At 67.4% G+C, this 453,414-nt stretch carries 399 protein-coding genes, 1 tRNA gene, 16 pseudogenes and 1 riboswitch (2 of these 417 running past the window's edge); of the genes and pseudogenes, 242 read left to right on the forward strand and 174 right to left on the reverse strand.

Features of this window, described 5'->3' with window-relative positions; genetic code table 11:
* The 3 genes and pseudogenes from DIE06_RS00245 to DIE06_RS38775 all read left to right on the forward strand — a co-directional run.
* Positions 1-238 carry the 3' portion of a hypothetical protein gene (locus tag DIE06_RS00245; RefSeq protein WP_260433499.1) on the forward strand. The gene continues 641 nt to the left of window position 1, outside the view, so the window shows 238 of its 879 coding nt (coding positions 642-879); its start codon lies off the left edge, out of view; it ends in the stop codon at positions 236-238.
* A gap of 12 nt (positions 239-250) precedes the next feature.
* Complete coding sequence (locus tag DIE06_RS00250) at positions 251-1,219, forward strand: DUF6708 domain-containing protein (protein WP_124659630.1); 969 nt, start codon at positions 251-253, stop codon at positions 1,217-1,219.
* A pseudogene (locus DIE06_RS38775) lies at positions 1,216-1,463 on the forward strand (PAAR domain-containing protein). The gene DIE06_RS00250 and the pseudogene DIE06_RS38775 overlap by 4 nt, the downstream one beginning before the upstream one ends.
* A 1,080-nt stretch (positions 1,464-2,543) precedes the next feature.
* Here the strand turns inward: DIE06_RS38775 and glmS (DIE06_RS00260) are convergent.
* A complete protein-coding gene (gene glmS / locus DIE06_RS00260; RefSeq protein ID WP_124659631.1) occupies positions 2,544-4,373 on the reverse strand; it encodes a glutamine--fructose-6-phosphate transaminase (isomerizing) in 1,830 nt (609 codons plus the stop codon).
* A 155-nt stretch (positions 4,374-4,528) separates the two neighbouring features.
* On the opposite strand from glmS (DIE06_RS00260), the gene DIE06_RS00265 reads away from it, so the two are divergent.
* Positions 4,529-5,026 carry an Lrp/AsnC family transcriptional regulator gene (locus DIE06_RS00265; protein ID WP_124659632.1) on the forward strand — a complete coding sequence of 166 codons (498 nt, stop codon included), beginning with the start codon at positions 4,529-4,531 and terminating at the stop codon, positions 5,024-5,026.
* 36 nt (positions 5,027-5,062) lie between these two features.
* On the opposite strand, the gene DIE06_RS00270 is transcribed toward DIE06_RS00265, so the two are convergent.
* Positions 5,063-5,608, reverse strand: coding sequence for a methylated-DNA--[protein]-cysteine S-methyltransferase (locus DIE06_RS00270; protein WP_124660034.1), 546 nt, complete (start codon positions 5,606-5,608; stop codon positions 5,063-5,065).
* Positions 5,609-5,659: 51 nt separating this feature from the next.
* A pseudogene (locus DIE06_RS00275) lies at positions 5,660-6,034 on the reverse strand (Ada metal-binding domain-containing protein); the annotation flags it as partial.
* 345 nt (positions 6,035-6,379) lie between these two features.
* On the opposite strand from DIE06_RS00275, the gene DIE06_RS00280 reads away from it, so the two are divergent.
* On the forward strand, positions 6,380-7,672 hold the full coding sequence (locus tag DIE06_RS00280) for an MFS transporter (RefSeq protein WP_124659633.1): 1,293 nt from the start codon (positions 6,380-6,382) through the stop codon (positions 7,670-7,672).
* Between the two features lie 117 nt (positions 7,673-7,789).
* Here the strand turns inward: DIE06_RS00280 and DIE06_RS00285 are convergent, their stop codons facing one another.
* Positions 7,790-8,893 carry a LacI family DNA-binding transcriptional regulator gene (locus tag DIE06_RS00285; protein ID WP_124659634.1) on the reverse strand — a complete coding sequence of 368 codons (1,104 nt, stop codon included), beginning with the start codon at positions 8,891-8,893 and terminating at the stop codon, positions 7,790-7,792.
* Positions 8,894-8,995: 102 nt separating this feature from the next.
* Between DIE06_RS00285 and DIE06_RS00290 the strand changes: the two genes are divergently transcribed.
* Positions 8,996-9,832, forward strand: coding sequence for an NAD(P)-dependent oxidoreductase (locus tag DIE06_RS00290; RefSeq protein ID WP_124659635.1), 837 nt, complete (start codon positions 8,996-8,998; stop codon positions 9,830-9,832).
* Between the two features lie 31 nt (positions 9,833-9,863).
* Here DIE06_RS00290 and DIE06_RS00295 read toward each other — a convergent pair.
* A pseudogene (locus DIE06_RS00295) lies at positions 9,864-10,026 on the reverse strand (DUF1330 domain-containing protein); the annotation flags it as partial.
* A gap of 11 nt (positions 10,027-10,037) precedes the next feature.
* Positions 10,038-10,505 carry a MerR family transcriptional regulator gene (locus DIE06_RS00300; protein ID WP_124659636.1) on the reverse strand — a complete coding sequence of 156 codons (468 nt, stop codon included), beginning with the start codon at positions 10,503-10,505 and terminating at the stop codon, positions 10,038-10,040.
* Positions 10,506-10,580: 75 nt separating this feature from the next.
* Here DIE06_RS00300 and DIE06_RS00305 point away from each other — a divergent pair, with 75 nt between their 5' ends.
* Entirely contained in the window at positions 10,581-11,816 is a 1,236-nt protein-coding gene (locus tag DIE06_RS00305) for an NADH:flavin oxidoreductase/NADH oxidase family protein (protein WP_124659637.1), read from the forward strand.
* Positions 11,817-11,861: 45 nt separating this feature from the next.
* Here the strand turns inward: DIE06_RS00305 and DIE06_RS00310 are convergent, their stop codons facing one another.
* Positions 11,862-12,185: a hypothetical protein gene (locus DIE06_RS00310; protein ID WP_006756972.1), complete on the reverse strand. Its 324-nt coding sequence runs from the start codon at positions 12,183-12,185 to the stop codon at positions 11,862-11,864.
* Positions 12,186-12,797: 612 nt separating this feature from the next.
* On the opposite strand from DIE06_RS00310, the gene DIE06_RS00315 reads away from it, so the two are divergent.
* Positions 12,798-13,430 (forward strand): LysE family translocator, encoded by a 633-nt coding sequence (locus DIE06_RS00315; RefSeq protein WP_124659638.1) that lies wholly within the window; start codon positions 12,798-12,800, stop codon positions 13,428-13,430.
* Between the two features lie 90 nt (positions 13,431-13,520).
* Here DIE06_RS00315 and DIE06_RS00320 read toward each other — a convergent pair whose 3' ends face one another.
* Together DIE06_RS00320 and DIE06_RS00325 are read right to left on the reverse strand one after the other, a co-directional pair.
* Positions 13,521-15,149, reverse strand: coding sequence for an NADP-dependent glyceraldehyde-3-phosphate dehydrogenase (locus tag DIE06_RS00320; RefSeq protein WP_124659639.1), 1,629 nt, complete (start codon positions 15,147-15,149; stop codon positions 13,521-13,523).
* Positions 15,150-15,610: 461 nt separating this feature from the next.
* A complete protein-coding gene (locus tag DIE06_RS00325; RefSeq protein ID WP_124659640.1) occupies positions 15,611-16,570 on the reverse strand; it encodes a LysR family transcriptional regulator in 960 nt (319 codons plus the stop codon).
* Positions 16,571-16,795: 225 nt separating this feature from the next.
* On the opposite strand from DIE06_RS00325, the gene DIE06_RS00330 reads away from it, so the two are divergent.
* Complete coding sequence (locus tag DIE06_RS00330; protein ID WP_124659641.1) at positions 16,796-17,824, forward strand: DUF1338 domain-containing protein; 1,029 nt, start codon at positions 16,796-16,798, stop codon at positions 17,822-17,824.
* Between the two features lie 225 nt (positions 17,825-18,049).
* Here the strand turns inward: DIE06_RS00330 and DIE06_RS00335 are convergent, their stop codons facing one another.
* The 4 genes from DIE06_RS00335 to DIE06_RS38780 all read right to left on the reverse strand — a co-directional run bounded on the left by DIE06_RS00335 (position 18,050) and on the right by DIE06_RS38780 (position 19,238).
* Positions 18,050-18,247 carry a CsbD family protein gene (locus DIE06_RS00335; RefSeq protein ID WP_124660035.1) on the reverse strand — a complete coding sequence of 66 codons (198 nt, stop codon included), beginning with the start codon at positions 18,245-18,247 and terminating at the stop codon, positions 18,050-18,052.
* Positions 18,248-18,302: 55 nt separating this feature from the next.
* The gene (locus DIE06_RS00340) at positions 18,303-18,656 is read right to left on the reverse strand and encodes a BON domain-containing protein (RefSeq protein ID WP_124659642.1); all 354 of its coding nucleotides are present in this window, start codon (positions 18,654-18,656) and stop codon (positions 18,303-18,305) included.
* A gap of 44 nt (positions 18,657-18,700) precedes the next feature.
* Positions 18,701-18,865: a hypothetical protein gene (locus DIE06_RS38105; RefSeq protein WP_185733319.1), complete on the reverse strand. Its 165-nt coding sequence runs from the start codon at positions 18,863-18,865 to the stop codon at positions 18,701-18,703.
* Positions 18,866-19,109: 244 nt separating this feature from the next.
* Positions 19,110-19,238, reverse strand: a complete 129-nt coding sequence (locus DIE06_RS38780) for a hypothetical protein (RefSeq protein ID WP_260433500.1) — start codon at positions 19,236-19,238, stop codon at positions 19,110-19,112.
* A gap of 15 nt (positions 19,239-19,253) precedes the next feature.
* Between DIE06_RS38780 and DIE06_RS00345 the strand changes: the two genes are divergently transcribed.
* The 4 genes from DIE06_RS00345 to DIE06_RS00365 all read left to right on the forward strand — a co-directional run bounded on the left by DIE06_RS00345 (position 19,254) and on the right by DIE06_RS00365 (position 24,103).
* The gene (locus DIE06_RS00345) at positions 19,254-20,798 is read left to right on the forward strand and encodes a helix-turn-helix transcriptional regulator (RefSeq protein ID WP_124659643.1); all 1,545 of its coding nucleotides are present in this window, start codon (positions 19,254-19,256) and stop codon (positions 20,796-20,798) included.
* A gap of 163 nt (positions 20,799-20,961) precedes the next feature.
* Complete coding sequence (locus DIE06_RS00350) at positions 20,962-21,153, forward strand: CsbD family protein (RefSeq protein WP_124659644.1); 192 nt, start codon at positions 20,962-20,964, stop codon at positions 21,151-21,153.
* A gap of 431 nt (positions 21,154-21,584) precedes the next feature.
* On the forward strand, positions 21,585-22,736 hold the full coding sequence (locus DIE06_RS00360) for a branched-chain amino acid ABC transporter substrate-binding protein (protein WP_124659646.1): 1,152 nt from the start codon (positions 21,585-21,587) through the stop codon (positions 22,734-22,736).
* A gap of 194 nt (positions 22,737-22,930) precedes the next feature.
* Positions 22,931-24,103 carry an FAD-binding oxidoreductase gene (locus DIE06_RS00365; protein ID WP_124659647.1) on the forward strand — a complete coding sequence of 391 codons (1,173 nt, stop codon included), beginning with the start codon at positions 22,931-22,933 and terminating at the stop codon, positions 24,101-24,103.
* 125 nt (positions 24,104-24,228) lie between these two features.
* Here DIE06_RS00365 and DIE06_RS00370 read toward each other — a convergent pair whose 3' ends face one another.
* Entirely contained in the window at positions 24,229-24,801 is a 573-nt protein-coding gene (locus DIE06_RS00370) for a PAS and helix-turn-helix domain-containing protein (protein ID WP_124659648.1), read from the reverse strand.
* Positions 24,802-24,981: 180 nt separating this feature from the next.
* Entirely contained in the window at positions 24,982-26,319 is a 1,338-nt protein-coding gene (locus DIE06_RS00375) for an MFS transporter (protein WP_124659649.1), read from the reverse strand.
* Positions 26,320-26,659: 340 nt separating this feature from the next.
* Between DIE06_RS00375 and DIE06_RS00380 the strand changes: the two genes are divergently transcribed.
* The 6 genes from DIE06_RS00380 (at position 26,660) to DIE06_RS00410 (ending at position 32,154) form a co-directional block, all read left to right on the forward strand.
* On the forward strand, positions 26,660-27,859 hold the full coding sequence (locus tag DIE06_RS00380; RefSeq protein WP_124659650.1) for a PLP-dependent aminotransferase family protein: 1,200 nt from the start codon (positions 26,660-26,662) through the stop codon (positions 27,857-27,859).
* Between the two features lie 11 nt (positions 27,860-27,870).
* Entirely contained in the window at positions 27,871-28,059 is a 189-nt protein-coding gene (locus DIE06_RS00385) for a hypothetical protein (protein WP_124659651.1), read from the forward strand.
* Positions 28,060-28,163: 104 nt separating this feature from the next.
* On the forward strand, positions 28,164-28,760 hold the full coding sequence (locus DIE06_RS00390) for a pyridoxamine 5'-phosphate oxidase family protein (RefSeq protein ID WP_124659652.1): 597 nt from the start codon (positions 28,164-28,166) through the stop codon (positions 28,758-28,760).
* Positions 28,761-28,937: 177 nt separating this feature from the next.
* On the forward strand, positions 28,938-30,215 hold the full coding sequence (locus DIE06_RS00395) for an epoxide hydrolase family protein (protein ID WP_124659653.1): 1,278 nt from the start codon (positions 28,938-28,940) through the stop codon (positions 30,213-30,215).
* Positions 30,216-30,574: 359 nt separating this feature from the next.
* Complete coding sequence (locus DIE06_RS00405; RefSeq protein WP_124659655.1) at positions 30,575-31,618, forward strand: alpha/beta fold hydrolase; 1,044 nt, start codon at positions 30,575-30,577, stop codon at positions 31,616-31,618.
* A complete protein-coding gene (locus tag DIE06_RS00410; protein ID WP_124659656.1) occupies positions 31,618-32,154 on the forward strand; it encodes a cytochrome P460 family protein in 537 nt (178 codons plus the stop codon). The genes DIE06_RS00405 and DIE06_RS00410 overlap by 1 nt, the downstream gene beginning before the upstream one ends.
* A 136-nt stretch (positions 32,155-32,290) precedes the next feature.
* Here the strand turns inward: DIE06_RS00410 and DIE06_RS00415 are convergent, their stop codons facing one another.
* Positions 32,291-33,634 (reverse strand): virulence factor, encoded by a 1,344-nt coding sequence (locus DIE06_RS00415; protein WP_124659657.1) that lies wholly within the window; start codon positions 33,632-33,634, stop codon positions 32,291-32,293.
* Positions 33,635-33,768: 134 nt separating this feature from the next.
* A pseudogene (locus DIE06_RS38785) lies at positions 33,769-36,083 on the reverse strand (hypothetical protein).
* 564 nt (positions 36,084-36,647) lie between these two features.
* Here DIE06_RS38785 and DIE06_RS00425 point away from each other — a divergent pair.
* The 8 genes from DIE06_RS00425 to DIE06_RS00460 all read left to right on the forward strand — a co-directional run bounded on the left by DIE06_RS00425 (position 36,648) and on the right by DIE06_RS00460 (position 44,491).
* The gene (locus tag DIE06_RS00425; protein WP_124659658.1) at positions 36,648-37,004 is read left to right on the forward strand and encodes a DUF4148 domain-containing protein; all 357 of its coding nucleotides are present in this window, start codon (positions 36,648-36,650) and stop codon (positions 37,002-37,004) included.
* 82 nt (positions 37,005-37,086) lie between these two features.
* Positions 37,087-37,878, forward strand: a complete 792-nt coding sequence (locus DIE06_RS00430) for an alpha/beta fold hydrolase (protein ID WP_124660036.1) — start codon at positions 37,087-37,089, stop codon at positions 37,876-37,878.
* Between the two features lie 74 nt (positions 37,879-37,952).
* Positions 37,953-39,356 (forward strand): amidase family protein, encoded by a 1,404-nt coding sequence (locus DIE06_RS00435; RefSeq protein WP_124659659.1) that lies wholly within the window; start codon positions 37,953-37,955, stop codon positions 39,354-39,356.
* A 415-nt stretch (positions 39,357-39,771) separates the two neighbouring features.
* Positions 39,772-40,242: a rhodanese-like domain-containing protein gene (locus tag DIE06_RS00440; protein ID WP_124659660.1), complete on the forward strand. Its 471-nt coding sequence runs from the start codon at positions 39,772-39,774 to the stop codon at positions 40,240-40,242.
* Positions 40,243-40,270: 28 nt separating this feature from the next.
* The gene (gene epsC / locus DIE06_RS00445; RefSeq protein WP_124659661.1) at positions 40,271-41,230 is read left to right on the forward strand and encodes a serine O-acetyltransferase EpsC; all 960 of its coding nucleotides are present in this window, start codon (positions 40,271-40,273) and stop codon (positions 41,228-41,230) included.
* Positions 41,227-41,448, forward strand: a complete 222-nt coding sequence (locus DIE06_RS00450) for a helix-turn-helix domain-containing protein (protein WP_006749621.1) — start codon at positions 41,227-41,229, stop codon at positions 41,446-41,448. The genes epsC and DIE06_RS00450 overlap by 4 nt, the downstream gene beginning before the upstream one ends.
* Positions 41,449-41,583: 135 nt before the next feature.
* Entirely contained in the window at positions 41,584-42,516 is a 933-nt protein-coding gene (locus DIE06_RS00455; protein WP_124659662.1) for a family 2A encapsulin nanocompartment shell protein, read from the forward strand.
* Entirely contained in the window at positions 42,491-44,491 is a 2,001-nt protein-coding gene (locus DIE06_RS00460; RefSeq protein WP_124659663.1) for a family 2A encapsulin nanocompartment cargo protein cysteine desulfurase, read from the forward strand. Before DIE06_RS00455 ends, DIE06_RS00460 begins: the two co-directional genes overlap by 26 nt.
* A 160-nt stretch (positions 44,492-44,651) precedes the next feature.
* On the opposite strand, the gene DIE06_RS00465 is transcribed toward DIE06_RS00460, so the two are convergent.
* The 3 genes from DIE06_RS00465 to DIE06_RS00480 all read right to left on the reverse strand — a co-directional run bounded on the left by DIE06_RS00465 (position 44,652) and on the right by DIE06_RS00480 (position 47,755).
* Positions 44,652-45,536, reverse strand: a complete 885-nt coding sequence (locus DIE06_RS00465) for a patatin-like phospholipase family protein (protein WP_124659664.1) — start codon at positions 45,534-45,536, stop codon at positions 44,652-44,654.
* Between the two features lie 275 nt (positions 45,537-45,811).
* The gene (groL, locus tag DIE06_RS00475) at positions 45,812-47,452 is read right to left on the reverse strand and encodes a chaperonin GroEL (RefSeq protein WP_124659665.1); all 1,641 of its coding nucleotides are present in this window, start codon (positions 47,450-47,452) and stop codon (positions 45,812-45,814) included.
* A 12-nt stretch (positions 47,453-47,464) separates the two neighbouring features.
* The gene (locus DIE06_RS00480) at positions 47,465-47,755 is read right to left on the reverse strand and encodes a co-chaperone GroES (RefSeq protein ID WP_011356207.1); all 291 of its coding nucleotides are present in this window, start codon (positions 47,753-47,755) and stop codon (positions 47,465-47,467) included.
* Positions 47,756-47,996: 241 nt separating this feature from the next.
* Between DIE06_RS00480 and DIE06_RS00485 the strand changes: the two genes are divergently transcribed.
* From DIE06_RS00485 to DIE06_RS00510, 6 genes are all read left to right on the forward strand, one after another.
* A complete protein-coding gene (locus DIE06_RS00485; protein WP_124659666.1) occupies positions 47,997-49,946 on the forward strand; it encodes an arylsulfatase in 1,950 nt (649 codons plus the stop codon).
* A gap of 16 nt (positions 49,947-49,962) precedes the next feature.
* Complete coding sequence (locus DIE06_RS00490; RefSeq protein WP_124659667.1) at positions 49,963-51,012, forward strand: formylglycine-generating enzyme family protein; 1,050 nt, start codon at positions 49,963-49,965, stop codon at positions 51,010-51,012.
* Positions 51,009-51,818, forward strand: a complete 810-nt coding sequence (locus tag DIE06_RS00495) for a MetQ/NlpA family lipoprotein (protein ID WP_124659668.1) — start codon at positions 51,009-51,011, stop codon at positions 51,816-51,818. Before DIE06_RS00490 ends, DIE06_RS00495 begins: the two co-directional genes overlap by 4 nt.
* Entirely contained in the window at positions 51,812-52,798 is a 987-nt protein-coding gene (locus DIE06_RS00500) for a YkgJ family cysteine cluster protein (RefSeq protein WP_124659669.1), read from the forward strand. Before DIE06_RS00495 ends, DIE06_RS00500 begins: the two co-directional genes overlap by 7 nt.
* 65 nt (positions 52,799-52,863) lie before the next feature.
* Entirely contained in the window at positions 52,864-53,190 is a 327-nt protein-coding gene (locus tag DIE06_RS00505) for an antibiotic biosynthesis monooxygenase (protein ID WP_039354446.1), read from the forward strand.
* A gap of 197 nt (positions 53,191-53,387) precedes the next feature.
* A complete protein-coding gene (locus DIE06_RS00510; RefSeq protein WP_124659670.1) occupies positions 53,388-55,088 on the forward strand; it encodes a hypothetical protein in 1,701 nt (566 codons plus the stop codon).
* A gap of 368 nt (positions 55,089-55,456) precedes the next feature.
* Here DIE06_RS00510 and DIE06_RS00515 read toward each other — a convergent pair whose 3' ends face one another.
* Together DIE06_RS00515 and DIE06_RS00520 are read right to left on the reverse strand one after the other, a co-directional pair.
* The gene (locus DIE06_RS00515) at positions 55,457-55,726 is read right to left on the reverse strand and encodes a PAAR domain-containing protein (RefSeq protein WP_124659671.1); all 270 of its coding nucleotides are present in this window, start codon (positions 55,724-55,726) and stop codon (positions 55,457-55,459) included.
* Positions 55,727-55,879: 153 nt separating this feature from the next.
* On the reverse strand, positions 55,880-56,812 hold the full coding sequence (locus DIE06_RS00520) for a LysR family transcriptional regulator (protein ID WP_124659672.1): 933 nt from the start codon (positions 56,810-56,812) through the stop codon (positions 55,880-55,882).
* Positions 56,813-57,017: 205 nt separating this feature from the next.
* On the opposite strand from DIE06_RS00520, the gene DIE06_RS00525 reads away from it, so the two are divergent.
* The 4 genes from DIE06_RS00525 to pdeR all read left to right on the forward strand — a co-directional run bounded on the left by DIE06_RS00525 (position 57,018) and on the right by pdeR (position 65,621).
* Positions 57,018-57,791 (forward strand): putative hydro-lyase, encoded by a 774-nt coding sequence (locus DIE06_RS00525; RefSeq protein WP_124659673.1) that lies wholly within the window; start codon positions 57,018-57,020, stop codon positions 57,789-57,791.
* 93 nt (positions 57,792-57,884) lie between these two features.
* Positions 57,885-59,183: an MFS transporter gene (locus DIE06_RS00530; RefSeq protein ID WP_124659674.1), complete on the forward strand. Its 1,299-nt coding sequence runs from the start codon at positions 57,885-57,887 to the stop codon at positions 59,181-59,183.
* 120 nt (positions 59,184-59,303) lie between these two features.
* The gene (locus DIE06_RS00535; RefSeq protein ID WP_124659675.1) at positions 59,304-62,942 is read left to right on the forward strand and encodes a hydantoinase B/oxoprolinase family protein; all 3,639 of its coding nucleotides are present in this window, start codon (positions 59,304-59,306) and stop codon (positions 62,940-62,942) included.
* Between the two features lie 675 nt (positions 62,943-63,617).
* A complete protein-coding gene (gene pdeR / locus DIE06_RS00545) occupies positions 63,618-65,621 on the forward strand; it encodes a cyclic di-GMP phosphodiesterase (RefSeq protein ID WP_124659676.1) in 2,004 nt (667 codons plus the stop codon).
* A 51-nt stretch (positions 65,622-65,672) separates the two neighbouring features.
* On the opposite strand, the gene DIE06_RS00550 is transcribed toward pdeR, so the two are convergent.
* Positions 65,673-66,536, reverse strand: coding sequence for a crotonase/enoyl-CoA hydratase family protein (locus DIE06_RS00550; protein ID WP_124659677.1), 864 nt, complete (start codon positions 66,534-66,536; stop codon positions 65,673-65,675).
* Between the two features lie 386 nt (positions 66,537-66,922).
* On the opposite strand from DIE06_RS00550, the gene DIE06_RS00555 reads away from it, so the two are divergent.
* Together DIE06_RS00555 and DIE06_RS00560 are read left to right on the forward strand one after the other, a co-directional pair.
* The gene (locus tag DIE06_RS00555; protein WP_124659678.1) at positions 66,923-68,893 is read left to right on the forward strand and encodes an APC family permease; all 1,971 of its coding nucleotides are present in this window, start codon (positions 66,923-66,925) and stop codon (positions 68,891-68,893) included.
* Between the two features lie 99 nt (positions 68,894-68,992).
* Positions 68,993-69,313, forward strand: a complete 321-nt coding sequence (locus DIE06_RS00560; protein WP_124660037.1) for a DUF1840 domain-containing protein — start codon at positions 68,993-68,995, stop codon at positions 69,311-69,313.
* Positions 69,314-69,428: 115 nt separating this feature from the next.
* On the opposite strand, the gene DIE06_RS38110 is transcribed toward DIE06_RS00560, so the two are convergent.
* Positions 69,429-69,587: a hypothetical protein gene (locus DIE06_RS38110; protein ID WP_185733320.1), complete on the reverse strand. Its 159-nt coding sequence runs from the start codon at positions 69,585-69,587 to the stop codon at positions 69,429-69,431.
* A 119-nt stretch (positions 69,588-69,706) separates the two neighbouring features.
* Positions 69,707-69,892 (reverse strand): hypothetical protein, encoded by a 186-nt coding sequence (locus DIE06_RS00565; RefSeq protein WP_124659679.1) that lies wholly within the window; start codon positions 69,890-69,892, stop codon positions 69,707-69,709.
* 323 nt (positions 69,893-70,215) lie between these two features.
* Here DIE06_RS00565 and DIE06_RS00570 point away from each other — a divergent pair, with 323 nt between their 5' ends.
* Together DIE06_RS00570 and DIE06_RS38115 are read left to right on the forward strand one after the other, a co-directional pair.
* A complete protein-coding gene (locus tag DIE06_RS00570; protein WP_124659680.1) occupies positions 70,216-72,126 on the forward strand; it encodes a DUF3857 and transglutaminase domain-containing protein in 1,911 nt (636 codons plus the stop codon).
* Positions 72,127-72,202: 76 nt separating this feature from the next.
* Positions 72,203-72,370 carry a hypothetical protein gene (locus DIE06_RS38115; protein WP_185733321.1) on the forward strand — a complete coding sequence of 56 codons (168 nt, stop codon included), beginning with the start codon at positions 72,203-72,205 and terminating at the stop codon, positions 72,368-72,370.
* A 93-nt stretch (positions 72,371-72,463) separates the two neighbouring features.
* Here DIE06_RS38115 and DIE06_RS00575 read toward each other — a convergent pair whose 3' ends face one another.
* Positions 72,464-73,498 (reverse strand): AraC family transcriptional regulator, encoded by a 1,035-nt coding sequence (locus DIE06_RS00575; RefSeq protein WP_124659681.1) that lies wholly within the window; start codon positions 73,496-73,498, stop codon positions 72,464-72,466.
* A 70-nt stretch (positions 73,499-73,568) separates the two neighbouring features.
* On the opposite strand from DIE06_RS00575, the gene DIE06_RS00580 reads away from it, so the two are divergent.
* Positions 73,569-74,780 (forward strand): MFS transporter, encoded by a 1,212-nt coding sequence (locus DIE06_RS00580; RefSeq protein WP_124659682.1) that lies wholly within the window; start codon positions 73,569-73,571, stop codon positions 74,778-74,780.
* Positions 74,781-74,816: 36 nt separating this feature from the next.
* Here DIE06_RS00580 and DIE06_RS00585 read toward each other — a convergent pair whose 3' ends face one another.
* Complete coding sequence (locus DIE06_RS00585; protein ID WP_124659683.1) at positions 74,817-75,284, reverse strand: MarR family winged helix-turn-helix transcriptional regulator; 468 nt, start codon at positions 75,282-75,284, stop codon at positions 74,817-74,819.
* 82 nt (positions 75,285-75,366) lie between these two features.
* Here DIE06_RS00585 and DIE06_RS00590 point away from each other — a divergent pair, with 82 nt between their 5' ends.
* Entirely contained in the window at positions 75,367-75,735 is a 369-nt protein-coding gene (locus tag DIE06_RS00590; RefSeq protein WP_124659684.1) for a hypothetical protein, read from the forward strand.
* Positions 75,736-75,829: 94 nt separating this feature from the next.
* Complete coding sequence (locus tag DIE06_RS00595; RefSeq protein ID WP_124659685.1) at positions 75,830-76,447, forward strand: glutathione S-transferase family protein; 618 nt, start codon at positions 75,830-75,832, stop codon at positions 76,445-76,447.
* Between the two features lie 359 nt (positions 76,448-76,806).
* Here DIE06_RS00595 and DIE06_RS00600 read toward each other — a convergent pair whose 3' ends face one another.
* From DIE06_RS00600 to DIE06_RS00615, 4 genes and pseudogenes are all read right to left on the reverse strand, one after another.
* The gene (locus DIE06_RS00600) at positions 76,807-77,778 is read right to left on the reverse strand and encodes an ornithine cyclodeaminase family protein (protein WP_124659686.1); all 972 of its coding nucleotides are present in this window, start codon (positions 77,776-77,778) and stop codon (positions 76,807-76,809) included.
* 161 nt (positions 77,779-77,939) lie between these two features.
* Positions 77,940-79,070, reverse strand: coding sequence for a DSD1 family PLP-dependent enzyme (locus tag DIE06_RS00605; protein WP_124659687.1), 1,131 nt, complete (start codon positions 79,068-79,070; stop codon positions 77,940-77,942).
* 112 nt (positions 79,071-79,182) lie between these two features.
* Positions 79,183-80,142 carry a LysR family transcriptional regulator gene (locus DIE06_RS00610; protein ID WP_124659688.1) on the reverse strand — a complete coding sequence of 320 codons (960 nt, stop codon included), beginning with the start codon at positions 80,140-80,142 and terminating at the stop codon, positions 79,183-79,185.
* A 66-nt stretch (positions 80,143-80,208) separates the two neighbouring features.
* Positions 80,209-80,358 (reverse strand): annotated as a pseudogene (locus DIE06_RS00615) (NAD(P)/FAD-dependent oxidoreductase); the annotation flags it as partial.
* A 320-nt stretch (positions 80,359-80,678) separates the two neighbouring features.
* Between DIE06_RS00615 and DIE06_RS00620 the strand changes: the two are divergent.
* The 3 genes from DIE06_RS00620 to DIE06_RS00630 are packed head-to-tail and all read left to right on the forward strand — an operon-like array spanning position 80,679 to position 85,860.
* Complete coding sequence (locus tag DIE06_RS00620) at positions 80,679-81,266, forward strand: DUF2760 domain-containing protein (protein ID WP_124659689.1); 588 nt, start codon at positions 80,679-80,681, stop codon at positions 81,264-81,266.
* Positions 81,263-83,104, forward strand: coding sequence for an Hsp70 family protein (locus DIE06_RS00625; RefSeq protein WP_124659690.1), 1,842 nt, complete (start codon positions 81,263-81,265; stop codon positions 83,102-83,104). The genes DIE06_RS00620 and DIE06_RS00625 overlap by 4 nt, the downstream gene beginning before the upstream one ends.
* 5 nt (positions 83,105-83,109) lie before the next feature.
* Positions 83,110-85,860, forward strand: a complete 2,751-nt coding sequence (locus tag DIE06_RS00630) for an Hsp70 family protein (RefSeq protein ID WP_124659691.1) — start codon at positions 83,110-83,112, stop codon at positions 85,858-85,860.
* A gap of 82 nt (positions 85,861-85,942) precedes the next feature.
* Here the strand turns inward: DIE06_RS00630 and ctlX are convergent, their stop codons facing one another.
* Both ctlX and DIE06_RS00640 read right to left on the reverse strand, forming a co-directional pair.
* Positions 85,943-86,944 carry a citrulline utilization hydrolase CtlX gene (gene ctlX, locus DIE06_RS00635; RefSeq protein WP_124659692.1) on the reverse strand — a complete coding sequence of 334 codons (1,002 nt, stop codon included), beginning with the start codon at positions 86,942-86,944 and terminating at the stop codon, positions 85,943-85,945.
* 58 nt (positions 86,945-87,002) lie between these two features.
* The gene (locus DIE06_RS00640; protein ID WP_124659693.1) at positions 87,003-88,082 is read right to left on the reverse strand and encodes an ornithine cyclodeaminase; all 1,080 of its coding nucleotides are present in this window, start codon (positions 88,080-88,082) and stop codon (positions 87,003-87,005) included.
* 295 nt (positions 88,083-88,377) lie between these two features.
* Here DIE06_RS00640 and DIE06_RS00645 point away from each other — a divergent pair, with 295 nt between their 5' ends.
* Positions 88,378-88,809 (forward strand): Lrp/AsnC family transcriptional regulator, encoded by a 432-nt coding sequence (locus DIE06_RS00645; protein ID WP_044845386.1) that lies wholly within the window; start codon positions 88,378-88,380, stop codon positions 88,807-88,809.
* Positions 88,810-88,953: 144 nt separating this feature from the next.
* Positions 88,954-89,070 (forward strand): annotated as a pseudogene (locus DIE06_RS38795) (ABC transporter ATP-binding protein); the annotation flags it as partial.
* A gap of 44 nt (positions 89,071-89,114) precedes the next feature.
* On the opposite strand, the gene DIE06_RS00655 reads toward DIE06_RS38795, so the two are convergent.
* Both DIE06_RS00655 and DIE06_RS00660 read right to left on the reverse strand, forming a co-directional pair.
* Complete coding sequence (locus DIE06_RS00655) at positions 89,115-90,536, reverse strand: sensor histidine kinase (protein ID WP_124659694.1); 1,422 nt, start codon at positions 90,534-90,536, stop codon at positions 89,115-89,117.
* Positions 90,523-91,188, reverse strand: coding sequence for a response regulator transcription factor (locus tag DIE06_RS00660; protein ID WP_124659695.1), 666 nt, complete (start codon positions 91,186-91,188; stop codon positions 90,523-90,525). The genes DIE06_RS00655 and DIE06_RS00660 overlap by 14 nt, the downstream gene beginning before the upstream one ends.
* Before the next feature lie 236 nt (positions 91,189-91,424).
* Between DIE06_RS00660 and DIE06_RS00665 the strand changes: the two genes are divergently transcribed.
* From DIE06_RS00665 to DIE06_RS00680, 4 genes are all read left to right on the forward strand, one after another.
* Positions 91,425-92,441 (forward strand): ABC transporter substrate-binding protein, encoded by a 1,017-nt coding sequence (locus DIE06_RS00665; RefSeq protein WP_124659696.1) that lies wholly within the window; start codon positions 91,425-91,427, stop codon positions 92,439-92,441.
* A 113-nt stretch (positions 92,442-92,554) separates the two neighbouring features.
* Positions 92,555-93,865: an MFS transporter gene (locus DIE06_RS00670; protein WP_124659697.1), complete on the forward strand. Its 1,311-nt coding sequence runs from the start codon at positions 92,555-92,557 to the stop codon at positions 93,863-93,865.
* Positions 93,866-93,976: 111 nt separating this feature from the next.
* Positions 93,977-94,252: a YlcI/YnfO family protein gene (locus tag DIE06_RS00675; RefSeq protein ID WP_124659698.1), complete on the forward strand. Its 276-nt coding sequence runs from the start codon at positions 93,977-93,979 to the stop codon at positions 94,250-94,252.
* Positions 94,249-94,548 (forward strand): type II toxin-antitoxin system RelE/ParE family toxin, encoded by a 300-nt coding sequence (locus tag DIE06_RS00680; RefSeq protein WP_124659699.1) that lies wholly within the window; start codon positions 94,249-94,251, stop codon positions 94,546-94,548. The genes DIE06_RS00675 and DIE06_RS00680 overlap by 4 nt, the downstream gene beginning before the upstream one ends.
* A 36-nt stretch (positions 94,549-94,584) precedes the next feature.
* Here DIE06_RS00680 and DIE06_RS00685 read toward each other — a convergent pair whose 3' ends face one another.
* Positions 94,585-96,378: a sensor histidine kinase gene (locus tag DIE06_RS00685; RefSeq protein ID WP_124659700.1), complete on the reverse strand. Its 1,794-nt coding sequence runs from the start codon at positions 96,376-96,378 to the stop codon at positions 94,585-94,587.
* The gene (locus DIE06_RS00690) at positions 96,375-97,022 is read right to left on the reverse strand and encodes a response regulator transcription factor (RefSeq protein ID WP_124659701.1); all 648 of its coding nucleotides are present in this window, start codon (positions 97,020-97,022) and stop codon (positions 96,375-96,377) included. The genes DIE06_RS00685 and DIE06_RS00690 overlap by 4 nt, the downstream gene beginning before the upstream one ends.
* 307 nt (positions 97,023-97,329) lie before the next feature.
* Here DIE06_RS00690 and DIE06_RS00695 point away from each other — a divergent pair, with 307 nt between their 5' ends.
* Positions 97,330-97,782: a hypothetical protein gene (locus DIE06_RS00695; RefSeq protein WP_124659702.1), complete on the forward strand. Its 453-nt coding sequence runs from the start codon at positions 97,330-97,332 to the stop codon at positions 97,780-97,782.
* Between the two features lie 102 nt (positions 97,783-97,884).
* On the forward strand, positions 97,885-99,903 hold the full coding sequence (locus DIE06_RS00700; protein ID WP_124659703.1) for an LssY C-terminal domain-containing protein: 2,019 nt from the start codon (positions 97,885-97,887) through the stop codon (positions 99,901-99,903).
* Between the two features lie 15 nt (positions 99,904-99,918).
* Here DIE06_RS00700 and DIE06_RS00705 read toward each other — a convergent pair whose 3' ends face one another.
* The 6 genes from DIE06_RS00705 to DIE06_RS00730 form a co-directional block, all read right to left on the reverse strand.
* The gene (locus DIE06_RS00705) at positions 99,919-100,248 is read right to left on the reverse strand and encodes an addiction module antidote protein (protein ID WP_006752118.1); all 330 of its coding nucleotides are present in this window, start codon (positions 100,246-100,248) and stop codon (positions 99,919-99,921) included.
* Entirely contained in the window at positions 100,245-100,577 is a 333-nt protein-coding gene (locus tag DIE06_RS00710) for a type II toxin-antitoxin system RelE/ParE family toxin (protein ID WP_124660038.1), read from the reverse strand. The genes DIE06_RS00705 and DIE06_RS00710 overlap by 4 nt, the downstream gene beginning before the upstream one ends.
* A 357-nt stretch (positions 100,578-100,934) precedes the next feature.
* Complete coding sequence (locus DIE06_RS00715) at positions 100,935-101,489, reverse strand: protein tyrosine phosphatase (RefSeq protein WP_124659704.1); 555 nt, start codon at positions 101,487-101,489, stop codon at positions 100,935-100,937.
* Positions 101,490-101,676: 187 nt separating this feature from the next.
* Positions 101,677-104,139, reverse strand: a complete 2,463-nt coding sequence (locus DIE06_RS00720) for an alpha/beta hydrolase fold domain-containing protein (RefSeq protein WP_124659705.1) — start codon at positions 104,137-104,139, stop codon at positions 101,677-101,679.
* Positions 104,126-105,853: a GMC family oxidoreductase gene (locus DIE06_RS00725; protein WP_124659706.1), complete on the reverse strand. Its 1,728-nt coding sequence runs from the start codon at positions 105,851-105,853 to the stop codon at positions 104,126-104,128. Before DIE06_RS00725 ends, DIE06_RS00720 begins: the two co-directional genes overlap by 14 nt.
* Before the next feature lie 26 nt (positions 105,854-105,879).
* Positions 105,880-107,301 (reverse strand): coniferyl aldehyde dehydrogenase, encoded by a 1,422-nt coding sequence (locus DIE06_RS00730; protein ID WP_124659707.1) that lies wholly within the window; start codon positions 107,299-107,301, stop codon positions 105,880-105,882.
* Positions 107,302-107,444: 143 nt separating this feature from the next.
* On the opposite strand from DIE06_RS00730, the gene DIE06_RS00735 reads away from it, so the two are divergent.
* Positions 107,445-108,491, forward strand: a complete 1,047-nt coding sequence (locus DIE06_RS00735; RefSeq protein ID WP_124659708.1) for an AraC family transcriptional regulator — start codon at positions 107,445-107,447, stop codon at positions 108,489-108,491.
* Between the two features lie 52 nt (positions 108,492-108,543).
* Positions 108,544-109,053 (forward strand): GNAT family N-acetyltransferase, encoded by a 510-nt coding sequence (locus DIE06_RS00740; RefSeq protein WP_124659709.1) that lies wholly within the window; start codon positions 108,544-108,546, stop codon positions 109,051-109,053.
* Between the two features lie 8 nt (positions 109,054-109,061).
* Here the strand turns inward: DIE06_RS00740 and DIE06_RS00745 are convergent, their stop codons facing one another.
* The 3 genes from DIE06_RS00745 to DIE06_RS00750 form a co-directional block, all read right to left on the reverse strand.
* Positions 109,062-110,015, reverse strand: coding sequence for a leucyl aminopeptidase (locus DIE06_RS00745; RefSeq protein WP_124659710.1), 954 nt, complete (start codon positions 110,013-110,015; stop codon positions 109,062-109,064).
* A 58-nt stretch (positions 110,016-110,073) separates the two neighbouring features.
* Positions 110,074-110,196, reverse strand: coding sequence for a hypothetical protein (locus tag DIE06_RS38800; RefSeq protein WP_006752127.1), 123 nt, complete (start codon positions 110,194-110,196; stop codon positions 110,074-110,076).
* 375 nt (positions 110,197-110,571) lie between these two features.
* Entirely contained in the window at positions 110,572-111,027 is a 456-nt protein-coding gene (locus DIE06_RS00750; RefSeq protein WP_124659711.1) for an Lrp/AsnC family transcriptional regulator, read from the reverse strand.
* A 117-nt stretch (positions 111,028-111,144) separates the two neighbouring features.
* Between DIE06_RS00750 and DIE06_RS00755 the strand changes: the two genes are divergently transcribed.
* Positions 111,145-111,690, forward strand: a complete 546-nt coding sequence (locus DIE06_RS00755; protein WP_124660039.1) for an alpha/beta hydrolase — start codon at positions 111,145-111,147, stop codon at positions 111,688-111,690.
* A 249-nt stretch (positions 111,691-111,939) separates the two neighbouring features.
* Positions 111,940-113,190, forward strand: coding sequence for a YbfB/YjiJ family MFS transporter (locus DIE06_RS00760; protein WP_124659712.1), 1,251 nt, complete (start codon positions 111,940-111,942; stop codon positions 113,188-113,190).
* A gap of 50 nt (positions 113,191-113,240) precedes the next feature.
* Here the strand turns inward: DIE06_RS00760 and hpaC are convergent, their stop codons facing one another.
* A complete protein-coding gene (hpaC, locus tag DIE06_RS00765; protein ID WP_124659713.1) occupies positions 113,241-113,786 on the reverse strand; it encodes a 4-hydroxyphenylacetate 3-monooxygenase, reductase component in 546 nt (181 codons plus the stop codon).
* A 333-nt stretch (positions 113,787-114,119) separates the two neighbouring features.
* On the opposite strand from hpaC, the gene DIE06_RS00770 reads away from it, so the two are divergent.
* Positions 114,120-114,752, forward strand: a complete 633-nt coding sequence (locus DIE06_RS00770; RefSeq protein WP_124659714.1) for a response regulator transcription factor — start codon at positions 114,120-114,122, stop codon at positions 114,750-114,752.
* A 128-nt stretch (positions 114,753-114,880) separates the two neighbouring features.
* Here DIE06_RS00770 and DIE06_RS00775 read toward each other — a convergent pair whose 3' ends face one another.
* The 5 genes from DIE06_RS00775 to DIE06_RS00795 are packed head-to-tail and all read right to left on the reverse strand — an operon-like array spanning position 114,881 to position 119,004.
* Positions 114,881-115,624, reverse strand: a complete 744-nt coding sequence (locus DIE06_RS00775; protein ID WP_124659715.1) for an SDR family NAD(P)-dependent oxidoreductase — start codon at positions 115,622-115,624, stop codon at positions 114,881-114,883.
* A 56-nt stretch (positions 115,625-115,680) separates the two neighbouring features.
* Positions 115,681-116,805 (reverse strand): amidase, encoded by a 1,125-nt coding sequence (locus DIE06_RS00780; RefSeq protein ID WP_124659716.1) that lies wholly within the window; start codon positions 116,803-116,805, stop codon positions 115,681-115,683.
* Between the two features lie 32 nt (positions 116,806-116,837).
* Complete coding sequence (locus DIE06_RS00785; RefSeq protein WP_124659717.1) at positions 116,838-117,371, reverse strand: nuclear transport factor 2 family protein; 534 nt, start codon at positions 117,369-117,371, stop codon at positions 116,838-116,840.
* An 8-nt stretch (positions 117,372-117,379) separates the two neighbouring features.
* On the reverse strand, positions 117,380-117,757 hold the full coding sequence (locus tag DIE06_RS00790; RefSeq protein WP_021161073.1) for a hypothetical protein: 378 nt from the start codon (positions 117,755-117,757) through the stop codon (positions 117,380-117,382).
* A 53-nt stretch (positions 117,758-117,810) separates the two neighbouring features.
* Positions 117,811-119,004: an acyl-CoA dehydrogenase family protein gene (locus DIE06_RS00795; RefSeq protein WP_124659718.1), complete on the reverse strand. Its 1,194-nt coding sequence runs from the start codon at positions 119,002-119,004 to the stop codon at positions 117,811-117,813.
* Positions 119,005-119,131: 127 nt separating this feature from the next.
* Between DIE06_RS00795 and DIE06_RS00800 the strand changes: the two genes are divergently transcribed.
* The gene (locus tag DIE06_RS00800) at positions 119,132-120,685 is read left to right on the forward strand and encodes a sensor histidine kinase (protein WP_124659719.1); all 1,554 of its coding nucleotides are present in this window, start codon (positions 119,132-119,134) and stop codon (positions 120,683-120,685) included.
* Positions 120,686-120,738: 53 nt separating this feature from the next.
* On the opposite strand, the gene DIE06_RS00805 is transcribed toward DIE06_RS00800, so the two are convergent.
* Entirely contained in the window at positions 120,739-121,125 is a 387-nt protein-coding gene (locus DIE06_RS00805) for a 2-hydroxymuconate tautomerase family protein (RefSeq protein WP_124659720.1), read from the reverse strand.
* Here DIE06_RS00805 and DIE06_RS00810 point away from each other — a divergent pair.
* Entirely contained in the window at positions 121,124-121,387 is a 264-nt protein-coding gene (locus DIE06_RS00810) for a hypothetical protein (protein WP_124659721.1), read from the forward strand. The genes DIE06_RS00805 and DIE06_RS00810 overlap by 2 nt on opposite strands.
* On the opposite strand, the gene DIE06_RS00815 is transcribed toward DIE06_RS00810, so the two are convergent.
* Positions 121,362-121,862: an aromatic-ring-hydroxylating dioxygenase subunit beta gene (locus tag DIE06_RS00815; protein ID WP_124659722.1), complete on the reverse strand. Its 501-nt coding sequence runs from the start codon at positions 121,860-121,862 to the stop codon at positions 121,362-121,364. The two genes, DIE06_RS00810 and DIE06_RS00815, sit on opposite strands and share 26 nt — an antisense overlap.
* Positions 121,862-123,145 (reverse strand): Rieske 2Fe-2S domain-containing protein, encoded by a 1,284-nt coding sequence (locus tag DIE06_RS00820; RefSeq protein WP_124659723.1) that lies wholly within the window; start codon positions 123,143-123,145, stop codon positions 121,862-121,864. The genes DIE06_RS00815 and DIE06_RS00820 overlap by 1 nt, the downstream gene beginning before the upstream one ends.
* Before the next feature lie 139 nt (positions 123,146-123,284).
* On the opposite strand from DIE06_RS00820, the gene DIE06_RS00825 reads away from it, so the two are divergent.
* A complete protein-coding gene (locus tag DIE06_RS00825) occupies positions 123,285-124,202 on the forward strand; it encodes a LysR family transcriptional regulator (protein ID WP_124659724.1) in 918 nt (305 codons plus the stop codon).
* A 52-nt stretch (positions 124,203-124,254) separates the two neighbouring features.
* Here the strand turns inward: DIE06_RS00825 and DIE06_RS00830 are convergent, their stop codons facing one another.
* Entirely contained in the window at positions 124,255-125,235 is a 981-nt protein-coding gene (locus tag DIE06_RS00830; RefSeq protein ID WP_124659725.1) for a PDR/VanB family oxidoreductase, read from the reverse strand.
* 155 nt (positions 125,236-125,390) lie between these two features.
* Positions 125,391-126,788 (reverse strand): MFS transporter, encoded by a 1,398-nt coding sequence (locus DIE06_RS00835; protein ID WP_124659726.1) that lies wholly within the window; start codon positions 126,786-126,788, stop codon positions 125,391-125,393.
* 410 nt (positions 126,789-127,198) lie between these two features.
* Between DIE06_RS00835 and DIE06_RS00840 the strand changes: the two genes are divergently transcribed.
* Positions 127,199-128,329, forward strand: coding sequence for a porin (locus DIE06_RS00840; protein WP_124659727.1), 1,131 nt, complete (start codon positions 127,199-127,201; stop codon positions 128,327-128,329).
* 32 nt (positions 128,330-128,361) lie between these two features.
* Here DIE06_RS00840 and DIE06_RS00845 read toward each other — a convergent pair whose 3' ends face one another.
* Positions 128,362-129,393, reverse strand: a complete 1,032-nt coding sequence (locus DIE06_RS00845) for a LysR family transcriptional regulator (protein ID WP_124659728.1) — start codon at positions 129,391-129,393, stop codon at positions 128,362-128,364.
* Positions 129,390-130,364 (reverse strand): AraC family transcriptional regulator, encoded by a 975-nt coding sequence (locus DIE06_RS00850; RefSeq protein ID WP_124659729.1) that lies wholly within the window; start codon positions 130,362-130,364, stop codon positions 129,390-129,392. The genes DIE06_RS00845 and DIE06_RS00850 overlap by 4 nt, the downstream gene beginning before the upstream one ends.
* 149 nt (positions 130,365-130,513) lie before the next feature.
* On the opposite strand from DIE06_RS00850, the gene DIE06_RS00855 reads away from it, so the two are divergent.
* Positions 130,514-131,620, forward strand: a complete 1,107-nt coding sequence (locus DIE06_RS00855; protein WP_124659730.1) for an NAD/NADP-dependent octopine/nopaline dehydrogenase family protein — start codon at positions 130,514-130,516, stop codon at positions 131,618-131,620.
* Positions 131,617-132,627 carry a 3-hydroxybutyryl-CoA dehydrogenase gene (locus DIE06_RS00860; protein WP_124659731.1) on the forward strand — a complete coding sequence of 337 codons (1,011 nt, stop codon included), beginning with the start codon at positions 131,617-131,619 and terminating at the stop codon, positions 132,625-132,627. The genes DIE06_RS00855 and DIE06_RS00860 overlap by 4 nt, the downstream gene beginning before the upstream one ends.
* A 116-nt stretch (positions 132,628-132,743) precedes the next feature.
* On the opposite strand, the gene DIE06_RS00865 is transcribed toward DIE06_RS00860, so the two are convergent.
* Positions 132,744-134,081, reverse strand: coding sequence for an MFS transporter (locus tag DIE06_RS00865; protein ID WP_124659732.1), 1,338 nt, complete (start codon positions 134,079-134,081; stop codon positions 132,744-132,746).
* A 239-nt stretch (positions 134,082-134,320) separates the two neighbouring features.
* Between DIE06_RS00865 and DIE06_RS00870 the strand changes: the two genes are divergently transcribed.
* Genes DIE06_RS00870 through DIE06_RS00880 form a run of 3 tightly spaced genes read left to right on the forward strand, consistent with a single transcriptional unit; the run spans position 134,321 to position 139,301 of the window.
* Positions 134,321-134,590, forward strand: coding sequence for a PAAR domain-containing protein (locus DIE06_RS00870; RefSeq protein WP_124659733.1), 270 nt, complete (start codon positions 134,321-134,323; stop codon positions 134,588-134,590).
* Entirely contained in the window at positions 134,591-138,445 is a 3,855-nt protein-coding gene (locus tag DIE06_RS00875; protein ID WP_124659734.1) for a type VI secretion system Vgr family protein, read from the forward strand.
* On the forward strand, positions 138,411-139,301 hold the full coding sequence (locus DIE06_RS00880; protein WP_260433501.1) for a hypothetical protein: 891 nt from the start codon (positions 138,411-138,413) through the stop codon (positions 139,299-139,301). The genes DIE06_RS00875 and DIE06_RS00880 overlap by 35 nt, the downstream gene beginning before the upstream one ends.
* Before the next feature lie 145 nt (positions 139,302-139,446).
* Here the strand turns inward: DIE06_RS00880 and DIE06_RS00885 are convergent, their stop codons facing one another.
* The 7 genes from DIE06_RS00885 to DIE06_RS00915 are packed head-to-tail and all read right to left on the reverse strand — an operon-like array spanning position 139,447 to position 146,280.
* Positions 139,447-140,493, reverse strand: coding sequence for an ABC transporter substrate-binding protein (locus tag DIE06_RS00885; protein WP_124659735.1), 1,047 nt, complete (start codon positions 140,491-140,493; stop codon positions 139,447-139,449).
* The gene (locus DIE06_RS00890) at positions 140,490-141,641 is read right to left on the reverse strand and encodes an FAD-binding oxidoreductase (RefSeq protein WP_124659736.1); all 1,152 of its coding nucleotides are present in this window, start codon (positions 141,639-141,641) and stop codon (positions 140,490-140,492) included. Before DIE06_RS00890 ends, DIE06_RS00885 begins: the two co-directional genes overlap by 4 nt.
* Positions 141,634-143,073, reverse strand: coding sequence for an NAD(P)/FAD-dependent oxidoreductase (locus tag DIE06_RS00895; RefSeq protein WP_124659737.1), 1,440 nt, complete (start codon positions 143,071-143,073; stop codon positions 141,634-141,636). The genes DIE06_RS00890 and DIE06_RS00895 overlap by 8 nt, the downstream gene beginning before the upstream one ends.
* Positions 143,070-143,414, reverse strand: coding sequence for a (2Fe-2S)-binding protein (locus DIE06_RS00900; RefSeq protein ID WP_124659738.1), 345 nt, complete (start codon positions 143,412-143,414; stop codon positions 143,070-143,072). The genes DIE06_RS00895 and DIE06_RS00900 overlap by 4 nt, the downstream gene beginning before the upstream one ends.
* Positions 143,415-143,416: 2 nt before the next feature.
* Positions 143,417-144,211 (reverse strand): ABC transporter permease, encoded by a 795-nt coding sequence (locus DIE06_RS00905; RefSeq protein WP_124501447.1) that lies wholly within the window; start codon positions 144,209-144,211, stop codon positions 143,417-143,419.
* Positions 144,208-145,197: an ABC transporter permease gene (locus DIE06_RS00910; RefSeq protein ID WP_124659739.1), complete on the reverse strand. Its 990-nt coding sequence runs from the start codon at positions 145,195-145,197 to the stop codon at positions 144,208-144,210. The genes DIE06_RS00905 and DIE06_RS00910 overlap by 4 nt, the downstream gene beginning before the upstream one ends.
* On the reverse strand, positions 145,198-146,280 hold the full coding sequence (locus DIE06_RS00915) for an ABC transporter ATP-binding protein (protein ID WP_124659740.1): 1,083 nt from the start codon (positions 146,278-146,280) through the stop codon (positions 145,198-145,200). It abuts the gene before it with no gap.
* A gap of 294 nt (positions 146,281-146,574) precedes the next feature.
* On the opposite strand from DIE06_RS00915, the gene DIE06_RS00925 reads away from it, so the two are divergent.
* From DIE06_RS00925 to DIE06_RS00950, 6 genes are all read left to right on the forward strand, one after another.
* Entirely contained in the window at positions 146,575-147,492 is a 918-nt protein-coding gene (locus tag DIE06_RS00925; RefSeq protein WP_124659741.1) for an IclR family transcriptional regulator, read from the forward strand.
* Positions 147,493-147,790: 298 nt separating this feature from the next.
* On the forward strand, positions 147,791-148,918 hold the full coding sequence (locus DIE06_RS00930) for a porin (RefSeq protein WP_124660042.1): 1,128 nt from the start codon (positions 147,791-147,793) through the stop codon (positions 148,916-148,918).
* Positions 148,919-148,957: 39 nt separating this feature from the next.
* Complete coding sequence (locus DIE06_RS00935; protein WP_014900269.1) at positions 148,958-149,170, forward strand: DUF3311 domain-containing protein; 213 nt, start codon at positions 148,958-148,960, stop codon at positions 149,168-149,170.
* Positions 149,167-150,645 carry a sodium:solute symporter gene (locus DIE06_RS00940; RefSeq protein ID WP_124659742.1) on the forward strand — a complete coding sequence of 493 codons (1,479 nt, stop codon included), beginning with the start codon at positions 149,167-149,169 and terminating at the stop codon, positions 150,643-150,645. Before DIE06_RS00935 ends, DIE06_RS00940 begins: the two co-directional genes overlap by 4 nt.
* Positions 150,646-150,756: 111 nt before the next feature.
* Positions 150,757-152,229 (forward strand): amidohydrolase family protein, encoded by a 1,473-nt coding sequence (locus DIE06_RS00945; RefSeq protein ID WP_124659743.1) that lies wholly within the window; start codon positions 150,757-150,759, stop codon positions 152,227-152,229.
* 131 nt (positions 152,230-152,360) lie between these two features.
* Complete coding sequence (locus tag DIE06_RS00950) at positions 152,361-152,744, forward strand: hypothetical protein (protein WP_124659744.1); 384 nt, start codon at positions 152,361-152,363, stop codon at positions 152,742-152,744.
* 96 nt (positions 152,745-152,840) lie between these two features.
* Here the strand turns inward: DIE06_RS00950 and DIE06_RS00955 are convergent, their stop codons facing one another.
* The 4 genes from DIE06_RS00955 to DIE06_RS00970 form a co-directional block, all read right to left on the reverse strand.
* Positions 152,841-154,400, reverse strand: a complete 1,560-nt coding sequence (locus DIE06_RS00955; RefSeq protein WP_124659745.1) for a methyl-accepting chemotaxis protein — start codon at positions 154,398-154,400, stop codon at positions 152,841-152,843.
* 274 nt (positions 154,401-154,674) lie between these two features.
* A complete protein-coding gene (locus tag DIE06_RS00960) occupies positions 154,675-155,445 on the reverse strand; it encodes an ABC transporter substrate-binding protein (protein WP_124659746.1) in 771 nt (256 codons plus the stop codon).
* Between the two features lie 149 nt (positions 155,446-155,594).
* Positions 155,595-156,824 carry a cyanate transporter gene (locus DIE06_RS00965; protein ID WP_124659747.1) on the reverse strand — a complete coding sequence of 410 codons (1,230 nt, stop codon included), beginning with the start codon at positions 156,822-156,824 and terminating at the stop codon, positions 155,595-155,597.
* Positions 156,825-157,117: 293 nt separating this feature from the next.
* Positions 157,118-158,494 (reverse strand): FAD-containing oxidoreductase, encoded by a 1,377-nt coding sequence (locus DIE06_RS00970; RefSeq protein WP_124659748.1) that lies wholly within the window; start codon positions 158,492-158,494, stop codon positions 157,118-157,120.
* Between the two features lie 299 nt (positions 158,495-158,793).
* On the opposite strand from DIE06_RS00970, the gene DIE06_RS00975 reads away from it, so the two are divergent.
* The gene (locus tag DIE06_RS00975; protein WP_124659749.1) at positions 158,794-159,432 is read left to right on the forward strand and encodes a LysE family translocator; all 639 of its coding nucleotides are present in this window, start codon (positions 158,794-158,796) and stop codon (positions 159,430-159,432) included.
* Between the two features lie 159 nt (positions 159,433-159,591).
* Here the strand turns inward: DIE06_RS00975 and DIE06_RS00980 are convergent, their stop codons facing one another.
* Entirely contained in the window at positions 159,592-160,803 is a 1,212-nt protein-coding gene (locus DIE06_RS00980; RefSeq protein ID WP_124659750.1) for a hypothetical protein, read from the reverse strand.
* Between the two features lie 453 nt (positions 160,804-161,256).
* On the opposite strand from DIE06_RS00980, the gene DIE06_RS00985 reads away from it, so the two are divergent.
* From DIE06_RS00985 to DIE06_RS01000, 4 genes are read left to right on the forward strand one after another with little or no spacing between them, the layout of a single operon-like run.
* Complete coding sequence (locus tag DIE06_RS00985) at positions 161,257-162,006, forward strand: DUF3348 domain-containing protein (protein ID WP_124659751.1); 750 nt, start codon at positions 161,257-161,259, stop codon at positions 162,004-162,006.
* 10 nt (positions 162,007-162,016) lie between these two features.
* On the forward strand, positions 162,017-164,584 hold the full coding sequence (locus DIE06_RS00990; protein ID WP_124659752.1) for a DUF802 domain-containing protein: 2,568 nt from the start codon (positions 162,017-162,019) through the stop codon (positions 164,582-164,584).
* 3 nt (positions 164,585-164,587) lie between these two features.
* Positions 164,588-165,232 (forward strand): OmpA family protein, encoded by a 645-nt coding sequence (locus DIE06_RS00995; protein WP_014900247.1) that lies wholly within the window; start codon positions 164,588-164,590, stop codon positions 165,230-165,232.
* Positions 165,229-165,864, forward strand: coding sequence for a DUF2894 domain-containing protein (locus DIE06_RS01000; protein WP_124659753.1), 636 nt, complete (start codon positions 165,229-165,231; stop codon positions 165,862-165,864). Before DIE06_RS00995 ends, DIE06_RS01000 begins: the two co-directional genes overlap by 4 nt.
* 29 nt (positions 165,865-165,893) lie before the next feature.
* Here the strand turns inward: DIE06_RS01000 and DIE06_RS01005 are convergent, their stop codons facing one another.
* The 3 genes from DIE06_RS01005 to DIE06_RS01015 all read right to left on the reverse strand — a co-directional run bounded on the left by DIE06_RS01005 (position 165,894) and on the right by DIE06_RS01015 (position 169,432).
* Complete coding sequence (locus DIE06_RS01005) at positions 165,894-166,466, reverse strand: NADPH-dependent FMN reductase (protein ID WP_124659754.1); 573 nt, start codon at positions 166,464-166,466, stop codon at positions 165,894-165,896.
* A gap of 302 nt (positions 166,467-166,768) precedes the next feature.
* Positions 166,769-168,052, reverse strand: a complete 1,284-nt coding sequence (locus DIE06_RS01010; RefSeq protein ID WP_124659755.1) for an isoprenylcysteine carboxylmethyltransferase family protein — start codon at positions 168,050-168,052, stop codon at positions 166,769-166,771.
* Positions 168,053-168,172: 120 nt separating this feature from the next.
* Positions 168,173-169,432 (reverse strand): collagen-like triple helix repeat-containing protein, encoded by a 1,260-nt coding sequence (locus DIE06_RS01015; RefSeq protein ID WP_409364481.1) that lies wholly within the window; start codon positions 169,430-169,432, stop codon positions 168,173-168,175.
* Here DIE06_RS01015 and DIE06_RS39505 point away from each other — a divergent pair.
* Complete coding sequence (locus tag DIE06_RS39505) at positions 169,377-170,060, forward strand: hypothetical protein (RefSeq protein WP_409364482.1); 684 nt, start codon at positions 169,377-169,379, stop codon at positions 170,058-170,060. The two genes, DIE06_RS01015 and DIE06_RS39505, sit on opposite strands and share 56 nt — an antisense overlap.
* Before the next feature lie 377 nt (positions 170,061-170,437).
* The gene (locus tag DIE06_RS01020) at positions 170,438-170,836 is read left to right on the forward strand and encodes a carboxymuconolactone decarboxylase family protein (RefSeq protein ID WP_124659757.1); all 399 of its coding nucleotides are present in this window, start codon (positions 170,438-170,440) and stop codon (positions 170,834-170,836) included.
* An 83-nt stretch (positions 170,837-170,919) separates the two neighbouring features.
* Here the strand turns inward: DIE06_RS01020 and DIE06_RS01025 are convergent, their stop codons facing one another.
* From DIE06_RS01025 to DIE06_RS01035, 3 genes are read right to left on the reverse strand one after another with little or no spacing between them, the layout of a single operon-like run.
* Complete coding sequence (locus tag DIE06_RS01025; RefSeq protein WP_124659758.1) at positions 170,920-171,906, reverse strand: alpha/beta fold hydrolase; 987 nt, start codon at positions 171,904-171,906, stop codon at positions 170,920-170,922.
* A 7-nt stretch (positions 171,907-171,913) separates the two neighbouring features.
* Positions 171,914-173,476 carry an NAD(P)/FAD-dependent oxidoreductase gene (locus DIE06_RS01030; protein WP_124659759.1) on the reverse strand — a complete coding sequence of 521 codons (1,563 nt, stop codon included), beginning with the start codon at positions 173,474-173,476 and terminating at the stop codon, positions 171,914-171,916.
* Entirely contained in the window at positions 173,473-174,375 is a 903-nt protein-coding gene (locus DIE06_RS01035) for an SDR family oxidoreductase (RefSeq protein ID WP_124659760.1), read from the reverse strand. The genes DIE06_RS01030 and DIE06_RS01035 overlap by 4 nt, the downstream gene beginning before the upstream one ends.
* 88 nt (positions 174,376-174,463) lie before the next feature.
* Here DIE06_RS01035 and DIE06_RS01040 point away from each other — a divergent pair, with 88 nt between their 5' ends.
* Positions 174,464-175,120: a TetR/AcrR family transcriptional regulator gene (locus DIE06_RS01040; protein WP_124659761.1), complete on the forward strand. Its 657-nt coding sequence runs from the start codon at positions 174,464-174,466 to the stop codon at positions 175,118-175,120.
* A gap of 98 nt (positions 175,121-175,218) precedes the next feature.
* Here DIE06_RS01040 and DIE06_RS01045 read toward each other — a convergent pair whose 3' ends face one another.
* Positions 175,219-176,172, reverse strand: a complete 954-nt coding sequence (locus DIE06_RS01045) for a LysR family transcriptional regulator (protein WP_124659762.1) — start codon at positions 176,170-176,172, stop codon at positions 175,219-175,221.
* Positions 176,173-176,298: 126 nt separating this feature from the next.
* Between DIE06_RS01045 and DIE06_RS01050 the strand changes: the two genes are divergently transcribed.
* From DIE06_RS01050 to DIE06_RS01080, 6 genes are all read left to right on the forward strand, one after another.
* The gene (locus DIE06_RS01050; protein ID WP_124659763.1) at positions 176,299-176,943 is read left to right on the forward strand and encodes a glutathione S-transferase family protein; all 645 of its coding nucleotides are present in this window, start codon (positions 176,299-176,301) and stop codon (positions 176,941-176,943) included.
* 26 nt (positions 176,944-176,969) lie between these two features.
* Positions 176,970-179,069: a pyridoxamine 5'-phosphate oxidase family protein gene (locus DIE06_RS01055; RefSeq protein WP_124659764.1), complete on the forward strand. Its 2,100-nt coding sequence runs from the start codon at positions 176,970-176,972 to the stop codon at positions 179,067-179,069.
* A gap of 132 nt (positions 179,070-179,201) precedes the next feature.
* Positions 179,202-179,405 (forward strand): DUF2970 domain-containing protein, encoded by a 204-nt coding sequence (locus DIE06_RS01060; RefSeq protein WP_124659765.1) that lies wholly within the window; start codon positions 179,202-179,204, stop codon positions 179,403-179,405.
* A gap of 550 nt (positions 179,406-179,955) precedes the next feature.
* On the forward strand, positions 179,956-182,187 hold the full coding sequence (locus DIE06_RS01070; protein WP_124659767.1) for a TonB-dependent siderophore receptor: 2,232 nt from the start codon (positions 179,956-179,958) through the stop codon (positions 182,185-182,187).
* 59 nt (positions 182,188-182,246) lie between these two features.
* Positions 182,247-182,858 carry a nicotinamide riboside transporter PnuC gene (gene pnuC, locus DIE06_RS01075; protein ID WP_124659768.1) on the forward strand — a complete coding sequence of 204 codons (612 nt, stop codon included), beginning with the start codon at positions 182,247-182,249 and terminating at the stop codon, positions 182,856-182,858.
* A gap of 72 nt (positions 182,859-182,930) precedes the next feature.
* Complete coding sequence (locus DIE06_RS01080; RefSeq protein ID WP_124659769.1) at positions 182,931-184,121, forward strand: phosphotransferase enzyme family protein; 1,191 nt, start codon at positions 182,931-182,933, stop codon at positions 184,119-184,121.
* A 163-nt stretch (positions 184,122-184,284) separates the two neighbouring features.
* Here DIE06_RS01080 and DIE06_RS01085 read toward each other — a convergent pair whose 3' ends face one another.
* From DIE06_RS01085 to DIE06_RS01090, 3 genes are read right to left on the reverse strand one after another with little or no spacing between them, the layout of a single operon-like run.
* The gene (locus tag DIE06_RS01085) at positions 184,285-184,734 is read right to left on the reverse strand and encodes an OmpA family protein (protein WP_124659770.1); all 450 of its coding nucleotides are present in this window, start codon (positions 184,732-184,734) and stop codon (positions 184,285-184,287) included.
* A 15-nt stretch (positions 184,735-184,749) separates the two neighbouring features.
* Positions 184,750-184,980, reverse strand: coding sequence for a M35 family metallo-endopeptidase (locus tag DIE06_RS38805; protein ID WP_311767609.1), 231 nt, complete (start codon positions 184,978-184,980; stop codon positions 184,750-184,752).
* 8 nt (positions 184,981-184,988) lie between these two features.
* Positions 184,989-185,465, reverse strand: coding sequence for a hypothetical protein (locus DIE06_RS01090; RefSeq protein WP_260433502.1), 477 nt, complete (start codon positions 185,463-185,465; stop codon positions 184,989-184,991).
* Between the two features lie 502 nt (positions 185,466-185,967).
* Between DIE06_RS01090 and DIE06_RS01095 the strand changes: the two genes are divergently transcribed.
* The 5 genes from DIE06_RS01095 to DIE06_RS01115 all read left to right on the forward strand — a co-directional run bounded on the left by DIE06_RS01095 (position 185,968) and on the right by DIE06_RS01115 (position 194,220).
* A complete protein-coding gene (locus DIE06_RS01095) occupies positions 185,968-187,275 on the forward strand; it encodes a TolC family protein (protein ID WP_124659771.1) in 1,308 nt (435 codons plus the stop codon).
* 24 nt (positions 187,276-187,299) lie between these two features.
* A complete protein-coding gene (locus DIE06_RS01100; protein ID WP_124659772.1) occupies positions 187,300-188,763 on the forward strand; it encodes an efflux RND transporter periplasmic adaptor subunit in 1,464 nt (487 codons plus the stop codon).
* Between the two features lie 137 nt (positions 188,764-188,900).
* Positions 188,901-192,113: an efflux RND transporter permease subunit gene (locus DIE06_RS01105; protein WP_124659773.1), complete on the forward strand. Its 3,213-nt coding sequence runs from the start codon at positions 188,901-188,903 to the stop codon at positions 192,111-192,113.
* The gene (irlR, locus tag DIE06_RS01110; RefSeq protein WP_124659774.1) at positions 192,113-192,796 is read left to right on the forward strand and encodes a heavy metal response regulator transcription factor IrlR; all 684 of its coding nucleotides are present in this window, start codon (positions 192,113-192,115) and stop codon (positions 192,794-192,796) included. The genes DIE06_RS01105 and irlR overlap by 1 nt, the downstream gene beginning before the upstream one ends.
* Positions 192,793-194,220, forward strand: a complete 1,428-nt coding sequence (locus DIE06_RS01115; RefSeq protein WP_124659775.1) for a heavy metal sensor histidine kinase — start codon at positions 192,793-192,795, stop codon at positions 194,218-194,220. The genes irlR and DIE06_RS01115 overlap by 4 nt, the downstream gene beginning before the upstream one ends.
* A gap of 97 nt (positions 194,221-194,317) precedes the next feature.
* Here the strand turns inward: DIE06_RS01115 and DIE06_RS01120 are convergent, their stop codons facing one another.
* Positions 194,318-194,602: a DUF4148 domain-containing protein gene (locus DIE06_RS01120; protein WP_124659776.1), complete on the reverse strand. Its 285-nt coding sequence runs from the start codon at positions 194,600-194,602 to the stop codon at positions 194,318-194,320.
* A 573-nt stretch (positions 194,603-195,175) separates the two neighbouring features.
* Between DIE06_RS01120 and DIE06_RS01130 the strand changes: the two genes are divergently transcribed.
* Positions 195,176-195,397 carry a hypothetical protein gene (locus DIE06_RS01130; protein ID WP_124659777.1) on the forward strand — a complete coding sequence of 74 codons (222 nt, stop codon included), beginning with the start codon at positions 195,176-195,178 and terminating at the stop codon, positions 195,395-195,397.
* A gap of 30 nt (positions 195,398-195,427) precedes the next feature.
* Here the strand turns inward: DIE06_RS01130 and DIE06_RS01135 are convergent, their stop codons facing one another.
* Positions 195,428-196,723, reverse strand: a complete 1,296-nt coding sequence (locus DIE06_RS01135) for an O-acetylhomoserine aminocarboxypropyltransferase/cysteine synthase family protein (RefSeq protein ID WP_124659778.1) — start codon at positions 196,721-196,723, stop codon at positions 195,428-195,430.
* Between the two features lie 145 nt (positions 196,724-196,868).
* Between DIE06_RS01135 and DIE06_RS01140 the strand changes: the two are divergent.
* Positions 196,869-196,967: pseudogene (locus tag DIE06_RS01140) on the forward strand (methyltransferase); the annotation flags it as partial.
* A gap of 19 nt (positions 196,968-196,986) precedes the next feature.
* Here the strand turns inward: DIE06_RS01140 and DIE06_RS01145 are convergent.
* The 5 genes from DIE06_RS01145 to DIE06_RS01165 form a co-directional block, all read right to left on the reverse strand.
* Positions 196,987-198,141, reverse strand: a complete 1,155-nt coding sequence (locus DIE06_RS01145) for a DUF1176 domain-containing protein (RefSeq protein WP_124659779.1) — start codon at positions 198,139-198,141, stop codon at positions 196,987-196,989.
* Positions 198,142-198,373: 232 nt separating this feature from the next.
* Positions 198,374-199,597, reverse strand: coding sequence for an RtcB family protein (locus tag DIE06_RS01150; protein ID WP_124659780.1), 1,224 nt, complete (start codon positions 199,595-199,597; stop codon positions 198,374-198,376).
* 193 nt (positions 199,598-199,790) lie between these two features.
* Entirely contained in the window at positions 199,791-200,552 is a 762-nt protein-coding gene (locus tag DIE06_RS01155) for a bifunctional 2-polyprenyl-6-hydroxyphenol methylase/3-demethylubiquinol 3-O-methyltransferase UbiG (protein ID WP_124659781.1), read from the reverse strand.
* Positions 200,553-200,566: 14 nt separating this feature from the next.
* Positions 200,567-201,193: a LysE family translocator gene (locus DIE06_RS01160; RefSeq protein ID WP_124659782.1), complete on the reverse strand. Its 627-nt coding sequence runs from the start codon at positions 201,191-201,193 to the stop codon at positions 200,567-200,569.
* 156 nt (positions 201,194-201,349) lie between these two features.
* Positions 201,350-202,258 carry a LysR substrate-binding domain-containing protein gene (locus tag DIE06_RS01165; protein ID WP_124659783.1) on the reverse strand — a complete coding sequence of 303 codons (909 nt, stop codon included), beginning with the start codon at positions 202,256-202,258 and terminating at the stop codon, positions 201,350-201,352.
* A 108-nt stretch (positions 202,259-202,366) separates the two neighbouring features.
* Between DIE06_RS01165 and DIE06_RS01170 the strand changes: the two genes are divergently transcribed.
* Positions 202,367-203,449 (forward strand): tartrate dehydrogenase, encoded by a 1,083-nt coding sequence (locus DIE06_RS01170; protein ID WP_124659784.1) that lies wholly within the window; start codon positions 202,367-202,369, stop codon positions 203,447-203,449.
* Positions 203,450-203,670: 221 nt separating this feature from the next.
* Positions 203,671-204,981 (forward strand): MFS transporter, encoded by a 1,311-nt coding sequence (locus DIE06_RS01175; RefSeq protein WP_124659785.1) that lies wholly within the window; start codon positions 203,671-203,673, stop codon positions 204,979-204,981.
* A gap of 18 nt (positions 204,982-204,999) precedes the next feature.
* Here the strand turns inward: DIE06_RS01175 and DIE06_RS39410 are convergent.
* The 4 genes and pseudogenes from DIE06_RS39410 to DIE06_RS01195 form a co-directional block, all read right to left on the reverse strand.
* Positions 205,000-205,272, reverse strand: a pseudogene (locus tag DIE06_RS39410) (hypothetical protein); the annotation flags it as partial.
* A gap of 208 nt (positions 205,273-205,480) precedes the next feature.
* Complete coding sequence (gene argG / locus DIE06_RS01185; protein WP_124659786.1) at positions 205,481-206,821, reverse strand: argininosuccinate synthase; 1,341 nt, start codon at positions 206,819-206,821, stop codon at positions 205,481-205,483.
* A gap of 335 nt (positions 206,822-207,156) precedes the next feature.
* Complete coding sequence (locus DIE06_RS01190) at positions 207,157-208,227, reverse strand: FUSC family protein (RefSeq protein WP_124659787.1); 1,071 nt, start codon at positions 208,225-208,227, stop codon at positions 207,157-207,159.
* Positions 208,228-208,377: 150 nt separating this feature from the next.
* Positions 208,378-209,910: a diguanylate cyclase gene (locus tag DIE06_RS01195; RefSeq protein WP_124659788.1), complete on the reverse strand. Its 1,533-nt coding sequence runs from the start codon at positions 209,908-209,910 to the stop codon at positions 208,378-208,380.
* 584 nt (positions 209,911-210,494) lie between these two features.
* Between DIE06_RS01195 and DIE06_RS01200 the strand changes: the two genes are divergently transcribed.
* The 4 genes from DIE06_RS01200 (at position 210,495) to DIE06_RS01215 (ending at position 214,694) form a co-directional block, all read left to right on the forward strand.
* The gene (locus DIE06_RS01200) at positions 210,495-212,030 is read left to right on the forward strand and encodes an amino acid permease (protein ID WP_124659789.1); all 1,536 of its coding nucleotides are present in this window, start codon (positions 210,495-210,497) and stop codon (positions 212,028-212,030) included.
* Positions 212,031-212,293: 263 nt separating this feature from the next.
* Positions 212,294-212,539, forward strand: coding sequence for a DUF3717 domain-containing protein (locus DIE06_RS01205; protein ID WP_006761486.1), 246 nt, complete (start codon positions 212,294-212,296; stop codon positions 212,537-212,539).
* Positions 212,540-212,792: 253 nt separating this feature from the next.
* Complete coding sequence (locus DIE06_RS01210) at positions 212,793-213,710, forward strand: LysR family transcriptional regulator (RefSeq protein ID WP_124611154.1); 918 nt, start codon at positions 212,793-212,795, stop codon at positions 213,708-213,710.
* A gap of 111 nt (positions 213,711-213,821) precedes the next feature.
* Positions 213,822-214,694, forward strand: coding sequence for an alpha/beta fold hydrolase (locus DIE06_RS01215; protein ID WP_124659790.1), 873 nt, complete (start codon positions 213,822-213,824; stop codon positions 214,692-214,694).
* 57 nt (positions 214,695-214,751) lie between these two features.
* Here the strand turns inward: DIE06_RS01215 and DIE06_RS01220 are convergent, their stop codons facing one another.
* From DIE06_RS01220 to DIE06_RS01230, 3 genes are read right to left on the reverse strand one after another with little or no spacing between them, the layout of a single operon-like run.
* Entirely contained in the window at positions 214,752-215,105 is a 354-nt protein-coding gene (locus DIE06_RS01220; RefSeq protein ID WP_057925770.1) for a hypothetical protein, read from the reverse strand.
* Positions 215,105-215,551, reverse strand: coding sequence for a hypothetical protein (locus DIE06_RS01225; RefSeq protein ID WP_124659791.1), 447 nt, complete (start codon positions 215,549-215,551; stop codon positions 215,105-215,107). Before DIE06_RS01225 ends, DIE06_RS01220 begins: the two co-directional genes overlap by 1 nt.
* 41 nt (positions 215,552-215,592) lie before the next feature.
* Positions 215,593-216,213 (reverse strand): TetR/AcrR family transcriptional regulator, encoded by a 621-nt coding sequence (locus DIE06_RS01230; protein WP_124659792.1) that lies wholly within the window; start codon positions 216,211-216,213, stop codon positions 215,593-215,595.
* 94 nt (positions 216,214-216,307) lie between these two features.
* Here DIE06_RS01230 and DIE06_RS01235 point away from each other — a divergent pair, with 94 nt between their 5' ends.
* On the forward strand, positions 216,308-217,549 hold the full coding sequence (locus DIE06_RS01235; protein WP_124659793.1) for a glycosyltransferase: 1,242 nt from the start codon (positions 216,308-216,310) through the stop codon (positions 217,547-217,549).
* Between the two features lie 11 nt (positions 217,550-217,560).
* Here the strand turns inward: DIE06_RS01235 and hutC are convergent, their stop codons facing one another.
* Complete coding sequence (gene hutC, locus DIE06_RS01240) at positions 217,561-218,256, reverse strand: histidine utilization repressor (protein WP_124659794.1); 696 nt, start codon at positions 218,254-218,256, stop codon at positions 217,561-217,563.
* A gap of 494 nt (positions 218,257-218,750) precedes the next feature.
* Between hutC and DIE06_RS01245 the strand changes: the two genes are divergently transcribed.
* The 7 genes from DIE06_RS01245 (at position 218,751) to DIE06_RS01270 (ending at position 223,396) form a co-directional block, all read left to right on the forward strand.
* The gene (locus DIE06_RS01245; protein ID WP_124659795.1) at positions 218,751-219,524 is read left to right on the forward strand and encodes an ABC transporter substrate-binding protein; all 774 of its coding nucleotides are present in this window, start codon (positions 218,751-218,753) and stop codon (positions 219,522-219,524) included.
* A 175-nt stretch (positions 219,525-219,699) separates the two neighbouring features.
* Positions 219,700-220,389: an ABC transporter permease gene (locus DIE06_RS01250; RefSeq protein ID WP_124659796.1), complete on the forward strand. Its 690-nt coding sequence runs from the start codon at positions 219,700-219,702 to the stop codon at positions 220,387-220,389.
* Complete coding sequence (locus DIE06_RS01255; RefSeq protein ID WP_124659797.1) at positions 220,386-221,099, forward strand: ABC transporter permease; 714 nt, start codon at positions 220,386-220,388, stop codon at positions 221,097-221,099. The genes DIE06_RS01250 and DIE06_RS01255 overlap by 4 nt, the downstream gene beginning before the upstream one ends.
* 20 nt (positions 221,100-221,119) lie before the next feature.
* Positions 221,120-221,887 (forward strand): ABC transporter ATP-binding protein, encoded by a 768-nt coding sequence (locus DIE06_RS01260; protein ID WP_124659798.1) that lies wholly within the window; start codon positions 221,120-221,122, stop codon positions 221,885-221,887.
* 93 nt (positions 221,888-221,980) lie between these two features.
* On the forward strand, positions 221,981-222,415 hold the full coding sequence (locus tag DIE06_RS01265; RefSeq protein WP_124659799.1) for a cupin domain-containing protein: 435 nt from the start codon (positions 221,981-221,983) through the stop codon (positions 222,413-222,415).
* Between the two features lie 314 nt (positions 222,416-222,729).
* A complete protein-coding gene (locus tag DIE06_RS38120) occupies positions 222,730-222,867 on the forward strand; it encodes an HHHH-motif protein (protein ID WP_167347852.1) in 138 nt (45 codons plus the stop codon).
* Positions 222,868-222,928: 61 nt separating this feature from the next.
* Entirely contained in the window at positions 222,929-223,396 is a 468-nt protein-coding gene (locus tag DIE06_RS01270) for a DUF3761 domain-containing protein (protein WP_124659800.1), read from the forward strand.
* Positions 223,397-223,501: 105 nt separating this feature from the next.
* Here DIE06_RS01270 and DIE06_RS01275 read toward each other — a convergent pair whose 3' ends face one another.
* Positions 223,502-224,857, reverse strand: coding sequence for a polyhydroxyalkanoate depolymerase (locus tag DIE06_RS01275; protein WP_124659801.1), 1,356 nt, complete (start codon positions 224,855-224,857; stop codon positions 223,502-223,504).
* Between the two features lie 288 nt (positions 224,858-225,145).
* On the opposite strand from DIE06_RS01275, the gene DIE06_RS01280 reads away from it, so the two are divergent.
* Positions 225,146-225,811 carry a glutathione S-transferase family protein gene (locus DIE06_RS01280; protein ID WP_124659802.1) on the forward strand — a complete coding sequence of 222 codons (666 nt, stop codon included), beginning with the start codon at positions 225,146-225,148 and terminating at the stop codon, positions 225,809-225,811.
* An 84-nt stretch (positions 225,812-225,895) separates the two neighbouring features.
* Here the strand turns inward: DIE06_RS01280 and DIE06_RS01285 are convergent, their stop codons facing one another.
* The 3 genes from DIE06_RS01285 to DIE06_RS01295 all read right to left on the reverse strand — a co-directional run bounded on the left by DIE06_RS01285 (position 225,896) and on the right by DIE06_RS01295 (position 228,939).
* The gene (locus tag DIE06_RS01285; RefSeq protein ID WP_124659803.1) at positions 225,896-226,867 is read right to left on the reverse strand and encodes a hypothetical protein; all 972 of its coding nucleotides are present in this window, start codon (positions 226,865-226,867) and stop codon (positions 225,896-225,898) included.
* A gap of 110 nt (positions 226,868-226,977) precedes the next feature.
* Positions 226,978-228,621 carry a DUF2334 domain-containing protein gene (locus DIE06_RS01290; RefSeq protein WP_124659804.1) on the reverse strand — a complete coding sequence of 548 codons (1,644 nt, stop codon included), beginning with the start codon at positions 228,619-228,621 and terminating at the stop codon, positions 226,978-226,980.
* 12 nt (positions 228,622-228,633) lie between these two features.
* Positions 228,634-228,939 carry a hypothetical protein gene (locus DIE06_RS01295; RefSeq protein WP_260433504.1) on the reverse strand — a complete coding sequence of 102 codons (306 nt, stop codon included), beginning with the start codon at positions 228,937-228,939 and terminating at the stop codon, positions 228,634-228,636.
* A gap of 500 nt (positions 228,940-229,439) precedes the next feature.
* Here DIE06_RS01295 and DIE06_RS01300 point away from each other — a divergent pair, with 500 nt between their 5' ends.
* From DIE06_RS01300 to DIE06_RS01310, 3 genes are all read left to right on the forward strand, one after another.
* On the forward strand, positions 229,440-229,697 hold the full coding sequence (locus DIE06_RS01300; protein WP_124659805.1) for a hypothetical protein: 258 nt from the start codon (positions 229,440-229,442) through the stop codon (positions 229,695-229,697).
* Between the two features lie 90 nt (positions 229,698-229,787).
* Complete coding sequence (locus tag DIE06_RS01305) at positions 229,788-231,746, forward strand: glycosyl transferase family protein (protein ID WP_124659806.1); 1,959 nt, start codon at positions 229,788-229,790, stop codon at positions 231,744-231,746.
* A complete protein-coding gene (locus tag DIE06_RS01310; RefSeq protein ID WP_124659807.1) occupies positions 231,743-233,437 on the forward strand; it encodes an NfrA family protein in 1,695 nt (564 codons plus the stop codon). The genes DIE06_RS01305 and DIE06_RS01310 overlap by 4 nt, the downstream gene beginning before the upstream one ends.
* Positions 233,438-233,477: 40 nt before the next feature.
* Here the strand turns inward: DIE06_RS01310 and DIE06_RS01315 are convergent, their stop codons facing one another.
* Complete coding sequence (locus DIE06_RS01315) at positions 233,478-234,380, reverse strand: hypothetical protein (protein ID WP_260433505.1); 903 nt, start codon at positions 234,378-234,380, stop codon at positions 233,478-233,480.
* Positions 234,381-234,922: 542 nt separating this feature from the next.
* Here DIE06_RS01315 and DIE06_RS01320 point away from each other — a divergent pair.
* From DIE06_RS01320 to DIE06_RS01335, 5 genes and pseudogenes are all read left to right on the forward strand, one after another.
* Positions 234,923-236,170: a cyclic nucleotide-binding domain-containing protein gene (locus tag DIE06_RS01320; protein WP_124659809.1), complete on the forward strand. Its 1,248-nt coding sequence runs from the start codon at positions 234,923-234,925 to the stop codon at positions 236,168-236,170.
* Positions 236,171-236,186: 16 nt separating this feature from the next.
* Positions 236,187-236,951, forward strand: coding sequence for a flagellar motor protein (locus tag DIE06_RS01325; protein WP_124659810.1), 765 nt, complete (start codon positions 236,187-236,189; stop codon positions 236,949-236,951).
* Positions 236,952-236,969: 18 nt separating this feature from the next.
* Positions 236,970-237,647, forward strand: a complete 678-nt coding sequence (locus DIE06_RS01330; RefSeq protein ID WP_124659811.1) for an OmpA family protein — start codon at positions 236,970-236,972, stop codon at positions 237,645-237,647.
* A gap of 95 nt (positions 237,648-237,742) precedes the next feature.
* A pseudogene (locus tag DIE06_RS39510) lies at positions 237,743-237,850 on the forward strand (methyl-accepting chemotaxis protein); the annotation flags it as partial.
* 101 nt (positions 237,851-237,951) lie between these two features.
* Positions 237,952-238,740, forward strand: coding sequence for a hypothetical protein (locus DIE06_RS01335; protein WP_124659812.1), 789 nt, complete (start codon positions 237,952-237,954; stop codon positions 238,738-238,740).
* Positions 238,741-238,864: 124 nt separating this feature from the next.
* On the opposite strand, the gene wecB is transcribed toward DIE06_RS01335, so the two are convergent.
* A complete protein-coding gene (wecB, locus tag DIE06_RS01340; RefSeq protein ID WP_124659813.1) occupies positions 238,865-240,082 on the reverse strand; it encodes a non-hydrolyzing UDP-N-acetylglucosamine 2-epimerase in 1,218 nt (405 codons plus the stop codon).
* 1,027 nt (positions 240,083-241,109) lie between these two features.
* On the opposite strand from wecB, the gene DIE06_RS01345 reads away from it, so the two are divergent.
* Together DIE06_RS01345 and glmS (DIE06_RS01350) are read left to right on the forward strand one after the other, a co-directional pair.
* On the forward strand, positions 241,110-242,198 hold the full coding sequence (locus DIE06_RS01345) for a hypothetical protein (RefSeq protein ID WP_124659814.1): 1,089 nt from the start codon (positions 241,110-241,112) through the stop codon (positions 242,196-242,198).
* A gap of 47 nt (positions 242,199-242,245) precedes the next feature.
* Complete coding sequence (gene glmS, locus DIE06_RS01350) at positions 242,246-244,063, forward strand: glutamine--fructose-6-phosphate transaminase (isomerizing) (protein ID WP_124659815.1); 1,818 nt, start codon at positions 242,246-242,248, stop codon at positions 244,061-244,063.
* Between the two features lie 87 nt (positions 244,064-244,150).
* Here the strand turns inward: glmS (DIE06_RS01350) and DIE06_RS01355 are convergent, their stop codons facing one another.
* From DIE06_RS01355 to DIE06_RS01365, 3 genes are all read right to left on the reverse strand, one after another.
* On the reverse strand, positions 244,151-245,392 hold the full coding sequence (locus tag DIE06_RS01355; RefSeq protein ID WP_124659816.1) for an amidohydrolase family protein: 1,242 nt from the start codon (positions 245,390-245,392) through the stop codon (positions 244,151-244,153).
* 12 nt (positions 245,393-245,404) lie between these two features.
* A complete protein-coding gene (locus DIE06_RS01360) occupies positions 245,405-246,721 on the reverse strand; it encodes an MFS transporter (protein ID WP_124659817.1) in 1,317 nt (438 codons plus the stop codon).
* 123 nt (positions 246,722-246,844) lie between these two features.
* Positions 246,845-247,756, reverse strand: coding sequence for a LysR substrate-binding domain-containing protein (locus tag DIE06_RS01365; RefSeq protein WP_124659818.1), 912 nt, complete (start codon positions 247,754-247,756; stop codon positions 246,845-246,847).
* A 191-nt stretch (positions 247,757-247,947) separates the two neighbouring features.
* Between DIE06_RS01365 and DIE06_RS01370 the strand changes: the two genes are divergently transcribed.
* On the forward strand, positions 247,948-248,358 hold the full coding sequence (locus tag DIE06_RS01370; protein ID WP_124660045.1) for a TIGR02594 family protein: 411 nt from the start codon (positions 247,948-247,950) through the stop codon (positions 248,356-248,358).
* A gap of 63 nt (positions 248,359-248,421) precedes the next feature.
* Here the strand turns inward: DIE06_RS01370 and DIE06_RS01375 are convergent, their stop codons facing one another.
* The 5 genes from DIE06_RS01375 to DIE06_RS01395 form a co-directional block, all read right to left on the reverse strand.
* Positions 248,422-249,864 (reverse strand): efflux transporter outer membrane subunit, encoded by a 1,443-nt coding sequence (locus DIE06_RS01375; RefSeq protein WP_124659819.1) that lies wholly within the window; start codon positions 249,862-249,864, stop codon positions 248,422-248,424.
* Between the two features lie 10 nt (positions 249,865-249,874).
* A complete protein-coding gene (locus DIE06_RS01380; protein ID WP_124659820.1) occupies positions 249,875-251,449 on the reverse strand; it encodes a DHA2 family efflux MFS transporter permease subunit in 1,575 nt (524 codons plus the stop codon).
* Positions 251,450-251,462: 13 nt separating this feature from the next.
* Positions 251,463-252,551 (reverse strand): HlyD family secretion protein, encoded by a 1,089-nt coding sequence (locus DIE06_RS01385; protein WP_124659821.1) that lies wholly within the window; start codon positions 252,549-252,551, stop codon positions 251,463-251,465.
* Positions 252,552-252,612: 61 nt separating this feature from the next.
* Positions 252,613-253,044: a MarR family winged helix-turn-helix transcriptional regulator gene (locus DIE06_RS01390; RefSeq protein WP_124659822.1), complete on the reverse strand. Its 432-nt coding sequence runs from the start codon at positions 253,042-253,044 to the stop codon at positions 252,613-252,615.
* Positions 253,045-253,151: 107 nt separating this feature from the next.
* A complete protein-coding gene (locus DIE06_RS01395; protein ID WP_124659823.1) occupies positions 253,152-254,072 on the reverse strand; it encodes a LysR family transcriptional regulator in 921 nt (306 codons plus the stop codon).
* 110 nt (positions 254,073-254,182) lie between these two features.
* Between DIE06_RS01395 and DIE06_RS01400 the strand changes: the two genes are divergently transcribed.
* The 3 genes from DIE06_RS01400 to DIE06_RS01410 all read left to right on the forward strand — a co-directional run bounded on the left by DIE06_RS01400 (position 254,183) and on the right by DIE06_RS01410 (position 256,368).
* Positions 254,183-254,611 (forward strand): MarR family winged helix-turn-helix transcriptional regulator, encoded by a 429-nt coding sequence (locus DIE06_RS01400; RefSeq protein WP_124659824.1) that lies wholly within the window; start codon positions 254,183-254,185, stop codon positions 254,609-254,611.
* Positions 254,612-254,678: 67 nt separating this feature from the next.
* Positions 254,679-255,926, forward strand: a complete 1,248-nt coding sequence (locus DIE06_RS01405) for an aconitase X (protein ID WP_124659825.1) — start codon at positions 254,679-254,681, stop codon at positions 255,924-255,926.
* Positions 255,919-256,368: an aconitase X swivel domain-containing protein gene (locus tag DIE06_RS01410; protein WP_124659826.1), complete on the forward strand. Its 450-nt coding sequence runs from the start codon at positions 255,919-255,921 to the stop codon at positions 256,366-256,368. Before DIE06_RS01405 ends, DIE06_RS01410 begins: the two co-directional genes overlap by 8 nt.
* Before the next feature lie 9 nt (positions 256,369-256,377).
* Here the strand turns inward: DIE06_RS01410 and DIE06_RS01415 are convergent, their stop codons facing one another.
* A complete protein-coding gene (locus tag DIE06_RS01415) occupies positions 256,378-257,460 on the reverse strand; it encodes an AraC family transcriptional regulator (protein WP_124659827.1) in 1,083 nt (360 codons plus the stop codon).
* A gap of 76 nt (positions 257,461-257,536) precedes the next feature.
* Between DIE06_RS01415 and DIE06_RS01420 the strand changes: the two genes are divergently transcribed.
* A complete protein-coding gene (locus tag DIE06_RS01420) occupies positions 257,537-259,570 on the forward strand; it encodes an NADPH-dependent 2,4-dienoyl-CoA reductase (RefSeq protein WP_124659828.1) in 2,034 nt (677 codons plus the stop codon).
* Between the two features lie 192 nt (positions 259,571-259,762).
* Here the strand turns inward: DIE06_RS01420 and DIE06_RS01425 are convergent, their stop codons facing one another.
* Together DIE06_RS01425 and DIE06_RS01430 are read right to left on the reverse strand one after the other, a co-directional pair.
* Complete coding sequence (locus tag DIE06_RS01425) at positions 259,763-260,167, reverse strand: DUF2471 family protein (RefSeq protein ID WP_124659829.1); 405 nt, start codon at positions 260,165-260,167, stop codon at positions 259,763-259,765.
* 187 nt (positions 260,168-260,354) lie between these two features.
* The gene (locus tag DIE06_RS01430) at positions 260,355-261,248 is read right to left on the reverse strand and encodes a LysR family transcriptional regulator (RefSeq protein WP_124659830.1); all 894 of its coding nucleotides are present in this window, start codon (positions 261,246-261,248) and stop codon (positions 260,355-260,357) included.
* 86 nt (positions 261,249-261,334) lie between these two features.
* On the opposite strand from DIE06_RS01430, the gene DIE06_RS01435 reads away from it, so the two are divergent.
* On the forward strand, positions 261,335-262,120 hold the full coding sequence (locus DIE06_RS01435; RefSeq protein WP_124659831.1) for an NAD(P)H-dependent oxidoreductase: 786 nt from the start codon (positions 261,335-261,337) through the stop codon (positions 262,118-262,120).
* Between the two features lie 10 nt (positions 262,121-262,130).
* On the opposite strand, the pseudogene DIE06_RS01440 reads toward DIE06_RS01435, so the two are convergent.
* Positions 262,131-262,397, reverse strand: a pseudogene (locus tag DIE06_RS01440) (GPW/gp25 family protein); the annotation flags it as partial.
* On the opposite strand from DIE06_RS01440, the pseudogene DIE06_RS01445 reads away from it, so the two are divergent.
* The 3 genes and pseudogenes from DIE06_RS01445 to tssJ form a co-directional block, all read left to right on the forward strand.
* A pseudogene (locus DIE06_RS01445) lies at positions 262,393-262,797 on the forward strand (type VI secretion system baseplate subunit TssF); the annotation flags it as partial. The pseudogenes DIE06_RS01440 and DIE06_RS01445 overlap by 5 nt on opposite strands.
* Positions 262,761-263,918: a type VI secretion system baseplate subunit TssG gene (gene tssG / locus DIE06_RS01450; protein ID WP_124659832.1), complete on the forward strand. Its 1,158-nt coding sequence runs from the start codon at positions 262,761-262,763 to the stop codon at positions 263,916-263,918. The pseudogene DIE06_RS01445 and the gene tssG, both read left to right, overlap by 37 nt.
* 13 nt (positions 263,919-263,931) lie before the next feature.
* The gene (gene tssJ / locus DIE06_RS01455; protein WP_124659833.1) at positions 263,932-264,450 is read left to right on the forward strand and encodes a type VI secretion system lipoprotein TssJ; all 519 of its coding nucleotides are present in this window, start codon (positions 263,932-263,934) and stop codon (positions 264,448-264,450) included.
* A gap of 97 nt (positions 264,451-264,547) precedes the next feature.
* Here tssJ and catC read toward each other — a convergent pair whose 3' ends face one another.
* From catC to DIE06_RS01470, 3 genes are read right to left on the reverse strand one after another with little or no spacing between them, the layout of a single operon-like run.
* Positions 264,548-264,838, reverse strand: coding sequence for a muconolactone Delta-isomerase (gene catC, locus DIE06_RS01460; RefSeq protein ID WP_124659834.1), 291 nt, complete (start codon positions 264,836-264,838; stop codon positions 264,548-264,550).
* 43 nt (positions 264,839-264,881) lie between these two features.
* Entirely contained in the window at positions 264,882-265,784 is a 903-nt protein-coding gene (gene catA / locus DIE06_RS01465; protein ID WP_124611109.1) for a catechol 1,2-dioxygenase, read from the reverse strand.
* Between the two features lie 36 nt (positions 265,785-265,820).
* On the reverse strand, positions 265,821-266,954 hold the full coding sequence (locus DIE06_RS01470; protein ID WP_124659835.1) for a muconate/chloromuconate family cycloisomerase: 1,134 nt from the start codon (positions 266,952-266,954) through the stop codon (positions 265,821-265,823).
* Between the two features lie 91 nt (positions 266,955-267,045).
* Here DIE06_RS01470 and DIE06_RS01475 point away from each other — a divergent pair, with 91 nt between their 5' ends.
* Positions 267,046-267,936, forward strand: a complete 891-nt coding sequence (locus tag DIE06_RS01475; RefSeq protein WP_124659836.1) for a LysR family transcriptional regulator — start codon at positions 267,046-267,048, stop codon at positions 267,934-267,936.
* Between the two features lie 157 nt (positions 267,937-268,093).
* Here DIE06_RS01475 and andR read toward each other — a convergent pair whose 3' ends face one another.
* Positions 268,094-269,050: an anthranilate 1,2-dioxygenase regulatory protein AndR gene (gene andR / locus DIE06_RS01480; protein WP_124659837.1), complete on the reverse strand. Its 957-nt coding sequence runs from the start codon at positions 269,048-269,050 to the stop codon at positions 268,094-268,096.
* 210 nt (positions 269,051-269,260) lie between these two features.
* Between andR and andAc the strand changes: the two genes are divergently transcribed.
* From andAc to DIE06_RS01505, 5 genes are all read left to right on the forward strand, one after another.
* Positions 269,261-270,532, forward strand: a complete 1,272-nt coding sequence (gene andAc, locus DIE06_RS01485; RefSeq protein WP_124659838.1) for an anthranilate 1,2-dioxygenase large subunit AndAc — start codon at positions 269,261-269,263, stop codon at positions 270,530-270,532.
* 14 nt (positions 270,533-270,546) lie between these two features.
* Positions 270,547-271,035, forward strand: coding sequence for an anthranilate 1,2-dioxygenase small subunit AndAd (gene andAd, locus DIE06_RS01490; RefSeq protein ID WP_124659839.1), 489 nt, complete (start codon positions 270,547-270,549; stop codon positions 271,033-271,035).
* 17 nt (positions 271,036-271,052) lie between these two features.
* Entirely contained in the window at positions 271,053-271,379 is a 327-nt protein-coding gene (andAb, locus tag DIE06_RS01495; protein WP_124659840.1) for an anthranilate 1,2-dioxygenase ferredoxin subunit AndAb, read from the forward strand.
* Complete coding sequence (andAa, locus tag DIE06_RS01500; protein WP_124659841.1) at positions 271,369-272,589, forward strand: anthranilate 1,2-dioxygenase system ferredoxin--NAD(+) reductase; 1,221 nt, start codon at positions 271,369-271,371, stop codon at positions 272,587-272,589. The genes andAb and andAa overlap by 11 nt, the downstream gene beginning before the upstream one ends.
* 163 nt (positions 272,590-272,752) lie before the next feature.
* Positions 272,753-274,039, forward strand: coding sequence for a DUF445 domain-containing protein (locus tag DIE06_RS01505; protein ID WP_124659842.1), 1,287 nt, complete (start codon positions 272,753-272,755; stop codon positions 274,037-274,039).
* Positions 274,040-274,135: 96 nt separating this feature from the next.
* Here DIE06_RS01505 and DIE06_RS01510 read toward each other — a convergent pair whose 3' ends face one another.
* Both DIE06_RS01510 and DIE06_RS01515 read right to left on the reverse strand, forming a co-directional pair.
* Positions 274,136-274,435, reverse strand: coding sequence for a HigA family addiction module antitoxin (locus DIE06_RS01510; RefSeq protein WP_124659843.1), 300 nt, complete (start codon positions 274,433-274,435; stop codon positions 274,136-274,138).
* Between the two features lie 12 nt (positions 274,436-274,447).
* A pseudogene (locus DIE06_RS01515) lies at positions 274,448-274,603 on the reverse strand (type II toxin-antitoxin system RelE/ParE family toxin); the annotation flags it as partial.
* 446 nt (positions 274,604-275,049) lie between these two features.
* Between DIE06_RS01515 and DIE06_RS01520 the strand changes: the two are divergent.
* The 11 genes from DIE06_RS01520 (at position 275,050) to DIE06_RS01580 (ending at position 290,910) form a co-directional block, all read left to right on the forward strand.
* Positions 275,050-276,690, forward strand: coding sequence for an acetolactate synthase large subunit (locus tag DIE06_RS01520; RefSeq protein ID WP_124659844.1), 1,641 nt, complete (start codon positions 275,050-275,052; stop codon positions 276,688-276,690).
* Positions 276,691-276,718: 28 nt separating this feature from the next.
* Entirely contained in the window at positions 276,719-278,152 is a 1,434-nt protein-coding gene (locus tag DIE06_RS01525) for an aldehyde dehydrogenase family protein (RefSeq protein WP_124659845.1), read from the forward strand.
* Positions 278,153-278,395: 243 nt separating this feature from the next.
* Positions 278,396-279,979, forward strand: coding sequence for a Na+/H+ antiporter (locus DIE06_RS01530; RefSeq protein WP_124659846.1), 1,584 nt, complete (start codon positions 278,396-278,398; stop codon positions 279,977-279,979).
* A gap of 504 nt (positions 279,980-280,483) precedes the next feature.
* Positions 280,484-281,617, forward strand: coding sequence for a hybrid sensor histidine kinase/response regulator (locus DIE06_RS01540; protein ID WP_124659848.1), 1,134 nt, complete (start codon positions 280,484-280,486; stop codon positions 281,615-281,617).
* A 123-nt stretch (positions 281,618-281,740) separates the two neighbouring features.
* Complete coding sequence (locus tag DIE06_RS01550) at positions 281,741-283,417, forward strand: methyl-accepting chemotaxis protein (protein WP_124659849.1); 1,677 nt, start codon at positions 281,741-281,743, stop codon at positions 283,415-283,417.
* On the forward strand, positions 283,414-283,926 hold the full coding sequence (locus DIE06_RS01555) for a chemotaxis protein CheW (RefSeq protein WP_124659850.1): 513 nt from the start codon (positions 283,414-283,416) through the stop codon (positions 283,924-283,926). The genes DIE06_RS01550 and DIE06_RS01555 overlap by 4 nt, the downstream gene beginning before the upstream one ends.
* Positions 283,923-285,353 (forward strand): protein-glutamate O-methyltransferase CheR, encoded by a 1,431-nt coding sequence (locus DIE06_RS01560; protein ID WP_124659851.1) that lies wholly within the window; start codon positions 283,923-283,925, stop codon positions 285,351-285,353. Before DIE06_RS01555 ends, DIE06_RS01560 begins: the two co-directional genes overlap by 4 nt.
* A gap of 45 nt (positions 285,354-285,398) precedes the next feature.
* Positions 285,399-286,103: a chemotaxis protein CheW gene (locus DIE06_RS01565; RefSeq protein WP_124659852.1), complete on the forward strand. Its 705-nt coding sequence runs from the start codon at positions 285,399-285,401 to the stop codon at positions 286,101-286,103.
* Positions 286,100-288,409, forward strand: coding sequence for a hybrid sensor histidine kinase/response regulator (locus DIE06_RS01570; protein ID WP_124659853.1), 2,310 nt, complete (start codon positions 286,100-286,102; stop codon positions 288,407-288,409). The genes DIE06_RS01565 and DIE06_RS01570 overlap by 4 nt, the downstream gene beginning before the upstream one ends.
* Complete coding sequence (locus tag DIE06_RS01575; protein WP_124659854.1) at positions 288,406-289,425, forward strand: chemotaxis response regulator protein-glutamate methylesterase; 1,020 nt, start codon at positions 288,406-288,408, stop codon at positions 289,423-289,425. The genes DIE06_RS01570 and DIE06_RS01575 overlap by 4 nt, the downstream gene beginning before the upstream one ends.
* 60 nt (positions 289,426-289,485) lie before the next feature.
* Positions 289,486-289,589: riboswitch (Fluoride riboswitch) on the forward strand.
* Between the two features lie 79 nt (positions 289,590-289,668).
* Positions 289,669-290,910, forward strand: coding sequence for a voltage-gated chloride channel family protein (locus DIE06_RS01580; RefSeq protein WP_124659855.1), 1,242 nt, complete (start codon positions 289,669-289,671; stop codon positions 290,908-290,910).
* 94 nt (positions 290,911-291,004) lie between these two features.
* On the opposite strand, the gene DIE06_RS01585 is transcribed toward DIE06_RS01580, so the two are convergent.
* Together DIE06_RS01585 and DIE06_RS01590 are read right to left on the reverse strand one after the other, a co-directional pair.
* A complete protein-coding gene (locus DIE06_RS01585) occupies positions 291,005-291,718 on the reverse strand; it encodes a riboflavin synthase subunit alpha (RefSeq protein ID WP_124660047.1) in 714 nt (237 codons plus the stop codon).
* A gap of 208 nt (positions 291,719-291,926) precedes the next feature.
* Positions 291,927-293,789 carry an ABC transporter ATP-binding protein gene (locus tag DIE06_RS01590; protein WP_124659856.1) on the reverse strand — a complete coding sequence of 621 codons (1,863 nt, stop codon included), beginning with the start codon at positions 293,787-293,789 and terminating at the stop codon, positions 291,927-291,929.
* A gap of 484 nt (positions 293,790-294,273) precedes the next feature.
* Here DIE06_RS01590 and DIE06_RS01600 point away from each other — a divergent pair, with 484 nt between their 5' ends.
* The gene (locus tag DIE06_RS01600) at positions 294,274-295,155 is read left to right on the forward strand and encodes a Dyp-type peroxidase (RefSeq protein WP_124659857.1); all 882 of its coding nucleotides are present in this window, start codon (positions 294,274-294,276) and stop codon (positions 295,153-295,155) included.
* 100 nt (positions 295,156-295,255) lie between these two features.
* On the opposite strand, the gene DIE06_RS01605 is transcribed toward DIE06_RS01600, so the two are convergent.
* Both DIE06_RS01605 and DIE06_RS01610 read right to left on the reverse strand, forming a co-directional pair.
* Entirely contained in the window at positions 295,256-295,657 is a 402-nt protein-coding gene (locus tag DIE06_RS01605; RefSeq protein ID WP_124659858.1) for an OsmC family protein, read from the reverse strand.
* A 118-nt stretch (positions 295,658-295,775) separates the two neighbouring features.
* The gene (locus DIE06_RS01610; protein WP_124659859.1) at positions 295,776-296,696 is read right to left on the reverse strand and encodes a LysR family transcriptional regulator; all 921 of its coding nucleotides are present in this window, start codon (positions 296,694-296,696) and stop codon (positions 295,776-295,778) included.
* A gap of 480 nt (positions 296,697-297,176) precedes the next feature.
* Between DIE06_RS01610 and DIE06_RS01615 the strand changes: the two genes are divergently transcribed.
* The 6 genes and pseudogenes from DIE06_RS01615 to DIE06_RS38810 form a co-directional block, all read left to right on the forward strand.
* Entirely contained in the window at positions 297,177-298,250 is a 1,074-nt protein-coding gene (locus DIE06_RS01615) for a helix-turn-helix domain-containing protein (protein ID WP_124659860.1), read from the forward strand.
* On the forward strand, positions 298,199-299,515 hold the full coding sequence (locus DIE06_RS01620; RefSeq protein ID WP_124659861.1) for an Nramp family divalent metal transporter: 1,317 nt from the start codon (positions 298,199-298,201) through the stop codon (positions 299,513-299,515). Before DIE06_RS01615 ends, DIE06_RS01620 begins: the two co-directional genes overlap by 52 nt.
* An 80-nt stretch (positions 299,516-299,595) precedes the next feature.
* Positions 299,596-300,183, forward strand: a complete 588-nt coding sequence (locus DIE06_RS01625; RefSeq protein ID WP_124659862.1) for a phosphatase PAP2 family protein — start codon at positions 299,596-299,598, stop codon at positions 300,181-300,183.
* 422 nt (positions 300,184-300,605) lie between these two features.
* Positions 300,606-301,394, forward strand: a complete 789-nt coding sequence (locus DIE06_RS01635; RefSeq protein ID WP_124659864.1) for an SDR family oxidoreductase — start codon at positions 300,606-300,608, stop codon at positions 301,392-301,394.
* Positions 301,395-301,428: 34 nt separating this feature from the next.
* Entirely contained in the window at positions 301,429-302,445 is a 1,017-nt protein-coding gene (locus tag DIE06_RS01640) for an NADP-dependent oxidoreductase (RefSeq protein WP_124659865.1), read from the forward strand.
* A 54-nt stretch (positions 302,446-302,499) separates the two neighbouring features.
* A pseudogene (locus DIE06_RS38810) lies at positions 302,500-302,697 on the forward strand (thioesterase); the annotation flags it as partial.
* A gap of 9 nt (positions 302,698-302,706) precedes the next feature.
* On the opposite strand, the gene DIE06_RS01650 reads toward DIE06_RS38810, so the two are convergent.
* The 4 genes from DIE06_RS01650 to DIE06_RS01665 all read right to left on the reverse strand — a co-directional run bounded on the left by DIE06_RS01650 (position 302,707) and on the right by DIE06_RS01665 (position 307,166).
* Positions 302,707-303,759, reverse strand: coding sequence for an AI-2E family transporter (locus DIE06_RS01650; protein ID WP_124611070.1), 1,053 nt, complete (start codon positions 303,757-303,759; stop codon positions 302,707-302,709).
* Positions 303,760-303,990: 231 nt separating this feature from the next.
* The gene (locus DIE06_RS01655) at positions 303,991-304,575 is read right to left on the reverse strand and encodes a YSC84-related protein (protein ID WP_124659866.1); all 585 of its coding nucleotides are present in this window, start codon (positions 304,573-304,575) and stop codon (positions 303,991-303,993) included.
* A gap of 63 nt (positions 304,576-304,638) precedes the next feature.
* A complete protein-coding gene (locus DIE06_RS01660) occupies positions 304,639-305,025 on the reverse strand; it encodes a YqjD family protein (protein WP_124659867.1) in 387 nt (128 codons plus the stop codon).
* A gap of 338 nt (positions 305,026-305,363) precedes the next feature.
* On the reverse strand, positions 305,364-307,166 hold the full coding sequence (locus DIE06_RS01665; RefSeq protein ID WP_124659868.1) for an ExeM/NucH family extracellular endonuclease: 1,803 nt from the start codon (positions 307,164-307,166) through the stop codon (positions 305,364-305,366).
* 207 nt (positions 307,167-307,373) lie between these two features.
* Between DIE06_RS01665 and DIE06_RS01670 the strand changes: the two genes are divergently transcribed.
* The 8 genes from DIE06_RS01670 (at position 307,374) to DIE06_RS01705 (ending at position 314,475) form a co-directional block, all read left to right on the forward strand.
* Positions 307,374-307,727 carry a YciI family protein gene (locus DIE06_RS01670; protein WP_124659869.1) on the forward strand — a complete coding sequence of 118 codons (354 nt, stop codon included), beginning with the start codon at positions 307,374-307,376 and terminating at the stop codon, positions 307,725-307,727.
* Positions 307,728-307,850: 123 nt separating this feature from the next.
* A complete protein-coding gene (locus DIE06_RS01675) occupies positions 307,851-308,273 on the forward strand; it encodes a YciI family protein (protein ID WP_124659870.1) in 423 nt (140 codons plus the stop codon).
* A 37-nt stretch (positions 308,274-308,310) separates the two neighbouring features.
* Entirely contained in the window at positions 308,311-308,727 is a 417-nt protein-coding gene (locus DIE06_RS01680) for a VOC family protein (protein WP_124659871.1), read from the forward strand.
* Positions 308,724-309,992, forward strand: a complete 1,269-nt coding sequence (locus tag DIE06_RS01685; protein WP_124659872.1) for an RNA polymerase sigma factor — start codon at positions 308,724-308,726, stop codon at positions 309,990-309,992. Before DIE06_RS01680 ends, DIE06_RS01685 begins: the two co-directional genes overlap by 4 nt.
* A gap of 299 nt (positions 309,993-310,291) precedes the next feature.
* Entirely contained in the window at positions 310,292-310,714 is a 423-nt protein-coding gene (locus DIE06_RS01690) for a rubrerythrin family protein (protein WP_014900079.1), read from the forward strand.
* A 123-nt stretch (positions 310,715-310,837) separates the two neighbouring features.
* Positions 310,838-312,175 (forward strand): heterodisulfide reductase-related iron-sulfur binding cluster, encoded by a 1,338-nt coding sequence (locus tag DIE06_RS01695; RefSeq protein WP_124659873.1) that lies wholly within the window; start codon positions 310,838-310,840, stop codon positions 312,173-312,175.
* Positions 312,176-312,219: 44 nt separating this feature from the next.
* Positions 312,220-312,801: a DUF3501 family protein gene (locus DIE06_RS01700; protein ID WP_124659874.1), complete on the forward strand. Its 582-nt coding sequence runs from the start codon at positions 312,220-312,222 to the stop codon at positions 312,799-312,801.
* Positions 312,802-313,533: 732 nt separating this feature from the next.
* Entirely contained in the window at positions 313,534-314,475 is a 942-nt protein-coding gene (locus DIE06_RS01705) for a transposase (protein ID WP_124659875.1), read from the forward strand.
* Between the two features lie 120 nt (positions 314,476-314,595).
* On the opposite strand, the gene DIE06_RS01710 is transcribed toward DIE06_RS01705, so the two are convergent.
* Positions 314,596-316,122 (reverse strand): mannose-1-phosphate guanylyltransferase/mannose-6-phosphate isomerase, encoded by a 1,527-nt coding sequence (locus DIE06_RS01710; RefSeq protein ID WP_124659876.1) that lies wholly within the window; start codon positions 316,120-316,122, stop codon positions 314,596-314,598.
* A 427-nt stretch (positions 316,123-316,549) separates the two neighbouring features.
* Here DIE06_RS01710 and DIE06_RS01715 point away from each other — a divergent pair, with 427 nt between their 5' ends.
* The 10 genes from DIE06_RS01715 to DIE06_RS01760 all read left to right on the forward strand — a co-directional run bounded on the left by DIE06_RS01715 (position 316,550) and on the right by DIE06_RS01760 (position 329,361).
* Entirely contained in the window at positions 316,550-317,923 is a 1,374-nt protein-coding gene (locus DIE06_RS01715) for an undecaprenyl-phosphate glucose phosphotransferase (protein ID WP_124659877.1), read from the forward strand.
* Between the two features lie 67 nt (positions 317,924-317,990).
* Positions 317,991-319,403, forward strand: a complete 1,413-nt coding sequence (locus tag DIE06_RS01720) for a UDP-glucose/GDP-mannose dehydrogenase family protein (protein WP_124659878.1) — start codon at positions 317,991-317,993, stop codon at positions 319,401-319,403.
* A gap of 40 nt (positions 319,404-319,443) precedes the next feature.
* Complete coding sequence (locus tag DIE06_RS01725) at positions 319,444-319,887, forward strand: low molecular weight protein-tyrosine-phosphatase (RefSeq protein ID WP_057924068.1); 444 nt, start codon at positions 319,444-319,446, stop codon at positions 319,885-319,887.
* A complete protein-coding gene (locus DIE06_RS01730; RefSeq protein ID WP_124659879.1) occupies positions 319,881-321,059 on the forward strand; it encodes a polysaccharide biosynthesis/export family protein in 1,179 nt (392 codons plus the stop codon). Before DIE06_RS01725 ends, DIE06_RS01730 begins: the two co-directional genes overlap by 7 nt.
* A gap of 50 nt (positions 321,060-321,109) precedes the next feature.
* On the forward strand, positions 321,110-323,335 hold the full coding sequence (locus tag DIE06_RS01735; protein WP_124659880.1) for a polysaccharide biosynthesis tyrosine autokinase: 2,226 nt from the start codon (positions 321,110-321,112) through the stop codon (positions 323,333-323,335).
* A gap of 62 nt (positions 323,336-323,397) precedes the next feature.
* Positions 323,398-324,357, forward strand: coding sequence for a glycosyltransferase family 2 protein (locus DIE06_RS01740; RefSeq protein ID WP_124659881.1), 960 nt, complete (start codon positions 323,398-323,400; stop codon positions 324,355-324,357).
* A 43-nt stretch (positions 324,358-324,400) separates the two neighbouring features.
* Entirely contained in the window at positions 324,401-325,537 is a 1,137-nt protein-coding gene (locus DIE06_RS01745; RefSeq protein WP_124659882.1) for a glycosyltransferase family 4 protein, read from the forward strand.
* Positions 325,538-325,547: 10 nt separating this feature from the next.
* The gene (locus tag DIE06_RS01750; RefSeq protein ID WP_124659883.1) at positions 325,548-327,014 is read left to right on the forward strand and encodes an O-antigen ligase; all 1,467 of its coding nucleotides are present in this window, start codon (positions 325,548-325,550) and stop codon (positions 327,012-327,014) included.
* A complete protein-coding gene (locus tag DIE06_RS01755; protein ID WP_124659884.1) occupies positions 327,011-328,195 on the forward strand; it encodes a glycosyltransferase family 4 protein in 1,185 nt (394 codons plus the stop codon). Before DIE06_RS01750 ends, DIE06_RS01755 begins: the two co-directional genes overlap by 4 nt.
* Positions 328,195-329,361 carry a glycosyltransferase family 4 protein gene (locus tag DIE06_RS01760; RefSeq protein ID WP_124659885.1) on the forward strand — a complete coding sequence of 389 codons (1,167 nt, stop codon included), beginning with the start codon at positions 328,195-328,197 and terminating at the stop codon, positions 329,359-329,361. Before DIE06_RS01755 ends, DIE06_RS01760 begins: the two co-directional genes overlap by 1 nt.
* 202 nt (positions 329,362-329,563) lie before the next feature.
* On the opposite strand, the pseudogene DIE06_RS01765 reads toward DIE06_RS01760, so the two are convergent.
* The 3 genes and pseudogenes from DIE06_RS01765 to DIE06_RS01780 all read right to left on the reverse strand — a co-directional run.
* Positions 329,564-329,770 (reverse strand): annotated as a pseudogene (locus DIE06_RS01765) (MFS transporter); the annotation flags it as partial.
* Between the two features lie 312 nt (positions 329,771-330,082).
* Positions 330,083-330,850, reverse strand: coding sequence for an AraC family transcriptional regulator (locus tag DIE06_RS01775; RefSeq protein WP_124659886.1), 768 nt, complete (start codon positions 330,848-330,850; stop codon positions 330,083-330,085).
* A gap of 26 nt (positions 330,851-330,876) precedes the next feature.
* Positions 330,877-331,218, reverse strand: a complete 342-nt coding sequence (locus DIE06_RS01780) for an FKBP-type peptidyl-prolyl cis-trans isomerase (RefSeq protein ID WP_124611858.1) — start codon at positions 331,216-331,218, stop codon at positions 330,877-330,879.
* Between the two features lie 580 nt (positions 331,219-331,798).
* Between DIE06_RS01780 and DIE06_RS01785 the strand changes: the two genes are divergently transcribed.
* The 3 genes from DIE06_RS01785 (at position 331,799) to DIE06_RS01795 (ending at position 334,986) form a co-directional block, all read left to right on the forward strand.
* Positions 331,799-332,716 carry a metal-dependent hydrolase gene (locus DIE06_RS01785; RefSeq protein ID WP_124659887.1) on the forward strand — a complete coding sequence of 306 codons (918 nt, stop codon included), beginning with the start codon at positions 331,799-331,801 and terminating at the stop codon, positions 332,714-332,716.
* Positions 332,717-333,165: 449 nt separating this feature from the next.
* Complete coding sequence (locus tag DIE06_RS01790; protein WP_124659888.1) at positions 333,166-334,638, forward strand: sigma-54 dependent transcriptional regulator; 1,473 nt, start codon at positions 333,166-333,168, stop codon at positions 334,636-334,638.
* A 60-nt stretch (positions 334,639-334,698) separates the two neighbouring features.
* Positions 334,699-334,986, forward strand: coding sequence for a hypothetical protein (locus tag DIE06_RS01795; RefSeq protein ID WP_124659889.1), 288 nt, complete (start codon positions 334,699-334,701; stop codon positions 334,984-334,986).
* Between the two features lie 628 nt (positions 334,987-335,614).
* Here DIE06_RS01795 and DIE06_RS01805 read toward each other — a convergent pair.
* Positions 335,615-336,397 carry an ABC transporter substrate-binding protein gene (locus DIE06_RS01805; protein WP_124495629.1) on the reverse strand — a complete coding sequence of 261 codons (783 nt, stop codon included), beginning with the start codon at positions 336,395-336,397 and terminating at the stop codon, positions 335,615-335,617.
* A 233-nt stretch (positions 336,398-336,630) separates the two neighbouring features.
* Between DIE06_RS01805 and DIE06_RS01810 the strand changes: the two genes are divergently transcribed.
* Both DIE06_RS01810 and DIE06_RS01815 read left to right on the forward strand, forming a co-directional pair.
* Positions 336,631-337,050, forward strand: coding sequence for an MbcA/ParS/Xre antitoxin family protein (locus DIE06_RS01810; RefSeq protein ID WP_124659891.1), 420 nt, complete (start codon positions 336,631-336,633; stop codon positions 337,048-337,050).
* Between the two features lie 2 nt (positions 337,051-337,052).
* Positions 337,053-337,748: an RES family NAD+ phosphorylase gene (locus DIE06_RS01815; RefSeq protein ID WP_124660048.1), complete on the forward strand. Its 696-nt coding sequence runs from the start codon at positions 337,053-337,055 to the stop codon at positions 337,746-337,748.
* A gap of 57 nt (positions 337,749-337,805) precedes the next feature.
* Here the strand turns inward: DIE06_RS01815 and DIE06_RS01820 are convergent, their stop codons facing one another.
* Positions 337,806-338,531 (reverse strand): metallophosphoesterase, encoded by a 726-nt coding sequence (locus DIE06_RS01820; protein WP_124659892.1) that lies wholly within the window; start codon positions 338,529-338,531, stop codon positions 337,806-337,808.
* A gap of 136 nt (positions 338,532-338,667) precedes the next feature.
* On the opposite strand from DIE06_RS01820, the gene DIE06_RS01825 reads away from it, so the two are divergent.
* On the forward strand, positions 338,668-339,321 hold the full coding sequence (locus DIE06_RS01825) for a DUF1345 domain-containing protein (RefSeq protein ID WP_124659893.1): 654 nt from the start codon (positions 338,668-338,670) through the stop codon (positions 339,319-339,321).
* A 41-nt stretch (positions 339,322-339,362) separates the two neighbouring features.
* Here DIE06_RS01825 and DIE06_RS01830 read toward each other — a convergent pair whose 3' ends face one another.
* Positions 339,363-340,073, reverse strand: coding sequence for a class I SAM-dependent methyltransferase (locus DIE06_RS01830; RefSeq protein ID WP_124659894.1), 711 nt, complete (start codon positions 340,071-340,073; stop codon positions 339,363-339,365).
* 305 nt (positions 340,074-340,378) lie between these two features.
* On the opposite strand from DIE06_RS01830, the gene DIE06_RS01835 reads away from it, so the two are divergent.
* Positions 340,379-342,028: a DUF3459 domain-containing protein gene (locus DIE06_RS01835; protein ID WP_124659895.1), complete on the forward strand. Its 1,650-nt coding sequence runs from the start codon at positions 340,379-340,381 to the stop codon at positions 342,026-342,028.
* A 37-nt stretch (positions 342,029-342,065) separates the two neighbouring features.
* On the opposite strand, the gene DIE06_RS01840 is transcribed toward DIE06_RS01835, so the two are convergent.
* The 5 genes from DIE06_RS01840 to DIE06_RS01860 form a co-directional block, all read right to left on the reverse strand.
* Positions 342,066-342,650, reverse strand: coding sequence for a thiamine phosphate synthase (locus DIE06_RS01840; RefSeq protein WP_124659896.1), 585 nt, complete (start codon positions 342,648-342,650; stop codon positions 342,066-342,068).
* Positions 342,651-342,672: 22 nt separating this feature from the next.
* Positions 342,673-344,013, reverse strand: a complete 1,341-nt coding sequence (locus tag DIE06_RS01845) for a hemolysin family protein (protein WP_124659897.1) — start codon at positions 344,011-344,013, stop codon at positions 342,673-342,675.
* A gap of 76 nt (positions 344,014-344,089) precedes the next feature.
* On the reverse strand, positions 344,090-344,869 hold the full coding sequence (locus tag DIE06_RS01850; protein ID WP_124659898.1) for a sensor histidine kinase KdpD: 780 nt from the start codon (positions 344,867-344,869) through the stop codon (positions 344,090-344,092).
* A gap of 67 nt (positions 344,870-344,936) precedes the next feature.
* A complete protein-coding gene (locus tag DIE06_RS01855) occupies positions 344,937-345,860 on the reverse strand; it encodes a DMT family transporter (RefSeq protein WP_124659899.1) in 924 nt (307 codons plus the stop codon).
* 41 nt (positions 345,861-345,901) lie between these two features.
* The gene (locus tag DIE06_RS01860; RefSeq protein ID WP_124659900.1) at positions 345,902-346,759 is read right to left on the reverse strand and encodes a LysR family transcriptional regulator; all 858 of its coding nucleotides are present in this window, start codon (positions 346,757-346,759) and stop codon (positions 345,902-345,904) included.
* A 109-nt stretch (positions 346,760-346,868) separates the two neighbouring features.
* On the opposite strand from DIE06_RS01860, the gene DIE06_RS01865 reads away from it, so the two are divergent.
* The 3 genes from DIE06_RS01865 to DIE06_RS01875 all read left to right on the forward strand — a co-directional run bounded on the left by DIE06_RS01865 (position 346,869) and on the right by DIE06_RS01875 (position 349,901).
* Positions 346,869-347,252: a tautomerase family protein gene (locus tag DIE06_RS01865; protein ID WP_124659901.1), complete on the forward strand. Its 384-nt coding sequence runs from the start codon at positions 346,869-346,871 to the stop codon at positions 347,250-347,252.
* A gap of 126 nt (positions 347,253-347,378) precedes the next feature.
* A complete protein-coding gene (locus DIE06_RS01870; protein WP_124659902.1) occupies positions 347,379-349,007 on the forward strand; it encodes a CHAD domain-containing protein in 1,629 nt (542 codons plus the stop codon).
* 48 nt (positions 349,008-349,055) lie between these two features.
* Positions 349,056-349,901 (forward strand): TOBE domain-containing protein, encoded by an 846-nt coding sequence (locus DIE06_RS01875; RefSeq protein WP_124659903.1) that lies wholly within the window; start codon positions 349,056-349,058, stop codon positions 349,899-349,901.
* A gap of 184 nt (positions 349,902-350,085) precedes the next feature.
* On the opposite strand, the gene DIE06_RS01880 is transcribed toward DIE06_RS01875, so the two are convergent.
* From DIE06_RS01880 to DIE06_RS01895, 4 genes are all read right to left on the reverse strand, one after another.
* Positions 350,086-350,787, reverse strand: coding sequence for a sulfate/molybdate ABC transporter ATP-binding protein (locus tag DIE06_RS01880; protein ID WP_124659904.1), 702 nt, complete (start codon positions 350,785-350,787; stop codon positions 350,086-350,088).
* A 106-nt stretch (positions 350,788-350,893) separates the two neighbouring features.
* A complete protein-coding gene (gene modB, locus DIE06_RS01885; RefSeq protein ID WP_124660049.1) occupies positions 350,894-351,571 on the reverse strand; it encodes a molybdate ABC transporter permease subunit in 678 nt (225 codons plus the stop codon).
* Between the two features lie 10 nt (positions 351,572-351,581).
* Positions 351,582-352,379, reverse strand: coding sequence for a molybdate ABC transporter substrate-binding protein (gene modA / locus DIE06_RS01890; RefSeq protein ID WP_124659905.1), 798 nt, complete (start codon positions 352,377-352,379; stop codon positions 351,582-351,584).
* A gap of 136 nt (positions 352,380-352,515) precedes the next feature.
* The gene (locus tag DIE06_RS01895; RefSeq protein WP_124659906.1) at positions 352,516-353,214 is read right to left on the reverse strand and encodes a phosphatase PAP2 family protein; all 699 of its coding nucleotides are present in this window, start codon (positions 353,212-353,214) and stop codon (positions 352,516-352,518) included.
* Between the two features lie 246 nt (positions 353,215-353,460).
* On the opposite strand from DIE06_RS01895, the gene DIE06_RS01900 reads away from it, so the two are divergent.
* Together DIE06_RS01900 and DIE06_RS01905 are read left to right on the forward strand one after the other, a co-directional pair.
* Positions 353,461-354,570: a PHB depolymerase family esterase gene (locus DIE06_RS01900; protein WP_124659907.1), complete on the forward strand. Its 1,110-nt coding sequence runs from the start codon at positions 353,461-353,463 to the stop codon at positions 354,568-354,570.
* An 81-nt stretch (positions 354,571-354,651) separates the two neighbouring features.
* Positions 354,652-354,828, forward strand: a complete 177-nt coding sequence (locus DIE06_RS01905; RefSeq protein WP_006753395.1) for a DUF3563 family protein — start codon at positions 354,652-354,654, stop codon at positions 354,826-354,828.
* A gap of 121 nt (positions 354,829-354,949) precedes the next feature.
* Here DIE06_RS01905 and DIE06_RS01910 read toward each other — a convergent pair whose 3' ends face one another.
* From DIE06_RS01910 to DIE06_RS01930, 5 genes are all read right to left on the reverse strand, one after another.
* Positions 354,950-355,369 (reverse strand): organic hydroperoxide resistance protein, encoded by a 420-nt coding sequence (locus DIE06_RS01910; protein ID WP_031399791.1) that lies wholly within the window; start codon positions 355,367-355,369, stop codon positions 354,950-354,952.
* A 157-nt stretch (positions 355,370-355,526) separates the two neighbouring features.
* Positions 355,527-355,979 (reverse strand): MarR family winged helix-turn-helix transcriptional regulator, encoded by a 453-nt coding sequence (locus DIE06_RS01915; protein WP_124659908.1) that lies wholly within the window; start codon positions 355,977-355,979, stop codon positions 355,527-355,529.
* A gap of 150 nt (positions 355,980-356,129) precedes the next feature.
* Complete coding sequence (locus DIE06_RS01920; protein ID WP_124659909.1) at positions 356,130-356,939, reverse strand: BPSS1780 family membrane protein; 810 nt, start codon at positions 356,937-356,939, stop codon at positions 356,130-356,132.
* Positions 356,930-357,928 (reverse strand): homoserine kinase, encoded by a 999-nt coding sequence (locus DIE06_RS01925; protein WP_124659910.1) that lies wholly within the window; start codon positions 357,926-357,928, stop codon positions 356,930-356,932. Before DIE06_RS01925 ends, DIE06_RS01920 begins: the two co-directional genes overlap by 10 nt.
* Before the next feature lie 107 nt (positions 357,929-358,035).
* The gene (locus tag DIE06_RS01930; RefSeq protein ID WP_124659911.1) at positions 358,036-358,443 is read right to left on the reverse strand and encodes a hypothetical protein; all 408 of its coding nucleotides are present in this window, start codon (positions 358,441-358,443) and stop codon (positions 358,036-358,038) included.
* A 140-nt stretch (positions 358,444-358,583) separates the two neighbouring features.
* On the opposite strand from DIE06_RS01930, the gene DIE06_RS01935 reads away from it, so the two are divergent.
* The 3 genes from DIE06_RS01935 (at position 358,584) to DIE06_RS01950 (ending at position 361,222) form a co-directional block, all read left to right on the forward strand.
* Entirely contained in the window at positions 358,584-360,110 is a 1,527-nt protein-coding gene (locus tag DIE06_RS01935) for an AMP nucleosidase (RefSeq protein WP_124659912.1), read from the forward strand.
* A 274-nt stretch (positions 360,111-360,384) separates the two neighbouring features.
* Positions 360,385-360,582: a hypothetical protein gene (locus DIE06_RS01940; RefSeq protein ID WP_124659913.1), complete on the forward strand. Its 198-nt coding sequence runs from the start codon at positions 360,385-360,387 to the stop codon at positions 360,580-360,582.
* A 421-nt stretch (positions 360,583-361,003) separates the two neighbouring features.
* On the forward strand, positions 361,004-361,222 hold the full coding sequence (locus DIE06_RS01950; protein ID WP_260433507.1) for a LysR substrate-binding domain-containing protein: 219 nt from the start codon (positions 361,004-361,006) through the stop codon (positions 361,220-361,222).
* 131 nt (positions 361,223-361,353) lie between these two features.
* Here DIE06_RS01950 and DIE06_RS01955 read toward each other — a convergent pair whose 3' ends face one another.
* Positions 361,354-361,653, reverse strand: coding sequence for a hypothetical protein (locus tag DIE06_RS01955; protein WP_124659914.1), 300 nt, complete (start codon positions 361,651-361,653; stop codon positions 361,354-361,356).
* Positions 361,654-362,046: 393 nt separating this feature from the next.
* On the reverse strand, positions 362,047-362,805 hold the full coding sequence (locus DIE06_RS01960) for a TIGR00730 family Rossman fold protein (RefSeq protein ID WP_124611832.1): 759 nt from the start codon (positions 362,803-362,805) through the stop codon (positions 362,047-362,049).
* Between the two features lies 1 nt (position 362,806).
* Between DIE06_RS01960 and polA the strand changes: the two genes are divergently transcribed.
* From polA to DIE06_RS01980, 3 genes are all read left to right on the forward strand, one after another.
* Positions 362,807-365,560, forward strand: coding sequence for a DNA polymerase I (gene polA, locus DIE06_RS01965; RefSeq protein ID WP_124659915.1), 2,754 nt, complete (start codon positions 362,807-362,809; stop codon positions 365,558-365,560).
* 280 nt (positions 365,561-365,840) lie between these two features.
* A complete protein-coding gene (locus DIE06_RS01970; RefSeq protein ID WP_124659916.1) occupies positions 365,841-367,175 on the forward strand; it encodes an NAD(P)/FAD-dependent oxidoreductase in 1,335 nt (444 codons plus the stop codon).
* Between the two features lie 420 nt (positions 367,176-367,595).
* Entirely contained in the window at positions 367,596-368,471 is an 876-nt protein-coding gene (locus DIE06_RS01980) for a dienelactone hydrolase family protein (RefSeq protein ID WP_124659918.1), read from the forward strand.
* Positions 368,472-368,520: 49 nt separating this feature from the next.
* Here the strand turns inward: DIE06_RS01980 and DIE06_RS01985 are convergent, their stop codons facing one another.
* Both DIE06_RS01985 and DIE06_RS01990 read right to left on the reverse strand, forming a co-directional pair.
* Complete coding sequence (locus DIE06_RS01985; protein WP_124659919.1) at positions 368,521-369,390, reverse strand: sulfurtransferase; 870 nt, start codon at positions 369,388-369,390, stop codon at positions 368,521-368,523.
* A gap of 117 nt (positions 369,391-369,507) precedes the next feature.
* Positions 369,508-370,614, reverse strand: a complete 1,107-nt coding sequence (locus DIE06_RS01990) for an aromatic ring-hydroxylating dioxygenase subunit alpha (protein ID WP_124659920.1) — start codon at positions 370,612-370,614, stop codon at positions 369,508-369,510.
* Between the two features lie 271 nt (positions 370,615-370,885).
* Here DIE06_RS01990 and DIE06_RS01995 point away from each other — a divergent pair, with 271 nt between their 5' ends.
* The 4 genes from DIE06_RS01995 (at position 370,886) to folE2 (ending at position 375,015) form a co-directional block, all read left to right on the forward strand.
* On the forward strand, positions 370,886-371,179 hold the full coding sequence (locus DIE06_RS01995; protein ID WP_124611825.1) for an exodeoxyribonuclease VII small subunit: 294 nt from the start codon (positions 370,886-370,888) through the stop codon (positions 371,177-371,179).
* Entirely contained in the window at positions 371,176-372,060 is an 885-nt protein-coding gene (locus tag DIE06_RS02000; protein WP_124611824.1) for a polyprenyl synthetase family protein, read from the forward strand. Before DIE06_RS01995 ends, DIE06_RS02000 begins: the two co-directional genes overlap by 4 nt.
* Before the next feature lie 81 nt (positions 372,061-372,141).
* The gene (gene dxs / locus DIE06_RS02005) at positions 372,142-374,046 is read left to right on the forward strand and encodes a 1-deoxy-D-xylulose-5-phosphate synthase (protein WP_124659921.1); all 1,905 of its coding nucleotides are present in this window, start codon (positions 372,142-372,144) and stop codon (positions 374,044-374,046) included.
* Positions 374,047-374,205: 159 nt separating this feature from the next.
* Entirely contained in the window at positions 374,206-375,015 is an 810-nt protein-coding gene (folE2, locus tag DIE06_RS02010; protein ID WP_124495558.1) for a GTP cyclohydrolase FolE2, read from the forward strand.
* Between the two features lie 99 nt (positions 375,016-375,114).
* On the opposite strand, the gene tsaD is transcribed toward folE2, so the two are convergent.
* Positions 375,115-376,155 (reverse strand): tRNA (adenosine(37)-N6)-threonylcarbamoyltransferase complex transferase subunit TsaD, encoded by a 1,041-nt coding sequence (gene tsaD / locus DIE06_RS02015; protein WP_124659922.1) that lies wholly within the window; start codon positions 376,153-376,155, stop codon positions 375,115-375,117.
* Between the two features lie 131 nt (positions 376,156-376,286).
* Between tsaD and DIE06_RS02020 the strand changes: the two genes are divergently transcribed.
* The 7 genes from DIE06_RS02020 (at position 376,287) to DIE06_RS02055 (ending at position 384,988) form a co-directional block, all read left to right on the forward strand.
* Entirely contained in the window at positions 376,287-377,507 is a 1,221-nt protein-coding gene (locus tag DIE06_RS02020) for an NAD(P)/FAD-dependent oxidoreductase (RefSeq protein WP_124659923.1), read from the forward strand.
* A 106-nt stretch (positions 377,508-377,613) separates the two neighbouring features.
* On the forward strand, positions 377,614-377,826 hold the full coding sequence (gene rpsU, locus DIE06_RS02025; RefSeq protein ID WP_006479415.1) for a 30S ribosomal protein S21: 213 nt from the start codon (positions 377,614-377,616) through the stop codon (positions 377,824-377,826).
* Positions 377,827-378,011: 185 nt separating this feature from the next.
* A complete protein-coding gene (locus DIE06_RS02030; RefSeq protein ID WP_124611819.1) occupies positions 378,012-378,458 on the forward strand; it encodes a GatB/YqeY domain-containing protein in 447 nt (148 codons plus the stop codon).
* Between the two features lie 71 nt (positions 378,459-378,529).
* A complete protein-coding gene (gene dnaG, locus DIE06_RS02035) occupies positions 378,530-380,401 on the forward strand; it encodes a DNA primase (protein ID WP_124611818.1) in 1,872 nt (623 codons plus the stop codon).
* Positions 380,402-380,489: 88 nt separating this feature from the next.
* A complete protein-coding gene (rpoD, locus tag DIE06_RS02040; protein WP_124659924.1) occupies positions 380,490-382,907 on the forward strand; it encodes an RNA polymerase sigma factor RpoD in 2,418 nt (805 codons plus the stop codon).
* Between the two features lie 138 nt (positions 382,908-383,045).
* Positions 383,046-383,124, forward strand: a tRNA-Ile gene (locus DIE06_RS02045).
* Between the two features lie 313 nt (positions 383,125-383,437).
* Positions 383,438-384,988 carry a phospholipase D family protein gene (locus DIE06_RS02055; protein WP_124659925.1) on the forward strand — a complete coding sequence of 517 codons (1,551 nt, stop codon included), beginning with the start codon at positions 383,438-383,440 and terminating at the stop codon, positions 384,986-384,988.
* Positions 384,989-385,112: 124 nt separating this feature from the next.
* On the opposite strand, the gene DIE06_RS02060 is transcribed toward DIE06_RS02055, so the two are convergent.
* From DIE06_RS02060 to DIE06_RS02090, 7 genes and pseudogenes are all read right to left on the reverse strand, one after another.
* The gene (locus DIE06_RS02060; protein ID WP_124659926.1) at positions 385,113-386,948 is read right to left on the reverse strand and encodes a protease pro-enzyme activation domain-containing protein; all 1,836 of its coding nucleotides are present in this window, start codon (positions 386,946-386,948) and stop codon (positions 385,113-385,115) included.
* A 693-nt stretch (positions 386,949-387,641) separates the two neighbouring features.
* A pseudogene (locus DIE06_RS02065) lies at positions 387,642-388,019 on the reverse strand (response regulator transcription factor); the annotation flags it as partial.
* Positions 388,016-389,461, reverse strand: coding sequence for an efflux transporter outer membrane subunit (locus tag DIE06_RS02070; RefSeq protein WP_124659927.1), 1,446 nt, complete (start codon positions 389,459-389,461; stop codon positions 388,016-388,018). The gene DIE06_RS02070 and the pseudogene DIE06_RS02065, both read right to left, overlap by 4 nt.
* A gap of 4 nt (positions 389,462-389,465) precedes the next feature.
* Complete coding sequence (locus DIE06_RS02075) at positions 389,466-392,609, reverse strand: multidrug efflux RND transporter permease subunit (RefSeq protein WP_124659928.1); 3,144 nt, start codon at positions 392,607-392,609, stop codon at positions 389,466-389,468.
* Between the two features lie 20 nt (positions 392,610-392,629).
* Positions 392,630-393,790: an efflux RND transporter periplasmic adaptor subunit gene (locus tag DIE06_RS02080; RefSeq protein WP_124659929.1), complete on the reverse strand. Its 1,161-nt coding sequence runs from the start codon at positions 393,788-393,790 to the stop codon at positions 392,630-392,632.
* A 329-nt stretch (positions 393,791-394,119) separates the two neighbouring features.
* A pseudogene (locus DIE06_RS02085) lies at positions 394,120-394,302 on the reverse strand (TolC family protein); the annotation flags it as partial.
* 9 nt (positions 394,303-394,311) lie between these two features.
* Positions 394,312-396,798 carry a mechanosensitive ion channel family protein gene (locus DIE06_RS02090; protein WP_124659930.1) on the reverse strand — a complete coding sequence of 829 codons (2,487 nt, stop codon included), beginning with the start codon at positions 396,796-396,798 and terminating at the stop codon, positions 394,312-394,314.
* A gap of 1,143 nt (positions 396,799-397,941) precedes the next feature.
* Here DIE06_RS02090 and DIE06_RS02095 point away from each other — a divergent pair.
* The 4 genes from DIE06_RS02095 to DIE06_RS02110 all read left to right on the forward strand — a co-directional run bounded on the left by DIE06_RS02095 (position 397,942) and on the right by DIE06_RS02110 (position 401,531).
* Positions 397,942-398,838, forward strand: coding sequence for an NAD-dependent protein deacetylase (locus DIE06_RS02095; protein ID WP_124659931.1), 897 nt, complete (start codon positions 397,942-397,944; stop codon positions 398,836-398,838).
* Positions 398,835-399,476, forward strand: coding sequence for a DUF938 domain-containing protein (locus DIE06_RS02100; protein WP_124659932.1), 642 nt, complete (start codon positions 398,835-398,837; stop codon positions 399,474-399,476). Before DIE06_RS02095 ends, DIE06_RS02100 begins: the two co-directional genes overlap by 4 nt.
* A 97-nt stretch (positions 399,477-399,573) precedes the next feature.
* Positions 399,574-400,986 carry an NADP-dependent phosphogluconate dehydrogenase gene (gndA, locus tag DIE06_RS02105; RefSeq protein WP_124659933.1) on the forward strand — a complete coding sequence of 471 codons (1,413 nt, stop codon included), beginning with the start codon at positions 399,574-399,576 and terminating at the stop codon, positions 400,984-400,986.
* 200 nt (positions 400,987-401,186) lie between these two features.
* Positions 401,187-401,531 (forward strand): DUF4148 domain-containing protein, encoded by a 345-nt coding sequence (locus DIE06_RS02110; RefSeq protein WP_124611802.1) that lies wholly within the window; start codon positions 401,187-401,189, stop codon positions 401,529-401,531.
* Positions 401,532-401,645: 114 nt separating this feature from the next.
* Here the strand turns inward: DIE06_RS02110 and DIE06_RS02115 are convergent, their stop codons facing one another.
* A complete protein-coding gene (locus DIE06_RS02115; RefSeq protein WP_124659934.1) occupies positions 401,646-401,963 on the reverse strand; it encodes a hypothetical protein in 318 nt (105 codons plus the stop codon).
* Between the two features lie 405 nt (positions 401,964-402,368).
* On the opposite strand from DIE06_RS02115, the gene DIE06_RS02120 reads away from it, so the two are divergent.
* Positions 402,369-403,103: a peptidoglycan DD-metalloendopeptidase family protein gene (locus tag DIE06_RS02120; protein WP_124659935.1), complete on the forward strand. Its 735-nt coding sequence runs from the start codon at positions 402,369-402,371 to the stop codon at positions 403,101-403,103.
* Between the two features lie 48 nt (positions 403,104-403,151).
* On the opposite strand, the gene DIE06_RS02125 is transcribed toward DIE06_RS02120, so the two are convergent.
* The gene (locus DIE06_RS02125; protein ID WP_124659936.1) at positions 403,152-403,790 is read right to left on the reverse strand and encodes a Pr6Pr family membrane protein; all 639 of its coding nucleotides are present in this window, start codon (positions 403,788-403,790) and stop codon (positions 403,152-403,154) included.
* Between the two features lie 231 nt (positions 403,791-404,021).
* On the opposite strand from DIE06_RS02125, the gene DIE06_RS02130 reads away from it, so the two are divergent.
* From DIE06_RS02130 to DIE06_RS02150, 5 genes are all read left to right on the forward strand, one after another.
* Positions 404,022-404,558 (forward strand): cytochrome b, encoded by a 537-nt coding sequence (locus DIE06_RS02130; RefSeq protein WP_124659937.1) that lies wholly within the window; start codon positions 404,022-404,024, stop codon positions 404,556-404,558.
* A gap of 156 nt (positions 404,559-404,714) precedes the next feature.
* Positions 404,715-405,083 (forward strand): DUF2946 domain-containing protein, encoded by a 369-nt coding sequence (locus tag DIE06_RS02135; RefSeq protein WP_124659938.1) that lies wholly within the window; start codon positions 404,715-404,717, stop codon positions 405,081-405,083.
* 83 nt (positions 405,084-405,166) lie between these two features.
* Complete coding sequence (locus tag DIE06_RS02140) at positions 405,167-407,293, forward strand: TonB-dependent copper receptor (protein ID WP_124659939.1); 2,127 nt, start codon at positions 405,167-405,169, stop codon at positions 407,291-407,293.
* A 232-nt stretch (positions 407,294-407,525) separates the two neighbouring features.
* Complete coding sequence (locus DIE06_RS02145; protein ID WP_124659940.1) at positions 407,526-408,620, forward strand: triacylglycerol lipase; 1,095 nt, start codon at positions 407,526-407,528, stop codon at positions 408,618-408,620.
* A 3-nt stretch (positions 408,621-408,623) separates the two neighbouring features.
* On the forward strand, positions 408,624-409,658 hold the full coding sequence (locus DIE06_RS02150; protein ID WP_124659941.1) for a lipase secretion chaperone: 1,035 nt from the start codon (positions 408,624-408,626) through the stop codon (positions 409,656-409,658).
* Positions 409,659-409,667: 9 nt separating this feature from the next.
* Here the strand turns inward: DIE06_RS02150 and DIE06_RS02155 are convergent, their stop codons facing one another.
* Positions 409,668-411,191 carry a PLP-dependent aminotransferase family protein gene (locus DIE06_RS02155; RefSeq protein ID WP_124659942.1) on the reverse strand — a complete coding sequence of 508 codons (1,524 nt, stop codon included), beginning with the start codon at positions 411,189-411,191 and terminating at the stop codon, positions 409,668-409,670.
* Positions 411,192-411,378: 187 nt separating this feature from the next.
* On the opposite strand from DIE06_RS02155, the gene DIE06_RS02160 reads away from it, so the two are divergent.
* The 5 genes from DIE06_RS02160 to DIE06_RS02180 all read left to right on the forward strand — a co-directional run bounded on the left by DIE06_RS02160 (position 411,379) and on the right by DIE06_RS02180 (position 417,497).
* Positions 411,379-412,470: an ABC transporter ATP-binding protein gene (locus DIE06_RS02160; RefSeq protein WP_124659943.1), complete on the forward strand. Its 1,092-nt coding sequence runs from the start codon at positions 411,379-411,381 to the stop codon at positions 412,468-412,470.
* Between the two features lie 77 nt (positions 412,471-412,547).
* A complete protein-coding gene (locus DIE06_RS02165) occupies positions 412,548-413,594 on the forward strand; it encodes an ABC transporter substrate-binding protein (protein ID WP_124659944.1) in 1,047 nt (348 codons plus the stop codon).
* A gap of 100 nt (positions 413,595-413,694) precedes the next feature.
* Positions 413,695-414,951 carry an ABC transporter permease gene (locus DIE06_RS02170; protein WP_185733329.1) on the forward strand — a complete coding sequence of 419 codons (1,257 nt, stop codon included), beginning with the start codon at positions 413,695-413,697 and terminating at the stop codon, positions 414,949-414,951.
* 37 nt (positions 414,952-414,988) lie between these two features.
* A complete protein-coding gene (locus DIE06_RS02175; protein ID WP_124611789.1) occupies positions 414,989-415,825 on the forward strand; it encodes an ABC transporter permease in 837 nt (278 codons plus the stop codon).
* Between the two features lie 253 nt (positions 415,826-416,078).
* Complete coding sequence (locus tag DIE06_RS02180; RefSeq protein WP_124659946.1) at positions 416,079-417,497, forward strand: MFS transporter; 1,419 nt, start codon at positions 416,079-416,081, stop codon at positions 417,495-417,497.
* Between the two features lie 188 nt (positions 417,498-417,685).
* Here DIE06_RS02180 and DIE06_RS02185 read toward each other — a convergent pair whose 3' ends face one another.
* Positions 417,686-419,425, reverse strand: coding sequence for a protease pro-enzyme activation domain-containing protein (locus DIE06_RS02185; protein ID WP_124659947.1), 1,740 nt, complete (start codon positions 419,423-419,425; stop codon positions 417,686-417,688).
* Between the two features lie 702 nt (positions 419,426-420,127).
* Between DIE06_RS02185 and DIE06_RS02190 the strand changes: the two genes are divergently transcribed.
* From DIE06_RS02190 to DIE06_RS02200, 3 genes are read left to right on the forward strand one after another with little or no spacing between them, the layout of a single operon-like run.
* Positions 420,128-420,451 carry a helix-turn-helix transcriptional regulator gene (locus DIE06_RS02190; protein ID WP_039319058.1) on the forward strand — a complete coding sequence of 108 codons (324 nt, stop codon included), beginning with the start codon at positions 420,128-420,130 and terminating at the stop codon, positions 420,449-420,451.
* Positions 420,448-420,879 (forward strand): SRPBCC domain-containing protein, encoded by a 432-nt coding sequence (locus DIE06_RS02195; RefSeq protein WP_124659948.1) that lies wholly within the window; start codon positions 420,448-420,450, stop codon positions 420,877-420,879. Before DIE06_RS02190 ends, DIE06_RS02195 begins: the two co-directional genes overlap by 4 nt.
* Positions 420,876-421,316 carry a DUF1801 domain-containing protein gene (locus tag DIE06_RS02200; RefSeq protein WP_124659949.1) on the forward strand — a complete coding sequence of 147 codons (441 nt, stop codon included), beginning with the start codon at positions 420,876-420,878 and terminating at the stop codon, positions 421,314-421,316. The genes DIE06_RS02195 and DIE06_RS02200 overlap by 4 nt, the downstream gene beginning before the upstream one ends.
* A 167-nt stretch (positions 421,317-421,483) precedes the next feature.
* Here DIE06_RS02200 and acnA read toward each other — a convergent pair whose 3' ends face one another.
* From acnA to DIE06_RS02225, 5 genes are all read right to left on the reverse strand, one after another.
* Positions 421,484-424,201, reverse strand: a complete 2,718-nt coding sequence (gene acnA / locus DIE06_RS02205) for an aconitate hydratase AcnA (protein WP_124659950.1) — start codon at positions 424,199-424,201, stop codon at positions 421,484-421,486.
* 52 nt (positions 424,202-424,253) lie between these two features.
* Positions 424,254-425,705 (reverse strand): bifunctional 2-methylcitrate dehydratase/aconitate hydratase, encoded by a 1,452-nt coding sequence (locus DIE06_RS02210; RefSeq protein ID WP_124659951.1) that lies wholly within the window; start codon positions 425,703-425,705, stop codon positions 424,254-424,256.
* 22 nt (positions 425,706-425,727) lie between these two features.
* Positions 425,728-426,234, reverse strand: coding sequence for a hypothetical protein (locus DIE06_RS02215; protein ID WP_124659952.1), 507 nt, complete (start codon positions 426,232-426,234; stop codon positions 425,728-425,730).
* 223 nt (positions 426,235-426,457) lie between these two features.
* Positions 426,458-427,465: a CoA ester lyase gene (locus tag DIE06_RS02220; protein WP_124659953.1), complete on the reverse strand. Its 1,008-nt coding sequence runs from the start codon at positions 427,463-427,465 to the stop codon at positions 426,458-426,460.
* A gap of 184 nt (positions 427,466-427,649) precedes the next feature.
* Positions 427,650-428,636, reverse strand: coding sequence for a malate dehydrogenase (locus DIE06_RS02225; protein ID WP_124659954.1), 987 nt, complete (start codon positions 428,634-428,636; stop codon positions 427,650-427,652).
* Between the two features lie 288 nt (positions 428,637-428,924).
* Between DIE06_RS02225 and DIE06_RS02230 the strand changes: the two genes are divergently transcribed.
* The 7 genes from DIE06_RS02230 (at position 428,925) to gltA (ending at position 434,939) form a co-directional block, all read left to right on the forward strand.
* Positions 428,925-429,749, forward strand: coding sequence for a GntR family transcriptional regulator (locus DIE06_RS02230; protein WP_124659955.1), 825 nt, complete (start codon positions 428,925-428,927; stop codon positions 429,747-429,749).
* 170 nt (positions 429,750-429,919) lie between these two features.
* A complete protein-coding gene (gene sdhC / locus DIE06_RS02235; protein ID WP_124611779.1) occupies positions 429,920-430,336 on the forward strand; it encodes a succinate dehydrogenase, cytochrome b556 subunit in 417 nt (138 codons plus the stop codon).
* A 4-nt stretch (positions 430,337-430,340) separates the two neighbouring features.
* On the forward strand, positions 430,341-430,709 hold the full coding sequence (sdhD, locus tag DIE06_RS02240; RefSeq protein WP_006399546.1) for a succinate dehydrogenase, hydrophobic membrane anchor protein: 369 nt from the start codon (positions 430,341-430,343) through the stop codon (positions 430,707-430,709).
* A 3-nt stretch (positions 430,710-430,712) separates the two neighbouring features.
* Complete coding sequence (gene sdhA / locus DIE06_RS02245; protein ID WP_124659956.1) at positions 430,713-432,488, forward strand: succinate dehydrogenase flavoprotein subunit; 1,776 nt, start codon at positions 430,713-430,715, stop codon at positions 432,486-432,488.
* 21 nt (positions 432,489-432,509) lie between these two features.
* On the forward strand, positions 432,510-433,211 hold the full coding sequence (locus DIE06_RS02250; RefSeq protein ID WP_011658352.1) for a succinate dehydrogenase iron-sulfur subunit: 702 nt from the start codon (positions 432,510-432,512) through the stop codon (positions 433,209-433,211).
* 87 nt (positions 433,212-433,298) lie between these two features.
* Positions 433,299-433,571 (forward strand): succinate dehydrogenase assembly factor 2, encoded by a 273-nt coding sequence (locus DIE06_RS02255; protein ID WP_124659957.1) that lies wholly within the window; start codon positions 433,299-433,301, stop codon positions 433,569-433,571.
* Between the two features lie 66 nt (positions 433,572-433,637).
* Positions 433,638-434,939, forward strand: coding sequence for a citrate synthase (gltA, locus tag DIE06_RS02260; RefSeq protein WP_124659958.1), 1,302 nt, complete (start codon positions 433,638-433,640; stop codon positions 434,937-434,939).
* Positions 434,940-435,029: 90 nt separating this feature from the next.
* Here the strand turns inward: gltA and DIE06_RS02265 are convergent, their stop codons facing one another.
* Positions 435,030-436,013, reverse strand: coding sequence for an AraC family transcriptional regulator (locus tag DIE06_RS02265; RefSeq protein ID WP_124659959.1), 984 nt, complete (start codon positions 436,011-436,013; stop codon positions 435,030-435,032).
* 71 nt (positions 436,014-436,084) lie between these two features.
* Here DIE06_RS02265 and DIE06_RS02270 point away from each other — a divergent pair, with 71 nt between their 5' ends.
* The 5 genes from DIE06_RS02270 to DIE06_RS02295 all read left to right on the forward strand — a co-directional run bounded on the left by DIE06_RS02270 (position 436,085) and on the right by DIE06_RS02295 (position 441,062).
* Positions 436,085-436,474, forward strand: a complete 390-nt coding sequence (locus DIE06_RS02270) for a VOC family protein (protein WP_124659960.1) — start codon at positions 436,085-436,087, stop codon at positions 436,472-436,474.
* 110 nt (positions 436,475-436,584) lie between these two features.
* Complete coding sequence (locus DIE06_RS02275) at positions 436,585-437,838, forward strand: DUF1479 domain-containing protein (RefSeq protein WP_124659961.1); 1,254 nt, start codon at positions 436,585-436,587, stop codon at positions 437,836-437,838.
* 227 nt (positions 437,839-438,065) lie between these two features.
* Positions 438,066-438,824 carry a dimethylarginine dimethylaminohydrolase family protein gene (locus DIE06_RS02285; protein WP_124659963.1) on the forward strand — a complete coding sequence of 253 codons (759 nt, stop codon included), beginning with the start codon at positions 438,066-438,068 and terminating at the stop codon, positions 438,822-438,824.
* A 101-nt stretch (positions 438,825-438,925) separates the two neighbouring features.
* Positions 438,926-439,390 carry an Lrp/AsnC family transcriptional regulator gene (locus DIE06_RS02290; RefSeq protein ID WP_124659964.1) on the forward strand — a complete coding sequence of 155 codons (465 nt, stop codon included), beginning with the start codon at positions 438,926-438,928 and terminating at the stop codon, positions 439,388-439,390.
* Positions 439,391-439,529: 139 nt separating this feature from the next.
* Positions 439,530-441,062 carry an amino acid permease gene (locus tag DIE06_RS02295; protein WP_124659965.1) on the forward strand — a complete coding sequence of 511 codons (1,533 nt, stop codon included), beginning with the start codon at positions 439,530-439,532 and terminating at the stop codon, positions 441,060-441,062.
* Between the two features lie 172 nt (positions 441,063-441,234).
* Here DIE06_RS02295 and DIE06_RS02305 read toward each other — a convergent pair whose 3' ends face one another.
* A complete protein-coding gene (locus tag DIE06_RS02305) occupies positions 441,235-441,960 on the reverse strand; it encodes a glutathione S-transferase (protein ID WP_124659966.1) in 726 nt (241 codons plus the stop codon).
* Positions 441,961-442,085: 125 nt separating this feature from the next.
* Positions 442,086-442,418, reverse strand: coding sequence for a cupin domain-containing protein (locus tag DIE06_RS02310; protein ID WP_124659967.1), 333 nt, complete (start codon positions 442,416-442,418; stop codon positions 442,086-442,088).
* A 275-nt stretch (positions 442,419-442,693) separates the two neighbouring features.
* On the opposite strand from DIE06_RS02310, the gene leuC reads away from it, so the two are divergent.
* The 11 genes from leuC to DIE06_RS02365 all read left to right on the forward strand — a co-directional run.
* A complete protein-coding gene (gene leuC / locus DIE06_RS02315; RefSeq protein ID WP_124659968.1) occupies positions 442,694-444,103 on the forward strand; it encodes a 3-isopropylmalate dehydratase large subunit in 1,410 nt (469 codons plus the stop codon).
* A 3-nt stretch (positions 444,104-444,106) separates the two neighbouring features.
* On the forward strand, positions 444,107-444,253 hold the full coding sequence (locus DIE06_RS02320) for an entericidin A/B family lipoprotein (RefSeq protein WP_011658379.1): 147 nt from the start codon (positions 444,107-444,109) through the stop codon (positions 444,251-444,253).
* 65 nt (positions 444,254-444,318) lie between these two features.
* Positions 444,319-444,969: a 3-isopropylmalate dehydratase small subunit gene (gene leuD, locus DIE06_RS02325; RefSeq protein ID WP_124659969.1), complete on the forward strand. Its 651-nt coding sequence runs from the start codon at positions 444,319-444,321 to the stop codon at positions 444,967-444,969.
* Between the two features lie 75 nt (positions 444,970-445,044).
* Positions 445,045-446,112, forward strand: a complete 1,068-nt coding sequence (leuB, locus tag DIE06_RS02330) for a 3-isopropylmalate dehydrogenase (RefSeq protein ID WP_124659970.1) — start codon at positions 445,045-445,047, stop codon at positions 446,110-446,112.
* A gap of 120 nt (positions 446,113-446,232) precedes the next feature.
* Positions 446,233-446,352, forward strand: a complete 120-nt coding sequence (locus DIE06_RS38820) for a hypothetical protein (protein WP_006754086.1) — start codon at positions 446,233-446,235, stop codon at positions 446,350-446,352.
* A gap of 82 nt (positions 446,353-446,434) precedes the next feature.
* Entirely contained in the window at positions 446,435-447,556 is a 1,122-nt protein-coding gene (asd, locus tag DIE06_RS02340; protein WP_059466419.1) for an aspartate-semialdehyde dehydrogenase, read from the forward strand.
* A 499-nt stretch (positions 447,557-448,055) separates the two neighbouring features.
* A complete protein-coding gene (locus tag DIE06_RS02345; RefSeq protein ID WP_124659971.1) occupies positions 448,056-450,119 on the forward strand; it encodes a FimV/HubP family polar landmark protein in 2,064 nt (687 codons plus the stop codon).
* Positions 450,119-450,931, forward strand: a complete 813-nt coding sequence (truA, locus tag DIE06_RS02350) for a tRNA pseudouridine(38-40) synthase TruA (protein ID WP_185733322.1) — start codon at positions 450,119-450,121, stop codon at positions 450,929-450,931. The genes DIE06_RS02345 and truA overlap by 1 nt, the downstream gene beginning before the upstream one ends.
* On the forward strand, positions 450,928-451,626 hold the full coding sequence (locus DIE06_RS02355; protein WP_124659973.1) for a phosphoribosylanthranilate isomerase: 699 nt from the start codon (positions 450,928-450,930) through the stop codon (positions 451,624-451,626). Before truA ends, DIE06_RS02355 begins: the two co-directional genes overlap by 4 nt.
* 55 nt (positions 451,627-451,681) lie before the next feature.
* A complete protein-coding gene (gene trpB / locus DIE06_RS02360) occupies positions 451,682-452,875 on the forward strand; it encodes a tryptophan synthase subunit beta (protein ID WP_124659974.1) in 1,194 nt (397 codons plus the stop codon).
* Positions 452,876-452,884: 9 nt separating this feature from the next.
* A protein-coding gene (locus DIE06_RS02365) for a site-specific DNA-methyltransferase (RefSeq protein WP_124659975.1) crosses the window boundary here: on the forward strand, positions 452,885-453,414 show its 5' portion. The gene runs 322 nt beyond the window's last position; the window shows 530 of its 852 coding nt (coding positions 1-530); its start codon is at positions 452,885-452,887; its stop codon lies off the right edge, out of view.

The raw sequence follows: 453,414 nt of genomic DNA on the forward strand, positions 1-453,414 counted from the left end.
AGGGTTTGTAGGTCTTGCTCTCGCTTTCTCCGTCCTCTTCCTCTCTGCCTCCGCTGCGGCTGTCGTTGCCTTGCCACTTCTACTTATCGCTGCCCTCATTGGTATCCTCATCAACTACTTCAAAGGAAAGGAAGTGGATGAGTGGCTTGAACGATGCTTTTTTGGGTTGAAAGAGGCCAAAGACCGGTTTCCGACTCTGGCCGAAGACCAAAAGGCATTTGCGGCAATGCTTTCGTGATGGAGAAAAGAGATGGCATTTGATGGACTCTCGTGGTACCGCCTGAAGCGGCCGGTCAGCGAGGAAGAACAGGCTGCTCGCCTGGCAATCGGACAGCCTGCGTCTGACACACCCAAGGATGACCGTTCGGTGTTCTCGATGAGCGATACCTGCCTCGAGGTCCGCAATGGAACCTATTCGGAGAAGGGCTGGGGAGTCTTTGCGTTTATGTTGCCAGGGCTCGGCTCATTGGCGGCTCTCGCGTTTATTCTTTGGCTGATGACCCACCTACCCCCAATCTACGAGCAGCGAGGACAACAGGGTCTCATGTACGGTGCGCTTGGCTTTTTCCTGTTGGTCGCGCTTTGTTTCTCGGGGCTTGGCATTTGGGCATTGACGCGCGACTGTTTCAACTACATCAGCAAACCCGTCCGCTTTGACCGGCGCAACCGGATGATTTATGCGTTCAAGCACAATGGCCCTGGCGGGGTTGTATCGGTACCCTGGGATAGTGCCTTCCTGTACGTTGAACGCAAACCCAGACAGGGCCTAGCGCGCACCACGCCGCGTATGGTTCGCTGCCTTGTTCTTGACGAAAAGGGACTGGTTAAGGACACGTTTTCGGTAGGAACACGAGTCGTCTTGGCATTCGATGAGAGCAGTGTGGGAGGCCAGGAGGTCATGAAAATCCTTTACCAGGACTTCGAGTTCTACCGGCGATTTATGGAGGAAGGCCCCGCTTCCGTGCCGCCCGTGACTGAGTTCCTGCCGAGGGGGGCCTCCCTGCGCAATTCGCTTAGGTTGAATTTTGAAGGCTGGTCTGCCCTGACTAACTCGCGCAATCCGATGGTGTGGCTGGTAATGGGGATTGGCGTACTTCCAGCATTCGTTTTCTCCCTGATGCAGTGGTTCGCCCAACTGACTTGCCGCGAACCGGTGTGGCCCGAAAATATCGAACGTGCATGCAATGCCGAGGCTCCGTCCAAGGGGCTTCCTGTATGAGCCGACGGTTCATTCGTCAGGGCGATAAGACTGACCGCAACGGGGTTGTGATTGACGGTATCGCCGGGACCTCGTTTCAAGGTCAGCCTTTCGCTTATCTGGGCGCCACAGTTCAGTGTCCCGCCTGTGGCACGACGGGCGTCATCATAAGCAGGTCGCATTGGAGAACGATTTGTGCCAATGCAAGTGTGAGCCACTGCCGAAGCTGGTGGCGTCGCAGACTCTTGGCTCAATAAAGACATGACACTCCGACGTTTCGGATGAACGTGGAACCATTTTCGGCTACTGGGCTGTTGAGGCCGTTGCCCTTGTTGACCGCCTAGAGCTGAATGACTCTTCGTTGGGTGAGCACATTGTCGACCGGAAGAACTCGGTAAATTTCGCGGGGACGATTACGGAACCTGCCACTGCATCGCCCATAGTCATCGCCCCGCAGATGGTGCACACCGGTCAGGTCTGCCCCGGAACGGCATCTGGAAAGCCACGTTCCTGGCGTGCTGGTTCAACAGGGTGAGCGCATGCCTGACGTCTTCGCTCCGGACAAGACTGGAGCGTATCGCCCACAGTCCGCTCTCTGGGAGTTTGAGCACAAAGCGTGAGTTTCTTGTGGCCGGCGTTACTGAAGACGCACGCCGGCCGCTCAAGTTGTTGTCGGATTTGCCGTTACAGAAATGAAAGACTGCCGAATTGGGCAGAAGGAATAACCGGACCAGGAACAAACGACGTGGAACCGTCGCGTGGTTCAACGCCAATTGATTGCCCGTGGATATCTGCGTGGGTAGCTGAACATCGTACTGCAGGTGAATTCACGGTAGGCGCGTCCCCTGAGATATAGCGAGAAGTATGGGTCGCGATTCATGACCGGTATGCCTTGTAAGCAGAACTTTCCGCGCCTTCGTCAACAGAACTATTAGAAATCAGCACCTTCAGGCTCTGCTGCCATGGAAACTCGGTACCTGACTGCGCCGGAGAGGGCTACATGCTCCGGGCTCTGGGAGGTAGGTGCTCGGCCCACTTCTTTTCGCCCCCGTTTTTTATGGGGAAAATCTGCTACGGGAGGTGGAGGCGCGTCTATTTGGAGCCACGGGGCTAACGGCATGAGACCGGGGGCGATGCCCCGAACCCCCGCTTGATGGAATCATTTCGGTGAAACTTTTTCGGAATTTCCCCTCTGAAGTGGGTAATTTTTCGTTGCAGGATTAGAAGCGTTTACGTAACAAAAACAAGTGTTTGGAGACAAAAACTGGTTCTAGACGGATTAGAAACGTTGACGTGTAAACGCTTCTAATCCGGATTGCCAATAGAGCGGCATACCGCTCTATCATCACTCCACCGTCACCGACTTCGCCAGATTCCTCGGCTTATCGATATCCGTCCCCCTCGCCAACGCCGCGTGATAAGCCAGCAATTGCATCGGCACCGTATGCAGAATCGGCGACAGCGGCCCGTAGTACTCATTGAGCCGAATCACTTCGATCCCGTCGCTCGGCACCAACCCGCAATCCACATCCGCGAACACAAAAAGCCTGCCGTTCCGCGCACTGACTTCATGCATGTTGGACCGGAGCTTTTCCAGAAGCGCATCATTCGGCGCCACCGCAATAACGGGCATTTCATTGCTGACCAACGCCAGCGGCCCGTGCTTCAACTCCCCCGCGGGATAAGCCTCCGCATGGATATAAGAAATCTCCTTCATCTTCAGCGCGCCTTCCAGCGCGATCGGATAATGCATCCCTCGCCCGAGAAACAGCATGTTGTCGCGTCGCGCGAGCAGTTCCGACCAACCCATGATCTGCGGCTCCAATGCGAGCACCTTCGACATCGCATCGGGCAGATGCCGTAGCGCACGCAGATGCTCCTTCTCCTCCTCATCGCTCAACCGCCCGCGCACCTGCGCCAGTGACAAAGTCAGCAGAAACAACGCCACGAGCTGCGTAGTAAAAGCCTTCGTCGACGCCACCCCGATCTCGATCCCCGCCCGCGTGACGAACTGCAGCGCGCATTCGCGCATCAGCGCACTCGTCGCGACGTTGCAGATCGCGAGCGTGTGCATCATCCCGCGCTGCTTCGCGACATGCACGGCGCCGAGCACGTCGGCCGTCTCGCCGCTCTGCGACACCGCGACGACCAGCGTGCGCGGATTCGGCACGCTGTCGCGATAGTGAAACTCGCTCGCGATCTCGACACTCGCCGGCAGCTTCGCGATGCTCTCGATCCAGTATTTCGCGGTCAGCGCCGCGTGATAACTGCCGCCGCACGCGAGCAGCAACACCGAATCGACGTCGTTGAACACGCGCCACGCGCCGTCGCCGAACAGCTCCGGCATGATCGACGCGACGTCGAGCAGCGTATCGGCCACCGCCTGCGGTTGCTCGAAGATTTCCTTCTGCATGTAGTAGCGATACGACCCGAGATCGGCCGCGCCGCTATGCGCGGCCACCCGCTGCACCGCGCGCTCGACGCGCTGGCCGGCCGCATCGACGATCCAGTAACGATGCAGCTGGATATCGGCAACGTCACCGTTCTCGAGGTAAGCAATGCGATCGGTGATACCCGACAACGCGATCGCATCCGACGCCAGGAAATTCTCGCCATCCCCGACACCGACGACGAGTGGCATCCCGTCACGCGCACCGACGATCCGGTGCGGCTCGTCGCGGCACATCACCGCGATCGCATAGCTGCCGCGCAGTCGCGCGACGGCGCGGCGCACCGCGTCGAACAGGTCGCCGTCGTACAGGTGGTCGATCAGGTGCGCGATCGCCTCGCTGTCGGTCTGGCTCGCGAACACGTAGCCGTGCGCCTGGAGTTCCGCGCGCAGTTGATCGCAGTTCTCGATGATCCCGTTGTGCGACAGCGCGATGCGCGCATTGTCGTCGCTGGGCGAGAAGTGCGGATGCGCGTTGAGCGTGACGGGCGCGCCGTGCGTCGCCCAGCGTGTATGCGCGATGCCGGTGTAGCCCGACAGCGCATGTGCGGCGATCTCGCGCTGCAGGTTGGCGACGCGATCGACGCTGCGCGCGCGTGCCAGCGCACGGTCGCGATAGACCACGACGCCGCACGAGTCGTAGCCGCGGTATTCGAGCCGTTTCAGCCCGTCGACGAGGTTCGGCAGGATGTCCCGCTGGGCAACCGCCCCGACAATTCCACACATATCACGCTCCGTAAATGTCCTGTCTGGACCGTGACAGCGATGGTAGAGGCGCACGAATGGAATTAAATTTCAAAATGGATCGATAAATGAAACGAGCCAGCGATCAGATATCATGTTGAAATTAAATTTCACACCATGACCGGAAGGAGCCGCGGATGGCCGGCATTACGCTCGACGATCTCGACCTGCGCATTCTCGCGATCCTGCAGGACGACGCATCGGTATCGAACCTGCAACTCGCCGAGCGCGCGCTGTCGTCGCCGCCGACCTGCATGCGTCGCGTGCGGCGTCTGACGGAAGCGGGCGTGATCCGCCGCCAGGTCGCGGTGCTCGATCCGGTTGCGATCGGCACGGCCGTCACGGCGTTGATCGAGATCAGTCTCGACCGGCAGACGGCGGAGGACTACGACGCGTTCGAAGCCTACGTGTGTGCGGAGCCGGCGGTCACGCAGTGCTACCGTGTGTCGCCGGGGCCGGATTTCGTGGTGCTGGCCGATCTGGCCGACGTCGCCGAATACGACGCGTTCGCGCGGCGGCTGTTCACCGGCGCATCGAACGTGCGCAACGTGCGGACGTTCTTCTCGACGCATCGCGCGAAGTTCGAGGCGAACGCGCGGGTCGCGCATGCGATGCGCAAGCGTAGCGACGGCTAGGCCATACGACGCACGCCTGACGGTCCACGGGCGGCGTCAGAACGCGAGCGTTTGCTGCACCGGATAACGCGCTCCGCGAGCGAACCCCGCGCCTTCGAGCGACAACAACGCGCGTTTCCGTTCAATCCCGCCTGCATACCCGGTCAGGCTGCCCGACGCGCCGATCACGCGATGGCACGGCACCATGATCGACACCGGGTTGCGGCCGATCGCGCCACCGACGGCGCGCGCCGCGCTCATCGGCAGTCCGACGCGTTCGGTGATGTCGCCGTACGACACGAGCTCGCCGAATGGAATCGCGAGCAGTTCCTTCCACACACTGCGCTGGAACGCGGTGCCGCGCAGATGAATCGGCACCGAGAAGGTTTCGCGCGTGCCGGTGAAATATTCGGCGATTTCTTCCGCAGCCTTGCGCGCGAGTGGCGACACGACGCGTGCGTCCGTGTCCGTGTCCGCGTCCGCAACGATCGCCAGCGACGGATAGTATTTCTGGCCAACGAAAAACAGGCCCGTCAGCGCATCGTCCTCGATACGGATGGCGATGTCGCCCAGCGGGCTCGGAATCAGATGAGCGGGAGTCATCGCGAAGCTTCTCCTTGAAGGCGCCACACATTCGGCGACACGCCGAACTGCGCGGCGAAGATGGCGCTCGGTCACGCCGACTCGCTGCGCGAGCGCGTCGACGGAGCGCGCGTTCAGGAAACCGTCGTCGATCAGCGTGGCGGCCGCGTCGGCGAGAGTGCCGGACGGGTCGAGCAGCCCGTGACCGGGCGCAAGCTCGGGCCGGCAGCGCATGCATGGCCGAAAGCCGGCTTTCTCCGCGGCGACGGCGGTCGGGTAATAACTGCAGTTCCGCGCCTTCGGCGGTTTCACCGGGCAGACGGGGCGGCAATAGACGCGCGTCGTCGACACGCCGACGAAGAACCGGCCGTCGAAGCGGCGGTTCCGCGAAAGCAGGGCGTCGTAGCAGGTGTCGGGATCGAGGCGCATGCGACGACTGTAAACCATCCGCGCCGCCGGTTCTGGCTGGAATCGGACATGTGCATCGACCCGCCGGCCCGCGTCATGGCCCCGTTTCGCCCGCAGGAAAATCCCGGAAAAACGGTTAATGCCATTCTGCGAAACAGTCGTCTCTTTTTGCGCGGCCAATTTTGAGATGACTCATCGAAATCCCCGACTGACACCGCACCGGGCCACGCCCTATCCTTTGAAAAACGTTTTCCAGAACCCGACGGACGAGCGGCCGTGCCACGAAAGGGGCGGGCCGCCGCCCGCCCCGGCGCCCGTCGCCGGTCACGGACAGACAACATCCAGCGGCGGCGCGACGGGCGCGGCCGCGCATCGGAGACACTCATGCAATCTGCCGTCGTCGGCGCGGTGCGCGCGGCCGCCAGCCGCTACCGCTGGATCGTTTGTGCGCTGCTGTTCTTCGCGACCGTCATCAACTACATGGATCGACAGATCCTCGGCCTGCTCGCGCCGATGCTCCAGCACGACATCGGCTGGAGCCAGGTGCAGTACGGCCGGATCGTGATGGCGTTTTCCGCGTTCTATGCGATCGGCCTGCTCGGCTTCGGGCGCATCGTCGACTGGCTCGGCACGCGCATCTCGTATGCGGTCGCGATGCTGGTGTGGAGCATCGCGGCGATGTTGCATGCGGCGGTCGGCTCCGTGATGGGCTTCGCGGCGGTGCGCGCGCTGCTCGGGATCGGCGAGGGCGGCAACTTCCCGGCCGCGATCAAGACGACGGCCGAATGGTTTCCGCGCCGTGAACGCGCGCTCGCCACCGGCATCTTCAACTCGGGCGCGAACATCGGCGCGGTGTTCGCACCGGCGATCATCCCGGCGATCGCGGTGGCCTACGGGTGGCGCTCGGCGTTCGTGATCGTCGGCGCGATCGGCATCGTGTGGCTCGCGGTGTGGCTGGTGCTCTATCGCACGGCCGACACGCGTGCGCTCGCCGCGGAGTACGACGAGCCGCGCGACGAAGCCGAAGCGCTCGACGCGGCGAATGCGGACGCCGGTGCGCCGCGCTGGGGCGAACTGATCCGCAAGCGCGAGACGTGGGCGTTCCTGATCGGCAAGTTCCTGACCGACCCGGTGTGGTGGTTCTACCTGTTCTGGCTGCCGAAGTGGCTCAACGAGTCGCGCGGGATGGACATGCAGCATATCGGCCTGCCGCTCGTGTGCATCTATGCGCTGACGACGGTCGGCAGCATCGGCGGCGGCTGGCTGTCGTCAGCGCTGCTGCGCGCGGGCTGGAGCGTGAACGGCGCGCGCAAGACGGCGATGCTGATCTGCGCGTGCTGCGTGCTGCCGATCGCCTTCGTGTCGCAGGTGCAGAACCTGTGGATCGCGGTGCTGATCGTCGGCCTCGCCGCGGCCGCGCACCAGGGCTGGTCGGCGAACCTGTTCACGACGGCGTCCGACCTGTTCCCGCGCCGCGCGGTCGCGTCGGTGGTCGGCATCGGCGGGATGGCGGGTTCGATCGGCGGTGTGCTGTTCTCGGAAGTGATCGGCCAGGTGCTGCAACGCACGGGCCACTACTGGGTGCTGTTCGCGATCGGCGCGCTGGCCTACCTGCTCGCGCTGGCGGTGATGCACGTGCTCACGCCGAAGATGAAGCCCGCGAAGCTCGACGCGTGATCGCGTCGCGGCATACGAACGCGCCGCCCGCAGGCGGCGCGTTTTTATTTGAAGCGCCGGGAAGCGGCGCTCGTCAGCTGGAAGGACTGCAGGGGGCGAACGCGCGAGTCGACCGGCTCAACCGACCGCGGCCGTCGACGCACGCATGATCAGCCGCGGCTCGAACGTCGAATAGCTCGCGTCGGTGCGCCCGGCGAGCGCGTCGATCAGCTTCTGCATCGCGAGCTCGCCCATGTTTTCGCTCTGGATGTCGATAGTGGTCAGCGCGGGCGCCGCGTATTCGCCATACGGCACGTTGTCGATACCGGCGACGGATACGTCCTGCGGCAGCCGGAACCCGAGCGACGCGGCCTCCTTCATGAAGCCGAGCGCGATCAGGTCGTTGTAGCAGATCACGGCCTGCGGACGCTGCGGCCCGAGCAGCACGCGCGAACACGCGCGCTCGCCGGCGTCGGCGGTCGGCGCATGGGCGTCGTGCACGTCGAGCGTGAGCCCCGCTTCGGCGAGGCAGTCGCGCGCGCCCTGGATCCGTTCGTCGTTCACGCGCGCGGCCCCGAAGCCGAGGTACGCGATGCGCGTATGGCCGAGGTTGAGCAGGTGACGCGCGAGCATGTAGGTGGCGAGCCGGTTGTCGATGCCGACGCTCGGAATCGGCAGGCCGGGGCTGCGCCGCAGCAGCACGAGCGGCTTGTGCAGGTCGAGCATCCAGCCGGCTTCCTCGTCGGGCATCCGCGTGCTGACGATCAGCCCGTCGACGCGCTGCGCGAGCGCCTCGATCAACGAACGTTCGCGCGCCTGGTTCTCTTCGGTATCGACGAGCAGCAACGTGTAGTCGTGCTGGAGCGCGACGCGGTTCGCGCCTTTGACGACGTTGGTGAAGTACGGGTTGCTGATGTCGAGGATCACGAGGCCGATGGTGCGCGTGCGCCCGGTGATCATCGAGCGCGCGAGCGGGTTCGAACGGTAGCCGAGCCGCTCGATCGCTTCCTTGAGCCGCGCCTCGACGGCCGGCGAAAAGCGCTGCGTGCCGTTCACGTACTTGGATACCGTCGCGACCGACACGCCGGCTGCCGCGGCAACGTCGCGGATCGTCGGGGAAACTTTTTTCATCCGAAGGGTAACGTTTTCGTTCGATTGCACCGGATTGTGGCAGAAAAAGCCGGCGTCCGGCCGCCGGCCGATATCGGGAAAGTGCGGATGGCAACGAGCAGGTTCGGCCATTGACGTTCGGCTTTTGTCCCGCGTATAGTTGGAAAACGTTTTCCGATTCCGCCGGTTTCGGGCAGCGTCAAGGACACCTCAGAACCGATTCAAGGAGATTCGATGAACGCCACATCCACCGGCGCACGCAAGCCGTTCGGGCGCCTGCTGCTGACCGGCGCGGCCGGCAACCTCGGCCGTCAGGTGCGCGGCGCGCTGGCGAACTGGGCCGACGTCGTGCGCGTGAGCGACATCGCCGCGCTGGGCGATGCAGCCCCGCACGAAGAAACCCGGGTCGTCGACCTGGCCGACCGGCCGGCGGTGATGGAACTCGTCGACGGCGTCGATGCGATCGTCCACCTCGGCGGCATTTCTGTCGACGCGCCGTTCGACGATCTCGTCGATGCGAACATCACCGGCACGTACAACCTGTACGAAGCCGCACGCAAGCACGGCGTGAAGCGCGTCGTGTTCGCGAGCTCGAACCATGCGATCGGTTTCCATCCGGTCACGGAAGTGCTCGATGCCGATTCGCCGCAGCGTCCGGACAGTCTCTATGGCGTGACGAAGTGCTTCGGCGAGTCGCTGTCGCGCTACTACTTCGACCGCTTCGGGATCGAGACGGTGTGCCTGCGGATCGGTTCGTCGTTCGAGGCGCCGAAGAACCCGCGCATGCTCGTCACGTTCCTCAGCTATCGCGACTTCATCGAGCTCGTGCGTTGCTCGCTGCTGACGAACCGCGTTGGGCACGCGATCGTCTACGGCGTGTCGGACAACCCCGTGAAGTGGTGGGACAACACGAAGGCCGGTTTCCTCGGCTTCCGGCCGCAGGACAGCTCGGAGCAGTTCGCGGGGCTGTTCCCGATGACGGCGCCGACCGCCGAGTATGACGATCCCGCGCAACGCTACCAGGGCGGCGGTTTCGTCGTCGGCGAGCCGATGGAGCGCCACGCGAAGTAAGCGTCGCACGCGTCGCCGGCGTCGTGGCTCGGCGCAGGATGTCCATCGCCTTGTGCCGCTCATCCACGCCGTCGATCAGGATCAACCGGCCGCTCGCGTGCCGCGCGCGCAGCGGCTGGATCTGCCGGTAGGCATCCGATTCGTACCACGCGCGCCGTATCGAGATCGGGAAACGCGATCGCGATCAGGTCGCCGCGCCGTGCGCTCACGCGCGCTTGCGTATCGGCCGTGGGGGCGGCACCGATGCAGGTGCCGATACCGCCTCGGCCTCTTCCTTGCACAGCTTGTCGAGCATGCGTTGCGCGGCGCCCGCGCAATCCTCGCCGGCGGGCTTGTTCGCGATTTCGTCGATCAGCGCCTGCAGGCTGCGCCGGTTCTGCGCGAGCCGCTGTTCGAGCAGCGCGATTTCGTCGACCTTGTGCCGCAGCGTTTGCAGCAGCTCGTCGCGCGGCCACGCGCCGAGATCGGGCGGCAGCACCGCACGGATCTCGTCCAGCGCGAAACCCGCGCGTTGCGCGCGGTCGATGATCGCGAGTCGCGTCAGCGCTTCCGGCCCGTATTCCCGATAGCCGTTCGCCTGCCGGCGCGCCGGTTCGAGCAGGCCGCTCGCTTCGTAGAACCGGATGCGCGACGCCGCGATGCCGCTGGCGCGCGCCAGTTCACCGATCTTCATGGTGTGCTCCAGGGGGCTTGACCTTGAAGCTGACTTTAAAGTTATGGTTGGGCATCGTCAATCGAGGATGTCACCATGAACCTGTTTGCCCCCCTCACACTGCCCAATGGCGCGGTGATCCCGAACCGGCTCGCCAAGGCCGCGATGGAAGAGAACATGGCCGACGCGGAGCACGCGCCGTCCGAGGCGTTGCTGCGCCTGTACCAGGCATGGGCGGACGGCCGGGCCGGCCTGATCCTGACCGGCAACGTGATGGTGGACGGCCGCGCGATGACGGGGCCGAACGGCGTCGTGCTCGACAGTGACGCGCATCTCGACCGCTTCCGGCGGTGGGCGCGGGTCGCGCGCTCCGGCGGCGCGCACGTGTGGATGCAGATCAACCATCCGGGGCGCCAGATGCAGGCGGCGCTCGGCCAGACGACGCTCGCGCCGTCGGCCGTGCCGCTCGCGCTCGGCGCGCTGTCGAAGCAGTTCCCGGTGCCGAAGGAGATGACGGAAGCCGACATCGCCGACGTGCGGCAGCGCTTCGTGCGCGCCGCGCAGCTCGCCGAGCAAAGCGGCTTCACCGGCGTGCAGATCCACGCGGCGCACGGTTACCTGCTGAGCCAGTTCCTGTCGCCGCTGACGAACCGTCGGCAGGACGCGTGGGGCGGCAGCATCGAGCACCGCGCGCGGCTGCTGCTCGACATCGTGCGCGCGGTGCGTGCGACGGTGTCGCCGGAATTCGTCGTGTCGGTGAAGCTGAATTCGGCCGATTTCCAGCGCGGCGGCTTCAGCGCCGACGATGCGAAGCGCGTCGTCGAACTGCTGAATCCGCTCGGCGTCGATCTCGTCGAGCTGTCGGGCGGCAGCTACGAAGTGCCGGCGATGCAGGGCGAGGCGCGTGACGGGCGCACGTTGGCCCGCGAAGCGTATTTCCTCGAATTCGCACGGGACATCACCGCCGTCGCGGCCATGCCGCTGATGGTCACGGGCGGGATCCGGCGCCGCGCGGTGGCCGAGCAGGTGGTCGCCAGCGGCGTGGCGATGGTCGGCATCGCGACCGCGCTGTCGATCGATCCGAACCTGCCGCGCGACTGGCAGGCCGGCAAGGACAGCGCGCCGGCGTTGCAGCCGATCCGGTGGAAGAACAAGGCGCTGGGCGCGCTGGCGAACATGGCCGTCGTCAAGTTCCAGCTCGAGCGGTTGAGCGCCGGGCGGCGCACGCATCCGGACGTGTCGCCGCTGCGCGCGCTGGTGTCGCAGCAACTCGCCGCGCAGTGCCAGACGCGGCGTTACCGGAAGTGGATGGCGGGGCGGGCGGCGCGCTAGCCGCGAACGCCGCGAAGGCGGTGCATCGGGCTGCCCGATGCCCGCTCACACCGGATAGGCATCGTCGACCTTCAGGTTCGCGAGCCGGAACAGCGTGCGCAGCGTCTGCGGGTGAATGTCGCGGCGTGCGGCGAGCGACGTCAGCATGAAGTCGAGGACCTTCGCGTAGCGCAGCAGCACGAGGCAGCGCGCGAGATCCGCGTTGCCGCCGCGCATGCCTTCGGCGAAGTGGACCATCTGGGTCGACAGCGAGCGCGCCATCTCGAGTTCCATTTGCTGTTTTTCGGTCCATTCGGGCTGCGGCTGTTCGAGCAGTTTCGCGAGAAAGAGCTGGAACGACGTATCGGACGAGTTGGGCAGCGCATCCATGATGAGCCTCGTTGCGTGCGTGGATCGTTCGGGCGTATCCGGTGGACGGATCGCGATCCGGGTTCATGTTCGCGCCGTTCGGCGGCACGGCTGTCACTGCAATGCGAATGCAGGTTCCGTACCAGTGCCGCACGCCGATTGTCGAGCCGTGTCGACGCGGGGCGCCGCAGCGGTCACCGCGTCCCGCCGATACTGGCTCGCACGGAAAATCGAGGCGGGCGTCCATATGCCGCGCGCGATCACGGTCGGCTGTGCGGCAGGGTCCGGGCGGTCGAAATGCTTCAGCGATGTAACGTAACGTCGGGTTAAAACCAACTGCGTGATGCGGTCGACGAATCGGCGGCGTGCCGCGGCGCATGTGCGTCGGCGGCGCCCCACGGCCTCGGGCCGGTTGCGCGCGGCGCGCCGCGACGACGCTCGCCGCATGATGGAAGCGCGCGACGCATGCGCCGGATGTTTCATATCCGAGACGTTTTTTTTGCGTGACGCCGGATGCATGCGCACCCTGCATCACGCGCCACCCAACTGGCCCAGCAAATAACCGGACAACTGTCCATGGGCAGCGGCGCCGTGTTTGCGAACAATCTCCGCATCATCCCCGCGAGGTTCGACATGAGCGTCCATGCCTTTTTCTCGGCCAACCTGCTGCTGGCCTACACGGCTTATTTCGTCGGCACGGCCAGCCCCGGCCCGAGCAACCTCGCGATCATGTCGGTCGCGGCGAACCATGGCCGCAAGGCGGCGCTCGCATTCGCGCTTGGCGTCATCTCGGGCTCGATGTTCTGGGCGACGGTGGCCGCGCTGGGCGTATCGGCCGCGCTGCTCGCATGGTCGAAGCTGCTGGTCGCGATCAAGCTGTTCGGCGGCATGTACCTGCTGTGGCTCGCGTTCAAGTCGGGCCGCACCGCGTGGTCGGCCAAGGCGGCCGCCACGCTGAAGGCGGCGCCCGATCAGAAGCTGTCGCGCGTCTACGCGCGCGGCGCGATGCTGCACCTGACGAATCCGAAAGCCATCCTGGTGTGGGTGTCGATCGTCGCGCTGTCGTCCAACGGCGCGGGCGCGTCGCACGGCGCCGTCGTGCCGGGCTGCATCGCGATCGGATGCCTGGTGTTCGGCGGCTATGCGCTGGTGTTCTCGACGGACAGCGCACGCCGGCTGTACGTGCGCGGCCGGCGCGCGATGGAAGCGTGTCTCGCGGTGGTGTTCGGCGTGGCGGGGATCCGGCTGCTGGCGTCGAACGTATGAACGTATCGCGCGCATTCGTATAGGCGAGCAAGCCGCCGCGCGATCGCGCGGCGGCTGGTTCATCGCATCGCACGCACCCGCTTCAGCGCGTCAGAAAATGAAGCCGGTGTTGATGAACTTCGAGTGGTGATCCGACACGATCGAATCGAGCAGCTGCTTGCTGGCGTCGGTCTGCTTCGCCGCGACCATCGAGCGGATCGAGAACGCGCGCAGCGCGTCGGTCACCGACAACGTGCCTTCCGCCGAATCCTTGCGCCCGGCGAACGGGAACACGTCCGGCCCGCGCTGGCACTGGCAGTTGATGTTCACGCGGCACACCTGGTTTACGAGCGGATCGACGAGCGCGCCGATCTGCGCCGGATCGGAACCGAAGATGCTGACCTGCTGGCCGTGCTCCGACGTCGTCACGTAGTCGAGCGCGGTTTCCACGTCGTCGAACGGCGCGACCGGAATGATCGGCCCGAACTGCTCCTCGCGATACAGCTTCATGCCTTCGGACACCGGATACACGACGGCCGGGTAGAACAGCGTCTTGCTGAACTCGCCGCCCGAGTGGTTGACGACCTGCGCGCCCTTTGCCTTCGCGTCGTCGATCGCATCGGTCATGTACGCGGTGCGATGCATGCCCGGCAGCGGCGTGATGCTGACGCCTTTCTCCCACGGCATGCCGATCTTCAGCTGTTCGAGCGCGGCGGTGAAGCGCTTCAGGAATTCGTCGACGATCGAGCGATGCACCAGCAGCATCTTCAGCGCGGTACAGCGCTGGCCGTTGAACGACAGCGCGCCGAGCAGGCACTCCTTCACGGTGAGGTCGAGATCGGCGTCGGGCAGCACGATCGCCGCGTTCTTCGCGTCGAGGCCGAGGATCGCGCGCAGCCGGTGCGACTTCGGATGCTGCTTCTTCAGGTGATCGGCGACCTTGCTCGAACCGATCAGCGCGAGCACGTTGATCTTGCCCGATGCGAGCATGTGCGGCACGACCACCGCGCCCGGCGCGTAGATCGTGTTGATCACGCCTTTGGGGAACGCGTCGCGGAACGCGTCGAGCAGCGGCTCGAACAGCAGCGTGCCATACTGCGGCGGCTTGAACACCACGGTGTTGCCCATCAGCAGCGCGGGGATCAGCGTCGCGAAGGTTTCGTTCAGCGGATAGTTGTACGGCCCCATGCACAGCACGACGCCGAGCGGCGTGCGGCGGATCTGGCCGATCGTGCCTTCCGCGATCACGAAGCGCGAGTTCGCGTTGTCGAGCTCCTTCAGCGCGTCGATCGTCTGCGTCATGTACGTGACGGTGCGGTCGAACTCCTTCTGCGAATCGGCGAGGCTCTTGCCGATCTCCCACATGATCAGGTTCACGACCAGCTCGCGCTGCGCGACCATCCGCTTGATGAAGTCCTGCATGCACGCGATGCGCTGCTCGACCTTCATCGTCGGCCACTCGCCGCGGCCCGAGTCGTACGCGCGCACCGCGGCGTCGAGCGCCGCATCGCTTTCCGTCTCGCCCATCACCGGATAGCTGCCGATCTCCATCTGCGCGACGCTGCCGTCCGGCTGGCGCACGCACACCGGCGACAGCACGGTCTTGGTCGTGCCGTCCCACGGGCGCAGCTCGCCGTCGACCAGCGACACGCGCTGGTGGATCGGTGCGGCCAGCCGGAACTCGGCGGGGATGTCTTGATAGGCGGGAAACAGCTGCTGCAGGGAAGCGGAATCGGGCATGACGGTCTCGTTTGACGGGGTGTCCGGGAAGGACGGGCAATGCGGAATCCTGAGCTGAATGATCCTCGATCCTGAATCGGCATGATGACGCGCGGACGACGACGCGTCACGCGGCGGCATGGCCGAAACGCGGAATGGAACCAGTTCCATTAAAAAGGAACGCCGCGCCGATTGCAAGATTTGCCGAATGCGGCCGCATGCTGCGCAAGCGAATTGAAGGATTGTGTCCGAATGCCGGGTATAAGCCGCTCAGCGCGTGCGCAAACGTTTCACTTCGGCCGGTTTGGGCGGATAATGGCTGCGCGCGACGCAGAAAAAATACCCCGGAACCTGAGAGAAAACCACGCAGTGAAGAAAAAGAGAGAAGGTCCGCCGCGCTGCCGAAGCGAGGTCGGCTGCCCGGAGCGCCGGGTCGGGGTTGCCCGCCCGGCGCGCACCGGACCCGCCGCGGGCCGCCGCGATCACTCGACGTCTTCGTCATCCTCCGCATCGGCGTCATCGCCATCGCCACCGTTGTCCCGCCCCGGCGCCGCATACGCGCTCGCCTGCTCCAGCAACCACGCCCGAAACGACTCCAGCGGCTTGCTGTGGCTGAACTCCGTCGGATACACGAGGTAGTACGCCGAATCGCCGACCGTCGCCGCGTCGCACGGCACGATCAGGCCGAGCTGCTGCAACTGTTCCTCGACGAAGAACTTCGGCACCAGCGCGATGCCGAGCCCGGCCGCGGCCGCGCTGATCAGCATCGTGTGAAGTTCGTAGCGCACGCCCTGCATCGTGCGGATGTCCTCGACGCCGTGCGTCTCGAACCATTGCGCCCATGCGCCGGGGCGGGTGGTCGAGTGCAGCAGCGGATACGCGAGCAGATCCTCCACGCGTTCGACCGGCCCGTCGAGCAGCGCGGGCGAGCAGATCGGCACGACTTCCTCGCCGAACAGGTAGTCGGACGACGTGCCGGGCCAGGTCGGCTTGCCGTAGTGGATCGCGGCCTCGAAGTGCGTGTCCTCGAACGAGAACAGGTCGGTGCGGCTGCCCATGTTCACGCGCACGTCCGGCGTGCGGTCGTAGAAGCTCTTGATGCGCGGGATCAGCCAGTGCGACGCGAAGGTCGGCAGCACGGCGAGCTCCAGGTAGCCGCCGCCGCTGCCGTGCGCGATGATCGACAGCGTGTCGCGGTCGAGCGCCTCGAGCGCGCGCCGCACCTGCGTGCCGTACAGCTTGCCGGCGCGCGTGAGCACGACGCGCTGCTTCACGCGCGCGAACAGCCGGACGCCGAGGCTCGCTTCGAGCGTCGCGATCTGTCGCGATACCGCACTTTCGGTCAGGAACAGCTCCTTTGCCGCGTGCGTGAAGCTCTCGTGGCGCGCCGCGGCTTCGAAAGCCACGAGCGCACCCATGTTGGGGATCTTGAATTTGCGCATTGCCGATTTTGTCTGACGAACGGATCCGCCCGCAGCGGGCCGGGGGACGAATGCGGGAACCGCGAATAATTCCAAAAACTCATCACGTGTCAATTTAATCTCGCTTTACGCCCCGCTGCAACCCTTTGAATAATGCATCCCACGCAAGGCCAGGCGCCCGCTGGGCGGCCGGCCATCCGAGTTGCCGGCACGTTTGCCGGCGGTCCCCCGAACACGAGAATCCTGATGCGCAATCCGAATATCGAGAGCTTGCTGACGAAGCTGCTGGGACAGGCGAAGACCGACGCCCTGTTCGCGACCCTGAACATGCCGGCCATCCTCGACGAATGGGAAACCGACGTCGTCACGCGCGCGGAAGTCGCGCAGGCGATGAACATGGCGCTGTTCGAAGGACTGCTCGAACGTTCGGCGAACGGCCGCGCGTACACCGCCGATGCCGTCGAGAACGGCGGCTCGGTCTACTTCGACCACGGCGCGCTGCGCACGGTGCGCTGGCCGCACACGGGCGCACTGCCGCCGGGCGAAGCCGCGTTCACGCGCATCCTGCGTCCGCTCGGCTTCCGCCTGAACGGCCGTTATCCGCTCGACAAGCTCGGCATGACCGGCCGAGCGTATGCGCATGAAGACGCGCCGGACGAGATCGCGCAGTTCTTCGTCAGCGAACTGCATCCGGAGCGCTTCTCGAAGGAATTCCAGCAGGCGGTGACGAACGTCGTCGGCTCGTCGCGCGATCCGCTGTCGCCGGCGGCCGTCGCGCTGTTGTGGGAGATCGAACGCGAAGGCTGGCTGTCGCTCGACGCCGCGCACGCGCTGTTGCCCGAGATCGTCGGTGCGTTCGCGCGCCAGCACGACCTGCCGAACGAACTCGACTACGAGACGCTGCTGCTCGAATCGGCCGAAATGGCGTGGATCGCGACCGAAGGCAACGCGTTCAACCACGCGACCGATCGCGTGACGGACGTGTTCAAGCTGTCCGACGACGAGAAGGCGAAGGGCCGTCCGATGAAGCCGGAAGTCGAGCGCTCGCGTTCGGGCCGCGTGTTCCAGACCGCGTATCGCGCGGACATCGTCGAGCGCGAGTTCCGCACGCGCGACGGCGGTACGGTGAAGCGCAACGTGCCGGGCTCGTTCTACGAATTCATCACGCGCCGTCGCACGTTCGATCAGGCGGCGCGCCGCTGGGTGACGGACCTGCGTTTCGATGCGGGCAACGCGCAGGGCATCTTCAAGATGACGGCGAACGCGGCGAAGTAAGCGCGACGCATTAATATGGACGGGCCGGCGGCTGTGATCAGCCGCCGGCCCGTTTGCGTTGCATCGGTGTCGCGATCGTCAGAACAGGTGCGTGACCAGGTAGAACAGCACCAGCACGCCAATCGGCACGCCGAGCAGCCAGGCGATCAGATATTTGCCCATGTCGCGGCCCTCCGCGTTGCCGCGACGCGGGAAGCGTCGCGGCGGGGTGAGACGACTGGCACGTCAGAGCCCGCGATCGAAATCCTTGATCTGCTTCTCGGCTTCGTCCCGCGCGATGCCGTAACGCTCCTGGATCCTGCCGAGCAGATAGTCGCGGTTGCCTTCCGCGACGGCGAGATCGTCATCGGTCAGCTTGCCCCACTTGGCCTTCATCTTGCCGGTCAGCTGCTTCCATTGGCCCTTGATCTTGTCCTCGTTCATCATGTGCTCCTGTCCTAAGGGGGGAGAAAAGCGCGGCGCTCGGCCGCGCGACAACTCAGGCCTGTGCCTTCAGGCCGGATGCCTGGACGTGCTTCACGCCCTTGATCTTGCGCGTCACGGCGACGGCCTTCCTGACCGCGGCCTTCGACGGCAGCTCGCCCGACAGCGTGACGACGCCGTCGACCGTCTTCACGCTGATGTGAGTGCTCTTCAGGCCTTCGGTGGTCGCGAGTTCGCTCTTCACCTTGGTCGTGATCCAGGTGTCGGTGACGGGCTGGTTCGATTCAGTCTTCACGCCGTTGTCGGCCGACGACGACGCCTGGGCCGGTGCGCTCGTGAGCGGCGCCGCGGCAAGCAGGAAGGCCGCGCTGACGGCGAGCAGTGTCGAAAGGTGCGAGATCTTGTTCACGATGTTCTCCTTCGATTGGCGATGAATGCCGATCGCGCCGTGGGCTACCGCGCGATCGGCGTGTCGTAGCCGGGCTCGCGCGGCGGCATGTCCGGGCGCGGCACGTCGGGCGGCAGCGGCACTGGCGGATCGGTGCCGGGCGACGGTTCGGGCGGATGGTCCGGGGCCGGTTCGGGCCGCGTCGGATCGGGTGTCTGATGGTGCTTCATCAGGGATCCTCCTCTGCGGTAGGTCAGCAGCGCATAAGCGCCGATGCAGTACCAGCGTACCGGCGCGAACGCACGCGGACATCGCGCAAATTCACCGGATCGGCTAGTGCGTTTGCACGGGGACGGAACGAAGGGGCGGGAACGGGAAGTGCGTCGTGGCCAACGCAACGCGGGACGGGCGCCGATGTCGCGCCGCGTGCCGCTCGGCGGGATGGCATACGCAGGCGGCGCGCATGCGAATGTACTATGGCGCATCGTGCATCCGCGCCGGTCGATCGCATCGGCGGCACGCGAGCATCGCGGCGCGCGCCAGCCGGCGGATGTCGGCGCTCGCCGGCGCGCAGGCGGCCGCCGAGGCAATCATGTCGATCACGTGGATCTCCATTCAATGGACGAACGAGTCAACGAACAGGTGCTCAAGTCGCATACCGACCGGCGCCAGTTGCACCAGATCATCGCGGGGCTCACCGAAGGCGTGATCCTCATCGAACCCGACCAGCGCATCGTGTGGGCGAACGAGGCGGCGCTCGCGATGCACGGCGTCACCGAGCTCGATGCGCTCGGTGCGGACGTCACCGAGTATCGCAAGCGCTTCCGGCTGCGTTACCGGAACAACCATCCGGTGCGCGACGGTCACTATCCGATGGACCGCGTGATCGCCGGCGAGGAGTTCAGCGACGTGACGGTCGAAGTCGAATCGGCTGCGGACGAGAACGTGAGCTGGGTCCACCGGATCCGCAGCCTCGTGCTGACGAACGCCGCCGGCGAGCCGGACTGTCTCGCGCTCGTGCTGCACGACGCGACCGAATGGGCGAGCGCCGAGGACCGCTTCGAGCGCACGTTCAGCGCGAACCCGGCGCCGGCCGTGATCTGCAGGCTCGACGACCTGCGCTACGTGAAGGTCAACCAGGGCTTCCTCGACATGACGGGCCGCGCGCGCGACGACGTGCTCGGCCGCTCCGTCTACGAAATCGACGTGCTCGAACAGGCCGAACGGCGCGAACTCGCGATCGAGCGGCTGGGCGAGGGCGCGACGATCCCGCAGATGGAGGCCGTGCTGAAGTGTGAGGACGGCGGCACGAAGGCGGTCGTCGTCGCCGGGCAGCCGATCGACATGAATGGCGAAGCGTGCATGCTGTTTACGTTCACGGATCTCGAGCTGCGCAAGCAGGCCGAGTTCGCGCTGCGGCAGAGCGAAGAGCGCTTCGCGAAGGCATTCCGGATGGCGCCGGTCGCGACCGCGATCGTCACGGCCGGCCGCTTCGAGCTGCTCGACGTGAACGATGCATTCGTCGGGATGGCCGGCCGCGCGCGCGACGATCTGCTTGGCAAGTCCGCGGACGAGATCGGCTTGTGGGCCGAGCGCGGTGCACGGCAGCGGATCGACGGCCAGCTCGCGCGCGACGGCAACGTGCGCAACGCGGACGTGCAGATCCGCACGCACGACGGCGACGTGCGCGATTGCGTCGTGTCGGCCGAACCGGTTGCGATTCACGGGCAGGATTGCCTGCTGATCGCGCTGCTCGACATCAGCGATCGCAAGCGCACCGAGATGGAACTCGTCTACGCGATCGAGACCGCGATGCAGGATGCGTCGTGGTTCAGCCGCACGCTGATCGAAAAACTCGCAAACGTGCGGCGCGCGAATGCGCCCGACGCGGGCGCGCAGCTGGCGGATCTCACCGCGCGCGAGCGCGACGTGTTCGACCTGCTGTGTCACGGCCTCGCCGACAAGGAGATCGCCGGCCGCCTCGGGCTCGCGCCCAACACGGTCCGCAATCACGTCGCGACGATCTACGCGAAGCTCGACGTGCATAGCCGCGGCGAGGCGATCGTGTGGGCGCGCGAGCGCGGGATCGTCGGCGCGGCCGATGCGAACGGCTCGCGCGGCGAGAAGGGCGCCGACAAGGGCGGCCCGAACGGCAAGGACTGACGCCGGGCGTCGGCCGTTGCCCCCATCGGTGCGAATGCACCATGCAGGCTGGTGCATCCGCATCTGCCGCGCGCGGCGCGCGGCTGCGATCCTGTCCACTCGGCGGTGCGGCGCAGGCTGCCGTGCCGTCGGCTCTCTCCCCAACTCATCGCAGGAGACGACCATGGACAGGAATCGCATCGAAGGCAAGCTCAAACAAGTGAAGGGTTCGGTCAAGGAAGCGCTCGGCAAGGTGACGGGCGACCGCGAGACCGAAGCGGAAGGCGTGGCGGAGCAGCAGGCCGGCAAGCGCCAGGAGAAGGCCGGCGAGGCGGCCGATGCGGTGCGCAAGCAGACGGGCAGCGACAGGCATTGACCGGCACCATGCGCCGCCGACCGAATCGTGCGATGCGCGATGCGCCACCGTGGCCTGACACGGCGATGATGCGCCGTCGGCATGACCAGCGCCGCCTCGGTGCAACGGCCCGCGGGTGCATCCCGCCTGATGTTTCTCCTTCCCGGCGCGCCGTCGCGCGGGCCGGGTACCGTCGGCAGCATCGGCACTTGATGACAATTCCTCACAACATAGTTCCGATATTTCGTTTGCTGCACGCGTATTGGCTACCCACAATCGGTTCACCTCTTTCGCGCTGACAGGTTCCCCGGAGACGGAACCGCGGTGATCGACCGGCAGGCGACGCGCCATTGGGCGACGCCCCGGCGACAGAAAAAATCACCGGCACGCGGGAGGTCGCCGGCGCGCGATGGTCGCGCGTCGCATTCGACCCACAGAAGAAGGATTGGCCGATGACGTTCCGCATTCGTTCGCTTTCCGGCATGGCACTGACCGCCGCGATCTTCGCGTTCCAGACAGGCGCGGCCCACGCGCAGGAAACGGTCGTCAAGGTCGGCGTGGCCGTGCCGCTGACCGGCGGCGGAGCCGCGTATGGCAAGGACATCGAGAACGGCGTGCGCATGGCCGTCGACGAGGCGAACGCCGCGCACACGACGATCGGCGGCAAGCCGGTGAAGTTCGTCGTCGCGTCGCAGGACGACCAGAGCGATCCGCGCATCGGCGTGCAGGCCGCGCAGCAGCTGACCGACGCGCAGGTGGCCGTCGTGATCGGCCACTTCAATTCGGGCACGACGCTGCCCGCATCGAAGATCTACGCGAAGGCCGGCATTCCGATGATCACGCCGTCGGCGACCAATCCCGACATCACGCGGGCCGGCCTCGGCACCGTGTACCGCGTGATCGCGACCGACGCGCAGAACGCCGGCAATGCCGGTGCATATGCGGCGAGCGTGACCAAGGCGAAGCGCATCGCGATCATCGACGACCGCACCGCGTTCGGCCAGGGCGAAGCCGACGAATTCGAGAAGGCCGCGAAGGCGAGCGGCGGCACGATCGTCGCGCGCGAATTCACGAACGACAAGGCCGTCGACTTCAGCGCGCAGCTCACGAAGATCAAGAGCACGAATGCCGACCTGGTCTTCTTCGGCGGCCTCGACGCGCAGTCCGCGATGCTGGTCAAGCGCATGCGCCAGCTCGGCATCCGCGCGCAGTTCCTGGCCGGCGGCGGCGTGATGAACGCGAACTTCATCAAGCTCGCGGGCAATGCGGCCGAAGGCGCATCCGTGTGGGAATACGGGCAGCCGTTGTCGCGTCTCGCGAAGGGCAAGCAGTTCGAAACGAAATTCAAGCAGAAGTACGGCGTCGACATGCTCGCGTATGCGCCGTTCGCGTACGACGCGACGTGGATCGCGATCAACGCGATGCAGAAGGCGAACTCGCCGAAGCCGGCCGATTTCAACGGCGCGCTGAAGGGCACGCGCTACGACGGCATCACGGGCACGATCGCGTTCACGAACACGGGCGACCTGAAGAACCCGAGCTCGACGCTGTATGAAGTGAAGAACGCCGCGTGGCAGCCCGTCACCACGCAAACGGCGGACTGAATACCCGAACGCGCGCGGACTTTCGCGGCGACGCCGGACGTGCTGAAATAGCCAAAGCGATGGAATGCGATCGCGGCGCATGTCGGGGCGATTCGCCGGATGGTCCGCACGCACGGCGCCGCGCGCGACGCGGCACGAACAACTTTCGGGCACGGCCGGCTGGCCGCGCCTTTCACGTGCAACTGGAGTCAGTCGTGAGTTCTCAAGTCGTCATCGTCGGCGGTGGTGTGATCGGCAGCTCGATCGCCTATTTCCTGCGTGCTACCGATCCGACGGTGTCCGTGACCGTCATCGAACGCGATCCCACCTATGCGAAGTCGTCGTCCGCGCTGTCGGCCGCGTCGATTCGCCAGCAGTTCTCGACGCCGCTGTCGATCGAGATGTCGCTGTTCGGAATCGACTTCCTGCGCACGATCGGCGAACGGCTCGAGGTCGATGGCACGCGGCCGTCGATCGATCTGCATGAAGGCGGTTACCTGTTTCTCGCGACCCCGGCGGGCGATGCGACGCTGCGCGAGAACCATGCGCTGCAGACGAAGCTCGGTGCCGATATCCGGCTGATGGATCGCGATGCGCTGCGCGCGAGGTTTCCCTGGCTGAACGTCGACGATCTCGTGTCGGGCGCGTATGGCGTGAGCGGCGAAGGATGGTTCGACGGTTACGGGCTCGTGCAGGCGCTGCGCAAGAAGGCGCAGGCGCTGGGTGCGCGCTACGTGCCGGCCGACGTGACCGGCGTCGTTCGCGACGGTCGCAAGATCACGCATGTGGTGACGAACGATGGCGAGCGCTACGCATGCGACACGCTCGTCAATGCGGCCGGCGCGTGGACGCGCACGCTGTCGTCGATGATGGGCATCGACATTCCCGTGTATGCGCGGCGTCGCAGCATCTTCAACGTGTCGTCGCCGGCGAAGCTCACCGACTGCCCGCTGCTGATCGATCCGACCGGCGTGTATTTCCGGCCGGAAGGGCGCACGTATATCTGCGGGACGTCGCCGAGCCCGGATCGCGATCCCGACGATCTGCCGCTCGACGAGGTCGATCACGACCTGTTCGACGAGGTGATCTGGCCGACGCTCGCGAATCGCGTGCCGGAATTCGAAGCGCTGCGCGTGGAGAACTGCTGGTCCGGGTATTACGAGTACAACGTGTTCGATCACAACGCGATCATCGGGTATCACCCCGAGCTCGACAACGTCGTGTTCGCGAACGGGTATAGCGGGCACGGGCTTCAGCAGGGGCCCGCGACGGGGCGGGGTGTGAGTGAACTGATCCTGGGCGGGCGATACGAATCGCTCGACCTGTCGTCGCTTGGCTGGGAGCGTGTGCTCGACAACCGGCCGATCGTCGAAAAGAACGTCGTGTAGCGCGGCGTGACCGCCCGGTGTGGGGTGGGCGGGATTCTCCTTGTGTCTCAACTGATTGGCCCGGCTTTGCCGGGCTTTTTTTGTTGGCGCGGGGATGCCGGACGCGTCGTTCCGGCGCGCGCGACTCAGGCCAGCAGGCACGCGATCAGATCGTGGGTCGTGCGGACATCGTATTTTCTCAACAGGCTCGCACGATGGATGTCGACGGTGCGCGGGCTGATGCTCAGTTCCTTGCCGATTTCCTTGCTGGTGAGCCCGTGAACCAGGAGTGCGGCGACGTCGCGCTCGCGATCGGTCAACGTGTTGGCGACGTCGGGATGCCTGGCGTCGCCCGACAGGTCGGTAAACGTCCAGATCGCGAGCTCGAAAGGCCGCTTCGAGTTGTACCCGAAGCCGCACACGGTGACCCAGAAATGGCTGCCGTCGACGCGGCGCATGATGCGGTCGTCGCTGAATCCCGCATGCTTCGCGAGCAGCGGCGCAAGGCGGCGGCCGGTCGTCGCGAAGTCCTTCTGCTGCGGATACAGCTTCGCGAACGACTGGTCGACGATGTCGTCGCGGGTCGCCCGGAACAGTTGCAGCGCCTTCTCGTTGCAGTCGACCATGATGCGCTCTTTCGCCACGATCGCCGCGACGGGCAGATGCCTGAAGAGGTCTTCGTAGTCGAGGCTGGGCATCGTGTCGGTCATGTTCGGCATCGGGTCGACAGGTCCGAACCGGGTTCGGACCCAGGCTATCGGTTGGGGGCGCTCCTGTCGGATTGTAGCGAGAGTGCTTGCAAGACACTCATCCGACGTGAACGACACGGCAATCGCGCCCCCCGCTCACGCCCTGGACTTCCGCCGCATCGCCTGCGTCGATGTGTTGCGTGCCGGTACTCAAACCGCGCCTTCGACGCCGCGCCGGGCGGTCCTCGCGGTTGCCGGACCGGCCTCTTCGAGTGCCGTCTTCGACGTTTCCGGCAGCGCCAGGCCGCCGATCATCGCGAAGATCGACACGGCGATCAGGTAGTACGCAGGCGACAGGTTCGTTCCGGTCGCGGAGATCAGCCACGTGGCGACGAGCGGAGCGGTGCCCCCGAAGATCGTGTAGGCGAGGTTGTAGGTGATCGCGGATGCCGTATAGCGGGTCTTCGTCGCGAACACTTCCGACATCAGCGGTGCCGTCACCACGCCCGAGAACACCGCGCCGATGGCGAGCAGCGCGACGCCGGTCAGCGAGTGCGACAACACGCCCGAGCCGCCCAGCGAGAAGGCCGGATACACCGACACGATGATGAAGATGCAGGTCGTGGCGATCGTCGCGCGGCGGCCGACGAGGTCGGAGAAGAAGCCGGCGACCGGGCACAACGCCGCTGCGAAGAGGAGGGCGAGCACCGTCACGAGGAGCGACGTGCTGCGGGACAGGTGCCCGGCCACTTGCAGGTAAGTCGCGAAGTACGTCGTGAACGTGTAGAAGGACAGCGCCGTCACGGACACGAACGCACCGAGCTTCAGGATATTCAGCGACTGCGAATGCAGCGTTTCCATCAGCGGGGCATGCGCGATGTCGTGCTTGCCTTCGAGCGCCTGGAACGCGGGCGTTTCATTCAGGTTGACGCGCAGGTAGACGCCGATCAGGCCGACCGGTGCCGCGATCAGGAACGGCACGCGCCAGCCCCAGTCGACCATCGCCTGCGACGACAGCGACGACTCGAGCAGATAGGCGACCACCGCCGCGCAAGCGAACGACGAGAAGGTCGATACGGGAACGAAGCTGCCGAAGAATGCGCGGCGGCGGCGCGGTGCGTGCTCCATCACGTAGGCGCATGCGCCGGCGTATTCGCCGCCGGCCGAAAACCCCTGGACGCAACGGATGATCGTGAGCAGCAACGGCGCCCAGTAGCCGATGCTCGCGTAGGTCGGGAGCAGGCCGATCAAGGTCGTCGAGCCGGCCATCATCAGGATCGTCAGTGCGAGCGTGCGCTTGCGGCCGATCCGGTCGCCGATGACGCCGAAGATCAGCCCGCCGAGCGGACGGAATGCGAAGGCCACCGCGAAGACGGCGAAGGTCTTCAGGAGACCGATCGTCGGGTCGCCGCTGGGGAAGAATTCGCGCGTCAGGATGGTGGCGAGAAAGCCATATGCGGCGAAATCGAACCATTCGACGAAATTGCCGATCGAGGCTGCGGCGATCACGCGCCGTAACGTGCTGGTGTCGACGTCCTGGGTGGTCATGGTCGTGTCCTCTTGGTGTGGGGCGCTTGGGGTCGCGTCGAAAACCATGGTAGGGACGACAATTACCTAGGTCGATAGGTGTCAATTACCTAGGTAATCGGGGGCGGGGCGGGGGCTGCCATGCGTCTTCGGTCGGTCGTCGCTGTTTGGGTGCGGTGCTACATCCCCGCTCCCCCCATTAATGACCAAACTGCAAGACCTAGTGCATAGATATCGTTTGCCGCGGCGTTAATGACTATCGACAATCGTGGCTCGAATTCCCGCCGTTGCGCCAGAAGCGCGTTGGCGGGCGGCATCTGGCGGCTATCCCGGCCGTCCGTGCCATCCAGCTCACGACGACATGTACGCGTTCACGCCCTCATTCCAGAATCCTGCCGGTTCGCCGATCCGCGAGCTGTTCAAGTACCTCTCCGAGCCGGGGATGATTTCCTTCGCGGGCGGCTACCCGGCCAGCGACCTGTTCGACGTCGACGGCCTGAACACGGCCGCCGAACGCGCGTATGCGCAGCCGGTCCGCTGCCTGCAATACGGCCCGACCGACGGCCTCGCCGAACTGAAGCAGCAGTTGATCGCGTTGATGGCGCGCCGCAGCGTGACCTGCACGCCGGCCGAACTGCTCGTCACGACCGGCTCGCAGCAGGGCCTCGACCTGCTGCTGCGCGTAATGGTCGCCCCGGGCGACGTCGTGCTGACCGAACAACCGGCGTATCCGGCGACGCTATCGGCGATGCGTTTGCAACAGGCGCGCATCGTGACGATCCCCGTCGACGGCGAAGGCCTCGATGTCGATCGTCTCGCGTCGCAACTCGCATCCGGCGCGATCGTGCAGCCGAAGCTGCTCTACACGGTCCCGACCTTCGCGAACCCGACCGGCGCGACGCTCACGCGCGAGCGCCGGCTGAAGCTGCTGCGCCTCGCGGTGCAATACCGTTTCCTGATCGTCGAGGACGATCCCTACGGCGACCTGCGTTTCGCGGGCGAACCGGTGCCGTCGATGCTCGCACTCGCGAACGAAGTCGAAGGCGCGCGCGACTGGATCGTGCACTTCGCGAGCCTGTCGAAAATCGTCGCGCCGGGGCTGCGCGTGGGCTGGACGATCGCGCCGGCAGAAATCGCGCGACGCTGCGTGATCGCGAAGCAGACGGTCGACCTGTGCAGCACGCCATGGACGCAAGCCACCGCCGCCGAGTATCTCGCCGACGGCGCACTGGAACGCCACCTGCCGCGCATCACGGCGGCCTACAAGCGCAAGTGCGACGCGATGTGCGACGCGCTGCGCGACGGCTTCGGCGATGCGATCACGTTCCATCGTCCCGAAGGCGGGATGTTCGTGTGGGCGCGCATCGGCGCGGTGTCGTCGGACGTGCTGCTGCAACAGGCGATCGCGAACAAGGTCGTGTTCGTGCCGGGCAAGGCGTTCTTTGCCGACAACATCGACGCCGCATCGCTGCGGCTGTCGTTCGCCGCGCCCGACGTCGACGCGATCCGGGAAGGCGTGGCGCGCCTGGTGCGCGCGTATGGTGCGGCGCTGGCCGCGTGAGGAGATACAACATGAACATCGTCATCAACGACACCGCATGGATGGAGGAAGCGCCGGGCATGGCCGATATCCGTCCCGTCGAGCACAAGTCGTCGCAGATCAGCGCGGGGCCGCAGTACGTCGCCGACGTGCTCGGCCGCTTCGGCGCGGATTCGACCGATGCGAGCGACGCCGCACCGGTCATCCTCGGCTACAACTGAGCCACGCGGCGGCGGGCTTGCAACGCAAGCCACGGAGCACGCGGTGCTTGCCGCCGAAACGGTTAAGCTAGCGCGATCGAATCCCGCAAGATCGCCGCGCCATCATGTCCGATCCCGCTTCCGAATCGCTGACGCAAACCTACGACCGCCTTTGGTCCTGCCTCGAGTCCGGCGTCGGCACGCGGCGCTCGCCGTTCACGATGCTGCAGGCCGCGACGCTCGGCCTCGACGGCGCGCCGAAGGTGCGCACGATCGTATTGCGGCAAGTGAGCCGCGCCGATCGCCTGCTGTCGTTCCATACCGATGCGCGGTCGGAGAAGGTTGCGGAGCTGCGCCGCGATCCGCGTATCGCCATCGTCGCGCACGATCTCGACGCGCTCGTGCAGATTCGCGCGGAAGGCGTTGCATCGATCTGCGACGACGAAGCGCAACGGCGCGCGATCTGGCAATCGAGCCGTCCGCATACGCTGCTGCTGTATCGCGCACCGTTGCGGCCGGGCACGCCGATCGAGTCGCCTGAAGAAGCGCACGTCACGGCAAGCGGGAACACCACGCCCACCGATGATGGTTACCAGAACTTCTGCGTGCTCTACGTCACCGTGGCGCGCATCGACTGGCTCGATCTCGCGAGCACTGGCCATCGACGCGCGATATTCGACCTGACCGACGACGGCTATGAAGGCCGCTGGATCGCGCCCTGATGTGACGACGGCAGTCGCATCGCTGCTACAAACGCGTACAAATCAGACAAATCCCGGATACATCAGACCTTTCAAATGGGCAACGCCGCGTGGCCGGCGCGCGCCCGAATGAGAGCGAAGGCGCGCTCCGGCACGCGGCATGTTCACTTTCCACTTCACGAAAGGAGATGCCGAGCGATGTCTTCCACACCGTTTTCCCCGATGCGTCGCCACCTGCTGGCCACTTCCGTGGTCGCCGGTGTATCCGCGATGCTGCCCACCGCGCTGCATGCGGCAACCGGCAACAACGGCATACGCCCGTTTACTGCACACATTCCCGATGAAGCACTGGCCGACCTGCGCCGCCGCATTGCCGCGACGCGCTGGCCGGGCCGCGAGACCGTCGCGGACGAATCGCAGGGCGTGCGGCTCGCGCGCATGCAGGCGCTGCTGCAGTACTGGGGCACCGACTACGACTGGCGCAAGGGCGAGGCGCGCCTGAACGGTTTCCCGATGTTCATCACCGAAATCGACGGGCTCGACATTCACTTCATCCACGTGCGGTCGCGGCACGCGAACGCGATGCCGATGATCATGACGCACGGCTGGCCGGGTTCGATCTTCGAGCTGCTGAAGGCGATCGGCCCGCTGACCGATCCGACCGCACACGGCGCGAGTGCCGACGATGCGTTCCACGTCGTCGTGCCGTCGCTGCCGGGCTTCGGCTTCTCGGGCCGTCCGACCAGGACGGGCTGGGGCTCCGACCACATCGCGCGGGCCTGGGGCGAGCTGATGGCGCGCCTCGGCTATACGCGCTTCGTGTCGCAGGGCGGCGACTGCGGCTCGGTGATCTCGCACCGGATGGCGATGCAGCGCGTGCAGGGCCTGGCCGGGATTCACGTGAACATGCCGGCGACGGTGCCGCCGGATATCGCGACCTTGCTGCAGACCGACACGCCGGCACCGGCATCGCTGTCGCCGAAGGAGAAGGCCGCGTACGAGAAGCTCGCGACCTTCTATCGCGACAACTGCGGCTACTCGGCGATGATGGTCACGCGTCCGCAGACGGTCGGCTACGCGCTTGCCGATTCGCCGTCGGGGCAGGCCGCGTGGATGTACGACAAGATCTCGCAGTGGACCTACAGCGGCGGCGTGCCCGAACGCTCGATTCCGCGCGACGAGATTCTCGACGACATTTCGTTGTACTGGCTGACCAACACGGCGACATCGGCCGCACAGATCTACTGGGAGGATCACTCGAACAACTTCAACGCGGTGGACATCTCGCTGCCGGCGGCGATCACGGTGTTTCCCGGCGAGATCTACCAGGCGCCGCGCAGCTGGGCCGAGCGCAGTTATCACAACCTGATCTACTTCAACGAAGTCGACAAGGGCGGGCATTTCGCGGCATGGGAAGAGCCGGAGCTGTTTGCCCGCGAAGTGCGTGCCGGGTTCCGGCCGTTGCGGCGTGCGTAAGCGGAGAGGCGGGGAAGCGATGCGAGGATGCGGGCCGGTTGCGATGCCGGCTCGCGTTTTTGACGTGTAGCAGTTCCGCCATGGGTTGGTGTCCTGACGTCGTCTGGCGGGTCGGTTGAGGTCTCCTTCGGCGCGTGTCGCGCGTGGTGAACAGCCGACCGGACACACCCGTTTCCGCCACGATTTTGAATCGCTGTATGTCGTACCCGAACACGGATACGTTGAGATACAAAGCATCCGGATGGTTCGGATATAAAACCGGTGAAGCGATTCACACGGCGGTGCGGTGTCATGCGCCGCCGGCGTGAAGCAGCGAAACCGGAATCTCTTCCTTAGCGACCGACAATGGAGAACGAGTCATGCCTGATACCGTGAACACCCGCCGCCGCCTGATCCTGGGGACGACACTCGCCAGCCTGACCCTTGCCGACCTCGGGTTCGGCTCGCTGGCGCAAGCGCAGCCGGCGCCCGATGCATCGACGGCGAAGGGCGCGGCCGGCGCGGCGTCGCTCGGCAAGATCCACCAGATCGACGCCGGCGTGCTCAACGTCGGGTATGCGGATCTCGGGCCGAAGAACGGCCCCGTCGTGTTCCTGCTGCACGGCTGGCCGTACGACATCTACAGTTACGCGGAAGTCGCGCCGCTGCTCACGGCGGCCGGTTATCGCGTGATCGTGCCGTACCTGCGCGGCTACGGATCGACGACGTTCCGCTCGGCCGACACGGTGCGCAACGGCCAGCAGGCGGTGACGGCCGTCGACATCGTCGCGCTGATGGATGCGCTGAAGATCGACAGCGCGGTATTCGGCGGCTACGACTGGGGGGCACGCACCGCCGACGTGATCGCGGCGTTGTGGCCGCAGCGCGTGAAGGCGCTGGTGTCGGTGAGCGGCTACCTGATCGGCAGCCAGCAGGCGAACCGCAGCCCGCTGCCGCCGAAGGCGGAACTCCAGTGGTGGTATCAGTTCTACTTCACGACCGAGCGCGGCGAGCTCGGCTACACGGCGAACCGAGACGCGTTCAACAAGCTGATCTGGCAGCTCGCGTCGCCGAAGTGGCAGTTCTCCGACGAGACCTTTGCGCGCAGCGCCGCGTCGTTTCAGAACCCCGACCACGTGGCCGTCGTGATCCACAACTATCGCTGGCGTCTCGGGCTCGCGAAGGGCGAAGCGCAATACGACGACATCGAGCGGCGGCTCGCGGCCGGCCCGGCGATCACCGTGCCGACGATCACGATGGAAGGCGACGCGAACGGCGCGCCGCACCCGGAACCGGCCGCGTATGCGAAGAAGTTCACGGGCAAGTACCAGCACCGGACGATTACCGGCGGCATCGGCCACAACCTGCCGCAGGAAGCACCGCGGGCGTTCGCCGATGCGATCCTGCAAGTGGCGCATCTGTGATGCGGGCGGGGACTGGCGTGATGCGTCGCGGTACGCGCCGTGCGCTCGTCGCGGGTGTGCTGCTGGCCGGCGCGTGGTCGGCGAGTGGCCCGGCCGCATTGGCCGAGCAGCCGAAGCAGGCCGCGTCGCCGATCTATGGCGTGACGATCCCGCCCGGCTACCGGAAGTGGGAAATGGTCGCGCCGGCCGAGGAGGCCGCACCGCTCGACGAATTGCGCGTGGTGCTCGGCAATCCCGTCGCGATCCGCGCGCTCGAACAGGCGACGCTGCCGTTTCCGGACGGCACGATCCTCGTGAAGCTCGCGTACAAGCGCAAGCAGTCGGACGAGTTCGCGCCGGCGACGGTGCCCGGCCAGGCGACGACGGTGCAGGTGATGGTGAAGGATTCGCGCCGCTACGCGTCGACGGGCGGCTGGGGCTTCGGGCGCTTCATCAACGGCGTGCCGGCCGATATCGGTCAGCATCAGACGTGCTTTGCGTGTCACCAGGCGCGCGTGAAGAATCACGATTTCGTGTTCACGCGGTTGGCGCCTTGATCGGGGCGAGCACCGGGTCACCACGCAGGCGTGCGTTGCGAGGCAATGCACGCCTGCGATCTCGAGGTGGGTGCGGGCACGAATGGTCGGACCGGCGGCCTCGGTGGCAACCAGCCAGTCACCGCGCCGCGTCGCATCACCATGAATACCCTTGCATGCCGTAATCGGTATCGTGTCGGCGTCCCCACCAAGGCAAGTAGGCGTTGTTTCCGCCGCGCGCGCGGAACCAGTCCTGGTTCGGATCGATCGGCGTGAGCTTCGACGGCGGCCTGACGACGACCGCGACGGGGTGCTCCGCGTCGGTCGTGCCAGCGACGAGTGCGTTACCGCCGAAGTGGTTGATCCGGCCGATCGCGAGCGCGACGTTGGTCAATGCGCTACCGGTTCCCATATCGCCGAGCAGCCCGGCCGTGTTGAAGGTCTGCCTCGGGTGGTCGTATTCCGGGAGAGTTTCGGTCAACGTCCGTGCGAGGGAAACGATGCGTGACGACGCTGTGTCGCTGGCTTTGCCCGCGTCGTGGAAGATGTACTGGAGGTCGGGAACCGCGACACCGGCATTGCGAGCCGCCTGATTGATGGTTGTCTTCCACGCCTGCACGGCGCGTGTCGTGCCGACCTGTGGCGGAAACGCTTGCGTGTTGCCCGTTGCGGCCTTGCCGATCCAGGCAAGCGGTTCGCGCTCGGTGTTGAAGTTCGGACCGGCGAGGAACAGCACGACCAGGTTTTCGTTGATCTGCGCATCCGTGGGCGGGAAGTTCGGCGCGTCCCAGTTCATCGCCCATACGGTCTTGTCGGGGTTTTCCTGCAAGTATTCCAGTGCCTTGTTCAGCGATGTAAAGCCGGCGTTTGCGTCGCCTTGCGTGATCTGGATATCAGGAGGCGTGTCGCGGCTCCAAAGCGTCTTGGGTGACGGCGGGCCGATCTCGAAGAAGGTCATCATCCGATCAATCATGCGGGCCTTGGCAAAGGCCGGATCAAGTCGGGGCGGAACAGCAATTTCTACATGTATGCCGGCGAGTTCGCGCCAGTCACTCTGGCGATCGGGACTCACTGTATAGAAATACTTTGCGTTGCTGAAATAGCGCGAGCGTAGCAATAGAATGAATTTATCAATGTACTTGGCGTAGAAGCCGTTGAACGTCTCCGTACCGCGGTTGCCGTACACCAACGCGCCAATGGATCGAAGCGACGAAAATTTTTCGGGCTTCGTGCGCACCATGTCATCATTCTTGTTCGGTGCGGAAAGCCCTTGTGCCCACAACAATTGCCATTCGGTCGGATAGTCCATCCGCTGCAACGGATTCAGCCACATCAGGCCGACAACCTGCGCGACGAACGGCTTTGCAGGCTCTTCCACTGCTGGCGCTGCGTTCTCTGCGGGCTCCCGGACAGGTGCAGCTTGTGCCGGACGCATGATGGCCGTGGTGAACAGAAACACCATAAGTGCGACCAGGCCGGGTACGATAACGAATCGTTTCATCCAATCTCCTATTTCCAAATGTGCAGGGTCGGGTTGCTCTACGTGAGCCATCAGCGTGGCCATGAGCACGGTGGCGATCAGCCATGCCGAAACGGCAACAGCGGCCCGTCGCGGCCATGTAGCGATCAGTGTCTTCAAATCACACCCCCGACCTTCAGATAGAACTCATCTTCACGTTCATTCACGATCGCGTCTGGAATCTTTCCCTCGCTGTCGTTGAGATGTACCCATTCGTATATCGAAGTACGATCAAGATTTCCGGAGTCAAAATATTCGGCATATTTCTTGTTCGAGTTATTCAAGGGAATGCCGTCCCCCATCCGCCAATCCGCCTCAATGCGCAAGTCATAAAGTTGATCGGGTGTCAGGTAGCACAGCCCCACAGCAACGTCATATGCAAGTGCCTTCTCGGCATGCTCCGCGTTAGTCATCGTCGTAGAGTGGTTGGTCGGGCTGTTGGTCGCACCACGATCGAGCCAATCGACGATCTGCTTGTCGCGCCATTCCTTGTAGCCGTCCGGCATCGCGCTTTTGCCGTCCTCGCCGATCACGTGGCCATCGCCATCAAGCCATTCGGTGTTCAGCGTTCGACGTGCCTCCATTCGCATCAACGCGCGATCTTCATAACGCTGTCCGGCCTCGGTTTCTGCCGTACCCTGTGCGACGCTATCCTTGTCCTTTGCCTTGTACTGGTCGTAGGGATCATCGGCCCGCTTGTCCGCATCGGTCTTGCTCGCGTCACGCCATGCGGCCGGCGGATCGTTGCCTTCGTTGAAGTCGCTGACCGCGTCGCCGTCCCGCGTTTCGACCGGCTTGCCGAATCGCAATGCCTTCGGCGGAAACGGATCGTCTAGTGCCGGAGCATCCGCCACCACGGTCCAGTCCTTCGGCGGATCGGCGTTCACACGGAGCATGTTCAATGCCGAACTGATACCGGTCACGACGAACATGAAAGGTGCGGTTGCCAGCGTGGCCGCCATCCCCAAGACACTTTCATTCCCTTTGATCGCTCCGATGATATTGAACTTGGCTGGCGGCGATGGGGGATGCCAGAATCCCGGCTTCGTTCCTGGTTTGCCATGCCGCCAGTCGTCTTCCCAGTATCGGTAGGGCTTCTGCACACCGACCGGAAAGCCGGATGCGAACACCCGCTGCGTCAGGATGCCTGCCGCGCCGATATCGTCGAGTTCATGCTTGCTGATCCCGCGCCAGCCGATGCCTTGAACGGTGACTGCAGAGATCACTTGGTCATGCGGACAGCGATACGCGGTGACGCGGCCATACGTCGACCCATTCAAGCCGTGCCGCAGGCGATCCTCTTGCGCCGCATACGACCGGTTGCTCGTCGGCGAGACGCGCTCGTTTTCCATGTCTTCATCGATCTTGTCGGCGGGCAGTTCGTATGCGTTGCGAGCGCCGATGATCGATTAGAACTTGCCGAACGTCTTCGTGCGCGCGGCGTAGGTCTGCCGCCCGCGTTGACCGCGAGCATCTTTGGTCGCGCGTTGTGACCATGTATCCATGAGCGTGTCGGACTTGTAGGGGCCGTCCGCATTCGCAAGGCTATACGGCGCATTCGCCAGCACGTAGGCGTCCGCCACACAGTGGCCCTTGCATCCCCACGGATCTTCGACATCGGGGAAAGCGTCGCCGAAGAACGCCGCCGTGAGGCCCACGATGTTGCCCTGGCTATGGCACACAACGGTAATGGGACGTCGGCCTGCATTCGGCGAATCGACTGGATCAGCCTGGCCAGTCGTAAAGCAGCGAGCACACCATATGCGCGTGGCGGCGCGCGATACAGCGGCCGATTGGTTGGATTGATGCCTTGCACCGTCATCCATCCCATCGTTCGATCGTCCAGCCCGCCATGCCAGAGATCGGGCAGGCTCGAACAGCCGTTCGTGAACGGACCGCCGCCCCAATAGTCCTTCTCGTTCAGGAAGATCTTGTCGCCGTATTCCTTCAGTTCCGCGCCGGTCGCCCGATAACCCCACCGGAAATGAATGACGGGCGAGAACGACGGATCGGGCTTGATGTAGTTATTCGCCAGCAACTTCGGATTCAGAAACCCATCCGGCGTCACACTTTCCGTGTACTTCGCGGGCGTCAACTGCCCGGCATCGATGCCGTGATACATCATTTGATCGTCCAGTCGCCCGAGCCGACGATTCAGGCCTTTGCATAGCCCTTCCTCCGTCGCGTCGAACCATTCGCCTTCGGAGTTCACGCCGTGCACGAAGATCACGATACCGGGCAAGGGCAATTGCTTGAGGCAGATAAGTGGCGTGTGCTTCGCGAACATCGTCATCCCTTCCACGCGGCCAACGACGATCGGCGGCGGGTCAGGGCGCGGAGCAGCCGCGTCAGGCGGCGTATCGGCTTTCGACGCGGGTGCGTCGGTGAGCGCGTCCGCCACGGGTCGCGGCTCGAGAAATGAATCGGTCATCCAAACTCCTGAACATCTCAAACACGTTCCCCCGTTATCGGACGCTTACGAAACAAATAGATAAGTGTCCGAAACGATCGAGAATCGTAACGAGGCGGCAAGCATATCGAACTGGCGCACGTGCCAACCGTCGGTGCCGGAAAAACGTGCTCAGGGGCCGTGGCGACGAACGCAAATTGTCAGAATGTGTTTCCGGACGGAAATCCGTCGCGTTTATTCACCACCAAAAAGGCGCGGTGGAAGCGGGCTGTCTCCCACCCATCGCGGCTGTCATGCCCATCAACCGGTGATCTCACCACCTGACGCGCTGCGTACAACACGGCGTCCGTACCCGTCAACGATCAAGTCGCTATCGTCCGTATATCCGTGGCGAGATCGACGAGTTTGTATCGCACTGTATCTATCACCGTTGCGGAAACATCGGATTGCACTCAAGCCATGGTTCGGAAACAAGCCGGATACGTGAGCGGGTTCTACTGTCGACATGCAGCAAACGTTCGGTGCCAGACGTACGCACCGGATGCCGAGTGATCGATACCCCAACTTCCGCCAAGGAGAAATCTCATGAAAGCCGCTCGAATCCTCGCAGTTGCCGTCCTCGCCGCCATTCCCGCATTGTCGTTCGCCGATACCGGCCACGGCCTCACGCGTGCCGAAGTACGCGCCGACCTGATCCGGCTCGAGAAGGCCGGCTACAGCCCGGCCAGCAGCGAAGCGCATTATCCGGACGATATCGCCGCCGCACAGAACGCCGTCGCCGCCGCGCAGCGGGTCGCGCGTTCCGACCAGAACGGCCCGTCGAAGTCGCAGGACGACAACGTGGCGGACGCGTCGGCGCCCGCTGCCCGCTTCGCCGCATCCGACATGCGCGCTGCACGCAGCGCCCGCACGGACGCCGACGATCTGTACGCACATTCGTGATTCGCTGCCGCGCCTGCCGCACGCAGGCGCGGCCGCACCGGAAACACTTCAGATGCACAACACGATGGAAAGGAGCATGACGATGGTCGGTTTGACGAAACGGGTTCTGGTGTCCGCGGCGGTGCTCGGCGGGCTGTTCGGTGCGGTCGCGGCGCAGGCCGCGCCGAAGGACGACCTGAAGGGCACGAACGTCGTGCTGGTGCACGGCGCGTTCGCCGACGGGTCGAGCTGGAACCGCGTGATTCCGCTGCTCGAAGCGCGCGGCCTGCATGTGGTATCGGTGCAGAATCCGCTGAGTTCGCTCGCCGACGATGCGGCCGCGACGAAGCGCGCGATCGACGAGCAGAAGGGCCCCGTCGTGCTGGTCGGCCATTCGTGGGCCGGCGTCGTGATCAGCGACGCAGGCAACGACGACAAGGTGAAGTCGCTCGTCTACGTCGCCGCGTTCGCACCGGACAACGGCCAGTCGATCGCCGATGTCACGCAGGGGTTGCCGGCGCCGGCGTGGGCCGGCGAGCTGCGCAAGGATGCCGGCGGCTTCGCGACGCTGTCGGACAAGGCGATCGCGCAGGATTTCGCGCCGGACCTGCCGCCCGTACAGCAGCGCGTCGTCGCGGCGACGCAAGGGCCGTGGTACGGTGGCTGCATTTCGGAGAAGGTGACGCAGGCCGCGTGGCATGCGAAGCCGTCGTCGTTCGTCGTCGCGACGCAGGACCGGATGATCGATCCGAAGCTGCAGGAGGCGATGGCGAAGCGGATCGGTGCGACGGTCACGCGCGTGAACGGCAGCCATGTCGCGATGCTGAGCCAGCCGAAGGCCGTGGCCGACGCGATCATCGCGGCCGCGGAACGTGCGAAGCAGGATGCGCAGTGAGTGAATGCGGCGCCGCGATGCGGGTGACGCGCGGTGCCGGCGGTGATTGTGATGTCCGTTTGCAAGGAGATGTCATGACGCAACAACTCTGGCAGCTGTCGGCGACTGAAATCGCGAAGCGGGTGCGGCAACGTGAAGTGTCCGCGCGGGAAGTGGCGGAGGCGACGCTGGCCCGTCTCGACGTGGCGAACCCGGCGATCAACGCGGTGGTCGAGCATCGCCCCGACGACGTGCGGCGGCAGGCCGACGAAGTCGATCGCGCGATCGCGCGCGGCGACGATCCCGGCCCGCTCGCCGGTGTGCCCGTGACCGTGAAGATCAACGTCGACGTCGCGGAATTCGCGACGACCAACGGCACGCGGCTGCAGGAAAACCTGATCGCGAGCGCGGACAGCCCGTCGGTCTCGAACCTGAGAAGGGCGGGCGCGGTGCTGCTTGGCCGCACCAATTCGCCGACGTTCGCGCTGCGCTGGTTCACGTCGAATCTCGTGCACGGCCATACGTACAATCCGCGCAACCGGTCGCTGACGCCAGGCGGATCGAGCGGCGGCGCGGCGGCGGCCGTAGCCGCCGGGATCGGCCCGATCGCGGTCGGCACCGACATCGGCGGCTCGGTGCGTTACCCGGCCTATGCGTGCGGCGTGCATGGCATCCGGCCGTCGCTCGGGCGTGTGCCGGCGTTCAACGCGTCGTCGCCGGAGCGTGCGATCGGCGCGCAACTGATGTCGACGACGGGACCGATCGCACGCACGATCGACGATCTCGCGCTGGCGCTGCGTGCGTTCGCCGCGCCGGACCCGCGCGACCCGTGGTACGTGCCGGTGCCGATCGACGGCCGCGCGGTGCCGAAACGCGCGGCGTTGTGCGTGCGTCCGGGCGGCCTGCAGGTCGTGCCCGAAGTCGAGGCCGCGTTGCGCGACGCGGCGCGCCGGCTCGTCGATGCGGGCTGGACCGTCGATGAAATCGACGATACGCCGCCGATGCGCGAGGCCGCACTGTTGCAGGAGCAGCTCTGGCTGGGCGACGGATTCGACGCGTTGACGAACGCGGTCGCCAGCGACGGCGATCCGGGCGCGGCCGCGGTGATCGCCGCCGTGCGCGGCAAGGTGCGCGATCTGCCGGCCGACGTGATCAGCCGCGCGCTCGTGCGGCGCACGACGTTGACGCGGCAGTGGCGGCTCTTTCTCGATGAATACGCGGTGTTGCTGCTGCCGGTGTCGTCGGAACTGCCGTTTCCCGATGATCTCGATCGGCAAGGACCGGAAGGGTTCGAGCGGGTATGGGAAGCGCAGCTCACGCTGCGTGCGCTGCCGGCGATGGGGTTGCCGGGGCTCGCGGTGACGACGGGGTTCGTCGATCACGTGCCGGTAGGCGTGCAGGTCGTCGCCGCGCATCATCGTGAGGATCTGTGTTTGCTGGCCGGGCGCGATATCGAGGCGCGTGGTGTGGCGATCGCGGCGGTCGATCCTGTCGTTTGATGCGGTGACGGGCGTGGTGCGTGGGCGATGCACCGCGCCCGTCGGTTGTTGTTCATCGATTCATCGAAGCGTGCGTCATCCCGCCGGCGCACGATTGCGCTTCGGATGCCATCGCGACGTGCAGCGCGTCGCGTCCTGCACCGTTCCTGACTTCGCAGCCGCCAACCCTTTCAACAACCTTCGATGCATGACATCGAACGGCCGTCGTTCCACCTCCCCCGCACGAACCCGCACCCATAGCGCGCCTCTGCTATTGCAATCCTCGCGCCGCTGATTTGGAAATGAATTTTTATTGGTTCTGCTTCCCCGACCGCGCTCGCATAGTGGGACTGACGGCTATAGACAGCACGCAAGCTGCACCGGCCGCATTCCCGGCGTTGTTGATCATACGAATCTGCGAGAACAAGGAAGCGTGATGACGTTTGCATTGGAAGAACGAACCGACGCCCGGCAGGCGCTCGAAGACGCCCGCGCGGCGGCCGCATCGGCGGGTACGCCCTACGCGGGCGGCGTGGCACCGGAAGCCGCATGGGCATTGGTTTCGGCGGGCGACGCATTGCTGGTCGACGTGCGCACCGCGGAAGAGCGGAAATTCGTCGGCCACGTGCCGGCGTCGCTGCACGTGGCATGGGCGACCGGCACGAGCCTGACGCGTAACCCGCGCTTCGTGCGCGAACTCGAAGCGAAGACCGGCAAGGACGCGGTGGTGCTGCTGCTCTGCCGCAGCGGTAACCGCTCCGCGCAGGCGGCGGAGGCCGCGACCAAGGGCGGCTTCACGCAGGTATTCAACGTGCTCGAAGGGTTCGAGGGCGACCTCGACGAACAGCAGCATCGCGGCAGCCGGAACGGCTGGCGCCATCGCGGCCTGCCGTGGGCGCAGGACTGAGTCACGGCCGTTACGGGGAGAAGTCAGCATGGCCGCATTCGATATCGACGACATCGTTCAGTCGCTCCAGACCGTGCGCCGCGCGTGGCGCGAGAAGCAGCGGCGCTCGCTCGAGCCGGGCGGGCGCGACCTGCCGGCGCGCGAGGCGCTCGCACAGATCATCGGCGCGCTGAAGGGCGTGCTGTTCCCGATGCGACTCGGGCCGCCCGACCTGCGACAGGAGAGCGAGAACTTCTATGTGGCTCACGCACTCGACGCGGCGCTGAACGCGCTGCTTGCGCAGGTGACGCTCGAGCTGCGCTACGCGGCGCGGCAACGCAACGCCGACGCGCAGATCGACGAAGCGGCCTCCACCGCCGTGCAGGCCTTCGCCGCACGTTTGCCCGATATTCGCCGTCTGCTCGACAGCGACGTGCTGGCCGCGTTCCATGGCGATCCGGCGGCGGGCAGCGTCGACGAAGTGCTGCTCTGCTATCCCGGCATCCTCGCGATGATCCACCACCGGCTCGCGCACGAGCTGTATCAACTCGGGCTGCCGCTGCTCGCGCGGATCATCGCCGAGCAGGCGCATGCGGAAACCGGCATCGACATTCATCCGGGCGCGCGGATTGGCGCCGGCTTCTTCATCGACCACGGCACGGGTGTCGTGATCGGCGAGACGGCGATCATCGGCGAGCGCGTGCGCGTGTACCAGGCCGTCACGCTCGGCGCGAAGCGCTTCCCGCGCGATGCGGCCGGCCATCTGGAGAAGGGGCTCGCGCGCCATCCGATCGTCGAGGACGACGTCGTGATCTATGCAGGCGCAACGATCCTCGGCCGCGTGACGATCGGCCGCGGCGCGGTGATCGGCGGCAATGTGTGGCTCACGCAGGACGTGCCGGCCGGCGCGAACATCACGCAGGCTGTGCTGCGCAGCGAGGCGAATGCCGCGCCGCGCGCGCGGGTCGAGCCGGCCGAGCCGGTATCCGATACGCAGGTGACGACATGAGCGACCTGATCCAGCACTTCGGCGCCAACGTGCGCAAGTTGCGCGAGGCGCGCACGTGGTCGCAGGAGCAGCTTGCCGAACACGCGGGGCTGAACCGCTCGTATGTCGGCGAGATCGAGCGCGGCGAGGCGATCGCGTCGATCGTCACCGCCGACAAGATCGCGCGCGCATTCGACGTGTCGATCTCGACGCTGTTGCCCGGCGTGTACGTCACCTGACGCATTCCGCTTCCTTTCCCGTTCGGTTGTGCCGTATGACGGCTATAGCATGTTGAGCCGGCAGGTGCGTGCTTCCGATAATCACCCCGCGTCATAAGCAATCCCGTTTTTCATCTTAAGAACCCGGAGCCCCACATGTCGACCGTTGCAAGCGGCACGGCCGCGCTGAGCGATCACGCCGCCCGCCAACTAGCGAACGCTACCAAGACCGTCCCGCAGCTTTCCACGATTACGCCGCGCTGGCTGACCCATCTGCTGCAGTGGGTGCCGGTCGAGGCCGGCATCTATCGCCTGAACCAGGTGAAGAACCCGGAAGCCGTGCGCGCCGCGTGCACGCAGCTCGAGGACGAAAGCGTGCTGCCGCGAACCTTCGTGCCGTACGAGGAGCAGCCGCGCGAGTATTTCCTGAACGCGGTGAGCACGGTGCTCGACGTGCATACGCGGATCTCCGATCTCTACAGCAGTCCTCATGACCAGATCAAGGAACAGCTGCGCCTGACGATCGAGACGATCAAGGAGCTGCAGGAAAGCCAGCTGATCAACAACCCGGACTACGGGCTGCTCGCGAACGTGACCGACGAACAGCGGATCTTCCCGCTGACCGGTGCGCCGACGCCGGACGACCTCGACGAGCTGCTGACCAAGGTGTGGAAGGAACCCGCGTTTTTCCTCACGCACCCGCTCGCGATCGCTGCGTTCGGCCGCGAATGCACGCGGCGCGGCGTGCCGCCGCCGACGGTCAGCCTGTTCGGCTCGCAGTTCCTCACGTGGCGCGGCATTCCGCTGATCCCGTCCGACAAGGTGCCCGTCGCGGACGGCAAGACCAAGATCCTGCTGCTGCGCATCGGCGACAAGCGTCAAGGCGTCGTCGGTCTCTACCAGCCGGGCGTCGCGGGCGAGCAGGGGCCGGGCTTGTCGGTGCGCTTCATGGGGATCAATGACCAGGCGATCGCGTCGTACCTGATCTCGCTGTATTGCTCGCTCGCGGTCCATTCGCCGGATGCGCTGGCTGTCCTCGATGACGTCGAAATCGCCAAGTTCCATGACTATCCCGACACCTACCGTTAATCCCGGCCTGGCCGGCGGCGACGCGCACGCGTTGCCGCACGCGCCGCTGCCGGCCGGCTTGCCCGATCCCGCGGCGCTTGCGCGGCTCGCGTCCGAGTTCTTCGCGACGCCGCCCGGGCAGGCCACCGCGCCCGAGCTGTCGGCGGGCAGCGGCGCGGTCGGGGGCGTGCCGTCGGCATTGCCGGCCGCCGCGCCGATCCTCGCATCGGTGAGCAACCCGGTACCGGGCGGCTCGCCGCTCGCGGGGCCGGGCGGTGCGGGTACCGGTGTGCCCGGTCTCGCGCTCCCGCAAGGCAAAGTGCCCGGCGCGAACCTCGCGCCCTCCGCGCCGACGCACGTGCTGTCGCTCGGCAACCGCGCACCCGCACTCGCGCCGCATGCGGCCGCGCAGAACGGGCTGCCCGACAACGCGGTGTCGATCGCGCCCGCGTTCGAACCGCGCGTCGGTGGCGCGGCGCTCGGCGTGCCGCAGGTGAATGCGCCGGCGCCGGAAGGCGCGGCGAAGGCATCGCCGTACTACTTCACCGACGGTTCGCTGCAAGGCTGGCAGACGACGCCGCAGGACATCGTCGTGCCGTCGAACGGTCTCGCATCGCCGGAAGCGTTCGGTCTGCCGGGCGACGACGCATTGCGCGACCTGCTCGCCGTGCATCGCGACGCGCCGGTGTCGCGCGCATCGAGTGCCGACGTGCCGCGTTACTTCATCGACGATGCGCATGCCGCCGAGCCGCAGGGCCACCTGCATCGCGGCGCGCACCCGCCGTTCGACGTGAACGCGATCCGCCGCGATTTCCCGATCCTGCAGGAACGCGTGAACGGCAAGCAGCTCGTCTGGTTCGACAACGCGGCGACGACGCACAAGCCGCAGGCCGTGATCGACCGCCTCGCGTATTTCTATGCGCACGAGAACTCGAACATTCATCGCGCCGCGCACGCACTGGCCGGCCGCGCGACGGATGCATACGAACACGCGCGGGACACGGTGCGGCGTTTCATCGGCGCATCGTCGCCGGACGAGATCGTGTTCGTGCGCGGCACCACCGAGGCGATCAACCTGATCGCGAAGACGTGGGGCGTGCAGAACGTCGGCGAAGGCGACGAGATCGTCGTGTCGCATCTGGAGCATCACGCGAACATCGTGCCGTGGCAGCAGCTTGCGGCGCTCAAGGGCGCGAGGCTGCGCGTGATTCCGGTCGACGATTCGGGGCAGGTGCTGCTCGACGAATACCGGAAGCTGCTCAACGACCGCACGAAGATCGTGTCCGTCACGCAGGTGTCGAATGCGCTCGGCACGGTCGTGCCGGTGAAGGAGATCGTCGAACTCGCACATCGCGCGGGCGCGAAGGCGCTGGTCGACGGCGCGCAGTCGATCTCGCACATGCGTGTCGATGTGCAGGCGCTCGATGCGGACTTCTTCGTGTTCTCCGGGCACAAGATCTACGGGCCGACCGGGATCGGCGTCGTGTACGGCAAGCGCGCGATCCTCGACGACATGCCGCCGTGGCAAGGTGGCGGCAACATGATCGCGGACGTGACGTTCGAGCGCACGGTGTTCCAGCCGCCGCCGAACCGCTTCGAGGCCGGCACCGGCAACATCGCGGATGCGGTGGGGCTCGGCGCGGCGCTCGACTACGTGAGCCGCGTCGGCATCGAGAACATCGCGCGCTACGAGCACGATCTGCTCGCGTATGCGACGAGCGTGCTCGCGCCGGTGCCGGGCGTGCGGCTCGTCGGCACCGCGCGCGACAAGGCGAGCGTGCTGTCGTTCGTGCTGAAGGGCTATGAGACCGAGGAAGTCGGGCAGGCACTGAATGAGGAGGGCATCGCGGTGCGCTCCGGGCATCACTGCGCGCAACCGATCCTGCGGCGCTTCGGGCTCGAGGCGACGGTGCGGCCGTCGCTGGCGTTCTACAACACCTGCGATGAAGTCGATGCGCTGGTCAGCGTCGTGAGAAGGCTGGCGGCGCGGCGCTGAGACGCGCGGCACGCGAGAAGGCCGCTTGTGGCTCCCGGCAGCGGGACGTCGCAAGCGGCCTTTTTTCGGGTTCTGCGCATATTTCCCGGGAGAGGACGGACCCGGCAGCCCGGCAATCGGCGTTCGTCAGTCGTGAGTGTGCGTGGCACGTGAGCAACCGTCAATGCGACAGCGCCGTGGCGTGATCGTGTTCGCGCAGCTGGCCAGGAATCGCGCACTGCGCGAGTCCGCCCGCATCGATCCACGCGCGCGTGCGCTCCGCGGCCTTGTCGATCAGTTGCGCGCACTGCGAGTAATCGTATGACGACACGTCGAGCGGACAGAGCGGCGGCACGACATGGATCTGCGCGTGTGCCGCGTACAGTTCCAGATCGCGCACCAGTTGCCGCGCGATCACGAGCGTCAGCGCGTGCGTCGCATGCGCGATCGCGCTGCGCGGCGGCACGCGCAACGCACAGGCGAACCCGGCCGGCAGCACGACGATCCGCTTGACGCCGAGCGCGATCGCAACGGAGATCGGCGTATTGTTCGCGACGCCGCCGTCGACGAGTTCCACGCCGCCGATGCTGACCGACGGAAACACGCCGGGAATCGCCGCGCTGGCCTGCACGGCATCCACGACCGAGCCGGCCGACAGCACGACTTCCTGGCCGTTCAGCACGTCGGTCGCGACGATGTGGAGCGGCAACGCGGCCTGCTCGATCCGCCGGTACGGCAGGTTCTGTTCCAACAGCAGGCGCAGCGCATCGGCCTCGACCAGATGCGGCCGGTTGCGCAGAAGCATTGCGATGACGCTGCGCATCGAGAACGGCATGACGTCCTGACGGCGGATTCTGCACCACAGCGCGGCGAGCATCGCGACGCCATCCGCGTCCGGCCGGCCGGCGAAATAGGCGGCATTGATCGCGCCCGCCGACGCACCGACGACGCAATCAGGCCGTACGCCGATCGCGACCAGTTCGCGGAGCATGCCGACCTCGATCGCGCCAAGGCTGCCGCCGCCGGCGAACACGAAGGCGGTCGAGGGATTGGGATCGGAAGTCACGGTGCGCCCTCCTGCGGTTGGCTGCGACAGTGCTTTCTCCATAATGGATCGTACGGCGTACCGGATGTCCTGATGAAAACCCGGACCCACCGTTCGGCCGACGATGCGCGCCGCGTGCCGCGTGCCGCGTTCCCCGGAATCCCGCGATGAACCTTTTTTGGGGGTAATGCGGAACCGGTCACGAGCAGGCTGCGCCCGACAATCGCGATCGCGGCCCAGGTGCCCGATGCGGCGGCGAGACCGAGGCTTCGTCAAATCGTCGGATCGTCGGATCGTCAGAAATCAAACCCCGGCCCGCCCGCGCCGGGGCCGCCCGGCACCGCGGCCGGCGCCGCATCCTTCGGTGCTTCGAATACCGTCGCATCGGTCGTCAGCAGCAGCCCCGCGACCGACGCCGCGTTCTGCAGTGCGGTGCGCGTGACTTTGGTCGGATCGAGCACGCCCGATTCGACGAGGTCGCCGTATTCGCCGGTCTGCGCGTTGTAGCCGAAGTTGCCCGACCCTTCCGCGACCTTCGCGACGACCACGCTCGCTTCCTCGCCCGCATTCGTGACGATCTGGCGCAGCGGTTCCTCGAGCGCGCGCAGCACGATCTTGATGCCTGCGTCCTGGTCGGCGTTTCCAGCCTTGAGTGCGCGGATCGCCTGCCGCACGCGGATCAGCGCGACGCCGCCGCCCGGCACGATGCCTTCCTCGACGGCCGCACGTGTCGCGTGCAGCGCGTCGTCGACGCGGTCCTTTTTCTCCTTCACCTCGATCTCGGTCGCGCCGCCGACCTTGATCACCGCGACGCCGCCCGCGAGCTTGGCCACGCGTTCCTGCAGCTTTTCACGGTCGTAGTCGGAGGTCGCTTCTTCGATCTGCACGCGAATCTGCTTCACGCGCGCCTCGATGTTCTTCGCGTCGCCCGCGCCGTCGATCACGGTCGTGTTTTCCTTGCCGACCTCGATGCGCGTCGCCTGGCCGAGCTCGGCGAGCGTCGCCTTGTCGAGCGTGAGGCCCGTTTCCTCGGCGACGACTTGCCCGCCGGTCAGGATCGCGATGTCCTCGAGCAGCGCCTTGCGGCGATCGCCGAAGCCCGGCGCCTTGACCGCGACCGTCTTCAGGATGCCGCGGATGTTGTTCACGACCAGCGTCGCGAGCGCTTCGCCCTCGACGTCTTCCGCGATGATCAGGAGCGGCCGGCCCGACTTCGCGACCTGTTCGAGCACCGGCAGCAGGTCGCGGATGTTCGAGATCTTCTTGTCGTGCAGCAGGATGTACGGGTTCTCGATCTCGGCGATCTGCTTGTCCGGATTGTTGATGAAATACGGCGACAGGTAGCCGCGATCGAACTGCAGCCCTTCGACGACGTCGAGCTCGTCGGCGAGCGACTTGCCGTCCTCGACCGTGATCACGCCTTCCTTGCCGACGCGGTCGATCGCTTCGGCGATGCGCTGGCCGATCGATTCCTCGCCATTCGCGGAGATCGTCGCGACCTGAGCGATTTCCTTGCTCGTGGTGGTCGGCTTGCTGATCTTCTTCAATTCGTCGACGGCCGATGCGACGGCCTTGTCGATGCCGCGCTTCAGGTCGAGCGGATTGAGCCCGGCCGCCACGTACTTCTGGCCTTCACGGACGATTGCCTGCGCGAGCACGGTGGCCGTCGTCGTGCCGTCGCCGGCTGCGTCGCTGGTGCGCGACGCGACTTCCTTCACGAGCTGCGCGCCGATGTTCTGAAGCTTGTCCGCGAGTTCGATTTCCTTCGCGACCGACACGCCGTCCTTCGTGACGACGGGCGCGCCGAAGCTGCGTTCGAGCACGACGTTGCGGCCCTTCGGCCCGAGCGTGACCTTCACCGCGTTCGCGAGAATGTTCACGCCTTCGGTCAGCTTCGCACGCGCGATGTCGCTGAAAATGATTTCCTTGGCTGCCATGATTGCGCTCCGTTATTGATTGACGACCGCGACGATGTCTTCTTCGCGCAGCACGAGAAACTCGTTGCCGTCCACCTTGACGGCTTGCCCCGCGTACTTGCCGAACAGCACGCGCTCGCCGACCTGCAGGTCGGGCACGATGCGCTGGCCGTCCGCGTCCTTGCGGCCGGGGCCGACGGCGATCACTTCGCCCTGGTCGGGCTTTTCGGCGGCGCTGTCGGGAATCACGATGCCCGATGCGGTGGTGGTTTCCTGGTCGAGTCGCTTCACGATCACGCGGTCGTGCAAGGGGCGTAGGCTCATCTGTCCGTCCTGTTCTGTTGCGTCGAAATGGGTTGGCACGTTTCATCGGAGCGTGCTGACGAGTGAGTATAAAAACGCGCGGCGGTGCGATCCAATAACGGATTCGGAAAAGCATTTGCGTGGAGGCGCTATGGCGCGCGCCGCATATTCCCCCTTCCCGTTAGCATGTGACGAATCCGACTTTGGGCGCTGCGCGAGCGACGCTAAGATCGCCGATCCCGTAGATCGAGCGTCAACAAGAATGAAAAAGTCCGCCGCGCCGTTGCATGCTTTCCGTTTCCGCGTAGTCTGTGCCGCGATTGCCGGCGCGCTGTCGCTCGCGTCATGCGGCGGCGTCGACAGCAATCCGCCGCCCCAGGCCAATGCGACGCCCGCGGCCAAGCGCCCGAACATCCTGTACATCATGGCCGACGATCTCGGCTATTCCGACATCCATGCATTCGGTGGCGAGATCAACACGCCGAACCTCGACGCGCTGGTCGCATCGGGCCGCATCCTGTCGAACCACCACACCGGCACCGTGTGCGCGATCACGCGCGCGATGCTGATTTCCGGCACCGATCACCACCTCGTCGGCGAAGGCACGATGGGCGTCCCGACCGACGAGCGACGCGGCCTGCCAGGTTACGAGGGATACCTGAACGATCGCGCGCTGTCGTTCGCGCAACTTCTGAAGGACGCCGGCTATCACACGTACATCGCGGGCAAGTGGCACATCGGCTCGGGGATCGTCGGCAGCGCGACGGGCAGCGGGCAGACGCCGGACCAGTGGGGCTTCGAGCGCAGCTACGTGCTGCTCGGTGGCGCGGCGACGAACCACTTCGCGCACGAACCGGCCGGCTCGTCGAACTACACCGAAGACGGCCGCTACGTGCAGCCTGGCCAGCCCGGACAGCCGGGCGGCGCGGGCGGCAGCCCGGCCGTGTTCTACTCGACGAATTTCTATACGCAGAAGCTGATCTCGTACATCGATTCGAACAAGCAGGACGGCAAGCCGTTCTTCGCATACGCGGCATATACGTCGCCGCACTGGCCGCTGCAGGTGCCGGACCCGTGGCTGCACAAGTACGCGGGTGTGTACGACGCCGGCTACGATGCGATCCGCAACGCGCGGATCGCGCGGCAGAAGGCGCTCGGCCTGATCCCCGCGGACTTCAAGCCGTTCGACGGCCTGCCCGAAACGACGTCGGCGTCGCCCGCGACGGCGAACAACGGCACCGCGAACGCGAAGTACATCAGCGCCGTGCATTCGGCCGCCGACGGCTACAGCGACTATGGCACCGGCAAGGTCGACAAGCTGTGGGCGAGCCTGAGCCCGGCCGAGCGCCGTGCACAGGCGCGCTACATGGAGATCTATGCGGGGATGGTCGAGAACCTCGACTACAACATCGGCCTGCTGATCCAGCACCTGAAGGACATCGGCGAATACGACAACACGTTCATCATGTTCCAGTCGGACAACGGCGCGGAAGGCTGGCCGATCGACTCCGGCGCGGACCCGACGGCGACCGACACCGCGAACGGGCAGGAGCCGGTCTATTCGGCGCTCGGCACCGACAACGGCAAGCAGAACGCGCAGCGGCTGCAATACGGGCTGCGCTGGGCCGAAGCGAGCGCGACGCCGTTCCGGCTCACGAAGGGCTATTCGGCCGAAGGCGGCGTGTCGACGCCGACGATCGTGCGGCTACCGGGGCAGACGCAGCAGTTGCCGACGCTGCGCGCGTTCACGCACGTGACCGACAACACGGCGACCTTCCTCGCGGTCGCGGGCGTCACGCCGCCGTCGCAGCCGGCGCCGCCGCTCGTGAACACGCTGACGGGCGTCGACCAGAACAAGGGCAAGGTCGTCTACAACAACCGCTACGTGTATCCGGTGACGGGCCAGTCGCTGCTGCCGGTGCTCACCGGCTCGGCGACGGGCGAAGTGCATACGACGCCGTTCGGTGACGAAGCGTATGGCCGCGCGTACCTGCGCAGCGCCGACGGCCGCTGGAAGGCGTTGTGGACCGAGCCGCCGCTCGGGCCGCTCGATGGCCACTGGCAACTGTACGACCTCGCGGCGGATCGCGGCGAGGCGGCCGACGTGTCCGCGCAGAACCCGTCGGTGATCAGCACGCTGGTCGACCAGTGGAAGACCTACATGAGCAACGTCGGCGGCGTGGAACCGCTGCGTCCGCGCGGCTACTACTGAACCCGGGAGCGACACGATGCGGGTCCGGTTCTGGACGATCGGCGCGGCGCTGGCCGCCACGCTGTTCGCCGCCGCGTTCGCGGCCGGCTATGCGAATCCCGTCGCACCGGCGGGCGGTGCATTCGACGACGCGAATCGCGGCCGTGCGCTCGCGCCGCTCGGCACGGAGCAACAGTGCGCGCGCTATTCGGGCTTGCCGGGCGGGTGGCGCGACGACCCGAAGGCCGGGATGGTGCACCTGCGCGGCGGCGCGTTCGTGTTCGGCAGCACGCGCGGCTATGCGGACGAACGCCCGGCCGGTGACGGCCGCACGCGTGTCGGCGCGTTCTGGATCGACCAGACCGACGTGACGATCGCGCAGTTCGCCGCGTTCGTGCAGGCGACGGGCTACGTGACCGAGGCCGAGCAGCAGGATGGGGCGGCCGTGTTTCATGTGCCGACGCGCGACGAGATGAACGCGCGCGACCTGGCATGGTGGTCGTGGGTGAAGGGCGCATCGTGGCGTCATCCGCGCGGGCCGGGCAGCAATGTCGACGGGCTCGGCAACCTGCCCGTCACGCTCGTCACGCAGCGCGATGCGCTCGCGTATGCGCGCTGGCTCGGCCGCGACCTGCCGACCGAGGCCGAATGGGAATACGCGGGCAAGGCCGGCCGCGACGATGCATCGCTCGACGCGGCGCCGCGCGATGCGCGGGGCAAGCCGGCCGCGAACTACTGGCAGGGCGTGTTCCCGGTGCTCGACACGGCCGAGGACGGCCATGCGGGGCTTGCGCCGGTCGGCTGCTACGCGGCGAACGGCTTCCGGCTCTACGACATGATCGGCAATGCATGGGAATGGACCAAGGACGCGTACACGGGCCCGCACCAGTCGCATACGAACGGCGACACGGCGGCCGTCGCGCCGCCGACGCGCCGGCACGATACGCCGATGGTCATCAAGGGCGGCTCGTTCCTGTGCTCGCGCGACTACTGCGTGCGCTATCGCGCGTCGTCGCGCGAACAGCAGGAAGCCGATCTCGGCGCGTCGCATATCGGGTTTCGCACGATTCTGAGGGATGCATCATGAAGCGCGTCATGGTTTGCGTGGGCGCGTGGCTGATGGCGGCGTGCGCGGTCGTTCATTCGGGTTTGACCGTGGCCGCCGAATCGACCGCACCGGCGGTGCGTGTCGGCGTGACGCGCGGCGTGCATGCGCAGATCCTGGACGAAGTGAAGCGGGTCGCCGCATCGCGAGGATTCGGCATTGACGTCGTCGAATTCGACGATGCATCGCGCATCGACGCGGCGCTGGCCGACGGCCGGATCGACGCAGCCAGTTTCGAGGGTGCACATCAGCTTGCCGCGACGCGCGCGCAGAAACGCTACGCGCTGACCGAAGTCGCGCCGACCGTCACGTTGCCGATGGCGCTCTACTCGCGCAAGCTGAAGAACCTGAACGAACTGCAGCCCGGTGCGACGGTCGCGATTCCCGCCGATCCGCGCGGGATGGCACGCGCGCTCGTGCTGCTGCAGAACGACACGCTGGTGACGCTGCGCGAGCGGGCCGGCCTGCATGCGACGCTGCGCGACGTGACCGGCAACCGGCTCGGGCTGAAGCTCGTCGCGCTGCGGCGCGGTCGCCTTCATGCCGCGCTCGACACGGCCGCGTTCGTTGCGATCGACAGCGACGATGCCGCGCGCGCCGGGCTGCAACCCGCACGCGACAGCGTCAGCATCGAGGATGCGCGCTCGCCGTATGCGAACGTGCTGACGGTGCGCGATGCGGATCGCGCGAAGCCGTGGGTCGCGCAGCTCGTCGCCGCGTATCACTCGGACGACGTCGCGCGCTTCATCCTCACGCGCTACCAGGATTCGGTGCGTCGGCCGTGGTAGATAGCTGGCTGCTCGCGTGCAACGCTTGCGGACGCTGCTGCAACAGCGCACCGACGCTGTCGTTGCGCGAACTGTTCCGGCATCGGCATCGCTTCGTCGGTGCGCTGACGATCCGCCCCGTGCCGAAGCGGCGAACGGGGGAGCGCTGGCGCGCGGGCGGCCGCGAGTACGCGCTCGACGCGGAAGACGTCGCGGCTTCCGATGCGCTGTCGGCGCGGTTGTTTCATCGCACCGGCGGTGCGGGGAGCGAATGGATCGCGCTGACGCTGCAGGGCTACGACTATCCGTCGCTCGGCCGTTGCGCGGCGCTGGCCGACGACGGGCGCTGCAGCGTTCATGCGGACAAGCCGTCGATCTGCCGCGCGGTGCCGCTCGATCCGATGCTGCCGGACCGCTTGCAGTCCCGCGTGCTGGCCGCACGGCGCGACGATGCGGGATGGCTCGGCGCGAACTGCATCGTCGAAGCAGGGGCCCCACACGCTGCCGTCGAGTCCTCATTTCCCATTCCGCTAGTGACGGCCGGGCAGGTCGCGGACCGCGCGGCGCTCGACGCACATCGCGATGCGCTGGTATTCGAGCGCGCGGTGTGGCGGGATGCCGTGTTCGCATCGTTGACCGATGGCGGGCAGGATGTGCGCCATGCACTGTCGCGGCTCGCGCCCGGCGGCTACCTGACCGTGTCGATCGTGCCGGTGCTGCTGGCCGTCGCACCGGTGTCCGCGTATTGCCGTACACGCTGCATCGAGTTCATCGACGCGCAACTCGCGTTGATCGGTATGAACATTGAAACGGCACTCGCGCGCCGGCATGCCGACGACCGGCCCGCGACGCGCGAGTTGCGCGGCTTCGCGCAGGCGCTCGAACGGGCACGGCATGCACTGGCTGCGATGCCGGCGCCCGCGGCCGGCATTCGTGAGGACGCACCGCGCATCGACGCGTGGCTCGCCGACCGGCCCGACCTCGATACGCTCGCCGCGTAACGACGGCGGCCTGCCGCACGTGCCTTACAATCGGCGCTCTTTCAATCGCTTTCGATGGAGCGGGCATGTACGCGTCGACCTTCATTTTCCGAGCCGGGCAATACGACGACGAATTCCACCGGCTCGACCGGCAGATCGCCGACATGGCGCGCGCAACGCCCGGCTACCTCGGCGAGGAGACGTGGGAGAACGCCGAATCGGGGCTGATCCAGAACGTCTATTACTGGGAATCGGAGGCGGCGCTGCAGCAACTGATGCAGCACCCGGCGCATCTCGAGGCGAAGACGAAACAGGCGCGCTGGCTGGACGGCTATCGCGTCGTGATTTCGAAGGTGCTGCGCGAGTATGGCGACGGCAAGCTCACGCAGCCGCATGCGGGGCAATCCGCCTGAATGGCTGTCTGATTCATTTCTTTCGTATTACGGATCAATAACAAGGCGCTGAACCGGGAAACCCGCATGCGTACGCGGGTTTCCGCGAGATCGCGTGCAATCAATTCTTCATCAAGCATGGCTAAGGTGGCGGGGCTTCAGGTCGTCAGTCTGTCCACCAACAACGTCCTCACTCGATGTCGTACGGAGCCTTGTCCATGCCGAATCTCGCCTTGTCCGCGAAGCGCCGCCGCGCGCTGCGCGATCGTGCCGTTCCCGTCTTCGCACTGACGCTGATTGCCGCGAGCATCGGCGCACACGCTGCCGCGCATGACAACGACGGCGACGGCCGTTTTGCACCGGGTTTCGTGCCGGGCTTCCTGGTCCTCAGCCGCAGCGTGTACGACAACGTGTCGGGCAACGTCCAGCCCGGCGCGATCCTGCCGCCGAACTGCGCGAAAACCACCGGCGGTTGCGGCGCGGCATCAGGCGCGCCGAACGACGGCACCTATCCGTACGTGTGGAACAACGACCGCTACGACGGCAGCTTCGGCATCACGTCGCGCATTTTTCTCGACCAGATCACGCCGGCCGGCGGTGTCGTCAGCACGCTCGAAGTGCCGAACAGCCTGCAGAAGGGCTTCGCGCACGACCAGATGGTGACGAGCTTCAGCTCGAAGTCGGAGCTCGGCCTGAACTTGTCGCTCGACGGCAGCTACCTGACGTTCATGGGCTACGTCGCGCCGGTCAATGCGGTCGACGTGTCGAACTCGAACACGCCGCTCGCGGTCGATACGACGAACCCGGACGGGCAGGCCTTCTATCGCGCGATCGCGCGCGTCGATCGTCATGGGCATTTCCGCTTCACCGAGACGAATGCGTACAGCGGCAACAACGGCCGCGCGGCGATCCTGAACGATCGCGACGGCCGCGAGATCTACTACACGTCGGGCAACGCCGGCAACGGCGCGAACCCGCAGCCGGACAACGTGATCCTCGGCGCGGGCGCACAGCTCATCGACGGTGCGAAGCATCATGAAGCGCAGCAGGATCCGGGCGTGCCGACGCCGCTCGCGAGCTTCTCGGTCACGGAACTCGGCGCGAAGGCCGACAAGATCGGCAAGGACGACAACTTCCGCGGCATCGCGGTGCACGACAACGTCGTGTACTACACGAAGGGCAGCGGCGGCAACGGCGTGAACACCGTGTACTTCGTCGATACGACCGGCACCGCGTGTCCGTCGGGCGTCGGCGTGCCGTCGCCGAAGGCCGTGCTGCCGACGGCGCCGCTCGCGTACAACGCGGCCACGCTGCAGACGGCCGGCCTGCCGAGCAACTTGTGCGTGCTGGCCGGCTTCCCGAGCACGCCGAACAAGACCGCGACGACGCTTGCCTATCCGTTCGGGATCTGGTTCGCCGACGCGAACACGCTGTATGTCGCGGACGAAGGCGACGGCTACACGGGCGGCGCAGATCTGTACACGCATGCCGTTGCGCAGAAGACGGCGGGGCTGCAGAAGTGGGTTTATGACGCGGGTGCGAAGCAGTGGAAGCTCGCGTACACGCTGCAGAACGGGTTGAATCTCGGTCAGCCGTATTCGGTCGCCGGTTATCCGGCGGGCAACAATTCGGCGACGGGCCTGCCATGGGCCCCCGCGACGGCCGGCCTGCGCAACCTGACGGGACGCGTCGAGCGCGACGGTACGGTGACGATCTGGGCGATTACGTCGACCGTCAGCGGCAACGGCGACGTCGGTGCGGATCCGAACCGGCTGGTTGCGGTGCGTGACATGTTGAAGAACACGAGCGCGACGACGGCGGCGCATGAGCAATTCGCAGTGCTTCGGACTGCGAAGTTTGCGGAAGTGCTGCGCGGGATCGCGTTCGCGCCGGGGACGGATACGGGGCGGTGGCACTGAGGTAACGGGGCTCGGTCGAGGCCGGGCTGAAAGCGAACGCGGCCGCCTGATGGAGGCGGCCGCGTTTAGCTGGTTTGGTTTGCGCATCGCCGGGCGAGCGGGTTTACCCCGTGCGTTCCAGGTCTGAAGAGGGGGCTAGGTACTTCTTCGTGCCAGTGCAAATCGCCCGTCGGGTTTTCGCGTTCCACCGGTATGGGCCTGCCAGTACGAACTCAATCGGATGGTTCTTACGATCGTTCCTGATATTCCTCGAACCACATCCACCGACGAGGCTCAAACAGGTTCGTGTACTGGTTTCGTTCTGCTTGCCCCCGAGGGGTGAGCTTGCGGACAATGGACAGCGTGCGAGCCTGAGCAAAAAGCGCCATTTACGCCGCCCCCGCCGTTCGCTGACCGACGACAGTCGCACCGCACCCGGTCTTGTCGCCGTGATAACCCACGCGCCGACCGTGATGGGTACGCGGGCCACTCGCCAGCAATGGGAAAGTGCCACCGCATTTCGGACAACGAACGCCATGGCCGTCAAGCGCTACGCCGATTCCGAGATGTTTCAGGTCATCCGCGCATTCGATGACTTCGCCGCCGTGGTCGGTTGTATCGCCCAGGTGGATCATGTCGCGGCCTTGTTCATTTTTCATCAACGATCTCGCAAGTCACGTGGATCGAGATTGATAACGCGGAAATTCGGCGCCGACTATGGGATGAATACGATTTTTCGGACTTTGACTTTCGTTAAAGAAAATGAGTTTTCTTTTTGCGCGCTATCGTTGAATGGAGGTACGCGCACCGCATCACAGCGCCTCAACCAGCAACCGCTTGCTCTTCTCGCAATACTCGTGACAAGCCGCCCGCGCCGCAATCGATGCGCCGTGCACGAACCGCGGCGCATCGGCCCGCCGCGACATCGACACGACGATCGACGGCGGCGAAGGCTGCAGCGGCAACTCCACGACTTCACCGCTTTCGATCAACGCATCGACGAACAGCACCGGAATCGCCGCCACGCCAAACCCGTCGCGCACGAGCTGCACGATCACCGAGATCGACGGCGACCCGGTGATGCGCGTGTCCGACAGCGGCACGCCGTGCGCGTGCGCGAGCGTGCGGACGATATCCTCCAGCGCACGATGCGGCGCCGTACCGCGCCCGTAGGTGAGAATCGGCTGCCGCAGCACCTGCCTGGCGAGCCCCGCGCGCGTGTTCGGCAACAGCCCCGCGCGCGCGATCCAGCGCACCGGGTAGTTCGCGAGCGCATCGCACACGACCGACGCCTCGTCGCTGCCTTCCACGCGGATGATCAGGTCGAGTTCGCCGGCCATCAGCCGGCGCTGCAGCACGACGCTGACGTCGACGGTCAGGTCGATCTCGAGCTGCGGATAGTCGGCCGCCAGCCGCCGCATGTAGTGCGGCAGCCAGCTGTGCACGACGGTTTCGATCACGCCGAGCCGCAGCTTGCCGCGCAGCGCGCTCTCGCCGGCTGCCGCGGCTTGCAGCTCCTGGGTTGCCTCGACCACGGCCTTCGCATAGCCGAGCAGGTATTCGCCGTTCGGCGTGAGCCGGAATTCGCGGCTGTCGCGATCGACGAGTACCGTCTGCAGTTCGTCCTCGAGCGCCTTCAGGCGCTGGGAGATCGCGGCCGGCGTCGCGTGCAGTGCGGCGGCCGTCGTGCGGAAATTGCGCAGCTTCGCGAGCGTGACGAAGGTTTCGAGAAAACGCGTGTTCATGGGCGATCCGACGAGCGATGGACGCGCAGCTTGCCGGTGCAGAAAAATGAACGGGACCTGGGAAAACCCTGAAAGCCGTTAAGGAATTCTATACACCCGACGCAGAAAAACTCGTTGGCGACAAAATTTTTTCTTTTCTATTCTTCGCCGTATCCGCTGACGCAACCGCGTCATCCGAACGACACCCGAACCGCCGACGACCACCATGACGCCTTCCGAATTCCGCCAGTCCGTACGCAGCGGCGCCTTCCGCAAGCCGACCGCCGGCCAGTGCGGCCCGTTCGCGCAAGCGAACCTCGCGATCCTGCCGAACGCGTACGCGCACGATTTCCTGCGTTTTTGTCAGGCGAATCCGAAGGCGTGCCCGCTGCTCGGCGTCGGCGAACCGGGTGCGTTCCGGATCGACGCGCTCGGCGAGGATCTCGATATCCGCACCGACGTGCCGAGCTACAACGTCTACCGGGACGGCCGCCTGACCGAGCGCGTCGAGTCGCTCGAAGCGCTGTGGCGCGACGATTTCGTCGTATTCGCGATCGGCTGCTCGTTCTCGTTCGAGGACATGCTGGCCCGTGAAGGAATCGGCCTGCGCCACGTCGAGGAGGGGCGCAACGTGCCGATGTACCGCACGTCGATTCCGAATCGCCGCGCGGGCATTTTCGGCGGCCAGCTCGTCGTGTCGATGCGGCCGCTGCGTGGCGCCGACGCGATCCGCGCGGTGCAGATCACGAGCCGGTTTCCGGGCGTGCACGGCGCGCCGATCCATCTCGGCGATCCGCGCGAGCTGGGCATCGCCGATCTGAACGCCCCCGAATTCGGCGACGCGGTGACGATCCGCGACGGCGAACTGCCGGTGTTCTGGGCGTGCGGCGTGACGCCGCAAACCGCGCTGATGGACGCGAAGCTGCCGATCGCGATCGCGCACACCCCCGGCCACATGCTGATGACCGACATCACGAACGCGTCGCTGGCCGTTTTCTGACGCGCGGCGACGAACCGCACGACACACATACGCACGACACACCCCCGCACGCACGATCGCCATTTGACGGCGCACAACGACAGGAGCACCACCATGGAAAGCAAGACCCTCGCGGCGAACGCCGCCGAGCCCGCGAGCGCCGAGCGCAACGGCCTGTTCTCGTGGTACGGGGACGCGCAGCCGCGCGAGCGCCGCGCGTTCTGGAGCTGCAAGGTCGGCTACATGCTCGACGGGATGGACACGCAAATGCTGTCGTTCGTGATCCCGACGCTCGTCGCGACCTGGGGCATTTCGCTCGCGGATGCGGGCTTCATCGGCACGATCACGCTGCTCGCGTCGGCAGCCGGCGGCTGGATCGCCGGCATCCTGTCCGACCGGATCGGCCGCGTGCGCACGCTGCAGCTCACCGTGCTGTGGTTCGCCGTGTTCACCGCGCTGTGCGGGCTCGCGCAGAACTACCACCAGCTGCTCGCGGCGCGCGCGCTGATGGGCTTCGGCTTCGGCGGCGAATGGACGGCCGGCGCGGTGCTGATCGGCGAAGTGATCCGTGCGCGCGACCGCGGCAAGGCGGTCGGCCTCGTGCAGTCGGGCTGGGCGATCGGCTGGGGGCTCTGCGCGCTGCTGTACGCGCTGCTGTTTTCGGTGCTGCCGGCCGAGCAGGCGTGGCGCGCGCTGTTCCTCGTCGGCCTCGCGCCCGCGCTGCTGGTCGTCGCGATCCGCCGCTACGTGAAGGAGCCGGACGTCTACGAGAAGGAGAAGGCCGCGCAGGCGAAAGTGGCCGATGCGCCGCGCCTCACCGAGATCTTCGCGCCGAAGCTGATCACGACGACGCTGCGCGCGGCGCTGCTGACGACGGGCGCGCAGGGCGGCTACTACGCGATCACGACGTGGCTGCCGACCTTCCTGAAGACCGAGCGGCACCTCACGGTGATGGGCACCGGCGGCTATCTCGCGATGATCATCTTCGGCTCGTGGGTCGGTTACCTGACGAGCGCGTACCTGACCGACCGCCTGGGCCGCAAGCCGAACTTCATCCTGTTCGCGGTCGGCTCGATGGTGATCGCGTTCGCGTACACGTCGCTGAACCTGACCAACGCGTCGATGCTGTGGCTCGGCTTCCCGCTCGGCTTCTTCGCGTCGGGCATCTTCTCGGGGATGGGCGCGTTCCTCACCGAGCTGTTCCCGACCCGCGTGCGCGGTTCCGGCCAGGGCTTCTGCTACAACGTGGGCCGCGCGATCGGTGCGCTGTTCCCGTTCCTGATCGGCGCGCTGTCCAAGCAATACGGGCTCGGCACGAGCATCGGCATCTTCGCGGTCGCCGCGTACGGCGTGGTGATCGTCGCCGCGCTGACACTGCCCGAGACGCGCGGCCGCGAACTCGACGCCGCGTAAGCCGCAAGGGCGGCCGGCCCTTCGTTTTCATTCCCCTTTATCGACCCCGTGACACGGCGCGCGCCGCGCGCCGTGCGGCGGCGCTCGTCCCTCGATTCCACGACGCATCGACCCGACACCATGACTGACCGACACCTTTCCCCCGTTCCCTCCGACGCCGCGCGCTGGCAATTCTGGATCGACCGCGGCGGCACGTTCACCGACATCGTCGCGCGCCGGCCCGACGGCACGCTCGTCACGCACAAGCTGCTGTCGGAGAACCCGGAGCAATACCGCGACGCGGCCGTGGCCGGCATCCGCCACCTGCTCGGCCTCGCGGCCGGCGAGCCGATCACGCCCGAGCGCGTCGACATGGTGAAGATGGGCACGACGGTCGCGACCAACGCGCTGCTCGAACGCAAGGGCGAACGCACCGCGCTCGCGACGACGCGCGGCTTTCGCGACGTGCTGCGCATCGCGTACCAGAACCGCCCGCGCCTGTTCGATCTCGACATCGTGCTGCCCGATGCGCTGTACGAGACCGTCGTCGAGGTCGACGAGCGGATCGGCGCGCACGGCGACGTCGTCGCGCCGCTCGACCTGCACGGCGCGGAAGCGGCGTTGCGCCGCGTGTTCGACTCGGGCGTGCGGGCATTGGCCATCGTGCTGATCCACGGCTATCGCTACACCGCGCACGAACGCGCGCTGGCCGACCTCGCGCGCTGGATCGGCTTCACGCAGGTGTCGGTGTCGCACGAGGTGTCGCCGCTGATGAAGATGGTGTCGCGCGGAGACACGACCGTGGTCGACGCGTATCTGTCGCCGATCCTGCGCCGCTACGTCGAGCAGGTCGCGCACGAGATGCCCGGCGTGAACCTGCAGTTCATGCAGAGCAGCGGCGGCCTGACGCGCGCCGACGCGTTCCAGGGCAAGGACGCGATCCTGTCCGGGCCGGCCGGCGGCATCGTCGGGATGGTGCGCGCCGCGCGCGCGGCCGGCTTCGAGCGCGTGATCGGCTTCGACATGGGCGGCACGTCGACCGACGTGTCGCACTACAACGGCGAGTTCGAGCGCGTGTTCGAGACGCAGGTGGCCGGCGTGCGGATGCGCGCGCCGATGATGAGCATCCATACGGTCGCGGCCGGCGGCGGCTCGGTGCTCGGCTTCGACGGCGCGCGGCTGCGCGTCGGGCCCGAATCGGCCGGCGCGAACCCGGGGCCGGCCGCCTACCGGCGCGGCGGCCCGCTGACGGTGACCGACTGCAACGTGATGCTCGGCAAGATCCAGCCCGATCACTTTCCGCGCGTGTTCGGCCCGCACGCGGACGAACCGCTCGACCGCGACGGCGTGGCCGCGAAGTTCGCGGCGCTCGCCGACGAGATCCACGCGGCGACCGGGCGGCGCGAGACGCCCGAGGCGCTCGCCGAAGGGTTCCTGGAAATCGCGATCGGCAGCATGGCGAACGCGATCAAGAAGATCTCGGTGCAGCGCGGCCACGACGTGTCGCGCTACGTGCTGACGACGTTCGGCGGAGCGGGCGGCCAGCACGCGTGCGGCGTGGCCGACGCGCTCGGGATGACGCAGGTGTTCGCGCATCCGCTCGCGGGCGTGCTGTCTGCTTACGGAATGGGCCTCGCCGACCAGACCGTGATGCGCGAGCGTGCGGTGGAGGCCGTGCTGTCCGACGCGTCGCTGCCGGCGCTGAACGCGGCGCTCGACCGGCTGACCGACGATGCGGTCGGCGCGCTGCTCGAACAGGGCGTGCCGCCGGAACGCATCGCGACCGAGCGGCGCGTGCACCTGCGCTACCAGGGCACCGATTCCGCGCTCGACGTGCCGGCCGGCAGCGTCGCCGCGATGCAGCAGGCGTTCGAAGCCGCGTACCGGCAGCGCTACGCATTTTTGATGCCCGGCACGCCGCTGGTCGCCGAACTGGCCTCGGTCGAGGCGATCGGCCGCTCCGACGCGCCGGTCGAGATCGCGCCGCTCGCGCCGCGCGACGAGGGCGCGGCGCCGCACGCGCACAGCGCCGTGCGCTTCCATTCCGGCGGTCAATGGCATGACGCGGCGCTGTACGTGCGCGACACGCTGCTGGCCGGCGACACGATCGACGGCCCGGCGATCGTCGCGGAGAAGAACGGCACGACCGTCGTCGAACCCGGCTGGCGCGCGCGGATGACCGCGCAGGGCAACCTCGTGCTGACGCGCACGACGCCGCTGCCGACGCGCCGCTCGCTCGGCACCGATGCCGACCCGGTGCGGCTCGAGATCTTCAACAACCTGTTCATGTCGATCGCCGAGCAGATGGGGCTGCGGCTGCAGAACACCGCGTACTCGGTGAACATCAAGGAGCGGCTCGACTTCTCGTGCGCGATCTTCGACGGCGACGGCAACCTGATTGCGAACGCGCCGCACATGCCCGTGCACCTGGGCTCGATGGGCGAGAGCATCCGCACGGTGATCGAGCGCAATCGCGGCCGCATGCGCGACGGCGACGTGTTCATGCTGAACGACCCGTACCACGGCGGCACGCACCTGCCGGATGTCACCGTCATTACCCCGGTGTTCGCGGACGGCTCGGACACGCCGCTGTTCTACGTCGGCTCGCGCGGCCACCATGCGGACATCGGCGGCACGACGCCGGGCTCGATGCCGCCCGATTCGACGCACATCGAAGAAGAGGGCGTGCTGATCGACAACTGGCAGCTCGTGTCGGCGGGCGAACTGCGCGACGCCGACACGCGCGCGCTGCTCGCGTCGGGCCGCTATCCGGCGCGCAACGTCGAGCAGAACATGGCCGACCTGCGCGCGCAGATCGCGGCGAACCAGAAGGGCGTCGACGAGCTGCGGCGGATGGTCGGGCAGTTCGGCCGCGACGTCGTGCTCGCGTTCATGGGGCACGTGCAGGACAACGCGGAAGAGGCGGTGCGGCGCGTGATCGGCGCGCTGCAGGATGGCGCATACCGCTATCCGCTCGACAACGGTGCCGAGATTCGCGTCGCGATCCGCGTGGACCGCGCGGCACGCCGTGCGGAGATCGATTTCACCGGCACGTCCGCGCAGCTCGACAACAACTTCAACGCGCCGAAGGCCGTCTGCATGGCCGCGGTGCTGTACGTGTTCCGTACGCTGGTCGGCGACGACATTCCGCTGAACGCCGGCTGCCTGAAGCCGCTGACGGTGATCGTCCCCGCCCGGTCGATGCTGAACCCCGAGTATCCGGCGGCGGTCGTGTCGGGCAACGTCGAGACGTCGTCGGCGATCACCAACGCGCTGTACGGCGCGCTCGGCTGCGTCGCATCGAGCCAGGGAACAATGAATAACTTCACATTCGGCAACGATCGATACCAGTACTACGAGACCATCGCCGGCGGCAGCGGCGCGGGCGACGGCTTCGCGGGTGTCGGCGCGGTGCAGACGCACATGACGAATTCGCGGCTCACCGATCCGGAGGTGCTCGAATGGCGCTACCCGGTGCGGCTCGATTCGCACCGGCTGCGCGCGGGTTCCGGCGGCGGCGGGCGCTGGCGCGGCGGCGACGGCGCGGTTCGGCGGATCCGCTTCCTCGAGCCGATGACCGCGTCGATCCTGTCGAACAACCGGATCCACGCACCGTTCGGCGCGGCGGGCGGCGAGGCCGGCGCGCTCGGCCGCAACACGATCGAGCGGGCGGACGGCACGGTCGAGACGCTCGAGCATATCGGCCGCGCGCAGATGGCGCCGGGCGACGTGTTCGTCGTCGAAACGCCGGGCGGCGGCGGTTACGGCGCGGCGGGCTGAGCGATACGGCATGACGCACGCGGAAAGCCGTGCGGCGGCGCGGCCCGCCGGCCGGCTTCCGCGTGCTCCGGCCGGGCAATCGTACCGGTTCCATTCATGCCGCCGCATTGTGCGCGCGGGGTGGCGTTATATTCGCCCGCACCGATTGGCCCGATATTGCAACCGATGCGGGAATAAAGACGCGCATTCACGCACCGAACGGCACCGAAAATCCCCGATTCCGCGGGCGGCGCAATACGATCCGACCCCGCGACGGTACCGTGCCGGCGGACCGCTGCCGGGACGCCGTGATTTCCCGCAAACCCCTGTCCGACGGGGCGCTCCGGCGATTCCGCCGGCCTGGTTCGACGCGCTTGCGACTGCCTGCGCGCATCCCGCGAACCACGAAAAGGCCCCGGTGCCAATCGAGTTCCGATTCCTTGACACCCCGTTCCAAATGTGAGTGCCAATCTTCATCGTCATTTGATAAGATGGGTTTCATCATTGGTTTGGAAAACCTGCGCGCGACATGCGCGAACGCCGGGTCGCATTGGTTGGAAACAAGTACGGAACGAGGGCCGCTGTCACAGGCGTCACGACTACCTCGCCGGGTGTGTGCGCTGCGCACCCTGGGGACGGGCGCGGCCAGCTCACCTCCGTCTACACTGTGCGTTTTTTCTGGATCGGGGCGTGTCCATGGATGACGAAAGCGAAAGCGCCGTGCTCGAAGCGCATCTCGGTACGCGCAGCCCATGCTGGCGCCTCGGCAGCGACAGCAATGCACTCGAACTGGCCGCCGTTCGCGGCCTGACCAATGTCGCGATTGCGCTGAGCGGCGAGCAGGCCACGCGGATTCGCGCGCTCACCGGCGTCACGTCGCACCTCGTGCTCGAACTCGCACTGTTCGGCGATCCGGTCAGCCTCCATCTGGTCGGCAGGAAGGTCGACACCGCCAACTGGGCCGGCACGGCCTCCGCCTATTCCGATACCGCGTCCGTCGCCGGCGATCTCGCGCACGGGCTCGCGTTCGCCGAGCAGGTCGTATCCGAAGTGAATTCGCTCGTCGTGATCCTCGACCGCAACGGCAAGGTGCAGCGCTTCAACCGCCTGTGCGAGGAAGTGACGGGCAAGCGCGAGGTCGACGTGATCGGCCGCAGCGCGTTCGAGCTGTTCATGAGCCCCGAGCAGGGTGCGCAGTCGCGCAGCAACATCACCGGCTTTTTCGCGAGCAACCGGTCGTTCGCGGTCGAGCGCTACATCAACACGGTCAACGGCCCGCGCCTGTTCGAGTTCCGCAACAAGTTCGTGCAGAGCGGCAGCGGCGCCGACGAGCAGTTCCTGATCTGCTCGGGCGTCGACGTCACCGAGGAGCGCAACGCGCAGCAGCGGCTCAGCGAACTCGCGAATACCGACGTGCTGACCGGCTTGCCGAACCGTCATGCGATCAGCGAGCGCATCCGCGTCGCGCTGGCCGCTGACCGCACCGACGTGCGCGGCCAGGTCGGCATCCTGTTCCTCGATCTCGACAACTTCAAGCGCGTCAACGATCACTACGGGCACATCACCGGCGACCGCCTGCTGCAGGACGTATCCGCGGTCATCGGCGACTGCCTGCCGTCCGGCGCGACGCTCGCGCGGCTCGGCGGCGACGAATTCCTCGTGCTGTTCGAGCACGGCACGCGGCCGCTGCTCGAGGCGACCGCACAGATCATCCTCGAGCGGCTGCGCACGCCGATCCACCTCGGGCTGGTGGAGGTCTACACGAGCTGCTCGATCGGCATCGCGATGTATCCGCAGCACGGCGATTCGCTCGAAACGCTGATCCGCAGCGCCGACACCGCGATGTACGTCGCGAAGGAAGAAGGCAAGCATACCTACCGCGTGTTCTCGCTCGAGATGAACCAGAAGGTCGCGAAGTACATGTGGCTCGACACGAACCTGCGCAAGGCGCTCGAGGAAGAGCAGTTCGTGCTGCATTACCAGCCCGTCGTCGACATCGCGACCGGCGACGTGCGCGCCGTCGAGGCGCTGATCCGCTGGCAATCGCCCGATCGCGGGCTCGTCGCGCCGATCGAATTCATCCGTTTCGCGGAAGAGTCGGGGCTGATCGCGCCGCTCGGCCGCTGGGTGATGCGCACCGCTGCCGCGCAGGCCGCCGCGTGGAAGGCGATGGGGCTCGGCGTGCGGATCGCGGTGAACGTGTCCGCGCGGCAGTTGCAGGACATGAACATCGTCGATCAGTTCGCGTCGATTCTCGACGCCGCGGGCCTGAAGCCGAGCCTCGTCGACATCGAACTCACCGAAAGCAGCTTCATCGAGGACGAGGAATCGGCGCACGAACTGATGAAGCAGTTCCGCCAGCTCGGCGCGGAGATTCATCTCGACGATTTCGGCACCGGCTATTCGTCGCTGTCGCAGCTGTCGCGGCTGCCGCTCGATTCGATCAAGCTCGATCGCAGCTTCATCACGGGCATCGACCGCAACCCGCGCTCGCAGGCGCTGGTGCGATCGGTCGTGTCGCTCGCGAGGGCGCTGAGTTTCTCGGTGGTCGCCGAAGGCGTCGAGACGCATGCGGAAGCCGAATTCCTGAAGCAGATCAATGTCGACCACGCGCAGGGTTTCTACTTCGCGCGGCCGATGCCGGCCCAGGCCTTCGAGTCCTGGCTCGCGGAGACGAGGAAGCTCAGGCTGATCGCCTGAGCTTCGCCGCATGACGGGCGCCGCCGGTTGCACGGCGGCGCTTCGCTCACATCACACCGTGCGCAGCTTCGACACGCGCCGGTTCTGCAGCATCACCAGACGTTCCATGTACGCGAGATCCTTCGGCTCGATCGTGAACGCCGCGTGAACCCATTCCTCGGTGATGTCCATCAGTTCGGAACGCGTGAGGTGGAACACGCGTTCGCGTGCGCGCAGCATCGCGCGGATGCCGTTCAGCTTCGGCTTCATCACGTCGATGAAGGTGCGCGTCGCGAGGTACGCGTCGCCCGCGTCGAACGTCTGGTCGACCAGCCCGCGATCCTCGTACCACTCCGCCGCATGCGGCTCGCCGGACGAGATCAGCGATTCCGCGAGCCCGCGGTCCGCCTTGCGCGCGACCAGCGAATAGCCGCCCATGCCCGGGAACAGGTTGAACGCGATCTCGGGAAAGCCGAGCTTCACGCCCTTCTGAGCGAGCATGTAGTGGTGCGCGAGGGCGGCCTCGAAGCCGCCGCCCAGCGCGCTGCCCTCGACCATCGCGATCGAGATCGCCCCGGTGCCGAAGCCCGTGTAGATCTCGTACACGCCGTCGATGCACGAGCGCGCGTAGGCCATCAGCTGGTCGCGGCGGCCGCTGCGGATCGCGTCGACGAAGAAGCTCAGGTCGCCGCCGACGTTGAACAGCTCGGGGACGAGCGAGCCCGTCACCCAGAAGTCGAACGGCAGGCCCGAGTCGCGTGCGACGCGCGCGAGATGGATGATGTCGGTGACGAGTTGCTGGTTGAAGCACGGCCGCGGCTCCGATCGCAGCATCATCCACATGATGTTGCGGCCTTCTTCGTAGAATGCGGTCAGCTGCGTGAGTTCGCCTGCCTCGTAAAACGGGCGGCACGCCGGATGGGATTGGAGTTGCATGGTATGTCCTCGTGAGATGTGGTTTTCCAGAAACCGTCGCGACCGGCGTCGTGGAAACCTGCCCCCGGATGGCGCCGACCGCGAGGCACCGCCATTGTTGCGCGCACACAAAAGTCGAATTGCGTGGAACAACGCACGATCGGGACACGGGTGGCGTCCCGTCCGATGCGGACCGTGCGAGCCATGCGAATGACGCGATCGATGCGATCGCTCGGCGGTGCGGGCATGCCGCCTCGGCAGACGTGCGGCGTGCCGGTCGCTTACGCGTTGAAAGCGACGCCGCGCCATCGGCCGCGTCTCATGGAATGTGCGGACTGGTGCAGCGGCCGGGCGTCGGCTAGCTTTGGAGGATGACGCCGCCGCGCCCGGCGTTTCGGGAGGGGACCATGACCGCAGTCCAGAAGATGTGGCGGCTGCTCGTCGGAAAGCCGCTGGACCCGCTCGATCCGCGCACGCGCCATGCGATCGCCGTGACGCCGTTGCTGGCCTGGGTCGGGCTCGGTGCCGACGGGCTGTCGTCGTCGTGCTACGGCCCGGAGGAGGCGTTCCTCGCGCTCGCGCACCACACGCCGCTTGCGCTGTTCCTCGCATGTGCCACCGCGGCGACCGTGTTCATCATCGCGCTCGGCTACAACCAGGTGATCGAGCTGTTTCCGACCGGCGGCGGCGGCTATCGCGTCGCGACGTCGCTGCTCGGGTCGAAGCCGGGCCTCGTGTCGGGCGCGGCGCTGCTGGTCGACTACGTGCTGACCGTCGCGACGTCGCTCGCGAGCGGGGTCGACGCGTTCTTCAGCTTGCTGCCGGTCAGTGCGCAGGCGTTCAAGCTCACGACCGAGATCGTGCTGATCCTGTTGATGACGGGGCTCAACTTCCGCGGGATGCGCGAATCGATCATGGTGCTGCTGCCGATCTTCATCGGCTTCGTCGTGCTGCACTTCGGGCTGATCGTGTACGGCGTCGCGGTGCACGGCAGCAACCTGGCGGCGATCGTGCCCGACGCGGTGCACGAGGCGCACGGGATGTCGCAATCGCTCGGCGTGTTCGTGATGCTCGCGTTGCTGATGCGCGCGTTCTCGCTCGGCGGCGGCACCTATACGGGCCTCGAGGCCGTGTCGAACAACGTGAACATGCTCGCCGATCCGCGCGTGCCGAACGGCAAGGTAACGATGTGGTACATGTCGACGTCGCTCGCGTTCACGGCTGGCGGCATCATCCTGCTGTACATGCTGTGGCATGCGCGGCCCGTCGAGGGCGAGACGCTGAACGCGGTCGTGTTCGGCAGCGTGATCGACCATCTCGGGCTCGGCTCCGCGTTCGCGCGCCACGCGCTGCTTGCGGCCGTGCTCGCGTTCGAGGCGGGGCTGCTGCTGGTCGGCGCGCAGACGGGGTTTCTCGACGGGCCGGCCGTGCTGTCGAACATGGCGTCGGACTCGTGGGTGCCGCGCCATTTCCGCGACCTGTCGACACGCCTCGTGCGGCAGAACGGCATTATCGTCGTCGGCCTGTCGAGCCTGCTGATCCTGCTGTGGACCCACGGGAACGTCGACGTGCTCGTCGTGCTGTACAGCATCAACGTGTTCCTCACGTTCAGCATGTCGCTGCTCGGGCTATGCACGTACTGGTGGCGCCATCGCAGCGAGCGCGGCTGGTTCAAGCACTTCTTCCTGTCGGCGCTCGGGCTCAGCGTGACGGCGACCGTGCTCGTCATCACGCTGATCGAGAAGTTCACGGCAGGCGGCTGGCTCACGGTGCTCGTGACGAGCGCGGTGATCGCGCTATGCGTGATGATCAACCGCCACTACGCGTATACGCGCGCGCAGCTCGCGAAGGAAGACGCGCTGTTCTCGGGGCCGCCGCCGGAAGTCGACGAGGCCGCCGCGCCGGGCCGGCCCGATCCCTCCCAGCCGACGGCCGTGCTGCTGGTCGGCAAGCATCGCGGTGCGAGCATGCACGCGCTGCTGTGGGTCAACCGGTTGTTTCCCGGACACTTCCGCAACGTGATCTTCCTCGCGGTGGGCGAGGTCGACGCGAAGGCGTACGACGGGCACGAGCATCTGGAGCGGCTGCGTCACACGATCACCGAGTCGCTCGACTACTACGTCGCGCACTGTCGCCGCAACGGCATCGCGGCCGACTACCGGATCGCGTTCGGCACGAACCCGGTCGTCGAATTCATGAACCTCGCGTCGTCGACGCTCGATGTCTATCCGAACGCCGTGTGCTTCGCGAGCAAGCTGATCTTCAGGCGCGTGAATTTCCTGACCGCGTGGCTGCACAACCAGACGCCGGTCGAGCTGCAGGCGCGGCTGCATGTCGAGGGGCGGCAGATGGTGTTGTTGCCGATGAATGTCGGGTAGCGGGGCGGCGGCCGGGCGCGGCAGGACGGCCGCGAGTTTCGCCGCGACTGGCGGACAACGTCGCACGGCCTCGTGGCGACGACAAGGGGGGACATGACGATGATGGTTACGTTTCGGTCATCCGCCGCACCGGACATCGTGATGTTGCGCGATCTGGCGCAGTACCTGCTGGGGCTCGTCGGCAAGGAGTTCGACGTGCGTGGCGTGATTTCCACCGACGAATTGCCGGGCGCGATCGCGCGGCTCGAGCAGGCGATCAGGGATGACGCGGAGCGGGAAAGCGCGCACGAGCGGTCGACGCAGGCGCGGCGCAGCGAACTGTCGCCGCGTGCGGGCGACCTCGCGCAACGCGCGTGGCCGCTGCTGGACATGATGCGTGCGGCCCGTGAGCAGGGCCGCCACGTGATGTGGATCGTATAGGCGCGCGACGCGCGCCGGCTGCCCGGGAACCGGACCTCCGCTGCAAGGCCGACGGCCTGGCGTCGCAAGACGCCGTGCCGTCGGCCGATTTTTTTGTGCGGTGCGCGCTTTCCGCCTACGAATGGCGGTGCGTATGCGAGCGTGCCGAGCGGCGCGACGCGCGATGCAGCAGCCGGTCGCGCGTGCTGTCGCGGCTGCGCCGTTCCGCGAAGAACAGCACCGCGAACACGAGGACCGCGAGCAGCAAGACGGTCGCGACGATAGTGTTTTCCATGTCGCCTCCGGCAGGTTACGGCCGGTACCGGTGGTTCCGACCCCGCGTCGCGAACGCACACGTCGCGAACGCGCACGTTGCGGCAGGAGCGGGGCGCACGAACGAGGGCCGGGCCGCGTTTACGTCAGCATCGGCATCGCTTCGATCAGCGCGATCCCGAGCAGCGCGCCGATCGTGGCGCCGACCAGCTTCGGATGCCACCGCTCGAGATGCAGCGCGGTCAGCAGCGCACCGATCAGGATCACGCCCAGCAGCGCGAACGCGATCGCGAGATAGCCGATTTCGAAATCGTTGTTGATCAGCATGATGCATCCTTCCGCATGTCGGCGTGTCGAATTCACCGGATCGTCATGCGTTTCGGCGACGTCGCACGCACGCTTTGCTTGTCTTGATTGTATGTCGTGACGTGATACAAAAGGCGATCGCGCGCGGAGTAGATCGTGAAAGTGCGCCAGGCCGCCTGTGCGACGCGTGCGGCGCTTCCTCGCCCGCCCGGTGCGTGGCGGCGCGCCGCGGCTTGACGCTCGCGGGCACGTCACCCACACTGGGTTCGACGACGGCGCGCGGCGCGCGCGAACGCGTGTCCGTTGCGTCCCGACATGAACACGAACGCGCGGAGAGCTTCGACGTGGTGCGTTTTTCGTTCCGATCGACCGGCACGCTGCCGGGCTGCACCGCCGTGCTCGCGGTTGCCGTCGCCGCGGTCGCGCTGGCGCTGGTGCGTCCCGCGTTCGCCGACACGGGCGACGAGGCGCCCGTGACGCTCGTCAGCGATGTCCATGTATTCGTGATCCAGCACGACGGCTCGCTCGACGAGGACGACGATTCGACACTGCGCGCGAACGATGCGAACGGGATCGATGCGATCGCGCAGCGCTACGTGTGGTTCGACAAGAACCTGGAGAAGGTCGACCTGGTCGCGGCCGAGACGATCGATCGCGACGGCGCCGCGCATCCGGTCGGCCCCGACGGCATCCGCGACGTCCAGGAGCCGCGCTCGGCCGGCGCGCCGACCTTCCAGGACGGGTTGCTGCGCACCGTCGTGTTTCCCGGCGTCGAGGCCGGGTCGAGCACGCGCATCGCGTTCCGCAAGTCGCGCACGAGGCCGGTCAACGCCGGTTACTTCGGCTACACCGTCGAACCGTCGCGCGAGCCGGTGGAGAACCAGCGGCTGATCTTCGACGTGCCGGCCGACATGCCGCTGCATGCGGACGCGCGCGGCTACGTCGCGCTGCCGCCGGTGACCGCGAACGGCCGCACGCGCTACGCATTCGATTACCGGCACGGCCCGTACGACCGGATCGAGAACGGCTCGGTCGGTTATCCGACCTACGGGGACCGGCTCGTGGTGTCCACGCTGCCTGACTACGCCGCGTTCGCCGCGCGCTACCGCAACGCGGCCGTCGACCCGAGCGTGAACGATCCGGTCATCGCGGGGCTGGCGCGCGCGCTGACCGCCGATGCTGCCGATCCGCACGACAAGGCGCGCATCCTGTACGACTGGGTGCAGGCGAACGTGCGTTACGTCGCGATTTTTCTCGGCGAGACGGCCGCCGCGCCGCATCGCGTGACGGACATCCTGCGCAACCGCTACGGCGACTGCAAGGACCACGTCGCGCTGTTCGGCGCGTTGCTCGCGGCGATCGGCATCCGCAGCGAGCCGGTGCTGATCAATCTCGGCTCCGTGTACACGCTGCCGTCGGTGCCGGGTTATGGCGGCGGCGCGATCAATCACGCGATCACGTGGCTGCCCGATCTCGGCCTCTACGCGGACACGACGACGACCGGCATTGCATTCGGCTACCTGCCGCCGATCGTGATGGACCGGCCGGCGCTGCTCGTCGACACCGGCGTGCTGTCGCGCACGCCGGCCACGCAGCCGAAGCGCCGGACCGCGCGCGTGGAGATCGACGCGGCGCAACCGGGCGCCGCGCAGTTTCACGCGCTGGTCGAGGACGGCGGCTGGACGGCGGAACTCGAACGCACGCTGTTTCGCCGTGCGGCGCCCGACCGCATCCGGCAGCTCGCGAACGAACGCCTGCGGCAAAGCGGGCTGCGCGGCCGCGCCCGGATCTCGACCGGCGATCGCCGCGCGACGGACGGACCGTTCGACGTCACGTATGCCGGCACGCTCGATCACTTCGTGTGGCCGGACGGCACGACCGCCGTGCCCGCGCTGTCGAGCGTCACGGGCGGCATCGCGACACAGGTCGAGGGCTGGCTCGCCGAACCGGTGCGCACCCAGCCCTGGGTATGCCTCGGCGGCACGTTCGACGAGACCGGCCAGATCGCGCTGCCGGCCGACGTCGCGGTGACCGACCTGCCGGCCGATACGGTCGTGCACGACCGCTTCGTCGATTTCACGTCGCATTACGTCTTCGATGCGGCCGCGCACGTCGTGCAGGTCACGCGCAGGATGACGGCGGCGTTCGGCCGGCAAGTCTGCACTGCCGATGAATTCGCGGCGCTGCGCACGTCGCTCGAACGCATCGAACGCGACACGCAGGCGCAGATCGTCGTGCGGGCAACGCAACGTTGAACGTCGCGCGCGGCGGAAGTGGCGCGCGGCGCGATCGCACGCGCGGCCGAAGCCGGCCGACGCACAGGAGAGGAACATGACGGAACGGGAATACGAAATCGCCGACCTGTCGAAGGAATTGCTGGGCCGGATCGTGCAGGGCGCGGTGATGAGCGGCGCGCCGGTGGATGCGCAACAGTGCGCGGCGCTGGCCGTGGAGTGCGCGACGGCGCTGGTGGACACGCTCGACGCGCGCAACGGCTGAGCGCCATCGTCACGGGTGACGACGGATCGAGCGATCGCGGGGCGACCCGGCAGGCGCTCGCTTCGCCGTGCGTTGCGTGTGACGCGTTACACGTCACGCATCGGCGTGCGTGTCACCTTCGGAACGCACCGCCCCCGGCGGCCGCCCGACCACGCGCTTGAACGCACGGCTGAACGCCGCGAGCGACCCGTAGCCGAGCCGGTATGCAACGGCCTCGATCGTCTCGCGGTCGCGTGCGATCCACTGCGCGGCGAGCCGCATCCGCAACTCGGTCAGGTAGCGCACCGGCGTCATCCCGGTGGCGGCGAGAAAGCGCTCGGCGAACACCGAGCGCGACACGCCCGCTTCGGCGGCCAGTTCCGCGACGCTCCAGTTGCGCCCCGGCTCGCGATGCAGCGCGACGATCGCGCGGCCGAGCTTCGGTTCGCGCAGCGCCTGCACCCAGCCGGTCGCGTCGCCGCATCCGCACTCGACCCAGCCGCGCACGATGAACGCGGCGACCACGTCCGCGAGCCGCGCGAGGATGCCCGCGAAGCCCGCGCGTTCGGCGCACGATTCGCGCTCCATCGCGTCGAGCATCGGGCGGATTTCCGGGTAGCGCGCGAGCAGCGTGCCGACGTGCATGAACGCCGGCATCGTCCCGACGAGCGGCTGCATGCCGCCGAGATCGAGCTCCATGCACGCGCTGAAGATCAGTGCATCGCCGGCGGCCGGCTCCGTCGCGGCGCACGACGTCGCGCCCACCGACGCGACCGTGTCGCAGATCCTCGCGGCCTCGAACCCGCCGATCTCGCGGCACGGCGCATCCGGATCGGACACCAGCGCATGCGTGCGGCCGTGCGGCAGCAGGATCGCGTCGCCGGCCTCGAGCTGCACCGTCGTGCCGTCCGCGTCGCGCAGCAGCACGGGGCCGCGCCCGACGAAATGGAACTGCGCGCGGCCCGGCGCATGGCCGAAGCTCAGCCCGAACGGCCGCGGCACCTGGATCCGGCGGTACTGCACGCCGCTCAGGCGCATGCCCAGCAGCAGCTCGCTGACGAGGTCGTGCACGTCGGGCACGGGAGGAAGCAGGGGCTCGGACATAGCGAGATTCGGACGATCGATCAACAAGAACGGATTGTATGTCATAGACCGTCCTGCCGTCGTTCCTTACGATACGCCGTCATCGGTACTTTCCCTATACGACTCGGAACCACGCATGAATCCCGGAATCTCCTCTGCCGCCACCACGGCGGCCCCCCGCGAGCCGGCCTGGGGTGCCGTGTTCGCGATGACGCTCGGCGTGTTCGGTCTCGTCACCGCCGAATTCCTGCCCGCGAGCCTGCTCACGCCGATGGCCGACGGCCTCGGCGTGACCGAAGGCGTGGCCGGCCAGGCCGTCACGGCCACCGCGACGGTCGCGCTCGTCACGAGCCTGTTGATCTCGGCGCTCACGCGCACCATCGACCGCCGGCGCGTGCTGCTCGCGTTTTCGATGCTGCTCGTCGCGTCGAATCTCGCGGTCGCGTTCGCGCCCAACCTGACGACGCTGCTGATCGGCCGCGTCGTGCTCGGCGTCGCGCTCGGCGGCTTCTGGACGATGGCGACCGCCACCGCGATGCGGCTCGTGCCGACCGCGATGGTGCCGCGCGCGCTGTCGATCATCTTCAGCGGCGTGGCGGTCGCGACGATCGCGTCCGCGCCGATGGGCAGCTACTTCGGACACCTGATCGGCTGGCGCAACGTGTTCCTGATCGCGGCGGGGCTCGGCGGCATCGCGTTCGTGTCGCAGGTCATGACGCTGCCGTCGATGCCGCCGAGCGGCACGACGCGGCTGCGCACGCTCGTCGACGTGCTGCGCCGGCCGACCGTCGGCCTCGGGATGTTCGCGACGATCCTCGTGTTCACCGGGCATTTCGCGTTCTTCACGTACTTGCGGCCGTTCCTCGAACAGGTTGCCGGCGTCGGCGTGAACGGGTTGTCGGCGATCCTGCTCGGCTACGGGATCGCGAACTTCGTCGGCACGTCGCTCGCGGGCCGCGTGCTCGAACACCGGCTGCGGCCGATGCTGATCGGGATGCCGGCGCTGATGGTCGTGCTCGGCATCGCGCTCGTCGCGCTCGGCCGAGCGCCGATGATCGACGCGGTGCTCGTCGCGTTGTGGGGGATGGCGTTCGGCGGCGTGCCGGTCGCGTGGTCGACGTGGGTCACGCGCACCGTGCCCGATGAAGCCGAGAGCGCGGGCGGGCTGATCGTCGCGGCGATCCAGCTCGCGATCGCGACGGGTGCGGCGGCGGGCGGTGTCGTGTTCGACGCGAACGGCGCGGGCGGCGTGTTCCTGGGCGCGGCCGCGGTGCTGGCCGTCGCGGTCGCGACGATCGTGACCGGCGTGCCGAAGCGGGTCGGGGTGGCGACGGCGCTGGCCGAGTGAGGCAGGGACGGCCGATCGGCATGAGCGCGCGTCGCTTCAACCGCGCGTGGCCGGATCCTCCGACAGCGCGCGCAAATGGCCGCGCAACACATCGACTTCTCCTGCGGCGAACGGCCGTTCGATCTCGGCGTGCGTCTGCTGCCACAGCGGGAACGCTTCCGCGAGCAGTTGATGACCGGCCGGCGTGAGTTCGAGCAGGCGGCTGCGCTTGTCGTCCGGATCCTGCACGATCGTGAGCAGCCCGCGCCGCTCGAGCGGCTTGAGCGCGGCGGTCAGCGTCGTGCGGTCCATCGCGAGCAGCGACGCGACCGATTTCATCGGGGCCGGCCGCGGCCGGTTCAGCGACATCAATAGCGAAAACTGGCCGTTGGTGAGATCCAGCGGACGCAGCACATCGTCGAAGATGCGCGCGAGATTGCGCGCCGCGCGCTGCATGTGCAGGCACAGGCAGCAATCGCGCACCATCAGCGTCGTTTCGAAAGGAAGCTTTTCTTTGGGTGCCATGTTGCAATTGTGTTGATATCAACCTATCGTGTCAAGGGCGAGGCGCGGCACTTCGCCGTTCCCGCCATCGGACGGAGGAAGCATGAGTGCTCAACAGCAGTTGTATCTCGCGGTATTCCTCGGCAACAAGGAGAGCCCGGCCATGAAGGCGTGGATGGCGCTACCGGAGGACGAGCGGCGCACGCGGGAGCGGGAAGGGATCGCCGCCTGGCATGCGTGGGTCGACCGGCATCGCGACGCGATCGTCGAGCTCGGCGGGCCGCTCGGCAAGACCAAGACGATCGGCAAGAGCGGCGTCACGGACACCACCAATGCGATGAGCGGCTTCACCGTCGTGCGCGCCGCATCGCACGACGCGGCCGCCGCGCTGTTCGAAGGCCATCCGCATTTCACGCTGTTTCCGGGCGACACGATCGACGTGATGCCGGTGCTCGCGGTGCCGGGCATGTGAACGGCGGCAGGCGCCGCGCGCGCGGTCGTTGAGGCCGATGGGCGGTTGCCTGCGCGCGGAGATCTTCCCCGACATTTTCGATGGAGACATTGCAATGAAGCTTTACGGATTCGCGGGCACGCGTTCGCAACGCGCGCTCTGGGGGCTCAAGGAACTGGATGCGGATTTCGAGTTCGTGTCGGTCAACCTGCTGGCGGGCGAGCACAAGCGGCCCGAATTCCTGCGCCTCAATCCGGCCGGCAAGGTGCCCGTGCTGGTGGACGGCGACCTCGTGATTCCCGAGTCGGCCGCGATCGTGCTGTATCTCGCGGACAAGTACCCGGAGAAGGCGCTGCTGCCCACCGATCCGGCGCTGCGTGCGCAGGCCTATCGATGGGTCATGTTCGCGGTGACGGAGCTCGAGCAGCCGCTGTGGCGGATTACGCGCCATTCGTTCATCTATCCGCCGGAAAAGCGCTCGCCGGCCGATATCGAGCTGGCACGTGAGGATTTCGCGACGATGGCCACGATCCTCGACAAGCATCTCGAAGGGCGCGAGTTCATCGTCGGCGATACGCTGACGGTCGCCGATTGCGTGACCGCGTACCTGATCGACTGGGCGAGCGAGTGCCATCTGGTCGAGCCGTTCCCGCAACTGCAGGCGTATCTCGATCGGCTTTATGCGCGGCCGAAGGCGCCGCAACGGATCGCGGAGGCAAGGAAGGCGGCGTGATGCGGTGGTCGGTCGTGCCGACGGGGGCGATCGACCACGAACATTGTTGCAGACCGTTGCCATTCGCTGGACGTGAATCTGGCCATCCTTTATTCCTTCAGCTTCCGAGAAAAATGACGGTTGCTGAGAGAGAAGCATGGCCCGAGAACGAGATGCGCAACGCGCGCTTGCGCAATGGATAACCGGTCGTCAGTCGTATTTCCTTGAGGTGCTCGGCGCACCTGCGGCGCAGGATCTGTCGATCATGTCGTTCGTGCTCGACGAGCGGCTCGGCGAGCCATATCGGATCGAGGTGACACTGACGAGCGCGGTTTCGCTCGCACGTACCGATTACCTCAATCGTTTCGCCTCCTTGCCATTCACCACGGCCACGGGATCGAACGTCCCGCGCCATTTTCGACAGCCTGCCGATACAGGAAGCGCGCGACGGTCAAGTCCTGAAGCGCGAGTCCGGTCATGTCGAATACCGTGATCTCGTGCGGGGCACGATTGACCGACGCAACGCCAGCGAGGATGTCGCCGATTTCCGTGCGCGGCAAATCCGGCGCCCACTGGCACTCGCCGATGCTGCGCGCCTGCGCGTGATCGTCCACGAAAATCCGCGCGCGCTCCAATACGCGTTCGGGCAATTCGCGCTTGCCGGCTGTGTCCGCGCCGACGCAAGTCAGATGCGTGCCTGGCTGAACCGCATCCGCATCGAACAGCGGGCCGCCGCCGGGCGTTGCCGTGATGACGACGTCGCTGTCCGCCACCGCATCGTTCCGGTCCCGTGCGACGCGGATGTCGCAGCGTTCGCGGAATGCCGATTCGAACACCGGATCGGGCTCGACGCTGACGTTCACGTACTGCACCGAGCACCGTTGCGGCAGCAGCCTGATCGCATAGTCGAGCTGGACGCGCGCCTGCACGCCGGTGCCGAATACACAAACGCGCGTGCTGTCGCGGCGAGCGAGCGCCTGCAGCCCGAGGCCGCCGGCCGCACCGGTCCGGGCGGTGGTGATCGCATTGCCGTCCATGATGCAGAGCGGGCGGCCCGTGGCCGGATCGAACAGCGCGATCGTCGCCTGGTGCGGCTCGCCGCCCCGGCTTCGATTGCCGGGCCAGAACCCGGCCGCCTTGAAGCCGAGCAGATCCTGGCTCGCGACGTCGCCCGACTTGATGCCGAACACGCCGCCCGTATGCAGTTTCTCGCGCACGACCGGGAACACGCGTCCGGCGCGTTGGCCATGCAGCACGAAGGCTTCGCGGACGGCGGCCATCACGTGTTCGGCTTGAAGGGCCGGTTCGACCACATCCCGGTCGAGAAGAAGGAGTTGGGCGTCTGTCGGCATGATGGGCGAGCCTGTCGGGTGCGGTGCGAATCGCGGTTGTATATTTTGTACAGATTTAGACAAATGGTCAATGTCGCGCGGACGAGGGGGCGGTGGCCGGTTTCTCCGTTGGAAGTCGGCGCATCACGTCGCCGCATCACCGGCCACTGCGCGCGCGATCCTTACCACCCGTAGAAGCGCGGCCAGCTTTGCACGGTGCCGTCGTCACTGAGCGCGTGGTATTCGGGATGTTGCGCGCCGGTCGCGCATGCATGATTCGGCAGGATCCGCAAACGGGTACCGATCGGGAACTGCTTCGCGATGCCCGCGTCGGGCGCACCGATGCGAGACACGATGCCGTGCTCCTGATTGGCCGAGCTCATGACGTACTCGCCGAGCACTTCACCGTCTTCGGCACACACCTGCCCGTAGCCGAAATCCCGCGCCTGCCGCTGCGTGCCGCGATCGCGGCTCATCGCCATCCAGCCCGCGTCGACGATGGCCCAGCCTTTCTCTTCCTGGTGTCCGATGACGGTGGTCAGCACCGACAGCGCGATGTCGGACAGCGCACACACGCCGATGTTATGCATCACGAGATCGAACAGCACGTACACGCCCGCGCGGACTTCCGTCACGCCGTCGAGGTGCCGCGCGGACAGCGCGGTCGGCGTCGATCCGATGCTCACGACCGGGCAGGGCAAGCCGGCCGCCCTGAGGCGCTCGGCGGCGCGCACGGTGAGGCTTCGTTCCTGCTCGGCGATCGCGACCAGCGCGTCGCGGGTGTCGTATTCGTAGCTGGAGCCGGCGTGAGCAAGCACGCCGCCGAGCGTCATGCCGCCGTCGACCAGCGCGCGACCGACGGCGATCAGCAGGTCGTCGTCGGGCCGAATCCCGGAACGGTGGCCGTCGACGTCGACCTCGATCCAGACTTCGAAGGGCTCACCGTGCGCGCGCCCGAATTCGGCGATGGCGTTCGCGGTCTGCAGGCTGTCGGCGACGATCTTCAGCTCGCAGCCCTGCCGGCGCAGCGCGAGCGCCTGGCCGAGCTTCGCGGGAATCATCCCGACCGCGTAGACGATATCGCGCACGCCGCCCGCGAAGAACTGTTCGGCTTCCTTGAGCGTCGATACCGTGATGCCCTGCGCGCCGGCCGCGATCTGCGCGTCGACGACCTGCCGGCACTTGGTCGTCTTCACGTGCGGCCGGAACTTGACGCCCAGCGCGTCGAGATGCGCCTGCATGCGCGCGATGTTGTCGCGCATGCGATCGACGTCGATCAAGGCGGCGGGGGTGTTGAGGGAAGGAATGCCCATGATGCGTTGTCCCGGTAGGTTGCCGACACGGACACTGTAGGGCGTTCGGCAAGCAACGTGTTTAACGCATGCCAAATCGATCATTAAGCGGCATTTAACCCGGGAAAGCCGTTCACGCGTTGCTGCGCCAGGGCGGCGGATCGAGAAACCGCCGAGCGGCTTCGAGGAAAACCCGCTGCCGCGCGGAGCGGCCGGTGCGCGACGGCAGCAGCGCGGTCACGGGCGCGGGCGGCAGATGCCAGTCGGGCAGCAGCCTGACCAGCTTGCCGTTCGCCAGCAGCGGCGCGACATCCCATTCGGAGCGCTCCACGATGCCGAGCCCGGCCAATGCCCAGTCGGTGATGACGGTGCCGTCGTTCGACGACAGCCCACCCGTGACGCGAATCACCGCGGATCGGCTGGATTCGCCTTTGCCATCCCCGGCTTTCGAGAAGCGCCAGCGCGGGATGTCCTCGTCGTTTTCGCGCAGGCACAGGCAATCGTAGCGGGCGAGGTCGGACGGATGGTTCAGTGCCTGGATGCGACGCGCGTACCCGGGGCTCGCGCACAGGAAGCGCTCGTTGGGCGCGAGCGGATAGCCGATCCACGACGACGACTTCAGGCTGCCGACATGGATGACCACCTCGGCCCCCGACGCGCTGGTCAGCGGACTCTCCGACAGGTGCAGCGAGATTTCGAGCTTCGGATGCGCGCGTTGCACATCGCGCACGATCCGCGCGACGTACTTGCGCCCGAAGCCGAACGGCGCGACGACGCGCAGCGTGCCCTGCACGTCGCCCTGGTCGCCGGAGATGTTGGCCTGCAGTGCCTCGACGCGCTCGAGAATCCCGACGGCCTCGTGGTACAGCCGCTGACCCTCGTCGGTCAAGGCGATCCCTTTCGGCTGCCGCACGGCGAGCCGGACGTCCAGTTTCGCCTCCATCCGCTGCAGGCGGATCGTGACCGCGGGCGGGGTGAGGTCGAGCAGGCGCGCGGCGGATGCCAATGAGCGCGACGCGCCGATCGCGCGAACGAGTCGAAGGTCGTCGAGGTCGAGCATTGCGTGTCCCTTAATGCTGGTGTTGCCGAGCATTAAACAACACATCACGTGAAGAAAGTAGCGTCATGCCGCATCGAGCAACACGCAGCCGCATGCCCTTCATGCGTCGACGCCGAAAATCAACGGCCGATGCGCACCCGCCGCGGCCGCGACGTCCGATGCCGACGCGAACGTCGCATTCGTCATCAGGCTCGACGCATTGCCGGCTGCGAACATGCCTGCAAACTTCGTCTGCTTCCACATATCGACGTCGGCATGCTGTCGCGCGATTTCGACGCGAAGGCGGCACGCCGCCGCAAGCCCCGCTGACGCGCCGCAACATCACGTCCGATCGTATATATCCGGCAGTCCGACGTAATCCGGCGCGGGGCGAAACCCGCGCGCCGTTGTGTTCTGTCCCCCAACTTCTGCCCGGTTCGCCCGTCACAGGGCAAAATACGGGTTTTCCGCACCCGAGAGGGCGCGCCCGAATCACGCGCCGGGCGGCGGCAGTGCGCAATCGCACGCCGCCGCCGGGCGCCCAGGCAAGATGCTCGCCGAGTCGCGAGCCCCACAGGAGTCCAGACCCCATGCCAGAATCCAACCTGTCCTTCTTCGGCCGGCTATCGCTGGCCGTCGGCACGTTCTTCTCCGTGCTCGGCAACCGCGAGTTCGCGGCCGGCGTGCTGCGCGTGCGCGATGGCGCCCCGGCCCCGGTTGCGCCGGCGCCCGCCGCAGCCCCGACGCCCGCGCCAGCGCCCGCACCCGTGAAGGCGCCGGCCCCCGAACTGCGCGAAGCGAGCCCGCAAGCCGCGCTGCAGCTGCTCGGCCTGCTGCAGCGCGATGCGCGCTTCATCGACTTCGTCGAGGAAGACATCGCGGGCTACGCGGACGCCGACATCGGCGCTGCCGCACGCCTCGTGCACGACGGCTGCCGCGCCGCGCTGCGCGAGCATTTCACGATCGTGCCGGTGCGCGATGAAGCCGAAGGCAGCCGCGTGACGCTGCCGGCTGGCTTCGACGCGACGGCCGTGCGGGTGACGGGCAACGTGGTCGGCGCCGCGCCGTTCACGGGCACGGTCAGCCATCGCGGCTGGCGCGTGGCCGACGTGCGCCTGCCGAAGCTGACGGGCAGCCACGACGCATCGGTGGTCGCACCGGCGGAGGTGGAACTGTGAGCGATCCGCGCTATTCGATCGGTATCGACCTCGGTACGACCCACTGCGCGCTGTCGTACGTCGACAGCGCCGCGAGCGACGGCGAAAAGATCACGCAGCAGGTGCTGCCGATCGCGCAGCTGACCGCGCCCGGCGCGCTGGAGTCGCGCGACCTGCTGCCGTCGTTCCTCTATCTTCCGCATGAAAGCGAGCTGACGCAGGGCGACCTGACGCTGCCGTGGACGGCCTCGCGCGGCTTCGCGGTCGGCGAAATGGCGCGCACCCGCGGCGCGGGCACGCCGATTCGCCTCGTGTCGAGCGCGAAGAGCTGGCTGTGCCACCCGGGCGTCGATCGCCGCGCGGCGATCCTGCCGAGCGATGCGCCGCCCGAAGTGTCGCGCGTGTCGCCGCTGGAAAGCTCGACCCGCTACCTGACGCACCTGCGCGAAGCGTGGGATCACGCGCATCCCGACGCGCCGTTCGCCGACCAGGACGTGACGGTCACGATTCCCGCGTCGTTCGACCCGGCCGCGCGCGAACTGACGGCGGAAGCCGCGCGTGCCGCCGGCTACTCGCGGATGACGCTGCTCGAGGAGCCGCAAGCGGCGCTCTACAGCTGGATCCAGAAGAGCGAAGGCGGTTGGCGCAAGCAGGTGCAGGTCGGCGACCTGATCCTGTGCGTGGACGTCGGCGGCGGCACCACCGACCTGTCGCTGATCGCGGTGGTCGAGCGCGACGGCAACCTGGAACTGCATCGCGTGGCGGTCGGCGAGCACATCCTGCTCGGCGGCGACAACATGGACCTCGCGCTCGCGCACGTGGTCGCGCGCAAGCTCGCGCAGCAGGGCACGCAGGCCGATCCGTGGCAGCTGCGCGCACTCACGTACGCGTGCCGCGCCGCGAAGGAAACGCTGCTGTCCGACCCGACGACCGACGCGGTGCCGCTCGTCGTGCCGAGCCGCGGCTCGAAGCTGATCGGCGGCTCGATCCGCACGGAACTGACGCGCGCGGAACTCACGCAGACGATCCTCGAAGGCTTCTTCCCGCAAGTCGACGCGGCGGCGCGTCCGGTGAGCCGCGCGCGCGTCGGCCTGACGCAGCTCGGCCTGCCGTATGCGCAGGACGCGGGCATCACGCGCCACCTCGCGGCGTTCCTCGGCCGCCAGGTCGCGGCGCTCGACACGCTCGAAGGCGTGCAGCGCACGCTGCCGCAGGGCGCCACGTTCCTGCATCCGACCGCGGTGCTGTTCAACGGCGGCGTGTTCAAGTCGGCGCTGCTCACGCAGCGCGTGCTCGATACGCTCAACAGCTGGCTTGCCGCCGAAGGCGCGCCGGCCGCACGCCTGCTCGAAGGCGCGGACCTCGATCTGGCAGTCGCGCGCGGCGCGGCCTATTACGGCTACGTGAAGCGCGGCCGTGGCGTGCGCATTCGCGGCGGCACGGCGCGTGCGTACTACGTCGCGATCGAGTCGGCGATGCCCGCGGTGCCGGGGCTGGAGCCGCCGGTGCAGGCGCTGTGCGTCGCGCCGTTCGGGATGGAGGAAGGCACGGATGCGGCGCTGCCGCCGCAGGAATTCGGCCTCGTCGTCGGCGAACCGGTGCAGTTCCGCTTCTTCGGGTCGTCGGTGCGCCGTCAGGATCAGGTCGGCACGCTGCTCGACTACTGGTCGCCGGAAGAATTGCAGGAGCTCGAGGAAATCCAGGCCACGCTGCCCGCCGAAGGGCGCACGGTCGGCGAGGTCGTGCCGGTGAAGCTGCATGCGCGCGTGACGGAAGCCGGCACGCTCGAGCTCGAGGCGATCCCGAGCGGCACGAACGAGCGCTGGAAGGTCGAGTTCGACGTGCGCGGCGCCGCCTGAGCGCGATGAAGCGCTATACGGTCGGCATCGACCTCGGCACGAGCAACACGGTCGTCGCATACGTCGAGGCCGGCTCCGACGCGATCCGCGTGTTCGACGTCGAGCAGCTGGTCGGCCCCGGCGCGGTCGCCGCGCAGCCGCTGCTGCCGTCGGTGCGCTATCACCCGGCGGCGGGCGAATTGCCGCCGGACGCGCTGCGCCTGCCGTGGGCGGCCGATCCGAAGGCAAACGCGCATGCGGCGGATACGCCGCCGGCCGTGATCGGCCGTTATGCGCGCACGCTCGGTGCGCAGGTGCCGGGCCGGCTCGTCACCAGCGCGAAGAGCTGGCTGTCGCACGCATCGGTCGACCGGCTCGCGCCGGTCCTGCCGTGGGGCGCGGCCGACGGCGTCGACAAGGTGTCGCCGGTCGACGCCAGCGCGAGCTATCTCGCGCACGTGCGTGCCGCGTGGGATGCACGCTTTCCCGATGCGCCGCTCGCGAAGCAGGACGTCATCCTGACGGTGCCGGCATCGTTCGACGACGGCGCGCGCGCATTGACGGTCGAGGCCGCCAAACGCGCGAAACTGCCGGCGCTGCGGTTGCTGGAAGAGCCGCAGGCCGCGTTCTACGACTGGTTGTACGGCCAGCGCGCGACGTTGCGCGACACGTTCGCCGCGGCGCGCCGCGTGCTGATCTGCGACGTCGGCGGCGGCACGACCGATCTCACACTCGTCGACGTCGCGCCCGGCGACGACGGCGAACCGGCCTTCACGCGCGTCGGCGTCGGCAATCACCTGATGCTCGGCGGCGACAACATGGACCTCGCGCTGGCGCGCCTGGTCGAGACGCGGCTGACCGAGCCCGGCACGCGGTTGTCCGCCGCGAGCCTGTCACAGCTCGTCGAGCGCTGCCGCGCTGCGAAGGAGCGGCTGCTCGGCGACGACGCGCCGGCGTCCGTCACCGTGACGCTGCTCGGCGCGGGCAGCAAGCTCGTCGGCGGCGCGCGCTCGGCCGAGCTGACGCGGCAGGAAGTCGAGCAGATCGTCGTCGACGGTTTCTTTCCGCAGGTCGACGCCGGCGAGCTGCCGCGCCGCGCGCGGGCCGCGATCGTCGAGTTCGGCTTGCCGTATGCGAGCGACCCGGCCGTCACGCGCCACGTCGCCGCATTCCTGAATCGTCATGCGGAAGGCCCGCTGCCCGATACGCTGCTGCTCAACGGCGGCGTGTTCCGCGCGGGCGCGCTCGCCGGCCGTCTCGCGCAGACGCTCGGCGCGTGGCGCGGCGCGCCGCTCGACGTGCTGCACAACGCGCATCCGGACGTGGCGGTCGCGCGCGGCGCGGTGGCCTACGGGCTTGCGCGGGCGGGGCATGCGCCGCGCATCGGCGGCGGTTCCGCGCGCAGTTACTTCCTCGTGCTCGACGAGGGTGCCGGCGACGCGGCGCCGCGCGGCGTCTGCCTGCTGCCGCGCGGCGCCGAGGAAGGCCGCGAGATTCGGCTCGAGGAGCGCACGTTCGCGCTGCAGCTCGGGCAGCCGGTGCGGTTCCACCTCGTGTCGACGGTAGCCGAAACCGCGTACCGGCCCGGCGATCTCGTCGACCTGGACGGCGGCGATTTCGTGCGGCTGCCGCCGATCGCGACGGTCGTCGCCGGCCAAGCCGGCGGCGACGCGCGCGAAACGCCGGTGAAACTCACCGCGTCGCTGACCGAGGTCGGCACGCTCGAAATGCACTGCATCGCGACCGACGATCCATCGCGCCGCTGGCGGCTCGAATTCCAGTTGCGCGGCGATGCGCCCGCGCAGGGTGACGACGGCGCGCTCGCGCGCCATCCGCGTCTCGACCACGCGATCGGGCTGATCGACCGCTCGTTCGGCAGCAAGTCTGCCGACGTCACGCCGAAGGACACGCGACGGTTGCGCGCGCAACTTGAGCAGGTGCTCGGCCCGCGCGACGAGTGGGACGTCGCGCTCGCGCGCGAGCTGTTCGACGCGTTGCTCGCGCGGGCGCGTCGCCGGCGGCGTTCGGCCGATCACGAACGTGCGTGGCTGAATCTTGCCGGCTACTGCCTGCGCCCGGGCTTCGGCCATCCGCTCGATGCGTGGCGCATCGAGCAGCTGTGGCCGCTGTTCGACGACGGGATTCAGTATGTGAACGACGCGCAGGTGTGGTCCGAGTGGTGGACGCTGTGGCGGCGCGTGGCCGGCGGCCTCGACGACGACGCGCAAACGCAGGTGCGCGACGCCATTGCGTTTCTCGAACCGTCCGACGACAAGCGCCGCAAGCTGCCGTTCGACCCGGCCAAGGTCGGCCCGGCCGACATGACGCGCCTGTCCGCGTCGCTCGAGCGATTGCCGGTCGAGCGCAAGGTGGAACTGGCCGAGCGTCTGATCGCGCAGTTGCAGAAGCCGGCCGAGCGCACGCTGTGCGCGTGGGCGCTCGGGCGGATCGGGGCGCGGCGGCCGTTCTACGGCAGCGCGCACAGTGTCGTGCCGGCCGACGTCGCGAACCGCTGGCTCGACGCGCTGTTCGCGCTGGACTGGAAGCAGGTCGAACCCGCGGCGTTCGCGGTCGCGCAGATTGCGCGGATGACGGGCGACCGCGAACGCGATTTGCCGGACGAAACACGTGAGGCGGTGATCAAGCGTCTGTCGGCCGCGAACGTGTCGGCCGCGTGGATCGACATGGTGCGCGAGGCGATTGCGTTCGACGAAGCCGACACGGCGCGCGTGTTCGGCGAAACGCTGCCGGCCGGGTTGAAGCTGCTGGCCGGTTGAGGGAAGGGCAGGATGCTTCGATCTGGTTCGCAGATCGAAGCATCATCCGGTTGCGTCGGACCGTCCGGCGCGGTATGTCCGTTCAGGCGTGCGACACCGGTTCGCGTTGCCGCACCACCGATTCGATTTCCCGTGCGTTATTTACCGCCGCGCGCCGCGCGAGATGAATGCCCGCGAGCATGCAGCGCACCGACCCGCCGGCCAGTTCGATCGTCCGCACGTCGAGCGGCAGCAGCCGCGCGGAGCGCTCGATCGTCGCGCGCTGGTCGCCGGTGAGGCAGTCGAACGCATGCCGCGACAGCGCGAGCACGCGCCCGTCCTTGCCCGACAGTTCCAGCGTATTGCCCGCGAAATTCGCGATCTGCGCGTGATCGAGCGCGATCACCGTGCGGCCCGTTTCGCTCAGGCGTTGCGCGATCTCGTCGCGGCGCCGGCGCTCCGCGATCAGCTCGAGGCCGACCATCGCGAACTCGGTGGCGACGCTCATCATCACGTTCGTGTGATAGATCGGGTTGCCGTTCGCATCGGCCGTGTCGAAGCAGATCGGCTCGAAGTTGAAGTGCGTGCAGAAGCGTTCGAGCGCGACCGGATCGGCGCGGCGCGACCGCGCGGTGTACGCGATCCGCGCGACGTGGTCGAGCACCATCGCGCCGGTGCCTTCCAGGAACACGTCGTCGTATTCGAGGCCCGAGTAATCGATCACGTCCTGCACGCGGTACTCGGCCTTCAGCATCTCGACGATGTCCGCGCGCCGTTCGCGGCGGCGGTTCGGGCTATACATCGGATACAGCGCGACGTGCCCGCCCGGATGCGTCGAGAACCAGTTGTTCGGAAACACGGAGTCGGGCGTGTCGCGCTCGCCGTGGTCGTCGAACACGTGCACGCGCACGCCAGCGTCGGCGAGCGTCTGCGCGGCGGCCGTGACTTCGTCGCGCGCGGCGGCCGACACCGACGGCGTGTCCTTCGCGCCGCAGGCAGCCGTGCGCTGGAACGCGTTGTCGGCCGCGGTCTGCGGGTTCGGCAGGAAGCGGTGCGGCCGGATCATCACGACGGCGGCCGGCGCCTGGATCGATACGAGATTCATGAACGGTAGAGGCGAGAGGCGGGGAACCGGGCGGCGCGCAGGCCGCCCGGGATGACGATCAGCGTGCGAACGCGGCGACGGCTTCGGTCACGAACGCCGCGTGACCCTGCGCGATCGCGGCCGGATCGTCGATCAGCGCGAACAGGTTCTTCGGATCGACGGCCGGCGGAATCAGCGCGATCTCGACGCCCGCGTTGTGCTGCTGTGCGAGCGCGTACAGGTAGCGCAGCGCCGAGTAGTCCTCGAGCGCGAAGCCGACCGAGTCGAACACCGTGACTTCGTCCGCGCGTGCGCGGCCGGTCGTCTCGCCCTGCAGCACACGCCACAGCTCGGTCACCGGGAAGTCGGCCGGCATCTGCTGGATCTCGCCCTCGATGCGCGACTGCGGTTCGAATTCGACGAACACGCGGCCCGCCTGCAGCACGCCGGCCTCGAGTTCGGTCTTGCCCGGGCAATCGCCGCCGACCGCGTTCAGGTGCATGCCGGGCTCGATCATGTCGGCCGTGACGATCGTCGCGTACGCCTTGTCGGCGGTCACGGTCGTCACGATGTCGGCGTCGCGCACGGCGTCGGCGGTCGACGCGGCGCGCACGACGCGCAGCGCCGGATACGCGGCGAGGTTCCGCACGAGCTTGTCGGTCGCTTGCGGATCGACGTCGAACACGCGGATCTCCTCGATGCCGAGCAGCGTGTGGAACGCGATCGCCTGGAATTCGCTCTGCGCGCCGTTGCCGATCAGCGCCATCGTGCGCGAGTCGGGGCGGGCGAGTGCCTGCGCGGCCAGCACCGACGTCGCGGCGGTGCGCAGCGCGGTGGTCAGCGTGAGTTCGGCGAGCAGCAGCGGGTAGCCGGTGTCGACTTCGGCAAGCGCGCCGAACGCCATCACCGTGTGCATTCCGCGCGCGGCGTTGACGGGGTGGCCGTTCACGTACTTGAACGCGAACAGCGACGCGTTCGCGACCGGCATCAGCTCGATCACGCCGTCGCGCGAATGGCAGGCGACGCGCGGCGACTTGTCGAAGTCGGCCCAGTGCAGATAATCGGCGCGCAGCGTGTCGACGAGCTCACGCAGGAACGGCGTGACGCCAGTCTTGGCGATCAGTCGGGCGGTGGCGGGAACGTCGAGGAAGCGGGTCATCGGTCTGTCTCCATTTTTTGCCGGTACGGGTGTCCAGGCGTCCTGGTCGGCCGTGGCGGGCGCTTCGGCCCGGGCCCCGGCTCCATCAAAAGCAGTGTCACGGCGTGTGCAGCCGGTCGATGGAGTCATTATTTCCGGGAGTCGAGCCAACAAAAAGACGGCAAAACTGGCAGATTTATCGATAGACTTGGCAAATTGCTGGCCAGATACGGCAGTTTGTGCGATTTGCACGAGCCGGAATGCACGCCGTCCGGCACGCTGGCGGCCGGCTCACGTTCAACAGGAAGGTCCGCTCATGATTACGCTCGACGACGTCGACCGGCAGCTCATCGCGCTGCTGCGCGACAACGCGCGAATGCCCGTGGTCGCCCTCGCGAAGGCGTTGCGCGTCGCGCGCGCGACCGTGCAGAACCGGCTGACGCGGCTGGAGAAGAACGGCGTGATCGTCGGCTATACGGTGCGGCTCAAGCCGGCGGCCGAGCGGCACCGGATCCGCGCGCTGATGTCGATCGCGGTGCAGGGCAATCGCGGCGCGGAAGTGGTGAAGGTGCTGCGCGGGCATCCGAACGTCGCGTCGATCCACAGTACCAACGGGCGCTGGGATCTGGTCGCCGAGCTGCACGCCGATTCGCTCGAGCATTTCGATCGCGTGCTCGGCGCGATCCGGTTGATCGACGGGATCGCGAATACGGAGACGAGTATCTTGTTGTCGACGCACAAGGCGTGACGCGCGGCGGGGCGTGTGACAGGCCGCCTGCGTAGTACATGACCGTGTTGAACACGCGCGAGCACTGCCGCAGGACTTCGGGCAGAGGCACGAACGGCACGCAATATCAGGACGTTCTCGCACGCGGGTGATCCGCACTACCCGCACTACCTTTACGTGCTGCAGACGGGACGCGTCGTGCTCGAAGGGCCCGCGAAAACGCTGCCCGATGACGAGCGTGTGCGCGATGCATATCTCGGTGGGGAGGCAGTGGCGGTGTAGGTGGCAAAAGGAGGCGGCCCGGCGGTGCGCCTGGGGCCGCCGGTTCATGCGGTGCCTGCGCGCGTCGTCACCGGCCGCGGAAACGTCAACACCACCGCGAACCCGCCCGCATCGGGAAACGCGAACCCGACACGCCCGCCGTGTGCCTTCATCACTTCCCGCACGATCGCGAGCCCGAGCCCCGACCCGGTGCGGCGCTCGCTGCCGTCCGGCGCGAACCGCACGAACGGCTGCAACGCCGCATCCCAATGTTCGCGCGGAATCCCTCGCCCGTTGTCGGTGACGGTCAGCGTCACCGCATCATCGACGTTGCCCGCGGTCGCGACCGACACGACGATATCGTCCGCATGCCCATGCAGCAGCGCATTGTGCAGCACGTTCGACAATGCCTCCTGCAGACTGATCGCGTCGCCGTCGATCCACGCATGCGGTGAATCGCTCGCGAACGCGACGGCCACGTCGCGTTCGTCCGCAAGCGGAATCGCGCGGCCGAGCACGTCCTTCGCGAGCGCAACGAGGTCGACGGGTTGCAGCGGCACGGCCTCGATGCGATGGATCACCATCGCATGATTGAGCAACTGCCCCGTGAGGCGCCCGACATCCGAGCAGGTCGCGCGCAACGCATCGAGCCGCGCCGCATGACGCGCGGGATCGGCTTCGCCGTCGAGCAATTCGATCTGCGCGTCGAGCCGCGCGAGCGGCGTGCGCATCTGGTGCGCGGCGTCGGCGATGAAGCGCTGCATCGCGTTGATTCGCTCGGCCAGCCGGTGCATCAGCCCGTTGATCGAGCCGATGATCGCGTCGATCTCGCTCGGCGTGTCGACGGCCACCGGCCGCAGATCGGCCGGGTCGCGCGCGGCGATGATCGTGCCGATCTGCGCGAGCGGCCGCAGCCCGCGCCGGATCGCGAGGCCGCTCGCTCCGATCGCGAGCACGCTCATCAGCAGGATCAGCGTCCACACCTTGATGCTCATGTCGTTCGTCAGCTGCTGCCGCGCGTTGGTTGTCTGCGCAACGGTGACGAGCGCCCAGCCCGGCGTGCTTTCCTCGGGCATGTAGCGCGCGATGGTCGCGGTGCGGATCCGGTGCCCCTGGTAGACGGCGTTCGCGAACGCCGGGCCCTGTTTCGCGGCCGCGAGCGTCGCGGGGCTGGCGAGATCGTTGTAGCCGGCCACGACGACGCCGCGCGAATCGACGACCTTGTAGTAGACGAGGTCGTAGCGCGACAGCGTCGACAGCGCGGCGACGGGCGGGTTCAGCGCGAGCACGCCGCCCTGCACGTACAGGTTCTCCGCCACCTGGATCGACGCGCCGGCCAGCAACTGGTCGTATGCGCGTTCTGCCGCGACGCCCGCGTAGTAGCGCGCGATCGCGGCGAGCGCGAGCGCGCCGGTCGCGACGACGAGCGCGATGAACAGCAGCGTGCGCCCGAACAGCGTCTTCGGGAACCAGTCAATGCGCGGCAATCTGATACCCCATCCCGCGTGCGGTGCGGATCTCGACGGAGCTGCCCTGCAGCTTCCTGCGCACGCGCGTCACGTATTGCTCGACCGCGTTCGCGGTCGGCTCGTTGCCGAAGCTGAACAGCTGGTTCAGCAGTTCGTCCTTCGAGAAGATCCGCTGCGGTCGGCTCGCGAGAATCTCGAGCAGCGCGAACTCCTGGCGCGACAGCGACAGCGGCTGGCCGTCGAGTTCGGCAAGCCGGCTGCTGCGGTCGATCACGAGGCCGCCGAGCGTCAGCACGTCGTTCGCATGGCCGCTGTTGCGGCGCAGCAGCGCCTGCACGCGCGCATCGAGCTCGCGGTAGTCGAACGGCTTCACGAGATAGTCGTCGGCGCCGAGGCCGAGGCCGCTCACGCGGTCGTCGATCGCGGAGCGCGCGGTGACGAGCAGCACCGGCGTCGTGCAGCCCGACGCGCGCAGGTTGCGCAGTACCGCGAAGCCGTCGAGGCCGGGCAGGTTCGCATCGAGCACGACGAGATCGAAGCGCTCGACGCGCAGCAGGCTGTTCGCGGTCGAGCCGTCGGTTTCGAGATCGACGGCATGGCCGAGCCGCGCGAGGCGGCTGCGGATCGCCGCGCCGATTTCGGCATCGTCCTCCACGACGAGAATGCGCATGGTGCCGTTTGCAGGTAGAGGGGTTAGGGGTTTTCCCGAGGGCGGGATGTCAGCATTTTCTCAGACTCGCTCGATAACCTGTGTTCAGCCGGAGCAAGCGACGACGGCATTAATACCAGAGGAGACGGCAACATGCAGCATGTCACGGGCACGTCGAAGGCGCGGCCGAATGCACGGCCAGGCCTGACGCCGGCTGCCGCGCTGGCGCTGGCCGTCATGTGCACGGAGGCGCGCGCATGACGACGTCGCCGCGCCGCCGCGCGTTGCTCGCCGCCGGCCTCGGCATGCTGGCCGCGCCGTCGCTGGTGCGCGCGAAGCCGCGCACGGTGCGGATCTCGAAAGGCTATGGCGTGCTGTACCTGCCGCTGCTCGTGATGGAGAAGCAGCGCCTGTTCGAGCGGCACGCGGCGCGGCACGGCCTGCGCGACGTCGCGGTCGACTGGGTGCTGCTCGACGGCGGCAATTCCGTCAACGACGCGATGATGGCCGGCACGCTCGATTTCGCGGGTGCCGGTGCGCCGGGCTTCATCGAACTGTGGGCGCGGGCGCGCGGGATTCCGAACGTCGAGGTGATCGGCATCAGCGGATTGTCCACGACGTCCTTGTCGCTCAATGCGAACCGTCCGGGCCTCGCGTCGCTGCGCGACTTCACGCCGTCCGACCGGATCGCGGTGCCGGGCATCCGCACGTCGCTGTCGGCGGTCGTGCTGCAGATGGTCGCGAGCCGGCAGCTCGGCGCGAAGCATTTCGCGCAACTCGATTCGATCACCGTGAACCTGCCGCATCCGCAGGCGATGCAGGCGCTGATCCGCCGCGAGCACGGCGTCACCGCGCACTTCACGTCGCCGCCGTTCTCGACGCTCGAGTTGCGGCAGCCGGGCATTCATCGCGTCGTGAATTCGGTCGACGTGCTCGGCCCGCTGACGCTCGACGTGGTATTCGCGCCGAAGCGGCTTGTCGATGCGGAGCCCGCGCTGGCCGCGGCGTTTCTCGGCGCGCTCGACGAAGCGAACCGCCTGATCGCGCAGGACCCGCGCGCGGCGGCCGCGCTGTATGCGGCCTCGTCGGGTGTCGGCGTGTCGCACGACGACGTGATGCGGATGCTCGCCGCGCCGGACACGCGTTTCTCGGTGCGGCCGAACCAGCTGATGGACTACGTCGAATTCCTGTATCTCGCCGGCACGATCAAGGCGAAGCCGCGTGCGTGGCACGAGATGTTCGCGCCGATGCTCGACGACTACCGGTCGGGCTGACCGCCGCCGTTCGCCGCCGGACCCCGATTTCATCGAATACCACCGCGCCCGCGCGTTCATCGCGCGCGGCGCCGATTCAACCGACAAGCAACCGATTCACGGAGGAGCCCGCAGTGAATGCCACCGAAACCCTGGACCCCGCGTCCGCCGAAGAGCAGCGCATCATGTCGAAGATGGCGCGGCGCCTGCTGCCCATCCTCGTCGTGATGTTCCTGATCGCGTTCATCGACCGGCAGAACGTCGGTTTCGCGAAACTGCAGATGGTGCACAGCCTCGGGATGACCGAGGCCGCGTTCGGTCTCGCGTCGTCGCTGTTCTTCATCGGCTACCTGCTGTTCGAGGTGCCGAGCACGCTCGCGCTGCATCGCTACGGCGCACGCGTGTGGCTCGCGCGGATCATGCTGACGTGGGGCCTCATCACCGTGCTGATGGGCTTCACGACGTCGATGCCGGCGTTCTGTTCGCTGCGCTTCCTGCTCGGGATCGCGGAGGCCGGCTTCTATCCGGGCGTGATCTATTACCTGACACTGTGGTTCCCGCAGAGCTACCGCGCGAAGGTGCTCGGCATCTTCACGCTCGGCAGCGCGCTCGCGAACATGCTCGGCTCGCTGGTCGGCGGCGTGCTGCTGAGCCTGAACGGCGTGTGGGGGCTCGCGGGCTGGCAATGGGTGTTCGTCGCGACGGGCATCCCGGCGGTGATCGTCGCGATCGTCGTGTTCCGCGTGCTGCCGGCGTCGTTTCGCGACGCGCCGTTCCTCGACGAGCGCGAGAAACAGATCGTCGCGGCCGCGCTCGAACGCGAGAAGCCGGCGCAGGCCGAGCATGGGCAGCCGTGGAAGGCGCTGCTCGATCCGCGCGTGATGCTGTTCGCGGCGACCTACATGCTGATGTCGACGTCGCTGTACGGCGTCACGTACTGGCTGCCGACGCTCGTGAAATCGTTCGGCGTGTCGAGCAGCACGAACGGCTTCCTGAGCATGCTGCCGTGGGCGCTCGCGGTGGTGCTGCTGGTGTGGCTGCCGTCGAAGCTGCGCCGCGCGAAGAGCATCCTGCGCACGATCGCGATCGTCGCGGCGCTCGGCGCGCTCGGCTTCCTGCTGAGCCTCGTGCTGCCGTCGACGCCGCTGCGCTTCATCGCGCTCGTGCTCGGCGGCGCGTGCATCCCGCTGCTGTATCCGTGCTTCTGGTCGATGCCGCCGCGTTACTTCACCGGCGCGCGTGCGGCGGCGAGCGTCGCGGCGATCAACTCGATCGGCAACCTCGGCGGCTTCTTCAGCCAGAACCTGATGCCGTTCGCGGGGAAGGTGACGGGCACGGCGTTCGGGCCGATGATCGTGCCGATCGTGTGCCTCGCGCTGCTCGGGATCGGCGCGCTCATCGCGTGGACGCGCTCGGAGCGGGGGATGGTGGCGGCGCGGGCGTGATAGGCATGGTGGATCGTTGTTCCGGAGGCACCGACCTGGTCGAACGGTGGACTGCCTTCGTCAAGGCCGTCGTGCTATCATGCATTACATATGTAATGCATGGAGAATGCAATGAAAACGGCGACCATGCCGGCACTACGTGTCGATCCGCAGTTGCGGGAGGCGGCGGAATCCGTTCTTGAGGAAAACGAGACGCTATCCGCGTTCATGGAGTCGGCGCTGCGTGACGGTATTGCGCGTCGGCGTCTGCAGCGCGAGTTTATTGCTCGTGGCCTTGCGTCGCGCGACGAGGCGCGCCGTACCGGTGAATACGTCGATGCCGCGGACGTTCAGGCAGAACTCGAGGACATGCTGAAAGCTGCGCGTGCAGCGAAGGCGGGCGATTGATCTATCGGGTCCGCTATACGCGTGCGGCGCGTGAAGACCTGATGCGACTGTATCGATATCTGCTCGACCGCGATGTGGATGCGGCGGCTCGTGCAGCGGAGGCGATCGAACAAGGTGTAGCGATGCTTCGAATGTTTCCGTTTACGTGCCGCAAGATCGACGACGGGAATCCGTTTTTGCGTGAACTGATCGTATCGTTCGGCACATCAGGCTACATCCTGCTGTTTGAGGTCGAGGCCGCCGAGCAAGTCACGATTCTCGCCGTTCGGCATCAGCGGGAAGACGACTACCACTGACCGCTCGCAGCGGCATTCCGCCCCCCTGCTTCAACCTTACCCCTCCGTCTGCGACGTCCCCCGTCCGTCGTGCGCGAGCGCCACATGCGCGGACGACACCGGAATATCCACTTCCACGGTCGTCCCTTCGCCGAGCGTCGTATCGATCCGCAGCGTGCCGCCGACGAGATACGCGCGCTCGCGCAGGCCGACCAGACCGAACGATCCCGACTTGCGCGGCGCACCGGGATCGAAGCCCGCACCGTCGTCGCGAATCGTCAGCCCGATCATTTCGTCGTGGTACACGAGCGTCACGGTCGCGCTCGACGCGGCCGCGTGCCGCGCGACGTTCGCGAGCGCTTCCTGCGCGATGCGGAACACGGCCGTCGCATACGGTTCGTCGAGCTGCAATTCACCCGGCTCGACATGCAACGCGCACGCCATGCCGTGACGGTGCCGGAAATCCTCCACGAGCCATTGCATCGCGGCCGCGAACCCGAGGTCGTCGAGCATCAGCGGACGCAGGTCGGACGCGATGCGCCGCGTGGCCGTCACCGCGCCGCGTGCAAGCGCATGCATCGCCGCGATCTTGCGCGCCAGCGGCGCATCGTCCTGCGGCACGTGGTCGAGCAGCCACTCGAGATCGTTCTTCAGCGTCGCGAGCGTCTGCGCGAGTTCGTCGTGCAGTTCGCGCGCGATGCGACGCTGTTCGGCCTCGCGTGCGGTCGCGCTGATCGCCGCGATCTCGCGCAGCTCCTCGCGCGACGCCTGCAGCGCCCGCTCCGCGCGCACGCGCTCCTCGACTTCACGCCGCAGGTCGCGGTTCGACGCGCTCAACTGCGCGGTGCGTGCCGCGACGCGCTGCTCGAGCCGTTCGTTCGCCTCGTTGAGCTGCGCGCTCTTCTGCACGACGAGCAGGTGCTGATAGCGCGCGCCGGCCAGCGCGCGCACCGTCTGCGCATGCAGGCGGCCGTTCTCGAACAGCAGCGCGAACAGCACGACGCCGGACGCGACGAGGCCGTACGTGCGTCCCGCGTAGAAGCCGAGGTCGAAGCGTCCTTGATTCAGCATCGCCGACAGCGCGATGTCGAACAGCCAGGCGACGAGCACGATCATCACCCACAGATCGAGCACGGAATGGCGGCGTCGCAGCCGCCACATCAGCACGAGCGCGGCGAGATTCAGTGTCCAGACGGTCGTGATCGCGTGCGTCATCGTCGACGCCATCCGGCCGCCCTGCATGATGCGCGGCAGCAGGTCGTGGCCGGCGGTCGCGAGCAGCGCGAGCGCGACAGTCGCGCCCGCGGCCGACGCGATGCAAAGCAGTATCGGGATCGCCGCGCGGCGCTGCTCGAGCGACGGCGGATGGGCGTGCGGCGCCGCTCGCAGCAGCACGTACGCGGCGACTGCCAGCGGAAAGCCGCCGTGCCAGAACAGATAAAGCCACGCGGTGGTCTGTTCGCCCGCGCCGAGCAGGCCCGTCGGCGAGAACAGCCCGGGAAAGGTCAGCATGTGCGTGCCGGCCATGAAGCCCGTGAACAGGTAGCCGCCCGCGAGCGCGAGCAGCGATTTCTCGCGCAGGATCGCGTACTGGCCGAGCAGCAGCCCGGCCGTCACCATGTCGTTGACGACGATCGCCGACTGGTACACGGGAATGAAGCCCCACACGCGAGCGAGCGGCATGCCCGCGAACGGCGCGAGGGCGATGAAGATCATCGCCGACACGATCACGGTGGCGATCGCGAGCCGCCGCTCGCGCCGGTCGGGCGGCAGCGACGACATGAACAGGCGCGACGGTTCGGGCGCGTCGTCGTAGGTGCCGTCGGAGCGGAAGCGGAACGCGGGCATCATGCGTCGTCGACGCCGAGGTCGAGATCGTGGCGCATCGCGTAGCGCACCAGCGCGGCTTCGTGCGGCAGCTCCATCTTCTCGAGGATGCGCGTCTTGTAGGTGCTGACCGTCTTCGCGCTCAGCGTGAGTTCCGCCGCGATCCGCGTGACCGTCTGGCCCGCGACGATGCGGCGCATCACGTCGAGTTCGCGCGCGGACAACCGTTCGTGCGGCAGCATTTCAGCCGGCGCGCGCAACGTGAGCGCGAGGCTTTCGGCCGCCGACGCGCTCACGTACACGCCGCCCGCCGCAACCTTGGTGACGGCCTGGACGAGCTCGGCGGTCGCGCTGTCCTTCGTCAGGTAGCCGGTTGCGCCGGCCTTGAACGTGCGTGCCGCGTACTGTGTTTCCGCATGCATCGTGAGCACCAGCATGCGCAGCGACGGCGCATGCGACTTGACCAGCCGGATCAGCTCGATACCGGTCGGCGCGGGCATCGACAGGTCGAGCAGCAGCACGTCGGCGGCGCGACGCTCGGCCAGCGCGAGCGTGGCCGCGCCGTCGCTCGCCTCGCCGACGATCTCGAAACCGCCGGCCGTTTCCAGGATGTGACGCAGTCCGTCGCGCATGACTGCGTGATCGTCAGCCAGAATTACCCTGATCATCTAGCGGTCCTCTTCGGGATGACGCCGCAGGCTGTTCCGCCGGTTGTCGCCGCGGCAGTTCTTCCGACCAATATATTCCGTCGAAACCAAAAAGGGTGCACCTGCGGGAAATTTTTGAGACACGAGGGTGTCGAATGTGTCTTGAAGCGAAATAATCGTCGTGAAATGGTACAGGCGATAGGGCCAGATGGGGCGGGTATTCCCGAAGAATAGTCGCCGTCGGGCGGGCGGCATGCGTCGCGGACCGTCCTGATTCAGAGATAAACTGGTGCCCGATTGCACCGTCCCGACCCGAGGAGCCGCCACGATGATCGATCTCGCCGACATCCTGCCGTCCGCGTTGCCCGACGCCGTCGCGTGGGCCGACGCGCAGGCAGCCCACGGGCTCGCGCAGGGCGTGCCGCTGACGCCCGCGCAGGCCGACGACGCGCGTACCGTGGGCGTCGCCCAGCCGGAGCGGATCCGCGTCGTGGTCGCCGACCGGCTGCCGTTCCCCGACACGCCGGCGCTGGGCGCGATCGCGCGCGACACCGGCCTGCTGTCGCCGGGGACGATCGGCCTCACGCTCGGCCATGCGGTGTTCGTGCTGCGCGGTCACGACACGCGACGCCTGCTCACGCACGAATTCCGCCATGTGCATCAGTACGAGGAAGCCGGGTCGCTCGGCGCGTTTCTCGCGCGCTATCTGCACGAGATCGCGACCGTCGGCTACCACGACGCGCCGCTCGAGGCCGACGCGCGCCAGCACGAGTTCGACTGACGCCGCCCGCCGGCGCGACCGCGCGCACACGCCGATGAACCCTCCCCACGCCATTGCCGCCCCGGTGCCGGCACGCCGCACCGCCACGTCGCGCGGCCCGCGATGAGCGACACGATCCACGCATGGCTCGGCGCGATCGGTGCGCACCCCGCGCTCGTGCTGGCGGTCGTGTTCGCCGCCGCCTGTGCCGAGGCAATCGCGCTGATCGGCACGGTCGTGCCGGCCGGCGCCGTGATGTTCGCGGCCGGCACGTTGATCGGCGCGGGCGCGCTCGACGGCTGGACGACGATCGGCATCGCGGCCGCGGGCGCGATCGTCGGCGACGGGGTCAGCTACGAGCTCGGACGCCACTACCGCGGCACGATTCGGAACGGGTGGGTCCGGTTGGGCTACGCGGATGCCTATGCGCGCGGCGAGCAGTTCGTGCTGCGCCACGGGATGAAAAGCATCGTGCTCGCGCGCTTCCTGGCGCCGGTGCGCGCGGTCGTGCCGGTCGTGGTCGGCTGCGCGACGCTGCCGCGCCGGTCGTTCTACCCGGTCAATATCGTGTCGGCGCTGATCTGGGCGCCCGTGCACGTCGCGCCGGGCATCCTGTTCGGCGCATCGGCGGTGCTGGCCGCCGCGATCAGCGTGCGGGTCGCCGCGATCCTGCTGGTGATCGCCGCGCTGGTCGCGCTCGTGTGGATCGGCGTGCGTGTCGCGCTGCGGCGCGGCTGGCCGTTGCTGTCCCGTGCGGCCGGCGCAGCCGTGCATGCATGCGCGCGCCGCTGGCCGCGCTTCGGCGGCTGGCTGCACGACACGATCGAGAAGGGGCGCCGCCTGCCGGGCGCGGTGCCCGTGTTCGCGCTGCTGTTCGTCGGCTGCGTGTGGCTGTTTGCCGGCATCGTGCAGGACATCGTCGCGAACGATCCGCTGATGCACGCCGACATCGCGCTGTATGCGTTCCTGCAGAACCTGCGCACGCCGCCCGTGGATGCCGCGATGCGCGCGCTCGCGGTGCTGCACGGACACGATACGGGGCTGATCGTCGCGGCCGCGTTCCTCCTCTGGCTGATGATCCATCGCTGCTGGGTGACGTCCGCATGGTGGCTCGCGACGGTCGGCATCGCGGTCGTGCTGGTGCCGGCGTTCGGCACCGGCCTGCCCGGCACGACGCCCGCGAGTCTGCCGCCCGGCGCGCTGCACGTGCCGCTGCCCGACGCCGATGCGGCGTTCGCGATGCTCGCGAGCAGCGGCATCGGCTGGGTGATCACACGCGACCGGCCGGCACTGTGGCGCATTCCGGTCGTGACGGCGGTCGTGCTGTGGGTCGTGCTCGGCGGCTTCGCGCGGCTGTACGTCGGCGATACGTGGTTGTCGGGCTTGCTCGGCGGCTGGAGCCTCGGGCTCGCGTGGTTCGCGGTGCTGGCCGGCGCCTACGCGTACTGGCAGGTGCGCGAGCATGTGCAGCCGCGGGGCGCGCTCGTCGCGGTGCTCGTCGTGCTCGCGACGACCGGCGTATGGACCGTGCCCGCGCAGTGGCAGCTCGATCGCGCGGCGCGTCCGCACGTGGGCGACGTTGTCGCGATGACCGTCGATCAATGGATGCGCGGCGGATGGCAGCGCGTGCCGACGCGGCGCACCGAGATCGGCGGCGATCGCGAGGAATATCTGCCGCTGCAATGGTGCGTGACGTCGGACACGCTCGACCGCCATCTTTCGCTGGCCGGCTGGCAGCGCGCGACGCCGTGGTCGCCCGCCACCGCGCTGCGCTGGCTGGTGCCGCAGGCGCCGGCCGATGCGCTGCCCGTGCTGCCGCGCTATACGCACGGCGAAAGTACGCGCCGCGTGTTCGTGCGCGTCGATCCGGCCCGCCCGGACAGCCGCCTCGTGCTGCGGCTGTGGCGTTATCCGTACGTGCTGCAGGATGCGCTCGGCATGCGGCCGCTGTGGTACGGCGCGTTGTATCGCGAGACGCTGTATCGGCCCGCGCGGCTGATGACGACGGTGCGCACGACGACGGTCGACGATGCGGCGACGATCGCGCAGGTGCTGCAGGTCGAGCCGACGATCGGGCAGCCGCCGGCGGGGATGCGCGAGGCGCCGGCCGCGATGCTGCTCGTGTGGATGGTGCAGCCTTGAAACGCGGGGGGCGCGTCAGGCGTGCGCCGGCTGCGCGGGGACGACGGACAGGCGCAGGCCGACGGTCTTGAGCACCGCGAGCAGGGTTTTCAGCGTCGGGTTGCCGTTGGGCGACAGCGTGCGATACAGCGATTCGCGGCTGATGCCGGCTTCCGCCGCGACCGCGCCGAGCCCCCCGTACGCTTCCGCGACCGTGCGCAGCGCGAGCAGCGCGGCCGCGCGGTTGTCGGGATCGTCGAGCGATTCCATCGCGACGCGCAAATAGGCCACCGCGAGCTCGCGGTCGGCGCCGAGTTCGGCGACTTCCGCGTCGTGGTGCGATACCGCGCCTTTGAGCTTGTTCACATTTGCCTCCGTTTCCAGTTCAGCCAGTGTTTCTTCGCATGCCTGATGTCGTCGAATTGGGTGCGCTTGTCGCCGCCGGACAACAGCAGCACCAGTGCACTGCCGTACCGGCCGAAATAGACGCGATAGCCGGCACCGACGTGGATGCGCAGTTCGATCACGCCTTCGCCGACAGGCTCGCAATCGCCGAAATTGCCGGTCTGCACGCGTCGCAGGCGTTCGCGAATCCGTGCCTGGATGACCTTGTCGCGTACGGCGTTCAGCCATTCGGTGAACGGCTCGCGACCGTCGTCGCGCCGATAGCGAAGAAGTTCGAACTTGGAGAGTATTGTAGCTTATAAGCTACATTGGTGGTAGAGGTATCGACGTGATTGCGTGGCTTGTCGGATGACGCGGATGAAGCGACGCATACACGGGCCGACTGCCGAATCGAGACGAAGCACGACGCGAAGGCGCTACACGGGGATGCGTGCAGTGCCTTCGTGGCTCGGGGTTTCTGGTGGTGAGGCCGGCTTCCCGAACGAGGCTCATTCTTTCATTCGGAGCGTGAGACGACGATTCGGCCGAACGGCCGATCTCATCGGCGCGTACGGGATACGCGCCGTGCGGGTGATGAAGTACTCAAATAGTCGACCCGCCGGCGCCGCCGCACGGCGCGACGGGCGACCCGGCAGGTCCGACCTGCATTACTGTTTCGCGGGCGCGGCCGTCGCGACCTTGTCGAGCGCGGCCGGGATGAAGGCGTCGAGCTGCGCGGTCACCGATTCGTAGAAGTCGATCGGCTTGCCCCACGCATCGGGCACGTCCTTGTGCGCGCCGGTCGCGTACTCGGCGAGCGTGAACACCTTGCCGGCGGCCGACGGATAGAGCGCGAGCACCTTCTCCTTGTGCTTGTCGGTCATCGTCAGGATCACGTCGGAGTGCTTCACATCGTTCCCGTTCAGTTGCACCGAACGATGCGCGGACGTGTCGATCCCGCGCCGCTTCATCAGGATCACGCCATTTTCCTCGGGCTTTTCGTCATACGGATCCTCGTCGACCGCGCGCGAGATCACCGCGATATGCGCGTGCCGTTGCGCGATCAGTTGCCCGGCGATCGCTTCGGCCATCACGCTGCGTCCGGTATTGCCCGTATCGACGAACGCGACCTTCTTCGGTTCGTCCGCGAATGCCGACGTCGCGTACTGGACGCCCAGGCAACAGAGCAGCGCAAGCGTCTTGAGGGTGTGGCTTCTTTTCATTTGTGTCTCCGCCAGAGTGGGGTGGTCGTCGCCACGGTATGACGCCGAGGCTTGCGGAGATCATGCCGGCCGCCTGCGTCGGAAAAAAATAAACGGCCGGTTTTTGCAAGCGGGTGTCGCATTGTTGCAAGCCGGGCGATCGACGCAGCTGTGTTCCACAGCCTCGATCGCCGGCCTCACAGGATCATCACGACGTCGCCGTTACACGCTGCGCGGCAAACCCCGCCAGCGTCCGCAACGCGTCCCGCGCCGAGCGCAGATAGAACGCCTGCAGATGAAACACATGCCAGCGCGCGGCATGAATCTCCAGCCGGCACGGCACGCCGCAGGCGAGCGCATGCGTCGCGAGTCGCTGCGCATCCGACAGCAGCACTTCCTGGTCGCCGGCCTGCACCAGCATGGGCGGCAGGCCGCGCAAGTCGGTATCGAGCGGGCCGCGCGCCGCGATCGAGCCCGCGCCGTGATACCAGCGCAACCCCTGTTCGAGCCAGCCGCGACGGATCATCGGATCGTCGTGGCGGCGCGATGCCAGCGTGTCGCCGCCGAGCGCCGGATCGGTCACGGGCGAGATCAGCAGCAGCGCGGCCGCGGCGGGCTCGCCGCGCTCGCGCAGCGCAATGGCGAGCGCCAGCGCGAGCGCGCCACCGGCAGAATCGCCGGCAATCACGATCCGGTGCGGCGCGTAGCCCTGCGTGCGCAGCGCATCGTATGCGGCCAGCGCGTCGTCGAGCGCCGCCGGGCTCGGATGCTCGGGCGCGAGCCGGTAGTCGGGCACCCACACCGGCAGGCCGGCTTCGGTCGCGAGTCGCGTCGTCACGCCGCGATGGGTATGCGGGCCGCCGAGACAGAATGCGCCGCCGTGCAGATAGAGGATCGCGCCGCCCGCCTCGCCGCGCTTTGGTGCGATCACTTCGACCGGCACGCCGGCGGCGGAGGTCCGGTAGCGCAGCGTGCCGCCCGTGCCCGGCATCAGCGGCGACAGCAACGCGACGACGCGGCGCTGCATGCGCGCGCCGAACGGCGGCCCGATCAGCGGCCGGAACGCGACGCGCAGAAAGCCGCGCAGCGATGCGGCGGCGAGTGCTTCCGCGCGGCCGTCAGGCGGCGCGACGACGGCACCGTGCGTCGGTGTCGGTGTCGGCGTCGCAGTGCCGGGCAGCGGCCGCGTGAAGCGGTACGCGGACAGCCCCGTGAAGCGCGTGATCCATCGATAGGTCAGCGTGAAGCCGGGCCAGTTCGTGCTGTTGTGGCCCGACGCATCGACGTACCAGCTCTTGCAGCCGCTCCACACCGAGCCTTCGAGCCGCTGCTGCACGTGCGTGTTGTAGCGCCGGTAGCGACTCGGATCGACGTCGATCGCGCGCGTGCCGTCGCGCCGCATCGCGCGCACGCAGCGCATCACATGCGCGATCTGGCTTTCGAGCATGTAGACGATCGAGTTGTGGCCGAGGTTGGTGTTCGGGCCATACAGCATGAAGAAGTTCGGGAAGCCCGGCACGGTGAGCCCGAGATACGCCTGCGCGCCGCGCCGCCACGCGTCGTTCAGGTCGAGCCCGTCGCGGCCGGTGATGCGCATCGGCGACAGGAACGCGGTCGCCGCGAAACCGGTGCCGTAGACGATCGCGTCGACCGGGTGATGCACGCCGTCGTCGGTCTCGATGCCGGTTTCGGTCACGCGCCGGATGCGCTGCGTGACGAGCTCGACGTTGTCGCGGCCGATCGTGGCGAGGTAATCGCTCGACAGCAGGAGCCGCTTGCAGCCGATCGGATAGTCGGGCGTGAGCCGTTCGCGCAGCACGGGGTCGCGCACGTCGCGTGCGAGCAGCTTGCGGAACGGCCGGCCCACCGCGACGTCCATCAGCCCGTGCAGCCGCGTGAACGCGATCGCGCGCGATTCGTAGCGTACGTAGATCGCCGCGCGATGCAGCTTCATCGCCCACGGCAGCCGGCGGAACAGCGCCCGCTCCCACGGACGATACGCGCGGTCCGGGCGCGGGATCACATAGGCCGGCGAACGCTGGAACACGACGAGGCGCTTGACGTCGCCGGCGATCGCCGGGACGAACTGGATCGCCGACGCGCCGGTACCGACCACGGCCACACGCTTGCCGGCGAGCGGATAGTCATGATCCCAGTGTGCGGAGTGGAAGGCACGGCCGCGGAACGTGTCGATGCCGGGGAGATCGGGCATCGCCGGGCGGCTCAGCTGACCGGTGCCGCTGACGAGCAGGGCGGCACTGAGCGTCGTGCCGTCGACGAGCGTGACATCCCACTGCGCACGGGCTTCGTCGTATTGCGCGCGCTCGACCTCGGCGCCGAAACGCAGATGGCGTGCGAGTTCGTATTTGCGCGCGCAATGCTGCAGGTACGCGTAAATTTCGGGCTGCGGCGCGAACACGCGCGACCAGTTCGGGTTGGGCTCGAACGAGAACGAGTACAGATGCGAGGGCACGTCGCATGCGGCGCCCGGGTAGCGATTGTCGCGCCACACGCCGCCGACATCGTGCGAGCGCTCGACGATCACGAAGTCGTGAATGCCGGCGCGTTGCAGCGCGACGGCCATGCCGATGCCGGCGAAGCCGGCGCCGATGATGATCGCCGACAGCGGTGCGGCGGTTTCGGCAGGACGGGAAGCTTCAGGCGACGACATGGCGGGTTTCCTCGAGCTGGATCGCATCGTGCGACGCGCACGACGCGGGAACGGTATCGCGGTGTGCCGGCACGGCGGCCGGTTCGCATCCGGTGTCGGCAGGCGAACGTGCCGGCACACGCCGCACGCCGCGGATCAGGTCGACGGCCTTCTCGGCGATCATGATCGTCGGCGCGTTGGTGTTGCCGCCGATCAGCGTCGGCATGATCGACGCATCGACGATGCGCAGCCCCTGCACGCCGTGCACGCGCAATTGCGGATCGACGACCGCGAGCGCGTCGCGCCCCATCCGGCACGTGCCGACCGGGTGATACACGGTGTCGGTGCGCCGGCGCAGCACGTCGCGAATCTCGTCGTCGGTCGTCACGTTCGCGGTGAACAGGTCGCGCGTAATCCATTCGGCGAGCGCCGGCGCTTCCATCAGCCGGCGCGTGATGCGGAAGCCGGCGACCATGTCGTCGAGATCGTGCGGATCGTCGAGGAATGCGGGATCGATGCGCGGCGCGGCGAGCGGATCGGCGCTGTGCAGCGTGACCGAGCCGCGGCTGCGCGGCCGCAGCAGGCACACATGGCACGACAGTCCGTGGCCGGCGTGCAGCCGGCGCGCATGATCGTCGACGAGCGCGACGACGAAGTGCAGCTGGATGTCGGGCGCATCGAGGTCCGCACGCGTCTTGAGGAAGCCGCCGCCTTCCGCGAAATTCGACGTCAGCATCCCGCGCCGTTCGCGCCGGAAGCGCGCGAACTCGCGCAGCATGCGCAGGCCGCCGCGCGCGGATACGCCCATCGTGTCGACGCTGCGCGTGCGGTAGCCGAGGATGAAATCCGGATGATCCTGCAGGTTGCGGCCGACGCCGGGCAGGTCGGCGCGCACCGGTATGCCGAGCCGCTGCAGTTCGCCGGCCGGGCCGACGCCCGACAGCATCAGCAGTTGAGGCGTCTGCAGCGCGCCGGCCGCGAGCACGACTTCGCGCCGTGCGCGCAGCGTGCGAACCTTGCCGTGCTGCCGCACCTCGACACCCGTCGCGCGCGTGCCGTCGAACAGGATGCGCAGTACCTGCGCGTGCGTCTCGACCGTCAGGTTGTCGCGGCGGCCGACGTGCGGCAGCAGGTACGCGCGCGCCGCGCTCCACCGCTCGCCGTGCTTCTGCGTGACCTGGTAGAGGCCGACGCCTTCCTGCCGCGCGCCGTTGAAGTCGTCGGTGAGCGGCAGGCCGGCCTGTCGCGCCGCCTCCAGGTAGCGCACATGGAACGGGTTGCCGGTGCGCAGGTCGCTGACCCACAGCGGGCCGTCGCGGCCGTGAAAGGCGTCGTCGAAGCGCTCGTTGTGCTCGCTCAGGCGGAAATACGGCAGCACGTCGTCGTAGGACCAGCCTTCGTTGCCGAGCGCGGCCCAGCCGTCGTAATCGACGCGATGGCCGCGAATGTAGACCATCGCGTTGATCGCGGACGAACCGCCGAGCGCCTTGCCGCGCGGCTGATAGCCAATGCGTCCGCCGAGCCCCGGCTGCGGCACCGTGTCGAACGCCCAGTTGTTCACGCGGGTCGGCATCATCGCGACCGCGCCGGTCGGCACGTTGACGACCGCGCTGTCGCCGCGGCCGCCGGCCTCCAGCACGCAGACGGTGACGGCCGGGTCCTCGGTGAGGCGCCCCGCGACGACGCAGCCGCCCGAACCGCCGCCGATGACGATGTAGTCGAAAGTCTTGCTCAAGAAATCGTCTCCCGATGGTCGATGGATCACGCGCTGCGCGTCAGCACGCGCAGCAGCAGCTCGAAGGTCTTGCCGTACGGCGGATGGAACAGCGCGGTGCCGCTGCGGCGCGCCTGGTGGAACACGGGCTTGTGATGGCTGAACGTGTCGAAGCCCCATTTGCCGTGATATGCGCCGATGCCGCTCGGGCCGACGCCGCCGAACGGCTGGTGTTCCTGCGCGAGATGCCACAGGCAGTCGTTGACCGTGACGCCGCCCGACACCGTTTCACGCAGCACGCGATCGCGGCGCGCGGCGTCGCGGCCGAACCAGTACAGCGCGAGCGGGCGCGGGCCGCGATTCACGCGGTCGATCGCATCGTCGAGGTCCGAATATTCGACGATCGGCAGCACGGGGCCGAAGATCTCCTCGCGCATTACCCGCATCGTGTCGCGCGCGCCGAGCACGAGCGTCGGCATGAACTTGCGGGTGCCCGCGGAGAAGCGCTCGCCGGCCGGATTGACTTCGAGCACGCGCGCGCCGCCATCGCGTGCGTCGTCGACCAGCGCCGCGAGGCGGTCGCGATGCCGCGCACCGATGATCGCCGTGTAATCGGGGTTGCCGGCGAGCGTCGGGTAGCGGCGCGCGATCGCTTCCGACAGGCGCGCGGCGACGGTCTCGGCGGTGCCGGCCGGCACCAGCAGATAGTCGGGCGCGATGCAGGTCTGGCCGGCATTGAGCAGCTTGCCGAACGCGATGCGCCCGGCCGCGTGCACGACGTCGCACGACGGGTCGAGGATCGCGGGCGACTTGCCGCCGAGTTCCAGCGTGACGGGCGTCAGGTTCGCGGCCGCGGCTTGCGCGACATCGCGCCCGATCGCGGTCGAGCCGGTGAAGAACAGATGGTCGAACGGCAAGCGCGCGAACGCCTTCGCGGTGTCGACGTCGCCCGTCACGATGCCCAGTTCGTCGGCGTCGAACACGTCGGCGACGAGCGTGTCGAGCAGGGCCGACAGCCGCGGCGTCAGTTCCGACGGCTTGACCAGCACGCGGTTGCCGGCGGCGAGCGCCGCGACCGCGGGCCCGATCGCGAGCTGCAGCGGATAGTTCCACGGGGCCATCACGCCGACGACGCCGCGCGGCTGCGGCGCGAGCCGGTTGTGGCCGGGCCGGAAGTGCGCGGCGGTCGGCACGCGGCGTTCGCGCATCCAGTGCCGCAGATGCGCGCGTGCATGGCGCAGGCCGCTTCGAACCACGAACAATTCGGCGAGCCGTGTTTCGTGCGCGGAGCGTCCGCCGAAGTCGGCGTCGATCGCGCGCACGATCGACGCTTCATGCGTATCGAGCAGCGCGCGCAGGCGATCGAGCCGCGACAGGCGGATCGCGAGCGGCGGGGCGGGGTCGCGGGCGAATGCTTCGCGCTGGCGTTCGAAGCGTGCGGCGAGGTCGGGTGGACGGCTCGATCGCATGGTGTCTCCTCCAGGGGCGTTGACGTCGTTCAGGCGACGACTGATGACGCCGATGGTGCGGGCCGCATGGGAAAACACCAATGCTGCTTCGGGACAATTGTTTTAGTATTTGGGCCAAATCGGCGCTTCGAGGGTTTCTCCGCATGAGCTTCTGGGACTTCACCCGGAGTCCGGCCAGCGCGCGGCTGCTGGTCGATTTCGGCGACGAACGCGGCGTGTCGCACACGAAGTTGCTGGCCGGCACGGGCCTCGCGGATGCGCAGCTCGACGATCCGAACGTCGAGGTGACGGCCGCGCAGGAACTGCGGCTGACCGGCAACCTGCTGCGCGCGCTCGGACGCGCGCCGGGCCTCGGGTTCGAGGTCGGGCAGCGCTATCACTTCTCCGCGTACGGCGTGTGGGGCTACGGGCTGATCGCGAGCGCGACCGCGCGCGACGCGCTGGCGCTCGCAATGCGTTTCCTGCCGCTCACGTATGCGTTCACGGTGATCACGTATCGCGAGGAACCGCGGACGTACGTACTCAATTTCGGCGCGCCGGAGCTCGAGGCCGACCTGAGCCGCTTCCTCGTCGAGCGCGACATGGCGGCCGCGGCCGTGCTACTGCAGGAAATCGGCGGCGGCGATTTCGCGTTGTCGCGCTTCACGATGCAGGCCGCGAGCGCATCCGCGTCCACACGCGCCCCCGCACCCCCACCGCGCATCGCCGGTGTCGAACCCGTGTTCGGCGCGCGCGCGAACAGCCTCGCGTTCGACCGTGCGTTTCTCGACCGGCCGCTGCCGCATGCGAACCCGCTGACGGTCTCGATGTGCGAGCAGATGTGCAGCCAGCTGGTCGAAGCGCGGCGCGCGCGGGTCGGCACGTCGGAGATGGTGCGGCAATATCTGACGGCGACGCCCGGCAACGTGCCGTTCTCGCTCGAGGACATGGCGCGGCTGATGAATACGAGCCCTCGCACGCTGAAGCGCCGGCTGCAGGAAGAAGGCACGACATTCCGCGTGCTGCTCGCGCAGGCGCGCGGCGCGATGGCCGAGACGCTGCTCGGCGATGCGCACCTGTCGCTGACGGAGGTGGCCGAGCGGCTCGGCTTCAGCGACCTGTCGAGTTTCTCGCAGGCGTTCAAGCGCTGGTATGGTGTGCCGCCTGGCACCTACCGCAGCGGCCTGCTGCGCGACGGCGGCCCGCATTGACGCCGTGTCGCGCCACGCGCGCATTCCCCGACCCCTTCACGAGAGGACCCGCATGATCACGCTTCGCCCGATGACCGAGGACGACTTCCCCCGCTTCTGGCCCACATACCACGCGATCGTCACCGCGCAGGAGACCTACGCATTCGATCCGGCGTCGACGCGTGAAACCGCCCGCGCGCTGTGGCTCGACGCGCCGCTTTGCACGTGGGTCGCCGAAGAGGACGGTGTGCTGCTCGGCTCGTACTACCTGAAGGCGAACGCCGCCGGGCCCGGCAATCACGTGTGCAACTGCGGGTACATGGTCAGCGAGGCCGCGCGCGGCAAGGGCGTTGCACGCCTGATGTGCGAGCACTCGCAGCAGGTGGCGCGCGAACGCGGCTTCCTCGCGATGCAGTTCAATTCGGTGGTCGCGACGAACGAGGTGGCGGTCGCGCTGTGGCAGAAGCTCGGCTTCGAGATCGTCGGCCGGCTGCCGCGCGCGTATCGTCACGCGCGGCTCGGCTTCGTCGACTGCCTCGTGATGTACAAGTGGCTCGGCGACACGGCGGCCGCCGACGCCTGATTCCAGGGTCAGACGGCGAACGCGCCGTCGAACACGATCCGCTCATCGAACGCGAGCGTGCCGCGCGCGAAGATCAGGTCGAGGTGGTGGCTGCCGTTGGCGCCGCCGCCGAGGCCGAGATGCAGGCCCGGATGGCGTTCCTCGAACCCGGCGTTGCGGCCGTACAGCCCTCGGATGCCCAGGTTCGTGCCGATCCCGAATTCCTCGATGCGCCGGTGATTGTCGTGCCGGTCGAGGTACGCCGTGAAGTCGCGCCGGAAGCCCGCGTCGTCGCTGTCGAAATCGACGATCAGGCTGTCCTCGACATGCAGCGTCGCGAGCCGCTCCGCCACGCGGTACTTGATCGCAAATGGCACGGTGCCGAGGAACGTGCCGCTGAACACGATCGAGCCGTGCAGGTCGGTGACGTGCGTCGCGATTTCACCGGGCACCACGTCGAGATTGCCCATCCCGTCGACGCTCGTCCATTTCTGGTCCGGTGAGAGCGAGCCGGTCAGCGTGTTGCCGGCTTCGTCGATGAAATGGAGCTGCGACGCGCGCGCGGCCGCTTCGATCAGCCGGCCGTTGCGCGCGGCGATGTCGTCGAGCGATTCGGCGAACGCCTCGTCGAGATGCGGGCCGTAATCCTTGAACAGCACCGACTTGCTCCAGTGCTCGACGATCGCGGGACGGATCGCGGCCAGGAACGGCGGGCCGCTCGGCGACGGCGTCGGCAGGCACGACGAGTCGTACAGCAGTACGAACAGGTCAGCCTGCGTGAGCGCGGCGGCGATGTCGGCGGGTGGGGTGGTCTCGAGGCAGAGGGTCGTCGCGTCGAGCGAGTCGGGCAGGGCGGAAAACGCGCGCAACGCGACATCGCGGTTGCGGGTGTCGTAGCCGACCAGCAGCTTGCCCGTCTCGCAGCGTGCGAGCTTGTCGCGCAGCGCCGGGTGATACCCCAGCGCGCGGTGCAGGTTCAGCATGTGTGTCTCCGGAAGCGGCGGAAGGGCCGCAGCCCTTCCGCGGGAACGGGCTGGCCGCTCAGACCGGCCAGAGCGCGGTGCCGAACGGCACCACGGCATCCTCGACCATCATGTCGACGGCCTCGGGGTGCGTGTCTTCCTGCATCCAGTCAAGCAATTCGATCTGCCGGGTTTCCTGCATGTCAATTCTCCTGTGGTGAACATGAGCGATTCAACATGAAAGGGCGGTAAATGGATTACCGCCACTCATCCGGCATTTTTTGAATCCCGGACGAGTGGCGTCGATATTAGTCTGACGATTTGGCAAATGCAATGCGTTGCAAGGTTTTTAGCCGTGGGGTGCTAAACATGCACGAGTAGGAGCGCATCGCGGGAAGGAAGCGAATGAATCGAATCACGAAGCGTGCGGATTTTTTATCGAATATCTGGGCCGTGAAAGATTAATCGATTCCGCGATTTTTTAAATCCGGAATCCAATTGCGCCGATCATTTCGATTAGCATCGTTTTCGATCGGTCCTGGCGCAACGCCGGACCAATGCCGAACCATTGCCGGCTTCAACCCAGCAGTGCCTTGCCGAGCGGCTTGACCGGCTCGGACCGAAGGACCAGCGAAGTCGTGACCGCGCCGAAGCGGGCAATCGCGTCGATGATGGTTTCGAGCTGACCGGGCGTCGGCACGAGCACCTTCAGCAGGAAACAGTCCTCCCCGGTCATCCGGTGAATCTCGATGACGTGCGGCATGTCGGCGAACGCACTCAACGCGGGCTTGATGTGCTCGTGCGTCGTTCTCAGCCGGATGATGGCCATCATTCCCAACCCGAGCGCGGCCGGATCGATCCGCGCGGTGTAGCCGGCGATGATGCCGCGCTCTTCCAGGCGCTTGACGCGCTCCGACGTCGCCGGCTGTGACAGGCCGATGCGCCGGCCGACTTCGGACAATGGCGTGCGCGCATTCTCCTGCAGCGCTTCGATGATCGAAATATCCAGGCGATCCAGTTCTTCGTCGGGCATCTCCGCATTCCTGTTCCGTTAATTCATCGGGATTCTGTCTCAATATCCGATGACTTGCCATTCCGCGCGGCAGTCCCGCGGGTCAGACTGGACGCTCTCATGTTCATGGAGGCGGGAATGGATCGAAGCATCGTCATCGTGCCGGGGATCGGCAACTCGGACGCGGATCACTGGCAGACTCACTGGGAAGCGGCGCTGCCGGGCGCCACACGCATTGCGCCAGCGTCGTGGGATACGCCCGACTTGATCGACTGGATCGCGGCACTCGACGCGGCCGTCGCGGAGGCCCGGACGCCGCCGGTCGTGGTGTGCCATTCCCTCGGGTGCCTGTTGTTCGCGCATTGGCGTGCCGCTGCCGCGCGCCCGGTGCACGGGGCGTTTCTCGTGGCGGTGCCCGATCCGGACGGTCCGCGGTTTCCGGCTGCCGCGCAGGCGTTCGCGCGTTTGCCGGAAGAGGATTTCGGCGACCGGCCGGTGGTGGCGATCGCCAGCTCCGACGATCCGTACGACCCGTCCGGGCGAGCAGTCGCATGGGCGGCGCAACGCGGCGCGAAATCGCTGGTGCTCGGCGCGCGCGGCCATTTGAACGCGGCTTCCGGGTTGGCGGAGTGGGACGAGGGGCGCGCGCTTTTCACCGCCTTTACCGCCGGATTGGGCGCGTAGCGGAGGCCGGGTGTCGGCGCGCCCCGGCTTCCGGACGGCGCGCACGCCATCCCTGCAGCCGGCGCACGCCGGGCGCGTGACCGGTCAAGTATCATCGCTCGATCGGCGCACCGGTTTCGGCATCGGGATCGGTGCCCGGCCACGACACGGATTGCGCAGCGACGACGCCACGGCCCGCGGCCGTCAAGCCGTGTCGACGTTGCGGACCCCAGGCCCGTATCGGCCTCGAACCACGATGGAGACACCGCGATGCGCGCAGCACCGCAACCGGAGCACGCCGGCCGGGCACGGCCGGATGCCGGCGCCACCGAACCCGACCGGATGGCCGCGTGGCGGCGCGCGATCTGCCTGTCGCTCGGCAGCGCGATCGCGCTGGGCCTCGCGCGCTTCTCGTATGCGCTGCTGCTGCCGCCGATGAAGGCCGATCTCGGCTGGACCTTCGCAGAGGCCGGCGCGCTGAACACGGCCAACGCGGCCGGCTACCTGATCGGCGCGCTCGTCTTCCCGTCCCTGTCGCGACGCTGGCGCACCGGCACGCTGCTCGCCGCCGGCTGCGCGCTGACCGCGGTGCTGATGGCCGCGTGCGGGGTCACGTCCGGCATGCACGCGCTGCTCGTCGAGCGATTCGCGACGGGCGTCGGCAGCGCGCTGATCTTCATCAGCGGCGGCGTGCTGGCCGCGCGGCTCGCGTCCGCGTCGCCGCGCGATGCGGGGCTGCTGCTCGGACTCTATTACGGCGGCACCGGGTGGGGCATCGTCGCGTCGTCGCTGCTCGTGCCCGCGACGCTCGTGCATCGCGCGCTCGGCTGGCAACCGGCGTGGTTCGCGCTCGCGTTCGCATGCGCGCTGTTCTCGGCGATCGCCGTGTCGGCGGCGCGCCGCATCGAGCATGCGCACGCGGCACCGGCCGTGCGGCGCGACGGCATCGCGCCGGTGGCGACCGCGCGCCCCGCGCGCTTCGCACTCGCGCTCGCGGGCTACGGACTGTTCGGCGTCGGCTACATCGGCTACATGACGTTCATCGTCGCGCTGCTGCGCGGCGCGGGAATGAGCGGGACGGTCGTGTCCGCGTTCTACGTGATGCTCGGTGTCGCGACCGTCGTGTCGGCGCGGCTGTGGTCGGGGCTGCTCGACCGGATGCGCGGCGGCCAGGCGCTGGCCGTGCTCAATGCGCTGCTCGGCGTCGCGACGCTGATGCCGGCGCTGTTCGTGCATCCGGCAGCCGCGTTCGCGTCGGGCGTGCTGTTCGGCGCGACGTTCCTGTCGGCGGTCGCGTCGACGACCGCGTTCGTGCGTCACAACCTGCCGCCGGAAGGCTGGGCGAAGGGCATCAGCGCGTTCACGACGATCTTCGCGTTCGGGCAGATCGCCGGGCCTGTCGCGATCGGCTGGGTGTCGGACAGCGCGGGGCTCGCGCGCGGGCTCGTCTATTCGGCGCTGACGCTGTTCGCGGGCGCGGCGCTCGCGGCCGGACAGCGCGCGCTGCGGGCGTTGGCGTAGCCGACCCCGGCGCGCAACATCCGGCGAGCCCGACGACGTGACGGCGACCGTTACCGCACGCAGGCCGTGCGCGACACGCGATGGAACGCGCGGCTGAAGTAGATGAGGCTGTCACCGTCGTTGCGCACGCGGATCGACGTCGCCTCGATGAACATCACCGAATGCGAGCCGACTTCCTTCATCTCGGCGATCGTGCCCTGCAGGCTCGCGAGCGCGTCGCGCAGCACGGGGACGTCCTGCTCGCCGCGATCCCACACCGGTAGCGCGAAGCGGCGTTCCATCGGCAGTTCGGTCATCCCCGCGAAATGCCGCGCGAGCAGTTCGTGCTCGGCCGGCAGCACGTTGATGCAAACATGACGATTGCGCTCGAAGATCGCATGCATCGCGCTCGATCGGTTCAGGCACACGAGCAGCGTCGGCGGCGCGTCGGTGACGGAACAGACGGCGCTCGCGGTGATCCCGCAGCGGCCGTGCGGCCCCGCGGTGGTGATCACGTTGACGGCCGCGCCGAGGTGGGCCATCGCTTGCCGGAAGGCCTTTTGCGCGTCGGTCGGTTCGGCGCGCGCCGGTTGCGGGGTATCGGTCGTTGCGGACATGGGCGCTCCTGGGGGGATGAGGGCGGCGATCGTGCGTGCCGTCGATGCGGCAGCGGATCGTCGACGATGTCCCAAGCGTACGTCGCGAAAAAGCCGGCGAACATTCGCACGATTCACGATGAAGCTGGCGTTCCCGCCAACGCGTCTAAAGGTTCTACCTAGATGCGCGGCGCGGCGCGCGAAAAAAAGTGCGATCGGGCATTCGGGCGGGTCGTAAAGGGGTATTCAGCGCATTTTCGGCTCGTTATGATGTGCCGCACACCCCCGACGAACGACGCTTGCTTCACACGCGGCGCGCGCGATACCGATACCGATATTTTGCGAGACACCCCGATGACGTCACCCGCTCCGATCGTATACATCGTCGACGACGACAGCGGCATGCGGACGTCGCTCGCCTGGTTGCTCGAATCGGTCGGCATCGCGTCCGAAGGGTTCGCGAATGCCGCCGACTTTCTCGCGCGCTTCGACGCGAACCTGCCCGCGTGCCTGGTGCTCGACGTGCGGATGCCGGAGAAAAGCGGATTCGACGTGCAGGCGGAACTGAACGCGCGCGGCGCGACGCTGCCGGTGATCTTCGTCAGCGGACACGGCGACATCCCGATGTCGGTGCGCGCGCTGCAGAACGGCGCGATCGATTTCGTCGAGAAGCCGTACAACTCGCAGCAGATGCTCGAGCGCGTGCAACGCGCGCTGCGGCTCGCGCAGCAGCGGCACGCGGTCGACCAGCGTCACCGCGAGCTGCGCCAGCGGCTCGATGCGCTGACCGCGCGCGAGAAGGAAGTGCTGCGCGGCGTCGTCGACGGCAAGGGCAGCAAGCAGATCGCGTCGGACCTGTCGATCAGCGTGAAGACCGTCGACGTGCATCGCGCGAGCATCAAGGAGAAGCTCGGCGCGACATCGATCGCCGCGCTGGTGCGCGACGTGATGGTCGTGTGGGGCGACGACGGGGAGTCGTCGCGCTAGCCTGTCGCCCTGCATGCGGACGTGCCCGCGCGCAAGCGACCACGCACCGCGCACCACGCACCAAGCACCAAGCACCAAGCACCACGCACGGCACCGGTCGGCACCGCGCGATCGATGCCGGCGGCCGCTCAGCGCATGTACAGCCCGCCGTTGATGTCCCAGCACGCGCCGTTCGCGAAATGCGCGTCGCCCGACGCGAGCAGCACGGCCGCATCCGCGACGAAGCCGGCCGATCCGAGCTTGCCGCCCGGCAGGCTCGCGAGCACCTGGCGCAGCTTTTCCGGTGCGACGCTTTCATGGACGATCGGCAGATCGAGCGGGCCCGGTGAGATCGCATTGACCGTCACGCCCTGCGCGGCGAGGTCGCGCGCGAACACCTTGGTCAGGGTCAGCGTGCCGCCTTTCGCGGCCGCATAGTGCGCGCCCGTCGCCGAGCCGCCGTTCTGCCCCGCGAGCGACGCGATGTTGACGATGCGGCCCGCGCCGCGCGTCGCGAAGTACTGGCCGAACACCTGGCAGCCGAACAGCACGCTGCGCAGGTTCACGTCGATCACCTGGTCGAACTGCTCGGCCGTGATCTCCATCGCGGGCACGACCTTCGATGCGCCGGCATTGTTGACGAGCACGTCGATCGCGCCCCAGCGCGCGACGAGCGCATCGCGCGCGGCTTCGAAATTGCGTTTCGACGTGACGTCGAGCGGCAGCGCGATCGCGCGTTCGCCGCTCGGGTCGAGGTCGCGTGCGTGCGCGTGAATGGCGTCGGCGGCGATGTCGGCCAGTGCGACGCGGTAGCCGGCCGCATGAAAGCGGTCGGCGATGACGGCGCCGAGCCCGCGCGCGGCGCCGGTGACGAGGACGACTCGATCTGACATGGTGCGTGATTCCGTGGTTTGCGGACGCGTGGCCGAAGCGGCGCCCGCATCGTGGTTCATGCGGCGAGCGCCGCTTCGAAGTGCGCGGCGACCGCGCACACCTGTTCGTCCGCGCCCGTGCGTCCGACGATCTGCAATCCGGCCTTCAGCGGCGTTCCCGCGAGCGGCAGCGGCAGGCTGAGCGCCGGATGGCCGCTCAGGTTGAACGGCCGGATCAGCGACGACATCGCGATGACCGATACGCCGTCCCGTGCCTGCTGGAGCGTGATCGGCAACGCGGGCAATGTCGGCAGCACCAGCACGTCCGCGCGTTCGAGCGCGGCATTGACCTGCGCGGTGAAGCGCGCACGCACCGCTTCCGCTTCCGCGAGCGCGGCCGGCGTCGTCGTCGCGGCCATGCGCAGCCGCGCATCGAGATCGGCGCCGAGCTTGCCGGTTTCGACGAGATGGCCGAATGCACGCGACGTTTCCGCGTTGATGACGGTGAGCCCCGCGGCGAACGCGTCAGGCATGGCGTCGAGCACGACATCGTGCGCGCGCAGGCCCGACGCACGGATCGCCGCGTCGAGCGCGGCGGCGGTGGCCGGATCGGCATCGACGATCACCTGCGCGATCGTGCAGTCGGCAACGGGTGCGGCCGCACGTACCTGATCGAAGCCCGGCGCGATGGCTGCCATCACGGCCGCGAGCGTGCGGATGTCGCGTGCGAATGGCCCGACGCAGTCGAGCGTGGTGCTGGCGGGCGCGACGCCGCGCCGCGACACGCGGCCGAACGTCGGCTTGAGCCCGGCCACGCCGCAGCAGGCTGCCGGCCCGCGGATCGAGCCGCCGGTATCGGTGCCGAGCGCGGCGTCGACGACGCCGAGCCCGACGAGCGACGCCGACCCGCTCGACGAGCCGCCCGGAATGCGCGTCGGGTCCTGCGGATTGACCGGCGTGCCGGTGGTGTCGTTGATGCCGGTCATGCCGAACGCGAGCTCGTGCATGTTCGCCTTGCCGGCGATCTGCCAGCCGGCATCGAGCAGCAGGCGGACCACGTCCGCGTGCTGCGTGGCGGGCGGCGCGTCCGCCAGCGCGCGGCTGGCCGCGCGGGTCGGATGGCCGGCGATGTCGATCGTGTCCTTGATCGCGACCGTCGGGCCCGGGCCGCCCAGCGTGAAGGTGTCGATGAAGCCTGTCATGGTGCGATGGCGTGCGAGCGCGGTGAAAGGGGTCAGGATTGCGGCGCGGCGGCGAGCGGCCACGGGCCGTCGAGCACGCGTTCGGTGCGGAAATGGCGGATCAGCCAGGTCGTGCCGTCGTCGGCCGGCGCGAAATCGACGGTCAGCCGCGCGGCGACCAGCTCGGCCGTGCGGTCCGCGTAGCGCGACGCCTGCAGCATGATCCAGCGGCCGCGCGCGGTCGCACGGTCGATGTCGACGTCGATCGACTCCGACGTCAGGAAGTGCAGGTTCGCCGAAAAATGCGGATCGGGCGGCAGATAGCGGCGCAGCATCGCGACGATCGCGTCCGTGCCTTCGAGGCGGCCGAACTTGCGCGCGTACTGCGGGCCGATGCCTTCCCATACCGCGTCGGCCGTGAACAGCGCGGCGAGCGCCGGGCCGTCGCCGGCATCCTCGGGCACGTCGCACAGCGCCATGTAGCGCGTGATCGTCGAACGCACCGCGCGTTCGGCGTCGAACGCCGCCACGCGCCGCGTGAGTGCTTCGAGTGCTTCGATCGCGCGCGTCGAATCGGGGCCGGTCATCGCCGGCCTCACGACGCGGGCTTCGCGGCCGGCGGCACGGTCAGCGCACGGCCGACGCGCGCCTCGATCTTGCCGTAGCGCCACAGGTTGTATTCGCCGACGGGCGTCGTGCGATACAGGTTGCACACCGCGACCGTCGTGTCGAAGTCGGCGACGTCGGCCATGATGTAGAACGTCCACGGCGCGCCGTCGGCCTGGCCGACGACGAGGCGGTCGTCATCCATCACGCCGAGCACGCGCACGCCGGGCATCGCCTCGACGGCGGCGAGCATCGCGCCGTACGCTTGCCACACTTCGCCGATCTTCTCGCGCGGCAGGTCGAAGAAGTTTTGCGACACGCCGCAGCAGAACAGCACGCGCAGCGGCAGCGGATTCGAATCGGACATGACAGGTTCTCCTGAAGAATGCGTTGAGCGGCGTCGAAACGAATCGACGCGGATTACAGATAGCCCGGAAACGGCGTGACGCCGGTGAACACCGCGCCCGCGCCGTCGAAGTTGCCTTCGCCGAGAAACGCGTGCTGCGTGACGACCATCGCGTCGCGCAGCAGGCGCTGCAGCGGATGCGTGCGATAGATCGCGGCCGTGCCGCCGAGCCGGTACGCGCGCTCGACGACGCTCGCGCCTTCGCGGGCGATATGCGTGGCCGCGAGCCGCAGCAGGCTGACCTGCTCGGGCGTGACCGGGTTGCCGGCCAGGATCGATTGCCAGACCGAGTCGGTCGCGTCGTAGAAGAACGCGCGCGCCGAGCGCAGCTGCGCTTCGGCCTTCGCGAGCTCGATGCGGAAGTACGCGCGATCGGCGAGGCGCGGCGCGCCGGTGGTCGTCTGGCGGCCGCCCGACATCCGGTTCGCGACGTCGAGCGCCGCGCGGGCCAGCCCGAGGTTCACGACGGCGAGCACCTGCGCCGCATACGCGACGGTCGGATAGCGGTACAGCGGCTCGTCGACGGTCGGCTCGCCGCCGCGCACGAAGGTCCACGCGTCGGGCACGAAGCGGTCGTCGACACGCAGGTCGTGGCTGCCGGTGCCTTGCATGCCGACCACGCTCCAGTTCTCGACGATCTCGACTTCACTGGCGCGGAACACGGCCGTGCGCGGCTTGTTCGGCGCGGCATCCTGCGCGCCGGGCACCGCGATACCGACGCCGAGCCAGTCGGCGCCCTTGCAGCCGCTCGCGAACTTCCACGTGCCGTTCACGCGCCAGCCGCCGGGCGCGGCCTGCGCCGGCTGCACCGGGAACAGCCCGCCCGCGAACACCTGGTCGGGGCCGCGCGCGTACAGCTCGGCCTGCGTGGCGAGCGGCAGCGCGGCGAGATAGACGTTCGCGGAGCCGAAGCTCGCGACCCAAGCGGCCGACCCGTCGGCGGTCGCGATCCGCTCGATCGTGTCGAGGAACGCGGTGGGCGCGAGCGCATCGCCGCCGAAGCGGCGCGGCGTGCCCGCGCGATAGATGCCGGCCTCCTTGAACAGCGCGACCACGTCGCGCGGCACGTGCGACAGGCGGTCGAATTCGTCGCGCCGCGCGACGACGGTCTCGATCACCGCATCGAGCGGCGATACCCGCGCGGCCGCTTCGCGGACCGCATGCGGCGAGGTGGACGCGGCGTCGATGGCGAGGGCGGCGTTGGGCATGACTGTCTCCTGGGGATGGGGTTCGAAAGACGATGCAATCAGTCTAGAAACGCCGAAAACACGCAGCAATTGGTGCGTAGGGCCGCGTGACTGGTGTCGCTCCGTGCCCGACTAAAGAAATCTTCAGATGCGATCGGCGCGCGCCGGTGCTATGTTGGGTTTCCGGCCGCGTGATCCCGCGCGCCTTCCTCCGGATCCGATCATGAGTTTCCCCGACGAAGACGATTTCCACCGGCTGCTCGACGCATTGACCACCTGCGTGCTGCTGCACGATGCGCAGACGAAGGCGATCGTGTGGGCGAATCGCGCCGCGTGCATCGCGCTCGGCTTTTCCGTCGAGGAACTGCTGCCGCTGAAGGCGCCGGACATGACGCGTCCCGAACCGAAATACCAGCGCGAGATCGCGGTGAGCGCATGGGATCGTGCGCTCGTCGACGGGCCGCAGGTGTACGAGTGGTGCTATCGATCGCGTACGGGCGTCGACATGCTGTCCGAGGCCACCGCGACCTACGTGCCGCTGCGCGGGCACGACGTCGTGATGGTGCAGTTCCGCGACATCAGCGCGGAAGAAGCGGTCCGCCAGCAGCTGCGCCGCTACGAGGCGCGGCTGCGCGAATTCATGCAGGATCTCGACGAAGGCATCGCCGTCGTGACGCTGCACGGTGGCGTGCAGTTCATCAGCGAGTCGGGCCGCCGCGTGCTCGGGCTCGCGCCCGACGAAGCGCTCGACGGCGTGCTCGACTACTGCGCCGCGGCGGATCGCGACCGGCTCGTCGCGCAGCTGCGCGATGCGCCGTCGACGTGTCCGTCCGAGCCGCAGCGCTACCGCTTCGTGCGGCGCGACGGCTCGGCGTGCTGGCTGCGCATCCTGTGCCGGCAGGTCGAGATCGAAGGCGATCTCGACGGGCTGCTCGTGCAGTTCCGCGACGTCAGCGACGAAGTCGCGATCGAGGACGCGCGGCGTGCCGAGGCGCGGATGCTCGAATATGCGGGGCGCTACAACGCGATGGGCGAGATGGCGACCGTGATCGCGCACGAGCTGAGCCAGCCGCTCGCGGCCGTGCGCAACTTCATCGAAGGCGCGGTGCGGCGGCTGAGCGGCAACGGCGCCGTCGACGATGCGATCTGGGGGCTGCGCAGCGCCGACCGGCAGGCCGAGCACGCGGCGCTGATCATCAAGAGCGTGCGCGAGTTCATCGTGAAGCGCGAGCCGGTCGTCGCGCTCGCCGACCTGCGCGAGATCCTCGCGGACGTCGCGTATTTCATCGAGTTGCGCGCGAAGGAAGCGGGCGTGACGGTCGCGATCGTGCAGGCCGATGCGCCGCTGCCGATCCGCTGCGAGCGCGTGCTGATCGGGCAGGTGATTCTCAACCTGGCATTCAACGCGATCGAGGCGTTCGCCGGCCGTGAGCGTGCGCCGTGCACGCTGACGCTCGGCACGGCCAACGTCGGCGGGCAAGCGGAGCTGCGCGCGATCGACAACGGGCCCGGTATCGCCGAAGGTGCGCACGACCGGCTGTTCGACGGCTTCTCGTCGTCGAAGGCCGGCGGCAACGGGATCGGGCTGTCGCTGTGCAAGAGCATCGTCACGCGCCACGGCGGGCGCATCGGCGCGAGCCCGGCCGAAGGCGGCGGGCTCGACTGCCGTGTGACCCTGCCGCTTGCCGGCGCGCAGATGTAGCCGCTGCGTTGCGTCATGTGCGTCACGGCCGGGCGGCGACGCGCGGCGCATGATCAGCGCCCCAGCGCCCGCGCGGTCTGGCCGCCGATCCCGAAGTCGGTATTCGGGATGTCCTTGATGATCACGCGCGTCGCCTGCAACGGCGCATCGAGCACGTTCGCGCCGGCGTCCGAGAGCGCGGCGATCAGCGCGCGTTTTTGCTCGTCGGTGCGGCCCGCGATCAGGATCGCGACGATCACCGGCAACGATGGCGGCGCGCCGTCGGCGGCCGTGCGCCCGCCGAGGCCGATATGGGTCGCGGGCAGTTCGGTGAGCAGCACGCGCACCGATTCGAGCGGTGCACCGATCGAGTCGACGGTTGCACCGCTGAGCCGCGCGATCAGTTCGGCCTTGCGCGCGTCGTCGTGGCCGGCCGGCAGGAAAACTTCGAGTGTGGGCATGGTCGTCCGGAAAGGTGAAGGTGACTGGCTCACCGTTGCGCTGGCGATGGCGAACCGGCGGCTGCTCAAAGGTGAAGGTGACTGGCTCACCGTTGCGCTGGCGACGGTGAACCGGTGGCCGCTCACAGGTGAAGGTGACCGGCTCACCGTTGCGCTGGCGATGGCGAACCGGCGGCTGCTCAAAGGTGAAGGTGTCCGGCTCACCGTAGCGCTGGCGGCGGCGAACCGGCGGCCGCTTACAGCAGGAAGCCGATCGCGCTGAGCGCTTCGGTCGAGTCGATCAGGCGCACGACCTTCTCGGCGATCCGCATCTCGCCGTCGGCATCGACGTGCAGCTTGTGCGTGACGTCGGCCGCGAACAGCGTCGCGACGCCGCGCTTGTACGCGACGACGACCTGCGCGGATTTCAGCTCGACGATGCCGGCGCTGCCGCTTTCCAGCGTGAAGCGCGACACGGTGCGCACCGTGCGCGCCGCCTCGGTCGCCGATGCCGAGTAACCGGACACCATCCGCTGCACGCGCTTCTCGCGCATGTCCTGGTCGTCGAACACGTAGTTCAGCGTCGCCGCGAAGTCGGTCGCGTCGGGATCGATCGGCACCACGTAGTGACCGGCCGGGTCCCACAGGTCGAGCCACGCGCGATAGTCGCGGCGGTCGAGCATCTCGGCTTCGCGCCACACGAATTCGACCGCGCGGGCGAAGGTCTGCTCGGAAAGGAGGGTGTTGCGGTCGTCCATTACTGTTGCTCCATCATCGTGCGCCATTGCTGGTAGGCCTCGCGCATGCCCGTCTCGTCGGTCGCATGCGCGGTCTTTTCGCCGTTCGCGGCGGTCGTCTCGCGGTTCAGCCCGCGGTTCACGAGGATCGGTACGTCCGGGCCCGCGTGCGCGCCGCGCTGCACGCGCTCCCACGCTTCCGCGTCGTCGGGGCTGCCGAAGCCGAACGGGCCCTGGAAATGCTCGTGGATGCGCAGCCGCTCGCGGTTCGCTTCGTCCGGGCCGCCGTCCATCGCGAGCGCGACGTGGCGGATCTCGGTCTCGTTCGCGGAGATCGGCCGCAGCACGCGGAAGAACGCCATCGACAGCGCGAGGTTCGGGAACAGGTTCAGGTTGAAGCCGACGCCCATCAGCGAGCGCACGATGCGGCGCACTTCGTCCGGCGTGTGGCGCTCGGCGAGCTTCGCCGCGAGCGGCGCGAAGCGTTCGGGCAGCGGCGCGCCGTCGTCTTGGTCGAGATCGATCAGCTCGGGCATCAGCACCGCGAGGCTGTGACCGTTGCCGAGCCCGCGGCAGAACGCGTCCTCGCTCGTCATGAAGCTCGTGATCGCGGCGGCCGTCTCGTCGTCGATCGATTTCATCCACGACTTGTGCACGACCGGGAAGTGATAGAGGTCCGTCGTGTTCTCGAGCTGGATCTTCCAGTTGCCCTTGAACTTGAACTTGTGTTCGCCGTTGGCCTTGATCGGGTAGCCGGCGCCCTGCTTCATGAACAGGTCGATCCACGGCTTCGCGCCGCCGAGGAAATCCTCGAGCGGTTCGATGTCGTCGTTGAAGCTCGCGAAGATCAGCCCCTGGTACACGCCGACGCGCAGCTTCACGAGCGGCAGGTCGCCTTTCTCGCACACGCCTTCGTAGCCGTCGCCGTACGGCAGCGCGCGCAGCGTGCCGTCGAGCGCGTACGACCAGCTGTGGTACGGGCACGTGAAGCCCTTCGCGTTGCCCTTGTGCGATTCGCACACGGTGGCGCCGCGATGGCGGCAGCGGTTCTGCAGCACGTTGATCTCGCCGGTCCTGTCGCGCACGACGATCACCGGCTGGCGGCCGATCGTCGTCGTGATGAAGTCGCCCGGGTTCGGCAGCTCGCTCTCGTGCGCGACCCAGATCCAGGTGCGGTAGAAGATGCGGTCGAGCTCGGCCTCGAACAGCGCGGGGTCGTGATACATCGCCGGCGCGATGCGGTCGGGCTGCGCGAAGCCATGCAACGCGCGGGTGTCGATCGTCTGGTAGGGAAGGTCGCTCATCGTCGTCGTGGGGAAAGAGTCGCGAAATCGGGCCGCGTCGCGCGCGGCATTGAGTACTCAGTCTCGTCTCCCGCTACATATCCGTCAAATTGATCTAAAATTGTCAATCAAATAAATACGGCAAATGATGGAGGTCACGATGACATCGGTCGATCATCTCGATCTGAACCTGTTGCGGGTGTTCCAGGCGATCGTCGAGGAGCGCAGCCTGACCAAGGCCGGCGAGCGGCTCGCGCTGTCGCAGCCGGCCGTCAGCTATTCGCTCGGGCGGCTGCGCACGCTGTTCGACGATCCGCTGTTCGTCCGCACGCGCGCGGGGATGCAGCCGACGCCGGTCGCGCTCGAACTCGCGGGGATCGTCGGCAAGGCGCTCGACATGGTGCGGGTCGCGCTGCGCTATGCGGAGCGCTTCGATCCGGCGTCGAGCACGCGCACGTTCCGGCTGTCGCTGTCGGATGCGGGCGAGATGGCGTACCTGCCGGCGATCTGCCAGGCGTTGCGCGAGCGCGCGCCGCGCGTGACGCTGAGCGTGCAGCCGCTGCCGGTGGAGGAGATCGAGGAAGCGCTGCGCGCGAGCCGGCTGGATTTCGCGATCGGCAACCTGCCGGAGCTGATGCCGAGCACGCGCCACCAGGTGCTGTTCGAGGAAACCTACGTGTGCATGACGGGCCGCCGGCGCGGGTTGCCGGCCGGTGCCGCGCTGAGCCTCGAGCAGTTCGTGCGCGCCGCGCACGTCAACGTGAAATCGGTCGAGCACAGCCATCACGCGCTCGACGACGCGTTGCGCGCGCAGGGCGTGGGCCGCAACATCGCGCTCGAAGTGCCGCATTTCGTCGCGCTGCCGAGCGTGCTGTCGGTCACCGATCTGTATGCGACGCTGCCGAAGCGGCTCGCCCAGATCCTGAACCGCGACAACGCGTTCCGGCTGTACGACCTGCCGGTGATGCTGCCGCCCGCGCCGGTCACGATGCACTGGCACGAGCACTTTCACGAGGACGAGGGGATTGCGTGGATGCGCGCGCTGCTCGCCGAGATCGTCGAGCGGTTCGACGCGTGACGGCGGCACGGCGCGCGGCTCGTGTGCGTCGCCGTGTCAGTGCATCAGCGCATCAAAGATCGAGGACGAGCACCGCCGAGCGCGCGCGCGACACGCAGCAGCAGATCACCGTGTTGCTCGCGCGTTCGGCCTTGCTGAGGCAGTGGTCGCGATGATCGGGCTCGCCGTCGAGCACCGGCACCATGCAGGTGCCGCACACGCCTTCGCCGCATGACGTATCGACCTCGATGCCGATGCGCGCGAGCGCGTCGACGATCGACGTGTCGGGTCCGACGCGCACCGATTGCCCGCTGCGCTGCAGGCGCACTTCGAAGCCTTCCGCCGGGGCGGCATCGACAGCGGCGTCGGCCGCGACGGGTTCCGCCGCGAAGCGTTCGAGATGAATCGCCTCTTCAGGAATCCGGGTTGCCGCCGCGGCGACGACCGCATCCATGAACGGCCCGGGCCCGCAGGTATAGACATGTGCGTTCGAGTCGATCGACTCGACGCAGCGGCCGAGTTCGGCCGCCAGCGCATCGGGCTCGACCCCGTAGTGGAACGTCACGTGCGACGCGAACGGCTCGGCCGACAGCGCGTCGACGAAGGCCGCGTGTTCACGGCTGCGTGCGAAGTAGTGCAACCGGTAACGCGCGCCACGCTGCTCGAGTGCATACGCCATCGACAGCAGCGGCGTGATGCCGATCCCGGCCGCGACCAGCACGTGCTCGCTCGCGTCATCCGTCAGACGAAACAGGTTGCGCGGCGCGCCGATCGACAATTCGGCGCCGACGCGCACGTCGTCGTGCAGCGAGCGCGAGCCGCCGCGCGACTGCGCTTCCTTCTTCACCGCGAACAGATAGCTGCCGCGCTCGTCGGGACGGCCGCACAGCGAGTATTGCCGCGTGACGCCGGACGGCGCGGTGACGTCGATATGGGCGCCCGGTTCGTACGCGTCGAACGGCTGGCCGTCGACGCGCGAGACCCGGAAACAGCGGATGTCCTGCGCCGCGTCGATCAGCGCGTCGATCCGGACCTGGTGGCGGTTCGCTTGCATGGGGTGTTCCGTGGGGGAGGGAGGAAACCGGCGCGGCAGGTAGCGCGCCGTCATGCAACCGAGAATAGGGATGGGCATCGCATAAATCAAATCGATAAAAAAGCGATGCCAGGATCAGTGGGATGGATGACGGTCGGCGACCCGATCGTCGTCAGTCAGCGTGCGGCCACCGCGTTGCCGCCGTCGACGGCCGGGTTCGCCGACGCCGACGCATGGCCGCGCTCGCGGTCGAGGCTGCGGCGGTACTGCCGGCAGCCGGCCGCCAGCAGCAGCGCGGCGAGCGTGGCCGCCGCGACGTTGACGATCGACATCGAATGGCCGACCGCCGCCGGCACGCCGAACACGCGATCGGTGAACAGCGCGACGACGGTCGTGCCGATCCCGAGCGCGATCAGGTTCGATACGAGCAGGAACAGCGCGGAGATCTGCGCGCGCATCTGGTTCGGTGCGAGCGTCTGCATCGCGGCGGTCGACGTCGGCATCGGGAACGACGCGAAGAACATCGCGACGACGAGCATCGCGAGCGACGCCGGCAGGCTGTCGAGCTGCGTGAACAACGTCGCCGGAATCACCATGCACGCGGCGCCGATCGCGCCGGCACGCATCGGCGCATCGGTGCGGCCGCGCCGCAGCAGCCAGTCGTTGAGCCAGCCGCCGCAGAACACGCCGGCGGTATTCGCGACGAGCAGCACGGTGCCGAGCGTGTAGCCGGCTTCGACGGCCGTCATCCCGAAGCGGCGGATATAGAACGCGGGCGTCCAGCTCAGCAGGCAGTACAGCGTCATCGCATAGAACGAGAAGCCGAGGTAGTGGCACGCGAAGGTCGCGCGATGCGTGCCGACGAAGCGCAGCGAATCGCGCATCGACACGCGCCGCACGGCGCCCGAGCGGTCCTGCGCGAGCCCCTTGCGCTGCGGGTCGCGCACGGTCGCGGCGAACAGCAGCGCGACGAGGATGCCCGGCAGCCCGACGATCAGGAACGTGACCTGCCATGCATGCACCTGCCCGACGAGCGGCAGCGTGAACGCGCTCGCATGCTTGAGCAGCGCGATCACGTAGCCGCCGATCAGGAACGCGACGCCGCCGCCGATGAACGAGCCGAGCGAATACACGGCGATCGCGCGGCCGAGCTTCTCCTTCGGGAAGTAGTCGGCGAGCATCGAATACGCGCCGGGCGACAGCGCGGCCTCGCCGACGCCGACGCCCATCCGCGCGATGAACATCTGCACGAACTGCTGGCTGAGGCCGCACGCGGCGGTCGCGACGCTCCACAGCGCGATGCCGAGCGCGATGATGCGCGGGCGGGCGTAGCGGTCGGCGAGATACGCGACGGGCAGGCCCATCACCGCGTAGAACAGCGAGAACGCGAAGCCGTTCAGCAGGCTGAACTGCGTGTCGGTCAGGTGCAGGTCGCGCTTGATCGGTTCGATCATCAGGACGAGCACCTGGCGATCGACGAACGAAAAGACATACGCGAGCATGCAGATGACGACGACATACCATTCGTACGTATAGCGCTTGCCGTCGGCAGCGCGGGCCGTGGGTGCGGACATGCGGATTCTCCAGGAGCGGGCGGTGGGGAAGCGCGGCGCGGGCCTCGCGGGCCGGGCGCCGTCGCGGCGCGAAAGCGTGCGGGTGACACGATCGGAGACGCAGCGTAGTCGGCCAAATTCGGCCGCCATAGCCGGAGTGACAGCCGCGCCACACGGACATTTACCGACCCGGATAAAGAAAACACCGAGGCCGTGCGCGCGGGCCGCCGCGCAGCGCACGTGCGGCGGGGCGCGTGCGCATCATGCGGCGCGTCTATAAGCGTTATAGAGCGCATTGCGTCGACGTCCGAAATTGTCGTTCCTAGACTCGGCCCGTTTTTGATCGGCAGCGTTCGCATCCGAAAGCGAACGCGCTTCATGTCAAACGGCGCGATGCCGACGGGCGCCGGAATTTCCACGGGACGACGAAGATGAACCATCCGAACGGGCGGGCCGACCGGCTTGCCGTACCGCTTGCCATGCTGGTTGCCGCGCTCCTTGCGGGCGCATCGCTGCCGGCTGTCGCGCAATCGAGCGTGACGCTCTACGGCCGCATCGATACCGCGATCGAATACGCGAACGCCGGGCCGAACCACGTGACGCGCATGGGCAGCGGCAACCTGTGGGCGTCGCAGTGGGGGTTGAAGGGCGTCGAGGATCTCGGCGGCGGCTACGCGACGATCTTCAAGCTCGAGGACGGCTTCAACGCGGCGAGCGGCGCGCTGTCGAACAGCAGCGCGCTGTTCGGCCGCGAGGCATGGGTCGGCATTACCGGGCCGTTCGGCGGCGTGCAGTTCGGCGAGCTCTACACGATCCTGCACACCACGCTCGTCACGTACAGCCTGCCCGGGCTCGGCGCGGGCCTCGCATGGGGCAACGCGACGAACAACTTCGTCGGCCCCGCTTTCCTGCGCGTGCGCAACTCGATGCGCTACACGTCGCCGCGCTACGCCGGCTTCATGCTGCGCGCGATGGCCGCGCGCGGCACCAACGGCGCGGCCGGCCAGCCGGCCACACTCGGCGACACGTACGGCGCCGGGCTCAACTACGTGCGCGGCGGGTTGTCGGTCGACATCGACTACATGCAGCAGAAGTTCAGCCCGGTGGCCGCATCCGCGCTGGGCGTGACCAGTTCGGCCGCGAACGGCAACTACACGCTCGGCGCGATCTCGTACGACTTCAACGTCGTGAAGGTCGCCGCGCTGTACATGCGGCATCGCGGCGGCCCCGACGTCGCGGCCGCGATCGACAGCCAGAGCGCGTATCCGCACAGCGACACGATGGAACTCAGCGCGACGGTGCCGATCGGGCGCGCGTCGCTGCTGTTGAGCGTCGGCCACTACCGGAAGGTTGCCGACAGCGACGGCAACGCCGATTCGTACGGCATCCGCTTCGACTATCCGCTGTCGAAACGCACGGTGCTGTACACGGGCGCCGCGATGGTGCGCAACGGTGCGCATGCGCGCTTCGTCGTCAACGGCGCGGCCGGCGGCGGCGTCGCGGTCGCCAAACCCGGCGCGACCGCCAGCTCGATCGTCGCGGGCATCCTCACGTCGTTCTGACCGCCGAGGGTGGCCCGCACCCGCCTGCGCCGCTACGCGCAGGCGGGCGGCTGCGGCGCGAGCCATGCGTCGAACGGCGCCTGCCGGCCGATGTCGAACAGCTCCAGCAGCAGCGCGCGCAGCCAGCGGTGGCCCGGGTCCGCATCGAAGCGCCGGTGCCAGTACGCGTTGACGGCCCATTCGCCGGCATCCGCGATCTCGTACAGCGCGCACGGCTGGCGCGCCGCGAACGTGATCGCGATGGTCCCCGGCAGGATCAGCGCGTAATCGCCGTGCTCGAGCAGCGCCGGCACCACCATGAAGTCGGGCAGCGCCGCCCGCACGCGCGGCATCAGGCCGTGCCGCTCCAGCAACTGCATCGACTGCGGATGCGCGGTCACCGCGACGAAGCGCAGCGCGTCCGGCGCGTCGCCGTCGAGCACGAAATCGTCGGGCAGCGCGATGCGCTGCGCGCTGCGGCGTGGCATCAGCAGCACGCAGCGTTCGTGCAGCAGCGCGGTGCGCTGGAAATGGCTCGACGCATCCGCGAAATGCCCGAGCGCGAAGTCGATGCGGCCCGATTCGAGCGCGACGTTGAGCTGGCATTCGTCGACATGCAGCGTCTCGATCACCGCGCCCGGTGCGCGCCGGTCGAATTCCGCGAGCAGTGTCGGCAGGAACGCGCTCGCCGCGAAATCGCTCATGTGCAGCCGGAACACGCGCTGCGTGCTGTCCGGCGCGAAGCGCGAGCCTTCGTCGAGCACGTCCTGCAGGATCGCGAGCGCCTTGTCGACCGACACGGCAAGCCGTCGCGCGCGCGGCGTCGGCTCGACGCCGGTGCCGGTGCGCACGAACAGCGCGTCGCGGAACATCAGCCGCAGCCGGCCGAGCGCGTAGCTCACCGACGGCTGCGTGACGCCGAGCCGCAGCGCCGCGCGGCCGACGTGCCGTTCTTCATACACCGCGCGAAACGTCTTCAACAGGTTCAGGTCGAGGTCCTGCACGCGCAGGCCGTCGGGCGCGTCGGCGTCGTACGGCGGCGGTTCGGATCGGGCCGACGGCCGGCCGGGGGCGGTGTGCGTCATGGTGCGTGCCTCGCGGTGACGGAAGGCGGGTGGCCGTAACGCCGCGCATATGCCTTCGCGAAATGGCCGAAGCCGTGAATGCCGTGCGCGATCAGCACGTCGGTCACGCTGCGCGCGTCGCCGCGTTGCAGCGTGGCGTGCACCGCGGCCAGCCGGCGCTCGCGCACGTACGCGGCCGGCGTGGTGTTCAGGAACGCGCGGAACGCATGCTGCAGCGTGCGCGGCGCGACGCCCGCGACGGCCGCCAGCGCGGCGAGCGCGAGCGGATCACCCAGGTGCGCATCGACGTGGTCGCACGCGCGGCGCACGTGCGCCGGCAGCGGCGGCGTGCCGCGCGCCAGCGCGTCGCTGTACGAATGCGGCAGGTGCGTGAGCAGCAGCGACATCAGCCAAGCGGTGAGATCGGCGCCGAACGTCGTCACCGATGCGCCGGTGCCCGGCTGCGCGCCGAGCCGGCACAGGTATTCGAAGGTCGGCAGCACGAGCGCGGCGCCCGTGCCGCTGCCGCCGGCGGCGAGATCGAAGTGCAGCGACCGAGTGAGCGTCGCGTGCAGCATGTCCTGCAGCTTGCGTTCGAGCGCGCCGCGTTCCAGCCGCAGCACCAGGTTGCGGCAATCGGGGCTCGTGCTCAGGCGGCTTGCGAGCGCCGGCGACGACACGGTCAGCTCGCCCGGGCCGGCACGTGCAATACGGTGGCCGGCCTGCAACTCGCACGCACCCGAGAGCGTCAGCCGGAACAGGAAGTGATCGGCATCGTCGCCGAACTCGATGCGCGTCTCGCGGCCGTAGCAAAGCTCGAGCAGCGCGCCGTGATGCAGCGGCACCTCGTACAGTTCCGCATGAAACGGAGCGCGGCCGTGCGCGGCCATCCGGTGCGGCCCGAGCCGGTGCGCGACCGCGCGTTCGACTTCGTCGGGCGCATGCAGCGTGCCGAGCCGGTTCGGCGCATGTCGGGAAAGGGCGATGTCCATGCGGTGCTCTCGTGTCGGATGGATGGGGGCGACGTCGTGCGCGTCGCCGCGATTGCGTTGCGCGAACGGGCGCGCCGTTGCGCGTTTTGAAGCGACGCGATGCGTGCCGCCGCGTAGTCTCGGAACCACTCACTCACCGGGAGACAACGATGAAGGTATGTGTACTGGGCGGCGGCCACGGCTGCCATGCGGCCGCGATCGACCTGTTCGAGAAGGGGCACGACGTGACGTGGTGGCGGCGCGACCGCGAGCCGCATGCGCGGCTGCGCGCGCTCGGCGCGTTGCACGTGACCGACTATCGCGGCAAGCGCGCGGTGCCGCTCGGCGACGCGCCCGGCGCGATCCGCCTGACCGACGATCTCGCGGCCGCGCTGCGCGGCGCGCGGCTCGTCGTGGTGCCGCTGCCGGCCGTCTCGCACGACGCGCTCGCCGCGCAGGTCGCGCCGCTGCTCGAGGACGATCAGGTCGTGTTCCTGCCACCCGGCACGTTTGGCAGCGTCGTGTTCGCGCGTGCGGCGGCCGACGCCGGCAACCGTGCGCGCGTCGCGTTCGCCGAGACGGGCACGCTGCCGTACCTGGTGCGCAAGCACGGCGACAACGCGGTCGTGATCAGCGCGTATGCGACGCGCCTGCCGACCGGCGTGTTGCCCGCGAACGGGGCCGGCTGGGCGTTCGACGTGCTGCGCGCGGGCTACCCGTCGGTCGAGCCGGTCGAGGACGCGCTGTCCGGCGCGCTGATGAACGCGGGCCCGGTGATCCACCCGCCGCTGATCCTGATGAACGCCGGGCCGCTCGAACACTTCGACGCGTGGGACATCCATAACGAAGGCACGCAACCGTCGATCCGCCGCGTGACGAATGCGCTCGACGCCGAACGCATCGCCGTGCGCGAGGCACTCGGCTACCGCGCGCCGCATTTCCCGCTCGCGGACCACTACGCGACCGACGGCGACGAATGGATGTACGGGCGCGGCGCGCACGGCAAGCTGACCGACAGCGGCGACTGGCGCGAGAAGATCGATTTGCGCACGCATCGCTACATGCTCGAGGACACCCGGCTCGGGCTGTCCTTCATCGTGTCGTGCGGGCGCTGGGCCAACGTGCCGACGCCCGTTGCGCAGGGGCTGTTGAGCATCGCGTCGGCGGTGACCGGCCGCGACCTGCATGCGGAGGGACGCACGCTGGACGGGCTCGGCCTCGCCGCGCTGTCGCGCGACGCGATGCGCGCGCTGCTCGATGCGGGGTACACCGCATGACGGCCGCCACCGACGTGACGCGCGTGCACGTGCTCGGCGCGGGACGCATGGGGCAGGGGATCGCGCTCGTGTTTGCGTTCGCGGGCCTCGACGTGATGCTGATCGACTTCAAGCGACGCGACGCGCAAGGATGGCGCGCGTTCGAGGATCGCACGCACGACGAGATCGCGCGACCGCTGCACGCGCAGGTCGCGCTCGGCCGCATCGATGCCGCGCAGGCCGCGGCCGTCGCCGCGCGCATCGCGCTGGTTTCGCGCGACGGTGCGGCGGACGGCGTGCGCGACGCCGGTATCGTGTTCGAAGCGTTGCCCGAAGTGCTCGACGCGAAGGCCGACGCGCTGCGCTGGCTCGGCGAGCATGTCGATGCGCGGGCAACGATCGCGTCGACGACGTCGACGTTCATCGTCACCGAGTTGCAGCGCCATGTCGCGCACCCGGAGCGGATGCTGAATGCGCACTGGCTGAACCCGGCGCTGCTGATGCCGCTCGTCGAGATCAGCCGGAGCGACGCGACCGATCGGCGGGTCGTCGACGCACTGGCCGCGTTGCTGGCGCGCGTCGGCAAGAAGCCGGTGATCTGCGGGCCGGCGCCCGGCTACATCGTGCCGCGCATCCAGGCACTCGCGATGAACGAGGCCGCGCGCATGGTCGAGGAGGGCGTCGCGAGCGCCGAGGACATCGACACGGCGATCCGCACCGGCTTCGGCCCGCGCTTCGCGGTGCTCGGGCTGCTCGAGTTCATCGACTGGGGCGGTTGCGACATCCTGTACTACGCGTCGACGTATCTCGCCGGCGAGATCGGCCCGCGCTTCGCGCCGGCCGACAGCGTCGTGCGCAACATGGAGGCCGGGCGCGACGGCGTGCGTACCGGCGCCGGGTTCCACGACTATGCGCAGGTCGACGTGCCGGCCTACATGCGGCAACGGCTCGGCGAATTCGCGCGGCTGCTCGATCACCTCGGGCTTGCGCCGGTGTTCGACAGCGCGCGGCGGGCATCCGGCGCGTAGCCGTCGCGGCGCGGGCGCGGGTAGGGGGGGCGTGCCGGCGATGCGTAGCGCGTCGCCGCGTCGCCGACCGCCGGCGGCCGCGCATTGTCCGGCCCGCGCGAGCGCGCGCCGCACTTTCACGTCGCGTCGCCGTGCGAGTCACCGGCGCGCACGACACGCGTCTCGCGCATCATGCACAGCGTCGCGATGGTGATCGCGCCGAGCAGCACGAGGAACAGCGACACGGGCCACGACGCGTGATAGCGCGCGAGCAGCGCGGTCGCGATCAGCGGCGACATCCCGCCCGCGAAGATCGACGCGACTTCGTGGCCGAGCGCGACGCCCGAATAGCGCACCTCGGTGCTGAACAGCTCGCCGACCAGCGCGGGCAGCGTGCCGATCATCGCGCCGTGGCTCACGGCCGTGCCGACCGTCAGCGCCAGCCACACGAGCGGCGTCGCGCGCGTGTCGAGCAGCCAGAAGAACGGAAACGCGCACGCGACGAGGCTGAGCGCGCCGATCAGGTACACGGGCTTGCGGCCGATCCGGTCGGACAGCCGGCCCCACGCGAGCATCGCGCCCATCTCGACGATCATCGCGATCATCACGCCGGTCAGCATCACGCCGTTCGGGATGCCGACGTATTTGCCGTAGACGAGCGAGAACGCGAGGAAGATGTACGCGCCGCCGTTTTCGGCGACACGCAGCCCCATCGCGAGCAGGATTTCCTTCGGATGGCGGCGGATGCACTCGACGATCGGCAAATGCGTGTGCGCGCCGCGCTTGCCGGCCTGCTCGAAGTCGCGGCTTTCCGGCAGGTGGCGGCGGATATAGATGCCGATCGCGAAGATCGCGATGCTCGCGAGGAACGGCAGCCGCCAGCCCCAGGTGCGGAACGCTTCGTCGGGGAGCGCCTGCGCGGCGAGAAACGCGGCCGACGACAGCACGAAGCCGCCGCCGACGCCGAGCTGGCTCCATGCCGCGTAGTAGCCGCGCTGCTCGGGCGGCGCGTTCTCGCTGATCATCAGCACGCCGCCGCCCCATTCGCCGCCGGACGCGACGCCCTGCAGCAGCCGCAGCACGACGAGCGCGGCCGGCGCCCACAGGCCGACCTGCGCGTAGGTCGGCAGCAGGCCGATCGCGAAGGTCGACGCGCCCATGATCAGCAGCGTCCACACGAGCGACGCCTTGCGTCCGTAGCGGTCGCCGACATGGCCGAACACGATCCCGCCGAGCGGCCGCGCGACGAAGCCGAGCGCGAACGCCGCGAACGCGGCGAGGCTCCCCGCGAGCGGCGATGCGCCGGGCGGGAAGAACACATGGCCGAACACGAGCGCGGCGGCCGTGCCGTAGACGAAGAAGTCGTACCACTCCATCGCGTTGCCGGCGACGGAGGCGATGACGATCCGGCGAAGCTGCCGGTCGGCGAGCGGCCGGGCGGCGCTCGGGGACTGCACGGTGTCGGTCGGGTACATGGCGGACTCCGAAGGGGGCGGGCGCGTGCCGTCTCTGGAACGCATGCGGCACTGCGGGCTAGTGTTGTCGGCACCGCCGCCCCGGTCAAATCCGCAGAAAAAGGGGAGTGTCATCACTCCGGCTGATGATGGGTGCGTACCCGCCTCACGATCAAGATCGGAAAAATCGTATTCATCCCATAGGCGACGCTGCATTTCCGCGTTATCAATCTCGTTCCACGTGATATACGAGATCGCTGATGAAGAATGCACAAGGCCATGAAATGGTCCGCCTGGGCGACCAAACCGACCACGACGGCGAAGTCATCGAATGCGCGAATGACCTGAAACATCTTGGAATCGGCGTGGCGCTGGGCGGCCATGCTGTTCGTTGTCCGAAATGCGACGGCGTCTTTCCGCTGCTGGCAAGCGGCCCGCGCACGCACCATGGCCGCCTGGTGGGATATCGCGGCGACAAAACCGCTTGCGGTGCGACCGTCATCGCTCCAAGAACATCGGGAGCGGCGTAAATGGCAAAGTTTGCTCAGACTCGCACGCTGTCACTCACGGGCGCGGCGCTGCCGACCTATGGGATGGATGCGCTGCCGGTCTTCGTTCCAGTGCGATTGCAAGGCACCGAAACGATCGGCCGAATCGATGCATGCCGCTACCTCGTCACGTTGCGAACCGACGACGCCTATGCGGTCTCTCCCAGTCGCACGGCCGATCTCGATCTAGACAAATTGGTCGGCACGGAAGTCACCGTGTCGATCCAGCTCGAAGGCAAAGGGCGTTTCATTCCGGGGCTGGCCGGCGTCGCCGGACTTGGCAACATCGGCGCGGGTACGCGCGAGATAACCGGGCTGGTCGAAGCGGCCCGGATTGCCGGTCAGGATCGCGACTCCATCCTGTACGAACTGGAGCTGCGGCCGTGGCTCTATCGCGCGACACTGACGCAGGATTGCCGCCTGTTTCAGGATATGACCGTCGTTGAAATCACCGACGCGGTGCTTTCGAAATATCCCTATCCCGTCGATAAGCGTCTGGGCGCATTCCGGGGCGTCTATCCGAAACGCGACGTGCAGCGGCAGGCGTTTGAATCGGACTGGGCGTTTCTGCAACGCCTCTGGGAAGAATGGGGAATCTGGTGGTGGTTCGAGCACGATGACGGCCATCACCGTTTGGTCTTGTGCGACACGATAGGCGGCCATCAGCCGCACGGCGCGGCCTACGAGACGCTGCGCTATGTGTCACCCGATGGTCAGCGTATCGACGAGGAACACATTCACGCACTGTCCGTGACCAGCCGCCTGACGCCCGGACGCGTGACCGTGACGGACTACGACTACACACGCCCGCGCGCCGATCTGGCGACCACGGCGGAAAACCCTCGCCCGACCGCAAGCGCCGACGGCGAGATTTACGGTTGGAGCGATTACAGTCAGCCGCTCGCGGGCGCGCAAGGGCTGACGGGCCAGTCGAACGATACGGCTCGTGAAGCGCACCACTTCGCAAACGTTCAACTTGAGGCGCAGCGTTGCGCGGGGCGGCGCGCGAACGGGAAAGGGAATCTGCGCGGTCTGACGGTCGGATATACATTTGCGTTGACCGGCTATCCGCAGCAGGCGGCGAATCGTGAATACCTCGTCGTATCGTGCACGCTCGATATCGAGGAAGTCGCGGGGCGGGCCGGCGGCGCGCAGACCTATCGCGTTGACGCGCAGTTCGAGTTGCTGCCGACGAACGAACCGTTCCGCCTGGAACGCAGCGTCCGCAAGCCCGTCCTGAGCGGGCCTGAGAAAGCAACGGTCGTCGGCCCCGCCGGGCAGGAAATCTGGACCGACCAATACGCTCGCGTGAAGGTGCAGTTCGCATGGGACCGGCAGGGCCGGCACGACGAGCATTCGGGCATCTGGCTGCGCGTGCTGTCGCCGTGGCAAGGCGTGGACATGGGCGCGATGTTCATTCCGCGCATCGGCCATGAAGTGGCCGTGTCGCACTACTACGGCGACCCGGATTTGCCGGTGATTATCGGCAGTGCCGTCAATGCGTTCCATCAGCCTGCATTGGACTTGCCGCACAATCATGCGCTGTCGGTGCTGCGCGGCAAGGAACTCCACGGCACTGCATCCGGCCACGTGGCTATCGACGATACGCGGGAGCAAATTCAGACGCAGATTGCCAGCGACGCGGGCACGTCGATGCTGAGTCTCGGCAACCTTCGGCGCATCACCCGGAAGAAAGGCCGTGCCGATGCACGCGGTAGAGGCTTCGATCTTCGCACCGACGACTGGGGTGTTGTCCGGGCGTTGAAGGGTTTGTTCGTGTCGACGGACGGTCAACCGGGCGGCCCGGGTCACGCGAAGGACGCCAAAGAGGCAATGGGCCGGCTGACGCAGGCGCGCGCGCTACAGGAAAGCCTTACGGATTTGGCGCAGCAGCACGACGCACAACAACGTGGCGCGGACCAGAGTGACGTCACCCGTGCGATCAAGGCGCGTAACGATGCGATTCGGGGCAATACGTCTGCCGGCCCGGACGATTTCCCGGAACTTGCCGAAGCCGATATCGTGCTTGCCGGGCCGGCGGGTATCAGCCTGGCGGCCGAGCGTAGCGCCCATATTGCGAGCGGTGAGGATGTTGCCGTGACGAGCGGCCGGCATGTCGGGGTTGCCGTGGGGCGTTCGCTGTTCGCGAGCGTATCGAATGCGTTCTCGCTGTTTGTGCACAAGGCAGGCATGACACTCGTTGCCGCCGCGGGGAAAGTGCGGATCGAGGCGCGGAACGACGGTATCGACGTGACCGCCAAGAAGGCAATCCGGATCACAAGCACGGCCGACAGTATCCACCTGCACGCGGCCGAGGAAATCGTGCTGCACGCCGGCAGTACCGAGGTACGCATCAGCGATCAGGGGTATGTGGTGCGAACAGCGGGCGAGCACACGATCTTTGCAGGCAGTCACCAGACGGACGAAGCGCAGGTGCGACCGATGCGCCTGCCGGTCACACCCGACAATCCGGGGCAGTATGCGGCGCACTTCGTGCTGTTGGAGCACGACAGCGGGTTTGCACTGCCGAACCAGCCGTACCGGGTCACGCTCGACAACGGACGCGTGATAGAGGGCGTGAGTAACGAGCTGGGCGAAACGGATGTGGTGACGAGCCACGACATCGCGTTCGGTACGGTGGAGCTGCTGGCGGCGAGCGATCCGGACAAGGTGATTGCGGTGAACCGGGCAGCCGTCGTGCGCGACAACACGACGCCTTACACCGCCCAAGCGCTGAACGCCGACAAACGCACCACAACGATCAAGGGCAAGAAGGTCAGCACCCCGGAACAGGGGGCTACATCCGAGAGTCAGCCGGCCGCGTTCGCGACTTGCGATCCGCTCAACTTCGGGTTGCGCTTCCATCACTTCATCGACGGGGCCAAACAGGGCGATACGCCCCCGGACATGCCGGTGCGCCGGGATGTTGAGTATCCAGTGACGAAGGCCTATACGGCGGCGATCAAAAAGGCGCTCAAGGGGATCGAGTGGGGCAGGTTCAATACGTTGAGCGGCGAGATAACAAGAAGCCTAAATGAAAATATCGCGCTCGCGGTTGAAAATATACTGAGCAGCGCCCTTGCCGCAGGGCCATTTGGGTTACCCAAGGGCCCGTTAGGCGATCCGATTGGATCAAATGGTGCAACTCCCAAGATAGATATTGTTAATGCAAAGGAAGGTCAGTCCAGATACAACATGCGCACGGACGTCAGCGCGTCATTTATCGGCACATACTGGGTAATAGCTATCCAGGAGAGAGAAGTCGCGAAAATCGTTACATCATCGAATAATGCGACTGCCCTGGACGGCACCCTGAAGGCCTTCGCGGATCTGCTTTATCACGAAGCGCGACATTGCCAGCAAACATTCTGGATGATTGCCTTGCTTCAACAACATCCGAGCGACTATGCGATGTTCTCGCAGGCAATGCAGGTGTATGGAGACAGTATGCGCAAGGATGTCTTTGACGCGGCCGAAAAGACGCGACTTCCAGATGACGCGCGGGTAATGGCGGGGCTGCATCGCATGTTGGTTTTTCACTATTACTGGATGATTTCGCACATGCAAAATCAGGCGGGCGGAGCCTATGTGAAGTCCGACGTGCCGATTGCACAGGCCGAGGTGTGCAAGCTGTTGAGAGTGTCGCCAGAAACGGCGGCCAAGATGGTGAGTTTCGAAGATGGATACAGGAGCCAGTTACATGAAGAAGATGCTTATGCGTGCGCGGAGGTGGTGCAAGCATATTGGGACCGCCCTGATCGTGCTTTCGTGCGTAACCCCGGTACATGCACAGGAGAATACGATGCTTCACTTAACGCCATTGGGGGAGGGATTTGAAATGCAGACGACCGACGAAGAGCAGCGTGTCGTGCTGCGCACCATTCTCGAAGCAGCAATGGCAATCCTGCGCGATGATGCGCCATACGATCCGAAACATATTGTCTTTGGGACGAACTACACGACGTGGACGCACCATCCTGCAAAAGGGTTTCTTTATAAGTACGCAAATCGTGCGCTGCGGGGTACGAAGATTGAGTTTTCCACTGGCGACGATCCGGAGGACTACAGTGAGGATCGCGATAAGGTGAAAATTGTTCCGGCTGGGGTAAGAATTGTCGTTGACGCAAGGGTTGCCAATCTGCCTGACACGGAAATCAAGTCGCTTCTCCAGTTAGAGGACTATTGGATTAATCATCGAGGGAATCGTCGATATGGGAATGAAATAAGGACGCGCACCCCCGATGCTCCCAACTTGCAGTCCTTCCGCTATCGCTCAAAAGACGTTCCAGGGAGTAAGTTTCCAATCGATGTCGATCTTGGTTACATCAATCCGGTGGATGGATCATTTCCGCAGCGACTGTGGATAGTCGAGATACGCCGCATATACGAGATTTTGACGCCAGAAGAACGCGAACAGCGCCGGCTAGAAGAGCAGCAGGCGAAGCGTCACAAATACGGGTTGATGAATCTGTGTACGGGCATGCTGTGCCCTGAAACGGGGATCTGGCAGGGATACACGAAGACTTCCAGTTCGGATATTCATATGATCCGGAAGGGGCATAAATTTCCCGATGTCCGCACGCTCACCCCTCGGGAGCAAGCGGAGCGAAACCAGTACACGAACTTGTTCGAGCCGGGTCAGTGGATGTGGGTAAAGGAATATGTGGAGCCGGAGTGGATGAAGGAAGGCTGACCTGGAAATTGCAGCATGGGCGGCGGGGCTTCCGACAACGATCTCGCGTTGGCGGACACCCCACCCGCATCCCGGTGCATCGCTTCTGGCCTTCATGCGACGTGGCAGCGCGCTCAGCGCCACGTCGCCCGTACGCCGTCTCCCGTCACCGCTCGATCTGCCGGTTCCAGCGCGTATCCCACTGCGCGCGGCGCGCGTTGATCGCCGTCCAGTCGACCACCGTCACCTTGCGCACCAGATCGTCGACGCTGCCGAGGCTTTGCTGCATCGCGGCAGGCATCTTCGCGAGGCGGTTGGTCGGGATCTGCTTGCCGGCCTCGGCCGCCTTCGTCTGCGCGGGTGCGGACAGCAGGAACTGCGCGAGCTTCTGCGCGAGTTGCGGATCCGGATTGTTCGCGACCACGCACAGATCGACGAGCAGCAGCACCGGGCCCTCCTTCGGATTCGCATACGCGACCGGAATGCCCTTGTCCTGCAGGTCGCCGACGCCGGTCGGCGTCAGCGGGAACAGGCCGGCTTCGCCCGTCTGCACCATCTCGGAGATCTTCGCCGAGTTCGGGATGTACTCGACGACGTTCGGCCCGACCGTGCTCGCCCACTTGCTGAAGCCGGGCTCGACGTTCTGTTCGCTGCCGCCGAGCAGCCGGTTGATCGCGAGGAAGCCGTGCAGCCCGAACGTGCTGCTCGACGCGGACTGGAACACGACCTTGCCCTTGTATTTCGGGTCGGCGAAGTCCATCCACGACGTCGGCGGCGCCCAGCCTTTTTCCGCGAACAGTTTCTTGTTGTATGCGATGCCGGTCATCCCGAGCTGCACGCCCGCGCCGACGTCGTCCTTCATCCGCGCGAACGGATACAGCTCCTTGAGCACCGGCGAATCGTCGAGCTTCTGGCACACGCCGAGGCTGACCGCGCGCGCCATCACGCCGTCGTCGAGGAACGCGACGTGGATCTGCGGCTTGTTGCGGTTCGCGAGCAGCTTCGCGAGCACGTCCGACGACGTGCCGGGCACGACGACGACCTTCACGTTGTTCGCCTTCTCGAAGTCGGGCAGCACCTGGCTCGTATAGGCCTTCTCCATCGGCCCGCCGTTCATGCCGACGTAGATCGTCTTCGTTTGCGCGAAGGCGGGCGCGCCGGCGCCTGCGATGCAGAGGGCGGCAGCCGCCGCGATCGCTCCGAGCAGTTTCATCTTTGGGTCTCCTCTTGACGGAAAGGGGCGGTCGGCATGGTTCGCGGTGCGAAGCGGCCGATCGAGAATGCATCGAGTGGCGTGGCGGTTGCGCCGGTCGTAACGAAGTCGGCAAGCACCTCGCCGACGCCCGGCGCGAGCAGGAAGCCGCCGCCGGAAAAACCGAACGCATGCAGCAGGTTCGGCGTGGTAAGGCTCGCGCCGATGATCGGGTTGTGATCGGGCGTGCAGCCTTCGACGCCGCTCCACGTGCGGATCAGCAGCGCGTCGCGCAATGCGGGCAGCAGCGCGCATGCATCGCGCATCACCGCACGCGTCGTGTCGACCGACGGCTGGCCGAACTCGCCGTCGCCGCGCCCGCGCCCGCCGCCGATCACGCAGTTGCCGCGCGCGACCTGCCGCGCGTACACGCCGCCGCCGTAGACGCCGAGGTTGTGCGTGATGAACGGCGGCAGCGGCTCGGTCACCCACATGTTCGGGTAGATCGGCTCCATCGGCACGGCTTCGCCGAAGCGTTCGGCGATCGTGTTCGCCCATGCGCCGGCCGAGTTGATCAGCCACGTCGCGGTGCACGCGCGACCACCCGCACGGACGTGAAAGCGCGTGCCGTCGTGCCGGACGTCGTCGACCGGCGTGTGCTCGAACACGTCGGCGCCCGCCGCGCGGGCCGCCCGCGCGAACGCGGGCGACACGACGCGCGGGTTCGCGTGCCCGTCGGTCGCGCACAGCGAGCCGCCGAGCGCCGCGCGGCCGAGCCACGGGTAGCGGCGGCGGAACGCGTCGCCGCGCATCACCTGCAGCGGCAGGCCGTGCTCGCCCGCGAGTACCGCGTAGGCGTCGAGTGCATCGAGATCGGCGTCGCTGCGCGCGAGCCGCAAATGGCCCGACACGACGAACTCGCCGTCGATGCCGATCAGCTCGGGCAGGCGATCCCAGATGCGCCGCGCGCGCAACGCAAGCGGCAACTGTTCGGCGGGGCGGCCCTGGCAGCGCACGCCGCCGTAGTTCACGCCGCTCGCCTGCGCGCCGCAGTCGCGGCGCTCGAACAGCGCGACGCGCAGCCCGTGGCGCGTCAGCGCCAGCGCGGCCGACGCGCCGACGAGCCCGCCGCCGACGATCGCGACGTCGTAGTGACGGATCTCACTCATCGCGCGCCTCGTCGGGAATCGCCGCGACGTCGTCGCCCGCGAGCGCGGCGGAGATCGGGAACGGCTTCACGGGCGGTTGCGCACGCAACCTGCCGATGTCCGCCAGCGGGCGGCCGGTTTCGGCGGCGAGTACGAGCGCGGTCGCGTCGCCGCACATGCGGCCCTGGCAGCGGCCCATTCCGGCGCGCGTCAGCGCCTTCAGCCGGTTCAGCTCGGTGGCTTCGCCGCCGCGGATGCAGCGCCGCAGCGTGCCCGCGTCGATCTCCTCGCAGCGGCACACGATCGTGTCGTCCGGGCAGCGTGCGGCGAGCTCGGGCGGAGGCGCGAAGGCCGCTTCGAGGCCCGCGCGGAATGCACCGAGCCGGGCGAGCGCGCGTTCCAGCGCCGCCGCATCGGGTTTGCCGGCCGACGACGGCGATCGCGTCGCGATGCCCGCGTCGTCGAGCAGCGCGAGCGCCGCGCGTCGCCCCGACGCCTCGGCTGCGTCGGCACCCGCGATGCCGGCACCGTCGCCCGCGACGTAGATGCCGCGCACCGACGTGCGGCCGGCCGCGTCGCGTTCCGGTAGCCATGCGCCATTGAGCGGATCGAAGCGGAACCGGCAGCCGGCGAGATCGGCGAGCTGCGTTTCGGAACGCAGCCCGAAGCCGAGGCCGAGCGCATCGCAATCGATCCTCCGCGGCGGCGCGGCGCTTCCGGCTGCGCGCCATGCGAGGCCCGTCACGTGCCGCTCGCCGAGCACGCGTTCGAGCGTGACGCCCGTTTCGATCGCGACGCCATGCGCACGCAGCCAGCCGATGTAGTACAGCCCCTTCGCGAACGTGGACGGCATGCGCAGCAGCGCGGGAGCGGCCGCCGCCTGCCGGCGCAGCGGGCTCGTGTCGAGCACGGCCGCGACCCGCGCGCCGGCCTTCGCGTACTGATACGCGACGAGATACAGCAACGGTCCCGTGCCCGCGAACACGATGCGGCTGCCGATCGCGCAACCCTGCGACTTCAGCGCGACCTGCGCGCCGCCGAGCGTATAGACGCCGGCAAGCGTCCAGCCCGGCACCGGCAGCATGCGATCGGTCGCGCCGCTCGCGACGATCAGATGCGAGAACGGCACGGTCGTTTCGCGGCCGTCCTGCAGTGTGTCGACGCGGCCCGCGCCGCACGCCCAGGCGAGCGTGTCCGGCCGGTAGTCGACATGCGGCAGCAGCGCGGCCATCGTCCGGTGCACGGCATCGGCCTTCGCGGCCTCGAAGCCGTACAGCGCGCGCTTGCCGCGGGCGAACGCGCCGTCGGCCGGCGGTTGCCGGTAGATCTGTCCGCCCCAGCGCGCGTTCTCGTCGATCACGACGGGGCGCAGCCCCGCGTCGACCAGCGCCTCGGCCGCGCGCACGCCGGCCGGCCCCGCGCCGACGATCACCGGTCGCAGTGCGTCGCTCATGACGCATCTCCGCTCGTGGCGGGCTGCGCGCCGGTGAGAATCCGCATGCCTTCGGCGATCGGCGTCGAGCATGCGCGCACGCGTGTGCCGGCCTCGGTGCGCACCCAGCAGTCCTGGCACGCGCCGATCAGGCAGAAGCCCGCGCGCGGCGTGCCGCTGAATTCGCTCACGCGCACGCGACGCTGCGCGACGAGGATCGCGGTGAGCACGGTATCGCCGGCGAGCGCCTGCGCGGGACGGCCGTCGAGCGTGAACGCGATGGCGGCGCGCTCGCGTTCGGCGACGCGCACGAATTGCGGGCCGTCGTCGGCGATGTCGGTGGAACGGGAAACGGAAGTCATCGTCAGTGTTGGCCGATCAGGATGCGGTTCAGGCCGTACACGCGATCGAGCAGCAGCATCGCGCCGGCGGTGATGAAGATGACGAGCGCCGATACCGACGCCATCATCGGGTCGATCGATTCGGTCGCGTACATGTACATGCGCACCGGCAGCGTGACCGTCTGCGGCGACGTGACGAAGATCGACATCGTCAGTTCATCGAAGCTGTTGATGAACGCGAGCAGCCAGCCGCCAGTGATGCCGGGCACGATCATCGGCAGCGTGATGCGGCGGAACGTCGTCCACGGATCGGCGCCGAGCGAGCACGCGGCCTGCTCGACGCTGCGGTCGAGGCCGGCGACGGATGCGAGCACGAGCCGCATCACGAACGGCGTGATGACGATCATGTGCGCGACCACCAGCCACGCGAACGAGCCGGTCGCGCCGATCAGCGCGAAGAAACGCAGCAGCGCGATGCCGAGCACGAGGCCGGGGATCACGAGCGGCGACAGCAGCAGGCCGTTCAGGAACGCGCGGCCGGGAAAGGTCGCGCGACCGATCGCGAGCCCGGCGGGCAGCGCGATCGCGAGCGACAGCGTCGCCGACGCGAACGCGAGCTTCACGCTGTTGGCGAACGCGGTGACGAAGTCGGGATAGTCGAGGATCGCGCGGAACCAGCGCAGCGACAGCCCGTGCGTCGGCAGCGTCAGCGTTTCGTCGGGCGTGAACGCGACGAGCACGACGATCACGAGCGGCGCGAGCACGAACAGGATCACGAGCGTATGAAACGCCAGCGCGAAGGGGCCGTTCTTTCTCATCGGGAAGCGCCTCCGAGGCTGCGCGCATAGCGGCGTTCGAGCACGCGGTAGTAGGTGAGCATCACGACGAGGTTCGCGACCAGCAGCAGCACCGCGATCGTCGCGCCGAGCGGCCAGTTCAGCGAACCGAGGAACTCGTCGTAGACGGCGGTCGCCGCGACCTTCAGCCGGCGTCCGCCGAGCAGGCCCGGAATCGCGAATGCGCTCGCCGACAGCCCGAACACCATCAGGCTGCCCGACAGCACGCCCGGCATCAGCTGAGGCACCACGATGCAGCGCAGCGTCGTGAACGGCGATGCGCCGAGCGACAGCGCCGCGTGCTCGGTCTGCGGATCGAGCCGCTGCAGCGCGGTCCACACGGGAATCACCATGAACGGCAGCATCACGTGCACCAGCCCGATCACGATCGCGAACGTCGTGTACTCGAGCTTGTACGGACCGAGGCCGGCGAGCCCGAGCGCCTGGTTCACGAGGCCGCCGGTGTTCAGCAGCATGCTCCAGCCGAACGCGCGCACGACGACCGACACGAGCAGCGGCGCGAGGATCACGAGCAGGAACAGCGAGCGCCACGGGTCGCGCATTTTCGACAGCACGTACGCTTCCGGCGTGCCGATCGCGACGCAGATCGCGGTGGTCAGCGCGGCGATGCCGAACGTGCGCGCGAAGATCGCGTGGAAGTACGACGAGCCGAGCACCTCCGCGTAGTTGCCGAACTGGAATGCGGCGATCGGGCCGGTGGCCGGGTCGTAGCGGTAGAACGTGAGCGCGAAGGTCATCGCGAGCGGCACCAGCACGAGCGCGGCGAACAGCGCGAACGCGGGCGCGCACATCAGCCACAACGGCGCATGCGCACGCCACGTCGCGCGCAGTGTGCGGTCGCCGGCGGCGCGGGGCGGCGCCGTATCGGCAGAGGCGGTGGCCGCGGTCGATTGCGCGAGCGCGGCCGGAGCGCCGTCGGTGGGTAGCGGGCGGGCAGGCTGTCCCATTCAGGCCTCCCGGCGCATCACGCGCACCGCGTCGCTGTGCCAGTCGACGCCGACCCGCGCGCCTTCCGCGAGCGGCTCCGCGCCTTCGTTCTGGCAGCACACGAGCACTTCGCCGAGCGCGCTGTCGACGCGGTACAGCCACTGGCTGCCGAGGAAGAAGCGGCTCGTGACGGTCGCGGCGAAGCGGCCCGCACCCGGCGCGCACAGCCGCAGCTTCTCGGGGCGGATGCAGACCGACACGGCGTCGCCGATGCGCACGTCGCGCTCGCGCGCCGGCAGGTGCGCGGTGCGGCCCGTCTCCGCGAGATCGTGGCCGAGGTCGATGCGGATCGCGTCGCCGTCATGCGCGACGATCGTGCCGGGCAGCAGGTTCGCCTTGCCGATGAATTGCGACACGAAGTGGTTCTCCGGGCGTTCGTACGCGCGGTACGGCGTGTCGGTCTGCGTGATGCGGCCGGCTTCCATCACGACCACGCGGTCGCTGATCGACAGCGCTTCCGATTGATCGTGCGTGACCATGATCGTCGTCGTGCCGATCTTGCGCTGGATCGCGCGCAGCTCGAACTGCATCTCCTCGCGCAGCTTCGCGTCGAGATTCGACATCGGCTCGTCGAGCAGCAGCACCGGCGGCTCGATCACGACCGCGCGCGCGATCGCGACGCGCTGCCGCTGCCCGCCGGACAGTTCGCGCGGAAAGCGGTGCGCGAGCGCATCGAGGCGCACGAGCGCGAGCGCCGCGCGGATGCGCTCGGCGCGCTCGGCCTTGTCGACGCCGCGCATGTCGAGGCCGAAGCCGACGTTCTCCGCGACGCTCATGTGCGGAAACAGCGCATAGCTCTGGAACACGATGCCGAGCCCGCGCCGGTTCGGCTTCATGTGCGTGATGTCCTGCCCGTCGAGCGCGATGCGGCCGCGCGTGACGTCGACGAAGCCGGCGATCATCTGCAGCGTCGTGGTCTTGCCGCAGCCCGACGGCCCGAGCAGCGACACGAATTCGCCTTGTTCGACCGACAGGTTGACGTCGGCGACGGCGGTGAGCTCGCCGAACGATTTCGTCAGATCCGTAAGCGTGAGAAACGACATGGGGAGCTCCGGGTTCGCACACCGCATGGCCGGTGCGTCATTGACGCGGACTCTAGCCAGCCATATTTCGGCGCGTCAATTTCGAATTCTGCTCAACGGGATGAATTTCAGGAAAATTCCGATGAACGGAATGATTTGGAGAGTCGCATGTAAATCGTTCCGTTGAATGAGGGGCGATCAGGTGGTGAAAAGTGCGCGTCAATCCCGTGCACACCCGAATGCCCGCGGCATGCCGGCGGGCCGACAATGGCGGCTCGCATATTCCGTTCAACGAAATCCTCGAGGAGAGCCGGCATGCAGGAACCCCAATCGCCCGGAATGTCGCGTGCCGCGCGCCTGCCGTCCCCGGACGAGGACGCTGTCGGCGAGGTCGCCGAAGTCGCCGAAGTCGCCGATGCGGCCGGCGCGCCGGGCACCGGCATGTTGCAGCGTGCGTTCGCGATCCTGCGCGCGCTGGCCGGCATGCAGCAGGACGGCGTGCGCGTCACGCACCTAGCGAAGGCCGTCGGCCTCACGCAGGGCACCGCGCACCGGATCCTGCAATCGCTGATCGCCGAAGGGATGGTCGAGCAGGACGAACAGTCGAAGCTGTACCGGCTGAGCGTCGACTTCTTCGCGCTCGCCGCGCTGGCCGGCAACCCGAGCAGCATGCGCACGCTGTGCCGGCCCGCGCTGCTGCGGCTGTGCGCGAGCCTCGGCGAGACGATCTTCCTGCTCGTGAAGAGCGGCTTCGACGCGGTGTGTCTCGACCTGTGCGAAGGGCCGTTCCCGATCCGCTCGTTCACCGGCGACATCGGCGGGCGCGTCGCGCTCGGCGTCGGGCAGGGCAGCCTCGCGATCCTCGCGTTCCTGCCGGAAGCCGAGCGCGAGGAAGTGATCCGCTTCAACGTGCCGCGCGTTCGAGGCTACGGCGTGCTCGACGAGGTCTACCTGCGCACCGAGATCGAACGCGTGCGCCAGCTCGGCTACGCGGGCCGCAACAGCGGCGTGCTCGACGGGATGGCCGGCGTCGCGGTGCCGATCCTCGATCGCACCGGTTATCCGGTCGGCGCGCTGAGCGTCGGCACGCTGGCGTCGCGCCTCGGCGACGACCGGATGCCGATGATCGTCGAACTGCTCAGGCGCCAGGCCGACGCGATCGGCCCGCGCACGAACCCGTTCGATGCCGCATTGCGGCGGCCGATGCACGGGCTATCCGGGAAAACCGCATAGTCGCCGCGGGCGTCGCCATTCCGTCAGCTTGCTTACGCGAGCCCTTCACATCAGATCTAAGCGCGCGTTGTCCGGCGGACTCGCGCGCTTTCGTTTTTCTTGCAGCGGCACACGCGGCCGACGCGCTTCCTCTCCATTCGATTTTCAACTGCTGTCCAGTTGAACATTTCATTTCTTGATGCGATTGCGGCTGGATACCATCCAGCCACTGTCTATACAAGCCGACCGGCGCGTATGGCCAGCATCAACACAACAGAACACAACATCGACAAGACGGTTTGGAGAGGAGATGACGGAGATGGTGCGAATGATGGGCAGGACGACGGGCGCCGCGTGCATGAGCGCGGCCATCGCGATGGTGTTCGCCGGCGCCGCGCATGCGCAGTCGACGGTGACGCTGTACGGGATCGTCGACGCCGGCGTGACCTATACGAACAACGCGAAGGGCCATGCGCTGTGGCAGTTCACGGGCGGCAACGAATCGGGCCCGCGCTGGGGCTTGATTGGCAGCGAGGATCTCGGCGGCGGCCTGAAGGCGAACTTCCGGCTCGAGAACGGCTTCAACGTCGCGAACGGCGCGCTCGGACAGGGCGGCCGGATGTTCGGCCGCTCCGCCTGGGTCGGCCTGAGCGGCGCGAACTGGGGCGCGGTGACGCTCGGCCGCCAGTACAACTCGACGCAGGACATCCTCGGCTCGCTGCAGATGAGCAGCTTCCTCGCGCAGTACTCGACGCACCCGTTCGACAACGACGACATCAACAACACGTTCCGCACCAACAACGCGGTGAAGTACGTGTCGCCGACGATCGCGGGCCTGCAGGCGAACCTGGTGTACGGCTTCTCGAACTCGACGGGCTTCGCGAACGACAACAGCTGGAGCGCGGGCGTCACGTATGCGAACGGGCCGCTGAACGCAGGCGCCGCGTATGCGCGCGTGAACCATCCGGCGGCCAGCGCGACCGGCGCCGTCGCATCCGACAACTACTACCCGGGATCGGCGTCGGTGTTCGGCGCCGGCCTGTCGAGCGCGGTGCGCCAGCAGATCTGGGGCGCGGGCGGCAACTACACGATCGGGCAGGCGACGCTCGGGCTGCTGTATACGGGCTCGAACTTCGGCCAGGCGACGGGTGGCGCGCTGCGCTTCAGCAACTACGAAGGCAGCGTGCGCTACCTGATCACGCCCGCGCTGATGGCCGCGGCCGGCTACACGTACACCAAGGTCGCGCGCGGCGGCGAGGACGGCCACTACCAGCAGGTGTCGGCCGGTCTTCAGTACCTGCTGTCGAAGCGCACCGACGTGTACGTGAACGGCTTCTACCAGAAGGCGTCGTCGGGCGTCGGCCATGCGTGGATCGACGGGACCGACGGCCCGTCGTCGTCGACGTCGCAGGTGGCGGTGGTGGTCGGCATCCGCCAGAAGTTCTGATGTCCTGACGCGTTCGCGCGTCTTCCGGAGGAGACGGAAATGAAATTCAAACTGTTGCTGGCGGCGTTGCCGTTCGTCGGGATGTACACCGGCGGCTCGATCGCCGAGGTGCGGCCGCTGCTGTTCGGCCTGCCGTTCCTGCTCGTGTGGAACCTGATCTGGATGGCGGCGACCGCCGCGATCCTCGCGATCCTGTTCCATCTCGACGAGCGCGACGCGGCCCGCGACGGCCGCACGGGAGACGCGCGATGAACGCATCGATCATCATCATCGCGGCGTTCGCCGTGTTCGCGCTTGCGATCGGCGTGATGGCGCGGCGCGGCCGCAAGCTCACGCTCGAGCAGTGGGCGGTCGGCGGGCGCGGCTTCGGCTCGCTGCTCACGTTCCTGCTGATGGCCGGCGAGGCGTTCTCGACGTTCTCGTTCCTCGGCGCGAGCGGCTGGACCTACAGCAAGGGCGTGCCCGCGTTCTACATCCTGTCGTACGGCTGCCTCGCGTTCGTGATCGGCTACTGGATGCTGCCCGCGGTGTGGCGCTACGCGAAGGCGCGCGGGCTCGTATCGTTCGCCGATTATTTCGCATCGAAGTACGACAGCCGCGCGATCGGCGTGCTGGTGTCGGTGGTGGCCGTGTTCGCGATGGTGTCGCTGCTGATGATCCAGCTGCGCGGCCTCGGCGTGATCGTGTCGGAGATGTCGTACGGGCTGATCCCGCAATCGGCCGCGATCTGGATCGCCGCGACGCTGATGGCGGTCTACATGGTCGTGTCGGGCATTCATGGCTCCGCGAGCATCGCGATCTTCAAGGACGTGCTGATCCTCGCGATCGCGATCTTCCTCGGCCTGTACCTGCCGATGCACTATTACGGCGGTCTCGGCGAGATGTTCGCGAAGCTCGACGCCGCGCATCCCGAACTGCTGCGCATGCCCGAGCACGGCTTCAACCTGAGCTGGTACAACTCGACGATCCTGCTCACGTCGCTCGGCTACTACCTGTACCCGCACGGCTTCACCGCGATCTATGTCGCGAAGGACGAACGCGCGCTGCGCCGCAACGTGATCCTGATGCCGCTGTACCAGGTGCTGATCGCGTTCCTGTTCCTCGTCGGCTTCGCGGCCGTGATGACCGTGCACGGGCTCGAAGGCGCGCAGACCGACCTCGCGCTGCTGCGCCTCGTGAAGCAGACGTTCCCCGCGTGGTTCGTCGGCATCGTCGGCGGCACGGGCCTGCTGACCGCGCTGGTGCCGGGCTCGCTGATCATGCTGAACGCGTCGACGACGATCGCGCGCAACATCTATCGCGAAGGCTTCGCGCCGAATGCGACCGATCGCGAGGTGACGCGCGTCGCGCGGATCGCGCTGCCGATCTTCACGCTGGTCGTCGTGTACTTCGTGCTGCGCGGCGGCGCGACCTTCGTCACGCTCGCGATCTTCTCGTCGAGCCTGCTCACGCAGCTCGTGCCGATGCTCGCGTCGAGCTTCCTGAAGCGGCCGTTCGGCACGCGGGAAGGCGCGTTCGCGGGGATCGTCGCCGGCGCGATCGTGATCGCGATGACGAACTACTACGGCGTGACGCTCGCATCGCTGTTCCCCGGCGCATCGAGCACGCTGACGTCGATCAACCCCGGGCTGGTCGCACTCGCCGTGAACGCGGTGGTGTTCATCGCGATCAGCGCGGTGCAGCGCAAGCTGAAGGCGCGGGTGGCGGCGCCGGTCCGCTCCGCGTGACAGCCCGTTGATCTTGCCGCCGTCGAGCCGTCGAGCCGCCGGGCAGCTGCCCGGCGGTTTTCACGTTCGGCGGCACTCGAACCATTTCGCATCAAGACAGGACACCAAACGATGACTACCGAGGACCAGGCCGACGATCGGCGCGACGCGATCGACACCCTGATCGCGAACGGCTGCGTGATCACGATGGACCCGCTGCGGCGCGTGATCGAGAACGGCGCGGTTGCCGTGAAGGGCGATCGGATCGTCGCCGTCGGCGATGCCGCGGCGCTGCAGGCGCGCTTCCGTGCCGCGCGCACGATCGACGCACGCCGCAAGGCCGTGCTGCCGGGGCTGATCGATGCGCATGCGCACGCGGGCCACGCGATGCTGCGCACGATCGGCGGCGCGGACGGCGATGCGTGGTCGGCCGCGGCCGAGACGATCTATACGCGCGCATCCGACGAAGCGTTCTGGGAAACCGAATCGCACCTCGCGGCGCTCGAGCGGCTGAAGGCCGGCGTGACGACGGGCGTGTCGCTGCTCGGCGGCGGCAACTCGATCATGCGTGTCGACGATCCCGTCTACGCGCGGCGCCATTGCGACGCGGTGGTGCGCACCGGCACGCGCTCGATCGTCGCCGTCGGCCCGTCGCGCCCGCCCGCGCCGCGTGCGTACACGCGCCACACGCCGGATGGCAGCGCGACGCGCGACATCGATTTCGACACGATGTACGACGTGTGCGAGCGCATCGTCGACGCATGCCACGGCGATGCCGACGGCCGGATCCGGATCGCGCTCACACTGCCGGTGTACGGCCCCGGGCACGACCCCGAACTCGCGCAGTACGAGCGCGACTTCCGCGACCAGGCGGCGCGCTACGGCGCGCTGGCGCGCGAGCGCGGCCTGACGTTCACGCAGGACGGCCATCGCGCGGGCACGCTCGCGTTCGCGCATCGCGAGCTCGGGCTGCTCGGCCCGGCGTCGTTCATGTCGCACAGCATCGACCTGACCGACGACGACATCGCCGCGTGCGTGGAAACCGGCACCGCGATCGTCCACAACCCGAGCGCGATCATGTCGATCATCGGCCGCTGCCCGGTGCCCGAGCTGATCGATGCGGGCGTGACGGTCGCGATTGCGTCGGACGGCGCGGCGCCCGACCGCGGCTACGACATGTTCCGCCACATGTGGCAGTGCATGCACTACCATCGCCGCCACTTCCGCGACCCGGACGTGCTGCCGCACGGCAAGGTGCTGGAAATGGTGACGATCGACGCGGCGAAGGCACTGTCGCTCGATCGCGAGATCGGCTCGCTCGAAGCCGGCAAGCTCGCCGACGTCATCCTTGTCGACCTGTTTCGCCCGCACATGATGCCGATGAACATGCCCGTGTATCGCGTGACGTGCTTCGCGAACGCGGCCGACGTGTGCATGACGATGGTCGGCGGCCGCGTGCTGATGGAGGATCGTCGCGTGCTGTCGGTCGACGAGGACGAGGTTCTCGAGCGCGTGACGGACGTCGCGGAGACGATGATCGAGCGCAGCGGATTGCGTCGCCTGCTCGACGAGCCGAAGACGCTGTGGGGGCGCAGTCACTACTGATCGATGCCGCGCCGGCCGAGGTTTGCGCGGCGCAATGTCGGCGAAGCCGGTCCGTTTGGGGCCGGCTTTTTTTCTGGTTTCGCCGTGGACGGACATGCTAGGATTTCTCTCAAACAACTTCGGAGACTGCTATGCCGTTCATCTGCGAGAACGTTGAATGTCGCGCCGTGCTGGCGCGCGGCCAGGTCAGGTCGCTTCAGGATGACGCGGGATGGTGCTTCTACTGCCCGGACTGCAAGGCCAGGAACGAGTTGATGGCTGTCGGCACGGCCGGTGGCGCCGTCGAGCTGGTTCAGCCGGAGAGAGCGAGCCCGCCGCACAAGGTCGTCGCGACGGCCCTGCCACTGGACGACGGCAGATACGCGGCGCAGTTGCGCGTGCAGCGCGCGCTGGCGGTGAGGGGAACCTACGCGGCCGAAGAGCACTGGGAGCAGCTCGGTGTATTCCCCGATGCGCAGGAGGCCATCGCGCATGCGAAGTCGTTCGCGACGGACCTGCTGGAACGGGTGGCGTAGTCGCCGGCGGCACACCGGACGATCCACGGATTGCCGGCAACGCACCGGGCCGCGGCTCGGGTGTCGTGCCGGCCGGCCCGAGTCGGGCCGGTTACATCACGCCGCCGCTTCTCGAAGACGGAATTGCGCGACGGCATCGCTGAGCCGCGCGCCCTGATCCTCGAGCGACAGCGCCGCGGCCGCCGCTTCCTCGACCAGCGCGGCGTTGCGCTGCATCGTCTGCTCCATCTGGATGACCGCGGCATTCACCTGCTCGATGCCGGCAGACTGCTCTTCGAATGCGATGCTCGTTTCGCCCATGATCGCGTTCACGCGCTCGACCGCGACGACGAGTTCGGTCATCGCCGAGCCGGCGAGCGCGACGAGACCGCTGCCGTCTTCGACGCGCTGCGTCGAATTGCCGATGAGTTCGCGAATCTCCTTCGCCGCCGACGCGCAGCGCTGCGCGAGCCCCCGCACCTCGGTCGCGACCACCGCGAAGCCGCGCCCCTGTTCGCCTGCGCGCGCCGCTTCGACGGCGGCGTTCAATGCGAGGATGTTGGTCTGGAACGCGATGCTTTCGATCACGCCGACGATGCCGGAGATCCGCGCGGAGCTGTTTGAAATCGCGGACATCGTTTCGACGACACGCTGCATCGCGTCGCCGCCTTTCGCTGCGATTCCCGCCGCACCTTCCGCATACGTGCGTGCATCGCGCGCGTTGTCCGCATTCTGGCGCACGGTTGCGGTCAGCTGCTCCACGCTCGCCGCGGCCTGCTGCAGCGACACGGCCTGCTGCTCGGTACGCGCGGAAAGATCGACGTTGCCGCTCGCGATCGTGCGGACGTCGCCGACGATCGTCTCCGTGCTCGTGCGCACCTGGCTCACGGTTTCGACGAGGCCGTCCTGCATCCGCTTCAGCGCATTCAACAAATACGCCATTTCGTTTTCGCCGGGAATGACGACCGTGCCGGTCAGGTCGCCTTTCGAGATCCTGTCGAAATGCGCGACGGCGAGATGGATCGGCGCGATGATCGCCTTCGCGAGCACGCGTTGCGCGACGACGCCGACCACCAGCGCGAACGCGGCGACCGCCGCCATGGCCCACACGATCCGGTGAAAGCGCTCGCCGGCCGCATCGTAGCGCGCCTTCTGGCGCGCGACCTGGAACGATTCGAGCGCGTCGATCGCATCCTGGTAGGCGCCGAACAGCGCCGGCGGCGCCGTGCGCAGCGTGTCGAGGAAATCGAACGAATTGTCGTGGTCGAGTTGCGCCATCGCCTTCAGGAAAATCTGGTCGAGCAGTGCGCGACGGCGATTCTGCAGCGTATCGAACAACGCTTGTTCGTCGGCGTCGCGCGCATGCAGGCCCGAGTACGCATCCAGTTCGTCGTTGCTCTGCTTGAGGAGCGTATGGAGTTGCGCGATTTCCGCCTTGGCCGGCTGGCCGGCGCTGATGATCTGCCCGACGTCGCTCACGCGTTCGCGCAACACGAGCATGCGCTCCGAACTGGTTTTCAGGTGCAGCAGCGACGCCGTGTCGTCGCGGTACATCGCTTCCAGCGAGCCGTTGCCCGCATAGAGCGCGGCGATGCAGGCGCCGACCACCAGTACGAGTAGCACGGTATAGCAGGCGATGGTCGCGACGAGCCCGCCGCGGATGGTGAGTTTACGCATGACGTTCCCTTGCCGGTGGCCCGAAGGGCGGCCGACGGCGGATATGGATTCCGGATCACGAACGACGACAGGCGCCGCTTCGCAATGCGGGGCGCCGGGACTGCGAACGAGTTAACGGCGGCGGGGAACGAAAGCTTTTGTCTGCATGCGACGTGAATGCGGAGGAATCCGACAGAAGGGGGAGATTGGGGGCAGACGCAAGACGACCGTGCCGACGCACGCGTCTGCCACCGGCCGAAACCGGTGGCAAGCAGTCGCAGCCGGCCGCGTCCCGTCAGTTGTAGATATCGAACGAGAAGTATTTCTTCGCGATCCGCTGATACGTGCCGTCCTGAATCAGGCTCGCCAGCGCCTGGTTGATTTGCGTGCGCAGCGCGTCGTCATCCTTGCGCACGCCGATCGCGGAACCGACGCCGAGTGTCTTCGGATCGTGCAGCGGTGGCCCGGCGAATTCGAAGTTCGCGCCCTTCGCGGTCTTCAGGAAACCGAGATCCGCCTGCACCGACGACTGCAGCGACGCATCGAGGCGACCGGCAATCAGATCCTGATAGACGAGGTCCTGCGTCTGGTACGTGCGCACGATCACGCCCTTCGGCTCCCAATACGTGCGCGCATAGGTTTCCTGCGTCGATCCCTGCTCGACGCCGACGCTCTTGCCGGCCAGCGACTCGGCTGTCGGCTGCAGGTTCGCGCCGCGTCGGGCGACGAGGCGCGGCGGCACGTTGTTGATCTTGTCGGTGAATGCGATCTGCGCGAGGCGCTTCTCGGTCACGCTCATCGACGACAGCACGCCGTCGAACTTGCGTGCCTTCAGCGCCGGGATCATCCCGTCGAAGGCGTTCTCGATCCACACGCAGCGCACCTTCATGCGTTCGCAGATCGCGTTGCCGAGGTCGATGTCGAAGCCGACGAGCTTGCCGTCCGGCGCGAGCGATTCGAACGGCGCGTAGCTGGGATCGACGCCGAGGCGCAGGACGGCCGGGTCTTTCGCGGCGGCGGCGCCTGCCGTCAGCGCGAGCGCGACGGCGATGACGAGCTTTTTCATGACTGTCTCCATGACCGATTGATGTTGTTGGGGTGAAGCGATAGGCGGCCGGTGGGCGTGACGGCCCGCGCCCGGCCATGCGCGGGCGGCTGGACGAGCGCCGGAAGCGGCCGGCGATCGTCCGGATCAGGGAATCCGTGGGGGCCGTGTCAGCGCGCGGCGCCGGTGATGCGCGCCATGCTGCGCCGGTAACCGGCGGGCGAGAACATGGCGTTCAGCGCGACCATCGCCGCGATCACGCCGATATGCATCCACCACGCGATCGCGAAGCCGCCGCCGGCGTCGCGCAGCCAGCCGATCAACCAGGGGCTCGCGGCGACGATCAGGAAGCCGATGGCTTGCACGAACGCGGCGAGCGCACCCGCGAGCCGCGCGTCGGGCAGGTGGTCGAGCGTGACGATCAGGCTCATCGAGAAGAAGCCGCCGAGCCCGACGCCGACGCTCGCGACCCACAGCCACGGCGTGAGTGTGGGCATCGTCGCGAAGCCGACGAAGCCCGCCGTCTGCAGCGCGAGCGTGAGCCACAGCACCGGGCGGCGATCGTGCGAGCGTTTCGCGAGCATCGGCATCGCGAGCGCGCCGGCCGCCTGGAACAGCGCCATCCACGCGAGCAGGTTGCCGCTCGCCTGCGTGCTCGTGCCGACGCTGCGATAGAACGCGGGCAGCCACGCGACGAGGCTCGCATAGCCGCTGTTGCTGAGGCCGAAGAACAGCGCGAGCTGCCATGCGCGCGGAATCCGCACGAACGCGGTGACGGGCGCCGATACCGCCGCCGCATGCACCGCGTCGCGCGGCGCCTTCGCGCGCCACAGCGCGAGCGTGACGAGCGCGGGCAACGCCCAGACGGCGAGCGACAGATGCCAGCCGCCGTGCGCGGCGAGCCACGGGCTCGCGACCGCGCCGAACGCACCGCCGCCGACCAGCGCGGCCGAGTAGAGGCCCATCGCGAGCGGCAGCCGGTCGACGAACCAGCGTTTCGCGAGGCCCGGCGCGAGCGACTGGACCACGGCGACGCCCGCACCCGCGACGATCGCCGTGACCACCAGCCCGGCGCTGTTGCCGCCCCACAGACGCGCGGCACAACCCGCGGCGATCAACGCGAGCGCGGCGATCAGCGCGCGCTGCTCGCCGACGCGCCGCGCGAGCCCGACGCCGACGCCGGCGACGACACCCATCAGCACGAACGGCAGCGTGGTCAGCAGCGCGGCCGCGCGGAAACCGAGTCCGGTGTCGGCACGGACGAGGTCGAGCACGGGGCCGAACGCGGTCAGGAACGGACGCAGGTTGAGGCCGGCCAGCACCAGCAGCGCGAGCGCGCCATGGGATACGGACGCCGCGTGCGGGCGGGGAACGGCTTGCGCGGTGCCGGGGTCGGTCATCGGAATGCTCCAGGGGGGCCGGTGGCCCTGTGATGCGATGCCGAAAGGGTAAAGGCGCGCTTGTCCAGATGAAAATTAAATATTCGACTGGCAATCAGTGCGGAACGCGATGGCGCGGCGCGGTGTGACGGGGCCGGATGAGCGAGGCCGTCGGGTCGGCACGCTGAAGCCGTCGATCGACCGCACGTTCGCGTTCGACGACATCGCGCAAGCGCATACGGTTCGACGCCGCTGCGACGCAGACAACGCGCGCACGAACCCGACGCGCCGGACAGGCGCGTGCCCGCCTTCCTTCAATCGACCGGATGCAGATCCTGCAGCAATGTCGGCACGAGCTCCGACACGGTCGGGTGGATGTGCATCGCGCGACTGATCGTCGTGTACGGCGCGCCGGCGGCCATCACGTCGAGCAGCCCGTGCACGACCTCGTCGCCGGTCACGCCGAGGATCGACGCGCCGAGAATCGCATGGCTGTCCGCGTCGACGATCACCTTCATGAAGCCCTGGCTCTCGCCTTTTTCGACCGCGCGGCCGACGCGCGTCATCGGCCGCGTGCCGACCAGCAGCCGGCGGCCGGTCTGCTTCGCTTCCGCGAGCGTCATGCCGACGCGGCCGAGCGGCGGATCGATGTACATCGCATACGCGGTGATGCGGTCGGACACCTTGCGCGGATCGTTGTCGAGCAGGTTCGCCGCGACGATCTCGTAATCGTTGTACGCGGTGTGCGTGAACGCGCCGCGCCCGTTGCAGTCGCCGAGCGCCCAGATGCCGGGCACGTTGGTGCGCAACTGGTCGTCGACCGTGATGTAGCCGCGCGAGTCGGTCGCGACGCCCGCCTGCTCGAGCCCGAGATCGTCGGTGTTCGGCACGCGGCCGACCGCGAGCAGCAGGTGCGAGCCCGCGACCTCGCGGGCACCGCCGGTGCAGTCGAGGCCGACCACGACGCCGTCGCCGTCGCGCCGCGCGGTCAGGCAGTTCGCGTCGAGCTGCACGTCGATGCCTTCGTTCGCGAGAATCTCGCGCACGGCCTGCGACACGTCCTCGTCCTCGCGACGGATCAGGCGCGGCCCTTTCTCGACGATCGTGACCTGCGAGCCGAAGCGGCGATACATCTGGCCGAATTCGAGCCCGACGTAGCTGCCGCCGACGATCACGAGATGCTCGGGCAGGAAGTCGACGTCCATCATCGTCGAGTTGGTCAGGTACGGCACCGAGTCGAGGCCCGGCATCGACGGGACCTGCGCGCGCCCGCCGACGTTGATGAAGATGCGGTCGGCCTCGAGGAGATCGTCGCCCACGCGCACCGCGTCGGCGCGCTCGAATCGGGCGTGACCCTGAAACACGATCGTGTTGTCGAGCCCGCGCACCCATTGCTCGACGCCGTGGTTCGAGCGGCCGGATATCTGGTCCTTGCGCGCCTTCACGGCCTTCATGTCGACGCTGACGGGGCCGATCGATACGCCGTATTCTCCCGCGCGCCGCGCGAGCTGCGCGGCGTAGGCGCTCGCGATCAGCGTCTTGGTCGGAATGCAGCCGGTGTTCACGCAGGTACCGCCGAAGCGGCCGCGCTCGACGATCGCGACTTTCATGCCGGCGCCCGCGAGCCGCGCGGCGAGCGGGGGGCCGGCTTGGCCCGTACCGATGACGATCGCGTCGAAGTGTTGCGTCATGACGTCCTCCTGCGCGGGTTCAACGTGGGAAGGGGGACGCGCAAGCCGCATGCCGTGCCGGCGCGCGCCCGAACGGCGACGAGCGCCTATGGTAGACCGGTTGGCCCGTGCTCGCGAGTGCCATTGGACGGTGCCGGATGCGGCGTGTTGCAAGAAGTCGCCGGCATGACTGCGCGCAGCGCGCGGGTGCTTCCGGCGGCCCGCGAAGCGTGCCAGAATCAACGGCTTCACCGTCGGGATTCGACACGAGACGACACGCGGGCGCCGGCGCTTCGGCGTCGCTGACCAAGGAGACTTCGATGACTGCATCGGCTGCCGTACTCGCCATTCTGGCCGCGCTGTGGCTTGGCGCGATGATTCCGGGCCCCAGCTTCGTTCTGGTCGCCCGCAATTCGATCGGGTTGTCGCGCCGCGACGGGCTGGCGACCGCGCTCGGCATGGGCGTTGGCGGGATCGCGTTCGGCGGCGTCGCGCTGGCCGGGCTCTATACGCTGCTGCAGGCGGTCGAATGGCTATACGTGGGGCTCAAGCTCGCGGGCGGCGCGTACCTGATCTACATGGCGTCGAAGATCTGGCGCGGCGCCGACCGGCCGATCGCGATGGACGATTCGCGGGCCGTCGTCGCCGGCAGCGCGCGCAAGTCGTTCTGGATCGGCCTGACGACCCAGTTGAGCAACCCGAAGACGGCGATCTGGTACGGCAGTATTTTCGCGGCGCTGTTGCCGCAGCATCCGCCGCTGTGGTGCTACCTGGCACTGCCGCCGCTCGTGTTCGGCGTCGAATTCGGCTGGTACACGATCGTCGCGCTGTGCTTTTCGACCCGCCGGCCGCGCGAACTCTACCTGCGCGCGAAGAAGTGGGTCGACCGCGTCGCGGCCGGCGCGATCACGCTGCTCGGGCTGCGGCTGATCCTGAACGCGCCGAAGGCGGGCATCTGACGGCAGGCGGTGGCGCGTCGGCGCACCGCCGTTTCATTCCTGACAGGCATACCGCCACGGCCGGTCATTCCGGCACGTGGCGGGGCCGATCCATGGGCCCGACTCCCGACTCCCGACTCCCGACTCCCGACTCCCGACCCCGCGCCGCCCAACCGCGCGTCACACCGCCGGAAACCGCTCGAGCAGCGCCGCGAAGCGCGCTTCATCCGGAAACGCCGTCACTTCATACCGCACCGGGCGATGCGCGGTGGCCGTCATCAGGTCGCCGCAGGCGTCCCGCAGCGCGGCCATCGGCACATGGGCCGACTGCCGCGTCGCTTCCCGGTACAGCACGACGATGTCCGTCTCGGGCAGCAGCGTCGGCACGCCGTCGCTCCATACCCCGACGCTGAACAGCTCGCCGTTCTGCCGCCGGTACACGGTGTACGTCGCCACGAACACGTCGGTGCCGTCCCGCTTGTGCAGCGCGTCCAGCAGCGTCCGCTGATCCTGGTAGTCGCCGGCGAGTTCGTCCACGCGCAGCGCGTGCAGCTTCGCTTCCAGTCCTGCCGGGACGAAGTTCCGCCATGCGGCGCCGTCCCAGCGCAGCATCAGCGGCGGGAGCGGGCGCGGCTGCGCGCGCGCCTGTTCCGCGAGTTCGACCATGGTCGCGAGCCCGGCCGCGTTACGGTCGCCGGTGAGCAGCAGCACGGCCCGGTTCGGCACCATCACGACCGGCGCGCCGGAGATCGGCTGGCGGTGCAGCAGGTCGGTCAGCAGCAGCCGCGCCGCGTCGTAGTAGTCGCCGAACTGCGACAGGAACACGCCGTCGCGCAACGCGGCCCATGGCGCCGACGACGCGCCGCGCAGGTTGTCGATCGCGATGTCGCATGCCGTGTCGAAGCTGACGCCCCATTCGGCGAGGCGGGCGGTCGTCAGTCGCGCGACGCTGAACTCGCCGTCGTACGCGATGCCGATCTCGAGGCTCTCGCACAGCGGCCGGAACGCCACCTCCGACGCGCCCGGCTGTCCGGCGAGCTGCAGCGCGACCGCGCCGCGCTCGGTCGCGCTGCGGATCACCGGGCGCAGCCGCGCGCGGACGTCCGCGAAGTTCGCCGGAATCTCGTGCTGCATCATCGCGCTCGCCTGGCGCTGCAGCGTCGCTTCACGCTCGGCCGGCTTCGCGTCCGCGTAATCGCGGAACAGGTTGTGCAGGTTGATGATGTTCGACGGGACATCCGCTTGCACGAGACGGCCCTTGTCGTCTTCGTGAAGCCACTCGCGCGTGTCGCCGGTCGCGCGCAGCGCGGCGATCAGGCGTTCGGCGAAGTCCTGCCGGCTGGGCGGTTTGCTGAAGCGCTCGCGCAGGCGCGCGACGAAGTCTGAAAGCATCGTGTGCGGTCGGGCGGGCCCGTCTGTTATTGGTGTGTCGTTGTCATGGGCGGCAGCTCCCGCCTCGGGGCGCCGACCGCGGCCCGCGGATATCGGCCGGATATCCGTCACGCGTCCGGCGGACCGCGCGCCGGTTGCAGCGCGGCGCGGGCCCGCATCGGGCGCGATCGCGTGGCGGGTGTCGCGATGGTACCGCACGTTCGTGAAGAAATCGTGCGCGAGTGACCATGGCCGGCCTGGACCGGCGCCCGCCGGGGTGGCCCCCGGAACGCGGCCGGGCGCGTCGCCGGGGCCGCGCCGGCGCTGCCCGCCGCTCCGGCGATCGGCCCGCGAGCCTTGTGCGGCGGGCGTTCGCGCCGGTTGCGCGGCGCGCCGGGCCGGGGCGCTTTCCCGATTCTGGCGGTCGACCTCCCGACGACGTGTAAACTGCTGCCTTTTTTGACGGTTTGCAGCATGGTGCAAGCACCCCCGCGCCCGGCACTGAGCGGCCCGACGCTCGTCCGGCTGCTCGCGCGCCTGACCGATGCCGACGTCGCGGAATCCCGGCAGACGCTGTCGGACCGCCTGAGCCAGTGGCTCGGCTGGACCGACGCGATCACGTTGTCGTCCGCGCTGAATGCGAGCCCGCCCGGCGTCGCGGCCGGCGTGCGTGGTTACGACGCCGAGCGCGACTGCGCGCGCGTGCGCCACGACCTCGCGCAGGCGATCACGGCCGCCCACCGTCCGCGTACGCGGCGGCGCCCCGGCGAGATGCCGCCGCCGCCCGCCGACACGGCCAACTTCGCGGATTTCCGACAGAGCTGTCTGTCCCTGCAGCAGGACATGGAAACGGCGATCGGCCAGTTGCGCGGCCGCCTGCGGGTCGCGCTCGCCGCGCGCGCGTCCGGCATGGCGCGGCTCGCGACGCTCGACGCGATCATGGAGCGCGTGCTCGGCGCGCGCGAGCGCAGCCTGCTGTCCGCGGTGCCCGCGCTGCTCGGCACGCGCTTCGAGCGGCTGCGCGACGCGGAACGGCAGGCGCTGGCCGACGCGCAGGCGGCGGCCGATCCCGACGCCGAGCGCGACGCACCGTCCGCCGCGGCGATCGTGCCCGGCACGTGGCTCGACACGTTCCGCAACGAGATGCAAAGCATCCTGCTCGCCGAACTCGAAGTCCGGTTTCAAACGGTAGACGGGCTGCTCGCGGCCCTTCGTACCTGCTAATCCCTACGCTATGTCCAGAATTCGTCTTGATCTCGTTGTCTTCATCGCCGGCCTGCTCGCAGTGTGCTGGATCGGCGTCGGCTATGTCGCGTCGAACCCGCTCGCGACGGCCGTCACGCTGCTGATCGGCGCGTGCTACGTCGCCGGTGCATGGGAGCTGCTGCGCTACCGTCAGGCGACCACGACGCTGTCGCGCGCGGTGGCCGGCCTGACCGAACCGCCGGCGAAGCTCGACGCATGGCTCGATACGCTGCCCCCGGGCCTGCGCGGCGCCGTGCGGGCGCGTGTCGAAGGCGCGCGCGTCGCGCTGCCGGGCCCGTCGCTGACGCCCTATCTCGTCGGCCTGCTCGTGCTGCTGGGCATGCTCGGCACGCTGCTCGGGATGGTCGTGACGCTGAAGGGGACGGGCGCCGCGCTCGAAAGCGCGACCGATCTCGACGCGATCCGCGCGTCACTGATCGCGCCGGTGAAGGGCCTCGGCTTCGCGTTCGGCACGTCGATCGCGGGTGTCGCGACGTCCGCGATGCTCGGCCTCCTGTCCGCGCTCGTGCGCCGCGAGCGGCTCGACGCGGGCCAGCAGCTCGACGCGAAGATCGCGACGACGCTGCGCGTGCATTCGTCCGCGCACCAGCGTGACGAATCGTTCCGGCTGCTGCAGCGCCAGGCCGACGTGATGCCGGCGCTGGTCGACCGGCTGCAGACGATGATGACGACGCTCGAGGCGCGCAGCGTCGCATTGCACGATCGCCAGATCGAGAGCCAGCAGGCGTTCTTCGATCGGACCGAGCGCGCCTATGCGGGCCTGGCGTCGAACGTTGGCGACGCGCTGAAGGAAAGCGCCGCCGAGAGCGCACGTGTGGCCGGCGCCGCGCTGCAGCCGGTCGTTGCGGCGACGATGACGGGGCTCGCGCAGGAGATGGCCGCGCTGCGCGATACCGTGACGGGCGCCGTGCAGCGTCAGCTCGACGGGCTGACCGACGGTTTCGAGAAGACCACCGGGAACGTGACGGCCGTCTGGAACCGTGCGCTCGACGAGCAGCGCCGCGCGGGCGACGCCGTCGCGCAGCAACTGCAGACGACGCTCGGCCAGTTCACCGACACCTTCGCGCAGCGGTCGACGGACCTGCTCGACGGCGTCGCGACGCGCCTCGAATCGACGGAAAGCCGGTTGTCCGACGCATGGCGCGATGCGCTCGCGCGCCAGGAGCAGGTCGGCGAGACGCTCGCCGGCCAGCATGCGCGGGCGCTGGGCGAAGCCGCCGCGACGTTCGAGCGGCATTCGGGTGCGACGCTCGCCGCGATGCGCGAGTCGCATGCGGGGCTGCAGACGCAACTGGCAGCGCGCGACGAGGAACGCCTGTCGGCGTGGAATGCTTCGCTGACCGCGATGGCCGCGAAGCTCGGTGACGAATGGCAGCGCGCGGGCGTGCACAGCGCGGGCCGTCAGCAGGAAATCTGCGATACGCTGGCGCAGACGACGCGCGATCTGACCGCACAAACATCGACGTTCGAACAACGCTCGAACGAGCTGCTGTTGACGATCCGCGATTCGCATGCGGGCCTGCAAACGCAACTGGCCGCACGCGATGAAGAACGTCTGTCGGCATGGAACGACTCGCTGGCGGCGATGGCAACGAAACTCGGCGACGAATGGCAACGCGCGGGCGTACACAGCGCGGGCCGTCAGCAGGAAATCTGCGACGCACTCGCACAGACCACGCGCGATCTCGCCTCGCAAGCGTCAACGTTCGAACAACGCTCGACCGAGCTGCTGTCGACGATTCGCGATTCGCATACGGGCCTGCAAACGCAACTGGCCGCGCGCGACGAACAACGCCTGTCCGCATGGAACGACTCGCTGGCCGCCATGGCCGCCGCGCTACGCGACGAATGGGCGCGGACGAGCGCACAGGCCGCGACGCGCCAGCAGGATATCTGCGACACGCTGACCCGCACCGCGAACGACATCACCGCGCAGGCACAGGTGCACGCGAGCGACACGATCAACGAGATCTCGCGCCTCGTGCAGGCCGCGTCGGAAGCGCCGAAGGCCGCGGCCGACGTCGTCGCCGAGCTGCGCCGGCGCCTGTCCGACAGCATGGTGCGCGACACCGCGATGCTCGACGAGCGCAGCCGCCTGCTTGCGACGCTCGAGACGCTGCTCGGCGCGGTCAACCACGCGTCGACCGAACAGCGCACCGCGATCGACGCGCTCGTCAGCACGTCGGCCGACCTGCTCGACCGCGTCGGCGCGCGTTTCAACGACACCGTCGATGCCGAAACGCGCAAGCTCGATTCGGTGGCCGCGCAGGTCACGGCGGGCGCCGTCGAGGTCGCGAGCCTCGGCGATGCATTCGGTGCGGCCGTGCAGGTGTTCGGCGAGTCGAACGACAAGCTGCTGAACCACCTGCAGCGCATCGAGGCCGCGCTCGAGAAATCGCTCGCGCGCAGCGACGAGCAGCTCGAGTACTACGTCGCGCAGGCGCGCGAGGTGATCGACCTGAGCATGATGTCGCAGAAGCAGATCGTCGAGGACCTGCAGCAGATCGCCGGTCGCCGGGCATCGGTCGGAGCGTGACGCATGCATGACGAAATCGACGACGGCGCGCCGGCCGCGCCGGTATGGCCCGCGTTCGCCGACCTGATGTCGGTGCTGCTCGGCGCGTTCGTGCTGATCCTCGTCGGCGTGATCGGGATGCAGTTGCAGCTCACGTCGAAGCTCGAGGAAGCGGTGCGCGCGCGCCAGCAGGAAGCGCAACAGCGCAAGTCGCTCGAGGAGGCGCTCGCCGGGCCGCTCGCGGCCGGCCGCGTGACGCTCGTGAACGGCCGCATCGGCATCAGCGGCAACGTGCTGTTCGCGCTGAACTCCGACCAGCTGCAGCCCGAGGGCCGCGATCTGCTGAAGACGCTCGCCGGGCCGCTGGCCGCGTACCTGAAGACGCGTGACGAGATCCTGATGATCAGCGGCTTCGCCGACGACCAGCAGGTGCGTGCCGGCAACCGCCAGTTCGCGGACAACTGGGAACTGTCGGCCAAGCGCGCGCTGACGGTCACGCGTGCGCTGATCGACGCCGGCGTGCCGGCGCCGTCGGTGTTCGCGGCCGCGTTTGGCTCCGAGCAACCGGTCAGCTCGAATGCGGACGATGAAGGCCGCGCGAAGAACCGCCGCGTGGAGATCGCACCGGTGCCGCGCAAGACCGCATCGAGCGGAGGGAAGGCGAAGTGACGGACGACACGACGCACGTGCGCGCGACGCTCGACGCGTGGCGCGTGCAGGGTGCCGACCGGCTCGATCCGGTGCGCTTCCATCGGCTCGACGCGCTCGAGAAGCGCGCGGCCGCGCTCGATGGCGACGCGCGCGCGTTGCTCGATGCGCGGCTCGCGACGCTGCTGGAAGGATTTGCGGAGATCGTCGCGCGAGCCGGTGAAGCGGCAACCACAAGCGGGACGGTGCAAGCCACCGCTCAGGCGCCTGCGCGCAGCCTGCTCGGCGGGCTCGTCGAGCAGCTCGCGCGCGATGTGCAGGCCGACCGGCGCGGGATCGATCCCGCGCTGATCGACTACTTCCGCACGATGTGGTCGAAGGTCCGCACCGAACAGCAGTATCGCCAGTCGCTCGACCAGGTGCCGCGCAACGCGGGGCCGCTCAATTCGAACAGCCTCGTGCATCGCTCGCTTGCGACGATGCGCGAACTGTCGCCGGAATACCTGCAGCAGTTCCTGTCGTACATCGATGCGCTGGCGTGGCTCGAGGATCTTGCCGGCGGCGGCGCGCAGCCGGAGAAGGAAGCGCCGCGCGCGAAGGCGGCGAAGCCGGTGAAACCTGCGCGGAAGACCACGCGCACCAAGGCGCGATAACGCATGTTTTCAGCCGCGCCGGTCGTCGTCTAGCGACCCGGCGCCTGCGCGTCGATCGCCGCGCGCAGCGCGTGCAACGCGTCGGTCAGCGCCGACGCGAACGGCGGATGCGCGGCGATGCCCGCCGCATCGAGCTGGCTGCCGAGGATCGGCAGCGCGATCGACGCGCGCTCGACGATGCACGCCGACATCACCGACAGCGTTTCCCGCAGCGCCGCGTCCGCATGCGTCGCGCGTGGCGACGCGTTCAATACCGCGACCGGCTTGTACACGACGGCTTCGCATCCCACGACCCAGTCCAGCGCGTTCTTCATCACGCCCGTCACGCCGTGCGCGTATTCCGGGCTCGCGATCAGCACGCCGTCCGCGGCGTTCAGCCGCTCGATCAGGTCGCGTACCGCGGTCGGCGACGGATATTCGGTATCGGGATTGAACAGCGGAAATTCGCGGAGACGATCGAAGCGCGTGATGCGCATCCCGCGCGGCGCGACGCGTGCCGCCGCATCCAGCAGCGCCGCGTTGTACGACTGCGCACGCAGGCTGCCGCACAGCGCGACGATGTCGATGCGGCGCTCGGAATCGGTTCGGGGTTCGGTAGCCATCGGGGAGTGTGTCGGTGGGGCTTGCGCGACGGCATCGCGCGGATCCGACGGATTATCGCATCGGTGCGTGAGCGGCGTGACGCCATTGGCGGTGCCGCGCAGGCGATGCAGTTCGCGTCCAGCGCCTGATCGTCGGCGGCGCCGGTACGCTCGCGATCCTGGTGCTGTCGGGCGATACGCCGTGGCCGTTGGTGGCTTTCTGCTTGTGCATGCCGGCGGCGTGCTGCGTCGCCGTCGCCGTGTGGAAGCGACGCGGCGGTTGAGTCGACCGTGCGTCGACTGTCCGGCCGCCCGCCGCCGGCTTACACCGCCTGCCGCCCCCCGAACGCCCGCTTGATCCGCGCGAACAACCCGTGCTGCGCGATCCATTCCGCATACGCGCGATAGTCAGGATCGCGCATCAAGTGCCGTTCTTCCGTCTTCGCCCGCGTGTAATAGATCAGGTTGACCGCGACGAGCCCCGCGCAGTGCATCAGCCCGACCTGCCAGCCGAGCGGCTCGACGAACGGCACCGACACCATCCAGTACGACAGGTTCTTCGTGATGTACGCCGGATGCTTCGTGAAGCGATACGGGCCCGACGTGATGATCCCGCGGTTCGTGAGGTTCGAGAAACGCAGCCCGAACGAGATCGTCGACAGCGCGTAGGTCATCAGCAGCAGGATGATTACCGCGCCCCAGATCACGCGCAGCGTCGGCGCGGACAGCAGCCAGTTGTCCCAGAACAGCGAGCCTTCGTAGCGGATGTAGTTGTTCGAGATCAGCGACCAGAACGGCTGGTAGCACATCAGCGCGGCGACCCAGCCGAGCGTGGTCGGCTCGACGGTGCGCACGTGGCTGTCGAGGATGCGGAACGTGCACAGGTAGCCGACGGTGCCGAACATCAGGTCCATCGTGAACGACAGGTCGTACAGGAACACGAAGGTCGCGAGCGTCATCGGTGCGTGCAGCGCGTTCGCGAGCGACGCGCTCAGGTGATCGGCGTCCTTCGACAGGTAGACGGTCATCAGCGGCAGGAAGAACGCCTTCACGCCCCAGCCGGCGAGCATCTCGCGCACGGGCTGCCAGTTCGCGGGCTGCTCGCGGCGGTACAGGTAGCGGCCCCACAGCAGGTACGCGTCGTCGGTCTCGCGCTGGTGCCGATCCATCCACGCGAAGTAGAACGGCGCGGCGACGATCACGTACGGCGCGAGCGAGCGCAGCAGCGACCAGAACGGCAGGTAGAACGCGCCGTGATATTCGGGCAGCAGCCAGTAGATCATGCCGATGCCGGCGTAGATCGACGTCAGCGCGCCGAGCCGCGTCGCGACACGAGCGAGCCCGAGCGGGCGCACGGCCTGGCGCGACAGTCCCGCGCTCGGGCGCAGGTAGACGCGCGAGACGAAGATTTCGTGCAGCGCGATCGTGCCGATGATCGCGAGGCTGGCGATGATCGCGCGCGTGGCCGCGTCGAGGGTCGGCTGGTCGCGGGTGATCCACAGCGCGAACAGCCCGGCCGCGATGCCGAGCAGGCCGGCGCGGAATGGCGTGGCGGAACGGGGCGGGCGGTCATGGACCGCGGCGACGCCGTCGAGCGTGGAATTCATGATCGGATCCTCGTCGGGATGAGGGCCGGCGCCCCCGCTTGGCGGGTGGCGCCGGCCGTCGGCCGGGCCTGGGATGGGTATCTGCCCGGCCATTGGCCTGTTGTTCTGATACGTGAAGCGTTACTTCTTCGGAGTGGCGCCGAGCAGGCCGCCGAGCAGGTTCGTCACCGGCGCCAGCAGGTTGGTCGCGCCAGCCGTGGTGGTGCCGTTCGAACTGCCGGTCAGGCCGGCCGCGACGGTGCCGCTGCCGGTCGGCGTCGTCACCGTGCCGGCCGTGCCGCTCGGGCTGGCCGTGCCGACCGCGCCGAGCGCGCCGGCCGGCGACGTCAGCGAGCCCGTGAGCGTGCCGACCGGGCCGCTCGTCAGTGCTCCGCCGAGGTTGCCGGTCAGGCTGCCGCCCGGTGTCGTGACCGTCCCGGTGAGGCTTGTGCCAAGCGGCGTCAGCGAGTTGACGAGGCCGGTGACCGGTGCAAGCAGGCCGCCGATGCTCGAGCCGCCCGTACCGCTCGTACCGCTCGTGCCGCTCGTGCCGCTCGTGCTGCCCGTACCGGTCGAACCGACGCCGCCGAGCGCACCCGTCACCGTGCCAAGCAGGCCGGTGATCGGTGCGAGCGGGCCGCCGCTGGTGCCGCTGGTGCCGCTGGTACCACCCGAGCCGCTCGAGCTGCTGCCGCCGCCGAGCCCGCCCGTCAGCGTACCGAGCAGACCGGTAATCGGGGCGAGCGGGTTGGTGCCGCTGCTGGAACTGCCGCTGGACAGCAGGCCGCCGGTCGACGTCACCGTGTTGCCGAGCTGGGACACGCTGTTGCCGGCGCTCGTGCCGACCGGGTTGCCGGTCGTGCTGCCGACCTGCGAACCGGCGAGGCCGAGGCCGCTGCCGAGCGTGCTCAGCAGGCCGCTGAGCGGGGCGCCGAGCAGGGTCGCATTGCCGAGCGTCTGCGTGGCGCCAGGCGTCGTGACGCCGCCGGTCAGCGTGTTCGTGATCGGGTTGATCACGCTGCCGAGCTGCGTCTCGAGTTGCTGGACCGGCGCGCTGTTCAGCGCCGTGTTCAGCGCCGATGCGGTCGAGTTGACCGCCGTGCCGACCGTGTTGACGAGACTGCCGACCAGGGTCGTCGCCGGCGCGAGCGGCGACAGCGGACCGGTGCCCAAGCTCGTCACTGCGTTGCCGAGGTTGTTGACCGCGCCGCCGGCGCCGGTCAGCAGGCCGGTGGTCGACGTGAGCGTCGGGCCGAGCGGGTTCGGCGATACGCCGATCGAGCCGAGGCCGGCCGCGACGCCGCTGCCGAGCGACTGCACGCCGTTGCCGAGGCTGGTGACCGCGTTGCCGATGCTGGTGGCCGTCGTCGGGTTCGTGCCGGGGACTTGTACGCCGCCGATCTGCGCACCGCCGTTCGCGACCGTCGTGCCGAGTGCCGTGACGAGCGTGCCGGTTTGCTGGAGGACGTTGCCGAGCGGGGTGGCGCTGGTGCCGGAGGTGCCGGAAGTACCCGACGTACCGGAGGTACCCGAGGTGCCCGAGGTGCCCGAGGTGCCCGAGGTACCCGAGGTACCCGAGGTACCCGAGGTACCCGAGGTACCCGAGGTGCCCGAGGTGCCCGAGGTGCCCGAGGTGCCCGAGGTGCCCGAGGTGCCCGAGGTGCCCGAGGTGCCCGAGGTGCCCGAGGTGCCCGAGGTACCCGAGGTGCCCGAGGTACCCGAGGTGCCGGAAGTACCCGAGGTGCCGGAAGTACCCGAGGTACCCGAGGTGCCCGAGGTGCCCGAGGTGCCCGACGTACCGGACGTGCCCGAGGTGCCGGAAGTACCCGACGAACCCGAAGTCCCTGAGCTACCGCCGCCGGACGTACCGGACGAGCCGCCGCCCGACGTCCCGGAAAGCCCCGACGTGCCGGACGTTCCCGACGTGCTCGGCTTGATCGACGGCGTGACCGGGCCGTCGACCGAGCCGCAGCCGTACAGCGTGACGAGCGACAGGACGGCCAGCGATACCGTCGTCTTCTTTAAGTAATGGTGCATGGTGCCCTCGACATTGGAAGTTGTGTCCGGGCCTTTACTGCAAATTCCGCGCCATGACATCTTTCGCGCATCGCGCCGGCGCTTTGTTGCGGAAATCGGGAATATCGGCGCGATTTAAACGGAGGAATGGCGGTTTCGCGAGACGGCCGCGCCAGCTGCGCCGGTGCGCGTGCCGTGATGTTCCCGTAAGGTGCCGTAACGCCGGGCCGGATGTTACGTAGCGTTCGGCCCGACGTTCCGCGCGTGACGCAGCCGATCACGACCCGAGGGCAGGGGCTTTGACGAAACGCCCGCGCGCCGCGAACATGACGCGAACCCACCCGGCCGCGGGCGACGCCGAGGCGGCCACGACGTCAGACAGGACACGACATGAGCGAACAGGACAGGGAACAGGGCAAGGCGCGACGCACCGAAGTCATGGGCGACGCATTCGTCGAGCGCGCGATGCGCGACCTCGACGGCTTTTCGCGGCCGCTGCAGAACTGGCTGAACGAGCACGCGTGGGGCAGCACATGGCAGCGCGGCGGAATCGACCTGAAGACGCGCAGCCTCTGCACCTGCGCGATGCTGGCGGCGCTTGGCCGCGGCACGGAACTGAAGGGCCACGTGCGCGGCGCGCTCAACAACGGCGCGAGCCTCGTCGAGATCCGCGAGGTGCTGCTGCACAGCGCGCTGTACGCGGGCGCGCCGGCCGCGGTGGAAGCATTCCGCAGCGCGCGCGAGGTGATCACGGAGCTCGGCCTGTCGTTGCCCGACGACGAAGGCTGACTGGCGCGCCGTGACCGGCGGTCGCACAGCGGCCCCGGGACGCCGCCGTGATCCGCGCGGCCGCCCGGTCGACCCGCTGTCGATCAATGCGCGATATGCGCGCCTTGCGCCGGCGCATCGACCGGCGCGGCCGCGACGTCGAGCAGCCAGTCCGCCGTCGCGTCCGGAATCGTGACCGGCAGCATATGCCCGCCTTCGACGACCGTCAGCCGCACGTGCGCCGACTTTTGCGCCAGCGCCTCGCCGTGCGTGCGCCAGTTCAGGATCGGATCGGCGCGGCCGTACAGCACGTCGACCGGCAGCGCGAGGTCCGCGTAGCGGCGCTCCATCGCGGGCAGGTCGACAGGCGCCGACAGCAGGTCCGTCGCCGTCGCGTAGAACACATGCGGGCGCAGCCCGAGCAGCCCGCCGCCCTTCACCGGGAAGTCGCGCGGCACGGCTTCCGGCGCGAACACCTGCTTCACGGCCCCGCGGCCGGTCAGGATCGTCAGCGGGATCGCGAAGGTCCACGACACGAAGCGGCGCACCAGCGGCGACGGCAGCATCAGCGGCTTGAACGGCGCCGGCGGTTCGGTCTGCTCGTGCGACAGCGGCGCGATCAGCGCGAGCCGGCTCACGCGTTCCGGATGATTGAGGCCGACCGCGAGCGCGATCGCGCCGCCGAGCGAGTGGCCGACGAGCACGGGCCGGTCGAGCTTCAGCGCGTCGATGAACGCGGCGATCGCGCGGGCCTGCGCGAACACGTTCGCCTGCGAACCGGCGCCGCGCAGCGAGCGGCCGGCGCCGGGCCGGTCGACGAGGATCACGCGATGGTGCTGCGCGAGCCGCGTGAGCGGCAGGTATGCGAAGTTGCGCCACTGCCCGGCGAGCCCGTGCACGAACACGAGCGGCGGGCCGCTGCCGTACTCGACGTAATGAATGTGGTCGCCGCCGATGTCGACGAAGCGGCCTTCGGGCGGAAACGCGCGCGTCACGCGGCGCGCGATGTAGCCGGAAAACAGCGCGAGCGCGGCGAGCACCGCGACGACGCCGAGCAGCACGTTCTGGATCAGGTGAAGCGTATGGCTCATGTCGGCCTCAACGGGTTTCGAATACGGGTTCGGCGGCCGGTGCGGCGGCCGGGCCGGCTTTCGCGCGGCGTTCGAACTGCATGGCCGAATCGGCGAGCCCGCTGAACTTCAGCGACGCGAGATCGAGCACATAGTTCTGGTGGAATTTCCATGGCTTGCGGTGCCCCTGCCTCGGCAGGATGCCGGCCGCGCGCTGGATATAGCCCGAGCTCAGGTTCACCGCCGGCACGTCGCCGAGATCGCCGGCGCCGAGCCGCGGCACGCAGGTGTCGTAGCCGTTCGCGCGCATGTGGTTGAGCAGCCGGCACACGTAGCGCGCGATCAGCTCGGCCTTCAGCGTCCACGACGCGTTCGTGTAACCGAACGACGACGCGAGGTTCGGCACGTCGCTGTACATCATTCCTTTATAGGACACCGTCTGCGGCAGGTCGACCGCGCGGCCGTCGACCGTGACGCGCGCGCCGCCGAGCATCTTCACCTTCAGCCCGGTCGCGGTGACGATCACGTCCGCGTCGAGCTGCTCGCCGCTCTTCAGCTTCAGGCCGGTCGGCGTGAAGCGCTCGATCTCGTCGGTGACGATCGACGCGCGGCCCGCGCGGATCGACTTGAACAGGTCGCCGTTCGGCACGAGGCACACGCGCTGGTCCCACGGCATGTAGCGCGGTGTCAGATGCTTCGCGACGTCGAAGCCGGGGCCGAGCTGCCGGCCGGCCGCGCGGATGATGAACTGCCTGGTCCGCTCGGGCTTGCGGCGCGACACGTTGTACAGGTACATCGTCAGCAGCACGTTCTTCACGCGCACGAGCCGGTGCGCGAGCCGCGACGGCAGCACGCGGCGCAACGCGTTCGCGATCCTGTCGCGCGCGGGCAGCGACACGATGTAGGTCGGCGAGCGCTGCAGCATCGTCACGTGTTTCGCATCGGCCGCCATCGACGGCACCAGCGTGACGGCCGTCGCGCCGCTGCCGATCACGACGACGCGCCGGTTCGTGTACGACAGGTCCTTCGGCCATTGCTGCGGGTGAACGATTTGGCCCCCGAACGATTCCATGCCGGCCCAGTCGGGCAGGTAACCGCCGTCGTAGTCGTAATAGCCGCTGCACATGTAGAGGAAGCGGCACGTGCAGACGAGCGTGTCGACCGCGCCGTCCCGCGTGCGCTCGATGCGTACCGTCCAGCGCGCGCGGTTCGAATCCCAGTCAGCCGCGACGACCTTCTGGCCGTAGCGGATCGTCTTGTCGATGCCGTACGCGCGCGCGGTGTCGCGGATGTAGTCGAGGATCGTCTGGCCGTCCGAGATCGCCTTGTCGCTGTGCCACGGGCGGAAGCTGTAGCCGAGCGTGAACATGTCGGAATCCGAACGGATGCCGGGATAGCGGAACAGGTCCCAGGTGCCGCCGATCGCGTCGCGCGCCTCGACGATCGCAACGCTCGCAAACGGGCAGCGCTTTTTCAGGTGGTACGCGGCGCCGATGCCGGACAGGCCGGCGCCGACGATCAGCACGTCGAGGTCGCGGCTGTCGCCGCAGGCGGACGGCGCGTCGCGCCGGTCGGTCGTCGTCGAGGTCATGCGGCGTCCTTGGTCGGTGGGGTCGGGAGCGCGACCGGGGCAGGCGCGCGTTCGAGATTGCGTGCGCGGGCGCGGCGCGCGTGGCGCAGCATCAGCCGCTGGTAGCCGGCGCCGAGCAGGCGCGCGAGCGTGTCGAGGCGGCGTGCATCGGCGCCGACCAGCACGCGGCGCGCATTGCGCTCGACGCCGGCGAGAATCTGCCGCGCGGCATCGTCGGCCGTCGTCGCGTTGATCAGGCGGTTCGCCTGGCGGCGGTGGGTTGCTTCGTCCTGACCGGTGAGCGCATGAATGCTGGTGTCGACGCGGCTCGCGTCGACGATGTTGGTCGCGACGCCGCCCGGATGCACGCAGGTCGCGCTGACCGGCGCGCCGTCGAGTTCGAGCTCCATCCGCAGCGCCTCGGTGAAGCCGCGCACCGCGAACTTGGTTGCGTTGTACGCGCTCTGCGTCGGCATCGCGATGAGCCCGAACAGGCTCGACGTGTTGATCACGTGCCCGTCGCCCGACGCGCGCAGGTGCGGCAGGAACGCCTGCGTGCCGTGCACGACGCCCCAGAAGTTGATGCCGACGATCCATTCGAGATCGGCGACGCGCGCGGTCTCGGCGCTCGCGGCCAGCGACACGCCCGCGTTGTTGAAGATCAGGTTGACCTTGGCGTGTTCGGCACGTACGAAATCGGCCCACGCGAACACCGCGTCGCGGTCGGCGACGTCGAGCCGCCGCGTGCTCGTGCGCACGCCATGCTTCGTGCACGCGGCCGCCGTGCCGGCGAGCCCGACATCGTTGACGTCGGCGAGTGCGACCTCGCAGCCGCGCCGCGCGAGCTCGACCGCGAGGCTGCGGCCCATGCCCGAACCGGCGCCCGTGATCGCGGCGACCTTGCCGGAAAAACCCTTCAATTGTCGTTCCTCCCGTTCCGCTTGCGCCGCGCCGGCGGCGCGCTTATTGTGGTGTTGATCGTCACCACTTTAGTTTTCGGGTGTCCTGATGTCAAATAGCGAAATGGAGAAAGCACTCGAAACGGAAAAGCGGGGTCGGGCGTACGGCGGTGTCGCACCCGAGGTACGGGCCGCCGAGCGGCGCGATGCGTTGATCCGCGCGGCGACGCGCGTGTTCGGCACGGTCGGTTTCCGCAAGGCGACCGTGCGGTCGATCTGCCAGGAAGCGAAGCTCAACGACCGCTATTTCTACGCGGCGTTCGACAGTACCGAGGATCTGCTGCGCTGCACCTACCTGCATCATGCGCAGCAATTGCACGACGCGGTCGCGCGCGCGGTGGCCGAGCGCGGTGGCGATCTGCGCGAAAGCGTCGACGCGGGGCTCGCCGCATTCTTCGGCTTCCTGCGCGACCCGTGCGCGGCGCGTGTGCTGCTGCTCGAGGTGATGGGCGTGAGCGCGGATACCGACATGACGTACCAGCGGATGCTGATCGACTTCGGCAAGCTGATCATGGCGATCGGCGCGGCGCGCGAGGCGGTGACACCGGCCGAGCGCACCGAGCAGCGGCTCGTCGGGCTCGCGCTGGTCGGCGCGATGACGAACGTCGGTGCGGCATGGCTGCTCACCGGATATCGCGATCCGGAGGCGCAGATGGTCGCGAGTTGCAGGAAGGTGCTGCTGGGGACGTTCCGGGAAGCGGGGTAGGTGGTCCCGGCCGGGCGCCGGCTGTGCCTGCAAGAACCAGGAACCCCGTGCAAGGACCAGGCCCGATCGTGAAGGTGATGTGACGGGCGGTCGATCGTTCAATCGTCGGCGCGCCCCGACCGCGTCGCACGCGCGGGCGGCGCGGCGCGTGTTTCTCCGATCCTCGCCTTCATCGCATCGATGAACGCGCGCACCTTCGGCGACGGCAACCGCGTCGACGGATACACCGCGTGAATCCCGGCGCGCGCCGAGCGCCAGGCGGGCAGCAGCCGGACGAGCCGGCCGGCCGCGACGTCCTCCGCGATCGAGAAATCCGTCAGGAGCCCGAAGCCGCCGCCCGCGAGCGCGATCGCGCGGCAGGCCGTCGCGGTGTTCGACACGACGGGCGCGACGCAGCGCACCGACGCATGGCCGCCGCGCGCGTGATCGAGTTCGACCGTATGCGGGCGCGACAGCGTTGACAGCATCACGAACGGCAGCGCGGCGAGCGCGTCCGGATCGCGCGGCAGGCCGTGCCGCGCGACGAACGCGGGGCTCGCGACCAGCCATTTCTCGTATTCGCCGAGCTGCACCGCGCGATAGTTCGAATCCGCGAGGCGGCCGATGCGGATCGCGACCTCGAGATTGTCCGCGACGAGATCGACGACGCGGTCGTTCGCGATCAGTTCGACGTCGAGCCCCGGATGCGCATCGCGCAGCGCGACGACGGCCGGCGCGACGACCAGCGCGCCGTAGTCGATCGGCACGCTCACGCGCAGCGTGCCGCGCAGCGGCCCCGTGTCGGACGACACCGCGTCGAGCGCGCTTTCGGTCGCGCGCACGATGCCGCGGCACGCGTCGTAGAACGCGCGCCCGGCATCGGTCACGCTCAGCCGCCGCGTGGTGCGCACCAGCAGGTTCGCGCCGACCTCGGACTCGAGGCGCTGCATGTGTGTGCTGACGACTGTCTTCGCGAGGCCGAGCCGCTCGGCCGCCGCCGTCAGCGAGCCGGCATCGACCACCGCGACGAAGATCGCCAGCCGGTTCAGGTTCACGTCGCGCAGATCGGCCATCGTCGATTGTCCTATAGGAGCGGATAATGTTTCAGCGATTATCCGTCTTCTGGACGAGAACGGCGAGCGCTACGCTGGGGCCGTTCGTCGCCGACTCCCGGCGGCGCGAGATCCAGGAGCCTTTCCATGCCAGCCGCCAGCCCGCCCGCCCGTCCGGTTCGTGTCTATTCGTTCCCGCTGTCCGGTCACGCGCATCGCGTCCGGCTGTTCCTGTCGCTGCTCGGGCTGCCGTTCGAGACCATCGACGTCGATCTCGCGGCGGGCGCGCAGCGCGAACCCGCGTTCCTCGCGCTCAATCCGCTCGGGCAGGTGCCGGTGATCGACGACGACGGCACCGTGCTCGCCGATTCGAACGCGATCCTCGTCTATCTCGCGAAACGCTACGGCGACGCGCACTGGCTGCCCGACGATGCCGCCGGCGCGGCGACCGTGCAGCGCTGGCTGTCGTACGCGGCCGGGCCCATTGCAACGGGGCCGGCGGCCGCGCGGCTCGTCACCGTGTTCAGCGTGCCGCTCGATCACGACGCGGCCAAGCGCACGGCCGCGAAGGTGCTTGCCGTGATCGATCAGGAACTCGCCGGCAAGCCGTTCGCCGCGGGCGCGCAGCCGACGATCGCCGACATCGCCGCCTACACGTACATCGCGCACGCGCCGGAAGGCGGCGTGTCGCTCGAACCGTATCCGCACGTGCGCGCGTGGCTCGCACGCGTCGAGGCGCTGCCGGGCTTCGTCGGCATGCCGTCGACCCGTGCCGGGCTACTTGCTGCCTGACGCCGGACCTTGACCGGGACAACACGATGAACGCTCCGACCGCCGCCGTACCGGGCTGGGAACTCGACGTTGCGCCGTTTCATGCGGGCGAACTCGCCGTGCAGCAGCGCGCGGGCGTGACGGAGGCCGCGGGCGCGGCCGGCCGGCGCGGGATCAGGCGCTTCATGCCGGACCAGCACCGGACGTTTTTCGCGCAGTTGCCGTTCTTCGTGCTCGGCGGCGTCGATGCGCACGGCCAGCCGTGGGCGACGCTGCGGGTCGGGATGCCGGGCTTCGTGACGACGCCGGACGCCCGCACGTTGCGCATCGACGGCGACGGGCTGCCCGGCGATCCGCTGGCCGGCGCGTGGCAGCCAGGCGTGCCGCTCGGCGGGCTCGGGATCGAGTTCGACACACGCCGGCGCAATCGCGTGAACGGCGTCGTGCGCGCGGTCGACGGCGGTGCACTGACGATCGCGGTCGAGCAGAGCTTCGGCAATTGCGCGAAGTACATCCAGGGCCGCAAGCCGACGTTCGTGACGCGTGAAGGCGGGGCGCCCATCACGGCTGACGTGTCGGACCGATTGAGCGACGCGGACCGCGCGCTGCTCGCGCAGGCCGATACGTTCTTCGTCGCGAGCGCGAACACGTCGGCCGCTGCGGGGGCCGCGCGCGGCGCGGACGTGTCGCATCGCGGCGGCATGCCGGGCTTCGTGCGCGTCGACGACGCGCACACGCTGACGACGCCGGATTTCAGCGGCAACCGCTTCTTCAACACGCTCGGCAACCTGCAGCACGATCCGCGCGCGGGGCTGCTGTTCGTCGATTTCGACAGCGGCGACCTGCTGTATGTCGCTGCGGAGGCGGAGATCGTGTGGGACGGGCCGCTCGTCGCGTCGTTCGACGGCGCGCAGCGGGTCGTGCGGTTTCATGTGCGCGAAGTGCGGCGCACTCGGAGCATGCTGCCGTTCCGGTGGTCGGCGGTCGAGCGGGCGCCGCAGTTTGCGGGGTGGGTGGGGGCGGACGCGGGGGCGGCGCTCGCGGGTGGGCAGGCGGCATCGGTCGCCACATCGGCATCGCTGTCGACCTCCGCGTCGGCGCCCACTTCGGCATCGGCCTCCGGCTGGCGCCCGCTGCGCATCGCGACGATCGTCGACGAAGCGCGCGCGATCCGCTCGTTTCATTTCGAACCGGCGGACGGCGGCGCGTTGCCGGCCTACGAAGCCGGACAGCACCTGACACTGCGCGTCGCGTTGCCAGACAGCGATGCGCCGACGATCCGCAGCTACACGCTGTCCGATGCCCCCGGCGCGCCGCATTACCGGATCACCGTGAAGCGCGAAGGACGTGTATCGGCGTGGCTGCACGACCACGCGCGCGCCGGCATGACGCTCGACGCGCAGATGCCGCGCGGGCGCTTCGCGTTCGACGTCGCGAGCCCGCGTCCGGCCGTGCTGGTGTCGGCCGGCATCGGCATCACGCCGATGATCGCGATGCTGCGCCGCGCGCTGGCCGACGACGCACCGTCGCGCCGCGTGGTGTTCGTGCACGGCGCGCGCGACACGGTCGACCGACCGTTTGCAGCGGAGCTGACGCGCATCGCGGACGCGGACCCGCGCGTATCGCTGCACTGGTTCGACAGCCGGCCGCAGCACGACGGCGCGGCGCGGCCGGGCCGCATCGACATCGCGCAACTGAAGCGCATTCTGCCGTTCGACGACTACGACTTCTACCTGTGCGGGCCGTCCGCGTTCATGCGCGATTTGTACGACGGATTGCGCGCGCTGAACGTGCCGGACGAGCGTATCCGCTTCGAGGCGTTCGGGCCGTCGAGCGTCGTGCGCAGCACGACGCGTGCGGCCGGGGCACCGCCGGTGCGCAGTGTGCCCGTCGTGTTCCGCCGCTCGGCGCGCGAGGCCGCATGGACGCCCGCCGACGGCACGCTGCTCGAATTCGCCGAAGGCCAGGGGGTGGCAGTGCCGTCCGAATGCAGGTCGGGGTCGTGCGGCACGTGCGCGACGCGCGTGCTGTCCGGCGCGGTCGATTACGTGCAGCCGCACGATGCGGCGATCGAACCCGGCTGCGCGCTGCCATGCGTCGCACGGCCCGCCGAAGGGGCCACGGAGCCGCTCGTGCTCGACCGCTGACGGGCAGGCGACAACCCTGCGACACGCGGTCGCACAACGCGTGCTGCGCAAAAACCGCGCGCAACTGCTTCTTTTTCCGGAGACCTGTCGGATCGACGATAGCGTCAACCGATAGAGGAAAGGAGCAACATCATGAAACTGTTCAGCATGATCCGCCTGGTTCTGTGGAGTTTCTTCGGCGTGCGCAACAGCAAGGCGCACGCGTCCGATCTCGCGAACGTCAACTTCACGCTGCTGCCGTTCGTCGCGATCATTCTCGCGGTGCTGGTCGGCGCGGTGATCTATGGCGTCGTCCACCTGGTCGTCGATCCGACGGTGACGATGCAGGGGTTCTGAGCGTCGCGCGTGCCGCACGCGGGCAGTCTCCCGGATTGCCCGGCGCGACACACGAGGCGGCGCCATTGCCGCGCAGGTCGTCCCGACCGATCGCGTTTCCCTATCCCCGTCTCCCGTTCCGCTCGATTCCACGGTCCGGATCCCCGCCCGGGGTAAAATGCGCGCCACGCCGCGATGTCGCGCGCGACGGGCATGCCGCCGTTCCGACGAACGGCGCACGCACAGCCCGGCGCCCGCACCGGGGCGTTCGAAGCATCCCCCGCATGACAAGACCGCGCGACGCAGCCGGCCGCCCGACCCGCACCCGATCCACGGGCCGCGTCGGTGCCCGGCGCGTCACCGGTATCCGATGTCCCATCCTGCGCTTTCCCGATCGATCGGCACGCATGCGGCCCGATCGTCCGAGTCGTCTGATGCATGTCGTGTCGACGTTCGTGCCCGGCGGCCGCCGGGCACCGGAGCGGGGTCATGCGCGAGGCGTGCTTCGCAGCGGCATAACGTATTTCGAGTGTTTCGACAGGGTCGAGTGGCGAGTTTTCCATCCAGAACAATGACGGTGAATAGAACAACAGCGTTGCCCGCACGGCGGCGGCGCGCGAAGGTCGGGCTTGGCGTCGGTCTCGGCCTCACGCTTTTCGCGGCGCAGGCCGCCGCGGCACAGGGCGACGCGCCGGCCTCCGACACCGATGCGGCCGGCATCGCGACGCTGCCGGCGATCATGGTCAGCGGCGAGCGCGGCGGCGCGTTTCGCGTGCGCGAAGCGTCGGTCGCGGGGTTCGACGATGCGCCGCTGCGTGACACGCCGGCCTCCGTCAGCGTCGTCACGCGCGCGCAGATCGATGACCAGCAGGCGAAGCGCCTGAGCGACGTGGTGCGCAACGACGCGTCGGTCGTCAACGACTATGCGCCGGTCGGCTACTTCGAAGGCTTCGCGATCCGCGGCTTTCCGGTCGATCTGGCGAGCGCGATCCGGATCGACGGGCTGACGGTGTCCGGCGAGCAGAACGTGCCGCTCGAGAACAAGGAGCGCGTCGAGATCCTGAAGGGGCTGGCCGGCATCGACAGCGGCGTGGTCGCGCCGGGCGGTGTAATCAACTTCGTGACGAAACGCTCGGCGAACGTCGCGAGCGTGACGACCGGCGTCGACAGCCGCGGCTCGACGTCGGCGGCCGTCGATCTCGGCCGCCGCTTCGGCCCCGACAACCAGTTCGGCTTCCGGATCAATGCCGCGAAGGAGAACATGCACGCGTATATCGACGGCACGAACGGACGGCGCACGTTCGGCTCGATCGCCGCCGACTGGGACATCAGCCCGCGTGCGAGCCTGCAGCTCAACGCGGAATTCCAGCAGTGGATCCAGCGTTCCGCGCCCGGCTACCAGCTGCTCGGCGGCACCGTCGTGCCGTCCGTCAACACGACGTCGAAGGCGCTCGGCACGCAGCCGTGGGCGAAGCCGGTGACGACCGATGCGCTGAACCTGAACGCGCGCTTCGACTACCAGTTCAACGACGACTGGAAGGCCTACGTCGCCGCGGGCCGCAGCCGCACGATGATCGACGACAATAGCGCGTTCGCGTACGGCTGCTATTACGCGGCGAGCTGTGCGGCCGGCACGACGTCGCCGTTCTTCTTCGGCGCGAACGGCGACTACGACGTGTACGACTTCCGCAGCCCGGGCGAATACCGCCGCAACGACGACCTGCGTGCGGTCACGACGGGGAAGTTCGCGACGGGCCCGCTGCGCCACGAGTTGACGCTCGGCGTGAGCGTGCAGCGCCGCGTCGTGCACATGGCGAATGCCGTGTACGACTACGTGGGCAGCGAGAACATCTACGGGCCCGACGTCGCGTTCGCACCGTCGCCGAATACGGCCGGGCCGTCGTATCCGCAGCTCGACGCATGGCAGTACGGCGTGTTCGGGCTCGATCGCATCAGCATCGGCGAGCACTGGCAGGTGCTCGCAGGCGGCAAGGAAGTGCTGCTGCGCCAGCGCAGCTGGAGCAGCCTCGACGGCGACGCGACGCACACCGACCGCTCGGTGTTCCTGCCGCAGGTCGCGCTCGTCTACAAGCCGGTGAGCGTGCTGTCGCTGTACGCGTCGTACAGCAAGGCGCTGTCGCTCGGCGACCAGGCGCCGGTGCGCGCGACCAACGCGTATGCGTTCCTGCCGCCGGTCGAATCGCACCAGTTCGAACTCGGCGCGAAATACGACTGGCTCGACCGGCTGAGCTTGACGGGCGCCGTGTTCTCGATCAGCAAGCCGTTTCAGTTCGCCGACCCTGATGCGTCGGGCACGCGCTATACGTTCGTGCAGCGTGGCACGCAGCGCCACCAGGGGATCGAGCTCGGCGCGGCCGGGCGGCTCACCGAGCGGCTGTCGCTGACGGCCAGCGTCGCGGCGATTCGCGCGCGCGCGTACGATTCGGGTTCGCCGGCGTACGAAGGGCACCAGATCATCAACGTGCCGGCGCTGCGCGCGTCGCTGTATGCGGACTATGCGGTGCCGGGCGTCGCGGGCCTGAACATGCTGGGCGGCGTCGAGTACAGCGCGGGCCGCAATGCGAACGAAGAGGGCACCGCGCGCGTGCCGTCGTGGTTCGTGTTCAATCTCGGCGCGCGCTATACGACGAAGATCGCGGGCCATCGCACGGTGCTGCGCGTATCGGTGGACAACCTGTTCAACAAGTTCTACTGGCGCGACGCGGGCGAGCAGCAGGGCGACGCGTACTTGTTCCCGGGCGCGCCGCGCACCGCGCGCGTATCGTTGACCTATGATTTCTGATCGTCCGGATCCGGCCGCGTGACGCGCGGCCCCGGCAGCTAACCAGGAGAGTACAGACGATGTCCCCACTCGAAATCGCCGGCGTGATCGTCAGCGCGCTCGCGATCTGGCTGACCGCGAAGCGGCGCATGCTGTGCTGGCCGGTCGGGCTCGCGTCGGTCGCGCTGTACGGCTGGATCTTCTTCGACGCGAAGCTGTATTCCGACATGCTGCTGCAGGGCGCGTTCGCGGTGCTGCAGGTGTACGGCTGGCGCCGCTGGATCGCGCAGCGTACGCTCGAGGCGAGCGGCGGCGCGGCGCCGGCAGGCGACGTCGCGCCCGTCACCGGCGTGCGGCCGCGGCAGATGCTGCCGGACCTGATCGCGGCCGTCGTCGGCAGCGCGCTGCTCGGCGGGATGATGGCGCGCTGGACCGATGCGGCGCTGCCGTTCGTCGATGCGTCGCTGACCGCGTTCAGCCTGGTCGCGCAATACTGGACCGCGCGGCGCTACATCGCGTCGTGGGGGCTGTGGATCGTCGTGAACGTCGTGTACGTCGGGATGTTCGTGTTCAAGGCACTGTATCTGACGGCCGGACTCTATGCGCTGTTCATCGCGCTCGCCGTCATCGGCTGGCGCGACTGGAGCCGCACGGCCGACGCGCTGCGCGCGACGGCGAACCCGGCGGGCTGATTTTCGGGCTGCTTCACGGGCGGATTCACGGGCGGATTCACGGACCGATTCAACTACGGAGTTACCTCGTTCATGTCATTTCCACTCGAGCCGGACGGGCCGCTGTCGCCGGACGTCGCACCGCCGCAATTCGGCGTCGACGGCGAGCAGGCCGAACGCGACTGGCCGCTGATGACGCACGACGAGGTGGCGGCGCTGCTCGCGCGCATCGACGGCGCCGGCGAACCGGCTCGGCTGACGTGGCACAGTCCGCGGCAGTTCGCGGCGGCCACGCTGGTGCGGATGACGGACGGGCGCGCGCTGTTCGTCAAGCGGCATCACGTGAGCCTGCGTGACGTCGCCGGGCTCGAGGAAGAGCATCGCTTCATCGCGCATCTGCGCGAGCGCGGGATGCCGGTGGTGGACGTGCTGGCCGATCGCCAGGGCGCGACGGCCTTTGCGTCCGGCGCCTGGACGTATGAGGTGCATGTGGTCGCGCCCGGCGTCGACCCGTATCGCGGCGTGATGTCGTGGCGGCCGTTCACGCATCCTTCGCATGCTTACGCGGCCGGCCGCGCGCTGGCCGAACTGCATCGCGCGTCGGCAGGCTACGATGCGCCGGCGCGGCCCGTGCGCACGCTGCTGTCGAGTTTCCGCGTGCTGTCGTCCGCCGATCTGGCGGGCGCGCTGGAACGCTGGGTCGGCGCGCAGCCGCTGCTGGTGCGCGCGCTCGGCACGCGCGACTGGCGTGGCGACGTCGTCGCTGCGATCGGCCCGTATCATGCGCGCCTCGTGCCGCTGCTGCCCGCGCTGCCGCCGCTGTGGACGCACGGCGACTGGCATGCGTCGAACCTGCTGTGGACCGACGCGGGCCCTGGCGCGCGGGTGCGCACCGTGCTCGACTTCGGTCTGTCCGATCGCACCTGCGCGGTGATGGATGTCGCGCTGGCGATCGAGCGCAATACGGTCGACTGGATGGCGCCGGCCGATGCGCGCCGCGTCGAATACGCGCACATCGATGCGCTGCTCGACGGCTACGAATCGCTCGAACCGCTGAGCGACGAAGCGTATGCGGCGCTGGTCGCGATGCTGCCGATCGTGCATACGGAGTTCGCGCTGTCGGAGGTTGCGTATTTCGGGTGCATCATCGATGCCCGGGCGATCGTCGACATCGCGTACGACGGCTATCTGCTGGGGCACGCGCGCTGGTTCGGCGAACGCGACGGGCGGCAGTTGCTCGACTGGCTGGTGCAACGCCGGCGCGCGAAGCAGGGCATCGCCTGATTCTTGAGAGCACCCTGATAGCTTCACCAGTTAGGCGATTGATATGTCGCTCGAATCGAACATCGAAATCTCGTCCGGATAGATTCGATGGACCGTCTCACGCGAGCGTTGGCGGTGCGCAGTTCAACGCAAGCGCGGCGGCGATAAATGAGCAACTTTCATGTCACTGGCCCGTACAGCAGTTGTTGAGGCAGCCGGGGCTCACTTGAACGGTGACTTCACGGGTTTCCGACGGTGATTCGGTTGCGCTATTGGTTGGATAAATTTGCGTTTTTATCTGAAATGGTGCGTTTATCAGGCCATCGTCTATGATGACTTTCGCTACCGCGGAAGCGCGTTTCGTTGCAAGTTGATCGGGGGTGGTTTCATTTTTGGACGCACTTCCAATTATATCGATCCAGTTTTGATTCGGGTGCTTGGAGTTGATTTTCGAGACCCATTGTCCGATTCGTATTTTCTCGGATGCGGTGATTTCGTGACTGTTGGGTGAAAATGAAACGAAAAATTGTTGTGATGGGAGGTTTTGTGATCCTGGGCATTCTGCTATGGCGTTTGTGGAGAAAAAGAACAAAAATGCGGAGATGGGTGGTAGTGCGGCAATCAAGGTTCTCATGATGAATTCGCCTCCTTACTCTGCAAATAAATCTTCACCGTAGATCACGAATCCGGTGAGTGTATCCGCATTTCTCAATGCCAGGTCAGGATTGGATCTTGCCCATGCCGCCGCTGTGGGGTCGAGCCCGTAACGATGGTCACCGCTACCGAAGGTATCAATGAAATGAGTTACTTCATGAATGAGTGTGGATAGGCGGGAATCTCCGAACATATTCTGATCGCGCAAGCCGGTACAAAATTTCATCGCAATGCTTACAAGCCTGCCTCCGTGTTAGGCCCGCAAACATGAGCGGCTTCGTTGTCAATGTCGCGCATATTCGGAACGCAACCTAACATTCTATCGAGGCCCGGATCGCTTCGAGCGAAATTGTGTGATGTTAGCGTTTTAAGAACAGAGAGCTGTCGTGAGAAACCATTGATAAGATATTGCCGTGTGATTTCGTCACGTCGATTGAGCCAATGGATCATTCTCTCTTCGGTTCTTTCGTCATACCGTTTCAGGTCGATGATCCTTCGCTCGACTAGAATTGTGGACCATTCAAGAAGTCGCGCTATCATAATTCGGAATTCTCTGTTGGTCATGTTGGGGCAAATGGGTGTTGTATTGATGTAAACATGAACCATCGATCCCGGATTTGTGTTGGTGACGGCCCCGGAGTGAACGAGAAACCACTCTTTATCTTCGTCAGCATCAAAGTCGTATTTGTTGTGATCGGAAAAATTCTTCATTTCCTTGAAGTCCCGGCGTGTAGATTTTCAAGGGTGTCGTGTATCAGTAACCAAGCGTCGCGTTATTGTCGAATCGCCGTTCTTGACTGCACGTTGGCTCATTGGCGGCTCCTCAATTGAAGTTGATAAAAATCCAATCGCACGACCCCGGGGACATAGAACGGCATGGCTACGTTCGTGTTCCCGGAACCTTGAACAGTCATCTTTTCAAGTGGAGATGTCTATAGAACTCGTTCGAAATTTTGGAATGGAAAATTTTTGTGATCTGACGTGACCGCATTGGATGATCGGAAGCGATTCGACGAGTCCGATGAGCTTTGACGGCATCGTCGGATCGCACGCGAGCGCGTGGACGTCGCGTACAGATGGCTATTTGGGCGGAGATGCGCGCTGGTTCGGGGAGTACAACGCGCCAAAAATGACGGGAATATCATCTTCGCCTCATGTTCGCACTGCGGCCGATCCGTAGCATCGGTTGCGAACCGTTATCGCAGAACCGAACATGCTCAAGCTCACCTTCGCCGTGGCCGTCGTTTTCGCGACGGCCGCGACGGCCCATGCGCAAGCGCCGGCGGTCGTGGCCCCCGCCGCTTCCGGCGGCGCGGCGCCACGCGGCGCACCGCCGTCTGATACGCCATCGTTTCCCTCGCTGACGCTGTCCGACGCGCTCGCGACCGCGGCCCGCAACAACCCGGCGCTGCGCGGCGCGCGCGCGGACGTCGATGCGTCGGCCGGCGCGTGGATGCAGGCCGGTACGCGTCCCAATCCGGAAGTCTCTTTCCTGCAGGAAGGCTTCAGCCGGGCGGAGCGCACGTCGACCGCACTGATCAGCCAGACCATCGAACTCGGCGGCAAGCGCCGTGCGCGGCTCGACGTCGCGTCGTATGGCCGCGAGGCCGCGAATGCGTCGCTCGACGAGCAGGGCGCCGCCGTGCGCGCCGACGTGATCGCTGCGTTCTACGGATTGCTTGCGGCGCAGCGTCAGCTTCAGGTCACCGAGGAATCGGCCGCGATCGCCGCGCGCTCCGCGGATCTCGCGGGCCGCCGCGCGCAGGCCGGCAAGGTGTCGCCGGTCGAGGCGACCAAGGCGCAGGTGGCGGCGGCCGGCGTGCAGATCGAGGTGGTGACCGCGCGCGGCCGCGTCGACGTCGCACGCGAAAGGTTGAACGCGGTGATGGGCGAAGCGCGCGACGACCGGCGCGTCGCGCTCGGCGACCTGGAAACGGTGCCCGCGGCCGAGCCGCTGTCCGCGCTGACCGCGCAGCTCGACAACGCACCGCTCGCCCGCGCCGCGCGCGCGGAGATGCTGCGCTCGAACGCGGCCGTGTCGCTCGAACGCGCGCGGCGCATCCCGGACGTGACGGTCAGCGCGGGCGTGAAGCGGGTGACGACCGGCGGCGTGCCCGACAACCAGGCGGTGGTCGGTGTGTCGATCCCGATCCCGCTGTTCAACACCAACAAGGGCGCGCTGCTCGAAGCGACGCACAAGGCCGAGCGCGCGAACGCCGATCTCGACCGCGAACGCACGCGGCTGCGGCTCGCGCTCACGCAGGCGTATGCGAATTTCGACGCGGCTGCACAGGAGGCGCGCCGGCTGAAGACCGACATCCTGCCCGGCGCGCGACTCGCGCTCGATGCGATGTCGCGCGGCTACGAGCTCGGCAAGTTCAGCTTCCTCGACGTGCTCGACGCGCAGCGCACGCTGTTCCAGGGGCAATCGCAATACGTGCGCGCGCTTGCCGACGCGCATGCCGCCCGCGCCGACATCGGCCGGCTCGTCGGCACGCCGCTGGCGGCCGTCGCGCAATAGCCGCTTCTTACCTGAAGGATCATCATGTCACGCAGCAGAATCTTCATCATTGCGGCGGCCGTGCTCGGCGGCGCCGGGATCGTGCTCGGCGCGCTCGCCGTCGCGCGAGGCGGCGCGTCCGCGCCCGCGGGCACCGAAGCCGCCCAAGCGGCCGAAGGTACCGGCTCGCACGGCGGCGTCGTGCTCGCGCGCGGCAAACTGTCCGTCGAGATCGTGATGACGGAAAAGCCCGGCGACGCGCGGCTCGTCGTCTATCCGTTCGTCGACGGCCAGCCGGTCGACAAGGGCGTCACGGTGTCCGGCACGCTCGTGCGCTACGACCGCTCGCACGAACCGGTGCGGTTCGACGCGGCGGGCCGGAAGTTCGTCTCGGCCCGGCCGATCGCGAAGCCGCACGTGTTCGACGCGACGATCGACGTCAAGGCCGGGGACGCGGCCGCGTCGTTCCCGTTCGCCCGCGCGGACGGCGCGATCGCGCTGACCGACGCGCAATTGCAGACGTCGAAGATCGCGCTCGCGAAGGCCGGCCCCGCGCAGATCGCCACGCCGTTCCAGCTGCCGGGCGAGATCAGGTTCAACGAGGATCGCACCGCGCACGTCGTGCCGCGCGTGGCCGGGATCGTCGAACAGGTGTCGGTGTCGCTCGGGCAGAACGTCTCGAAGGGGCAGGTGCTGGCCGTGATCGCGAGCACCGATCTCGCGGACCGGCGCAGCGAACTGCTGACGGCCGAACGCCGGCTGTCGGGCGCGCGCGCAACCTATGAACGCGAACGCACGCTGTGGCAGGAGCGCATCTCGGCGGAACAGGACTACCAGCAGGCGCAGGTGCAACTGCGCGAGGCCGAGATCGCCGTGCAGAACGCGCGGCAGAAGCTGGCCGCGCTGAACGCGCCGGCCGGCGCGGGCGCGCTGAACCGCTATGAACTGCGCGCGCCGTTCGCCGGAACGATCGTCGAGAAGCATGCGACCCCCGGCGAGGCGATCGCCGCCGACGCGAGCATGTTCGTGATCTCCGATCTGTCGACGGTGTGGGCCGAGATGGCCGTGCCCGCGCAGCGGTTGAACGACGTGCGCGTCGGCCGCGACGCGACCGTCAGCGCGACCGCGTTCGAATCGCGCTCGAGCGGCCCGATCGCCTACGTGGGCGCGTTGCTCGGCGAACAGACGCGCACCGCGCCCGCCCGCGTCGTGCTGCCGAATCCCGACGGCGTATGGCGGCCCGGGATGTTCGTCAACGTGTCGGTCGACGCGGGCAAGCAGGCCGTGCCGCTCGCGGTCGCGAGCGACGCGCTGCAGGAGGTCGACGGTACGCCGTCGGTGTTCGTGCGGTCGCCGAAGGGCTTCGTCGCGCAGGCCGTCGAGACGGGGCGGCGCGACGAACGCGCGACCGAAGTGCTGAAGGGGCTCGAGCCGGGCCAGGAATACGTGGCCTCGAACAGCTTCGTGCTGAAGGCCGAACTCGGCAAGGGGAGCGCGGAACATGAATGAGCATGACGTATGCGCCGTTGCGCGATTCGCCACCCGGTTTTCGATTCGCGTGACGGCCCGATTTCCGGGCCGCCGCGTAACCGGCCGGGCAGCCCGTCCGGTGCGGGCGACCGTTCCGCGCTTCAAGGAATCCCGCCATGTTTGAGCGCCTGATCCGCTTTGCGATTGCGCACCGCTGGCTCGTGATGCTGGCGATCGCGGCCGTGGCCGCGCTGGGCGTGTTCAGCTACCAGAAGCTGCCGATCGACGCGGTGCCCGACATCACCAACGTGCAGGTCCAGATCAACACGGCGGCGCCCGGCTATTCGCCGCTGGAGGCCGAGCAGCGCATCACCTATCCGGTCGAGACCGTGATGGCCGGGCTGCCGGGCCTCGAACAGACGCGTTCGATTTCGCGCTACGGTCTGTCGCAGGTCACGGTGATCTTCAAGGACGGCACCGACATCTATTTCGCGCGGCAACTCGTCAACGAGCGCATCCAGGAAGCGAAGGACAAGCTGCCGGCCGGCATCGCGCCCGCGATGGGGCCGACATCGACCGGCCTCGGCGAAATCTATCTGTGGACCGTCGAAGCCGACGCGGCCGCGCGCAAGCCCGACGGCACGCGCTATACGGCGGCCGACCTGCGCGAGCTTCAGGACTGGGTGGTGCGGCCGCAACTGCGCAACGTGCGCGGCGTGACCGAGGTGAACTCGATCGGCGGCTACGTGAAGGAATACCGCGTCGCGCCGAACCCGGCGAAGCTGATGTCGTACGGGCTGACGCTCGCCGACGTCGTGCGCGCGCTCGAACGCAACAACGACAACGTCGGCGCGGGCTACATCGAGAAGCGCGGCGAGCAGTACCTGGTGCGCGTGCCGGGCCAGGCGCGCACCGTCGACGACATCGCCAACATCGTGCTGACCAACGTCGGCGGCGTGCCGGTGCGGATGAAGGAGGTCGGGCAGGTCGACATCGGCCGCGAGCTGCGCACCGGCGCCGCGACGTCGAACGGCGAGGAGGTCGTGCTCGGCACGGTGTTCATGCTGATGGGCGAGAACAGCCGCTCGGTCGCGAAGGCCGTCGCCGCGAAGATGGAAGACGTGAACCGCACGCTGCCGGCCGGCGTGAAGGCGATTCCCGTCTACGACCGCACCGTGCTGGTCGAGAAAGCCGTCGCGACGGTGAAGAAGAACCTGCTCGAAGGCGCGATCCTCGTGATCGCCGTGCTGTTCCTGTTCCTCGGCAACATCCGCGCGGCGCTGATCACCGCACTCGTGATTCCGCTGTCGATGCTGATGACCTTCACCGGGATGGTCAACGCGAAGGTCAGTGCGAACCTGATGAGCCTCGGCGCGCTCGACTTCGGGATCATCGTCGACGGCGCGGTCGTGATCGTCGAGAACTGCGTGCGTCGGCTCGCGCATGCGCAGGCCGCCGCCGGCCGGCCGCTGATGCGCGACGAGCGCTTCGCGGAAGTGTTCGGCGCGTCGCAGGAGGCGCGCCGTGCGCTGATCTTCGGGCAACTGATCATCATGGTCGTGTACCTGCCGATCTTCGCGCTCACCGGCGTCGAAGGGAAGATGTTCCATCCGATGGCCGTAACTGTCGTGATGGCGCTCGCCGCCGCGATGGTGCTGACCGTCACGTTCATCCCGGCCGCGGTCGCGCTGTTCATCGGCGAGCGCGTCGAGGAGAAGGAGAACCGGCTGATGGGCTGGGCGCGGCGCGCGTACGAACCGGTGCTCGCCGCGTTCATGACGCGCCCCGCGCGCGTGATGCTCGGCGCGGGCGCGATCGTGCTGGCAACGCTCGGGCTCGCGACGCGGCTCGGCAGCGAGTTCATCCCGAGCCTGAACGAGGGCGATCTCGCGGTCGCCGCGCTGCGGATTCCCGGCACGAGCCTGTCGCAGTCGGTCGAGATGCAGAAGGCGATCGAGAAGACGCTGAAGGCGCGCTTCCCCGAAATCGAGCGCGTGTTCGCGCGCACCGGCACGGCCGAGATTGCGGCCGACCCGATGCCGCCGAACCTGTCGGACGGCTACATCATGCTGAAGCCGGCCGACCGGTGGCCCGACCCGAGCAAGCCGCGCGACCAGCTCGTGCGCGAGATCGAGGAAGCGCTCGAGGAACTGCCGGGCAACGCATACGAGTTCTCGCAGCCGATCCAGTTGCGCTTCAACGAGCTGATCTCGGGCGTGCGCAGCGACGTCGCGGTGAAGATCTTCGGTGACGACATGGCCGTGCTGAACCAGACCGGCGAGCAGATCGCGGCCGCGCTGCAGAAGGTGCCGGGCGCATCCGAGGTGAAGGTCGAGCAGACCACGGGCCTGCCGGTGCTGACCGTCAACCTCGACCGCGACAAGCTCGCGCGCTACGGCGTGACGGTCGCCGACCTGCAGGACACGGTGGCCGCGGCCGTCGGCGGGCAGAAGGCCGGCACGCTGTTCCAGGGCGACCGCCGCTTCGACATCGTCGTGCGGTTGCCGGACGAGCTGCGCTCCGACATCGAGGCGATCAAGCGGTTGCCGATCGCGCTGCCCGCGCCGGCCGCCGGCGCCAGCGCGCCGCTCGCGCAGGCGCCGTATGTGCCGCTTGCGGAACTCGCGACGATCGAGGTCGCGCCGGGCCCGAACCAGATCAGCCGTGAGGACGGCAAGCGGCGCGTCGTCGTCAGCGCGAACGTGCGCGGCCGCGACGTCGGCTCGTTCGTCGCCGACGCACGCGAGCAACTGCAGCAGGACGTGCGCGTGCCGGCCGGCTACTGGGTGTCGTGGGGCGGCCAGTTCGAGCAGCTGCAAAGCGCCAGCGAACGGCTGAAGCTCGTCGTGCCGCTCGCGCTGTTCATGGTGTTCGTGCTGCTGTTCGTGATGTTCAACAACCTGAAGGACGGGCTGCTGGTCTTCACCGGCATCCCGTTCGCGCTGAGCGGCGGTGTCATGTCGCTGTGGCTGCGCGGGATTCCGCTGTCGATCACCGCGGCGGTCGGCTTCATCGCGCTGTCCGGCGTCGCGGTGCTCAACGGTCTCGTGATGATCTCGTTCATCCGCAACCTGCGCGACGACGGCATGCCGCTCGACACGGCCGTGCGCGAAGGCGCGCTCACGCGGCTGCGGCCCGTGCTGATGACCGCGCTCGTCGCGTCGCTGGGCTTCCTGCCGATGGCGTTCGCGACCGGCACCGGCGCCGAGGTGCAGCGCCCGCTCGCGACGGTCGTGATCGGCGGTATCCTGTCGTCCACGGCGCTGACGCTGCTGGTGCTGCCGGTGCTGTACCGCGTGAGCCACTCGGTGTCGTGGCGCGCGGTATTGCGCGGCGGGTTCGGCGCGGGCGTGTGGCGCCGGCTGGGTTTATTCAAGGGTAATGGGTGATGCGAATTCTGATTGTCGAGGATGAACCGAAAACGGGCGCCTATCTGCGCAAGGGCTTGACCGAGGCCGGCTATGTCGTCGACTGGGTGGAGGACGGCATCACGGGCCAGCACCAGGCCGAGAGCGAAGAGTACGACTTGCTGGTGCTCGACGTGATGCTGCCGGGGCAGGACGGCTGGACGCTGCTGCAGAACCTGCGCCGCAGCAAGTCGACGCCCGTGCTGTTCCTCACCGCGCGCGACGACGTAGGCGATCGCGTGAAGGGGCTCGAACTCGGCGCCGACGATTACCTGGCCAAGCCGTTCGACTTCGTCGAACTCACCGCGCGCATCAAGTCGATCCTGCGGCGCGGCCAGCCGCGCGATTCGAACACGCTGCGCGTGGCCGATCTCGAGCTCGACCTGACGCGCCGCAAGGCGACGCGGCAGCGCGACACGATCCTGCTGACCGCGAAGGAATTCGCGCTGCTATGGCTGCTGATGCGTCGCGAGGGCGAGATCCTGCCGCGCGCGACGATCGCGTCGCAGGTGTGGGACATGAACTTCAACAGCGATACGAACGTCGTCGATTCCGCGATCCGGCGGCTGCGCTCGAAGATCGACGACGCATACGAACCGAAGCTGATCCACACCGTGCGCGGGATGGGCTACGTGCTCGAAGTGCGCGACGGCGCGGCGACATGATCGCGCGCCTGCTGCCGCGCACGCTGCGCGGACGCCTGACCGCACTGATCATCCTGTCGACGTCGGTGATCCTCGCATCGAGCGGCGTCGCGCTGTACGAGGCGCTGAGCAATCGTATCGGCACGACGGCGGCCGAGCAGATGGCCGGCATTTCCGCCGCGCTGGGCACGCACCTGGCCGAAGCGCGTTCGACCGCCGACGTCGCGCGCAACACCGATATCTGGGTCGACCAGCTGCATGGGCATCCGAACATGGATCTCGCGATCTACGATGCGGCCGGCACGCGCATCGTCGGCACGCCCGGGTTCCGGACCCATGCGCCGCTGCTGTCGACGGACGCGGGCCGCATCCCGGTGTTCGTCGCGCCGCCCGGCGTGCGGCACCAGTATCTGGTGATGACCGTGCCGCTTGCCGGCGCGGGTGCGCCCGTCGTGCGCGTCGCGGTGCAGTACGACCGCAGCGCCGACGTGCTGCTGCTGCGCACGCATGCGTACACGATCGTCGTGATCGAGGTGTTCGGCGTCGTGCTGGCAGCCGCGATCGCTTACGGCATCGCGGCGCTCGGGCTGAGCCCGCTGCGCCGATTCGCGGCGCGGGCCGAGCAGATGTCGACGAGCCGGCTGGCCCATCCGCTGCCGGAACTCGATACGTCCGGCGAGCTGAAGGAGCTGGAACACGCGTTCAACGGGATGCTCGCGCGCCTGAGCGAATCGTTTACGCGGCTGAGCCAGTTCTCGTCGAATCTCGCGCACGACATGCGCACGCCGCTCACGAACCTGCAGGCGGCCGCGCAGGTCGTGCTGTCGCAACCGCGCAGCGCGGATGAATACCGGAACGTGATCGAGTCGAGCATAGACGAGTATCAGCGGCTGTCGCGGATGATCGAGGACATGCTGTTCCTCGCGCGCTCGGAGCAGGCCGGCACGTCGATCGACGTGCGGCGGCTCGATGCGGCCGAGGAGGCGTCGCGTGTCGCCGGCTATTACGAGCCGCTCGCGGAGGATGCGGGCGTGTCGGTGAAGGTCGACGGCTATGCGTGGGTCGATGCGGACCTCACGCTGTACCAGCGCGCGTTGAGCAACCTGCTGTCCAATGCGCTGGCTTATGCGCCGCGCGGCAGCGTCGTGACGATCGACTGCTCGGAGCAGGGCGGCGTGACGACGATCGCCGTGTCGGATACGGGGCCGGGCATCGACGCGCAGCATGTCGGGCGGATTTTCGAGCGGTTCTATCGCGTCGATCCGTCACGTCACGATTCCGCGTCGGGAACGGGCCTCGGCCTCGCGATCGTCCGGTCCATCATGGACAACCACGGCGGCGAATGCGGCGTCGCCAGCGATCCCGGCCGGCGCACGACATTCTGGCTGCGCTTTCCGCAGCGTCCGCCGGTCGTGCCCAAGGCTGTGCCGGCAGCCCATGCGTGAGACCGCGGCAATCAGGCACGGCCGCACGTTCGCCGCGACAAGGCCGCGCGCGACACGCTGCCCGCGATCGCGGGGCAGCGCCCGCGCCTGACCCGCATCAGCGGGTCGCGAGGCTGTCGTGATTGTCGGCCCGCGGCGTCTTCTCGCCGGCATGCACCGAAACCCCGTGAAGTTCCTTGTTGCGCGCGACGATCTCGGCGGTCGGCGGATACTGCGTCTTGCTCGTCGGCACCACGCCGTCGTGCTGCGCCTGCTTCAGTTCGTTGATGACTTCGGTGCGGGTCTTGCCCTGCGTTTGCGTTTGCGCGAACGCGGCTTGCGTGGTGATGCCGAGCGAAAGCGTGGCGGTGATGAACAAGGTCGCGAGTTTTGCCGTTTTCATGGAGTTCTCCGTGATGAGGCCGCCGGGTGGCGATCCATGAATCCAGTATGCGAAAACAGCCGGGCGTGACCGTGATCGCAAGATGAAAAATGCGTCAGATTGCGTGATGGCGTGTGTGACGCAATCGTCATGTTCGGATCATGCATGCGACGGGATCAAAGCGGAACATGCAGTCAACCAGCGGCGGACATGTCGGGCGCATTTCAACCGATATGCGATCCGGCCGCTGGCATGCGCATCGTTCGCTGCGAGCCGTCTCGACAGCGGACGGTCCCGTCACGACACTTCCGTCCGTTCGCCAAGTGAATCGCCTCTCTGCCCGCTCGTCGCTCCTCGTCCCGCTTCTCGTCCTGCTTCTCGCAGGCTGCGCGTCCGTGCGCCCAGGCACCGGATCGGCCACATCGACAGGCGCGGCAAAAGCAAGGCCTGGTGCCGCGGAGCCGATGCCCGGCGAGCAGATCGATTACGCGGGGCACCGCTGCGGCAATCCGAACCTGTACGTGAAGACGCATCCGTGCCTGTTCCAGCAGCGCAACGTCGCGCCCTGAATGTCGTGGCCGCGGCCTCGGTCGCGTGAAAGGCCATGAAAAAAAGGAAGAACACGATAAAGTCGATGAAGAACGCGACGGTCGCGAACGGCGTCTCTACCGCTTCGTGTGCTTCGACCGGCAGGGGGCTCGGCAGTCGAGCGTGCTTGCAGCGGGCACCGCAATGCACGGCGGTTTCGTGCCGGGCGTTGCCCGGCATCAACCGGGATTGCACACGTTGAAGGCGTTCCAGGGACAGGATATTTGAAAGCGGGCGTATCGGCACGCCCGCTCCGGGTCACAGCTGCGCGAGCGCCTGGTCGAGATCGGCGAGCAGGTCGTCGATATGCTCGATGCCGATCGACAGCCGCACGGTTTCCTCCTTCACGCCGGCCTTCGCGAGTTCGGCCGGCGACAGTTGCCGGTGCGTCGTCGAGGCCGGATGCGTCGCGAGCGACTTCGTGTCGCCGATGTTGACGAGCCGCGTGAACAGCTTCAGCGCGTCCTGGAACTTCGCGCCGCCGTCACGGCCGCCCTTCACGCCGAACGTCAGGATGCCCGGCGCACGGCCCGACAGGTAGCGCGCGACGAGCGGATGATCCGGGTGATCGGGCAGCCCTGCGTAGTTCACCCATTCGACGTGTTCATGGCGCGCCAGATGCTGCGCGATCTTCAATGCGTTGTCGCTGATGCGTTCGACGCGCAGCGCGAGCGTCTCGATGCCCTGCAGGATCTGGAACGCGTTGAACGGCGAGATCGCCGCGCCCATGTTGCGCAGCGGCACGACGCGCGCACGGCCGATATAGGCGGCCGGCCCGAATGCTTCGGTGTACACAACGCCGTGATAGCTGACGTCGGGTTCGTTGAGCCGCTTGAAGCGGTCCGCATGCTGCGTCCACGGGAACTTGCCCGAATCGATGATCGCGCCGCCGAGGCTCGTGCCGTGGCCGCCGAGATACTTCGTCAGCGAGTGCACGACGATGTCCGCGCCGTGCTCGAACGGGCGCAGCAGGTAGGGCGACGGCACCGTGTTGTCGACGATCAGCGGGATCCCGTGGCGATGCGCGATGGCGGCGAGCGCGGCGATGTCGGTCACGTTGCCGAGCGGGTTGCCGACCGATTCCGCGAAGATCGCCTTCGTGCGTGCGTCGATCAGCGGCTCGAACGATGCGGGATCGCGCGGATCGGCGAAGCGCGTCGTGATCCCGTATTGCGGCAGCGTATGCGCGAACAGGTTGTAGGTGCCGCCGTACAGCGAACTGGCGGACACGATGTTGTCGCCGGCTTCGGCGATCGTCTGGATCGCATACGTGACGGCCGCCTGGCCCGACGCCAGCGCGAGCGCGCCGATGCCGCCCTCGAGCGCGGCGATCCGCTGCTCGAGCACGTCCGTCGTCGGGTTCATGATGCGCGTGTAGATGTTGCCCTGCACCTTCAGGTCGAACAGGTCCGCGCCGTGCTGCGTGTCGTCGAATGCGTACGCAACGGTCTGGTAGATCGGCACCGCGACCGCGCGCGTGGTCGGGTCGGGGCGATAGCCGCCGTGCACGGCGATGGTTTCGAGGCGCCAGTTCGAAGAGGCCTGATCGGTCATGGGTGCTCCGTGTGTTGTTGTGATGGTCGGCCGATTATAGGAGCGTGTGCGCCGCTTTCTTTAGAACGAATGGTTTGTTGCTTATGGGGGCGCCGCGCATAGCATGCGTTTGTCTGCAGATGAAGGGTGCGCGAAGGACCGCCTCGCGCGGCTCGTCGCCGAGCCGAATCTCGTGACGACGGCGGTGCAGACGGTCGGGCTGAAGGGCTGGGACGGGTTCTCGATCTCGGGCGTCGGCGCGTGAGCAAGCCGACGCCGGTGCATCAGCGCGGGGTGTCGATCGAACCGGCCGTGCGATACAGCCGCGGCCACTGATCCAGGAACAGACCGTTGCAGGCGCCGTGCATCGCGACGTCAGTCAGCACGAAGCGCCGGCCGTCGAACACCCACGACGCGCTCGACCCGCAATCGCCGGCGCCGCGCACGCGGTCGAGGCTCGACAGCATCGCATGCGCGGGATCGTAGCTTGCTTCGGTCAGCTGGTTCGCGAACGACGCCGGATCGAGCCCCGCGCTCGCGTGCTCGCCGAAATCCAGCGGCGTCGGCGCGTACGGCGCGCTGCGATGCACGCGATACCACAGGTCCGTATGGTTGTAGGCGCTGCTCGTCTGGCACGGAATCGACACGATCGCGTCGGTGGCCGAGATCGCGATGGCCGATGCCGTTTTGCGGCGGTCCTGCGTCGACATTTCGTCGCCGGCATCGGCCGCGCAACGCTTCACGGCGCCGCTGAACTTGTCGAATACCGCATCGACGAGCGGACGTTGTTCGGCGGGCGTGAGGTCGGCCACGCGCGGCGCGGGAACGGGCGCGGGCGGCAACGCCGGCGCGGCGGGCACCGACGACGCGGGCCGCGTGCCCTTGCGCAGCAGCGCGGTGACCGTGCCGATGCGGCCCTGCGTGTCGTCGATCAGCAGCAGCGCGGCATTGAGGCCCGACAACGAGACGCGCGGTGTCTGTGCGGCGGCCGGGTCGCCAAAGCTGACACTCTGCGCGTTGTGCGACATGGTCAGCCATGTGTCGACCGTCGTCGGATCGCCGGTGCGGATGCGGAACGGATAGACGTCGTCACCTGCGTTGCCGGTCCTGGCGACGGCGTGCCACTCGGCCGGCACCGCGTCGAACGGCTGGCCGTCCGCGCGCGCGGTGCGCAGGTCCAGCGGCGCCGACGCGAAGATTTCCAGCGACGGCCGCGCATCGGGGCCGGCATCGCGCGTGAGCCGCACGATCATGCTGGTGCGCGTGTCGTCGATGTCGTCGTTGCCGCCTTCGGCGACGCAGCGGTTCGCGTTGTCGCAAACGACCGACCAGTTCTTGAAGTCGCGCGCGACCGAACGTTGCGCGGGATCGCGCGCGGCGGCGGAGAGCGACGCGGTGAGCAGGGTGACGGCGACGGCAAGCGGGAGATGACGAAACATGACGGTTCGTATCGGTGATGACGGGGCGAAGGGCGGATGTCCGGTTGCAAGCGCATCGTAAGCGCGCGATGCGGATCGAGCGCGGCCGGACAGCATCGAGTATACCGCCGCTATCGTGACGATTCGTGTGACGATGGTCGAATGCAGGCCGATACGGAAACGGCGCGATGCCTGAAGGCAGCGCGCCGTTCGGTCGTCAGCGAGCGTCGATGGCTCGACTACGCGATGCCCGCTATCCTTTCACGCACACCACCTGGCGCAGCGTGTGCACCACTTCGACGAGGCTGCGCTGCGCCGCCATCACCGCATCGATGTCCTTGTAGGCCATCGGGATCTCGTCGACGACGCCCGCGTCCTTCCGGCATTCGACGCCGCGCGTCGCTCGCACCTGGTCGTCGACCGTGAAGCGACGCTTCGCCTCGGTCCGGCTCATCGAGCGGCCGGCGCCGTGGCTGCACGAACAGAAGCTCTCCGGATTGCCGAGCCCGCGCACGATGAAGCTCTTCGCGCCCATCGAGCCCGGAATGATCCCGAGCTGCCCCTTCTGCGCGGACACCGCGCCCTTGCGGGTCACGAGCACGTCCTCGCCGAAATGGCGTTCGCGCTGCACGTAGTTGTGGTGGCAGTTCACCGCGTGCTCGTCGACCGCGAACGGCTTCGCGATCGCGCCGCGCGCCGCGCCGATCACCGCGTCCATCATCGCCTGCCGGTTGCGGCGCGCGTAGTCCTGCGCCCAGCCGACCGCTTCGACGTAATCGTCGAAGTGCCGGTTGCCCTCGGTGAAATACGCGAGGTTGCGATCCGGCAGGTTCGCGATGTGCTGCCGCATGTCGGCCTGCGCGAGTTCGATGAACAGGCTGCCGATCGCGTTGCCGACGCCACGCGAGCCGCTGTGCAGCATGAACCACACGCGATCGGCTTCGTCGATGCACACCTCGATGAAGTGGTTGCCCGTGCCGAGCGTGCCCAGATGCGCGTAGTGGTTCGTCTTTTCCAGCTTCGGATACTTGTCGACGATCCGCTGAAAACCCGGCAGCAGCGATTTCCACGACTCGGTCACGGCGGCCGGTGTGCGATCGCCCCATGCGCCCGGATCGCGACGGCCCGGCACCCGGCCGTGCGGCACCGCGCGTTCGATCGCGCCGCGCAGCCCGCCGAGCGAGTCCGGCAGGTCCGCTGCCTTGAGCGTCGTGCGCGCGGCCATCATTCCGCAGCCGATGTCGACGCCGACCGCGGCCGGGATGATCGCGCCCTTCGTCGGAATCACGCTGCCGATCGTCGAACCCTTGCCGAGGTGGACGTCCGGCATCACCGCGACGTGCCTGAAGATGAACGGCATCTGCGCGGTGTTGCGCAATTGCGTTAGCGCGTCGTCCTCGACCGCGACGCCTTGCGTCCACATTTTCACCGGCTTGCCGTTCGCCAGTTCCATCAACTGAAAATCGTCGTCAGTCATTTGCTTCACCTTCGCTCGCTCCCTCGTTCGGCGCGGTCTTTTGACTGCATGGTGCGTTCATCCATTGTTGTCCTTTTCTTCGACGGCCGCCGGGTGACAGGCATCGTCCGAATCGGGGTGCGACGCGATCGCGTTCAGGCGGTATGGGCAGGCGCTCGGCGCGCCGTCGTCATGCAGACGCAGTGCCCGCCGCTCACGCGCGGCAGATCGCGATGATCTCCGCGCTGGCCGCGTCGTCGAACGGCGCGCCTTGCCAGTCGCCGCACCAGTCGACCGATGAGAAACCGGCGGCCGCGACCTGCACCTGCAGGTCGTGCTGCGCGATGAAGCGCAGCCGGCTCGCGTTCGTTACCCGCGTATCGCCACGGTGAAAACGGTAGATCGTGTCGAACGACACGATCGGTCCGTCGACCGCGGTCACTGCATGGTGCAGCTCGACGATGCCGAATTCGGGCGAATCGATGCGGGATGTGGACGCCTGCGGCGTCCAGCCAAGCCACGGCTCGACACGCGGGTTGCGGGTCTCGAACAGGAAGCGGCCGTCGTCGGCCAGCACGCGCCGCACGCCGCGCAGCGTCGCGTCGATGGCCGCGTCGGTCAGCAGGCATTGGAACGCGTGCCCGGTCATCACGACGACATCGAACGGCGAGCCGGGCGGCAGGCCGTCGAGATCGCACGCGAGCCAGCGCACCGCCCCGGCGCCTGGCTGGCGTCGCGCATGGTCGATCATCGCGGGTGCCGGATCGATCGCGACGACGTCGTGCCCGGCCGCCGCGAGCCGGCGCGCGAACGTGCCGGTGCCGCAGCCGAGATCGAGGATCCGTTGCCGCGTGGCGCCAATGCGCGATGCGTAGAACGTGAAGTCGCGATTACCCGCGTTGAAGCGATCGTAGACCGCGACGAGACGCGGATCGGTATAGAGGATTTCCCCGGCGGTCGCCGCGTCGGACGTCATGCGAAACGCGCACGTCAGCGCTGTTGTACCGCGACGCGCACCCCGAGCGCGATGAAGATCGAGCCGATGATCTTCCCCTGCCAGCGCGTGAGCCACGCGAGCCGCTTCACGAGACGGCCGAGCGGGCGGATCGAGCACGCGATCAACGTCGTGTAGAGCGAGCTGAGCACGACGAAGATCAGCCCGAGCACCGCGAACTGCACGAACGACGAGCCGCGTTCCGGATGCACGAACTGCGGCATGAACGCGAGGAAGAACAGCGCGGTCTTCGGGTTCAGCACTTCGGCGGGAATCGCCTGCAGGTACGCCTTCAGCGGCGTGACGGGCGACACCTTCGGCAGCGATGGATCGGATGGCCGGTCGAGCAGCGCGCGCACGCCGAGGTAGATCAGGTACGCGGCGCCGACCAGCTTCACGACGTTGAACGCGAGTGCCGACGTCATCAGCAGCGCCGACAGCCCGACCGCTGCGAACAACGTATGCACGAAGTCGCCGCTCGCGACGCCGAGCCCGGTCAGGATGCCGGTCTTGCGGCCGCCCTGCACGGTGCGGCTCAGCACGAGCAGCACGGCGGGGCCGGGGATCAGGAACAGACCCAGTACGACGGCGGTGAAGGTGGTCAGCGTGGTCAGGTCGAACATGGCGGCTCCGGCAAGATGGGCGCGGCGGCGGGGGATCGACGCATTGTATTCGGTTCGGCGCGCGGCTGCCGACGCAGGCCAGGATCCGCGCAGCCGCGCCGGGGGCCTTTCTGGTGTAAGCGCGAAAGGCCGCACGGGCACGCCGCCCGGCCCGCGTCACCCGCCCAGCTCCCCCGCCAGAAAATCCACGAACGCCCGGATCCGCGCGGACATCTGATGCCGCTGCGCATACACCGCGTAGATATCCGCGCTCGGCGTCTCATAGTCGGGCAGCACGACGACGAGGCGCCCGTCGGCCAGATAGTCGCGGATATCCCACTCGGCACGCATCAGGATCCCGTGCCCGTCGAGCGCCCACTTCACCGCGATCTCGCCGTCGTTCGTCGTCAGGTTGCCGTTGATGCGCACGGCTTCCGTATTGCGCGCCGCACCGCGTCCGCTCGTCAGCCGCCAGATCCCGTAGCCTTCGTCGCCCTGCCGGATGCCGATGCAGTTGTGCCGCGTCAGCTCGTGCGGCGTGCCCGGCGTCCCGTGCCGCGCGAGATACGCGGGCGCCGCGCACAGCAGCCGGCGGTTCGGCGCGAGCCGCCGCGCGACGACGCGCGTATCGGGCGGCTCGCCGAAGCGGATGCACACGTCGAACGCGTCGTCGGTGAGCGGCGGCGGCATCACCGACAGCTGCAACTGCACCGACACCTCCGGAAAGCGCGCGACGAAGCGCGAGATCGCCGGACCGACGTGGCTGCGCCCGAAGCCGAGCGTCGCGTTCACGCGCAGCAACCCCTTCGGGCGCTGCTTCGCGCTGCCGAGCAGTTCGCCCAGCTCGTCCATCTGATCGAGGATCCGGCGGGCGTAGTCGAGGTACACATCGCCTTCCGGCGTCAGCATCATGCGCCGCGTCGTGCGGTTGACGAGCGTCACGCCCGCACGCCGCTCCATTTGCGTGAGCCGCTTGCTGACGGCCGCCGCGGTCAGCCCGAGTTCGCGCGCGGCCGCGCTCAGGCTGCCCGACGCCGCCAGCGTCGAGAAGAAGCCGAGATCGGCCGGCTGGACGGTATCCGCCATGACGGGATTCGTGAATTGAAGTTAAAGGTGCTTTGAGTCTAGCACCGGTTCCCGCACTTCAGGTTCGGTAAAGTGCCTTCACGCTTACGATCAATCGAGGATGTCAGCATGAAGACCTACCGTATCGCGACCATTCCCGGCGACGGCATCGGCAAGGAGGTGGTGCCGGCCGGCAAGCAGGTGCTGGAAGCGCTGGCCCGCGGCAGCGACCGCTTTGAGTTCGAGTTCGAGGATTTCGACTGGGGCGCCGATTACTACCGCCGGCACGGCGCGATGATGCCGGCCGACGGCCTCGACGCGCTGCGCGGCAAGGACGCGATCCTGTTCGGCTCGGCGGGCGACCCCGACGTACCCGACCACGTGACGCTGTGGGGCCTGCGCCTGAAGATCTGCCAGGGCTTCGACCAGTATGCGAACGTGCGCCCGACGCGCATCCTGCCGGGCATCGACGCGCCGCTGAAGCGCTGCGGGCCGGACGACCTGAACTGGGTGATCGTGCGTGAGAACTCGGAGGGCGAATACGCGGGCGTCGGCGGCCGCGTGCACCAGGGGCATCCGATCGAGGCGGCGACCGACGTGTCGATCCTCACGCGCGCCGGCGTCGAACGCATCATGCGCTTCGCGTTCCGGCTCGCGCAGTCGCGACCGCGCAAGCTGCTGACCGTCATCACGAAGAGCAACGCGCAGCGTCACGCGATGGTGATGTGGGACGAGATCGCGAGGCAGGTCGCGCAGGAATTCCCCGACGTCACGTGGGACAAGGAACTCGTCGATGCCGCGACCGCGCGCATGGTGAACCGCCCGGCGTCGCTCGACACGATCGTGGCGACCAACCTGCACGCGGACATCCTCAGCGATCTTGCCGCCGCGCTGGCCGGCAGCCTCGGCATCGCGCCGACCGGCAACATCGATCCCGACCGCCGCTATCCGTCGATGTTCGAGCCGATCCACGGTTCCGCATTCGACATCATGGGCAAGGGCCTCGCGAATCCGGTCGGCACGTTCTGGTCGGTCGTGATGCTGCTCGAGCATCTCGGCGAGACGGACGCGGCCGCGCGGGTGATGCAGGCGATCGAGGCCGTCACGGCCGACCCGTCGCTGCATACGCGTGACCTCGGCGGCAATGCGACGACCGCGCAGGTGACGGCCGCCGTCTGCGAGCGCGTCGCGAACGCGGCGGTCGCCGCCTGACGGCAACGGCAACGGCAACGGCAACGACGACGGTGACGGTGACGGTGACGGCCGCGCGCGCGCAACCGTTCGTCGTTGATTCACCGCCCCCGAATTTCCTGCCCGCGACTCGCGCATTCGACGCGAGCCTGGCGCCGGCGCACCTGCTTCGTCGTGGCGCCGGCCAGCACCCACCGGGCACGCGCGGACAGCGCGCGGCTCGACCTCGAAGGAGGAGACACATGCAAGCGGATCTGGAAACCCGTGTCGCGCGGAAACTGATGTGGCGCATCATTCCGTTCGTGATGCTGCTTTACTTCGTCAGCTTTCTCGATCGCGTCAACGTCGGCTTCGCCGCGATGACGATGAACAAGGCGATCGGCCTGTCGCCGACCGCGTTCGGATTCGGCGGCGGCCTGTTCTTCATCGGCTACTTTCTGTTCGAAGTGCCGAGCAACCTGATACTCCACCGCGTCGGTGCACGCATCTGGATCGCGCGCGTGATGGTCACGTGGGGCATCGTGTCGGCGGTGTCCGCGTTCGTGGCCGGCCCGACGAGCTTCTACGTGCTGCGCTTCCTGCTCGGCATGGCCGAAGCCGGTTTCTTCCCCGGCATCATCCTGTACCTGAGCCTGTGGTTTCCCGCGAAGCAGCGTGCGCTTGCCGCCGCGTGGTTCATGGCGGCCGCGCCGATCTCGACCGCGATCGGCTCGCCGCTGTCGGGCGCGATCATGCAGATGCCGCCGACGTTCGGGCTCGCCGACTGGCAGATGCTGTACATCGTCGAGGCGCTGCCGGCGGTCGCGCTCGGCTTCGTCGTGCTGAAGTGCCTGACCGATGCGCCGTCGAAGGCGGCGTGGCTGCAGCCGGACGAGCGCGACTGGCTGGTCGCGAAACTGAAGTCCGAGGCCGACGTCCGGCACACGCATGCCGGGCACACGGCCGGCGCGTGGCAGGCGCTGCGTGACCCGCGCGTGCTGGCGCTCGCGCTGATCTACTTCGGCACGTCGGCGGGGCTCTATACGCTCGGCCTGTGGGCGCCGCTGATGGTCAAGCAGTTCGGCTTCACCGCGTTGCAGACGGGCCTGCTGACCGGCATCCCGAGCATTGCCGCGGTCGTCGCGATGATCGGATGGGCGCGGCATTCGGATCGCACCGGCGAGCGCACCTGGCACGTCGTGATTCCGTGCGTGCTGGCCTGCATCGGTTTCGTGTTCGCGGGGCAGGCGAGCACCGCGCTCCTGACCGTGCTCGCGCTGGTCGTCGTCAACATCGGGATCAGCGCCGCGAAGGCGCCGCTGTGGGCGATGCCGAGCGCATTCCTGTCAGGCGCCGGCGCGGCGGCGGGGATCGCGATGATCAATTCGATCGGCAACCTCGGTGGGTTCGTCGGGCCGTTCGCGATCGGCTGGCTCAAGCACGTGACGGGCGGGTACGCGGCCGGGCTGTACGTGGTGGCGGGCACGCTCGCGGTGTCGGCGGTCGTCACGCTGATGCTGAGCCGCAGGGGCGCGCGCGAGCAGGTCGTGTCGGGTGTGCAGCATCATCATTGAAGGCGGCGTGCGATCTCCCGCGCACGCATCAGCCGACGCCTTCGACGTATCGATCACGCAATCGCTGAATGCGCGCGCCGCATATCCTTCTCGATACATCTCGGCGATACGTTGCCGCTCCCAGTCCGTCAACGCGCGCGTGCCGCGATCCGACGCCACGACTGCTTCGGGCGGCGCGAGCGTCACGACGAAGAGGCGCGCATCGGGCAACACGCGTGCGAGTGCGCGTCCGATCGTCGTCTTGCCGCTGTTGATCGGGCCGTTCACGTGGATGACGGTAAGCGTAGTCATGAGCCAATGCACGAATCGGACGATTCGCAGCTTGCCATGACTTGCGCGACGGTGCGGGGCCGTGAGTGCGGGACGGCGCGATGGATCTGCGAAAAGGAAAGGCGGAAGGGGGAGGGAAGCGGCAGGTCGCGTGCGTGAAACGACACGACACGCAGCCTGCCCGGCCGTGCCGCATGCGATGATGCGGCACGGCGTCGAGCGAAGCGACTTACTTGTTGTCGCTATCGCCCTTGATCTGCGGCAGCGCCGACGCCTCACCCGGCGTCAGCAGCCCGACTTGCGAATACACGCGCAGCTTGTCGCGCGTATCGGTGATGTCGAGGTTGCGCATCGTCAGCTGGCCGATCCGGTCGCGCGGCGAGAACGTCGACGCCACCTTCTCCATCGACAGGCGTTCCGGCTGGTACGTGAGATTCGGCGACTTCGTGCTCAGGATCGAGTAGTCGTTGCCGCGGCGCAGTTCGATCTTCACTTCGCCGGTGATCGCGCGTGCGACCCAGCGCTGGGCCGTTTCGCGCAGCATGATCGCCTGCGGGTCGAACCAGCGGCCCTGGTACAGCAGGCGGCCGAGACGGCGGCCGTTCTCGCGGTACTGCTCGATCGTGTCTTCGTTGTGGATGCCGGTGACGAGGCGCTCGTACGCGATGTACAGCAGCGCGAGGCCCGGGGCTTCATAGATGCCGCGGCTTTTCGCCTCGATGATGCGGTTCTCGATCTGGTCGCTCATGCCGAGGCCGTGGCGGCCGCCGATGCGGTTCGCTTCCAGCAGCAACTCGACCTGATCCTTGAACTCGACGCCGTTCAGCGCGACCGGCTGGCCGGCTTCGAAGCGCACCGTCACTTCTTCCGCGGCGATCTTCACGTCGTCGCGCCAGAACGCGACGCCCATGATCGGGTTCACGATCTTGATGCCGCTTTCGAGGCTTTCCAGATCCTTCGCCTCGTGCGTCGCGCCGAGCAGGTTCGAGTCGGTCGAATACGCCTTCTCGGCCGACATCTTGTATGCGAAGCCGGCCTGGTTCATGAATTCGGACATTTCGGCGCGGCCGCCGAGTTCGTCGATGAACGTCTGGTCGAGCCACGGCTTGTAGATCTTCAGATCCGGGTTCACGAGCAGGCCGTAGCGGTAGAAGCGCTCGATGTCGTTGCCCTTGTACGTGCTGCCGTCGCCCCAGATGTTGACGCCGTCTTCCTTCATCGCGGCGACGAGCATCGTGCCCGTCACGGCGCGGCCGATCGGCGTCGTGTTGAAGTACGTGACGCCGGCGGTCGTGATGTGGAACGCGCCGCTTTGCAGCGCGGCGATGCCTTCGGCGACGAGTTGCGCGCGGCAGTCGATCAGGCGGGCGCCGGCTGCGCCGTATTCGATCGCGCGTTTCGGGATCGCGTCGTAATCGTCTTCGTCGGGCTGGCCGAGGTTCGCCGTGTATGCGTACGGGACGGCGCCCTTCAGTTTCATCCAGTGCAGCGCGGCGCTGGTGTCCAGGCCGCCGGAGAAGGCGATACCGACCTTCTGGCCGGTCGGGAGGCTTTCGAGAATCGTGCTCATAGGAATTACCGTGGATTGAAGCCGGTGGGATCGTATTTCGCGGAATATGCGAGTATCGGCTGTCCGGGAAGTTGGGGCAAGACCTGATTTTCGCGCCAATACGTCTTCGCGCCTGTCGCGGCGGGCCTGGCGGGCGGTTAACCGGCCGGAGAATCCGCCGCGGACCGGCCCCGGACGGCGGTCGAAACCGGCGGGAACACGCCGGCGTGCAGGTCTGGTTGACGGGGCCGGATCGGTCGAGCGACGTGACCGCCGCTGTCAGGATGCCGGCTCGACGCCGCGAAAGGAACATGAAAGGCGACCCGGTATCGCCCGGAATCCATCGACTTTCAGATTCAGATATTCCACGCCTGCGCGGTATCGAGCAGTTTCTCGCGCAACTGATCCACTTCGCCGGCCAGCTTGGCCGTGATCGACTGATAGCCCGACAACTGCGGCGGCGGCGCATCGTGCGGCGGCTCGGCCGGCCGGCGGCGCGCCGCGAGCCGGCTCGGCGTGCCGAACTTGAGCGCGCGGCTCGCGCCGACGAGCGTGTCGCGGATGCGCCGGTTCACGGCCTTCATGTCGATTCGCATGTACTCGCGGGCGGCCAGGTCGTCGCGGGCCGGCACCGTGCTCGACAGGATTTCCAGGTAGCCGATGCACAGGCGCAGGCTGCGCTGGATCGCCTCGAGGTGCGTGACCGAGATCTCGCATTCCTTCGACACCGACGGCATCAGCGAGCGCAGCTGCACCAGCAGCGCGCTCAATGCGGCCATTTCCTTCAGGTGCGCGTCGTCGCTCACGTGGCGGTCGCCCGCGAGCCGCGCATGCACGGCCGCGCACGCGCGCAGCGCGTCGGCGAGCTTGTAGCGCCACGAGTAGGTCGCATACAGCGGCAGCGCGAACGAGAACGCCAGCGCGATCGCGATGCCGGCCAGCACGTTCACCGCGCGCCACAGGCCGTCGACGATCTCGTTGTCGCCGTGCCCGGCGACGATCACCATCGTGATCGCCGACAGCAGCGCGATGTAGCCGGCCTTGCCGATCGCGTGATACGCGCAGATTCCGCACGCGATCGCCATCAGCAGGTAGATCGCGAGCGGTGCGTGCAGGACGGAGTAGAGCAGGATCAGCCCGAGCCCCGCGAGCGCGCCGATCGACGTGCCGAGCGCGCGCTCGGCCGCCTTCTTGCGGATGTTGCCGTGGTGCTGCAGCCCGCCGACGACGATCAGCACGGTGATCGTCGACCATTCGCCGTGCGGCACGCGCAGGCCGGTCGACAAGCCGATCGATACGAGGATCGCGAGCGCGACGCGCGCCGCGTGAATCAGCTTCGCGTGGCGGTAGCGGCGGTATGGGTCCAGCAGGGGACGGAGCGCGTGGCGCAGGAGCGGCGGCAGTCGGGCAGGGAGCTGGGCGGTCATGACGGAACGGAGGTGGCCGGCGGGGTGGCCGGAATACGCGCGGGCGGCCCGCGCGGGCCGGCGCCGCGCCGCACGCGCAGCTGACGTAACGCTAGCCGAACGCGCGCGGGCTGTCCACGGCGAGGCTGCGCGGCCGGGCCGGCCAGTGCGTCACGCGTCGACCGCGCCCGCCTCGGCGTTCGACACGCGATTGCGGCCGCCGGACTTCGCGCGGTATAGCGCCTCGTCGGCCTGCCGCAGCAGCGTCGCGGCGTTGACGCGCCCGCCGGCGGCGGTCGCGGCGCCGATGCTCGCGGTCACGTGCCCGTACGGGCTGCGATCGTGTGCGATGTCGAGCCCGGCGATCGCGCGGCGGATGTTTTCGGCGACGGTCGCCGCGCCTCGCGCATCGGTGTCGGGCAGCGTGACGACGAATTCCTCGCCGCCGTAGCGCGCGACGTGGTCGCTGTCGCGGCGCAGGCAGCGCGACGCGGCTTGCGCGACGCGGCGCAGCACGTCGTCGCCGGCGAGGTGGCCGTAGTAGTCGTTGAACGCCTTGAAATGATCGACGTCGACGAACAGCACCGACAGCGGGCGGCCGCTGCGCGACGCGCGCTGCGCTTCCTTCGCGAGCACCGCGTCGAACGTGCCGCGGTTGTCGAGGCCCGTCAGCGAATCGGTGTACGCGAGCCGGTACAGCTTCGACTCGGCGATCTGCCGGCGCTTGAGTTCGCGCGACAGCGCGAGCGCGCCCCACGTGATGAACGCGGTAAACAGGCTCATCAGCACGGCGGTCCAGATCGTGCGATGGCGCCACGACGCGTAGATGTCGATCTCGGCGGGTGCGACGTCGACGACCAGCGGCAGATTCGCGAGATGCTTGTAAACATAGATGCGCCGCACGCCGTCGATCGCGCCGACGCCCGTCAACGCGCCTTCGTTGCTGCGCTGCGCCTCGATGAAGAGCGGGGTGTCGTGAAGGTCGCGGCCGACGACGCGCGCGTCGTACGGCAGGCGCGATACGAGCGCGCCGTTGTCCTCGACGATCGCCGCGCTGCCATGCTTGCCGACCGCGAGACCGTCGAGCAGCGCGCGGAAGTAGTCGATGTTGAGCGTGCCGACGACGATTCCGCCGAAGCGGCCGTCGGCCAGCGTGATCCGGCGGCTGAGCGCGATCGTCAGTGCGCCGCCGCGCAGCCGGGACGCATAGGGCCGGCTGATATAGAGGCCCTGCGCGAGCCGGTCGCGATGCACGGCGAAATAGTCGCGGTCGGCGAAATTGCCTTGTCGCGGCGGCGATTCGGCTGAATCGACCACGATATTGCCGTGCGGATCCATCACGAAAATGGCGCCGAGATACGCGCCGGTCGCGGCGCGGTCGAACAGCAGCCGGTGACGCTGGCGCGGCGGCAATGCCATCAGTTCCGGATCGGCGAGACCGTCGACGACGTTTTGCAGCGAAAGATCATACAGTTCGATATTGCGGGAAATATCGCGCTCGATCAGCAGCATCAGGTTGCGCGCGTTTTCGACCGCATGGCCATACGCATCGTGGCGTGCCTCGATTAACAGCGACGCCGAGAGCCCCCAGCTGAACAGCAACAGCACGACGCCCGCGACGAGTACGCCGCGGGGCGACAGAATGCGTGCCACGGCCGACGCGGTATGGTGGCGCAGCGCAGCGAGCAGCGGGTGTGGCTTCATCCTCGGGGCGGCGGGGCGGGGATATTCACGTCGTCGACGGCTCCGACGCGCTGATTATTTCGAATTGATCCGTATTATCTCGCGAATTCCCGAATTTGGCCGCGACATGCAAACCCGAGTGCGCCTACGGCGATTCGGAATGGTTACGCCTCGTTACCGTATATGTTCGATTTGATTTGAATCAATTACGGGGCGTCTTTTGTCTGATTATTACAGCATATGGCGATCGATCTGTTGTTTTAAAGCGGCATTGCCGGAACGATCGCGCATTGGCGATCCGGGTATTCGCGGAATAACCGCTCCGCGTGCATGGCTTTGGGGTGCCGTGCACGGCCGCGTCGGCCTGTCGCTGCACCGAGCCGCATCCAACTTGTTGATTCTGCGGGGTCCGCCCGTGTTGGCACGGGCGTTCGGACCCGAGCTGTCGCCGCGACGAATCAGGTAGAATCCGCGCTTCGCCGCAGGCGCCCGGCGCGCAACGCGTATCGGGGTCGCATCGAATGCATCGCAGCAGGCGGCGCGGCGCGCCCCGATCCCGCATGCGCCGGCTCCGGATGCCGGCCCGCTCAACGTTCGTCTCGTTTATGTCCGCAATTCCGAATTCCGACCCACCCGGTTCGTCCGCGAACCCACCCAAGCTTCATCGCGCGCTGAAGGCGCGCCATCTGACGATGATCGCCATCGGCGGCTCGATCGGCACGGGCCTGTTCGTCGCGTCCGGCGCGTCGATTTCGCAGGCCGGCCCCGGCGGCGCGATGGTCGCGTACATGCTGATCGGCCTGATGGTCTACTTCCTGATGACGAGCCTCGGCGAAATGGCCGCGTTCATGCCGGTGTCGGGCTCGTTCGCGACCTACGGCGCGAAATACGTCGACGAAGGCTTCGGCTTCGCGCTCGGCTGGAACTACTGGTACAACTGGGCCGTGACGATCGCGGTGGAACTCGTCGCCGCGCAGCTCGTGATGCACTACTGGTTCCCGGACGTGCCGGGCGTCTGGTGGAGCGCCGCGTTCCTCGGCGTGATGTTCCTGCTCAACGTGCTGACCGTGCGCGGCTTCGGCGAGGCCGAATACTGGTTCGCGCTGATCAAGGTCGTCACCGTGGTCGCGTTCATCGGCGTCGGCCTGCTGATGATCTTCGGCATTCTGAAGGGCGCGCCGGGCAACGGCTGGGGCAACCTGACGATCGGCGACGCGCCGTTCGCGGGCGGCCTGCCGGCGCTGATGGGCGTCGCGATGATCGCGGGCTTCTCGTTCCAGGGCACCGAGTTGATCGGCGTCGCGGCCGGCGAATCGGAGAATCCGCGCACGACGATCCCGCGCGCGGTGCGTCAGGTGTTCTGGCGGATCCTGCTGTTCTACGTGCTGGCGATCTTCGTGATCGGCGTGCTGATTCCCTATACCGACCCGAACCTGCTGAAGAGCGACGTGACCGACATCGGCGTGAGCCCGTTCACGCTCGTGTTCCGCCACGCGGGCCTCGCGTTCGCGGCCGGCGTGATGAACGCGGTGATCCTGACCGCCGTGCTGTCGGCCGGCAACTCGGGCATGTACGCGTCGACGCGGATGCTCTACAACCTCGCGACGGAAGGCCGCGCGCCGAAGCTGTTCGCGAAGCTGTCGCCGGGCGGCGTGCCGCGCAATGCGCTGTACGCGACGACGGCCGTCGGCGCGCTGTGCTTCTTCACGTCGCTGTACGGCGACAAGACGGTGTACCTGTGGCTGCTGAACACGTCGGGCATGACCGGCTTCATCGCGTGGCTCGGCATCGCGATCAGCCACTACCGGTTCCGCAAGGGCTACGTGAAGCAGGGCTACACGCTCGACCAGCTGCCGTACCAGTCGAAGTGGTTCCCGTTCGGCCCGATCTTCGCGTTCGTACTGTGTCTGGTGATCGCGCTCGGCCAGGACTATCAGGCGTTCCTCGCGAACCGGATCGACTGGGCGGGCGTGGCCGCGACCTACGTCGGCATTCCGCTGTTCCTCGTCGTGTGGCTCGGCTACCGGCTTCTGAACAGGAGCCGCCTGGTGCGCTACGAGGACATGGAGATCGCACCGTGGATGGCCGCGAACCGCGGCGCGCAGGCGCTGCGCGTGGAGAACCGCGAAACCGCGAGCTGATGCCGGTGCGGCGAGCCGCCGCGCGGCTGCGCAACGAAACGGGAAGCCGCGCGCTTCCCGTTTTTTTTGTCCGCTTTCCCCTGCACGGGGTCAAAGCCGGTTATATTTCCCGACCCTACCGGGCCACGGCCCGGCCGGCGCGACGAGCGCGGCGCGGATCGGGCATCCGGCGCGCGCTTCTTGCGGCGGCCGGCGGCGCCCGGCGTTTCCATCGTTCCGCCGGGGCCGGCACGGCCCGCGGAGCGCGCAATCCAGAGGAATCCATGAGCGCATCACCCGCCGAGCGGAAGGCCGGACCCGTTTCCATCGTGCGAATCGAAGCCGCGATCAATGCGTGGCGCGAAGTGTATCCGCCGGCGCCGGACGGCGAGGACGGCTACGCGCTCGATGCTGGCAGCAACTGCCTGGCCGAGCTGTACGGCGCGATGATCTGCTATCGGCTGCCGGACGTGCCGCTCGACTCGCTGAGCGACGCGCAGCGCGATGCGCTGTACGCGACCGAGGCGTGACGCGCGGTCGGGACGCTGCGGCGACGCGGCGTCGATGAAGCAACGGGAAGCCTGGCGGCTTCCCGTTTTGCTTTGCGCGGCGCCCGGCGCGAAGGCGGGCGCGATGCTGCTCGCGCCGGTATCGGCGCGGGCTGAGGTATCGTCATGGCATCAGGGGCAGGCGATCACGGGGCGACCAGCGTGGGCGACCGGCGCGGGATGTGTCCACGCGGGGCCGAATGAACGTCCGTGGCCTGTCCGGGAGGATTCGAACATGGAGTTGAGACACCTCCGCTACTTCGTCGCGGTTGCCGAGGAGCGGAATTTCACGCGCGCGGCCGAGCGCCTGCACATCGCGCAGCCGCCGCTCAGCCGGCAGATCCAGCAGCTCGAGGAGGCGCTCGGCGTGCCGCTGTTCGAGCGCAACGCGCGGCCGCTGAAGCTGACCGACGCGGGGCGGTTCTTCTATTCGCACGCGGTGCAGCTGCTCGCGCAGACGACCGAGCTCGAATCGATGACGAAGCGGGTCGGCAAGATCGAGCGCAGCATGTCGGTCGGGTTCGTCGGCTCGACGCTGTACGGGATGCTGCCGAAGATCATCCGGCGCTTTCGCAGCGAGTATCCGGCCGTCGAGCTGAGCCTGCACGAGATGTCGACGATGGACCAGATCAAGGCGCTGAAGGAAGGGCGCATCGACGTCGGGTTCGGACGCATCCGTCACGAGGATCCGAGCGTGCGGCGCGTCGTGCTGCGCGAGGAGCGGATGATCGTCGCGCTGCCGGTCGGTCATGTGCTCGACGGCGCGAAGCCCGTGCTGTCGCTGCACGATCTCGTGAACGAGACGCTGATCATCTTCCCGAAGGCGCCGCGGCCGAGCTATGCGGACCAGGTGCTCGCGGCATTCCACGACCGCGCGCTGCAGCCGCGGCGCATCTACGAGACGCGCGAACTGCAGATCGCGCTCGGGCTCGTCGCGATGGGCGAGGGCGTGTCGGTCGTGCCGCACAGCGTGTACGGCCTGAAGCGCGACGACATCAGCTACAAGCCGCTCGACGATCCGAATCTCGTGTCGCCGATCATCATGAGCATGCGGATGCTCGACGAATCGGAGGACATCCGCGCGATGCAGGCGCTGATCTACCGGCTGTACGACGAGTCGCAGATGGAGTATCTGCCGCCGCAGCCCGAATGAGCGTGCGGGCGGCGGGGGCTGGCTTGACGCGGCGCGCGTCGCCGGGCCACCATCGTCGGCATTCGATGCGGCACGCCCGCGTGCGGCCGCCTTCATGCAGACGATACACACATGACTGAAATCGTGACCGAGGAAACCTGGATCGAGACGCCGCAAGGGCGTCTCTTCGCGAAGCGCTGGCGCGGCGTGCCCGCGCAGGCAACGCCCGCGCCTGCGCCGGCGGCAGCTATGCAGGCCGCAGCTACGCCGGCCGCAGCTACGCCGGCCGCGCCTATGCCGGCCGCGCCGATCGTGCTGCTGCACGATTCGCTCGGCTGCGTCGAATTATGGCGCGACTTCCCCGCGCGGCTCGCGCGCGCCACCCGGCGCGACGTGATCGCATACGACCGGCTGGGCTTCGGCCGGTCCGATCGCCATCCGGGACAACTCGGCACGACGTTCGTGCGCGACGAGGCCGATCATGGCTTCCACGCGCTGCTCGAATGGTTCGGGATCGATGCGTTCGTGGCGTTCGGGCACAGCGTCGGCGGCGGCATGGCCGTCGGATGCGCGGCCGCATATCCCGCGCGTTGCCGCGCGCTGGTGACGGTCGCCGCGCAGGCGTTCGTCGAGGATCGCACCCTCGACGGCATTCGCGCTGCGGGGCGGCAGTTCGACGCGCCCGGCCAGCTCGACCGGCTCGTGCGCTATCACGGCGACAAGGCCGAATGGGTGCTGCGTGCGTGGGTCGACACGTGGCTGTCGCCGGCGTTTCGCGGCTGGAGTCTCGACGACGAACTGCCGCGCGTGCGCTGCGCGACGCTCGCGATTCACGGCGAGCAGGACGAATACGGGTCGGACGTGCATCCGAAGCGGATCGCCGCACGCGTCGCGGGGCCGTCGTCGTTCCTGCTGCTCGACGGATGCGGACACATGCCGCATCGCGAGCGGACCGACAGCGTACTCGCGGCCGTGGCGACGCTCCTGCGCGACACGCTCGGCTGAACGTCCGAGCGCGGAAGTGCGATATGACCGGCGGGCCGAACCCGCCGGCGCTCACGCTCAGAACGACAGCTGGATCGCGAGATCGATCGCGAGCAGCGCGATCGAGCAGCCGATGCCGAGGACCACGTTCGGCAGGCGATGTTCGAAATCGCGATGATCGCGACGCATCGCGGCGCCGAGCAGGAAGATCGCCTCGACGACGATCTGCAGCCCGACGAACAGCAGCATCAGCAAATACTCGTAACCCATCTGCTTGAACGCGGCGAATTGCATCCCGTGATCGCGGATCCATTGGCCGACGCGCAGCAGTTCGTATACGAACAACAACGCGGGAAACAGGTAGCTGATGAAATACGTCGGCGCGGTGGCGTGCCGTAGTTCGAGGTGGAAGTGCTGATGCGTGGTAGCCATCACGAAGCCCTCCTTGCAACGCATGATTGCGGTCGCGACGGCGGCGCGACGACGTGCGGACTAGGGGATTGCCCGAGGCATCGTGCGGGGCCGTACGACACCAGCATACTGCTGCGCGGAACATTTGGCATCCCGTCCGTGCATTCGTTGTAAAAATCCCTGCGCATCGCGCGATGTTTTCTGCGGTCCTCGCTCGCGGTGCCGGGCAGCAGCCATTCCGGATGCTGTTCCAGATCGCCGGCCAGCGCGCGCGGCGCGCTCGACGTGCGCGTGAATTGCGTCAGCGCGCGGCGCGCGTTCGATGCGCACGCACCTTCCTGCCCGAGCGTCGCCGGCGTCGAAGCGCCGCGCGCCGGCGGCCAGACCGTCGAGGAAGCCATGAAGCGCACGTTCGTTGCGTGCGGCGTGGCGGTCGCCCGCTTCGATCGCCCGCTGCGCGCGGTCATGCTCGGCCGGCTCTGAGCGCCTGGCGGGCCGCAGCGGCTGCTTACGGCTTCGCTTGCGCGCCTTCGACGAACAGCTTCGCGATCGACTGGAATTCCCGCTTCAGCGACAACCCCGGCACGGTCAGCCAGCGCAGCATCGCCGCCAGATACAGGTGATGGAACCACGCGGCGAGCTGGTCGGCCGCCAGCGCGGGGTTCAGTTCGCCGGTCTGCTGGCCGGCCGCGATCAACTGCTGCCACACGCGCGCGATGTCGCTGCCGTTTTCCTTCCCGCCCTCCGCTTCCGCCGCGCCGATGCTCAGGAACCGATGCCGCAGGTAGGCGAGCAGGTACCGCGGATGCTGCTCGCACCATGCGGCCGATGCATCGAGCACGCACGCGATTCGCGACGCGAAGGTCTTCCGTCGCGCGACGTCGCGCTGCAGATGCGCGAGATCGCGCGCGAGTTCACCGTCGAGCCAGTGCGCGAGCACGGCTTCCTTCGTCGGAAAGTGGTTGTACAGCGTACGCTTCGCGACGTCGGCGCGCGCGGCGATCTGCTCCATCGTCACGGCGTCGTAGCCGTGCGCATCGAACAGGCGTGCGCCGGTGGCGGCGAGATGCGCGAGCATCTGGATGCGCTTGCGCGCGCGGCGGCCCGGATCGTCGGTCGTCATCGGCATGGCTCGGTATCGACGGAAAGTGTACGAATTACATTAGTATACGACGTGCATTTTTCTGAATCCACTCGCCTGCATCGCGCACGAGGAGTCACGCATGAAGTTCGTCATTGCCACCTACGGCACCGAAGGCGACACGCGCCCGCTCGCGGCGCTCGGTCGTGCGCTGCGGGATGCCGGCCACGAGGTCCGGTTGCTGGCTGACTCGGCGACGCTCGGCTCGGCCGCCGCGCTCGGCGTGCCGTCCGCGCCGTTGTCTGGCGATATCCGAGCGGCGATCGCGCCGGATGGCGCATGGTCCGACGCGGTGCGCGGGCGCGGCGGCTTCAACGACACGTCGAAGGCGCTCGCGGCGATCGCGAATGCGAACACGGCGGCATGGACGCGCGAAGTCGCCGACGCGTCCGCCGGTTGCGATGCGATCCTCGTGTCGGGGCTTGCATCGTTCGTCGGGTTGTCGGTCGCCGAATATCGCGGCGTGCCGGCGATCGGCACGGGGATGATCCCGATCACGCCGACCGCGGCGTTTGCGTCGCCGTTCCTGCCGCCCGGCAAGGTGCCGCGCTGGCTGAATCGCGCCAGCCACCGGTTCGTGAACGCTCTGCTGTGGCACGCGTTCAGGAACGCGACCAATGCGGCGCGCGCCAGCGTGTGCGGGCTGCCGTCGCGCCGGCGCGTGTGGACCGATCATCCGATGCTGTACGGCGTGTCGCCGGCACTGCTGTCCGACCCGGCCGACTGGCCGGCGAACGTGCTGGCGTGTGGACAGTGGCGCGTCGATGCGACGGCGTGGACGCCGCCGCCCGCGCTGTCGGCGTTTCTCGAAGCGGGCGATCCGCCCGTGTATATCGGTTTCGGCAGCATGGCCGGGTTCGACCGGGCAGCGATGGCCGGTGCGCTGGACCAGGCGCTCGACGGCCGGCGCGCGCTGTTCCATCCGGGCTGGAGCGGCATCGATGCATCGATGCTGCCGCAGAACGTGTGCGTGATCGGCGAGACGCCGCACGACCGGTTGTTTCCGCATGTCGCGATGGCGATTCACCACGGCGGATCGGGCACCACGCATTCGGCCGCGCGCGCGGGCATTCCGTCGGTCGTCGTGCCGTTCGCGGGCGATCAGTTCTTCTGGGCGAACCGGCTGCAACGGCTCGGTGTGGCCGATGCGCCGGTGGCCGGGCGGCGCGTGGAGGCCGCTGCGCTCGCACGCGCGATCGCGTTCGCGGCACGTGCCGATACGCAAGCGCGCGCCGCCGAACTCGGTGCGCGAATCGCGCGGGAGAATGGCTTGCCGCGGGCGGTCGACGCGATCGTGCGCTGGGGGCGCTCCGGCGCGCGCTGACGCGCCGCGCGTCAGAAATGCCCGGTGAACCGGTAGCGGCTGCCCGGGTGCCACAGGTTGGCGACCGCCGCGACCATCCCTTGCGACCACGTGCGCCGATGCAGCAGCAGGCAGGGCTCGCGTTCGTCCATCGTCAGGTGGCGGCGCGTCGGCACATCGGGCATCGCGGCCTCGATCCGGTACTCGACCCGCTGCAGCGGCGCGACGCGCGTCAGGTACTGGTTCGGCGTCGTCGTCGTGAAGTCCTGCAATGCGTATTCAGGCGCGCAGGCCGGGTTGACCCAGCGCTCCTCGAGCTGCACGGGCGTGTCGTTCTCGAAGTGCAGCACGCGCGAATGGAAGATCGGGCTGCCGGTGTCGAGCTGCAGTTCGTCGGCGAGCTTCGCGTCGGCGACGGCCGCGCCGACCTCCAGCACCTGCGCACGATACGCATGGCCGCGCGCGGCGACTTCATCCGAGATGCTGCGGATCGCGACCAGCGTCGATTCGTATTTCGGCGACGCGACATACGTGCCGGAGCCGCGCGTGCGCGTGAGCACCTGTTCTGCCGTCAGCTCGCGCAGCGCGCGGTTGACCGTCATCCGCGCGACGTTGAATTCGCGCGCGAGCTCGTTCTCCGACGGCACCTGGTCGCCTTCCGCCCATTCGCCCGCATGAATGCGCGCGAGGATGAAGTCCTTGATTTCCTGATAGATCGGTGTGGTCATTGCATTGCTGTTCAAGAGACGGCGGCCGCGTGCCGTCGCAGTCGGCGTTCGTGCGGTGTCCGGGCGGAGTGTACCGGGTTCGACGCCGAACGGGCCGGACTGCGGACCGGTGATTCGGGTTATCCCGGCCTGCATTCCGGACTGTGGATCGCGGGCCCGCCACGCCGCACGGACCGCGGCCGCCGTGCCGACGCCTGCGGCAAACGCAAAAGTATAGACAAATGCAAGCGTGATTTCGGCGCGCCAGGCTCGTTCTGAAAGCTGGATATCAGCTGCATGTAATGCGTAGTGAATTGAAATATAAGGGATATTCGCTCACGGAATCAATCAGCCGACAATTAGAGATAAACACGGATTGCTGGTAGTGACCTGGAAAAGGCAAAGTTGTATGTACAACTTGGGAAGTCGCCAGACGGGCGGCTTTCGGGTTGGAAGGGTTCGCGGCGGCGCCGCCCGACGGGACCCGTGCCCAGTTTGCCTATGACAGGAACGCCATGAAGAAACTCGCGCTCAGTATTGCCCTTGCCTGCATCGCGGTCGGTGCCCATGCCAAGGATTGGTCGACGATCCGGTTCGGTGTCGACGCCAGCTATCCGCCGTTCGAATCGAAGGACGCGAGCGGCAAGGTCGTCGGTTTCGACGTCGATCTCGGCAACGAGATCTGCGCGCGCCTGAAGGCGAAATGCGTGTGGATCGAGAACGACTTCGACGGGATGATCCCGGCGCTGAAGGCGAAGAAGTTCGACGGCGTGCTGTCGTCGATGTCGATGACGCCGGCGCGCGCCGAGCAGATCGCGTTCTCCGACAAGCTGTTCAACACGCCGACGCGCCTCGTCGCGAAGAAGGGCACCGGCCTGCAGCCGACGGCCGAATCGCTGAAGGGCAAGTCGGTCGGTGTCGAGCAGGGCACGATCCAGGAAACCTACGCGAAGGCCTACTGGGCGCCGAAGGGCGTGCAGGTCGTGCCTTACCAGAACCAGGACGGCGTGTACCAGGACCTGATGTCCGGCCGCCTCGACGCCGCGCTGCAGGATGCGGTGCAGGCCGACCTCGGCTTCCTGAAGACGCCGCGCGGCGCGAACTTCGAATTCGCCGGCAAGGACATCGACGATCCGAAGACGCTCGGCAACGGTGCCGGCATCGGGCTGCGCAAGGACGACGCCGACCTGAAGGCGAAGATCGACCATGCGATCGCCGACATCATCAAGGACGGCACGTACAAGAAGCTCGAGAAGAAGTACTTCGCCTTCGACGTCTACGGCGGCTGACCGTCCGTGCGGCGCGCATCGGCTGTGGTGCGCGCCGCGTCTGTTGCCGGGTGCAGCCCGCTTCGCGTGATGCGTCCGGCTTGATGAGCAGGTTGCATCAGGTAGTGCGCAGATATCGTTTGATGCGCGGTTAATGGCTATTGACAATCCAGCCACATCGTTCTGGATCCCTCATATGATCTTCCAAGGATTTGGCCCGCTGTTGTGGGCCGGCACGGTCGAGACCGTGAAGCTCGCGGTGCTGTCGCTCGCCGCGTCGCTCGTACTGGGCCTCGCGGGCGCGGCCGCGAAACTGTCGACCCACCGCGTGCTCAAGTCGGTCGGCACGTTCTATACGACGCTGATCCGCGCGGTGCCCGATCTCGTGCTGATGCTGCTGCTGTTCTACGGGATCCAGATCCTGCTGAACGACGTGACCGACGTGCTCGGCTGGGACCAGATCGACATCGACCCGTTCGTGGCCGGCGTGATCACGCTCGGCTTCATCTACGGCGCGTACTTCACCGAGACGTTCCGCGGCGCGTTCCTCGCGGTGCCGCGCGGCCAGCTCGAAGCGGGCTTCGCGTACGGGATGAGCGGCTGGCGCGTGTTCCACCGGATCCTGTTCCCGCAGATGATGCGCTTCGCGCTGCCGGGCATCGGCAACAACTGGCAGGTGCTCGTGAAGGCCACCGCGCTGGTGTCGATCATCGGTCTCGCCGATGTCGTGAAGGCGTCGCAGGACGCCGGCAAGAGCACGCTCGATTTCTTCTTCTTCACGCTCGCGGCCGGCGCGATCTACCTGGCGATCACGACGGTGTCGAACGTCGTGCTGCACCACCTCGAGAAGCGTTATTCCGTCGGCGTCCGGAGGCTTGCACTGTGATCGAACTCGTCAGCCAGTACTGGCAAAGCTATCTCTACACCGACGGCTACCGCTTCAGCGGCCTCGCGATCACGCTGTGGCTGCTGGTCGTGTCGATCGCGCTCGGCTTCGCGCTGGCCGTGCCGCTCGCGATCGCGCGCGCGTCGTCGAACCGCTGGATCTCCGGCCCGGTATGGCTCTATACGTACGTGTTCCGCGGCACGCCCCTCTACGTGCAGCTGCTGATGTGCTACACCGGCATCTACAGCCTGCAGGTCGTGCACGACCACGTGCTGCTCGACGCGTTCTTCCGCAACGCGATGAACTGCACGCTGCTCGCGTTCGTGCTGAACGAATGCGCGTATGCGACCGAGATCTTCGCGGGTGCGATCAAGGCGACGTCGGCCGGCGAGATCGAGGCCGGGATGGCCTATGGAATGTCGCGCTTCAAGCTCTATACGCGCATCATCCTGCCGTCCGCGCTGCGCCGCTCGCTGCCGAGCTACAGCAACGAAGTGATCCTGATGCTGCACGCGACGACGCTCGCGTTCACAGCGACCGTGCCCGACATCCTGAAGGTCACGCGCGACGTCAACTCCGCGACGTACATGTCGTTCCAGGCCTACGGCATCGCCGCCGTGCTGTACGCCATCGTCGTGTTCACGCTCATCTGGGCGTTCCGCAAGCTCGAGACGCGCTGGCTCGCGTACCTCTCGCCGCGCGGCCACTAATTCGCAAGAAAGGATCAAGCATGTACAAGCTCACCGTTGACAACCTGCACAAGAAGTTCGGCGACAACGAGGTGTTGAAGGGCGTGTCGATGAAGGCGAAGGCCGGCGACGTGATCAGCATCATCGGCTCGAGCGGCTCCGGCAAGAGCACGTTCCTGCGCTGCATCAACTTCCTCGAGCAGCCGTGCTCGGGGCAGATCACGATCGGCAGCGAGCAAATCCAGACCACGCGCGACCGCAACGGCTCGCTGCGCGTGGCCGACCAGAAGCAGCTGCAGCGGATGCGCACGAAGCTGTCGATGGTGTTTCAGCACTTCAACCTGTGGGCGCACATGACGGTGCTCGAGAACATCATCGAAGCGCCGATGGCCGTGCTCGGGGTCAGCAAGGACGAAGCGATCGCGCGGGCGCGCAAGTATCTGGAGAAGGTCGGCCTCGCGCCGCGCGTCGAGGGCATGTATCCGTCGCATCTGTCGGGTGGCCAGCAGCAGCGCGTCGCGATTGCGCGCGCGCTTGCGATGGAGCCGGAAGTGATGCTGTTCGACGAGCCGACGTCGGCGCTCGATCCGGAGCTCGTCGGCGAAGTGCTGAAGGTGATGCAGAAGCTCGCGGAGGAAGGCCGCACGATGGTCGTCGTCACGCACGAGATGGGCTTCGCGCGCAATGTGTCGAACCACGTGATCTTCCTGCACCAGGGGAAGATCGAAGAAGAAGGGAATCCGCAGGAGATTCTCGTGAACCCGAAGAGCGAACGGCTCGGGCAGTTCCTGTCGGGGCGGTTGAAGTAGGCCGGCAGGCGGCGTCGCGGGCTGCCCGGGACGCCGCACACTGGAACGCTAAATGCTTGTCACGCGGGATCCTTTCGATGAAGGAGCACCGCGATGAGCACACCGACCACCACCGCCTTTTCCCATGTGAAGCCGCAGGACACCGCCTATCGCGGCGAAGGCCTGCGTGACTTCTTCCTGTATCGCGATCTTGGCATCGCGGCCGCGACGAACGGCAAGGTCGTCGCGCAACTCGTCAGGGCGAATCATGCACCGGAGGCGGGCACCGGCTGGCACCGTCACGAGGCCGAGTTCCATATCGTGATCATGCTGAAGGGCTGGGCGCGCTTCATGTACGGCGAACGGGAGACGCTGGTGAGCGCCGGCGACTGCGTGCACCAGGCGCCGGGGATCGTCCACTACCTGTTCGATTACTCGCCGGACATGGAGTATCTGGAGATCGTCGGGCCCGCCGATTTCAAGTCGATCGATGTCGAGGGGCCATGCGCGGTACCGCCGCCGACGCCGTGGGGAGAGGCGGGGGCGTAGCTGCGCGGTGTTTCCGCATGCATCATCCGTACGCCTGTTTGTGACAAACCGCCCTCGGGCGGTTTTTTTTGTGCTGCCCTCCATGGACGTTTCCGTGCGATCCGCATTTCCTTGTTCACATTCTTTCGAATTCCAAATGGTCGATAAGCTGAAGATCCGGAAAGAAAAGAAAGACATTCGTCAGTTTCGATGCGTTGACAGCGCCGCGATGTCAAAGATCGTCAATTGCGGGTGGATGCCGTGCACGGCCTGTCGTCGAGCGGCGTTAAGGAGGTACCAGCCGGATCACCGGTTGATTTACCCGGGAGAGTTTCATGAAGCGCATCGCGAAGATCCTGACGGCCACCGCAGTGGCATGTGCCGTTCTCGCTCCGGCACTGGCCGAAGCGCATTCGCACCGTGTGTGTCATTTCGATCACCACCACCATCGCGTGTGCCGCTGGGTGCGGTAACCGCGACTTTCCCGGGAATACCCGGAACGCATTCTTCATTCAGGCAAATCAGGAGAGGACCATGAAAAAGACGATGTTGATCGCCGCGCTGGTCGCCGGCATGGGTATGTCGATCGGTGCATTCGCGCAGGTTCCGGCCAGCGCGCCGGCCGGCACGACCGGTCTGTGCAAGGACGGCTCGTTCTACTCGGGCGCATCGAAGAAGGGCGCATGCGCGGGCCACAAGGGTGTGAAGACCTGGTACGGCGCATCGTCGTCGGCCGCCGCGAGCGCACCGGCCGCCGCACCGGCCACGGCGGCCTCCGCAGCCCCTGCGTCCGGCACCGCGCCGGCGAAGAGCGCGGCTGCAACGACCGCGGCGGCAGCGCCGGGCGGCGGCCCGGGCAAGGTGTGGGCGAACGACAGCACGAAGGTCTATCACTGCTCGACCGACAAGTACTACGGCAAGACGAAGCACGGCAGCTACATGTCGGAAGCCGACGCGAAGGCGAAGGGTTACCACGCGTCGCACGGCAAGGCCTGTTCGTAACGTAGGCTGACGCGCGAGCCGCTCCCGCACGCGTCGTCCGCACGCTGCAGCAACGCATGCCCCGCCATCAACGGCGGGGCGTTTCATTTTCAGCGTCGTCCGGCTTCAGTGAGCTTGATGCGACGGCGTGTCGGTTGCTACATCGTTCATGGTTGCGCGCGCATCGAGCAGCGCGCGCAGCGTCACGTAATGCGTGCCGTCCGCGTTGCCTTCCGCACCCGCGGTGCGATCGTATGGCTCGTTGTCATGGATCATCGCCCGCACGATCGGATAGATCTGCGTTTCCCAGCGGCTGCCGTTGAACACGCCGTAGTGGCCTGCCCCCGTCTGTACGTGGTGCGTCTTCAGGTACGACGGCAACCCCGAACACAGTTCCTGCGCGGCCACCGTCTGGCCCACTGCGCAGATATCGTCCTTCTCGCCTTCGATCGTCAACAGCGCGGTGCGATGAATCGCCGCCGGTTCGACGAGCCGATCGCCGACCGTCAGCTCGCCGCGCGCGAGCGCGTATTGCTGGAACACCTTCTCGACCGTTTCCAGATAGAACTCCGCGGTGAGATCGGCGGTGGCGAAGTATTCGTCGTAGAAGTGCCGCAGCGTGTCGGCTTTTGCCGGGTCGCCTTTCGCGCGCTCGTAATACAGGTCGGCGAACGACGCCGCATGGCGATCGGGATTCATCGACATGAACGCGCCGACCTGCACGAAGCCCGGATACACGCGTCGTTGCGCACCGACGAAACCCGCCGGTACGACACTGATCAGGTTGCGCGCGAACCATGCGATCGGCTGGCTCGTCGCGAGCGCGTTGACCTTCGTCGGATTCACGCGGCAATCGATCGGCCCTGCCATCAGCGTCAGGCTCGCGGGCTGCGCCGGATCGCCGCCGGCGGCCATCAGCGCGACCGCTGCGAGTGCGGCAACGGTTGGCTGGCAGATCGCGAGCACGTGCGCATCCGGGCCGATCTGATGGATGAAGTCGATCACGTGCGCGACGTATTCGTCGAAGCCGAACCGTCCGGCCGCCAGCGGGATGTCGCGCGGGTTGTGCCAATCGGTGATGTACACGTCGTGGTCGGCAAGCATCGTATGCACGGTGCCGCGCAACAGCGTCGCGAAATGCCCGGACATTGGAGCCACGATCAGCACGCGCGGCTGGCGCGCCACCGGCAGTGCCTTGCGGAAATGCAGCAACGTGCCGAACGGTGTGGCAGCGGCGGCTTCCTCGACGATCGGCACCGTTTCACCGTCGACGACGATCGACGCGATGCCGAACGGCGGACGCCGATGCGAGAACGCGCAGCATTCGAGCAGTTCGCACAGCGCGTCGAGCGTGCGGCCGGTCGGCGTCGCGGTGGCGGGCGGCCACAGCGACATCGTCGCGCGTGTAGCGGCGGCCCATGCGCGCGCCGGACGCGTGCATTCTGCAGACCATTGATAGAACGGATAGGCAAGCAGATTCATGGCTGTCGCTCGTTGTGCCGCGTTGGATGGAACGAGGCAAGCGATGTGCCAGCTTGCGGCTGGCACGCGCGTTGCACGCGGTTCGAGAACGCGGCGATGCAGGCGGCACGCGACACCTGGCAACCGCATGCGATGCGTTGCCGAGCCGGCAGACGTGCGGCACGTGCTTCGACGGCGTGCGGTGCCGCGCCAGTTCGGCGAATGCGCGGCACCGGCATGGTGCGGGAGACGTCGCGCGGCGTCCGTTTTCGGTGCAGGGGCACGAACGGTTTTGAACAGGGGAGCGACATGGAAGTCACCGGAAGACAGACGACGCTGACCATCAGCAGCCGCAATTACTCGTCGTGGTCGATGCGCGGCTGGCTGCTCGCGAAGCTGAGCGGGCTCGCGTTCGAGACGGTCAGCGTGCCGATCGATGCGGCATCGCGCGCGGAGCTGCTGTTGCTGTCGCCGTCGATTCTCGTGCCGTGCCTGACGCACGACGGCAGCACGGTGTGGGACACGCTCGCGATCGCCGAATACCTGAACGAAATCCGGCCGCAGGCACGGCTGCTGCCCGACGACCGGCGTGCGCGCGCGCATTGCCGGTCGATCTGCGGCGAGATGCATTCCGGTTTCAGCGCGCTGCGCTCCGCGCTGCCGATGAACCTGCGTGCGCATTTTCCCGGTTTCCGGATCTGGTCGCGTGCGCAGCACGACATCGAGCGCATCGTGACGATCTGGCGCGAGTGTCTGGCCGCGTATGGCGGTCCCTGGCTGTTCGGCGAGCAGATCGGCATCGCTGATGCGATGTACGCGCCGGTCGTCACGCGATTCCTGACCTACGACGTGAAACTCGAGCCCGATATCGCCGAGTACTGCATGCAGGTGCTCGCGCATCCGTTCGTTGCGGAGTGGATCGAGGCCGCGAAAGCGGAGCACGAAGACATCGACGAACTCGACATGGAGTTCTGACGCGCAACGCCCCTTCGTGCTTTCAATCGGACGGCAGCCGACCTGTCGTTTGCTGTCTGCGTTGGCACTCGGGGGCGGCCACGATCAGGGACTACTCGTTCCGGCGGGCTTGACCGCCGGCGGCCTGGCCGGTCCGGTGACGAGTTCACGTGTGAGTTTGTCCGATACATAGTGCGGGCCATCGAACAGGTAGACCTGATTGCCCCGATAAGCCGCCAGCTGCTTGCTCAATTCTTCGGCGCTGGCCGCACGGAATCCACCATGCTCGGCTGGCCGGAAGGCCTCGGCGATCATCCGCACGCGTCGTTTTCCCAGGCGCGCAGCCAACGCGTCGAGGTAGGTGCGAGCGACGTAGGGTTCGCGCGCATAGACGCCGCAGCCGTCCTGGAAGAACACCCCGACATCCGAAGGCAGCCACGACGCGAGCCAGTCCGCCAGTGCCTTTCCGCCGATGTTGGTCTGGTCGTAGACGCTCACCCACAGCGGGCGCGGCAGCCCCTTCAGGATCTCGGCTAGCTTGGGCGCGTCCTGCCAGGTCGGATCGATTTCGACCGGGAAGTAGTAGCCGGTGACATGCAACGGGACCGGCACGCGCGCGATTTCCGCGGACTGATCCGCGAGGGTCGACAGATGGGTGCGCGCACGCCCTTCGTCCTGATAGCCGGCCAGGCCCAGGATGACGTTTCTGGCCCACGGCTCGCGACCGATGCGTTCCCAGTCGGGAAGGTGCGCCGCGGGACGGATGCGGGTGTTGGCAATGTACGCGGTATCGTCGACGACGACCCACTGGATCAACAGATCGTGCACGCCGAGCTGTTGCCAGTTTCCGACGGGATTCGTCGTCGTGTTGTCCACCTGCCAGACGATTCCGTCGGCGTAGACGTCGTGCGCCGTCCAGCTACACGCGGCCATGGCAAGCGCTGCACCGACGACCGCGAGCGTCGCCGCGCCGGACGAACGCGGCGCGTGCGAGCGCCGGCGCGGCAGGCGGGCCTGTCGGAACCGGCCCAGACGCTGTTGGAGCCTGCGCAAGGCCGGGATGGCGTACGTGATCATCGCGACTACCTCCCCGGAAGCAATCCTCCCGCGTCATCGTAGCCGATCAAACGCAAACGTGCGACCCGCGTTGCCGCTGCGGGTCGCACGAGGCTGCCGTCCAGCCCGCGTCACTTCGCCGTCGTGCCGTCTACCCACGTATAACCGAGATTCGTAATGCCGGTCACGAGACTCTGGAAGTCCTGGTAAGCCGGCAATCCAAGTTCGGGTTCAAGCCAGAACGGATGGAAGAAGAACGACGCGAAGCCGTCCCGCACCGCCAGGCCATACGTGGCACTGTTAATGAGTTGCTGCCACGGGTACGTGATGCAAGAGAACGGGTCGATATTGCAGATGTTGTACTGGATGCTGCCCAGGTTCTCGGGGATAATCCGCTGTCCGTAGTAATCGGAGTTGATGATGTACGGGAAAAACTGACCGGCCGAAAAGTCCTGGTTGGGTGCTCCGGTTCCGAGTTGCGGATTGGTCGACGTGTAGTAGACGGCCCGCTGGAACGTGGTCGGGAACGTCTGCGCGGTGGCTGATGCTGCCTTGGGCGACACATGGTACTGCGGCGCGGCCCAGCCGACGATCTTGTAGCCGTTGAGCGTGAACTCGAGCAGGCCGTCGGCCATTCTTCCCTTCGCCCATTGTACGGAATCCTCATCGACAGGACGATTCTGTACTGCGTACCAGAACTCGTAGTCGCTACCGCTGACCGCGTTCAGAAGATTCGGCGTCGAATTGTACTGGTGCGTATAACCGTGCATCACGACCGAACCGCCGTGCGCGATCGCGTAGTTCAGGGCGCTCTTGAGGCCCGTCGCCTGCGCAAGATGGATCGTCTCCGGCACACCTTGGTTGTAATAGCCGTTCGGATCCTTATACACCGGGATGGTTGCCATCGTGAACTTGATCTTCTTCGAGTACAGGTAATCCGAGATCTGCTTCATCGAACCCGTCGTCGTATACGCGTCGAGATCCTCGAGACGCACGAGCGCACGATGATTCACCGGTGCATTGGTCTGCAGGATATCGTGCAGCATGTCGCATATCACCAGATATCGATCGGTCGGGCCGATATAGGTGAACGGCATGTCCGCGAAGTACCAGAGCTTGCCCGAGCGCATGACGTATGGCGCGGTTGCGCCGCTCTGGCTGTTCTTGATGGTGACGAGCACCTGTGCCTTGGTGGCATCGACGACCTGGGTGAGTCCGACATCCGGGTCCGCGTTGACGACGCCGGTCGATGCGTCATACGCGTAATACTTGGCCATCGGCAGGTTCTTGTACATGACCGTGTCGTAGAAGCCGGGATTCGGATTGCTCGACGAAGGCGTCGCGTTCATCCCGGCAAGGCCCTGAAAGCTGAATCCGAAGGTCTGGTTGAACGTATAGGCCGTGTTCCACGCGAGCTGCCACAAGTTGTACTTGAACCAGACGACCGTCTTCGTGGCGGTCATCACGTCGCTCATGAATGCCGTCGGAATCGGGTTGTCGTAGTAGTCGCCGACATAGAACGTGACGTCGTGATTCGCGACCATGCCGGCCGTGTAGTTCTGTATCGGAACCAGATCGACCGTCGTATTGAAGTGACCGAGCAGGTTCCTCAACATGATGCTGTACATCAGGCCAAGCTTCGAGTACGGGACGTTGGGCGGGTTGTCGTATAGCACCAGCGTATGTGCCGTGGTGGCCTGCGCATGCGCTGTGCCCGGCAAGGTCATTTGTGCGAGTCCGGCAAGCAGCGCAATGACGATCAAGATCTTTTTCATGGCCGTTTCTCCCTAGTCGCGTTCCACGTTGCCATTGACGTTCTTGACGGACTTCCTGTCAAACTTGGGGCGCCCCGTCTCCTTGTAGGCCTTTTCCCAATCCTCGTCGGACATGCCGGGCTTCACGTTGACGTGAGCAGAACCGTTCGGCAATGGCGGGGGCTTGACCTTGCCGTTGGACGGCATGCTCGCCTGCTGCGCGCTCGTATCCCGAACCGCGACGGTGACGACGAGCGTGGAGGTCAAGGCGACGAGTATCCCGGCGGTGATTAACCCGTTTCGAAAAGATTGATTGCGACGCGCAGGCATGATTTTCATCCTTTGATATGCAAATTGAATTCATCTCGTTAACGGAACGAGCACGGCGAAATACCCCGTATTGAAAATCAGAGTGTTATGTCGTGATTTTTTTTGCTTGATATCGGATAAAAAAATGAAACCTGGATGGTTTTGCTTTCAAGCTAGATCCGTACCATCAGCCGCAAATGTGCACCTGGCCGCGACGTCGAAATCGGCACGTCACGGCAGTCGGAAATTGTTTCGATAAACGTTTCACGCATGCAACGCCGCCCGGGCCGCCGAAATTGATTGGGTACACGCGTAAAGCCTGCAAGGGCGGCTGACGGAAAGCCAGTCACCGCAGGAATCGCGTGACGCCGCCGCCGATGGTGGCAACCGATGCGCGGCGCGGACCTGCCAAACACCTTTCGGCGGATCGCCCGATCGTGTTTCAGCACTGAAACATTTGGCTCGGATTCGCTCCACCGATCGCGTGTAGCGCATGCGCGGCGCCCGGAAGGATCAAGGATGGCGTGACGATGGCGCGTGACTTGCTTGAAGAGATGTGCGTCGAGAAGACGGTGTCCGGGGAGCACCGCGAGACGCAGGATCGGGAATGGCTGAACGCGTTGGCGAATGCAGGGACGGAGGCAGGCAAGCAGGGGGAAACCGGCTATCAAAGGTCATCCACTCGACACGTTGCATTCCTGGTGTTGCTACGTGGTCGTATCAATAGCGCGCGATACCTGATCGATTATTTCGAGTGCGACAGGAATGGGTGTGGCATCAGCCGCTGAGTGGACGTGACGGGGTCGACGGGGACGGGGAGCGTTTCGTCTTGCGTTGGTATACGGGGAAGAAGCACCGACAAGAGAAAATCGCGGAAAATGGATAATATGATATGGAGTGCGTATTTGTATGCACTCAACTTCGTCGCCATTGTGACCGCCATCGTCATCCTGGTCAGCACGCTGGATGACCTTACGCTGGATGCTTGCTATTGGTCATTCGAAATCGGGCGAATCCTGCGTCGCGAAAAATCCCAGACCATCGACATCGGCATGCTGCGAGCGCTGGAAGAGCGCCATCTGGCACTCATGGTGCCGGCATGGAAAGAGTATGACGTGATCGCCAAGATGATCGAGAACACCCTGGCGACCATCGAGTACGAGCGCTACGTCATCTTCGTCGGAACCTATCACAACGACGCGGAAACCACGGCGGAAGTCGAACGGATGGTGCGCCGGTACCCGGGGCGGGTGACGCGTGCGACGGTCATGAACGACGGGCCGACCTGCAAGGCCGATTGCCTGAACTGGATCGTCGAAGCGATCCTGCGCTACGAAGAGGTCCACCATATCAGGTTCGCAGGCGTCGTCATGCACGACTGCGAAGATGTCGTTCATCCGATTGAACTCAAGTACCTCAACCATGCGGTGGCGGACAGCGACCTGGTTCAGCTTCCGGTCCTGTCATTGCCGCGGAAATGGAACGAGTTCGTGGCCGGCTGCTATCTCGACGATTTCAGCGAATCGCACCAGAAGGACGTGCCGGTGCGGGGCCGCCTGACCGGTATCGTTCCGGGCGCGGGCGTTGCATCGTGCTACAGCCGGCGCTCGATCGAGGCGGCGATGAAGGCGCGCGGCGGCGCTCCGTTCAACACCAGTACCCTGACCGAGGACTACGACTTCAGCTTCCGGTTGAGAGACCTCGGCATGAAGGAAACCTTTGCCCGCTTTCCGCTCTCGGATATCGCACGCGATGCCGGCGGCAGGCATTCAGAGCGTGGAGTCGCCAATCAGAACCTGCTGGCCACGCGCGAGTATTTTCCGAAGACGTTTCGCACCGCATACCGGCAGCGCGCACGCTGGATTCTCGGCATCGCCTTCCAGGGCTGGGAGCAACTCGGCTGGAAGGGCGATCTCCTTACCCGCTACATGTTCTTCCACGATCGCAAGGGCATCGTGACGTCGCTGTTTTCGGTCATTGCCTATGGGGTGCTGATCAACTTCCTGTTGCTTGCCGCGCTTCAGAGAGCCGGCCATGTGATCCCCGTCGGCGCGCCCCTCGTCACCGTCGGCGCATGGGTCGCGCCGTTGCTATGGGTGAATACCGTCATGCTGTGTGTCCGGGCCGGGCAACGCTACCACTTCGTCAGCAAGCTGAACGGTCCGGTCCAGGGGCTGCTCTCGATCCCGAGGATGTTCGTCAACAACCTGATCAATTTCTATGCGGTCTGTCGGGCCTGGCGCATCTATATCGGCCACCTGGCGAGCGGCAAGCCGATTGCATGGGACAAGACCAGCCACACCTACCTGTCGAACGCGGAGCTCGGCAAGGCGCGCCTGAAGATCGGCGAAATCCTGGTCGGCTGGGGCGTGGTCACGCTGGAACAACTGCAGGCCAGCCTCGAGAAGCAGCTGACATGCGGCAAGCGGCTGGGCGAACTGTTGCTCGAAGGCAGCGCGCTATCCGCCGAATCGCTGGCCGATGCCATCGCCGAGCAGGCGGAGCTGCCCCGGGTGAGCCTGGGCAACGTCGCGGTGGGCCACTTCGCGGACTCGCTGGCATTCGAGCTGCAGTACGCCTACCTGGCCGTTCCGTTTTCAACCTCGGAGGACGGGACGCTGAACATCGCGGTCGGGCGGCCGCTCACGCAGGACGAACAGGATGTCGTGCGGCGGGGAGCCCGATCGAACGTTGCGTATTTCATCGCCTGCGATACGGAGATCGCTGCCGAACTCGCCCGGCACTCGCGCTTCGTCGAGCTCGCACGCGCACGCGACGGCAATGACGCGATGCCACAGGCCTTTCAGGTGAACAGGCCGTCGGGAGAACCGCTATGAAGCGCTCGACACGCCCGATCGCGGCCGGTCTCAAGCGCTGCGCACGGCTGAGCGCCCTGGCGATCGCCATGTCGCTCGCCTGGCAGGCTCCGGCATCGGCCGCCCAGCAACTGACACCCAAGGCCTATCGGCTCGCCGACGGTGCATACAAGGCAATCAACGCAGGCGACCTGCCCCGCGCGGAGGAGTACGCGCTGCGTGCCGTCAAGGTTCAGCCTGGAAGCGAACAGCTCGGGCTGCTGCTCGCGGATATCTACCGGCGGGAAGGAAAAGTCGACGAAGCGGACGCGATGCTGGAATCGTTGAGCGTTCGTTTTCCGAAAAGCGCAGCCGTGCTGGCGCAGCATGGCTACCTGGCGCAGCGGCAGATGCATTACGACGTCGCGTGTCGCGATTTCTCGGCCGCCGTCGCGACCGGGAAATGGAGCAGGGACCAGCAGCGCAACCTGCGTCTCGCATGGTCGGACAGCGCGCTCGCGGCAAATCGCCCGCATGAGGCCGGTGTGGCGCTGGCGCCGCTGGCCGATGAAAAATCGGCGGTGATCCAGCTGCGTATCGCGCAACTGAGCTTGCAGGCCGGTGACCGCGAAAGCGCCATTCGCATGGCGGACCTGGCGGCGAGCGACGCGTCGACGGACACCGAGCGGAACATGGCCGCGTCGATCGCGGCGCAGGCACGGCAAGTCGATCAGCCGCCGCAGGCGCCGGTCGACGATACCGCGACACGGAAGTTGCAGCAGGCCTATGACCTCCTGCGTGAACACAAGGATCGCGAGGCGCTCGACGCATTTCAGGAGGGTTTCGCCGGTGGCGCCGGCAACGCGATGAACTTCGCCGATGCGGGCTACACCGCGAAGCGGATCGGATTGAACGAGCAGTCCGTCCAGCTGTTCGAACAGAGTCTCGACGCCGATGAAAACGAGCACGCGTTCGACACGCAGCGCAAGTTCGGCTATCGGCGGGAAGTCGAGCAGCTGGAGCGCACCTGGGGTTTCGTGCTGAGTGCACCCTACCAGTCGGCCGCATTCGGCCCGCAAGGCACCATCAGCGTGCTCCAGCCGGGTGTCGAGGCGTACTGGCAGCCCCCGAAGATCGGCTATCAGAACGGCCGCATCTTCCAGTTCTTCGTACGCGGGTACGGCACGGCCTACGACGGCAACGGCAACGTGACCGGCATGCCGACCGTGCAAGGGTCGGTGGGCGCGCGCTACAAGCCGATACCCGACCAGAACGTGGTGTTGACCGCCGAGCGGCTGTTCCATGTCGGCAGCCTGTCGATGACGGACTGGCTGATGCGCGTGGGCTATTCGTCGGAAGCGGGCACCGACCTGCGGGTCACCGAACCGAGCTGGCGCAGCTGGCAGGCCTATGTCGAGGGGGCATACTTCATCAAAGCCGGCCGATACATCATCTATTCGGAACTGCGTTACGGGCACACGTGGCGTTTGCCGATGCTCAGCGACCGGCTGACCGTCTACCCGCACGTCGCGGTGGCCGGCGATCACGACAATCGTCAGACGGACAGGACGGCAATCGGTGCAGGGCCCGGTGTTCAGTTTCGGTACTGGTTTCGCGAAGGCAGGTATACCGCGCCGGCAAGCTATCTCGACGTGACGGTGCAATACCGGTTTCCATTGACGTCAGCGGCCCGCGCACGTGGTCTCGTGGTGCGCGCGACATTGTGGTTCTGAGCGACTGCGCTGACGCTGGAGCTGCCTGCGGACGGGGCGATCAGTTGGGCGACTTGAGCGGGAGGATCGTCTGACGCAACAACTGGAAGTAGGAGCTCGTCGAATACGGGATCATCTGCTCGACGTAGGTCCACCAGAAGAATCCGCCGATGAAACGCGGATCGGTCATGCTGTTGACCATCGGGTAATAGGTCTTGATCAGGTTTTGCTGGACCGATGCAGGCGCGGAGATGTCCGACACCCCGATTTCGCCGAAGCCGACCTTCGCGTTCGGGAAGATGCTTTCCAGCGCCGCGAAATCGTTCTTCCACGACGGATTCAGCCCCGGGCAATCCTGATACGGGTAGTAGCTGAACAGCGCGTAGTCGGCCTGCTGGCGAACCGTCGACGGCAGGAAGTTCGTCGGCCAGGTCTTCCAGTAGTCTTGCGGCTTCGCCCAACAGTTGGTGCCCTTGCTGTCGTCGTTGTAGTACAGCGTGATCGCGGTCTTCCCGCCGTTCGATTTGACGATCGTGTTGGCCGCGGCGACCATCTGGCCGATCTGCTGCTCTTCCGAATTGACCACGGTGTTCGTGCCGCTCGGGTCATTACGCAGCCATTCGCCGTTGATTTCGTTGGCGATCTCCCACACGTCGACCGTGTTCTTCAACTGCGACACCAGTTCCTGCGTTCGCGCCTTGTACGTCGTGAGATCCGTCGGGAAATAGTAGGAATCGTAGACTTCGCCCATCACATACGCGACCGAGTGCAGGCGCAGCAACGGTGCGTAGTAGTCGGCGGCCGACGTACCCGGGTCGAATACGACGCGCACGGTCGGCCGGTACGGCAGGTTCTGCAGCGACGCGATGATCGCGTCCAGTTTGGTCAGGTCGTCGAGCGTCACCCCGTAGACGGGATTCTTCAGCGGTTCGACCTGGGCGTTGGCGGTCCGGGATAAAGGCATGAGCCCGGCATAAGCAATGCATGCGGCAACGGCCGTACGCGAGATAGTTTTCGTCAGTCTAAACAAAACGGTCTTCCATCCTAAAGTAAGAGGAAGCGGGATTTTAGACGAAAATAAAAGCTAATTATCGGATGATATGAGAAGTAACGGGGCCGGATAGCTCCGGGCGCGCCGCTTCGGGACACCGTCAGGGTAAACGCAGTATTCCGAAATGAACGCCGGCGGTATCGGTCCGGTGCGACGGCTTCGGCGCATCGCTTCCGGTTCATTGCGGGGCTGCGGGAGCCGCGGAAGGGGGCGATTGGGTCGCCCACGCATGCCCGGGTTTTCGCTCGGGCGATGCACTAATGTATCGAATCGAATCTTCCAAAGATGTCAGGGGATCCGCAAACGTTTCACCTTGATTTTCGATCGAAACGAGTTCGATTTTCCTAAAGGATGCCTGTGCCGATGACGTTAAGACGGGCACGGGGATGACCGTCGATCGCATGCCTGCGACATGCGACGCGGTCCGCAACAACCAGCGCAGCAGGGGAATCAACTTGAATCGTCAGCAATCGTGGACGCGTACGGCCGCGCCCGGCGAAATCATCTATTCGGAGGGCTTCGCCGGGGAGCCCGTCATCTTCCTGATCGCCGACGGCAAGGTCGAGCTGTCGACGCGCTGCGACGACAAGCGCGTCGTCGTCGCGACGCTCGGGCGCGGCGAATTCTTCGGCGAATCCGCGCTGCTCGCGTCCGAGCCGCGCGCGCATACCGCGAAGGCGCTGTCGTTCTGTCAGCTCACGGTCGTGCCGGCCGCGCTGCTCGACGAGGAAATCGAGCACGTGTCCGCGCTGCTGCGTCATATCGTGCGCACGATGATCCGGCGCGTGAAGCGCAAGGACGATCAGCTGGCGACCTACACGCATGCGGATTTCATGCCGGGCGTGCTGTCGTACGCGCATGTGCTGTCGCTGATCGCGGGCGCCGAGACGCGCGGCTCGGACGATGCGTGGTCGCGGCGGCCGATGCAGGCGCACGCGGCGGAAACGTCGGTGCCGCTCGCCGACGTGATCCGCCGCTGCCGCGCGATCGCCGGCCATTCGCGTCCGCACGTGCTCGCGATGCTGCGCCGCATGGAGAAGCTCAATCTCGTCACGATCGAAGCCGCGCAGGCCGACCATGCCGGCGGCGCGGCCGATTACTCGGCGTCGTCGGATGCGCGCCAGGTCGTCACGTTCGATGCCGCGCGCGTGGTCGATCGCGCGCAGCAGGTCGCCGATCACGATCTCGACGTGTCGATCAACAGCGAGCTGGAGCTGATCGAACTCGCCGATCTCGAGGCGCTGATCGGTGTCGACCGGAAACTCCTGCTCAACAAGCTGTCGCACGGCGAGATCGCGGAAGAGGTGTTCGCGTTCCGCAAGTCGAAGGTGCTCGGTTATGTCGAGCAGCAGGGTGTCGCCTATTTTTCGCGGCGCAACCGACGCGCTGGCGGCGACGTGCACGCGCTCGAGGATATCGTGGGGGTCGACCAGCGCACGCTGTTCGACGTGATCAGTGCGTTCGACACGTACGATCTCGCGAAGCTGATCGCGAGCCTCGACGATCGCGCGGTGGCCGACAAGCTGTTCTCCGTGATGACGGAGGCGCGGCGCAACGAGGTGTCGTGGGTGATGCGCCGCGAGCTGAAGCTCGATCCGCTCGAGATCGAGGAGATCGAGCGGCGCGTGCTGGATGCCGTTCGCGCAGCCAAGGCGCCGGTCGCAAGCGCGGCCTCCGTGCCGCTCGCTTCATCCGACGCGTAACCCGACGGAGACGCATATGGACCTGTTGACCCTGGCCGGCGTGCTGCTCGGCGGCGTGGCGATCGTGTTCGGCTTCGCGCTGGAAGGCGGGCATTTCTCGACGCTGTTCCAGTTCGAGGCGCTCGTGATCGTGCTCGGCGGCACGCTCGGTGCGGTGATGATCCAGAACACGTGGGCGCGATTCCTCGACGCGGTGAAGCAGTTGCGGCTCGCGTTCGTGCGCGCGCAGGAGGTCGACCGCAAGCACCTGACCGACCTGCTCGAATGGGGCGATCGCGCGAAGCTCGAAGGGCTGCTCGCATTCGAATCGATGGACGTGCGCGGCATTCATCCGTTCGCGCGACGCGGGCTCGAACTGCTCGCGAACGGCGTGTCGACCGCGGTGCTCGAGGACGCGCTGCAGCGCGATCTCGACGGGTACGAGCGCAGCCGTCTGGCGGCCGCGCGCGTGTGGCAGCAGGCCGGCGGCTATGCGCCGACGTTCGGCATCCTCGGCTCGGTGCTCGGGCTGGTGCAGGTGACGAGCCACATTCTCGAGCCGGCGCAGCTCGGCCCGGGCATCGCGGTCGCGTTCATCGCGACGCTTTACGGCCTGGCGTTCGCGAACCTCGTGTTTCTGCCGCTGTACGGCAAGCTGCGCGCGCAGATCGACAGCGAGCTGCGCTTTCGCAAGCTGTATCTCGACGGCTTGCTCGCGATCTCGCGCAAGGAGTCGCCGCATACGATCGAAACGCGGCTGACCGGCGACGTGCGCGGCCGCGCGGCCGAGTCGCTCGCATGACGCACCGGGAGCGCCGACATGACGGCTCGAACTGACGCGGCGCGGGCCGGCTCGGCCGCCGCCGATCGCGACGACGATGAAGCCGAGGGTACGCAGTCCGGACGCTGGCTGATTTCCTACGCGGACCTCATCACGACGCTGATGGTGCTGTTTCTCGCGCTGTACGTGCTGCAGCTCGCGAAATACAACGCGCTCGATGCGCGCTATCAGACGCTTGCAAGGCACGACAGCGGCATCGCGAGCAGCGGGGATGCCGTGCCTGACCGTGCGCCCGCCTGGCTGGCATCGCTCGACGCGCTGAAGTCGAATGGCCGCATCTCGCTCGTGCGCGCGCGGCACGGCATCGAGATCGGCATCGACGCGAAGATCCTGTTCAACGTCGGCGATGCGCGCCTGCTGTCCGACGCCGCGCCCGTGCTGACCCAGATCGGGCGGGCGCTGAGCGAGCATGCGACCGGCGATATCCTGGTCGAAGGGCATACCGACAACGTGCCGATCGCGAACGCGAAATACGAATCGAACTGGGAGCTTTCGTCCGCGCGGGCCGGCAGCGTCGTGCGCTATCTGGCCGAGCGGGGCGTCGCGCCGCACCGGCTCGCGGCGATCGGACGGGCCGACACGCAGCCGCTCGTCGCGGGCGACGATGCGGCGGCACGGGCGCGCAACCGGCGCGTGACGATCTTCGTCGCGTACTGATCGCGCGCGATGCATGCCTGCTGCAATGGGAAGCCGACGGCGAGCCCGATGCCGGCACGCGCAACGGGATCCGGCTGGCGAAGCGCGTGAAGGACGAGCAGAATGCAGCGCGGGTCGAGGGAAGTGCGGCGGCCGCGGATAGCCTGAGGCAGCAGGCGGCGGAACTGACGCGCCGGGTATCCGCGTTCAAGGTGGACGAATGAGGTCCGCGCGACGTTAGAATGACGCGCATCGGAAGGACGGCTGCGGCGAGCGCTCGGCAGCCGTTGGACTAGTCGGCGCGGGATTCGGTGACATCATAAAAATGAAGCGCAATTCAAGGTTGAAGATCGGGGTGGGGGCGGTGGTGCTCGCGGCGGTGATCGCCGCGGTCGGGGCGAAGGTGATCGCATCGCCGGCGGATTCGTATCTCGCCTATCGGAAGAAAGCGGCGGCTGCGGTCGTCGCGGCCCGGATGGAAGATCGGGCGAACCTCGACAGGCAGTACACGGCCGACGTCAATGCGCGGCTGGCGAAGCTGGTCGGCACGGTCAGGGCGAAAGGGTTTGCCGCGAACGCGGAGAGCACCGTGCAAAGCGTCGTCGCCGACGACGGGGCGCCGCCGGGGCCGGACGGGTTGGCCTTCAGATCGGGCGACGGCAAGACGAATCTCGTCGTGACGACCGTTGCGTTGCTGAAGGCATGGGCGCGCACGGCGGATGCGGGCATCAAGCCGACGGACGACGTTGCCGCGATGTTCGACAACGAAACGCTTTACACGCACGTCTTCGGCGACGACGCCGCGGCGTTTCGCTTCGCCGAGTTGCCCGTCAAGCGGCAGCCGGCCGACGGCGTGGTGAAGGCGTGGCTGCTGGGCGAAAGCCAGGACGGCGTACCGGATGGGCCGAACACGCTGGCCGTGTCGGTTCGGCAGGGCGAGCGGGTTTATATCCTGTGGAAGAACCTGACGCTTCGGCCGATCGCGGCGTGCAGCGCCGCGAGCGTGCCCGAGGCGGCGCGGCAGGCGTGTTTCGCCAGGCAAATGGTTTCCCAGCGGATTTATCCGCGGCTGATCGCGCAGGCGCAGTCGATGGCCGACGCCGTGGTTCGCTAGCGGACGGCCGCGGCGATCGATCGCGCGGTGCGATTCGCCGTCGATGGGGGTACGTGCGTTCGACGCCTGACAGGTAGCGACATCGCGTGTCGCCACCCGCCCGCATGTGGCCCGACAATCGAATTCAAGGCGATCGCAACGCCTGCAGTCCCAGCGTGAGTGCGTTGAACGGCATCTCCGCGGCCCCCATCGAGAAGCTCGTCGCGTTCGCGGCTGCCCCCGGCGTATGCATCAGCGCGTGGACGATCCGCTCGCTCGCATGGCCGTCGCCATAGGGATTGCTCGCGCGTGCCATTTCCTCATACGCGCACGCGTTGTCGAACAGCCGCGACGCCTCCCGGACGATTCGCTCCGAGTCCGTGCCGACGAGCCGTGCCGTGCCGGCCCGGATCGCTTCGGGTCGCTCGGTCGTGTCGCGCGTGACGAGCACCGGTTTGCCGAGCGCCGGCCCTTCCTCCTGGATGCCGCCCGAATCCGTGATGATGAAATGCGAGCGTGACATCAGGAATACGAAGGAAAGATATTCCTGGGGTTCGACCAGGTAAATGTTCGGTACGCTGCCGAGCAGCGCGCGCGCCGGCTCGCGCACGTTCGGATTCATGTGCAGCGGATAGACGAACTGCGCATCGCGGTAGCGGTTCGCGAGCGTGCGGAGCGCCTCGCAGAAATGCTGGAACGGCTCGCCGAAGCTCTCGCGGCGATGGCCGGTGATCAGCACGACGCGCCGCGACGGATCGAGGAACGGGAACTGGGCGGCGACCTGGTCGTTGAGCGCGGTATTGTGGTCGAGCATCCGTTTGACGTCGTGCAGCGCGTCGATCACGGTGTTGCCGGTCATCACGACCCCGTCCACCGGCACGCCTTCGCTGAACAGGTTGTCGCGCGCCTGGCTGGTCGGCGCGAAATGCCACGACGACACCGCGTCGGTCACGCGGCGATTCAATTCCTCCGGCCACGGCGACCAGATGTCGCCGCTGCGCAAGCCTGCCTCCACGTGTCCGACCGGCAGATAGCGGTAGAACGCGGCCAGGCTGACGGCCAGCGTCGTCGTCGTATCGCCGTGCACCAGGACGACGTCCGGACGCAAGTCGTCGAAGACCGCCCCGATCGCCTGAAGAATGCCGGTCGTCACGTCGGTCAGCGTCTGACTCTGTCGCATCAGATTGAGATCGTAGTCGGGCTTGATGTCGAACAACGTGAGGACCTGGTCGAGCATTTCCCGATGCTGGGCCGTGACGCATACCCTGGCGTCGACATCCTTGCGCGCCTTCAGTGCGCGGACGAGCGGCGCCATCTTGATGGCTTCCGGCCGAGTCCCGAACACAAGCAAGATCTTTTTCATCGTGAGCCTCGTTGAACATCTTTGGCCGGAAGAACCCGGCACCTGGCACCAAGCCTGTATGCAGGCGATTCGCCCCGTACCCGCATGCGTCACGCCGGCCGCGCGACATGCAGCGGGGTGGCGGGGCGATCGCACCGCTTTTTGTCCGCGTGGTTCCCGCCCACGCGATCGTCGGCCAGACTGCGTAGTCGCCGCATTGCGGCGCACCCGCACTGGTTCCTGTCTTCGATAGAGCAATATTCAAACCAGCGGCCCTGCGACCGGGCTCGCTGCGCTCCGCACATGCGGATCGCCATGGAACGTTTCACAATTGCTACGAACACGGCAGCGGCGCACTGCCGCGACGCAGAGGGACGTCCGACAATCCGCACCATCGATCCGGTCACGTCGTTCGAAGCATGGCGACGGGTGTCGCGCGCGCTGTCGATCGAATCGCATGAGCCGTTCCAGTCGCCTTGAACCGTTTCGATATGCGAATTTGTACGAGTGCGATGAGCGGGACGTCGTCGATCCTCCGGTTCCGATTCCGCACGGAGGATGTTCCGGATGCATCGTGTTGCGCATCGTCCGGTTCGGCTGGTGTGAAATGTTGCGCATCTGTAACGCATGTCCGGGACAGGCTGGCCATATCTGCGCGTCGGCCAGTCGATGCGCGCCGCGATGGGCATGCGTCCGTGCCGAACAGGGGCCATGCAGTCCGCCGCGTGGGGGTGGGCGAACACTGATACGCCGATGAATCAAAAATACGCGATTCGTGCACGGGGTGGGGCGATCGTGTACTCGCGGGCCGTTGCAGCACGGGGCGAGGCGATCCATGGCTCACCACTTGCTTGTTTCAGGAGGACAGGCGTGTCCCCATGCGTTTGAACGACGACGGAGGGACGGGATGCATAGTTCCGATTCCGAGCCAGGTTCATCAGCGCCAAGGTGCACTGAGCCATACCGTCGACACGTTCCCCGGGCGCGACGCGGCCAACGCCGCGCCCGGCGACGATTGCGCAGGACGACCGCGCAGGAGCCTCCGATCATGAACCGGCCCGCGCTTTTCCCGGCCGCACGCACATGCGTGGCGGCGACCGTCAGGTCGTGCCATGCGTGGCGGGTTGCCTGCTGCGTCGGCGCATGCTGCTCCGTGCTGCACGCGGGCGCCGCGGAACTCAAGCTCAACGGGCTGTATCAACGCCCGGACGGCGCGATCACGGTGCGCCTGAACGGCGCCGGCATCGATCCTTATTTCGCTGCGAAGGCCTTGCTTGCCGCTGCCGACACCCAGATGGACGCCCGTCACGCGGCACGCGCGTGGATCGCGTGGGCGTTGCCGCGCCAGCGTCCGGATGGCGGCTTCGACCGCTACTGTGTGAAGGGCGGACAGATCAACCCGTGCGCGGAAGCCGACGCGGACGACGCGATGATGGCGACCTGGACCGAACTGCTCGCACGCTTTGCGCCATCCGACGGGATGCCGGCCGCATGGGAACTCAGCCTGAACCGGGCGGGCGCGCACCTCGATACGTTGCTCGACAAGGCGAGCGGCGTCTATCAGATCTCGTCGTCGCTGCACGTCGCGCTGCTGATGGACAACGTCGAGGTGCACAGCGCGTTTCAGGCGCTCGCTGCGTATTACGTGCGCCGGGCCGACTACGCGCATGCGAGGCCGTGGAGCCAGCGCGCCGACCGGCTGTCGTCGGCGATCGTGAAGGTGTTCTGGCGCGGCTCGCAATCCGGCTTTCGCGCGAGCACGCAGAGGATCAACGACACGAGCTTCTACCCGGCGAAAGTCGCGCAGATCTTCCCGATCCTGTCGGGCATACAGGTGCCGGAACAGTCGAACGAGACGACCTATGCGCAGTGGATGCAGAAATACGGCAAGACCTGGATGCAGCTCGCCGGCTCCGATTTTCCGTGGGGGCTGATCGCGCTGGTCGCATTCAGGATGAACGACTGGAGCACTGTCGCCTGCTGGTATGCCCGCTCGGGCCCATACCGTCACGGCACGCACTGGAACGTACTGGAGGAGTCGCTTTACCTGGCATTCGAAAGCCGGATGGCCGGTCCGCGCGAACCCGCTCAATGCGGCGTCACGACGGCGGCGGCAACGGTGACCGGCTCGCGCTGACGCAACGGCGCGCGGTTCATGGCTGAACAAACGGAAGGAGACGTGTCATGTGTGGCATCGTCGGCGCGGTCGCGCAACGGAACATCGTTCCGATTCTGATTGAGGGTTTGCGGCGCCTCGAATATCGCGGCTACGATTCATGCGGGGTCGCGACCGTCGTCGACGGCCAGGCGCGCCGCGAGCGCAGTGTGTCGCGCGTCGCCGATCTCGACGCGCACGTGCGCAGCGCCGGGCTGTCCGGCAGCACCGGCATCGCGCACACTCGCTGGGCGACGCATGGCGCGCCCGCAACCTGCAACGCGCATCCGATTTTCTCGCGCGACGAAATCGCGCTCGTGCACAACGGCATCATCGAGAATCACGAGACGTTGCGCCGGCAACTGTCTGACGAGGATTACAAGTTCGACGGGCAGACCGACACCGAGGTCGTCGCCCACCTGATTCACAGCAAGTACCGCGGCGACCTGCTCGCCGCCGTGCGCGATGCGACGTCGCAGCTGCACGGCGCCTACGCGATCGCGGTGTTCAGCAAGCACGAGCCGCAGCGGTTGATCGGCGCGCGGGCGGGCTCGCCGCTCGTCGTCGGCCTGAAGGACGACGAATGCTTTCTCGCGTCCGACGCGCTTGCGCTCGCGGGTATCACCGATCGCTTCATCTTTCTCGAGGAAGGCGACATCGTCGAGCTGACGCCGGGCGGCGTGCGGATCCTCGAACGCGGCGGCACGCCGGTCGATCGCCCGATCCAGACCGTCTCGTCGACCCAGGGCACGGTCGAGCTCGGGCCGTACCGGCATTTCATGCAGAAGGAAATTTTCGAGCAACCGCAGGCCGTGGCGGCGACCATCCCCGATGCGGGGCTGTTCGATCCGGCGACGTTCGGCCCGGATGCCGCACGGGCGTTCGAGCAGATCGACAACGTGCTGATCCTCGCGTGCGGCACCAGCCACTATTCCGGCCTGACCGCCCGCCGCTGGCTCGAGACGATCGCACGCCTGCCCGCGCAGGTCGAGATCGCGAGCGAATACCGCTACAGCGATGCGCTCGCGCTGCCGAACACGCTGGTGGTCAGCGTGTCGCAATCGGGCGAGACCGCCGACACGCTCGCCGCGCTCAAGTACGCGCAGGCGCTCGGTCATATCGATACGCTGGCGATCTGCAACGTGCCGACCAGCGCGATGATGCGCCAGACCGGCCTGCGGTTCCTGACGCGGGCGGGCCCGGAAATCGGCGTCGCGTCGACCAAGGCGTTCACGACGCAGCTCGTCGCGCTGTTCATTCTCGCGGTGACGCTCGGCCGGCTGCGCGGCTACGTCGACGACGCGCAGCTCGCGCGCTATACGACGCAACTGCGGCGGCTACCCGGCGCGCTCGAGGACGTACTCTCACTGGAGCCGCAGATCGAGCGCTGGGCGGCGGAATTCTCGCGGCACGAGAATGCGCTGTTTCTCGGGCGCGGGCTGCATTACCCGATCGCGCTCGAAGGGGCGCTGAAGCTCAAGGAGATTTCGTATATTCACGCGGAAGCGTATCCCGCGGGCGAGCTGAAGCACGGGCCGCTCGCGCTCGTGACCCACGCGATGCCGGTCGCGACGATCGCGCCGAACGATGCGCTGCTCGAAAAGCTCAAGTCGAACATGCAGGAAGTGCGCGCGCGGGGCGGGCAACTGTATGTATTCGCCGATGCCGATACCCGGATCGACAACGGCGAAGGCGTGTCGGTGCTGCGGATGCCCGATTACTACGGGCTGCTGTCGCCGATCCTGCACGTCGTGCCGTTGCAGCTGCTCGCGTATCACGCCGCGTGCCTGCGCGGCGCGGATATCGACAAGCCGCGGAACCTGGCGAAATCGGTGACGGTGGAGTGACGGCAAGGGGGCGGTCGACGGGATCCGGCCGCCCCGGTGCGATTGGGGGTGGCCGGTCGCGGGTGGCCGGCCGACCCGCGCACGCGGTCAACGCGAGCCCGCCCGGGCCTTCACGAGCTTTCCTCGCTGCAGTACGTACGCGACGCTTTCGCCTGCCCCCGCGACGATGCCGATATCGACGAGCGGATTCCCGTCGAGCACGACGACGTCCGCGATCGCGCCTGCGGCGATCACACCCAGTTGCCCCGGCATGTTGACGATCTCGGCCGCCACCGTCGTCGCCGACCGGAGCGCTTCGAGATTGCCCAGCACGTCGGCCCGGATCCGGAATTCCCCGCACTGAAACGCATGCATTTCGCCGAGCAGGTCGGATCCGAAGCCCATCTTCACACCGGCGTTCGCATAGATTTCCAGCGACTCGCGTCCTTTCTGCTGCACGGCAGCCACCTTGGCCACCGAATCCGCCGGCATCCCGAACTGCGCACCGTGTTGGGCAAGCGCGTCGTACGTGACGAGCGTTGGCACGACGAACGCGCCGCGCTCATGCATGAGCTTCGCCGCCGCCTCGTCGACGAGATTGCCGTGCTCGATGGTCCGCACGCCGCATCGCACCGCGCGTGCGATCGCGCGCCCCGTGTAGGCATGCGCCATCACGTAGGTATTCGCGGCGTCGGCTTCATCGACGATCGCGCGGATCTCGTCTTCCGAATACTGCGTATTCGCGATCGGGTCGGTCGGCGAAGCGACCCCGCCCGACGCCATGATCTTGATCTGCGTCGCGCCTTTCTGGATCTCTTCACGCACCGCGAGCCGCACGCCGTCGACGCCGTCGACGACACGGGCGATCGCCCCGGTGCGAAAGCAGCATGAACAGGGCTCCAGCAGATCCCCGCGCGGCCGGAAATCGCCGTGGCCGCCAGTTTGCGACAACGCCTTCCCGGACGGAAAGATGCGCGGCCCCGGAACCAGCCCGGTCTCGACCGCCTGCATCAGGCTCCAGTCCGCGCCGCCGGCGTCCCGCACGCTGGTAAAGCCGCGCGCCAGCATCGCATCGAGAATCGGCAACGCGCGAATGGCCGCGAGGATGTTCGGTTGCGTCGCGTTGGCGCCCAGGTTCGCATTCGACGCGAGCACGTGGACGTGGCAATCGATGAACCCCGGCATCACGGTCTTGCCGCGCACGTCGATCACCCGTGCATTCGGAAAATCAACCGGCCGATCGGTGACTTCGACGATGCGCTCGCCGTCGATCACGACGTGATGATGGTCGAGCAGCACGCCCCGTTCGAGGTCGAGCACGTTGCCGCCCTGAAGCACGGTAATGGTCATGGGGAAATATCCTTATCGGGTCGTTGACGCGTTGCGCCGCGCGTCCTTCACGAAGCGCGTGCCGACGAGGCTGACCGCGGCCGCGATCGTCACGTAGAGCGCGGGCGCCATGTTGCTGCCCGTGCGGGCGATGAGCCACGTCATGAGGAACGGCGCGAACCCGCCGAAGATCGTGACCGCGAAGTTGTACGCGACGGACAATCCGGTCGACAGTACCTTGGTCGGAAACAGCTCGGCGAACGCCGCGAGAATCGGCCCGGTATAGGTCGCGATCAGCATGCCGAACAGCGCCTGGAACACGATCAGCGACGTGAAGCCGGGCGCGTGGTTGATCCACGCGAACATCGGCCACGCGAGCACCAGGATCGCGAGCGCCGAACCGGACAGGAACACGCGCCGGCCCCACGCGTCGGCGAGCTTGCCGACGATCGGCGAGCAGCACATGATCATCAGCCCGCCGACCATGCCGGCCGCGAAGCCGGTCGACTGCGGCAGGTGCAGCGTACGCACCGAATAGGTCGGCATGTAGAACAGCAGCACGTATGTGCAGACCGTCCACAGGATCACCATCGAGAAGCTTGCGAACGTCTCGCGCGGGTAGGCGGACAGTACTTCCTTCAGCGGCGAGCTCTCCTTCACCTGCGCCTCGACGGCGCTGAACGCGGGCGTTTCGTCGAGATGGCTGCGGATGAAATAGCCGACCGGCCCGACGACGATGCCGAGCAGGAACGGTACTCGCCAGCCCCAGGTGTGCAGCGCCTGCGCGTCGAGCGACGTCGTGACGAACGTGCCCGTCGCGGCACCGAGCAGCACCGCGAAGCCGATGCTCGACTGGATCCAGCTTGAGTAGTACGCGCGCTTCTCCGGCGGCGCGTATTCGGTGAGGAAGGCGGTTGCGCCGCCCATTTCGCCGCCGGCGGAGAAGCCTTGCAGCAGCCGCGCGACGACGATCAGCAGCGGCGCGGCGACGCCGGCCTGCTCGTAGGTCGGCGCAAGCCCGATCAGCGCGGTGCCGAACGCCATCAACAGGATCGTCAGCGACAGCGCGGCCTTGCGCCCGACCTTGTCCGCGTATACGCCGAGCACGATGCCGCCCACCGGCCGCATGAAGAAGCCGACGCCGAACGTCGCGACGGTGAGCAGCACCGACGTCAGTTCGTTGCCAGTCGGGAAGAACAGCTTCGCGATGATCACCGCGAAGAAGCTGTAGACGGTGAAGTCGAACCATTCGAGGCCGTTGCCGATCACGGTCGCGACGATGGCGCGGCGGCGCTGCTGCGTGGCCGCATCGACGGAACGCGCGGCGCGCGGGGAAAGCGTTCCTTGCATGGTCTCTTCCTTTGTCAGAGGACGGGACGGGTGTCCCGCGTGAACCCCATGCTAAGGACAACCGGTTTTTTTTCTGAAACGAAAGATTTGCATGCACGCATGCGCACAGCGCATGCATCGCGTTTACGGCGCGGTGTGCTGGTCCGCCTGCTCGAACAGCCAGCGCGAGAACAGCCGCGCCGCCTGGTTCTGCGCGCGGTCGTTCGGCGCGATCACGTAGTAGCCGCCGCCGTGGCTCGCGGACGCCTCCGTCACGCGCACGAGCAGGCCGGCCTCGATGCATGCGTCGATCATGTAGCGCCAGCCGAGCGACACGCCCTGGCCGAGGATGGTCATCTGCACGATCTGCGGATACGAGTTGATCGTGATGTCCTGCGGCTGCGCCTTCTGCCGGTCGACGTCGTTCATGTCGAACCATTCGGACCACGACATCCATTGGCGCTGGCCGTCCTCGAGGCGCAGCAGCGTCTCGTTCGCGAGGTCGGCCGCGCCCAGCGTGCGGCCGGCCAGGTAGCCCGGCGCGCAGACGGGGAAGACTTCCTCGTCGAACAGGCGGCGCGCCGTGTATTCGGCCGGCGCCTGCTGGCGCACGTAGTAGACGCCGACGTCGAATTCCGCCGGCGACATCGACGCCAGGCCGTCGCGTACGATCAGGCGCAGCTTGATGTTCGGATACGCGGCGCGGAACGCCGGCAGGCGCGGCGTGAGCCACAGCAGCGCGACCCCGGACGAGCAGGCGATCGTCAGTTCGAGATCGCCGTACGGCTTCATCACGTCGTGCGTGGCTTCCGCGCATTGCGTGAGCAGGTGATGAACCTGCGCCGCGTATTGCTCGCCGGCGATCGTCAGCCGCAACGAGCGGTGTTCGCGGACGAACAGCGAGCGGCCGAGGAATTCCTCCAGCTGCTGGATCTGGCGGCTGATCGCGCTTTGCGTCAGGTGCAGTTCGGTGGCGGCCTTGGTGAAGCTCGCATGCCGCACGGCGGCTTCGAACGCGACGAGGCACTGAAGGGGCGGCAGGGGTGTGATGCGCATGGCGGGCGTAAAGGTCGAGGTCGCTGCCGACATGATACGGGCGGACGAGCCCGAAATCGCATGCCGGAAAAGGCACTGCCGGCTGGCCGTATTCATGCGAAGATTGACCGACATTCCACCCGCATTCCATCGAGACCGTCGTGATCCGATCGAACCCCGAGTGCAACCCGCCAGCCTGCCATCCGCCGTGGATGCCCGTCGCACTGGCCGAACTGGGCATTCGCCGCTTCCCGCCCGGCAGCATCAATCCGCGCATCGTCGAATACAACGACCACACGAACCTCGTCGGCTACGACGACAAGATCTCGTGGTGCTCGTCGTTCGTCAACTGGTGCATGGCGCATGCCGGCATCCGCGGCACGGGGTCGGCGCTCGCGCGTTCGTGGCTCGAATGGGGGCGGCCGCTGGCGCGTCCGGAGTACGGCTGCATCGCGATCCTGACGCGCGACGACCCCGCGAGCTGGAAGGGGCACGTCGGGTTCTATCTGCGTCACGACGACGACCACGTGCACCTGTTCGGCGGCAATCAGCTGGAAGAGGTGCGCGAACTTGCATATCCGCTGAGCGAGGTGATCGGATACCGCTGGCCCGACGCCGGATGACCGGGCCGTACGCGGGCGCCCTGTACCACGGACCACGGAGCCGGCGTCGCATGGTGGCCGCAGTCAGTCCTTCGCGGCAGCGATGGCCACGGCCTCCGTCCCGCCCGCCGCGTCGTTCCGGCTCCACCCGCCCCCGAGCGACCGATACAACGCGACCGCCGCCAGCGCATGCTCGCGCTTGACCTGATTGAGCGCATCCGAATCCCGCAGATACACCTCCTGCGCCGACAGCACGTCGAGAAAATCCGTCGCACCGCCCTTGTAGAGCTGGTTCGCCAGCCCGAGCGCCTTGTCCGACGCCGCGAGCGCGCTGTCGAGCCGCCGCGTCGCTTCATCGCTGCTGACGAGGTTCGTGCGCGCATCCTCGACTTCCCGCAGCGCCTGCAGCATCGTCTGCCGCAACCCGAGTTCCGACTCGCGCATCCGGCTTTCGCTCTGGGTGATGTCGGCCGTGATCCGCCCCGCGTTGAAGATCGGGCTCGTCGCACTCAACGCCGCGCTGAACAGGTTGTCGGTCAGCGTCGGCAACCCGAGGTACGACGCGGCCAGAATCCCGTCCGTCAGGTTCAGCGAGAACTTCGGATACCGCTCGGCCTTCGCGACACCGACCTGCGCCGCGCGCCGCTCGACCTGCGCGTAAGCGGTCAGCACGTCCGGCCGCCGCAGCAGCGCCTGCGAGGGCAGCGTGGCGGGCGATCCGGCCGGCGGCGCCGGAATCGCGCCGGCCTGCGCGAGCACGAGCCGGTCGACCGACTCGGGCGTGCGCCCCGAATACACGGCGATCAAGTTGAGCTGATGCGCGATCTGCGCCTGCGTCGGCGGAATCCGCGCTTCGAGCGCATCGAGCTGGTTCTGTGCGCGCGTGACGTCGAGTTCCGTCGACAGCCCGAACGCCTGCCGCTTGCGCGTGAGTTCGAGCGCGTGCTGACGGATTGCCGCGTTGTCCTGCAGGATCTTCAGCTCCTGCTGCGCCCAGCGCAGGTCGACATAGGCGGAGGCCGCATCGGCCGCGAGCGCGAGCCGCATCGCGTCCTCCGCATGCTGTTGCCCGACCAGCTCGGCCTGCGCGGCCAGCAGGTCGAGCCGTTCGCCGCCGAACACGTCCGGCGACCAGCTCAGCGCGAGCCCCGCGCCGGCCTGCCGCACATAGCCGAGCGGCGGCGGCGTGTTCTGGCGCGCGTCGGCCGCATGCGCGGTCGCGTCGAGTTCGGGCAGCAGCACCGCGCGCTTCTGCACGGTCAGCGCCTGCGCCTGCTTCACGCGTTCGGCGGCGGCCTGCAGATCGAGGTTGCCGTCGAGCACGGTCGCGATCAGCCGGTCGAGCACGGGATCGTGGAACTGCGCCCACCAAGCGGCGGCGTCGATGTCCGCGCGCGGCACATCGGTGTCCCATGCGGCCGGCGCGAGCGATTGAACGGCATCGTGCAGCGCGGGATGTTGCGCGGGCTGCACCGCGCAGCCGGCGGCGAGCGCGCTGACGGCGAGGGCGACGAGTAGCTTTTTCATGACGAGGGTCTCAGTGCGCGTCGGGCGGCGGCGCGTTCAGGGTGATGGGACGGGAAAACGCGACGGCGATCAGCGCGACGACGAAGCACAGCGACAGTGCGTAGTACGCATCCGCGTAGGTCAGCGTCAACGCTTCGCGATAGATCAGGCGATGCAGGTTCGCGAGGCCGGCCTGCGCGGTATCCAGCGTGTTGCCGGCCACCGAGGTCCAGTACGCGGCCTGGCGGTCGAGCAGCGACGCGATCTGCGGCTCGCCGGCGCTCACATGCTCGTTCAGGCGCAGGTAGTGGAAGTTCAGCCGGTCGTTGAGCATCGTCGCGCTGACCGCGATGCCGATCGCACCGCCGAGGTTGCGCATCAGGTTGAACAGGCCGCTCGCCGATTTCAGCCGCGACTGCGGTAGCGAGCCGAGCGCCATCGTCACGATCGGCGGCACGCTGAACTGCTGGCCGATGCCGCGCAGCGCCTGCGGCAGCAGCAGTTCCCGCCAGCCCCAGTCGTGCGTGATCGGCGTGTACAGGTAGCAGCCGAGCCCGAAGCAGATGAGCCCGAACACGAGCAGCGCACGCATGCTGAAGTAGCGCGCGGCGAATGCATACGCGCACAGCGCGAGCAGCTGGAACGCGCCGACCGACAGCAGCGCGATGCCGATCTGCAGCGAACTGAAGGCGCGCACCTGGGCAAGAAACAGCGGCGTGAGGAACACCGTCACGAAGATCCCGATGCCCGTCACGAACGACAGCAGGCTGCCGATCCCGAAGTTGCGCACGGCGAGCGCGCGCAGGTCGACGATCGGATCCTCGGCGGTCAGTGCGTGCACGATGAACAGGAAGCCGCAGATGCCGGAGATCCACGCGCAGATGACGATCGCGTCGTCGCTGAACCAGTTCTTGCGCGGGCCTTCCTCCAGCACGTATTCGAGGCAGCCGAGGAAGCCCGACATCAGCGCGATGCCGAGATAGTCGCCGCGCTTGATGAGGCTCAGGTCCGGTTCGTCGATGTGCACGTAGCGCGGCACCAGCGCGGCCACCGCGATGCCCGGCACGAGGTTCAGGTAGAACAGCCAGTGCCACGACCATTGATCGGTGATCCAGCCGCCGATCACCGGCCCGATCGCCGGCGCGAGCGACGCCAGCGCGCCGATCGTCGTCGACGCGATCAGCCGCTGCTTGCCCGGGAACAGCACGAACGCGGTCGTGAACACGGTCGGGATCATCGCGGCGCCGAGCGCGCCCTGCAGCCCGCGGAACAGGATCATCGAGTTGATGTCCCACGCGAGCCCGCACAGCATGCTCGTGATCGTGAAGCCGACGGCCGACGCGACGAACAGCCAGCGCGTCGACATCACCTTCGACAGCCAGCCCGACATCGGGATCACGATGATCTCGGCGATCAGGTAGGCCGTCTGCACCCACGACAGTTCGTCCTGGCTGGCGGACAGGCCGCCGCCGATGTCGCGCAGCGACGACGCGACGATCTGGATGTCGAGCGTCGCCATGAAGAAGCCGACGCACATCAGTGCGAACGCGAAGACGCGCTGCTTCGTCGGTTGCGACGCGGGGTCGCCGGAAAACGCGGTGGTCATCGTCGGCTCCCGTTCAGTTTGCGTGGTCGGTATGCACGATCACGACCGCGGAGAGACCCGGGCGCAGCACGTGCTCGATGCCCGGCTGCGGATCGAGCTGCACGCGCACCGGCACGCGCTGCACGATCTTCGTGAAGTTGCCGGTCGCGTTTTCGGGCGGCAGCACGCTGAAGGTTGCGCCGGTCGCGGGCGCCAGGCTGTCGACGCGGCCATGCAGGCGCGTGCTCGACGCATCGAGCGCGACGTCGACGCGATCGCCCGCATGCATCTTGCGCAGCTGGTCCTCCTTGAAGTTCGCGTCGATCCACAGCCCCGACGCGGGTACGACCGTCAGCAGCGGCACGCCGACGTTTGCGAGCATCCCGACGCGGCCCGTGCGGTTGCCGACGTAACCGTCGACCGGCGAGCGGATCGTCGTGTACTCGACGTTGAGCGCCGCGACGCGTTGCGCGGCAAGTGCCGTGTTCACGCGGGCCCGCGCATCGGCGAGCTGCGCGCCGAGCACGTCGAGCTGCCGCTTCGATGCAAGCAAAGCAGCGTCGCTGCGCGCGACGGCCGCATCCGCCTTCGAATAGTCGGCGTCCGCGCGTTCGACGATCTGGTTCGACACCGCATCGGATTTCACGAGCTCGCGGTAGCGCACGCGGTCGGACGACGCACGCGTGAGTTCGGCCGACGATGCATTCCGGTCCGCCGCATGCTGGCCGATCACCGCGTATTGAAGTTGCTGCTTCGCTTCGAGTTCGGCCACCGCGGAGCGCGCGCTGTCGACTTCGGCACTCGCCTGCGCGAGCTTCGCGTCGTAGTCGCGCGCATCGAGCTGCACGAGCACGTCGCCGGCCTTCACGGGTTGGTTGTCGGTCACGAGAATCCTGTCGACGAAACCGTTCACCTTCGGCGCGAGCACCGTGACGTCGCCGCCGACATACGCATCGTCGGTGCTTTCCTGGAAGCGCAGCACGAACAGCCAGTCGAGCGCCGCGGCCGCGACCGCGACGACCACGGCGGCCACCGCGATCCGCATCCACGGCACGCGGCGCTGCTTTGCCGGCCGGTCGATTGTGGCTGCCTCGCGGGAGGCAGCGGCTTGGGTCGTTTCCATCGATTCACCTATGTATATGCACTATTTGAAACGACCGACGATGCGTCGCCGATCGGGGAACCTAGCGTTCCGGCAGGTCGTGCGTGATCCGGAACAATTCGTCTCTGAGGCGGGCCGCCCGGGCCGGCCCGAACCGCTGCTCGAACGCTTCCTGGGCGGCGAGCCAGTGCACATGCGCGTCGGCGACCTTCGTTTCGCCGTGCGCGGTCAGCGCGAACGTCTGGCGGCGGCAACGCGCCTCGATCCGGCCGGTGACCAGGGCCGCACCGACCAGCGGCTTGAGCGCGCGCAACAGCGCCGTGCGCTCGATCACCAGCACCGTCGACAGCGTCGCCATGGTCAGGCCTGGGTGCTCCCGCAGCAGCGCGAGGATGCTGTACTGCGACGGCGTGACGCCCGCGCGCGACAGGTAGCGCTCATAGAACTGCGAGATTCGCCGGGCGGCTTGCCGGACCGCGAAGCAATCGTCATCGGTAAGCGTGGTCTTGTGCATGTGCACATGTTAGGCGGCAGGGCGGCCTGAAGCGAGGGGCGGGGCAGGATCAGATTGGTGTCGCGGCTGTACCAATCGGCGGCCGAACGGCGCGTTTTCGCGCCGGATCAGGCCGCGGCCGGAACAATCCGGCCTTCGCGGTCGCAGTACGCGGCCGTGTAGTCGATGAACGCCTTGACCTTCGCGGGCAGCAGTGCGCGGTTTGCGTAGGCGAGCTTGATTTCCACGAACGCGTCGACGAGGTCGGCGCCTTCGAGCAGCTGCACGAGCGTGCCTGACGCGAGTTCGGTTTCGACGAGCGTTCTCGGCACGACGCCGATGCCGAAGTCGTGCATCACCATTTCGCGGTTGAAGACGGGGCTGTTCGACGAGATGTCGAAGCTCAGCGGCACGGTCAGCGTGTCGCCGTCGACGCGGAACGACAGAGCGGGCCGGCGCAGCGACGGCGACATCGGCACGAACGCATGACCGGCGAGTTCGGCCGGTGTCTCGGGACGCGGATGCGTACGCAGATACGCGGGCGTCGCGACGATCACCACCGGAATGCGTTCGACGAGCCGCACGACGGTCGTCTCGCTCGTCAGCATGTACGGCACGACGATGCCGATGTCATAGCCTTCGCCAACGAGATCGACCGGGCGCTCGGTCAGCGTGACGTCGAGGCGCACCTGCGGATGCGCGGCCTTGAAGCCTGCGATCAGCGGCACGAGCCGGTTCAGCGCGGCTGTCGTGTGCGCAACGAGGCGCAGCAGTCCCTCGGGCTCGCGCGTATGCGACTGTGCCTGCGCTTCCAGCGCATCGAGTTCGTCGAGCACGGCCGCGCAGCGTTCGTAGATGCGCTCGGCGGTTTCGGTCAGCGAGACCTGGCGGGTGGTCCGGTGCAGCAGGCGGCTGCCGAAGCGCGCCTCCAGATCCGCGACCGCCCGCGACACGACCGGCCGCGCGAGGCCGTGCATGTCGGCGGCGCGCGTGAAGCTGCGCGTTTCCACCACCGATCGGAAGATCCGCAGCTTGTCGATGTAGTCCATGTTCGTCTCCTCGAGGCGATGGCGAGGCGCCCGATGCACACGGCCGGCCCGGCCATGTTACGGCGGAGTGTACATTGACTTTATGCATATGCACATATAAATTGCCGGTCATGAACGATATCCCGATGACCCAAGCCTGCAATTGCCTCGCGCTGCGTCAGGCGGCGCGCTTCGTCACGCAACTCTACGAGCGGCATCTGGCCCCGGTCGGCGTCACGCCCGCGCAGTTCTCGATCATGGCGAACCTGTCGCACCGGCCCGGCCTGGTGATGAGCGAGCTTGCCGATCGGCTGGTGATGGATCGCACGACGCTGTTGCGCGCACTGAAGCCGCTGCAGCGCGACGGATTCGTCGCCGCGGCCGCGTCCGAGCATGACGCGCGCGCGCATGCGCTCAGCCTGACGAAGCTCGGCGAGCGGACCTACGCGCAGGCGAAAGTCGAGTGGCAGGCCGCGCAGGACGAGTTCGAGACGCAGTTCGGCCGCGGCCGGGCCAAGGCGCTGCGCGACGAACTGTTCAGCCTGACGGCGCAGCGATAGGGGCAACGCGCGGTAGTATGACAAAAGCGATCCGGATCCACCGGACGAGACACGAGGAGCACCCCCCATGCTGCAGTTGAGCGAGCGCGACGACGCGATGTTGCGCGGCGCATTCGGCGACGGCGTCGCGCGCGCGATGCGGATCGTCGCGCGAACCGCCGAGGTCATGTCGGCGCCGCACCTGATCGACATCACGTCCGCGCATATCGACGGCTGTCTTTACCACGGCCAGACCAGCCTCGACTTCGTCGAGTATTTCGTCGACACCGGCGCGCGGGTCGCGGTGCCGACCACCCTGAACGTCGGGTCGCTCGACCTGATCCATCCCGAGCTGTATCACGGTGATCGCACGATCCAGCGCGATGCGCAACGCCTGATGGATGCGCACCTGCAGCTCGGCTGCGAATCGAGCTTCACGTGCGCGCCGTATCAGCTGAAGCATCGTCCGCGCGTCGGCGAGCAGATCGCATGGGCCGAATCCAATGCGATCGTGTTCGCCAATTCGGTGCTTGGTGCGCGCACCAGCCGCTACGGCGACTTTCTCGACCTGGCCGCCGCGATCACCGGGCGTGCGCCGTATGCGGGGCTGCATGTCGAATCGAATCGCGCGGCGCGGATCGTGTTCAACGCACCGGATTTCGGCCACCGTCCGTCGCGCGACATCCATTTCGCGGCGCTCGGTTTGCTGATCGGCAGGATCGCCGGCGCGACCGTGCCGGCGATCGTCGGACTGCCCGCGGACACCACCGAAGACGAACTCAAGGCGCTCGGCGCGGCCGCCGCATCGAGCGGGGCGGTCGCGCTGTTCCATGCGGTGGGCGTCACGCCCGAGGCGCCGACGCTCGACGCCGCGTTGCACGGGCAGGCGGCGCAGCGAACGGTCGACGTCGCGATGGCCGATCTCGACGCGATCCGCCGCACGCTGAATCATGGTGCGGACGGCGATGCGCTCGTCGCGGTCGCGCTCGGCACGCCGCATTTCTCGCTGGCCGAATTCCGCACGCTCGACGCGCTGCTCGATCGGTTCGACGGCAAGCCGAAGTGCGATTTCTACGTGAATACGAGCCGCTTCATCCTGTGGGAGCTGGGTGAGCTCGGGCTTGCCGGCAAGTTCGACGCGCGCGGCATCCAGATCGTCGTCGACACCTGCACGTACATCACGCCGGTGATGAAGCAGTTGTCGGGTCTGGTGATGACCAACTCGGGGAAGTGGGCGTCGTATGCGCCCGCGAACATCGGTGTCACGGTGGCGTACGGCAGCATGCGCGAGTGCGTGCGCTCCGCGTTCGAAGGAAAGGTGCGATTCGATGACTGACGCAACGATCGGGAATCTGACGGGCGACACGCTCGTGCCGGGCAGCGCATGCGCAACGACGATCGTGCTCGACAAGCCGCTCAGCTTCTGGGGCGGCTACGACTCGGGCGCGGGGCGGATCGTCGATCGCGGGCATCCGCAGGCGGGCGCGAGCCTGGCCGGCCGGATCATGGTGATGCCGCATGCGAAGGGCTCGAGTTCGAGCAGCAGCGTGCTCGCGGAAGCGGTGCGCAACGGCACCGGGCCGGTCGGGATCGTGCTGAAGGAGCGCGACCTGATCGTCTCGATCGGTGCGATCGTCGCCGCCGAACTGTATGCGATCGCGGTGCCGGTGGTGTGCGTGACGGACGACGTGTATGACGCGATCGTCGCCGCGACCGGCGAGGTGCGGATCGAGGCGGGCGAGGGCGATGGCGGTGCGCGGATTGATATCGGCGGCTGACCTGCCGGCTTACTCTCGCGCTGTTGCCGCCGCCGCTTCCCGGTACGCACTCGGCGTCTGCCCGGCCCAGCGCCGGAACGCCCGCGTGAAATTCGCCGGGTCGGTGAATTGCAGCCGCTCGGCGATCGTCTTCAGGTCGAGGTCCGACGCGGCGAGCAACTGCTTCGCGTCGCGAAACCGCGCTTCGTCGAGCAGTTGCCGATATCTCGATCCGGCCTCCTCGAGCCGGCGCCGCAACGTGCGGGGCGACACGAGCAGCGCGTCGGCGAGCGCGTCCGGGCTCGAATAGTCGCCGGCCGTGCGCGCGAGTTCCGCGCGCACGCGCTCGACGAGATCGCCTTCGTCCTGACGCACCTGCGCATACTCGCGCTCGACTTGCACGAGCGCCTGCCGGTGCGCGACTTCGTCGGCGAGCGGCAGCGGCCAGTCGAGCACGTCGCGCGCGATCCACAGCGCATTCGCCGGGCAGCCGAATTCGACCGGCGGCAACGGGTCGCGATAGCGCGCGAAATAACCGGGCTCGGGCCACGTGAAGCGCAGCGCAATCGGCGGCGACGCGCGCCCGGACCACTGCGAGATGTTCTGCGCGAGCCCCGTCAGCACGAACTCGAACATCACGTGATGCTGCAGCACGGGGCTCGCCTGCACGCCGTGCAACTCGAGCGTCGCGCCGTGCTCGTCCTCCGCATAGGTCAGACGATATTGGCGATTGCGCATCCGGAAGTAGCGCTGCGTGACGACCAGCGCGTCGCGGATGTCCCGCGCGGTCAGCGTCGCGTAGCCGAGGAAGCCGTGCACGGTCGGCTTCAACAGCAGCCCGAACGCGAGCCCGATGCCCGGATCGCCGCCGATCTCGATCGCGTTGAGCACCAGCCGGCCCCATTGCGACGGCGCGACGCGCGCGTCCGGTTCGGCCAACACCGCATCGCGCAGCCCGGTGCCCGCGCGCACGGCGGCAAGATCGACGCCGCGCGCGGCCAGCGCCTGCAGCAGCAGGCGCGTATAGGCGACCGGAATCGTCGGCCGGCGTAGCCCGAGGTGGTCCTTGCGTGACGTGGAGGTCATGTCGATTTGGCCGGAAATGACAAGCATTATGGCTGTTTGCCCCCTCACGTTCAAGGCGGCGCGCGGCCTACGATGGCATTCATCGCCTAACCGCAGAACGATCATGACGACGACCTTTCCCCACCTGCTCGCGCCGCTCGACCTCGGCTTCACCACGCTGAAGAATCGCGTGCTGATGGGCTCGATGCACACGGGCCTCGAGGACAGCCGCAAGACGCTGCCGCGCCTTGCCGACTATTTCGCCGAGCGTGCGCGCGGCGGCGTCGGCCTGATCGTGACCGGCGGCTTCGCGCCGAACGTGGCCGGCTGGACCAAGCCGTTCGGCGGCACGCTGATGACGTCGGCCGGCGCGCGGCGGCATCGCGTGATCACCGACGCCGTGCATGCGGACGACGGCAAGATCGCGCTGCAGATCCTGCATACCGGCCGCTACGGCTATCACCCGTTCGCGGTCGCGCCGTCGAAGATCAAGTCGCCGATCTCGCCGTTCGCGCCGCACGAACTCAGCGCGCGCGGCGTCGAGCGTCAGATCCGCGCGTTCGTCCGCTGCGCGCAGCTCGCGCGCGAGGCCGGTTACGACGGCGTCGAGATCATGGGCTCCGAGGGCTACCTGATCAACCAGTTCATCTCGATGCACACGAACAGGCGCACCGACCAGTGGGGCGGTTCGTACGAGAACCGGATCCGCCTGCCGATCGAGATCATCGAGCGCACGCGCGAAGCGGTCGGGCGCGATTTCATCCTGATCTATCGGCTGTCGATGCTCGACCTGATTCCCGACGGCAGCGACTGGAGCGAGACCGTGCAGCTCGCGAAGGCCGTCGAGCGCGCGGGTGCGACCATCATCAACACGGGGATCGGCTGGCACGAGGCGCGCATACCGACGATCGCGACGTCGGTGCCGCGCGGCGCGTTCGCATGGGTGACGAAGAAGATGAAGGGCGAGGTCGGCATCCCGCTCGTGACGACCAACCGGATCAACCGGCCCGAAGTGGCCGAGCAGATTCTCGCGGACGGATGCGCGGACATGGTGTCGATGGCGCGCCCGCTGCTCGCCGACGCCGAGTTCGTCGTCAAGGCCGCGCAGGGTCGCGCCGACGAGATCAACACCTGCATCGGCTGCAACCAGGCGTGTCTCGATCACGCGTTCAAGAACGAGATCGCTTCGTGCCTGCTGAACCCGCGCGCCTGCCATGAAACAGAGCTGACCTATGCGCGCGTGCCGCAGCCGAAGCGCATCGCGGTGGTCGGCGCGGGGCCGGCCGGGCTTGCGTGCTCGACCGTGCTCGCGCAGCGCGGGCACCACGTCGACCTGTTCGACGCGGCGTCGGAGATCGGCGGCCAGTTCAACATGGCGAAGCGGATTCCGGGCAAGGAGGAGTTCGACGAAGCGCTGCGTTACTTCGGCCGGCAGGTCGAGCTGACCGGTGTGAACCTGCACCTGAACCGTCGCGTCGACGCAAGCGACCTGATCGCGGGCGGCTACGACGAGATCGTGCTCGCGACCGGCGTGGCGCCGCGCGACCCGAAGATTCCCGGCCAGGACGGGCCGAACGTGCTCAGCTATATCGACGTGCTCGCCGGCAGGCGGCCGGTCGGCCGGCGTGTCGCGGTGGTCGGCGCCGGCGGCATCGGCTTCGATGTCGCCGAATATCTGGTGCAGGACGGCGAGTCGCCGACGCTCGATCTGGAAGAGTGGAAAGCGGAGTGGGGCGTGACCGATCCGGCCGTGACGCGTGGCGGCGTGACGCGCGCACAGGTCGCCGCGCCGGCGCGCGAAGTGACGCTGCTGCAGCGCAAGGCGGCGCCGCTCGGCAAGGGGCTCGGCAAGACGACCGGCTGGATTCACCGCGCGACGCTGAAGATGAAGCAGGTGAAGATGATCGGTGGCGTGAACTACGAACTCATCGATGTGCGCGGGCTGCACGTGTCGTACGGCGAACAGCGTACCGATCACGAACTGATCGAAGCCGACACGATCGTGCTGTGCACGGGGCAGGAACCGCAGCGCGCGCTGCTCGCGCCGCTGCAGGCGGCCGGACGCTCGGTGCACCTGATCGGCGGCGCGGACCTGGCGGCCGAACTCGATGCGAAGCGTGCAATCGATCAGGGCTCGCGGCTCGCGGCGCGGTTGTGACGGGCAGCCGTGTCGGCTTTCGACACGGCGTGCGTCGCGCGGCGGTGGCTTGCCTGCGCGACGAAGCCTGACTTTCGGGTCGATGATTCGGCATCCGGCGCACGCGGGCAGCGCGGAGCGGATGTGCAGCGTCGCCATGCAACGCGGCGACGCGATTCCGGCACAACGACATCCGCGAGCGGCCGGCGTACGTCAGGCCGCTTCGGCCCGCTCTTCCTCTTCCGCTTCCAGCATCGCCTTGACGATCAGGTAGACGGCCGGCAGGTCGTCGTCGTCGCGACGCCAGTCGACCAGCTCCTCGACGTCCGCGGCGACCAGCCGGCTGTCGCGCAGGCGGATGAACGCGTCGACGACCGTCGGATCGTTGCGGCTCAGGAAACCGGTATTCGAGAACGCGAGTTCCTCGACGTTCAGCAGCGCCTCCCAGCTCATCGTGCGCACCGCGGCCGGATGGGTGCGGCGTCGCAGGCCGAGCGCGCGTTGGGCAGGGCCGCCGACGACACGCTGCAGGTCGACGACCGCCCGCTGCGCGGCACGCTCGAAGTGGACGGGGTTGAAGCCGGGTTGCTCGGGATCGAATGCGGATGACTGGAACATGGTCGCCTCACAAAAGTCCGTCCGTCATGGGTGACGGAATTCGGGTCAAATGGTGCAAAAGCACTGTAAATATATACAGTGTTCGAGGCGGTTTCAAGTCCTGAATGCAGATGTGTTCGTCGACCCGGGTTCGAGGGGCGGAGCGATGGCGGCAGACGCATGCAACCGTGCCGTTTCCGCGAGCGACTCACACCGACGCGGCGATCGTCTCACGCAACCACCGATGCGCCGGGTCGCGATGCACGCGTTCGTGCCACAGCATCGACATTTCGTAGCCGGGGACCTCGACCGGCGTGTCGACCACGCGCAACGCGGGGGTACCGTGCACCAGCCGCTCGGGCAGCATCGCGACGAGGTCCGTGCTGGCGACGGCCGACATCACGAACAGGAAATGCGGAACGGACAGCACGACACGCCGCGCGGCACCCGCTTTCGCGAGCGCGTCGTCCGTCACGCCGAAGAAGCCGCCGCCGTCGGGCGACACGATCACGTGTTCCAGCGCGCCGAACTGCGCGAGCGTCGGGCGCCGCTTCAGTTTCGGATGACCGGCGCGGCCGACGAGCACGTATCGCTCGACGAACAGCGGCAGGCGCCGCATTCCTTCCGGCGAACCTTCGGTCGTGTGGAAGGCCAGGTCGATACCGTTGCGCTCCGCGTCCTGCTCGATGCGCGGCGGCACGAGCTCGACGACGGCAAGCCGCGTGGCGGGGGCGGCCGAACGCAGCGTGTTCAGTGCGGGCAGGACGATCGTCGATTCGCCGTAGTCGGTCGCGGCCACGCGCCAGGTATTCGTCGCGGTTGCCGGATCGAACGGCGTGGCCGTCAGCACCGCGCGCTCGACTGCCTCCAGCGCGTCCCGCAGCGGCTCGCGCAGCGTTTCCGCGCGCGCCGTCGGCCGCATCCCGCGCGGCCCCGGCAGCAGCAGCGGATCGCCGAACAGGTCGCGCAGTTTCTGCAGCTGCACGCTGACCGACGGCTGCGACATGTTCAGTTTTTCAGCCGCCCGCGTGACGTTGTGCTCGGCGAGCAGCACGTCGAGCGTGACCAGCAGGTTCAGATCCAGCCGTCTGAGATTGTTCATGGCTATACCTGTAATATCAGTAATTCATTTCCAATATACCTTCGGCGACGGCATCCTGCAGTCATTCAATCAACGGAGCAATCAACATGAACGTGCTGATCGTCTATGCCCATCCCGAGCCGCGCTCGCTGAACGGTGCGCTGCGGGACTTCGCGGTCGAGCATCTCGAAGCGTCAGGCCATGCCGTGCAGGTGACCGATCTATATGCGATGAACTGGAAGGCCGCATTCGATGCACATGACGTGATCGACCGTGCGCCCGACGCGCGCTTCGATCCCGCGCTCGATTCGAAGCGTGCGTTCGAGACGGGCACGCAGCGCGACGACATCGCGCGCGAACAGGCCAAGCTGAAGTGGGCCGACGCGGTGATCCTGCAGTTTCCGCTGTGGTGGTTCTCGATGCCGGCGATCATGAAGGGCTGGGTCGAGCGTGTGTATGCGTACGGCTTCGCGTACGGCGTCGGCGAGCATTCCGACCGGCATTGGGGCGACCGTTACGGCGAAGGCTCGCTCGCGGGCAAGCGCGCGATGGTGATCGTCACGACCGGCGGATGGGAGTCGCACTACAGCGCGCGCGGCATCAACGGGCCGATCGACGACGTGCTATTCCCGATCCAGCACGGGATCCTGTATTACCCGGGGTTCGACGTGCTGCCGCCGTTCGTGATCTACCGGACGGGGCGGATGAACGACGTGCGCTTCGACGAAACGCGTGCGGCGCTCGGCAAGCGTCTCGACGAACTGTGGACTGCGCAGCCGATCCCGTTCCGGCGGCAGAATGCGGGAGACTACGAGATTCCGGCGCTGACGCTGAAGGCGGGGATCGCGCCGGAGCAGGTGGGGTTTGCGGCGCATCTGGCGCACGGGCAGTGAGGGTGTGCGATCACGACCGGTCGATGCGCCGTTCGACGCGCAGGCGGCCCGGCGGTTCAAAGTAGGTGCCAAAGCGCACGAGCCCGGCGTTCTTCAGATGGCAGGTCATCTCGAAGCTGACCAGGATGCCGGGATCGCGGTTGTCGACGATCCCGACGTCGATCGAACGGATGCGTGGCTCGTATTTCAGCAGCGTGGCTTCCATCTGCTGCTTGAGCAAATGCGCCGACGCGGGCAATGCCTTGTAGATGTTCGTGAGGTCGGGCAGCCCGTATCCCCCGACGGAAGATCGTTTCCAGTGGCGTGTGCTGTCGCATCTCGCACCGAATTTCCTGTCGATGATGAACGCGGAGGTATTGCGTGGCGCTTTGGCGCTGTACGACTGGACGAACGAGGAACTGAATCGGCGGCGGCTGGCCGGCATCCTGCATGTGTCGCAGGACATGATCGAGGAGGTGTCGGGCGGGGCGGTCGAGCGTGGTGTGCTGATCGAGGTCACGCTCGATGCGCATGCGTTCTCTGGCGCAGGCGACGTGATGCTGTTCGGCGAGTTGCTGCACCGGTTCTTCGGCGCGTATGCGGAAATCAATCTGTTCACGAAGTTGGCGATCGTCAGCCTGCCGTCGCGGTCGCGAACGGAATGGCCGCGCAGCAAGGCTCAGCGAGCGCCGCTATGACACCCTCAATCGATAGGGCGAGCGGTGAAGTCGCTGCGTCCAAGGGACCGACGGCGTTTGCCGCGACGCTGTTCGAGCGGGCGCCGAAGATGACTTTCATGCAGTTCTGTCGTCTTCTGGAGGCGTGCATGCCTGAACGTCCCGGGTTCGGCACGCGCGATACGCCGGAGGATGAGCCGGTGCGGTTTCGGCCGCGTCCGCGGTTGGGGTTTCCCGCCGGTGAGGTGGCCGCTGTCGAATTCGACGACGAGCACTTCCATGCGCCGCCGACCGTACGCACGACCTTCATGGGGCTCTACGGCGTCGATGCGGCCATGCCATCGCACATGATCGACGAGATCGTGTTGCGGGAGAAGGGGCATGAAGCGGTCGAGGCCTTTCTCGATCCGTTCAATCACCGCGCGGCGACGCTGCTGTATCGCGCATGGAAGAAGTATCGCTATCCGGAGCGTTTCCGGGCCGGCGGTGTCGACGATTATTCGCAGAGCCTGCTGTGTCTGGCGGGATTCGGATGGGGCGACAAGCCCCTGCGGGCGGGGCTGCCGAATTCGCGAATGCTTGCGCTATTGGGGTTGTTGATTCAGCGCACGCGCACGTCGGAAGGGCTGGCCGGTGTAGTGGCGCTTGCCGCGCCTGGGGCCGATGTTCGCGTCGACGAGTTCTGGTCGGTAACGACGAGTACCGGGCGACCGACGCCGTTGACGTCGGCGAAGCCGGATGCGGGCGTGCTCTCGGATGCGAAGTGCACCGGGCTCGGTGGCGGTTACGTGCTCGGCAGGCGTCTCGCCTATCGCAGCCGGGCGGTGCGTTTGACATTGCGACCGACCGATGCGCGGCAGGCTCAAGATTTGTTGCCGGGCGCATGGCTGCATCGAGAGGTGATGGCATTCATCCAGCTGTATGTCGGCATCAAGGCCGACGTGCATTTGCGGATGGAAGTGTCGTCGCGGTTCGTTCCGCGTCCTGTCGTCGGGATCGTACGAGTCGACCCGGTGCCGCGGCTCGGCTGGACGACGGTGTTGCCGTCAGCCGACGATCGTCTGATCAACATCGCGCTGGGCATCTATGAGGCGTTTCCCGTGCCGCAACCCAACCCGCATCTCGTGCCGCGCACGATCTGATTCCGGAGTCTTCATGTTCTATCGAATGAGTGCGGCTACTGCTGCCGCCGTATTGCTGCTGTCGGGCTGTGGTGCCTGGCAATCCGTGTCGGATGCGTCGTCGAATGCCTATCGAGCGGTGTTTTTCAAGCAGGTGAAGGTGCTCGATGTCGACCTGACTGCACGCGCGGCGCTGAATCCGGACGACGCGGGACGACCGACGTCGGTTGCCGTTCGCGTCTACCAGTTGAAGGATCGCAAGATGTTCGATGCGGCGTCGTATGACGATCTGTTGAAGAACGATCGGACCGTGCTGGCCCGGGATCTGCAAGCGGCTATGTCGACTGTTGTGAGCCCCGGGGCGTCGTCGAGCTTGTCTCAACCGATGCAACGAGGGACGGAGTATGTGGCGATCGTCGCGTTGTACCGTGTCCCCGGCGCCGCCGAAGATTGGAGGCGGATCATCGAGAAAAAAAAGCTTGATCCGGATAAGCCGCTACGTATTGGATTGATGTCGAGTGGACTTCAGATGACCGGAGACATCCCCAAGTGAGTGCGGCCACGTCAGCTTCTCGCGAAAACCGCGGGGGAAATTGCGGGGAAGTGGCGACCCATGCGCAGGATAACCGGCGGCACGGGTCGCGAGGAGATCACCGATCGTCGTCGCGAATGGACGACGGATGCCGACACAGCGCCCGCACCTCCATCTCCATATACGGAAACAACGGCAGCTGACTCAACAGGTCATGCAGTTGCTGCACGCTCTCGACATCGAAGATACTGACGTTCGCATACTGCCCCGCGATCCGCCACAGGTGCCGCCAGATGCCTTCGTTCATCAGCCGCTGGCACATCGCCTTCTCTTCGGCCTTCAGCGTGGCCGCCTTGACCGGATCCATGTCCGCCGGCAGGCGGACGGTCATTTCCACATGAAACAGCATCCTGCACTCCTTGCGTTGTCGATTCGTCGAACGGGACGGCCGCTCAGGCCTGCGCACGCGCCCGCTCGACTTCGCTCGCCGGCACGTCCTGCTTGTCCTTGAGCAGCGAGAAATCAAAGTCGATCAGCGCGAACTGACCGTCGACGCCATACGGCTTGCCTTCCGCGCCCTCGGCCTGCTTGACCTTCGGGATCAGCCCTTCGCGGGTCGCGAATGCGAAGTCGTCCCAGATGTGCGGATCGCCTTCGATGTTGATCTGCGTCGTCAGCTTACGATATCCGTCCGCGGAAACGAAGAAGTGGATGTGCGCGGGACGATGGCCGTGGCGGCCGAGCTGGTCGAGCAGCTGCTCGGTCTTGCTGCCCGGCGGCACGCTGTAGCCGACCGGCAGCACGCTGCGGAAGCTGTAGCGGCCCTCGGCATCGGTGCGGATCGAGCGGCGCAGGTTGAACGCCGGTTGCGACTGGTCGAAGTACGAGTAGCAGCCGAGATGGTTCGCGTGCCACACCTCGACGAGCGCATTGGCGAGCGGCGCGCCGTCCTGGCCGAGCACCTGGCCGCGCATGATCAGCGTCTGGCCCGGGTCGGTGCCGTCGTCGAGACGCGCATGGCCGACCGATTCCGGTGCGCCCGCGACATACAGCGGCCCCTCGATCGTGCGCGGCGTGCCGCCGTGGAAGCCGGCCTTCTCCTCGGCCTCGTCCATCCGCACGTCGAGGAAGCGCTCGAGGCCGAGGCCCGCGGCGATCAGCCCGAATTCACGGCCGGCTTCGTTCAGGTAGTTGAGCGCGGTCCAGAACTCGCTCGGCTGCACGTCGAAGTCCTCGATCGTGTAGCAGATGTCCTTCACGATCCGGTTGACGATCGCGCGCACGCGCGGGTTGCCGGGCTTTTCCGCGGCGTCGTCGAAGGTCTTCAGCAGGGCGTCGATGGCTTGCTTGTTCATCTGTGTCTCCGGTTTCGGTTGTCGTGTCGTGCGGGATCAGCGGGCGTCGCGTCGCATCCGTTCGATGCGGGCCCAGTCGAAGGTGATGCCGAGGCCGGGCGTCGCCGGCAGGTGCAGCTTGAAATCCTGGTAGCGCAACGGCTCGACGAGGATTTCCTCGGTGAGCAGCAGCGGGCCGAACAGCTCGGTGCCCCATTTCAGCGAGCCGAACGTGCTGAACAGCTGCGCGGACGCCATCGTGCCGGCCGCGCCCTCGAGCATCGTGCCGCCATACAGATCGATGCCGGCCGCCGATGCGATCGATGCGACGCTGGCCGCGCCGAGCAGGCCGCCCGACTGCGCGATCTTCACCGCGAATACGTCGGCCGCGCGGTCCTGCGCGAGCGCGAACGCATCGACGGGGCCGTGCAGCGCTTCGTCGGCCATGATCGGAATCTGTGCGAGCTGCGTGAGGCGCTTCAGCCCCGCGCGATTGGTCGCGGCAATCGGCTGCTCGACGAGGCTCACGCCGGCGTCCGCGAGTCGTGCGCCGGCCCGGATCGCATCGGTTTCGGTCCATGCCTGGTTCACGTCGACGCGCACGTCGCCGCGCTCGCCGAGCGCACGCTTGATCGCGATCACGTGAGCGACGTCGTCATCGACCGCGTTCGAGCCGATCTTCAGCTTGAATGCGCGATGGCGGCGCGCGTCGAGCATCGCCTCGGCTTCCGCGATGTCGCGCTGCGTGTCGCCGCTCGCGAGCGTCCACGCGACGTCGACCGCATCGGTCGTGCGGCCGCCGAACAGTTCGGACAGCGGCACGCCGAGGCGGCGCGCCTGTGCGTCGAACAGCGCGGTTTCTATCGCGCACTTCGCGAACCGGTTGCCCTGGAACAGCTTGCGCGCACGCGCCATCGCGGCGCCCGGGCGCGTCGCGTCGATGCCTTGCAGCAGCGGCGCGAAGTAGGTGTCGATGTTGACCTTGATGCTCTCGGGGCTCTCCTCGCCATACGCGAGACCGCCGATCGTGGTCGCCTCGCCGACGCCTTCGATACCGTCCGTGCATCGAACGCGGACCAGCACGAGCGTCTGGCAATTCATCGTGGCGACCGACAGTTTGTGGGGCCTGATCGTCGGAACGTCGACGAGCAGTGTCTCGATGCGTTCAATGGTGGCGGCAGTTGCTATCATGCGATTCCTCCTGTTGGTGCGCATGGTAGGAACTCCCGCCCGGCGTTGTCCAACACTCTTTCCGACTACTTCCATACCTTTGAGGCATGAAATGGAATTGCGCCAGCTCCGGTACTTCATCGCGGTCGCGGAAGAAATGAACATCACGCGGGCGGCGGAGCGGCTGCACATGACGCAGCCGCCGCTGAGCCGCCAGCTCCAGGCGGTCGAGGGCGAGGTCGGGTTGGCGCTGTTCGAGCGCGGCGCGCGGCCACTGAAACTGACCGACGCGGGCCGGGTGTTCTATGCACAGGCGAGGCGCGTCGTCGAACAGGCCGACGAACTCGGCCCGCTGACACGGCGGCTCGCGCAGCTGTCGGAGCGGATCGTGATCGGTTTCGTGCCGTCGACGCTCTATGGCGCGCTGCCGGACGTGATCCGCGCGTTTCGTGAGGCGCACCCGGACGTCGAGCTGTCGCTGATCGAAATGTTCACGCTCGAGCAACTGGGCGCGCTGAAGGGCGGGCGGATCGACGTCGGGTTCGGCCGCCTGCGCTTCGACGACGACCAGCTCGTGCGCGAGGCGCTGATCGAGGAAAAGCTGATCGCGGCGCTGCCGGTCGGGCACCCGCTCGCGGATCCGGAGCGGCCGCTGACGCTCGCGGACATCGCGAACGAGACGCTGATCGTCTATCCGAGCACGCCGCGGCCGAGTTTCGCGGACCAGCAGCTGTCCGCGCTGCGCGACGGCGCGCTCGTGCCTGCGGCCGTGCACGAGGTGCGCGAACTGCAGACGGCGCTCGGGCTCGTCGCCGCACAGGTGGGCGTGTCGCTGGTGCCGGAAAGCGTGGAAGGCGTGCGCGTGAAGGGCGTCGTCTACCGGCGGCTGCCGGAACCCACGGCGACGTCGCCGATCATCATGAGCCGCCGGCTGCACGGCGAAAGCGCCGCGACAGCCGCGTTCTGCGCGATCGCGCGGGAGATGATCGCGCCGGCCGGGTAAGGGGGCCGTTAGCGTATTGATCGCAACTAACGGTCAATTTCGACGCACTTGGCCGAATGCGAAGAGGGCGTCGCGATGCGATGGCATTTGCCGTTGGCGCGGGCGGGCAGCGGGCCGGCACGCTGACCAAAGGCGGCAAGGCAAAGGCAGCCCCCGCCTACCGCTTCCCGTCGAGCGTCTCCGAAGGCGATTCGCCGAATTTCTCCCGATACGCGATCGCGAACCGCCCGAGGTGCGTAAACCCGCAATCGAGCGCGATATCGGCGATCCGTCGCTCGGACAGCGACCCGCGCAGCAACTCCCGCGCATGCTCGAGCCGCGTCGCCCGCAGGTATTGCATCGGGCTCATCCCGCGGAACTGCAGGAACGCGTCGCGCAGCGTCCGTTCCGGCACGTTGGCGGCCTGGACGATATCGGCGAGCTGCAGCGGCTGCGCGTAGTGCGCGTTCACGAACTCCTGCGCGCGCCGCACGAAGCCCGGCGCCGGATCGTTGCGTGCGCTCGGTACCGACGGCGGGTGGCCCTCGATCAGCAAATCGATCAGCAGATGCTCGAGCTGCGATGCGACGCGCGGATTGGCATTCGCACGTTCGAGCAGTTCGGGCGAGCGGGCGACGAGCATCAGCTGCTGGCGCCACGCGGCCAGCGCGGCATCGCTGATGTGCAGCACGGGGTCGAGCGTCGCGCGCGGGTCGCCGGTCAGCGAACCGACGGTCGCCGCGTCGATGCGCAGCACGAACTGCTCGCAGTCGGCGGACAGCACCGCGTCAAAGCGCTCGCCGGGGGCGCACAGCACGCCCGTCTGCCCGTCGACGCCGAGCCGGCGCCCCATCGCATGGACTTCCGCCTGCCCGGACAGGCAGAACATCAGCAGGTAATAGCCGTCGACGGCGTCGACCTGCACGCGCATCGCGTCGCCGAACGCGATGGTGCCGATCCCGAGCCCGCCGAGCCGGACGAAATCCATATGCGATGCGCCTTGCACGCGGCCGCTCGGCAGCAGCGCGTGCGGCTGCATCACGCGCGAGATCCGCTCGCGCGTCTCGTCGAGATCGCGGGATTCGAACAGCCGGTGCGCGCGCAGCGCAAGCGGCTCGAACGACGTTGGGGACATGGGCATCGGCCTTGGTATGGACGCGCGCTTCGATCCGACGAATGGGTCTCGATCGTGCGCACGGTCGCGTGTGTCGCCATGCTAGCGCAGAAATCCGCCGAAAGTGGATATTGCGCCGCCGCAATCGCACTTTCCGGATAGACGCCGAATATTAGCTTTTCAAAAATCGGCTCCATGCAATCAACGTAACGGAACCACAAGGAGTCCGACATGGAGCAGACAGAATCGCCCGTCGTATTCGCCGCGCGCGACGACGCGTCCGATGTGCACTTTCCGCACGACGACGGCTCGCGCGTGCCGTACAAGGTGTTCAGTTCGCGCGCGGTCTACGATCGCGAGCAGGAACGCATCTTCCGCGGGCCGACCTGGAACTTCGTCGCGCTGGAAGCGGAAATCCCGAACGCCGGCGACTTCAAGAGCACGTTCGTCGGCGATACGCCGGTCGTCGTCACGCGCACCGAGGACGGCACGCTGTCCGCATGGGTGAACCGCTGCGCGCACCGCGGCGCGCAGGTCTGCCGCAAGTCGCGCGGCAACGCGAGTTCGCACACGTGCGTCTACCACCAGTGGAGCTTCGACAACCAGGGCAACCTGCTCGGCGTGCCGTTCCGGCGCGGCCAGAAGGGGATGACCGGGATGCCGGCCGACTTCGACCCGAAGCAGCACGGGCTGCGCAAGCTGCGCGTCGACAGTTATCGCGGGCTCGTGTTCGCGACCTTCAGCGATGAAGTGGGGCCGCTGCCCGACTATCTGGGCGAGCAGATGCGTCCGTGGATCGACCGGATCTTCCACAAGCCGATCGAGTATCTCGGCTGCACGCGCCAGTATTCGAAGTCGAACTGGAAGCTGTACATGGAGAACGTGAAGGACCCGTATCACGCGAGCATGCTGCACCTGTTCCATACGACCTTCAACATCTTCCGCGTCGGGATGAAGGCGCGCTCGATTCCGGATGCGAACCACGGGCTGCACAGCATCATCACGGTGACGAAGACGGGCGACGACACGTCGGCCGCGTACAAGCAGCAGAACATCCGCTCGTTCGACGAGGGTTTCCATCTGGAAGACGAGTCGATCCTCGATCTCGTGTCGGAATACGACGAGGACTGCACGAACCATATCCAGCCGATCTTCCCGCAGCTCGTGATCCAGCAGATCCACAACACGCTGGTCGCGCGCCAGATCCTGCCGAAGGGGCCGGACAACTTCGAGCTGATCTTCCACTTCTTCGGCTATGCGGACGACAGGCCCGAGCTGCGCGCGCTGCGCATCAAGCAGGCGAACCTGGTCGGGCCGGCCGGCTATATCTCGATGGAGGACACGGAGGCGACCGAACTCGTGCAGCGCGGCACGGTGCGCGACGCCGACGCGACGTCGGTGATCGAGATGTCACGCGGCAATCCGGACCAGCAGGACACGGTGATCACCGAAAGCCTGATCCGCAAGTTCTGGGTCGGCTACCAGAAGCTGATGGGCTATTGAAGCGGGAGCACGGAATGATGGAAAACCTGACGGAAGACATGAAGACGTGGTTCGAGATTTACATGCTCCAGAACCGCTACATCGGCCACCTCGACAACGACCGGCTCGAACACTGGCCGGAAATGTTCACCGAGGACTGCACGTACGAGATCGTGCCGAAGGAGAACGCGGATCTCGGGCTGCCGGTCGGGATCGTCCACTGCACGAACCAGCGGATGCTGCGCGACCGCGTGGTATCGCTGCGGCACGCGAACATCTTCGAAGAGCACACGTACCGGCACATGACGTCGGGTCTCACGATCGTCGCGGAGCGCGACGGCGAGATCGATACCGAGAGCAACTACGTGGTCGTGCAGACGCGCAGCAACGGCGAATCGAACGTATACCAGGCCGGCAAGTACTACGACACGGTCGTGCGCACGGCCGATGGGTTGCGCTACAAGACCAAGCGCGTGATCTACGACACGTCGCGCGTGCAGACGCTGCTTGCGACCCCGATCTGACGAAGCAAGGAATCGACATGACTGAAGCAACGCTCGCCCAGTGGCATCCGCTGGGCGCATTCGACGAATTCTCCGAAGACGAACCGGCGGCGCGCGTCGCCGGCCAGAAGCCGATCGCGGTGTTCCGGATCGGCGACGAACTGTTCGCGATGCACGACCTCTGTTCGCATGGTCACGCACGCTTGTCCGAAGGCTATGTGGAGGACGGCTGCGTCGAATGCCCGCTGCACCAGGGGCTGATCGACATTCGCACGGGTGCGCCGAAATGCGCGCCGATCACCGAGCCGGTGCGGACCTATCCGATCCGGATCGTCGACGGGCAGGTGGAAGTCAATGTCGACTGACCCGTTCGTGATCGTCGGCGCCGGCCACGCGGCGCGGCGCACGGCCGAGGCGCTGCGTGCGCGCGACGCCGATGCACGCATCGTGATGATCGGCGCGGAGCGCGAACTGCCGTACGACCGGCCCGCGCTGTCGAAGGACGCGCTGCTGAGCGACGGCGGCGAGCAGCGCGCGTTCATTCGCGATGCCGCGTGGTACGACGCGCAGCGCATCGAGTTGCGGCTCGGCACGCGCGTCGACGCGATCGAGCGCGACGCGCAGCGTGTGCGACTCGACGACGGTGCGACATTGCCGTACGCACGGCTCGTGCTCGCGACGGGGTCGCGGGTGCGTGCGTTCGGCGGCCCGGTCGACGAAGGCGTGGTTCCGCATTACGTGCGCACCGTCGCCGACGCGCGTGCGTTGCGCGCGCAACTCGCGCCGGGGCGTCGCGTGGCGGTGCTCGGCGGCGGCTTCATCGGTCTCGAAGTGGCGGCCGCGGCACGCCAGCTCGGGTGCGACGTGACGGTGATCGACCCGGCCGCGCGCTTGCTGCAGCGTGCGCTGCCGGAAGTCGTCGGCGCGTATGCGCGGCAACTGCATGACGCACGTGGCGTGATCTTCCAGATGGCGACGCTGCCGCGCGCGATTCGCCGCGCACCGGGCGGCGGCGCGATCGTCGAGACCGATCGCGGCGACGTGCAGGTCGATATCGTCGTGGTCGGGATCGGCGTCGTGCCCAACGTCGAACTCGCGCAGGCGGCCGGCCTCGAGGTCGACAACGGGATCCGTGTCGATGCGGGCTGCCGCACGGCAGATCGCGCGATCTTCGCGGCGGGCGAGGTCACGATGCACTTCAATCCGCTGCTCGGGCGCCATGTGCGGATCGAGTCGTGGCAGGTCGCGGAAAACCAGCCGGCCGTCGCGGCCGCGAATCTGCTCGGTGCGGACGACACCTATGCCGAGCTGCCGTGGCTGTGGTCCGATCAGTACGACTGCAACCTGCAGATGCTCGGGCTGTTCGGCAGCGAGCGGACGACGGTCCTGCGCGGCGATCCCGCGAGCGGATCGTTCACGGTGTTCGGACTGGGCGACGACGGGAAGATCGCCGCGGTGGCAGCGGCGAACCTGGGGCGCGACATCGGTGCATCGCGGCGGCTGATTGCGGCAGGCGCCGTGCCCGATCCGGCGAAGCTCGCCGATCCGGCGGTGAACCTGAAAACGTTTCTCTGAGGCAATGCGCGAACGCGGCCGGCCTGGCCGTGTTCGCGTTGGTCAGCTGGAACGTGGACGGAAACCCGTTCCGGACGACATTCCGGCTCGCGCGATGCGCGCGGGTTTGTCGCGGGCCGGCGATCGGTGCATATTAGCGGCATTGCCGTTTCACCGGTCGCCCATGACGCCAGACAAAGCCCTCGAACTGAAACGCAGCAAGCGCCGCGCGCTGTGGCTGCTGCTGGCCGCCGTCGCGGTGTTCGTCACGACGATCCTGCTGCCGCGCGGCCCGTGGGTCGACGGTTTCAAGGCGGTGGCCGAGGCCGCGATGGTCGGCGCGCTCGCCGACTGGTTCGCGGTCGTCGCGCTGTTCCGCCGCGTGCCGATTCCATTCGTGTCGCGCCACACCGAGATCATCCCGAAGAACAAGGACAAGATCGCCGACAACCTCGCGGTGTTCGTGCGCGAGAAATTCCTCGGCCCCGACGCGCTCGCCGCGCAGATCCGCCAGCACGATCCCGCGCAAAAACTCGGTGCATGGCTCGGCGAGCCCGCGAACACCGACGCGCTCGGCGGTTACGTGACGAAGCTGATGAGCTTCGCGCTCGACATGACCGACGACGCGCGGATCCAGTCGTTCGTCCACGACGCGTTTCGCGCGGTGATCGACCGGATCGACCTGTCGCAATCGGCCGGCGCGATCCTCGACACGCTGACGAAGGACGGCCGCCACCAGGCGCTGCTCGACGACGCGATCGAACAGGTGGTCGACGTGCTCGACAAGGAAGAGAACCGCGAGGTGATCGCGGGCTTCATCGTCGAGTGGCTGAAGACGCAATACCCGAAGGTCGAGAAGATCATGCCGACGCAGTGGTTCGGCGAGAACGGCGCGCGCATGCTGGCAAGTGCGGTGAGCCGCGTGCTCGAGGGCGTGGCGGCCGATCCCGAACACGAGTTGCGGCAGCGCTTCGACCGCACGGTCGTGCGGCTGACCGAGCGGCTGAAGCACGATCCGGCATTCATCGCGAAGGGCGACGAGATCAAGCGCTACATCCGCGACGGCGACGCGTTCAACGACTATGTGCGCGATCTGTGGGACCAGTTGCGCACCTGGCTGAAGGCCGATCTCGCGCGGCCCGATTCGGCGCTGCACCGGCAGGCCGCGACGCTGGGCGGCTGGCTCGGCGCGCGGCTTGCCGAGAGCCCCGCGCTGCGTGCGTCGCTGAACGAGCACATCGAGAAGGCCGTGCACGAGATGGCGCCGGATTTCGCGGACTTCCTGATGCGCCACATCCGCGATACGGTGCGCAACTGGGATGCGCGCGAGATGTCGCGGCAGATCGAGCTGAACATCGGCAAGGACCTGCAGTACATCCGCATCAACGGCACACTGGTCGGCGGGCTGATCGGGCTCGGGCTGTATCTGGTGTCGCTGGTGCCGCGCTGGGCGGCGGGGTGGCTGTATTGATGCGGGCGTGATCCGAGTCCGGCTTGTACCGGTCATTCGACGGTCGGCGTGGCAAGACCGAAGCGGCCGCGGGATCTCGCGGCAGGGCAGGGTGGTCTAGGTGTGCGAGTCGCGCGGTTCGACCTTCCGGTCGATCTCGCCGCGCGTCGGCAGGGTCTTGAGATCGTACGTGGCTTGCAGATTCAGCCAGAACTCCGGTGACGTATCGAAGTAGCGCGCGAGCCGGTAAGCCGTATCGGCCGTGATCCCGCGCCGTTCCTTGACGATTTCGTGCAGGCGCGTAGCCGGCACGTTCAACGCGAGTGCCAGCGCGTTGACACTCATTTCCAGCGGAACGAGGAATTCTTCCCGAAGGATTTCACCCGGATGGATCGGACGCATTCCATTCTTGAACATGCGAATCTCCAGTCAGTGATAGTCGACGATCTCGACATTGGCGGGGCCATCAGCGCACCATTCGAAGCAGATTCGCCATAGCTCGTTGATACGGATGCTGTACTGACCTTCCCGATCGCGATGCAACGCTTCAAGTCGATTGCCGGGCGGGGATCGCAAGTCGCGCAACAGTATTACGTTTAACGTAATACGTCAATGAGGATGAAATGACTCCGGCCACTGACGTGCTCGACCGGCGAGCGGACGGTGAGGGTTTGGCCAAAGCACGTCGGATGATTGCATTGACCTGACTATAGGGCCGTTCCCATCGTTTGCCGCGCCGATAGCCGTTCGGCCGACCCGCGCGGGGTGACTGCCGACCGGCGTCGGAAATCCACGAATCCGTCTACAATCAAAAACGTCCTTGCCGCCCGCGCGTGCTTGCCGCGCGCGGGCGGATCCGTTTGTCCTCCTGCATAGGGAGGCGCCGCCGCGCGTTGCACACATTGCATCGCACGGCGGGCAGCACCGTGGTCAGTGTCCAGTAGGTAAGCGTCCGCGTGCCGTAGGCCGGCGCGCGTTCTGAACGCCGCGCGCCCGTAAGCCGGGCAGGCGGCATCAACCGAGAGTCCCCCATGAAAGCATCGGATCTGTTCGTGAAGGCGCTGGAAGCCGAAGGCGTCGAGTACGTGTTCGGCATTCCCGGCGAGGAAAACCTCGATCTGCTCGAATCGCTGCGGCGATCGAAGATCAAGCTCGTGCTGACCCGGCACGAGCAGGCGGCCGGGTTCATGGCCGCCACCTACGGCCGCCTGACGGGCCGCACCGGCGTGTGCCTCGCGACGCTCGGGCCGGGCGCGACCAACTTCGTGACGGCCGCCGCGTATGCGCAGCTCGGCGGCATGCCGATGCTGATGATCACCGGGCAGAAGCCGATCAAGTCCAGCAAGCAGGGCCACTTCCAGATCGTCGACGTCGTCGACATGATGCAGCCGCTCACGAAGTTCACGCGGCAGATCGTGTCGATCGGCAACATTCCGTCGGCGGTGCGCGAGGCATTCCGCCGCGCGGAGGAGGAGCGTCCGGGCGCCGCGCACCTCGAACTCCCGGAGGACATCGCGCACGAGGAGGGCGACGGCAAGCCGATTCCACGCAGCTACAGCCGGCGGCCGGTGGCCGAGGAGAAGGCGGTCGCGCATGCGATCGACGCGATCCAGGCCGCGCGTCATCCGCTGTTGATGATCGGTGCGGGCGGCAACCGCAAGACGACCTGCAAGATGCTGCTCGAATTCGTCGACAAGACGGGCATCCCGTTCTTCACGACGCAGATGGGCAAGGGCGTGATCGACGAAACGCATCCGCTGTGGCTCGGCAACGCGACGCTGTCCGACGGCGACTTCGTGCACCGCGCGATCGAGCATGCGGACTGCATCATCAACGTCGGGCACGACGTGATCGAGAAGCCGCCGTTCTTCATGCGCACGGACGACAAGACCGTGATCCACGTGAACTTCCTCGGCGCGCAGGTCGATCCCGTCTACTTCCCGCAGATCGAGGTGGTTGGCGACATCGCGAACGCGGTATGGCAGATGAAGGAGGCGGTGACGCCCCAGGCGCACTGGGATTTCGAGCGCTTCGCGATGATCAAGTCGCATTTCGACGCGCACCTGGAGAAGGGCCAGCACGACCCGCGCTTCCCGATGTATCCGGTGCGGATCGTCAACGAACTGTACAACGCGCTGCCGGTCGACGGGATCGTCTGTCTCGACAACGGGATGTACAAGATCTGGTTCGCGCGCTACTGGCGTGCCCACGAACCGAACTCGCTGCTGCTCGACAACGCGCTCGCGTCGATGGGCGCGGGCCTGCCGTCGGCGATCGCGACGAAGATCGTGCATCCGCAGCGCAAGGTGATCGCCGTCTGCGGCGACGGCGGCTTCATGATGAATTCGCAGGAGCTCGAAACGGCGGTGCGGCTGAAGCTCGACATCGTCGTGATGATCCTGCGCGACGATGCGTTCGGGATGATCCGCTGGAAGCAGGAAAACATGAACTTCCCCGATTTCGCGATGACGCTGAAGAATCCCGATTTCGTGTCGTATGCGCGGAGCTATGGCGCGCACGGGCATCGCGTCGAAGCGGCCGACGATCTCGAGCCGCTGCTGCGCGACTGCTTCGCGACGCCGGGCGTGCACGTGATCGACGTGCCGATCGACTATTCGGACAACGAGCGCGTGCTCAACCGGGAAATCAAGCGCCTGTCGGCGCAACTCTGAATCCGCCGTTCACCGGAAGGAGCATTCCATGCTGAAGGATACCTATCCGTACTATCTGGCCAACGAGGCCGTCTACGCGAACACCGATCTGGAAGTGACCGACAAGTTCAGCGGCAAGGTCGCGACGCGCGTCGCGCTGGCGGACGCGAAGGCGATCGATGCGGCCATCGGCGCGGCCGTCGACGCCGCGAAGCCGATGCGCGAGTTGCCGGCCTACAAGCGGCAGGCGGTGCTCGACCACTGCGTCGCGCGCTTTCGCGAGCGCTTCGACGAGCTGGCCGAGGCGCTGTGCATCGAGGCCGGCAAGCCGATCAACGATTCGAAGGGCGAAGTGACGCGGCTGATCGATACGTTCCGCGTCGCGTCAGAGGAGTCGGTGCGCATCGACGGCGAAGTGATCAACCTCGAGATCTCGGCGCGCGCACAAGGCTATACCGGCTATACGCGGCGCGTGCCGATCGGCCCGTGCTCGTTCATCTCGCCGTTCAACTTCCCGCTGAACCTCGCCGCGCACAAGGTCGCGCCCGCGCTGGCCGCAGGCTGTCCATTCGTGCTGAAGCCCGCGAGCCGCACGCCGATCGGCGCGCTGATCATCGGCGAGGTGCTCGCGGAAACCGACCTGCCGAAGGGTGCGTTCTCGGTGCTGCCCGCGCATCGCGACGGCGCCGACCTGTTCACGACCGACGAGCGCTTCAAGCTGCTGTCGTTCACGGGCTCGCCGGCCGTGGGCTGGGCACTGAAGGAGAAGGCCGGCAAGAAGAAAGTCGTGCTCGAACTCGGCGGCAACGCGGCGGCGATCGTCGACGCGGATCAGCGTGATCAGCTCGATTACGTGGTCGATCGCCTTGCGTTCGGTGCGTATTACCAGTCGGGCCAGAGCTGCATCGGCGTGCAGCGGATCCTCGTGCATGCCGACCTGTACGACGCGCTGCGCGACAAGCTGGTCGCGAAGACACGTTCGCTGAAGATGGGCGATCCGAAGGATCCGTCGACGTTCGTCGGCCCGATGATCTCCGAATCCGAATCACGCCGGCTGTCGGGCTGGATGGATGCGGCCGTCGCGGCGGGCGCGAAGATCGTCGCGGGCGGGAAGGTCGACGGCGCGATGTTCGAGGCGACGCTGCTGGAAGACGTCGGTCGCGAACAGGATCTGTACCGCAAGGAGGCATTCGGTCCGGTCGCGATCCTCGAGAAGTTCGAGCGCTTCGACGATGCGCTCGCGCGCGTCAACGACAGCGACTTCGGGCTGCAGGCCGGCGTGTTCACCGATTCGCTCGCGCATGCGCAGCGCGCATGGGACGAGCTGGAGGTGGGCGGCGTCGTGATCAACGATGTGCCGTCGTTCCGCGTCGACAACATGCCATATGGCGGCGTGAAGGATTCGGGGCTCGGCCGCGAAGGGATCCGCTACGCGATCGAGGACATGACCGAGCCGCGGCTGATGGTCGTGCGGCGCCGCTAGCACGAGGGCAGGCGGCATGACGGCACGCGGGCGGGCAATCGCGCCGGCCCGCGTGCCGTTTTCGTTTCGGCGCATACAAACGGGTGCGGTGACTCCGGTCGTGCGCCATCGTGGGGGCACCGCGTGTCGCGCCTGCCGAACGCGCTCGACTGCACGCATCGCATCGTGATGTAATCGCGCGAAATGACCAATCGGGGTACGACACCGGCTGGCGTGCGCATTCATTCCTCACGAGGTCGATTCATGTCCCCCGTCTCGGCATTCAAGCTGGTTCTGTTGTCATTCCTCGCTATCGTCGCGCTCGAATGCATTGCCAAGCGGTTGCGGTTGCCGCCTGCGGCCGCGCTGCTGATCGGCGGTATCGGCATCGCGTTCATTCCCGGCCTGCCGCCGATCAACCTCGATCCGGAACTCGTGCTGCTCGTGTTCCTGCCGCCGCTGCTGATGGACGGCGCGTATTTCACGGTGTGGGAGGAGTTCAAGCACAACGTGGGTGGCATCCTGCTGCTCGCGATCGGCGCCGTGGTGTTCACGACATTCGCGGTCGGCTTCGCCGTGCACTGGGTCGTGCCGTCGCTGCCGTGGGCCGCGTGCTTCGCGCTCGGCGCGATCGTGTCGCCGCCCGATGCGGTGGCCGCGAAGGCGGTGCTCGAACGCGTCGCGCTGCCGCGCCGCCTGATGGTGCTGCTCGAAGGAGAGAGCCTGCTGAACGACGCGGCGGGCCTGGTGCTGTTCCGCTTCGCGGTCGCCGCCGCGCTGACGGGCGCGTTCAGCTTCGAGCACGCGGTCGTGCGCTTCGCGGAACTCGGGCTCGGCGGCGTCGTGGTCGGCTTCCTGGTCGGCAAGCTCGTCGTGTGGTTCCTGAAGCTGCCCGACGACGACTATCTGGTGATCACCGTCGCGGTGATCGCCGGCTGGATCGCATACATCGCCGGCGAAATGGTCGAGGTGTCGGGGGTGATCGCGACGGTCACGGCCGGCATGATCATCGGCTGGCACCAGCACGAAGTGTTCTCGGCGGCCGTGCGCACGCGCGGTACCGCGTTCTGGCAGGTCATCGTGTTCCTGCTCGAGGCGATGGTGTTCGTGCTGATCGGGCTGTCGCTGCGCGGCGCGATCCACCGGCTCGGCGGTTTCGAGCAGGTGCTCGGCACGATGATGCCGGCCGTGCTCGCGGTGCTGGCGGCCGTGATCGTGTCGCGCTTCGTGTGGGTCTATGCCGTCGAAGTGCTGAAGTGGCCGGTACGCGGCATCGTGCGGCGCGGCGGCGCGCCCGACTGGAAGGCCGCGACGGTCATGAGCTGGGCCGGCATGCGCGGGGTCGTGACGCTGGCGATCGCGCTGTCGCTGCCGGAGGCGATGCCGGGCCGCGACGTGATCCTGGTCGCGTCGTTCGCGGTGATCCTCGTCACCGTGCTGCTGCAGGGCACGACCATCGGGCCGCTGATCCGGCTGCTGCGCCTGACGCAACGCGAAGAGCGCGCCGCGCATCATCTGACCGAGCCGCAGACGTGGGCGCATATCGAGGCGGCACAACTCGCGGCGATCCAGCCGCTGGTGCGCGACGACAGCGGCAAGGTGATTCACCCGCGCCTGCTGGAGCAATACACGTATCGTGCGGAACTGACCGAGCGGGCGAAGAACGAGCCTGAATATCCGGCGGAGGTCCGCATCGCGCACTACGACGTCGTGCTGGCCGCGATCAAGGCCGGGCGCGCGGAGCTGCTGAGCCTGCACCGATCGGGCCGCATTCACGACGAGATGCTGCACATGGTCGAGCGCGATCTCGACCTGCAGGAAGTGTCCGCGCAGCACGCGCGCGGGTAACCCGTCACGCGGGCGGGCCGCGAACGCACGGCCGCCTTGCTGCGCCAACCGGGTTCGACCGGCGGCGCCCCATGCGTTCGCTCCGCGGCCGATCGCGTCGCGGCGCGCGACTTTCCCTTCCATCTCTCCGATTCCGTCGCATCGGAATCCGGCCCCGATACGTTCGACGCAAGGGTCTTGCAGCGCATGCAAACCTCGTGGCGCCGGCTTCGCAAACGTTATCGTCTTTCGCGTCCGGAAATGATCTGATTTAACTGAATCCCGCTCTTTCACCATATTTGGCAAAACTAAACCGGAATGAGATAGATGCTGTGTTCTAATTTCATTTAGAATCAGCCGGTTATCTTTATTGAGAGAAAGCACACGGAGGTAATGCGACCGTCGTCGGGGGAAAATCGGCGTTCGGATCCCCGTGAGGCAATGCTGACAGGCCAGGTCAGCAACTACAGGCGGATTGCTCGGCCGCTAAATCAAGATGGCGTCCAAGTCGGATAAACAACTCCTATGAAAGAATCAATTGGAGATTTGGCGTTTGAAACGGTATTTATGAAAGAATCGAGCGGTGAAAACGCGCCGGATTGTCTCGAATCTGGGCTATCGGTTCTGCTCGTCGACGATCAGCCGTTCGTCGGCGAGGTGATCCGTCGCGCGCTGCGCGGCGAGCACGATATCGACCTGCATGTGTGCACCGACGCACACCGGGCGATGGCGGTCGCGCGCGACGTGAAGCCGACGGTCATCCTGCAGGATCTCGTGATGCCGGACATCGACGGCCTCGACCTCGTTCGCGCGTGGCGCGCGGACGCCGCCACCGCACGCGTGCCGATCATCGTGCTGTCGGCGAAGGAGGAGCCGATCGTCAAGCGCGAGGCGTTCATCGCCGGCGCGAACGACTATCTCGTGAAGCTCCCGGACGCGATGGAGCTGACCGCGCGCATCCGCTATCACTCGAATTCGTACCTGATGTCGCGGCAGCGCGACGAAGCGCTGGACTTCCTGTCGCACGACATGCGCTCGCCGCAGACGTCGATCCTCGCGTTGCTCGAGGTCTACCGGACCGAGCACGGCGACATGCCGGCGATCATGGAGCGCATTGCCGCCCACGCCCGGCGCGCGCTCGCGCTCGCCGACGGCTTCATCCACCTGACCCGCGCGCAGTCGGAACGCCGCGCGCACGAGGTCCTGAGTCTCAACGAGATCGTGCTCGACGCCGTCGACCAGCTGTGGGAGAAGGCGGCCGGATTCGGCAGCCGGGTCGTCGCCCACGTGCCCGACACCGAGTGCGTGACGATGGGCGATCGCATGATGCTCACGCGCGCGGTCGCGAACCTGATCGACAACGCGCTGAAGTACGGCCCGGCCGGCACGGACGTGCGTTGCATGCTGAGCGACGACGACGGTGCCTGGCTGATCGGCGTCGAGGACGCCGGCGCCGGCATCGCGTCCGACCAGCGCACGGCCGCGACCGAGTCGTTCGTGCGGCTCGAATCCGCGCATGGCGCGGCACGCAGCGGCTTCGGCCTCGGGCTTGCGTTCGTCCGCGCGACGGCCGCGCGGCATCGCGGCCAGATCCTGATGCGCAATACGGCGCGCGGCTTCATGGTCGCGCTTCGGCTGCCGGCGCAAGCGGAGCGATGATTTCGCGACGCGGCCCGCCGGTGCCGCGCTGCCCGCAGACCCCGATGCGCTCGTGGCGCGCCGTCCGGCGCGCGGGCGGGCGCGGTTTTTTTCAACGCTGATTTTAGAAAGCCCATAACGAACATGGCCACCGTGACGCCCCGCGCGACCAATGAAAGCCTGCACCCGACGATCGGCGCCGCCCGGCTGACGCTCGGCAACCGTATCCTGCTCAGCTTCGGCGTGCTGTTCGTGCTGATGCTGGTGACGGCCGGCGTGTCCTACGAGCGCCTGCGCGCGATCAACACCGAAGCCGTCAGCATCGAGCGCGACTCGCTGCCGGGCGTCTATCTCGCGGCGTCGCTGCGCGGGACGGTCAACGAATCGTTCGCGATGCTGCAGCAGGCGACGTTCGTCGATACCGATCCCGAACTCGTGCAGCGCGATTTCGCGAGGATCGGCGAGGCGCTCAAGGAGGTCGAGTCGTTGTCGGTCGACTACCAGAACACGACGTTCCGCGATGACGATCGTCAGCGCTTTGCGGCGTTCCGCGCGTCGTTCGATCGCTACCTGCCGCTCCTGAACGACGCCGTGCAAAAGCACCGCGTATCGCACGAAGAGTCCGTCTCCGCGTACGCGAAGGTGCAGCCGGCGTGGGCCGAGGTCGTGCGCAACGCGAATACGCTGGTGCAGGAGAACCGCAAGTTCGCCGACCAGTCCGCGAAGCTGATCCGCGAGTCAGTGCAGGACACCGAGATCGTGCTCGCTACCGCGCTGGGCATCGTGCTGCTGTCCGCGCTCGCGCTCGGCTACGGGCTGTTCCGCGCGGTCACCGTGCCGATGACGCGGCTCGTCGAGGTGCACGACGTGATGCGCACCGGCAACCTGACCCATCGCCTCGACCTGCGCCGCCGCGATGAATTCGGCACGCTCGAGACGGGCTTCAACCGGATGGCCGACGAGCTGACCGAACTGGTCGCACGCGCGCAGCAGTCGTCGCTGCAGGTGACGACGTCGGTCGCCGAGATCGCGGCGACGTCGCGCGAGCAGCAGGCGACCGCGAACGAAACCGCGGCGACGACGACCGAGATCGGTGCAACGTCGCGCGAGATCTTCGCGACGTCGCGCGACCTGCTGCGCACGATGAACGAGGTGGCCGGCGTGGCCGAGCAGTCGGCGACGCTCGCGGGCGTGAGCCAGAGCGGCCTCACGCGGATGGGCGAGACCATGCGCAGCGTGATGGATGCGGCGGGTTCGGTGAATGCGAAGCTCGCCATCCTCAACGAGAAGGCGCTGAACATCAACCAGGTCGTCGCGACGATCACCAAGGTGGCCGACCAGACCAACCTGCTGTCGCTGAACGCGGCGATCGAAGCCGAGAAGGCCGGCGAGTACGGCCGCGGCTTCGCGGTCGTCGCGACCGAGATCCGCCGCCTCGCCGACCAGACGGCCGTGGCCACCTACGACATCGAGCAGACGGTGAAGGAGATCCAGTCGGCCGTGTCGGCGGGCGTGATGGGGATGGACAAGTTCTCCGAGGAAGTGCGCCGCGGGATGCTCGACGTGCAGCAGGTCGGCGGGCAGCTGTCGCAGATCATCGCCGAGGTGCAGACGCTCGCGCCGCGCTTCCAGATGGTCAACGAAGGGATGCAGACGCAGGCGAACGGTGCCGAGCAGATCACGCAGGCGCTGTCGCAGCTGTCGGAAGCTGCGCAGCAGACGGCCGAATCGCTGCGCCAGTCGTCGCAGGCGATCGACGACCTGACGCTCGTCGCGAACCAGTTGCGCACCAGCGTGTCGCGCTTCAAGGTCGACGCGTGACGCGCGCCGAGTCGCAAGGCTGCGCGCACGCGCTGTTCCTGATGTTCGAGCTCGACGGCGAGCGCTATGCGCTCGACGCGGCCGACATCGACGAGGTGTTGCCGCTCGCGACCACCAAGGCCGTGCCCGGCGCGCCCGCATGGATTGCCGGGCTGCTGATGCGCGGCGGCCAGCCGGTGCCCGTGATCGACGTGCCGATGCTCGCGCTCGAACGGCGCGCGCATGCGCTGCGTTCGACGCGGCTGGTGATGGTTCGCTATCGCGTCGGGCAGCTCGACCGCGAGCGCGTGATCGGCCTGATCGTCGAGCGCGCGACGCAGACGCTGCGGATCGACCGCGCGGCGTTTCGCGCCAGCGGCGTGTCGACCGCGCGCACGCGCTGGCTCGGGCGCGTCGCGAACACGCCCGACGGGATCGTGCAGCAGGTCTCGGTGTCGGACCTGATCGACGACGTTGCGCGCCTGTATCTGTTCGACGGCCTGCCGGGCCACGGAGGGGAGTCCGCATGAAAGCGTCCGATTCGCGATTTCGCGGCTGGCTGCTGCGCGAGACCGGCATCGACCCCGATTCGCTCGGCAACGATTTCCTGAGCCGTGCACTGACGGAGCGCGTGCAGGCGCTGCAGGGCGACGGCGAGCGGCTGTCGTCGGCGGCGCGGCCGCCCGTCACGCCGGAAGCGCTCGACGCCTACTGGCAGCAGCTCAACGCGTCGGCCGACGAACGGCGCGCGCTGATCGAACTGTTCGTCGTGCCGGAGACGTGGTTCTTCCGCGATCGCGAGGCGTTCGCGACGCTCGCGCGGCTCGCGGCCGAGCGGCTTGCCGCGATGCCCGGGCGCGTGATCCGCGTGCTGAGCGCGCCGTGCTCGACCGGCGAGGAGCCGTATTCGGCGGCGATGGCGTTGCTCGACGCCGGGCTCGACCCGGCCAGCTTCACGATCGACGCGATCGACCTGAGCGCGCGCGCGATCGAACAGGCGCGGCTCGGCTGCTACGGACGCAATGCGTTTCGCGGCACGGCGACCGAGTTCCGCGGCCGCTACTTCACGCCGGCCGCCGACGGCTGGCTGCTCGACGAGCGCGTACGCGCGCGCGTGCAGTTTCGCCAGGCGAACCTGGTCGAACCGGGCATCGATACGGGCATCCGCTACGATTTCGTGTTCTGCCGCAACGTGCTGATCTATTTCGATCGCGATGCGCAGGACCGCGTGATCGGTTCGCTCGAAAGCGCGCTCGCCGACGACGGGATGTTGTTCGTCGGGCCGGCCGAAACCGGCGTCGCGATGCGGCACGGGATGCGCTCGGCACGCGTGCCGCTGGCGTTCGCGTTTCATCGCGTCCGCGGCGGCGCCGCGGCGGACGGGGACGCGGCCCGCCATCCGGCACCGGTGCCCGCGGTTGCGCCGTACCGGCGCGCCGAGCGCTTCGCTGTGGCGCCGCCGGCTGTGACGCGCCCGCTGCTGGCTGTCGTCCCGTCGACATGGATCGATGCCGCGCCGTCGCGTGCCGTGTTCGCACCGGCCGAGCGTCCGATGGCGTTCGAGCCGCGGGCCGGCTTGCACGTTGACTTACCGACCCATGCGGCCAATGTGCCCAACGTGGCCGACACGCCCGCGACGCCGGTCGCCGACAGCGCCGCGCCCACGCTCGAGGAAGCGCAGGCGCTGGCCAACGCGGGCGCATTCGACGAGGCCGAGCGCGTGCTCGCGCAGTTCTCCGCGCACGCCGGGCCGCACGCGGACGCGTTCTACCTGAACGGGCTGATCGCGGATGCGCGCGGGCGAGTCGCGGAAGCGGGCGATTTCTACCGGAAGGCGCTGTATCTGCGGCCGACGCACCATGAAGCGCTGACGCATCTCGCGACCTTGCTCGACGTCGGCGGCGATGGTGCCGGCGCGCAATGGCTGCTCGAGCGCGCGCGGCGCTCCGCCGGATAATGAGAATACGGGTTGGGAGCCGACATCGGGATGACCGAGGAAAGAATGAACCGCGACACCGTTGCCACTGACGATACGACGATCGGCGTCGACGATTGCTGGAACCGGATCGGCACGCACGGCGACCGCTCGTGCGAGCGGCTGGCCGACTGCCTGCGCTGCCTGAACTGCCCGGTCTACGCGTATCACGCGGCGAAACTGCTCGAACGCCCGCTCGGCGTCGCCGAAATGGCCGACGCCACGCAGCGGATCAGCGCATTCGACGCGACTCGCGCGCACGGCGACGACGATACGCACCAGGCGGCGCTGGCGTTTCGCGTCGCCGACGAATGGCTCGCGCTGCCGATCGGCGTGCTGCGCGAGATCGCCGGCACGCGTCCGATCCATTCGCTGCCGCATCGGCGCCATTCGGCCGTGCGCGGCGTGGTCAACATTCGCGGCACGCTGCGCATCGCGATCTCGATCGGCGCGCTGCTCGGCCTCGACGCGGGCAAGGGCGCCGAGGGTGGCGCGGACGGCCGTTTCACGCGGCTGCTGGTTGCCGCGCACCAGGGCGAGCCGGTGGTGTTTCCGGTCGACGAAGTCGAGGGTGTGCTGCGCTTCGGTGCATCCGAATGGGTGCCCGTGCCCGCGACGGTTGGGCGCGCGAGCGCCGGCCTGTCGCGCGGCGTGCTGTCGTGGCGCGGCAAGTCGGTGGGCCTGCTCGACGACGATCGGCTGTTCGACGCCGTGACACGGAGCATGCGATGAGCGGCGATGACGATCTGAGCCACCTGTCGCTGCTCGAGCTGTATCGCGAGGAGACGCGCACGCAGACCCAGGCGCTCTCCGAACGCCTGCTCGCGCTCGAATCGGGCGAGCCCGACTCGGTCGCGCTCGAGGCGTGCATGCGCGCCGCGCATTCGTTGAAGGGTGCCGCGCGCATCGTCGGCGTGCCGCTGGGCGTCGACATCGCGGGGCGCATGGAAGAATGCTTCGTCGCCGCGCAGGCCGGCACGATCGCGCTGACGGCCACGCATGTCGATGTGCTGCTCGCCGGTGTCGACCTGCTGGTGCGCGTCGCCGATCCGCAGGCGCAGCCGGTGTCGTCGGCGGAGATCGAGGCGTTCGCGCTGGCGCTGACGGGCGCCGACGGCGCGCACGCGATGCCGACATCGGCCTTCGCGTCGCCGCTGGCACCGCCGTCCGCCGCGACGTTCCGCGAGCACGATGGCGCCGCGAACGAACCCGTCGGGGCCGGCGCCGCGGTGCCGCCGCTCGCCGTGTCGGCAGCCGTGCCCGATCCGGTCCAGGCCGGCCGCGCGGCCGGTGCGGGTGCGATGCGCCGCGTGCGGGCCGATACGCTTAACCGGCTGCTGAGCCTGTCCGGCGAGTCGCTCGTCGAATCACGCTGGCTCAAGCCGTTCGCGGAGTCGATGCTGCGCGTGAAGCGCGCGCAGCGCGATGCGGCCCGTTCGCTCGATCTGTTGTACGAACAGTTTGCCGACGATCTCGACGCGAGCGTGCTCGCGTCGCTGAGCGAAGTGCGGCACATGCTCAACGACCTGCAGCGCTCGCTCGCCGAGCGCATGGACGAATTCGACCGCTTCGAGCGGCGCAGCACGCACATCGCCGAGCAGTTGTACGACGAGGCGCTGCAGTGCCGGATGCGGCCGTTCGGCGACGCGACGCGCGCGTATCCGCGGATCGTCCGCGATCTGGCGCGCTCGCTCGGCAAGCAGGTGCGCTTCTCGATCGTCGGCGAAGGCACGCAGGTCGACCGCGACATCCTCGACCTGCTCGACGCGCCGCTCGGACACCTGCTGCGCAACGCGATCGATCACGGCGTCGAGTCGCCCGACGCGCGCCTCGCGCGCGGCAAGCCGGCCGAGGCGAGCGTGACGCTGGAGGCGCGGCACAGCGCCGGCTCGCTGCTCGTCAGCGTGATCGACGACGGGCCGGGCGTGGACATGGACGCGTTGCGCGCGGCCGTCGTGCGCCAGTGCCTGACCGACGACGAGACGGCTGCGCGGCTGTCCGATCCCGAACTGCTCGAATTCCTGCTGCTGCCGGGCTTCTCGATGCGCGATGCGGTGACCGACGTGTCGGGGCGCGGCGTCGGCCTCGACGCGGTGCAGGAGATGGTGCGCGGCGTGCGCGGCGCGGTGCGCATCTTCAACGAGCCCGGCGCGGGCATGCGCTTCGTGCTGCAGCTGCCGCTCACGCTGTCGGTGATCCGCAGCCTGCTGGTCGAGGTAGGCGGCGAACCTTACGCGTTCCCGCTCGCGCACGTGCGCCGCACGCTCGAACTGTCGCACGACGACATCGACGTGCTCGAAGGCCAGCCGCATTTTCCGTTCGACGGCCGGCGCGCGGGCCTCGTCGCCGCGCACCAGCTGCTCGATGCAGGCGAGCCCGGCGTCGCGCGCACGAGCACGGCGGTCGTGGTCGTCGGCGGCGAACCCGAGCTCTACGGTGTCGCCGTCGACCGCTTCCTCGGCGAACGGATGCTCGTCGTGCAACCGCTCGACAGCCGCCTGCACAAGATCCAGAACATCGCGGCCGGGGCATTGCTCGAGAACGGCGACCCGGTGCTGATCGTCGATGTCGAGGACCTGATCCGCTCCGTCGACAAGCTCGTGCGCGGCGGCCAGCTCGCGAAGCTCACGCGCGATCCGAAGCTCGCGCGCGCCGACCGGCGCCGCCGCGTGCTCGTCGTCGACGATTCGCTGACGGTGCGCGAGCTCGAACGCAAGCTGCTGGAAAAGCGCGGCTACGACGTGACCGTCGCGGTCGACGGGATGGACGGCTGGAACGCGGTGCGCAGCGACGCGTTCGACCTGGTCGTCACCGACGTCGACATGCCGCGCATGGACGGGATCGAACTCGTCACGCTGATCAAGGGCGACCCGATGCTCAAGCGCGTGCCGGTGATGATCGTGTCGTACAAGGATCGTGACGAGGATCGCCGGCGCGGGCTCGATGCCGGCGCGGACTACTATCTCGCGAAGAGCAGTTTCCACGACGAGGCGCTGCTCGATGCGGTGCATGACCTGATCGGGGACGCGCGCGGATGAATATCGGCATCGTCAACGATCTGCCGCTTGCCGTCGAGGCGCTGCGCCGCGTGATCGCGCTGCGCACGGACCACCGCGTGCTGTGGGTGGCGACCGATGGCGACGAGGCCGTGGATTTCTGCGTCGCGCATCCGCCCGACCTGGTGCTGATGGATCTCGTGATGCCGAAGGTCGACGGCGTGGCCGCGACACGGCAGATCATGGCGCGCGCGCCGTGCGCGATCCTGGTCGTGACCGCGAGCGTCAGCGCGAACACGTCGTCCGTCTACGAGGCGATGGGCGCCGGCGCCCTCGACGCGGTCGACACGCCGACGCTCGCGCTCGGCCTGCCGTCGGATGCGGCGCCGCAGCCGCTGCTCGCGAAGATCGACCAGATCGGCCGGCTGCTCGAAAGCCGGACCGCGACGCTCGTGCCGCCCGGACCGGCGCCCGCGCGCGGCCAGCCGACGCTGATCGCGGTCGGCGCGTCGGCGGGCGGGCCGACGGCGCTCACCGCGCTGCTGCGCGCGCTGCCGGCCGATTTTCCGGCGGCGCTCGTGATCGTGCAGCACGTCGACCAGGCGTTCGCGGTCGGCATGGCGGAGTGGCTCGACGGCTATACGCGGCTGCCCGTACGCGTCGCGCGGCAGGGCAGCGTGCCGCGGGCGGGCGAGGTGCTGCTCGCGGCGACCGACGATCACCTGTATCTGTCGCCGCGCGGCGTGCTCGGCTATACGCGGCATCCGGCCGAGACGCCGTACCGGCCGTCGATCGACGTGTTCTTCAACAGCGTCGCCGACGGCTGGCAGGGCGATGCGCTCGGCGTGCTGCTGACCGGGATGGGGCGCGACGGCGCGCTCGGGCTGAAGGCGATGCGCGCGAAGGGGTGCTACACGATCGCGCAGGACGAGGCGACGAGCGCCGTCTACGGGATGCCGAAGGCGGCCGCGGCGATCGGCGCGGCGTCGGCGATCCTGCCGCTCGAGCGGATCGCGCCGCAACTGATCTCGCGCGTGACGCGCATGCCGCTCGACTGACGGTGCGCGGCGGCCCCGGCGGGGCCGCATTGCGCGCGACGCGCGGCGTCGCGTACAATTGCCGCCTGCGGAGATGGCATGCCTCCCTGCGGTCGATCCCGGCGCGTCGCGCACGGTTCGGCCCTCAACCGCCGGTTTGCCCGGCTGATGATGCCTGCGTGTTCCTGGGTTGTCAGGAGGTCGCAGGCCGTCCATGCGGTATTCTGCCGCCCAGGTTTTGATGTCCTGTCGAATCTGGAAATCATGTTTTTCTCGACTTCTGCCGATTTTTTCGCGACCGTGCGCTACGTGTGCCGCTGGCTCGCGCTGTCTGCGTTGCTCGGCGCGCTGGCCGGCACGGCTTCCGCGTTGTTCCTGATCGCGCTCGACTGGGCGACCGGCACGCGCGTCGCGCATCCCTGGCTGCTGTGGGGGCTGCCGGCCGCCGGTTTCGCGACCGGCTGGGTCTATCACCGGTTCGGCCAGTCGGTTGCACGCGGCAACAACCTGCTGATCGACGAGATTCACGATCCAAAGGCGCTCGTGCCGAAGCGGATGGCGCCGCTCGTGCTCGTCGCGACCGTCGTCACGCACCTGTTCGGCGGGTCGGCCGGCCGCGAGGGCACGGCCGTGCAGATGGGCGGCGCGCTCGCCGATCGCGTCACGCACCTGTTCCGGCTCGATCGCGAGCATCGGCGCGTGCTGCTGATGGGCGGCATCGCGGCCGGGTTCTCGTCGGTGTTCGGTACGCCGCTTGCGGGCGCCGTGTTCGGGCTCGAGGTGCTTGCGATCGGCCGCGTTCGGTACGACGCGCTGCTGACCTGCGTCGCGTCGGCGATCGTCGCGGATGTCGTGTGCCGCGCGTGGGGCGTGCATCACACCGCTTATGCGATTCCATTCGTGCCGGCCGTGTCGGCGACGGGGCTGGCCGCGACGGTCGTCGCGGGTGTCGCGTTCGGCATCGTCGGCCGGCTGTTCGCGTTCGCGACGCATGCGCTGACCGCATGGTTCCGCCGCGTCGTCCGTCATGCGCCGCTGCAGCCGGTGCTCGGCGGGGCGCTGGTGGCCGTGGCCGCCACCGTGCTGAATGTGCCGCAGTATCTCGGCCTCGGGATTCCGACGATCGAGGCCGCATTTCACGGGCCGCTGCCGGTTTACGATTTCGCGGGCAAGTTCGCGTTTACCGTCGTCACGCTCGCGTCGGGATTCAAGGGCGGCGAAGTGACGCCGCTGTTCTACATCGGCGCGACGCTCGGCAACGCGCTCGGGCAGGTGCTCGCGCTGCCGGTGCCCGTGCTCGCGGGGCTCGGTTTCGTCGCGGTGTTCGCGGGCGCGGCCAACACGCCGATCGCGTCGACGATCATGGCGATCGAATTGTTCGGCGCGGATGTCGGCGTGTATGCGATCGTCGCGTGCGTGGTTGCCTATCTGTTTTCCGGGCACGCGGGGATTTACCGATCGCAGCGGGTGGCGGTGGGGAAGGGGGCGCGGGTGGATGTGGAGTGAAGTCGGTGTGCGGGGGGGCCGACCGGGCGCATCGCGACGGAAGCCGACGCCCGGTGATCCCGAGCATCACCGGGGCAAGCGGCGTCCGTTGCAGTTACGCCTTCGGCAGCCGCGCGACGTTCCGCGCGAGCAGTTCCTCGATGTCGATACCCTTCTCCGCGAGCAACGCGGTGACGACGCCGGTCAATTCCCCGAGCGTCTCCTTGACCGACTCGCGGATCGTGTCCACGACGACCTGCGTGCTGCGCTCGATCTCGATATTGACCTTGTCGTCGACGCCCTTCGCATCGAAGGTGGTCGCGCGTCGCGTTTCGGGAATCAGCCAGACTTCGAACCAGCCTTCGTCGCGATTGACGTCCGACACGGTGAGGCTGCAGCCGTTGATCGCGATATAGCCCTTCGCGAACACATAACGTTTGAAATCGGCCGGCACGCCGATGCGGATCATCCGGTTGTGCTCGGACGACGCGATGTGCAGGATGGTCCCCATGAAGTCGACGTGACCGGACAGCGGATGTCCGCCGATCTCCGCGCCGTCCTTCGCGGCCCGCTCCACGTTGACCCGGGCGCCGGTCGTCAGGTCGGCCAGCGTGGTGATTCTCAGGCTCGGCAACATCACGTCGAAGTCGATCAGCAGCGGGGAGTGGATGGTCGTCACCGTCAGGCAGACGCCGTCGACCGAGACGCTCGCGCCGATCTCGATATCGGTGGTGAACCGCTCGGGGAATTCGATGGTGAACGTTCTCAGTTCGCCGTGATCCTTGATGGCCTTGATGACGCCAACACCCTGAACAATGCCTGTAAACATGATCTGCCTTTCGTCGCAAATTGCCTGGCCGGTATGATAAGTGATCCGGGGAACCCCCATCACGAACGTGGTTGCGCAGCGGCAGGCGGCGCATCGCGGATGCACGCGGAAACAAAAGCCGTGCATCTGAACCGACCCCAGGAAGTCGGGCGGACGTGACCCGGCGGCAGCAACCATATCGTCGGGCCACATCACGATCCCGCCTGGATCAAGCCTCCGCCGGTTCCCCCAGCGGGCCGGCGTCACCGTTCACCATGCGTCGCGGCGTATCGATCAAGCCCTTCGCCAGTTCCAGCGCCTGCCGCTCGAACAACCGGCGATATACCCCGCCGTCGATGCGGATCAGCGCGTCGTGGTTGCCTTCCTCGATCACCTTGCCGCGATCGAGTACGAGCAGGCGGTCGAGCGAGCGCACCGTCGACAACCGGTGTGCGACGACGAGCGTCGTGCGGCCGACCATCAGCCGCTCCATCGCCTGCTGGATCAGCACCTCGCTTTCGCTGTCGAGGCTCGACGTCGCTTCGTCGAGGATCAGGATCGGCGCATCCGCGAGGAACGCCCGCGCGATCGCGACGCGCTGGCGTTCGCCGCCCGACAGCTTGATCCCGCGCTCGCCGACGAGCGTGTCATAGCCGTCCGGCAGCGCGGCGATGAAGTCGTGCGCGCTGGCGAGCCGCGCGGCGCGCTCGATCTCCGCGCGGCTCGCGTCGGGACGCGCATACGCGATGTTCTCCGCGAGCGTGCGGTGGAACAGCACGGGCTCCTGCTGGACGATCGCGATCTGGCTGCGCAGCGAATCCTGCCGCACCTGCGCGATATCCTGGCCGTCGATCGTGATGCGGCCGCCCGACACGTCGTACAGGCGCTGGATCAGCTTGATGAACGTCGTCTTGCCCGACCCGGAATGACCGACGAGCCCGACGCGCTCGCCGGGCGCGATGCGCATCGAGAAGTCGTCGTACAGCGGCACCGGATGGTTGCCGTAACGGAACGTCACGTGCTCGAAGCGGATCTCGCCTTGCCCGATCCGGATCGCCGGCGCACCGGGCCGATCGTCGATGCCGAGCGGCTGGCGCTCGAGCGCGACGAGCTCTTCCATGTCGTTGACCGAGCGCTGCAGGTTGCGGATGTGCATGCCGACGTCGCGCAGGTAGCCCTGCAGCATGAAGAACATCGTCAGCGAGAACGCGATGTCGCCGACGCTCGCTTCGTCGTTCGCCCACAGCCGCAGCGCGACGCCGATCATCGCGGCCTGCATCGCGACGAGCATCGCGCCCTGCAGCCCGCCGTTGAACGTGCCGCGCACCCACGTGCGGCGCGTGCGCTGACGCCACTTGCCGATCACGCGCGCGAGCCGCGCTTCCTCGCGCGTTTCCGCGCCGAACGCCTTGACGACCGCGTTGCAGCTCACCGCGTCCGCGAGTGCGCCGCCCATGCGCGTGTCCCACAGGTTGCCGAGCCGCGCGGCCGGCGCGACGATGCCGAGCGACACGGCGACCGTCACCGAGATGTACAGCAGCGAACCCGCGCCGACGACGAGCCCCATGACCGGCCAGTGCGTGCCGAGCAGCACGGTCGCGCCGACGAGCATCGTGACCGACGGCAGCAGCGCGATCAGCACCGTGTCGTTCAGCAGGTCGAGCGCCCAGATTCCGCGCGTGATCTTGCGCACGGTCGACCCCGCGAAGCTGTTCGCGTGCCAGTCGGTCGAGAAACGCTGCACGCGATGGAACGACGCGGCGGCGATCTCGCTCATCATCTTGAGCGTGAGCGTGATGATGTTCAGGTAGACGCCTTGCCGCAGCAGCGTCGCGCCGATGCCAAGCGCGGCCAGCGTGCCGAACGCGGTGACGGCCGAATGCCACGCGGCGGCGCGGTCGGTCAGGCCGGTCGACAGCGCATCGACGAGGCGCCCGGCGAACAGCGGCGTGAGCACGTCGGCAAGCGCGCCGAGCAGCGCCAGGGTCGCGATCATCGCGATGCGCGCCGGCTGCTTGCGCCAGTAGCGGAAGGTGAAGCCGAAGACGGCCTGGAATGCCTGGCCGCCCAGATGGGTGGTTTTTCTGGTCATGTATCGTTGCCCGGCGCATCGCGCGACGGGACTTTCCGGTTCGGAGAACGTCGAAAACGCAACAGCCGCGCCGCGCGGACGATGCGGGCGAAACGAAACGGGCTGTCGGGAAAATGCGCGGGCTGGCGGGTTAGCGGAGCACTCGGGAGCCGGCGCGGACGACGGGCAGGATCAGCCGCGTCGTGGGACCACGTTCGGGAAGGCTGCTGGCATTCGGAACATCTGCACCTCCCTGAAGTGAACGGTTGAAAGGACGCCGAAAAGACGTGAAGGGATTTTATCAGGCAAGCCGGATTCGCCGCAACGTCTGACGATGCGGCGTTGCAGCGTCGATACGGTTAGTATCTGGGGTTTCGGCCCTTTTCCGCGTGCGTTGCGCGGTGCGGTGCCGCACGGGGCGGCGGGCCGCATCGATTACACTTTGCCGTTGCGCGCCGGCCGCTGCGGCCGCGCGGATTCACCCCGAACCATTCCTGAGGAAACGATGAGCGACGTTCAGCAAGGCATCCTGGCTCCGATCGACACGGCGGCCCGATACCTCACTTTCACGATTTCGGACAACGGCAATGTCGCGGCGGCGCTGATGGCGTTGCGCGAACTCGTCGACGGGCGCGACACGGTCGCCGGCTTCGGACAGGCGCTGGCCGCGCACCTCGGGCGCCCGGTCCCGGGCCTCACCGAATACCCGGCGTTCGCGGTGAACGATCGCACGCTGCCGATCACGCCGGCCGACGTCTGGGTCTGGCTACGTGGCGACGATCGCGGCGAACTCGTGCTGCGCGCGCGAGCGATCGAGCGGGCGCTTGCGCCGGCGTTCGCGCTGCAGGATGTGGTCGACGGGTTTCGCTATGCGACCGATCGCGACCTGTCGGGTTACGAGGACGGCACCGAGAACCCGGCCGGCGACGACGCGCTGGCCGCGGCGGTCGTCACGGGGCAGGGCGCGGGGCTCGACGGTTCGAGTTTCGTCGCGGTTCAGCAATGGCTGCACGACTTCGACCGGATGGAGCGCATTGCGTCGGGCGACATGGATCACATCATCGGCCGCCGCCGCTCGGACAACGAGGAGCTCGACGACGCGCCCGAGTTCGCGCACGTGAAGCGCACCGCGCAGGAGAGCTTCGAGCCGGAGGCATTCATGCTGCGCCGTTCGTCGCCGTGGTCCGATGCACGCCGCGCGGGGCTCTACTTCGTCGCATTCGGCTGTTCGTTCCGCGCGTTCGACGTGCAGATGCGCCGGATGAGCGGCGCGGACGACGGCATCGTCGACGGCCTGTTCCGCTTCACGCGGCCGCTGACGGGCGCGTATTTCTGGTGCCCGCCGGTGAAGGACGGCAAGCTGGACCTGTCCGCGCTCGGGCTGTAAGCGCCGGACGACATCCGCAAACGGGCGGGCCGCGCATCGTGCGCGGCCCGCCCGTTTTGCTTGGTACGTATCGATCGCGTGCGGCGCGGTACGCCGCCCGTCAGCTCAGCGTCGTTTCGATGCGCGTGCCGCGCTTGATGAACAACGTCACCGGCGTCTTCTCGCAGATTTCCGCGAGGCGCTGGCGCTGCGCGTCGTCGAGCGTGCCGTCGAGCGTCACGACGCGGCGCACGTATTGTTGCCCTTCGCGATCGGCATGCAGTTCGGTGCGCACGTCGATGCGCGCGGCCGGCCACGTCTTGCGCTGCATGTACATGCGCAGCGTCGCGGCCGTGCATTGCGCGAGACCGGCCAGCACGAACTCGAACGGCGCCGGCCCGAGGCCCTGTCCGCCTTCACGCGGCGCCTCGTCGCCGGTCAGCGTGTGCGTGCCGGCCTGCAGCTGGACGACGTAGTCGGGCGCGTCGGCGGCGAGGGTGGCGGCAGCGTGGATGAGCGGCATGGCAAGTCTCCGGTAAGCGGGAAAGAGGGGACCGCGACGGGGGCGCGGCGTTTGAGCCGTCAGCATACCGTCGCGACGGAAATCTCGGGCGCAACGCGCGTCGACGGGTTCGCCAGAATCAGCCGGCGACGCCGGCACTCCGGCGCACGAGCGCCGCGACGCGCTCGCGCACCCACTGGTGCGCGCGGTCGGTCTCGCGCGACTCGTGCCAGTACGCGAGCAGCGGAAACGGCTTGAGCCGCAGCGGCAGCGGCTGCACGGCGATCGGCAGCATCGCCGCCATGCGCAGCGCATACGTGCGCGGCAGCGTCAGTAGCAGGTCGCCCGCCGCGGCGATCTGGCAGGCGGCGAAGTAATGCTGGCAAACGAGCTGGATGTGACGGAAGCGCCCGTCGTTGCCGAGCAGCACGTCGAGCGATTGCGGTTCGCCGAGCGACGACACCGCGATATGCCGCGCGGCGAAATAGTCGCCGCGCCGCAGCGGACCGCTCGTCAACGGATGGTCGTGCCGCATCGCGACGACGAGCGAATCGTCGAGCAGGTGCTCGGTCGCGATGCGCGGCCCGGTCTGCACGCGTCGATCGACGGCCAGGTCGAGATTGCCCGACGCGAGTTCGCGTTCGATGTCGTGCACCGCGACGCGGCGGCTCACGAACCGCAGGCCCGGCGCTTCGCCGGCGAACGTGGCGACGATCTGCGGCAGCGCGATCGATTCGAGCACGTCGCGAATGCCGACCGCGATGCTCAGGTCGAGCGTCGCCGGATCGAATGCCGACGGGTCGCGCGCGGCGCGTTGCAGGCCGGCGAGGTGAAGCTGCACGTCCGCGATGATCGCGCGCGTGCGCTCGGTCGGCACGACGCGATTGCCCTGGCGCACGAACAGCGGGTCGTCGAAATGCGTGCGCAGCCGGTTGAGCGCATGCGTGACGGCCGGCTGCGTCAGGTGCAGCGCGCGGGCGGCCGCGCCAATGCCGCCGTGCACGTAGACGGCATCGAGCACGCGGAACAGGTTCAGGTCGAGACGATGATCGGCGGGCACGGACGAAGGCGGCGTGGTGGGCGGTGGAGCGATTCTAATGGATGCGCAAACAACGGAACGCGGGTGCGCGCGGCGGAGACGATCGATACCGTTCGATGCGTGTCGATGATGGTCGTCCCGCTACGCGCGCGCGCCTGCACCCGATGCGCGACGCGATGCAGGCGCGCGACGCATGCGGGCGATGCGGGCGCGCCCATCGGCATGCGTAGGGCCACGCGGCCATGCCATCGGTCAACGACGGCCTGTAGAATTCCGCCATCATGCTGTCCCTCTCGGCCATTTCGTACCAAAGACACGACCCGTTCGGCTAAGATGCCGTCGCTTCATATTTCGAGATAGCCGTCCCTGTCGCACGCGTTCAAACCAAATAAAAACCTGACAGTTCGACGGTATTAAAAGAAGTCGAAACAGTCCGGGGGCTTGGCAGTGGAAGCAGCAGATCAGAGGTGGGTCGTCATCTATTTGAGTACGGGGTTTTCCTTGGCCCAGGCCGCGCGACTAGGCGAGGCCTTCAACCTGGCGAATCGCCTGCACGCGTTCAGTGCGGATTACCAGCTGAAGTACGTATCCGAAAGCGGGGGATTGCTGCAGTCGTCGTCCGGCGTGCAGATCGCCGCCGATCCGTTGGGCGACGAGCATGGCCATCGTGCGCTCGCGTTCTTTCACCTTCACGGTGACCGCGCGTCGGTCAACTGGAACGATGCATTGCGGCGCCGCCTGAGCGACATCGGCCGGCATGCGCGATGGATCGTCGATGCGATGGACCTGTCGACGCTCGCGGCGTCGCACCGGCAGACGGATGCCGGTCACGCGCGAACCGGTCGCACCCACCGTGCGGCGGCCACGATCGAACTGCAGGCCGGTGAGGTCGACGTGTTCGCGGCCGTGCTTGACATGTTCCGCGCCGATCTCGGCGACAGCGCCGCGCAGGAGATCGCCAGCAACCTGATGCGGCCGGTCGAGCAGCGCTATGCGCAGTCGATGTGGGCGTTTCGCGAACTGAGCGCGAGCCCGTCGATCCGGATGTCGGCGCAGCGGCTGCGCGCGCAGAGCGCGAACCGTATTTCGATCGCGGAAGTCGCGCAGACGGCCGCGATGAGCGAGCGCAATTTCCTGCGGCGCTTCAAGAAGGAAATCGGCGTGACGCCGACGGAGTTCGTGCAGCACGTGCGGCTCGAGCGCGCATGCCACATGCTGATCCACACGACGCTGCCGGCCGACAAGGTCGCGCGGCGCACGGGCTTCGGCAGCGGCGAGCGTCTGGCGAAGCTGTTTCGCCAGCGTCTCCTGGTGTCGCCGACCGAATTTCGCGTCGCCGAGCGCGAGCGGATCCTGACGAACGGCGCCGGGGCGCCGGACCCGCAGGCCGATCCGCCGCCCGCGCCACCGCTCGCGAAAGCCGCCGGCGAGCGGGCGGGCCGGGGCGTGCGCGCCGACGTGCGAGAGAAAGTGGGGCGGATGACCGTAAAATCACCGTGTCGCGATCACGATCCCCGGTTTCCATGCCCTTGCTCCCCACTACCGCCACAGCCCCCTTCTGCCCGTCAGAAGTAAAGGGCAGCATCACGATCGACGCCGGCGCGTCGCGCTGGATGAAGCTCAAGCGCTTCTTCGGCCCGGGCCTGCTGGTCGCGATCGGCTATATGGATCCCGGCAACTGGGCCACCGACATCCAGGCCGGCTCGCAATTCGGCTATTCGCTGCTGTGGGTCGTCGCGTTCTCGAGCCTCGCCGCGATCTTCCTGCAGATGCTCGCCGCGCGGCTCGGCCTCGTCGCGGGCAAGGATCTCGCGCAGGCCAGCTACGACCGCTATGGCCGCTTCGGCCGCATCGTGCAGTGGGTGACCGCCGAGGTGTCGATCATCGCGTGCGACATCGCCGAAGTGCTCGGCTGCGCGCTCGCGTTCAAGCTGCTGCTCGGTGTGCCGCTCGCGTGGGGGATCGTGCTGACCGCGCTCGACACGGTGATCGTCCTCGGGCTGCAGGGCAAGGGCGTCCGGCAGATCGAGGCGATCGTGCTCGGGTTGATCGCGACGATGGCGTTCTGCTTCGTCGCGCAGGTCGCGATCACGCCGCCCGACTGGCATGCGGTCGCGAAGGGGCTCGTGCCGGGCAATCCGGGTCATGACCGCAAGGACGCGATCGTGCTCGCGCTCGGCATCGTCGGCGCGACGATCATGCCGCACAACCTGTATCTGCATTCGTCGGTCGTGCAGACGCGCCATGTCGTCGGCGGCGCGCGCGGCCTGGTCCGCGACACGCTCGCGCTGGTGCGCATCGACACCTGCGTGTCGCTGTTCGTCGCGATGCTCGTCAATGCGGCGATCCTGATCGTAGCCGGCGCGGCGTTTCATGCGACCGGCCAGCACAACGTGACCGACATCGAACAGGCGTACCGGCTGATCACGCCGATCGCGGGCGGCGCGGCCGCGCTGCTGTTCGGTATCGCGCTGCTCGCGTCGGGGCAAAGCTCGACGCTGACCGGCACGATCGCCGGCCAGGTGATCATGGACGGCTTCCTGCATACCAAAATCCCGTGCTATCAGCGCCGGCTGATCACGCGTGGGCTCGCGCTGGTGCCCGCGCTGATCGGCGTGCTGTTGCTGGGCGAGAATTCGGTCGGGCAGCTGCTCGTCTGGAGCCAGGTGCTGCTGAGCCTGCAACTGCCGTTCGCGATGTGGCCGCTGATCCGGTCGGTCAGCGATCGCGGCATGATGGGCGAGCATGCGATCGGCCGCGGGATGCGGGTCGCCGCGTGGGCGCTGTTCGTCGTCATCACCGGCACGAACCTGCTGCTGATCACCGGTGTCGCAGGCTGATACAGCCTGTCACAGGCTGAAACAGGCGCGCGGCGCACCTGCGTTAAACTGCGCCTTTTGCTAGCCGTCCGACGTCCGTTATGTGGAGTGAAATCAGCAACATCGGCGACGCCGCGTTGACCCTGCCGGTTGCGCTGACCTGCGCGGTCTGGCTCGCGCTGTCCAACTGGCGGCTCGCGGTGCGCTGGATCGCACTGCTCGCGGCCGGCATGAGCCTGGTCGGGGCGACCAAGATCCTCTATGCGGGCTGCGGTATCGAGATCCCGCAGTTCGATTTCCGCGTGATCAGCGGCCATACGATGCTGTCGACGTCCGTGTGGACCGTCGCGCTGTCGACGCTGTGGCAGGCATTCCGTCCGGGCAAGGTGCCGGGCGTGGCGGCCGGTCTCGCCGTCGGCGCGGTGACGGCCGTCGCGCGGGTGTTCGACCAATCGCATACGATTCCCGAAGTCGTCGTCGGCTGGCTGCTCGGCGCGCTGGTCGCGCTGGTGTTCCTGCGTGCCTACGAGCGGGCGCACAAGCGCGTGTTCTCGCCGCGGATCGCGGCCGTCTGCCTGCTCCTCGTGTCCGGCATCGCGTACGGGCATCGCGCACCGTTCCAGCAGATGATCGACACGCATTCCCCGCAGTTCTGCGCGTTCATGCGCACGTCCGGCGACGGGTTTTGATCGCTGTTCGTTCCGGGGCATCGGAGCCCCGGTGTCAGATGCGGTCGTCGCCCCGGCCGCCGCCCCCGCGTCGCATCCCATTCGTTCCCCGTCGTTGTCGAAAGCCGGCGTCCGGCCTTCAGTGAGTCAATATTCGCGGTGATCGGCCGCGCCGCGCAGGCTCGTCCCCGTCGCCCGCCGATACGAAGGTCATGAGCCATGTCTATGACCGGGCATTACGAATATTCATTTCATCGATTGGCGGCAATCGCGTACGCTGGCGTTCGTTCGATCGGGGCCGGCAGCGGCGGCCTGCCCGATTTGTCCGGCGCGGTGCGGCCGGCTCGCTATACTCGCGCAAACCGCGCGGCCGTCGGCCGGCGCACGGCAACCGCCGTCGCGGCACCGGTCCGCCACGACGATTCACGATAGGAGCAGGTCCCATGACAGTCGTTTCCTCGCGCCTCGCAGGCAAGTGCGCGTACATCACGGGCGCCGCCGGCGGCCTCGGCCGCGCGATCGCGCGCCGGATGGTCGAGCAGGGCGCGCGCGTGTTCCTGACCGACATCGCCGACGCGGCGGTGCTCGACGACTTCGCGCACGAGCTCAATGCGGGGCACGCGGCGCCGGTCGCGTTCGCGGCCACGCAGGACGTGCGCGACGAGGCGCGCTGGCAGGCGCTGCTCGCGCAGGCGAACGAAGCGATGGGCGGGTTGTCGGTGCTCGTCAACAATGCGGGCGTCGGCTCGATGGGCGCGCCCGCGCAGATCGAGCTCGACGAATGGCGGCGCGTGATGGCGATCAACGTCGAGAGCATCGTGCTCGGCTGCAAGCATGCGCTGCCGTACCTCGGCGCGAGCCGCCCGGCGTCGATCATCAACATCTCGTCGGTGGCCGCGTTCAAGGTCGAGCCGGATTTCACCGCGTACAACGCGTCGAAGGCCGCGGTCGCGTCGCTGACGAAGTCGGTCGCGATCGACTGCGCGCGCCGCGAGCTCGACGTGCGCTGCAACTCGATTCACCCGGCGTTCATTCGCACGGGGATCGTCGAGCCGCTGTTCCAGTCGCTCGGCGAACGCGACGCGACGCGCAAGCTCGCGCGCGGCATTCCGCTGCGCCGGCTCGGCGAACCGGACGACGTCGCGCACGCGGCCGTCTATCTGGCATCCGACGAGAGCCGCTTCGTGACGGCCGCCGAACTCGTGATCGACGGCGGCATGTGCGCGGTCTGACGCGCAGCGACGACAACAACCTGAGGAGAACATCGTGTCGACACCCGTGAACCGCCAGCTGCTGCTGAAGACGCGCCCGGAAGGGCGAGTCGGCCACGAACACTTTTCGCTCGTCGAAACGCCGGTGCCGGCGCTCGCCGACGGCGAAGTGCTCGTGCGCGTGCTGTATCTGTCGATGGACCCGACCAACCGCGTGTGGATGAGCGACGTGCCGCAGTACCTGCCGCCCGTCGCGATCGGCGAAGTGATGCGCGCGCTCGGCATCGGGCGCGTGGTCGCGTCGCGCCATGCGGGTTTCGCGGAAGGCGATCTCGTGCAGGGGCTGGTCGGCTGGCAGGACTATGCGGTCGTGCCGGCCGACCAGGCCGCGCAGCTCGTGAAGCTGCCCGCGCAGTCGGGCCTGCCGCTGCCGACGCTGCTCGGCGCGTGCGGGATGAGCGGCCTGACCGCGTACTATGGGCTGACCGACATCGCACCGGTGCAGTCCGGCGAGACGCTCGTCGTGTCGGCGGCGGCCGGGTCGGTCGGCTCGATCGCCGGCCAGATCGGCAAGATCCACGGCGCGCGCGTGGTGGGTATCGCGGGTGGCGCGGACAAGTGCCGCTACCTGACCGAGACGCTCGGCTTCGACGCGGCCGTCGACTACAAGGCCGACGATTTCCGTGAGCAGCTGAAGGCCGCGACGCCGGACGGCGTGCACGTGAACTTCGAGAACGTCGGCGGCGAGGTGATGCGCGCGGTGCTGTCGCGGATGGTGATCGGCGGGCGCGTCGCACTGTGCGGCGTGATCTCGAACTACAACAGCGGCCGCGCGGCGGACGACGTCGGCGTGCTGATCTCGAAGCGGATCACGATGCGCGGCTTCCTGATCCTCGACTACCGCAAGAGCCGCGAAGCGGTGCAGACGCTCGCCGGATGGCTGCGCGACGGCCGGCTCAAGGCCGAGGAAACCGTCGCCGACGGGCTCGAAAACGCCCCCGACGTGCTGAATCGGCTGTTCGACGGCGACCATCGCGGCAAGCTCGTGCTGCGCGTCGATCCGGACGCATGAACCGCGGCGTTCCCGCGCACTGAGTCAGAATAGTCCGGTATCGATTCAGGACTTGACGGCCAGCCGCTTTCGCGGTCGGCGGGCACGGTGGTTTGCGCGACTTGGCGAGATGCGCGCGGCGATCGGATCGTGCCGCTGGAATCGGGGCGCGCGCATCGGGTCGGCCCGTCTGGCGGCGTGATGACGGTAACGGCGCCGGAAATTGAAACGGGCGCCGTAGCGCCCGTCGTGATCAGGATTCGTCATCCGTGACGCGCTGCGTCATTCCCCCTGTTCGGCGCGCGCGTAGATGTCCCAGCTCGCCATGAACAGCGCGGCGACGAGCGGCCCGATCACGAAGCCGTTGATGCCGAACAGCGCCATCCCGCCGAGCGTCGAGATCAGCACGACCCAGTCGGGCATCTTCGTGTCCTTGCCGACGAGGATCGGGCGCAGCAGGTTGTCGACGAGGCCGATCACGCCGACGCAGAACGCGACGAGGATCACGCATTTCCAGATCGCGCCGATCGCGAGGAAGTAGAGCGCGGCAGGCACCCACACGAGGCTCGCGCCGATCGCCGGCAGCAGCGACAGGAACGCCATCAGCGCGCCCCACAGCACGACGCCCTCGATCCCGAGGATCCAGAAGATCAGGCCACCGAGCGCACCCTGAACGAGCGCGACCGCGATGTTGCCCTTCACGGTTGCGCGCACCACCGTCGTGAACTTCGCGAGCAGCAGGTTCTTGTGTTCTTCGTCGAGCGGCATCGCGCGGCGCACGCGGCGGCCGATCTCGCCGCCGTCGCGCAGCAGGAAGAACACCATGTACAGCATCACGCCGAAGCTGACGACGAACTGGAACGTGTTCTGGCCGATGCTGAGCGCCTGGGCCGCCGCGAACTGGCTGATCTGCGCGGCGCCGTCGGTGAGCTTCTTCTGGATGCCGGGGATGTTGGTCAGCCCGTATTTCTGCAGCAGGTTCTGGATCGACGTCGGCAGCGCATGAATGATGTCATGGAAGTACTGCGAATAATTCGGCTGCGCGCTCTTCAGTTCCTGATACACGTACGCGATTTCCTGCACGAGCGTCGCCGCGACGAACACGAGCGGCAGGATCACGATCAGGATGATCAGCGACATCGTCACGAGCGCGGCCAGGTTGCGACGCTTGCCGAAGCGCGCGGCGAGCCAGCGCTGCACCGGCTGGAACAGGATCGCGAGAATGGTGCCCCAGAAGACGGCGCCGGAGAACGGCGCGAGTATCCAGCACAGTCCGACGGTGACCGCGAACAGCAGGAAATAGAAGAATTTTTGGTGATCGTGTCCGCTGTCCATGGATGGTTCGCGCAGATTGATGCCTGGTTTGATTGAATCTCGTTGCCTCGGGCGCGATCGGCTCGCGAACGTCGAGGATTCGCGGTGAAGCGCGCGGCAGGGCGGCCCGATCGGCAGTATGCCCGCAAAGGTGCCGCCATCATAGCCGCTGCGCGCGGCGCATGCGAAAACGCCGCGGCCGGGGCCGCGGCGTTGCCGGGCGTGCGGACGCGGCGGCGCCGCGCCGGATCGTCAGATGTGGAGCCGGGTGACCTTGGTGCCGTTCACCGACAGGTCGCCCATCAGGCCCGCGTTGGTCAGCACCAGCACCTCGACCGGCGCGGTGGCCGTGTTGGAGTCGACCGCGCCGTTCGCGCCGACCTTCACGACCGCGACGGAGGCATCGGCGCCGGCCGACCAGCCTTCGGACTTGCGGAACGAGTCGAGCGCATCCTGCGTCATGAACAGGAACACGATCGCCTTCGATTGCGCGCCGGCCTGCAGGCCGACCGACAGCGACGACGTGTTGTAGTAGCCGACGGTGCTGCCGCCGACGCGCAGCGCGCCATTGCCGGACTGGCCGCCGACGATGAAGCCGGCCTGCAGCACGTTCGGGAACACGAGCACGCCGCGCGACTTCGCGACGAGTTCGCGCGAGCCCGGCACCGTCGAATAGAGACGTGACAGTGTCGCGTTCACGCTTGCATCGATCGACTCGCGTTTGGACGCGCTGGTCGCTGCGTTTTCAGGTTTGTCACGCGTGGTGGTGCAACCGGCAAGGGCGAGACTGCCGAGCATGACGGCGGCGGCGGCTTTCAGGGCGAGGGACTTCTGCATGGCGTTTCTCCTTCGTTGTCGGGTTGAGAGCGGAGGGGCGGCCGGCGGTGCGGGCTGCCCCGTTCAACGGCGGGCAAGCAGCAGGCCGGCGACGAACGCGAGACCCGCGACGACGCCCGCGGTCTGCCAAGGGTTGTCGTGCACGGCCTGCGACACGCGTTCGGCCGAATCGCGCAGCCGGGCGGCGGCGCTGCCCGACGCGTAGTCGAGCGCGCTGCGCGCTTCATCGAGCCGTGACTGCACGCGCTTGCGCAGCGCGGCGACATCGCCGTCGCCGTCGCTCTTCAGCAGGTCTTCCAGTTCATCGACCAGCCCGCGCAGATCGTCGGTCACGTCCGCGTGCAGATCGCGGGCGGCCGAGCGCGCCGTGCGGCCCACGCGCCGGCCGGTGCGACGGATGTCGGACAGGCCGCGGTCCAGCTTGTGTTCGATCGAGTCGGTGAGCGCCATGGTGTTTATCCTCCTTCGGTTTGATTTGCAGACTCATTTGAAGATAAGACGAATCCCAGCAACCAGTGTGATTCACATCAGCCAATTGAGTTTCGAGACAAATTTTCAATGCGTCGGCAAGTTTCCCGGGAAGCCCCGCGCAATGGGGCCGGGCGGCGGTTGAAAAAATTTCGTGCTTCGGGGCGAAGCGACGCGGCGAGCCATTGCGCGACGCGAAAGTCCGGTAAATATGGCGTCGCCTGGTGCGTCAGGTAAATAGTGCCATTGCACGCATCGTGCTGATGCAATTGCACTAGTCGCCGTTCGTTCCGATGAGCAGGGTTTGTGCCCGCGGCGCTTCAGGTGGCGCCGGCGTCCAGCGCGAGGTCGATGACGACGGGGTCGTGATCCGACGAGCGATATGCATCGGGTGCGTAATAGGCGGCCCGTTGCGCCGGGGTTTTGTAATCGGGCACGGATTGCAGCGCGACCGGTTCGTCGGCGTTGATGTGCCAGGCGTGCACGGCCTTCACGCGTGCGGCGAGCGGCGACGTGGCGAGTGCGTGGTCGAGATTGCCCGCCTCGCCGCGGAAGACATAGCTGTACCCGGCATGGCCGGCGAAGCGGGCGACGAGGTTCGTGTAGCCGCGCGATTCGAGCGCGCGCAGCGGGTCTTCCCGCGCGTAGCTGTTCAGGTCGCCGATCAGCAGCACGCCGTCGGCCGGGGCGCCGGTCGGCACCGTTGCGAGCCACGCGGCGATGCGTTCGGCCGCGCGCGTGCGCGTCGCGTTCCAGCAGCCCTGGCCGTCCGACTGGTCGAGATCGGGGCCGCGCGCCCGCGAGCAGTTCTTCGACTTCAGGTGATTGACCGCGACCGTGAACGCATGGGTGCCGCCGATGCGACGGAACGTCTGCGCGAGCGGCGGGCGATTCCGGCCGTCGAGTGCGACGGTCGCGGCGCGACCGACGGGTTGGATCGTCCGGCTGTCATACAGCAGTGCGACCGCGATCGCATCGCGGCCGAGTCGTGCCGTGCCGGGGGCGACCGCGCGCCAGCCGCTGCCGAGCCGGGCCGCGAGCCGCTGTACGGCGCTCGCGGGGCCGTGGCCGTTGTTCGCGATTTCCATCAGGCCGATCACGTCGGCGCGCAGCGCACGCAGCGCGGCGACGATCTTCGCTTCCTGCCGGGCGAAGGCGGCGGGCGTCTTCGCGCCGCGATTGGCCCCATCGTCGAACCCGCCGCCCGTGCCGTCCCCGTTGAAGTAGTTGAATACGTTGAACGACGCGACCCGCACGTCGGCCTGCGGATGCCGCGCCGGCGCATCGGTCCGCGGATTCGACGCGGCGTCGAAGACCGGCGCCGCGGACGGTACGGGCTGCAGTCGCCACGTGCCGTAGCGCTTCTCGAGCACGCCTTCGATGCCGCGCACCGTGTAGCCCGCGCGCAGTGTGTTGGCGGCGTTCAGCGCAGGCGGCGGGTAGCGCGCGGTCGCGGGGTGCACGCGGCTCGAACCGTCGTCGAGCACGATGCGGTTGCGGGCATTGGCGGCCGCCTGCTCGGCGGCGCTGGCCGGCGGGGCCACGTGAGTCGGCATGTACAGGCGGCCGTGGCTGAGCACGATGCTGCCGTAGCGGCCGAGTTCGTAGGTATCGCTGACCGTCAGCGTTTGCGGAAAGCGCACCCGCATGCCTTCATGCGCGGCGAATACGGCCTCGCTGTCGACCGGCAGCACGAGCGCTGCCGGCGTGACGGTCTGCCCGCGCGCGCAGACGGCCACGTGGCCCGACAGCGCGAGTTGGGCCCGGCCGTACTTCTGCTCGATCCTGCCGGTGATGTGCACGCGCTCGCCCGGACGGGCGTGCGCATTCGGCGCGTAGACGAACAGGCCTTCCGGGACGCCCGGCCGGTGGCGCCGCTGCGCGTCCGCCTGCTGGACGAAGAATCCGCCGAAGCCGTCGGTGCCGCCGAATGCCGCGGTGACGATCGCTTCGATCGACACGGTGCGCCCGGCCAGCGGCGACCGGCCGCCGGGATGCCGGATGTCGGCGATCGCCGCGGTGGGGCCGCCGCAGCCCGCGCCGGCCGGCAGCGCGGCGGTGGCGGGCGCAGCGGAAAGGACGGGCGAGGCGGCGAGCACGAGCAGCGGCAGCAGGCGTGACATGGAGCGGTCCACAGGCAGAAAATTCGAAGGGTCGGGCAAGCATCTTGACGGCAAAATCGCGTGCCGTGATCGAATTGGCCATCAGGCCAGTACCGAACGGCCAACGATGACGGCAAGGCCGGCCGGGGCTGCTACGCTTCGTATCTGACGTGTCATCCCGGCCTGCAATCCGAACGCTCGCTCGCACGGCCCCCACAGGAGATTTCCATGTCCTACATGCTGTTGATTGTCGAACCGACCGGCCAGCGCGCCGAACGCACGCTCGAAGACGGGCAGGCGCTGTACGCGCGGATGGTCGATTTCGCCGGGACGCTGAAGGCGCGCGGCGTGCTGCGCGGCGTCGAGTCGCTGGAGCGCTCGGAACGCGCGACGCGCGTGCAGGTACGCGACGGCGAGACGCGCCTCGTCGACGGCCCGTTCGCCGAAGCGAAGGAAATGGTCGGCGGGTTCTTCATCGTCGATGTCGACACACGCGACGAATCGATCGAAATCGCGCGCCAGTGCCCGGCCGCGCAATGGTGCACGGTCGAAGTGCGCGCGGTCGGCCCATGCTTCCTGTGACGGCCGCATCTCGGTATTTACCCTGATTCGTCGCGCGGCACGTCGATCCGGCTGTTTGCCACCCGTCGTCCGGATAAGGCGCCGATGAACGGTCGCCCCTTTCCACCGATGAAGGAGTGAGCGATGCGATTCATGATCATGATCCGGGCGAACGCCGTCAGCGAATCCGATGCATTGCCGGACGACCGGCTGGTCGAGGCGATGACGGTCTATCACGAGGAACTGGCCAGGGCCGGCGTGCTGCTCGATGCGAACGGCCTGCGGCCGAGTGCGCGCGGCTGGCGCGTGCGGTACACCGGCGGCAAGGGCACGGTGGTCGACGGCCCGTTCGCGGAGACCAAGGAGCTGATTGCCGGCTACACGCTGATCCAGGTGCGCTCGCGCGACGAGGCGCTCGAATGGACGCGCCGGTTTCCGGCGCCGTTCGGCGCGGAGATGGACTGCGAGATCGAGGTGCGGCCGCTGTTCGAACTCGACGACCTCACGCCGAGCGGCGCGGTCGAGCGGTTCCGTGAACTCCACGTCGGCCGCAACAACGCCGCCTGAATGCCCAGCTGAATCCAACCCGCCGGGAGCACCCGTCATGCACAAGATGGTTTTCATCAACCTGCCCGTAGCCGACCTGCCGCGCGCGAAGACGTTCTACCAGGCGCTCGGCTTCGAGGTCGTGCCGGCCTATACCAACGATCAGGCCGCCTGCCTGAAGATCAGCGACACGATCTTCGCGATGCTGCTCGTGCGGCCGTTCTTCCAGACCTTCACCGACAAGACGATCGTCGATCCGGCGACGCACGTGCAGGTGTTGTCGTGCCTGTCGTGCGACAGCCCCGCCGAAGTCGACGAAGTCGTCGCGAAGGCGCGTGCGGCCGGCGGCACCACGCCGCGTCCGCCGATGGAATACCCGGGCATGTACGGTCACAGCTTCGCCGATCCGGACGGCCACGCATGGGAGCTGATGTACGTGGCGCAGGACGCGTCCGCGCAGGGGCACGCGTCGTGACGCGTGAGGCGACGCACCGTGCGATCGAAGCGGTCTGGCGAATCGAGGCGCCGAAGATCATCGCGCGCGCCGCGCGCGTGGTGCGCGACGTCGGCGTGGCCGAGGAACTCGCGCAGGACACGCTCGTCGCGGCGCTCGAGCACTGGCCCGTCGATGGCGTGCCCGACAACCCGGCCGCGTGGCTGATGACGGCCGTGAAGCGGCGCGCGCTCGACCGGGTCCGGCAGGAGTCGCTGCATGCGGCGAAGCGCGACCAGCTCGGGCATGAAATGGACGCGCTCGAAGCCCACGTCGTCCCCGACATCGCGGACGCGCTCGCCGATGCGCGCGACGACGACATCGGCGACGACCTGCTGCGGCTGATCTTCACGTCGTGCCATCCGGTGCTGTCGACCGATGCGCGCGTCGCGCTGACGTTGCGGCTGCTCGGCGGCCTGACCACGAGCGAGATCGCACGCGCGTTCCTGTCGCCTGAGCCGACGATCGCGCAGCGCATCGTGCGCGCGAAGCGCACGCTCGCGGCGGCGCGCGTGCCGTTCGAGGTGCCGTCCGCCGACGCGCGGCCCGCGCGGCTCGCGTCGGTGCTCGAGGTGATCTACCTGGTATTCAACGAAGGCCATGCGGCGACCGCCGGCGACGACTGGACGCGCCCGGCGCTGTGCGACGAGGCGCTGCGTCTCGGCCGCGTGCTGGCCGGGCTCGTGCCGAACGAAAGCGAAGTGCTCGGGCTCGTCGCGCTGATGGAACTGCAGGCGTCGCGCATGCATGCGCGGACCGATGCGCAGGGGCGGCCCGTGCTACTGCTCGACCAGGACCGCAGCCGCTGGGATCCGTTGTTGATCCGGCGCGGCCTCGCGGCGCTCGAGCGGGCGACGAAGCTCGGCGGCGTGCGCGGCCCGTATGCGCTGCAGGCCGCGCTGGCGGCGTGCCATGCGCGGGCGCGGCACGCGTCGGAAACCGACTGGGCGCAGATCGTCGCGCTGTACGACGCGCTCGCCGAAGTCGCGCCGTCGCCGGTCGTCGAGCTGAATCGCGCGGTGGCGGTGGGGATGGCGTTCGGGCCTGCCACGGCGCTGGAAATCGTCGACGGGCTGCGCGACGATCCGGCGCTCGCGCGCTATCACTGGTTGCCGAGCGTGCGCGGCGACCTGCTTGCGAAGCTCGGCCGCGCCGACGAGGCGAAGGTCGAATTCCGACGCGCGGCGGAATTGACCCGCAACGAGCGCGAAAGGGAGTTGCTGCTGAAGCGCGCGACGGATGCATGACGCATGACGAGCGACGCCGGTGTGAAGGCACCGGGCGTCGCATCGAGCGCCAAGCACCGCGCGCCGCGCATCGCACATCGAGCGCAACGCAGCCCCAGCCTCGCCCCCGACTCCCCGTCAACCGTCCCTCATTCCTGCCCGCCGCTATCACGCGGATTGAAAAAGCCTATTGGGGGATGCGAACGCCAGCGCCTAGATTAAAAGGCACGAAGCGTGCGCGTCCGGCGTACGCATCGTTCCCCACATACATCATCGGCCCGGCTTCACACGCGGCCGCGCCGACTCGAACGGAGGCGCAAATGGCTCAACTCAAGGGCAGCAAGACCGAAGAGAATCTGAAGTTCGCATTCGCGGGCGAATCGCAAGCGAACCGGCGCTATCTGTATTTCGCTTCGAAGGCCGACGTCGAAGGCCAGAACGACGTCGCCGCGCTGTTCCGCTCGACTGCCGAAGGCGAAACGGGCCATGCGCACGGTCACCTCGAATACCTCGAAGCAGTCGGCGATCCGGCGACGGGTCTGCCGTTCGGCTCGTCGCGGCTGAACCTCGAATCGGCGATCGCCGGCGAGACGCACGAATACACCGACATGTATCCGGGCATGGCGAAGACGGCGCGCGACGAAGGTTTCGACGAAATCGCGAACTGGTTCGAGACGCTCGCGAAGGCCGAACGCAGCCACGCGAACCGCTATACGAAGGCGCTGGACGCGCTCGTCGACTGACGCGGGCTCCGCCAAGGCCGCACGGCCCGGCCGGGCATGTCCCGCGGCCGGCCGTGCGTTGATCGCCGCCCGCGCCGCGCGGGCGGCGCGTCCGCGCGCATGCGCGCCACGCTGGAGCGCCTCATGCCCCACAAGGAAGGCAGTCTCGAAGCCCCGACCCGGCATCCACTCGACTGGCAGTCCGAAGCGTTCTACGACCAGGCCGCGATCGATGCGGAAATGACGCGCGTGTTCGACATTTGCGCCGGGTGCCGGCGCTGCGTGTCGTTGTGCGGCGCGTTTCCCACGCTGTTCGATCTCGTCGACGACACGCCGATGGGCGCCATCGAGGAAGTGCCGAAGGACGCGTTCGGCAAGGTCGTCGATCAGTGCTACCTGTGCGACCTCTGCTACATGACGAAATGCCCATACGTGCCGCCGCACGCCTGGAACGTCGACTTCCCGCACCTGATGCTGCGCGGGAAGGCCGCGCGCTACCAGCGCGGCGAAGCGCCGCTGCGCGACAAGGTGCTGTCGAACACCGACGCGCTCGGCCATTTCGCGGGCATTCCAATCGTCACGCAGACGGTGAACGCGGTGAATCGCACGCCGCCTGCGCGCCACGCGCTCGAGGCGGCGCTCGGCGTCGATCGCAACGCATGGCTGCCGGAGTTCGCGCCGCGCAAGTTCCGGCGCGCCGCGAAGCGCTCGGACGGCCCGCCGGTCCGTGACGGCGAACGCACGCCCGGCAAGGTCGCGATCTACGCGACGTGCTACGTGAACTTCAACGAACCGGGCATCGGCCACGACCTGCTCGCGATCCTCGCGCACAACGAGATTCCGTACGAGCTCGTCACGCGCGAAGCGTGCTGCGGGATGCCGCTCCTCGAGCAGGGCAACCTCGCGGGTGTCGCCGCGAAGAAGGCCGTGAACATCCCGGTGCTGGAGCGCTATGCGCGCGAAGGTTATGCGCTGATCGGCGCGATTCCGAGCTGCGTGCTGATGTACAAGAGCGAACTGCCGCTGATGTTCCCCGGCGACGAAGCCGTGCGCGCGGTGGCCGAGGCCTTCTGGGATCCGTTCGAGTACGTGATCGCGCGGCATCGCGACGGTTTGCTGAAGACCGATTTCAAGCAGGGCCTCGGCACCGTGTCGTATCACGTGCCATGCCACGCGCGCGTGCAGAACATCGGCCGCAAGACGGCCGACACGCTGTCGCTCGTGCCCGATACGCGCGTGAACGTCGTCGAGCGCTGTTCGGGGCACGCGGGCACGTTCGGCGTGAAGAAGGCCTTCCATGCGGACGCGATGCGGATCGGCGCGCCGGTGTTCAAGGCGATGGCCGAGCCGAAGCCGGATGTCGTGTCGTCGGACTGCGCGCTCGCCGGCCATCACATCGTGCAGGGCATCGACGAGAAAGGGTTGCCCGCCGCGCCGCTCGCGCATCCGCTGACGCTGCTGCGCCGCGCGTACGGCATCTGAACCGGCCGCTCCACGAAGATATCCACGCTATCCGAGGACATCCCATGATGCTGACCCGCGACTCGCTGCTGACGCTCGAAGCGTACGCGAAGATCCGCAAGACCGAACACGCGCGGCTCGTCGCGCACAAGCGCCGCCGCGCGGTGGCGCTCGGCAACCATCTGCGCCTCCTGTTCGAGGACGAGACCACGATCCGCTACCAGATCCAGGAAATGCTGCACATCGAGAAGATCTTCGACGAGGCCGGCATCGAGGGCGAACTGGAAGCCTATCTGCCGCTCGTGCCCGACGGTACCAACCTGAAGGCGACGCTGCAGATCGAATACGAGCACGAGGCCGAGCGGCGGGCGGCGCTCGCGCGGCTGATCGGCGTCGAGGATCGCGTGTACCTGCGGGTCGACGGGCATCCTGACGTCTATGCGATCGCCGACGAGGATCTCGACCGCGACAACGCGGAGAAGACTTCGGCCGTGCATTTCGTGCGCTTCGAATTGAGCGGGCCGATGCGCGCGGCACTCAAGGACGGCGCGACGCTGTCGATCGGCTGCGATCACCCGGCCTATACGGTGCCGCCGCAACGCATTGCGGCGGACGTGGTCGCGTCGCTGGCAGGCGATCTGCGCTGACGCGCGCCCGGATTCCGCTGTCCTTGTCGCGCGGATAGGCCGCCGTTCCGACCCGAAACGCGGCGGCCCGGCCATCGCGCCGCCGCCGTCGGCCGTCGGTTACGCGGAGGATGTAACAAGCCCGTCAACGCTTGCATGCCGGGAAACAATGTGCATCGCACGTCCGATCGCTTTCATTACTCGCCGAGAAACAATAAAAAGATTGTGCACGGAGAAAATTCGGTTCAATGCAATTTGAACGATTTACCGATCCGTGAATATCTTGTTACCAAATTTTCCCTGATTTACCGATTTTGGGACGCAATTCCCGGGATTGTTACCGGCAAGGGTCGGAACACCTTGCGAGGCGCGCTGGACGGTCTCCGCATGCCCCCCGCGGAGCCCCGCCAGGCGGGGCTCTCCAGCGTCGCGCCTAACGATCGCGTAAAAAAATTCAAGCGTAAATGGATTGCGCATCCATGGCAGGTTGTTTCAGTGCGTAACATTAAGTCATTGTCATATTGAGATAAACCCTGAGGATGGTATGCTTCGTGCACAAAAATTCCCACATTGGAGTGAGACCGTGATTTGTGCGCCATTGCCGGGAATGGCGGCACCGTGAAAGTGCGGTGTCGCGCCGGCATGCACAACAATCGGATAACCATAATGTGCAACCGTGCCGCCCCGTGACGCGATGCGTGACGACGGCGCCGACAATCGCAGCCCCGGCCTGGCTGTGTGGAGAAATCAACTATGTTCTTCGATGAGCTTAACGATGAAGAGTGGTTTCGTCTTTCAACGCTGATCGCCGATGAACCCATCCGGCTGAACCGTCGAGGCCGTCCACGTGCGGAACCGCGCGTCGTCGCCAATGCGGTCCTCTGGATCCTCACGACCGGCGAAGCGTGGTCCAAACTGCCCGGACGTTATCCGTCCGGGCCGACGTGCCGCCGCCGCTACGAGGAGTGGCTCGCGAACGGTACGCTGCTGCAGATGATCGACGTGCTGACCCAGTTCAGCGGGCGTACGTTCGCGTATGTGCCGCCGCCGCCGGTGCCGGTCGCGCCGGCATGCCGTGCCGAGCCCGTGCCCGACAACGACCGCCTGCGCGGCGTGTTCTGGCAAAACCCCGAGTCGTGGCAACTGCCGGTCGCGCAGGCAAACGTTTGGGAGGGCGAGGGCGCGACGCTGGCCGCGATGTCGAGCGCCGATGTCGACGCGTCGTCCGGTTCGTCGTTCGCGGTGCCGGGCGCGCAGCCCGCCGGGCTGCGTCACGGGCGTCCGTCCGCCGCGAGCTTCGCCGCGGCCGAGCCGCAAGTCGACGAATACCGCGGCTATACGATCTGCGGCAGCGCGCAGCCGGTGCAGAACCTGATGTACCGCGCGTGGGCCGAGATCACGCAGGACGACCGGCGCGTCGAGCGCTCGGGCCTGATCGGCCCGCGCTTCACCGATGCGGAAGAAGCGGAGCAGTACGCGCTCGACTGGGCGCGTCAGTGGATCGATCGCCATGGTGCGAGCGACGAACCGGCGCGTGCGCCGCAAGGCGAGGTGCTGGCCGGCCTGTCCGCGCTGGCGCGTGCCGAGTCGGACATCAAGCGCTTCATCGCCGAGCGTCGCGCGGGTACATTGTCCGAGGGCCGCAACGACCCGGTGCAGTCGGATCGTCGCGAATACGCATACCGCGTAGGTTGATCGTCGTCCGAACGAAAACGCGCGGGCTGCCGTTCATCACGGCACCCGCGCGTTTTTTTTCTCCTCCATGCCCGTGATGCCGGACGCACCGTCGCGACGGTGCGTCCGGCGGGCATTGCGTCACTGGCGTCCGTAGGTATCGTCGAAGCGGACGATGTCGTCCTCGCCGAGATACGCGCCCGACTGCACTTCGATCAGCTCGAGCGGCATCTTGCCCGGGTTCTCGAGACGGTGCGACACGCCGAGCGGGATGTACGTCGATTCGTTTTCGGACAGCAGGAAGGTTTCGTCGCCGCGCGTGATGCGCGCGGTGCCGCGCACGACGATCCAGTGTTCGGCGCGGTGGTGGTGCATCTGCAGCGACAGTCGCGCGCCGGGCTTCACGACGATGCGTTTCACCTGGAAGCGCTCGCCCGTGTCGACCGAGTCGTAATGACCCCACGGTCGATGGACCTTGCGGTGATCGGTCGCTTCCGCGCCGCGTTCGGCCTTGATGCGCCCGACGATCTTCTTCACGTCCTGCACGCAGGACTTGTCGGCGACGAGCACGGCGTCGGGCGTTTCGACGACGACGAGATTCTGCGTGCCGACGCACGCGACGAGCCGGCTTTCCGAATGCGCGAAGGTCGATTCGGCGTTTTCGAACAGCACGTGGCCGCGGCCGACGTTCTCGGCATCGTCCTTCGGCAGGATCTGCCAGATCGCGTCCCACGAGCCGACGTCCGACCAGCCCGCGTCGAGCGGCACGACGACGCTTTCGCACAGCTGCGGCAGGTTCACGAGCCGCTCCATCACCGCGTAGTCGATCGAGTTCGACGGCGACGCGGCGAACGCGTCACGGTCGACTCGGAAGAAGTCGCCGTCGTCCTTGCCGCGTGCGACGGCCTGCTCGCAGGCTGCGTGGATCTCGGGTTCGAGCAGGCGGATCGCGTTCAGCCACACCGACGCGCGCACGATGAAGATCCCGCTGTTCCACCAGTATTCGCCGGATGCGACGTACTGCTGCGCGAGTTCGAGATGAGGCTTCTCGACGAAGCGGTCGAGACGGCGCACGTCGAGCTTGCCGGTGGCGGCGTCGCCGAGCGGCGCGCCGACGCGGATGTAGCCATAGCCCGTTTCGGCGCGGCCCGGCACGATGCCCATCGTCGCGATCTTGCCCTGGGCCGCGCAGTGCACGCCGGCCGCGACGGCCGCATGAAAGCGCGCCTGGTCGGCCACCGCGTGGTCGGCCGGCATCACCGTCATCACGGCGTCGCCGCCGCCGGCGACGATCCGCAGCGCGGCGAGCGTCAGCGCGGGCGCGGTATCGCGGCCGAGCGGCTCGAGCATGATCGCCGCACGCTTGCCGGTCAGGCGCAATTGTTCGGCGGTCGTGAAGCGGTGATCCTCGCCGCACACGATCAGCACGTCGTCGTTCAGCGGATGAGCGGTCGCGAGGCCGTCGAGGCGCAGCGCGGTGGATTGCAGCAGCGAATGATCGCCGAGCAGGCCGATCAACTGCTTCGGATAGTGTTCGCGCGACATCGGCCACAGACGCGTGCCCGAACCGCCGGCAAGGATCACCGGCTGCACCGCGACGCGCGAACCGGCGTCGGTTGCGGCGGAAGAAGAAGGGCGCGTATCGGCTGCCACGGCCGGAGCATTCATGATGACACTCTCCTCGATTGAAGTCAGTGCCTGTTTGTAGCATGAAGTAAATCGACAATAAAACCGGGCGTTTTGCACGATATTCGCCGCACCCGTATCCGGGAGAATTTTCCGCGATAGCATCCGATGCAAATAAAAAAAATAAAAAATAATTCGGCGAGTCACGCTGGCGTGCCTTCCGGCAAAGGGTTGGCGGAAATCGTAAAGTTTCCGAAAAAATCCCGATTCGTGATCGATTCGGGAAAACGTGCCGATTTAATTCAAGAATGTCGCGGCAAGAATTTCCGATTATTTTTCGAAATACTTGTGCGCTTGAGGGGAGATTTTCTTACCGCTTCAATAGCGTCATGCAACGTTTGAATCGAATGTGCGGCACGGGCTGCGCAAGGAGCTGTTCGGCAAACGCCTGTCCAAAGAGGAAGCAGACATGTTGAGCGTGCTGGCGAGAGTCATCGATATCGCGATGGTCGTGTTGGGGGCGTTGATCGCCGCCGCGCTGCACGGCGGCAGCATCTGGCTCAACGACCTGCAGCGCACGACGGTGTTGTTCGACTGCCTGCTGGTCGTCGTGTTCTTTCCGGCCATCGGCATTTACCAGTCGTGGCGCGGCAAGCGTCTCGTCGGGCTGGTGGGGCGCGTTGCGTTCGCGTGGCTGGTGGTCGAGCTCGCGGGCATCCTGATGAGCTTCAGCTTTCACCAGTCGGGCGACCTGTCGCGGCTGTGGCTGGGTTACTGGGCGGTCGTGACGATGGCGCTGCTCGCCGGCTCGAAGGCCTGCGTGCACGTCGTGCTGCGACAACTGCGCCGCGGCGGCTACAACCTGAAGGCAGTCGCGATCGTCGGCGGTACGCCGGCCGCGCGGCGGCTGATCGCGCAGATGCGGGCGCGCCCGGAAGCGGGCTTCAACCCGGTGTGCGTGTACGACGAAAGCGAAGCGCCGGGCGAAGTCGCGCTCGACGACGTGCGCATCGAGCGGCAGTTCGAATCGCTGGTGTGGCTGGTGCGCAGCCGCGCGATCAGCGAGCTGTGGCTCACGCTGCCGATCACGGAGGAGCGCCGGATTCACCAGATCGTGACGGTGTTCCGCCACGACTTCGTGAATATCCGTTTCATCCCGGACGTGCGCACGCTGTCGTTCTTCAACCAGGAGGTGGTCGAGGTGCTCGGCGTGCCGGCGATCAACCTCGCGGCGTCGCCGATCACCGACGTGCGGATCCTGCCGAAGTTCGTGTTCGACCGGCTGTTCGCGCTGGCGGCGCTCACGGCACTCGCGCCGGTGATGGTGCTGATCGCCTGCCTGATCAAGCTCACGTCGCGCGGGCCGGTGTTCTTCCGCCAGAAGCGCAAGGGGATCGACGGGCACGAGTTCGAGATCTACAAGTTCCGTTCGATGAAGGTGCACCAGGAAGTCGCGGGGCAGGTCACGCAGGCGACGAAGCACGATACGCGCGTGACGCCGGTCGGCCGCTTCCTGCGCCGCACGAGCCTCGACGAGCTGCCGCAGTTCATCAACGTGCTGAAGGGCGAGATGTCGGTCGTCGGCCCGCGGCCCCATGCGCTCGCGCATGACGACATCTACAAGGATCTGGTGAAGGGGTACATGTTCCGCTACCGGATCAAGCCGGGCATCACCGGCTGGGCGCAGATCAACGGCTTTCGCGGCGAGACCGACCAGATCGAGAAGATGATGGGACGCGTGAAGCTCGATCTGTACTACATGCAGAACTGGTCGTTCTGGCTCGACATCAAGATCGTCGTGCTGACGCTCTGGAAAGGCTTCACCGGCAGCAACGCTTACTGACGCGCAACGCGCACAGAGACTCCGGTTTTACGAATTTCGAATCATTGGTCACGAGGTCCGACACATCATGAATCTGACTATCATCGGCAGCGGTTACGTAGGTCTTGTCACCGGCGCCTGTCTCGCCGACATCGGGCACGACGTGTTCTGTCTCGACGTCGATCAGGCGAAGATCGACGTCCTGAACAACGGCGGCGTGCCGATCCACGAGCCGGGCCTCAAGGAAGTCATCGCGCGCAACCGCGCGGCGGGCCGCCTGCGCTTCTCGACCGACATCGAGGCCGCGGTCGCGCACGGCGACGTGCAGTTCATCGCGGTCGGCACGCCGCCCGACGAGGACGGCTCGGCCGACCTGCAGTACGTGCTCGCGGCGGCGCGCAACATCGGCCGCTACATGAAGGGCTTCAAGGTGATCGTCGACAAGTCGACGGTGCCGGTCGGCACGGCCGAGCGCGTGCGCGCGGCGGTGGCCGAGGAACTCGCGAAGCGCGGCGACGACCAGATGTTCTCGGTCGTGTCGAATCCGGAGTTCCTGAAGGAAGGCGCGGCGGTCGACGATTTCACGCGGCCGGACCGCATCGTGATCGGCTGCGACGACGACGTGCCGGGCGAGCGCGCACGCGAGCTGATGAAGAAGCTCTACGCGCCGTTCAACCGCAACCACGAACGTACGCTGTACATGGACGTGCGCTCGGCCGAATTCACCAAATACGCGGCGAACGCGATGCTCGCGACGCGCATTTCGTTCATGAACGAACTCGCGAACCTGGCCGACCGCTTCGGCGCGGACATCGAGGCTGTGCGCCGCGGGATCGGCTCCGATCCGCGCATCGGCTATCACTTCCTGTATGCGGGCTGCGGCTACGGCGGCTCGTGCTTCCCGAAGGACGTCGAGGCGCTGATCCGCACCGCCGACGAGCACGGCCAGTCGATGCAGATCCTGAAGGCCGTGTCGTCGGTCAACGGGACGCAAAAGCGCGTGCTGGCCGACAAGATCGTCGCGCGCTTCGGCGAGGACCTGACCGGCCGCACGTTCGCGATCTGGGGCCTGGCATTCAAGCCGAACACCGACGACATGCGCGAAGCGCCGAGCCGCGAGCTGATCGCCGAGCTGCTGTCGCGCGGCGCGCGCATCGCGGCGTACGACCCGGTCGCGCAGCAGGAAGCGCGCCGCGTGCTCGCACTCGATCTCGCCGATCATCCGAGCTGGCTCGAGCGCCTCACCTTCGTCGACGACGAGGCGCAGGCCGCACGCGATGCCGATGCGCTCGTGATCGTCACCGAATGGAAGATCTTCAAGAGCCCCGACTTCGTCGCGCTCGGCCGCCTGTGGAAGTCGCCGGTGATCTTCGACGGCCGCAACCTGTACGAGCCGGAGACGATGACCGAGCAGGGCATCGAATACCACCCGATCGGCCGGCCCGGCTCGCGCCAGGCCGTCGCCGCCCGCGTGCCGGGCGCCGCGCGCGCGAACGCCTGACCCGCGCGTCGCCGTTACCCGTAACCCGAATCGAGACACCATGTTCCGGAACATCCTGATCGTCTGTCACGCGAACGTCTGCCGGAGCCCGGCGGCGGAAATGCTGTTCAAGTCGCACGCGGCGTCGCGTGGCGGCCCGCGCGTGACGTTCCACTCCGCTGGCGTGCGTGCCAACGACGGCGATGGCATCGATCCGGTGATGCGGCAACTGCTCGCCGAGCGCGGCGTCGATGCGACGACGCACCGGTCGCGGCGGCTGTCGCGCCGGATCGTGCGCGACGCCGACCTGATTCTCGTCAGCGAGCGCGAACAGATCAAGGCCGTCGAATCGGTCGATCCGTTCGCGCGCGGCAAGGTCCACCTGCTGGGCAAGTGGGAGGACGCCGAGATCGCGGATCCGCATGGCGGCCCGGAGGCCGACTATCGCGAGAGCTACTCATTGATCGAACGTCTGGTTCAAGGATGGCTGCAAAAACTATGCTGAAACGTCCCATGCGCCCGCTGGCGCTTGCCGTCGCACTGACGACATTCCTGTCGGCCTGCGCGACCGCGCCCGGCAACTATCTCGACTCGTCGAACCTGAAGGACGAAGGCCGCCAAGGCCAGGCCGAAACCTATCCGGTTCATTACATCGACGCGAAGCTGGTGATGGATCAGCTGCAGAAGCAGCAGGTCGATCACCCGCTGCCGCCGGGCCGTTACACCGATCCGTCGCAGTACGTGTACCGCGTCGGCCCGCAGGACATCCTCGGCGTCACGGTGTGGGATCACCCCGAGCTGACGACGCCGCAGGGCCAGTCGTTCTCGAGCGGCGGCAATACGACGCAGTCGGTCGCGGGCGCGCTGCAGCAGCCGTATACGACCGCGCTGCCGGGCCAGGCCGATCCGTACGGCCAGACCGTGGCCGCCGACGGCACGATCTTCTTCCCGTTCGTCGGCCGCATCAAGGTCGCCGGCAAGACGGTCGCGCAGATCCGCGAGCAGATGGCCACCACGCTGGCGCGCTACGTGAAGAATCCGCAGCTCGACGTGCGCGTGCTGTCGTTCCGCAGCCAGAAGGTGCAGGTGACGGGCGAGGTGAAGCAGCCGGGCCCGCTCGCGGTGAGCGACGTGCCGCTGACGCTGGTCGACGCGATCTCGCGCTCGGGCGGCTCGACCAACGAGGCCGACCTGCAGCGCGTGCGCCTGACGCGCGACGGCAAGCTCTACACGCTCGACGCGAACGGCGTGCTCGATCGCGGTGAAGTGAAGCAGAACGTGATGCTGCAGCCGGGCGACATCATCAACGTGCCGGACCGCAGCGACAGCCGCGTGTTCATCATGGGCGAGGTCAAGACGCCGGTCACCGTGCCGATGCTCAAGGGCAGGCTGACCCTTGCCGATGCGCTGACGTCCGGCGGCGGCATCCTCGACACCGATGCGAACCCGCGCAAGATCTACGTGATGCGCGGGATGCATGACAACCCGACGAAGCCGGAAGTGTTCCGTCTCGACATGACGCAGCCGGATGCGCTGATGCTGTCGAGCCGCTTCCCGCTCCAGCCGCTCGACGTCGTCTACGTCAGCACGGCCGGCTCGGTGCAGTTCAACCGCGTGCTGCAGCAGGTGTTGCCGACGATCCAGACGATCTTCTTCATGCGGCAAATCACGCGCTGATAGCCCGCCGGGGCGGCGCCTCCGCCCCGGCACCACTCAAGCGGGAACGAATGGTGAACACGCAAGCGAAACACTCCTACGCGGATCTGACCGCAAAAACCGAGGAAGAGGACGTCGTCCTCGGCCAGCTGCTCCAGGTGCTCATGGACGACATCTGGCTGCTGCTCGGCATTGCGGTGACCGTCATCGCGCTCGCCGGCCTCTACTGCTTCGTTGCGAAGCCGGTCTATCAGGCCGATGTGCACGTGCGCGTCGAGGGCAACGACAATACGTCGCAGGCGCTTACGCAGACGCAGACGGGCGCGTCGATCAACAGCGGCCCGCAGCAGGCACCGACCGATGCGGAAATCGAGATCATCAAGAGCCGCGGCGTCGTCGCACCGGTCGTCGAGCAGTTCAAGCTGAACTTCTCGGTCGTGCCGAAGACGCTTCCGCTGATCGGCAGCCTGGCCGCGCGCGTCGCGACGTCGGGCGAGCCGTCCCGCGCCTGGTTCGGCCTGCGATCGTACGCATGGGGCGGCGAAGTCGCCGACCTCGACACGATCAACGTCGTGCCCGCGCTCGAAGGCAAGAAGCTGACGCTGACGGCCGGCCCGAACGGCACTTATTCGCTGGTCGACCAGAACGGCACGCGGCTGCTGTCGGGCCAGGTCGGCGAATCTGCGCAGGGCGGCGGCGTGACGCTGCTCGTGAAGAAGCTCGTCGCGCGGCCCGGCACGCAGTTCACGGTGGTCCGCTACAACGACCTCGACGCGATCAGCGGCTTCCAGTCCGGCATCCAGGTGACCGAGCAGGGCAAGCAGACGGGCGTCGTGCAGATCTCGCTCGAAGGCAAGGACCCGGACCAGACCGCCGCGATCGCGAACGCGCTCGCGCAGTCGTACCTGAACCAGCACGTGATCGCGAAGCAGGCCGAAGCGACCAAGATGCTCGACTTCCTGAAGGGCGAGGAACCGCGCCTGAAGGCCGACCTCGAGCGCGCGGAAGCCGCGCTGACGCAGTATCAGCGCACGTCCGGCTCGATCAACGCGAGCGACGAGGCGAAGGTCTACCTCGAAGGCAGCGTGCAGTACGAGCAGCAGATCGCCGCCCAGCGCCTGCAGCTCGCATCGCTCGCGCAGCGCTTCACCGATTCGCACCCGATGGTGATCGCCGCGAAGCAGCAGCTCGCGGAGCTGCAGGGCGAGAAGGACAAGTTCAGCAACCGCTTCCGCAGCCTGCCGGCGACCGAAGTGAAGGCCGTCCAGCTCCAGCGTGACGCGAAGGTTGCCGAGGACATCTACGTGCTGCTGCTGAACCGCGTGCAGGAGCTGTCGGTGCAGAAGGCCGGCACGGGCGGCAACATCCACCTCGTCGATTCGGCGCTGCGCCCGGGCGATCCGGTCAAGCCGAAGAAGGTGCTGATCCTGTCGGCGGCGGTGTTCCTCGGGCTGATCCTCGGCACCGGCATCGTGTTCCTGCGCCGCAACCTGTTCCAGGGTATCGAGGATCCGGACCGTGTCGAGCGCACGTTCAACCTGCCGCTGTACGGGCTGGTGCCGCAAAGCGCCGAGCAGGTGAAGCTCGACGCCATGGCCGAGAAGGGCGGCGGCCGCGCGCGGCCGATCCTCGCGAGCCTGCGTCCGAAGGACCTGAGCGTCGAAAGCATGCGCAGCCTGCGCACCGCGATGCAGTTCGCGATGATGGACGCGAAGAACCGCGTGGTCGTGCTGACCGGCCCGACGCCGGGCATCGGCAAGAGCTTCCTGACGGTCAATCTCGCGGTGCTGCTCGCGCATTCGGGCAAGCGCGTGCTGCTGGTCGACGCCGACATGCGCCGCGGGATGCTCGACCGCTACTTCGGCCTCACCGCGCAGCCGGGCCTGTCCGAGCTGCTGAGCGATCAGTCGCCGCTCGAGGAGGCGATCCGCGAGACGCCAGTCCAGGGCCTGTCGTTCATCTCGGCCGGCACGCGCCCGCCGAACCCGTCGGAACTGCTGATGTCGACGCGCCTGCCGCAATACCTCGAAGGGCTCGGCAAGCGCTACGACGTCGTGCTGATCGACTCGCCGCCGGTGCTGGCGGTGACCGACGCGACCATCATCGGCCGCATGGCCGGCGCGACCTTCCTGGTGCTGCGCTCGGGCATGCATACGGAAGGCGAGATCGCCGACGCGATCAAGCGCCTGCGTACCGCGGGCGTCGATCTGGAAGGCGGGATCTTCAACGGCGTGCCGCCGAAGGCGCGTGGCTACGGCCGCGGCTATGCGGCCGTCCATGAATACCTGAGCGCCTGACGGCATTGCACGAAACCGGGCCGGCGCGCGCAGCGCCGGCCCGGCCGACTGGAGAACCCTCGATGAAAATTTCCGTGCTCGTTCCGACCTACCGGCGTCCCGCCGACCTCGCGCGCTGCCTGCTGGCGCTGCAGCGCCAGCAGCGGCTGCCCGACGAGGTGATCGTCGTCGCGCGCCCGGAGGACGATGCCACGCACGAACGCCTCGCCGATCCGTCGGTCGGCGGCATGCTGCCGCTGCGGATCGTGCCGGTCGACGTGCCGGGGCAGGTCGCCGCGCTGAACAAGGGGCTCGACTCGGCGACCGGCGACATCGTCGCGATCACCGACGACGACGCGGCACCGCGCGCCGACTGGCTCGCGCGCGTCGAAGCCGTGTTTCTGGCGGATCCGCGCGTCGGTGCGGTCGGCGGCCGCGACTGGGTGCACGAGAAGGGCCGCGTGCTCGACGAATCGCGCGAGCGCGTCGGCCAGCTCACGCTGTCCGGCAAGATCGTCGGCAACCATCACCTCGGCGTCGGCGGCGCGCGCGAAGTCGACATGCTGAAAGGCGCGAACATGAGCTACCGCCGCGCCGCGATCGAGCGGCTGCGCTTCGACACGCGGCTGCGCGGCGCCGGTGCGCAGGTGCACAACGACATGGGTTTCAGCATGCAGGTTCAGCGCGACGGCTGGAAGCTCGTCTACGACCCGGCGATCGCGGTCGATCATTTTCCGGCCGAACGTTTCGACGACGACCGGCGCGATGCCGCGTCGCTGAATGCGATCAGCAACGGCGCGTACAACCTGCACCTGATCCTGCGCGAGCATCTGCCGCCGGTGCGGCGCGAGATCGCGTGGTGGTGGTGGACGCTGGTCGGCACGCGCGTCTATCCGGGCTTCGCGCACGTGCTGCTGTCGCTGCATACCGCGCGGCGCGACCGCGTGCGCGACCACTGGCGCGCGGTGCGCCGCGGCGCACGCGATGCGCGCCGCGCCAACCTTGCCCCCCATCGTGCGGCGATGCCGCCGGTGACGTCTTGAACGGGCTGCGCGCATTGCGCACAGCTACCCCCGGAGGGCTTGCATGACTGCCACGAAAGTTCACGTTCACCTGTTTTACGGCGCCGATCCGCGTACCTACCGGAAAGGCGAGGACATCGGCTGCCTGTACGGCTATCACCACGCCGAATCGGACGAATTCCGGCTGACCTATTCGGAGGACCGGCGCGAGAACCGCGTCGCGAGCCTCGCGCGCCGTGCGCTGAAGGCGGCGCTCGGCTTCGACGTCGTGCACGCGTGGCGCAATCGCGCCGCGCTGCTGGGCACCGACGTGATCTGGACGCACACCGAGCAGGAGCATCTTGCCGCCGCACTGATCCTGAAGCTCGCCGGCGCGCAGGGCAAGCGCCCGCTGCTGCTCGCGCAGAGCGTCTGGCTGTTCGACAAGTGGAACACGTTCGGCGGCCCGCGCCGCTGGCTGTACCGCAAGCTGCTCGCGCGCGCCGACGCGCTGACGACGCTCGCCCGCGACAACGCCGAGCTGTGCCGCCGCTATCTCGGGCGCGAAGCCGAATTCGTCTACTACGGGCTGAACACGCAGGACTTCCCGCCGGCCGACCCGCGGCAATGGCAACCGAACCGGCCGCTGCGGATCGCCGCGATCGGCAACGACCGCGATCGCGACTGGCGCACGTTCCTCGCCGCGTTCGGCGGTGACGAGCGCTACGACGTGCGACTCGCGACGCGCCGTCGCGTGCCGCGCGAGTGGCATGCGCCGAACGTGAAGATCGGCTCGGCATCGGGCCTCGCGAAGCAGCACGAGCTGTACGCATGGGCCGACGTGATCGTCGTGCCGCTGCGGCCGAACTTCCACGCGTCGGGCATCACCGTGATGCTCGAGGCGGCGGCGGTCGGCAAGCCGATGATCGTGTCCGACGTCGGCGGGCTCAGCGACTACTTCCCGCATGACACGGCGGCCTATGTGCCGGCGTTCGACGCGCAGGCGATGCGCCAGGCCGCCGATCGCTTCGTGGCCGATCCGTCCGCCGCGCTCGAATGCGCGCGCGCCGCGGCCGAATGCCTGCGCGAGCGCGACCTGACCACGCAGGCGTTCGCCGAACAGCACGTGCGGATCACGCGCGACATGCTGCGCCGGCGTCGCACGCCGGCGGCCGCCGGTCTCGCGATGCCGCTCGCGGATTCGCGCCCGTCGTCGCGGTGAGAGCGCATTGATGAGTACGATTGCCGCCGAACGCGCACCGTCGCGCAGCCGCCGCCGGTTACCCGAACCGAAGCACTGGGTCGGGCAGGCGGGGCTGTGGACGTTCACCGCCGCGCTGATCGCCATTCACCAGGGCAAGGTGCTGACGCTCGCGTTTCCGGTGCTGGCCATCGCGGTCGGCATCTGGCTGTATTTCAAGAGCCCGGCGCGCTACGTCGGCTTCATGTGGTGGGTGTGGTTCCTGAGCCCCGAAGTGCGGCGTCTCGCCGACTGGTCGAAGGGCGCGTTCACGCCGACCAGCCTGATCCAGGTCGCGCCGCTCGCGGTGACGATGATCGCCGGGTTCGGGCTGCTCAGGCATTACCGCGTGCTCGCCCAGCGGCGCGGAATTCCCGTGCTGCTGATGCTGTTCGGGCTGACGTATGCCTATCTGGTCGGGCTCGTGTCGAGCGGCGTGATGGCCGCGACGTACGACCTCGCGAACTGGGTGTACCCGGTGCTGATCGGCTTTCACATCATGGTCAACTCGCGCGACTATCCCGAGTACCGCGACGTGCTGCTGTCCACGTTCATGTGGGGCATGCTCGTGATGGGCGTGTACGGGGTCGTGCAGTACTTCGTGATGCCGCAGTGGGACGTGCTGTGGATGATCGGCTCGGACATGGGTTCGCAGGGCGAGCCGGTGCCGTACGGCGTGCGGGTATTCAGCACGATGAACTCGTCGGGGCCGTTCGCGTTCGCGATCATGGGCGCGCTGGTGTTCGTGTTCGCGGCACCGCAGAAGGTCCGCTGGTTCGCGGGCGCCGCCGGCTTCGTGTCGTTCGCGCTGTGTCTCGTGCGCTCGACCTGGGGCGGCTGGGTGATCGCGCTCGCGATCCAGCTCGTGCAGTCGAGCAACCGCGTGCGGATGCGGATCCTGATCAGCGGTGTCGTGCTGGTCGGGCTGTGCGTGCCGCTGCTGACCGTCGGGCCGGTGGCCGACCGGCTCGGCCAGCGTCTGCAGTCGATCACGAACCTGAAGGACGACCGCAGCTACGACGACCGCAACAAGTTCTACGCGACCTTCGCGCAAACGGCGTTTACCGACGTCGCCGGCGAAGGGATGGGCGCGACGGGCGCGTCCACCAAGCTGTCGAGCGACAGTGGCGAGCTCGGCAAGTACGGCAGCTTCGACAGCGGCGTGATGAACGTGCCGTTCGTGCTCGGCTGGCCCGGCACGCTGCTGTACCTGTCGGGCGTCGTGATGCTGCTCGCCCGCACGCTGCGCGCGGCGTTCAAGTTGCGCAAGGACAAGTTCGTCGGCGCATGCCTGAGCCTGTGCCTGTCGGTGTTCGCGATGCTCGTGTTCACGAACTCGCTGATCGGCACGGGCGGCCTGCTGCTGTTCACGGCCATTTTTTCCATACTATCCGCGGCGCACTGGCAAAAGGCACAGCGCCTGCTGGTCGCCGCGCGTTCACGGGGAGGCGACCATTGAGAATCGCGATCGTCACGCACGTCGTGCGACATAACGACGGGCAGGGCCGCGTCAATTACGAAATCGCGCGCGCGGCGCTGGCCGAAAACTACGAGGTCACGCTGGTCGCGTCGCATGTCGCGCCCGAGCTGCTGGCCGACCCGCGCGTGCGCTGGGTGCCGGTCAAGGTCGGCGGTTTCTGGCCGTCGAATCTCGTCAAGCAGCAGGTGTTCGCGCTCAAGAGCGCGGCCTGGCTGCGCGCGCATCGCGGCGAATACGACGTGCTGCACGTGAACGGCTTCATTTCGTGGATCAAGGCCGACGTGAATACCGCGCACTTCGTGCACGGCGGCTGGTTCAAGAGCCCGTACTACCCGTTCGGGCCGACGAAGGGGCTGTGGTCGGCCTACCAGTACGTCTATACGCGTGTGAACACCTCGCTCGAGCGCTGGGCGTATCGGCGTTCGCGCGCGATCACGGCCGTGTCGCAGAAGGTGGCCGACGAGATCGCCGGGCTCGGCATCGACAGCCGCAAGATCAGCGTGATCTACAACGGCGTCGACGGCAGCGCATTCGCGGGTGCGCAGGCCGATCGCGCGGCGTTCAAGCTGCCGGACGACGCGTTCCTGCTGCTGTTCGTCGGCGACCTGCGCACGCCGCGCAAGAACCTCGGCACCGTGCTGAAGGCGCTGACGAAGCTGCCCGCGAACGTCCATCTCGCGGTGGCCGGCTATCTGCCCGGCAGCCCGTATCCGGACGAGGCGCGCGCGCTCGGCATCGCGTCGCGTGTGCATTTCCTCGGGCTCGTGAAGAACATGCCGACGCTGATGCGCTCGGTCGATGCGTATGTGTTTCCGTCGCGCTACGAAGCGATGAGCCTGTCGCTGCTGGAAGCGATGGCGGCCGGGCTGCCGGTCGTCACTGCCCGCACCGCCGGCGGCGCGGAAATCATCACGCGCGACTGCGGAATCGTGCTGGAAGACCCGGACGATCCGGCCGCGCTCGCGCAGGCAATCGGCTCGCTCGCGGCATCGCGCGACACCTGTCGCGCGATGGGCGACGCGGCCCGCGAACTGATGACCCGTTTCGGCTGGGCCCACATGGGTGCCCAGTACGTCGCGCTTTACCGGCGCATCGGCCAACCCACGCAGCCGTCCGCATTCGAGCGGGTCGAGCATGCAGTCACGCAGGAGCAGTCGTGATGTCCCAATCTTCCCGGCCGATCAAATCGTTGCAAATCGGCATGCACTGGTTCCCCGAACGCGCGGGCGGCCTCGACCGGATGTACTACTCGCTCGTCGGCGCGCTGCCGGGCGCGGGCGTCGAGGTGCGCGGGCTCGTCGCCGGCTCGCCGAAAGTCGCCGACGACACGGGCGGTGCGATCCAGGGCTTCGGGCCCGCGTCGCAGCCGCTCGCGCGCCGGATGCTCGCCGCGCGCCGCGCGCTGCGCGACGAGATCCGCAGCGCGCGGCCGGACGTGATTTCGTCGCACTTCGCGCTGTACACGTTCCCGGGCCTCGACGTGACGCGCGGGATTCCGCAGGTCTCGCATTTCCAGGGGCCGTGGGCCGACGAAAGCCAGGTCGAGGGCGCCGCGTCGCTCGGGCAGCGCGCGAAGCGCTATCTCGAACAGGCCGTGTATACGCGCTCGTCGCGCCTGATCGTGCTGTCGCAGGCGTTCGGCCAGATCCTGACGAACCGCTACGGCATCGACCCGTCGCGCGTGCGCGTGATTCCGGGCTGCGTCGATACCGCGCAGTTCGACACGCCGCTCACGCCGGCCGAGGCGCGGCACAAGCTGCAACTGCCGCAGGACCGGCCGATCGTGCTGGCCGTGCGCCGGCTCGTGCGGCGCATGGGGCTGGAGGACCTGATCGACGCGATCGGTCTCGTCAAGCATCGCCATCCGGACGTACTGCTGCTGATCGCCGGCAAGGGCAAGATCGGCGAGGAACTGCAGCAGCGCATCGACGAGGCCGGGCTGCAGGACAACGTGAAGCTGCTCGGTTTCGTGCCCGACAACCATCTCGCGGCGCTGTACCGCGCGGCGACGGTCAGCGTCGTGCCGACGGTCGCGCTCGAAGGCTTCGGGCTGATTACGGTCGAATCGCTCGCGTCGGGCACGCCGGTGCTGGTCACGCCGGTCGGCGGGCTGCCGGAGGCGGTCGCCGGGCTGTCCAACGATCTCGTGCTGCCGTCGACGGGCGCGGATGCGATCGCGGAAGGGCTCGGCGGCGCGCTGTCGGGCGCGATCGCCCTGCCGGACGAGGCCGCGTGCAAGCGCTACGCGCGCGACCATTTCGACAACGCGGTGATCGCACGACGCGTCGCCGGCGTGTACGAAGAGGCGATCCAGGCGGCGGGGTAAGCGAACGCGGCACGTCGCCGCGACACTCGAGCCGGCGCGCGCATGTGCGTCCGGTTCGCAGGCCGGTCGCTCATGCCGGCCGCCCACGCCGGCCGCCCACGCCGGCCGCCCACGCCGGTCGCCCACGCCGGTCGCCCGATTCGGGCGAGCCGGCTTTTTGCCGTTTGCTGCCCGGAAGATCGCCGTGATTCGCGCGTCGTTTTCAATCCGCGTCATCACGCCCGAGCGTCACGACCCACACGACGAACGCGGCCACGCTGACCGCCGCGCCCAGCCCGCAGACGCCGATCCATCCGGCGTGCGCGTACATCATCGTCGACGCGATCGCGCCGAGCCCGCTGCCGACCGAATAGAACAGCATGTAGCAACCGACGAGGCGGGCATGCGCATCGGGCCGCGCACCGAGGATCCGCACGAATTGCCCCGAGGAACCACGTCATTTCCCCCAAGGGGACTTCCTGCGGAGCGCATGGCGGGAAGGAAAATAATGCTGTCGACAGGTAGCTTCTTCCACGGGTTAGGATCACCGGCATGAACCTTGTCTACCGCTACCGCGTGAAGTCGCTCAACGGACTGCTCAACAAGCAGAGCCGCGCGGTGAACTACGTCTGGACTTCACGTGACACGGATAGCGACGGCCGACAACCATCCGGCCGTGACGTACCGGCGCGATCGGCTCAAGTGCGGTTGGCGCTGCGGAAAATCGGCGTAGCCGGGCCGCTCAGTGCCGCTCGCCGCGCCAGCGCCCGGGGGCGACGCCGAAGCGTTTGGTGAACGCGTGCGTGAAGGTGCTCTGGTCGGCGAAGCCGACCATGCCGGCGATGTCGACGAGCGGATGGCGGCCGTCGGCGAGCAGCACGACGGCGGCGTCGAGCCGCAGCCGCTGCAGATAGCGATGCGGGGTTTCGCCGAACGCGTCGACGAACAGTTGATGAAACCGGCGCATCCCGTAGCCGCAGTGCGCGGCGAGATCGGCGATGCGCAGCGGCTCCGCGAGCCGCGCGCGCAACCAGCGGTCGATGCGCGCGAAATCGAGGCCCGTCGCGGGCGCGGGGAGGCTGGTGTCGCCGAGCAGTGCGTCGCACAGACGCGCGGCGGCCTGCCACTGGAAGCGATGCGCGTGCCGCGCGTCGCCGGCCGGTCCGTCGAGTTGCGCGGCCGCTGCCGCGACCTGCGCGACGAGCGAGGTCAGTGCCGGGTCGATCGACACGGCACGCGCGCTGTCGAACAGCCGCTGCGGCACCGCGAGCGACGCCGCCGGCAGGTCGAGCACGAGCTGGCGATTGTCGCCGAGGCCCGCGTAATCGTGGCGCGCGCCGGCCGGAATCAGCCAGGCCGCGTGCCGGTCGATGCGCTGGCCGACACCGTCCACCGCCATCACCATCGCGCCATCGATGCCGAGCACGACCTGGTGAAAGTCGTGCACGTCGGACGCTTCGCACCTGTCGTAACGGCGCAGCGCGATGGCGGGAGACGGGATGCGTTCCATCGGAAGGACGTCGACCGGCGGTGTCGTCAGACGGCGAGCAGTTCGACTTCGAACACGAGCGTCGCATTCGGCGGGATCACGCCGCCTGCGCCGCGCGGACCGTAGCCGAGTTGCGGCGGGATCGTCAGGCGACGCACGCCGCCGACCTTCATGCCCTGCACGCCTTCGTCCCAGCCCTTGATGACCATGCCGCCGCCGAGCACGAACGCGAACGGGTCGTTGCGGTCCTTGCTCGAGTCGAATTTCTGACCGTCGGTCAGCCAGCCCGTGTAGTGGACGCTGACGGTCTGGCCGGCTTGCGCTTCCGCGCCGGTGCCTTCGGTCAGGTCTTCGAATTTGAGGCCCGATGCGGTCGTGGTGACAGACATGACTTCTCCTGAAAGGGGTTGGGTAAAACCGCTATTGTAGGCGAGCGCGCAGGGCGCCGCCGCAGGCGGCGAGGGCCCGGCGGCGTGCCGATCGCACGTCGGTCGCGGCGGCGGTCACGCAGCGCGCGAAACGCGAATGGAACGCGCGTTTGAATTTTTCGCGAGCCGGATCGACGGGGTTGCACCGCGCGGACGGGGCGCGTGTATGAATCGGTGCTTCCCGGCCGCTCGGCGTCGCCTCGAACGCCGCCGCGCGATCTCGCAAGACGCCCGTCACGCGGGGCTTTCACGCCGATTGAGCGCCGCGCGCGCGTTGCCCGCCCGCCGGTTGCGCACGGGTGCGCGCGTTCGAATCGCGGTCCGCCCGAACGCCGCTCGAGCGTCGTTTTTTTTCATGCTGCCGACCGTTCCTTGTTTGGAAGCGCGCGTCTACCGCGCAGCTTGCGCGCGGCGCCGGCGGGCGCCTATCTTTACAGCTATCAATGTCAAGATTTCGGCGTTGCGCGATGCGCTGCCCGGACCGCGCCGACAAGGCCGCAACGGTTGACGGGCCGCCCGAAAAACAAGGAGAACGACGAGCATGAAGTCAGCCGCTTCCGCCACCGCGGCCGAGGTGATGCCGGTACGCCGCGACCTGCGCTTCGACCTGCCGGTCGAACGTGCGAAGGACTGGCATGGGCTCGGCCCGTACGTGACCCACTTCTTCAACGCGCTGTCGCTGCTGTTTCCGGCCGGCGAGCGCTTTTTCATGGATTCGGTGCGCAACTATCGCGACCGGATCGACGATCCGGTGCTGAAGCGGCAGGTGCTCGGCTTCATCGGCCAGGAGGCGATGCATACGCGCGAGCACGTCGAATACAACGCGCTGATGCAGGCGAACCGCCTGCCCGCGCACAAGCTCGACAAGCGCATCTGGACCGTGCTCGGTTACATGAAGCGCAAGCTGCCGCATTCGGTGCAGCTCGCGCATACGGTCGCCGCCGAGCACTACACGGCCATGCTTGCTGACTGGCTCCTGAGCGATCCGACGCGCTTCGCAGGCTCGGTCGACGGCTACCGTCAGATGTGGGTGTGGCACGCGCTCGAGGAAACGGAGCACAAGACCGTGTCGTTCGACGTCTGGAACGTCGCGATGAAGCCGGGCCTGCGCCGCTACCTGATCCGCATCGGCGTATACCTGCTGACGACGCTGACGTTCTGGCCGGCCGTGTTCCTGCTGCACGTGACGCTGTTGTCGCGCGATCGCGACATCGAGCATCGCGTGCGCGGCATGCTGCGCATGATTGCGTTCCTGTACGGGCCGCGCCGCGGGCTGTTCCCGCGCATCGCGGGTGAATGGCTGAGCTTTTTCCGGCCCGGCTTCCACCCGTGGGACCACGACAACCGCCATCACCTCGCGCGGGTCGACGCGCTCGTCGCCGCGTACGGCGAACACGACGGCGGATCGCCTGGCCGTGGCCGCGCCAACGCGCTCGCGCCGCTCGCGTCGGGTCGCTGACGCGGTCGCCGGGCCGCGCGGCACGCCGCACGTGTTGCGTTCCTGCATCGGCCCCGTTTTCATCTGATGATTGACCGGCGTCAAGCGGAAACGGTTGCGCGTGCAGGTACCGCTATGGCTGCCGTGCTGCGCCCACGCATGCTGCCGGTCCGATTCCCCGTGCCCCGCATCGCGAGCCGATCCGGCGCGCCCGCACCGGCGCGGCTTCGCGCGTTCGATATCCGTGCGACCTTGGTGCGCGCCCGTCGCGCCACCGGGAAAACACCCATCTAGCCGCGCGCCGGCGGTATCGATATACCGTTCATGAAAGAAAAGATCTTCCCGGCGTCCGATTGTTGCCGGGGGGATTTTATTCGGACGGAAATACGGCCAATATGTCGGTTCGATCGAGGTCCTTCGGACGCGGCGGCGAGCCGGCGCACGATACCAACGCCAAGCGGGGAACAACGATGGTTGCAAGGTCACCCGACGCAAGCGGGACGACGGCGTCCGAGACGCCGCTCGTGTCCGTTACCGCCCCCGAGGCCGGACGCAAGCTGTTCGTGATCATGCGTTCACCGGACGAGCCGTTGCTGGCGCAACTGCGCGGGCTCGGCTGGGATATCTCGGTCGCGAAGACGGCCGGCGCCGCGCAGAACATGACGTCCGGCGTGAACGTCGCCGCCGGGCTCGTCGATTTCTCGGGCTTCACGTCGCGCGACTATCCCGCGCTGAAGGCATGTCTGAGCCAGCCGGCGATCGGCTGGATTTCCATCGCGCAGGCCGGCGTCACGATCGGCGCTGCCGTGCGCGAGCTGATCCGCAGCTATTGTTTCGATTACGTGACGCTGCCGCTGCCGTACGAATGGATTTCGCACGTGCTCGGCCACGCACGCGGGATGGCCGCGCTCGATCGCGTCGACGGCGCGGCCTACGCGGCGTCGATCGGCGAGCACGGGATGATCGGCAACTGCGAAGCGATGCAGCAGCTGTTCAGCACGATCCGCAAGGTCGCGAAAACCGACGCGAGCGTGTTCATCTCCGGCGAGTCGGGCACCGGCAAGGAGCTGACGGCGCTCGCGATCCACGAGCGCTCGGCGCGTGGCAAGGGGCCGTTCATCGCGATCAACTGCGGCGCGATTCCGCATCACCTGCTGCAGTCGGAACTGTTCGGCTATGAGCGCGGCGCATTTACCGGCGCGAACCAGCGGCGCGCGGGCCGGATCGAGTCCGCGAACGGCGGCACGCTGTTTCTCGACGAAATCGGCGACATGCCGGTCGAAAGCCAGGCGAGCCTGCTGCGTTTCCTGCAGGAAGGGAAGATCGAGCGCCTCGGCGGCCAGGAATCGATTCCAGTCGACGTGCGGATCATCTCGGCGACGCACGTGGATCTCGACGGTGCGGTCGAAGCCGGACGCTTCCGCGCGGATCTCTATCACCGGCTCTGCGTGCTGCGCATTCACGAGCCGCCGCTGCGCGCGCGCGGCAAGGACATCGACATCCTCGCGCATTACGTGCTGCAGAAATACAAGGCCGACAGCGGCCGCAAGATCAGCGGCTTCACGTCGGCGGCGCTCGACGCGATGCGTCGCTACGAGTGGCCCGGCAACGTGCGCGAGTTGATCAACCGGGTGCGCCGCGCGATCGTGATGGCGGAAAGCCGGCTGCTGACGCCGCACGATCTCGGGCTCGAGACTCCGGGCGAAACGGAGCCCGTGACGCTCGAGCAGGCGCGTTCGCTTGCCGAGCGCGTCGCGATCGAGAACGCACTGCTGCGCAACGATCACCGGATCAACAAGGCCGCCGCCGAACTCGGCATCTCGCGCGTGACGCTCTACCGGATGATGATCGAGCACGGGCTCAACGACCATGACAACAGCGGCGACAACGGCGGGAAGGACGGATCGCCGCCCGACGACGCCGACCACCAGCGCGTCGGCTGACGGCGGCCGGAAAGCGCCGCGGCCGGCCCGTGCGCGGGCGGCCTGCGGCATGTAAAGGGCGTGAAACGTTTCGTGCCGGCGGCCGCGCAAATCGACCCGGCAAACGCGGGCGGCGGCATGCGACCCGTGCCGGGAAAATTTTCCGGATCGTCCGCGCGCCTTGCCCGGCAAGGCATGGCCGCCACGTGGCCGAGGCTGCCCGCGCCCGGCATGTTTCAGTTTCGCAACGTCCTGCATGTCCCGCCCGTTCCGGCGGCGGGCTTGTCCGATGAAAGCCTTGTGCAGCCGGCCGCGAACGAAGCTGGCCCGCTCCTTGCGGCGGTTGGGGGGCGAGAGTCGACGACGTGACGTCCGGCCGGTTCGGCAGCGAACCATTCGAGGACCGGCAAGGACGCAGTCCGCGGGGATGACCGGTCGGACGGGCAGCATGGCCCCGTTCCGGACGGCACGGGCCGTCGTCGTCGGATCGTCGGGGCACCGGCGGTGTCCGGTTGCCGGCACAAGCAACGGCTCGAATACGGGGTAGAAAAATGAACGATCGCCACACGCAGCGGCCGGCAGGCCGCGATCGCAGTGATTCGACCCATCGCCGGTCGACCGCGCACCTTGCCGCCGGCCGGCATGCGTCGACAGGCCACCTCTGCGCGCCCGGTGCGAGGCGGATCCGGTTGATACCCGGTCATCCGCGCCGGGCCGGCGCTTTCCCGCTCGCCGATCCGATCCGCATGGGGATGTGCACGCGGGCGCCGGTACCCCGGCGCCCGGTCTTCGCTTATTGACGACGTCGAGCGCCTGCGGTCGCCAGCGCAGGCGCTCCGTTTGCAATGCGAATGACTTGCGGCATCCGCTTGCGCGATACGGACGATGAAACCGGCGCGACGTCAGACGTCAGGGAGGCGTCGGCGTCCGGCGAGAAGGGGAGGGGCGGTTGGGCCGCGCGCGACGGGCATCGCACCCGTCCGCGCGCGGCGCCGCTTCAGCCGCCGTAGATGTCGAAGTCGAAGTATTTCGACGCGAGCCGCTTGTAGGTGCCGTCCTTGACCATGTCGAGGATCGCGCGATCGATCTTCGCCTTCAGGTCGGCGTCTTCCTTGCGCAGCCCGATGCCGGCGCCGATGCCGAGCACCTTCTCGTCGACGAGTTCGGGCCCGACGAACTGGTAGCCCGCACCGCGCGGCGACTTCAGGAAGCCGATCGCGGCCTGCACCTCGTCCTGCAACGCGGCGTCGAGGCGGCCCGACGTCAGGTCCGCATACACACCGTCCTGGTTCTGGTACGACACGACGTTCGCGCCCTGCTTCGCCCAGTACGCCTTCGCATACGCTTCCTGCGTCGTGCCCTGTTCGACGCCGATCGACTTGCCCTTCAGCGATTCGGCCGTCGGCAGCAGCGGCGAACCCTTCTTCACGACGAGCCGTGTCGGCTGGTTGTAGATCTTCGTCGTGAAGCCGATCTGCTCCGCGCGCTGCGGCGTGATCGACATCGACGACAGCACCGCGTCGAACTTCTTCGCCTTCAGCGCCGGGATCATCCCGTCGAAATCGTTCTCGAGCCATACGCACTTCGCCTTCAGCCGTGCGCAGATCTCGTTGCCGAGGTCGATGTCGAAGCCGACGAGCTTGCCGTCGGGCGCCTTCGATTCGAACGGCGCGTAGCTGGCGTCGGTGCCGAAGCGCAGCGTGGTCCAGTCCTTCGCGGCGGCGGGGCCTGCCGATACCGCGAGCAGGGCGATCGAAACGGCGGCAATCAGTCTCTTCATGGTGGTTCCTTGGCGTGGTCTATCCGGTTCTGGGCGACACGGTCGCTGCGGGGACGCACCGCGACCCGGTGCGCTGTCCGCACGACCATTAACGCAGAAAATAAAATATCAGTCCAGAATGGACAAAAAATATCGATCGTTCGGACAGAATACCCGCGTCATCGCTGGCGACGCTTGCATAAATACGAAAATGGACTAATCTTGTTAGTAAATTCGTTTCGAGACTAACGATCATGTCACAGCCCGCCTTCGATCCGCATTCCGCCTCGCGGCAGGTTTCGGTCGCGCAGATGTCGGCGGCCGGCCTGCGTGCGTTCTTCAACATCGCGCGCGACTGGGCGTTGACGATCGACGAACAGATCGTGCTGCTCGGGTCGCCCGGCCGTTCGACGTTCTTCAAGTGGAAGGCAGCGCCCGAATCGGCACGCCTGCCGCGCGACACGCTCGAGCGGCTATCGCTGCTGCTCGGCATCTACAAGGCGCTGCAGATCCTGCTGCCGCAGCCGGCCGCGGCCGATGCCTGGGTCAAGCGGCCCAACGACGCGGCGCCGTTCGGCGGCAAGCGCGCGCTCGACCGGATGCTCGCCGGCAACGTCGGCGACCTGATCGCCGTCCGGCAATATCTCGACGCGATGCGGGGTGGCTGGGCGTGACGATGCCGACCGACGTGCAACACTGGCCCACGACCGTCGTCGACTGGGCACCTGCCTATCGCGTGATTCCCACCCGTTTTCCGGCCATCAACCTGTTCGACCGCGTTGCATCCGCCGAGGATTTCGATGCGCTCTATGCGCTCGAATCGCTGACCAACGACCGCATCCGCAATGAAGTCGGCACGCTCGAGCTCGTGCCGCCGTCCGAGCGCCGCTACGGCCAGGGCTGGGGGCCGATCATGGCCGCGTTCACGCATCTGAATCCGCAGGGCAGCCGCTTTTCCGACGGCAGCTACGGCGTGTTCTACTGCGGGCGGTCGCGCGATACGGCGATCGCCGAAACGCGCTATCACAGCGGTCTGTTCCTGGCCGCGACGAAGGAGGCGCCGATGCGCCAGCAGATGCGGCTCTATACGGTGGTCGCGCAGGGCGACGTTGCCGACGTGCGCACGTGGCCGCAGCGCAACCCGGGGCTGCTCGATCCGCTCGATTACAGTGCCGGGCAGGCGCTCGGCCGCGCGGTGCGCAATGCAGGCGGCGCGGGGATCGTCTATCCGTCGGTGCGCGACCCGCGCGGCGAGTGTCTCGCGGCGTTCCGCACGACGCTGCTGCGCGACTGTCATCATGCGGCGTATCTCGAATACAACTGGAACGGTGCCGCGATCGATGCAGTGTTCGAGCTGAACCAGGTCGGCTAGCGCTGTGCTCGCACACGCAAACGCGCGGGCATGGGCCCGTGATTGGCGTGAACAGGCCTAGGGCAGCGGCAGGTCGCCCGCATGACGTGCGCGCGCGTCGGCCTGGCTGAGCGACCACGTGTCGCCCGTGCGCGGTTCGACGATCGTCAGGCGTCCGGACGGCGCGAACGCACCGGTGTCGATGAACCATTGCGCGCCGATGCGCTGCGGCACGCGCACGGGCGTGTGGCCGGTGCAGGTCAGCGACAGGCCTGCCTGCCGGGCTGGGTCGGCGAGCCCCTGGACCAGGTCGCGCCCCCAGATCAGCCGCTCGCGCACGTCGGGCGAATAGCTGCCCGTGTCGAGTTCGGCGTCCGGACCAAAAAATTCCGCATGCAGCACGTTGAAGCGCGCGGGGCCGTCGCCGATCACGCGCACGAGCGGCAGCGCGTCGACGCGCGCCGCATGCGCATGCAGCCGTTCCGGCGGGAGATCGGCGCCCCAGTCGCCGCCGATCCCGCGCCACGCATCGGGCGACAGCTTGCCGCGCGATACGAGGCTCAGCACTTCTTCGTGATTGCCGCGCACCACATGGCACCACGGGCGGTCGAGCAGCTCGAGCGCGGTTTCGGACGCGGGGCCGCGGTCGACGAGATCGCCGACCGAGAACAGCCGGTCGCGAGCCGGGTCGAAGCCGATGTCGTGCAGCAGCGCGCGCAGCACATCCACGCAGCCGTGCAGATCGCCGACCACGAAGTCACGGCCGGCCGCGTTCGCGGGATGGTGGCAGAGGACGGGAGTCATCCCGATATCTTAGGCGCTGACGCCCATCGCAACGTCATGCGGGAATGGCGATAATCGGGGCGGTACCCGCCGGCGCGACGCCGCGGGCCGTTCGCACGCGGGCCGAACCCTTTCCATCCGCTTTCGGAATCACACGATGACGCTTTATCCGCAGGTTTTACGCAACCGGCCGCGCATGGTCGCCGCCTTCGTCGCGGGCGTGCTGTGCGCGGTGCTGCTGCCGTTCCAGCTGAGGCTGACCGCGCGTGCGCTGGTCGGCTGGGATTGCACGGTCTGGCTGTATCTCGTGCTGATGTGGGTGCGCATGGTCACCGCGCATCATCACCAGGTGCGCGAGATCGCGATCCGCGAGGACGAGAACGCGACGACCGTGCTGACGGTCATCTGCATCGCGACGGTCGCGAGCGTGGCCGCGATCGCGATCGAGCTCGCCACCGTGAAGAACGTCGGCTTTCGCGCCGGGCTCGGCCATTACGCGGTCACGGGCGCGACGCTGTTCGGCGCATGGTTCCTGATCCCGACGATCTTCACGCTGCACTATGCGCGGCTCTATTACGGCTCGCCGGGCAGCGATCGCGCACTGCGATTCCCCGACCGCAACCCCGAGCCCGACTACTGGGATTTCCTGTATTTCGCGTTTACGATCGCGGTCGCATCGCAGACGGCCGACGTGTCGCTCGCGAACCGCGCCGCGCGCCGCGCGGTGCTCGCGCAATCGATCCTGTCGTTTTATTTCAACATGGCCGTGCTCGGGCTGTCGATCAACGTCGCGGCAGGGTTGCTGGGCTGACGCGGATTACGTGTGCGGTTCGGTCGGACCGCCGCGCGCCCTCACGCGCCGCTCCGCATCGCGATCCACGCACCCCAGAACAGGCTCGAGAAAAAGCGCAGCGGCGCGTCGAAGCCCGCATCGTGCAGGAATGCGAACACGGCTTCCTCGGCCGCCGGCGGATCAGCGCCCTGCAGGATTTTCGCTAGCTGCGCACGCACGGCGTCGGGCGTCGCGCCCTTCATTCGCCAGCGCTGCCGCCATGCGTCGAGCAGGCGAGGGTGGTCCGCGTAGCGGCGATAGTTGCCCGCGATCACGAGCGGTGCGCCGGGCTTCAGGCGGCGCGCGATCGCGTCCAGCAGCGCGGCCTTCGCCGTGTCGCCGGGGACGTGATGCAGCACGCCGATCAGCGTCGCGCCGTCGAAGGCCGGCGCATCGGGCAGAGCATCGACGCCGGCCTCGACGAATTGCGTGCGTGCGGCGAAACCCGCCGCTTCGACGTTGGCACGCGCGAGCGCGAGCATCGGCGCGGACGGATCGACGGCCGTGAACTGCCAGCCGGGTTCGAGCGCGGCGGGCACGCAGATTTCCTGCCCCGTGCCGCCTGCCCCCACGACGAGGAGTCGCGCCTCGGGCACGCCGATCGCCGACGCGAGCATGCACGCGGCGAGCTCGTGGCACGCGTCGTAGCCGGCGAGCGCGATGCGGGATTGTTCGGCGTATTCGTGCGCGCGTGCCGGATCGAACTTCGCGATGCTGGTGGGGAGCGACATGGCGGATTCCTCGAATTCGGGCGCGGACGGGTTGTCCACGCGCATCGCACCGAGCGTATGCGCGGGGCTGCGGCGCAACAAGGCGAGCGGCCATTCCGGTATGCGAACTACCCGACTCGGCGCGCATCGCGCGCAAACGTTGCCGGGGTCGATTCGCATTTAAAAAGGTGAGGATTCGATGCGTCGTGATCATGAAACCGGCGCATACTTTTCTCCCCCCCCCTTGCCTGGCCGTCGCATGCCGGGCCCCGATGCGCCGCGCGGATCGCGCGGCCATGCCGCTCGGCACGCACGAGGAGCGCATCATGTCAGATTGTCCGCACGATCCGTATGCGCAGCACTACATTCACTGCCTGCCGTTCGGCGCGCAGCCCTGCGGCGCGCTCGGTACGGTGCCGCGTACGCATTTCCGCGTGTGGGCGCCGGGCAGCACGCATGTTCAGCTCGAACTCGATACCGGCAACGGCCCGACGCTCGTCCCCATGACGGCGGCCGGTTCGCACTGGTTCGAAGTGTTCGTCGAATGCGGTGCGGGCGCGCGTTACCGTTACCGGCTCGACGATGTCGCGTCGATTCCCGATCCCGCATCGCGTTCGCAACCGGACGGGCTCAACGGCCCGAGCGAGGTCGTCGATCCGCGCGCGTTCACGTGGCGCAATACGTTCTGGCGCGGACGCTCGTGGGAAGACATCGCGCTCTACGCGATTCGTCCGCACGCGGTGGGCGGCTTCGACGGCGTGCGCCGCCGGTTGCCGCAGCTCGCGCGTCTCGGCGTGACCGCGCTGGAGTTGCTCGCGTCGCCACACGACAGCCTGCCGTTCGCGCCGCTCGCGGCCGAGGGCGGCCCCGACGCGCTGAAGGCGCTGATCGACGACGCGCACGGCTACGGTCTCGCGGTGCTGCTGGAACTCGATTACGCGCGCTTCGGCAGTGGTACCGACGCGCTGCGCCATTACGCGGTGCCGTTCTTCCATACGCGCGACGATCCGCTGCAGGCGCCGCCGCTCGCGCTCGACCATCCGGAAGTCTGCGACTTCTTCTGCGACAACGCGCTGTACTGGATCGACGAATACCGTTGCGACGGTCTGCGGCTGCGCGAGGCCGACCGGATCGGCACGTCGTGGCTGCGTGAGATCGCCGATCGCGTGCGCGCGGCCGTGCCGGCCGACCGGCTGATCCACCTCGTGCTCGGCAGCGAGCGTCATCCGGTGCATCTGGCCGATACGCATTTCGATGCGCAATGGAACGGTTGCGGAGAACGCGCGCTGCATCGGCTGACGGGGCGCGACGCGTCGGCTCACGAAGGGATTTCGCCCCACCAGTCGATCCATACGCTCGCGCGCGCGCTGACTGCGGCCGGCGCGGCGTTCCAGCCGGCCACGGCGGGCGACGGCCCATGCGCCGAAGGGCTGTCGCTGACGTCGCTGGTGCTGTCTGACGGTGCATGGCACGAGAGCGAGCATGGCGACCGCGAGCCGGACCCGGGCCTCGCGGCGCTTGCGCTGTCGCTGCTCACGCCGCAGATCCCGCTGATCTTCGACGAAACCGCGCGCGATGTCGATCGTGCGCATTTCGTGCAGTCGGCGCTCGCGGTGCGCGCGAAGCTGATCGCGCCGCGGCTGTCCGATTGCCGGCCGCAGGACGCGCATACGCTGAAGGCGAGCGGTGACGGCGATGCCGATGCGCTGCTGGCGTCATGGCGGCTCGCCGATGACGAGACGCTGACGATCGCACTGAACCTGTCGCCCGACGCGGTGCCGTTCGAGGCGCCGAGAGGGCAGGTCGTGTTCGAGACGCCGGCACGCGCACGCGACCGGGTCGATGAAGGTGAGTTGCCGCCGTATTCGCTCGTTGCATGGCTGACGGGTGACGTCAACCATTACGCGCTGACCCACGACGTGCGCCGGATCGACGACAGTGCATGGCGCGCCATGCGTCCCGATCCGCGCGTGTGATGCCCGCAAGGCCGGGCGCTGGCGCGCCCGGCCGCCCTTACCAGAAGCTGCGAATGCCCGCGACGCCGTACGCGCCGTGGCGGCGCGCGTCGTCGAGATGCGCGCGCGTCATGCCGCCGAGCGCATAGACGGGCATCGCGGCCTGCGCGGCCAACGCGGCGAATCGCGTCCAGCCGAGCGTCGGCGCGCCGGGATGGCTGAGCGTCGGCAACACGGGCGACAGCGTGACGAAATCCACGCCCGCGCGCGCGGCCAGCATGAGATCGTCGGCCGCATGGCAGGCGGCCGACACGCGGCGCGCGGCCGGCAGCGGCCGTTGCGCGACGGCGCGCAACGCGGCGCCGTCGAGGTGCCAGCCCGCGCCGTCGAGTCGCATCACGCCGGCCGCGTCGATCGGCCCGTTGAGCATCAGTTGCGCGCCGGCCGCGTCGCAGCGCGCGAGCGCATCGGCGGCCAGCCGCGCGAACGCGGTCGCGTCGAACGACTTCACGCGCAACTGCACGAGCGTTTCGCCGCGCGCGAGCACGGCCGACAGCCGGTCGAGAAACACGCGGCAATCATTGGCCGACGCGGACGCCGGCTCCGGCGTGATCACGCAGCAGCGCGGCAGCGCCGGGCTCATCGCGCGCGCCGAGCGGCGGCCGTCATTCGTCGGCCTCCTTCGCGATCTTCGGATAGACGCGCACCAGCACGATGCGCGGACCGTTCATCTTCTTCACGACGACGTCGAAGCGATCGAACGACACGCGCTGCCCTTCGGTCGGCAGATCGCTCAATGCCTGGATCACCAGGCCGCCGACCGATTCCGCACGCCCTTCGTCGATGTCGATGCCGAGCGCCTGCTCGAGCGACACGACGGGCAGGCTGCCCTTGCCCATCAGCGTGCCGTCGTCGAGGCGGCTCCAGTCCGCGTCGCCCTGACGGAACTCGTCGTGGATCTGGCCGACCAGCGCACCGAGCAGGTTGTCGAGCGTCAGGAAGCCGATCGGCTTCGCGCCCTTGTTGCCGACCAGCGCGAAGTGCGGCGCGCCCTTGCGGAAGCGGCGGAACAGTTCCAGCGCCGGCGTGTCGGGCTTCACGTACTGCACCGGGCGCACATAGTCGGACAGGTCCTCGAGCGCCGCACCGGCGTGACGCGCGAGCAGCAGGTCCTTCAGGTGGATCAGCCCGCTCACCTGTTCACGCGACGCATCCTCGAACAGCGGATAGCGGCTGAAGCGGTGCCGCGCGACGATTTCCATGTTGTCGGGCAGCGGCAGGTCGCGGCGCAGGCCGATCATTTCATGCGCCGGCCGCATCAGGTCCGACACCGTCATCGACGAGAAATCGAGCGAATGCGCGAGCGTGTTCCACTCGTCGTTGGTGTATGCGCCGCGCGCCGGCTGGGCCGCGTTGCCCGCGCTGCGGCGGCTGCGCAGGATCAGCTTCAGCTCGTCGGTCGAGTAGTGCGCATCGCCGCCGTGGTCGGCCGACAGCCCCGCGAGCTTCAGTACCGCGTTCGCGCTGCTGTTGAGCACCCAGATCGCCGGATACATCGCCCAGTAGAACGCGTACAGCGGCAGCGCGACCCACAGGCCGACCTTTTCCGACTGGCGGATCGCCATCGATTTCGGTGCGAGCTCGCCGACCACGATGTGCAGGAACGAGATCAGCGAGAACGCGAATACGAGCGAGATCAGATGCACGATGCGTTCGGATTGCACGCCGATCAGGTCGAGCAGCGGGCCGATCAGCTCCGCGAACGCCGGCTCGCCGACCCAGCCGAGGCCGAGCGACGCGAGCGTGATGCCGAGCTGGCACGCGGACAGATACGCGTCGAGCCGGCCATGCACGATGGCGAGGATGCGCCCGCGCAGGCCGTGCTTGCGGGCAAGCGTCTTGACGCGCGTCGCGCGCAGTTTGACGAGGCCGAATTCGGCTGCGACGAAAAACCCGTTCAGGGCCACCAGGAACAACGCGCCGATGAGCGCGAAGATCTGTAACAAAGAATCGCTCCAGTCATGACAGGCCCATCAGTATAGGGCCGGAAAGCAAAATGTAATGTGTCGGGCGGCCGATTGCTTACACCGGCGCCTCGCAGGGCACGGAGAGCGAGAGGGTGACGGCGGTACTGTCGGCGAACGGGGTGTGCGTGAAGCTGCCGCCGTGCGCGAGCGCGACACGCTGGCACAGCGCGAGCGCCGATGCGACGCGCTTCGCGTCGCGCGGATGCAGCATCTCGCGGCGCGCGAACGGTTCGAATACATGCGGCAGCGCCGGATCGGCGAGGGCGTCGGCGTTCACGTCGCAGGTGACATGCGCGACGCACTGCGCCCCGTCGCGCGTGCAGGCGAACGTCACGCGGCTGCCGGCGGCGCTGGCTTCGATGGCGGTCGTCAGCATCGTCCAGAGCGCCTGCGCGATGCGCTCGCGGTCGGCGGTCAGCGACGGCGCGCCGTCGGGCAGCGTCGCGTCGACGGTGACCTGCCGGGCGTCGGCGAGCGCGAAGCGCGCCAGTGCGAGCGTGTCGTCGAGCAGCGGGCGCAGCGCGAACGGCCGCGCGGTGATCGCGAGGGTGCGCGTCGCCGCGCGCGGCGCGTCGAGCACGTCGTCGATCAGCGCGACCTGCTGGTCGATCCCCGCGCGGATGCCCGCGAGCGCGCGTTGCAGGTTCGGGTCGGCGCTGGCGAGCTGGCGCTCGAGCACGTATGCCCAGCTGTGCATTGCGTTCAGCGGGCTGCGCAGGTCGTGCGATGCCGTGGACAGCGCCTGGTCGCGCAGGAACAGCGCGGCCTCGGCGGCATAGTGCGCTGCGCGTTCGCGCAGCAGGTCGGCGGCGGGATCGACGGGAGTGGACGTCACGGAGCTGGCCTGTCGGAAGCGGTTGGCATGAAAAATACGCGAACCGCCATTATAGGGATCGCGCGCGTCACGCCGGCAGCGCGTCCTCGTCCTTTTTCCGGGTGTCGCCGTTCGGCAGCAGCTGGCAGGCGAGCAGGCCGGCCAGCATCAGCGCGCAGCCGACCAGCGCGCGCAGCGTCAGCGTCTCGCCGAGCGCGGCCCAGCCCGCGATGGCCGCGAACACGCCTTCCATGCTGAAGATCACGGCCGCGTGCGCGGGCGCCGCATCGCGCTGCGCGACGACCTGCAGCGTATAGCCGACGCCGACCGACAGCAGCCCGCCGTACAGCAGCGTCGGCAGCGCGCTCTTCAGCATCGCGACGCTGGCCGGCTCGATCGCGAGGCCGGCCGCGAGACACAGCGCGCCGCACGTGACGAACTGCAGGAACGCGAGCACGAGCGGATCGTGCCGCTTCGCGAAATGGCCGACGGCCATCACGTGCGCGGCGATGATCACGGCGCCCGCGAGCTGGAACCAGTCGCCGTAGAGCACCGAGAAATGCTCGTCGATGCTGAGGAAGTACAGGCCGATCGCCGCGAGCAGCGCGCCGAACCACGTGCCGGTGCCGATCCGGTGGCGGACGAACACGCCCATCAGCGGCACGATCACGACGTAAAGCGAGCTGATGAAGCCCGCGTTCGCGACCCGCGTGTACTGCAGGCCGACCTGCTGCAGCGAGATCGATACGGCAAGCAGGCCGCCGAGCGCGAGGCCCGGCACCAGCAATGCCGGCTCACGGCGAATCGCCGCGAACTGCGCGCGCGACGCCGCTTTGAACGTCAGCAGCGGGATCAGCACCAGTGCGCCGAGCAGGAAGCGCAGCCCCGTAAACAGGAACGGCCCGATCACGTCGAGGCTCAGACGTTGCGCGACGAATGCCGAGCCCCAGATCGCGGCGGCGGCGAGCATCAGCAGGTTGGCACGGAGGTGCTTGCGGGCTTCGGGCTTCATCGGAATTCTTCAGGAGATTGCGGGCGGCGAAACCGCCTAGTTTACGCCGAGATTGCAATGCTGTCGGAAAACCTACGCAGTGCGGCCGCCGCGCGGGCGTCGCGCACGCGTGAATAGAGCACGACCTGCGACTGCGGCAGCGGCGGCAAGCCGAATTTCGCGCCGACGTCGACCAGCGTGCGTGGTGCGACGCGCCGGGCCAGCGGACAAACCGCCAGCCCGGCCGCGGCGGCGGCCGTGACCGCCGCAACGCCGCCGCCCGTGAAGCGCTCGCGCCACGGCCGTCCCGCATGCTCGAGCGCGCGCAGCGCGGCGGCCCGCACGCCGCACGGCCCGGCCAGCACCGCGAGCGGCAGCGGTTCGCCCGCGCGCGGCGCCCAGTCCGGTGCCGCGAGCCATGCGAGCGGTTCGGTAAACAGCAGCGTGCCGTCGTCGCGCGGCGGATCCTCGCCCGGTTCGTGCCGCACGATCGCCGCGTCGAGCCGCCGTTCGTCGTATTGCGCGAGCAGGTTCGCCGACATCCCCAGATGCATTTCCAGCGACAGCCCGGGATCCTGCCGGTGCAGGCTCGTCAGCACGGCGGGCAGGTCGGGCACCGCGACGTGCTCGCTGACGCCGACCGACAGGCGGTGCGTGCCGGCCGAAATCGCGCCGAGCGCCTGGTCGTGCGCGTCGAGCAGCGCGCGGGCGGCCGGCAGGAAATTTTCGCCGTCCGCGGCCAGCTTGACGACGCGCGGCGTGCGCGCGAGCAGCGGCTTGCCGAGGTGTGCTTCGAGCCGCTTCAGCTTCAGGCTGACGGCCGATTGCGTGGTGCCGAGCGCGTCGGCGGCGCGCGTGAAGCTCGCGAGATCGGCGACCAGCACGAACGCGCGCACCGCATCGAGGTCGAGAACTTTCATTTCAGATGCAAATGAATGAAATATTGATCAATGACTGTTAATTATAGTTCTGCGCGCCTAACCTGACGTTGCGTTTCCGATTCTCAACGTCACCGAAAGGAGCAGGACCATGCCATTCACCCGTATCGCGGTGCGCGAAGGCAAACCGGCCGCCTACCGTGCGGCGCTCGTCGACGGCGTGCATCGCGCGCTGATGCACACGTTCAACGTGCCCGAGGACGACATCTTCATGGTCGTGACCGAGCATTCGGCCGAGAACTTCTTCTTCGGCCGCCACTACCTCGACATCGAACGCAGCGACGATCTCGTGATGGTCCAGATCACGGCGAACAACACGCGCACGCTCGAGCAGAAGCAGGCGCTGTACCGGACCATCGCCGAGAACCTCGCGCGGCAGCCCGGCGTGCGGCCGCAGGACGTCTTCATCAGTCTCGTCGAAGTGCTGAAGGAGGACTGGTCGTTCGGCAACGGCATCGCGCAATACGTCATTTGACGCGCGGCGGGGCGACAGGGCCAGACCGTCGCCCGCGCGTTTGTGCGGCGTGTACTATGGAAGCTGCTTCACGGGCGACGCCGGCACGGAGGATGCGCCGGCGATTCTTCATGTGCAGGAGCCTCCATGTCGCGTGTGCTGGAAATCGTGTTGTGCCTGTCGCTGGAAGGTTGGCCGGTCAAGGCGGGAAGCCGGGCCCGCGGTGAGCAGCGTGACTTCGGCGCCGAACTTGTCCGCGCGTGGCGGATCTGTTCGCAGGTGCGGATGCGGCGCGGCCAGGAGCGCGTGACGATCGAGCCGTGCCAGGTCGAGGAGGCCGAGCCGAGCCCCGGCGAGTGCTGGTGGACGTGGATCGAGTCGAACGCGCAGGGGCGGCGCGTCGTCGCGTCGCGCACGAAGGTATTCGCGCCCGGCGTCGTGGCGCGCGAACTGTTCGATGCCGAACACGCGGGCATCGCCGTGGCCACGCCCGCGTCGGCGCCGATCGCCGATGCGGAATCGGCGGGCGCGACAGGCGAGGGCGACCGCGTGCCGGCCAACACCGCTGACGAGGCGGCAGTCGCCGCATCCACCGGACCGGCGCCGCTGCGGCTCGTCAGCGAGCGGCGGCGCGGGCGATGGGCGGACGACAGCGGCGTGGTGGTCGAGATGACGCTCGACGACGTGACGCTGCACCGCGGCGCCGAGCCCGCGTGCCGCCACGTCGAGCTGCGCCTCGCGGCGCCCGACTGGGAAACCGTCGCCGCACGCACGGCCGCGCTGCGCGCGCTGTTCGCCGCCGCGCGCGAGCTCAGCGGCGCATGGCCCGCGTTCGTGCAGCTGACCAGCGTGATCGATCGCGCGTGCGCGGGCGAGCCCGCCGTCGCCGGCCCGGTCAAGGCGCAACTCGTCGACCTGACCGGCGTCCGCACGCAGCGGGCCGCGCTGTTCGCGCTGTCCGGCGACATCGCCGCGCAATGGCTCGGCAACGAAGGCGGCGTGCTCGATCGCGACGATCCCGAATTCGTGCACCAGATGCGCGTCGCGCTGCGCCGGCTGCGCACACTGATGCGCTTCTTTCCGCGCTTCGCGGACGAGCAATGGCAGAGCACCTTCGGCGTCGATTTGCGCTGGCTCGCCGCGCTGCTCGGCACGGTGCGCGACTGGGACGTGTTCTCGACCGAAAGCCTGCCCGCGCTGATCTCGGCCGATGGCGGTAGCGCCGACTGGGACGGCACGCTCGACGCCGCGCGCGTCCAGGCGATGGCGGCGCGCGTCGAACTGCGCCAGGCACTGCATTCGGCGCGCTATGCACGCCTGACGCTCGGCTGGCTCGAATGGCTGAGCGCGCTCGCGCTGCCGCCGGCCGCCGGCGACGACACGCCGTCGCTGCGGCGTCACGCAACCAAGCGCGTGCGGCGGCTGTTCGGTCACCTGTATGCATCGCCGTCGCTCACGTCGCTCGATACGGTCGCCCGGCACCAGGTGCGGATCGATGCGAAGCGGCTGCGCTATGCGCTCGAATTCTTCGCGTCGCTGGCATCGCGCCGCACCCGCAACGAAACGGTCAAGACGCTCGCGCGCGTGCAGAGCGTGCTCGGCGAGGCGAACGACACGATGGTCGCTCTGCACCATCTCGAGCAACTGGCGGCGCCCGCGTATCAGCTCGGCTTCGTGCGCGGCTACGGTGCCGCGCTCGAGCAACGCGCGGCGCGCGACGCCGAGGTGCTGCTCGCGAGCCTGCGCCCGCCGAAGCTCGACGGCAAGCCGCGTTGAGCGGCGCGGGCTCACTATAATGGCCACCCGTTTCCTTCGGACAGACCGATGAGCGATGCGTCGCCTCCTTCCTCCTCCGCCGGGCCGCTCGAACTGGGCGGCGAACTGTGGCTGCGCGCGGGCCAGCAGACGCTCGGCGGCGCCACCCGCATCGCGCTGCTCGCGGCGATCGGCGACACCGGTTCGATCACGCGCGCGGCGAAGGCCGTCGGCCTCAGCTACAAGGCCGCGTGGGACGCGATCGATACGATGAACAACCTGGCCGGCGAGCCGCTCGTCACGCGCGCGACGGGCGGCAAGGGCGGCGGCGGCACGACGCTGACGCCGCGCGCGACGTCGCTGATCGCCGCGTTTCGCACGATCGAGCGCGAGCATCGCCGCTTCATCGACGCCGCGAGTGCGGCGGTGTCCGGCTTCGACGTCGACTGGGCACTGATCGGCCGGATCGGGATGAAGACGAGCGCGCGCAACCAGTTGTTCGGCAAGGTCGAGTCGATCGTGCGCGGCACGGTGAACGACGAGGTGACGCTCGTGCTGCCCGGCGGGCAGGCGATCGTCGCGGTGCTGACGCACGAAAGCGCCGACGCGCTCGGCCTGCAGCCCGGCATGGATGCGTGCGCGCTCGTGAAGGCGTCGTGGGTCGTGCTGGCGATGGACGATGACGGCGGAGCCGAAGCGCCTTTGAAGGTCTCCGCACGCAACCAGTTGCACGGGACGGTCGACACCGTCGCGGCGGGCGCCGTGAACAGCGAGGTGACGCTGGCGCTCGACGGTGGCGGGACGCTCACGGCCGTGGTCACGAACGGCAGCGTCGGCGCGTTGCGACTCGACGCCGGCCGGCGTGCGATCGCGTTGTTCAAGGCATCGAGCGTGATTCTCGCGGTGACGGGCTGACCGCGTGCGACGGCGCCGCACGCCGTTTCTGTCGATGATCGTGGGGGGACCAGGCGAAACCGGCGCCGCCCAGCGTGCACCAGGCGCCGGCTTCGATCCCCTTTTCAGCTTGTTCCCGCTTGTGCCGCCCGTGCGGCTTCTCTCAGGTTCCAATGTGGCCGCGAGGGCCGCCGCCTTCGTGCGATCACGTGACGCGCGTCGGCCACTCGGCGTGCGGCGTTCCGGCCTGCACGCGTCCTTCGCTCAGTTGCACGACCTGGTCGCCGAACGCGGCGACGTCGTCGGGGTCGTGCGAGATGAGCACCATCGGGATATCGAGCCGCGCCTGTAGTGCGACGAGCTCGTGGCGCATGCGCTGGCGCATCGCGCCGTCGAGCGCCGCGAACGGCTCGTCGAGCAGCAGGATGTGCGGCTGCGCGACCAGCGCGCGGGCAAGCGCGACGCGCTGCTTCTGTCCGCCCGACAACTGCGACGGGAATTGCCCGGCGAGCGTGTCGAGTTCGAACGCCTGCAGCCAGTACGCGACTTCAGGCGGCACCGACTTCGCACGCGGGTTGCGCAGGCCGGGCGTGAGCCCGAACGCGATGTTCTGGCGCACGTTCAGGTGCGGAAACAGCGCATAGTCCTGGAACAGGTACGCGACGCGGCGCGCACGGGTCGGCACGTCGATGCCGCGCGCGGAATCGAACAGCGTTTCGCCGTTCAGCGTGATCGTGCCTTCGTCGGGCGACAGCAAGCCGGCGATGGCCTGCAGCGTCATGCTCTTGCCCGCGCCGGACGGCCCGAACAGCACGACGCGCTGCGTGTTGGCCGTGAACGACACGTCGAGCGTGAAGCGGCGTTCGGCGTTCGCGTAGGTTTTGCGGATATCGACGGCGACGCTCATGCGGGCCTCCGTCGTGCCGCGCCGCACGTGCGGGAAACCGCCCTCGCGACGGGAAGGCGTTCTGCCGCGACCCATGAGGCGCAGCGGTACGGATGCGGCCGGCGCGTCATGTCAGCTGGCTCCGTCCGGCACGCGACGGCACGAGCCAGCCGGTCGCGAGCAGCACGAGCACGCAGGTGATCGACGTCACCAGCACGAGGAAGTTGGCCGTGCTGTCGTCACCGGCCTGCACCGCCGCATAGATCGCGACCGACAGCGTCTGCGTGCGGCCGGGCAGGTTGCCGGCGATCATCAGCGTCGCGCCGAATTCGCCGAGCGCGCGTGCGAAGGCGAGCAACGCGCCGGCCAGGATGCCGCGCGTGGCGAGCGGCAGCGTCACGCGGAAGAACACCGAGGCTTCGCCGAGCCCGAGTGTGCGTGCCGCGCGCTCGAGTTGCGGATCGACGCTTTCGAACGCGGCGCGCGCCGATTTCAGGATCAGCGGGAACGCGACGACCATCGACGCGATCACCGCGCCCTGCCACGTGAAGACGAGTTCGATGCCGAGCGTGTCGAGCCATGCGCCGAACACGCCGCGCCGGCCGAGCAGCACGAGCAGGTAATAACCGAGCACCGTCGGCGGCAGCACGAGCGGCAGCGTCAGCAGCGAGTCGACCACGTCGCGCATCGGCGAGCGCCAGCGCGCGAGCGCGAACGCGGCGGCCACGCCGAGCACGATGTCGAGCGCTGTCGCCCAGCCGGCGACCTTCAGCGACAACAGCAGCGGTACCCAGGCGTCCTGCATCATGCTGCGCTCACTTGCCCGCGGGCTTGAAGCCGAACGTCGCCAGCACGGCCTGGCCCTGCGGCGACGCGACGAAGTCGATGAACGACTGCGCCTGCGCGGCATGGCGGCTGTCCTTGACCACGGCGATCGGATAGGTGATGGCCGTCTGCGTCGGCACGGTCAGCGCGACCTTCACGCGGCCCGGCATGATCGCCGCGTCGGTGCCGAACACGAAGCCCGCGTCGACCTCGCCGCGCGCGACGTAATCGAGGCTCTGGCGGACGTTGGCGGCCAGCACGCCCTTCGCGCTGACGGCATCCCACACGCCTGCCGCACGCAGTGCGCCTTCGGTGTAGCGGCCGACCGGTACCGACGCCGGGTCGCCGTACGCGATGCGCTTCACGCCGGGCGCCGTCAGGTCGCTCAGCGATGTCGGCGCGGCGGCGTGGCTGTCGGCCGGCACGATCAGCACGAGCGAGTTCGCCGCGAAATCGCGGCGCGTGCCGGGCACGACGACCTTTTCGCTGACCGCGCGATCCATCGCCTTCTGGTCGGCCGATGCAAACACGTCGGCCGGCGCGCCCTTGGCGATCTGCTGCATCAGCACGTCGGACGCGCCGAAGTTGAACAGCACCTTGGTGCCCGGATGCTGCTTCTGATACGCATCGCCGACGGCCTTGAACGCATTCGTCAGGCTCGCGGCCGCCGACACGACCAGTTCGTCGGCGGCGGAAGCCGGTGCGCTGAACGCGATGCCCGCGGCAAGCGCGGCGAGCGGCAGCAGGCGGAGCAGGGTGCGGCGAAGCGGGCGGACGGTCGAGCGCATGGTCGGGTCGTTTGAATGGCTGAAAGCTGTAATCGTAATATAGGGCTGGTTATAACGCTCGACATACCGTTCATGCGATGGCGCACATGAAATCGTCAGACTTGAACGGTGACGGGAATGACGTGAGCGCGGCCCGTCACGCGTGCAGCAACGTCGGCGGCGAGCCGGTGCGGTGCAGCGACGACGGCTGCGATGCCGGCCGGTAGTTCGGATTGGCTTTCCAGCGGGCGCGGACGAACGGCCGCTCGTGCCCCGACAGCTCCAGCGCGACCTTGGTGACCCAGCGGTGCGACGGCACCGTGATGCCATGCAGTGCGACGGTGACGAGCGCGAGGCTCACGACGACCGCCGGCACCGACCAGCGGTGCGGCACCGCGTGCCACGAGCCGGCGATGAACGCCAGTGCGGCGATCGCGCCGACGATGCAGCCGGTGATCGATTCCGACGGCGAATGCGCGTCGAGCGCAACGCGCGACACGCCGACCGCGATGCCGGCCGCGAGCCCGAGCGCGATGCCGGCGATTCGCACCGGCATGCGCGTGCGGATCAGCGCGAGGAAGATCGCGACGGGATAGACCGACGTCGACAGCATCGCGTGACCGCTGAATCCCGTGAAGTCCCACGCGCGGATGCCGATGCCCCAGCCGAGGAACGCGATCTTCGTCAGCGCGACGACCCCGATCGCGCCCGCGAGCACCCCGAGCCACGCGGCCGCGCGCTGCCACGAGTAGCCGAGCGCCAGCCACACGGCGATCGTGACCGCGAGCGGCAACGTCAGGCCGGCGCCACCGAACGCGGTGATCGTGATCCACAGGTGAGAGGACAGGTCGAACATCGGGAGGGGAACGAGCAGAGGCGGGACGAATGCTTAAATCAACGCGCGAGCCGGAAAGAACGACTACAACGGATACAAGCGGCTAAATCCCAGTATAGCGCCGCGTGTGCTCGAGGCCCATTTTTGCCCCGCGGGGAACTATCCGCGTGCAGGAAAAATCCCAGAAACAATGTTATGGTGCATTGCACAAAGTCGAACGATGCACCCAATGTTGACCCCTATTTTTCCTGACTGCGAGCCTGATCGATGACCAAAAGTCTGACGAAGGTATGGCTGGGCGGCATGAAACGCATGCTGTCCCCGGCCGCCAAACGTGCGGCGCGCGATGCCCAGCGGATCGCGCGCGACACGCTCGAGGCTGCTGCGTTGCCCGCCGCAACCGATCTGTCCCCGCCGCGCGAGTCGCGCGTGCGGCCGCGTGCGGCTGCATGGGCGGCTGGAGAGTGGACGCGCGGCGAGCATCCGATGGCGGCCGCGCTCGGCCGCCTGGTCCAGCAGCTCGCCTACGGGCTGTACGTCCCGCCCGGCCGCCGGCGCGGCGCGATACCGCTCGTGGTGATGCTGCACGGCTGCCAGCAATCGGTCGACGAGTTCGCGCAGGGCACCCGGATGAACCTGCTGGCCGACAAGTACGGCTTCGCGGTGCTGTACCCCGAGCAGTCGCTGCGCGCGCATGCGCATGGCTGCTGGCACTGGTATGAGGACACCGATCGCGCGGGCCGCGGCGAGGCGGATACGGTCGCGTCGCTCGTCGATGCGCTCGTCGACGAGCACGGCTTCGACGCATCACGCGTCTACGTCGCCGGGCTGTCGGCCGGCGCGGGCCTGGCGGCGCTGCTCGCGCTGCATCATCCGGACCGCTTCGCGGCGGTGGCGCTGCACTCGGGCCCCGCGCTCGGCGAGGCGAATTCCGGGATCAGTGCGATGGACGTGATGCGCCGCGGCCTGCGGCAGAACCCGGCCGCGGTGGTCGACACGCTGGTCGACGCCGGTGCGTATCCGGGCATGCCCGCGCTGATCGTGCAGGGCGACGGCGACCATGTCGTCGCGCCGAAGAATGCGGACCAGCTGACGGTGCAGTTCATGCGCCTGAACGGGCTCGCGGACAGCCGTGGCGCACTGCGCGGCGGCGAGCGCGTGGAGACGCGCGAGGCAGGCGCGCAGATCACCGACGTCCGCCGCGACGGCGAGTCGGTCGTGCGGCTCTGTCACGTGAAAGGGCTCGCTCATGCGTGGGCGGGCGGTGACGAAGCAGTGCCGTTTCATGCGGCCATCGGCCCCGACGCGAGCGCGATGATCTGGTCCTTTTTCGAAGAGAATCGTCGCACTGTGGCGGCCGAACGACGCACCGTCTGATCAACGGTGGCCAAAGCCTGGGGTTTTCCCTATAATTAGGGAAAACCCTAGTCAAAGAACCTTTGGATTGCGAGATCGAACATGTACCTGCTGAGCCACCTCTTCCTGATGCTGACCAAGAACGCTGAAAAGGCCGCGAAAGAGCGCGCCGATGCGTACCTGTCCGAAGCGACCGACATCTACGATCTCGAATTCCGCATGCGCAAGATCGATCGCGAAGCGGCGATGAACCGTCCGTTCTCGTTCGGCTCGCGCTAAACAGCGCAGCGCGCGGGCCGGCGCATCAGCCGGTCCGGCGAATCACGCAAAAGGGCGTGTGCGGCAAGCAGCCGCACACGCCCTTTTTGCATTCGGCGCCGCGCGGGCGCCGCGCGTCGCGTCAGACGACCGTCAGGCGCACCGGCACGTTGTTGCGGGTCGCGTTCGAGTACGGGCACACGTGGTGCGCCTTGTCGACCAGCGCCTGTGCATCGGCCTTGTCGAGCCCCGGCAGCGACACGCGCAGTTCGATGTCGAGCCCGAAGCCGCCTGCGTCGTTCGGGCCGATGCCCACTTCCGCGGTCACCTGCGTGTCGGCCGGCAGCGCCTGCTTGTTCTGGCCGGCGACGAATTTCATCGCGCTCAGGAAACAGGCCGAGTAACCTGCGGCGAACAGCTGCTCCGGGTTCGTACCTTCCGCGCCCGTGCCGCCGAGCTCACGCGGCGCGGCCAGCTTCACTTCCAGCTTGTTGTCGGCGGATACCGCGCGGCCGTCGCGGCCGCCCGTGCTCGTGGCGCTGGTCTTGTACAGAATGTTCATGGTGCAGCTCCTGTCGGAAGAATGGGAGGAAGCGGTCCGGTCGGACGGGGTGTCGCCGGCCACGAATGAAATATAGAACACAAATAATTTGTGTGCAAATGAAATTTTGAAGAAAAGGCCCGACAGTGTGCCGGGCCCGTTTGCGATCGCGGGTTTGTCAGCCTTCGTTAGCGGCCGACAGCGCGTTGCGCAACTGCTGGAGATCCGCGCGCAACCTGACCAGGAACTCGGGTGTTTGCTGCATCGCGCAGAAAAGATCGGCGGGTACCGAGCGCGCCTTGTCCTTCAGCGCGCGGCCTTCCGCCGTCACGCGCACGTTCACGACGCGCTCGTCGGTCGCGCTGCGCGCGCGTTCGACGTAGCCGAGCGCCTCGAGCCGCTTCAGCAACGGCGTGACAGTGGCCGGGTCGAGGTCGAGGCGGGCGGCGATGTCCTTCACCGCGATGTCGTCGCGCTCCCACAGCACGAGCATCGCCAGGTATTGGGGATAGGTCAGCGACAGCTTGTCGAGCAGCGGCTTGTACGCCTTCGTCATTGCATGCGAAGTCGAGTAGAGCGCGAAGCACAGTTGCTCGTCGAGCGTCTGGGGCAGTGGGGGCGGGCGGTCCATGATTCGGGTGGCGCGGCGGACGCGCTAACGATTTGCACGCAAATTATTTTGCGCGCAAAAGATTCGATTGAACAGGGGCGCGGCGGATCGGGCGCCGGGCTGGCGGGGAAGGGGGTGGCCGGCCGGCGGCGTGCGCCGGCCGAGTCGGCGTCAGCGGCCGGTCGTGGGCGTCGCGGCGCCCGGTTCCTGCACACCGAAGCAGCCGCGATAAGTCGCGTAGAACGAGCAGTACATCATCGTGACGATGATGATCGTCACCGGCATCATGATCGTCAGCACATAGGCGCCGGCGCCGAGCGCCTGCAACAGCAGCGACAGGCCGAGCGACGTGCCGATCGCGACGCCGAACCACAGCAGCCCGTACACGACGAATGCGCCGCGATTGCGCCAGCAGCTGACGATGCTGAAGAACAGCGCCTTGGCGGGCGGGATGTCGTGCCACGCGGTGAGCACCGGCGCGAACCAGAACAGCATCGAAACCGGCGCGTAGAGCAGCGTCGCCAGCAGCAGCGCGCCGAGCGTGCCCTGCGTGGCGAGCGCTTCCGGCGTCGGGCTCGCGTCGTTCGTCGCACCCAGCATCATCTGGAGCAACCCGCCGCCGTCCATGATGGACGACGCGGCGAACACCAGCACCATCAGCGCGACATAGACCACGCCGAGCACGAGCAGTCGCTGCGTCGTCGCGGAGCCGTACGAGCGGAAGCCGTCGATGAGGATCGTCGGCATCACCGGCTTGCCGGCCACCGTGTCGCGGCACGCGGCCATGAAGCCGACGGCGATGCCGGGGATGAACAGCAGCGGCAGTGCCGCGCCGACTACCGGCACCATCGACACCAGCGTGATTGCCAGGAGGTACGTGAAAAACAGCGTGATGAACGCGAGCGGGTTCCGGCGGAACAGCCAGATGCCTTGACGGAACCAGACATAGCCCGCTTTCGCGGGGACTTCGATCAGTTGCATGCGGTATGGGTCTCGGGAAGCGCGGGCGTGTGGGCGATACGCTCACGCAGGATGCGTTCGAAATGACCGGGGTCGTGCGGCTTCAGCATCTCGGCGGCGCGCGGCAGGTAGAAGTCGTACAGGCGCGACACCCAGAAGCGGTACGCGCCCGCGCGCAGCATGTCGTTCCAGTGACGGCGCTCCTCGGCCGTGAACGGCCGGACCGTCTGGTACGCGCGCACCAGCGCGTCCGCGCGCGCGACGTCGAGTACGCCCGTCGCGAGGTCGACGCACCAGTCGTTGACGGTCACCGCGACGTCGAACAGCCATTTGTCGCAGCCCGCGAAATAGAAATCGAAGAAGCCGCCGAGCCGTACGTCATGACCAGTGCCGGGCGCCGCGTGCGCGAACAGCACGTTGTCGCGGAACAGGTCGCAGTGGCACGGGCCGCTCGGCAGCGCCGCGTAGTCGTCGGACGCGAAGAACGCGGCCTGGTGCGCGAGCTCGTCCTCGAGCAGCGCGCGCTGCGCGTCGGAAATGAACGGGACGATCGCCGGCACGTTCTCCTGCCACCACGGCAGGCTGCGCAGGTTCGGCTGGTGGCGCGCATAGTCGCGCCCCGCGAGGTGCAGGCGCGCGAGCATCTGCCCGACCTCGATGCAGTGTTCGACCCCCGGCGCGAGTTCGGCGGCGCCGTCGAGCTTCGTGACGATCGCCGCCGGCTTGCCGAGCAGTTCGCCGAACAGCGCGCCGTCGTCGCGCGGGATCGGATCCGGCACCGGCACGCCGTGGCTCGCCAGATGGCGCATCAGATCCAGGTAGAACGGCAGCTGTTCCGCCGTCAGCTTTTCGAAGATCGTCAGGACGTACTCGCCGCGCGTCGTCGTCAGGAAGAAGTTGCTGTTTTCGATGCCGGACGGAATGCCGCGGAACGCCAGCACGTCGCCCAATTCGTAGTGGCGCATCCATTGCGCGAGATCGGAGTCGGAAACAGCGGTGAAAACGGCCATGCGAGATGCGTCTGGTCAGTTGTCGGCACGCGCGTGGCGTGCGGCGCGACAGGGGGTGAAGGGAGAGCCGGCGCGCCGCGTCGGCAACGATGCGGCGTGGCGGGAAATCAGTAGCGCAGGTTGACCGACGGCAGGCGCGTGATCGGGACGCCCGCGTCGTGCGGCTTCGGCGACGTGTCGAGCGTCGAGCTCATCTGGTAGCGCGTGCCGAAGTTCGACTTCACGTCGATCTCGACCGGCTTGCCGCGATCGCGATACTCGGTGACCTCGGTGCCGTTCTTGCTCTTTTCATGGAAGCTCGGCGTGCGGCGGATGTCGGCGAAGTCGACTTTCGACGTGACTTCGGCGGCCGGCCGGTTGATCTTGCGGAGATCGGGCAGGCCGGCGGCTTCGTTGGCCTCGGCCCGGGCCTGCGCGTCGGCGTCGGGCGTGCCGCCGGCGGCGTGAGCGGCGCCGGCAGCGGCAAACGTGCCAGCAAACACGGCGGCAGCGGCGACGAGAATGAGCGGCTTCATGATGAGTCTCCAGTGAACCTTCCGATTTTAGCAAATACTGCGCGCGGCCCGGCCCTCGCGTGCAAGCGGCGTGCAAGCGGGCGGCCATGAGCATGACCGGGTTCCGTGGTAATGTCGTTCGATCAGACGAGGTGATGAAAATGAAGAACGACTTGAGCCGCCGGCATCGGGTGCTGACACCCGAGAGCCCGCCCGTCGACGCATTCGACGATTCCGTTGCCGCGGTCGCGCGGCTGTCGGCCATCTACGACACCAATACGGGCTTCCTGCGCGATGCCTTCGCGCGCTATCGCCGCCACGAACCGATCACCGAGCACGTGCGTGCGTGCTACCCGTTCGTGCGGATTCGTACCGACGTCAACACGCACGTCGATTCGCGCCGGTCGTACGGTTTCGTCGCGGGCCCCGGCGTGTTCGAGACGACCGTCACGCGCCCCGACCTGTTCGCGAACTACTATCGCGAGCAACTGCGCCTGCTGTCGAAGAACCACCATGTGAAGATCGAGATCGGCGTCTCGTCGCAGCCGATTCCGGTCCACTTCGCGTTTCCCGAAGGCATCCACCTCGAAGGCGAGCTCGACCGCGACCGCCTGCTCGCGATGCGCGACATCTTCGATACGCCCGACCTGTCGTACCTCGACGATCGCATCGTCAACGGCACGTTCGAGCCGGCGCCCGGCGAGCCGCATCCGCTCGCGCTGTTTACCGCCGCGCGCGTCGACTTCTCGCTGCACCGGCTGCGTCACTACACGGCGACGTCGCCCACGCACTTCCAGAACTACGTGCTCTACACGAACTACCAGTTCTATATCGACGAATTCGTGAAGCTCGGCCGCACGCTGATGACGGAAAGCACCGATCCCGACGTGCGCGAGTACCGCAGCCAGTACAGCGCGTTCGTCGAGCCGGGCGACGTCATCACGTACAACGCGAACCTCGGCAGCGAGCCGGCCGAAGGCGCCGCGCCGCCGCGGCTGCCGCAGATGCCCGCGTATCACCTGAAGCGCGCGGACGGCAGCGGGATCACGATGGTCAACATCGGTGTCGGTCCGTCGAACGCGAAGACGATCACCGATCACATCGCGGTGCTGCGGCCGCACGCGTGGGTGATGCTCGGTCACTGCGCGGGCCTGCGCAACACGCAGCGCCTCGGCGACTACGTGCTTGCGCACGGCTACGTGCGCGAGGATCACGTGCTGGACGCAGACCTGCCGCTGTGGGTGCCGATCCCGGCGCTCGCCGAAGTGCAACTCGCGCTCGAGCGCGGCGTGGCCGAGGTCACCCGGCTCGAAGGCGCCGAACTCAAGCGCGTGATGCGCACGGGCACGGTCGCGAGCGTCGACAACCGCAACTGGGAGCTGCGCGATCACCGCGAGCCGGTGCAGCGGCTGTCGCAGAGCCGCGCGATCGCGCTCGACATGGAAAGCGCGACGATCGCCGCGAACGGGTTCCGTTTCCGCGTGCCGTACGGCACGCTGCTGTGCGTATCGGACAAGCCGCTGCACGGCGAGCTGAAGCTGCCGGGCATGGCCGATACGTTCTATCGCGGGCAGGTCGACCAGCATCTGCAGATCGGCGTGAAGGCGATGGAGATCCTGCGTACGAACGGGCTCGACAAGCTGCATAGCCGCAAGCTGCGGAGCTTCGCGGAAGTGGCGTTTCAGTAACGCGCATGACTGGCAGGGGGCGATGCCCTGCCGGGCTTCACGGCGGCCGGCGCGCGCCTGCGTCACCCCTCCGGTCGCCTGGACACTCGTCGTGGCCGCAATGCGGCCTTCGTACTCGGACGCGACCATTTTCTCCAATTTGGAAGTTGTCCTATAGTTTTGTCCTTGTCATCGAGAATATGCTCTCCTGCGTGGCGTTGTCCGACACCCGCACGAAGGAACGGCGAACAGCCGATCCAATTGATTCCTATAATATTGAGAGTAGACCTATCCGATGAAAATCAAAATCCTGCTGGCTTCCCTGATGCTCACTGCTTCGCTGTCGGCCATGGCCCAAGCGGTGATCGGTCCATCCAAGCCGAAGCCGCCTTGCGAAAGAGAAGCGGTGCTCGGCCCGTCCGATCCTTGCAAGCCAGTCGCAGTGGTCGGCCCGAGCAAACCCAAACCGTGTTGGTGCTCCATCGTTAAGTAAGCCGTGAAACAGGCGCGCCCATCCTTGGGTGCGCCTCGTTCGCAGGTTGAAGCGCGACAGAGAATGGAACGCGTCGATGGCGCGACGGAGCGGCCTCTACTGCGCAAACCCGGGGGAGACACCGGTAGCCTCGAGATTTCATCGTTCATCGGTCGTCGGCTTTTTCTCGTCATTGTGATCGCTACGGTCTCCGTTCCGAGCAGTGCCATGAAGGCGTGCCCGGTACGGGGAATCGATTGAATGCGGTGACGGTATTCGTCAGTGTCACCGACGCAGCATGTCGCGCTCGTCGTCGCGGCAGATCAGGCTGTACTGGCTCTGCATCGACACGAACCGGGCGAGGTCGTGATGTCGCTGGAACGCGGGCGTCTTCATCCGTGTTGCGGCGCCATATTCGCTGGCCCGGCGTTTTCTTGCGCCGTTGCTCGGCGAATTCTGCGACCGGCAGCCGGGCGTGACGGCCGAGCTGATCGTCAGCGACGACACGGCCGATATCGTCGAGCAGCGGATCGACATCGCGGCGCGAACCGGCAATCTGCCCGACAGCGGGCTGGTTGCGCGGCGCGTCGCCGACCTGCAACTGGTGGTTTGCGCGGCGCCGGCGTATTTGCGCCGCCACAGGCGCGGGCTTGACGTGTGACGGCGCCGAGGGTGGGGGTGTCGGTCGACGTTCTTTCGGCCCGGTCAGGGCGGCTCGACAGAAGGGCGCGCCTGCGTCGGCAGATCGCCGATTCGCGGTACAGGCGGCTCAAAGCGGCAAGGCCGGTTGGCTCAGCACTCACCCTTCTTCGCATGCCCCGGCGGGCAGTGATAGCCGCGGCGATCGTCACGGCCGCGATAGCGCTGGTGATCCTCCCACTCCCGGCGTTCCCAGTAACGGCGCCCGTCCCAGTAGCGGTCGCCGTGCCAGCCGACGATCACCGCGGGCGCCGGCGCAACGACGACCGGCGCAGGCGCGACGACCACCGGCGCGGGCGTGCCGATGTTGACGTCGACGTTGACGGCGTGGGCGAGACCGGACAGCGAAAGGCCGAGGCCGGTGAAGGCGAGGGCGATCAGTGAGCGTTTCATGTTGTTTTCCGTGGTGTCGTTGTCAAAAGGCCGGCGCGACGCGATGGACGCGAGGGGGGATCGTTCCACCGGGGGGACGCCGCGCCGACGAGATGCAGTGTGCTGGCGAACCGCGAAAAATGCGACATGCATTTGTAACGGTGGATTGGCGCCCGGCAGATTTAGCGGGCGCGTGGCGGGCGGCGCAATTTGACAATGGCGGGCCACACGCGCGGAACGTGGCGCCCGCGTTGCGCGGCACAGGCCCCCCGGATTTGACATTCGCGGCGCGCGGCCGCGCAGCGCGATTAATGCGGCGTTACAAAATGACGCGCGGCAGGTGGCGGAATCGCCATGCCTGCCGCGCGGGAAGCGGGACGCCGGCCGTGCGGCCCGCCATCGACACCGATCGAATTACAGATAGAACATGCGGTCTTCTTCGGGTCGCGGCGGCTGGCCGTCGCCGTCCGGGCCTTCTTCCTCGCCGCTGTCCTCGTAGAACGCGAGCACGGCGTCGAGCACCTGGTCGGGATCGTCGATCACCTGCATCAGGTCCATGTCTTCCGGATTGATGAGGCCGTTCGGGATCAACTGGTCGCGGAACCATTGCAGCAGGCCCTGCCAGAACGTGCTGCCGACGAGAATGATCGGCACGAGGCGCGACTTCTTCGTCTGGATCAGCGTGAGCACTTCGGACAGTTCGTCGAGCGTGCCGAAGCCGCCCGGCATCACGATCACCGCGTCGGAGTTCTTCACGAACGTGACCTTGCGCGTGAAGAAGTGGCGGAAGCGCAGCGAGATGTCCTGATAGTGGTTGCCGGCCTGCTCATGCGGCAGCTCGATGTTCAGGCCGACCGACGGCGCCTTGCCGGCGTGCGCACCCTTGTTCGCGGCTTCCATGATGCCGGGGCCGCCGCCGGAGATCACGGCGAAGCCGGCGTCGGACAGCTTGCGTGCGATCTGCACCGCGAGCTTGTAGTGCGGCGTATCGGGCTTGAGACGGGCAGAACCGTAGATGCTGACGGCCGGGCGGATCTCCGACAGGTACTCGGTCGCCTCGATAAACTCTGCCATAATCGTGAACATCTGCCACGATGCGCGCGCCTTCTTGGCCGTCGCGCGTTCTTGATCTGCGAGCGAACGCAGACTCGGAATCACTTTTCTCTTGTTCATAATGCCTGAAGAACGAAATCTGGAAGGTAAGACCCTGCTATTGGTTGACGGTTCGAGCTATCTGTATCGGGCTTACCATGCGATGCCTGATTTGCGTGGCCCTGGCGGGGAGCCGACCGGAGCGCTCTACGGAATCATCAACATGCTGCGCCGTATGCGCAAGGAAGTCAGTGCAGAGTATAGCGCTTGCGTGTTCGATGCAAAGGGCAAGACGTTCCGCGACGACCTTTATGCCGACTATAAGGCAAACCGCCCGTCCATGCCGCCCGATCTTGCGCTGCAGGTCGAGCCGATTCACGGCGCGGTGCGCGCGCTCGGCTGGCCGCTGCTGATGGTCGAGGGCGTCGAGGCCGACGACGTGATCGGTACGCTCGCGCGCGAAGCCGAGCAGCACGGCATGAAGGTGATCGTGTCGACCGGCGACAAGGACCTCGCGCAGCTCGTCACCAATCACGTCACGCTCGTCAACACGATGACCAACGAGACGCTCGATCGCGACGGCGTGATCGCGAAATTCGGCGTGCCGCCGGAACGGATCATCGACTACCTCGCGCTGATCGGCGACACCGTCGACAACGTGCCGGGCGTCGAGAAGTGCGGGCCGAAGACGGCCGTGAAGTGGCTTGCGCAATACGACAGCCTCGACGGCGTGATCGAACACGCAGGCGAGATCAAGGGCGTGGTCGGCGACAACCTGCGCCGCGCGCTCGACTTCCTGCCGCTCGGCCGCAAGCTCGTGACCGTCGATACCGCTTGCGATCTCGCACCGCATCTCGAATCGATCGAAGCGTCGCTGAAGAGCGACGGCGAAGCACGCGACCTGCTGCGCGACATCTTCGCGCGCTACGGATTCAAGACGTGGCTGCGCGAAGTCGACAGCGCGCCCGCCGAAAACGGCGGCGCCGATGCGCCGGAAGGCGAGCCGGCACAAGTGGTCGCGGCGGACGTCGTCCGCGAATACGACACGATCCAGACCTGGGAACAGTTCGACGCATGGTTCGCGAAGATCGATGCGGCCGCACTGACCGCGTTCGACACGGAAACCACGTCGCTCGATCCGATGACCGCGCGGCTCGTCGGCCTGTCGTTCTCGGTCGAGCCGGGCAAGGCCGCGTATCTTCCGGTCGCGCATCGCGGCCCCGACCTGCCCGAGCAACTGCCGATCGCCGACGTGCTCGCGCGCCTGAAGCCGTGGCTCGAATCGGCCGATCGCAAGAAGGTGGGGCAGCACCTGAAGTACGACGCGCAGGTGCTCGCGAACTACGATATCGCGCTGAACGGCATCGAGCACGACACGCTGCTCGAATCGTACGTGCTCGAATCGCACCGCACCCACGACATGGACAGCCTCGCGCTGCGCCATCTGGGCGTCAAGACGATCAAGTATGAAGACGTGGCCGGCAAGGGCGCCAAGCAGATCGGCTTCGATGAAGTGGCGCTCGAGCAGGCCGCCGCGTACGCGGCCGAAGATGCGGACATCACGCTGCAGCTTCATCAGGTGCTGTATCCGCAGGTCGCGCGCGAGCCGGGCCTCGAGCGCGTGTACCGCGAGATCGAGATGCCGGTATCGCTCGTGCTGCGCAAGATGGAGCGCACCGGCGTGCTGATCGACGACGCACGCCTGCAGGCGCAAAGCAGCGAGATCGCGACGCGGCTCATCGAGCTCGAAGGGCAGGCGTACGAACTGGCGGGCGGCGAGTTCAATCTCGGCTCGCCGAAGCAGATCGGGCAGATCTTCTTCGAGAAGCTGCAGTTGCCCGTCGTGAAGAAGACGCCGAGCGGCGCACCGTCGACCGACGAGGAAGTGTTGCAGAAGCTGGCCGAGGACTACCCGCTGCCGAAGCTGCTGCTCGAGCATCGCGGGCTGTCGAAGCTGAAGTCGACCTACACCGACAAGCTGCCGCGCATGGTGAATCCCGCAACGGGCCGCGTGCACACGAACTATGCGCAGGCGGTCGCGGTCACGGGCCGACTCGCGTCGAACGACCCCAATCTTCAGAACATTCCGGTGCGCACGGCCGAAGGCCGGCGGATCCGCGAGGCGTTCATCGCATCGCCGGGTCACCGCATCGTGTCGGCCGACTATTCGCAGATCGAACTGCGGATCATGGCGCACATTTCCGGCGACGCGTCGCTGCTGCGCGCGTTCTCGCAGGGCGAGGACATCCACCGTGCAACCGCCGCCGAAGTGTTCGGCGTGACGCCGCTGGAGGTCAACTCCGACCAGCGCCGGATCGCGAAGGTGATCAACTTCGGGCTCATCTACGGGATGAGCGCGTTCGGCCTTGCGTCGAACCTCGGCATCACGCGCGATGCGGCGAAGCTGTATATCGACCGTTATTTCGCGCGCTACCCGGGCGTTGCGCGGTATATGGAAGACACGCGCGCGGTGGCGAAGGAGAAGGGCTTCGTTGAAACCGTTTTCGGCCGCCGCCTGTGGCTGCCGGAGATCAACGGCGGCAACGGCCCGCGCCGTCAGGCCGCTGAGCGCGCGGCCATCAATGCACCGATGCAGGGCACGGCGGCCGACCTGATCAAGCTGTCGATGATCGCGGTGGACGACTGGCTCACGCGCGACCAACTCGCGTCGCGGATGATCATGCAGGTGCACGACGAACTGGTGCTCGAGGTGCCCGACGACGAACTGTCGCTCGTCCGCGAGAAACTGCCGGAAATGATGTGCGGCGTGGCGAAGCTGAAGGTGCCGCTGGTCGCTGAAGTGGGCGCCGGCGCGAACTGGGAAGAGGCACACTGACGCACCCCCGTGCGATTCCCGTTTCCCGCGGCATATTGTTGCGGGGATGCTGAATATCGAGATGGTTTGCTTGTGGTCAACGCGCAAGCTCCCGGACAATGCAAGTCAGTCGGGTCATTGTCGCGGGGGCGGCGCGCCCCGCGTTCCGGGATCGGACGCATCGAAGTGTTTCGAACTGCACATCGATGATGTCCGAACCGGTTAATCCAACGGACGGCGCGAACGCATCGCGTCTGCATCGTGCGGCGGCAGAAGTTTCGAATCGCAAAGGGGGAATCGGATGCATCGGATCATCATCGTAGGCGGCGGCGCGGGCGGCCTGGAATTGGCGACGCGGCTCGGCGACCGTTACGGCGCGCGCGGCAATCGTCCCGCGCGTGCGCTTGTCACGCTCGTCGACCGCAATCCGACCCATATCTGGAAGCCATTGCTGCACGAGGTCGCGGCCGGCAGCATGGACCCGTTCACGCAGGAACTCGAATACGCGGCGCAGGCACGCTGGCATGGCTTCGAGTTTCAGCAGGGCGAACTGACCGCGCTCGACCGCGCGGCGAAGCGCATCACGCTGTCGCCCGTCAACGACAGCGACGGCGCGGAACTGCTGCCGGCGCGCGACCTGGAATACGACACGCTGGTGATCGCGATCGGCAGCACGACGCACTTCTTCGGTGTGCAGGGCGCGGCCGAAAACGCGATCGCGCTCGATACGGTCGGCGAGGCCGAGCGCTTCCGCAAGCGCTTGATCGCCGCGTGCATGCGCGCCGAGCACCAGGCGCCGGCGCAGCCCGCGCCGGGGGCGGCGGCCGAGCCGCGCATCCAGGTCGTGATCGTCGGCGGCGGCGCGACGGGCGTCGAGTTGTCCGCCGAGCTGCGCAACACCGCGCAGGTGCTGTCCGTCTACGGGTTGCACAAGCTTGATCCGCAGCACGACGTCGGCATCGTGCTGATCGAATCGGGGCCGCGGATTCTGCCGGCACTGCAGGAGCGCGTGTCGACCGCGACGGCCGAGCTGCTCGAAAAGCTCGGCGTGCGATTGATGCTTGCCGAGCGCGTGACCGAGGTCGCGCCGGGCTTCGTGCACACCGCGAGCGGCAAGGCGGTGCGTGCGGATCTCACGGTCTGGGCGGCCGGCATCAAGGCGCCGTCCGTGCTGTCGAATCTCGACGGCCTGCAGGTCAACAAGCTCGGCCAGCTCGACGTGCGCCGCACGCTGCAGACCTTCACCGACGACGACGTATTCGCGCTCGGCGATTGCGCGGCCTGCGTATGGCCCGGCAACGAGCGCAACGTGCCGCCGCGCGCGCAGGCGGCGCACCAGCAGGCGAGCTTCCTGCTGAAGGCGATCGGCTGCCGGCTCGACGGGCGTTCGCTGCCCGAGTTCACGTATCGTGATCTCGGTTCGCTGGTGTCGCTCGGTCACTTCAGCGCGGTCGGCAACCTGATGGGCGGGCTGATCGGCGGCAACATGCTGATCGAAGGGCTGTTCGCGCGCTTCATGTACATGTCGCTGTACCGGCTGCACATCGCTGCGCTGCACGGCTATCCGCGCATGATGCTCGATACGGTCGCGCACTGGCTGCGCCGCACGACGCTGCCGCGCGTCAAGCTGCACTGACCGCACGTTCGTGCATCGGACGGGCAGGGAATCCGCATCGGGCGGGTTTCCTGCCCGTTGTCGTTTCGGATGCCGGTCGACCGCGGATTGGCCCACCGGGCCTGTTTATTGCGCGTCCTTGCGTGACAATTCGCAAACCTTCGGTCGCGCGATGGCGCGCGCCGCATGCAGGCCGCGGATGGGCCTGCCGGGCCGGTCCGCTGTCATCGATACCGCTATGGATGCCACTGGATTACATCGTCGTAATCGAGTCTTACACTTCCGACAGTTGACGCGACAACGGATTATTGGGCATCGTGTGCGGGTTTCCGCTTGCGGCGGGGTGCCAACCGCCGCGACATCCGCGCCGTCCGCCAGCGTGATGCCCCGTCAGGTCGAATCCTTGGTCGTGACGGCGGCGCCCAATCGAGGAGTGCATTCATGTTGAAACCCGAAGTCGACAGCCTGGTTCCCCACGTTCCGTTTTCGCGCCGCAAGTTCATGCAGGCCGCGCTGGGCGGCACTTTCGCTGCGGCCGTGCTGCCCGTGTCGGCGCAGACGGTCACGACCGATAGCGCAGGGCTGGACGCCGACACCATCGAGATCCGCTCGGGCGACGCGAGTATCCCCGCGTATCGCGCGCGGCCGGTCGACAAGACGAACCTGCCGGTCGTCATCGTGATCCACGAGATCTTCGGCGTGCATGCGCATATCGCCGACGTCTGCCGTCGCTTCGCGAAGCTCGGCTATCTCGCGATTGCCCCCGACCTGTTCGCGCGGCAAGGCAATGCGTCGAAGTATCCGACGATCAAGGAGCTTGACGAGCACATCGTCAGCAAGGTGCCCGACCGCCAGGTTACCGAGGATCTCGACGCGACCGTCGCATGGGCCGGCAAGAACGGCGGCGATCTGTCGCGCCTCGGCGTGACGGGATTCTGCTGGGGCGGCCGTCAGGCGTGGCTGTATGCGGAGCACAATCCGCACGTGCGCGCGGCCGTGGCGTGGTATGGGTTCGTCGAGGGCAAGACCGACGAGATGACGCCGTTCAACCCGGTCGATCATGCGTCGTTGCTGAAGGTGCCCGTGCTCGGGCTGTACGGCGAGAAGGACACGAACATCCCGCAGGCGTCGCTCGCGGACATGCGCAAGGCCATCCAGACGAGCGATTCGAAGCTCGCGCGCCAATCGGAGATCGTCGTGTATCCGGATGCCGGTCACGCGTTCTTCGCCGACTATCGGCCGAGTTACGTGAAGGGCGATGCCGAGGACGGCTGGAAGCGCGCGATCGAGTGGTTCCGCAAGTACGGCGTGATGTGAACGACAAGGCGGCAGATGCCGGCGCCTTGTCGTCGCATCGCGCCGGTGCTTACGGGTTCGGGCCGGTCGCGATCGGTCGCGACGGATCGGCGCTCCATTCGCTCCACGAGCCCGGATACAGCGATGCGCCGTGCAGCCCCGCGATCTCGAGTGCGAGCGCGTTGTGGCATGCAGTCACGCCGGATCCGCATTGCAGGATCACGCTGTTCGGTTCGGTGCCGGCCAGCAGCGTGGTGAACGTCTCGCGCAGCTCGTGGCCGGTCTTGAAGCGGCCATCGGCGGCCAGGTTGTCCTTGAAGAACCGGTTGCGTGCGCCGGGAATGTGGCCACCGACACGATCGATCGTTTCGTTTTCGCCGCGATAGCGATCCGGTGCGCGCGCATCGATCACGACGCGCTGCGCCGAGGTCACGTTCGCGAGCACGGCCGCCGCGTCGACGGTCGATTCGAGCGGGGCTGCCGCGCGGAAGTCGCCGGCGGCCGGGTGCGGCACGTCGGTGGTCAGCGGCTGGCCGGCCGCTTCCCATGCCTGCAGGCCGCCGTCGAGCACCGCGACGGAATCGTGCCCGAGCCAGCGCAGCAGCCACCACAGGCGTGCCGCATACGCGCCGCCATGTGCGTCATAGGCGACGACCTGCTGACCCTGCTTGACGCCGCGGCTGGCGATCAGCGTGGCGAGTGCATCGCGGGTCGGCAGCGGATGGCGGCCGTTGGTGCCGGTCTTGCGGCCGGACAGGTCGCGGTCGAGATGGAGATGCTGCGCGCCCGCGATATGGCCGGCCGCATAGGCGGCTTCGCCTGCGCCCGGATCGACGAGATCGAAGCGGCAGTCGAACACGGCGACGCTGCCCGGCGCCGCAGCCAGGCGCTCGGCGAGGTTGGCTGCGGAGATGAGCGTGGTGTAGTGGGTATGTGGCATGACGGCTCCCTGGAGTGCAAACGGCCTGATACTCCAAGTCTAAACAAAAAAAGACGGGCCGAAACCCGTCTTTTCATATGCCGAATGCCGTGCGGCGCCGACGCGCCGCGCGCATGATCAGAGATCGCCGAGGTGGCGGCGCAGGAACTCGTGGAAGTGCTGCATGCCGTCTTCCATCGGGCTCTGGTACGGGCCGACCTGCGATTCGCCGCGCGCCATCAGTGCGTGGCGGCCTGCGTCCATGCGGATCGCGATTTCGTCGTCCTCGACGGCCGTCTCCATATAGGCGGCGCGCTCGGCCTCGACGAACTCGCGCTCGAACAGCGCGATTTCCTCGGGGTAATAGAACTCGACGATGTTGGTCGTCTTCTGCGGGCCGCGCGGAATCAGCCACGACACGACGAGCACGTGCGGATACCACTCGATCATCAGGCCCGGGTAGTAGACCATCCAGATCGCGCCGAACTCCGGCGGCACGCCGTTGCGGAACTTGAGCACCTGCTCGTGCCACGTCTTGTAGGTCGCGCTGCCCGGTTTCGCGAGGGCGTTGTGCACGCCGACCGTCTGCACGCTGTACCAGTCGCCGAACTCCCATTTGAGATCGTCGCACGACACGAAGCTGCCGAGGCCCGGGTGGAACGGGACGACGTGATAATCCTCGAGGTAGACCTCGATGAACGTCTTCCAGTTGTAATCGCACTCGTGCACTTCGACATGATCGAAGTGATAGTCGGAGAAGTCGAAGTGATGCTTCGTGCCGAGGTTCGCGAGATCGCGCGCGACGTTGCGGCCTTCGGCCTCGAACAGCAGCCCCTGCCAGTTCTGCAGCGGGCTCTTGCCGAGGTTCAGGCACGGCTTGTCGGGGAAATGCGGCGCGCCGAGCAACTGGCCTTCCAGATCGTACGTCCAGCGGTGCAGCGGGCACACGATGTTCTGCGTGTGGCCGCGCCCGTTCAGCATGATCGCCTGCCGGTGACGGCACACGTTCGACAGCAGTTCGATCTGGTTCGCCGGGTTGCGGACCAGCACGCGGCCTTCCTGCTCGGACGGCAGCGCAAAATAATCCCCCGCCTCGGGCACCATCAACTCGTGCCCGACGTAACGAGGTCCTTTGTTGAAGAGGGTTTCGATCTCGCGCTCAAGCAGCGCCTCATCGAAATATGCAGTGACTGGAAGCTGGCTGTGAGCCGACTTCAACTGAAGCGCATCGCTCAGATTGGACATTCCCACTCCCGGTGTTAGCGTGAAAGCAGTGAACAACCCAACCATCGAAAAATCGATTTAGGGAAACGGGGAATTATACCCGGTTCGCCTCGCAAGGCTAGGATTAAGTGCCTGATTTGTGTCAATTTTTTGTCGGGCGACGATCGAGTGACGCACAATGTGTGTCGAAGAAGGGGCCCGAATGCGTGCCCGGGTGCCCAAGTCGGCAGGTCGGAAAATTCTCTTTTGCCGTAGAATGTCCGACTTGTTTTGAAATTTGACACCCTCGTCCATGGCGAAAACCGCATCCCCAGGCGCCACCCCGCCCGGCAATGGCACCGAACCGTTGCCGGACAACTATGAAACGGCGCTCGCGGAACTCGAGACGCTGGTTGCCCGGATGGAAGGCGGCACGTTGAGCCTCGAGGATTCGCTCGCTGCGTATCGCCGCGGTGCGACCCTCGTTGCGTTTTGCCAACAGCAGCTCGAGAAAGTGGAGCAGCAGGTTCGCGTGCTCGACGGCGCGACGCTGAAGCCGCTTTCGTCCGGAACGGCCGCCACGGACGGCGAAGACGACGATCTATGACATTCGAACAATGGATGCGGTCCGTGCTCGACCGTGTCGAGGACGCACTCGGCCACTATCTGCCGGCTGAAAACGTGGTGCCCACGCAACTCCACGAAGCGATGCGCTACGCGGTCCTCGGCGGCGGCAAACGCGTTCGCCCGCTGCTGTGCCATGCAGCAGGCGAACTGACCGGCGCGACCGAAGCGGCGCGCAACGCGGCGGCGGCGGCGCTGGAGATGATCCACGTCTACTCGCTCGTGCATGACGACATGCCGTGCATGGACGACGACGCGTTGCGACGCGGCAAGCCGACCGTGCACGTGCAGTACGACGAGCCGACGGCGCTGCTGGTCGGCGATGCGCTGCAGTCGCAGGCCTTCGTCGCGCTGACCGACGCTGCCGCGCTGTCGCCGGTGCAGCAGGCCGCGCTCGTGCGCGAGCTGGCGCTGGCGAGTGGCTCGATCGGCATGGCCGGCGGGCAGGCGATCGACCTGGCGAGCGTCGGCCTCAAGCTGACGCGCGAGCAGCTCGAGACGATGCACCGGATGAAGACGGGCGCGCTGTTGCGCGCGGCCGTGCGGATGGGCGCGCTGGCGGGCGACACGCCGTCGGCGGAAGCGATGGCCGCGCTCGACGTTTATGCGGGAGCGGTGGGTCTGGCCTTCCAGGTCGTCGACGACATTCTCGACGTCACGACCGATTCGGCGACGCTCGGCAAGACGGCCGGCAAGGATGCGGCGAACGACAAGCCGACCTACGTATCGATCCTCGGCCTCGACGCGTCGCGCGAGCTCGCAGCCCAGCTGCGCGCCGAAGCGCACGATGCGCTGAAACCGTTCGGCGCCCGCGCACAGCGTCTCGCCGAACTTGCCGACCTGGTAGTGAACCGGGTCAGCTGACGCGAAAGCCCGCCGCCGCGCACACGCTACGGTGCGTGCAAAAGAATGCGGGCGCGTTTGATTTCCTACAATGGAACGACGATGTACGACTTGCTGAAAACCATCGACGACCCGGCGGATCTGCGCCGCCTCGATCGTCGCCAACTCCAACCGCTCGCGGATGAACTGCGCGCGTTCGTGCTCGACAGCGTGTCGAAGACGGGCGGCCATCTGTCGTCCAACCTCGGGACGGTCGAGCTGACGATCGCGTTGCACTACGTGTTCAACACGCCGAACGACCGGATTGTCTGGGACGTGGGTCACCAGACCTACCCGCACAAGATCCTGACGGGCCGCCGCGACCAGATGCATTCGCTGCGCCAGTACGACGGCATCTCGGGTTTCCCGCGCCGCAGCGAGTCCGAATACGACACGTTCGGCACCGCGCATTCGAGCACGTCGATTTCGGCGGCGCTCGGGATGGCGATCGGCAGCCAGCTGAACGGCGACGACCGCTTCTCGATCGCGGTGATCGGCGACGGCGCGATGACGGCCGGCATGGCGTTCGAGGCGATGAACAACGCGGGCGTGTCGGAGGATGCAAAGCTGCTCGTGATCCTCAACGACAACGACATGTCGATTTCGCCGCCGGTCGGCGCGCTGAACCGCCATCTCGCCCGCCTGATGTCGGGCCGCTTCTACGCGGCCGCGCGTGCCGGCGTCGAGCGCGTGCTGAGCGTGGCGCCGCCGGTGCTCGAACTCGCGCGCAAGCTCGAGGAGCACGCGAAGGGCATGGTCGTGCCGGCCACGCTGTTCGAGGAGTTCGGCTTCAACTACATCGGCCCGATCGACGGTCACGATCTCGATTCGCTGATCCCGACGCTGCAGAACATCCGCGAGCTGCGCGGTCCGCAATTCCTGCACGTGGTGACGAAGAAAGGCCAGGGCTACAAGCTCGCCGAAGCCGATCCCGTGCTCTATCACGGCCCCGGCAAGTTCAATCCGGCAGAAGGCATCAAGCCGTCGGCCACGCCCGCGAAGAAAACGTACACGCAGGTGTTCGGCGAATGGCTGTGCGATGAAGCCGAGCGCGATACGCGCGTCGTCGGCATCACGCCCGCGATGCGCGAAGGCTCGGGCATGGTCGAGTTCGAGAAGCGCTTCAAGGATCGCTACTACGACGTCGGCATCGCCGAACAGCACGCGGTGACGTTCGCGGGCGGTCTCGCGACCGAAGGGCTGAAGCCCGTCGTCGCGATCTATTCGACGTTCCTGCAGCGTGCATACGACCAGCTGATCCACGACGTCGCGCTGCAGAACCTGCCGGTCGTGTTCGCGATCGACCGCGCGGGCCTCGTCGGCGCGGACGGTGCGACGCACGCGGGTGCATACGATCTCGCGTTCATGCGCTGCATCCCGAACATGACGATCATGGCCGCGTCCGACGAAAACGAGTGCCGCCAGATGCTGCACACGGCGCTTCAGCAGCCGAACCCGACCGCGGTGCGCTATCCGCGCGGCGCGGGCACGGGTGTGGCGACGGTGAAGGAACTCACCGGGATCCCGCTCGGCAAGGGCGAAGTGCGTCGCCGTACATCGCAGCCGGAAGGCAAGCGCGTCGCAATCCTCGCGTTCGGCACGATGGTCGCGCCGTCGCTGGCGGCGGGCGAGGAGCTCGACGCCACGGTCGCGAACATGCGCTTCGTGAAGCCGGTCGATGCGGCGCTCGTGCGTGAACTCGCCGAGACGCACGACTACCTCGTCACGGTCGAGGAAGGCTGCGTGATGGGTGGCGCGGGCTCGGCCTGCGTCGAAGCCCTGATGGAGAGTGGGGTTATCCGACCCGTAATACAATTGGGCCTCCCTGACCAGTTCATCGATCACGGCGATCCCGCGAAGCTGCTGTCGCAATGCGGCCTCGACGGCGCGGGCATCGCGAAATCGATTCGCGAACGCTTCCTGAACCCGGCGGCCGATGTCGCCGGTCAGGCGAAGCGCGTCGCGTAAGCTGGCGCCGCCTGCGGGCGGCGTCGGTGCGACTGTCGCAACCGGTCTACATTGATTTGATGCGGAAAACATGGGCCTGCGGGCCCATGTTGCTTTTCCGGCTGCCGCATGACGCGGCGTGCGCGTCGTCGGACGCGCGGCTTACAAGGATTGAACAAGATGAACCAGATGAATCCCGCCTTCGTGATGCCCGACGTGCAGAGCACGGTGGATACCCGCCAGATTCCGATCCAGCGCGTGGGCGTGAAGGCGGTCCGGCATCCGTTGACGGTGCGTACCGAAAGCGGCGACGTGCAGCCGACCGTCGGCGTCTGGAATCTCGACGTGCGCCTGCCCGCCGATCAGAAGGGCACGCACATGTCGCGCTTCGTCGCGCTGCTCGAAGAGAATCGCGCGCCGCTGACGGTCGAGCGCTTCCGCGCGATGCTCGCGTCGATGCTCGAGAAGCTGGAAGCCGAGGCCGGCCGCATCGAGGTCACGTTCCCGTACTTCGTGAACAAGACGGCGCCGGTGTCGGGCGTGCAGAGCCTGCTCGATTATGAAGTGACGCTCGCCGGCGAAAGCCGCAACGGCGAGGCGCGCCTGTTTCTGAAGGTGCTCGTGCCGGTGACGAGCCTGTGCCCATGCTCGAAGAAGATCTCGCAGTACGGCGCGCACAACCAGCGCTCGCACGTGACGATCGACGCCGAGCTCGCGGCCGACCTGCCGGTCGAGGCGCTGATCCGCATCGCGGAAGAAGAGGCGTCGTGCGAGCTGTGGGGCTTGCTGAAGCGTCCGGACGAGAAGTTCGTCACGGAGCGTGCGTACGAAAATCCGAAGTTCGTCGAGGATCTGGTGCGCGACGTCGCGCAGCGTCTCGATGCGGACGAGCGCGTGGTCGCCTATGTGCTCGAAGCCGAGAACTTCGAGTCGATCCACAATCACAGCGCGTACGCGCTGATCGAGCGCGACAAGCGACACGCCGCGTAACGCTGCGTTCTTGCCGCTGCAGCGAACAAAGGCCGCTCGATCGAGCGGCCTTCTCGTTTGCCGGTGTGTGCCGGCGCGCAGGATGTCGCGCTGCGCGACTCAGCGTGCGAGCGACGCGAGATCCCAGCGCGGCTTCACCGTGAACGCGTAGTCGGCATTCGCCTGCTCGGGCCAGCGGCCGAGCCGCAATGCGCCGGCGAGCGCGATCATCGCGCCGTTGTCGGTGCAAAGCGCGAGATCCGGATAGTGCACGTCGAAGCCGCGCTTGGCCGCGGCGGCCGACAATGCCGCGCGCAACTGGCGGTTCGCACCGACGCCGCCCGCGACCACGAGGCGCTTGAGCTTCGTCTTCTTGAGCGCGGCGAGCGACTTCGCGACCAGCACGTCGACGGCCGCGTCGACGAAGCCGCGCGCGAGATCGGCCTTCGCGCGCTCGAGCGCCTCGCCCTCCAGCTTCGCCGCTTCGAACTTCTTCATCTGCGTGAGCACGGCCGTCTTCAGGCCGCTGAAGCTGAAGTCGAGATCGCCCGAATGCAGCATCGGGCGCGGCAGCACGACCGCGCCCGGCGTGCCTGTTTCGGCGAGCTTCGACACTTCCGGGCCGCCCGGATAGCCGAGGCCGATCAGCTTCGCCGTCTTGTCGAACGCTTCGCCGGCCGCGTCGTCGAGCGTTTCGCCGAGCGTCTCGTACACACCCACGTCGGTCACGCGCATCAGTTGCGTATGGCCGCCCGACACCAGCAGCGCGATGAACGGGAACGGCGGCGGCTCGTCGACGAGCAGCGGCGACAGCAGGTGGCCTTCGAGGTGATGGATGCCGACGGTCGGCTTGTTCCACGCGAGCGCGAGCGCATTCGCGATGCTCGCGCCGACCAGCAGTGCGCCGGCGAGGCCGGGGCCTTGCGTGAACGCGATAGCGTCGATGTCGTCGCGGCGCGTGCCGCTTTGCGCCATGACTTCCTCGAGCAACGGCAGCGCGCGGCGGATGTGGTCGCGCGACGCGAGCTCGGGCACGACGCCGCCGTATTCGCGGTGCATCGCGATCTGCGAATGGAGCGCGTGCGCGAGCAGGCCGCGCTGCGTGTCGTAGAGCGCGAGGCCGGTTTCGTCGCAGGAGCTTTCGATGCCGAGAACGAGCATGGGTAGGGGCGGGGGCGTGCTGCACCGAGCTCGCCACACGAAGGTAAACGTAACCATAAATTATAGCAGGCGGCGGCCGGCCGCCGCCGGGGTCGGCCCGGGCGCGCGGTCGGGCAGGTACAATCCGCGCCATGGAAACTTATGACATCGCCGTGATCGGCGCGGGCGCCGCCGGGATGATGAGCGCCGCGGTCGCCGGGCAACTCGGCCGCCGCGTGGTGCTGATCGACCACGCGCCGCGGCTCGCCGAGAAAATCCGCATCTCGGGCGGCGGCCGCTGCAACTTCACGAATCTCTACGCGGGCCCCGACAACTACCTGTCGTCGAATCCGCATTTCGCGCGCTCGGCGCTCGCGCGCTACACGCCGCGCGACTTCCTCGGGCTGCTCAAGCGGCATCACGTGACCTGGCACGAGAAGCACAAGGGACAACTCTTTTGCGATCACGGCAGCGATGCGGTCATCGACGTGCTGAAGCACGAGTGCGACGCGGGCGGCATTGCCTGGCGCCGGCCGGTGGTCGTCGACGCGGTGCGCCACGCGCCGGCCGACGGCTTTACGCTCGACACGCAGCAGGCGGGTCCGATCCACGCGCGCGCGCTGATCGTCGCCACCGGCGGCCTGTCGATCCCGAAGATCGGCGCGACCGACTTCGGCTACCGGCTCGCGAAGCAGTTTGGCCACAAGCTCGTCGATACGCGGCCCGCGCTCGTGCCGCTCACCTTTGCACAGCAGGACTGGGAGCCATTCGCGGCGCTGTCCGGCGTGTCGCTCGAAGTGCGCGTGTCGACCGGCGACAAGAAGCGCGGCGGCGAATTCGTCGAGGACCTGCTGCTGACCCATCGTGGTCTGTCGGGCCCCGGCATCCTGCAGATCTCCAGCTACTGGCAGTCCGGCGACCCGATCCGTATCGACCTGCTGCCGCAGCGTGACGCGGTGGCCGACCTGCTCGACGCGAAGCGCACGTCGAAGCGCCAGATCGGCTCGCTGCTCGCGGACTGGGTGCCGTCGCGCCTCGCGCACGTCTGGCTCGACACGCACCGTGTCGCGGCCGACGCGCGGCTCGCGGACCTGCCCGACAAGACGCTGCGCCAGATCGGCGACGCGCTGTCCGGCTGGACGCTGACGCCGAACGGCACCGAGGGCTACAAGAAGGCCGAGGTGACGAAAGGCGGCGTCGATACGCGTGAACTGTCATCGGCGACGATGATGAGCGCGCGGGTGCCGGGGCTGTTCTTCATCGGCGAGGCGGTGGACGTGACGGGCTGGCTCGGCGGCTACAACTTCCAGTGGGCGTGGGCGTCCGGCACGGCGGCCGGGCAGGCGGCGGCGGAGTTCTCGCGCTGCGCCTGACACGGCCGGGCGGGCCCGCCGTTGACGGGACCCGGCCCTTATGTCTTTGCACGACGCTCTGCTATACTCGTAAATCTTCCCTGCAAACCTTTATTCGTGTCGGATCATGACGATCATTCGCGTTAAAGAAAACGAGCCGTTCGAAGTCGCCATGCGCCGGTTCAAGCGCACGATCGAGAAGAACGGTCTGCTGACCGAGCTTCGTGCGCGGGAGTTTTACGAGAAGCCGACCGCCGAGCGCAAGCGCAAGAAGGCTGCAGCGGTGAAGCGTCATTACAAGCGGATTCGCAGCCAGACGCTGCCGAAGAAGCTGTACTGAACGAGTGAGCGCCGCGCGATTCACCGAGCGGCGCACCGGCGACCTCCGCACGATCGGCCTCGATCCGGGGCCGCGAGTCGCCGATGCCGGATTCGAGCAACCCGCTTGAGACTTAGTCCCAAGCGGGTTTTTGTGTTGACGCCCGATCGCGGGCGTCGAAGTCACGTTTCCATCCCGGGTGCAAGATGAGTTTGAAAGAGCAGATCAGCGAAGACATGAAGGCCGCGATGCGCGCGAAGGAAAGCGAGCGTCTGGCGACGATTCGCCTGCTGATGGCCGCGATCAAGCAGCGCGAGGTCGATGATCGGGTGACCCTCGACGACGCGGGCATCACCGCGGTGATCGACAAGATGATCAAGCAGCGCAAGGACTCGATCAGCCAGTTCCAGGCCGCCGGCCGCGACGATCTCGTCGCGAAGGAACAGGCCGAACTGACGGTGCTGGGCGCCTACATGCCCACGCAACTGTCGGACGCCGAAGTGGCCGCCGAGGTTCAGGCCGCGGTCGCGGCAACCGGTGCAGCCGGCCCGCAGGACATGGGCAAGGTGATGGGCGTGCTGAAGGGCAAGCTCGCCGGCCGCGCCGACATGACGGCCGTTTCCGCGCAGGTCAAGGCCGCGCTGTCGAAGTAAAACCCGCGTCCCGGCGCGTCGCATGCGCGTGCGCCGGGGCGTCGTATTGTCTTTTTTCGCTTGATCCCACGGTGATTCCGCATTCGTTCCTGCAGGACTTGCTGAACCGCGTCGATATCGTCGACGTGGTGGGCCGGTATGTGCAGCTCAAGAAGGGCGGCGCCAACTTCATGGGGTTGTGCCCGTTCCACAACGAGAAGAGCCCGTCGTTTACCGTCAGCCCGACCAAGCAGTTCTATCACTGCTTCGGCTGCGGTGCGCACGGCACGGCGATCGGCTTCCTGATGGAGCATGCGGGGCTCACGTTCCCGGAAGCCGTGCAGGAGCTCGCGCAATCGGTCGGGCTGACCGTGCCGCACGAACCGTCGATGCGCGGCGGAGGCGTTGGGGGCGGCGGCGATTATCCCGCGCCGGTGTCGAAATCGGTGGCGACCGCGCTGTCCGACGTGATGTCCGCCGCGTGCGACTACTACCGCAAGCAATTGCGTGGCGCGACCGTCGCGATCCAGTACTTGAAAAACCGGGGCCTGACCGGCGAGATCGCTGCGCGCTTCGGGCTCGGCTATGCACCGGACGGCTGGCAGAACCTCGAAACCGCGTTCCCGGACTACCGCGACGACTCGCTCGTCGAATCGGGGCTCGTGATCGTCAGCGAGAAGACCGACGCGCAAGGCGTCGCGCGCCGCTACGATCGGTTCCGCGAGCGGATCATGTTCCCGATCCGCAACGTGAAGGGGCAGGTGATCGGGTTCGGCGGCCGCGTGCTCGGAAGCGGCGAGCCGAAATACCTGAATTCGCCCGAAACGCCGCTGTTCAACAAGGGCAGCGAACTGTACGGGCTGTTCGAGGCGCGCCTCGCGATCCGCGAGCGCAAGTACGTGCTGGTCGTCGAAGGCTACATGGACGTCGTCGCGCTCGCGCAGCTCGGCTTCCCGAACGCGGTCGCGACGCTCGGCACGGCATGCACGCCGATCCACGTACAGAAGTTGCTGCGCCAGACCGACACGGTCATTTTCAGCTTCGACGGCGATTCGGCCGGCCGGCGCGCGGCGCGGCGCGCGCTCGAGGCGTGCCTGCCGCATGCGGCGGACAACCGCACGATCCGATTCCTTTTCCTGCCGTCCGAACACGATCCGGACAGCTATGTCCGCGAATTCGGTGCGGACGCGTTCTCCGAGCAGGTCGAGCGCGCGATGCCGCTGTCACAATTTCTGTTGAACGAAGCAATTGCCGGCAAGGCGCTCGATCAGCCGGAAGGTCGCGCGAAAGCGCTGTTCGACGCGAAGCCGCTGTTGCAGGCGCTGCCGGCGAACGCGTTGCGCGCTCAGATCATGCATATGTTCGCCGACCGTCTCGATATCCCGTTCGAGGAAGTCGCGGGGCTGTCGGACGTCGATGCGCGCATCGCGGCGCCAGCGCGCCAGGCGCCCGCGCGCAGCGAGCGACGGCGCGTGACGGACAGCGAAAAGCGCGCGTTGCGTACGCTCGTGATGCATCCGCGGATCGCGTCGCAGCTCGACGACGAACAGCTTGCGACCCTGCGCGCGCTGCCGCGAATCGGCGAACTGTTCGCCGAAGTCGTCGAGCATGCGCGTGCGCTGGGCGACGGCGCGGAGTTTCGGCTGCTGTCGGATGTCCTGCGGACGTCCTCGAACGGGGCGACTTACGAGGAAATCTTCCGCGAAATTCTGGACTATGATGAAAACGTCCGCGATTTGCTATTACAGAATCCGGAGGACGAGACGGTGCCCGAGCGGCAGCGTGAACAGGAACGGATCGCGGGGGAGGAATTGCAGGCCGCGGTGCTCAAGATGCGCTATGACGCCTGCTGCGACCGGCTTGATCGGCTGGCGCGGCAATCCACCTTCACACCCGAGGAATTGGCCGAATTGACGGAATTGAACCAGCAGCGAACCGACATGAAACGTCGGCTCGGGCTGTAGGCGGCCGGGGCGCCAAGAGAGGGCGCGCCAGCGTGCTATAATATAAGGTTTCCAGCGGTTTGTTTTCCAAGCAGAGGCGAGAATCGCGATGGCAAAGACGACAGGCGGAAAGAAAGCAGCAGGCAAGGGCTCGACGGAGCCGACCACGAAGGTCACAGCGGCCAAGTCTGCTTCTTCCACCAGGACAACGTCTTCAGTCACGTCAGCCCCTGCGGGAAAGAAGACCGCGGCCGGCACTGCTCAGGCTGCGCCGGCGTCGGCAGCCAGAACACGGGCTGCCGCCAGACCCGACTCCGGGCCGGCCAAGCCGGCGGCGAAGCGGGCAAGTGCGAAAAGCGCAAGGGACACGACTGCCGCCGCGGACGAAACGGCAGTACGTACTACTCATGCACCCACGGTTCAAACGGCTGTCGTCCAGCAGCCGCGAGTCGATATAGCCGGTACGGCGAACTCCATGACCAAAAAGCTGAACGAAGTATCCGTCGATGACGACGCAAATCAGAGCGACGAGCAGCCCGCAGCCGTGGCTGCCCCGGGCAAATCCAAGGTGCGCGATCGTCGCGCCAAGGAGAAGGCGCTGCTGAAGGAAGCGTTCGCGACGAGCACGCCCGGCACGGCCGAGGAGCTCGAAGAGCGCCGTGTGAAGTTGCGCGCGCTGATCAAGCTCGGCAAGGAGCGCGGCTTCCTCACGTATGCCGAAATCAACGACCACCTGCCGGACAACTTCACCGAGACCGAAGCCCTCGAGGGCATCATCGGCACGTTCAACGACATGGGCGTGGCGGTTTACGAGCAGGCGCCGGACGCGGAAACGCTGCTCCTGAACGACAACGCGCCGGCCGCGTCGTCGGACGATGAAGTTGAAGAGGAGGCGGAAGTCGCGCTGTCGACCGTCGATTCGGAGTTCGGTCGCACGACGGATCCGGTCCGGATGTACATGCGCGAGATGGGTACGGTCGAGCTGCTCACGCGCGAAGGCGAAATCGAGATCGCGAAGCGGATCGAGGACGGCCTGCGCCACATGGTGATGGCAATTTCCGCGTGCCCGACGACGATCGCCGACATCCTCGCAATGGCCGAGCGCGTCGCGAACGAAGAGATCCGCGTCGACGAGCTCGTCGACGGCCTGCTCGATCCGAATGCTTCGGACTCCGCCGATACGGACGGTTTCTCGGCGAAGGAAGCGGAAGCGATCGAGAACGAGGACGAGGAAGCCGAAGAGGAAGAGGAAGAAGAGGAAGAGGAGGAGGATGACGGTGCCGCGCAGGCGTCGGCCAACGCCGCCCAGCTCGAAGCCCTCAAGCGCGCATCGCTCGACAAGTTCTCGCAGATCAGCGAGTGGTTCGACAAGATGCGCCGCGCGTTCGAGAAGGAAGGCTACAAGTCGAAGTCCTACCTGAAGGCGCAGGAAACGATCCAGACCGAGCTGATGACGATCCGCTTCACCGCGCGTACCGTCGAGCGTCTGTGCGACACGCTGCGTGCGCAAGTGGATGAAGTGCGTCAGGTCGAGCGTCAGATCCTGCACATCGTCGTCGACAAGTGCGGCATGCCGCGTTCGGAATTCATCGCGCGCTTCCCGGGCAGCGAGACGGATCTCGACTGGGCCGAGAAGATCACGGCGGAAGGTCATGCGTACAGCGCGGTGCTGTCGCGTAACGTTCCGGCGATCCGCGAACAGCAGCAGCGCCTGATCGACCTGCAGGCGCGCGTCGTGCTGCCGCTGAAGGACCTGAAGGAAACCAACCGCCAGATGGCGGCCGGCGAACTGAAGGCGCGTCAGGCGAAGCGTGAAATGACCGAGGCGAACCTGCGTCTCGTGATCTCGATCGCGAAGAAGTACACGAACCGCGGCCTGCAGTTCCTCGACCTGATCCAGGAAGGCAACATCGGCCTGATGAAGGCGGTGGACAAGTTCGAATACCGTCGTGGCTACAAGTTCTCGACCTATGCGACGTGGTGGATCCGCCAGGCCATCACGCGTTCGATCGCGGACCAGGCGCGCACGATCCGTATTCCGGTTCACATGATCGAGACGATCAACAAGATGAACCGCATCTCGCGGCAGATCCTGCAGGAAACCGGTCTCGAGCCGGATCCGGCAACGCTCGCCGAGAAGATGGAGATGCCGGAAGACAAGATCCGCAAGATCATGAAGATCGCGAAGGAGCCGATCTCGATGGAAACGCCGATCGGCGACGACGACGATTCCCATCTCGGCGACTTCATCGAGGACAACAACACGGTCGCGCCGGCGGATGCCGCGCTGCATGCAAGCATGCGCGACGTCGTGAAGGACGTGCTCGATTCGCTGACGCCGCGTGAGGCGAAGGTGCTGCGGATGCGCTTCGGTATCGAGATGAGCACCGATCACACGCTCGAGGAAGTCGGCAAGCAGTTCGACGTCACCCGCGAGCGGATCCGTCAGATCGAGGCCAAGGCGCTGCGCAAGCTGCGTCACCCGAGCCGTTCCGACAAGCTGAAGTCGTTCCTCGAAGGGAACTGATTTCCAGCGTCTCACTTGCGAACGCCGCCGGTATCCGCGTGATGCCGGTGGCGTTTGTCCTCCTTAGCGGCTTTATTGTTACAATGCCGGCCCGGCTTCGTTGCCGGGGCTGCGTGCAGCACGCGTTGCTTCTCATCTGGGCCCCTAGCTCATGCTTGGTTAGAGCAGCGAACTCATAATTCGTTGGTGCCGGGTTCGACTCCCGGGGGGCCCACCAGATTCGCTTCCAGGGTTATCCGGGGAAGCCGCGAAACCCGCGATGCCGCAAGGCTTCGCGGGTTTTTCTTTTACGTGCCGCCCGAATGTGTCGAACGTGTTGAACGCGTTCGCACCGGCATCGCATGTCGTATCGCCGCCACCGGGGAAACACGGAGCGCGTGCCGTCCCGATATCAATCGAAGTATGCTGTAGCGCGACCGGCGCGCACGCTCGAGATTCGTCGAACGCGCGAACCGCAGGCCAGTGCCGCGCTCCGTCCGGCAGCCAGAACAAACACACACCGACTTGGCCCGACAGTGGGGGCGGCCATCATGATCATGCTGCGTTCGTGGGGTGCGATTCTCGCGTTGCTGATGCTTGCCGCGTGCGCGAGCCTGCCACCGCAGGCCGGCCGCGCGCCGACGCACGCATTCACCGATACCGAAAACACGCGCCTCGGCATCGCGTTCCGCCAGCAGGCCGCCGCCCATCCGGGGCAGGACGCGTTTCATCTGCTGCGCGATCCCGTCGATGCGCTCGATGCGCGCGTGCTGCTTGCCGATCGCGCGGACCGCTCGCTGGACCTTCAATACTACATCTGGCACGACGACCTGACCGGACACGAGCTCGCGGATTCGATCATCCGTGCGGCCGATCGCGGGGTCCGCGTGCGCGCGCTGCTCGACGATCTCGGCACGAACGCGGACGACCGCAAGCTGCTCGAGATCAGTTCGCATCCGAACATCGAGATCAGGCTTTTCAATCCGGTCGCGACGCGCCACTTGAAGAAGATCGGCACGGTGCTCGAGTTCTCGCGCGTCAACCGGCGCATGCACAACAAGGCAATGATCGCGGACAACCAGGCGGCGATCGTCGGCGGCCGCAATATCGGCGACGAGTACTTCGGCGCGTCGTCGATGCTCGAGTTCGGCGATCTCGACGTGGTCGTGCACGGCCCCGTCGTGAACGACATCTCGACCGAATTCGATACGTTCTGGAATTCTCCGTATGCGTATCCGGTCGATGCGCTGGTCGGGCACGACGCGGCGCCGGGCGGCCTCGACCGGGAGCGCGAACGGCTGCGCGACTACCTGCGGGCGATGGAGGACAATCCTTACGTGCTCGAGGCGCGGCAAAGGCTCGACCAGATCGTGCACGGGCAGGGCACCGAGCTGTCATGGGGGGAGGCGACGGTCCTGTACGACGATCCGGCGAAGATTGCACGCTCGCCGAAGGACAGCGACGGGCACCTGATGCCGCAACTGCGCGCACTCGCGTTGCGGCCCGAGCACGAACTGCTGATCGTGTCGCCGTACTTCGTGCCGGGCAAGGACATGGTCGAACGCCTGCACGCGCTGACGGCGCGCGGCGTGCGCGTGACGATCCTGACCAACTCGCTCGCGTCGACCGATGTCGCGGCCGTGCATGCCGGCTACCGGCGCTATCGGCGCGATCTCGTCGAGGCCGGCGTCCGGCTTTACGAGCGGCGCCCGTCCGGCGACAAGAGCATCTCGAAGCAGGTCATCATCGGTTCGTCGCGTGCGTCGCTGCATGCGAAGACGTATGTGTTCGATCGCAAGAGCATCTTCATCGGGTCGATGAATCTCGATCCGCGCTCGCTGAACCTCAACACCGAGATCGGCGTTTACTGCGAGAGTCCGGCGATTGCGTCCGAAGTCGCGATGGACCTGGAGCCGCGGCTCGATCGAATCGCGTGGCGAGTCGAATCGAGGACCGATCCGGCCGGAAAGGGGCGGCTCAAGTGGATTCAGACCGACGCGGACGGGAAGGTGACCGAGCTCGATCACGAACCGGAAGTGTCGGCCGCGCGGCGCATGGAAGTGTGGTTTCTCGGCTTGTTTCCGATCGAGTCGCAGCTGTGAGCCGCTTGCCCGCGACCACCGCGGGCGGCGTGCGCCGACATGCATCGTCGATCGGGCACCGACGCGCGCCTTGCCGTGAACACGGTTCCGGGCGCGAAGCAACCCGCACCCGGAACCGCACCGCTCATCGCGCGAAATCCGGCGTGCTCTGGATGAACGTGTTCAGCTTCGCGATGTTCACGCTGCCGAAGCCCGTCGTCGCGTCCCAGCCGGCCTTCGCCTTGTAGCCGTACGTGCCGCTGCCGTTGTTGCCGGACGTCACGTCGTGCAGCAGGGCCGCGTTGGTCGGGAAGTACTTGTAGATGCTCGACGCGGGGAAGCCGAGCGCGTTGTTGTTCGCCGATTGCAGCCGCGCCCAGATGCCGGTGAAGATCGGCGCGGCGAGGCTCGTGCCGCCTTCGTTGTTCAGGTAGCCCGAGCCCCACAGCGTGTCGGACGTCTGCCCGTTCATCACGAGGATCGCGCCGGTGCGCAGGTCGGCGTCGAAGCCGACGTCCGGTAGCGCGCGCCTGGTCGACCCGGTGAGGGTCGACGATTGCCATGACGGCGCGGTTTCGTACTTGCTGTAGCCGCCGCCCGTCGCCCACACGGTGCCCGGCTGCCAGCTCGGATCGTTCCACACGATTTCGCTGTTGTACGCGTTGGTCGACGTATTGGTGAACAGCGTCGTGCCACCCACCGCGATCACGTACGGCGACGTCGCGGGCTCGCTCACCGTGTAGGTCGAGCGCGACGGCGTACCGCTCGCGCATTCGTACGCGCCGTGGTCGCCGGCGGACACGGAGAAGGTCTGCCCCTGCGCGACGGCCTGCTTGAAGATGGTGTCGTCGGTCGTCTGCGAGCCGGTGCTGTATGCGGACGATTCGCATACGCCGAGCGACACGTTGATGACCTTCGCGACGTTGTCGCTCACCGCCTTGTTGTACGCGGCGGTGATCGCGGTGAGCGTCATCGACGGTGCCGCATAGAACACGACCTGCTTCACGCTGCCGCCGGCGGCGCCGACGATCGACTGGCTATCGAGGTTCCATTCGACGGTGCCGGATGTATCGGTGTACGAACTGCCTGACGGCCCCGTCTGCACGATGCTGCTGCTGATCGTGCCGAGGCCGTTGTTCGCGGCGAACGTGTTGAGGTCGCTGACCGTCTGCGACAGGTCGCCTTCGGAGATGATGCCGACCGTGGTCTGCGAGGCCGTCGGCGTGCCGTCGCCGCCATAGAGCGTCGAGAATTCCGTCGGGTTGTGCGGCACCGCGGATGCACCCGCGGGGATCGTCAGGTTGCTGGTGTTGCCTTGCGGCTTGCTTCCCGCGCCGGTATGCATGAGCTCGACGTTCTGCAGGCCCAGCACGGCGCCGACGATGCCGCCGATCGCGTTCGGCACCTGCGCGGCATCGGTGTTCGCGTAGACGCTGCGGCCGTTGCGCGTGAAGCGCTTGAGCGTCGTGCGGAACGCCGACTTGACCGTTGCCGCGGTGCCGGAGGCGGACACGAGCAGGCGGTTCGGCGCGACCACGATGTTGACGAAGCCGGCCTTGCGCAGGTGTGCGACGACGGAGGCGACCTGCTGGCCGGTCGGTGCGTACTGCGCGGCGAACTGCGCCGATGTGAGGAACTGCTTGTAGTGCGGCGAGCCGGGCGTATGCAGGTCGTGCAGGTACTGGTCGAGTTGCGCTTCGTTGCGCAGGTTCAGCCCGAGCACGATGTCGACGGATTCGCCGGGCGCCATCTCGGTGGCAGCCGCGGCAGCGGCGGCGGTGCTGGCCGCCGGCGCGCCGGCGGTACTGGTGCTTTCACCCTGCTGGACGAGCGGCAGGAATCCCTTGGTGCGAGTTTCCGTCCAGCCGGCGGCCGGTGCGGCATGGACGGTCGCCATGCCGAACGAAGCGGCTGCCGCGGCGGCGAGGGCGAGCTTGACGATGCGAATGTGTTTTTGTTTCTTGTCTGCAACCTGATTCATGTTGAATTACCCCTCCGGTTGAACATCGAACGGCACGAACAACAACGGTCGACAGCGGCGCGGATCGTGCGCCGCCGATATCCGCCGCGCTCGCGCGGATGGCGCGGACGCGACGGGGCCTTTCACCCGATCCGGAAGGGTGGTGATCCTCCGGGGGCGAAATGCTGGAATGCTGGTAGCGGAGGCGCTGCGCCGCGATGCGGATCGGCCGCGCCGGCAGGCTCGATGCAGGCGGGATGACTAGAGCAACAATTTCGGTGTCCTGCTCATTCGGTTCGGTCCTTCGGCCTGCTGCCGGACGGCAGCTGCCCAATGAAGTGCATCGGGATGTTGCATGCGCCGACCGAAGAAGAGGTAGTCGGCGGCGAGAACTTCGGTGCGGCGGAAGCGAAATGCGTCGAGCGGAATTGATTGCGTGGTTGGCAATTCGTCAGACTGCTTGAGTCGGACGGTATCAAGAACGAAAGTTCGATGTCAAACTTTTTCTGATTATATGAAACAAAATTAAATGGGATAAGGTGAGTTGAACTTGAAAAGACATAAGGCGTTTGTAATTTTCGACGACGCTGCTGGGTGTAATGGCGGATCGGCGCGTCGGATAATCGACGAATCGATTCGTAATGAGCGAATGGTTGTGGAGGAAACATTCGAGTCGCAGGCACCGGCTGCTCCGGTCACGTGTCACGCGTCGCGCCGCGCGGCCGACGGCGTGCGCGCGCGACGCAGGATCGCGCGCAGGCGTGCGACCACCTCGGCCGGGTCGAACGGCTTCACGATGTAGTCGTCCGCGCCCGCGCCCAGTGCCTGCAGCCTGTCGATGTCCCGGTCGAATGCCGTGACGACGACCGGCGTCGTGCAGCGCCGTCGCAGTTCGGCCAGCACGTTCCAGCCGTTCCGGCCCGGCAGCTTGACGTCGAGCAGGATCAGGTCGGGCACCAGGTGCGGCTGCACGTCGAGAACGGCCTGCCCGTTGCCGACGCGGTAGGTGCGAAAGCCGTCGTGCGTCAGGTACGCGTCGAGGACGTCCGAGATGTCGGGTTCGTCCTCCGCAATCAGGATCAGCGCGCTCATCGTTGCAGCGCCACGTTGGTCGACGGCGCGACGTCGGTATCCGTCAGCCCGCCGCCGAGCGCCTTGTAGAGTGCGACGGCATTGGCCAGTTCGCTGCGGCGCAGGTCGAGCAAGGCCTGCCGCGCCGCGTAGAGCTGGCGTTGCGAGTCGAGCAGTTCCAGCCGCCCGTCGACGCCCGCGCGGTAGCGCAGGTTCGACAGGTCGGTGCGGCGCTCGGCCGATGCGACCACGCGCGTCTGCGCTTCGATCTGTCGGCCGAAGGTCTCGCGTCCGGCGATGCCGTCGGCGACTTCGCGGAACGCGGTCTGGATCGCGCGCTCGTATTCGGCGACGGCACTCGACTTGCGCACTTCCGCGAGACGCAGTTCCGACCGCAGCCGGCCGCCTTGAAAAATCGGGACGGTGACCTGCGGCGCGAAGCTCCACACGTTCTGACCGCCGGCGAACAGGCTGCCCATCGCCGGGCTCAGGAAGCCGATCGACGATGTCAGAGACAGCCGTGGAAAGAAGGCGGCGCGCGCCGCGCCGATGTCGGCATTGGCCGCGACGAGGTTCTGTTCGGCCTGCTGGATGTCCGGCCGGCGGAACAGCAATTCCGACGGCAGGCCGGCCGGCAGTTGCGTCGTCACCGGTTGCTGCTCGAGCGGCAGCGGCTCCGGCAGATCCTCCGGCGGCTCGCTGCCGAGCAGCAGGCGCAGCGCGTTGCGCGCCTGCTCGACGGCGCGCGTGCGCGCTTCGAGATCGGCGGTCGCGCTCGCGACCTGGCCCTCTGCCTGCGCGATGTCGACGCCGCTCGCCTGGTGCGCGTCCTTCAGGCGGCGCGCGAGATCGAGCGACTGCTGCCAGTCGCCGAGCGTGCGCTCGGCGAGCGCACGCTGCTCCTGTGCGAGGCGCTCCGCGAAGTACGCGTCCGCCACGGCGCCGACGAGCGAGATCTGCACCGCGCGGCGGCCGTGATCGGTCGCGAGGTAGCGGGCGAAGGCCGCGTCCGACAGCGACTTCACGCGGCCGAACAGGTCGATCTCGAACGCGCTGATCCCGACGTTGACGCCGTACTGGTTCTGCGTCGATTCGAGCAGCGGCGGATTCGACTGCGTATCGGCCGCGGTGCGCTGGCGCGTGAAGCGGGCGCCGGCGTCGATCGACGGCAGGCGCGCCGAGCGCTGAATGCCGTACTGCGCTTCGGCGGCCTCGACGTTCAGCGCGGCCAGCCGCAGGTCGCGATTGTTCCGCAGCGCGACCTCGATCAGGCGCTGCAGGCACCGATCGCCGAACATCGTGCGCCAGCCGAGATCGGCCGCGTTCGCGTGCAGGTCGGCGGCAGCGGCGGCCGTATAGGCGGTCGGCACCGGCATCGCGGGTTTCACCAGCGCGGGCGTCAGCGAGCAGGCGGACAGCGCGAGGGCGGCGGAAATCGCAGCGGAAAGAATAAGCAATCGCATGGCATCAACCTTGTTGTTCGTTATGCAGAGCGTCGGACTTCCGGCGCCCGGCGCGCCATGCTCCGATGCGTTCCTGGATGCTCATCACGAACACGAAGAACACCGGAACGAAGAAAATCGCCAGCACGGTGGCGGTCACCATGCCGCCGAACACGCCGGTGCCGATCGCGTGCTGCGTTTCGGCGCTCGCGCCGGTCGCGATCATCAGCGGCACCACGCCGAGGCCGAACGCGAGCGACGTCATCAGGATCGGGCGCAGGCGCAGCTTCGACGCTTCGACGGCCGCCTCGATCAGTCCCTTGCCTTCCCCGCGCAACTGCTTCGCGAATTCGACGATCAGGATCGCGTTCTTCGCGGACAGGCCGATCACCGTGATCATCCCGACCTTGAAGAACACGTCGTTCGGCAAGCCGCGCAGCAGCACCGCGCCGATCGCGCCGAGCAGGCCAAGCGGCACCACCAGCATCACCGACAGCGGGATCGACCAGCTTTCGTACAGCGCGGCCAGCACCAGGAACACGACGATCATCGACAGCGCCATCAGCATCGGCGCCTGCGATGCCGACTGGCGTTCCTGCAGCGACTGGCCGGTCCACTCGACCGCGAAGCCGGGCGGCAGTTGCGCGGCGAGACGTTCCATTTCGGCCATCGCCGCGCCGCTCGACTGGCCGGGCGCCGCGTTGCCGGAGATGCGCGCGGACGGGTAGCCCTTGAAGCGCACCATCTGCAGCGGCGTGTCCGTCCACACGGGGCGCACCACTTCGGACAGCGGCACCATGCCGCCGGCCGCGTTGCGCACGTACAGCTTCATCACGTTGTCGATCTGCATGCGCGCGGGTGCGTCGGCCTGGATGATCACCTGCTGCATGCGGCCCGCGTTCGGGAAGTCGTTCACGTAGGTCGAACCCATCGCGGTGGAAAGCGTGTCGCTGAGGGTCGTGAACGACACGCCGAGCGCCTGCGCCTTCGCACGGTCGATTTCGAGTCGGATACTCGTGCCGGCCGGCAGGCTGTCCGGATACACGCCGGTCACGATCTTGCTCTGCGCGGCGAGTTCGAGCAGCTTCGCTTCAGCCGCCTTGAGCGCCGCATTGCCCTGATTCGCGCGGTCTTCCAGACGCATCGAGAAGCCCGAGCTGTTGCCGAGTTCGTCGATCGCCGGCGGCAGCAGGCTCATCACCATGCCTTCGGTCACGCCGGTCATCGCTCGTTGCGCGAGCATGCCTTCCTCGATGGTCGACGCGCCGCCGCGGTCTTTCCAGTCCTTCATCACGGACCAGTTGATCGCCGCGTTCGAACCTTGCCCGGAGAAGCCGTAACCGATCACGGAAATGCTCGACTGGATTGCCGGACGCGAAGCAAGATGCTTCTCCAGCGTTTCGACCACGTCATGCGTACGCTCGGCGGTAGCGTCTGCGGGCAGCAGAAAGCTGGTGATGAAGTAGCCCTGGTCCTCGTCCGGCAGAAACGACGACGGCAGGCTGCGGAAGCCGAACACCAGTGCGCCGGAGATCGCGACGAACACCAGCATCACGCGGCCCGTGCGGCCGACCAGGCGGCCGACGCGCGCTTCGTACCACGCCGTCAGGTGCTCGAAGCGGCGGTTGAACCAGCCGAAGAAGCCGCGCTTTTCGTGGTGGCCCGGTTCGAGCGGCTTGAGCATCGTCGCGCACAGGGCCGGCGTGAGCGTCAGCGCCAGCAGCGCCGAGAACAGGATCGACACGGCCATCGACAGCGTGAACTGCTTGTAGATCACGCCGACCGAGCCGCTCGCCATCGCCATCGGGATGAATACTGCGGTGAGCACCAGCGTGATGCCGATGATCGCGCCGGTGATTTCCTTCATCGCCTTCGACGTGGCCGCCTTCGGCGACAGGCCTTCCTCGGCCATCAGGCGCTCGACGTTCTCGACCACGACAATCGCATCGTCGACGATGATGCCGATCGCGAGCACCATCCCGAACATCGTCAGCACGTTGATCGAGAAGCCGGTCAGCAGCATCACCGAAAACGTGCCGAGCATCGCGACCGGCGCGACGATGGCCGGGATCAGCGTATAGCGCACGTTCTGCAGGAACAGGTACATCACGAGGAACACGAGCACCATCGCCTCGAACAGCGTGGCGATCACCTTCTCGATCGAGATCTTCACGAACGGCGACGTGTCGAGCGGAATCGAGTAGGTCATGCCCGACGGCATCGACTTGCTCAGCTCGGCCATGCGCGCGCGGATCGCGTCCGCGGTCTTCACCGCGTTGGCGCCCGGCGCGAGCTGCACGCCGGCGAGGGTGGCCGCCTTGTTGTTCTCGCGGCTCACGAACATGTAGTTCTGCGAGCCGAGTTCGACGCGCGCGACGTCGCCGAGCACGACCTTCGAGCCGTCCGCGTTCGCGCGCAGCACGACCTTCGCGAACGCTTCCGGCGTCGTGAGCTGGCCCTGCGCGGTGAGCGGCACGGTCACGCGCTGGCCCGGCAGCGCAGGCAGCGCGCCGAGGCTGCCCGGCGCGATCTGCACGTTCTGCTGGCCGATCGCGGTCGTCAGGTCGCTCATCGACAGACCGAAATCGATCAGCTTCTGCGGATCGACCCAGATGCGCATCGCGCGTTCGGAGCCGAACTGCAGTACACGCCCAACGCCGTCGATTCGCCGCAACTCCTCGGCAACGCTGCGCGCCATGTAATCGGCGAGCGCCCCTTCGTCGAAGCGGCCGTTGTCGGAGCGCAGGCCGATCAGCATCAGGAAGCCGGACGACGCGGATTCGACGATCAGCCCGTTCTGGCGCACGGCCGCGGGCAGGCGCGGCTCGACAGACTTGATCTTGTTCTGCACGTCGACCTGCGCCATCTCCGGATGGGTGCCGGGCTTGAACGTCACGGCGATCTGCGCGGAGCCGGACGTATCGGCCGACGATTCGAAGTACAGCAGGTTCTTGACGCCGGACAGTTCGCGCTCGATCAGGCTCAGTACGCCGTCGTTCATCGTCTGCGGCGTGGCGCCCGGGTAGCTCGCGGTGATCGTGACGGACGGCGGCGCGACCGACGGGTAGCGCGCGACCGGCAGTTGCGGGATCGCGATCAGCCCCATCAGGATGATGAAGAGGGCGATCACCCACGCAAAGACCGGGCGGCGGATAAAGAATTCAGCCATGACTGGAGGCTCCTCGTGACTCAGAGCGCGGACGCGGTGGCGGCCGCGTCAGGCGACTTCCAGTCGGTGGCGGCGGCCGACGCGCCGTCGACCAGGCGTTCCATCCCTTCGACGACGATCTTCTGGCCGGCCTGCAGGCCCGACTTGATGCGGTAGCTGCGGTTCGTCAGCTCGCCGACCTCGACGGCCTTCAGATGCGCGGTGCCCTTCGCATCGAGCACCCACACCTGCGGCTTGCCGCCGGCGCGGACGACGGCCTGCTGCGGCACCGTCACCGCGTTCGCGTAGTGCGCGCGCGGAATGCGGGCGCGCACGTACATGCCCGGCAGCAGCTGGCGTTTCGGGTTGTCGACCAGCACGCGCAGCAGCACGTCGCCGGTGCCCGGATCGACGTTGACGCCGGAGAACAGCATGCGGCCCTTCACGTCGTAGCGCGTGTCGTCGTCGCGCAGCACGTCGACCGGCAGGCCGTTGCTGTCCGACGCATGCGGCTGGCCCGCGAGCGCGCCGCGCAGCGCGTCGAGCGACGCGGCCGGCTGGCGTACGTCGACGTAGACCTGGTCGATCTGCTGGATGCGCGCCATCGGCTGGCTGTCGGTGCTCGACACCAGCGCGCCTTCGGTCACGAGCGCCTGGTCGATGCGGCCGGCGATCGGCGCTTCGACGGTCGCGAATTTCAGGTCGAGCCGGCGTCGCGCGAGCGTCGCGCGGGCCTGCGCGACGTCGGCGGCGGCCTGGTCGCGTTGCGACACCGCGTCGTCGTACACCTGGCGGCTGATCGCGTCGGCCTCGACGAGCGGCTTGAAGCGCGCCGTCTGCACCTTCGCGCGTTCGAGCGCGGTCTGCGCGCGCTGCAGCGATGCGGCGGCCGTGTCCATGTCGGCCTTGAACGGCGCGGGATTGATCTGGAACAGCGGCTGGCCGGCGCGCACTTCGGTGCCTTGCTCGAACAGACGGCGTTGGACGATGCCGCTGACCTGCGGCCGGATTTCAGCGATCCGCACGGCCGCGACGCGGCCCGGCAGATCCTCGGTCACGTCGAGGCGTGTGGCGGTCAGCGTCATCGCCGCGACCGCGGTGGCCGGCGCGGCGGCCTGCTGCTCCGCGGGTCCGCAACCCGCCAGCAGGGCCGCCGTCAGCGCGCAGACGGCGCCGTAGCGGCATCGTTGTTGATTCTTCATTACGACTCCAGGAAGCGCAGGCAGCCCACTGCCTGCTTTGACGGGCTGGAGTTTGCGGCGCTTGGTTGGCGTCTTTTATGCGGAAAGATGGAGATTCGATGGAGACGGCGAAATAACCGGGAAGGCGGATGGAGTGCGGAGGGAGGCGAAGGGGGATGTGGCAGGCGGGTTTTGTCTGACGAACCGGTTCGATGGCGCGAGCCATCGCGCCGGGTTCGTTGTTCGACCCCGTACGCGGTGGTCTGCGCCGCGGCGTCGGGGTGGGTGGTCAGCCCGCTTGGTCGGGACGCAGGATCGGCACCGGGGCGCCGTCTACCCCCGGCCGTGCATCAACCCGCGTTCGTCTGCCATCCGAGCCCGAGGCTCTTCTGCAGCGACACGTAATCCTTGATCAGCTCGGCTTGCCCGGCGATCACGTTCGGTTGCGCCGCGAGCGCTTCGCGCTGCGTATCGAGCAGGTCGATCATCGATGCGACGCCGGCGCGATAGCGCTGATCCATCAGCGTCGCGCTGAGCCCGTATCAGTTCGTTGCCGGCCTGCGTGCCGGATTGCCCGGCGTTGGCGGCCCGGCGGCCGTATCGGCGCCATCGTCGCTGGCGCTATCGATGCCGTCACCGCGTTGCCCGCGTGGCAAACCTTGGTCATATGCGACGAGGCTGCGCTGCGGATTCGCGATCCGGATCCCGCGTTCGTGGAACAGCACCGCGATCCGCCGGTTGAATTCGCGCTGCACGCCCCAGCGCGCCGAGTCCTTGCACTGGATCTGTCCTGCCAGCGCGATCGCCGCGCCGTCGACCTGGTCGATGCCCCAGTAGCTGAAATCCGAGAGGATGCCGTCCTGGTAATTCGGGTCGTCGCGCAACGCGGCGCCGATCTCCTTCAGCGTCGCGATCGCGCGATCGATGTCCTGGCCGTAGGCGATGCTGACCTTGACGGCCGCGTTGCCGAGCCCGCGATTCGTGTTGTTGACGGTCGTCACCGAGCTGAACGGGATCGTGTACAGCGATCCGTCGCCCGCACGCAGCCGCACGGTGCGGATCGACAGGTATTCGACCGTGCCGGATACGCCGGCGAGCGTGACCCAGTCGCCCACCTGCATCGCGTTCTCCATCAGCAGGAAGATCCCGGTGATGAAGTCCTGCACGAGCTTCTGCGAGCCGAAGCCGAGCGCGACGCCGAAGATGCTGGCGCCGGCGAGCAGCGGACCGATGTTCACGCCGATTTCGCTGAGGCCGGTCAGCACGACAACGAGCGCGATCATGATGAACAGCAGCGAGCGCAGCATCGGCAGCAGCGTGCGCAACCGCGCCGCGCGCACGAGGTTGCCTTCGCGTGTCCACTGCTGCAGGCGGCGCTCTATCGAGATATTTGCGGCTTCCCAGACGATCAGCGCGACGACTGCTGCAATCGCGATCGTGATCAGCGCCGACGCGAGCCGATGGCCGATCGTGCCGGTCTCGAACGCGTGGAAGATCGGCACGCCCCAGGTCTGCAGCAGCAGCACGATGGTCACGACGGCGATCACCGCCGACACGATCTGGCGCACCAGCGGGTAGTAGCGGTATGCGTGGAGGTGGACGAGCGTGCGATCGTCGTCGCGGCGCTGGAACACCCGCGCGAGCGCGCCGAACACGACGATCGACACGATCCGCATGCCGATCATCACGGCGATCGAGCGGCCGCCGAGCGTGATCAGCACGCGGTAGCCGTTGTGGACGTCGAGCGCCCATACGAACCACAACGCCATCACGACGAACACCGACACGGGTGCCCACGCGTCGGCGAGCGCATTGCCGATCATCGCGAAGGCAGGCCGATCGTCGCCGGCCGCGCGGATGCGCGCGGCGACCGGCTGGCGGCACCGCAGGATCAGCGCCGAGATCATCAAGTGGCCGACGAGCGCGACGGCCTTCAGCAGCGCGACGTGGCCGGCGTCGCTGAGGCCGAAGCTCGCGGCGATCTCGATCGCGGCCGTGCACGCGCCGACGACGATCACGATCCGCGCGATCGAGCGCTGCGCGAACGCGGCCCATGCGTCGCTGATGTGCAGCAGCCGCAGTTGCCGCGCATCGGGCTGGAAGAACAGCCGGCTGACGATCGTCACGAGGCGGCAGATCACGTAGATGTCGATCAGCGATTCGAGTGCGGTTTCGGTCGGCGTGCCGGCGCCGTCGAGCACCGACATCGTCAGGCTCGCGACGCCGACGAACACCAGCAGCGGTGCGACCCGCAGTGCGAGGCTGACCAGCGCGCGCGGCATGCGGCGCAGCAGCGTGGTATGGCGCCGTGCGTGGCCGCGGCCTTGCGATGACGTATCGGGCGTCTCGGTACCGTCGGCCCTCGCAGCGGAGGCGGCCGGCTCCTGCATGGAAGCGGTGTCGTCGGGCCCGGGCGGCTCGGGGTCCGGCGCGTCGGCTTCGGCCCGGCGCGACGATTCGGCGCGGCGCGCGCTCAGGGCGGCCAGCGCGCGCCGCAGCAGCCGCTTCGCGACCCATTCGACGACGAACGCGGGTACGAGCACGGCGAGGATGATCAGGAACGCGCGCGTGAGATCGGCACGTTCGTCGGCGCGCACGAGCCGCTCGTGCCACCAGTTGCCGACCGAGCCGACGTCGAGCAGCGAGCGCAGCGATTCGTTCAGCGCGCCGCCGATTTCACCGGCCCAGCGTGATCCCTGCCGGACGAGCATCGACGCCAGCCCGTTCGTCGTGAGCGCGGCGGGGGCGGCGGCAACCGATGCCGCGCTGGCCGGCGCCGCGGCGCTCGCCGGGAGCACGGGCGTGCTGAGCACGCCGACGGCCGCGATCGCGCGCAACGTCGTTTCGACCTGGTCGCGCTCGCGCGGGTTTTGCAGAACGGAGAGGGCCTGCTGCGCCTGTTGCGGCGTCAGCGCGGGCACTGCGCCCGAGGCGGCCGATGCGGCCGATGCGGCGGCCGGGGCGGGGACGGCCGCGTGGGCGGCCGATACGAGGGCGGCGAGCAGCCAGCCGAGCAGGAAATGTCGCATGGGTAGGCATGCGGGCGCGCATCGCAACGCGGCCCGTCGGTCTGGACGATGGACGGAAGTTAACATGATCGCCATAGGAACCGAATAGTTCCGTCGACGACGATTCGAATCGGGCATGCGGCAAGCGGTACGGGCGGTTGCGGCCCATCGGGCGGTGCCTTCCGTGTGGCGCCGGTGTCCGCCGCGGGCCGTTGACGATCCGTCGTGCGGGCAGGTCAACAGGCGTGCACATGCGCGGCCAGGGTCGGGCAGCCGCAAGCGGATCGTCGGCATCGAACGGGCGCAACGCCCCGCCGGCGCACGCGTCACACTCCTGCAACACGGGCGTCGCACGCGATCGCCGTCGGTCGGGGGTCGTTTCACTTTCGAAACGTTCACGCCCATCTGTTGCCGTGCGATTTGCATCGGGGCTATTTCACGGGCCGCGGGGCCTTACGCCGCGAAGCATGGTGCGCTCCTTGCATGTCTGTATGCGCCGTGAGCGCGATCGCCGGCGAAGTCGGGCCCGGCCATCGCTTCAGTAGGTCGGATACATACAAGACGGGGACAAGAGAATGAGAACAGACCGAATCGCAACGTGTCATGTTGCAAACATGAATCGCCGACCTGCCCGTGAATTCGCTTCGCCGTTGAGTGCGGCGACATGAGCGTGCGGCTTTTCGTTCCATCCGAACAAATCGGGTTCGTTCCGAACGACGACGTGCAGGCGTGACGCACGAGGCCGACCAGTGCCGGTCGGCCGTCGGGGATGAACCGCCGGTGCACGCAGATGGACGACCATGACTTCCGGATCGTCATGCCGACGCGCGAAACGCAGGCGCGCCGCATGCGTGTGCGTGCCGCACGCCGTGCCGCGCGGCGATCCGCGCAAACATCAAGGCAACGTCAGGAAATCGAAGATGTAGTTCAGGGGAACGGTCCGCCGGCCGCACTGCGACGGATCTGACGACATTGTGCTGTCAGTTGATCCACTACCCCGATGGATCAATTGTTGAAGCGCCCATCGCCATGTGGTCGATGGGCGTCTTTTTTTGCCCGCCGGTGCCGCGCGCGGACCGCCGGCCGGATCGCGCGGCGTTCTGTATCATGTGCTGGCGCGCTGGCCGCACGGCCAGTCACCGCGCCCGATCACGCGCCGCCAACATGAACGACATCGCCTTGCCCGACCCTTCATCCGCCAGCATCGATCCGGCCGCGCTCGATGCGCTGCACACGTTCATCGAGCGCCATCCGCGGCTGCTCGTGCTGACCGGTGCGGGCATCAGCACGGATTCCGGCATTCCCGGCTATCGCGACCGCAACGGTCAATGGATGCGCTCGCCGCCGATCCAGCTCCACGAATTCCTCGGGTCCGACGCGGCGCGCCGGCGCTACTGGGCGCGCAGCATGATCGGCTGGCCCGTGGTCGGCCGTGCGCAGCCGAACCGCTCGCACGTCGCGCTCGCGCGGCTCGGCGGCACCGGCCGGATCGAGCGCCTCGTCACGCAGAACGTCGACGGCCTGCACCAGCGTGCAGGCAGCGGCGACGTGATCGAACTGCATGGCGGCATCAACGGCGTCACGTGCCTCGATTGCGGCGCGCATCACGCGCGCGCGACGATCCAGACCGTGCTCGAAACGGACAACCCCGAACTGCTGGGCGCGCACGCGGAACCCGCCGCCGACGGCGACGCGCACCTCGAATGGGCCGCGCTCGACACGTTCCGTATTCCGGCCTGTCCGGCCTGCGGCGGGCTGCTGAAGCCGGCGGTGGTGTTCTTCGGCGAGAACGTGCCGCGCGAACGCGTCGCGCTGGCGTCGCAGGCGCTCGATGCGGCGGATGCGCTGCTCGTCGTCGGCTCGTCGCTGATGGTGTATTCCGGCTACCGGTTCTGCGTGTGGGCCCAGGCGCAGAACAAGCCCGTCGCCGCATTGAACCTCGGCCACACCCGAGCCGATCCGATGCTGACGCTGAAGGTCGAGGCGCGTTGTGCGCCCGCGCTCGACGCGCTGAACGCGCGGCTGGGCGTTTCCGGCAACGCACCGGAGCATGCCTCGTGACCGGGCCGACGTCTTCGCCCGATCCGTCCGCGCGGCTGTCGGCGCCGGCGGCCGAGCGCAATCGCGGGCCGATCCTCGACGTGTTGCGCCGCGTGCTGCCGGCCAGTGGCAGCGTGCTCGAGATCGCGAGCGGCACCGGGCAGCATGCGGTCCATTTCGCGCAGGCGCTGCCGGGGCTGCGCTGGCAGCCGAGCGATCCCGACGCGCACGCGCGGCGCTCGATTGCCGCATGGGTCGCGCATGCCGGCCTCGCGAACCTGGCCGAGCCGCTGGCGTTCGACGTGCGCGACGCGTCGTGGCCGGCCGCGGCGTTCGACGCGATCGTCTGCATCAACATGATTCACATCTCGCCGTGGGCCTGCACCGACGCGCTGTTCGCCGGCGCGTCGCGCGCGCTGCGCCCGGGCGGCGTGCTGTTCCTGTACGGCCCGTATCGCCGCGAGGGCCGGCACACGGCGCCGTCCAACGAAGCGTTCGACCGGCAGTTGCGCAGCCGCGACCCGTCGTGGGGCGTGCGCGATCTCGAGACGGTCGTCGCGCTCGGCCTCGACCGCGGCCTCGACTGCATCGAGGTCGTCGAGATGCCGGCGAACAACCTGAGCGTCGTGTTCCGGCGCCTGCCGCACGCGGAGCAATGACACGCCAGCGCGCATCGCGGCCGGGTTTCCACTATCCTTTCGCCTGTGCGCGCGGCCCGGTTCGGGTCGCGCCCTGTTTTTTCCGGAGAATTGACTAATGGGCAAACAAGCAATCGGTGTGATCGGGCTCGCGGTGATGGGCCGCAATCTCGCACTCAATATCGAGAGCCGCGGTTACGCGGTGTCGGTGTACAACCGCAGCCGCGAGAAAACCGACGAACTGATCGCCGAATTCCCCGGCCGCAATCTGGTGCCGACCCATACCCTCGAGGAATTCGTCGCGTCGCTCGAAACGCCGCGCCGGATCCTGATGATGGTGAAGGCCGGCGAAGCGACCGATGCGACGATCGCATCGCTCAAGCCGCTGCTCGAGAAGGGCGACGTGCTGATCGACGGCGGCAATACGCACTTCACCGACACGATCCGCCGCAACCAGGAACTCGCGCAATCGGGCCTGCACTTCATCGGCACCGGCGTGTCGGGCGGCGAAGAGGGCGCGCTGCGCGGCCCGTCGATCATGCCCGGCGGCCAGCGCGACGCGTACGACCTGGTCGAGCCGATCCTCAAGCAGATCGCCGCGAAGGCCCCGTCGGACGGCGAGCCGTGCGTCGCGTACATGGGGCCGGACGGTGCGGGCCACTACGTGAAGATGGTCCACAACGGCATCGAATACGGCGACATGCAGCTGATCGCCGAAAGCTATGCGGTGCTGAAGGACGTCGCGGGCCTGACCAACGACGAACTCGGCGCGGTGTACACCGAGTGGAACCAGGGCGAGCTCGACAGCTACCTGATCGAGATCACGTCGAAGATCTTCGGCAAGAAGGATGACGAAACAGGCAAGCACCTCGTCGACGTGATCCTCGATCGCGCCGCGCAGAAGGGCACCGGCAAGTGGACGAGCCAGAACGCGCTGGATCTCGGCGTGCCGCTGCCGCTGATCACCGAGTCGGTGTTCGCGCGCGTGCTGTCGTCGCTGAAGACCGAGCGCATCGCGGCCAGCAAGATCCTGTCGGGCCCGGCCGCCGCGCCGTTCGACGGCGACCGTGCGGCGTTTATCGAAGCGGTGCGCCGCGCGCTGTACCTGAGCAAGGTGATCTCGTACGCGCAGGGCTTCGCGCAACTGCGCACGGCGTCCGAGGAGTACGGCTGGAACCTCGATCTCGGGACGATCGCGAAGATCTTCCGCGCGGGCTGCATCATCCGCGCGCGCTTCCTGCAGAAGATCACGGACGCGTACGCAAAGGATCCGGCGCTCGCGAATCTGCTGCTCGACCCGTATTTCAAGGATATCGCCGCGAACTATCAGGCGTCGCTGCGCGACGTCGTGGTGGCCGCGGTGAAGGCAGGCGTGCCGGTGCCGGCGTTCGCATCGGCGGTCGCGTACTTCGACAGCTACCGCTCCGAGCGGCTGCCGGCGAACCTTGTGCAGGCGCAGCGCGACTTCTTCGGCGCGCACACGTTCGAGCGTACCGACAAGCCGGGCAGTTTCCACGCGAACTGGTCGTAACCGGCAGGCGAGGACGGTATTGTTGCGAAAATCTATGCTTTGAGTAGGGTTTTCCGTTCCCGGATTCCGGAATTGTTGGCTCCGAGGAAACAGTGTTTTCGTTCTTTCATGGTTTTCCCTAAGTGATCTCGGGACTAAACTTTGTTCAATCGCTGCAGACATGGTGTGTGCGGCGAAGCAAAAAAATCCCGGAGGTAATCATGAAATCGCTGATCGCAACGTTCGCTGCAGCTGCCGTCCTCGCCGTTCCCGCCGTGTCGTTTGCCCAACAGAGCGCGCCCGTCACCCGTGCGCAGGTGAAGGCCGAACTGGCCGAGCTGCAACAGGCCGGCTACAAGCTGGGCAGCGACCGTACCGACTACCCGGCAAGCATCCAGGCCGCTGAAGCCCGCGTGAACCCGCAACAGAACGTCGCCGCCGCCGATACGAGCGGCTACGGCGCGCAACCGGCCGCCCAGCAAGAGTCGGGTGCGCCGGCAGTCGCCAAGACCGGCTGGCAAGTGAAGCGCGTGTCGGATGGCGCACCGGTCTACAAGGGTCGTTAATCGTCATTGATGGTCGGCCGCCAACACGGCCTGATCCGACCCTGCGCAGTACACGCAGCCCGTCGTTCCGCGTCACGGAACGACGGGCTGTTTTCATTGGCGGCGCCTGTCTCGTCAGTGCAGCGGCCGCGGGCCGCGGCCGATGTCCCGGAACAGCGCGTCGGCGGGCTCCAGCGCCTGCAGCCATGCTTCGTCGTAGCCGCTCAGCGTGTCGAGCGCGTCGCGCAGCCGCTCGATCGCGAGGACCGGCAGCTCGACGCTGTGCCGGGTGTGGCTCAGGTGCGCGACGCTCGCCAGCTGGACGAGGGCGTCCGCGGCTTCGGCGACGTCCGTCGCGAACAGCAGGTGCCGGTTGAGCAATTCGACGAGGCCGCTGGAACCGGCGAAATCCTCGGCGTTGAGCTGCACGGACAGAAACGTCGCATTGTTCATGGTTTTCTCCTCGTTATCGCTGGATCGTGCGGTGCACCTCCGAGTATAGGAGGCGGCCGGCAGCGGGGCGGCGGTCGTTGATGCGACACGGCCGGCTGCCGCGTTATCGCCGGCCGGACGCCCCGCGCGGTGCGGCTTGCGGGCCGCCGGCATCCGCCCGCGGCATCGCAAGATTGTTGCCGGCGCGGGCGCCTGTCGCGGTCCGGACCACGACAAATGGTATCTTTGACGATCGGGACGACGCGAAAAAGGGGCCGGTGAGCCCGTTCGCGTCGACGTTCCGCTGTGGAAACTGACGGCCGCGAGAGCGGTCGGATACTGGTTGGTCCGGCCGTCCGGCCGGACATCGTGCGTCGCACGCCGGAGGGCGGTGGGCGGCGCAACGACGCAAATCCGGGAGGACCCTTGAGAAAAACGATTCCGATCCACGATGCGCTGGCGCGCTGGTTGCCGCAAGCGGCGTTCGTCGCCGGGGCTGCCGCGCTGACGGGCTGTACGATGACGCCGTGGACCGACAGCTGGCAGCCGGTGCGACCGTCGACGCCGGCGTCGGTCGCCACGCCGGGCGTGATCGCCGGCTATTACCGCGTGAATCCGGGCGACACGCTCGCCGGCGTTGCAGCCGCGTACGGGCAGCGCGTGCAGGACGTGGCCAGCTGGAACCACATGTCGCCAAATGACACCTTGTCGCCCGGCCAGGTGCTGCGCGTCGCGCCGCCGCCGGCCGCGACTTCGCTCGGGCAGCCGTCCGCGGCGGCCACGCAACCCGGCTCGCTGGCATGGCCGGCCACGGGCATCGTCGCGACGCCGTTCTCCGCCGGCAAGACGCGCGGCATCGTGATCGCCGCGTCGGGGCCCGACCGTTCGGTGCGGGCCGCGGCCAACGGGCGCGTGGTCTACGCCGGATCCGGCGTGAAGGCGTACGGCCCGCTCGTGATCCTGAAGCACGACAACGGGCTCATCACCGCCTACGGGCACAACGGCAGGCTGCTCGTCAACGAAGGCGACGCGGTGCGCGCGGGCCAGCCGGTCGCCGAGATGGGCACCGACGCGAGCGGCCGCGCGACGTTCGAGTTCGAAGTCCGGCAGAACGGCAAGGTCGTCGATCCGATGTACTTCCTGCCGCGCAACGGCGGCTGACGCGCCGCGTCACGACGTGTGCGCCGCGCGGCGCACACGTTCCCGCCGTCACCCTTCCTTGAGCGTCGCGGCGCCGGACTGCCTCGCATGATTGCCGAGCCAGCGGATGCCGAGTGCGAGTCCCGCCGCACCGAGCGCGATCAGCGAGCACTGCATCGCGACCGGCAGGTAGCCGTGCGGCCGCGGATCGACGAACGGATAGGGATACCAGTTCTCCAGCGCGCCGCGCACGAGCGTATAGCCGAGATAGACGACCGGAAAGCCGAGCCACGCGAACGCGCTGCGCCACGGGATCGGCGAGCGCGGCTCCACGTACAGCCAGTCGCACAGCACCACGAGCGGCACGATCCGGTGCAGGACCCAGTTGTTGAGGGCCGGTGTGATGTGGCGCAGCGCATCGAGCCGTGCGAGCAGCAGTTCGTAGACGATCGCGGTGATCAGCACGTAGAGCACGGCGGCGCCGCGCATCGATTCGTAGCGGGCCGAGCCCGGGCGCGTGACGCGCGAGAGCCCCGCGATCAGCATGGCCGCTGCATACAGGCTGCTCAGTTGCGTGAAGTAGCTGAGGTAGTTGCCGAGATGAAAGGCCGGCATGCCCCAGTAGTCGGCGACGCTGTGCAGCGTGGTGGACACCGCGAGCAACGCGGCGATCAGCCGGTAGGCCGCAACGAAGAACGCTTTGCTCATGATGCCCGCGCAACGTCGCACCAAAGCCTCATCGTGCCACAGCCGCGGATGCGCGCGATGCGGATTTTCCATATGGTAGGCCGCGGGGCGGGGCCGTGCGGATTCTTCCGATATTTGATCCGGTCGTGCAACGCCCGCCGCACGTGAGGCTACAATCGGGGCAGCCGCCGGGCACCGGCCAGCCGCGGCACGTGCCCGCCCCGCATACCGACGAGAAATACGAGACACAGCATGAAAAACATCCTCGCGAAACAGACGCGCTACAGCTCACCTGCGATCTTCTTCCACTGGGCTGTCTTCCTGCTGGTGGCGCTGGCCTACCTGGCCGTCGAGATTCGTGGACCGAAAGGCAGCGACAGTCGCGTGTTCTGGATGAACGTGCACTATCTGGCAGGCACTTTCGTGCTTGTGCTCTCGGTGCTGCGCGTGTTGTGGCGGGCGGTCAGCCGCGTGCCGGAGCCCATTCCGCAGGCGACGCTGCTGAAGTGGCTGTCGAAGCTCGCTCATCTCGCGCTGTACGTATTCATCATCGCGCAGCCGTTGCTCGGCATCATGTTGGTCAACATGGGCGGCAAGCCCGTGTCGCTCGACTGGATCGGCGTGTCGTTCACGCTGTTCGGCCCCGACAAGGCGCTGCGGCCCACGGTCAAGGATGCGCACGAACTGATCGGCAACGCGTTCTACTTCGTGATCGGCCTGCATGCGCTGGCCGCGCTCTACCACCACTTCGTCCGGCGCGACGACGTGCTGCGACGCATGGCGCCGTGATCGCCGCGCGCTGAAGCCGCGCAGCAGCCGGGGGCGCATGGTTGTATTGCCAACCATGCGCCCCCGGTTCGTTTACCGCGATGCGCGACTGGCCATCGCGGCGAACATTCGGTAACATCTCTGCTGCTTTTACATTCCGCTTACGCATTGCCGCGCATGCTGCACCGACATCGTCACCTGACCGCCTGGCTCGGCGTGTTCGCGATCTGGCTCGCGATCGCGGCGCCGCTGGTGTCGCAGTGGCGCATCGCACCGGCGGCCACTCCCGATGCAATCGTCTGCAGTGCAGAGCATGGCGCGCACCGTGCGCCCGCTGCGAGCCACGCACACGATCATGCGCGGCATCTCGATGCGTGCGGCTATTGCGGCTTCTTCGCGCACAGTCCCGCGATCGGCGGCGCGGTCGCCGCATCGTTCACCTTTGTCCCGGCCCACGCCGTTTCCGCCGCCGCGCCGCATTCCGTCGCGGCGCGCGACGACCGCTATCCGCGCGCGTATCCACGCGCACCGCCCGAGCGCGCCTGACGCGCTGTCTTCCGTTTCTTTCATCGCCGATATCCGTGCGGTCCGTCGAGGCCGCGTGGAGGGCGTTACTCGGGCTTTCGATCATGACCATTCTTTCCTTGCGCGCGCCGAGGGCGCCGCGCCATTCCCGTGTGCGGCACGTGCCGCGCATGCTGAAACTTACCGTTCCCGCGCTGGCCGTCGGCGCGATGACCGCGGCCGCGACCGAATCCGCGCGTGCGGCCGGCACGCCGACGGACGACGCGGCCGCGCTGCTGCCTCCCGTCGAGGTCGTCGCGTCGCCGCTGACGACACCGCTCGTCGTCGTCACGAATCCGAAGACGCCGCGCCAGCCGCTGCCGGCGAGCGACGGTGCGGACTACCTGAAGACGATTCCCGGCTTCACGTCGATCCGCAGCGGCGGGACGAACGGCGACCCCGTGCTGCGCGGGATGTTCGGGTCGCGGCTGAACATTCTCGCGAACGGGATGCCGACGCTCGGCGCGTGCCCGAACCGGATGGATGCGCCGACCTCGTATATCGCGCCGGAAAGCTATGACAAGGTCACGGTCGTGAAGGGTCCGCAGACCGTGCTGTACGGCCCCGGTGCATCGGCCGGCACCGTACTGTTCGAACGCGTGACGCCGCGTTTCGAGCGCCCCGGCATGCGTTTCGACGGCAGCGTGGTCGGCGGGTCGTTCGGCCGCGACGACCAGAACGTCGACGTGACGGCCGGCACGCCGGACGTCTACGGCCGCGTGACCGCGAATCATGCGCATGCGCAGGACTACAAGGACGGCAACGGCAACACCGTGCCGTCGCAATGGGACAAGTGGAACGCGGACGCGGCGCTCGGCTGGACGCCCGACGATCACACGCGCGTCGAACTGACGGCGGGCACCGGTGACGGTTATGCGCGCTATGCAGGGCGCGGAATGGACGGCGCGCATTTCCGTCGCGAGACGTTCGGCCTGTCGTTCGACAAGCGGCATCTCGGCGACGTGCTCGACCGGATCGAGGCGCGCGTGTACTACAACGAAGCCGACCACGTGATGGACAACTATACGTTGCGGCAGCCCGACCCGACCAGCAGCATGCCGATGCGGATGGCGTCCGAGGTTCGGCGCCGCACGCTCGGCGCGCGGGCCGCGGCGACCTTCCGCTTCGGCGACGACTTCACGCTCGTCACCGGCGTCGACGCGCAGTCGAACCGGCTCGACGCACGCTCTGCGATGGGGCGGCAGAACTACGGCGATCAGCCGTGGGATGCACGGGCGACGATGTGGAACGCGGGCGCGTTCGGCGAGCTGACGTGGTATGCGAGCGATGCGTCGCGCGTGATCGGCGGCGCGCGGGTCGACTACGCGAGCGCGCGCGACAAGCGTGCGACGACGCGCGGGATGATGGCGAGCAAGCCGAATCCGACCTTCGACGACGATCGCGCACGCGTGCTGCCGAGCGGCTTCGTACGCTACGAACGCGACCTCGCGTCGCTGCCGGTCACGTGGTACGCGGGGATCGGCCACGCGCAACGCTATCCCGACTACTGGGAGCTGTTCTCCGCGAAGCGCGGCCCGGCCGGCTCGATCAACGCGTTCTCGGCGGTGCAGCCGGAAAAGACCACGCAGCTCGACATCGGCGCGCAGTACAAGAGCGACCGGTTCGATGCGTGGGTGTCGGCCTACGCGGGTTATGTGCAGGACTACATCCTGTTCAACTATGCGGCCGGGATGATGGGTCCGACCACGCAGGCGACCAACGTCAACGCGCAGATCATGGGCGGCGAAGCCGGCGTGTCGTGGCGGCCGGTCGCACCGCTGCGCGTCGAGACATCGCTCGCCTATGCGTGGGGGCGCAACGCGACGAGCGGCGATCCGCTGCCGCAGATGCCGCCGCTCGAGGCGCGCTTCGGGCTCGAGTACTCGCGCGGCGCATGGTCGGCCGGCGGGTTGTGGCGGGTCGTTGCGCCGCAGCATCGTCATGCACTGAACGAGGGCAACGTGGTCGGCAAGGACTTCGGCCCGAGCGCGGGGTTCGGCGTGCTGTCGCTGCATGCGCAGTACAACGTCAGCAAGAAGGTGCAGATCTCGGTCGGCGTCGACAACGTGCTGGACAAGGCCTACACCGAGCACCTCAACCTCGCCGGCAACGCGGGCTTCGGCTATCCGGCGAACGCGCCGGTGATGGAGCCGGGGCGCACGGCATGGGTGCGCGTGAGCGCGAAGCTGTAACGCGCGGCGCGCGTGTGCGATGCAGCATGCGCGCGCGTGAATGCTGCCCCGCCCGAACGGGCGGGGTACGTCAACCGATTAGAGAACCGTATCTAGTCAGGGCGCAAACGTTCGCGACTCGTGATTCACTCCCCCATTCGACGCACACGGTCGCCCGCGACCGTTCGCGACTGGCCGTGCGCGTCGATCCGATCTCATTCGCACCGGCAGCACAATAATCAGGAGAACATGCATGGCCAGATCGATGCGTTCCAGGGTGGTGGCAGGGACAGTGGCATGCGCGATGAGCGTCGCGCCGTTCGCGGGGACGACCGCGGTGATGACGCTCGCGACGACGCACGCGGCGATGGCGGCAACCGCGCCGGCGGACAACTACGCGGCGACGCGTTATCCGATCATTCTCGTGCACGGGCTCACCGGTACCGACAAGTACGCGGGCGTGCTCGAGTACTGGTACGGCATCCAGGAGGACCTGCAGCAGCACGGTGCGACCGTCTACGTCGCGAACCTGTCGGGGTTCCAGAGCGACGACGGCCCGAACGGGCGCGGCGAACAGCTGCTCGCTTACGTGAAGACCGTGCTTGCCGCGACCGGTGCGACCAAGGTGAACCTGGTCGGTCACAGCCAGGGCGGCCTCACGTCGCGCTATGTCGCGGCCGTCGCGCCCGATCTCGTCGCGTCGGTGACGACGATCGGCACGCCGCATCGCGGCTCCGAGTTCGCCGACTTCGTGCAAAGCGTGCTCGCCTACGATCCGACCGGACTGTCGTCGTCGGTGATCGCCGCGTTCGTCAATGTGTTCGGCGTCCTGACGAGCAGCAACAACAACACGAACCAGGACGCACTCGCCGCACTGAAGACGCTGACGACTTCCCGGGCCGCCACGTACAACCAGAATTATCCGAGTGCGGGCCTCGGCGCGCCGGGCAGTTGCCAGACGGGCGCGCCGACGGAGACCGTCGGCGGCAACACGCACCTGCTGTATTCGTGGGCCGGCACGGCGATCCAGCCGACCGTTTCCGCGTTCGGCGTCACGGGCGCGGCGGACACCAGCACGCTTCCGCTGATCGACCCGGCGAACGCGCTCGACCTGTCGACGCTTGCGTTGCTTGGTACCGGCACGGTGATGATCAATCGCGGCTCCGGCCAGAACGACGGGCTCGTGTCGAAGTGCAGCGCGCTGTACGGGCAGGTGCTGGGCACGAGCTACAAGTGGAACCATCTCGACGAGATCAACCAGTTGCTCGGCGTGCGCGGTGCGTATGCGGAAGATCCGGTCGCGGTGATCCGCACGCACGCGAACCGGCTGCGGCTCGCGGGCGTGTGATCGATGACGGCACGTGAAGGACGCGCGCCGCTCGCGCGGCGCGTTGCGATCTACGGTGCGGCGGGGCTGGCGGCAATCGCCGGTGTCGCGATCTGGAGCGGCGCGGCATCGCATCGCGATGCGGACGTTGCCCACGCGTCGGCCGGTGCGGCGGCACTCGGCGGTGTGACTGCCGCGCCGCCGCAGTCCGCACTGCCGGCGAGCACGGGCCTGCCGCCGCCGCTCGCCGGATCCAGTGCGCCGCGGCTACCGCTCGATGCCGGCGGCCATCTCGCGAGGTCGCGTGCGGTGCGCGATTTCTTCGACTACTGCCTGACCGCGCGGAGCGACTTGAGCGCGATCGCGCTCGATGCGCTCGTCGTGCGCGAGATCGCCGCACAGCTCGACGGCACGGCGGCGCAGCCCGAGGCGCTCGATGTCTGGCATCGATACCGCGCGTATCTCGACGCGCTCGCGAAGCTGCCGGAGGCGGGCGCGGTCGACAAGGCCGATCTCGGTGCGCTGCAGCTCGCGCTCGACCAGCGCGCGTCGATCGCATATCGGACGCTCGGTGACTGGAGCCAGCCGTTCTTCGGCGCCGAGCAGTGGCGGCAGCGCTACGATCTCGCGCGGCTGAAGATTGCGCAGGACCGCACGCTGACGGATGCGCAGAAGGCGGAGCGGCTCGCGGCGCTCGCACAGCAGATGCCGGCCGATGAACGCGCGGCACGGCAGAAGGCCGACCGGCAGCAGGCCGCGATCGCCCAGATCGCGCAGTTGCAGAAGAGCGGGACGACGCCTGATGCGATGCGCGCGCAACTGACGCAGACGCTCGGCCCCGAAGCCGCCGCACGCGTCGCGCAGATGCAGCAGGACGACGCGTCGTGGCAGAGCCGCTATGCCGACTATGCGGCGCAGCGTGCGCAGATCGACGCGGCCGGGTTGTCGCCGCAGGATCGCGATGCGCAGATCGCCGCGCTGCGGCAGCGCATGTTCACGAAGCCCGGCGAAGCGGTGCGCGCGGCGTCGCTCGACCGCGGCGCGGCTGCCGCGCCATGACGCACGTGGTCATGCCGCGCGCGTGAAGTGCCGCGGCAGGTGCTGTTCGATGGTTGCCGCGAGCGTGTCGAACGCGGGGCCGATGCGTTCGTGCGCGACGCACGCATAGCCGAGCAGCAGCCCGCGCCGCGCGGTGTCCAGATTGCTGTAGTAGCTGGTCAGCGGACGCACGATCACGCCTGCGTCGAATGCGCTTTGCGTGACCGCGCGATCGTCGCACGTGTCGGGCAGGCCGAGCACCAGATGCAGGCCGGCCTCGTCGCCCATCACGGGCAGCGCGTCGCCGAAGCGCGCATGGATCGCATCGATCAGCAATTGCCGGCGCTCGCCGTACAGCGTGCGCATCCGCCTGACGTGAGAAGTCAGGTGCCCGTCCATGATGAATTCGGCGAGCACGGCCTGCTGCATCAGCTGGCCCTCGCGATACAGCTCCGACAGCCCGGTGCGGAATGTGTCGACCAGATGCTCCGGCACGACCATGTAGCCCATCCGCAGGCCCGGGAACAGCATCTTGCCGAGGCTGCCGACGTAGATCACGCGGCCGCCGTCATCGAGCCCCTGCAACGACGCGAGCGGCCGGCTGCCGTAGCGGAATTCGCTGTCGTAGTCGTCCTCGATGATCCAGCACCGGTGCTGGCGCGCGTACTCGAGCAGCATCCGGCGCCGCGCGAGGCTCATCACCATCCCGAGCGGATACTGGTGCGACGGCGTGACGAGCACGAGCCGCGGCGGATGCTGCATGTCGCTCGCGCCCGGATCGATGCCTTCCTGGTCGACCGGCACCGGCGTGAGCGCGAGGCCGGTCGCCTGCAGCACGCTGCGCACGCCCCAGTAGCACGGCTCCTCGACCCACGCGCGATCGCCGATGTCGGACAGCAGCCGCACCGCGAGGTCGATCGACTGGTGGATGCCGGTCGTGATGATCACCTGGTCCGGCGAGCATTTGACCGAGCGCGCGACGCGCAGGTAGTCGGCGAGCGCGCGGCGCAGCGGCCGGTAGCCGCCGCCGGGCGCATAGGTCAGCAACTCGGGATTCGCTTGCTTCCACAATCGCGCCTGCAGGCGGCTCCAGGTGCGGCTCGGGAATTCCGCCACGTCCGGCACGCCCGGCATGAACGCTCCCCACTGGCGCCGCGACACGCCCGCGTGCTCGATCAACTGACGGCCGCGCATCGACAGGCCGCCCTGTGCATCCTGCTGCGACGCCGCATCGACATCGGACGGCGGCGGCGCGGCGCCCGGCACGCGAATCGCGGCGGCATCCGGGCGCGTGTCGGCCACGTAGGTGCCGCTGCCGGTCGTCGTCAGCACGTAGCCTTCGGCCGTCAGCTGGTCGTACACGTGCAGCACGGTATTGCGCGCGATCGACAGGTCGGCCGCCAGCGTGCGCGAACTCGGCAGCTTTGTACCTGGCCCCAATTCTCCGGTGAGGATGGCTTGCTGCATCTGTTGCAGCAGTTGCCGGTACATCGGCTCGGACGAACTGCGGTCGAGACGGGCGGAGAGCCAGTCGGCGAGGATCACGGTATCCAAAGTGGTTCTACTTGGAATATTGAAATGGTTCCCTAGTATAGAACCGTGGGCGCCGTATAGTGGGTCCATCTCGCAAGAAAACGCCGGGCCGCCCCAAGTTTTCTTGACCCCCTCGGGGGGCCTGGCGCGCAGCGACAGGTTTGGGGGCATTCATAAACGTTTGTCGCGCAGCAAGGGGACAGCCACGATGAAGTCCGATGATGTGATCGTCAGCTTTCGCGGCGTGCGGAAGACCTACGACGGCGAGACGCTGGTCGTCAAATCGCTCGACCTCGACATCCATCGAGGGGAATTCCTGACGCTGCTCGGGCCGTCCGGCTCGGGCAAGACCACCTGCCTGATGATGCTGGCGGGCTTCGAGTTTCCGACGGGCGGCGAGATCCGCCTCGACGGCGAACTGCTGAATACCGTGCCGCCGCACAAGCGCAACATCGGCATGGTGTTCCAGAACTACGCGCTGTTTCCGCACCTGACGGTCGAGCAGAACGTCGCGTATCCGCTGACGGTGCGCAAGCTGTCGGCAGGCGAGCGCGCGGAGCGTGTCGCGCATGCGCTGAAGATGGTGCAGATGGAGCGCTTCGCGAAGCGCTATCCGGCGCAGTTGTCGGGCGGCCAGCAGCAGCGCATCGCGCTCGCGCGTGCACTCGTGTTCGAGCCGAAGCTCGTGCTGATGGACGAGCCGCTCGGCGCGCTCGACAAGCAGTTGCGCGAACACATGCAGTACGAGCTGAAGGCGCTCCACGAAAAGCTCGGCGTGACCTTCGTGTACGTGACGCACGACCAGGGCGAGGCGCTGACGATGTCCGATCGGGTCGCCGTGTTCGACAAGGGCATCGTGCAGCAGCTCGATACCGTCGACCGCCTGTACGAATCGCCGTGCAACGAATTCGTCGCGAACTTCATCGGCGACAGCAACCGACTGCGCGGCACCATCGCGCGCGTCGACGGCGAGTTCTGCGAATTCCGGCTCGACGACGGCACGCAGCTCGTGGGCCGTCGTATCGGTGACGTGGCTGAAGGCGCGCCGGCCGTCGCCTGCATCCGCCCCGAACGCATGAGCCTCGCGAACGGTCACGCGAACGGCACCGCCAATCGCGTGACCGGCGAGGCGCGCAGCCTCATCTATTTCGGCGATCACGTGCGCATGCGCTGCGCGCTGCCGGGCCAGGACGAATGTTTCGTGAAGGTGCCGCTCGGCACCGGCGCGCTCGATGCGTTCTCGCCCGGCGCGCCGGTGTCGCTCGCGTTCGCGCCCGAGCACCTGCGCGTGTTCGCCTGATACCTGTTTTCCGCGATTTTCCGCAGCACGTCGTCAACAACAAAGCCCACTTCCACCACGAGAGGAGAGGAACCACCATGAACGGAGCAAGCATTACCGCGCGTCGCACCGCGCTCGCACTGGCGCTCGCCGTCGTCGGCGCATCGGCCACGGCGGCCGAACTCACGGTCGTCAACTTCGGCGGCGCGAACGGCGACGCGCAGAAGGCCGCGTTCAACCAGCCGTTCGAGAAAGCGACCGGCAACAAGGTCACGGCCGTCGAATACAACGGCGAGCAGGCCAAAGTGAAGGCGATGGTCGAGGCGAAGCACGTCAACTGGGACGTGGTCGAGGTCGAATCGGGCGACCTGAACCGCGGCTGCGACGAAGGGCTGTACGAGAAGCTCGACTGGTCGAAGATCGCGAAGAAGTCCGACCTGATTCCGGAGTCGCCGCAGGTGTGCGGCGTCGGCTTCTTCGTGTGGTCGACCGCGCTGTCGTACAACGCGGACAAGCTGAAGACCGCGCCGACCGGCTGGGCCGATTTCTGGAACGTGAAGAAATTCCCCGGCAAGCGCGGGATGCGCAAGGGCGCGCGCTACAACCTCGAATTCGCGCTGATGGCCGACGGCGTCCCGACGAAGGACGTGTACAAGGTGCTCGGCACGAAGGCTGGGCAGGATCGCGCGTTCAAGAAGCTCGACGAGCTGAAGCCGTACATCCAGTGGTGGGAAGCGGGTGCGCAGCCGCCGCAGTTCCTGGTGGCCGGCGACGTCGTGATGTCGACTGCGTACAACGGGCGCATCGACGCCGCGCAGAAGGAGGGCAAGAACCTGAAGGTCGTGTGGAACGGCAGCATCTACGACCTCGACTACTGGGCGATTCCGAAGGGCTCGCCGAACAAGGCGCTCGCCGAGCAGTACATCGCGTACACGCTGACGCCGAAGCCGCAGCAGGCGTATGCGCAGCACATCGCGTACGGCCCGGCGAACGTCGCGGCGATCAAGTCGCTCGACGCGAAGACGCTCGCGAACCTGCCGAACTCGCCGGCCAACGGCAAGAACGCGGTGCTGGAGGACATCGGTTTCTGGACCGATCACAGCGACGAGCTTGAGCAGCGCTTCGCCGCGTGGGCGACGAAGTAACAGCCGTTCAGGTGTCCTGATGCAACCGGCCGCGCGACGCTGAACGCGTCGCGCGGCATTCCGCCGGATCGAGCCCGGCCGGAGAGAACCGTTGAACACGATGACGATCGCCCCTTCCTCGCAGTCGACCGCTGCGCTCAAGCGCGAGCTGAAGGCCGCCGAGGCCCGCAAGCGCACGATGGCGTTGCTGCTGATCGCGCCGCTCGCGATCTTCCTGCTGCTCATCTTCGTCGTGCCGATCGGCACGCTGCTCACGCGCGCGGTGCAGAACCCCGAGATCGCGACCGCGTTGCCGAACACGATCGCCGCGCTGTCAGGCTGGGACCGCAAGGCGCCGCCGGCGGACGCTGCGTATGTCGCGCTCGCGGCCGACATGGCGAAGGTCGCCGACAGCGAGGCGATGGGCGCGCTCGCACGGCGACTGAACACCGAGATTCCCGGCTACCGCTCGCTCGTCGCGAAGACGGCGCGTGCGATGCCGCTGAAGGGCGAGGGCGACGCGGCACTGACGCCCGCGCAAACGCGCACGAAGCTGATCGACCTCGATTCGCGCTGGGGCGACGTGGCGTACTGGCAGTCGATCGCGAAGAACGGCAGCCAGGTGTCGCCGTTCTACCTGCTCGCCGCGCTCGACCACAAGCAGGATGGCTTCGGCCAGATCGTGCAGGCCGATCCCGACCAGTCGATCTATCTCTCGATTTTCGGCCGCACGTTCGTGATCGGCGTCGCGGTCACGCTGTTCGCGCTGCTGCTCGGCTATCCGCTCGCGTACTGGATCTCGACGCTGTCGGAGCGTCGCGCGAACCTCGTGATGATCCTGGTGCTGATTCCGTTCTGGACGTCGGTGCTGGTGCGCGTGGCCGCGTGGATCGTGCTGCTGCAAAGCGAGGGGCTGATCAACACGGCACTGATCGGCAGCGGGCTGATCTCGCATCCGCTGACGCTGCTGTTCAATCGTGTCGGCGTGTACATCTCGATGACGCACATCCTGCTGCCGTTCATGATCCTGCCGCTCTACAGCGTGATGAAGTCGATCCCGCCGACCTACCAGCGCGCGGCCGTGTCGCTCGGCAGCCATCCGTTCGCCGCGTTCTGGCGCGTGTACGTGCCGCAGACCTATCCGGGCGTCGGCGCGGGTGCGCTCCTCGTGTTCATCCTCGCGATCGGCTACTACATCACGCCCGCGCTGCTCGGCGGGCCGAACGACCAGATGGTCAGCTACTACGTCGCGTACTTCACGAACGTGACGATCAACTGGGGCATGGCGTGCGCGCTCGGCGGGCTGCTGCTCGCGGCGACGCTGGTGCTGTATGCGGTGTACGGGCGCTTCACGCGCACGAACGTGAGCCTCGGCTGAGCGCCGGGCACAGGGAAACGGGAAGGGGATTCGGACCATGAAACTCGCCAGGCCGCTGTTCGCGCCGCACATGTCGTTCGTCGAGCGCGCGTGGTACATCGCGTTGCGCGTGCTCGTCGTGCTGACTCTGCTGTACCTGATCCTGCCGGTGCTCGCGATCGTGCCGCTGTCGTTTTCGTCGAGCACGTTCCTCGTCTATCCGATTCCGGGCTTCTCGACGCGCTGGTACGAGAACCTGATCGCGTCGGACGAATGGCGGATGGCCGCGAAGAACAGCTTCATCGTCGCGCCGTCGGCGACCGTCGTCGCGACCGTGCTCGGCACGCTCGCCGCGATCGGCCTCACGAAGGCGGACTTCCGCGGCAAGGGGCTCCTGATGGCCGTGCTGCTGTCGCCGATGATCGTGCCTGTCGTCGTGGTCGGCGTCGGCATGTACCTGTTCTTCGCGCCGCTCGGGCTCGCGAACACCTACACGGGGCTGATCGCCGCGCACGCGGCGCTCGGCGTGCCGTTCGTCGTGACGACGGTGGCCGCGACGCTGCAGGGCTTCAACCAGAACCTGGTGCGTGCGAGCCTGTCGCTCGGCGCGAACCCCGTCACGACGTTCTTCCGCGTCACGCTGCCGGTGATCGCGCCGGGTGTGATGTCGGGCGCGCTGTTTGCGTTCGCGACGTCGTTCGACGAAGTCGTCGTCACGCTGTTCCTCGCGGGCGCGGACCAGACGACGCTGCCGCGCCAGATGTTCACCGGGATCCGCGAGAACATCAGCCCGACGATCGCCGCGCTCGCGACGATCCTGATCATCTTCTCGACGAGCCTGCTGCTCGCGCTCGAATGGCTGCGCGGACGTAACGCGCGACGTGCGGTGTCGTAACGGCGCCAGGACGCGCGCCGTCCGACAGGCGCCCGGGCCACCGATCGTTGCGTCCTCAACGATGCCGTGCACCCGTCGCGGCACGCTCGACCTTTCATTTGTCTGACTGACGACGCAGTTGCCTGCACGTTCGATGCGGCTCTGCAACAATACGGCACGCGGTGCCGCGCGTTCCGTTGCTGTTGCACGGAGCCTCCGACGCCGCGCCGCTCAATCCGCGACGCCGCGCGTCGCTCGTCAGTCGAGCCTCATCTTGTCCGAATTCGCATCCCCCGCCGGCACCCGGGAGCCGGCCGTCAACTGGCGCGCGATGTCCGCCGTGCTGCTGGCCGTCGCGCTCGCGACGCTCGATACGGCAATCGCGAACACCGCGCTGCCCGCGATCGCCGCCGACCTGCACGCGTCGCCGGCCGCGTCGGTGTGGATCATCAATGCCTACCAGCTTGCGATGGTCGCGACGCTGCTGCCGTTCGCGTCGCTCGGCGACATCGTCGGTCACAAGCGCGTGTATGTCGCGGGCCTCGCGGTATTCACGCTCGCGTCGCTTGGCTGCTCGCTCGCGGCGACGCTGCCGCAGTTGACGGCGGCGCGGATCGTGCAGGGCTTCGGCGCGAGCGCGATCATGAGCGTGAACGTCGCGCTGATCCGCAACCTGTTTCCCGCGCACCGGCTCGGGCGCGGCGTCGGCTTCAACGCGCTCGTCGTCGGCGTGTCGTTCGCGGTGGGGCCGACGATCGCGTCGCTGATCCTGTCGGTGGCCGCATGGCCGTGGCTGTTCGCGGTGAACGTCCCGCTCGGCGTGCTCGCGCTTGCCGTGGCGATTCCGTCGCTGCCGCAGACGGCGCGCGGCAAGCATGCGTTCGATCCGCTCGCCGCACTGTTCAACGTGATCACGTTCGCATCGCTGATCTTCGCGCTCGGCGAATTCGCGCAGCGCGGGCCGCTGTCCATCGTGTTCGCGGCCGCCGCGGTCGCGCTCGCGTTCGGCTGGCTGCTGATCCGTCGCCAGGCCGGGCACCCGGCGCCGATGCTGCCGGTCGACCTGTTCCGCCGGCCGGTGTTCACGCTGTCCGCGCTGACGGCCGTGTGCGCGTTTGCCGCGCAGGGGCTCGCGTTCGTGTCGCTGCCGTTCTACTTCGAAACGGTCCTGCATCGCAGTGCGGTGGAGACCGGCTTCCTGATGACGCCGTGGTCGGCAATCGTCGCGCTCGCCGCGCCGATCGCGGGCCGATTGTCCGACCGTTATCCGCCCGGATTGCTGGGTGCGATCGGGCTTGCGCTGCTGAGCGCGGGGATGGTGTCGCTCGCCGCGTTGCCGGCAGCGCCGAACGTCTTCGACATCGGCTGGCGGATGATGCTGTGCGGGGCGGGCTTCGGTTTCTTCCAGTCGCCGAACCTGAAGGCGCTGATGTCGAGCGCGCCGCCCGAGCGCAGCGGCGGCGCGAGCGGGATCATCGCGACCGCGCGGCTGATCGGACAGGCGACCGGCGCGGCGCTCGTCGCGCTGTCGTTCGGGATCGCCGGACGTCACGGGCCGACGCTCGCGTTGATGCTCGGTGCGGGTTTTGCCGGCGCCGCGAGCGTCGCGAGCGGGCTGCGGCTCTTCGCGCCGTCGCATCGGGCCGGCGCGCCGGTGGTGTCGACGCCGACGAAGGAGCGGGCGACGGAATAGGGTTCCGTGCGCGCCCGCTGCCCGGGAATTTCCCGGCCGGCGCGTGGCGAACGGCTGCCGCGCGCCGGCCAGCGCATCGCACTCTCAAGAAAACGCCGGGCGGCCCCAAGTTTTCCACCCGGAACGAAGTCCCCTTGGAGGGTCGACCCCCTCGGGTGCCCGGCGCGAAGCGACGGGTTTGAGGGTGCTCAGAAGCCGCCCGTCTGGATCAGCTTGTTGAGGTTCGCGATGTTCAGGCTGCCGAAGCCGGTCGTCAGATCCCAGCCGGTGCCCGCGTTGTAGCCATACCCCTGATAGCCGTTGTTCCCCGACACGACGTCATAGCGCACGAGCGACGGGTTCGACGGAACGTCCGCATAGAACTTGCCGGCCGGGAAACCGAGGCCGGTGCCGTTCGCCGCGAGCAGGCGCGCCCAGAAGCCGGTGAAGATCGGCGCGGCGAGGCTCGTGCCGCCGATCTGCTGCAGCTGGCCGTAGTTGTAGATGTACGCGCCCGTGCTTTGCGCGGCATCGAACGACACGTCGGGTAGCTGGCGATTGCTGCCCGACTGCCACGCCGGTGCCGGCAGGACCGTGCTGACGCCGCCGCCCGTCGCCCACAGCTTGCCGTTCGCGTCGAGGCCTTCGTTCCACACCGTCTCGTTCGAGAAGGCGCCCGCCGACGTGGTGTACAGCGTCGTGCCGCCGATCGCGAGCACGTGCGGCGACGCGGCCGGCCACGACACCGTGTAGTTCGCGCCGTCCGGATAGCCGCGGTTGTTGCACTCGTATATGCCTTCGTCTCCCGACGATACCGAGAACGTCTGGCCCTGCGCGGCGGCCGTCGTGAAGATCTGCTCCTCGGCGTCGATCGTGCCGTCCGCGTTCGCGTCGGTCTCGCACCAGCCGAGCGACACGTTGATCACCTTCGCGGTGTTGTCCGACACCGCGCGGTTGAACGCCTGCGTGAGCCCCGTGTTGCCGGCGGCGTTCAGGTCCGCCATGTAGAACGTGAGCTTGCCGACCTGGCCGCCGGCCGAGCCGACGATCGACTGGCTGTCGAGATCCCATTCGCCCTGGCCGTCCTGGTCGTCGCTGTAGCTGCCGGTCGTGCCGGTGCCGTTGGTCTTGACGGTCTGGGTCGTGACCGTGCCGTAACCGTTGCTCGACGTGAACTGCTTCAGGTCCTGCAGCGTCTGCGACACGCCGCCGATCGTGATGATGCCGACGGTCACGCCGGCCGCGGTCGGCACGCCGGTCGCGTTGTAGAGGCCCGGGAATTCCTTCGGATAGTGGCCGGTGGCCGTGCCGGCCGCGAGCGCCTGCGGCTTCGCGACGTTGCCGATGCGCAGCATCGGCCGTGCGCGCGCGACGCTCTGCAACCCGAGCACCGAGCCGACGACGTCGCCGAGCGCATGCGGCACCTGCGCGGTCGACGCGTTCGCGAAGCCCGAGCGGCCGGCGTACTGGAAGTGCACGAGCGACGTGTTGAACGCGGTCTTCACCGTGCCGGCCGTGCCGCGCGCGGACACCAGCAGCCGGTTCGGCGCGACCTCGATGTTCACGAAGCCGCTCTTGCGCAGATAGTCGACGACCGACTTCACTTGGGCTTCGGTGGGCGCGTAGCTGGCGAGGAACTGCTCGTGCGTCAGGTACTGGCGGTAATGCGCGTTGCCGGGCCGGTTCACGTCGTGCGCGAGCTGCTTGAGCTGCGCGGCGTTGCGCAGCTTCAGGCTGACGACGACGTCGGTCGTCTCGCCGGCCGCGAGTTCGAGCGACGGCGCCGCGCTGCGCGCCATCAATTGCGGGCTGGTCAGAAAGGCCTTCGTGTGGGTATCGACCCAGTCCGTCGTCGCATGCGCCGCGCCGGCGGCGAGCACGAGCGGCCACGCACACGCGAGGCGGCGGGGCGACGGAAGGGAAAGTGAAAACCAGGCGTTCCTTTTCATCGGGAGTCCTTTTTAGGAGAGACGACGTTGCTGGAACCCCCGGCCCTTGTGGGGCCGCGAGCGGTGACGAGCGTAGGGCGTCGGTGCCGTTCAGGTAGCTGCCAGTTTCCATAGCTGTCAGTTTTGACATCGGCGTGCTCGCGCGCATGGGCCACGTCGTTCGTGCATGCAACCGCGTGCCCCGGCGAAGGGAACCGGTTCGCCGCGCGACTGCGCGATGGTCGACGACGTTTGCACGCACGACGCGTTCGTTGCGGTATCGGAATGCGCGCGATGGCGGAGTGAATTGTCGTGCGGGCGCATCGCCCGCGATCGGGCGTGGACGCTTCGCGCGTTGCACTATGTGGTCAGGCGCCGCCGCGGCGCCGGCGCGACGACGTCCGGATGCGCGGCTGCACAAAAACGGGGCCAGTCGATCGCGGGCGTTTCCCGAACTGTGGAACAGCGCGTTGCCGAGTCTTGCAGCGTGCTTTCGGTTCGAGGGTCGGGCGAGCGAATTAGAGGAAATGCTCGAATTCGGGCGGGGGCGCCGACCCGACGCGCGCTCGATGTCCGTCGCAAGCCGGGTCGCCGCCGTTCAGCCCGTTCCGGCGAACGGGCCATGCTGAAGGTTCGAACGACGTCGCCCGCGAAATTCCTCCTTGACGCGCGTGGATCCGGCGATATTCTTTAATTCATAACCATCGGGTTATGAATTAAAACATGCAAAACGCTCACGACATGCTGTTCAGGACGCTTGCCGATCCGACACGCCGCGCGCTCTTCGAGCGGCTGTGCGAGGAGGGCGAGCTGACGGTGGCCGCGCTGACGGCCCATGCGGGCGTGTCGCAGCCGGCGGTATCGAAGCATCTGGGCGTACTGAAGCAGGCCGGGCTCGTGAGCGACCGTCACGAAGGCCGGCAGACGCACTACAGCGCGCAGCCGCAGGCGCTGACTCCGCTGATCGACTGGACCAGCCAGATGGCCGGCTTCTGGCAGAACCGGTTCGACGCGCTCGAAGATCTGCTCAAGAGGATGGATCAATGAACCAGGCCACTACCGAAACGCGCACCGTCGTCGTCGAACGGGAACTGTCGCATCCGCCGGAGAAGATCTGGCGCGCGCTCACGCAACCGCACTTGATCGAGGCGTGGCTGATGAAGAGCGACTTCGAGCCCGTCGCGGGCCGCGCGTTCAGCTTCCGGGCGGACTGGGGTTCGGTCGACTGCACGGTGCTGACGATCGAGCCGCAGCGTGCGTTGTCCTATACGTGGGCCGCTTATGGCCTGGAAAGCGTCGTCACGTGGACGCTCACGCCGACGCCGCGCGGCACGCTGCTGCGGATGGAGCAGGCCGGTTTCCGCACGGATCAGGAACAGGCGTACCGCGGTGCGCAGCATGGGTGGGCGCGGTTCTTCGAGTCGCTCGAACAGGTGCTGACGCGCCCCGATGAAGACCAGGAGGCCCGGGCATGAGCACATCGGACCTCGAACCGTCGGCTCGCATCGACGCACTGATCGCGGGAATCGCCGACTGGCGCGGCAAGACGTTCGCCGAGCTGCGCGAGACGATCCTCGCCGCCGACGACGGCATCGTCGAGGAATGGAAATGGATGGGCAGCCCGGTGTGGGAGTGCGACGGGATGATCGCGGTCGCGAACGCGCACAAGGGCAAGGTGAAGCTGACCTTCATGCACGGCGCGAAGCTGCCCGATCCCGACCAGCTGTTCAACGACGGTCTCGACGGCAACGCGCGGCGTGCGATCGATTTTTTCGAAGGCGACCGGATCGACAAGCGCGCGTTGAAGACGCTCGTGCGTGCGGCGATCGAATACAACCGCACGCATCTGAAGAAGAACGCGCGATCGGGTTCCGGTGCCGGCGCGAAGGCGCGCAGCAGCAAGGCGGCGTGACGCGCGAAACCGGCGGGTGACGTCCCGCGAAAGCGGGGCGCCACCGTACGCTCGGCGTTATTGCGCCCGCGAGGCCCGCACGCGAAAAAAAGCCCGACACGAGGTCGGGCATTCAAATCGGCCGCAACCGCCGCGAGGCGGCTGCGACACCTGCAAAAGCAGGACGCTTACGCTGCCAGCAGCGAGCGCAGCACGAACGGCAGGATACCGCCGTGCTTGTAGTAGTCGACTTCGATCGGCGTATCGATGCGCAGCAGCACCGGCACGCGCTGCGTTTCGCCGTTCTTGCGGTGGATCACGAGCGTGACGTCCTGCTGCGGCTTGAAGTCGTCGCCGAGGCCTTCGATGTCGTAGGTCTCTTCGCCGGTGATGCCGAGCGACTGGATGCTGTCCGCGCCCTTGAACTGCAGCGGCAGCACGCCCATGCCGACCAGGTTCGAGCGGTGGATCCGCTCGAAGCTGCGTGCGATCACGGCCTTCACGCCGAGCAGTTGCGTGCCCTTCGCGGCCCAGTCGCGCGACGAGCCCGTGCCGTACTCTTCACCCGCGAACACGACGGTCGGCGTGTCGGCCGAGATGTACTGCATGGCGGCATCGTAGATCGACTGCTGTTCGCCGCTCGGCTGGTGAATCGTCAGGCCGCCTTCGACGCGCGTGCCGTCTGCCTTCGCCGGGATCATCAGGTTCTTGATCCGCACGTTCGCGAACGTGCCGCGCATCATCACGTCGTGGTTGCCGCGGCGCGAGCCGTAGCTGTTGAAGTCGGCCTTCTGCACGCCGTTCTCCTTCAGCCACTTGCCTGCCGGCGAGTCTTCCTTGATCGAGCCTGCCGGGCTGATGTGGTCGGTCGTGACCGAGTCACCGAAGATGCCCAGTGCGCGCGCGCCCTTGACGGTCGGGATCGAGGCGGCCGGCTCCATCGAGAAGTCGTTGCCGAAGAACGGCGGCTCCGCGATGTAGGTCGACTTCGGCCAGTCGTAGACTTGGCCCGTCTCGCCCTCGATCTTGCTCCAGAGGTCGCCCTTCTTGGTCAGCTTCGCGTAGTTGTCCTCGAACTTCTTCGGGTCGAGCGCGAACTTGAGCAGCGCGTGGATTTCCTCGCTCGTCGGCCAGATGTCGCCGAGGTAGATGTCGTAACCATCCTTGCCCTTGCCGACCGGCTCGGTCATCAGGTCGCGCGTGATGTTGCCGGCGATCGCGTAGGCGACGACCAGCGGCGGCGACGCGAGGAAGTTCGCGCGGATGTTCGGGTGGATACGCGCTTCGAAGTTACGGTTGCCCGACAGCACGGCTGCCGCGACGATGTCGTTCTTCGTGATCGCTTCGTTCAGTTCCGGCGTCAGGTCGCCCGCGTTGCCGATACAGGTCGTGCAGCCGTAGGCGGCGACTTCGAAGCCGAGCTTCGCGAGGTAGGGCAAGAGGCCCGTCTTCGTCAGGTATTCGGTGACGATGCGCGATCCCGGCGCGAGCGACGTCTTGATGTGCGGCGCGACGGTCAGGCCGGCTTCGACGGCCTTCTTCGCGAGCAGGCCGGCGGCCAGCAGCACGCTCGGGTTCGACGTGTTCGTGCACGACGTGATCGCGGCGATCAGCACGTCGCCGTTCTTCACGTCGACGCCGTTGGTCGTCGTGTACTGCGCGTTCAGGTCGTCCGCTTTCTTCGCGAAGCCGTTTTCCGCGACCGGCTTCGAGAACAGGTCGGTGAACGTCGACTTGACGTTGCCGATCTCGATGCGGTCCTGCGGGCGCTTCGGGCCGGCCAGCGACGGAGCGACCGTGGCCAGGTCGAGCGTCACCGTCTTCGTGTAGTCGATGTCGCCGGCCTTCGGAATGCCGAACAGCTTCTGGGCCTTGAAGTAGTTCTCGAACGCGGCGATCTCCGCCTTCGTGCGGCCCGTGCCCTCGAAGTAGTCGATCGTCTTTTCGTCGACCGGGAAGAAGCCCATCGTCGCGCCGTATTCCGGTGCCATGTTGCCGATCGTCGCGCGGTCCGGCAGCGACAGCGACTTCGTGCCTTCGCCGAAGAACTCGACGAACTTGCCGACGACCTTTTCCTTGCGCAGCATTTCGGTGATCGTCAGCACCAGGTCGGTGGCGGTCACGCCTTCGCGCAGCTTGCCCTTCAGCTCGACGCCGACGACGTCCGGCGTCAGGAAGTACACCGGCTGGCCGAGCATGCCGGCTTCAGCCTCGATGCCGCCCACGCCCCAGCCGACCACGCCGATGCCGTTGATCATCGTCGTGTGGCTGTCCGTGCCGACGAGGGTATCCGGGTAGTACACGGTGTCGCCGCCGTCCGCCTTCTTGTGGACGCCGCGCGCGAGATACTCGAGGTTCACCTGGTGGACGATGCCGACGCCCGGCGGCACGACCTTGAACGTGTCGAACGCCTGCATGCCCCACTTCATGAACTGGTAGCGCTCGTTGTTGCGCTGGAATTCCAGCTTCATGTTCAGGTCGAGTGCATCTTTCTGGCGGAAGTAGTCGATCTGGACCGAGTGGTCGACGACGAGATCGACCGGGACCAGCGGCTCGATCTTCTTCGGATTCTTGCCCGAACGCTCCGCGACGCCGCGCATGGCCGCGATGTCGGCGAGCAGCGGCACGCCCGTGAAGTCCTGCAGCACGACGCGCGACACCACGAACGGAATCTCGTCGACGCGTTTCGCGGTCGGCTTCCAGTTCGCGAGCTGCTCGATGTGTTCTTCGGTGATCTTCTTGCCGTCGTAGTTGCGCAGCACGGACTCGAGCACGATACGGATCGACACCGGGAGGCGCTCGATCTTCGTCTTCAGTTCCTTGCCGAGCTGCGGCAGCGAGTAGAACTTGCCTTTGCCGGAACCGCTGTCGAATTCCTTGAGGGTCTTGTGGAGATTGTGGGCCATGGTGATTTTCCTGGGTTTAAGGCTAGGAAACAAAGAGTCCTGTATCTGACGGCTATATCACATACAAGTCGACGTACTCATCGACCGGCATCGCTTCGAGCTTTGCCTGGTCCAGCGACACGTCGAGAATCGCTTGTTGCTGCTTTGCCGGGAAACGGCGGGCAAGGTTGGTCCGGAACTTGTCGACCAGGAGCGGGATGCCATCAGCACGGCGTCGCTGATGGCCGATCGGGTATTCGACCGCCACTTCGGCAAGCGTCGATCCGTCCGCGAATTCGATCGTCAGCGCATTCGCGATCGATCGCTTGGCCGGGTCATGGTAATCCTTCGTGAACTGCGGATCCTCGACGCACACGGTTTTCGCGCGCAGCGCGTCGATGCGCGGATCGGCGGCGACCGCGTCTTCGTAGTCGGCCGCGGTCAGCCGGCCGAACAGCAGCGGCACGGCGACCATGTACTGGATGCAGTGGTCGCGGTCGGCCGGATTGGCGAGCGGCCCCTGCTTGTCGATGATGCGGATCGCGGCCGCATGCGTGCGGATCGTGATCCGGCTGATCTCGTCGGTCGTACGGCCCGCCGCGGCGAGCTGCGCGTGCAGCTGCAGCGCGGCCTCGGCGGCCGTCTGCGCATGGAATTCGGCGGGGAACGCGATCTTGAACAGCACGTTCTCCATCACGTACGTGCCGTACGGGCGCTGGAAGCGGAACGGCTGTCCGTCGAACAGCACGTCGTAGAAGCCCCAGGTTTTCGCGGTGAGCGCCGACGGGTAGCCCATTTCACCCGTTTTCGCGATCAGCGCGAGGCGCACCGCGCGGGACGTCGCGTCGCCGGCCGCCCAGGACTTGCGCGAACCGGTGTTCGGCGCATGGCGGTAGGTGCGCAGCGGGTGGCCGTCGACGAATGCGTTGGATACCGCGTTGATCAGCTCGTCGCGCGTGAGCCCGAGCAGGCGGCCGACGACGGCCGTCGACGCGACCTTCACGAGCAGCACGTGGTCGAGCCCGACCGCATTGAACGAATTCTCGAGTGCGAGGCAGCCCTGGATCTCGTGGGCCTGGATCATCGCGATGAGCACGTCGCGCATGGCAAGCGGCTTCCTGCCGGCCGCGACGGCCGTGCGGGACAGCCAGTCGGCCGTCGCCAGGATCCCGCCGAGGTTGTCGGACGGATGACCCCATTCGGCGGCGAGCCAGGTGTCGTTGAAGTCCAGCCAGCGGATCATCGCGCCGATGTCGAAAGCGGCCTGGACGGGATCGAGCTGGAAGGACGTGCCGGGCACCTTCGCGCCGTCCGGCACGATCGTGCCGGGCACGACGGGGCCGAGCAGCTTGGTGCAGGCAGGGTAGGACAGCGCCTCGAGTCCGCATCCTAGCGTGTCGATCAGGCAATGACGCGCCGTCTCCAGCGCGAGCGCGCTGTCGATGCCGGGGTTCAGCACGTAGTCGACGATATCGACGAGTACGGAATCCGGAGCGGGGCGGACGTTGGAGACCGAGGCGGACATCGAGGGGCCTGGGAGAACGCGCTTAGTTCGTTGCCGGCTTCAGTTCGTTCGATTGCGTCGGCGCTGCGCCGCCTTGCGCCATTTCCGGCGTCACGCATTCGTCGGCGAGACGCTCGCCGCCGTTCGCATCGCTGAACAGCATCGCCTTGCTCGGGATCACGACCAGCTTGAAGCCCGCGGCCGGATCGTAGAACGTGTCGGCACCCGTCGTCGTGGCCTGACGCGGCAGCTTGTAGTTCTTCTTCGCCCAGTGAACCGTGACGACCTGGTCACGCTTCATGTCGCCGGCGAGGTCGAACGACAGGCCTTCCTTGCACGACCACTTGGTTGCGCCTTCCGGCACCGGATCGACCTTGGCCGCGGCACGCGCCTGCGCCTTCTTGCTGCGCGGAACGATGCGCTTGGCCGGCGCCGGGCGCTTGGCCGTCTTCTTCGCCGTCGCCGTATCCTGGGCGAACGCGCTCGGAGCCGACACCAGCATCGTGGCGGACAACGCGCCGATGGCGGTAGCGATCAGGAGTTTCTTCATGGAGTCAGAACCTTTCGATAATCAGTTGACAAGGGCCGGCAGCTGACACTGCCGGCCGGTTTGAAACTGCACGCGCCCCGGAAGCGCGCAGCGGCCGCTATTTTCACCTATTTGGCCGCGCATATTTCAGGTTTTCGGGCTCCGTTACGTTTTTTGTCGTTTTGCAAACCTGTCGCAGGTTCACGCACCGGTGATTCGATGAAATTCGTGTGTCGGCGCGCGCTCACCGCGCATCTCCGGTGGCGTCCGGGCCGAACAGCGGCGCGGTCTCGGCCGGCACCGGCTGGCCGGTCGCCCGCGCGCGGCGCAGCACCGACCAGTAATAGCGGTAGCTCGCGCGGTCGTGCAGCGTATCGCCGTGGCGCGTCGGGCCCCAGTCGGCGGCCTGCGCGGCCAGCAGGATTTCGGCGGCCAGTGCGACTTCATCGGTGCGCGGCGCGAATGCGTCGACGATCGGGCGGATCTGCGCGGGATGGATGCTCCACATCCGCGTGAACGCGAACTCGTCGCGCGCGCGGCGCGCGTCGCCGGCGACGACGGCCATGTCGCGCACTTCCGTCGTCACGTTGTGCGACGGTGTCTTGCCGTGCGCGTGGCAGGCTGCGGCGATTTCCAGCTTCGCGCGCCGCACGAGCGGGTGGTCGAACTGGCCGGGCGAGCGCATCGCCGCATCGGGGATCGCGCCGTGATGCGCGGACACGAAGTCCATCAGCCCGAAGCTCAGCGTGCCGACCAGCGGCAGCGCGGCGAGGGCGGCCGCCTGCGCGAGCGCGCCGTGCGTCTCGACCAGCACGTCGACCGGGATCGGCTGCGCGAGGCCGAGCTCGCGCCGCGTGCCTTCGATGAACGCGACCATCTCGGCCGCGTCGGCGGCGCTCGCGATCTTCGGCAGCGTGACGTAGGCCGGTGCGCGCGCGGCGCGCAGCACGATGCGCACGTCGTCGCGCCAGTGGGGATGGGAAAAGTCGTGGATGCGGACGCCGACCCGCCCGAAGCGGTTCTCGGCGCTGCCGAGGAATTCGGCGACGCACTGTGCGTGCGCGGCTTCCTGGCCGACGGCCGCGCCGTCCTCGCAGTCGAGCGTGATGTCGAACACGGGACCGAGTTCGGCCTGGAGCGCGAGCGACTTGCGCATCAGCTTCTCGCTGCCCGCGTAGTGATCGCAGCAGGGCAGGATCGCGGGCGGGGACGCCCCGTCGTACAGCACTTGTGCAGGAGTGAGCGCGGACATCTCTTCTACGTCAAGGAAGCGGGCAACGTGGAGAAAATCGGATTCGGGCGCGTTCTGAGCCGGCGCGTGGGGCGCCTGGCGCGGCAAAACGTGCGCGGATCGGATCGGGCGGCGGGGCCGGCTGCAGCCCCGCCGCCCGTGCCGTGACCGGACCGCCCGGAGGCGGCCCGGCGATGCAGCCTGCTTAGTTCTTCAGCAGGTGGGCGACGCCGTCGCGCTCTTCGAGCAGCTCGGCCAGCGTGCCGTCCATCTTCTCGCGCGAGAACGCGTCGATTTCGAGGCCTTCGACACGCTTGTACTCGCCGTTTTCGCAGACGACCGGCACGCCGTAGATGATGTCTTCGGGGATGCCGTACGAGCCGTCCGACGGGATGCCCATCGTGACCCACTTGCCGTTCGTGCCCAGGACCCAGTCACGCACGTGGTCGATCGCCGCGTTGGCTGCCGACGCCGCCGACGACAGGCCGCGCGCTTCGATGATCGCCGCGCCGCGCTTGCCGACGGTCGGGATGAACGTGTCGCGGTTCCACACGTCGTCGTTGATCAGCTTCAGCAGCGACTCGCCTTCGACGGTCGCGAAGCGGAAGTCGGGGTACATCGTCGGCGAGTGGTTGCCCCACACGGCGAGCTTCTCGATCGATGCGACCGGCTTGCCCGACTTGGCGGCGAGTTGCGACAGCGCGCGGTTGTGGTCGAGGCGCAGCATCGCCGTGAAGTTCTTCTTCGGCAGATCCGGTGCCGACTTCATCGCGATGTACGCGTTGGTGTTCGCCGGGTTGCCGACGACCAGCACCTTCACGTCGCGGCTCGCGACTTCGTTCAGCGCGGCGCCCTGGACCGTGAAGATCTCGGCGTTCGCCGACAGCAGGTCCTTGCGCTCCATGCCCTTCGAGCGCGGACGCGCACCGACCAGCAGCGCGACGTCTGCATCCTTGAATGCAACCTTCGGATCGTCGGTGATCACGACGCCCGCGAGCAGCGGGAACGCGCAATCGTCGAGTTCCATCACGACGCCTTTGACGGCGGCTTGGGCTTGCGGGAGGTCGAGCAGTTGCAGGATGACCGGCTGGTCCTTGCCGAGCAGGTCGCCGTTCGCGATGCGGAACAGCAGGGAGTAAGCGATTTGACCTGCGGCGCCGGTGACGGCAACGCGCTTTGCGGGCTTAGCCATTGAAAATCTCCAGGACGTGTGAAGCGGTGGACGCTAGGCAAAACGCCATTCTATGCGCGTTATGCGTAGCGTTGCATTGAAGCAGGGCGGAGGACTCGCGAAAGGCAGACGCGGTGAACCTGGAGACGGCCGTGGCACGTAGCCCGGGACGCGTTTTGCACCCGCGAACCCTTGCTCGCCCCGGAGTGTAGGAGCCGGCGGGTCCAAAGTCAAACGGTATCATATGTCTTATATAAGACAGATGTTTTGCGGAATTTGAGTGGACGGAAAAGCGCGGTTTGTGATGAAATGCGCGCCATGACATCGAACCAGGCGAACAACGCGAATCCGACCGGCGCAGGCGGCCCAGGGCAGCCGGGCGCGGGCGATTCCGTGCCGGCGCCTGTCGCTTCGCCGTCGCCGACCTTCAGTCCGTTATACCAGCAGATCAAGTCATTGATCACGCAAAGTCTCGAATCCGGTGAATGGAAGCCGGGCGAGATCATCCCCAGCGAAGTGGAGCTCGCGGCCCGTTACAAGGTCAGCCAGGGCACCGTTCGCAAGGCGATCGACGAACTGGCCGCGGAAAATCTCGTGGTCCGGCGGCAGGGCAAGGGTACGTTTGTTGCGACGCACAACGAGGATCGCGCGCAGTTCCGCTTCCTGCGTCTGCTGGCCGACGACGGTGCCGAGCATCCGCACGTGAGCCGCCTGCTCGAATGCCGGCGCCTGCGCGCGCCGGCCGAGATCGCGCGGCAGCTCGACCTGAAGCCGGCCGATCCGGTCGTGCAGGTGCGCCGCCTGCTGGAGTTCGAGAACGAAGCGACGGTGCTCGACGAGATCTGGCTACCGGGCGCGATGTTCCGCGGGCTCACGTTCGAGCGGCTGAGCGAGTACAAGGGCCCGCTCTACGCGATGTTCGAGACGGAGTTCGGCACGCGGATGATCCGCGCGACCGAGAAGATCCGCGCGGTGGCGGCAGAGCCGGCGGTGGCCGACCTGCTGCACGTGCCGGTGGGTTTCCCGTTGCTGTCGGTCGAGCGCGTGTCCTATACATACGGAGACCGGCCGGTGGAAGTGCGGCGCGGCTGGTATGTCACAACCGGGTACTACTATCAGAATGACTTGAGCTGACGACGTATCGGCACAGGCAGCGTGCACGCGCACTTCCCGTGTTCGCGTAGCACGTTTCGGGCCGCCTTTATTCCCGTTCGCGTAACGATCCAGAGCAGACTTTCGCTGCAGCGCGATATAAAAAGGCGCTAAAATCGCGGATTAGTGTGACAACATAGTAGGGGTCTAGCATGACTGACGCAGTAAGAAAGCCGAGGCCGGAATACCGGAACATCGGAATCGGCGACATCACGTTGAAATATCGCATGCCGCTGGCGGCGATATTGTCGATTCTCCACCGAGTCAGCGGCGCGCTGCTGTTCCTGTTCCTGCCGTTCCTGCTGTTCCTCCTGGACCAGAGCCTGACGTCCGAACTCAGCTTCGAAGTCTTCAAGCAATTCCTCTCCAACATCGTCGTCAAGCTGATCGTCCTCGCGCTGTCCTGGGCGTTCCTTCACCATTTCTGCGCCGGCATTCGCCACCTGCTGATGGACGTCAACCACGACGCCGTCTCGAAGGAAGGCGGCAAGCGGACGGCCGTCGTCGTCTTTGTCGTCTCGATCGCCCTGACGATCGCCATGGCACTCAAACTGTTCGGAGCATTCTAAGAAAATGGCAGCCAATAACCGAATCGGCTCGAAGCGCCTCGTCGTCGGCGCTCACTACGGCCTGCGCGACTGGCTCGCGCAGCGCGTCACCGCCACGATCATGGCGGTCTACACGGTCATTCTGCTCGTCCTGTTCTTCGGCGCGCATGATTTCTCGTACGAAGGCTGGGCATCGATCTTCTCCGCGCAATGGATGAAGCTCGCGACCTTCGTGACGCTGCTTTCCCTCTTCTACCACGCATGGGTCGGCGTGCGCGACATCTGGATGGACTACGTGAAGCCCGTCGGTGTGCGCCTGCTGCTGCAATCGCTGACCATCGTCTGGCTGCTCGCATGTGCGGGCTACGCCGCGCAGATTCTCTGGAGAGTGTAAAGAATGGCTGCAATCAAAACTTCCCTGCCGCGCCGCAAGTTCGACGTGGTGATCGTCGGCGCGGGCGGCTCGGGCTTGCGCGCAGCGCTGCAACTGTCGCGCGCGGGCCTGTCGGTCGGCGTGCTGTCGAAGGTGTTCCCGACCCGTTCGCACACGGTGGCCGCACAGGGCGGCATCGGCGCGTCGCTCGGCAACATGAGCGAAGACAACTGGCACTTCCACTTCTACGACACGATCAAGGGTTCCGACTGGCTCGGCGACCAGGACGCGATCGAGTTCATGTGCCGCGAAGCACCGAACGTCGTGTACGAACTGGAACACTTCGGCATGCCGTTCGACCGTAACGCGGACGGCACGATCTACCAGCGTCCGTTCGGCGGCCACACCGCGAACTACGGCGAGAAGCCGGTCCAGCGCGCTTGCGCGGCCGCCGACCGTACCGGTCACGCGCTGCTGCACACGCTGTACCAGCAGAACGTCGAAGCGAAGACGCAGTTCTTCGTCGAATGGATGGCGCTCGACCTGATCCGCGACGCGGAAGGCGACGTGCTCGGCGTGACGGCCCTCGAGATGGAGACGGGCGACGTCTACATCATGGAAGGCAAGACCACGCTGTTCGCGACGGGCGGCGCCGGCCGGATCTTCGCGGCATCGACCAACGCGTTCATCAACACCGGCGACGGCCTCGGCATGGCCGCGCGTTCGGGCATCGCGCTGCAGGACATGGAGTTCTGGCAGTTCCACCCGACCGGCGTGGCCGGCGCGGGCGTGCTGATCACCGAAGGCGTGCGCGGCGAAGGCGGTATCCTGCGCAACGCGAACGGCGAGCGCTTCATGGAACGCTACGCACCGACGCTGAAGGATCTGGCGCCGCGTGACTTCGTGTCGCGTTCGATGGACCAGGAAATCAAGGAAGGCCGTGGCGTGGGTCCGAACAAGGACCACGTGCTGCTCGACCTGTCGCACATCGGCGCCGAGACGATCATGAAGCGTCTGCCGTCGATCCGCGAAATCGCGCTGAAGTTCGCGAACGTCGATGCGATCAAGGAACCGATCCCGGTCGTCCCGACGATCCACTACCAGATGGGCGGCATCCCGACCAACATCCACGGTCAGGTCGTCGGCACGTCGCGCGGCCACAAGGATCCGGTCAACGGCTTCTACGCAGTGGGCGAGTGCTCGTGCGTGTCCGTGCATGGCGCGAACCGCCTCGGCACGAACTCGCTGCTGGACCTCGTGGTGTTCGGCCGTGCGGCCGGCAACCACATCGTCGAGCACGTGAAGAACCAGAAGGAACACAAGCCGCTGCCGGCCGACGCAGGCGAATTCTCGCTGGCGCGCCTGGCGAAGCTCGACAAGTCGACCTCGGGCGAGTACACGCAGGACGTCGCGAACGACATCCGCGCGACGATGCAGAAGCACGCAGGCGTGTTCCGCACGTCGGCACTGCTGAAGGAAGGCGTCGACCAGATGGCCGGCCTGAAGGCCCGCGTGGAAAGCATCCACCTGAAGGACAAGTCGAAGGTGTTCAACACCGCGCGCGTCGAAGCGCTCGAGCTGGAGAACCTGATCGAAGTCGCCCGCGCGACGATGGTGTCGGCGGAAGCGCGCAAGGAAAGCCGTGGCGCGCACGCCCACAGCGACTACGAACACCGCGACGACGACAACTGGCTGCGCCACACGCTGTGGTACAGCGAAGGCGATCGCCTCGACTACAAGCCGGTTCAAATGAAGCCGCTGACGGTCGACTCCGTGCCGCCGAAGCCGCGCACGTTCTAAGCCGAGTCAAAGGAATCCGAAATGGCAAAACGCATTTTTGAAGTCTACCGCTACGATCCGGACAAGGACGCGGCGCCGCGCATGCAGACGTACGAGCTCGAGATCCAGCATGAGCGCATGCTGCTCGACGCACTGGTCAAGCTGAAGGCCGTGGACGAGACGCTGTCGTTCCGTCGTTCGTGCCGCGAAGGCGTGTGCGGTTCCGACGCGATGAACATCAACGGCAAGAACGGTCTCGCGTGCCTGACGAACCTGAACGACCTGCCGCAGAAGATCGTGCTGCGTCCGCTGCCGGGCCTGCCCGTCGTGCGCGACCTGATCGTCGACATGACGCACTTCTTCAACCAGTATCACTCGATCAAGCCGTACCTGATCAACGACGCGCCGCCGCCGGAGAAGGAACGTCTCCAGTCGCCGGAAGAACGCGACGAGCTCGACGGCGTGTACGAGTGCATTCTGTGCGCGAGCTGCTCGACGTCGTGCCCGAGCTTCTGGTGGAACCCGGACAAGTTCGTCGGCCCGGCCGGCCTGCTGCAGGCTTACCGCTTCATCGCGGATAGCCGTGACACGGCCACCGGCGAGCGCCTCGACAACCTGGAAGACCCGTACCGTCTGTTCCGTTGCCACACGATCATGAACTGCGTCGACGTTTGCCCGAAGGGCCTGAACCCGACGAAGGCGATCGGCAAGATCAAGGAACTGATGGTTCGCCGCGCGGTTTAATATGATGACCCCCAAGCTCACTGCGTTCGCTGCCCCCCGAGGGGGCGTCGACTCCCTTGGGGCGGCCCTGCGGGAGTCCGAGTTGTGATGAGCGACGATTCGCATCAATCCGACCCGCACCGTCGCGCGCGCCTCCGCTGGCGCGCGCGGCGGGGTCTGCTGGAGAACGACATCATCTTCGAGCGTTTCTTCAGCAGATACGAGCATGACCTCACCGATGCAGACGTAGGCGCGTTGTCGCGCCTGCTCGATCTGAGCGACAACGACCTGATGGACTTGCTCCTCGCGCGCAAGGAACCAGAGGGCGACCTAGACGGCCCGGATATTCACCGGCTGTTGGAGATGCTGCGCAACGTGTAACGCCAAGGTGTAACGCGTTGTGCCCGTTATCGAATCCCGTTTCTTTATTTCGATTGAGGATGTGCCATGACTCCGTCTGATGTTAAAGCCACGCTATCGTTCAGCGACAATTCGCCGAGCGTCGAAATGCCGATCTACAAGGGCACGATGGGCCCGGACGTGATCGACATCCGCAAGCTGTACGGCCAGACCGGCAAGTTCACTTACGACCCGGGCTTCATGTCGACGGCAGCTTGTAATTCGGCGATCACGTACATCGACGGCGACAAGGGCGAACTGCTGTACCGCGGCTACCCGATCGACAACCTCGCGCAGAACGCCGACTTCCTCGAGTCCTGCTACCTGCTGCTGAAGGGCGAGCTGCCGAACGCGGCGCAAAAGAAGGAATTCGTCGACACCGTCACGAAGCACACGATGGTGCACGAGCAGATGCACTTCTTCTTCCGTGGCTTCCGCCGCGACGCGCACCCGATGGCGATCCTGGTCGCCGCAGTCGGCGCGCTGTCCGCGTTCTACCACGACTCGCTCGACATCAACGACCCGCGTCACCGCGAAGTGTCGGCGATCCGCATGATCGCGAAGCTGCCGACGCTCGTCGCGATGGCGTACAAGTACAGCATCGGCCAGCCGTTCGTGTATCCGAAGAACTCGCTGTCGTACAGCGCGAACTTCATGCACATGATGTTCTCGAACCCGTGCGAAGAGTACAAGGTCAACGACGTGCTCGTCCGCGCACTCGACCGTATCCTGATCCTGCACGCCGATCACGAGCAGAACGCATCGACGTCGACGGTCCGCCTGGCCGGTTCGTCGGGCGCGAACCCGTTCGCGTGTATCGCGGCCGGTATCGCATGTCTGTGGGGCCCGGCGCACGGCGGTGCGAACGAAGCCGCGCTGAACATGCTCGAGCAGATCGGTTCGCCGGACAACATCCCCGAATTCATCAAGCAGGTGAAGGACAAGAATTCGGGCGTGAAGCTGATGGGCTTCGGTCACCGCGTGTACAAGAACTACGACCCGCGTGCGAAGCTGATGCGCGAAACGTGCTACGAAGTGCTGAACGAACTCGGCCTGCACGACGACCCGCTGTTCAAGCTCGCGATGCAGCTCGAGAAAATCGCGCTGGAAGACGAATACTTCGTGTCGCGCAAGCTGTACCCGAACGTCGACTTCTACTCGGGTATCGTCCAGCGCGCGCTGGGCATCCCGACGTCGATGTTCACGTGTATCTTCGCGATGGCACGTACGGTCGGCTGGATCGCACAGTGGAACGAAATGATCGCGGATCCGGAACAGAAGATCGGCCGTCCGCGTCAGCTGTTCATCGGCGACACGCCGCGCGAAGCGAAGCCGCTCAACGCACGTTAAGTCGTGCGCGGCGCGAACGGCCGTCAGGCCGCTCGCGTCCGGCAATCGCAACGCCCCGACACCCCGGTGGGTCATCCCGCCGGGGTGTTTTCATTTGTGCGGCCGGCGTTGGCCACGGCCCGATCCGGTCCCGCGTTCCAGCGACGGCGGTCGCGTATCGAGCGGCGGCGCGTCGGCATCGGGCGCGTGGCCGTGCTGCGCGAAGAACTGCCGGTACGCGCCGGGCGTCATCCCGCGTGCGGCGAGGAACTGGCGGTTGAAGTTTGCGGCGTTCGGAATGCCGCAGCGCGCGGCAACCGTCGCGATCGGCCAGTCGGTGCCGACCAGGTGACGGCACGCATGCGCGAGCCGCAGCCGCTGCACGTAGCGGCCGACGCTTTCGCCGAGGTGCCGCACGAACAGCCGCTGCAGCGTGCGTTCGGACATGTGCGCGACGGCTGCGAGCGCATCGATGCGCATCGGCTCGTGGAAGTGCCGGTCGATCGCGTCGAGCACACGGTCGAGGCGTTCGGCTTCGGGCGCGGCCGAGTCGGCCGATGGCGTGGCTGCGTCGGGCCGGCCATAGGCCTGCGCGGTGGCGAGCGGTTCGCCGCCGGCTTCCGCGAGATCGGCGAGCGTGTCGAGTGCGGCCGCGAGGCGTACGCGTGGCGATGAGTCGAGCAACGGCGGCAACCGCGCACGCATCGTGCGGGCCGTATCCGCATCGAAGTGCAGGCCCGGTGCCGCGCGCCTCAGCAGCGAGCGCAGCGGCGCGTACTCGGGGCAGCAGTCGGCCACGCGCCGTGCCCAGTCGCCGTCGAACCAGACGACGAGCGCGACTTCCGGCGCCTCGCGATCGATGCGCGCATTCGACGACCATGTGTGCGGCAGGTTGGGCGGCACGAGCACCAGGTCGTCGTCCGCGTAGCGGGCGACATGATCGCCGATGAAGCGCCGGCCGCGGCTGTTCAGCGTCAGCGTCAGTTCGTACTCGGGATGGCGATGCCATTCGAACGGAATGCGCGCGAGCTGGCGGTGGTACACGCGGATCGAACAGCCGGGGGCGAACGTCACGTGCTCGTACTGCGGTTTCATCGCGGCCTCCGGTCGAGCGCGGCACCGCGCCGTGGCATGATCGTGATCGATCGTCACGACGGAGCGATGCCATGTTTTCACATGTTTGCGTGGGCGTCAGCGATACGGCGCGCGCGTACGACTTCTACGCGCCACTGTTCGCTGAACTCGGGCTGCGTCTCAAATTCAGTGGGCCGGATGGCTGGTCGGGCTGGATGCCGGCCGACACCGACCGGCCGCTGTTCTTCTTCGGCCGGCCGCTCGACGGTCGTGCGCCCGAACCGGGCAACGGCCACACGATCGCATTCATTGCGCCGACGCGCGCGCAGGTCGACCGCTGCCATGCGCTCGCGCTGCAGCACGGCGGCACCTGCGACGGGCCGCCGGGCCTGCGGCCGCACTATCACCCCGACTACTACGGCGCGTATTTCCGCGACCCGGACGGCAACAAGCTGTGCGTGGTCTGCCATCGTCCAGAGTAGCGAGCGATTGTCAGGATTGTATCGATTGTTGGCCGGATAGTGTCGATAGCGGCGACGCGTCGGCCGTACGCTGAATGCCCATCACGACACGATTCAGCGAGGAGACGACGATGCATCTGACGATTGACGATCTGCCGGCCGCGATCCGCACGGCGAAAAGGGCGCTGCGCGCCGACCTGCCCGGTTACGCGGCCACGTTCCGCGAGCTGGAGGGCGATATCGCGCGGCAGGTCGACGCGATCCGCCGCGCACACGCGCACGGCCACGACGTGATTCCGGTTCTGCGCTGCGCGGATATCGCGAACGGCTCCGTCGATCCGCGGGCGCTCGCCGGCATCCGCACGCACGGCGCGGCGGTGATCCGCGGTGTGTTCGATGTGCAGCAGGCGCGCGACTGGAACGACGAGATCGGCGCCTATCTGGATGCGAACCGTTTCGCCGAGCGGCTGCATGCGCGCGCCGAGGACCGCTACTTCGGCAACCTCGCGTCGGGCAAGCCGCGGATCTACGGCGTCTACTGGTCGAAGCCGCAGGTGGCCGCGCGCCAGTCGCCGGCCCTCACGCAGGCCCGTGTGTTCCTGAACCGCCTGTGGCGCCATGCGGAGGGTGCGCGCAGGCATTTCGATCCTGGCCAGGTGCCGGCCTATGCGGACCGGATCCGCCGCCGGCCGCCTGGCTCGACGTCGCTCGGGCTGTCGCCGCATGTCGACGGCGGCTCGGTCGAACGCTGGCTCGGCGCGAATTTCCGCCAGGTCTATCGTCACGTGCTGGCCGGTCGGTGGCGCGATTACGACCCGTTCGACGCGGCATTCCGCCCCGACGTCGAGGAGATTCCGTCGCCGGCCGTGTGCTCGATGTTCCGCACGTTCCAGGGCTGGACCGCGCTGACGCCGCAAGGGCCCGGCGACGGCACGCTGCAGCTGATTCCGGTCGCGAACGCGATGGCGTACGTCGTGCTGCGCGCGCTGCAGGACGACGTCGCCGACGACGACCTGTGCGGCGCGCGCCCGGGCCGTGCACTGTCGATCCTGCCCGATTGGCATGCGCTGCTGCTCGACGCGCTGGTGCCGATCCCGCACATGGAGCCGGGCGATGCGGTGTTCTGGCACGGCGACGTCGTGCATGCGGTCGAGGATGCGCATCGCGGCAGCGGCGACAGCAACGTGATGTATATCGCGGCAGCGCCGGGGTGCGCGAAGAACGACGCCTACCTGCAGCGCCAGCGGCTCGCGTTCCTGCGCGGGGATAGCCCGCCGGACTTTCCGGGCGATCATTTCGAGGTCGACTTCGACGGACGGGGAGGCGAGGGCGATCTCACGGCGCTGGGCCGTGTGCAAATGGGGTTCGAGCTGGGCACTGCGTGACGCATGCGGCGGACGCAGCGGCCGCGCCGGCGGCCGGGAACGGCCGTTTGCGCCGCGCCGGCCGACCGTCCGCCGAATCCGCTGCGCCCCGCCTGCAATTCGACGCGATCGGCTGCGGGCATGCCCGAAATCGACGCGAATTGCGCAATTTGGCTTCCGATAATGGTCCGGACACAACGCAGCTGCCCCGTGCGCCGCACGGGGGCAGCGTGACCATGGAGGAGTCGATGCAATTCACGCAAGCGATCGTTCGCCGTCCCGCGCCGTCCTGTGGCGCGGGTCTCACCACCGCCGCGCTCGGCGCGCCCGACTACGACAAGACGCTCACGCAGTTCCACGCCTACTGCGACGCGCTGCGCGGGCTCGGCGTTGCGCTGATCGAGCTGCCGCCGCTGGACGCGTTCCCCGACTCGCATTTCGTCGAGGACGTCGCCGTCGTCACGCCCGAATTCGCGGTGATCACGCGCCCTGGCGCGCCCGCGCGGCGCGGCGAGACGGTGCATATCGAAGCGGCGCTCGGCGCGCATCGCGACCTGCTGCCGATGCAGGCGGGCCGTCTCGACGGCGGCGACGTGATGCTGGTCGGCAGGCGCTTCACCATCGGCCTGACGGGCCGCACCGACGCCGAAGGCATCGCCGCATTCGAGTCGCTGGTGTCGCGCCATGGCTATTCGGTCGTCGCGGTGCCGGTCAGCGCGGGCCTGCATTTGAAATCGGTGGTCAACGCGCTCGGCGACGACACGCTGCTCGTGACCGAGGCGCTGGCCGGGCATCCGGCGTTCGCCGACTATCGCCGGATCGCGATTTCCGCCGCGGACGAATACGCGGGCAACACGCTGCGCGTGAACGGCACGCTGATCACGCCGGCCGGCTATCCGCGCGTGCACGACGCGATCGGCTCGCTCGGGCTGCCGCTGCACGTGATCGACACCAGCGAGTTCCGCAAGATGGACGGCGGCCTGACGTGCCTGTCGCTGCGGTTCTAGCCGATTGGCGCGCGGCCGCTTCGACCGGATAATGTGGCCCCCGCGCGGAACCGGAGAAGACGCTCCGCGCACCAGCCACGACCCGACCGGAGCGAACAAGGATGACCGACAAGAAGATGCAACTCGACAAGATCGATCTCCGGATCCTCGACATCCTGCGCACCGACGGCCGGATTTCATACCGGAAGCTGTCGGAACTCGTGAACCTCACGCCGCGGCCGTGCCAGGCGCGTGTGGAGCGGCTCGAGGCGCTCGGCGTGATCGAAGGCTACCGCGCGGTGATCAAGGCGCCGCGCGCGACCAAGCCGATCGTCGTGATCGCGCAGATCGTGCTGGCCGACCATGGACGCTCGCAGGCGCCGTTCGAGGACGAGATGCGGACCAATCCGGCCGTGCTCGACTGCTGGCTCGTCAGCGGCACGTTCGATTTTCTCGTGCGGCTCGCGTGCGAGGATCTCGACGAATACCGGCGGATCGCGAACGTGTGGCTGGAAAGCCCGCGGTTCCGGATCGAGAAGATCGTGACGACCGCCGAGCTGCAGGCGATCAAGCGCAGCGTCGTCTGACACGGCAGGGTGCGTCCGGGCCGCCGGCACCGGACGTGCGACCCGGCGGGCAGGACCGGTTTTCGACGCGAATAACCGGGCCGATCGATTGGTATTCCGAATCAATTCGGGCGGCCCGGATCCAACCAGGGTGAACACTATGGATGCTTTGCAAGCGGCAGTGGAGACAGCCGCACCGTCCGGAACGGCGCTGAAGCGCCGGCTGCAGAGCCGCCACATCGCGATGATCGCGATCGGCGGTTCGATCGGCACGGGGCTGTTCGTTGCGTCGGGCGCGTCGGTCGCGCAGGCGGGGCCGGGCGGCGCGATCGCCGCCTACATCGCGATCGGGCTGATGGTCTACTTCGTCGTCACCGGGCTCGGCGAGATGGCCGCGCTGATGCCGGTGTCGGGCTCGTTCGCGATCTACGGCGAGAAGTACGTGGACGAAGGCTTCGGCGTCGCGCTCGGCTGGACCTACTGGTACAGCTGGGCCGTGACGATCGCGATCGAGCTGGTCGCCGGGCAGATCGTGATGCGCTACTGGTTTCCCGCCGTGCCGGGCGTATGGTGGGGCGCCGGGTTCCTGCTGCTGATCTTCCTGCTGAACACGTTGTCGGTACGCGGCTTCGGCGAATCCGAATACTGGTTCTCGCTGATCAAGGTCGTCACCGTGATCGCGTTCATCGCGGCGGGCTTGCTGATCGCGGCCGGCCTGCTCGGCAACGGGCATCCGGTCGGCTGGCGCAACTTCGGGACCGGCGACGCACCGTTCGTCGGCGGCGTGCACGCGATGATGAGCGTCGCATTGATCGCGGGCTTCTCGTTTCTCGGCACCGAGCTGGTCGGGATCACGGCCGGCGAATCGGAAAACCCGCGCAAGACGATCCCGCGCGCGGTGAAGCAGATCTTCTGGCGGATCATGCTGTTCTACGTGCTCGCGATCTTCGTGATCGGCCTGCTGGTGCCGTACACCGATCCGAACCTGCTGAAGAGCGACGTGACCGACATCGGCGTGAGCCCGTTCACGCTCGTGTTCAGCCATGCGGGCTTTCCGCTCGCCGCGGGCGCAATGAACCTCGTGATCCTGACGGCCGTGCTGTCGGCCGGCAACTCCGGCACGTATGCGGCCACCCGGATGCTGTACAACCTCGCGGCGGAAGGCCGTGCGCCCGCGATGTTCGCGACGCTGTCGCCGGGAGGCGTGCCGCGCAACGCGCTGTACGCGACGATGGCGGTGGGCGGGCTGTGCTTCCTCACGTCGCTGACCAACAACCAGCGCATCTATCTGTGGCTGCTCAATACGGTCGGCATCACGGGCTTCATCGCGTGGCTCGGCATCGCGGTCTGCCACTACCGGTTCCGCAAGGGCTTCCTGATGCAGGGCTACCGGCTCGATCAACTGCCGTACCGCGCGAGGTGGTTCCCGTTCGGGCCGCTGCTCGCGATCGCGATCTGCATCGTGATCTCGCTCGGGCAGGATTACCAGGCGTTCTTCGCGGCCCGCATCGACTGGATGGAAGTGCTGTCGATCTATGTGTGGGTCCCGCTGTTCGTCGCGATCTGGTGGGGGTATCGCCGCGTGCGCAAGAGCCGGCTCGTGCGGTACGAGGAGATGGAGATCGGGCCGTGGCTGACGCGCCCGGTCGAGGCCGTCGACGCGGCGGTCACGCAGCACGGGCGGCCGCGCTGAAGCGGGCGCGAGCCGCGCGAGGCCACGCGGCCCGACGGCGTGGCGGTCACCTGTCGCGAGACCCGGACCAACGACGCAGGGCGGCGCTCGACGGCCGTGTTCCGTCGCGAGGCGGATGGCCTGATCGTATGGCGTTACCTGCACGAGACGCCGGTCGGCGCCTGAGCCGACACTACTTGTCCAGCTCCGGATAGTGCCGGAAGATGCCCATGTCGTTGAACGGGATGCGGCGCGCCGATTCGAGATAGCGCGCGACGGGCGGATGCTGCGCGACGCGGTCGTGCAGGCCGACGAGCGCGTCGACCTTGCGTTCCGCGCGCTTCATCGCCTTCGGGAATGCGTAGCGCAGGCCTTCGATCAACTGGAACATCGACAGGTCCGCGCAGCTGAGCGCACTGCCGGCGATATAGCCGCTCTTGTGCGGATTCTGCGCGAGCACGCGATCGAAATAGCCGAGGAATTTCGGCAGCCGGCGCGCGAGGAAATCGGCCGCGCGCTCGGCCGCCTCGGCCTTCTGGTCCTCGTAGTACAGCCCGCTGCCGATCGGATGGTGCGTGTCGTGGATCTCGGTGACGAAATCGGCGACGGTCAGCTGGAGTTGATGCACCCATAGCCGCCCGGCTTCGTGGTCGGGCGCGAGCCCGAGCCGCGCGCCGAGAAACAGCAGGATGTTCGCGGTCTGCCCGACGACCACGTCGCCGGCCTTCAGGAACGGCGGCGCGAACGGCACGCACTCGGCTTGCGTGCTGTCCATCAACCGCATCATCGCCGGCACGCCCATGCCGCGCCCCGATTCGCGCGCGACGTCGACATAGTCGGCCTCGGCCGCTTCGAGCGCGAGCCGCACGTATTCGCCGCGGCCCTGGATCTCGGGCCAGTAATAGAGTTCATATCGCATGCATTTCTCCTGTCCGGCGATGCGTCGGCGTTGCCCGCACCGCGATGGCGGGAGGCGGCCGTGCGCCGCCCGTTGCGAATAGACAGTCTAGGAGATCGGGCGGGAAGTGCCGCGCGCGTCGCGCGTCATCCGCCGCGCTCGTCGCGCTCGCCGCCTTCGGGACCGTAGAAGAACACCCAGGTCGAGAAGTCGTCGGAAAAGCCGACGAAGCGGTGCGACGCGAACGCGGGGACGAACAGCACGTCGCCGGCCGCGACGCCGCATTCGCGCCCGTCGACGACGAACCGCGACGTGCCGGCGGCGATCACGTAGACCTCGTCGCGCGTATGCGGCGTCTGCAGGTCCTCGCCGCGCGGCCGGTACAGCTCGATGTCGAGCGTGCCGTGGCGAAACAGCGTCGTGAACAGCGTGCCTTCATCGTCGAGGCGGGCGAGCGATTCGTTGATGCCGAGCTTCATCGTCGTGGGCTCCGGGTCCGGATCGTGGGGACGTTCAGGTGTGCGTCGTCCCATCGTATGCCGGAATCCGGCGCGGCGTGAACCTCGCGATCGCGGGCCGCGCCGGCGCCCGGTGCGTCCCGTTTGCCGGGTAATGCCGATACAGGTATTGGCACTACCAGCCAAACCACTGTTTTTAATGGGTTTTTTCGCGTCGAGCCTGCGCCGTGGCGCATTCTGCGTGGCATAATCGTTCGCATCCGCAAGGCTTGTAGTCACAACGACCCCGCATACCCATGGCACAGACTCTCTACGACAAACTGTGGAATACCCACGTCGTCCACACCGAGGACGACGGCACGGCATTGCTCTATATCGACCGTCAGCTGCTGCATGAAGTCACGAGCCCGCAGGCATTCGAAGGGCTGAACGTCGCGCACCGCCCGGTGTGGCGCATCAGCGCGAACCTGGCCGTGTCGGACCACAACGTCCCGACCACCGATCGCAGCCACGGCATCGCCGATCCGGTCTCGAAGCTGCAGGTCGACACGCTCGACGCGAACTGCGACGCGTTCGGCATCACGCAGTTCAAGATGAACGACGTGCGCCAGGGCATCGTGCACATCATCGGGCCGGAGCAGGGCGCGACGCTGCCGGGCATGACGATCGTCTGCGGCGATTCGCACACGTCGACGCACGGCGCGTTCGGCGCGCTCGCGCACGGCATCGGCACTTCGGAAGTCGAGCACGTGCTCGCGACGCAAACCTTGCTGCAGAAGAAGAGCAAGAACATGCTCGTGAAGGTCGAGGGCACCCTGCCGCGCGGCTGTACCGCGAAGGACATCGTGCTCGCGATCATCGGCAAGATCGGCACGGCCGGCGGCACGGGCTACGCGATCGAATTCGGCGGCTCGACGATCCGCGCGCTGACGATGGAAGGCCGGATGACCGTCTGCAACATGGCGATCGAAGCCGGCGCGCGCGCAGGCATGGTCGCCGTCGACGACACGACGATCGACTACCTGAAGGGCCGTCCGTTCGTGCCGACCGGCGCGGAATGGGACCAGGCCGTCGAGTACTGGCGCGAATTCAAGTCCGACGAAGGCGCGCAGTTCGACCGCGTCGTCGAGCTGAACGCGGCCGAGATCGTCCCGCAGGTCACGTGGGGCACGTCGCCGGAAATGGTCACGTCGATCGACGGTCGCGTGCCCGATCCCGAGCGCGAGAAGGATCCGGTCAAGCGCGACGCGATGGAGCGCGCGCTGGCCTACATGGCGCTCGAGCCGAACACGCCGATCGAGTCGATCAAGGTCGACAAGATCTTCATCGGTTCGTGCACGAACGCACGCATCGAGGACATCCGCGCGGCCGCGTACGTCGTGAAGAAGCTGAACCGCCGCATTGCGTCGAACGTGCGGCTCGCGATGGTCGTGCCGGGCTCGGGCCTCGTGAAGGCGCAGGCCGAGCGCGAAGGCCTCGACAAGGTATTCACGGATGCAGGCTTCGAATGGCGCGAGCCGGGCTGCTCGATGTGCCTCGCGATGAACGCCGACCGGCTCGATCCGGGCGAGCGTTGCGCATCGACGTCGAACCGCAACTTCGAAGGCCGGCAGGGCGCGGGCGGCCGCACGCACCTGGTGAGCCCCGCGATGGCGGCGGCGGCGGCGATCGAAGGCCATTTCGTCGACATTCGCAAGCTGGGGTAACGCGTGACGGCATCGAAGCTCATCGCGCGGCTGGTTGCCGCGCTGGCGCTCGCGGGGCTGGGCTTCGGCCTGGCGGGCTGCAATACCGTCCGAGGCTTCGGCCAGGACGTCAATGCCGCCGGCAACGCGCTGCAGCGCGCCGCGGACTGACGCCCGCCGAGAATTTGTCGATGTGCGCCGGCTGACTGCCGGCCCTTCAACCGGATAGACGGATCATGGAAAAATTCACTGTGCATACCGGCGTCGTGGCGCCGCTCGATCGCGAGAACGTCGACACCGACGCGATCATCCCGAAGCAGTTCCTGAAGTCGATCAAGCGCACGGGCTTCGGTCCGAACGCGTTCGACGAATGGCGTTACCTCGACCATGGCGAGCCGGGCCAGGACAACTCGAAGCGCCCGCTGAACCCGGACTTCGTGCTGAACCAGCCGCGCTACCAGGGCGCATCGGTGCTGCTCGCACGCAAGAACTTCGGCTGCGGCAGCTCGCGCGAGCACGCGCCGTGGGCGCTGCAGCAGTACGGCTTCCGCGCGATCATCGCGCCGAGCTTCGCCGACATCTTCTTCAACAACTGCTACAAGAACGGGCTGCTGCCGATCGTGCTGACCGAGCAGCAGGTCGATCACCTGTTCAATGAAACGGTCGCGTTCAATGGCTTCGAGGTGACGATCGATCTCGAAACGCAGGTCGTGCGCACGGGCGACGGCCGCGAGTATCCGTTCGACATCACCGCGTTCCGCAAGTACTGCCTGCTCAACGGTTTCGACGACATCGGCCTGACGCTGCGTCACGCGGACAAGATCCGCCAGTTCGAAGCCGAGCGGCTCGCGAAGCAGCCGTGGCTCGACAACAAGCTGGTCGGCTGAGATTGCCTCCGGGCGGGCGCGCATGACGTGCGCTCGCCGGCCTGCCACCCACACCTACCCAGTCAGGAATAACGCATGAAGATTGCAGTGCTGCCCGGCGACGGCATCGGTCCGGAAATCGTCAACGAAGCGGTCAAGGTGCTGAACGCCCTCGACGAGAAGTTCGAACTCGAGCAGGCGCCGGTTGGCGGCGCGGGCTACGAGGCGAGCGGTCATCCGCTGCCGGACGCGACGCTTGCGCTCGCGAAGGAAGCCGACGCGATCCTGTTCGGCGCGGTCGGCGACTGGAAGTACGACTCGCTCGAGCGCGCGCTGCGCCCCGAGCAGGCGATCCTCGGGCTGCGCAAGCATCTCGAGCTGTTCGCGAACTTCCGCCCGGCGATCTGCTATCCGCAGCTCGTCGATGCGTCGCCGCTTAAAGCCGAACTCGTCGCGGGCCTCGACATCCTGATCGTGCGCGAACTGAACGGCGACATCTATTTCGGCCAGCCGCGCGGCGTGCGTGCCGCACCGGACGGCCTGTTCGCCGGCGAGCGCGAAGGCTTCGACACGATGCGGTACTCGGAACCGGAAGTGCGCCGCATCGCGCACGTCGCGTTCCAGGCCGCGCAAAAGCGCGCGAAGAAGCTGCTGTCGGTCGACAAGGCGAACGTGCTGGAAACGTCGCAGTTCTGGCGCGACATCATGATCGACGTGTCGAAGGAATACGCGGACGTCGAGCTGTCGCACATGTACGTCGACAACGCGGCAATGCAGCTCGCGAAGGCGCCGAAGCAGTTCGACGTGATCGTGACCGGCAACATGTTCGGCGACATCCTGTCGGATGAAGCGTCGATGCTGACGGGCTCGATCGGCATGCTGCCGTCGGCGTCGCTCGACAAGAACAACAAGGGCCTGTACGAACCGTCGCACGGTTCGGCGCCGGACATCGCGGGCAAGGGTATCGCGAACCCGCTCGCGACGATCCTGTCGGCCGCGATGATGTTGCGCTACTCGCTGAATCGCGCGGAGCAGGCCGATCGCATCGAGCGCGCGGTGAAAACGGTGCTCGAACAGGGCTACCGCACGGGCGACATCGCGACGCCGGGCTGCAAGCAGGTCGGCACGGCGGCGATGGGCGACGCGGTGGTCGCCGCGCTGTAATGCTCGCGGCAATGCAGTCATGCAGTGAATTGTAGAAAGGGCGCGAACGGGCCGCGAAATCGGCCGGTTCGCGCGCGGTTGGCCGTTGTGCGGGCAACCGGCTTTGTGTAGACTCGAACGATGGCGCTGATTTCCCTGATCTCCCCGGTCCTGAAACTCCACGGCAACATTGCCCGTGCGGGTACGCGCGCTATCGTCATCACGAAAACCATTACCACGAAAACGATCATTAAACGCTGATCGTCCGTCGTGCCCGCCTGTTTCCCCGCGCGGTCACGCCGGGGACGGAAATGGCGGGGAAGCTCCATTCAAAGGGTTAGTCATGAACGTAGGTCTCGTAGGTTGGCGCGGCATGGTCGGCAGCGTGCTGATGCAGCGCATGCAGGAAGAAGGTGATTTCGACCTGATCGAACCGGTGTTTTTCAGCACCAGCAACACGGGCGGCAAGGCGCCGTCGTTCGCGAAAAACGAGACTACGCTCAAGGATGCGACCAACGTCGACGAGCTGAAGAAGTGCGACGTGATCATCACGTGCCAGGGCGGCGACTACACGAACGACGTGTTCCCGAAGCTGCGCGCGGCCGGCTGGAACGGCTACTGGATCGATGCGGCCTCGTCGCTGCGGATGCAGGACGACGCGGTCATCATCCTCGATCCGGTCAACCTCGACGTGATCAAGGACGCGCTCGTCAAGGGCACGAAGAACTTCGTCGGCGGCAACTGCACGGTCAGCCTGATGCTGATGGCGCTCGGCGGCCTGTTCCGCGAGAACCTCGTCGACTGGATGACGGCGATGACCTACCAGGCCGCATCGGGCGCGGGCGCGCAGAACATGCGTGAACTGCTGTCGCAGATGGGCGCGCTGCACGGTTCGGTGCAGGAACAGCTCGCCGATCCGGCTTCCGCGATTCTCGACATCGACCGCCGCGTGCTCGCGACGATGAACAGCGATGCGATGCCGACCAGCCAATTCGGCGTGCCGCTCGCCGGTTCGCTGATTCCGTGGATCGACAAGGATCTCGGCAACGGGATGTCGAAGGAAGAGTGGAAGGGCGGCGCGGAAACCAACAAGATCCTCGGCAAGCCGGCCATGGGCGAACCGGGTTCGATCCCGGTCGACGGCCTGTGCGTGCGGATCGGCGCGATGCGCTGCCACTCGCAGGCGCTGACGATCAAGCTGAAGAAGGATGTCCCGCTCGACGAAATCAACGGCATCCTCGCGTCGGCGAACGACTGGGTGAAGGTCGTGCCGAACGAGCGTGAAGCGTCGATGCGCGACCTGTCGCCGGCGAAGATCACCGGCACGCTGACGGTGCCGGTCGGTCGCCTGCGCAAGCTCGCGATGGGCGGCGAATACCTGTCCGCGTTCACGGTCGGCGACCAGCTGCTGTGGGGCGCGGCCGAGCCGCTGCGCCGCATGCTGCGCATCCTGCTCGACAAGTAAGGATCGGGCCGCACTGCGCGCCCCATCGGTGCGCGACGCGAAACGCCTGCCAGCCCTTCGCGGGGCGGCAGGCGTTTTTTATTGGTTGGCGCGGGCCCGCGTGCGAGAACCCCGGGACGCTTGCGAAGGGATGAAGCAATGCGCACGATAGGGGACCGAATTCGTTCCGGATAGCGATGCTGTCGCCCCAATTTTCATCGATTGACGATCTTTTCTTGATAAAACTGCCGCGCACGATTCATTGTGGCAGTCGCGCGTTTCACGCGCCGGCGGCCCGGCGCGGGCAGCGGTCGCTCCGCCGCACGGGGATGAACGGCCGTATCTGCCGCCGACGAATTCGGCCGGAACCCGATCGTGTGAAGTAAACTATGCGGTTACGACGCGCAGAGCCGCCGAAAGCGTCGCGTTCTGCGCGACGCTTTTGCATTTCTGCGGCGACTTTATTGACGCTTCCCTACGCGAATCCGAGCCGCGCCCGCGCGCGGCGATAGAGCCTACGATGTCCCGAATTTCCTTGTTTCCGCGTCAGTCCCGTCTGTCGCGCGCCGTGCGTGGCGCGCTGGCGACCTTGGCACTCGGCGCGGCCGCGTCGGCCTGGGCGGCCGGCACTGGCGAACTGCCGGCTTCCGCCGCAGGCGGCCCCGCGCCGCTCACCGTGACGGTCCAGCCGGGCCAGTCGTTGAACGATCTCGCGAAGGCGGCCACGCAGTCGCACGACCCGGGCGTGCTCGCGCGCGCCGGCCGCGCACTGTTCGACGCCAACCCGCAGGCGTTCATGAAGCGCGACCCGAGCCGCCTGAAAGTCGGCGCGACGCTGACGGTGCCGGCGCTCGACGCGACGGGCGCGGCACTCGTGCCGGCCGGTGCGTCCGGTGCATCGGCAGCGTCCGCGGCGGCTGCCGCGTCGGGCGCGGCCGCGGTCGCGCAGCATGGCGCGTCCGCACCGCATCCGGGGTCGGCCGTGCAAACGGCGCCGGCCGCACCGGCAGCACATGCGGCGCCGGTCAGCGGCGCGAGCGTCGCGGTGGCGGCAGCCGCGGCAGGGGCGTCGGCTTCGATCGGCGCTTCCGCCGCGCATGGCGCGTCGACGGTCGAACCCGTTCAGCCGGCGGCGCCTGCGGCCGGCGCAAGCGGGCCACACGTGTGGAGCGGCGCGATCCAGTCCGCCCCGTCGTCCGCGAGCGAAGCCGCCGCCCAGCCTGCGCAGGGCGGCCCGGCTCAAGGCATGCACGAACCGTCCGCGGCGGCACCCGTCGCGGGTGCGTCGCAGCCGCGGCCGTCGAGCCTGCAGCAACTGCTCGCGCTGAAGAACCGCGTACTGATGGAACTGCAGAAACACGGGATCGGCAAGCCGGCCGCGACGAACAACGTTGCGCCCGTGCCGGCGCCGGCCCCCGCCGCGCCGCGCCCGGCCACGAATGACGCAGACGCATCCGCTGCCGCGTCGTCGGCCGCCGCGAGCGAGGCGGCGTCCGGCGTGGCTGCCAGCGCGGTGCAGCCGGCATCGACGCCCGCGCAGCCGGCCGTACCGGTGACGGCGACGCCGCCCGCGCGTGGTTCCGAACAGATCGACTGGCGCCCGGCCGCAGCGGCCGGCGCGGCCGTGATCGCCCTCGCTGCGGGGTTCGCGTGGCGCAAGCGCCGTAAGGCGCGGCCTGCCGACGCGGTTGCGATCGAGTCAGCCGGCGCAGCTGCTGCCGATGCCGGCGCCGCGTCGTCATCCGTCGAACCGTTGCCGCCGATCTTGCCCGAGACGCCGGTTGCCCGCGACGCGGCCACCGACATGAATCTCGTTTCGGCCGCCGCGGCAGCGGCAGAGGTGGCCGATACGCGCGATGCCGATGTGTCGTCGTCGCAGGAAGCGGTGAAGCCCCATGACGACCAACAGGACATGCCGTCCGCGCACGCCGCGTTGGAGCACGACGCAGCGCCGGCTTCGCACGACGTAAAGCCGGTCCTGGAAGCGGAAACGGCTGCCGACGCGCCGATCGAGGCGCCCGCCGCGCCCGCGACGAACGACGCCCAGCACGCGGCGCTGATGCAGAACGCGATCAGCGCGCTCAACAGCCTCGACATGCCGTTGCCGCCGCGGAAGGCGGAAGAGCCGACCGCACAGGAAGGGCATGCTGAAAGCGAGCAAATCGCAACTAACGGTCAATCCGTGACGCGCCCGCCGGTTGGCGCGAACGATCTGTCCCCTGAACATCCAGCCGACCAGGACGACGAGTTCGACTGGGATCCGGATGCGGCCACGCCCGCGCCTCACGCGGGCGGCATGTCCGCACCGTCGTCGCTGCCGCCGCTGGGCGGCGCGCAGTTCGGTGCGTTGAAGCTGGATTTCGATCTCGACCTGCCGTCCGCGCCGGGTGCCGTGCTGCCCGCGCTGACGCCGGAAGAGCTCGCGCGCATTGCCCGCAACAAGCTGGATCTCGCATCCGAGTACGTCGAGCTGGGCGACCTGTCCGGCGCGCGCACGCTGCTGCAGGAAGTGGTCGATGCGAACGACGCCGCGACACGCGACGATGCGCGCGCGCTACTCGCGAAACTCGCGGAAGAGGCGTGATGCGGATCGCGCTCGGGATTCAGTACGACGGCGCCGCGTTCTGCGGCTGGCAAGCGCAGCCGCACGGCAAGACCGTGCAGGACGTGCTCGAGCGCGCGCTCGGCGCATTCGCGTGCGTGCCGCTGCACACGACGGTCGCGGGGCGGACCGACACGGGCGTGCATGGACTCGGGCAGGTCGTGCACTTCGACACGGAACTCGACCGCGCGGATTTCTCGTGGGTGCGCGGCACCAACGCGTTCCTGCCGCCGACCGTTTCGGTACAGTGGGCGAAACCGATGCCGGATACGTTCCACGCACGTTTCTCGGCGTTCGAACGCACCTACTATTACGCGCTGTACGTGCATCCCGTGCGCTCGCCGATGCTGGCCGGCCGTGCGGGCTGGATCCACACGCCGCTCGACGACGACGCAATGCGCGCCGCCGCCGCGCACCTGATCGGCGAACACGACTTCTCGTCGTTCCGGTCGTCGGAATGCCAGTCGAAGACGCCGGTCAAACACCTGTACCAGATCGACGTGCGGCGCGCGGGCCACTTCATTCATTTCCGTTTCCGAGCGAATGCGTTCCTGCACCACATGGTGCGCAACCTGATGGGCTGCCTCGTCGCGGTCGGGCGCGGCCGCTACCCGGTGGACTGGTTGGCCGACGTGCTGGCCGGGCGCGACCGCAGTCTCGCCGCGCCCACGTTCATGGCCGACGGGCTGTATCTCGCCCATGTCGGCTACCCGGCGGAATTCGCCGTCCCGCCCGCGCAGCTCGGCAGCGTGCCGTGGAGCAGCGTCTGGGCCGACCTGGACCCACAACCATGATGGATCACGCCGTGTCTCCTTCGACTCCCGCCGCTGGCCTCGCGCCGCGCACGCGCATCAAGCTGTGCGGCCTGTCGCGCCCCGAGGACGTGCTGCATGCCGCCGCGCTCGGCGCCGATGCGATCGGCCTCGTGTTCTATCCGAAGAGCCCGCGCGCGGTGTCGATCGCGCAGGCGGCCGAGCTCGCACGCCTCGCGCCGCCGTTCGTATCGGTGGTCGGGCTGTTCGTGAACGCGACCGAAGCCGAGATCGAGGCGGTCGTGCGCGACGTGCCGCTCACGGTGCTGCAATTCCACGGCGACGAGACGCCCGAGCAGTGCGACGCGCTCGGCCGCGCGGCGCGCCTGCCATGGTTGCGCGCGGTGCGCGTCGGCCCCTCGACGCAGCCGGCCGATTTGGTAGAATCGGCTCTTCATTATTCGAAAGCGCGCGGCCTCCTGTTCGACACCCTGGTGCCGGACTACGGCGGTAGCGGCAAGGTCTTCGATTGGTCTCTTATTCCCGCAGAGCTCGCGCATCGGGCCGTTTTGAGTGGTGGCTTGAGCGCGCAAAACGTCGGTGATGCGATTCGCCAGTTGCGCCCGTTTGCTGTCGATGTCTCGAGTGGCATCGAAGTGGAGGGTGCGAAGGGCGTGAAGGATCACGCCCGGATGGCGGCGTTCGTGCGCGCGGTGCGCGAAGCGGACGCCGGGTGATGCAAGCCGGTGCGGCCCCGAAGGCGGGGCGCACCGACCGATCGAGAGAGACACCATGTACAACCTTCCTGATGATCGTGGCCACTTCGGCCCGTATGGCGGCGTGTTCGTCGCCGAAACGCTGATTCACGCGCTGGACGAGCTGCGCACGGCGTATGAGAAATTCCGGAACGACCCCGATTTCGTCGCCGAATATGAGCGCGAACTGAAGTATTTCGTCGGCCGTCCGTCGCCGATCTATCACGCGCAGCGCTGGAGCGAGACGCTCGGCGGCGCGCAGATCTACCTGAAGCGCGAGGACCTGAACCACACCGGCGCGCACAAGATCAACAACGTGATCGGCCAGGCGCTGCTCGCGAAGCGGATGGGCAAGAAGCGCGTGATCGCCGAGACGGGCGCCGGCCAGCACGGCGTCGCGACGGCGACGATCTGTGCGCGCTTCGGGATGGAATGCATCGTCTACATGGGCGCCGAGGACGTGCGCCGGCAAGCCGCGAACGTGTACCGGATGAAGCTGCTCGGCGCGACGGTCGTGCCGGTCGAATCGGGTTCGCGCACGCTGAAGGACGCGCTGAACGAAGCGATGCGCGACTGGGTCACGAACATCGAAAGCACGTTCTACATCATCGGCACGGTCGCGGGCCCGCACCCGTACCCGGCGATGGTGCGCGACTTCCAGCGCGTGATCGGCGACGAGTGCAAGGTGCAGATGCCCGAACTCGCCGGCCGCCAGCCGGACGCGGTGATTGCGTGCGTCGGCGGCGGCTCGAACGCGATGGGCATCTTCTATCCGTACATCGACGATACCTCGGTGCAGCTGATCGGCGTCGAAGCGGCCGGCGACGGCCTCGACACCGGCCGTCACGCGGCCTCGCTGATCGCCGGCAGCCCCGGCGTGCTGCACGGCAACCGCACGTACCTGCTGCAGGACGACAATGGCCAGATCATCGAGACGCATTCGGTGTCGGCGGGTCTCGACTATCCGGGCGTCGGCCCCGAGCACGCATGGCTGAAGGACAGCGGCCGTGCGCAGTACGTGCCGATCACCGACGACGAGGCGCTGAAGGCATTCCACGACTGCTGCCGGATCGAGGGGATCATCCCCGCGCTCGAGTCGAGCCACGCGATCGCGTATGGCGTGAAGCTCGCGCCGACGTTGCCGAAGGACAAGATCCTGCTCGTCAACCTGTCGGGCCGCGGCGACAAGGACATGCACACGGTCGCCGAGCGATCGGGCATCGCGCTCTGACCCCGACCGATGCGTGACCTGATCGAACAACCGGGCGGCGGCGCCGCGAGCGAAGCGGAGGCGGTGCAGCCCGCCGTTGCCATGCCGTGCGCACTGCCGTCCGGGATCGAGCTGCACAACCGCGATTTCATGACCGAAGCCGCGCGCCTGCCGGATGCGTCGATCGACCTGATCGTCGCCGATCCGCCGTATGGGCTCGGCAAGGACTACGGCAACGACTCGGACAAGCGTTCGGGCGACGATTTCCTCGCGTGGACGCGCGAGTGGCTCGAGCTCGCGATTCCGAAGCTGAAGCCGAGCGGGTCGATGTACATCTTCTGCACGTGGCAGTACGCGCCGGAAATCTTCAGTTTCCTGAAGACGAAGCTCACGATGGTCAACGAGATCATCTGGGACCGGCGCGTGCCGAGCATGGGCGGCACGACGCGCCGTTTCACGTCGGTGCACGACAACATCGGCTTTTTCGCGGTTTCCAGGGCGTATTACTTCGATCTCGATCCGGTCCGCATCCCGTACGACGCCGACACGAAGAAGGCCCG

The organism is Burkholderia sp. Bp8998 (assembly GCF_003854235.1).
Lineage (GTDB): Bacteria > Pseudomonadota > Gammaproteobacteria > Burkholderiales > Burkholderiaceae > Burkholderia.

What these genes read in the sequence shown, in the direction of transcription:
- DIE06_RS00250 (WP_124659630.1), top strand. Translation starts at nt 251, where the DNA reads ATGGCATTTGATGGACTCTCGTGGTACCGCCTGAAGCGGCCGGTCAGC.
- glmS (WP_124659631.1), bottom strand. Translation starts at nt 4,373, where the DNA reads ATGTGTGGAATTGTCGGGGCGGTTGCCCAGCGGGACATCCTGCCGAAC.
- DIE06_RS00265 (WP_124659632.1), top strand. Translation starts at nt 4,529, where the DNA reads ATGGCCGGCATTACGCTCGACGATCTCGACCTGCGCATTCTCGCGATC.
- DIE06_RS00270 (WP_124660034.1), bottom strand. Translation starts at nt 5,608, where the DNA reads ATGACTCCCGCTCATCTGATTCCGAGCCCGCTGGGCGACATCGCCATC.
- DIE06_RS00280 (WP_124659633.1), top strand. Translation starts at nt 6,380, where the DNA reads ATGCAATCTGCCGTCGTCGGCGCGGTGCGCGCGGCCGCCAGCCGCTAC.
- DIE06_RS00285 (WP_124659634.1), bottom strand. Translation starts at nt 8,893, where the DNA reads ATGGCCGAACCTGCTCGTTGCCATCCGCACTTTCCCGATATCGGCCGG.
- DIE06_RS00290 (WP_124659635.1), top strand. Translation starts at nt 8,996, where the DNA reads ATGAACGCCACATCCACCGGCGCACGCAAGCCGTTCGGGCGCCTGCTG.
- DIE06_RS00300 (WP_124659636.1), bottom strand. Translation starts at nt 10,505, where the DNA reads ATGAAGATCGGTGAACTGGCGCGCGCCAGCGGCATCGCGGCGTCGCGC.
- DIE06_RS00305 (WP_124659637.1), top strand. Translation starts at nt 10,581, where the DNA reads ATGAACCTGTTTGCCCCCCTCACACTGCCCAATGGCGCGGTGATCCCG.
- DIE06_RS00310 (WP_006756972.1), bottom strand. Translation starts at nt 12,185, where the DNA reads ATGGATGCGCTGCCCAACTCGTCCGATACGTCGTTCCAGCTCTTTCTC.
- DIE06_RS00315 (WP_124659638.1), top strand. Translation starts at nt 12,798, where the DNA reads ATGAGCGTCCATGCCTTTTTCTCGGCCAACCTGCTGCTGGCCTACACG.
- DIE06_RS00320 (WP_124659639.1), bottom strand. Translation starts at nt 15,149, where the DNA reads ATGCCCGATTCCGCTTCCCTGCAGCAGCTGTTTCCCGCCTATCAAGAC.
- DIE06_RS00325 (WP_124659640.1), bottom strand. Translation starts at nt 16,570, where the DNA reads ATGCGCAAATTCAAGATCCCCAACATGGGTGCGCTCGTGGCTTTCGAA.
- DIE06_RS00330 (WP_124659641.1), top strand. Translation starts at nt 16,796, where the DNA reads ATGCGCAATCCGAATATCGAGAGCTTGCTGACGAAGCTGCTGGGACAG.
- DIE06_RS00335 (WP_124660035.1), bottom strand. Translation starts at nt 18,247, where the DNA reads ATGAACGAGGACAAGATCAAGGGCCAATGGAAGCAGCTGACCGGCAAG.
- DIE06_RS38105 (WP_185733319.1), bottom strand. Translation starts at nt 18,865, where the DNA reads ATGAAGCACCATCAGACACCCGATCCGACGCGGCCCGAACCGGCCCCG.
- DIE06_RS00345 (WP_124659643.1), top strand. Translation starts at nt 19,254, where the DNA reads ATGGACGAACGAGTCAACGAACAGGTGCTCAAGTCGCATACCGACCGG.
- DIE06_RS00350 (WP_124659644.1), top strand. Translation starts at nt 20,962, where the DNA reads ATGGACAGGAATCGCATCGAAGGCAAGCTCAAACAAGTGAAGGGTTCG.
- DIE06_RS00360 (WP_124659646.1), top strand. Translation starts at nt 21,585, where the DNA reads ATGACGTTCCGCATTCGTTCGCTTTCCGGCATGGCACTGACCGCCGCG.
- DIE06_RS00370 (WP_124659648.1), bottom strand. Translation starts at nt 24,801, where the DNA reads ATGCCGAACATGACCGACACGATGCCCAGCCTCGACTACGAAGACCTC.
- DIE06_RS00375 (WP_124659649.1), bottom strand. Translation starts at nt 26,319, where the DNA reads ATGACCACCCAGGACGTCGACACCAGCACGTTACGGCGCGTGATCGCC.
- DIE06_RS00380 (WP_124659650.1), top strand. Translation starts at nt 26,660, where the DNA reads ATGTACGCGTTCACGCCCTCATTCCAGAATCCTGCCGGTTCGCCGATC.
- DIE06_RS00385 (WP_124659651.1), top strand. Translation starts at nt 27,871, where the DNA reads ATGAACATCGTCATCAACGACACCGCATGGATGGAGGAAGCGCCGGGC.
- DIE06_RS00390 (WP_124659652.1), top strand. Translation starts at nt 28,164, where the DNA reads ATGTCCGATCCCGCTTCCGAATCGCTGACGCAAACCTACGACCGCCTT.
- DIE06_RS00395 (WP_124659653.1), top strand. Translation starts at nt 28,938, where the DNA reads ATGTCTTCCACACCGTTTTCCCCGATGCGTCGCCACCTGCTGGCCACT.
- DIE06_RS00405 (WP_124659655.1), top strand. Translation starts at nt 30,575, where the DNA reads ATGCCTGATACCGTGAACACCCGCCGCCGCCTGATCCTGGGGACGACA.
- DIE06_RS00410 (WP_124659656.1), top strand. Translation starts at nt 31,618, where the DNA reads ATGCGGGCGGGGACTGGCGTGATGCGTCGCGGTACGCGCCGTGCGCTC.
- DIE06_RS00415 (WP_124659657.1), bottom strand. Translation starts at nt 33,634, where the DNA reads ATGAAACGATTCGTTATCGTACCCGGCCTGGTCGCACTTATGGTGTTT.
- DIE06_RS00425 (WP_124659658.1), top strand. Translation starts at nt 36,648, where the DNA reads ATGAAAGCCGCTCGAATCCTCGCAGTTGCCGTCCTCGCCGCCATTCCC.
- DIE06_RS00430 (WP_124660036.1), top strand. Translation starts at nt 37,087, where the DNA reads ATGGTCGGTTTGACGAAACGGGTTCTGGTGTCCGCGGCGGTGCTCGGC.
- DIE06_RS00435 (WP_124659659.1), top strand. Translation starts at nt 37,953, where the DNA reads ATGACGCAACAACTCTGGCAGCTGTCGGCGACTGAAATCGCGAAGCGG.
- DIE06_RS00440 (WP_124659660.1), top strand. Translation starts at nt 39,772, where the DNA reads ATGACGTTTGCATTGGAAGAACGAACCGACGCCCGGCAGGCGCTCGAA.
- epsC (WP_124659661.1), top strand. Translation starts at nt 40,271, where the DNA reads ATGGCCGCATTCGATATCGACGACATCGTTCAGTCGCTCCAGACCGTG.
- DIE06_RS00450 (WP_006749621.1), top strand. Translation starts at nt 41,227, where the DNA reads ATGAGCGACCTGATCCAGCACTTCGGCGCCAACGTGCGCAAGTTGCGC.
- DIE06_RS00455 (WP_124659662.1), top strand. Translation starts at nt 41,584, where the DNA reads ATGTCGACCGTTGCAAGCGGCACGGCCGCGCTGAGCGATCACGCCGCC.
- DIE06_RS00460 (WP_124659663.1), top strand. Translation starts at nt 42,491, where the DNA reads ATGACTATCCCGACACCTACCGTTAATCCCGGCCTGGCCGGCGGCGAC.
- groL (WP_124659665.1), bottom strand. Translation starts at nt 47,452, where the DNA reads ATGGCAGCCAAGGAAATCATTTTCAGCGACATCGCGCGTGCGAAGCTG.
- DIE06_RS00480 (WP_011356207.1), bottom strand. Translation starts at nt 47,755, where the DNA reads ATGAGCCTACGCCCCTTGCACGACCGCGTGATCGTGAAGCGACTCGAC.
- DIE06_RS00485 (WP_124659666.1), top strand. Translation starts at nt 47,997, where the DNA reads ATGAAAAAGTCCGCCGCGCCGTTGCATGCTTTCCGTTTCCGCGTAGTC.
- DIE06_RS00490 (WP_124659667.1), top strand. Translation starts at nt 49,963, where the DNA reads ATGCGGGTCCGGTTCTGGACGATCGGCGCGGCGCTGGCCGCCACGCTG.
- DIE06_RS00495 (WP_124659668.1), top strand. Translation starts at nt 51,009, where the DNA reads ATGAAGCGCGTCATGGTTTGCGTGGGCGCGTGGCTGATGGCGGCGTGC.
- DIE06_RS00505 (WP_039354446.1), top strand. Translation starts at nt 52,864, where the DNA reads ATGTACGCGTCGACCTTCATTTTCCGAGCCGGGCAATACGACGACGAA.
- DIE06_RS00510 (WP_124659670.1), top strand. Translation starts at nt 53,388, where the DNA reads ATGCCGAATCTCGCCTTGTCCGCGAAGCGCCGCCGCGCGCTGCGCGAT.
- DIE06_RS00515 (WP_124659671.1), bottom strand. Translation starts at nt 55,726, where the DNA reads ATGAAAAATGAACAAGGCCGCGACATGATCCACCTGGGCGATACAACC.
- DIE06_RS00520 (WP_124659672.1), bottom strand. Translation starts at nt 56,812, where the DNA reads ATGAACACGCGTTTTCTCGAAACCTTCGTCACGCTCGCGAAGCTGCGC.
- DIE06_RS00525 (WP_124659673.1), top strand. Translation starts at nt 57,018, where the DNA reads ATGACGCCTTCCGAATTCCGCCAGTCCGTACGCAGCGGCGCCTTCCGC.
- DIE06_RS00530 (WP_124659674.1), top strand. Translation starts at nt 57,885, where the DNA reads ATGGAAAGCAAGACCCTCGCGGCGAACGCCGCCGAGCCCGCGAGCGCC.
- DIE06_RS00535 (WP_124659675.1), top strand. Translation starts at nt 59,304, where the DNA reads ATGACTGACCGACACCTTTCCCCCGTTCCCTCCGACGCCGCGCGCTGG.
- pdeR (WP_124659676.1), top strand. Translation starts at nt 63,618, where the DNA reads ATGGATGACGAAAGCGAAAGCGCCGTGCTCGAAGCGCATCTCGGTACG.
- DIE06_RS00550 (WP_124659677.1), bottom strand. Translation starts at nt 66,536, where the DNA reads ATGCAACTCCAATCCCATCCGGCGTGCCGCCCGTTTTACGAGGCAGGC.
- DIE06_RS00555 (WP_124659678.1), top strand. Translation starts at nt 66,923, where the DNA reads ATGACCGCAGTCCAGAAGATGTGGCGGCTGCTCGTCGGAAAGCCGCTG.
- DIE06_RS00560 (WP_124660037.1), top strand. Translation starts at nt 68,993, where the DNA reads ATGATGGTTACGTTTCGGTCATCCGCCGCACCGGACATCGTGATGTTG.
- DIE06_RS38110 (WP_185733320.1), bottom strand. Translation starts at nt 69,587, where the DNA reads ATGGAAAACACTATCGTCGCGACCGTCTTGCTGCTCGCGGTCCTCGTG.
- DIE06_RS00565 (WP_124659679.1), bottom strand. Translation starts at nt 69,892, where the DNA reads ATGCTGATCAACAACGATTTCGAAATCGGCTATCTCGCGATCGCGTTC.
- DIE06_RS38115 (WP_185733321.1), top strand. Translation starts at nt 72,203, where the DNA reads ATGACGGAACGGGAATACGAAATCGCCGACCTGTCGAAGGAATTGCTG.
- DIE06_RS00575 (WP_124659681.1), bottom strand. Translation starts at nt 73,498, where the DNA reads ATGACATACAATCCGTTCTTGTTGATCGATCGTCCGAATCTCGCTATG.
- DIE06_RS00580 (WP_124659682.1), top strand. Translation starts at nt 73,569, where the DNA reads ATGAATCCCGGAATCTCCTCTGCCGCCACCACGGCGGCCCCCCGCGAG.
- DIE06_RS00585 (WP_124659683.1), bottom strand. Translation starts at nt 75,284, where the DNA reads ATGGCACCCAAAGAAAAGCTTCCTTTCGAAACGACGCTGATGGTGCGC.
- DIE06_RS00590 (WP_124659684.1), top strand. Translation starts at nt 75,367, where the DNA reads ATGAGTGCTCAACAGCAGTTGTATCTCGCGGTATTCCTCGGCAACAAG.
- DIE06_RS00595 (WP_124659685.1), top strand. Translation starts at nt 75,830, where the DNA reads ATGAAGCTTTACGGATTCGCGGGCACGCGTTCGCAACGCGCGCTCTGG.
- DIE06_RS00600 (WP_124659686.1), bottom strand. Translation starts at nt 77,778, where the DNA reads ATGCCGACAGACGCCCAACTCCTTCTTCTCGACCGGGATGTGGTCGAA.
- DIE06_RS00605 (WP_124659687.1), bottom strand. Translation starts at nt 79,070, where the DNA reads ATGGGCATTCCTTCCCTCAACACCCCCGCCGCCTTGATCGACGTCGAT.
- DIE06_RS00610 (WP_124659688.1), bottom strand. Translation starts at nt 80,142, where the DNA reads ATGCTCGGCAACACCAGCATTAAGGGACACGCAATGCTCGACCTCGAC.
- DIE06_RS00620 (WP_124659689.1), top strand. Translation starts at nt 80,679, where the DNA reads ATGCCAGAATCCAACCTGTCCTTCTTCGGCCGGCTATCGCTGGCCGTC.
- DIE06_RS00630 (WP_124659691.1), top strand. Translation starts at nt 83,110, where the DNA reads ATGAAGCGCTATACGGTCGGCATCGACCTCGGCACGAGCAACACGGTC.
- ctlX (WP_124659692.1), bottom strand. Translation starts at nt 86,944, where the DNA reads ATGAATCTCGTATCGATCCAGGCGCCGGCCGCCGTCGTGATGATCCGG.
- DIE06_RS00640 (WP_124659693.1), bottom strand. Translation starts at nt 88,082, where the DNA reads ATGACCCGCTTCCTCGACGTTCCCGCCACCGCCCGACTGATCGCCAAG.
- DIE06_RS00645 (WP_044845386.1), top strand. Translation starts at nt 88,378, where the DNA reads ATGATTACGCTCGACGACGTCGACCGGCAGCTCATCGCGCTGCTGCGC.
- DIE06_RS00660 (WP_124659695.1), bottom strand. Translation starts at nt 91,188, where the DNA reads ATGCGCATTCTCGTCGTGGAGGACGATGCCGAAATCGGCGCGGCGATC.
- DIE06_RS00665 (WP_124659696.1), top strand. Translation starts at nt 91,425, where the DNA reads ATGACGACGTCGCCGCGCCGCCGCGCGTTGCTCGCCGCCGGCCTCGGC.
- DIE06_RS00675 (WP_124659698.1), top strand. Translation starts at nt 93,977, where the DNA reads ATGAAAACGGCGACCATGCCGGCACTACGTGTCGATCCGCAGTTGCGG.
- DIE06_RS00685 (WP_124659700.1), bottom strand. Translation starts at nt 96,378, where the DNA reads ATGATGCCCGCGTTCCGCTTCCGCTCCGACGGCACCTACGACGACGCG.
- DIE06_RS00690 (WP_124659701.1), bottom strand. Translation starts at nt 97,022, where the DNA reads ATGATCAGGGTAATTCTGGCTGACGATCACGCAGTCATGCGCGACGGA.
- DIE06_RS00695 (WP_124659702.1), top strand. Translation starts at nt 97,330, where the DNA reads ATGATCGATCTCGCCGACATCCTGCCGTCCGCGTTGCCCGACGCCGTC.
- DIE06_RS00700 (WP_124659703.1), top strand. Translation starts at nt 97,885, where the DNA reads ATGAGCGACACGATCCACGCATGGCTCGGCGCGATCGGTGCGCACCCC.
- DIE06_RS00715 (WP_124659704.1), bottom strand. Translation starts at nt 101,489, where the DNA reads ATGAAAAGAAGCCACACCCTCAAGACGCTTGCGCTGCTCTGTTGCCTG.
- DIE06_RS00720 (WP_124659705.1), bottom strand. Translation starts at nt 104,139, where the DNA reads ATGTCGTCGCCTGAAGCTTCCCGTCCTGCCGAAACCGCCGCACCGCTG.
- DIE06_RS00730 (WP_124659707.1), bottom strand. Translation starts at nt 107,301, where the DNA reads ATGCGATCGAGCCGTCCACCCGACCTCGCCGCACGCTTCGAACGCCAG.
- DIE06_RS00735 (WP_124659708.1), top strand. Translation starts at nt 107,445, where the DNA reads ATGAGCTTCTGGGACTTCACCCGGAGTCCGGCCAGCGCGCGGCTGCTG.
- DIE06_RS00740 (WP_124659709.1), top strand. Translation starts at nt 108,544, where the DNA reads ATGATCACGCTTCGCCCGATGACCGAGGACGACTTCCCCCGCTTCTGG.
- DIE06_RS00745 (WP_124659710.1), bottom strand. Translation starts at nt 110,015, where the DNA reads ATGCTGAACCTGCACCGCGCGCTGGGGTATCACCCGGCGCTGCGCGAC.
- DIE06_RS38800 (WP_006752127.1), bottom strand. Translation starts at nt 110,196, where the DNA reads ATGCAGGAAACCCGGCAGATCGAATTGCTTGACTGGATGCAGGAAGAC.
- DIE06_RS00750 (WP_124659711.1), bottom strand. Translation starts at nt 111,027, where the DNA reads ATGCCCGACGAAGAACTGGATCGCCTGGATATTTCGATCATCGAAGCG.
- DIE06_RS00755 (WP_124660039.1), top strand. Translation starts at nt 111,145, where the DNA reads ATGGATCGAAGCATCGTCATCGTGCCGGGGATCGGCAACTCGGACGCG.
- DIE06_RS00760 (WP_124659712.1), top strand. Translation starts at nt 111,940, where the DNA reads ATGCGCGCAGCACCGCAACCGGAGCACGCCGGCCGGGCACGGCCGGAT.
- hpaC (WP_124659713.1), bottom strand. Translation starts at nt 113,786, where the DNA reads ATGTCCGCAACGACCGATACCCCGCAACCGGCGCGCGCCGAACCGACC.
- DIE06_RS00770 (WP_124659714.1), top strand. Translation starts at nt 114,120, where the DNA reads ATGACGTCACCCGCTCCGATCGTATACATCGTCGACGACGACAGCGGC.
- DIE06_RS00775 (WP_124659715.1), bottom strand. Translation starts at nt 115,624, where the DNA reads ATGTCAGATCGAGTCGTCCTCGTCACCGGCGCCGCGCGCGGGCTCGGC.
- DIE06_RS00780 (WP_124659716.1), bottom strand. Translation starts at nt 116,805, where the DNA reads ATGACAGGCTTCATCGACACCTTCACGCTGGGCGGCCCGGGCCCGACG.
- DIE06_RS00785 (WP_124659717.1), bottom strand. Translation starts at nt 117,371, where the DNA reads ATGACCGGCCCCGATTCGACGCGCGCGATCGAAGCACTCGAAGCACTC.
- DIE06_RS00790 (WP_021161073.1), bottom strand. Translation starts at nt 117,757, where the DNA reads ATGTCCGATTCGAATCCGCTGCCGCTGCGCGTGCTGTTCTGCTGCGGC.
- DIE06_RS00795 (WP_124659718.1), bottom strand. Translation starts at nt 119,004, where the DNA reads ATGCCCAACGCCGCCCTCGCCATCGACGCCGCGTCCACCTCGCCGCAT.
- DIE06_RS00800 (WP_124659719.1), top strand. Translation starts at nt 119,132, where the DNA reads ATGCGATCGGCGCGCGCCGGTGCTATGTTGGGTTTCCGGCCGCGTGAT.
- DIE06_RS00810 (WP_124659721.1), top strand. Translation starts at nt 121,124, where the DNA reads ATGGTCGTCCGGAAAGGTGAAGGTGACTGGCTCACCGTTGCGCTGGCG.
- DIE06_RS00805 (WP_124659720.1), bottom strand. Translation starts at nt 121,125, where the DNA reads ATGCCCACACTCGAAGTTTTCCTGCCGGCCGGCCACGACGACGCGCGC.
- DIE06_RS00815 (WP_124659722.1), bottom strand. Translation starts at nt 121,862, where the DNA reads ATGGACGACCGCAACACCCTCCTTTCCGAGCAGACCTTCGCCCGCGCG.
- DIE06_RS00820 (WP_124659723.1), bottom strand. Translation starts at nt 123,145, where the DNA reads ATGAGCGACCTTCCCTACCAGACGATCGACACCCGCGCGTTGCATGGC.
- DIE06_RS00825 (WP_124659724.1), top strand. Translation starts at nt 123,285, where the DNA reads ATGACATCGGTCGATCATCTCGATCTGAACCTGTTGCGGGTGTTCCAG.
- DIE06_RS00830 (WP_124659725.1), bottom strand. Translation starts at nt 125,235, where the DNA reads ATGCAAGCGAACCGCCACCAGGTCCGGATCGACGCGCTGATCGACGCG.
- DIE06_RS00835 (WP_124659726.1), bottom strand. Translation starts at nt 126,788, where the DNA reads ATGTCCGCACCCACGGCCCGCGCTGCCGACGGCAAGCGCTATACGTAC.
- DIE06_RS00840 (WP_124659727.1), top strand. Translation starts at nt 127,199, where the DNA reads ATGAACCATCCGAACGGGCGGGCCGACCGGCTTGCCGTACCGCTTGCC.
- DIE06_RS00845 (WP_124659728.1), bottom strand. Translation starts at nt 129,393, where the DNA reads ATGACGCACACCGCCCCCGGCCGGCCGTCGGCCCGATCCGAACCGCCG.
- DIE06_RS00850 (WP_124659729.1), bottom strand. Translation starts at nt 130,364, where the DNA reads ATGGACATCGCCCTTTCCCGACATGCGCCGAACCGGCTCGGCACGCTG.
- DIE06_RS00855 (WP_124659730.1), top strand. Translation starts at nt 130,514, where the DNA reads ATGAAGGTATGTGTACTGGGCGGCGGCCACGGCTGCCATGCGGCCGCG.
- DIE06_RS00860 (WP_124659731.1), top strand. Translation starts at nt 131,617, where the DNA reads ATGACGGCCGCCACCGACGTGACGCGCGTGCACGTGCTCGGCGCGGGA.
- DIE06_RS00865 (WP_124659732.1), bottom strand. Translation starts at nt 134,081, where the DNA reads ATGTACCCGACCGACACCGTGCAGTCCCCGAGCGCCGCCCGGCCGCTC.
- DIE06_RS00870 (WP_124659733.1), top strand. Translation starts at nt 134,321, where the DNA reads ATGAAGAATGCACAAGGCCATGAAATGGTCCGCCTGGGCGACCAAACC.
- DIE06_RS00875 (WP_124659734.1), top strand. Translation starts at nt 134,591, where the DNA reads ATGGCAAAGTTTGCTCAGACTCGCACGCTGTCACTCACGGGCGCGGCG.
- DIE06_RS00880 (WP_260433501.1), top strand. Translation starts at nt 138,411, where the DNA reads ATGCTTCACTTAACGCCATTGGGGGAGGGATTTGAAATGCAGACGACC.
- DIE06_RS00885 (WP_124659735.1), bottom strand. Translation starts at nt 140,493, where the DNA reads ATGAAACTGCTCGGAGCGATCGCGGCGGCTGCCGCCCTCTGCATCGCA.
- DIE06_RS00890 (WP_124659736.1), bottom strand. Translation starts at nt 141,641, where the DNA reads ATGAGTGAGATCCGTCACTACGACGTCGCGATCGTCGGCGGCGGGCTC.
- DIE06_RS00895 (WP_124659737.1), bottom strand. Translation starts at nt 143,073, where the DNA reads ATGAGCGACGCACTGCGACCGGTGATCGTCGGCGCGGGGCCGGCCGGC.
- DIE06_RS00900 (WP_124659738.1), bottom strand. Translation starts at nt 143,414, where the DNA reads ATGACTTCCGTTTCCCGTTCCACCGACATCGCCGACGACGGCCCGCAA.
- DIE06_RS00905 (WP_124501447.1), bottom strand. Translation starts at nt 144,211, where the DNA reads ATGAGAAAGAACGGCCCCTTCGCGCTGGCGTTTCATACGCTCGTGATC.
- DIE06_RS00910 (WP_124659739.1), bottom strand. Translation starts at nt 145,197, where the DNA reads ATGGGACAGCCTGCCCGCCCGCTACCCACCGACGGCGCTCCGGCCGCG.
- DIE06_RS00915 (WP_124659740.1), bottom strand. Translation starts at nt 146,280, where the DNA reads ATGTCGTTTCTCACGCTTACGGATCTGACGAAATCGTTCGGCGAGCTC.
- DIE06_RS00925 (WP_124659741.1), top strand. Translation starts at nt 146,575, where the DNA reads ATGCAGGAACCCCAATCGCCCGGAATGTCGCGTGCCGCGCGCCTGCCG.
- DIE06_RS00930 (WP_124660042.1), top strand. Translation starts at nt 147,791, where the DNA reads ATGGTGCGAATGATGGGCAGGACGACGGGCGCCGCGTGCATGAGCGCG.
- DIE06_RS00935 (WP_014900269.1), top strand. Translation starts at nt 148,958, where the DNA reads ATGAAATTCAAACTGTTGCTGGCGGCGTTGCCGTTCGTCGGGATGTAC.
- DIE06_RS00940 (WP_124659742.1), top strand. Translation starts at nt 149,167, where the DNA reads ATGAACGCATCGATCATCATCATCGCGGCGTTCGCCGTGTTCGCGCTT.
- DIE06_RS00945 (WP_124659743.1), top strand. Translation starts at nt 150,757, where the DNA reads ATGACTACCGAGGACCAGGCCGACGATCGGCGCGACGCGATCGACACC.
- DIE06_RS00950 (WP_124659744.1), top strand. Translation starts at nt 152,361, where the DNA reads ATGCCGTTCATCTGCGAGAACGTTGAATGTCGCGCCGTGCTGGCGCGC.
- DIE06_RS00955 (WP_124659745.1), bottom strand. Translation starts at nt 154,400, where the DNA reads ATGCGTAAACTCACCATCCGCGGCGGGCTCGTCGCGACCATCGCCTGC.
- DIE06_RS00960 (WP_124659746.1), bottom strand. Translation starts at nt 155,445, where the DNA reads ATGAAAAAGCTCGTCATCGCCGTCGCGCTCGCGCTGACGGCAGGCGCC.
- DIE06_RS00965 (WP_124659747.1), bottom strand. Translation starts at nt 156,824, where the DNA reads ATGACCGACCCCGGCACCGCGCAAGCCGTTCCCCGCCCGCACGCGGCG.
- DIE06_RS00970 (WP_124659748.1), bottom strand. Translation starts at nt 158,494, where the DNA reads ATGACGCAACACTTCGACGCGATCGTCATCGGTACGGGCCAAGCCGGC.
- DIE06_RS00975 (WP_124659749.1), top strand. Translation starts at nt 158,794, where the DNA reads ATGACTGCATCGGCTGCCGTACTCGCCATTCTGGCCGCGCTGTGGCTT.
- DIE06_RS00980 (WP_124659750.1), bottom strand. Translation starts at nt 160,803, where the DNA reads ATGCTTTCAGACTTCGTCGCGCGCCTGCGCGAGCGCTTCAGCAAACCG.
- DIE06_RS00985 (WP_124659751.1), top strand. Translation starts at nt 161,257, where the DNA reads ATGGTGCAAGCACCCCCGCGCCCGGCACTGAGCGGCCCGACGCTCGTC.
- DIE06_RS00990 (WP_124659752.1), top strand. Translation starts at nt 162,017, where the DNA reads ATGTCCAGAATTCGTCTTGATCTCGTTGTCTTCATCGCCGGCCTGCTC.
- DIE06_RS00995 (WP_014900247.1), top strand. Translation starts at nt 164,588, where the DNA reads ATGCATGACGAAATCGACGACGGCGCGCCGGCCGCGCCGGTATGGCCC.
- DIE06_RS01005 (WP_124659754.1), bottom strand. Translation starts at nt 166,466, where the DNA reads ATGGCTACCGAACCCCGAACCGATTCCGAGCGCCGCATCGACATCGTC.
- DIE06_RS01010 (WP_124659755.1), bottom strand. Translation starts at nt 168,052, where the DNA reads ATGAATTCCACGCTCGACGGCGTCGCCGCGGTCCATGACCGCCCGCCC.
- DIE06_RS01020 (WP_124659757.1), top strand. Translation starts at nt 170,438, where the DNA reads ATGAGCGAACAGGACAGGGAACAGGGCAAGGCGCGACGCACCGAAGTC.
- DIE06_RS01025 (WP_124659758.1), bottom strand. Translation starts at nt 171,906, where the DNA reads ATGAGCCATACGCTTCACCTGATCCAGAACGTGCTGCTCGGCGTCGTC.
- DIE06_RS01030 (WP_124659759.1), bottom strand. Translation starts at nt 173,476, where the DNA reads ATGACCTCGACGACGACCGACCGGCGCGACGCGCCGTCCGCCTGCGGC.
- DIE06_RS01040 (WP_124659761.1), top strand. Translation starts at nt 174,464, where the DNA reads ATGTCAAATAGCGAAATGGAGAAAGCACTCGAAACGGAAAAGCGGGGT.
- DIE06_RS01045 (WP_124659762.1), bottom strand. Translation starts at nt 176,172, where the DNA reads ATGGCCGATCTGCGCGACGTGAACCTGAACCGGCTGGCGATCTTCGTC.
- DIE06_RS01050 (WP_124659763.1), top strand. Translation starts at nt 176,299, where the DNA reads ATGCCAGCCGCCAGCCCGCCCGCCCGTCCGGTTCGTGTCTATTCGTTC.
- DIE06_RS01055 (WP_124659764.1), top strand. Translation starts at nt 176,970, where the DNA reads ATGAACGCTCCGACCGCCGCCGTACCGGGCTGGGAACTCGACGTTGCG.
- DIE06_RS01060 (WP_124659765.1), top strand. Translation starts at nt 179,202, where the DNA reads ATGAAACTGTTCAGCATGATCCGCCTGGTTCTGTGGAGTTTCTTCGGC.
- DIE06_RS01070 (WP_124659767.1), top strand. Translation starts at nt 179,956, where the DNA reads ATGACGGTGAATAGAACAACAGCGTTGCCCGCACGGCGGCGGCGCGCG.
- pnuC (WP_124659768.1), top strand. Translation starts at nt 182,247, where the DNA reads ATGTCCCCACTCGAAATCGCCGGCGTGATCGTCAGCGCGCTCGCGATC.
- DIE06_RS01080 (WP_124659769.1), top strand. Translation starts at nt 182,931, where the DNA reads ATGTCATTTCCACTCGAGCCGGACGGGCCGCTGTCGCCGGACGTCGCA.
- DIE06_RS01085 (WP_124659770.1), bottom strand. Translation starts at nt 184,734, where the DNA reads ATGAGAACCTTGATTGCCGCACTACCACCCATCTCCGCATTTTTGTTC.
- DIE06_RS38805 (WP_311767609.1), bottom strand. Translation starts at nt 184,980, where the DNA reads ATGAAATTTTGTACCGGCTTGCGCGATCAGAATATGTTCGGAGATTCC.
- DIE06_RS01090 (WP_260433502.1), bottom strand. Translation starts at nt 185,465, where the DNA reads ATGAAGAATTTTTCCGATCACAACAAATACGACTTTGATGCTGACGAA.
- DIE06_RS01095 (WP_124659771.1), top strand. Translation starts at nt 185,968, where the DNA reads ATGCTCAAGCTCACCTTCGCCGTGGCCGTCGTTTTCGCGACGGCCGCG.
- DIE06_RS01100 (WP_124659772.1), top strand. Translation starts at nt 187,300, where the DNA reads ATGTCACGCAGCAGAATCTTCATCATTGCGGCGGCCGTGCTCGGCGGC.
- DIE06_RS01105 (WP_124659773.1), top strand. Translation starts at nt 188,901, where the DNA reads ATGTTTGAGCGCCTGATCCGCTTTGCGATTGCGCACCGCTGGCTCGTG.
- irlR (WP_124659774.1), top strand. Translation starts at nt 192,113, where the DNA reads ATGCGAATTCTGATTGTCGAGGATGAACCGAAAACGGGCGCCTATCTG.
- DIE06_RS01115 (WP_124659775.1), top strand. Translation starts at nt 192,793, where the DNA reads ATGATCGCGCGCCTGCTGCCGCGCACGCTGCGCGGACGCCTGACCGCA.
- DIE06_RS01120 (WP_124659776.1), bottom strand. Translation starts at nt 194,602, where the DNA reads ATGAAAACGGCAAAACTCGCGACCTTGTTCATCACCGCCACGCTTTCG.
- DIE06_RS01135 (WP_124659778.1), bottom strand. Translation starts at nt 196,723, where the DNA reads ATGACCGATCAGGCCTCTTCGAACTGGCGCCTCGAAACCATCGCCGTG.
- DIE06_RS01145 (WP_124659779.1), bottom strand. Translation starts at nt 198,141, where the DNA reads ATGTTTCGTCATCTCCCGCTTGCCGTCGCCGTCACCCTGCTCACCGCG.
- DIE06_RS01150 (WP_124659780.1), bottom strand. Translation starts at nt 199,597, where the DNA reads ATGACTGACGACGATTTTCAGTTGATGGAACTGGCGAACGGCAAGCCG.
- DIE06_RS01155 (WP_124659781.1), bottom strand. Translation starts at nt 200,552, where the DNA reads ATGACGTCCGACGCGGCGACCGCCGGGGAAATCCTCTATACCGATCCG.
- DIE06_RS01160 (WP_124659782.1), bottom strand. Translation starts at nt 201,193, where the DNA reads ATGTTCGACCTGACCACGCTGACCACCTTCACCGCCGTCGTACTGGGT.
- DIE06_RS01165 (WP_124659783.1), bottom strand. Translation starts at nt 202,258, where the DNA reads ATGGCGGATACCGTCCAGCCGGCCGATCTCGGCTTCTTCTCGACGCTG.
- DIE06_RS01170 (WP_124659784.1), top strand. Translation starts at nt 202,367, where the DNA reads ATGAAGACCTACCGTATCGCGACCATTCCCGGCGACGGCATCGGCAAG.
- DIE06_RS01175 (WP_124659785.1), top strand. Translation starts at nt 203,671, where the DNA reads ATGCAAGCGGATCTGGAAACCCGTGTCGCGCGGAAACTGATGTGGCGC.
- argG (WP_124659786.1), bottom strand. Translation starts at nt 206,821, where the DNA reads ATGAGCACGATTCTCGAAAGCCTCCCGACCGGCCAGAAGGTCGGTATC.
- DIE06_RS01190 (WP_124659787.1), bottom strand. Translation starts at nt 208,227, where the DNA reads ATGACCGCCCAGCTCCCTGCCCGACTGCCGCCGCTCCTGCGCCACGCG.
- DIE06_RS01195 (WP_124659788.1), bottom strand. Translation starts at nt 209,910, where the DNA reads ATGAAGCCACACCCGCTGCTCGCTGCGCTGCGCCACCATACCGCGTCG.
- DIE06_RS01200 (WP_124659789.1), top strand. Translation starts at nt 210,495, where the DNA reads ATGTCCGCAATTCCGAATTCCGACCCACCCGGTTCGTCCGCGAACCCA.
- DIE06_RS01205 (WP_006761486.1), top strand. Translation starts at nt 212,294, where the DNA reads ATGAGCGCATCACCCGCCGAGCGGAAGGCCGGACCCGTTTCCATCGTG.
- DIE06_RS01210 (WP_124611154.1), top strand. Translation starts at nt 212,793, where the DNA reads ATGGAGTTGAGACACCTCCGCTACTTCGTCGCGGTTGCCGAGGAGCGG.
- DIE06_RS01215 (WP_124659790.1), top strand. Translation starts at nt 213,822, where the DNA reads ATGACTGAAATCGTGACCGAGGAAACCTGGATCGAGACGCCGCAAGGG.
- DIE06_RS01220 (WP_057925770.1), bottom strand. Translation starts at nt 215,105, where the DNA reads ATGGCTACCACGCATCAGCACTTCCACCTCGAACTACGGCACGCCACC.
- DIE06_RS01225 (WP_124659791.1), bottom strand. Translation starts at nt 215,551, where the DNA reads ATGACCGCGCGCAGCGGGCGATCGAAGCGGGCGACCGCCACGCCGCAC.
- DIE06_RS01230 (WP_124659792.1), bottom strand. Translation starts at nt 216,213, where the DNA reads ATGCCGATGACGACCGACGATCCGGGCCGCCGCGCGCGCAAGCGCATC.
- DIE06_RS01235 (WP_124659793.1), top strand. Translation starts at nt 216,308, where the DNA reads ATGAAGTTCGTCATTGCCACCTACGGCACCGAAGGCGACACGCGCCCG.
- hutC (WP_124659794.1), bottom strand. Translation starts at nt 218,256, where the DNA reads ATGACCACACCGATCTATCAGGAAATCAAGGACTTCATCCTCGCGCGC.
- DIE06_RS01245 (WP_124659795.1), top strand. Translation starts at nt 218,751, where the DNA reads ATGAAGAAACTCGCGCTCAGTATTGCCCTTGCCTGCATCGCGGTCGGT.
- DIE06_RS01250 (WP_124659796.1), top strand. Translation starts at nt 219,700, where the DNA reads ATGATCTTCCAAGGATTTGGCCCGCTGTTGTGGGCCGGCACGGTCGAG.
- DIE06_RS01260 (WP_124659798.1), top strand. Translation starts at nt 221,120, where the DNA reads ATGTACAAGCTCACCGTTGACAACCTGCACAAGAAGTTCGGCGACAAC.
- DIE06_RS01265 (WP_124659799.1), top strand. Translation starts at nt 221,981, where the DNA reads ATGAGCACACCGACCACCACCGCCTTTTCCCATGTGAAGCCGCAGGAC.
- DIE06_RS38120 (WP_167347852.1), top strand. Translation starts at nt 222,730, where the DNA reads ATGAAGCGCATCGCGAAGATCCTGACGGCCACCGCAGTGGCATGTGCC.
- DIE06_RS01270 (WP_124659800.1), top strand. Translation starts at nt 222,929, where the DNA reads ATGAAAAAGACGATGTTGATCGCCGCGCTGGTCGCCGGCATGGGTATG.
- DIE06_RS01275 (WP_124659801.1), bottom strand. Translation starts at nt 224,857, where the DNA reads ATGAATCTGCTTGCCTATCCGTTCTATCAATGGTCTGCAGAATGCACG.
- DIE06_RS01280 (WP_124659802.1), top strand. Translation starts at nt 225,146, where the DNA reads ATGGAAGTCACCGGAAGACAGACGACGCTGACCATCAGCAGCCGCAAT.
- DIE06_RS01285 (WP_124659803.1), bottom strand. Translation starts at nt 226,867, where the DNA reads ATGATCACGTACGCCATCCCGGCCTTGCGCAGGCTCCAACAGCGTCTG.
- DIE06_RS01290 (WP_124659804.1), bottom strand. Translation starts at nt 228,621, where the DNA reads ATGAAAAAGATCTTGATCGTCATTGCGCTGCTTGCCGGACTCGCACAA.
- DIE06_RS01295 (WP_260433504.1), bottom strand. Translation starts at nt 228,939, where the DNA reads ATGAAAATCATGCCTGCGCGTCGCAATCAATCTTTTCGAAACGGGTTA.
- DIE06_RS01300 (WP_124659805.1), top strand. Translation starts at nt 229,440, where the DNA reads ATGGCGCGTGACTTGCTTGAAGAGATGTGCGTCGAGAAGACGGTGTCC.
- DIE06_RS01305 (WP_124659806.1), top strand. Translation starts at nt 229,788, where the DNA reads ATGGATAATATGATATGGAGTGCGTATTTGTATGCACTCAACTTCGTC.
- DIE06_RS01310 (WP_124659807.1), top strand. Translation starts at nt 231,743, where the DNA reads ATGAAGCGCTCGACACGCCCGATCGCGGCCGGTCTCAAGCGCTGCGCA.
- DIE06_RS01315 (WP_260433505.1), bottom strand. Translation starts at nt 234,380, where the DNA reads ATGCCTTTATCCCGGACCGCCAACGCCCAGGTCGAACCGCTGAAGAAT.
- DIE06_RS01325 (WP_124659810.1), top strand. Translation starts at nt 236,187, where the DNA reads ATGGACCTGTTGACCCTGGCCGGCGTGCTGCTCGGCGGCGTGGCGATC.
- DIE06_RS01330 (WP_124659811.1), top strand. Translation starts at nt 236,970, where the DNA reads ATGACGGCTCGAACTGACGCGGCGCGGGCCGGCTCGGCCGCCGCCGAT.
- DIE06_RS01335 (WP_124659812.1), top strand. Translation starts at nt 237,952, where the DNA reads ATGAAGCGCAATTCAAGGTTGAAGATCGGGGTGGGGGCGGTGGTGCTC.
- wecB (WP_124659813.1), bottom strand. Translation starts at nt 240,082, where the DNA reads ATGAAAAAGATCTTGCTTGTGTTCGGGACTCGGCCGGAAGCCATCAAG.
- DIE06_RS01345 (WP_124659814.1), top strand. Translation starts at nt 241,110, where the DNA reads ATGAACCGGCCCGCGCTTTTCCCGGCCGCACGCACATGCGTGGCGGCG.
- glmS (WP_124659815.1), top strand. Translation starts at nt 242,246, where the DNA reads ATGTGTGGCATCGTCGGCGCGGTCGCGCAACGGAACATCGTTCCGATT.
- DIE06_RS01355 (WP_124659816.1), bottom strand. Translation starts at nt 245,392, where the DNA reads ATGACCATTACCGTGCTTCAGGGCGGCAACGTGCTCGACCTCGAACGG.
- DIE06_RS01360 (WP_124659817.1), bottom strand. Translation starts at nt 246,721, where the DNA reads ATGCAAGGAACGCTTTCCCCGCGCGCCGCGCGTTCCGTCGATGCGGCC.
- DIE06_RS01365 (WP_124659818.1), bottom strand. Translation starts at nt 247,756, where the DNA reads ATGCGCATCACACCCCTGCCGCCCCTTCAGTGCCTCGTCGCGTTCGAA.
- DIE06_RS01370 (WP_124660045.1), top strand. Translation starts at nt 247,948, where the DNA reads ATGCCCGTCGCACTGGCCGAACTGGGCATTCGCCGCTTCCCGCCCGGC.
- DIE06_RS01375 (WP_124659819.1), bottom strand. Translation starts at nt 249,864, where the DNA reads ATGAAAAAGCTACTCGTCGCCCTCGCCGTCAGCGCGCTCGCCGCCGGC.
- DIE06_RS01380 (WP_124659820.1), bottom strand. Translation starts at nt 251,449, where the DNA reads ATGACCACCGCGTTTTCCGGCGACCCCGCGTCGCAACCGACGAAGCAG.
- DIE06_RS01385 (WP_124659821.1), bottom strand. Translation starts at nt 252,551, where the DNA reads ATGGAAACGACCCAAGCCGCTGCCTCCCGCGAGGCAGCCACAATCGAC.
- DIE06_RS01390 (WP_124659822.1), bottom strand. Translation starts at nt 253,044, where the DNA reads ATGCACAAGACCACGCTTACCGATGACGATTGCTTCGCGGTCCGGCAA.
- DIE06_RS01395 (WP_124659823.1), bottom strand. Translation starts at nt 254,072, where the DNA reads ATGGACTACATCGACAAGCTGCGGATCTTCCGATCGGTGGTGGAAACG.
- DIE06_RS01400 (WP_124659824.1), top strand. Translation starts at nt 254,183, where the DNA reads ATGAACGATATCCCGATGACCCAAGCCTGCAATTGCCTCGCGCTGCGT.
- DIE06_RS01405 (WP_124659825.1), top strand. Translation starts at nt 254,679, where the DNA reads ATGCTGCAGTTGAGCGAGCGCGACGACGCGATGTTGCGCGGCGCATTC.
- DIE06_RS01410 (WP_124659826.1), top strand. Translation starts at nt 255,919, where the DNA reads ATGACTGACGCAACGATCGGGAATCTGACGGGCGACACGCTCGTGCCG.
- DIE06_RS01415 (WP_124659827.1), bottom strand. Translation starts at nt 257,460, where the DNA reads ATGCTTGTCATTTCCGGCCAAATCGACATGACCTCCACGTCACGCAAG.
- DIE06_RS01420 (WP_124659828.1), top strand. Translation starts at nt 257,537, where the DNA reads ATGACGACGACCTTTCCCCACCTGCTCGCGCCGCTCGACCTCGGCTTC.
- DIE06_RS01425 (WP_124659829.1), bottom strand. Translation starts at nt 260,167, where the DNA reads ATGTTCCAGTCATCCGCATTCGATCCCGAGCAACCCGGCTTCAACCCC.
- DIE06_RS01430 (WP_124659830.1), bottom strand. Translation starts at nt 261,248, where the DNA reads ATGAACAATCTCAGACGGCTGGATCTGAACCTGCTGGTCACGCTCGAC.
- DIE06_RS01435 (WP_124659831.1), top strand. Translation starts at nt 261,335, where the DNA reads ATGAACGTGCTGATCGTCTATGCCCATCCCGAGCCGCGCTCGCTGAAC.
- tssG (WP_124659832.1), top strand. Translation starts at nt 262,761, where the DNA reads ATGGCCGCGCAGCAAGGCTCAGCGAGCGCCGCTATGACACCCTCAATC.
- tssJ (WP_124659833.1), top strand. Translation starts at nt 263,932, where the DNA reads ATGTTCTATCGAATGAGTGCGGCTACTGCTGCCGCCGTATTGCTGCTG.
- catC (WP_124659834.1), bottom strand. Translation starts at nt 264,838, where the DNA reads ATGCTGTTTCATGTGGAAATGACCGTCCGCCTGCCGGCGGACATGGAT.
- catA (WP_124611109.1), bottom strand. Translation starts at nt 265,784, where the DNA reads ATGAACAAGCAAGCCATCGACGCCCTGCTGAAGACCTTCGACGACGCC.
- DIE06_RS01470 (WP_124659835.1), bottom strand. Translation starts at nt 266,954, where the DNA reads ATGATAGCAACTGCCGCCACCATTGAACGCATCGAGACACTGCTCGTC.
- DIE06_RS01475 (WP_124659836.1), top strand. Translation starts at nt 267,046, where the DNA reads ATGGAATTGCGCCAGCTCCGGTACTTCATCGCGGTCGCGGAAGAAATG.
- andR (WP_124659837.1), bottom strand. Translation starts at nt 269,050, where the DNA reads ATGTCCCCAACGTCGTTCGAGCCGCTTGCGCTGCGCGCGCACCGGCTG.
- andAc (WP_124659838.1), top strand. Translation starts at nt 269,261, where the DNA reads ATGGAGCAGACAGAATCGCCCGTCGTATTCGCCGCGCGCGACGACGCG.
- andAd (WP_124659839.1), top strand. Translation starts at nt 270,547, where the DNA reads ATGATGGAAAACCTGACGGAAGACATGAAGACGTGGTTCGAGATTTAC.
- andAb (WP_124659840.1), top strand. Translation starts at nt 271,053, where the DNA reads ATGACTGAAGCAACGCTCGCCCAGTGGCATCCGCTGGGCGCATTCGAC.
- andAa (WP_124659841.1), top strand. Translation starts at nt 271,369, where the DNA reads ATGTCGACTGACCCGTTCGTGATCGTCGGCGCCGGCCACGCGGCGCGG.
- DIE06_RS01505 (WP_124659842.1), top strand. Translation starts at nt 272,753, where the DNA reads ATGACGCCAGACAAAGCCCTCGAACTGAAACGCAGCAAGCGCCGCGCG.
- DIE06_RS01510 (WP_124659843.1), bottom strand. Translation starts at nt 274,435, where the DNA reads ATGTTCAAGAATGGAATGCGTCCGATCCATCCGGGTGAAATCCTTCGG.
- DIE06_RS01520 (WP_124659844.1), top strand. Translation starts at nt 275,050, where the DNA reads ATGAAAGCATCGGATCTGTTCGTGAAGGCGCTGGAAGCCGAAGGCGTC.
- DIE06_RS01525 (WP_124659845.1), top strand. Translation starts at nt 276,719, where the DNA reads ATGCTGAAGGATACCTATCCGTACTATCTGGCCAACGAGGCCGTCTAC.
- DIE06_RS01530 (WP_124659846.1), top strand. Translation starts at nt 278,396, where the DNA reads ATGTCCCCCGTCTCGGCATTCAAGCTGGTTCTGTTGTCATTCCTCGCT.
- DIE06_RS01540 (WP_124659848.1), top strand. Translation starts at nt 280,484, where the DNA reads ATGAAAGAATCAATTGGAGATTTGGCGTTTGAAACGGTATTTATGAAA.
- DIE06_RS01550 (WP_124659849.1), top strand. Translation starts at nt 281,741, where the DNA reads ATGGCCACCGTGACGCCCCGCGCGACCAATGAAAGCCTGCACCCGACG.
- DIE06_RS01560 (WP_124659851.1), top strand. Translation starts at nt 283,923, where the DNA reads ATGAAAGCGTCCGATTCGCGATTTCGCGGCTGGCTGCTGCGCGAGACC.
- DIE06_RS01565 (WP_124659852.1), top strand. Translation starts at nt 285,399, where the DNA reads ATGAACCGCGACACCGTTGCCACTGACGATACGACGATCGGCGTCGAC.
- DIE06_RS01570 (WP_124659853.1), top strand. Translation starts at nt 286,100, where the DNA reads ATGAGCGGCGATGACGATCTGAGCCACCTGTCGCTGCTCGAGCTGTAT.
- DIE06_RS01575 (WP_124659854.1), top strand. Translation starts at nt 288,406, where the DNA reads ATGAATATCGGCATCGTCAACGATCTGCCGCTTGCCGTCGAGGCGCTG.
- DIE06_RS01580 (WP_124659855.1), top strand. Translation starts at nt 289,669, where the DNA reads ATGTTTTTCTCGACTTCTGCCGATTTTTTCGCGACCGTGCGCTACGTG.
- DIE06_RS01585 (WP_124660047.1), bottom strand. Translation starts at nt 291,718, where the DNA reads ATGTTTACAGGCATTGTTCAGGGTGTTGGCGTCATCAAGGCCATCAAG.
- DIE06_RS01590 (WP_124659856.1), bottom strand. Translation starts at nt 293,789, where the DNA reads ATGACCAGAAAAACCACCCATCTGGGCGGCCAGGCATTCCAGGCCGTC.
- DIE06_RS01600 (WP_124659857.1), top strand. Translation starts at nt 294,274, where the DNA reads ATGAGCGACGTTCAGCAAGGCATCCTGGCTCCGATCGACACGGCGGCC.
- DIE06_RS01605 (WP_124659858.1), bottom strand. Translation starts at nt 295,657, where the DNA reads ATGCCGCTCATCCACGCTGCCGCCACCCTCGCCGCCGACGCGCCCGAC.
- DIE06_RS01620 (WP_124659861.1), top strand. Translation starts at nt 298,199, where the DNA reads ATGCCCTTGCTCCCCACTACCGCCACAGCCCCCTTCTGCCCGTCAGAA.
- DIE06_RS01625 (WP_124659862.1), top strand. Translation starts at nt 299,596, where the DNA reads ATGTGGAGTGAAATCAGCAACATCGGCGACGCCGCGTTGACCCTGCCG.
- DIE06_RS01635 (WP_124659864.1), top strand. Translation starts at nt 300,606, where the DNA reads ATGACAGTCGTTTCCTCGCGCCTCGCAGGCAAGTGCGCGTACATCACG.
- DIE06_RS01650 (WP_124611070.1), bottom strand. Translation starts at nt 303,759, where the DNA reads ATGGACAGCGGACACGATCACCAAAAATTCTTCTATTTCCTGCTGTTC.
- DIE06_RS01655 (WP_124659866.1), bottom strand. Translation starts at nt 304,575, where the DNA reads ATGCAGAAGTCCCTCGCCCTGAAAGCCGCCGCCGCCGTCATGCTCGGC.
- DIE06_RS01660 (WP_124659867.1), bottom strand. Translation starts at nt 305,025, where the DNA reads ATGGCGCTCACCGACTCGATCGAACACAAGCTGGACCGCGGCCTGTCC.
- DIE06_RS01665 (WP_124659868.1), bottom strand. Translation starts at nt 307,166, where the DNA reads ATGTCACGCCTGCTGCCGCTGCTCGTGCTCGCCGCCTCGCCCGTCCTT.
- DIE06_RS01670 (WP_124659869.1), top strand. Translation starts at nt 307,374, where the DNA reads ATGTCCTACATGCTGTTGATTGTCGAACCGACCGGCCAGCGCGCCGAA.
- DIE06_RS01675 (WP_124659870.1), top strand. Translation starts at nt 307,851, where the DNA reads ATGCGATTCATGATCATGATCCGGGCGAACGCCGTCAGCGAATCCGAT.
- DIE06_RS01680 (WP_124659871.1), top strand. Translation starts at nt 308,311, where the DNA reads ATGCACAAGATGGTTTTCATCAACCTGCCCGTAGCCGACCTGCCGCGC.
- DIE06_RS01690 (WP_014900079.1), top strand. Translation starts at nt 310,292, where the DNA reads ATGGCTCAACTCAAGGGCAGCAAGACCGAAGAGAATCTGAAGTTCGCA.
- DIE06_RS01695 (WP_124659873.1), top strand. Translation starts at nt 310,838, where the DNA reads ATGCCCCACAAGGAAGGCAGTCTCGAAGCCCCGACCCGGCATCCACTC.
- DIE06_RS01700 (WP_124659874.1), top strand. Translation starts at nt 312,220, where the DNA reads ATGATGCTGACCCGCGACTCGCTGCTGACGCTCGAAGCGTACGCGAAG.
- DIE06_RS01705 (WP_124659875.1), top strand. Translation starts at nt 313,534, where the DNA reads ATGTTCTTCGATGAGCTTAACGATGAAGAGTGGTTTCGTCTTTCAACG.
- DIE06_RS01710 (WP_124659876.1), bottom strand. Translation starts at nt 316,122, where the DNA reads ATGAATGCTCCGGCCGTGGCAGCCGATACGCGCCCTTCTTCTTCCGCC.
- DIE06_RS01715 (WP_124659877.1), top strand. Translation starts at nt 316,550, where the DNA reads ATGTTGAGCGTGCTGGCGAGAGTCATCGATATCGCGATGGTCGTGTTG.
- DIE06_RS01720 (WP_124659878.1), top strand. Translation starts at nt 317,991, where the DNA reads ATGAATCTGACTATCATCGGCAGCGGTTACGTAGGTCTTGTCACCGGC.
- DIE06_RS01725 (WP_057924068.1), top strand. Translation starts at nt 319,444, where the DNA reads ATGTTCCGGAACATCCTGATCGTCTGTCACGCGAACGTCTGCCGGAGC.
- DIE06_RS01730 (WP_124659879.1), top strand. Translation starts at nt 319,881, where the DNA reads ATGCTGAAACGTCCCATGCGCCCGCTGGCGCTTGCCGTCGCACTGACG.
- DIE06_RS01735 (WP_124659880.1), top strand. Translation starts at nt 321,110, where the DNA reads ATGGTGAACACGCAAGCGAAACACTCCTACGCGGATCTGACCGCAAAA.
- DIE06_RS01740 (WP_124659881.1), top strand. Translation starts at nt 323,398, where the DNA reads ATGAAAATTTCCGTGCTCGTTCCGACCTACCGGCGTCCCGCCGACCTC.
- DIE06_RS01745 (WP_124659882.1), top strand. Translation starts at nt 324,401, where the DNA reads ATGACTGCCACGAAAGTTCACGTTCACCTGTTTTACGGCGCCGATCCG.
- DIE06_RS01750 (WP_124659883.1), top strand. Translation starts at nt 325,548, where the DNA reads ATGAGTACGATTGCCGCCGAACGCGCACCGTCGCGCAGCCGCCGCCGG.
- DIE06_RS01760 (WP_124659885.1), top strand. Translation starts at nt 328,195, where the DNA reads ATGTCCCAATCTTCCCGGCCGATCAAATCGTTGCAAATCGGCATGCAC.
- DIE06_RS01775 (WP_124659886.1), bottom strand. Translation starts at nt 330,850, where the DNA reads ATGGAACGCATCCCGTCTCCCGCCATCGCGCTGCGCCGTTACGACAGG.
- DIE06_RS01780 (WP_124611858.1), bottom strand. Translation starts at nt 331,218, where the DNA reads ATGTCTGTCACCACGACCGCATCGGGCCTCAAATTCGAAGACCTGACC.
- DIE06_RS01785 (WP_124659887.1), top strand. Translation starts at nt 331,799, where the DNA reads ATGAAGTCAGCCGCTTCCGCCACCGCGGCCGAGGTGATGCCGGTACGC.
- DIE06_RS01790 (WP_124659888.1), top strand. Translation starts at nt 333,166, where the DNA reads ATGGTTGCAAGGTCACCCGACGCAAGCGGGACGACGGCGTCCGAGACG.
- DIE06_RS01805 (WP_124495629.1), bottom strand. Translation starts at nt 336,397, where the DNA reads ATGAAGAGACTGATTGCCGCCGTTTCGATCGCCCTGCTCGCGGTATCG.
- DIE06_RS01810 (WP_124659891.1), top strand. Translation starts at nt 336,631, where the DNA reads ATGTCACAGCCCGCCTTCGATCCGCATTCCGCCTCGCGGCAGGTTTCG.
- DIE06_RS01815 (WP_124660048.1), top strand. Translation starts at nt 337,053, where the DNA reads ATGCCGACCGACGTGCAACACTGGCCCACGACCGTCGTCGACTGGGCA.
- DIE06_RS01820 (WP_124659892.1), bottom strand. Translation starts at nt 338,531, where the DNA reads ATGACTCCCGTCCTCTGCCACCATCCCGCGAACGCGGCCGGCCGTGAC.
- DIE06_RS01825 (WP_124659893.1), top strand. Translation starts at nt 338,668, where the DNA reads ATGACGCTTTATCCGCAGGTTTTACGCAACCGGCCGCGCATGGTCGCC.
- DIE06_RS01830 (WP_124659894.1), bottom strand. Translation starts at nt 340,073, where the DNA reads ATGTCGCTCCCCACCAGCATCGCGAAGTTCGATCCGGCACGCGCGCAC.
- DIE06_RS01835 (WP_124659895.1), top strand. Translation starts at nt 340,379, where the DNA reads ATGTCAGATTGTCCGCACGATCCGTATGCGCAGCACTACATTCACTGC.
- DIE06_RS01840 (WP_124659896.1), bottom strand. Translation starts at nt 342,650, where the DNA reads ATGAGCCCGGCGCTGCCGCGCTGCTGCGTGATCACGCCGGAGCCGGCG.
- DIE06_RS01855 (WP_124659899.1), bottom strand. Translation starts at nt 345,860, where the DNA reads ATGAAGCCCGAAGCCCGCAAGCACCTCCGTGCCAACCTGCTGATGCTC.
- DIE06_RS01860 (WP_124659900.1), bottom strand. Translation starts at nt 346,759, where the DNA reads ATGAAAGTTCTCGACCTCGATGCGGTGCGCGCGTTCGTGCTGGTCGCC.
- DIE06_RS01865 (WP_124659901.1), top strand. Translation starts at nt 346,869, where the DNA reads ATGCCATTCACCCGTATCGCGGTGCGCGAAGGCAAACCGGCCGCCTAC.
- DIE06_RS01870 (WP_124659902.1), top strand. Translation starts at nt 347,379, where the DNA reads ATGTCGCGTGTGCTGGAAATCGTGTTGTGCCTGTCGCTGGAAGGTTGG.
- DIE06_RS01875 (WP_124659903.1), top strand. Translation starts at nt 349,056, where the DNA reads ATGAGCGATGCGTCGCCTCCTTCCTCCTCCGCCGGGCCGCTCGAACTG.
- DIE06_RS01880 (WP_124659904.1), bottom strand. Translation starts at nt 350,787, where the DNA reads ATGAGCGTCGCCGTCGATATCCGCAAAACCTACGCGAACGCCGAACGC.
- modB (WP_124660049.1), bottom strand. Translation starts at nt 351,571, where the DNA reads ATGCAGGACGCCTGGGTACCGCTGCTGTTGTCGCTGAAGGTCGCCGGC.
- modA (WP_124659905.1), bottom strand. Translation starts at nt 352,379, where the DNA reads ATGCGCTCGACCGTCCGCCCGCTTCGCCGCACCCTGCTCCGCCTGCTG.
- DIE06_RS01895 (WP_124659906.1), bottom strand. Translation starts at nt 353,214, where the DNA reads ATGTTCGACCTGTCCTCTCACCTGTGGATCACGATCACCGCGTTCGGT.
- DIE06_RS01900 (WP_124659907.1), top strand. Translation starts at nt 353,461, where the DNA reads ATGACCAAAAGTCTGACGAAGGTATGGCTGGGCGGCATGAAACGCATG.
- DIE06_RS01905 (WP_006753395.1), top strand. Translation starts at nt 354,652, where the DNA reads ATGTACCTGCTGAGCCACCTCTTCCTGATGCTGACCAAGAACGCTGAA.
- DIE06_RS01910 (WP_031399791.1), bottom strand. Translation starts at nt 355,369, where the DNA reads ATGAACATTCTGTACAAGACCAGCGCCACGAGCACGGGCGGCCGCGAC.
- DIE06_RS01915 (WP_124659908.1), bottom strand. Translation starts at nt 355,979, where the DNA reads ATGGACCGCCCGCCCCCACTGCCCCAGACGCTCGACGAGCAACTGTGC.
- DIE06_RS01920 (WP_124659909.1), bottom strand. Translation starts at nt 356,939, where the DNA reads ATGCAACTGATCGAAGTCCCCGCGAAAGCGGGCTATGTCTGGTTCCGT.
- DIE06_RS01925 (WP_124659910.1), bottom strand. Translation starts at nt 357,928, where the DNA reads ATGGCCGTTTTCACCGCTGTTTCCGACTCCGATCTCGCGCAATGGATG.
- DIE06_RS01930 (WP_124659911.1), bottom strand. Translation starts at nt 358,443, where the DNA reads ATGAAGCCGCTCATTCTCGTCGCCGCTGCCGCCGTGTTTGCTGGCACG.
- DIE06_RS01935 (WP_124659912.1), top strand. Translation starts at nt 358,584, where the DNA reads ATGAAGAACGACTTGAGCCGCCGGCATCGGGTGCTGACACCCGAGAGC.
- DIE06_RS01940 (WP_124659913.1), top strand. Translation starts at nt 360,385, where the DNA reads ATGAAAATCAAAATCCTGCTGGCTTCCCTGATGCTCACTGCTTCGCTG.
- DIE06_RS01955 (WP_124659914.1), bottom strand. Translation starts at nt 361,653, where the DNA reads ATGAAACGCTCACTGATCGCCCTCGCCTTCACCGGCCTCGGCCTTTCG.
- DIE06_RS01960 (WP_124611832.1), bottom strand. Translation starts at nt 362,805, where the DNA reads ATGAACAAGAGAAAAGTGATTCCGAGTCTGCGTTCGCTCGCAGATCAA.
- polA (WP_124659915.1), top strand. Translation starts at nt 362,807, where the DNA reads ATGCCTGAAGAACGAAATCTGGAAGGTAAGACCCTGCTATTGGTTGAC.
- DIE06_RS01970 (WP_124659916.1), top strand. Translation starts at nt 365,841, where the DNA reads ATGCATCGGATCATCATCGTAGGCGGCGGCGCGGGCGGCCTGGAATTG.
- DIE06_RS01980 (WP_124659918.1), top strand. Translation starts at nt 367,596, where the DNA reads ATGTTGAAACCCGAAGTCGACAGCCTGGTTCCCCACGTTCCGTTTTCG.
- DIE06_RS01985 (WP_124659919.1), bottom strand. Translation starts at nt 369,390, where the DNA reads ATGCCACATACCCACTACACCACGCTCATCTCCGCAGCCAACCTCGCC.
- DIE06_RS01990 (WP_124659920.1), bottom strand. Translation starts at nt 370,614, where the DNA reads ATGTCCAATCTGAGCGATGCGCTTCAGTTGAAGTCGGCTCACAGCCAG.
- DIE06_RS01995 (WP_124611825.1), top strand. Translation starts at nt 370,886, where the DNA reads ATGGCGAAAACCGCATCCCCAGGCGCCACCCCGCCCGGCAATGGCACC.
- DIE06_RS02000 (WP_124611824.1), top strand. Translation starts at nt 371,176, where the DNA reads ATGACATTCGAACAATGGATGCGGTCCGTGCTCGACCGTGTCGAGGAC.
- dxs (WP_124659921.1), top strand. Translation starts at nt 372,142, where the DNA reads ATGTACGACTTGCTGAAAACCATCGACGACCCGGCGGATCTGCGCCGC.
- folE2 (WP_124495558.1), top strand. Translation starts at nt 374,206, where the DNA reads ATGAACCAGATGAATCCCGCCTTCGTGATGCCCGACGTGCAGAGCACG.
- tsaD (WP_124659922.1), bottom strand. Translation starts at nt 376,155, where the DNA reads ATGCTCGTTCTCGGCATCGAAAGCTCCTGCGACGAAACCGGCCTCGCG.
- DIE06_RS02020 (WP_124659923.1), top strand. Translation starts at nt 376,287, where the DNA reads ATGGAAACTTATGACATCGCCGTGATCGGCGCGGGCGCCGCCGGGATG.
- rpsU (WP_006479415.1), top strand. Translation starts at nt 377,614, where the DNA reads ATGACGATCATTCGCGTTAAAGAAAACGAGCCGTTCGAAGTCGCCATG.
- DIE06_RS02030 (WP_124611819.1), top strand. Translation starts at nt 378,012, where the DNA reads ATGAGTTTGAAAGAGCAGATCAGCGAAGACATGAAGGCCGCGATGCGC.
- rpoD (WP_124659924.1), top strand. Translation starts at nt 380,490, where the DNA reads ATGGCAAAGACGACAGGCGGAAAGAAAGCAGCAGGCAAGGGCTCGACG.
- DIE06_RS02055 (WP_124659925.1), top strand. Translation starts at nt 383,438, where the DNA reads ATGATCATGCTGCGTTCGTGGGGTGCGATTCTCGCGTTGCTGATGCTT.
- DIE06_RS02060 (WP_124659926.1), bottom strand. Translation starts at nt 386,948, where the DNA reads ATGAATCAGGTTGCAGACAAGAAACAAAAACACATTCGCATCGTCAAG.
- DIE06_RS02070 (WP_124659927.1), bottom strand. Translation starts at nt 389,461, where the DNA reads ATGCGATTGCTTATTCTTTCCGCTGCGATTTCCGCCGCCCTCGCGCTG.
- DIE06_RS02075 (WP_124659928.1), bottom strand. Translation starts at nt 392,609, where the DNA reads ATGGCTGAATTCTTTATCCGCCGCCCGGTCTTTGCGTGGGTGATCGCC.
- DIE06_RS02080 (WP_124659929.1), bottom strand. Translation starts at nt 393,790, where the DNA reads ATGAAGAATCAACAACGATGCCGCTACGGCGCCGTCTGCGCGCTGACG.
- DIE06_RS02090 (WP_124659930.1), bottom strand. Translation starts at nt 396,798, where the DNA reads ATGCGACATTTCCTGCTCGGCTGGCTGCTCGCCGCCCTCGTATCGGCC.
- DIE06_RS02095 (WP_124659931.1), top strand. Translation starts at nt 397,942, where the DNA reads ATGAACGACATCGCCTTGCCCGACCCTTCATCCGCCAGCATCGATCCG.
- gndA (WP_124659933.1), top strand. Translation starts at nt 399,574, where the DNA reads ATGGGCAAACAAGCAATCGGTGTGATCGGGCTCGCGGTGATGGGCCGC.
- DIE06_RS02110 (WP_124611802.1), top strand. Translation starts at nt 401,187, where the DNA reads ATGAAATCGCTGATCGCAACGTTCGCTGCAGCTGCCGTCCTCGCCGTT.
- DIE06_RS02115 (WP_124659934.1), bottom strand. Translation starts at nt 401,963, where the DNA reads ATGAACAATGCGACGTTTCTGTCCGTGCAGCTCAACGCCGAGGATTTC.
- DIE06_RS02125 (WP_124659936.1), bottom strand. Translation starts at nt 403,790, where the DNA reads ATGAGCAAAGCGTTCTTCGTTGCGGCCTACCGGCTGATCGCCGCGTTG.
- DIE06_RS02130 (WP_124659937.1), top strand. Translation starts at nt 404,022, where the DNA reads ATGAAAAACATCCTCGCGAAACAGACGCGCTACAGCTCACCTGCGATC.
- DIE06_RS02135 (WP_124659938.1), top strand. Translation starts at nt 404,715, where the DNA reads ATGCTGCACCGACATCGTCACCTGACCGCCTGGCTCGGCGTGTTCGCG.
- DIE06_RS02140 (WP_124659939.1), top strand. Translation starts at nt 405,167, where the DNA reads ATGACCATTCTTTCCTTGCGCGCGCCGAGGGCGCCGCGCCATTCCCGT.
- DIE06_RS02145 (WP_124659940.1), top strand. Translation starts at nt 407,526, where the DNA reads ATGGCCAGATCGATGCGTTCCAGGGTGGTGGCAGGGACAGTGGCATGC.
- DIE06_RS02150 (WP_124659941.1), top strand. Translation starts at nt 408,624, where the DNA reads ATGACGGCACGTGAAGGACGCGCGCCGCTCGCGCGGCGCGTTGCGATC.
- DIE06_RS02160 (WP_124659943.1), top strand. Translation starts at nt 411,379, where the DNA reads ATGAAGTCCGATGATGTGATCGTCAGCTTTCGCGGCGTGCGGAAGACC.
- DIE06_RS02165 (WP_124659944.1), top strand. Translation starts at nt 412,548, where the DNA reads ATGAACGGAGCAAGCATTACCGCGCGTCGCACCGCGCTCGCACTGGCG.
- DIE06_RS02170 (WP_185733329.1), top strand. Translation starts at nt 413,695, where the DNA reads ATGACGATCGCCCCTTCCTCGCAGTCGACCGCTGCGCTCAAGCGCGAG.
- DIE06_RS02175 (WP_124611789.1), top strand. Translation starts at nt 414,989, where the DNA reads ATGAAACTCGCCAGGCCGCTGTTCGCGCCGCACATGTCGTTCGTCGAG.
- DIE06_RS02185 (WP_124659947.1), bottom strand. Translation starts at nt 419,425, where the DNA reads ATGAAAAGGAACGCCTGGTTTTCACTTTCCCTTCCGTCGCCCCGCCGC.
- DIE06_RS02190 (WP_039319058.1), top strand. Translation starts at nt 420,128, where the DNA reads ATGCAAAACGCTCACGACATGCTGTTCAGGACGCTTGCCGATCCGACA.
- DIE06_RS02195 (WP_124659948.1), top strand. Translation starts at nt 420,448, where the DNA reads ATGAACCAGGCCACTACCGAAACGCGCACCGTCGTCGTCGAACGGGAA.
- DIE06_RS02200 (WP_124659949.1), top strand. Translation starts at nt 420,876, where the DNA reads ATGAGCACATCGGACCTCGAACCGTCGGCTCGCATCGACGCACTGATC.
- acnA (WP_124659950.1), bottom strand. Translation starts at nt 424,201, where the DNA reads ATGGCCCACAATCTCCACAAGACCCTCAAGGAATTCGACAGCGGTTCC.
- DIE06_RS02210 (WP_124659951.1), bottom strand. Translation starts at nt 425,705, where the DNA reads ATGTCCGCCTCGGTCTCCAACGTCCGCCCCGCTCCGGATTCCGTACTC.
- DIE06_RS02215 (WP_124659952.1), bottom strand. Translation starts at nt 426,234, where the DNA reads ATGAAGAAACTCCTGATCGCTACCGCCATCGGCGCGTTGTCCGCCACG.
- DIE06_RS02220 (WP_124659953.1), bottom strand. Translation starts at nt 427,465, where the DNA reads ATGTCCGCGCTCACTCCTGCACAAGTGCTGTACGACGGGGCGTCCCCG.
- DIE06_RS02225 (WP_124659954.1), bottom strand. Translation starts at nt 428,636, where the DNA reads ATGGCTAAGCCCGCAAAGCGCGTTGCCGTCACCGGCGCCGCAGGTCAA.
- DIE06_RS02230 (WP_124659955.1), top strand. Translation starts at nt 428,925, where the DNA reads ATGCGCGCCATGACATCGAACCAGGCGAACAACGCGAATCCGACCGGC.
- sdhC (WP_124611779.1), top strand. Translation starts at nt 429,920, where the DNA reads ATGACTGACGCAGTAAGAAAGCCGAGGCCGGAATACCGGAACATCGGA.
- sdhD (WP_006399546.1), top strand. Translation starts at nt 430,341, where the DNA reads ATGGCAGCCAATAACCGAATCGGCTCGAAGCGCCTCGTCGTCGGCGCT.
- sdhA (WP_124659956.1), top strand. Translation starts at nt 430,713, where the DNA reads ATGGCTGCAATCAAAACTTCCCTGCCGCGCCGCAAGTTCGACGTGGTG.
- DIE06_RS02250 (WP_011658352.1), top strand. Translation starts at nt 432,510, where the DNA reads ATGGCAAAACGCATTTTTGAAGTCTACCGCTACGATCCGGACAAGGAC.
- DIE06_RS02255 (WP_124659957.1), top strand. Translation starts at nt 433,299, where the DNA reads ATGAGCGACGATTCGCATCAATCCGACCCGCACCGTCGCGCGCGCCTC.
- gltA (WP_124659958.1), top strand. Translation starts at nt 433,638, where the DNA reads ATGACTCCGTCTGATGTTAAAGCCACGCTATCGTTCAGCGACAATTCG.
- DIE06_RS02265 (WP_124659959.1), bottom strand. Translation starts at nt 436,013, where the DNA reads ATGAAACCGCAGTACGAGCACGTGACGTTCGCCCCCGGCTGTTCGATC.
- DIE06_RS02270 (WP_124659960.1), top strand. Translation starts at nt 436,085, where the DNA reads ATGTTTTCACATGTTTGCGTGGGCGTCAGCGATACGGCGCGCGCGTAC.
- DIE06_RS02275 (WP_124659961.1), top strand. Translation starts at nt 436,585, where the DNA reads ATGCATCTGACGATTGACGATCTGCCGGCCGCGATCCGCACGGCGAAA.
- DIE06_RS02285 (WP_124659963.1), top strand. Translation starts at nt 438,066, where the DNA reads ATGCAATTCACGCAAGCGATCGTTCGCCGTCCCGCGCCGTCCTGTGGC.
- DIE06_RS02290 (WP_124659964.1), top strand. Translation starts at nt 438,926, where the DNA reads ATGACCGACAAGAAGATGCAACTCGACAAGATCGATCTCCGGATCCTC.
- DIE06_RS02295 (WP_124659965.1), top strand. Translation starts at nt 439,530, where the DNA reads ATGGATGCTTTGCAAGCGGCAGTGGAGACAGCCGCACCGTCCGGAACG.
- DIE06_RS02305 (WP_124659966.1), bottom strand. Translation starts at nt 441,960, where the DNA reads ATGCGATATGAACTCTATTACTGGCCCGAGATCCAGGGCCGCGGCGAA.
- DIE06_RS02310 (WP_124659967.1), bottom strand. Translation starts at nt 442,418, where the DNA reads ATGAAGCTCGGCATCAACGAATCGCTCGCCCGCCTCGACGATGAAGGC.
- leuC (WP_124659968.1), top strand. Translation starts at nt 442,694, where the DNA reads ATGGCACAGACTCTCTACGACAAACTGTGGAATACCCACGTCGTCCAC.
- leuD (WP_124659969.1), top strand. Translation starts at nt 444,319, where the DNA reads ATGGAAAAATTCACTGTGCATACCGGCGTCGTGGCGCCGCTCGATCGC.
- leuB (WP_124659970.1), top strand. Translation starts at nt 445,045, where the DNA reads ATGAAGATTGCAGTGCTGCCCGGCGACGGCATCGGTCCGGAAATCGTC.
- DIE06_RS38820 (WP_006754086.1), top strand. Translation starts at nt 446,233, where the DNA reads ATGGCGCTGATTTCCCTGATCTCCCCGGTCCTGAAACTCCACGGCAAC.
- asd (WP_059466419.1), top strand. Translation starts at nt 446,435, where the DNA reads ATGAACGTAGGTCTCGTAGGTTGGCGCGGCATGGTCGGCAGCGTGCTG.
- DIE06_RS02345 (WP_124659971.1), top strand. Translation starts at nt 448,056, where the DNA reads ATGTCCCGAATTTCCTTGTTTCCGCGTCAGTCCCGTCTGTCGCGCGCC.
- truA (WP_185733322.1), top strand. Translation starts at nt 450,119, where the DNA reads ATGCGGATCGCGCTCGGGATTCAGTACGACGGCGCCGCGTTCTGCGGC.
- DIE06_RS02355 (WP_124659973.1), top strand. Translation starts at nt 450,928, where the DNA reads ATGATGGATCACGCCGTGTCTCCTTCGACTCCCGCCGCTGGCCTCGCG.
- trpB (WP_124659974.1), top strand. Translation starts at nt 451,682, where the DNA reads ATGTACAACCTTCCTGATGATCGTGGCCACTTCGGCCCGTATGGCGGC.